The 461,373-nt window shown below is 44.6% G+C and carries 380 protein-coding genes, 8 tRNA genes, 1 pseudogene, 2 riboswitches and 1 other annotated feature (2 of these 392 cut by a window edge); of the genes and pseudogenes, 170 read left to right on the forward strand and 219 right to left on the reverse strand.

Annotated features, from left to right (window positions below):
• Both ACRRS0_RS11710 and udk read right to left on the reverse strand, forming a co-directional pair.
• Positions 1-1,731 carry the 5' portion of an AsmA family protein gene (locus ACRRS0_RS11710; protein WP_432453030.1) on the reverse strand. It extends 150 nt beyond the left edge of the window, so only the first 1,731 of its 1,881 coding nucleotides appear in the window; it begins with the start codon at positions 1,729-1,731; the stop codon falls past the left edge of the window.
• 109 nt (positions 1,732-1,840) lie between these two features.
• On the reverse strand, positions 1,841-2,485 hold the full coding sequence (gene udk, locus ACRRS0_RS11715) for a uridine kinase (RefSeq protein WP_432453029.1): 645 nt from the start codon (positions 2,483-2,485) through the stop codon (positions 1,841-1,843).
• A gap of 472 nt (positions 2,486-2,957) precedes the next feature.
• Here udk and metG point away from each other — a divergent pair, with 472 nt between their 5' ends.
• Positions 2,958-5,009: a methionine--tRNA ligase gene (metG, locus tag ACRRS0_RS11720; protein ID WP_432453028.1), complete on the forward strand. Its 2,052-nt coding sequence runs from the start codon at positions 2,958-2,960 to the stop codon at positions 5,007-5,009.
• A 259-nt stretch (positions 5,010-5,268) separates the two neighbouring features.
• Here the strand turns inward: metG and ACRRS0_RS11725 are convergent, their stop codons facing one another.
• Positions 5,269-7,038: a sigma-54-dependent Fis family transcriptional regulator gene (locus ACRRS0_RS11725; RefSeq protein ID WP_432453026.1), complete on the reverse strand. Its 1,770-nt coding sequence runs from the start codon at positions 7,036-7,038 to the stop codon at positions 5,269-5,271.
• A gap of 253 nt (positions 7,039-7,291) precedes the next feature.
• Here ACRRS0_RS11725 and exaC point away from each other — a divergent pair, with 253 nt between their 5' ends.
• Complete coding sequence (exaC, locus tag ACRRS0_RS11730) at positions 7,292-8,812, forward strand: acetaldehyde dehydrogenase ExaC (RefSeq protein WP_432453025.1); 1,521 nt, start codon at positions 7,292-7,294, stop codon at positions 8,810-8,812.
• A gap of 101 nt (positions 8,813-8,913) precedes the next feature.
• Here exaC and ACRRS0_RS11735 read toward each other — a convergent pair whose 3' ends face one another.
• Positions 8,914-9,195: an acylphosphatase gene (locus ACRRS0_RS11735; RefSeq protein WP_432453024.1), complete on the reverse strand. Its 282-nt coding sequence runs from the start codon at positions 9,193-9,195 to the stop codon at positions 8,914-8,916.
• 1 nt (position 9,196) lies between these two features.
• Positions 9,197-9,796, reverse strand: coding sequence for a GNAT family N-acetyltransferase (locus ACRRS0_RS11740; RefSeq protein WP_432453023.1), 600 nt, complete (start codon positions 9,794-9,796; stop codon positions 9,197-9,199).
• A gap of 322 nt (positions 9,797-10,118) precedes the next feature.
• Between ACRRS0_RS11740 and moeA the strand changes: the two genes are divergently transcribed.
• Entirely contained in the window at positions 10,119-11,351 is a 1,233-nt protein-coding gene (gene moeA / locus ACRRS0_RS11745; RefSeq protein WP_432453022.1) for a molybdopterin molybdotransferase MoeA, read from the forward strand.
• A 145-nt stretch (positions 11,352-11,496) separates the two neighbouring features.
• Here the strand turns inward: moeA and moaE are convergent, their stop codons facing one another.
• The 8 genes from moaE to ACRRS0_RS11785 all read right to left on the reverse strand — a co-directional run bounded on the left by moaE (position 11,497) and on the right by ACRRS0_RS11785 (position 17,793).
• Positions 11,497-11,937 (reverse strand): molybdopterin synthase catalytic subunit MoaE, encoded by a 441-nt coding sequence (gene moaE / locus ACRRS0_RS11750; protein WP_432453021.1) that lies wholly within the window; start codon positions 11,935-11,937, stop codon positions 11,497-11,499.
• Positions 11,938-12,186, reverse strand: coding sequence for a molybdopterin converting factor subunit 1 (gene moaD / locus ACRRS0_RS11755; RefSeq protein WP_432453020.1), 249 nt, complete (start codon positions 12,184-12,186; stop codon positions 11,938-11,940).
• Positions 12,180-12,677: a cyclic pyranopterin monophosphate synthase MoaC gene (moaC, locus tag ACRRS0_RS11760; protein WP_432453019.1), complete on the reverse strand. Its 498-nt coding sequence runs from the start codon at positions 12,675-12,677 to the stop codon at positions 12,180-12,182. Before moaC ends, moaD begins: the two co-directional genes overlap by 7 nt.
• A 6-nt stretch (positions 12,678-12,683) precedes the next feature.
• Positions 12,684-13,196, reverse strand: a complete 513-nt coding sequence (gene moaB, locus ACRRS0_RS11765) for a molybdenum cofactor biosynthesis protein B (protein WP_432453018.1) — start codon at positions 13,194-13,196, stop codon at positions 12,684-12,686.
• Positions 13,193-13,765, reverse strand: a complete 573-nt coding sequence (gene mobA, locus ACRRS0_RS11770; RefSeq protein WP_432453017.1) for a molybdenum cofactor guanylyltransferase — start codon at positions 13,763-13,765, stop codon at positions 13,193-13,195. Before mobA ends, moaB begins: the two co-directional genes overlap by 4 nt.
• A gap of 216 nt (positions 13,766-13,981) precedes the next feature.
• Complete coding sequence (gene moaA, locus ACRRS0_RS11775) at positions 13,982-14,956, reverse strand: GTP 3',8-cyclase MoaA (protein WP_432453016.1); 975 nt, start codon at positions 14,954-14,956, stop codon at positions 13,982-13,984.
• Positions 14,945-15,085, reverse strand: a riboswitch (molybdenum cofactor riboswitch). Its footprint overlaps the gene before it by 12 nt.
• 136 nt (positions 15,086-15,221) lie before the next feature.
• Complete coding sequence (locus ACRRS0_RS11780) at positions 15,222-15,518, reverse strand: Dabb family protein (RefSeq protein ID WP_432453015.1); 297 nt, start codon at positions 15,516-15,518, stop codon at positions 15,222-15,224.
• A gap of 142 nt (positions 15,519-15,660) precedes the next feature.
• The gene (locus ACRRS0_RS11785) at positions 15,661-17,793 is read right to left on the reverse strand and encodes a YgiQ family radical SAM protein (RefSeq protein WP_432453014.1); all 2,133 of its coding nucleotides are present in this window, start codon (positions 17,791-17,793) and stop codon (positions 15,661-15,663) included.
• Positions 17,794-18,182: 389 nt separating this feature from the next.
• Here ACRRS0_RS11785 and ACRRS0_RS11790 point away from each other — a divergent pair, with 389 nt between their 5' ends.
• The gene (locus ACRRS0_RS11790) at positions 18,183-19,730 is read left to right on the forward strand and encodes a phospholipase D family protein (protein WP_432453013.1); all 1,548 of its coding nucleotides are present in this window, start codon (positions 18,183-18,185) and stop codon (positions 19,728-19,730) included.
• Positions 19,731-19,878: 148 nt separating this feature from the next.
• Here ACRRS0_RS11790 and ACRRS0_RS11795 read toward each other — a convergent pair whose 3' ends face one another.
• Positions 19,879-20,361 (reverse strand): FKBP-type peptidyl-prolyl cis-trans isomerase, encoded by a 483-nt coding sequence (locus ACRRS0_RS11795; protein WP_432453012.1) that lies wholly within the window; start codon positions 20,359-20,361, stop codon positions 19,879-19,881.
• Between the two features lie 117 nt (positions 20,362-20,478).
• Positions 20,479-22,740: a peptidase U32 family protein gene (locus ACRRS0_RS11800; protein ID WP_432453011.1), complete on the reverse strand. Its 2,262-nt coding sequence runs from the start codon at positions 22,738-22,740 to the stop codon at positions 20,479-20,481.
• Positions 22,741-23,023: 283 nt separating this feature from the next.
• On the opposite strand from ACRRS0_RS11800, the gene ACRRS0_RS11805 reads away from it, so the two are divergent.
• From ACRRS0_RS11805 to ACRRS0_RS11820, 4 genes are read left to right on the forward strand one after another with little or no spacing between them, the layout of a single operon-like run.
• Complete coding sequence (locus ACRRS0_RS11805) at positions 23,024-23,911, forward strand: metal ABC transporter substrate-binding protein (protein WP_432453010.1); 888 nt, start codon at positions 23,024-23,026, stop codon at positions 23,909-23,911.
• Complete coding sequence (locus ACRRS0_RS11810; RefSeq protein WP_432453009.1) at positions 23,908-24,789, forward strand: metal ABC transporter ATP-binding protein; 882 nt, start codon at positions 23,908-23,910, stop codon at positions 24,787-24,789. The genes ACRRS0_RS11805 and ACRRS0_RS11810 overlap by 4 nt, the downstream gene beginning before the upstream one ends.
• On the forward strand, positions 24,782-25,660 hold the full coding sequence (locus tag ACRRS0_RS11815; protein ID WP_432453008.1) for a metal ABC transporter permease: 879 nt from the start codon (positions 24,782-24,784) through the stop codon (positions 25,658-25,660). The genes ACRRS0_RS11810 and ACRRS0_RS11815 overlap by 8 nt, the downstream gene beginning before the upstream one ends.
• A complete protein-coding gene (locus ACRRS0_RS11820; RefSeq protein ID WP_432453007.1) occupies positions 25,653-26,531 on the forward strand; it encodes a metal ABC transporter permease in 879 nt (292 codons plus the stop codon). The genes ACRRS0_RS11815 and ACRRS0_RS11820 overlap by 8 nt, the downstream gene beginning before the upstream one ends.
• Positions 26,532-26,567: 36 nt before the next feature.
• Here ACRRS0_RS11820 and ACRRS0_RS11825 read toward each other — a convergent pair whose 3' ends face one another.
• Complete coding sequence (locus tag ACRRS0_RS11825; protein WP_432453006.1) at positions 26,568-27,035, reverse strand: DUF2127 domain-containing protein; 468 nt, start codon at positions 27,033-27,035, stop codon at positions 26,568-26,570.
• Between the two features lie 438 nt (positions 27,036-27,473).
• Between ACRRS0_RS11825 and ACRRS0_RS11830 the strand changes: the two genes are divergently transcribed.
• Positions 27,474-29,474 (forward strand): methyl-accepting chemotaxis protein, encoded by a 2,001-nt coding sequence (locus ACRRS0_RS11830; RefSeq protein ID WP_432453005.1) that lies wholly within the window; start codon positions 27,474-27,476, stop codon positions 29,472-29,474.
• A 312-nt stretch (positions 29,475-29,786) separates the two neighbouring features.
• Positions 29,787-30,620: a hypothetical protein gene (locus tag ACRRS0_RS11835; RefSeq protein ID WP_432453004.1), complete on the forward strand. Its 834-nt coding sequence runs from the start codon at positions 29,787-29,789 to the stop codon at positions 30,618-30,620.
• A gap of 83 nt (positions 30,621-30,703) precedes the next feature.
• On the opposite strand, the gene ACRRS0_RS11840 is transcribed toward ACRRS0_RS11835, so the two are convergent.
• The 5 genes from ACRRS0_RS11840 to ACRRS0_RS11860 all read right to left on the reverse strand — a co-directional run bounded on the left by ACRRS0_RS11840 (position 30,704) and on the right by ACRRS0_RS11860 (position 39,008).
• Positions 30,704-31,900, reverse strand: a complete 1,197-nt coding sequence (locus ACRRS0_RS11840; protein ID WP_432453003.1) for an ROK family protein — start codon at positions 31,898-31,900, stop codon at positions 30,704-30,706.
• Between the two features lie 30 nt (positions 31,901-31,930).
• The gene (gene araH / locus ACRRS0_RS11845; RefSeq protein ID WP_432453002.1) at positions 31,931-32,932 is read right to left on the reverse strand and encodes an L-arabinose ABC transporter permease AraH; all 1,002 of its coding nucleotides are present in this window, start codon (positions 32,930-32,932) and stop codon (positions 31,931-31,933) included.
• On the reverse strand, positions 32,929-34,434 hold the full coding sequence (locus tag ACRRS0_RS11850) for an ATP-binding cassette domain-containing protein (RefSeq protein WP_432453001.1): 1,506 nt from the start codon (positions 34,432-34,434) through the stop codon (positions 32,929-32,931). Before ACRRS0_RS11850 ends, araH begins: the two co-directional genes overlap by 4 nt.
• A gap of 50 nt (positions 34,435-34,484) precedes the next feature.
• On the reverse strand, positions 34,485-35,477 hold the full coding sequence (locus ACRRS0_RS11855) for an arabinose ABC transporter substrate-binding protein (RefSeq protein ID WP_432453000.1): 993 nt from the start codon (positions 35,475-35,477) through the stop codon (positions 34,485-34,487).
• Positions 35,478-35,729: 252 nt separating this feature from the next.
• Positions 35,730-39,008 (reverse strand): DUF5107 domain-containing protein, encoded by a 3,279-nt coding sequence (locus ACRRS0_RS11860; protein ID WP_432452999.1) that lies wholly within the window; start codon positions 39,006-39,008, stop codon positions 35,730-35,732.
• Between the two features lie 702 nt (positions 39,009-39,710).
• Between ACRRS0_RS11860 and ACRRS0_RS11865 the strand changes: the two genes are divergently transcribed.
• Both ACRRS0_RS11865 and ACRRS0_RS11870 read left to right on the forward strand, forming a co-directional pair.
• On the forward strand, positions 39,711-40,223 hold the full coding sequence (locus ACRRS0_RS11865) for a hypothetical protein (protein WP_432452998.1): 513 nt from the start codon (positions 39,711-39,713) through the stop codon (positions 40,221-40,223).
• Positions 40,224-40,358: 135 nt separating this feature from the next.
• Complete coding sequence (locus ACRRS0_RS11870; protein WP_432452997.1) at positions 40,359-40,529, forward strand: hypothetical protein; 171 nt, start codon at positions 40,359-40,361, stop codon at positions 40,527-40,529.
• 480 nt (positions 40,530-41,009) lie between these two features.
• Here ACRRS0_RS11870 and ACRRS0_RS11875 read toward each other — a convergent pair.
• Positions 41,010-41,097 (reverse strand) — tRNA-Ser (locus ACRRS0_RS11875).
• A 191-nt stretch (positions 41,098-41,288) separates the two neighbouring features.
• Positions 41,289-42,254, reverse strand: coding sequence for a glucokinase (locus ACRRS0_RS11880; protein WP_432452996.1), 966 nt, complete (start codon positions 42,252-42,254; stop codon positions 41,289-41,291).
• A 331-nt stretch (positions 42,255-42,585) separates the two neighbouring features.
• On the opposite strand from ACRRS0_RS11880, the gene ACRRS0_RS11885 reads away from it, so the two are divergent.
• Positions 42,586-43,437, forward strand: coding sequence for a MurR/RpiR family transcriptional regulator (locus tag ACRRS0_RS11885; RefSeq protein ID WP_432452995.1), 852 nt, complete (start codon positions 42,586-42,588; stop codon positions 43,435-43,437).
• A gap of 157 nt (positions 43,438-43,594) precedes the next feature.
• On the opposite strand, the gene ACRRS0_RS11890 is transcribed toward ACRRS0_RS11885, so the two are convergent.
• From ACRRS0_RS11890 to ACRRS0_RS11900, 3 genes are all read right to left on the reverse strand, one after another.
• On the reverse strand, positions 43,595-45,916 hold the full coding sequence (locus tag ACRRS0_RS11890; RefSeq protein WP_432452994.1) for an acyl-CoA dehydrogenase: 2,322 nt from the start codon (positions 45,914-45,916) through the stop codon (positions 43,595-43,597).
• A 51-nt stretch (positions 45,917-45,967) separates the two neighbouring features.
• The gene (locus ACRRS0_RS11895) at positions 45,968-46,606 is read right to left on the reverse strand and encodes a TetR/AcrR family transcriptional regulator (protein ID WP_432452993.1); all 639 of its coding nucleotides are present in this window, start codon (positions 46,604-46,606) and stop codon (positions 45,968-45,970) included.
• A 244-nt stretch (positions 46,607-46,850) separates the two neighbouring features.
• Complete coding sequence (locus tag ACRRS0_RS11900; protein WP_432452991.1) at positions 46,851-47,456, reverse strand: hypothetical protein; 606 nt, start codon at positions 47,454-47,456, stop codon at positions 46,851-46,853.
• Between the two features lie 399 nt (positions 47,457-47,855).
• On the opposite strand from ACRRS0_RS11900, the gene ACRRS0_RS11905 reads away from it, so the two are divergent.
• The 5 genes from ACRRS0_RS11905 (at position 47,856) to ACRRS0_RS11925 (ending at position 50,541) form a co-directional block, all read left to right on the forward strand.
• Positions 47,856-48,110 (forward strand): BufA1 family periplasmic bufferin-type metallophore, encoded by a 255-nt coding sequence (locus ACRRS0_RS11905; protein ID WP_432452990.1) that lies wholly within the window; start codon positions 47,856-47,858, stop codon positions 48,108-48,110.
• A gap of 57 nt (positions 48,111-48,167) precedes the next feature.
• Entirely contained in the window at positions 48,168-48,422 is a 255-nt protein-coding gene (locus ACRRS0_RS11910; RefSeq protein ID WP_432452989.1) for a BufA1 family periplasmic bufferin-type metallophore, read from the forward strand.
• Positions 48,423-48,487: 65 nt separating this feature from the next.
• Positions 48,488-49,330, forward strand: a complete 843-nt coding sequence (gene bufB / locus ACRRS0_RS11915) for an MNIO family bufferin maturase (RefSeq protein ID WP_432452988.1) — start codon at positions 48,488-48,490, stop codon at positions 49,328-49,330.
• Positions 49,323-50,102, forward strand: coding sequence for an HvfC/BufC family peptide modification chaperone (locus tag ACRRS0_RS11920; protein ID WP_432452987.1), 780 nt, complete (start codon positions 49,323-49,325; stop codon positions 50,100-50,102). The genes bufB and ACRRS0_RS11920 overlap by 8 nt, the downstream gene beginning before the upstream one ends.
• Positions 50,089-50,541, forward strand: coding sequence for a DoxX family protein (locus ACRRS0_RS11925; RefSeq protein ID WP_432452985.1), 453 nt, complete (start codon positions 50,089-50,091; stop codon positions 50,539-50,541). The genes ACRRS0_RS11920 and ACRRS0_RS11925 overlap by 14 nt, the downstream gene beginning before the upstream one ends.
• 12 nt (positions 50,542-50,553) lie before the next feature.
• Here the strand turns inward: ACRRS0_RS11925 and ACRRS0_RS11930 are convergent, their stop codons facing one another.
• Entirely contained in the window at positions 50,554-52,080 is a 1,527-nt protein-coding gene (locus tag ACRRS0_RS11930) for a fumarate hydratase (RefSeq protein ID WP_432452984.1), read from the reverse strand.
• Positions 52,081-52,275: 195 nt separating this feature from the next.
• Here ACRRS0_RS11930 and pabB point away from each other — a divergent pair, with 195 nt between their 5' ends.
• From pabB to ACRRS0_RS11945, 3 genes are all read left to right on the forward strand, one after another.
• Positions 52,276-53,646, forward strand: a complete 1,371-nt coding sequence (gene pabB / locus ACRRS0_RS11935; RefSeq protein WP_432452983.1) for an aminodeoxychorismate synthase component I — start codon at positions 52,276-52,278, stop codon at positions 53,644-53,646.
• A gap of 29 nt (positions 53,647-53,675) precedes the next feature.
• Positions 53,676-54,239 carry a CoA pyrophosphatase gene (locus tag ACRRS0_RS11940; protein WP_432452982.1) on the forward strand — a complete coding sequence of 188 codons (564 nt, stop codon included), beginning with the start codon at positions 53,676-53,678 and terminating at the stop codon, positions 54,237-54,239.
• A 65-nt stretch (positions 54,240-54,304) separates the two neighbouring features.
• Positions 54,305-55,657 carry an L-serine ammonia-lyase gene (locus tag ACRRS0_RS11945; RefSeq protein WP_432452981.1) on the forward strand — a complete coding sequence of 451 codons (1,353 nt, stop codon included), beginning with the start codon at positions 54,305-54,307 and terminating at the stop codon, positions 55,655-55,657.
• Positions 55,658-55,728: 71 nt separating this feature from the next.
• Here ACRRS0_RS11945 and cysB read toward each other — a convergent pair whose 3' ends face one another.
• The 3 genes from cysB to ACRRS0_RS11960 all read right to left on the reverse strand — a co-directional run bounded on the left by cysB (position 55,729) and on the right by ACRRS0_RS11960 (position 60,132).
• Positions 55,729-56,715 carry an HTH-type transcriptional regulator CysB gene (gene cysB / locus ACRRS0_RS11950; RefSeq protein WP_432452980.1) on the reverse strand — a complete coding sequence of 329 codons (987 nt, stop codon included), beginning with the start codon at positions 56,713-56,715 and terminating at the stop codon, positions 55,729-55,731.
• 209 nt (positions 56,716-56,924) lie between these two features.
• On the reverse strand, positions 56,925-59,423 hold the full coding sequence (locus tag ACRRS0_RS11955; protein WP_432452979.1) for an ABC transporter permease: 2,499 nt from the start codon (positions 59,421-59,423) through the stop codon (positions 56,925-56,927).
• A 10-nt stretch (positions 59,424-59,433) separates the two neighbouring features.
• Positions 59,434-60,132, reverse strand: a complete 699-nt coding sequence (locus tag ACRRS0_RS11960; protein WP_432452978.1) for an ABC transporter ATP-binding protein — start codon at positions 60,130-60,132, stop codon at positions 59,434-59,436.
• 16 nt (positions 60,133-60,148) lie between these two features.
• Between ACRRS0_RS11960 and ACRRS0_RS11965 the strand changes: the two genes are divergently transcribed.
• A complete protein-coding gene (locus tag ACRRS0_RS11965) occupies positions 60,149-60,790 on the forward strand; it encodes an arylesterase (RefSeq protein WP_432452977.1) in 642 nt (213 codons plus the stop codon).
• Positions 60,791-61,002: 212 nt separating this feature from the next.
• Here ACRRS0_RS11965 and ACRRS0_RS11970 read toward each other — a convergent pair whose 3' ends face one another.
• The 9 genes from ACRRS0_RS11970 to ACRRS0_RS12010 all read right to left on the reverse strand — a co-directional run bounded on the left by ACRRS0_RS11970 (position 61,003) and on the right by ACRRS0_RS12010 (position 76,135).
• On the reverse strand, positions 61,003-61,521 hold the full coding sequence (locus tag ACRRS0_RS11970; protein WP_439022886.1) for a cell division protein ZapC domain-containing protein: 519 nt from the start codon (positions 61,519-61,521) through the stop codon (positions 61,003-61,005).
• Between the two features lie 122 nt (positions 61,522-61,643).
• Positions 61,644-62,654 carry a quinone-dependent dihydroorotate dehydrogenase gene (gene pyrD, locus ACRRS0_RS11975; protein WP_432452975.1) on the reverse strand — a complete coding sequence of 337 codons (1,011 nt, stop codon included), beginning with the start codon at positions 62,652-62,654 and terminating at the stop codon, positions 61,644-61,646.
• Positions 62,655-62,711: 57 nt separating this feature from the next.
• Positions 62,712-67,544, reverse strand: coding sequence for an NAD-glutamate dehydrogenase (locus tag ACRRS0_RS11980; protein WP_432452974.1), 4,833 nt, complete (start codon positions 67,542-67,544; stop codon positions 62,712-62,714).
• Positions 67,545-67,702: 158 nt separating this feature from the next.
• Positions 67,703-67,921, reverse strand: coding sequence for a DUF2835 family protein (locus ACRRS0_RS11985; protein ID WP_432452973.1), 219 nt, complete (start codon positions 67,919-67,921; stop codon positions 67,703-67,705).
• 17 nt (positions 67,922-67,938) lie between these two features.
• Positions 67,939-70,563 carry an aminopeptidase N gene (gene pepN / locus ACRRS0_RS11990; RefSeq protein WP_432452972.1) on the reverse strand — a complete coding sequence of 875 codons (2,625 nt, stop codon included), beginning with the start codon at positions 70,561-70,563 and terminating at the stop codon, positions 67,939-67,941.
• Between the two features lie 308 nt (positions 70,564-70,871).
• Positions 70,872-72,251, reverse strand: a complete 1,380-nt coding sequence (locus tag ACRRS0_RS11995; protein WP_432452971.1) for a sodium-dependent transporter — start codon at positions 72,249-72,251, stop codon at positions 70,872-70,874.
• Between the two features lie 194 nt (positions 72,252-72,445).
• Complete coding sequence (dacB, locus tag ACRRS0_RS12000; RefSeq protein WP_432452970.1) at positions 72,446-73,819, reverse strand: D-alanyl-D-alanine carboxypeptidase/D-alanyl-D-alanine endopeptidase; 1,374 nt, start codon at positions 73,817-73,819, stop codon at positions 72,446-72,448.
• Positions 73,820-73,908: 89 nt separating this feature from the next.
• Positions 73,909-75,624 (reverse strand): DEAD/DEAH box helicase, encoded by a 1,716-nt coding sequence (locus ACRRS0_RS12005; RefSeq protein ID WP_432452969.1) that lies wholly within the window; start codon positions 75,622-75,624, stop codon positions 73,909-73,911.
• A gap of 166 nt (positions 75,625-75,790) precedes the next feature.
• A complete protein-coding gene (locus tag ACRRS0_RS12010) occupies positions 75,791-76,135 on the reverse strand; it encodes a Grx4 family monothiol glutaredoxin (RefSeq protein WP_432452968.1) in 345 nt (114 codons plus the stop codon).
• A 218-nt stretch (positions 76,136-76,353) separates the two neighbouring features.
• Here ACRRS0_RS12010 and sodB point away from each other — a divergent pair, with 218 nt between their 5' ends.
• The gene (gene sodB, locus ACRRS0_RS12015; RefSeq protein WP_432452967.1) at positions 76,354-76,935 is read left to right on the forward strand and encodes a superoxide dismutase [Fe]; all 582 of its coding nucleotides are present in this window, start codon (positions 76,354-76,356) and stop codon (positions 76,933-76,935) included.
• Positions 76,936-76,964: 29 nt separating this feature from the next.
• Here the strand turns inward: sodB and ACRRS0_RS12020 are convergent, their stop codons facing one another.
• The 4 genes from ACRRS0_RS12020 to ACRRS0_RS12035 all read right to left on the reverse strand — a co-directional run bounded on the left by ACRRS0_RS12020 (position 76,965) and on the right by ACRRS0_RS12035 (position 88,158).
• Entirely contained in the window at positions 76,965-77,276 is a 312-nt protein-coding gene (locus tag ACRRS0_RS12020; protein ID WP_432452966.1) for a SelT/SelW/SelH family protein, read from the reverse strand.
• 2 nt (positions 77,277-77,278) lie between these two features.
• Entirely contained in the window at positions 77,279-81,139 is a 3,861-nt protein-coding gene (gene hrpA, locus ACRRS0_RS12025; RefSeq protein ID WP_432452964.1) for an ATP-dependent RNA helicase HrpA, read from the reverse strand.
• Between the two features lie 829 nt (positions 81,140-81,968).
• Positions 81,969-82,940, reverse strand: a complete 972-nt coding sequence (gene pyrC, locus ACRRS0_RS12030) for a dihydroorotase (protein WP_432456177.1) — start codon at positions 82,938-82,940, stop codon at positions 81,969-81,971.
• 139 nt (positions 82,941-83,079) lie between these two features.
• On the reverse strand, positions 83,080-88,158 hold the full coding sequence (locus ACRRS0_RS12035; RefSeq protein ID WP_432452963.1) for a PAS domain S-box protein: 5,079 nt from the start codon (positions 88,156-88,158) through the stop codon (positions 83,080-83,082).
• Positions 88,159-88,535: 377 nt separating this feature from the next.
• On the opposite strand from ACRRS0_RS12035, the gene sbcB reads away from it, so the two are divergent.
• From sbcB to ACRRS0_RS12060, 5 genes are all read left to right on the forward strand, one after another.
• A complete protein-coding gene (gene sbcB, locus ACRRS0_RS12040) occupies positions 88,536-89,948 on the forward strand; it encodes an exodeoxyribonuclease I (protein WP_432452962.1) in 1,413 nt (470 codons plus the stop codon).
• A 78-nt stretch (positions 89,949-90,026) separates the two neighbouring features.
• Entirely contained in the window at positions 90,027-90,569 is a 543-nt protein-coding gene (locus tag ACRRS0_RS12045) for a hypothetical protein (RefSeq protein ID WP_432452961.1), read from the forward strand.
• A 268-nt stretch (positions 90,570-90,837) separates the two neighbouring features.
• Positions 90,838-91,683: a cytidine deaminase gene (gene cdd, locus ACRRS0_RS12050; RefSeq protein ID WP_432452960.1), complete on the forward strand. Its 846-nt coding sequence runs from the start codon at positions 90,838-90,840 to the stop codon at positions 91,681-91,683.
• Between the two features lie 10 nt (positions 91,684-91,693).
• Complete coding sequence (purT, locus tag ACRRS0_RS12055) at positions 91,694-92,869, forward strand: formate-dependent phosphoribosylglycinamide formyltransferase (protein WP_432452959.1); 1,176 nt, start codon at positions 91,694-91,696, stop codon at positions 92,867-92,869.
• A gap of 2 nt (positions 92,870-92,871) precedes the next feature.
• Positions 92,872-94,260: a hypothetical protein gene (locus ACRRS0_RS12060; protein WP_432452958.1), complete on the forward strand. Its 1,389-nt coding sequence runs from the start codon at positions 92,872-92,874 to the stop codon at positions 94,258-94,260.
• Between the two features lie 120 nt (positions 94,261-94,380).
• Here ACRRS0_RS12060 and ACRRS0_RS12065 read toward each other — a convergent pair whose 3' ends face one another.
• From ACRRS0_RS12065 to ACRRS0_RS12080, 4 genes are all read right to left on the reverse strand, one after another.
• Positions 94,381-95,307 carry a branched-chain amino acid transaminase gene (locus ACRRS0_RS12065; protein ID WP_432452957.1) on the reverse strand — a complete coding sequence of 309 codons (927 nt, stop codon included), beginning with the start codon at positions 95,305-95,307 and terminating at the stop codon, positions 94,381-94,383.
• Between the two features lie 470 nt (positions 95,308-95,777).
• Positions 95,778-95,969: a bacterioferritin-associated ferredoxin gene (locus ACRRS0_RS12070; protein WP_432452956.1), complete on the reverse strand. Its 192-nt coding sequence runs from the start codon at positions 95,967-95,969 to the stop codon at positions 95,778-95,780.
• A gap of 156 nt (positions 95,970-96,125) precedes the next feature.
• Entirely contained in the window at positions 96,126-96,878 is a 753-nt protein-coding gene (locus ACRRS0_RS12075; protein ID WP_432452955.1) for a Nif3-like dinuclear metal center hexameric protein, read from the reverse strand.
• 90 nt (positions 96,879-96,968) lie between these two features.
• Positions 96,969-97,172 carry a DUF2517 family protein gene (locus ACRRS0_RS12080; protein WP_432452953.1) on the reverse strand — a complete coding sequence of 68 codons (204 nt, stop codon included), beginning with the start codon at positions 97,170-97,172 and terminating at the stop codon, positions 96,969-96,971.
• 136 nt (positions 97,173-97,308) lie between these two features.
• On the opposite strand from ACRRS0_RS12080, the gene ACRRS0_RS12085 reads away from it, so the two are divergent.
• On the forward strand, positions 97,309-98,103 hold the full coding sequence (locus tag ACRRS0_RS12085; protein WP_432452952.1) for a DUF1853 family protein: 795 nt from the start codon (positions 97,309-97,311) through the stop codon (positions 98,101-98,103).
• Positions 98,104-98,117: 14 nt separating this feature from the next.
• On the opposite strand, the gene fbp is transcribed toward ACRRS0_RS12085, so the two are convergent.
• Positions 98,118-99,134 (reverse strand): class 1 fructose-bisphosphatase, encoded by a 1,017-nt coding sequence (fbp, locus tag ACRRS0_RS12090; RefSeq protein ID WP_432452951.1) that lies wholly within the window; start codon positions 99,132-99,134, stop codon positions 98,118-98,120.
• A 215-nt stretch (positions 99,135-99,349) separates the two neighbouring features.
• On the opposite strand from fbp, the gene imuA reads away from it, so the two are divergent.
• From imuA to ACRRS0_RS12110, 4 genes are all read left to right on the forward strand, one after another.
• Entirely contained in the window at positions 99,350-99,976 is a 627-nt protein-coding gene (gene imuA / locus ACRRS0_RS12095) for a translesion DNA synthesis-associated protein ImuA (protein ID WP_432452950.1), read from the forward strand.
• A gap of 27 nt (positions 99,977-100,003) precedes the next feature.
• Entirely contained in the window at positions 100,004-101,386 is a 1,383-nt protein-coding gene (locus ACRRS0_RS12100) for a Y-family DNA polymerase (RefSeq protein ID WP_432452949.1), read from the forward strand.
• 237 nt (positions 101,387-101,623) lie between these two features.
• Entirely contained in the window at positions 101,624-104,683 is a 3,060-nt protein-coding gene (locus ACRRS0_RS12105; protein WP_432452948.1) for an error-prone DNA polymerase, read from the forward strand.
• 25 nt (positions 104,684-104,708) lie between these two features.
• Positions 104,709-105,356 carry a CDP-alcohol phosphatidyltransferase family protein gene (locus tag ACRRS0_RS12110; RefSeq protein WP_432452947.1) on the forward strand — a complete coding sequence of 216 codons (648 nt, stop codon included), beginning with the start codon at positions 104,709-104,711 and terminating at the stop codon, positions 105,354-105,356.
• Positions 105,357-105,582: 226 nt separating this feature from the next.
• Here the strand turns inward: ACRRS0_RS12110 and ACRRS0_RS12115 are convergent, their stop codons facing one another.
• Both ACRRS0_RS12115 and ACRRS0_RS12120 read right to left on the reverse strand, forming a co-directional pair.
• Positions 105,583-106,302 (reverse strand): FadR/GntR family transcriptional regulator, encoded by a 720-nt coding sequence (locus ACRRS0_RS12115; protein ID WP_432452946.1) that lies wholly within the window; start codon positions 106,300-106,302, stop codon positions 105,583-105,585.
• 1,280 nt (positions 106,303-107,582) lie between these two features.
• Positions 107,583-108,509, reverse strand: coding sequence for a dienelactone hydrolase family protein (locus ACRRS0_RS12120; RefSeq protein WP_432452945.1), 927 nt, complete (start codon positions 108,507-108,509; stop codon positions 107,583-107,585).
• Between the two features lie 413 nt (positions 108,510-108,922).
• On the opposite strand from ACRRS0_RS12120, the gene mepA reads away from it, so the two are divergent.
• Entirely contained in the window at positions 108,923-109,771 is an 849-nt protein-coding gene (gene mepA / locus ACRRS0_RS12125; RefSeq protein ID WP_432452943.1) for a penicillin-insensitive murein endopeptidase, read from the forward strand.
• On the opposite strand, the gene ACRRS0_RS12130 is transcribed toward mepA, so the two are convergent.
• On the reverse strand, positions 109,738-110,535 hold the full coding sequence (locus ACRRS0_RS12130; RefSeq protein ID WP_432452941.1) for a metallophosphoesterase family protein: 798 nt from the start codon (positions 110,533-110,535) through the stop codon (positions 109,738-109,740). The two genes, mepA and ACRRS0_RS12130, sit on opposite strands and share 34 nt — an antisense overlap.
• 163 nt (positions 110,536-110,698) lie before the next feature.
• On the opposite strand from ACRRS0_RS12130, the gene ACRRS0_RS12135 reads away from it, so the two are divergent.
• The 3 genes from ACRRS0_RS12135 (at position 110,699) to ACRRS0_RS12145 (ending at position 113,266) form a co-directional block, all read left to right on the forward strand.
• Entirely contained in the window at positions 110,699-111,463 is a 765-nt protein-coding gene (locus ACRRS0_RS12135) for a sulfite exporter TauE/SafE family protein (protein ID WP_432452940.1), read from the forward strand.
• Between the two features lie 146 nt (positions 111,464-111,609).
• Positions 111,610-112,371, forward strand: coding sequence for a transporter substrate-binding domain-containing protein (locus tag ACRRS0_RS12140; RefSeq protein ID WP_432452938.1), 762 nt, complete (start codon positions 111,610-111,612; stop codon positions 112,369-112,371).
• A 232-nt stretch (positions 112,372-112,603) separates the two neighbouring features.
• Positions 112,604-113,266, forward strand: a complete 663-nt coding sequence (locus ACRRS0_RS12145; protein WP_432452937.1) for a dihydrodipicolinate reductase C-terminal domain-containing protein — start codon at positions 112,604-112,606, stop codon at positions 113,264-113,266.
• 69 nt (positions 113,267-113,335) lie between these two features.
• On the opposite strand, the gene ACRRS0_RS12150 is transcribed toward ACRRS0_RS12145, so the two are convergent.
• Positions 113,336-113,869: a nucleotidyltransferase family protein gene (locus ACRRS0_RS12150; protein WP_432452936.1), complete on the reverse strand. Its 534-nt coding sequence runs from the start codon at positions 113,867-113,869 to the stop codon at positions 113,336-113,338.
• 95 nt (positions 113,870-113,964) lie between these two features.
• Positions 113,965-114,297 (reverse strand): hypothetical protein, encoded by a 333-nt coding sequence (locus ACRRS0_RS12155; protein WP_432452934.1) that lies wholly within the window; start codon positions 114,295-114,297, stop codon positions 113,965-113,967.
• Between the two features lie 253 nt (positions 114,298-114,550).
• On the opposite strand from ACRRS0_RS12155, the gene ACRRS0_RS12160 reads away from it, so the two are divergent.
• A complete protein-coding gene (locus tag ACRRS0_RS12160; protein ID WP_432452933.1) occupies positions 114,551-115,774 on the forward strand; it encodes a DEAD/DEAH box helicase in 1,224 nt (407 codons plus the stop codon).
• Between the two features lie 121 nt (positions 115,775-115,895).
• Here the strand turns inward: ACRRS0_RS12160 and codA are convergent, their stop codons facing one another.
• The 7 genes from codA to ACRRS0_RS12195 form a co-directional block, all read right to left on the reverse strand.
• Positions 115,896-117,140 carry a cytosine deaminase gene (codA, locus tag ACRRS0_RS12165; RefSeq protein WP_432452932.1) on the reverse strand — a complete coding sequence of 415 codons (1,245 nt, stop codon included), beginning with the start codon at positions 117,138-117,140 and terminating at the stop codon, positions 115,896-115,898.
• A gap of 7 nt (positions 117,141-117,147) precedes the next feature.
• Complete coding sequence (locus ACRRS0_RS12170) at positions 117,148-118,332, reverse strand: PucR family transcriptional regulator (protein ID WP_432452931.1); 1,185 nt, start codon at positions 118,330-118,332, stop codon at positions 117,148-117,150.
• Position 118,333: 1 nt separating this feature from the next.
• The gene (codB, locus tag ACRRS0_RS12175) at positions 118,334-119,590 is read right to left on the reverse strand and encodes a cytosine permease (RefSeq protein ID WP_432452929.1); all 1,257 of its coding nucleotides are present in this window, start codon (positions 119,588-119,590) and stop codon (positions 118,334-118,336) included.
• Between the two features lie 273 nt (positions 119,591-119,863).
• On the reverse strand, positions 119,864-120,940 hold the full coding sequence (gene modC, locus ACRRS0_RS12180) for a molybdenum ABC transporter ATP-binding protein (RefSeq protein ID WP_432452928.1): 1,077 nt from the start codon (positions 120,938-120,940) through the stop codon (positions 119,864-119,866).
• Positions 120,937-121,611: a molybdate ABC transporter permease subunit gene (gene modB / locus ACRRS0_RS12185; RefSeq protein ID WP_432452927.1), complete on the reverse strand. Its 675-nt coding sequence runs from the start codon at positions 121,609-121,611 to the stop codon at positions 120,937-120,939. The genes modC and modB overlap by 4 nt, the downstream gene beginning before the upstream one ends.
• Positions 121,612-121,670: 59 nt before the next feature.
• Positions 121,671-122,450 carry a molybdate ABC transporter substrate-binding protein gene (modA, locus tag ACRRS0_RS12190; protein WP_432452926.1) on the reverse strand — a complete coding sequence of 260 codons (780 nt, stop codon included), beginning with the start codon at positions 122,448-122,450 and terminating at the stop codon, positions 121,671-121,673.
• A 21-nt stretch (positions 122,451-122,471) separates the two neighbouring features.
• Positions 122,472-123,314 (reverse strand): TOBE domain-containing protein, encoded by an 843-nt coding sequence (locus ACRRS0_RS12195; RefSeq protein WP_432452925.1) that lies wholly within the window; start codon positions 123,312-123,314, stop codon positions 122,472-122,474.
• 616 nt (positions 123,315-123,930) lie between these two features.
• Between ACRRS0_RS12195 and ACRRS0_RS12200 the strand changes: the two genes are divergently transcribed.
• The gene (locus ACRRS0_RS12200; protein ID WP_432452924.1) at positions 123,931-125,937 is read left to right on the forward strand and encodes a methyl-accepting chemotaxis protein; all 2,007 of its coding nucleotides are present in this window, start codon (positions 123,931-123,933) and stop codon (positions 125,935-125,937) included.
• Between the two features lie 137 nt (positions 125,938-126,074).
• Here ACRRS0_RS12200 and ACRRS0_RS12205 read toward each other — a convergent pair whose 3' ends face one another.
• From ACRRS0_RS12205 to ACRRS0_RS12215, 3 genes are all read right to left on the reverse strand, one after another.
• Positions 126,075-126,569, reverse strand: coding sequence for a GNAT family N-acetyltransferase (locus ACRRS0_RS12205; protein WP_432452923.1), 495 nt, complete (start codon positions 126,567-126,569; stop codon positions 126,075-126,077).
• A 109-nt stretch (positions 126,570-126,678) separates the two neighbouring features.
• Entirely contained in the window at positions 126,679-129,087 is a 2,409-nt protein-coding gene (locus tag ACRRS0_RS12210) for a beta-glucosidase (RefSeq protein ID WP_432452922.1), read from the reverse strand.
• Positions 129,088-129,184: 97 nt separating this feature from the next.
• On the reverse strand, positions 129,185-130,213 hold the full coding sequence (locus ACRRS0_RS12215; protein WP_432452921.1) for a helix-turn-helix domain-containing protein: 1,029 nt from the start codon (positions 130,211-130,213) through the stop codon (positions 129,185-129,187).
• Between the two features lie 497 nt (positions 130,214-130,710).
• Between ACRRS0_RS12215 and ACRRS0_RS12220 the strand changes: the two genes are divergently transcribed.
• Positions 130,711-132,735, forward strand: a complete 2,025-nt coding sequence (locus tag ACRRS0_RS12220; RefSeq protein WP_432452920.1) for a glycoside hydrolase family 3 N-terminal domain-containing protein — start codon at positions 130,711-130,713, stop codon at positions 132,733-132,735.
• A gap of 76 nt (positions 132,736-132,811) precedes the next feature.
• On the opposite strand, the gene ACRRS0_RS12225 is transcribed toward ACRRS0_RS12220, so the two are convergent.
• Both ACRRS0_RS12225 and ACRRS0_RS12230 read right to left on the reverse strand, forming a co-directional pair.
• Positions 132,812-133,558, reverse strand: coding sequence for a substrate-binding periplasmic protein (locus ACRRS0_RS12225; RefSeq protein ID WP_432452919.1), 747 nt, complete (start codon positions 133,556-133,558; stop codon positions 132,812-132,814).
• A 346-nt stretch (positions 133,559-133,904) separates the two neighbouring features.
• Positions 133,905-135,986, reverse strand: coding sequence for a phytase (locus ACRRS0_RS12230; protein WP_432452918.1), 2,082 nt, complete (start codon positions 135,984-135,986; stop codon positions 133,905-133,907).
• A 294-nt stretch (positions 135,987-136,280) separates the two neighbouring features.
• Between ACRRS0_RS12230 and ACRRS0_RS12235 the strand changes: the two genes are divergently transcribed.
• Positions 136,281-137,243 (forward strand): diguanylate cyclase domain-containing protein, encoded by a 963-nt coding sequence (locus ACRRS0_RS12235; protein WP_432452917.1) that lies wholly within the window; start codon positions 136,281-136,283, stop codon positions 137,241-137,243.
• Complete coding sequence (locus tag ACRRS0_RS12240; protein ID WP_432452916.1) at positions 137,233-138,255, forward strand: AraC family transcriptional regulator ligand-binding domain-containing protein; 1,023 nt, start codon at positions 137,233-137,235, stop codon at positions 138,253-138,255. The genes ACRRS0_RS12235 and ACRRS0_RS12240 overlap by 11 nt, the downstream gene beginning before the upstream one ends.
• A gap of 15 nt (positions 138,256-138,270) precedes the next feature.
• On the opposite strand, the gene ACRRS0_RS12245 is transcribed toward ACRRS0_RS12240, so the two are convergent.
• From ACRRS0_RS12245 to ACRRS0_RS12255, 3 genes are read right to left on the reverse strand one after another with little or no spacing between them, the layout of a single operon-like run.
• On the reverse strand, positions 138,271-139,365 hold the full coding sequence (locus ACRRS0_RS12245; protein WP_432452915.1) for an ABC transporter permease: 1,095 nt from the start codon (positions 139,363-139,365) through the stop codon (positions 138,271-138,273).
• Entirely contained in the window at positions 139,362-140,288 is a 927-nt protein-coding gene (locus ACRRS0_RS12250) for an ABC transporter ATP-binding protein (protein WP_432452914.1), read from the reverse strand. Before ACRRS0_RS12250 ends, ACRRS0_RS12245 begins: the two co-directional genes overlap by 4 nt.
• Entirely contained in the window at positions 140,281-141,243 is a 963-nt protein-coding gene (locus ACRRS0_RS12255) for an HlyD family secretion protein (RefSeq protein ID WP_432452913.1), read from the reverse strand. Before ACRRS0_RS12255 ends, ACRRS0_RS12250 begins: the two co-directional genes overlap by 8 nt.
• 244 nt (positions 141,244-141,487) lie before the next feature.
• Between ACRRS0_RS12255 and ACRRS0_RS12260 the strand changes: the two genes are divergently transcribed.
• Complete coding sequence (locus ACRRS0_RS12260) at positions 141,488-141,784, forward strand: hypothetical protein (RefSeq protein ID WP_432452912.1); 297 nt, start codon at positions 141,488-141,490, stop codon at positions 141,782-141,784.
• 394 nt (positions 141,785-142,178) lie between these two features.
• Here the strand turns inward: ACRRS0_RS12260 and ACRRS0_RS12265 are convergent, their stop codons facing one another.
• Complete coding sequence (locus tag ACRRS0_RS12265; protein WP_432452911.1) at positions 142,179-142,565, reverse strand: hypothetical protein; 387 nt, start codon at positions 142,563-142,565, stop codon at positions 142,179-142,181.
• 366 nt (positions 142,566-142,931) lie between these two features.
• Here ACRRS0_RS12265 and ACRRS0_RS12270 point away from each other — a divergent pair, with 366 nt between their 5' ends.
• The 3 genes and pseudogenes from ACRRS0_RS12270 to ACRRS0_RS12280 all read left to right on the forward strand — a co-directional run bounded on the left by ACRRS0_RS12270 (position 142,932) and on the right by ACRRS0_RS12280 (position 147,261).
• Complete coding sequence (locus ACRRS0_RS12270) at positions 142,932-143,924, forward strand: transposase (RefSeq protein WP_432452910.1); 993 nt, start codon at positions 142,932-142,934, stop codon at positions 143,922-143,924.
• A 1,102-nt stretch (positions 143,925-145,026) separates the two neighbouring features.
• Positions 145,027-146,015 (forward strand): annotated as a pseudogene (locus tag ACRRS0_RS12275) (transposase).
• Between the two features lie 214 nt (positions 146,016-146,229).
• Positions 146,230-147,261: an IS110 family transposase gene (locus ACRRS0_RS12280; protein ID WP_432452909.1), complete on the forward strand. Its 1,032-nt coding sequence runs from the start codon at positions 146,230-146,232 to the stop codon at positions 147,259-147,261.
• Positions 147,262-147,743: 482 nt separating this feature from the next.
• On the opposite strand, the gene ACRRS0_RS12285 is transcribed toward ACRRS0_RS12280, so the two are convergent.
• On the reverse strand, positions 147,744-148,739 hold the full coding sequence (locus tag ACRRS0_RS12285) for a DUF5677 domain-containing protein (protein ID WP_432452908.1): 996 nt from the start codon (positions 148,737-148,739) through the stop codon (positions 147,744-147,746).
• A 276-nt stretch (positions 148,740-149,015) separates the two neighbouring features.
• On the opposite strand from ACRRS0_RS12285, the gene ACRRS0_RS12290 reads away from it, so the two are divergent.
• On the forward strand, positions 149,016-149,192 hold the full coding sequence (locus tag ACRRS0_RS12290; protein ID WP_432461117.1) for a phage integrase N-terminal SAM-like domain-containing protein: 177 nt from the start codon (positions 149,016-149,018) through the stop codon (positions 149,190-149,192).
• Positions 149,193-149,335: 143 nt separating this feature from the next.
• Here the strand turns inward: ACRRS0_RS12290 and ACRRS0_RS12295 are convergent, their stop codons facing one another.
• The 11 genes from ACRRS0_RS12295 to nifE all read right to left on the reverse strand — a co-directional run bounded on the left by ACRRS0_RS12295 (position 149,336) and on the right by nifE (position 158,645).
• Complete coding sequence (locus tag ACRRS0_RS12295; RefSeq protein WP_432452906.1) at positions 149,336-150,208, reverse strand: peptidylprolyl isomerase; 873 nt, start codon at positions 150,206-150,208, stop codon at positions 149,336-149,338.
• On the reverse strand, positions 150,198-150,656 hold the full coding sequence (locus ACRRS0_RS12300; RefSeq protein WP_432452905.1) for a nitrogen fixation protein NifZ: 459 nt from the start codon (positions 150,654-150,656) through the stop codon (positions 150,198-150,200). Before ACRRS0_RS12300 ends, ACRRS0_RS12295 begins: the two co-directional genes overlap by 11 nt.
• Positions 150,657-150,675: 19 nt before the next feature.
• Positions 150,676-150,966 (reverse strand): nitrogenase-stabilizing/protective protein NifW, encoded by a 291-nt coding sequence (locus ACRRS0_RS12305; RefSeq protein WP_432452904.1) that lies wholly within the window; start codon positions 150,964-150,966, stop codon positions 150,676-150,678.
• 17 nt (positions 150,967-150,983) lie between these two features.
• Positions 150,984-152,141 (reverse strand): homocitrate synthase, encoded by a 1,158-nt coding sequence (gene nifV, locus ACRRS0_RS12310; RefSeq protein ID WP_432452903.1) that lies wholly within the window; start codon positions 152,139-152,141, stop codon positions 150,984-150,986.
• Positions 152,142-152,173: 32 nt separating this feature from the next.
• The gene (gene nifS, locus ACRRS0_RS12315; RefSeq protein WP_432452902.1) at positions 152,174-153,391 is read right to left on the reverse strand and encodes a cysteine desulfurase NifS; all 1,218 of its coding nucleotides are present in this window, start codon (positions 153,389-153,391) and stop codon (positions 152,174-152,176) included.
• Positions 153,392-153,403: 12 nt separating this feature from the next.
• Positions 153,404-154,264 carry a Fe-S cluster assembly protein NifU gene (gene nifU / locus ACRRS0_RS12320; protein ID WP_432452901.1) on the reverse strand — a complete coding sequence of 287 codons (861 nt, stop codon included), beginning with the start codon at positions 154,262-154,264 and terminating at the stop codon, positions 153,404-153,406.
• 278 nt (positions 154,265-154,542) lie between these two features.
• Positions 154,543-155,019, reverse strand: coding sequence for a SoxR reducing system RseC family protein (locus tag ACRRS0_RS12325; RefSeq protein ID WP_432452900.1), 477 nt, complete (start codon positions 155,017-155,019; stop codon positions 154,543-154,545).
• Between the two features lie 16 nt (positions 155,020-155,035).
• Entirely contained in the window at positions 155,036-155,341 is a 306-nt protein-coding gene (fdxB, locus tag ACRRS0_RS12330; RefSeq protein ID WP_432452899.1) for a ferredoxin III, nif-specific, read from the reverse strand.
• A gap of 38 nt (positions 155,342-155,379) precedes the next feature.
• Complete coding sequence (locus ACRRS0_RS12335) at positions 155,380-155,850, reverse strand: NifB/NifX family molybdenum-iron cluster-binding protein (protein WP_432452898.1); 471 nt, start codon at positions 155,848-155,850, stop codon at positions 155,380-155,382.
• A 7-nt stretch (positions 155,851-155,857) separates the two neighbouring features.
• Positions 155,858-157,237 carry a nitrogenase iron-molybdenum cofactor biosynthesis protein NifN gene (gene nifN / locus ACRRS0_RS12340; RefSeq protein WP_432452897.1) on the reverse strand — a complete coding sequence of 460 codons (1,380 nt, stop codon included), beginning with the start codon at positions 157,235-157,237 and terminating at the stop codon, positions 155,858-155,860.
• Positions 157,238-157,247: 10 nt separating this feature from the next.
• On the reverse strand, positions 157,248-158,645 hold the full coding sequence (gene nifE, locus ACRRS0_RS12345; protein WP_432452896.1) for a nitrogenase iron-molybdenum cofactor biosynthesis protein NifE: 1,398 nt from the start codon (positions 158,643-158,645) through the stop codon (positions 157,248-157,250).
• Between the two features lie 385 nt (positions 158,646-159,030).
• Between nifE and ACRRS0_RS12350 the strand changes: the two genes are divergently transcribed.
• Together ACRRS0_RS12350 and rarD are read left to right on the forward strand one after the other, a co-directional pair.
• Positions 159,031-159,966: a LysR family transcriptional regulator gene (locus tag ACRRS0_RS12350; protein WP_432452895.1), complete on the forward strand. Its 936-nt coding sequence runs from the start codon at positions 159,031-159,033 to the stop codon at positions 159,964-159,966.
• 47 nt (positions 159,967-160,013) lie between these two features.
• Positions 160,014-160,904 carry an EamA family transporter RarD gene (gene rarD, locus ACRRS0_RS12355; RefSeq protein ID WP_432452894.1) on the forward strand — a complete coding sequence of 297 codons (891 nt, stop codon included), beginning with the start codon at positions 160,014-160,016 and terminating at the stop codon, positions 160,902-160,904.
• Between the two features lie 181 nt (positions 160,905-161,085).
• Here the strand turns inward: rarD and ACRRS0_RS12360 are convergent, their stop codons facing one another.
• The 4 genes from ACRRS0_RS12360 to ACRRS0_RS12375 all read right to left on the reverse strand — a co-directional run bounded on the left by ACRRS0_RS12360 (position 161,086) and on the right by ACRRS0_RS12375 (position 166,205).
• Positions 161,086-162,411 (reverse strand): D-serine ammonia-lyase, encoded by a 1,326-nt coding sequence (locus ACRRS0_RS12360; RefSeq protein WP_432452893.1) that lies wholly within the window; start codon positions 162,409-162,411, stop codon positions 161,086-161,088.
• 373 nt (positions 162,412-162,784) lie between these two features.
• Entirely contained in the window at positions 162,785-164,410 is a 1,626-nt protein-coding gene (locus ACRRS0_RS12365; RefSeq protein ID WP_432452891.1) for a M48 family metalloprotease, read from the reverse strand.
• A gap of 2 nt (positions 164,411-164,412) precedes the next feature.
• Positions 164,413-164,784 carry a hypothetical protein gene (locus ACRRS0_RS12370; protein ID WP_432452890.1) on the reverse strand — a complete coding sequence of 124 codons (372 nt, stop codon included), beginning with the start codon at positions 164,782-164,784 and terminating at the stop codon, positions 164,413-164,415.
• A 2-nt stretch (positions 164,785-164,786) separates the two neighbouring features.
• Positions 164,787-166,205: a CHASE2 domain-containing protein gene (locus ACRRS0_RS12375; RefSeq protein WP_432452889.1), complete on the reverse strand. Its 1,419-nt coding sequence runs from the start codon at positions 166,203-166,205 to the stop codon at positions 164,787-164,789.
• A gap of 979 nt (positions 166,206-167,184) precedes the next feature.
• On the opposite strand from ACRRS0_RS12375, the gene ACRRS0_RS12380 reads away from it, so the two are divergent.
• Together ACRRS0_RS12380 and ACRRS0_RS12385 are read left to right on the forward strand one after the other, a co-directional pair.
• Positions 167,185-168,147, forward strand: a complete 963-nt coding sequence (locus tag ACRRS0_RS12380) for a 2-hydroxyacid dehydrogenase (protein WP_432452888.1) — start codon at positions 167,185-167,187, stop codon at positions 168,145-168,147.
• 486 nt (positions 168,148-168,633) lie between these two features.
• Positions 168,634-171,531 carry a two-component regulator propeller domain-containing protein gene (locus ACRRS0_RS12385; RefSeq protein ID WP_432452887.1) on the forward strand — a complete coding sequence of 966 codons (2,898 nt, stop codon included), beginning with the start codon at positions 168,634-168,636 and terminating at the stop codon, positions 171,529-171,531.
• A 317-nt stretch (positions 171,532-171,848) separates the two neighbouring features.
• Here ACRRS0_RS12385 and amrA read toward each other — a convergent pair whose 3' ends face one another.
• Complete coding sequence (gene amrA, locus ACRRS0_RS12390) at positions 171,849-172,430, reverse strand: AmmeMemoRadiSam system protein A (RefSeq protein WP_432452886.1); 582 nt, start codon at positions 172,428-172,430, stop codon at positions 171,849-171,851.
• Positions 172,402-173,187 (reverse strand): AmmeMemoRadiSam system protein B, encoded by a 786-nt coding sequence (amrB, locus tag ACRRS0_RS12395; RefSeq protein ID WP_432452885.1) that lies wholly within the window; start codon positions 173,185-173,187, stop codon positions 172,402-172,404. Before amrB ends, amrA begins: the two co-directional genes overlap by 29 nt.
• A 63-nt stretch (positions 173,188-173,250) precedes the next feature.
• Here amrB and amrS point away from each other — a divergent pair, with 63 nt between their 5' ends.
• Entirely contained in the window at positions 173,251-174,342 is a 1,092-nt protein-coding gene (gene amrS / locus ACRRS0_RS12400) for an AmmeMemoRadiSam system radical SAM enzyme (RefSeq protein WP_432452884.1), read from the forward strand.
• A 170-nt stretch (positions 174,343-174,512) separates the two neighbouring features.
• Here the strand turns inward: amrS and ACRRS0_RS12405 are convergent, their stop codons facing one another.
• From ACRRS0_RS12405 to nosP, 3 genes are all read right to left on the reverse strand, one after another.
• A complete protein-coding gene (locus ACRRS0_RS12405; protein ID WP_432452883.1) occupies positions 174,513-176,168 on the reverse strand; it encodes a glycoside hydrolase family 32 protein in 1,656 nt (551 codons plus the stop codon).
• Positions 176,169-176,499: 331 nt separating this feature from the next.
• Positions 176,500-177,648, reverse strand: coding sequence for a diguanylate cyclase (locus tag ACRRS0_RS12410; RefSeq protein WP_432452882.1), 1,149 nt, complete (start codon positions 177,646-177,648; stop codon positions 176,500-176,502).
• A 5-nt stretch (positions 177,649-177,653) separates the two neighbouring features.
• Positions 177,654-178,820, reverse strand: a complete 1,167-nt coding sequence (gene nosP / locus ACRRS0_RS12415) for a nitric oxide-sensing protein NosP (RefSeq protein ID WP_432452881.1) — start codon at positions 178,818-178,820, stop codon at positions 177,654-177,656.
• Between the two features lie 358 nt (positions 178,821-179,178).
• Between nosP and ACRRS0_RS12420 the strand changes: the two genes are divergently transcribed.
• Positions 179,179-179,799, forward strand: coding sequence for a LysE family translocator (locus ACRRS0_RS12420; protein WP_432452880.1), 621 nt, complete (start codon positions 179,179-179,181; stop codon positions 179,797-179,799).
• Here the strand turns inward: ACRRS0_RS12420 and ACRRS0_RS12425 are convergent.
• The 17 genes from ACRRS0_RS12425 to ACRRS0_RS12505 all read right to left on the reverse strand — a co-directional run bounded on the left by ACRRS0_RS12425 (position 179,785) and on the right by ACRRS0_RS12505 (position 196,745).
• Positions 179,785-180,150 (reverse strand): allophanate hydrolase-related protein, encoded by a 366-nt coding sequence (locus ACRRS0_RS12425; protein ID WP_432452879.1) that lies wholly within the window; start codon positions 180,148-180,150, stop codon positions 179,785-179,787. The two genes, ACRRS0_RS12420 and ACRRS0_RS12425, sit on opposite strands and share 15 nt — an antisense overlap.
• Positions 180,147-180,620: a hypothetical protein gene (locus ACRRS0_RS12430; protein WP_432452878.1), complete on the reverse strand. Its 474-nt coding sequence runs from the start codon at positions 180,618-180,620 to the stop codon at positions 180,147-180,149. Before ACRRS0_RS12430 ends, ACRRS0_RS12425 begins: the two co-directional genes overlap by 4 nt.
• 183 nt (positions 180,621-180,803) lie before the next feature.
• Positions 180,804-181,784 (reverse strand): alpha/beta hydrolase, encoded by a 981-nt coding sequence (locus ACRRS0_RS12435; RefSeq protein WP_432452877.1) that lies wholly within the window; start codon positions 181,782-181,784, stop codon positions 180,804-180,806.
• A 310-nt stretch (positions 181,785-182,094) separates the two neighbouring features.
• Positions 182,095-182,181: transfer RNA gene (locus tag ACRRS0_RS12440), tRNA-Leu, on the reverse strand.
• A gap of 301 nt (positions 182,182-182,482) precedes the next feature.
• A complete protein-coding gene (locus ACRRS0_RS12445) occupies positions 182,483-182,707 on the reverse strand; it encodes a hypothetical protein (protein ID WP_432452876.1) in 225 nt (74 codons plus the stop codon).
• 700 nt (positions 182,708-183,407) lie between these two features.
• Positions 183,408-183,481 (reverse strand) — tRNA-Cys (locus ACRRS0_RS12450).
• Positions 183,482-183,498: 17 nt separating this feature from the next.
• A tRNA-Gly gene (locus tag ACRRS0_RS12455) sits at positions 183,499-183,574 on the reverse strand.
• Between the two features lie 519 nt (positions 183,575-184,093).
• Positions 184,094-184,180, reverse strand: a tRNA-Leu gene (locus ACRRS0_RS12460).
• An 18-nt stretch (positions 184,181-184,198) separates the two neighbouring features.
• A tRNA-Cys gene (locus ACRRS0_RS12465) sits at positions 184,199-184,272 on the reverse strand.
• A gap of 29 nt (positions 184,273-184,301) precedes the next feature.
• Positions 184,302-184,377: transfer RNA gene (locus ACRRS0_RS12470), tRNA-Gly, on the reverse strand.
• A 460-nt stretch (positions 184,378-184,837) separates the two neighbouring features.
• The gene (pgsA, locus tag ACRRS0_RS12475) at positions 184,838-185,392 is read right to left on the reverse strand and encodes a CDP-diacylglycerol--glycerol-3-phosphate 3-phosphatidyltransferase (RefSeq protein ID WP_432456176.1); all 555 of its coding nucleotides are present in this window, start codon (positions 185,390-185,392) and stop codon (positions 184,838-184,840) included.
• A gap of 43 nt (positions 185,393-185,435) precedes the next feature.
• Complete coding sequence (gene uvrC / locus ACRRS0_RS12480) at positions 185,436-187,196, reverse strand: excinuclease ABC subunit UvrC (protein WP_432452875.1); 1,761 nt, start codon at positions 187,194-187,196, stop codon at positions 185,436-185,438.
• Between the two features lie 72 nt (positions 187,197-187,268).
• Positions 187,269-187,913 (reverse strand): UvrY/SirA/GacA family response regulator transcription factor, encoded by a 645-nt coding sequence (gene uvrY / locus ACRRS0_RS12485; RefSeq protein WP_432452874.1) that lies wholly within the window; start codon positions 187,911-187,913, stop codon positions 187,269-187,271.
• A gap of 614 nt (positions 187,914-188,527) precedes the next feature.
• Positions 188,528-188,618: transfer RNA gene (locus ACRRS0_RS12490), tRNA-Ser, on the reverse strand.
• A 157-nt stretch (positions 188,619-188,775) separates the two neighbouring features.
• Positions 188,776-190,266 (reverse strand): glutamate synthase subunit beta, encoded by a 1,491-nt coding sequence (locus tag ACRRS0_RS12495; protein WP_432452873.1) that lies wholly within the window; start codon positions 190,264-190,266, stop codon positions 188,776-188,778.
• 9 nt (positions 190,267-190,275) lie between these two features.
• Positions 190,276-194,925 carry a glutamate synthase large subunit gene (gene gltB / locus ACRRS0_RS12500; protein ID WP_432452872.1) on the reverse strand — a complete coding sequence of 1,550 codons (4,650 nt, stop codon included), beginning with the start codon at positions 194,923-194,925 and terminating at the stop codon, positions 190,276-190,278.
• Positions 194,926-195,827: 902 nt separating this feature from the next.
• A complete protein-coding gene (locus ACRRS0_RS12505) occupies positions 195,828-196,745 on the reverse strand; it encodes a manganese-dependent inorganic pyrophosphatase (protein ID WP_432452871.1) in 918 nt (305 codons plus the stop codon).
• Positions 196,746-197,035: 290 nt separating this feature from the next.
• On the opposite strand from ACRRS0_RS12505, the gene ACRRS0_RS12510 reads away from it, so the two are divergent.
• From ACRRS0_RS12510 to ACRRS0_RS12520, 3 genes are read left to right on the forward strand one after another with little or no spacing between them, the layout of a single operon-like run.
• Complete coding sequence (locus ACRRS0_RS12510) at positions 197,036-197,701, forward strand: Bax inhibitor-1/YccA family protein (protein WP_432452870.1); 666 nt, start codon at positions 197,036-197,038, stop codon at positions 197,699-197,701.
• A gap of 52 nt (positions 197,702-197,753) precedes the next feature.
• Positions 197,754-199,826: an FUSC family membrane protein gene (locus ACRRS0_RS12515; RefSeq protein ID WP_432452869.1), complete on the forward strand. Its 2,073-nt coding sequence runs from the start codon at positions 197,754-197,756 to the stop codon at positions 199,824-199,826.
• 45 nt (positions 199,827-199,871) lie between these two features.
• Positions 199,872-200,201: a TusE/DsrC/DsvC family sulfur relay protein gene (locus tag ACRRS0_RS12520; protein ID WP_432452868.1), complete on the forward strand. Its 330-nt coding sequence runs from the start codon at positions 199,872-199,874 to the stop codon at positions 200,199-200,201.
• Between the two features lie 39 nt (positions 200,202-200,240).
• On the opposite strand, the gene serS is transcribed toward ACRRS0_RS12520, so the two are convergent.
• The 5 genes from serS to lrp all read right to left on the reverse strand — a co-directional run bounded on the left by serS (position 200,241) and on the right by lrp (position 207,039).
• Positions 200,241-201,530, reverse strand: a complete 1,290-nt coding sequence (gene serS / locus ACRRS0_RS12525) for a serine--tRNA ligase (protein ID WP_432452867.1) — start codon at positions 201,528-201,530, stop codon at positions 200,241-200,243.
• Between the two features lie 293 nt (positions 201,531-201,823).
• A complete protein-coding gene (locus ACRRS0_RS12530; RefSeq protein WP_432452865.1) occupies positions 201,824-203,140 on the reverse strand; it encodes a replication-associated recombination protein A in 1,317 nt (438 codons plus the stop codon).
• Positions 203,140-203,745 (reverse strand): outer membrane lipoprotein chaperone LolA, encoded by a 606-nt coding sequence (gene lolA, locus ACRRS0_RS12535; protein WP_432452863.1) that lies wholly within the window; start codon positions 203,743-203,745, stop codon positions 203,140-203,142. Before lolA ends, ACRRS0_RS12530 begins: the two co-directional genes overlap by 1 nt.
• A 12-nt stretch (positions 203,746-203,757) precedes the next feature.
• Positions 203,758-206,259, reverse strand: coding sequence for a DNA translocase FtsK (locus ACRRS0_RS12540; protein WP_432452862.1), 2,502 nt, complete (start codon positions 206,257-206,259; stop codon positions 203,758-203,760).
• A 291-nt stretch (positions 206,260-206,550) separates the two neighbouring features.
• Positions 206,551-207,039, reverse strand: coding sequence for a leucine-responsive transcriptional regulator Lrp (lrp, locus tag ACRRS0_RS12545; protein ID WP_432452861.1), 489 nt, complete (start codon positions 207,037-207,039; stop codon positions 206,551-206,553).
• Between the two features lie 418 nt (positions 207,040-207,457).
• On the opposite strand from lrp, the gene trxB reads away from it, so the two are divergent.
• From trxB to infA, 4 genes are all read left to right on the forward strand, one after another.
• A complete protein-coding gene (gene trxB / locus ACRRS0_RS12550; RefSeq protein WP_432452860.1) occupies positions 207,458-208,414 on the forward strand; it encodes a thioredoxin-disulfide reductase in 957 nt (318 codons plus the stop codon).
• Between the two features lie 124 nt (positions 208,415-208,538).
• The gene (gene aat, locus ACRRS0_RS12555) at positions 208,539-209,243 is read left to right on the forward strand and encodes a leucyl/phenylalanyl-tRNA--protein transferase (RefSeq protein WP_432452859.1); all 705 of its coding nucleotides are present in this window, start codon (positions 208,539-208,541) and stop codon (positions 209,241-209,243) included.
• Complete coding sequence (locus ACRRS0_RS12560; RefSeq protein WP_432452858.1) at positions 209,228-209,911, forward strand: arginyltransferase; 684 nt, start codon at positions 209,228-209,230, stop codon at positions 209,909-209,911. The genes aat and ACRRS0_RS12560 overlap by 16 nt, the downstream gene beginning before the upstream one ends.
• Positions 209,912-209,994: 83 nt before the next feature.
• On the forward strand, positions 209,995-210,213 hold the full coding sequence (infA, locus tag ACRRS0_RS12565) for a translation initiation factor IF-1 (RefSeq protein WP_016401030.1): 219 nt from the start codon (positions 209,995-209,997) through the stop codon (positions 210,211-210,213).
• 77 nt (positions 210,214-210,290) lie between these two features.
• Here the strand turns inward: infA and clpA are convergent, their stop codons facing one another.
• Both clpA and clpS read right to left on the reverse strand, forming a co-directional pair.
• On the reverse strand, positions 210,291-212,540 hold the full coding sequence (gene clpA / locus ACRRS0_RS12570) for an ATP-dependent Clp protease ATP-binding subunit ClpA (RefSeq protein ID WP_432452857.1): 2,250 nt from the start codon (positions 212,538-212,540) through the stop codon (positions 210,291-210,293).
• A gap of 35 nt (positions 212,541-212,575) precedes the next feature.
• Positions 212,576-212,893 (reverse strand): ATP-dependent Clp protease adapter ClpS, encoded by a 318-nt coding sequence (clpS, locus tag ACRRS0_RS12575; RefSeq protein WP_432452856.1) that lies wholly within the window; start codon positions 212,891-212,893, stop codon positions 212,576-212,578.
• A gap of 194 nt (positions 212,894-213,087) precedes the next feature.
• On the opposite strand from clpS, the gene cspD reads away from it, so the two are divergent.
• A complete protein-coding gene (cspD, locus tag ACRRS0_RS12580; protein WP_432452855.1) occupies positions 213,088-213,303 on the forward strand; it encodes a cold shock domain-containing protein CspD in 216 nt (71 codons plus the stop codon).
• Positions 213,304-213,450: 147 nt separating this feature from the next.
• Here the strand turns inward: cspD and ACRRS0_RS12585 are convergent, their stop codons facing one another.
• Positions 213,451-215,673: an NADP-dependent isocitrate dehydrogenase gene (locus tag ACRRS0_RS12585; protein ID WP_432452853.1), complete on the reverse strand. Its 2,223-nt coding sequence runs from the start codon at positions 215,671-215,673 to the stop codon at positions 213,451-213,453.
• 209 nt (positions 215,674-215,882) lie between these two features.
• Here ACRRS0_RS12585 and ACRRS0_RS12590 point away from each other — a divergent pair, with 209 nt between their 5' ends.
• From ACRRS0_RS12590 to purB, 4 genes are all read left to right on the forward strand, one after another.
• The gene (locus ACRRS0_RS12590) at positions 215,883-216,515 is read left to right on the forward strand and encodes a pseudouridine synthase (RefSeq protein ID WP_432452851.1); all 633 of its coding nucleotides are present in this window, start codon (positions 215,883-215,885) and stop codon (positions 216,513-216,515) included.
• Positions 216,516-216,590: 75 nt separating this feature from the next.
• Positions 216,591-217,694, forward strand: coding sequence for a tRNA 2-thiouridine(34) synthase MnmA (gene mnmA / locus ACRRS0_RS12595; protein WP_432452850.1), 1,104 nt, complete (start codon positions 216,591-216,593; stop codon positions 217,692-217,694).
• 5 nt (positions 217,695-217,699) lie between these two features.
• Complete coding sequence (gene hflD / locus ACRRS0_RS12600; protein WP_432452848.1) at positions 217,700-218,326, forward strand: high frequency lysogenization protein HflD; 627 nt, start codon at positions 217,700-217,702, stop codon at positions 218,324-218,326.
• A gap of 18 nt (positions 218,327-218,344) precedes the next feature.
• Positions 218,345-219,712 carry an adenylosuccinate lyase gene (gene purB / locus ACRRS0_RS12605; protein ID WP_432452846.1) on the forward strand — a complete coding sequence of 456 codons (1,368 nt, stop codon included), beginning with the start codon at positions 218,345-218,347 and terminating at the stop codon, positions 219,710-219,712.
• A 111-nt stretch (positions 219,713-219,823) separates the two neighbouring features.
• Here purB and ACRRS0_RS12610 read toward each other — a convergent pair whose 3' ends face one another.
• On the reverse strand, positions 219,824-221,413 hold the full coding sequence (locus tag ACRRS0_RS12610) for an ABC-F family ATPase (RefSeq protein ID WP_432452844.1): 1,590 nt from the start codon (positions 221,411-221,413) through the stop codon (positions 219,824-219,826).
• A 257-nt stretch (positions 221,414-221,670) separates the two neighbouring features.
• Between ACRRS0_RS12610 and ACRRS0_RS12615 the strand changes: the two genes are divergently transcribed.
• Positions 221,671-222,051, forward strand: a complete 381-nt coding sequence (locus tag ACRRS0_RS12615) for a DUF2750 domain-containing protein (protein WP_432452843.1) — start codon at positions 221,671-221,673, stop codon at positions 222,049-222,051.
• Positions 222,052-222,077: 26 nt separating this feature from the next.
• Here ACRRS0_RS12615 and hemH read toward each other — a convergent pair whose 3' ends face one another.
• The 7 genes from hemH to eat all read right to left on the reverse strand — a co-directional run bounded on the left by hemH (position 222,078) and on the right by eat (position 232,458).
• The gene (gene hemH, locus ACRRS0_RS12620) at positions 222,078-223,067 is read right to left on the reverse strand and encodes a ferrochelatase (RefSeq protein ID WP_432452842.1); all 990 of its coding nucleotides are present in this window, start codon (positions 223,065-223,067) and stop codon (positions 222,078-222,080) included.
• A gap of 94 nt (positions 223,068-223,161) precedes the next feature.
• Positions 223,162-223,806 (reverse strand): adenylate kinase, encoded by a 645-nt coding sequence (gene adk, locus ACRRS0_RS12625; protein ID WP_432452841.1) that lies wholly within the window; start codon positions 223,804-223,806, stop codon positions 223,162-223,164.
• A gap of 91 nt (positions 223,807-223,897) precedes the next feature.
• Complete coding sequence (locus tag ACRRS0_RS12630) at positions 223,898-226,015, reverse strand: GGDEF domain-containing protein (protein WP_432452840.1); 2,118 nt, start codon at positions 226,013-226,015, stop codon at positions 223,898-223,900.
• A 509-nt stretch (positions 226,016-226,524) separates the two neighbouring features.
• A complete protein-coding gene (gene htpG, locus ACRRS0_RS12635) occupies positions 226,525-228,435 on the reverse strand; it encodes a molecular chaperone HtpG (protein ID WP_432452839.1) in 1,911 nt (636 codons plus the stop codon).
• Positions 228,436-228,821: 386 nt separating this feature from the next.
• Positions 228,822-229,664, reverse strand: a complete 843-nt coding sequence (eutC, locus tag ACRRS0_RS12640; RefSeq protein WP_432452838.1) for an ethanolamine ammonia-lyase subunit EutC — start codon at positions 229,662-229,664, stop codon at positions 228,822-228,824.
• A complete protein-coding gene (locus ACRRS0_RS12645) occupies positions 229,661-231,055 on the reverse strand; it encodes an ethanolamine ammonia-lyase subunit EutB (protein ID WP_432463342.1) in 1,395 nt (464 codons plus the stop codon). Before ACRRS0_RS12645 ends, eutC begins: the two co-directional genes overlap by 4 nt.
• A 71-nt stretch (positions 231,056-231,126) precedes the next feature.
• A complete protein-coding gene (gene eat / locus ACRRS0_RS12650) occupies positions 231,127-232,458 on the reverse strand; it encodes an ethanolamine permease (RefSeq protein WP_432452836.1) in 1,332 nt (443 codons plus the stop codon).
• Between the two features lie 536 nt (positions 232,459-232,994).
• Between eat and ACRRS0_RS12655 the strand changes: the two genes are divergently transcribed.
• Positions 232,995-233,465: a CreA family protein gene (locus ACRRS0_RS12655; RefSeq protein ID WP_432452835.1), complete on the forward strand. Its 471-nt coding sequence runs from the start codon at positions 232,995-232,997 to the stop codon at positions 233,463-233,465.
• A 65-nt stretch (positions 233,466-233,530) separates the two neighbouring features.
• Here the strand turns inward: ACRRS0_RS12655 and nagE are convergent, their stop codons facing one another.
• Positions 233,531-234,973, reverse strand: a complete 1,443-nt coding sequence (gene nagE / locus ACRRS0_RS12660; protein WP_432452834.1) for an N-acetylglucosamine-specific PTS transporter subunit IIBC — start codon at positions 234,971-234,973, stop codon at positions 233,531-233,533.
• 284 nt (positions 234,974-235,257) lie between these two features.
• Here nagE and nagB point away from each other — a divergent pair, with 284 nt between their 5' ends.
• The 4 genes from nagB (at position 235,258) to ACRRS0_RS12680 (ending at position 240,151) form a co-directional block, all read left to right on the forward strand.
• A complete protein-coding gene (gene nagB, locus ACRRS0_RS12665; RefSeq protein WP_432452833.1) occupies positions 235,258-236,055 on the forward strand; it encodes a glucosamine-6-phosphate deaminase in 798 nt (265 codons plus the stop codon).
• A gap of 10 nt (positions 236,056-236,065) precedes the next feature.
• Positions 236,066-237,202, forward strand: coding sequence for an N-acetylglucosamine-6-phosphate deacetylase (gene nagA / locus ACRRS0_RS12670; RefSeq protein WP_432452831.1), 1,137 nt, complete (start codon positions 236,066-236,068; stop codon positions 237,200-237,202).
• 12 nt (positions 237,203-237,214) lie between these two features.
• On the forward strand, positions 237,215-238,438 hold the full coding sequence (locus ACRRS0_RS12675; RefSeq protein WP_432452829.1) for an ROK family protein: 1,224 nt from the start codon (positions 237,215-237,217) through the stop codon (positions 238,436-238,438).
• A 171-nt stretch (positions 238,439-238,609) separates the two neighbouring features.
• Entirely contained in the window at positions 238,610-240,151 is a 1,542-nt protein-coding gene (locus ACRRS0_RS12680) for an EAL domain-containing protein (protein ID WP_432452828.1), read from the forward strand.
• A 100-nt stretch (positions 240,152-240,251) separates the two neighbouring features.
• Here the strand turns inward: ACRRS0_RS12680 and ACRRS0_RS12685 are convergent, their stop codons facing one another.
• The 3 genes from ACRRS0_RS12685 to ACRRS0_RS12695 are packed head-to-tail and all read right to left on the reverse strand — an operon-like array spanning position 240,252 to position 242,957.
• The gene (locus tag ACRRS0_RS12685) at positions 240,252-240,494 is read right to left on the reverse strand and encodes a FeoC-like transcriptional regulator (RefSeq protein WP_432452827.1); all 243 of its coding nucleotides are present in this window, start codon (positions 240,492-240,494) and stop codon (positions 240,252-240,254) included.
• Entirely contained in the window at positions 240,475-242,733 is a 2,259-nt protein-coding gene (feoB, locus tag ACRRS0_RS12690; protein WP_432452826.1) for a Fe(2+) transporter permease subunit FeoB, read from the reverse strand. Before feoB ends, ACRRS0_RS12685 begins: the two co-directional genes overlap by 20 nt.
• Positions 242,730-242,957 (reverse strand): FeoA family protein, encoded by a 228-nt coding sequence (locus tag ACRRS0_RS12695; RefSeq protein ID WP_432452825.1) that lies wholly within the window; start codon positions 242,955-242,957, stop codon positions 242,730-242,732. Before ACRRS0_RS12695 ends, feoB begins: the two co-directional genes overlap by 4 nt.
• Before the next feature lie 188 nt (positions 242,958-243,145).
• Here ACRRS0_RS12695 and ACRRS0_RS12700 point away from each other — a divergent pair, with 188 nt between their 5' ends.
• The 4 genes from ACRRS0_RS12700 (at position 243,146) to ACRRS0_RS12715 (ending at position 245,968) form a co-directional block, all read left to right on the forward strand.
• Positions 243,146-243,478, forward strand: a complete 333-nt coding sequence (locus ACRRS0_RS12700; protein ID WP_432452824.1) for a translation initiation factor — start codon at positions 243,146-243,148, stop codon at positions 243,476-243,478.
• Between the two features lie 43 nt (positions 243,479-243,521).
• A riboswitch (yybP-ykoY riboswitch) is annotated at positions 243,522-243,690 on the forward strand.
• A 14-nt stretch (positions 243,691-243,704) separates the two neighbouring features.
• Positions 243,705-244,262: a TMEM165/GDT1 family protein gene (locus tag ACRRS0_RS12705; RefSeq protein ID WP_432452823.1), complete on the forward strand. Its 558-nt coding sequence runs from the start codon at positions 243,705-243,707 to the stop codon at positions 244,260-244,262.
• 64 nt (positions 244,263-244,326) lie between these two features.
• Positions 244,327-244,686, forward strand: a complete 360-nt coding sequence (locus ACRRS0_RS12710; protein ID WP_432452822.1) for a glutaredoxin family protein — start codon at positions 244,327-244,329, stop codon at positions 244,684-244,686.
• Between the two features lie 73 nt (positions 244,687-244,759).
• Positions 244,760-245,968, forward strand: a complete 1,209-nt coding sequence (locus tag ACRRS0_RS12715) for an IS256 family transposase (RefSeq protein WP_432452821.1) — start codon at positions 244,760-244,762, stop codon at positions 245,966-245,968.
• Between the two features lie 88 nt (positions 245,969-246,056).
• Here the strand turns inward: ACRRS0_RS12715 and fadR are convergent, their stop codons facing one another.
• On the reverse strand, positions 246,057-246,773 hold the full coding sequence (fadR, locus tag ACRRS0_RS12720) for a fatty acid metabolism transcriptional regulator FadR (RefSeq protein ID WP_432452820.1): 717 nt from the start codon (positions 246,771-246,773) through the stop codon (positions 246,057-246,059).
• A gap of 243 nt (positions 246,774-247,016) precedes the next feature.
• Between fadR and nhaB the strand changes: the two genes are divergently transcribed.
• Both nhaB and dsbB read left to right on the forward strand, forming a co-directional pair.
• Positions 247,017-248,588 carry a sodium/proton antiporter NhaB gene (gene nhaB / locus ACRRS0_RS12725; RefSeq protein WP_432452819.1) on the forward strand — a complete coding sequence of 524 codons (1,572 nt, stop codon included), beginning with the start codon at positions 247,017-247,019 and terminating at the stop codon, positions 248,586-248,588.
• Between the two features lie 53 nt (positions 248,589-248,641).
• A complete protein-coding gene (gene dsbB, locus ACRRS0_RS12730; protein WP_432452818.1) occupies positions 248,642-249,151 on the forward strand; it encodes a disulfide bond formation protein DsbB in 510 nt (169 codons plus the stop codon).
• A gap of 116 nt (positions 249,152-249,267) precedes the next feature.
• On the opposite strand, the gene ACRRS0_RS12735 is transcribed toward dsbB, so the two are convergent.
• The 4 genes from ACRRS0_RS12735 to ACRRS0_RS12750 are packed head-to-tail and all read right to left on the reverse strand — an operon-like array spanning position 249,268 to position 251,644.
• Complete coding sequence (locus ACRRS0_RS12735; protein WP_432469379.1) at positions 249,268-249,681, reverse strand: YcgN family cysteine cluster protein; 414 nt, start codon at positions 249,679-249,681, stop codon at positions 249,268-249,270.
• A 34-nt stretch (positions 249,682-249,715) separates the two neighbouring features.
• Positions 249,716-250,381 carry a fumarylacetoacetate hydrolase family protein gene (locus ACRRS0_RS12740; protein WP_432452816.1) on the reverse strand — a complete coding sequence of 222 codons (666 nt, stop codon included), beginning with the start codon at positions 250,379-250,381 and terminating at the stop codon, positions 249,716-249,718.
• Between the two features lies 1 nt (position 250,382).
• Positions 250,383-251,348 carry a lytic murein transglycosylase gene (locus ACRRS0_RS12745; protein WP_432452815.1) on the reverse strand — a complete coding sequence of 322 codons (966 nt, stop codon included), beginning with the start codon at positions 251,346-251,348 and terminating at the stop codon, positions 250,383-250,385.
• The gene (locus tag ACRRS0_RS12750; RefSeq protein ID WP_432452814.1) at positions 251,345-251,644 is read right to left on the reverse strand and encodes a YcgL domain-containing protein; all 300 of its coding nucleotides are present in this window, start codon (positions 251,642-251,644) and stop codon (positions 251,345-251,347) included. The genes ACRRS0_RS12745 and ACRRS0_RS12750 overlap by 4 nt, the downstream gene beginning before the upstream one ends.
• Before the next feature lie 113 nt (positions 251,645-251,757).
• Between ACRRS0_RS12750 and minC the strand changes: the two genes are divergently transcribed.
• Genes minC through minE form a run of 3 tightly spaced genes read left to right on the forward strand, consistent with a single transcriptional unit; the run spans position 251,758 to position 253,568 of the window.
• Positions 251,758-252,459: a septum site-determining protein MinC gene (gene minC / locus ACRRS0_RS12755; RefSeq protein WP_432452812.1), complete on the forward strand. Its 702-nt coding sequence runs from the start codon at positions 251,758-251,760 to the stop codon at positions 252,457-252,459.
• A 30-nt stretch (positions 252,460-252,489) separates the two neighbouring features.
• Entirely contained in the window at positions 252,490-253,302 is an 813-nt protein-coding gene (minD, locus tag ACRRS0_RS12760; protein ID WP_432452810.1) for a septum site-determining protein MinD, read from the forward strand.
• A 2-nt stretch (positions 253,303-253,304) separates the two neighbouring features.
• Entirely contained in the window at positions 253,305-253,568 is a 264-nt protein-coding gene (gene minE, locus ACRRS0_RS12765; protein ID WP_432452809.1) for a cell division topological specificity factor MinE, read from the forward strand.
• Here the strand turns inward: minE and rnd are convergent.
• From rnd to ACRRS0_RS12800, 7 genes are all read right to left on the reverse strand, one after another.
• Positions 253,543-254,664: a ribonuclease D gene (gene rnd, locus ACRRS0_RS12770; protein WP_432452808.1), complete on the reverse strand. Its 1,122-nt coding sequence runs from the start codon at positions 254,662-254,664 to the stop codon at positions 253,543-253,545. The two genes, minE and rnd, sit on opposite strands and share 26 nt — an antisense overlap.
• A gap of 49 nt (positions 254,665-254,713) precedes the next feature.
• Complete coding sequence (gene fadD / locus ACRRS0_RS12775) at positions 254,714-256,375, reverse strand: long-chain-fatty-acid--CoA ligase FadD (protein WP_432452807.1); 1,662 nt, start codon at positions 256,373-256,375, stop codon at positions 254,714-254,716.
• Positions 256,376-256,570: 195 nt separating this feature from the next.
• The gene (locus ACRRS0_RS12780; protein ID WP_432452806.1) at positions 256,571-257,404 is read right to left on the reverse strand and encodes an alpha/beta fold hydrolase; all 834 of its coding nucleotides are present in this window, start codon (positions 257,402-257,404) and stop codon (positions 256,571-256,573) included.
• Between the two features lie 20 nt (positions 257,405-257,424).
• Positions 257,425-257,688, reverse strand: coding sequence for a hypothetical protein (locus tag ACRRS0_RS12785; protein WP_432452805.1), 264 nt, complete (start codon positions 257,686-257,688; stop codon positions 257,425-257,427).
• Between the two features lie 17 nt (positions 257,689-257,705).
• Positions 257,706-258,395 (reverse strand): tRNA (adenosine(37)-N6)-threonylcarbamoyltransferase complex dimerization subunit type 1 TsaB, encoded by a 690-nt coding sequence (tsaB, locus tag ACRRS0_RS12790; protein WP_432452804.1) that lies wholly within the window; start codon positions 258,393-258,395, stop codon positions 257,706-257,708.
• Entirely contained in the window at positions 258,392-260,392 is a 2,001-nt protein-coding gene (locus tag ACRRS0_RS12795; RefSeq protein WP_432452803.1) for an ATP-dependent DNA helicase, read from the reverse strand. The genes tsaB and ACRRS0_RS12795 overlap by 4 nt, the downstream gene beginning before the upstream one ends.
• A gap of 158 nt (positions 260,393-260,550) precedes the next feature.
• Entirely contained in the window at positions 260,551-260,763 is a 213-nt protein-coding gene (locus ACRRS0_RS12800; RefSeq protein ID WP_432452802.1) for a hypothetical protein, read from the reverse strand.
• A 188-nt stretch (positions 260,764-260,951) separates the two neighbouring features.
• Positions 260,952-261,078 (forward strand) — a sequence feature (His leader region).
• Between the two features lie 21 nt (positions 261,079-261,099).
• Between ACRRS0_RS12800 and hisG the strand changes: the two genes are divergently transcribed.
• From hisG to ACRRS0_RS12860, 12 genes are all read left to right on the forward strand, one after another.
• A complete protein-coding gene (gene hisG / locus ACRRS0_RS12805; RefSeq protein ID WP_432452801.1) occupies positions 261,100-261,999 on the forward strand; it encodes an ATP phosphoribosyltransferase in 900 nt (299 codons plus the stop codon).
• Between the two features lie 5 nt (positions 262,000-262,004).
• Positions 262,005-263,291 (forward strand): histidinol dehydrogenase, encoded by a 1,287-nt coding sequence (hisD, locus tag ACRRS0_RS12810; protein ID WP_432452800.1) that lies wholly within the window; start codon positions 262,005-262,007, stop codon positions 263,289-263,291.
• Between the two features lies 1 nt (position 263,292).
• The gene (gene hisC / locus ACRRS0_RS12815; protein WP_432452799.1) at positions 263,293-264,351 is read left to right on the forward strand and encodes a histidinol-phosphate transaminase; all 1,059 of its coding nucleotides are present in this window, start codon (positions 263,293-263,295) and stop codon (positions 264,349-264,351) included.
• Positions 264,352-265,428, forward strand: a complete 1,077-nt coding sequence (hisB, locus tag ACRRS0_RS12820; RefSeq protein WP_432469669.1) for a bifunctional histidinol-phosphatase/imidazoleglycerol-phosphate dehydratase HisB — start codon at positions 264,352-264,354, stop codon at positions 265,426-265,428.
• A 14-nt stretch (positions 265,429-265,442) separates the two neighbouring features.
• On the forward strand, positions 265,443-266,051 hold the full coding sequence (gene hisH, locus ACRRS0_RS12825) for an imidazole glycerol phosphate synthase subunit HisH (protein WP_432452798.1): 609 nt from the start codon (positions 265,443-265,445) through the stop codon (positions 266,049-266,051).
• A gap of 1 nt (position 266,052) precedes the next feature.
• Positions 266,053-266,805 carry a 1-(5-phosphoribosyl)-5-[(5-phosphoribosylamino)methylideneamino]imidazole-4-carboxamide isomerase gene (gene hisA, locus ACRRS0_RS12830; protein WP_432452797.1) on the forward strand — a complete coding sequence of 251 codons (753 nt, stop codon included), beginning with the start codon at positions 266,053-266,055 and terminating at the stop codon, positions 266,803-266,805.
• A complete protein-coding gene (gene hisF, locus ACRRS0_RS12835; protein ID WP_432452796.1) occupies positions 266,795-267,568 on the forward strand; it encodes an imidazole glycerol phosphate synthase subunit HisF in 774 nt (257 codons plus the stop codon). Before hisA ends, hisF begins: the two co-directional genes overlap by 11 nt.
• Positions 267,565-268,182 carry a bifunctional phosphoribosyl-AMP cyclohydrolase/phosphoribosyl-ATP diphosphatase HisIE gene (gene hisIE, locus ACRRS0_RS12840; RefSeq protein WP_432452795.1) on the forward strand — a complete coding sequence of 206 codons (618 nt, stop codon included), beginning with the start codon at positions 267,565-267,567 and terminating at the stop codon, positions 268,180-268,182. Before hisF ends, hisIE begins: the two co-directional genes overlap by 4 nt.
• A gap of 965 nt (positions 268,183-269,147) precedes the next feature.
• A complete protein-coding gene (locus tag ACRRS0_RS12845) occupies positions 269,148-269,489 on the forward strand; it encodes a zinc ribbon domain-containing protein YjdM (RefSeq protein WP_432452794.1) in 342 nt (113 codons plus the stop codon).
• A gap of 223 nt (positions 269,490-269,712) precedes the next feature.
• The gene (locus ACRRS0_RS12850; RefSeq protein ID WP_432452793.1) at positions 269,713-270,333 is read left to right on the forward strand and encodes a GDSL-type esterase/lipase family protein; all 621 of its coding nucleotides are present in this window, start codon (positions 269,713-269,715) and stop codon (positions 270,331-270,333) included.
• Positions 270,334-270,488: 155 nt separating this feature from the next.
• Complete coding sequence (gene yfcE, locus ACRRS0_RS12855) at positions 270,489-271,034, forward strand: phosphodiesterase (RefSeq protein ID WP_432452792.1); 546 nt, start codon at positions 270,489-270,491, stop codon at positions 271,032-271,034.
• 110 nt (positions 271,035-271,144) lie between these two features.
• Entirely contained in the window at positions 271,145-271,729 is a 585-nt protein-coding gene (locus tag ACRRS0_RS12860; RefSeq protein WP_432452791.1) for a TetR/AcrR family transcriptional regulator, read from the forward strand.
• Between the two features lie 62 nt (positions 271,730-271,791).
• On the opposite strand, the gene ACRRS0_RS12865 is transcribed toward ACRRS0_RS12860, so the two are convergent.
• Both ACRRS0_RS12865 and ACRRS0_RS12870 read right to left on the reverse strand, forming a co-directional pair.
• Positions 271,792-273,792: an oxidoreductase gene (locus ACRRS0_RS12865; RefSeq protein ID WP_432452790.1), complete on the reverse strand. Its 2,001-nt coding sequence runs from the start codon at positions 273,790-273,792 to the stop codon at positions 271,792-271,794.
• A 380-nt stretch (positions 273,793-274,172) separates the two neighbouring features.
• A complete protein-coding gene (locus ACRRS0_RS12870) occupies positions 274,173-274,742 on the reverse strand; it encodes a TonB-dependent receptor (protein ID WP_432452789.1) in 570 nt (189 codons plus the stop codon).
• A gap of 271 nt (positions 274,743-275,013) precedes the next feature.
• On the opposite strand from ACRRS0_RS12870, the gene ACRRS0_RS12875 reads away from it, so the two are divergent.
• The 3 genes from ACRRS0_RS12875 to ACRRS0_RS12885 all read left to right on the forward strand — a co-directional run bounded on the left by ACRRS0_RS12875 (position 275,014) and on the right by ACRRS0_RS12885 (position 277,165).
• Positions 275,014-276,003: a DUF2333 family protein gene (locus ACRRS0_RS12875; protein ID WP_432452788.1), complete on the forward strand. Its 990-nt coding sequence runs from the start codon at positions 275,014-275,016 to the stop codon at positions 276,001-276,003.
• A gap of 81 nt (positions 276,004-276,084) precedes the next feature.
• Positions 276,085-276,378: a DUF1244 domain-containing protein gene (locus ACRRS0_RS12880; protein ID WP_432452787.1), complete on the forward strand. Its 294-nt coding sequence runs from the start codon at positions 276,085-276,087 to the stop codon at positions 276,376-276,378.
• A gap of 97 nt (positions 276,379-276,475) precedes the next feature.
• A complete protein-coding gene (locus ACRRS0_RS12885; RefSeq protein ID WP_432452786.1) occupies positions 276,476-277,165 on the forward strand; it encodes a DUF2982 domain-containing protein in 690 nt (229 codons plus the stop codon).
• Here the strand turns inward: ACRRS0_RS12885 and lpxM are convergent.
• The 3 genes from lpxM to ACRRS0_RS12900 form a co-directional block, all read right to left on the reverse strand.
• Positions 277,162-278,109, reverse strand: a complete 948-nt coding sequence (gene lpxM / locus ACRRS0_RS12890; protein WP_432452785.1) for a lauroyl-Kdo(2)-lipid IV(A) myristoyltransferase — start codon at positions 278,107-278,109, stop codon at positions 277,162-277,164. The genes ACRRS0_RS12885 and lpxM overlap by 4 nt on opposite strands.
• 90 nt (positions 278,110-278,199) lie before the next feature.
• Complete coding sequence (locus ACRRS0_RS12895) at positions 278,200-278,529, reverse strand: antibiotic biosynthesis monooxygenase family protein (protein WP_432452784.1); 330 nt, start codon at positions 278,527-278,529, stop codon at positions 278,200-278,202.
• A gap of 81 nt (positions 278,530-278,610) precedes the next feature.
• Positions 278,611-279,627: an adenosine deaminase gene (locus ACRRS0_RS12900; protein ID WP_432452783.1), complete on the reverse strand. Its 1,017-nt coding sequence runs from the start codon at positions 279,625-279,627 to the stop codon at positions 278,611-278,613.
• A gap of 731 nt (positions 279,628-280,358) precedes the next feature.
• Between ACRRS0_RS12900 and ACRRS0_RS12905 the strand changes: the two genes are divergently transcribed.
• The 3 genes from ACRRS0_RS12905 to asnB all read left to right on the forward strand — a co-directional run bounded on the left by ACRRS0_RS12905 (position 280,359) and on the right by asnB (position 284,579).
• Positions 280,359-281,108, forward strand: coding sequence for an HAD-IIA family hydrolase (locus ACRRS0_RS12905; RefSeq protein WP_432456174.1), 750 nt, complete (start codon positions 280,359-280,361; stop codon positions 281,106-281,108).
• A gap of 19 nt (positions 281,109-281,127) precedes the next feature.
• A complete protein-coding gene (locus ACRRS0_RS12910; RefSeq protein WP_432452782.1) occupies positions 281,128-282,738 on the forward strand; it encodes a cation:proton antiporter domain-containing protein in 1,611 nt (536 codons plus the stop codon).
• Between the two features lie 176 nt (positions 282,739-282,914).
• Complete coding sequence (gene asnB, locus ACRRS0_RS12915) at positions 282,915-284,579, forward strand: asparagine synthase B (protein WP_432452781.1); 1,665 nt, start codon at positions 282,915-282,917, stop codon at positions 284,577-284,579.
• An 84-nt stretch (positions 284,580-284,663) separates the two neighbouring features.
• On the opposite strand, the gene ACRRS0_RS12920 is transcribed toward asnB, so the two are convergent.
• From ACRRS0_RS12920 to apt, 4 genes are all read right to left on the reverse strand, one after another.
• Positions 284,664-285,089, reverse strand: coding sequence for a DUF3010 family protein (locus tag ACRRS0_RS12920; RefSeq protein WP_432452780.1), 426 nt, complete (start codon positions 285,087-285,089; stop codon positions 284,664-284,666).
• Positions 285,090-285,177: 88 nt separating this feature from the next.
• Positions 285,178-285,504: a YbaB/EbfC family nucleoid-associated protein gene (locus ACRRS0_RS12925; RefSeq protein WP_432452779.1), complete on the reverse strand. Its 327-nt coding sequence runs from the start codon at positions 285,502-285,504 to the stop codon at positions 285,178-285,180.
• Between the two features lie 71 nt (positions 285,505-285,575).
• On the reverse strand, positions 285,576-287,861 hold the full coding sequence (gene dnaX, locus ACRRS0_RS12930) for a DNA polymerase III subunit gamma/tau (protein WP_432452778.1): 2,286 nt from the start codon (positions 287,859-287,861) through the stop codon (positions 285,576-285,578).
• Between the two features lie 13 nt (positions 287,862-287,874).
• Positions 287,875-288,420, reverse strand: coding sequence for an adenine phosphoribosyltransferase (gene apt, locus ACRRS0_RS12935; RefSeq protein WP_432452777.1), 546 nt, complete (start codon positions 288,418-288,420; stop codon positions 287,875-287,877).
• A gap of 421 nt (positions 288,421-288,841) precedes the next feature.
• Here apt and ACRRS0_RS12940 point away from each other — a divergent pair, with 421 nt between their 5' ends.
• Together ACRRS0_RS12940 and ACRRS0_RS12945 are read left to right on the forward strand one after the other, a co-directional pair.
• Entirely contained in the window at positions 288,842-289,783 is a 942-nt protein-coding gene (locus ACRRS0_RS12940) for a tRNA-dihydrouridine synthase (protein ID WP_432452776.1), read from the forward strand.
• 172 nt (positions 289,784-289,955) lie between these two features.
• A complete protein-coding gene (locus tag ACRRS0_RS12945; protein ID WP_432452775.1) occupies positions 289,956-290,330 on the forward strand; it encodes a TraR/DksA family transcriptional regulator in 375 nt (124 codons plus the stop codon).
• A 240-nt stretch (positions 290,331-290,570) separates the two neighbouring features.
• On the opposite strand, the gene ACRRS0_RS12950 is transcribed toward ACRRS0_RS12945, so the two are convergent.
• Positions 290,571-291,596, reverse strand: a complete 1,026-nt coding sequence (locus ACRRS0_RS12950; RefSeq protein WP_432452774.1) for a porin — start codon at positions 291,594-291,596, stop codon at positions 290,571-290,573.
• An 813-nt stretch (positions 291,597-292,409) separates the two neighbouring features.
• Complete coding sequence (locus ACRRS0_RS12955; RefSeq protein WP_432452773.1) at positions 292,410-293,444, reverse strand: porin; 1,035 nt, start codon at positions 293,442-293,444, stop codon at positions 292,410-292,412.
• 350 nt (positions 293,445-293,794) lie between these two features.
• Between ACRRS0_RS12955 and dinG the strand changes: the two genes are divergently transcribed.
• From dinG to ACRRS0_RS12985, 6 genes are all read left to right on the forward strand, one after another.
• The gene (gene dinG / locus ACRRS0_RS12960; protein WP_432452772.1) at positions 293,795-295,819 is read left to right on the forward strand and encodes an ATP-dependent DNA helicase DinG; all 2,025 of its coding nucleotides are present in this window, start codon (positions 293,795-293,797) and stop codon (positions 295,817-295,819) included.
• Positions 295,819-296,598 carry a TSUP family transporter gene (locus tag ACRRS0_RS12965; protein WP_432452771.1) on the forward strand — a complete coding sequence of 260 codons (780 nt, stop codon included), beginning with the start codon at positions 295,819-295,821 and terminating at the stop codon, positions 296,596-296,598. The genes dinG and ACRRS0_RS12965 overlap by 1 nt, the downstream gene beginning before the upstream one ends.
• A complete protein-coding gene (gene priC / locus ACRRS0_RS12970) occupies positions 296,577-297,179 on the forward strand; it encodes a primosomal replication protein PriC (protein WP_432452770.1) in 603 nt (200 codons plus the stop codon). Before ACRRS0_RS12965 ends, priC begins: the two co-directional genes overlap by 22 nt.
• A 66-nt stretch (positions 297,180-297,245) precedes the next feature.
• Positions 297,246-297,992, forward strand: coding sequence for a YccT family protein (locus tag ACRRS0_RS12975; protein WP_432452769.1), 747 nt, complete (start codon positions 297,246-297,248; stop codon positions 297,990-297,992).
• 77 nt (positions 297,993-298,069) lie between these two features.
• Positions 298,070-298,252, forward strand: a complete 183-nt coding sequence (rsmS, locus tag ACRRS0_RS12980; protein ID WP_432452768.1) for a pleiotropic regulatory protein RsmS — start codon at positions 298,070-298,072, stop codon at positions 298,250-298,252.
• Between the two features lie 309 nt (positions 298,253-298,561).
• Positions 298,562-299,377, forward strand: a complete 816-nt coding sequence (locus ACRRS0_RS12985) for an outer membrane protein OmpK (RefSeq protein ID WP_432452767.1) — start codon at positions 298,562-298,564, stop codon at positions 299,375-299,377.
• Between the two features lie 79 nt (positions 299,378-299,456).
• Here the strand turns inward: ACRRS0_RS12985 and ACRRS0_RS12990 are convergent, their stop codons facing one another.
• Both ACRRS0_RS12990 and ACRRS0_RS12995 read right to left on the reverse strand, forming a co-directional pair.
• A complete protein-coding gene (locus tag ACRRS0_RS12990) occupies positions 299,457-302,513 on the reverse strand; it encodes an AAA family ATPase (protein WP_432452766.1) in 3,057 nt (1,018 codons plus the stop codon).
• Complete coding sequence (locus ACRRS0_RS12995; protein ID WP_432452765.1) at positions 302,513-303,655, reverse strand: exonuclease SbcCD subunit D; 1,143 nt, start codon at positions 303,653-303,655, stop codon at positions 302,513-302,515. The genes ACRRS0_RS12990 and ACRRS0_RS12995 overlap by 1 nt, the downstream gene beginning before the upstream one ends.
• Positions 303,656-303,870: 215 nt before the next feature.
• Between ACRRS0_RS12995 and ACRRS0_RS13000 the strand changes: the two genes are divergently transcribed.
• The 4 genes from ACRRS0_RS13000 (at position 303,871) to ACRRS0_RS13015 (ending at position 307,252) form a co-directional block, all read left to right on the forward strand.
• Entirely contained in the window at positions 303,871-304,095 is a 225-nt protein-coding gene (locus tag ACRRS0_RS13000; RefSeq protein ID WP_432452764.1) for a hypothetical protein, read from the forward strand.
• Positions 304,096-304,097: 2 nt separating this feature from the next.
• Positions 304,098-304,730 carry a DUF2959 family protein gene (locus ACRRS0_RS13005; RefSeq protein WP_432452763.1) on the forward strand — a complete coding sequence of 211 codons (633 nt, stop codon included), beginning with the start codon at positions 304,098-304,100 and terminating at the stop codon, positions 304,728-304,730.
• Between the two features lie 152 nt (positions 304,731-304,882).
• The gene (locus tag ACRRS0_RS13010; RefSeq protein ID WP_432452762.1) at positions 304,883-306,592 is read left to right on the forward strand and encodes an EAL domain-containing protein; all 1,710 of its coding nucleotides are present in this window, start codon (positions 304,883-304,885) and stop codon (positions 306,590-306,592) included.
• A gap of 201 nt (positions 306,593-306,793) precedes the next feature.
• A complete protein-coding gene (locus ACRRS0_RS13015; RefSeq protein ID WP_432452761.1) occupies positions 306,794-307,252 on the forward strand; it encodes a dCMP deaminase family protein in 459 nt (152 codons plus the stop codon).
• On the opposite strand, the gene ACRRS0_RS13020 is transcribed toward ACRRS0_RS13015, so the two are convergent.
• The gene (locus tag ACRRS0_RS13020; protein ID WP_432452760.1) at positions 307,249-308,259 is read right to left on the reverse strand and encodes a bile acid:sodium symporter family protein; all 1,011 of its coding nucleotides are present in this window, start codon (positions 308,257-308,259) and stop codon (positions 307,249-307,251) included. The two genes, ACRRS0_RS13015 and ACRRS0_RS13020, sit on opposite strands and share 4 nt — an antisense overlap.
• A 230-nt stretch (positions 308,260-308,489) precedes the next feature.
• Between ACRRS0_RS13020 and ACRRS0_RS13025 the strand changes: the two genes are divergently transcribed.
• The 4 genes from ACRRS0_RS13025 to ACRRS0_RS13040 all read left to right on the forward strand — a co-directional run bounded on the left by ACRRS0_RS13025 (position 308,490) and on the right by ACRRS0_RS13040 (position 312,216).
• On the forward strand, positions 308,490-309,926 hold the full coding sequence (locus tag ACRRS0_RS13025) for a DUF1254 domain-containing protein (RefSeq protein WP_432452759.1): 1,437 nt from the start codon (positions 308,490-308,492) through the stop codon (positions 309,924-309,926).
• A gap of 91 nt (positions 309,927-310,017) precedes the next feature.
• On the forward strand, positions 310,018-310,803 hold the full coding sequence (locus tag ACRRS0_RS13030) for a hypothetical protein (RefSeq protein ID WP_432452758.1): 786 nt from the start codon (positions 310,018-310,020) through the stop codon (positions 310,801-310,803).
• A 45-nt stretch (positions 310,804-310,848) separates the two neighbouring features.
• Positions 310,849-311,241, forward strand: a complete 393-nt coding sequence (locus ACRRS0_RS13035) for an Mg2+ and Co2+ transporter (protein WP_432469367.1) — start codon at positions 310,849-310,851, stop codon at positions 311,239-311,241.
• Between the two features lie 138 nt (positions 311,242-311,379).
• The gene (locus ACRRS0_RS13040; RefSeq protein WP_432452756.1) at positions 311,380-312,216 is read left to right on the forward strand and encodes an HlyD family secretion protein; all 837 of its coding nucleotides are present in this window, start codon (positions 311,380-311,382) and stop codon (positions 312,214-312,216) included.
• Between the two features lie 661 nt (positions 312,217-312,877).
• On the opposite strand, the gene gltS is transcribed toward ACRRS0_RS13040, so the two are convergent.
• Together gltS and ACRRS0_RS13050 are read right to left on the reverse strand one after the other, a co-directional pair.
• Positions 312,878-314,077, reverse strand: a complete 1,200-nt coding sequence (gene gltS / locus ACRRS0_RS13045; RefSeq protein WP_432452755.1) for a sodium/glutamate symporter — start codon at positions 314,075-314,077, stop codon at positions 312,878-312,880.
• 273 nt (positions 314,078-314,350) lie between these two features.
• Positions 314,351-315,523: an OmpP1/FadL family transporter gene (locus ACRRS0_RS13050; protein ID WP_432452754.1), complete on the reverse strand. Its 1,173-nt coding sequence runs from the start codon at positions 315,521-315,523 to the stop codon at positions 314,351-314,353.
• A 387-nt stretch (positions 315,524-315,910) separates the two neighbouring features.
• Here ACRRS0_RS13050 and ACRRS0_RS13055 point away from each other — a divergent pair, with 387 nt between their 5' ends.
• Together ACRRS0_RS13055 and ACRRS0_RS13060 are read left to right on the forward strand one after the other, a co-directional pair.
• The gene (locus ACRRS0_RS13055) at positions 315,911-317,446 is read left to right on the forward strand and encodes a sulfatase-like hydrolase/transferase (RefSeq protein WP_432452753.1); all 1,536 of its coding nucleotides are present in this window, start codon (positions 315,911-315,913) and stop codon (positions 317,444-317,446) included.
• Positions 317,447-317,556: 110 nt separating this feature from the next.
• Positions 317,557-318,708, forward strand: a complete 1,152-nt coding sequence (locus ACRRS0_RS13060; protein WP_432452752.1) for an anaerobic sulfatase maturase — start codon at positions 317,557-317,559, stop codon at positions 318,706-318,708.
• A gap of 51 nt (positions 318,709-318,759) precedes the next feature.
• Here ACRRS0_RS13060 and ACRRS0_RS13065 read toward each other — a convergent pair whose 3' ends face one another.
• On the reverse strand, positions 318,760-320,913 hold the full coding sequence (locus ACRRS0_RS13065; protein WP_432452751.1) for a TonB-dependent siderophore receptor: 2,154 nt from the start codon (positions 320,911-320,913) through the stop codon (positions 318,760-318,762).
• Between the two features lie 215 nt (positions 320,914-321,128).
• Between ACRRS0_RS13065 and ACRRS0_RS13070 the strand changes: the two genes are divergently transcribed.
• The 4 genes from ACRRS0_RS13070 to ACRRS0_RS13085 are packed head-to-tail and all read left to right on the forward strand — an operon-like array spanning position 321,129 to position 325,034.
• Complete coding sequence (locus ACRRS0_RS13070; protein ID WP_432452750.1) at positions 321,129-321,965, forward strand: ABC transporter ATP-binding protein; 837 nt, start codon at positions 321,129-321,131, stop codon at positions 321,963-321,965.
• On the forward strand, positions 321,962-322,987 hold the full coding sequence (locus tag ACRRS0_RS13075) for a FecCD family ABC transporter permease (protein ID WP_432452749.1): 1,026 nt from the start codon (positions 321,962-321,964) through the stop codon (positions 322,985-322,987). The genes ACRRS0_RS13070 and ACRRS0_RS13075 overlap by 4 nt, the downstream gene beginning before the upstream one ends.
• A complete protein-coding gene (locus tag ACRRS0_RS13080; RefSeq protein WP_432452748.1) occupies positions 322,984-324,036 on the forward strand; it encodes a FecCD family ABC transporter permease in 1,053 nt (350 codons plus the stop codon). The genes ACRRS0_RS13075 and ACRRS0_RS13080 overlap by 4 nt, the downstream gene beginning before the upstream one ends.
• Positions 324,033-325,034: an ABC transporter substrate-binding protein gene (locus ACRRS0_RS13085; RefSeq protein WP_432452747.1), complete on the forward strand. Its 1,002-nt coding sequence runs from the start codon at positions 324,033-324,035 to the stop codon at positions 325,032-325,034. Before ACRRS0_RS13080 ends, ACRRS0_RS13085 begins: the two co-directional genes overlap by 4 nt.
• Here ACRRS0_RS13085 and ACRRS0_RS13090 read toward each other — a convergent pair.
• From ACRRS0_RS13090 to ACRRS0_RS13100, 3 genes are all read right to left on the reverse strand, one after another.
• Entirely contained in the window at positions 325,024-327,057 is a 2,034-nt protein-coding gene (locus ACRRS0_RS13090) for a methyl-accepting chemotaxis protein (RefSeq protein ID WP_432452746.1), read from the reverse strand. The two genes, ACRRS0_RS13085 and ACRRS0_RS13090, sit on opposite strands and share 11 nt — an antisense overlap.
• A gap of 467 nt (positions 327,058-327,524) precedes the next feature.
• Positions 327,525-328,916: a DUF1254 domain-containing protein gene (locus ACRRS0_RS13095; RefSeq protein WP_432452745.1), complete on the reverse strand. Its 1,392-nt coding sequence runs from the start codon at positions 328,914-328,916 to the stop codon at positions 327,525-327,527.
• A gap of 100 nt (positions 328,917-329,016) precedes the next feature.
• Positions 329,017-329,928: a LysR family transcriptional regulator gene (locus ACRRS0_RS13100; RefSeq protein ID WP_432452744.1), complete on the reverse strand. Its 912-nt coding sequence runs from the start codon at positions 329,926-329,928 to the stop codon at positions 329,017-329,019.
• A 202-nt stretch (positions 329,929-330,130) separates the two neighbouring features.
• Between ACRRS0_RS13100 and ACRRS0_RS13105 the strand changes: the two genes are divergently transcribed.
• Positions 330,131-330,913 (forward strand): substrate-binding periplasmic protein, encoded by a 783-nt coding sequence (locus ACRRS0_RS13105; RefSeq protein WP_432452743.1) that lies wholly within the window; start codon positions 330,131-330,133, stop codon positions 330,911-330,913.
• 51 nt (positions 330,914-330,964) lie between these two features.
• Here the strand turns inward: ACRRS0_RS13105 and ACRRS0_RS13110 are convergent, their stop codons facing one another.
• The 3 genes from ACRRS0_RS13110 to ACRRS0_RS13120 all read right to left on the reverse strand — a co-directional run bounded on the left by ACRRS0_RS13110 (position 330,965) and on the right by ACRRS0_RS13120 (position 334,928).
• Positions 330,965-332,581 (reverse strand): methyl-accepting chemotaxis protein, encoded by a 1,617-nt coding sequence (locus ACRRS0_RS13110; protein ID WP_432452742.1) that lies wholly within the window; start codon positions 332,579-332,581, stop codon positions 330,965-330,967.
• A gap of 745 nt (positions 332,582-333,326) precedes the next feature.
• Entirely contained in the window at positions 333,327-334,223 is an 897-nt protein-coding gene (locus ACRRS0_RS13115) for an MBL fold metallo-hydrolase (RefSeq protein ID WP_432452741.1), read from the reverse strand.
• Between the two features lie 69 nt (positions 334,224-334,292).
• Complete coding sequence (locus tag ACRRS0_RS13120; RefSeq protein ID WP_432452740.1) at positions 334,293-334,928, reverse strand: DsbA family protein; 636 nt, start codon at positions 334,926-334,928, stop codon at positions 334,293-334,295.
• 130 nt (positions 334,929-335,058) lie between these two features.
• On the opposite strand from ACRRS0_RS13120, the gene ACRRS0_RS13125 reads away from it, so the two are divergent.
• A complete protein-coding gene (locus ACRRS0_RS13125; protein WP_432452739.1) occupies positions 335,059-335,937 on the forward strand; it encodes a LysR family transcriptional regulator in 879 nt (292 codons plus the stop codon).
• Between the two features lie 71 nt (positions 335,938-336,008).
• Here ACRRS0_RS13125 and ACRRS0_RS13130 read toward each other — a convergent pair whose 3' ends face one another.
• Positions 336,009-337,550, reverse strand: a complete 1,542-nt coding sequence (locus tag ACRRS0_RS13130) for a methyl-accepting chemotaxis protein (RefSeq protein ID WP_432452738.1) — start codon at positions 337,548-337,550, stop codon at positions 336,009-336,011.
• 665 nt (positions 337,551-338,215) lie between these two features.
• Here ACRRS0_RS13130 and ACRRS0_RS13135 point away from each other — a divergent pair.
• The 3 genes from ACRRS0_RS13135 to ACRRS0_RS13145 are packed head-to-tail and all read left to right on the forward strand — an operon-like array spanning position 338,216 to position 339,421.
• The gene (locus ACRRS0_RS13135; protein WP_432452737.1) at positions 338,216-338,758 is read left to right on the forward strand and encodes a NifB/NifX family molybdenum-iron cluster-binding protein; all 543 of its coding nucleotides are present in this window, start codon (positions 338,216-338,218) and stop codon (positions 338,756-338,758) included.
• Entirely contained in the window at positions 338,743-338,937 is a 195-nt protein-coding gene (locus ACRRS0_RS13140; RefSeq protein ID WP_432452736.1) for a hypothetical protein, read from the forward strand. The genes ACRRS0_RS13135 and ACRRS0_RS13140 overlap by 16 nt, the downstream gene beginning before the upstream one ends.
• A gap of 49 nt (positions 338,938-338,986) precedes the next feature.
• The gene (locus ACRRS0_RS13145; RefSeq protein WP_432452735.1) at positions 338,987-339,421 is read left to right on the forward strand and encodes a PaaI family thioesterase; all 435 of its coding nucleotides are present in this window, start codon (positions 338,987-338,989) and stop codon (positions 339,419-339,421) included.
• Positions 339,422-339,510: 89 nt separating this feature from the next.
• On the opposite strand, the gene ACRRS0_RS13150 is transcribed toward ACRRS0_RS13145, so the two are convergent.
• The 3 genes from ACRRS0_RS13150 to pdsO form a co-directional block, all read right to left on the reverse strand.
• On the reverse strand, positions 339,511-340,131 hold the full coding sequence (locus ACRRS0_RS13150; protein ID WP_432452734.1) for a class GN sortase: 621 nt from the start codon (positions 340,129-340,131) through the stop codon (positions 339,511-339,513).
• Positions 340,132-340,195: 64 nt separating this feature from the next.
• Entirely contained in the window at positions 340,196-342,394 is a 2,199-nt protein-coding gene (locus ACRRS0_RS13155) for a marine proteobacterial sortase target protein (protein WP_432452733.1), read from the reverse strand.
• A 20-nt stretch (positions 342,395-342,414) separates the two neighbouring features.
• On the reverse strand, positions 342,415-343,158 hold the full coding sequence (pdsO, locus tag ACRRS0_RS13160) for a sortase-associated OmpA-like protein PdsO (protein ID WP_432452732.1): 744 nt from the start codon (positions 343,156-343,158) through the stop codon (positions 342,415-342,417).
• Positions 343,159-343,380: 222 nt separating this feature from the next.
• Between pdsO and pdsR the strand changes: the two genes are divergently transcribed.
• From pdsR to ACRRS0_RS13175, 3 genes are all read left to right on the forward strand, one after another.
• Positions 343,381-344,073: a proteobacterial dedicated sortase system response regulator gene (pdsR, locus tag ACRRS0_RS13165; protein ID WP_432452731.1), complete on the forward strand. Its 693-nt coding sequence runs from the start codon at positions 343,381-343,383 to the stop codon at positions 344,071-344,073.
• Positions 344,073-346,235: a proteobacterial dedicated sortase system histidine kinase gene (gene pdsS / locus ACRRS0_RS13170; protein WP_432452730.1), complete on the forward strand. Its 2,163-nt coding sequence runs from the start codon at positions 344,073-344,075 to the stop codon at positions 346,233-346,235. Before pdsR ends, pdsS begins: the two co-directional genes overlap by 1 nt.
• Positions 346,236-346,338: 103 nt before the next feature.
• Positions 346,339-347,112 carry a substrate-binding periplasmic protein gene (locus ACRRS0_RS13175; protein WP_432452729.1) on the forward strand — a complete coding sequence of 258 codons (774 nt, stop codon included), beginning with the start codon at positions 346,339-346,341 and terminating at the stop codon, positions 347,110-347,112.
• Here ACRRS0_RS13175 and ACRRS0_RS13180 read toward each other — a convergent pair.
• From ACRRS0_RS13180 to pspA, 7 genes are all read right to left on the reverse strand, one after another.
• Entirely contained in the window at positions 347,105-348,058 is a 954-nt protein-coding gene (locus ACRRS0_RS13180) for a DUF808 domain-containing protein (protein WP_432452728.1), read from the reverse strand. The genes ACRRS0_RS13175 and ACRRS0_RS13180 overlap by 8 nt on opposite strands.
• A gap of 138 nt (positions 348,059-348,196) precedes the next feature.
• Positions 348,197-349,375: a cystathionine beta-lyase gene (locus ACRRS0_RS13185; RefSeq protein ID WP_432452727.1), complete on the reverse strand. Its 1,179-nt coding sequence runs from the start codon at positions 349,373-349,375 to the stop codon at positions 348,197-348,199.
• Positions 349,376-349,595: 220 nt separating this feature from the next.
• A complete protein-coding gene (gene leuB, locus ACRRS0_RS13190) occupies positions 349,596-350,702 on the reverse strand; it encodes a 3-isopropylmalate dehydrogenase (RefSeq protein WP_432452726.1) in 1,107 nt (368 codons plus the stop codon).
• A gap of 111 nt (positions 350,703-350,813) precedes the next feature.
• Positions 350,814-352,286, reverse strand: coding sequence for a TyrR/PhhR family helix-turn-helix DNA-binding protein (locus ACRRS0_RS13195; RefSeq protein WP_432452725.1), 1,473 nt, complete (start codon positions 352,284-352,286; stop codon positions 350,814-350,816).
• A gap of 474 nt (positions 352,287-352,760) precedes the next feature.
• Positions 352,761-353,135: an envelope stress response membrane protein PspC gene (gene pspC / locus ACRRS0_RS13200; protein ID WP_432452724.1), complete on the reverse strand. Its 375-nt coding sequence runs from the start codon at positions 353,133-353,135 to the stop codon at positions 352,761-352,763.
• Positions 353,135-353,359: an envelope stress response membrane protein PspB gene (gene pspB / locus ACRRS0_RS13205; RefSeq protein ID WP_432452723.1), complete on the reverse strand. Its 225-nt coding sequence runs from the start codon at positions 353,357-353,359 to the stop codon at positions 353,135-353,137. Before pspB ends, pspC begins: the two co-directional genes overlap by 1 nt.
• An 11-nt stretch (positions 353,360-353,370) precedes the next feature.
• The gene (pspA, locus tag ACRRS0_RS13210) at positions 353,371-354,033 is read right to left on the reverse strand and encodes a phage shock protein PspA (protein ID WP_432452722.1); all 663 of its coding nucleotides are present in this window, start codon (positions 354,031-354,033) and stop codon (positions 353,371-353,373) included.
• A 154-nt stretch (positions 354,034-354,187) separates the two neighbouring features.
• Here pspA and pspF point away from each other — a divergent pair, with 154 nt between their 5' ends.
• The 6 genes from pspF to ACRRS0_RS13240 all read left to right on the forward strand — a co-directional run bounded on the left by pspF (position 354,188) and on the right by ACRRS0_RS13240 (position 360,479).
• Positions 354,188-355,168, forward strand: a complete 981-nt coding sequence (gene pspF / locus ACRRS0_RS13215; protein WP_432452721.1) for a phage shock protein operon transcriptional activator — start codon at positions 354,188-354,190, stop codon at positions 355,166-355,168.
• 72 nt (positions 355,169-355,240) lie between these two features.
• On the forward strand, positions 355,241-356,839 hold the full coding sequence (locus tag ACRRS0_RS13220; RefSeq protein WP_432452720.1) for an ABC transporter substrate-binding protein: 1,599 nt from the start codon (positions 355,241-355,243) through the stop codon (positions 356,837-356,839).
• A 3-nt stretch (positions 356,840-356,842) separates the two neighbouring features.
• Positions 356,843-357,808, forward strand: coding sequence for an ABC transporter permease (locus ACRRS0_RS13225; RefSeq protein ID WP_432452719.1), 966 nt, complete (start codon positions 356,843-356,845; stop codon positions 357,806-357,808).
• Entirely contained in the window at positions 357,795-358,682 is an 888-nt protein-coding gene (locus ACRRS0_RS13230; RefSeq protein WP_432452718.1) for an ABC transporter permease subunit, read from the forward strand. Before ACRRS0_RS13225 ends, ACRRS0_RS13230 begins: the two co-directional genes overlap by 14 nt.
• Positions 358,682-359,692: a peptide ABC transporter ATP-binding protein gene (locus tag ACRRS0_RS13235; RefSeq protein ID WP_432452717.1), complete on the forward strand. Its 1,011-nt coding sequence runs from the start codon at positions 358,682-358,684 to the stop codon at positions 359,690-359,692. The genes ACRRS0_RS13230 and ACRRS0_RS13235 overlap by 1 nt, the downstream gene beginning before the upstream one ends.
• Positions 359,685-360,479 carry a peptide ABC transporter ATP-binding protein gene (locus ACRRS0_RS13240; RefSeq protein ID WP_432452716.1) on the forward strand — a complete coding sequence of 265 codons (795 nt, stop codon included), beginning with the start codon at positions 359,685-359,687 and terminating at the stop codon, positions 360,477-360,479. Before ACRRS0_RS13235 ends, ACRRS0_RS13240 begins: the two co-directional genes overlap by 8 nt.
• Positions 360,480-360,518: 39 nt before the next feature.
• Here the strand turns inward: ACRRS0_RS13240 and ACRRS0_RS13245 are convergent, their stop codons facing one another.
• On the reverse strand, positions 360,519-361,382 hold the full coding sequence (locus ACRRS0_RS13245; protein WP_432452715.1) for a PEP-CTERM/exosortase system-associated acyltransferase: 864 nt from the start codon (positions 361,380-361,382) through the stop codon (positions 360,519-360,521).
• Between the two features lie 324 nt (positions 361,383-361,706).
• Positions 361,707-362,693 carry a catabolite repressor/activator gene (gene cra, locus ACRRS0_RS13250; protein WP_432452714.1) on the reverse strand — a complete coding sequence of 329 codons (987 nt, stop codon included), beginning with the start codon at positions 362,691-362,693 and terminating at the stop codon, positions 361,707-361,709.
• A gap of 255 nt (positions 362,694-362,948) precedes the next feature.
• Between cra and fruB the strand changes: the two genes are divergently transcribed.
• Genes fruB through fruA form a run of 3 tightly spaced genes read left to right on the forward strand, consistent with a single transcriptional unit; the run spans position 362,949 to position 366,787 of the window.
• Entirely contained in the window at positions 362,949-364,088 is a 1,140-nt protein-coding gene (fruB, locus tag ACRRS0_RS13255) for a fused PTS fructose transporter subunit IIA/HPr protein (RefSeq protein ID WP_432452713.1), read from the forward strand.
• 1 nt (position 364,089) lies between these two features.
• Entirely contained in the window at positions 364,090-365,031 is a 942-nt protein-coding gene (gene pfkB, locus ACRRS0_RS13260) for a 1-phosphofructokinase (RefSeq protein ID WP_432452712.1), read from the forward strand.
• 19 nt (positions 365,032-365,050) lie between these two features.
• Positions 365,051-366,787: a PTS fructose transporter subunit IIBC gene (gene fruA, locus ACRRS0_RS13265; protein ID WP_432452710.1), complete on the forward strand. Its 1,737-nt coding sequence runs from the start codon at positions 365,051-365,053 to the stop codon at positions 366,785-366,787.
• A gap of 798 nt (positions 366,788-367,585) precedes the next feature.
• Here the strand turns inward: fruA and ACRRS0_RS13270 are convergent.
• On the reverse strand, positions 367,586-369,214 hold the full coding sequence (locus ACRRS0_RS13270; RefSeq protein ID WP_432452709.1) for a methyl-accepting chemotaxis protein: 1,629 nt from the start codon (positions 369,212-369,214) through the stop codon (positions 367,586-367,588).
• A gap of 856 nt (positions 369,215-370,070) precedes the next feature.
• On the opposite strand from ACRRS0_RS13270, the gene ACRRS0_RS13275 reads away from it, so the two are divergent.
• Positions 370,071-371,477 (forward strand): glycoside hydrolase family 1 protein, encoded by a 1,407-nt coding sequence (locus tag ACRRS0_RS13275; protein ID WP_432452708.1) that lies wholly within the window; start codon positions 370,071-370,073, stop codon positions 371,475-371,477.
• Positions 371,478-371,666: 189 nt separating this feature from the next.
• Here the strand turns inward: ACRRS0_RS13275 and ACRRS0_RS13280 are convergent, their stop codons facing one another.
• Together ACRRS0_RS13280 and ACRRS0_RS13285 are read right to left on the reverse strand one after the other, a co-directional pair.
• Positions 371,667-372,206 (reverse strand): hypothetical protein, encoded by a 540-nt coding sequence (locus ACRRS0_RS13280; RefSeq protein WP_432452707.1) that lies wholly within the window; start codon positions 372,204-372,206, stop codon positions 371,667-371,669.
• Between the two features lie 145 nt (positions 372,207-372,351).
• The gene (locus ACRRS0_RS13285; protein ID WP_432452706.1) at positions 372,352-374,037 is read right to left on the reverse strand and encodes a sodium:solute symporter family protein; all 1,686 of its coding nucleotides are present in this window, start codon (positions 374,035-374,037) and stop codon (positions 372,352-372,354) included.
• A 985-nt stretch (positions 374,038-375,022) separates the two neighbouring features.
• Between ACRRS0_RS13285 and ACRRS0_RS13290 the strand changes: the two genes are divergently transcribed.
• From ACRRS0_RS13290 to ACRRS0_RS13300, 3 genes are read left to right on the forward strand one after another with little or no spacing between them, the layout of a single operon-like run.
• Complete coding sequence (locus ACRRS0_RS13290; RefSeq protein WP_432452705.1) at positions 375,023-376,945, forward strand: PrkA family serine protein kinase; 1,923 nt, start codon at positions 375,023-375,025, stop codon at positions 376,943-376,945.
• 18 nt (positions 376,946-376,963) lie between these two features.
• Positions 376,964-378,232: a YeaH/YhbH family protein gene (locus ACRRS0_RS13295; protein WP_432452704.1), complete on the forward strand. Its 1,269-nt coding sequence runs from the start codon at positions 376,964-376,966 to the stop codon at positions 378,230-378,232.
• A gap of 7 nt (positions 378,233-378,239) precedes the next feature.
• Positions 378,240-379,739: a SpoVR family protein gene (locus ACRRS0_RS13300; RefSeq protein ID WP_432452703.1), complete on the forward strand. Its 1,500-nt coding sequence runs from the start codon at positions 378,240-378,242 to the stop codon at positions 379,737-379,739.
• A 322-nt stretch (positions 379,740-380,061) separates the two neighbouring features.
• Here the strand turns inward: ACRRS0_RS13300 and nhaD are convergent, their stop codons facing one another.
• Together nhaD and ACRRS0_RS13310 are read right to left on the reverse strand one after the other, a co-directional pair.
• Positions 380,062-381,477: a sodium:proton antiporter NhaD gene (gene nhaD, locus ACRRS0_RS13305; RefSeq protein WP_432452702.1), complete on the reverse strand. Its 1,416-nt coding sequence runs from the start codon at positions 381,475-381,477 to the stop codon at positions 380,062-380,064.
• A 40-nt stretch (positions 381,478-381,517) separates the two neighbouring features.
• Complete coding sequence (locus ACRRS0_RS13310) at positions 381,518-382,687, reverse strand: diguanylate cyclase domain-containing protein (protein ID WP_432452701.1); 1,170 nt, start codon at positions 382,685-382,687, stop codon at positions 381,518-381,520.
• 107 nt (positions 382,688-382,794) lie between these two features.
• Here ACRRS0_RS13310 and ACRRS0_RS13315 point away from each other — a divergent pair, with 107 nt between their 5' ends.
• Together ACRRS0_RS13315 and ACRRS0_RS13320 are read left to right on the forward strand one after the other, a co-directional pair.
• A complete protein-coding gene (locus ACRRS0_RS13315; RefSeq protein ID WP_432452700.1) occupies positions 382,795-384,009 on the forward strand; it encodes an aminotransferase class V-fold PLP-dependent enzyme in 1,215 nt (404 codons plus the stop codon).
• Positions 384,002-384,409: a SufE family protein gene (locus tag ACRRS0_RS13320; protein WP_432452699.1), complete on the forward strand. Its 408-nt coding sequence runs from the start codon at positions 384,002-384,004 to the stop codon at positions 384,407-384,409. Before ACRRS0_RS13315 ends, ACRRS0_RS13320 begins: the two co-directional genes overlap by 8 nt.
• Positions 384,410-384,413: 4 nt before the next feature.
• Here ACRRS0_RS13320 and ACRRS0_RS13325 read toward each other — a convergent pair whose 3' ends face one another.
• The 4 genes from ACRRS0_RS13325 to ACRRS0_RS13340 form a co-directional block, all read right to left on the reverse strand.
• On the reverse strand, positions 384,414-384,692 hold the full coding sequence (locus tag ACRRS0_RS13325; RefSeq protein WP_432452698.1) for a hypothetical protein: 279 nt from the start codon (positions 384,690-384,692) through the stop codon (positions 384,414-384,416).
• 185 nt (positions 384,693-384,877) lie between these two features.
• Positions 384,878-385,318: a hypothetical protein gene (locus ACRRS0_RS13330; protein WP_432452697.1), complete on the reverse strand. Its 441-nt coding sequence runs from the start codon at positions 385,316-385,318 to the stop codon at positions 384,878-384,880.
• Between the two features lie 294 nt (positions 385,319-385,612).
• A complete protein-coding gene (locus ACRRS0_RS13335; RefSeq protein ID WP_432452696.1) occupies positions 385,613-387,349 on the reverse strand; it encodes a sodium:solute symporter family protein in 1,737 nt (578 codons plus the stop codon).
• Positions 387,350-387,601: a DUF4212 domain-containing protein gene (locus ACRRS0_RS13340; RefSeq protein ID WP_432452695.1), complete on the reverse strand. Its 252-nt coding sequence runs from the start codon at positions 387,599-387,601 to the stop codon at positions 387,350-387,352.
• 390 nt (positions 387,602-387,991) lie between these two features.
• Between ACRRS0_RS13340 and ACRRS0_RS13345 the strand changes: the two genes are divergently transcribed.
• Together ACRRS0_RS13345 and ACRRS0_RS13350 are read left to right on the forward strand one after the other, a co-directional pair.
• Positions 387,992-388,675: a tRNA (adenine(22)-N(1))-methyltransferase gene (locus ACRRS0_RS13345; RefSeq protein ID WP_432452694.1), complete on the forward strand. Its 684-nt coding sequence runs from the start codon at positions 387,992-387,994 to the stop codon at positions 388,673-388,675.
• A 148-nt stretch (positions 388,676-388,823) separates the two neighbouring features.
• Positions 388,824-390,125, forward strand: coding sequence for an inosine/guanosine kinase (locus ACRRS0_RS13350; protein ID WP_432452693.1), 1,302 nt, complete (start codon positions 388,824-388,826; stop codon positions 390,123-390,125).
• A 20-nt stretch (positions 390,126-390,145) separates the two neighbouring features.
• On the opposite strand, the gene ACRRS0_RS13355 is transcribed toward ACRRS0_RS13350, so the two are convergent.
• The 4 genes from ACRRS0_RS13355 to ACRRS0_RS13370 all read right to left on the reverse strand — a co-directional run bounded on the left by ACRRS0_RS13355 (position 390,146) and on the right by ACRRS0_RS13370 (position 396,084).
• Entirely contained in the window at positions 390,146-392,161 is a 2,016-nt protein-coding gene (locus ACRRS0_RS13355) for a putative bifunctional diguanylate cyclase/phosphodiesterase (RefSeq protein WP_432452692.1), read from the reverse strand.
• Between the two features lie 23 nt (positions 392,162-392,184).
• Positions 392,185-392,667 (reverse strand): YfiR family protein, encoded by a 483-nt coding sequence (locus tag ACRRS0_RS13360; protein WP_432452691.1) that lies wholly within the window; start codon positions 392,665-392,667, stop codon positions 392,185-392,187.
• Between the two features lie 71 nt (positions 392,668-392,738).
• Positions 392,739-394,793, reverse strand: a complete 2,055-nt coding sequence (locus ACRRS0_RS13365; RefSeq protein ID WP_432452690.1) for a TonB-dependent receptor plug domain-containing protein — start codon at positions 394,791-394,793, stop codon at positions 392,739-392,741.
• 349 nt (positions 394,794-395,142) lie between these two features.
• On the reverse strand, positions 395,143-396,084 hold the full coding sequence (locus ACRRS0_RS13370) for an alpha/beta fold hydrolase (RefSeq protein WP_432452689.1): 942 nt from the start codon (positions 396,082-396,084) through the stop codon (positions 395,143-395,145).
• Positions 396,085-396,236: 152 nt separating this feature from the next.
• Here ACRRS0_RS13370 and ACRRS0_RS13375 point away from each other — a divergent pair, with 152 nt between their 5' ends.
• A complete protein-coding gene (locus tag ACRRS0_RS13375) occupies positions 396,237-396,605 on the forward strand; it encodes an RNA-binding S4 domain-containing protein (RefSeq protein WP_432452688.1) in 369 nt (122 codons plus the stop codon).
• 331 nt (positions 396,606-396,936) lie between these two features.
• On the opposite strand, the gene fusA is transcribed toward ACRRS0_RS13375, so the two are convergent.
• The gene (gene fusA / locus ACRRS0_RS13380; RefSeq protein ID WP_432452687.1) at positions 396,937-399,024 is read right to left on the reverse strand and encodes an elongation factor G; all 2,088 of its coding nucleotides are present in this window, start codon (positions 399,022-399,024) and stop codon (positions 396,937-396,939) included.
• A gap of 581 nt (positions 399,025-399,605) precedes the next feature.
• Entirely contained in the window at positions 399,606-399,947 is a 342-nt protein-coding gene (locus tag ACRRS0_RS13385) for a YajD family HNH nuclease (protein ID WP_432452686.1), read from the reverse strand.
• 141 nt (positions 399,948-400,088) lie between these two features.
• On the opposite strand from ACRRS0_RS13385, the gene ACRRS0_RS13390 reads away from it, so the two are divergent.
• Positions 400,089-400,673 carry a hypothetical protein gene (locus ACRRS0_RS13390; protein WP_432452685.1) on the forward strand — a complete coding sequence of 195 codons (585 nt, stop codon included), beginning with the start codon at positions 400,089-400,091 and terminating at the stop codon, positions 400,671-400,673.
• A gap of 40 nt (positions 400,674-400,713) precedes the next feature.
• Here ACRRS0_RS13390 and ACRRS0_RS13395 read toward each other — a convergent pair whose 3' ends face one another.
• The 6 genes from ACRRS0_RS13395 to ACRRS0_RS13420 form a co-directional block, all read right to left on the reverse strand.
• Positions 400,714-401,895 carry a glycosyltransferase gene (locus tag ACRRS0_RS13395; RefSeq protein ID WP_432452684.1) on the reverse strand — a complete coding sequence of 394 codons (1,182 nt, stop codon included), beginning with the start codon at positions 401,893-401,895 and terminating at the stop codon, positions 400,714-400,716.
• Positions 401,892-402,617, reverse strand: a complete 726-nt coding sequence (locus ACRRS0_RS13400) for an acyltransferase (RefSeq protein ID WP_432452683.1) — start codon at positions 402,615-402,617, stop codon at positions 401,892-401,894. Before ACRRS0_RS13400 ends, ACRRS0_RS13395 begins: the two co-directional genes overlap by 4 nt.
• A 285-nt stretch (positions 402,618-402,902) precedes the next feature.
• A complete protein-coding gene (locus tag ACRRS0_RS13405) occupies positions 402,903-404,321 on the reverse strand; it encodes a lipopolysaccharide biosynthesis protein (RefSeq protein WP_432452682.1) in 1,419 nt (472 codons plus the stop codon).
• Positions 404,308-405,273, reverse strand: a complete 966-nt coding sequence (locus ACRRS0_RS13410) for a glycosyltransferase family 2 protein (protein WP_432452681.1) — start codon at positions 405,271-405,273, stop codon at positions 404,308-404,310. The genes ACRRS0_RS13405 and ACRRS0_RS13410 overlap by 14 nt, the downstream gene beginning before the upstream one ends.
• Positions 405,273-406,277: a glycosyltransferase family 2 protein gene (locus ACRRS0_RS13415; protein WP_432452680.1), complete on the reverse strand. Its 1,005-nt coding sequence runs from the start codon at positions 406,275-406,277 to the stop codon at positions 405,273-405,275. Before ACRRS0_RS13415 ends, ACRRS0_RS13410 begins: the two co-directional genes overlap by 1 nt.
• 155 nt (positions 406,278-406,432) lie before the next feature.
• Positions 406,433-407,854 carry an O-antigen ligase family protein gene (locus ACRRS0_RS13420; protein WP_432452679.1) on the reverse strand — a complete coding sequence of 474 codons (1,422 nt, stop codon included), beginning with the start codon at positions 407,852-407,854 and terminating at the stop codon, positions 406,433-406,435.
• Positions 407,855-407,898: 44 nt separating this feature from the next.
• Here ACRRS0_RS13420 and ACRRS0_RS13425 point away from each other — a divergent pair, with 44 nt between their 5' ends.
• On the forward strand, positions 407,899-408,861 hold the full coding sequence (locus ACRRS0_RS13425) for a glycosyltransferase family 2 protein (RefSeq protein WP_432452678.1): 963 nt from the start codon (positions 407,899-407,901) through the stop codon (positions 408,859-408,861).
• Between the two features lie 150 nt (positions 408,862-409,011).
• On the opposite strand, the gene ACRRS0_RS13430 is transcribed toward ACRRS0_RS13425, so the two are convergent.
• Both ACRRS0_RS13430 and ACRRS0_RS13435 read right to left on the reverse strand, forming a co-directional pair.
• The gene (locus ACRRS0_RS13430; protein ID WP_432452677.1) at positions 409,012-409,584 is read right to left on the reverse strand and encodes a hypothetical protein; all 573 of its coding nucleotides are present in this window, start codon (positions 409,582-409,584) and stop codon (positions 409,012-409,014) included.
• A 74-nt stretch (positions 409,585-409,658) separates the two neighbouring features.
• Complete coding sequence (locus ACRRS0_RS13435) at positions 409,659-410,591, reverse strand: Gfo/Idh/MocA family protein (RefSeq protein WP_432452676.1); 933 nt, start codon at positions 410,589-410,591, stop codon at positions 409,659-409,661.
• Between the two features lie 530 nt (positions 410,592-411,121).
• Between ACRRS0_RS13435 and ACRRS0_RS13440 the strand changes: the two genes are divergently transcribed.
• Positions 411,122-412,819: a carboxylesterase/lipase family protein gene (locus ACRRS0_RS13440; protein WP_432452675.1), complete on the forward strand. Its 1,698-nt coding sequence runs from the start codon at positions 411,122-411,124 to the stop codon at positions 412,817-412,819.
• 225 nt (positions 412,820-413,044) lie between these two features.
• Here the strand turns inward: ACRRS0_RS13440 and ACRRS0_RS13445 are convergent, their stop codons facing one another.
• On the reverse strand, positions 413,045-413,686 hold the full coding sequence (locus tag ACRRS0_RS13445; protein ID WP_432452674.1) for a glutathione S-transferase family protein: 642 nt from the start codon (positions 413,684-413,686) through the stop codon (positions 413,045-413,047).
• Positions 413,687-414,188: 502 nt separating this feature from the next.
• A complete protein-coding gene (locus ACRRS0_RS13450; protein ID WP_432452673.1) occupies positions 414,189-414,803 on the reverse strand; it encodes a LysE family translocator in 615 nt (204 codons plus the stop codon).
• 930 nt (positions 414,804-415,733) lie between these two features.
• On the opposite strand from ACRRS0_RS13450, the gene ACRRS0_RS13455 reads away from it, so the two are divergent.
• Complete coding sequence (locus ACRRS0_RS13455) at positions 415,734-416,642, forward strand: THxN family PEP-CTERM protein (protein WP_432452671.1); 909 nt, start codon at positions 415,734-415,736, stop codon at positions 416,640-416,642.
• A 189-nt stretch (positions 416,643-416,831) separates the two neighbouring features.
• Here ACRRS0_RS13455 and ACRRS0_RS13460 read toward each other — a convergent pair whose 3' ends face one another.
• Both ACRRS0_RS13460 and ACRRS0_RS13465 read right to left on the reverse strand, forming a co-directional pair.
• Positions 416,832-417,971 (reverse strand): hypothetical protein, encoded by a 1,140-nt coding sequence (locus ACRRS0_RS13460; RefSeq protein WP_432459615.1) that lies wholly within the window; start codon positions 417,969-417,971, stop codon positions 416,832-416,834.
• A 38-nt stretch (positions 417,972-418,009) separates the two neighbouring features.
• A complete protein-coding gene (locus ACRRS0_RS13465) occupies positions 418,010-418,786 on the reverse strand; it encodes an outer membrane lipoprotein-sorting protein (RefSeq protein WP_432452669.1) in 777 nt (258 codons plus the stop codon).
• Positions 418,787-418,982: 196 nt separating this feature from the next.
• Between ACRRS0_RS13465 and ACRRS0_RS13470 the strand changes: the two genes are divergently transcribed.
• From ACRRS0_RS13470 to ACRRS0_RS13480, 3 genes are read left to right on the forward strand one after another with little or no spacing between them, the layout of a single operon-like run.
• On the forward strand, positions 418,983-419,975 hold the full coding sequence (locus ACRRS0_RS13470) for an AvrD family protein (RefSeq protein ID WP_432452668.1): 993 nt from the start codon (positions 418,983-418,985) through the stop codon (positions 419,973-419,975).
• Positions 419,972-420,694 carry an ATP/GTP-binding protein gene (locus tag ACRRS0_RS13475; RefSeq protein WP_432452667.1) on the forward strand — a complete coding sequence of 241 codons (723 nt, stop codon included), beginning with the start codon at positions 419,972-419,974 and terminating at the stop codon, positions 420,692-420,694. The genes ACRRS0_RS13470 and ACRRS0_RS13475 overlap by 4 nt, the downstream gene beginning before the upstream one ends.
• A gap of 16 nt (positions 420,695-420,710) precedes the next feature.
• Positions 420,711-423,032 carry an efflux RND transporter permease subunit gene (locus tag ACRRS0_RS13480; protein WP_432452666.1) on the forward strand — a complete coding sequence of 774 codons (2,322 nt, stop codon included), beginning with the start codon at positions 420,711-420,713 and terminating at the stop codon, positions 423,030-423,032.
• Positions 423,033-423,348: 316 nt separating this feature from the next.
• Here ACRRS0_RS13480 and ACRRS0_RS13485 read toward each other — a convergent pair whose 3' ends face one another.
• Positions 423,349-424,020: a response regulator transcription factor gene (locus tag ACRRS0_RS13485; protein ID WP_432452665.1), complete on the reverse strand. Its 672-nt coding sequence runs from the start codon at positions 424,018-424,020 to the stop codon at positions 423,349-423,351.
• 397 nt (positions 424,021-424,417) lie between these two features.
• The gene (locus ACRRS0_RS13490) at positions 424,418-425,332 is read right to left on the reverse strand and encodes a PhzF family phenazine biosynthesis protein (RefSeq protein WP_432452664.1); all 915 of its coding nucleotides are present in this window, start codon (positions 425,330-425,332) and stop codon (positions 424,418-424,420) included.
• 96 nt (positions 425,333-425,428) lie between these two features.
• On the opposite strand from ACRRS0_RS13490, the gene ACRRS0_RS13495 reads away from it, so the two are divergent.
• The 4 genes from ACRRS0_RS13495 (at position 425,429) to ACRRS0_RS13510 (ending at position 428,011) form a co-directional block, all read left to right on the forward strand.
• Entirely contained in the window at positions 425,429-426,379 is a 951-nt protein-coding gene (locus tag ACRRS0_RS13495) for a LysR family transcriptional regulator (protein WP_432452663.1), read from the forward strand.
• 219 nt (positions 426,380-426,598) lie between these two features.
• Complete coding sequence (locus tag ACRRS0_RS13500; RefSeq protein WP_432452662.1) at positions 426,599-426,922, forward strand: antibiotic biosynthesis monooxygenase family protein; 324 nt, start codon at positions 426,599-426,601, stop codon at positions 426,920-426,922.
• The gene (locus tag ACRRS0_RS13505) at positions 426,915-427,304 is read left to right on the forward strand and encodes a hypothetical protein (RefSeq protein ID WP_432452661.1); all 390 of its coding nucleotides are present in this window, start codon (positions 426,915-426,917) and stop codon (positions 427,302-427,304) included. Before ACRRS0_RS13500 ends, ACRRS0_RS13505 begins: the two co-directional genes overlap by 8 nt.
• Entirely contained in the window at positions 427,286-428,011 is a 726-nt protein-coding gene (locus tag ACRRS0_RS13510; protein ID WP_432452660.1) for an ArsR/SmtB family transcription factor, read from the forward strand. Before ACRRS0_RS13505 ends, ACRRS0_RS13510 begins: the two co-directional genes overlap by 19 nt.
• Before the next feature lie 52 nt (positions 428,012-428,063).
• Here ACRRS0_RS13510 and ACRRS0_RS13515 read toward each other — a convergent pair whose 3' ends face one another.
• Positions 428,064-429,002: a DMT family transporter gene (locus ACRRS0_RS13515; RefSeq protein ID WP_432452659.1), complete on the reverse strand. Its 939-nt coding sequence runs from the start codon at positions 429,000-429,002 to the stop codon at positions 428,064-428,066.
• 138 nt (positions 429,003-429,140) lie between these two features.
• On the opposite strand from ACRRS0_RS13515, the gene ACRRS0_RS13520 reads away from it, so the two are divergent.
• On the forward strand, positions 429,141-429,605 hold the full coding sequence (locus tag ACRRS0_RS13520; protein WP_432452658.1) for an Lrp/AsnC family transcriptional regulator: 465 nt from the start codon (positions 429,141-429,143) through the stop codon (positions 429,603-429,605).
• A gap of 92 nt (positions 429,606-429,697) precedes the next feature.
• Here ACRRS0_RS13520 and ACRRS0_RS13525 read toward each other — a convergent pair whose 3' ends face one another.
• Complete coding sequence (locus tag ACRRS0_RS13525) at positions 429,698-432,172, reverse strand: molybdopterin oxidoreductase family protein (protein ID WP_432452657.1); 2,475 nt, start codon at positions 432,170-432,172, stop codon at positions 429,698-429,700.
• Positions 432,173-432,558: 386 nt separating this feature from the next.
• Between ACRRS0_RS13525 and cobA the strand changes: the two genes are divergently transcribed.
• The 7 genes from cobA (at position 432,559) to narL (ending at position 442,260) form a co-directional block, all read left to right on the forward strand.
• On the forward strand, positions 432,559-433,368 hold the full coding sequence (gene cobA / locus ACRRS0_RS13530; RefSeq protein WP_432452656.1) for a uroporphyrinogen-III C-methyltransferase: 810 nt from the start codon (positions 432,559-432,561) through the stop codon (positions 433,366-433,368).
• A gap of 44 nt (positions 433,369-433,412) precedes the next feature.
• Positions 433,413-435,953: a nitrite reductase large subunit NirB gene (gene nirB / locus ACRRS0_RS13535; RefSeq protein ID WP_432452655.1), complete on the forward strand. Its 2,541-nt coding sequence runs from the start codon at positions 433,413-433,415 to the stop codon at positions 435,951-435,953.
• Positions 435,954-435,980: 27 nt separating this feature from the next.
• Entirely contained in the window at positions 435,981-436,307 is a 327-nt protein-coding gene (nirD, locus tag ACRRS0_RS13540; protein ID WP_432452654.1) for a nitrite reductase small subunit NirD, read from the forward strand.
• Positions 436,308-436,412: 105 nt separating this feature from the next.
• On the forward strand, positions 436,413-437,882 hold the full coding sequence (locus ACRRS0_RS13545) for a NarK family nitrate/nitrite MFS transporter (protein ID WP_432452653.1): 1,470 nt from the start codon (positions 436,413-436,415) through the stop codon (positions 437,880-437,882).
• 88 nt (positions 437,883-437,970) lie between these two features.
• On the forward strand, positions 437,971-439,743 hold the full coding sequence (locus ACRRS0_RS13550) for a protein kinase domain-containing protein (RefSeq protein ID WP_432452652.1): 1,773 nt from the start codon (positions 437,971-437,973) through the stop codon (positions 439,741-439,743).
• A gap of 20 nt (positions 439,744-439,763) precedes the next feature.
• On the forward strand, positions 439,764-441,563 hold the full coding sequence (locus ACRRS0_RS13555; protein ID WP_432452651.1) for a type IV pili methyl-accepting chemotaxis transducer N-terminal domain-containing protein: 1,800 nt from the start codon (positions 439,764-439,766) through the stop codon (positions 441,561-441,563).
• A gap of 49 nt (positions 441,564-441,612) precedes the next feature.
• The gene (gene narL, locus ACRRS0_RS13560) at positions 441,613-442,260 is read left to right on the forward strand and encodes a two-component system response regulator NarL (RefSeq protein ID WP_432452650.1); all 648 of its coding nucleotides are present in this window, start codon (positions 441,613-441,615) and stop codon (positions 442,258-442,260) included.
• A gap of 80 nt (positions 442,261-442,340) precedes the next feature.
• Here narL and ACRRS0_RS13565 read toward each other — a convergent pair whose 3' ends face one another.
• Positions 442,341-443,114 (reverse strand): substrate-binding periplasmic protein, encoded by a 774-nt coding sequence (locus ACRRS0_RS13565; protein ID WP_432452649.1) that lies wholly within the window; start codon positions 443,112-443,114, stop codon positions 442,341-442,343.
• Positions 443,115-443,364: 250 nt separating this feature from the next.
• On the opposite strand from ACRRS0_RS13565, the gene ACRRS0_RS13570 reads away from it, so the two are divergent.
• Both ACRRS0_RS13570 and ACRRS0_RS13575 read left to right on the forward strand, forming a co-directional pair.
• Positions 443,365-443,490 (forward strand): hypothetical protein, encoded by a 126-nt coding sequence (locus ACRRS0_RS13570; RefSeq protein ID WP_432452648.1) that lies wholly within the window; start codon positions 443,365-443,367, stop codon positions 443,488-443,490.
• Between the two features lie 849 nt (positions 443,491-444,339).
• Positions 444,340-446,430, forward strand: coding sequence for an RICIN domain-containing protein (locus ACRRS0_RS13575; protein ID WP_432452647.1), 2,091 nt, complete (start codon positions 444,340-444,342; stop codon positions 446,428-446,430).
• Between the two features lie 194 nt (positions 446,431-446,624).
• On the opposite strand, the gene ACRRS0_RS13580 is transcribed toward ACRRS0_RS13575, so the two are convergent.
• From ACRRS0_RS13580 to ACRRS0_RS13610, 7 genes are all read right to left on the reverse strand, one after another.
• Positions 446,625-447,785, reverse strand: a complete 1,161-nt coding sequence (locus ACRRS0_RS13580; protein WP_432452646.1) for a PQQ-dependent sugar dehydrogenase — start codon at positions 447,783-447,785, stop codon at positions 446,625-446,627.
• 186 nt (positions 447,786-447,971) lie between these two features.
• Positions 447,972-449,672 (reverse strand): ABC transporter ATP-binding protein, encoded by a 1,701-nt coding sequence (locus ACRRS0_RS13585; protein ID WP_432452645.1) that lies wholly within the window; start codon positions 449,670-449,672, stop codon positions 447,972-447,974.
• Between the two features lie 14 nt (positions 449,673-449,686).
• Entirely contained in the window at positions 449,687-450,763 is a 1,077-nt protein-coding gene (locus ACRRS0_RS13590) for an ABC transporter permease (protein ID WP_432452644.1), read from the reverse strand.
• Between the two features lie 26 nt (positions 450,764-450,789).
• On the reverse strand, positions 450,790-451,728 hold the full coding sequence (locus ACRRS0_RS13595; RefSeq protein WP_432452643.1) for an ABC transporter permease: 939 nt from the start codon (positions 451,726-451,728) through the stop codon (positions 450,790-450,792).
• Positions 451,729-451,809: 81 nt separating this feature from the next.
• Positions 451,810-453,594 (reverse strand): ABC transporter substrate-binding protein, encoded by a 1,785-nt coding sequence (locus ACRRS0_RS13600; RefSeq protein WP_432452642.1) that lies wholly within the window; start codon positions 453,592-453,594, stop codon positions 451,810-451,812.
• 552 nt (positions 453,595-454,146) lie between these two features.
• Entirely contained in the window at positions 454,147-454,362 is a 216-nt protein-coding gene (locus ACRRS0_RS13605) for a hypothetical protein (RefSeq protein ID WP_432452641.1), read from the reverse strand.
• 660 nt (positions 454,363-455,022) lie between these two features.
• Positions 455,023-456,123 carry an ISAs1 family transposase gene (locus tag ACRRS0_RS13610; protein WP_432452640.1) on the reverse strand — a complete coding sequence of 367 codons (1,101 nt, stop codon included), beginning with the start codon at positions 456,121-456,123 and terminating at the stop codon, positions 455,023-455,025.
• A 331-nt stretch (positions 456,124-456,454) separates the two neighbouring features.
• Between ACRRS0_RS13610 and ACRRS0_RS13615 the strand changes: the two genes are divergently transcribed.
• Positions 456,455-457,588, forward strand: a complete 1,134-nt coding sequence (locus ACRRS0_RS13615) for an ISAs1 family transposase (protein ID WP_432452597.1) — start codon at positions 456,455-456,457, stop codon at positions 457,586-457,588.
• 36 nt (positions 457,589-457,624) lie between these two features.
• The gene (locus tag ACRRS0_RS13620) at positions 457,625-457,795 is read left to right on the forward strand and encodes a hypothetical protein (protein WP_432452639.1); all 171 of its coding nucleotides are present in this window, start codon (positions 457,625-457,627) and stop codon (positions 457,793-457,795) included.
• Positions 457,796-458,132: 337 nt separating this feature from the next.
• Here the strand turns inward: ACRRS0_RS13620 and ACRRS0_RS13625 are convergent, their stop codons facing one another.
• A complete protein-coding gene (locus ACRRS0_RS13625) occupies positions 458,133-458,615 on the reverse strand; it encodes a hypothetical protein (RefSeq protein WP_432452638.1) in 483 nt (160 codons plus the stop codon).
• 118 nt (positions 458,616-458,733) lie between these two features.
• On the reverse strand, positions 458,734-459,267 hold the full coding sequence (locus ACRRS0_RS13630) for a hypothetical protein (RefSeq protein ID WP_432452637.1): 534 nt from the start codon (positions 459,265-459,267) through the stop codon (positions 458,734-458,736).
• 399 nt (positions 459,268-459,666) lie between these two features.
• Here ACRRS0_RS13630 and ACRRS0_RS13635 point away from each other — a divergent pair, with 399 nt between their 5' ends.
• Positions 459,667-459,897 (forward strand): DUF2798 domain-containing protein, encoded by a 231-nt coding sequence (locus ACRRS0_RS13635; protein ID WP_432452636.1) that lies wholly within the window; start codon positions 459,667-459,669, stop codon positions 459,895-459,897.
• 92 nt (positions 459,898-459,989) lie between these two features.
• Here ACRRS0_RS13635 and ACRRS0_RS13640 read toward each other — a convergent pair whose 3' ends face one another.
• The 3 genes in view from ACRRS0_RS13640 to ACRRS0_RS13650 are tightly spaced (at most 3 nt apart) and all read right to left on the reverse strand, a layout consistent with a single transcriptional unit that may run on beyond the window.
• A complete protein-coding gene (locus tag ACRRS0_RS13640; protein WP_432452635.1) occupies positions 459,990-460,682 on the reverse strand; it encodes a hypothetical protein in 693 nt (230 codons plus the stop codon).
• On the reverse strand, positions 460,675-461,082 hold the full coding sequence (locus ACRRS0_RS13645) for a hypothetical protein (protein WP_432452634.1): 408 nt from the start codon (positions 461,080-461,082) through the stop codon (positions 460,675-460,677). The genes ACRRS0_RS13640 and ACRRS0_RS13645 overlap by 8 nt, the downstream gene beginning before the upstream one ends.
• A 3-nt stretch (positions 461,083-461,085) precedes the next feature.
• Positions 461,086-461,373 carry the end of a hypothetical protein gene (locus tag ACRRS0_RS13650; protein ID WP_432452633.1) on the reverse strand. The gene runs 528 nt beyond the window's last position, so only the last 288 of its 816 coding nucleotides appear in the window; its start codon lies beyond the right edge, outside the window — the gene reads right to left on this strand; it ends in the stop codon at positions 461,086-461,088.

Below are 461,373 nucleotides of genomic sequence, written 5' to 3' on the forward strand. Positions count from 1 at the left end.
TCCACTGATTTTCAAAGGAATATCTAAACCTGCTAAATCATTAGAAGCCCCCTGTCCCTCTAAACTGGCAACAACCTTGGTAATAAAACTAAAATCTAAGCTTTCGTTAACTAAATGAGTTTTCCCTTTGCCATCAACCCTTAATAAGGGGGATACCATTTGAGCCTTAGTAACCGAAGCCAATGACTGACCGAGTTTGGTATGAATAACCAGTTCACTAAAATCAGTTTTTTGCTCTTGTTGAGCTTGTTGCTTATCACCCCCTTTTAAGGATACCGTTGCAGCTCGGATCATTTGTGGAATATTAATGCCATAAATTGCACCGTCACTAAAAGTCGCATTAATCGGTCCACTAATCCGCTGCTTGACCGCCATCGAAGTCAGCCCCTTACCTTTTAGGTTAAGGTCGACATCTAATTTTCCAGCAACAAACTCAAAGTTAGCGGCATCACTTAACAAAGGCTGAGCTTTCACTCCAGACAATTTAGCCGACATTGAATAACTCGCTTGCTTCTCATTGCCATTCACAAGCGCGCTGCTATCCAATTTGCCGCCATAAAGATCTGCGCTTAACTGCTTAAGGCTTAACACGCCACTTTTAATGACTAAGTGCTGCTTAATATTTTCCAAATGTAATTTTTGGTGCTGCAGCTTCGTAATGGTCAAACGCCCGTCGAGATTAATTGTTTTAAGCGCACTCAGATCAGGTTCCTGTTCAGTGCCAGGAGTCTGCTCAGGCGAAGTTTTAACCGCATCAGTTTGTTGAGCGTCTTGGCTAGGGCTAATGAACGCAGAAGTATCTAGTAATGGGATCATCAGGTTAAAGCTCAAACTTGGTATGGCATCGCTAAGCTGTAAACGACTGCTACCGCTAAGTTGAGTCTTACCATCAATATCGACGTTCAATGAAGATAGTTCGGCTATTTTCTGTGAAACCAAGTATTCCAAGTTCAGGTTAGACTGAATATTCATTTTACCATTCGGAATCGCATCACCATTTATTTCAAGGTTATTGTCTAAGTCTTTCACTGACAAACTTGAAAAATCTTTAGTGACAAACAAAATGCCGTGAGCTTGCTGTATTAAACTTAACTCTCCGTCGCTGTATTGGCTGGTCAATTCAAAACGATTGTCTTTACCAAGTTCTAAACCCTCTAACTTAAAGTCAATTGGGCCTACTTTTTGTGTCTTATTAGTTTTTAAATCAATCAGTTCAATGTTGGCATCTTTAATCACAAGTCCCGATAAGCTGATATTCCAAGGACTTGCTGCTTCCGTTGCGACTTGCTCGCTAGGAGCTTGACTGACCGACGGCTCTGTTTGAGATGCTGCGTCGCCAGTTTTGGTCAAATCATCCAAATTGCTTGAGCCGTCAGCATTGGTTTGATAACGAAAAGATAAACCGGAAAGCGAAATCTCACCCAAATCAATAGTCTTACTAAATAGGGGCATGAGTGCGACCGACATTTCTGCACCGTCAATGCTCAATGTTTCCCCTTGACCAAAGTTAGGATGATCTAATAAATGAAGCGAGCCTAACTGAAAACCAATACTTGGGAAAAAACGCCAAGATAAATCGCCATCAATCACCAGCTCTCTGCCAGTGGCCTCCTTGGTCTTACTTACAATAAGCTGTTTAACATCGTTGGTATCAACCAAAGAGACAGCAATCACTACCACAACGAGCAGCAACACAACGATAGCAATAAAGCCATATAGCAACTTCTTCATAACTTTCCCTACTTATAAAAGCGCTTGAATAATATGTAAATGACAATTAGATAATAATAAACTTTGTGATACTGCGTGTACTTTGTTTAGTAAAACAAGTGAATAGCACTCAAGATCCCAGTAAATGACGTATTTTACTTTTAATAATATCGATCGCGATTCGGTTTTTACCGCCACGAGGCACAATCACATCGGCATACTGCTTGGACGGTTCAATAAATTGCAAATACATTGGTCGTACCGTGTTGTGATACTGAGCCAATACCGAATCGAGAGTACGACCTCGCTCTTTAATGTCTCGCTGAATACGACGAGCCAGGCAAATATCTAAAGGTGTATCGACAAAAATACTGATATCCAGTTGTTCTCGAATCGCTGGGTCGGTAAACAAAAGTATACCTTCTAATACAATAATCTTAGTCGGCCACACAGTTTTTGTTTCGCTCATTCGATTGTTGACTGTGTAATTGTATTGCGGGCGCTCGATGGTTTGCCCCTGTTTAAGCGCTTGTAAATGTGTTGCTAATAAGGCGTGATCCATCGATTTAGGGTGGTCATAATTGGTCAGTTTACGCTTTTCCCTTGGAATATGGCTCTGATCATTGTAATAACTGTCTTCATTGATAACTGCAATACAACTATCACCGAGTTCATTACGAATATCACTTACTATCGTTTTAGAAAATAGGCTTTTACCGGATGCAGACGCCCCCGATATCCCGATAACGACAACATGATGATTTTGATTTTGCATTGAATTGACCTAAAATTTTTGCCGCAATTATAGGTGGTAAGCGTCGATTAGTCATTAGACTAATCGCTTTGTATCAGTGATTTATCATATATTAAACGCCCTTCCCTCTGCTCATACCAGCGAACAGTTTGAATTTTAGGTGGTGCACTATTTCGCGGCAATAGCGTTCATAAATTGCCCCTTGAAGCAGCATCATGACTAAGCGCTATATCGTAAGTCATATCAATTCATCTATATCACAAAGCACTGAGCACAATTAGATGAAACGAAGTGTAGATTGCTCATAAATACAGCATTTTTTGAGAATTCATCTGGATTACTAGATTAGAGAGGAACAGCCGTGCTCTAATCATCCATAAACGACTGTAAACCAAGCTTCAAAGGCCAACAGCCTCTAGGCATAAACCTTTGCTTAAGGTAGTATTACATCCCTTGATTCCCCTGTTTATTGACTGAGCTTACAGTAGATCACATGACAAACGAACAACGAGAAATTCTGGTCACCAGCGCTTTACCCTATGCCAATGGACCCATTCACCTTGGCCATTTATTAGAATATATTCAAACGGATATATGGGTTCGTTTCCAAAAGTTACGCGGTCATACCTGCACTTATGTGTGTGCCGATGATGCCCACGGAACGCCAATCATGCTAAAAGCTCAGCAGATGGGCATTAGCCCTGAAGAAATGATCAATCAGGTTCATAGCGAACATAGTGCCGACTTTAAAGAATTCAACATTGCGTTTGATAACTATCACTCTACGCACAGCCCTGAGAATAAAATTTTATCAGAAGATATCTATAGTCGATTGAACCAAGCCGGTCACATAAAAACGCGGACTATTTCTCAACTATACGACCCTGAGAAAAACATGTTTTTGCCCGATCGATTTGTTAAAGGAACCTGCCCTAAATGTGGCAGCGACGATCAAAATGGCGACAACTGTGATAATTGCGGCGCAACCTATAGCCCAGCTGATCTAGTTTCACCTAAATCGGTAGTTTCAGGTGCCGAACCGGTCCTCAAAGATTCCGAGCACTACTTCTTTGATTTGCCAGCCTTTCAGAAAATGCTGAAAGATTGGACTGTATCTGGATCGCTGCAGGATGAAATGTCTAACAAACTAAGCGAATGGTTTGAACAAGGCTTGCAACAATGGGACATCAGTCGCGATGCACCGTACTTTGGTTTCCAAATACCAGAGACCGACGATAAATACTTTTATGTTTGGCTCGATGCGCCGATTGGTTATATGGGCAGCTTTAAGAATTTATGTGACAAACGTGACGATTTAGATTTTGCTCATTATTGGAACCAAGACTCAAAAGCAGAAGTTTATCACTTCATCGGTAAAGACATTATTTACTTCCACAGTCTGTTTTGGCCGGCAATGTTAGAAGGTGCAGGTTACCGTAAACCAACCAGTGTTTACGCGCATGGTTTCGTCACGGTGAATGGTGCCAAAATGTCTAAGTCTCGTGGTACCTTTATTAAGGCGCGCACTTATTTGGATCATCTAGATCCTGAGTATTTACGCTACTATTATGCAGCCAAATTAAACAATAAAATCGATGATTTAGATTTAAATCTTGAAGATTTTGCGCAGCGGGTTAATTCCGATTTAGTTGGCAAGGTGATCAACATCGCCAGTCGTACTGCTGGCTTTATTAGTAAACGTTTTGACTCCCGTTTGTCTAGCGAACTGATTAATCCGGGCTTATTAAAAGAATTTACCGATGCAGAGCAAACCATCGCCGCACTCTATGAAGATCGTGAGTTTGGTAAGGCGATGCGAGAAATTATGGCGCTGGCTGATAAAGCTAATCAATATATTGCCGAAGAAGCACCATGGCAACTTGCCAAACAAGAAGACACCTTAGAGCGTGCGCATCAAGTCTGCTCTATGGGGATCCACTTATTTAAAGTGCTGATCACTTACCTCAAACCGGTTCTCCCAGAACTATCAATTAAAGTGGAAAAGTTCCTCAATGTTGAATTGAAGTGGAATGAAATTGGCGAGCACTTGGTGGGTTGTGAAATACAAAGCTTTAAGGCCTTGATGCAACGTATCGACATGAGCATAGTTGAAGCCATGGTTGAGGCCTCAAAAGACAACTTACAGGCATCGAGCCAAACCACCACTGAAACAGAAACCGCGACACCGGCCAAGTCTGTCGAAATTGAACCAATTGCAGAAACTATCAGTTTTGATGATTTCGCAAAAATTGATTTACGGATCGCTCGTATCGTTAAAGCGGAACATGTGGAAAAAGCCGAAAAGCTGCTTCGCCTCGAACTCGATATTGGTGGTGAAAATCGCCAGGTATTTGCGGGGATTAAATCCGCTTATTCCCCTGAAGACCTAGAAGGTAAGTTAACCGTAATGGTGGCAAATCTTGCACCTAGAAAAATGCGCTTTGGTAATTCTGAAGGTATGGTGTTAGCCGCTGGACCGGGTGGAAAAGATTTATGGATCTTAAGTCCCGATGATGGTGCTCAACCGGGCATGCGAGTCATGTAATTTACCGACGATTGGTCATCAATCAATGGTTCTATCCGAGTCTAAGGGCTCGGATTTTTTATCTTTAAAATAAGTGACACTTGCCTTATAACAATATAACTAATTGTCGGTTCATTGTTGCTGCCTAAATCACCGTTCACTGCATGATGAACCTTATGATTAAAGCGACTAGTTACGCCCTTCATACCTGTTTATCGGCAGATTTATTCTACGCAATAAGTTGGTCATATAACCAACCAAATTAGTATTAACAAAACGATTAACGACTATGTTTTAAACGTCGTAATTTTCGATAAAGCGTATTACGGCTGATCCCTAGCAGTCTGGCACTCTGGCTAATGTTGCCATGGCAACGTTGATAAACCTGTAGGATATTCTCATCAATCGTCTGCTTTAAACCCACCTCTCCAGAAAGTCTATCTTCAGCTGGATGACCAAGTTGCTGTTGCAGAGACTCCGGTAAATCATCCCATTGTAATAACTTTTGATGTTCCGCCATCAAACAAGCAACCTGCATAAAATTATCTAATTCACGCAGATTTCCCGGCCATTGATATGCGCAGAGAATAGCCAGTAACTGAGGACAAATACGTTGACCTGCATGGCAATGCTGCAAATGGATCTGTTCGATCATCTGTTGAATATCTCGACGCTCGCGTAATGCTGGTAAAGTTAGCTGAAATCCATTTAAACGATAATATAAATCCTCTCTAAATAATCCCTGCTGTACTCGTTGTTTCAAATTTACGTGGGTAGCGGCAACCACTTGAACATCGACCGCAATCGCTTGATGTCCACCCACCGGGACCACTTCACGCTCTTGCAATACTCTCAATAAACGAGTTTGTGCCGATAAAGACATTTCACCAATTTCATCCAGAAATAGAAACCCACCTGCCGCTTGACGAATTTTTCCCAAAGCGCCTTTTGGAGCGGCACCGGTAAAAGCACCAGCTTGATAACCAAATAGTTCACTTTCGACTAAGTCGTGCGGCAAGGCCGCGCAGTTCACGGCTTGTAAAACGTGATTCGCGCGTTGGCTAGCCTGATGCAGACGTTTTACAAATTGCTCTTTACCGACCCCTGTTTCCCCATAAATTAACAAAGGAATAGATTTCTCGATCACCTTGAGAGCATGCAGCCAAGCGCGTTGAATTGATGGTTCTTTAAAACCTGAAAGTTTTGGCTGTGCCGGAGGCCTCGCATGCACAAATTTAGGTGTGCTTAAGGTTTTAGTCTGCATATGTAAGCGCAAGTTAGCTGAGCGCACCTTGCTTAACCACTGCTCGCCTAAATGAGTCGTCAAACTCTGGCCCACTTCGAGTTGTTTGATCAACTGGCGAGCCATTGGGTTATGACCCAATACTTTACCTTCTTCATCGGCCACGACAATCCCCTGCCAGCCAGAATGAAGCAAATGCGGTTGCGCAGCTAAGTCAATCCGGTAAACACTTTGGGGGAGTCGACACAGCAAGGCAATCTCAACTTGTTGGGCGAGACTCGCAACTAAAGACATAGCTTGTTGGTTATGGCGCTGTTGTTCACTGGTGATATCTAACACTGCGACCATCTCGCCCTGTGGAGAAAAGATTGGACAGGCACTACAGCTCATAAAGCGATGGTGTTTAATATAATGCTGTTCACCAACCACAGATACTGCTTGTCCGATCGCGATAGCGGTGCCAATGGCATTGGTCCCTTTATACTGCTCTAACCAGTTCACACCAGACTCAAGAGCCACATTCGCGAGTTTATCGGCGAACTTGTCTATTCCCCAATGATCAATCACAAAACCATCTATATCAGACAAAATCAATCGACAAGACGTGTGGGCCATCAATTGCTCAAATAATGGATAGGCATAAGTTTTTACTAATTGAATCAGATCGTCATACCGTTGGTGGCGCATTTTTAATTCAGCCTTGGCTAAACGAAGTTCGTCTGGTGAATAACTCTCCGATAAGCCCGCATTTTGGCTTCTTAACCAAGAGGCATTAAGTGAATTGGGCAGTTGGTACTTTACGCTCATAACACTGTTCCAAAATGTAACACATTGTATGTGCCAGAATATAACAGTGTGACAGCCCACCTGATGACTCAACAACCAGCCCGCCACACCTTGAGAAAATAGTTTATTTTACCAATCATAACTTTACATTTCATTAACAACAAGTCCTGATTAATTGGTTCATCACTTGCAATACGCTGATTAAGTGCAATATATCAGCACCCACAAAAGCAACAACTTGATAACAAAAAGTAAATTATAGAAGGATTTGACGATGCTATATGCGCAGCCAGGAACCGAAGGTTCATTGATTACTTTTAAAGAACAATACGACAATTTTATCGGTGGTCGGTGGGTCCCACCCAAAAATGGACAATATTTTGAGAATCGTTCACCGGTCAACGGTGAAGTCTATTGCAAGGTCGCTCGTTCCGATGCTCAAGATGTCGGTTTAGCACTCGATGCCGCTCATGCAGCAAGTGCGGGCTGGGGCAAAACTTCGGTCGCAGATCGCTCTAAGGTCTTATTAAAAATAGCCGATCGCGTCGAACAACATTTAGAATCGCTTGCTGTTGCCGAAACTTGGGGAAACGGTAAAGCAATCCGCGAAACATTGAACGCAGACATACCACTATTTGTTGATCACTTCCGCTATTTCGCGGGCTGTATTCGAGCCCAAGAAGGTGGTGCTGCCGATATAGATTCAACCACTGTCAGTTATCACTTTCCCGAACCTTTAGGCGTTGTAGGACAGATTATTCCTTGGAACTTCCCTTTACTCATGGCGGCATGGAAACTAGCGCCAGCACTTGCTGCTGGTAACTGTGTGGTATTAAAACCCGCAGAACAAACCCCGGTATCGATTATGGTACTCATGGAGCTAATTGAAGATCTAGTGCCTGTCGGAGTGATTAACGTGATCAACGGCTTTGGTGCTGAAGCTGGGCAAGCACTGGCAATCAGTAAGCGTATCGCCAAGTTAGCCTTTACCGGCTCCACTGAAGTTGGTCAGCATATATTAAAATGTGCCGCCGATTCACTGATCCCCTCAACGGTTGAACTTGGCGGAAAATCGCCCAATATCTATTTTGCCGACGTGATGGCTCATGAAGATGACTATTTGGATAAAGCTGTGGAAGGTATGCTACTCGCATTTTTCAATCAAGGGGAAGTTTGTACCTGCCCTTCCCGCGCGTTGATCCAAGAATCCATTTATGATCAATTTATGCAACGAGTCCTAGAGCGTGTAAAAACCATCAAGCAAGGGGATCCACTTGATCTGACAACTCAAGTGGGGGCTCAAGTTTCTAAAGAACAACTGGATAAAATTCTCAGTTATTTTGAGATCGGCCGCAATGAGGGTGCAGAGTTATTAACGGGTGGTGATACCTGTAAGTTACCCGGTCAACATAACAACGGTTACTTTGTGAGTCCCACGATTTTAAAAGGGACTAATGACATGCGGATCTTTCAGGAGGAAATATTTGGACCGGTGATTTCGGTCACCACGTTTAAAGATGAAGCCGACGCCTTACGTATCGCCAACGATACCGAGTATGGTTTAGGCGCAGGCGTGTGGACCCGCGATATCAATTTAGCACAACGAATGGGGCGAAATATCCAAGCTGGTCGCGTGTGGGTAAATTGCTACCACGCCTACGCCGCACATGCTGCTTTTGGTGGCTACAAACGTTCCGGTATCGGTCGTGAAACCCACAAAATAGCCCTCTCACATTACCAAAATACTAAAAATATGTTGGTTAGTTACGACGTGAACCCGCTGGGTTTCTTCTAAAAACAAATAAGCTTAGCCAATAGCAAACAGTGGCAAAGTATGTAAAGCCACTGTTTGTTATTCATTACAAAATAATTCGGAAGTGAAACACAGAAGAACAGCTAATAGCAGACAAAGTTGGTTTTGGATTTTTGATCGATAGAAATAAATTCCAAAGTCTCCACCTCAGACACCCGGCCAAGCGGTGATGCATGATATAAAAATGAAATAAGTTGCTCCAAATTGGTTTGTTTTCCTTCGGCAAATATTTCAACATCACCGTTTGCCAAATTCTTAGCGTAACCAACAATATCTGATTTACTTGCTTGTTGCATCACATGATATCGATAGCCTACGCCTTGAACATGACCTTTAACAACCGCCATTAAACGATAATTTCTCATACTACCTCATTAACGAAGTCGCACAGTCTAACTGCGAATAGTCAAAACTCAAGCCCTCAACAGAAGGCCTATCCAGAGGCACTTTGCAGTGTTCCAAATCCAAACGAAAATAACGTTGTAACTGATAATGGGGGTTCAGTATCTCTATTTCTTCAAAACCAAACTGACCCAAGGTCCAACGAAGTCGTTGGTCTTGGCAATTGCAAATAAGACTCAGCAATGTATATCCTTTTTTTAAGGCACTGCAACGCGCCCAATCCACCATTGCCTTGGCAATACCTTGACCCGCAAATTCTCGTTTAACGGTTAGCTTATGCATAAATAAGCTTTCGCGTTTTTCTTCTAAACCGACATCAATAATTCCACTGTTTTTGTCTAAAATCATCGCGGCGACAGGTTTACCAGCAATATACCCCATATACATCTCATCTAAACGATGACTTGCTAACATGGAGTGAGGAGTGATGTGATGGCATTTCCACAAGGTTTCCCCCCGTGACTCAAACCAAGACGCAGCTTCCATCAATAACTCACAAAATTGATAAAGCTCGATGCTGGAAATAGCACGAACGACTAGATTCGGACTCGGCTCTGTGGACATATAAACTTCCTTGAAAATATTCTGGCCTAAATTTGCCACAGCTGTAACAAACCAGTTAAATCATAGCTGTATTATGTTAATCCGCAACATAAAAAATAACAAGCCGTTAACTTTTGACAGTTTCACATTTAATATTATTAAATCAACCATTCATAGTACATTAAACTAATGCGTGTTCGCTATACTTAAGCAAAATCAAAGGCGAGTTAGTTATACAGTATTTTCGACTAAATTGTTTTTTTAATGAATTCCCTGCCCCTACAGTCAAAGATACGATAATCTTGTTATATTAATAATCAAGCACTCATATATAGGAAAATCAATGGATTGTTGTCACCAACCTGGACTATTGCCACTGGAACAAGCCAAAGCACTGCTCAATGAAAATGTAAAAGTAATCACCAAGACTGAAATGGTCGGTTTAGATTCAGCCTTAAACCGAGTGCTCGCTGCTGATCTTATTTCACCATTGAATATCCCTCCCTTCGATAACAGTGCCATGGACGGTTACGCACTATGTGTGAGTCACTTACCGGCCAATCAACAACTTCCGCTCAGTGAAAAGGTGTTTGCCGGAGACGTAAACAAACACCAACTTAAACCAAAGCACTGTGTCAGGATCATGACCGGAGCACCTCTACCATGCGGTGCCGATGCAGTCGAAATGCAAGAAAATACCAGTGTCGATGGTTCTCTGATTACCTTTAAACAGCCAATATCCATCGGGAATAATATCCGAAAAATGGGAGAGGATATCACTCAAGGGCAAATCGTGATTAGCGCGAATACTTTGCTCAATTCAAGTCATATTGGCCTATTAGCCAGCTTAGGGTTCGATCAAATTGCGGTGCAAACTCGTCTGAAAGTAGCGCTGATGTCCACTGGAGATGAACTTATCGCCCCCGGCAATCCGTTAAGTCATGGGCAAATTTATGACAGTAATCGCTTTGCAATTAAAGCGATGCTAGAACGCTTACCTGTTGAAGTGCTCGATTTTGGGCTTATTCCAGATCAACATTCATTGATCAAACAAGCATTCGAGCAAGCAGACCAACAGGCTGATATTGTGATCTGTAGTGGCGGCGTATCAGTTGGTGAAGCAGATTATACAAAATTGGTGCTGGACGAACTGGGAGAGATCGGATTTTGGAAAGTGGCAATGAAACCGGGTAAGCCTTTCGCTTTTGGCCAGTTAAAAGAGTCTTACTTTATTGGCCTTCCCGGCAACCCAGTTTCCGCTTACATTACTTTTTACAAATTGGCCTTGCTTGTCATTGCAAAGGCAAGTGCCTGGAATTATCAAGCGCCACCGCAAATCAGCGCTCAAACGACGACAGCGTTGAAAAAACGTCCCGGAAGACTCGATTTCCAGCGTGGTATTGTGAGTACAGATGCGCAAGGGCAGCTGCAAGTATCCCCCACAGGAAATCAAGGCAGCGCTATTTTTAGCAGCCTTAGTCAAGCAAACTGTTTTATCGTGTTAGAACAAGAGCGTGGCAAGGTGATGGCAGGAGAATGGGTCAAAATAGAGCTATTCGCCAGCCCCATGATTTAATGCTAGGTTTGATCTCTATCTCGATGCTAGGTGCTCCACTAAACAAGGCAAAGCTTATGAAAGCTTAGCCGTTAACCAACAAGGCATTAGAATCGCAAAATGAAGGACCATCAGTGTAAGGCTATAGGTTGAAGCCCTTAAAGCTTTACCATTTACTTGTGGCACGTAAATCAGACTGTCTCGCATCGAGCCAAGATTCGCCCTGCTGACCACGTTCCTTTTTCCAAAATGTAGCTTGTGTCTTTAAGTAATCCATGATGAATTGACACGCGGCAAATGACGTTTCGCGGTGTTCACTATTCACTCCAACAAACACAATCTGTTGGTTAACTTCCAAATCCCCCACTCGATGGATAATATTAGCATCTTGGATCGGCCAACGTTGTTTGGCCTGCTCAACAATATCAGCCAGCTGCTTTTCGGTCATCCCGGGATAGTGCTCAAGATGCAAGCTGTCGACTTGCTCTCCAAGATTCATATCCCGCACTAAACCGACAAAAAACACAATCGAGCCGGTGTGGCAATTGGTTGCCAAACGTTGGTATTCGGCGCCTACATCGAAATCTTGTTGCTGAACTTTAATCATCTAACCACCTGTAACGGGAGGGAAAAATGCGACTTCGTCACCAGCATGTAAAGCCACATCGTGGTTTACATGCTGGTGATTAACGGCCATTAATAACGCTGGATCTTGCAATGCAGTCCAGCGAGAGCCTAGGCTCAAAAGCTGCTGTTTTAGTGTGGCAGTGTCGCCGCCATTGGTGAGTTCGATAGTCACCGCCGATTGGCCGAGCTGATCTTTTAAGCGAGCAAAAAATAACACCTTAATTAACATTTATTTTCCTCACGGCCACTCACTTGGAAAGAACCAGACTTACCGCCATGTTTTTCAAGTAATCGAATATCTTGAATGACAATATCCTTTTGAATCGCTTTACACATATCATAAATAGTTAATGCTGCAACGCTAGCAGCAGTTAAAGCTTCCATCTCGACCCCAGTTACGCCGCTTAATTTAACAGTACTTACAATCAAGATCTCTCGACGAGATGCATCTAAAGTTAAATCGACACTCACTTTGCTCAGCATCAAGGGGTGACAAAGCGGGATTAAATCGGAAGTTTTTTTAGCCGCTTGAATACCTGCAATACGAGCACAAGCAAAAACATCTCCTTTGTGCTGCTCTGCACCTAATAAATTATCAACCACCTGCTGGTTAACCAATACTAAAGCCTGAGCCTTGGCCACGCGGCTGGTCGCTATCTTATCAGAGACATCAACCATGATAGCTTCGCCAGAAGCATTAATATGACTAAATTTACTCATCCAAAATCACCTGATATGGGGCACAAAGTTACAAGGCTTGTGGGTACTATTAAGTTGTTCTAAAAGTATTTTTTGCCATGCGGTCTTACAGGCATTGGTTGACCCTGGGACACAAAAAATCACAGTCTTATTGGCAAAACCTGCTAAAGCACGACTTTGCACCGTAGATGTGCCTATTTCTTGATAAGAAATACTCCGGAACAATTCGCCAAAGCCTTCAATGTCTTTATCAAATAATACGCTCATAGCTTCCGGAGTATTATCTCTAGCAGTAAAGCCTGTTCCGCCAGTGCTAATCACACAATCAATCTCAGACGAAGCAATCCATTGGCTGACAATCGCGCGAATTTGATAAACATCGTCAATTACGATGTGCTTATCCGCTAACCGGTGTCCTGCTTGCTGAAGTGCCTCCGCAAGATATTGGCCGGAACTATCGGTAGCTTCATTACGGGTATCTGAAACCGTAAGTACCGCAATATTTAAGAATGTTTGTTGAACGGTAGCCAAATGGCTCATGAGTGTTCTCCATTGGTTTTTTGGGCCGCTTGCCATTGGTCGGGCGTATTAGTATTGACCATCACTGTTTGATATTCAGCGGGTAACTCAATGACGTTTGCACCAATCGCTGAACTAAAGGCAACAATTGAAGCGCGCTTGGGATCTTGTTCATCTAGCAGCGAGCGTAAGATCGATTCTGTTTGTTGATTCCGAACCACATAAAGTGGAAACATACTATTTTGGCAATAGGCACTCCGATTGGTTTGCTGAAAGCATGCCAATAATTGACGGAGGACCACATCGGACAGTAATGGCATATCAACCGGTACAAATAAAAACGCTGGCGACTCCAACTGATTTAAACAACTATAAATACCTGACAAAGGGCCGCGGGAAATATCAATATCCACGATACACTGATAGCCCGGATATTGGCCGCTCACATATACTGCAGAGCCAAGCAGCCTTTGTAATTGTTCAACCTTGGTCTGCAATAGAGTTTTGCCCTGCCAGTGAAGAAGCGCTTTGTCGCGCCCCATCCTGCTAGAGCGCCCGCCTGCAAGTACTACCCCGATAATTGCCTGCATAAATAACGACTCATCAATCCTTTTGTTGCATCGGCTTGCTCACCATAATAATGCCTATTTAGCGTAATGATTAAAAGTATTAATATAATATAAACTTATTGGTGTTTCTCTTGTTCGGCTCAGCGGCCAATTTAAGGGCCTTGGCTAAAGGGATAAACGGAAATGACGTGACTTCAACCTTCCCGATGACTCACAATGATACATCATCGTTAACAACTAACCGCCTATTGACGCTAAATGAGGGGTGGCGCCAGTATTACCATCATGAAGGAAGTGAGTCCCTTTTTTACTCAACAAGGCTTGTTCAATTCGTTGAGTTAAAGCGGCCTGCTGTAATGGGGAGTTCAACAAATCACGTAGTTCAATCCCCTCTTCACCAAACAAACACAGATGCAACCGCCCTTGAGAAGAGACTCGTAATCGATTGCACGTACTACAAAAATCTTTAGCATAGGGCATGATTAAACCAACCTTACCGGCGTAATCTGGATGGTAAAAAACCTCAGCAGGACCGGCATTATGAGCTCTTATCTGCGCTTGCCATCCGCGTGACAGCAGTTGCTGTTTAAATCCCGTCCCAGCAATATGATGTTGTTCAAAATATTCGGGATTTGCCCCTATTTCCATCACTTCAATAAAGCGGACTTCGACCGGACGGTGTTTGATCCAGTTTAGATATTGTTCAAAGCCATGTTTTGCAAGCTGCTTAATCAACACCGCGTTCAATTTTATAGAGCGAAAACCTTGGTTGAGAGCCTCGTCAACCCCCGCCATAACTTTCACAAAGCTGTTGGTGCCAGTAATCGCAGCAAATTGACGCGGGTCCAAACTATCAACACTAATATTAATATGGTTTAAGCCGGCTTGTCTCCATTGCTTGGCATGTTTAGCTAATTTAAAACCATTGGTGGTCATCGCCAAGTGCTCAATTCCCTCGGTTTGGGAACAGATTTCGATCACTTCGACTAAGTCTTTGCGTAAGCTGGGTTCACCGCCAGTTAAACGGATCTTATTGGTGCCTAAGTCTGCAAAACAACGCGCGAGCAACGCGATCTCCGACAGCTTAAGTTCGCTTTTAGGCGTATCGCAATGATAGCCATCGGGAAGACAGTAGTTGCACTTAAAATTACAAACTTCAGTGAGCGAAAGCCGCAAATAGCTAAACTGTCGGGAAAATGAATCCGATAACATAAATCAACCTTTCCAAATGCGGGAGGCAAAGGCATTTCTGTCCTTTACCCTGCTTAGACTATTGCTAAGGGTCTAAACGCCATATCGTTATGACTTAGGTCGATTTAGACTTCGGTGATTGCTGAATGCTAAGCAATAAATCGCTGTTTGTTAAGTAATTTATTTCGAGTGATGGGTTTATGTAACATGCTTTTAGCATTAAGCTGGTGGAACTAAAAGGAATTTGGCTTGGAAATTTATCTCACCAGACCTTTGCTGTCGTTCGCTATAACTGAAAGTCAAATACGATAATGTCGTCTAATAAAGGTCTGAGTACTTGCTTAAGCGCAAGGTGCTCGGGATGAGGTAAATAGTTTTGTCGCCCAGCTTCGTCTGCAAAAGTCATCAGTACCGAATGCGTATATCCCTTATTTCGATACTCTGGGCTGTTGTTTACGCCCCATTCAACCGTAAGCACCCCAGTAACTTTTTGCGGCATCGCTTCAAATAAGGTTTGCAAGTGCTTAATCTGCACCGTGTCTGCCGTGGCCTGGAACTTAATCAGCAATATATGCCGTATCATGATGTACTCCTTCAAATGCCTATATCGGAGCGATAAACATTGAAATGATTCAACAATCTATCGCTCCGTTGAGCCATGCCGCTATAACCTAGAGGCTGAAACTAAGTCACTAATAAAAAGAATATTCAAATCAACCACCAGCCTATTTACGTTTAAATTGCTTGTTGGTAAATCGGGTGGCAGCAAACTGGCTGTTTTTGGCACCTTTAAAACCACGATTACCGGCGCGACGACCATCACGACGACCTTCGGCAGGCACCAGATGGTGTAAGCCATTCCCAATTAACTTGGTTAAGCCCATGTTGGTTAAACCTTCCCGAATAATTGGCCAGTTCTTCTCATCATGATAACGCAGTAAAGCCTTATGCAAACGCCGCTGACGCCCTTTTTTCGCTACTGGAACTCGCTCGCTGCTATGGCTGATCTTGTGCAAAGGATTGCGCTCGGTATGATACATCGTGGTAGCATTGGCCAGCGGCGAAGGATAGAAATTTTGCACCTGATCTAAGCGAAACTTGTTTTTCTTCAACCACAATGCAAGGGTGACCATGTCTTCATCTTTGGTTCCCGGATGAGCCGAAATAAAGTACGGGATAAGGTACTGCTTCTTCCCTGCTTCCTGTGAGTACTTATCAAATAACTCTTTAAATTTATAATAAGTTCCCATGCCCGGTTTCATCATCTTTGATAAGGGCCCTTCTTCGGTATGCTCAGGCGCAATTTTCAGATATCCGCCCACATGGTGCAGTGCTAACTCTTTAATATAGCGCGGATCTTCAATAGCAATGTCGTACCGCACACCAGAAGCAATCAGGATTTTTTTGATCCCTTCAACCTTGCGAGCCCGCCGATATAGATCGATGGTCGGTTGGTGGTCGGTGTCCATATGATGGCAAATACTCGGATAAACGCAGGATAAGCGTCGACAAGTTTCTTCGGCCTTGGGGCTCTTGCAATTCAGCCGATACATGTTTGCCGTAGGTCCACCTAAATCAGAAATAACCCCCGTAAAACCAGGAACTTGATCTCTGATCTGTTCGATCTCTTCAATGATTGAATCTTCCGAGCGACTCTGAATAATTCGCCCTTCATGTTCGGTGATCGAACAGAAGGTACAGCCGCCATAACAGCCCCGCATGATGTTGATGGAAAACTTAATCATGTCATAGGCTGGGATCTTCGCTTTGCCATAACTGGGATGTGGAATGCGTTGATAAGGCAGACCAAATACCCCGTCCATATCTTCAGTACTCAAAGGTAAAGCCGGTGGGTTTAACCAGACAATCCGGTCGCCATGACGCTGCGCTAAAGCACGTGCACAACCGGGATTAGTTTCGAGGTGAAAAATACGCGAAGCATGAGCGTATAACACCGGGTTCACTTTCACCTGCTCGTAGGCCGGCAAGTTAATGTAAACTTCTTCCCAAGGCCGTTTCTTTTCCATCTGCACCACAATCGGCTTGGCTTGCTGTGGATCAATCGTTTCTACCGAATCATCTTGAGTAGAACAGCTTTCTTCAATCTCGGCATAAGGGCTAATAATCGGATCGATTTTACCGGGTTTATCCAAATGACTGGAATCTAAACCGCTCCAACCGGGCAGCGCTTGTTTACGAATAATCGCAGTACCACGCACATCGTTGAGCTCGGCGATAGCTTCGCCCTGACTCAAACGATAGGCCACTTCAACCAGGGGACGTTCGGCATTACCGTAAATCAATAGTTCAGCCTTGGCATCAAACAAAACCGAGCGACGCACTTTGTCAGACCAATAATCATAATGGGCAATTCGTCGTAAGCTGGCTTCAATACCACCTAAGATCACCGGCACATCTTTATAGGCTTCTTTACAGCGCTGTGAATACACAATTACCGCCCGATCGGGTCGTTTGCCACCTTCATTGTTTGGCGTGTAGGCATCGTCATGGCGTAATTTACGATCGGCTGTATAACGATTAATCATCGAGTCCATATTGCCGGCCGTCACCCCAAAAAACAGATTGGGTTTACCAAGGCGCATAAAATCATTTTTGTTGGTCCATTCGGGCTGCGCAATAATGCCGACCCGAAACCCCTTGGCTTCCAGCATTCGACCAATCACCGCCATACCAAAACTGGGGTGATCAACATAAGCATCGCCAGTCACGAGTATCACATCGCAACTATCCCAACCTAAAGCTTTCATCTCTTTGCGCGACATCGGCAAAAACGGCGCAGCCTTACGCTGACGATTCACGCAGCTTTCAGGTTTAAATAGGGTTTCAGCGGTGTGCATAGGCTTAAGGTCTCGAAAATGAAGGCCGCATATTATATACGTATTCACCAAGCTAAGGAAACGGATTAACACCAAATTAACAAACTAACTTTTTATCTGCCTGTTGGTTAGCTAGCTTAAACACTAAATAACAGCTAACATTTCTTTGTAATTTAAATAGTTAAGCAAAGCGAGAGGCCTTCGGCCCAAATTCACAATATATACCATTGGTGATAGCGCTTTTGGTTTAGATCAATCGTATGGCCAAACAGATTGCAACGCTTAGTAAAAAACGCTGCTTACCGAGCCTTAGGGAGATAACGACTGCTCGATGAAAAAAGCGCTTACTGGGCGATGTTCGCAGCCAACCCTTGGTCCTCAATTCAATTTATTTGGAAAAGAACAAGCACATGGACGCGACTAAATTTTTAGTAAAGTTAATCATCATGGCATTCGCTGGCCTGGTATTTTTTGGTTGTGCACAGCGTCCCGACCCCGCACTTATCGCCCAATACAAACAAGCGAGCTACGCACTAATTGCGCCAGATGAGCTGTCCAATAAACAAAGTATCATGCAACTTCAGAGCTACCAGCCGGGTAAAAATGGCATCGCGATATTACCTGATGGGGTGAGTGCGCTGGCCGCACGAATAGCCCTCATCGAAAAGGCTCAGTTATCGATAGATGCCCAATACTATATGATTAAGGAAGATCTAACGGGGGCAATTTTTCTGGGTCATTTGTTAAAAGCTGCGGAGCGAGGGGTACGGGTGCGCTTGCTAATGGACGACATTAACACCAATAACTACGACGATATGCTCAAAGCCATTACGATGCACCCGAATATCGAAGTGAGAATATTCAATCCCTTCTATAATCGACGCTTTCGCGTGACCAATATGCTGGGAGATTTTCAGCGTTTAAATAGCCGGATGCACAATAAATCATTAACCATCGATGGCTTGATCAGTGTGGTTGGTGGTCGAAATATTGGCGATGAGTATTTTAGCGCGCGGGATGACCTCGACTTTGCCGACATCGACGCCATGGCTTTTGGGCCGGTGGTTCAGCAGGTGAGCCAAGCCTTCGACTTGTATTGGAATGATCGACGTAGCTACCCGATGGAAGCCCTCAACCTTAAATCGGTCGACCAAGATGCCCAATTACGACGTTTAGAACAACAATTATTCAGCCAAAGCCTTAAGCCGCTGCTACAGGCGCATACTCGCTATCAACAGCTAATTAGCAACCATTCTTTACGCGATGTACTGTATTGGTGTGACGCTGAATTATTCGTCGACCATCCCGATAAAAACCCCGATTTTGCGCAAGATGTTGCTAGCAATCTGGCACAAGTATTGGGTCGGGCTAAACAAACTATCCTGCTTAGTTCGCCATATTTTGTACCCGGAGTAGCAGGTAGCCAAGGTTTGTCCGCTATAGCCAAAAGCGGCGTAGATGTGAGTGTGATTACCAATTCTTTAGCCGCAACCGATGTCGCGGCGGTGCATGCCGGATATAAAAACTACCGCCGGCAACTGCTGGAAGCAAACGTGTTTATATATGAAATAAAACCCGATGCAAAGCAACGTCAACGGCTTGCTTTTTTCGGTAAGGGGGCCTCTCGAGCCAGCTTACATAGCAAGTTGTTTGTTATCGATCAGGAAAAATTATTTATCGGCTCCTTTAATTGGGATCCACGCTCCATCAATTTAAACACCGAAATGGGCTTGTTACTAAGCTGCCCTAATTTGGCGGACAAGGTCACCCAACAAATACGTGATAATCTGGATTATAAAAGTTATCAAGTTCAGCTCGATAGTAATCATCGGCTACGCTGGCGCGAAAAATTACGCAATCAAACCGAGATTATTTACAGCCAAGAACCGAAAGCCACCCTATGGCGGAAATTTCAAGCCTGGTTGGTGGGTTTGTTGCCACTGGAAGATCAACTGTAATCGCTCGCAAACGAGCCATATTGGATAATTATTTGCGGGGTGAATAGTGATGTTACGACGATAAATACTGTCGCTCGCGAGGCACGCCTCGCAACAAGCTGGTTATTGTTGAGCCACCAGCTTGCGCGACACTTTAAGCCGCTTCGTCTTAGTGGTGGTGACCACAACCGCCAGCCGCATGAACGTGCCCATGGGCCAGTTCTTCTTCGGTGGCCTTACGCGTTTCAACCACTTCGATACTAAACGCTAAATCAATACCAGATAAAGGATGGTTACCATCAACAATGACTTCATCATCTTCGATACCAATAATAATCACCGATTGCTCACCTTCATCGGTCGTAGCTCGGAACTGCATGCCAACTTCCACTTCAACTTCGCCGAACATTGATTTAGGCACGGCTTGCACAAGGTTATCATTACGCTCACCATAACCGTCTGCGGCAGCGATCTCTGCGTCAAACTTATCGCCAACTTTTTTACCAAGTAGCGCGTTTTCTAGACCTGGTACGAGTTGACCTTGACCAACAATCACTGCCAGTGGTTCTTTACCTTCAGAGGTGTCTAATTGCTCACCGTTTGCATGTACCGTGTATTCGATTATGGCAACATCGTCTTTTGCGATAGTCATCAATGATTCCTCAATTTATGGGTTGTGGCGATGCCACGAAACCGCCAATTCTAAAGCTTTGGCTTACAAAATGCCACGCTAACGGCTTAATCCGTACTTCCAGTTGCGATAATCAAGCTATAAACCCTTGTAGTACTGCTTAATTTGAGTCGGGCTTATATGGCTATGTAATGTTTGATCTGCGTTTGGCTCTGCATTTAATAAACTGACAAACTCGGCGATTAAAGCTTGCTTAGTAAGGTGCGCCGCTATCCTTGTCTGATTTTTCACATCTCTAAGATCAACTAAGACGTCGCTAAATATGCCAGGCAATTTTGTTAAGATCTCACTGTTTAAGAAATGTTGCTGACTATACAAACTATTATGCTCACCAGCCTTTTTACTAATCACATATTCAGCGTCTTTCAAATTAATAATCGAGCTTGTTTTTACGCACTTACGTAAACACTTATGATCAACTTGAGTTTTCTTACAACCAACCACTTGCTGAAATAAACACTGACGGCTGGTCAACATCTTGATTGGATGGTAAATGCTGTAAAAGCAACGAAAGCCTTGCGGTGCTTTTAATTGGCGCATTTGTCCGGCATTAAGTTCGTTACTCACAAAAGCGCCATCGCAGCCCCCCTGCTGTTGAAGGGCCTGCATCGCCCATGAATTTGCTGTATTCAACTGTGGCCCGGCAATCCAGTTGAGCCCTAATTGTTGTGCCAAAGCGCCGATCCCACTATTGTTGGTCACCAACAGTTTCGGTTGAACCACCCTTAAAAACTCCCCCGCAGCTTGGTAATGCTCACCGATTAAGATTGCAGGAAACCAGGCCTTAAGCCTTGGTTTAGCTTGGAATAATGCAATGCTGTCATCAAGAGAATCAGCGAAGGCATTTGGTAAGTGCCAATATAAATCTACCTCTTCTATTTCAGCCAACTCAAGATCATTATGATCATCAACCAAAACCGCAAGTCGAGGCACAGTTATTGGTTTGTCGGCGCTTGCCACAACGGAACAATTCAATGCAGATGGATCAAGCGCTTTTACCTTTGGCGGCTGCCGAAGTACCAATTGATCAAACTGTTGCTTGAGCGCAAATAACGATTTGACCGAAATAGCCAACCCAGGGGAAACTTCGCTCACATCAAGCGCTGCTAGGCAATAGCCCCGATTGTTGATAGTAAATAAATCTTGCAGTCGTTGGGTCGACAAACCCTGTGAGTTAGCTGTCTGCAAATTTTCTTCGCTGCAGAGAATAAATTGTTGCGAGCCGCAGTGAGCGATTAATTTGAGTGGTTGAGCAAGCTTAGCGATCAGCTTAATTTTTACCGGGATTTGGCTGATGCTTAAGCGGTCAATCACCTGCTGCATGTTTGCAATGAGCGCGGTATTATCATCATATAGCGACTGTTTTAACACTTGCCGTGCCGACTCGCTCAGTGCAGATTGTTGCTGAGAAAAATGTTGTAGTGCATGATTCCGAGAGTTATCAATATACATCTGTTGGCTAAGCTTGCCCTTTAAATAACCGTTACTAAAATCACGATTAAACACCTTATACAAAGGCGTGCTGTCGCTTAACAACGGCTGACTCTGATAGTAGCGGTCTAACTGCTGGCGCCATTGTCCAACGACTGTGTATACGTAATGCGCTTGTTTCATGCGCCCTTCCACTTTTAAGGAATAAACACCAGCATCGGCCAAAGCCTGAAGATCATGAAAAGCAGAATTATCTTTTAGGTTTAACGGAAAGTCTTTGCCCATTTGGGTAGTTTGGTATTGATCGCGACAAGGCTGACTACAGCGGCCGCGATTTCCAGAACAACCGTTACGTACCGAACTGATGTAACATAGTCCGGAAAAGCCAATGCAATAGGAACCATGTACAAATACTTCCATCAGTACATTGTGTTGATGTCCGTAGTCTGCCAATAATTTAATTTCTTCAATATTGAGTTCTCGAGCAAGATTTACACGACTCACCCCAAGTTTGTTCAACAAACTAATTTGCCCAATGTTATGGGTATTTAGTTGGGTTGAAGCATGCGCGTCCAGGCTGGGAAAATGTTGCTTAACCATATGCAACAAGCCCAAGTCTTGCGCGATAATGCCGTCAATCGCGATGTTCACCAAACGATTGAGTAAGCGAGTCATCGTAGGCAGTTCGCTCTCTAATAAAATAATATTTAGTGCGACAAAAATTTTACAATTTTGCTGATGTGCCAAAATGCACAGATCATCAAGCTGATCCAGTGAGATGTTGCTTGCTCGACTCCGAGCATTGAACTTCTCCAAGCCTAAATAAACCGCATCGGCCCCAGCTGCGATAGCAGCCTTTACCGAGCCAAGATCTCCTCCAGGAGCCAACAATTCAAACTGAGATTTCATAAGCACAAACTTTACACGACTCGTCAGGATCAAAGCCGTGCATTCTACCGATTGCTCAGCGCAAAGGGATAACTAAGCGCCACAAGTTTAATTTGAATCAAATAAAGTTTTAATTAATAAAAACATGATTAATACTGAACCTAGTCCCAAGCACTCCCCACTTCCTGCAAAAATAATCGCTTAAAATAAGCCAGCCTTGAGCATGATTAATCCAAAACCAATTTGCAAATGATAATTATTATCATCTATAGTGGTGTGGTTATTTACCTAAAAGGAAACAGTCATGGCACTTCGGTTTTGGCTCACGAGTTCAATTTTGTTGTTTGCAATTGGTGTTCCTTACACCGCACACGCTAAGTTCAAAGTTGTCACCACTTTCACCATTATTCAAGACATTGCTCAGAACGTCGCCGGAACAAATGCAGATGTGCTATCGATAACCAAAGCGGGCGCAGAAATTCACGATTATCAACCAACACCCAAAGACATAGTTAAAGCACAAGCGGCCGATCTTATTTTGTGGAATGGCTTAAACCTTGAGCGTTGGTTTAAACAATTTTTTAGTAACATGCCTACAAAGCCGTCAGTGGTGGTTACAGAGGGGATCGAACCGATCTCTATTTATGCAGGTCCCTATCAAGGTAAGCCCAATCCACACGCATGGATGTCTACCCAAAATGCATTGATATACATTGAAAATATCCGCAAAGCCTTGGTGAAATATGATCCCAAAAATGCCGCCAGTTATAACCGTAACGCTAAGAATTACGCCCTACAGATCAGCCAGCTAGAACAAACAATCAAACAGAGTTTTACAACTCTTCCGGTAAGCCAAAAATGGTTAGCCACCAGCGAAGGCGCGTTTAGCTACCTAGCAAGAGATTTAGCGTTCAATGAAACCTATTTATGGCCAATCAACGCCGATAGACAGGGAACTCCCAAACAAGTGAAACGATTAATCGAAACCATTAGGCAACACCACATCCCGGTGATATTTAGCGAAAGTACGATTTCGGACCGAGCAGCCAAGCAAGTGGCCCGCGAAACCGGGATCCACTACGGCGGAGTACTTTATGTGGATTCACTGTCTGAAAAAGGCGGCCCGGTTGCAAATTATATCGATTTATTACGCGTGACCACCAGCACCATTAAACGGGGGTTTGATTTATGAGTAAAGCTGTCAGCATTCAGGCCCAAGAGGTCAGCGTGATTTACAATAATGGGTTTACCGCAATCCAAGATGTGAGCTTTGATTTATCTGGGGGAACCATATGCGCCTTAGTTGGGGTCAATGGTGGCGGTAAGTCCACGCTATTTAAAAGCATAATGGGCTTGGTAAAATTAACCAGCGGCAAAATACTTTTATCCGGTATGTCCACCCAACAAGCCTTAAAAAGTAACTTGGTCTCCTATGTGCCACAATCCGAAGACATTGATTGGGATTTTCCAATTTTGGTTAAAGATGTGGTGATGCAAGGGCGCTATGGGTATATGGGCTGGTTAAAACGACCCACAAAAAAAGACCATGCAATTGTCGACCAAGCGATGCAGCGAATGGGCATTGCTGAATTAGCCACCCGACAGATCGGCGAATTGTCAGGCGGCCAAAAGAAACGCGTGTTTTTAGCTCGGGCATTGAGCCAACAAAGCCGCATCATGCTGCTTGATGAACCATTTACCGGCGTCGATTTCAATACCGAAAATGCGATTATGGATTTACTTAAGTCTCTAAAAAAGCAAGGCTATTTGATTCTCGTATCGACCCATAACTTAGGTAACGTGGCCGACTATTGTAATGATGTGATATTGATCAATCGCAGTGTGGTCGCAACGGGTACGGTAGAAACCACCTTTACCCAACAAAACCTTGCTGCAACCTTCGGTGGCGTGCTCAAACAGATGGGTATTTCTGGTTCAGACCTGCATAAGGACGACGACCAACGTACCGTAACGATTATTTCTGACCATGAAAAACCAGCGGTATTTTATGGGAGTAAAACCGAACACAGCCAACTGTTAACAGAAACCAGCAGGCAAGATTATGATTGAGTATTTGTTGGAACCTTTCAGTTATCAATATATGAATAATGCACTACTCGCAGGTGCATTAGTGGGCTCAGTCTGCGCATTTTTATCCACTTACTTGGTACTGAAGGGCTGGTCGCTAATTGGTGATGCCCTATCCCACTCTGTCGTGCCGGGTGTTGCAGTGGCTTACACTCTTCACCTGCCGCTTGCTGTGGGCGCATTTTTTGCTGGTTTCTTAGCCGCTGGCAGTATGGCGATCATTAAACAGCTTTCCCATCTAAAAGAAGACGCCATTATTGGTTTAGTGTTCACCAGTTTCTTCGCCTTAGGCTTGTTAATTATTTCGCTAAATCCAACCTCAATTAATATTCAAGCGGTGATCTTTGGCAACATCTTAATGATTACCCAGAGCGAGCTACTGCAAATACTCATTATTTCCGTCTCAACCTTTGTCATTATCGGCTTGTTTTGGAAACCCTTATTATTAGTTTTTTTTGATGAAAACCAAGCGGCCACCACCGGTATCTCTGCCCGTGTATTCAAACTGCTATTTTTTGTTCTGTTAAGTGCTTGCACCGTTGCCTCTTTACAGGCTGTTGGCGCGCTACTGGTGATCGCCATGGTGATCATCCCTGGCGCCTCCGCCTATCTCTTGAGCGATAGATTTGGAGTAATGCTGATTATTTCTACGCTGTTTGGCCTGGTCACCAGTTTAGTTGGAGTGTACCTCAGTTATTTTTGGGATACCTCCACTGGCGGCTTAATCGTGTTGAGTCAAGTGAGCATTTTTGCCACAGCGTTATTGTTCGCCCCCAAGTACGGACTGCTCAACAGCCATCACCGACAAGCTCGGTCGCTAAACAAATTACTGTCAGGAATTAAACATGCTTAATATGCTGATAGAGCCACTGCAATATCAATTCATGCAGCACGCCTTATTCACCGGGCTGGTCGTCAGCCTGGTTTGTGCTTTGCTTTCCTGTTTCTTAGTTCTGAAGGGCTGGGCGTTAATGGGAGATGCAATATCTCACGCAGTACTCCCCGGCGTAGTGATAGCCTATTGCTTAAGCATTCCACTTTTAATCGGCGCATTCATCTCTGGCTTTAGTTGCGCCCTATTAACTGGTTATATAAAACAACGCAGTCGAATCAAAGAAGATACTGTGATGGGAGTGGTCTTCTCCAGTATGTTTGCCCTTGGCTTAGTCCTATTTACCCAAGTAGAAACAGACCAACACCTGATGCATGTATTATTTGGCAATATCTTAGGCATATCAAAATACCTGATGCTACAAACCATCACCATTTGTTCAGTGGTATTGCTGTGTACGCTCTGGTTCCGTAAAGATTTAAAATTATATTGTTTTGACAAAAGTCATGCTCGGGTGGTCGGCTTAAATACTAACTTTCTTTATTACTTATTGTTGGTTCTTATGGCGATGACCACGGTGGCAGCCATTCAAGTGGTTGGCATTGTATTGGTGGTTGCGATGTTGGTTGGACCCGGGGTGATTGCATTAATTTTTAGCAAACGCTTTGAACAAATGCTAATCATCGCTTGTCTGGTTGCGAGCTGTTCGACTTTTATGGGAGTCTTAATTAGCTACCATATTGATGGTTCAACTAGCGCCTGTATCGTCTTGTTTCAAGCGCTCGTGTTCATCTGTGCTTTTAGCTACAAGAGCCTGTATAACAAAGGCAAGCGACGCGCGGCGAAACTAGCCTCGCAGCCAAAAACCGTACTTTCATCGACTCAGCCCTAAACACGCCCATGGTGTCAGCGCTTTGCTGGCACCGACTTATTCATCAAACTGGCGATTGCGACTATGCTGCAACACCTGATACATATAGAGAACAATGGCTAAGTTAAGCAGTAGCACTACCACACTTAAAAGGTTCTGTTGGGTCAACAGCTCATAGATTTCAAAGGGAAGGTAAATCGCACCACTCAGTAAAGCGAACCATTCGGTCCACACAAAGCCATGCCATAAACCATAGGCTTCGATAAATCGAACCATGGTATAAACCAGCGAGCCAATTAAAACCAGATACAAGTTTTGTTCAGTCACTAAACTTGCGTCATGTAATAAAATACTCGCGAAGTGACTTGCAGGGTTAAAATGCAAATGTTCTAACAGCCTTAATAAAACCTGCTGTAAATTTTCACCCGCCAGTTGAAATAGTCCTAAAGCCACAATGAACGACAAGCCCCCCTTGCAGGCTTCTAACATTGCCACGGCTCGTAAGCCTTTCTTTATTTTTAGCATAACGACTCTTTCATGGCAGGGGCTGATAAATTTGCCTTCTTAGCAGCATACGACAGAAGACGAATTGAGCACAGCGCCAGCTGCGGGCTTCAACTTCGCGGTGATATTCACGCAGCAGCTTAGCACTCAAAGTAAATACCTCGCAACTACCTTTGAACAAACACCACCGAAGGTCTGCGTTGCTCAACGCGGCACCTTAAAATGCTTCACCAGTATTCATCGTGGCACGGCACTCTGCAAACGCCTAAACCTCACTGTCAAATTTCAATGATTGACATTAACTATTAGTATTTCCTCAAGCTTATCCCCTAAGAACGACTATATTGATCAATTAAGCTCTGTCGCTTATGTCTTACTATATAAAGCATAAAATAATCGGATTAAAGAGCGCGTGCTAAATGTAAGCCAATCGCGCGCTCACTTTTGGAGTCAATGGATATGTTTTTTAGAAAAAGGATTTTCGCTAAACAAGAGCAAACCGAGGTGTCGGTGAGCATCACCCGCGCCATAAACAGTCAGCAACTCAAACTCGCAGAATTGAAAGATTTTGAGTTAGAGGGAGGCACTGCATTGGTACTCGCTTTTGTATCACCCCACTGCAATTTTGCAGAAGTGAACCGACAGCTGAAAACAGAGCTGCCTTTTGCCGATCATATTATTGCGGTGATGACAGCCGGTGAGTTAGGCGGCGGACGTACAAAACTGTATCACGAGACCCCGCAAACTTGGGATGGGATGGTATTGCATGCATTCTCACGTAAAATATTAAGCGATGTATCGATCCACCGTATTACACTCAAGGCCACAAGTGCGCATGCCACCGATGATAGTGCCGAACGTCGAATTAAGCATATCCTCGGCGAACTGAAAGCGATTCAATTACCCTTTCAAGTGGAAAGTCGAGACACCCTTGCCCTCACCTATTTTGATGGCTTAGCTGGCAGCGAAGACTTTTTCACCCAAGCCCTTTATCGCAGCCAACGTTTCCCCTGTTACTTCATTGGTGGCAGCGCTGGCGGAAAACTGGACTTCAAACAAGCCGAAGTCGGTTTAGATGGCCAGGTACTCAGCGAGCAAGCAATTGTTGGTTTTTGTAAAGTTGCCCCCGCTTATCGTTACGGCATCATGAAGAGTCACAACTTTGAAGCCACGGGTCATGGCTTCGACGTGGCCGAATTCGACCCATTTACTCGCGTATTACATTCGGTGTTAGACGACAAGATGCAACTCCGCAGCCCGGTCGATTGCCTCAGTGAGCATTTTCATTGCAGCGCAGAGCAAGTCGAGCAGCAACTCAATAAACACTCCTTTGGTATTCAGATCAACAAGGAATTATTTATTCGCTCGGTTGCGGCAATCAACGCGGATGGTAGCATTCGTTTCTTTAGTGATTTTAGTTTTGGCGACCGTTTATTATTGGTCAAAGCAAAAGACTTTAACCAATCGACTCAGCGTGACTATCAGCAATTTATGCGGGGTAAACCTAACAAGCCGCTGGCGATGATCGCCAACGACTGTATTTTACGACGGCTCAACAATGGCTCCAGTCTAAATCAAGCCAATAGTTTTGATGGGATCTGCCTATCGGGATTTTCCACTTTTGGTGAGTTTTTAGGCTTACACCAAAATCAAACCATTACCGCCGTTGCTTTCTTCAAAGTAGATGACCATAGCCAGTTTAGTGACGAATATGCCGACAACTACCCCTTTTATTTAGCGTCTTTTAACAATTATTACTTACGCTCGAAATTGGTGAGTACCCAGAAGATAAATACTTTGCAAGCCGATGTAATTCAGCACATGAGTAAAATTCACCCCTTGTTACAATCGGCAACCGCACAACTGCAGCAGGGCTCGAGCCAAACTGCAGACTCCGCCCAACAGCTGCGAACTTTAGGCGAACAATTTGCTACGTTTATTCATAAAATCGATCAGCAACAGAGCCAACGCCAAGAATTGATGGAAGGTGTAAGCACCCTTAAAAATAACGCCGATAAAATCGTTAACATTATTCAATCAATCAGCGGGATTGCCGATCAAACTAACCTACTGGCACTAAATGCAGCCATCGAAGCGGCACGTGCCGAAGAAGCAGGCCGCGGATTTGCGGTAGTGGCCGATGAAGTACGTCAATTATCCAAACGTACCCAAACCAGCGTTCATGAAACTGGCGAGACGATTAAAGAAGTAACCCAGTCGATTAACCATATCACCCATGGGATAGACAGTATCGACACCGTTTTAAGTGATATAGAGCTTGGTTCTCAATCTTTTAGCAACGAACTGACAACGCTTTCAGATAACTCGCAAAACGCGGCCTTAAGCGCCGAACGAGATATCCAGCAGGCGCAAGATGCTCAGCAAAGCATTACTTTAATCGAAGAGGAAAGTCAGCTGATCGATCAACTCAGCCAAATCGCCATCCGGCAGAGAAAGTAAGTAATACCGATCTGATTCATTATATAATCAACTTATTGCACAAAATAAATCTGCTAATAACCCGGCATGAAGAGCAGTAATGAGTGGCTCTAATGGCAAGATACATAACTTAGTTAGTGGTGGTTTACAGCAACGAGCAACAAATAATGAGTTAGAACAGTATAAAAGCCCAAGCGTCTGAAGCAAAAACGTTTGGGCTTTGTTCCACGATTATGCTTATAAACTACGTTAACTAATAACTGGGACTTCAAAACCAGATTGGCTTTTAATATCGAGATATAGTCAGCTAACGACCAACATTGCTGCGCCCACATGCTTCAAGATATCAACTACGCCAATTGCACACTCAGCATCGATTCCAGAGGAGGCTATGCTCTTCGCTTTCTGGTGAATAAGCAACACATCCTGATGCCGGCTCTCGAGGGGGCAGGTTGCGGGGGGTTATTTCCAATGGCTCCAATTGCTAACCGAGTCACTGGCAATACAATTCCCTGGCATGGACAAAACCTATCCTTACCAAATGTCGAGTGGGACGAGCTGTTTTTTTTACATGGAGATGCCTGGAAGAAACCATGGCGCGTCCTCAACAAAAATAAAAGCACCATTCAATTAGTTTTAGAGTCGCATATGAGCCCGCAAATTGATTATTTAGCGATGCTTAGCTATCAATTATCCGAGTCATCCTTAGCGGTGACGCTTCGGGTGACAAATCAATCTGCAAATGCGTTCCCATTTAATATCGGTCTTCACCCATTTTTCTCCGCTAATGATAAAACTGAACTGTGTTTGTTGCATCAAGGATATTGGCCTGAGGGTGAGCATCACCTCCCCATGGCTTACCAAGAACGCGTCGCAACACAATATGATTTCAGAACAAAAAAAGCGTTGTTGAAAGGATGGTTGAATCACTGTTATAGAGTCTCAACCCCGGCAACAACCCTGTTTCGTCCGGATCTCGGTTATCGTATCGTGATTACCTATAACACCCACTATATAACGCTGTATCAACCTTCAATAAGCGATGGCTATATCTGTATCGAGCCACAGGCTTACCCCATCGATGCTCACCATCAGATCATAATGCCCGAAATAGAGCCCAAAGCCTGCCAGGAGGTTAAAATGACCATCAAGGTATTACCACTCTAGGGCCGGTAATGTTGAGCTTTTGGGGCTATTTTTAAGCCTTATGATTGGTGCGTTTTATAGTAAAGATTAGATGTATTAAGCCACTAAAAGTCTTCCAAGATTTTTTCGATAAACAAGTAGCCTATTCCCTTGAGTAACTCTGTATCACTCAAATCTCCAAATCGAATACTGGCTTTTTGTTCTTTAACCGAGGCTACATTGTCTTCAAAAGGATTGAAATGAGCTTGGTCCTTAACCTGAGCTAACCACTGCTCGCCTAATTTTCTGGCTTCGCCATAAATAACGATATCATTCACACTCATCGTGACCAAAAAATTATAAATACTGATCCCCAATGTGCTTGCAGCTTTATTACAGACGCGACGAACCAGCGGATCGTTTTCAAAATACCGTTGAACCGCTTGCTCAAATTCCAGCTCATCGAACTGGTACAACTCGTCAGAAAATCGGTTTTTTATTTGTTTTCTAATATCTGCCAACATGGCTTTAGTTGACGATATGGTTTCCAGACATCCGTAGCGACCGCAGCCACATTTTCGACCATCTTGATCAATGATTGAATGGCCGATCTGTCCGCTGCCATAAAGTGGCCCTCTAAATATTTGATCATCAATCAAAAATGAAGAGCCAATCCCATAATCGACATTAATCACGCAGAAATCACGAACATGCTCGGGATTGGTCCACTTCTCCGCCAGAGCCAGCATTACACAGTCGTTATCAACCGCCACTTGAGTCTCTAATTCAGCTTCGAGAATATACTTAAAATCAATCGGACTATCCCAAGGTGCTTGGGGCATAAACATTGAAGTGCCAGCATGGACGTCTACCTGGCCATGCAGAGCCAAAGCAATTTTTAATTTACCAACCGCAGCCGCGTTAGCGCACTGCCGATAAGCCTTAATCACCAACTGCACCAACTCTTCGGGAATAGCTGGCGCTATATGCCACTCACGCAGCTCAAGTAGCAACTCCATTTTACCGTTAACCACTAACGCAGATATTTTACTGGGCGTGATGTGTATACAAATGATTGGACTGGATTTGTGAGATATTTGATACACACCGCTAGAGTTACCTCTTCCGATATGCTCGGTATGCACATGCTCTACCCAGCCCCTGTCTTCCAAAAACAGTAAAATTTTACTAATGGCAGGTATACTCAATTCAAGTAAGCGAGACAGGCGTGACTTACTTAATTGTTGGTACTGAAAAAGGAGCCTAATAATCAACTTTGCGTTATAAGTTCTCACCGACTGATTATTCATGCCTTTCAGCATTTTAGACTCCTTGCTCATCCACTAAATAAGTTACCCTCTTTCGGCTAATCGTTGACGATATTGGTCTGCGCCAACTGCAAGCAACAAAATACCACCGCGTACTAAGTATTGGTAAAACGAGTCAATATTAAGCAGGTTCAGTGCATTTTCCACCGTTCCCATAATAAGTACCCCGACCGCAACCCCAACAATACTGGCCTTCCCGCCGTTTAGCGATACACCGCCCAGCACGCAAGCCGATATCACACTCAGCTCAAAACCTAAGGATGCGTTGGGTTGGCCACTGGTAATACGCGACGCCAGTATGACACCTGCAATAGCACAAATTGCCCCTTGTATCGCAAAATTGGCAATTCGAACTTTATCAACATCCACCCCGGCGAGTTTTGCCGCATCAGCATTCCCACCCACTGCTAAAGCATTTCGCCCATAAGCGGTATTTTTCAGCAAGAAGCCAAATACAATAAAGCACAATATAGTGATCACAATTGGCGTTGGTACTCCCAGAACCGTCGACTGGCCTAACATAAAGAAGTTCATGTTAACCACGCCTACCGCATTCCCACCGGAGATAATATAAGCGCCGCCGCGGACAATTTCCATCATCGCTAAGGTTGCGATAAGCGCATTCACCCGAACTTTGGTCACAAAAATACCATTCATGAGACCGATGAAAATACCCGCGACAAGCGCACCAAAGATCCCCAAGATAAAGCTATCGCTGGCATTCACAATGAGTGCCGCCAATACGCCGTAAAATGCGACCTGAGAGCCCACCGATAGATCAAAATCTTTCGATGCGAGGCAGAACATCATCGTACAGGCCACCATGCCAATTTGTGAAATTGAAAGCCCAAGGCCCACCATATTCCTCAGTGAGAAAAAGTAAGGGACAAATATTGCCAGTGCAATAAACAACAATATATACACCACAATAATATTGAAATTCTCACTACTGCGGATCAACGACCAAGTCGAGGTTTTTGCCGGGCTAGACAGATCGATCTGGGCCGTTTTATTTAAAGCGGTCATACGCTCATCTCCTGTTCAGGGAAAGCTTTAGAAAGAATGCTTTCTTCTTGATATTCTTCACGTTTAAATTGGGCCGATATCTGATTTTCTCGCATCACATACAAGCGATCAGTAATGCCCATAATCTCGGGTAACTCGCTGGAAATCACAATAATCGATATACCCTTGTTCGCTAATTCGTATAACACGTTATAAATTTGGTTCTTTGCCGAGACATCAATGCCCCGCGTTGGCTCATCGACAATCAATACATTGATACTGGGCTCTGCCAACCAACGGGCGAGGATCACTTTTTGCTGGTTCCCACCGGATAAAAATTGGATCTCTTTCTCTAAAGATGGCGTTTTAATATCCAGCCGTTTTACAAAGCGTTCCGCTTCCGACAACTCTTTAGCAAGATTGAGGATCCCACCGAACCGCCAGAAGTTTCGGCGACTACTGACAGTGATGTTCTCCCAAACCGAACGAAAGGTGATATTGCCCTCTTTTTTGCGATCTTCAGAGCAATACAAGATCCCTTTTTGAATCGCCTTTTTAGGCGTTAACGACGGCAGCTTACAATGATTGAAAGAAGCACTGATCTGCTGACTCGATATCGCGCCAATGATCGACTTCATCAATTCGGTACGGCCCGAACCAACCAAGCCAAAAAAACCTAGAATTTCACTTTTACGAACATTAAATTCAACGCTTTGAGGAAACTGATGGCTATGAATGCTGTCCAGCGAAAAATTAATTGCTCCGAGTTCTCTTGGGGAATAGTTATACATATCGCCCAAGTTACGACCGATCATTTTCTCAATAATGGTTTTGCGATCAATTTGTTTCAAATCGTCATAAGAAATCACATGCTTCCCGTCTTTCATTACGGTGCACGAACTACATAAGTCGAATATCTCCGCCATTCGGTGTGAGATATAAATCAGGATCCGACCTTCGGCTTGTAACTGGCGGATCACTCTAAACAGAACTTTGGTTTCGGCCGACGACAAACTGCTGGTCGGTTCGTCTAATGCAATAATATTGGCATTTAATATCAGCGCTTTGGCTATCTCCACCATTTGTTGCTGACCCATCGATAGCCCACTCACTTTATCTTTGGAAGAAAAGCTCAAGCCAAGGCTTTGCAACTGAATGTCGGCCTGTTGATTCATCTTCTTCCAATCAATTTTTCCCCGATGTGACGGAAAGCGACCCAAAAAAATATTCTCTGCAACACTCAGTTCTGGAACCAATTGCAGCTCTTGATGAATAATAGCGATACCGCCTTTAATCGCTTCACTGGGAGAACGAAAGTTGACGCTTTGGTCGTTGATGGCCACATGTCCCGAGCTCGCTGGATAAATTCCCCCAAGTACTTTCATCAAGGTACTTTTGCCAGCGCCGTTAGCACCGATAAGACCGTGAACTTCGCCATGGCCTATCGAGAAACTAATGGCGTCGAGGGCTTTCACTCCGGGAAAGTTTTTAGATACATCGCAAAATTCGAGTTTGTTATTCATTCACACAATCCTTGATGAAATCGGGGTGAAACACCCCGAACATTGTACAATTACAAACCTAAACTTTTACGCACTTGTTGATAGTTATCTCGGGTTGCCAGATACCCTGAGGTATAAATTAACTTCTCAGGCTCTACGCCATTGGCGATCCAGTTATACATATTGATCGAGGTTTGATAGCCATGTGCTTTGGCACTTAAAATAATGGTCCCGTAGAATCCGGTAGAAACAGGCTTGCGGAATTCATTAATCGCTTCTTCGGTACCGTTAATACCAACACCAATAATGTCCGATGAAGCAATTCCGTTCCCTTCTAAGGCCCGAACGCCACCGATCACCACTTGATCATTCATGCCATAGACAATCCATTTTTTAAATTGGCCTTTCTGGGTGATTAAACTATTCGCGGCATTAAATGCTTGTTCGGTATTATCGAGTCGATGCGGTGCTTCAAACATATTGGCGGCTGGGTAATTTGCCTCGTTTAAAACATCAGTCGCCCCTTTGGTTCGTTGGTAAGCCGTTGGTAGCTGTTTGTAGGTGAGTGCCATCGCCGCCACTTCGTTGCGGTCCCAGCCACGCGCATCTATTTCGGCCAATAACGCGTCCCCCACTTCACGTCCGATGTTATAAGCAGAAATCCCCATATGAACCACATCTTCAATGGGATTACCTTTGCCATCAATCAGTCGGTCATCCACCGACATTAACTTGAGTCCGTTTCTGTTGGCAGCTGCCACAACGGCAGGGCCTAATTTTACATTAGGGACACACACAATCACCCCATCAGCCTGTTGAGTGCCTAAGTTGTCCAACGCCGACATCAATTTTTGACCATCTTGCGCGCCAATTTTAATTAACTCGAAGCCTTTTTCTTTGGCCGCTACCTCTGCAAACTTCCATTCATCTTGGAACCAGCCTGCTTCGGGTTGTTTAACAATAAAACCAATTTTCTTTTTCGCTTCAGCAGCTGCGCCTAAAGACATAGAGCAAAGCGATGCAGTTAGTAATGCGGTACCAATTTTTTTGTAGAGTATATTCATAATTTGACCTATTTTAATCACCCCAAATGGTAATGCGTTCAGCCCTTGTTCAACTGAAATTCACACATTTCACGTCGTATTTTATATTTCTAAACTGCCGTTATTGTTTAACAGCTATCGTTATTATTCATGCTGATGTTAATGTAATGTTTGCTATATATTGTGAAGTTCAATCACGCTATATAGTAATCTTTGTTTAGTATTAATGTCCCTCCTCATTCGCTTTTAAAAAACTGCCATAGAGTTGGCTTATTAAACACAAGCCGGCAATAACAATGGATAAAGGCTTTCGATCAGACTGATCTTGGCGTGCCCCGGCTCCAATTGAAGAACCGCTAATCGGTCTTGGTTTGTTTCTGCGACACCACTATTGCTGAGTAGACTGCAGCCAAGTGATGCCAAATAGCGAATAAACCGACAATGAATTTGATGGTTTTTAGCAATGTCGCGATCAAATACGATCAGTTCTGGCAGCGACACCGCAAAAAAGTCCTCAACAACTGGGTCACTCAAGTGCGCATCGGCCCAGCGCTTCATCTCGGTGAAACGCGCCAGTGCTTGCTCTCGTTGACCACACTTGGCTAAGGCTAGTGCCTGAAAGAAAAGGTAATCGGCTGGTTGATCGTTGTAGTAACGGCTTTCGCTTAAGCTGGAACAACCGAGCATCGCTTTTTGCCAACACTGCTGTGCGTGCTGTAAATTTCCTCTCCATTCAGCAACACAACCTAATAAAAAATAAACATCATTGTCGGTTTGGCCTACCAGACGACCTTCGCTGAGGTTATCAGGATAAGCAAAGGCATCGGACAACGCTTGTTCGGCTTCGGCGTAGTCTTTATTCATCATCAAGCTGCAAGCTTTTCGGATCAGCGCATTAATGTATTGACCGGTTATTTTCCCCTCGCCCCCCTCCCAAGGATGAAACTTTTTCTGTTGAAGGATTGAAAAAGCTAGCTCATGACGCCCTTCAATATTGAGTAAGCTGATCCATTCCGCAGTTAAATCATCTCGCTGCAACACCACATTTTGATGCAGATCCAATGCCTCGAGACGCTGTTGCGGTGAATAAGCGGCCAGCTTTCTTAAATGGTCGAGTTCGAACAAAACCCTCGCATCGCTTAAATCTAGCGCCCAAGCATAGGACATATGGCTAATCGCGTGTTCATAATCCCCATGTTTATTAGCGTGGTACACCGCCAAATTACGATGACAAGCTTTAAAACTAGGCCTATTGGATAAAGCTGTCTCCCATAACTTAAGCGCTTTTGCGTAAGACTTTTTCGCATAGAAAAAACAACCTAGCAGATAATCGGCAAAGGGCTGACCAGCTAACTTGCTTAATGCAAGGCACTCGATAGGCGTATTCGGAAACAATACATTTTGATTAAATTGTTGTTCCGCCAGCGCCAACAAGGCTTGTGGATACTGTTCACTTAATCCCGCTTTGATAAGCAAGGCATTTGCCCCTGCCGCATCGATTAAATCGATGGCCTGAATGGCTAAGTGAGTTAAGCCTAAAGAATGATACAAACCGCTCACATGAACCGCATTGGCTTGTCTACCCTGACACAGCGTGATAAATCGCTGCTTCGATTCATGAGTTTGTTCAAGCCGGTAACGCTCCATAAATAGCGCGTAACCCAATGGAAACTGCTGAATTGCCGATTCGATATGCGCCTTCGCTTGTTGCTGGTGGCCCAATGCGATCAAAATCGCTGCTTTTACAAACGCGGCCTGGTAACTGGTTCCGTTGAGCGCTAACGAACGATTAATTTCATCCAATGCGTCTAAGTAACGCTGTTGAATAAATGAGATCCGCGCAGCCGCCAACAAACCACTATCACGACAGTTGCCACTCCAAGTCGATTTATAATAATCGGCATAGGCCAAATCCAACTGACCCAGTTTTTCATGTACACAAGCCCGAAGAAAACTAGCACGGCCGCAAGCCGGGTTCTTATTGTAACGATGCACTCGTTGGAGTGCTTTATCGAGTAAGGCCAATGCTTGTTGGTAATCGCAACGGTCATACTCTTGATGTGCCAAAGCGAGATTGCAGCGATAATCTAAGGGGTCTCTGGCCAAAGCTTCTAGATAATAGGCTTCTGGCTTACCACTGGCATGATGATACTGCTCTAAGTGTTGTCCAATTAAATACAGCTCGTCGACGGACAACACCTCCTTAGGTGGCAAAGGCGCATCGGCGGGATCTGGAATAGCCTCATCCGAAGCCCTGTGTTCCTGATAAACAAGTACCTTTTGACCATTCTGAGTCGTCACCGTGATACTTAATCGCTCGTCGGCAGAATAATCCAAGGTTTGTAAATACACCTCGCAAGGCTCAAACGAGAACACTTCATCAACCAAGATCTCTTCATCGTTACGGATCACTACCCGTGCATGTTCAATCTTCGAGATAGCATATAGTCCCCACTGCACTTCATCTGCATCACGTTGCAGCTTTAATGCAACATCAGTATTGGCCTGATGCACCATGCCAAGTTGACTATAAGGAAGGAAGTTTTGTACGAAGATCTTCTCTTCGTTGGGATCGATCCAAGTAAAATCAGGCTGATTATCGGTAAATACACCAGTCATTAACTCAATGTAAGGGCCACTGCTATCGGTGAGATTTTTATCCCAAGCGAGGCCAAAATCGCAATTTCCCCAGGTCCACTGCTTTTTCCCCGGAGACAAATGATGGTTAGCGATATGTAAAAGGCCACCTTGTTCATGATGGCTATAGGCTCCCACAAAATCGTAATCGGAACCAGCAGCCATATAAGAAGTCGGTACTGGCAGGTTTTTATATCTGGATATATCGGTACCCGGCGAGTAATCCACTTTATAATAAGTGCCCTTAGCTATCGGGAATTCACTCACATCGCGCTTGCCGTGATCATAAACTGCCGTAACATCGGGCGGGAAAATGCTCTGATGATCGTCGCCGCCTTTCACCGCAGGGTTAGACCACCATAGAAAATGCCGAGGCACAGCATTACCGTTATACACTTTACCCGTGATCTCAATAAGCGCCTTATCGGGATAAAGCTTAAAGCCTGCACTTACTTGTAAGCCATACATGTGCTCGACTTCACCCAGCCATACTTCTGCGCTACCATCGTTCAAGCTGCGAATATTCACATCAACTGGCATATAAGTAGTAGGCCGATGATGTTGCGGCCAGTTAAATTCAATCCCGCCAGATATCCACGGACCAACTAATCCAACCAGCGCCGGTTTTACCACCTCGTTGTAGTAAACAAAATCTCGTTGATTGACCTTATCGTAAGCGCGATGAATGCGACCACCAAGCTCTGGCAACAGCATGACTTTGATATAGTCATTTTCTAAATAGATGGCTTGGTATTCTTGGTCGACCGCTTGCTCGCGAATCGAATCAATCACCCCGTAGGGATACACTGCCCCAGAAGAGCCTTGGTAAACCCGCTTCTCAAGAAATAGTGGATTGGGATCCACAGAACCGGTGGGGTATGTTGGCAAAACAATTGTCTCTGACCATACATTCACGCTATTTCCCATACATATGCCTCAAAAGTACACGCTTCTAATTAAAAATAATGAAGATGCGGCAAGCTTATGCGCTATTTGAAATGAATTATTGTGAATGCTTCACGCTGTTTAATAATCTGAGTTTACTAACAGCGTTTTGATGAAGGGCTAAGCGCAACGTAGCCATGCGCGGCTTTAGAATTGTTATTCGAAAACGACAACCCCCCAGCCTCTCCGTAATGAGCCAATTGACAATAGAGTTTTGTATCAATATAGTGCCCTTTAATTTGTGATGATGGAATATCACTGCAAGATAAGATCTGCCCAGTGATCATCAATGTTAAATTTAACGACGCGAGTCGCCAAGCGATCGACGATATAGAGCCCATATTATTAAAGTAAAAAAATAGGCTGGGTAGTGATGCTTGTTGGCCAACTCAGTCTTATTTTTACTGGTGGTGCTGTCAGAACAAGCGCTCGTGGCAAAATAATTGAAAATAGTAATCTTTTTAAGGTGATGTCTGCTGACGCCAACCACGTTTCATGGAGCATATACCAAACCAATTGAGAGTATTTTCTTAATAGCTTTTCTTCGTTAGATAGGCACGCTAATAGCCAAATTGAAAACTTGCTCTACAGCAACATTTGAGAACATCAGCGAGCCCAAAAGAGAAAATTTCGGGGGCGCTATTTACAAAAAATGTAAGGTAAAATAACGCGATGAATCATATTATTTTGGCTTTTGGCATTTTATGCACATTGAGCTGCGAAGCGAATACTTCAAGCGAGGTGATAGATTTTGGAAAAGATATATTACAAACAAGATATGAAGCATTTGCTGACAAAATGAACCAATGTGATAAGCAAGCAAGAAACACAAATGTATCAAACGAAACCTTAGTCCAATTGCAAAAAATCCCCTCTGAGGCTGCCTTAGCCTTAGCAGTGGTAAATTATAAAGCATTACAGCAATGTGCATTGTACGAATACAGCGAAGCGCTTAGGACCCTAGTATCTCTGGAAAACTTAGATGAGTTCAATCCGAGCACTGATGAAGCGTTAAAAATCAACAGGATTAAAGCCCTACTTGTTGCTGACATGAATATGTATATTGAAAAAGAATATGCAGAGATTTCCCCTGAGCTAAAAGTAAAACTAGAGGGAATGGCAGAACTGAAGTTTCCTTTTAATTTAAGTAACACGATTGAAAAAGCCTGGCCAAGCTCTTTCTAAAAATAGTATCACGTTGTATTTTTTTTATTCAATTTATCATTCCGGTTTAAGATGCCCTAGTGTGGTAAGGCTATCGGCACCACATTTTAAATACTGAGCTGCCAAATCATCAAACACCGAATCAGGAGTCTAGCAATGATAAAAAGTGTATTCATTAGCCTTATTTACTGTCTGGTCATCTTTAGTTTTGTTGCATGGTACTGGCAGCAATCTGCAGAGCCACAACGTACTTGGCTATTTTATTTTGTGTTTACCATAGCCTTTGGCCAGAATGTTTATTACAGCTATAAACGCTCAAAAAAGTAATTTTAAACAGCTTAATCAAACCAAACCTTCGAGCGAGCAACTTCAAGGTGCTGGTTTAGGAGCTGCTGCGGGTTTATTGTTCGCTCATAGTAATAAGTCGAAGAACTCATTAGTGTATATATTGGCCAGTGGGCTTGTCGGGTGCATGGCTGCCAACGCCACTCGAAGATATAATTGTGTGGTATAAAAAAAGAGTGGGATGCATAGAGTCCCAATCCTTTTCCTAAACTGTATTAGTATAATTACCAAGCAATTTTGACGTAATCACACTGATACAATTAATAGATAGACAATTTTTCAGAAAGTCTCGCAGAAACCAATCTACACCCAATCCAAGGGTGATTAAATCATACGCTCTGTCATACCCAAAATCGCCGGACGTTATGAGACAAACCGAAACAAGATGAGATGATAAGCTATTGATTTAACTATATTACAGGCATAAAAAAAGACGTCCTTAGACGTCTTTTCATTTGAATATGGCGGTGACGGAGAGATTCGAACTCTCGATACCTTGCGGTATACACACTTTCCAGGCGTGCTCCTTCAGCCACTCGGACACGTCACCTAAATTGTTTTTCGCTCGGGGCGATAATGAGGCGCTAGATTACGGATAGCGTTGGCGAGGGTCAACTATTTTTTTCTAAAAAGGCGTTGGTTGCTGACTTCTTGCACAAGTATTGCTGTTGCAACGATAAAAGTACTCACAAAAAAAGGAAGCCGATGCTTCCCTTTATCCATGCTTTGAATCGCTCAACTTTAGATACGGTAGCCATTGCTTTGACGCAAATAAGCCGATGCGCCTTGTAAACCTGGTTGTTCTTCGGTGATCACATAAACGGGTACTTTAGCGACAAAATCTGCAAAACGCCCTTTAGCTTCGAAGCGCGCGCGGAATTCACTATGTTTAAAGAATTCCATAAAGCGACTAATAATACCGCCTGCAATGTAAACCCCGCCAAAGGTCGACATGTTTAAGGCAAGGTTGCCACCAAAAGAGCCAAGGGCGCGACAAAATACTTGCATCGCTTCAACGCATACCGGGCAACTTTCTTGCAAACCGCGGGTAGTAATGTCGGCAGGCTGTAAGTCTTCGGCTGCTTTGCCATGGTAGTCCATTAAGCCGAGATAAATATTGACCAAACCGGGTCCCGATAACAAGCGTTCTGCCGAAACGTGATCATAACGCTGTTGTAGGAAGCTCAAAACATGTGCTTCAAGTGCATCATTGGGTGCAAATTCAACATGCCCTCCCTCACCCGGAATACACACATATTCGCTGTCGTGATGAATTAAATGCGCCACGCCTAAACCAGTGCCGGGGCCGTATACCGCGATAGGCTCTCCAGATTTGGCGGGTTCACCACCAATTTGTATTTTCTGGCTATCGCTCAAGGTTGGGATCGACATGGCAATGCCGGTGTAATCGTTGATCACATAAAAGTTTTCAAAGCCCAGTTGCTCTTGAACCGCCTTGCGAGAAAATGCCCAGCTATGATTGGTCATCGCAATCCAGTCTTGATCGGTTGGGCAAGCAATGGCGATACAGGCTTGGGTGACCGTTTCTTGTTGTTCGCTCAAGTACAACGACATAACATCAGCAATGCTGGGGAAGTCACCACACAGGTACTTCTGTAAACGACCTATTTCGCCAGTCTTTAACTCGACTAACGCCAAACGAATATTTGTGCCACCTACATCAGCGATCAACCCAAAACCGGCCATTATGTTTTCCTCGATAACAAATTAAAAAATAAAAACAAAAATATCATTAAATAACTCTAACAAACTATCATTAAATAGCTGTTGTTCTTAATTATCTGTGGATTTTAGCGCTTTTGTACTGGAATTTCGTTAGTAAATTACTAATATTTAGATTGATTTCAAAAATATTAGACCTAGCTCATACTATGAAAACGTTGTCTGGTCTATCATTCATGCTAATTTATCTTGTTTCAGCCAGCGGTCTATGTAATTGTATTACATATCTATATGTTGAAAAATTATTACATTTGACAATTTAACCTTAACAAATGCGCTTAATATAACGAGTATTATGAATACGCTTGAAAAAATAACAAAAAATTTAGAGAACTTTAGTAAGTCCGAACGAAAGGTTGCTGAAGTTATTATTGCCTCTCCTCAAACGGCAATCCATTCAAGTATTGCCGCATTGGCTAAATTAGCTGATGTAAGCGAACCGACCGTTAACCGCTTTTGTCGTCGCTTAGATACTAAGGGATTTCCCGACTTTAAACTACATTTAGCGCAAAGCTTGGCTAACGGTACACCTTATGTGAACCGTCATGTAGATGAGGAAGACGGACCAGAAGCCTACACTGCCAAAATATTCGAATCTTCGATGGCCAGTTTAGAAGCGGCAAAAAATAGCTTAGATCCGGTGGCGGTGAATCGTGCTGTCGATTTACTCACTCAGGCGAAGAAGATTTCATTCTTTGGTTTAGGCGCTTCAGCCTCAGTTGCCCAAGATGCATTAAATAAGTTTTTCCGCTTCAACGTGCCAGTAAGCTACTTTGATGATGTTGTAATGATGCGCATGAGCTGTATTGTGGCCACCGAAGAAGATGTGATTATTTTAATTTCACATACAGGTCGCACCAAAGCGATGATCGATATTGCAATACTTGCCCAGCAAAATGATTCGATGGTTATTGGCATCACCACTAAAGACTCCCCACTCGCCAAAGAATGTAATTTGGTGTTGTCGATGGATGTTCCGGAAGATACCGACGTTTATATGCCAATGGCATCACGTATTGCGCAAATGGCTCTTATCGACGTACTCGCAACAGGCTTTACACTGCGTCGTGGTGAACGATTCAGAGAGAATCTGCGTAAAGTGAAACAAAGCTTAAAAGACTCTAGAACCGATAAAGGTATCGAATAATCAAACGCAGCCTGCTAAGCGCTAGTCTTTATACTAACTTTTAGCAGGCTTACCATTAGATGTTCCCTGAACTGTTACCACAGTTCGTGATTCTATCTTTGTGAATACAAAAAAAGGATGCAATGGCATCCTTTTTTATTTGTAGTCGCCAAATGAATTAGGCAACATGCACAGCGCTAATTGGCGCGTTTTTCTCTTCTAATACGCCAGGTTCGAAGTGGTCAACCTGAATCGCCTTGGAACGTAAAGCATCTGCTTTGAGTAACTCAGCGGCTTCGGTCTCACTTAAGATATCCTGCGCCTGAGCAGCAGCAACGATTTCTGCAAGTTCAACCTTACGTGGTAACTGACCCGCTTTCTGAGCTTTGGCGATCTTCCGCTCTAGTGGTCTCACTTTATACATCGCCAAAAATGCCTGCTCAATAATTGCAACCGCATCTCCTTTACTGCCATCGGTCACACATAACTGACTTAAGCGCTCGCGAGCGGAGCCTGGTGTCATCATGGTTTCACAAATTTTATGGCCTATTGCATCGTCCGCTAGCTTAAAGCGATTGCCATATGGGAACACCACCGATTTTAATACTCGTGCCACCACCCGACTCGAGAAGTTTTGAAAGAAACCTTCAAAAGCGATACCAATTTCGTAAAGATTACGTTCTATCGCCCACTTCACAAATGGTAGATCTTCTGCCGGACGCCCTTGATCTTCATAATGTTTTAAGGTGGCTGACGCTAAGTAAAGATGACTCAGCACATCACCTAAGCGCGCAGAGATCCGTTCTTTACGTTTTAATTCTCCACCTAGAATCAACATCGACATATCGGCACACAAAGCTAATCCTCGGCTCATCCGGGTTAATTGGCGATAATAAACAGCGGTTTCTCCCGAAACCGGGCTTGAATTAAAATAAGCACCGGTTAAGCCTTGGAATAAGCTACCCACAAAGTTGCCTGCGCCAAAAGCGATATGTTTGATTAACAGGCCATCGAATTCGGCAAGTCCTGCGGCTTCGTCTGGATTAGCAGCCGCCTGCAATTCTTTGAGAACATATGGATGACAACGTGTAGCGCCCTGACCAAAGATCATTAAGTTACGGGTGAGAATGTTGGCACCTTCCACCGTGATCGCAACTGGGATCCCATTATAGGCATGACCTAAGTAGTTCATTTCACCCAGTTGGATCCCCCGTCCCGAATGAATGTCCATGGCATCATCTAATACGGTACGCGCCATTTCGGTCATATGGTACTTAGCAATCGCGGTGACAATGGCAGGGCTTTGATCTAAGTCTAAAGCGCCTGCGGTAAGACGACGGGCAGCCTCTAATTGATAGGTCATGCCGCCAATCCGAGCCAAGGCCTCTTCAACGCCTTCAAAACGGCCAATCGATAAACCAAATTGTTTACGAACATAGGCATAAGCGCTGGTAGTTCGTGAGCTCATATGGCCCACCGCCGTGCCCAAGGCTGGAAGTGAAATACCGCGACCGGCCGATAAACATTCAACCAGCATTCGCCAGCCTTTACCGGCGTAATCAGAGCCACCAATAATCCAATCTAAGGGAATGAATACATCATCACCAAAAGTTGGGCCATTCATAAAGGCTAAACCTAACGGAAAATGGCGATCGCCGGTACGCACACCGGGATGGTCGGTTGGGATCAGCGCACAGGTAATACCCAGCTCTTGCTGCTCACCGAGCAGATGTTCGGGATCATACAGTTTAAAGGCTAAGCCAAGAACCGTAGCAACAGGTGCCAGCGTAATGTAGCGCTTATTCCAATTTAAGCGGATCCCCACAACCTCTTCACCATTAAACTCCCCCTTACATATAATCCCTTTATCGGGTATCGCTCCTGCATCAGAGCCTGCTTCTGGGCCAGTTAAGGCAAAACAAGGCACATGGGTGCCATCGGCTAAGCCGGGTAACCAATGATCTTTTTGTTGCTGGGTGCCATAGTGCAGTAACAGCTCACCTGGGCCTAAAGAGTTAGGCACCATCACCGTTACCGCAGCCGATAAACTGCGAGTGGCAATGGTGCTAACAATGGTTGAATTAGCAATTGCCGAAAACTCTCGTCCGCCATAACTTTTAGGGATAATTAATGCAAAAAAGCCTTCGGCTTTTAAGTAATCCCATACCGGTTTGGGCAAATCGCGTTGGTTTTGCACAATGTCGAAGTCATCTAGTAGCTTGAGTAAGCTTGCAACCTGATTATCCATAAAGGCTTGTTCGGCTTCACTTAAACGCGCTTTAGGATATTGATGCAATTTACTCCAGTCGGGTTTTCCTCCAAATAGTTCGCCGTCCCACCATACCGACCCCGCTTCCATGGCTTCTTTTTCAGTTTGCGACAGGGGGGGCAAAATCTTTTTAAACATCTTAAAGGCTGGTCGCGAAACCAGCTTGATCCGTGTCTCGGTAATACTTAACAGCACCACGATAGCGGTCAGCAACATTAGTATAATTGTCATGGCTGTATCCTTTATTTCACGTCGTATTTTTGGCTCACTAGCCTATCGTTATTATGGGTTATTTGGCGCACCGACCCCGGCGGCCAGATAAGGAATCACCTTACGGATCAGTCCTTCGGTATTAATTTGTTCGTTAAAGTCGGCGCTGGCGATATCTTTTAAGGCCGCGCTTGATGCCATGGTGAATACCACCGTACCGAGGGTAAAGTGTAAACGCCAAAAGATGTCACTGTCAGATAACTCCGGATAAGCACGCTTCACCGCTTGCTGGAAACGACTTAATACTTCTCCGAAATGGTGAGTAATAAATTTTCGTAGGTGACCTTGGCTATCGGTATAACCTCGGCCTAGCAGTAACAACAACATTGCAGTGCCGTGCTTTTTAATTTGATTCATCGCCAGCAAGGGTTCAATAAATGAATTGAACACCTGCTCCAGACTGGGCGCGTGCTCGCTCTGCGTATGCACGAGCATCGCCTCGTCAACTAACGGCATAAACTGCTCTAAATAGCGCATCAACACTGCTTGGATCAGCTCTTTTTTTGAACCAAAATGATAGTTCACCGAAGCAAGGTTCACTTCAGCCTCCGAAGTAATTAGTCTCAATGAGGTATCGGCAAAACCGCGTTCTGCAAATAAACGCTCTGCTGCATCGAGGATCTTACTTTTTGTTCCTTGTCTCACCATCACACCTTTAAAAATTAAACAACTGTTTAAAAACTACGTTTAAGACCTCGCGATGTCAATGTTTATGGCATGGATATTTTGTGAAGAGAACAAAAAACGAGAACTGTCGTCGACTTTTTTATATAGAAAATAAAAAAAATTGAAACTTTCTAGAAAACGGCGGGTCTTAATCTATGCCACTGCAATTAAACACTTAAATTGAACGCCCAGCATCCCTGTAGCTGGGCTTTTTTTTGCCTTCTAAAACTTAAGGCCGAATAACGTCGACTTTCAAATGCGCAAAGATACGGTTTATCACATAATCAACACCCTCAGGCTTAAGCTTCAGCTTTCTACGTCCCTGTTGATCGATTTCCACCGCAGCAAAGGCTTGCATACTTAACTGCCAACTGGGGCGACCTGAACCAGGCTGATATAAACTGAGGTATAGAGTTGCTCGCTGAAAATCTTGATTCCCATCATCGGCTAAACCGGGAGACACCCCAAATAAACTCATCAGTTGCAGGTCACTAAGTTGCTGGCTGCTAGGAATAGCAAAGGCCAACCAATAGTCACAACTTTCGCTCGCCTTACTTTGATAAGCAAGCCCGCGCTCGAGCAATGCATTGGTAAGTGCGTGGTGCATCAGATCATAGGCTGCTAAATCCGACAATTGTGGATTACGCAGCGCTTCGGCCAACATTGGATGGTCACATACGGTTTGTTGGGCTATTAAAGCAAAACCCGTGTCGGCGCTCACCACTATCGTGTCGCGCTGTTGCTGAGCACTGCGTTGCGGTTGGTTTGGCGGCACCTGCGGACTACAAGCGCCTAACAATAAAACCCCTACACTCCAGCAAATTGCCAGTTTCATATCGTTCGCCTCTATTTATTGAGTACTTACATGATTCACTATGGATGGCGGTTCCACAAGCATTGTTGCCCAATACCCGCTGTCAACTCGCCTCAAAATATCGAGAGCCCCCTGTTTTTTCCTACGCTTCGTTTCACTTCCAGCTAACAATCTGGCTACTTAATATACAATTGACTCGACTTCACAAAATATAATCTAATTTCTAATTCACACCTACAAGCATCTGTTAAATATGCATTTATTGTAAAAACCAACCGGACTAAAACAGCCATTATCATTAAATAATTAATATTTTTTTCATGCATTGTGAAATCTTTTTTTAATAAACTCGGTTTCATTAGTTACAACGAAGTAAGCAAGTTGTAACAAACACCAGACTAAATGAATAAGGGAACAACCATGAAGAAATCTAACCTCGCCGTCGCTACTGCCGTATCAGGTTTAATCGCTTTAGGAACTTTGGGTGCAAGCCCTGCATTCGCAGCAGATAAAGAAAAATGCTACGGCGTTGCCAAAGCGGGTCAAAATGATTGTGCCACTAAAAACAGCTCTTGTGCAGGCACTGCAAAATCTGACAGCCAGAAAGATGCATTTGTGGTTTTACCCAAAGGTCTCTGCGGCAAATTGGCCGGCGGCAGTACCCAAGCTAGCTAATAAATAACATTGAATAAGCAAACCAACATTTAAAAATCACTACATTAGGAATCAACTATGAAAAAATCTAACCTCGCCATCGCCACTGCTGTTTCAGGTTTAATCGCTTTAGGAACTTTAGGTGCAAGCCCTGCATTCGCCGCCGATAAAGAAAAATGCTACGGCGTTGCCAAAGCAGGCCAAAATGACTGCGCGACTAAAAATAGCTCCTGTGCTGGCACTGCAAAATCTGACAGCCAGAAAGATGCATTTGTGGTTTTACCTAAGGGTCTTTGTGGCAAATTAGCTGGCGGTAGCACCGAAGCTAGCTAAGTTGATGATGTCGAACCAAGTTTGGTTCGACAGTCCCTTCCCACCCCGTAAAGATGACGATAAATATGACTAAAAAACAATACGGCTTGGGTTTACGATCCGCCTTTGCGACACAGCTATTAGCCAAACATCCCAACATCGATTGGCTAGAAATTCACGCCGAAAATTATTTCAATCCACATAGCTACGACTATCACCAGCTGACTCAAATTGCTGAACACACCCCTATTAGCGTACATGGCGTTGGGCTATCACTAGGTTCTAGCGATGCATTGAGTATTGCTCATTTAAGCAAACTAAAAACCTTAATTGATCACATTCAACCTTTCATAATTTCCGAACATTTAAGCTGGAGCAGTATAAATGGCCGTTATTACAACGACCTGCTACCCCTACCTTATACTGAAGAATGCTTAAAAGTATTTGTTGACCACGTGAATCAAGCCCAAGATTTTCTAGGACGACAGCTATTAATCGAAAACCCCTCCGCATATTTGGCCTATGCAGAAAGCCATATCCCTGAACCCGAATTTTTAAACCAACTCGTGGCGCAAACGGGCTGTGGGCTTTTGCTTGATATTAACAATGTATATGTGAGTGCTTATAACTTAGGCTGGGATTATCAGCAGTACCTCGAGCACCTCAATCTTAACGCCGTACAAGAGATCCATCTAGCGGGCTACACCGAAAAACAATTTGATGGAAAAACGGTGCTGATTGATAGCCATAACCAAGCCGTCCATCAACCCGTTTGGGATTTATATCAATACTTCCAGCAACACTTTACAAACCAGATTCCTGTACTCATCGAATGGGATAGTGACTTCCCTGCGCTAGAAGTACTGTGCCAGGAAATGGATCGAGCGCGCGCAATTGATCAACAAGTGACAGAGGTGGCTTGTGCTTAAACAATTACAACAGCAGTTTTCAAATGCACTAAACCATCAAGAAAACGCCATCCATCAACATCTTCAGCAAGGCCAGTTGACTGCCGACGAATCGATGCAGATATACCAAAACAACTACTTGTTGAGTTTAAGCGAAGCCCTCTCTGCGAGCTACCCAACCATCCAAAAATTGGTTGGTGAAGAATATTTTTGTCAATCGGCTAAGCGTTTCATCTTGGCCAAAGGACACGATCAAGGCGACTTGAATTTATTTGGTCAAGGTTTTGATTTATTTCTGCAACAACAACCCGAGTTAGCCGAGCTCCCCTATTTGCCAGCAGTTGCTCAACTCGATTGGCTGATTGAGCAAACCGCCGGGCAAGCATTGAGTTCCACCTTTTTGTCTATCGCTGAACTGCAAACCATTACGCCTGAAAACTTGGGGTCTGTGGTTTTGCACTTGGCCCCGCAATATACCTTGTTATCCAGCCAGTATCCTATTTTTGATATTTATCAGATGGTACAGACCGAGCAAGTTGAGGCGATCGAGCTACAACAAAATGACTATCTATTACTCACTAAACAAGCCAACTTTGAAGTTGCCATAGAACAAATATCGGCTCTTAGTTTTGAGTTCTTAGCCCACTGTCATCAGCAACGGCCTTTAGAACAATTACCGGAACATTGTCTGTTTGAACTAGAAGCCTTATTGGGTGATGCCATCCATCAACAAAGGTTTGCCAGCTTTAGCGACGCAAACGCCACCGGAGGGCCAGAGCATGGCAATCTATAATCTCTATTTAAAAGCTGTCACGGCGATGCAATCACTTCTGATCCCGCTGTTACTCACCATCACCCGACTGTGGGTTGCTTCGGTGTTTTTTCGTTCTGGTTATCTTAAGATCAGTTCATGGGATTCAACTCTTTACTTATTTGAAGAAGAATATCAGGTTCCGATTATTCCTTGGGAGTTAGCCGCTTACTTGGGCACCGCCGCAGAATTAATTTTGCCAATCTTTTTAGTCTTGGGTTTATTTACCCGTATATTTTCCTTAAAACTGTTCGTATTCAACATTATTGCTGTCGTGTCTTATCCTGTGCTGTGGCCGGGCGGATTCTATGATCACCAATTATGGGGACTGATGTTACTGATCAACTTAATATGGGGCGCAGGTCCTCTTTCATTGGATCGTTACCTCACGCATAAAATGGCACAAAAAAAAGCGGCCTAAGCCGCTTTTTCATTAAGCTTTCATTTTTGCATCCAGCTCTTCAATCTTGGCCTTCCAAATAGCAGGGCCTTGTTGATGAGCTGAGTTGCCATCACTATCTACCGCTACCGTGACTGGCATATCTTCAACTTCAAACTCGTAGATGGCTTCCATACCTAAATCTTCAAACGCGACGACTTTGGCTTGCTTAATCGCTTTAGACACCAAATAGGCGGCGCCACCTACTGCCATTAGGTAAACCGATTGGTGCTTCGCGATAGAATCAACGGTTGCTTGGCCGCGTTCTGCCTTACCAATCATGCCCAACAAACCGGTTTCTTCAAGCATCATGTCGGTAAACTTATCCATCCGAGTCGAGGTAGTTGGGCCTGCAGGGCCTACAGCTTCGTCGCGTACCGCATCAACTGGCCCTACGTAGTAAATAAAGCGACCGTTAAAATCGACGCCATTGGGGAATGGTTTACCTTGCTCTAAGTATTCTTTAATACGCTTATGCGCTGCATCGCGACCCGTTAAAATCTTACCATTAAGCAATACCGTTTCGCCCATTTTCCAGCTGGCTATTTCTTCTTTAGTAATGCTGTTTACATCAACACGGCGTACATTGTCACCCACATCCCAGGTAATTTCTGGCCAGTCTTCCAGCTTCGGTGGCGTTAGCAGTGCTGGACCACTACCATCCAAAACAAAATGAGCATGCCGAGTCGCCGCACAGTTGGGGATCAAAACCACCGGCTTGGATGCCGCATGAGTTGGGCAAGATTTGACTTTGACATCTAAAACCGTGGTTAAGCCCCCCAAGCCTTGCGCACCAATTCCCAGCTTATTAATACCTTCCATTAATTCTAAACGCAGCTCTTCATCGGCGTTAGTTGCGCCACGCTCCTGTAGGTCTTGAATATCTACCGGATCCATCAGCGATTCTTTTGCCATCACTGCAGCCTTCTCTGCGGTGCCACCGATGCCAATTCCAACCATGCCGGGAGGACACCAACCGGCTCCCATGGTCGGCAAGGTTTTAAGTACCCACTCGGCCACAGAGTCAGAAGGGTTAAGCATCGCCATTTTTGATTTGTTTTCACTACCACCGCCCTTCGCGGCGACCATAATTTCCACTTTATCACCAGCGACTAAATCGATGTGAACCACCGCGGGCGTATTATCTTTGGTATTTTTCCTCGCCCCATTCGGGTCGGCGACAATAGAAGCGCGCAGTGGATTATCGGGATTGGTATAGGCTCGTCGCACGCCTTCGTCGACCATTTCCTGCACGGTAAGGTCGCTGTCCCACTGAACCTGCATACCGACTTTGACAAAGGCAGTAATAATGCCGGTATCTTGACAAATCGGTCGTAAACCTTGGGCGCACATTCGTGAGTTAATTAAAATTTGTGCGATGGCATCTTTTGCCGCGGTACTTTGCTCTTTCTCGTAAGCCGCAGCCATCGCTTTCACAAAATCGAGAGGATGGTAATAAGAAATGAATTGCAGTGATTCAGCGACACTGTCAATAAAGTCTTGTTTTCGGATGATGGTCATAAAGTCTCCACAGGTCCTTATTTTGCCTTGGTACATTGAGTGAACTCAGTCCTTGGCTATTCGGGTTATAATCGTTATCCTTCCCGCCTATAATACGCTTGCGCTATAAAGCCTGCTATAACCTAGTCCGAAATTTTTACAATTTATCTACGTATTTATAATACCTTTAGCTAATGGCCAGTAAAAACCAACCCTATGATTGTTAGTAAATCTTTTTGTTTAGAATCGGCAACGCTATTCGAGCGGATCGCCAACCAACAGTGGTGTTGCTTCTTGCAATCCGCATCCAGTGAGCATGAGAATAGCCGTTACGACATTTTAGTGGCTGATCCCATCGCCACGGTTTGTACTCGAGCTGAAATATCCACGGTTAGACTTGGCGAACAACACTACCAAAGCAAACAAGCCCCCTTCGATTTATTAGAAAAACTGCGGCTGCAATTATTTTCTAAGGCGACGGATCAGCAACTTGAGCTCCCATTTTGCGGTGGTGCTCTGGGACTTTGGTCATACGATTTGAGTCGCCAATTGGAGCCGCTACCACAACGTCTTCAAGCTGATCTGCGTAGCCCGGATATGGCAGTCGGATTTTATGACTGGGCCTTGATCTATGACCACCAACAACAACGTAGTACTCTCGTGCACTACGCTGATCATGATGATCAATTAAGCGCCTATGCACAGCTGGTAGAACGCGAGCAATGGTTATTACAACAGCAAGCGGCACCTGAGCAAACATTTAGTTTAACCAGCCAATGGCAGAGCAACCTTAGTCAGGCACAGTATCAGCAACGTTTTGCTCAGGTGCAACAATACCTACTCAGTGGCGACTGCTACCAAATTAATTTAACCCAACGCTTTCAAGCCAGCTATCAAGGTAGTGAACTCACTGCTTATCAAAAACTGATTGCAGCCAACAAAGCACCATTTTCGGCGTTTTTACGCCTCGAAGATAGCTGTATTCTGAGTGTATCGCCCGAACGTTTTATTCGCCTGAAACAAGGAATGATCGAAACCAAACCAATTAAAGGCACTCGCCCGCGCAGTAGCGATCTGGCTAAAGATAGAGCTTTAGCCGAAGAACTAGCCATCGCGGAAAAAGATCAAGCCGAGAACTTGATGATTGTCGACCTATTGCGAAATGACATTGGCCGAGTCGCCAAGTCCGGCAGTGTGACAGTGCCCAAGCTATTTAATATAGAATCGTTCCCTGCGGTGCACCATCTGGTGAGTACCATTCGCGCAGAACTTGCCAAACAGTACTCAAGCGAACAACTTCTAGCGGCCTGTTTTCCTGGAGGATCAATCACTGGCGCACCTAAAATCCGGGCGATGCAGATTATTGAAGAACTTGAAGCAAACCGCCGTAACGCCTATTGTGGAGCTATCGGTTATATCAGCGCCAATGGCGATATGGATACCAATATCACGATCCGAACTTTGGTATGTGAACAACAGCAGATCTATTGTTGGGCTGGCGGCGGGATTGTGGTTGACTCTGAGGTCGATGCCGAATACCAAGAATGTTTCGATAAGCTCAGTCGTATTTTGCCAGCCTTACAGTAAGGCTGAGACTCAAGGATCCAATTGTATTTATGCATACCCACCACTACCTACAACGCTATCTATTGCATCCTGCTGTGGCCAACTCAGCCAAGTCAACAAAGCAAGCTGCGGCAGTCTTGGTGCCAATCATCGCCCAGCCAGGACAAACGGAGCAACTGGTACTGACTCAGCGCAGCGCTCAGTTACGGCATCACCCCTCGGAGATCAGCTTTCCCGGCGGGAAATACGATAGCACCGATCACAACTTACAACACACCGCATTGCGTGAAACCGAAGAAGAAATAGGAATTAACCCCAAGTTATTTACCATTCTAGGGCAACTTCCGCAGTTAAATACCGTCAGCAATTTCTCGGTGAGTCCCTTTATCGCGACCGCCAAGCAAGACCTTGCGTTTAAGATCAACGACAACGAAGTGGCGCAAGTGATTGTTTTACCCTTGCAGCCTTTTTTGTCTTTAAGCAATTATCAGGGTTATCGTTTTTATCGTAAAGGCCGCGTGAAACAGGTTTATTTCATCGAAGTCGAAAAGCACGTCATTTGGGGAGCAACCGCGCAAATATTGTATAATTTGGCCTCTCATTGTTGCGGATAACTAGATATACTTAGCACAACAGAATTAATAACTTATTCGATTCGATTTTTTAGGTAACAACATAAATGGTAAGTTTATTTGACCTTTTTTCCATTGGTATTGGTCCATCCAGCTCTCATACCGTAGGCCCGATGAAGGCGGCGAAACTATTTGCTGAAAATTTACAACCGCAATTCCAGCGGATCAATCACTTACAAGTCGAGCTATTTGGCTCGTTAGGCGCCACCGGAAAAGGCCACGGCACAGGTAAGGCAGTCATTCTCGGCCTATTAGGCGAAACTCCCGAGTTTATTGATATTGATGCCGTTGAGCAAATGTTACAAGAGGTAGAACAAAGCCAAGAGTTAAATTTATTAAACTCCAAAATAATTAACTTTCCAAAAGTTGGCGCGATTGTTTTTCACCGACGTAAAAGCTTGCCTGTACACAGTAATGCCTTACGTTTTACCGCCACACTCGACAATGGTAAAACCATTTCGGCAACCTACTACTCGATTGGTGGAGGTTACATTATTGAAGATGGCGAAGCCGTTGCAGCCCATGAGGCTAACTACCCCTACCCTTACGACAGCGCAGATTCCTTATTATTGCGCTGTAAAGAAAGCGGTAAAAGCATCGCTGCGGTGGTTTCTTGCAATGAGCAAGTACATTGTTCTACGCGTAGCATTAGCGCGTATACCCAACAAATTTGGCAAACGATGCAAGCCTGTGTGGCTCGCGGTATGGGAGAAGAGGGGATCTTACCCGGCGGCCTTAAGCTAGCTCGACGAGCCCCCTGCTTAAAGCGCCAGCTCAATTCGCAACAAAACCTAAGCTCTGATCCCCTCAATGTTATGGACTGGGTCAATTTATATGCGCTTGCCGTTAGCGAAGAAAATGCCGCAGGTGGACGCGTGGTTACCGCTCCGACCAATGGGGCCGCGGGGATCATTCCTGCCGTATTACATTACTATCACAATTTTGTACAAGCCTTAGACCAAGATGCCCTAAATCAGTTTTTTTTGACCGCCACCGCAATTGGCTCTTTATATAAAACCAACGCTTCAATTTCTGGTGCCGAAGTTGGATGTCAGGGCGAGGTGGGCGTCGCCTGCTCAATGGCGGCAGCTGGCTTAACGGCTCTATTTGGCGGCAAACCCGAACAAATTGAAAATGCAGCCGAGATCGGCATCGAACATAATCTAGGACTCACCTGTGACCCCATCGGTGGTTTGGTACAAGTTCCTTGTATCGAACGCAATGCGATGGGCGCATTGAAAGCGATTAATGCCGCACGTTTAGCGCTTCGCGGGAGTGGAGAACACAAGGTATCGCTAGACAAAGCGATAAAAACGATGTGGGAAACTGGTCGTGATATGAAGAGTAAGTACAAAGAAACATCGCGCGGTGGTTTAGCGGTCAACATTATCGAGTGTTAAAGCAGCCAGCTAACTAGCGAATTAAAATCAGAAACAATAAAAGCAGTCACTTCGACTGCTTTTTTGAACACTTAAATGGTTGGTAATTGGATCTCGTTGAACAAAGCTTCAACTTCATCGAATGATTTTGCTTGTACTGCCCTATCGACTAAATCGCGAGTCAAATGAGGAGCAAAGCGTTCGATGAAATCATACATATAGGTCCGTAGGAAGGTTCCTTTTCGGAAACAAATTTTAGTGGTACTCGCTCTAAATAAGTGACTCGCATCAATCGCGACTAAGTCCTGATCTTGTTGCTTATCAATCGCCATCGTTGCCAATACCCCGACACCAATGCCCATTCGCACATAAGTTTTAATCACGTCGGCGTCGGTGGCAGTAAAGACAATTTTGGGTACCTTACCCGCACGGCCAAAGGCGTCGTCAAGGTCTGAGCGTCCAGTAAAACCAAAAATATAGGTGACAATTGAATGTTTAGCTAAATCATTAATGGTCACAACTTCACCATTCAGATGTTTCTTCGCCAGCTCATGATCGGGTGGTACGAGAATACTCCGGTTCCAGTGATAACACGGCAACATCACCAAATCGGAAAAGATATGCAAGGCCTCGGTCGCAATCGCAAAGTCTGCACTGCCCTTGGCAACCGCTTCGTTGATTTGATTGGGCGTGCCTTGATGCATATTTAACGAAACATTCGGATAACGATGAATAAAACCTTGAATCACTTCTGGTAGGGCATAACGTGCTTGAGTATGGGTGGTGGAAATGTTTAATGAGCCTTGGTCAGGATGAGTATGCTGACTAGCCACAGCTTTAATGCTCTCCACCTTCGCCATAATTTCATTGCTGATCCGTATAATTTCTTGGCCAGCAGGGGTGACTTGGCTAAGATGTTTGCCACTACGTTTAAAGATTTGTACCCCTAACTCGTCTTCTAACAAGCGGATCTGCTTACTGATCCCCGGTTGCGAGGTATATAAACTTTCGGCAGTTGCAGATACGTTAAGGTTATTATTAACGACTTCTGCGATATAGCGTAATTGCTGCAATTTCATTTTGTTAGATTCTCTAGCGCCAAACTGTCTTAACCACAAATATACCCGCGAGTTAAGCTCTTATTACATTTTTTCATAAGTATATAGCCATTGCAGACCATAATGAAATCACTTTCCATTGATTTTAACAAAGCGGAAGCAACATTAGCTTAGATTGGGCTGCGACTCACCACTTAAGTGAATACAAAGACCACTAAAGCGAGAAAAGCTTAACGCAAACTTCTCACCAACTGAGCCGAGTTTCGCTTCAGTAAACGTAAGGTTGAACTCGCCCCCATACTGGCAATCACCACCATTCCCAACACTGGGCCAATCAACCACAGGCTCCAGTTCAACATAGGTCGGATCTCAAACACTTGAGTTTGTAGTAACAATAATACCCCTTGAGCTGCGCACGCGGCGATGAAGCCAGATAATAGACCGAGGATAACAAATTCATAAATCACAGCATTTCTCAATACTTTACCGCTGGCACCTAGAGTGCGTAGAATCACCGTTTGCAGTCGGCGTTCTTGTAACGAGCCCTGCACTTGAGCAAATAGCACTAAACTACTGGCTAACAGTACCACCACCAACACCAATCGAAGCGCCAGTGATACTTGGTCAACCACTTGGCTTAACTGCTGAATCAGAGCCTTCACATCAATTAATACCAAGGTAGGAAAACTCGCCATAGTTTCAGCCATCCAAGCACTTTTATTGGCTGGTAAATTAAAAGAACTCAAATATCCACTTGGAAAAGAGGCCATCACATCTTGACTCAATAGCACAAAGAAATTTGGTTGCATGGTATTCCAATCAACACTGCGAATACTGCTTACCTTTACTTCAAAGGTACTGGCTCCCACCATAAAACGCAGCGTATCACCGAGTTTAATCGCTAAACGCTCGGCAAAATCTTGCTCCACCGAAGCTTGCTGCTGGCTTTGAGGGCTTAACCACTGGCCATCAATTACTCGATTTCGATAGGGTAAGTCTGCAGTGCTACTTAAATTAAGTTCCCGACCAGCCCCACGACGACGCGACGATTCCTTATCTGAATATTCGCCATTGGCTTGCTGACTCACTAGCTCATCATTGATCGCCACTAAGCGCCCACGCAACATCGGAAACAAGGGGCCCAAATTAATATTCTCGGCAGCGAAACGATCGATTAATGGCTGTTTTTGCTGTTGGCTAATATTGTAAACAAAATGGTTAGGAGCCCCGGCCGGCAGTTGTTGCTGCCATTCGCTAATGAGATCCTGTTGAATCACCCACACCACTAAAGCAAGTTTGATGGCAACGGTAAAGCCAATCAACTGAACCCGATTCTGTTTCGCTCTTTTATAAAGCGATGAGACCGCAATTTTAAGGCTCACGTGACCTAAATTGCTTGAACGTTTTTTAAGTAGCCACAGCAATAGCTGGCTGGTTAACAACAGCACCAACACCGCCAATAAACCTACGCCCAATAGAATAAGGCTGAGCGATAAAGATGCGCTATACAACCATAATAAGCCAAACACGCTCAGCAGCATCCATAGGCCGACCCATAACGGCTTCACCACACCATCGTCACTGTCACGACGGATCACCCGCATTGGTGCCACATTAAATAACTGTAAGAGAGTTGGCAAAGTAAAGGCAAAGCCACAAATCAAACCACTACCCACCGCCATCAGATAAGGTTTCAAACCTGCGCTTGGCAAGGTAATGTTAATACTAGCTTCCACATAATTGACCACAGGCCATTGCAAAATGGAGGCAAGTCCCAATCCCAGCAATGTTGATAACAAAACGACGCTAGATAAATGTCCAATGTAAATGCGTCTGATCTGTACTTTACTTGCCCCAACAACTTTAAACATCGCCACCGTATCGTAATGACGTTGACAGTACAGCCTGCTGGCGACCGCAATCGCCACGCAAGCCAACAAAACCCCAATTAAGCCCGCAAGCAATAAAAATTGCTGCGCCTTGGTTAAGGCATTGGCTAGCGGAGAGCTACCACTACTGACGTTAATGAAACGTTGATTATCCGCGAGCAAGGGCTTTAATTGCAGCTCTAAGTCGGCTAAACGAGATTTACTTCCTGCGAACATGTAACGGTAAGATAAGCGACTGCCAGGCTGAACCACCTCGGTTTGAAGCACATCGGCGATATTCATCATGACCCGAGGCGCAGTCATAAATACGCTAAATGGCGCATCTGGTTCATTCACGATACGCCCGGCGATCTTTAATGTCGCCTCGCCTATCTCAATTTGATCCCCAATATTTACGCCAAGCTGATAAAACAAACGTTCGGCTAAATACACTTGTCCTATCGGAACGCCTTTTATCGAGGCACCACCACTGCCAGTCGGCTGTTTACTCACTCGCAACGCCCCCTTCAGTGGATAGTGATTCGACACCGCCTTCACACTCGCCAAAACTAACTTATCATTGGCATATAACATCGATGGAAAGAGCAATTGCTCCGCGTAATCTAATTGTAAGCGGCTTGCTCGCTGCGCCAAATCAAGATCAACGGGATGTCCACTACGAACCAAGCGGTCGGCGGCAATAAAGTCTCCGCTCTTAGAAAAAATGGCCTGTTCTAAACGATCAGTAATACTACTGAACAACCATACTGAGCTCACCGCAAGCACAATAGCAGCGGCAATAATCGTCAGTTCCCCACGCCGCAGTTCAGCACGAAATAAACGCCAAATCAGCTTATTCATCGAAGATTCCTTATCCGTCAATCATTTGCCCAGCTTGTAAGGTTATTTGCCTTGAGCAACGCTCCGCCAAACCTCGTTCATGGGTCACCAAAACTAAGGTCGCGCCCGATTGTTGGTTTAATGCAAATAACAAGTCTTCAATGTTTTTTCCGTTGTCACTATCTAAATTGGCGGAAGGTTCATCCGCAAACAAGACCTCAGGCTGGCAAATAAAGGCTCTCGCAATTGCAACCCTTTGTTGCTCGCCACCAGACAGTTGATTAGGATAATGATGATGGCGCTCGGTTAAGCCCACCTTATTTAGCCACTGTTCCGCCAACTCCTTAGCCTTGGCGATCCCTTTTAATTCTGCCGGTAACATAACGTTTTCCAGAGCAGTTAAGGCTGGAACTAATAAAAACTGTTGAAAAATAAAACCCACTTTATCGCGTCTTAAACGTGCCCGTTGTTCTTCATCTAAGGCCGACAATTTTTCGCTGCATAATTCAACCTCTCCCTGGCTGGCGCTATCCAAGCCAGCTAAAATACTGAGTAAGGTAGTTTTTCCTGAACCAGATGCGCCCACAATGGCAAGTGATTCTCCTTGGTTAATTTGCACATTGATATCTTTTAATAAGCTCAAACTCCCATTTGGAGTGGCAACCTGATGATTGAGTCCAGTTGCATTTATGATTATCTTAGAGGGAGACGACTGTGATTCTACTGACATAAATAGGTACTCGATAATGATTGTTACTCGGAAAACTGGGTATTACGTATTCAGCTTATTGCTGGTTTTACTCTGTTTGACAATAAATACCAAAGCTAGAGCAAATACCAAATCGATGTTAATCCTCGGTGATAGTTTAAGTGCCGCCTACGGTATGACCCTTGAGCAAGGCTGGGTATCACTCACTGAACAACACTATCGAGACAACAATAAGCCGTTATACTTGATTAATGCAAGTATCAGCGGTGAAACTAGCGCCGGTGCTTTACGAAGATTACCAAGTTTATTAGCAGAACATCCTGTCGATTGGCTACTTATTGAGCTTGGTGGTAACGATGGCCTACAAGGCCAAGCGATTAACAGTATCTCCGATAATCTTACAGCAATGGTGCAACTCGCCAAGCAGCAAGGTATACAAGTGGCGGTGATGCAAATCCGCATTCCGCCAAACTATGGCAAACGTTACACCACTGCCTTTGAAAGCTTATATAAAACGCTGGCAGAACAACAGCAGATCAATTACTTACCTTTTTTTATTGAAGATATTGCGACCCAAAGCGAATTGATGCAAAACGATGGGATCCATCCCAATCAGCAGGCGCAAGCCTTGATTAGTCGGCGGATGCAGCAGCAATTACTTGAATTAGTTCAAGATTAGCCACAGTAACTTTAAATAATTAATGCTTCTAGACACGGCTCATTCGTCCGTAAAACAGTCAATTAATTAGACCGAGCTGACGCTGATAACCGACAAGCTTGATTTGAATCAGAACGCTCAATTGTCCATCAATCAGTTTGTGGTAACTATATTTGAATGTGAAACCAAGCTTATGCCCGAAATTAAGCAATTGAGGTGAAGGCTTTACAGGCCTAAGCTGTTTGGGCGAAACCGCGAGATGGTTGAAGTAAACGAGAGAGAGGCATGACCCGATCGTGCATCACTTTAATGGCTTCAAATTGACCTAAACTTTTACGCGGGTCCAATTGCAAGCCTGCTTCAATGGTCATCACCGTATAGCTTTGCTCACTGCGCTCAACAATCACACAGCGACTATGCGCGTAATCACTTTGTAGTACCACCAGTTGACCCAATTGCAAATCGCTTTGCTGAACGGTGCCGATACTCTTGAAAAACCAACTTTGCGGCATCAACGGTTTAAGAAACTGCGCGGCGGCTAAAGCATTTAAACAAATTTGAACTTTAATCGCTTCAGACCAATTAACCTCTTCTAATTGCTCTAAAAATTGATAATAAAGCTGAGTCTGTTCGGTCGTGAAAGGACTGTCTTCTTGAGCATGTAGAACACAACGCTTTTTACACAACTTAGACACAAACAGCATATTAGGCCCCAAGTCCAGAGTCATTACTCCTTTATTGGTATCAAACATCCAGTGCCATTGTTTATTAGGTTGTATTAACATTTTAAAAAGACAGATCTATCCATGTGAGTTCACTTAATAAACAAATGTACTACGTGAACTCAATAATAACAAATAAATTTAAAACTTTTTTATATAACTTTGGAAATCTGCTTAATTAATTCGGGACCTTTATAAATAAATCCACTATATATTTGAACTAGTTTGGCTCCCGCTTCCATTTTTTCTTTTGCAGCCATCCCTGAGTCTATTCCGCCAACACCAATGATCGGGATCTTCGATTTTAAATAATGATCTAATTTACGAATAACTTCTGTCGATTTTAATTGCAAAGGACGCCCGCTTAAACCTCCAGCCTCACTAGCATGGTTCATCCCCTCAACCATTGAGCGCTCTAGGGTGGTATTGGTTGCAATCACCCCATCTAATTTATAACGGATCAGACTGTCACTAATTTGTTCAATTTCCGCTTCTGATAAATCAGGTGCTATTTTAATCAACAGTGGTACATGTTTATTATATTGTTGGCTAAGTTGATCTTTTCGCTCAGTAAGATCCTTTAATAGATCTTCTAGCGCTTCACCATATTGTAAGGATCTTAAACCGGGAGTATTTGGACTAGAAATATTAACTGCGATATAAGAGGCATGGGCAAAGGCTTTATTCATACCGATTAAATAATCGTCTTTACCATTTTCAACAGGCGTATCAAAGTTTTTACCAATATTGATCCCAAGGATCCCTTTGAACTGGCTCTGCTCAACCTGATTGATTAAATAATCGATCCCTTTATTATTGAAGCCCATTCGATTAATTAAACCTTCGGCTTCTAATACCCTAAAAATACGAGGCTTTTCGTTACCTGACTGGGCGCGAGGGGTCACCGTTCCAACTTCTATAAACCCAAAACCCATTGCAGCAAAAGCTTGAATACACTCGCCATTCTTATCTAAACCAGCCGCTAAGCCGACCGGATTAGGAAACGTAAGTCCCATTAGTTCTACTGGGTTGGCTGGAACTTGTTGGCGGTACAGTCTGTCAAGTAAGGTTCCGCCAGTACGCTTAAACATCTCGATAGTCAGATCATGAGCGGATTCAGGATTTAGTTGAAAAATTAGTTTACGAGCGAGTGGGTAATACATTTAGACTCCTAGTATAAGACCCCCGAAGATGCAGGGCTTCGGGGGCAGTATTTTATACTAGTTTACCGAGCAATTTAAATTTAATAGATTCAATTCCCTTAATAATACTGAAAATTTCGCAAATTCATGGATATTTCCGGTTTTGAAGTCGGCCAACATCTGATTCCAGCGAAGCAAAAGGCTCTCGTGAGCGGCTAACCAATCATCCAAAGCATTTTCACTTTCCATCTGAGTCGCCCATTTTAGAGCACTCATGGTGAGCTGCCGTTGTTGCCAATCGAGATCTTCTCTAAAAGAAGAACGCGCTAAGGCCTGCCAATGGTTATCTACCGCTTGGATATTAATTTGCTCTAAGAACCAATGTAAGCCGATATTTGCACCAAGATTAAAGTACAGTCTTGCCACCGCAACAATATCTTGCTCGCCTTGTTCAGCAATCTCGGTGAGGTCTAAGATAGAAAACATCGAATCCATCTTGGCCATGGTACTCGCTAACTCTGCTGGCACATGCTGCTGCTGCAGTTTATCTGCTTGCTGATTTACCAAGTCCACCTCATCGCTGGCAAGTACGTCCAGTAACTGCTGATGTAGTTGCAAATAACTCGGGCGATAACGTTCTATTTGCTCTGCGATGGTCAAGGAGCGATCTCTTAGTGTTAAGAAACGTCGCGTGGCTCGACGTATATTCCTGCGCAAGCTGTTAATCATGCTTAATTGAAGTTGCGCATTCACTCGATTATCCAAGGCTTCAATTTGCTCATAAAGCTCCCATGCGCCAAAGACTTCACAAGCAATCATATAACAAGTACAAATTTCTGCGGCGCTCGACCCCGTTTCTTCAATCAGGCGAGTGACAAAGTTAAAGCCAACATCATCGACCACTTGATTCGCCAAACGAGTCGCCACAATCTCTTGGCGAAGTGGATGCTGATGCATCTGTTCAACATAACGTTGCTGCAATAAAGCAGGGAAAGACTTAATCAAAGTTTGACTGAGATAGGGATCCTCGGTTACTTCGGACACATTAAACCATTCTTTCAAGGCCATTTTGCCATAAGCAACCAACACCGCTAATTCGGGTCTGGTGAGCCCTTGACCATTTGCCTCTCGCTCTAATAACTCTTCATCGCTAGGCAAAAACTCTAAACTTCGGTTTAAGCGCCCTTCCCGCTCTAAAATATGCATAAAACGGCTAACTTCTTTAACGGTACTCTCACCAAGTTGTTCCGTCGCACTGATCGATTGACTCTGACGATAGGCATTTTCTAATACAATAAGTGACACATCTTCGGTCATTTCAACTAACAATTTGTTACGTTGTTTTTCTGTAAGATCACCATTTGTCACCAAGCCATTGAGCAAAATTTTAATATTCACTTCATTATCGGAGCAATCTACACCACCCACATTATCGGTGAAATCGGTATTAATTCGACCGCCATTCTCGGCAATTTCAATACGGCCAAGCTGAGTAATCCCAAGATTCCCCCCTTCACCAACAATTTTCGCGCGAAGTTGCTTACCATTGATCCGCAACGAATCATTAGCGCGATCACCAACGTCGGTATTGGATTCGGAACTGGCTTTGATATAAGTCCCAATACCACCGTTCCAAAATAAATCAACAGATGCACATAGGATCAACTGAATCAAAGCATTTGGCGTAACATTGCTTAGTTTGGTATCGAGTAGACGCTGAATTTCAGGGCTTAGCTTAATCGACTTAGCACTACGTAAGAAAATGCCTCCACCTTCAGAGATTAAACTGTTGTCGTAGTCTTGCCATGAGGAACGCGGTAATTCAAATAGCCGTTTACGTTCTTGGTAAGAACGCGCTGCATCAGGACTGGGGTCAATAAAGATATGCATATGGTTGAAGGCAGCAACTAAACAGGTATGTTCCGAAAGCAACATCCCATTCCCAAATACATCACCTGCCATATCCCCAACTGCGACACAGCTAAAGTCGGTGGTTTGACAATTTACGCCAATTTCTCGGAAATGACGTTTTACCGACTCCCAAGCCCCTCGAGCAGTAATCCCCATACCTTTATGATCGTAACCGTTACTGCCACCGGATGCGAAGGCATCCCCCATCCAGAATTGATACTCCTGACTAATTTGGTTGGCAATGTCAGAGAAAGTTGCGGTACCTTTATCGGCGGCCACCACCAAATAAGGATCATCAGGGTCACGTCGAACCACTTGGGGAGGCGCAATGATCTCTCCCTTAATATTATTATCGGTAATATCCAATAAACCGCGAATAAAGGTGCGATAACACTGTTTGCCTTCGGTTAACCAAGCATCTCGATCACTCGGCGCAGGCAAACGCTTACAAACAAAACCACCTTTAGCACCGACTGGTACGATCACCGTGTTTTTCACCTGTTGAGCTTTGACTAGACCCAGTACCTCAGTTCTAAAGTCTTCACGTCGATCAGACCAGCGCAGTCCACCTCGAGCAACTTTACCTCCCCGTAGGTGAACCCCTTCGACTCTCGGCGAATAAACAAAAACTTCGAACATTGGCACAGGCTGCGGCATATCCGAAATTTGCCGTGGGTCAATTTTAAAGGAGATATAGTCTTTAACTTGTTTGTCTGCAGTAAGCTGGTAAAAATTGGTCCGTAAAGTTGCTTTAATCATCTCTAAGTAACGACGAATAATTCGGTCATCATCTAGGTTTTCGACACCATCCAACAAACTAATTAACTTCGCTTCTATCTTTTCTTCGGTCTTTTCAGAACGCTTTAGACTGGGATTAAAACGACGATGGAATAAATCCATTAATAAGGTAGATATTTGCGGGTAACTTGCGAAGGTTTCTTCAATATAGCTTTGGTTAAAATTACTGCCGATCTGACGCATATACTTCGCGTAGGCTCTCAGTAAAGCAACATTTCTACCGGACACTTGCGCAGCCAAAACCAAGCGATTGAAACCGTCGTTTTCAAGCTGTCCAGACCAAATTTCAGCAAAGGCTTGTTGGAAATTATCACGATTTTTTTCGATGTCCAAAGCTTGTTCGCCCACAAACAACATCGAAAAGTCCAACAACCAATATACTTTATTATCGCTGCTGGTTAAGCGATATGGTGTTTCACCAATCACCCGCAAGCCCATATTTTCTAACATCGGTAATACATCAGAAAGATGTAACGGTTCATTCAAATGAAATAATTTTAAGCGGACATGATTGTTATTAATATTCTCTTCTTGGGGCCGATAGAACAACATCCCCAATTGATTCTCATCACTGAGTTCTTCAAATTGCATGATATCGGCAACAGCCGAACCCGGTAGCACGTCTTCTTTATATGAACGAGGAAAAGCACTTTGATATTTACTGCTTAATTGAATCGCACGCTCTTCACCGAAATTAGATACCAAAGAATCTGATAAACGGTCTTCCCAGGTTCTAGCGGCTTCAATTAGGTTGGTTTGTAACTGGCTCAAATCAAACTCCTGATTGCTATTTTCTACTCTCACTAGATAGTGAGTGCGCGCCATTGAGCCTTCGGTGTAATAGGTTGTAAATTCGACTTCTTCCGTGGATTTAAAGTGTTGCTTGAATATCTCTTGGCTATCTATCCTTAAAGCCGTGTTATAACGGTCTTTGCTGGTATAAACCAAGCAAGAGTAGAAACGCCCGTATAAATCTTTTCGCACAAACAACTTCACTAAGTCGCGCTCTTGAATTTGCTCGACACCTAAACCAATATCCAACAATTCCTCTTCACTCGCCTGGATCAACTCATCTCTGGGATAAGTTTCCATAATATTCAGCAATGACTTATATGCATGAGACCCTTCGGGTAGAGCCGAGTTAACCATAATTCGAGCAAGCTTTTGATTAATCAAGGGGATTTCTAGAGGACTGCGATTATAGATAGAAGAAGCATATAAACCGACAAAACGATGCTCTCCAATCACCTGACCCGCTTTATTAAAAACTTTAATCCCAACGTGATCGATATAAGCGGGACGATGCACTCGCGACTTATGATTACTCTTGTTCAACACCAACGGCGTCTGATTCGTCGCCAGTTCACGACCGGCCTCGGTATAGCTCGATAAAGAGACTACCTGACTCGTCACGTATTCTCGGTAGAGACCTAAACTGCCTTCGTCATCGGGAATCAACTGAAAGTCCCCTTTCACTTCTTTGAGTGCGTAGTGACGATAACCCATCAGCGTAAAGTTGTGATCAGACATCCACTCTAAAAAAGCACAGCTCTGAGCTAGTAAATAGTTGTCTATTGGCCCTTTAGTTTTGGCCAAGTCTGCGGTGACATCAATTAACTTTTGCAGCATCACCTGCCAATCATTAACCACCACTGCGACTTCGTCCAAGACCTTACTCAGTTCGTTACTCAACTTACGCAAGGCTGTTTCGTCGCTTTGGCGGTCAACTTCAATCATGAATATGGTTTGATTGCCAAACTCACTATGCTGCACGTCATATACAGCGGTCACTTGATTATTCTCATCGCGGTCTAAACGCATTGGTTGATGCAATAATAAGTGAGTATTAATGCCACTGCGAACCAAGGCCATTCGAACCGAATCAACTAAAAACGGTGAATCTGGTACAACAATTTCGATAATCGTGTGGGTAGATTGCCAACCGTGACGGCTTAACTCAGGGTTATAGACTTTAATATGTCGGTCACAAGTTTTCGTAAGATTTAGCGTATTCCATAAGCCAACTCCGACCCCATATAAGTCGCTGTCACTGCGATTGGCCAGGTCGTCACTGCCTAGCCCAGAAAACAGCCGAGTTAAAAACTGCTCAGCTAAGGGCGCCGCCCTTGCATCCAGTTTCTGGTTAACAATTTGATAGACTTTCTTAAGTAATACGGAGGCGTGTTGCTGCGCTCTTGTCATAACGCATTCCTTTTCTAAGTAGAGTAATATTATTATTGTGTAAAACAACAGCTTATTGTTTATTTGAGTGTAGTCCGGTTTAAAAATTAATCGAAAAATAACTCGAACAACTACAGCGGCAATTAAACCATGTTTTTACATATATTCAACATTGTTCACTAGATTTTTTGAAGAGATATGAATTTATTTTGGTTATCGGTCGATAATACAAAACGACCGCTAATGCCTGAAGCATTTAAAAAGGACAAAAAACGCAACGCGGGAATTTGCACCCGCGTGCCTTTATCATCAACAGCGATCACCGAACGGGCACTACCTCGGTAGACCCGCTCAAACTCCAGATATGAAATATGTAAATTAAAATAATACTGTTTCATACTGAAAACGATACTGATTAAGCTCTGAGTTGTTGTAAACCATTGGTGACTTTTTCATAAAGATCTTTACTCAAGTCTGGCAAATCTGCTAAACGTTGTAATTGCTCAATAATCAAGTCTTTACGTGGTTGATCAAGTTTTACCGTTTGGATCAAAGGTGTAATCAAGCGCGATGCCACTTGTGGGTTTTGTTGATTTAAGATACACAAAACATCGGTTAAATAACAATAGCCAGAACCATCTTTTGCGTGAAACTTTCGAAGGTTATTATTTACAAAACTTCCAATTAAGGCGCGAACACGGTTGGGATTTTCCATGCTAAAGCTCGGATGTTCGGTGAGGGCTTTAACCCGAGCGAGACTATCTCCTTGTGCAAAATTAGCCTGTAAGGCAAACCATTTATCCATGACTAAACCATCATGTTGCCAGTGTTGCTCATAATCATCAAACATCTGCTGCCGCTGCTCAATTTGGGCATTGTTAGCCGCTGCCATTGCCGCCAGCTTATCGGTCATTAATGAACTCTCAAAATAGGCTGCCAAGACCACTTCTGGCTTAATATATGCCACATACTGTAAGCAAGCGGCACGCAAAGAGCGCCACGCGATATCAGAATGCGCCAGAGTTTGCTGCTCAGATCCGGCACATAAACGCTCAAGGGATACAAATTCTTCACTTAAACAATTGGCCAGTACAGAAATAAAGAAGTCTCTCGACTCAGCAATCGCATCGACATCCACCGCAGCAAAGCTATCGGCGATTTCGTTTTCACTACTAATCGTTAATAATTCAGCCAATAAACCATTATCGAGCTGACGATCATTGAGTAATTGTCGGAAGGTTTCAACAATTTCATCGGCAACATTCAGCGTTTGGCCCTGCTGTAACAGCCCAACCGCTTGCTGCATCCAACGTGCGACTAACTTTTGCATGCCATCCCAACGAGCAAAAGTATTACTCGCATGGTTAATGATCAGTAACAATTCAGTTAGTGAATAATCCATTTCTAGTTTTACAGGTGCAGATAAATCTTGCAGCAATACCACGGTTGGTTGGCTAGTGATGCCATCAAATACCCAGCTTTGCTCAGCCGATGTTAACTCAAGCACTGAAGATAGCGTTTGCCCTTGAGCAGTAAGCGCTAAACTTTGACCATCACTGGCTAATAACTCGATAGACACCGGAATATGTAAGGCCTGCTTTTGCGTTTGATCTGCGGTGGCCGCAGTATGTTGCGAAATACTAAGATTAAACTGCTGCGCTTGTTTATCGTAATTGCCAATGGCATTTAAAATAGGGGTACCCGACTGGCTGTACCATAACTTAAATTGGCTAAGATCTTTGCCGCTGGCATCTTGCATCGCATTCACAAAGTCATCGCAGGTGACTGCTTGTCCGTCGTGACGCTCAACATAAGTTTTCATCCCAGCTTGAAAGGCCGCTTCACCTAATAAGGTGTGTAACATGCGGATCACTTCTGCGCCCTTTTCGTAAACTGTTAAAGTGTAGAAATTATTCATTTCAATCACCTTATCAGGGCGAATTGGGTGGGCCATTGGTCCCGCATCTTCGGCAAACTGATGACTACGTAAAATACGTACATTTTTGATCCGATTGACGGCCCTTGAGCCCAAATCAGAGCTGAATTCTTGATCTCGGAATACCGTCAAGCCTTCTTTTAAAGAGAGTTGAAACCAATCTCTACAGGTAATTCGGTTACCGGTCCAGTTATGAAAATACTCGTGACCAATGACCGCTTCTATGCCTAAGAAATCACTATCGGTGGCGCTCTGTTTGTTCGCTAGAACATATTTTGAATTAAAGACATTAAGGCCTTTATTTTCCATCGCGCCCATATTGAAGAAATCGACAGCTACAATCATATAAATGTCGAGATCATATTCTAAGTTAAAACGTTGCTCGTCCCACTTCATCGCCTCTTTCAGGGATTGCATCGCGTGTTCACTACGATCCAAATTACCCTTATCAACAAATAACTCGAGCGCAATCCGCCGCCCCGATTGGGTAACAAAACTGTCTTCAAGTAAATCAAAGTCACCCGCAACTAAGGCAAACAAGTAACATGGTTTGGGAAATGGGTCTTGCCAACGCACCCAGTGTTTACCATTGTCGAGGTCGCCCTGCGCTACCTTATTACCATTAGCGAGTAGATAAGGATAAGCAGCTTTGTCAGCAATAATTTTAGTGTGATAGGTCGCTAAAACATCTGGCCGATCGAGGAAGTAGGTGACCCGTCGAAATCCTTCGGCTTCACACTGAGTACAAAAAGCATTCCCTGACTGATACAAACCTTCGAAGGCCTTGTTTTCGACTGGATTAATTTGAGTCACAATTTCTAAATCGAAACTTGCCGGCAAGTTACTCAACACTAATTGACTGTCAGTAACGTGGTAATCGGTGTGTGCTTGCTGATTGACCTTGATGGACAGCAGTTGCAGCTTTTCCCCATCTAAGACTAAATCTTCGGCGGAGGCATCGACCCGAAGCACCTTGGATACCGCTGTCACCTTAGTATGATTAGGCTCGAGGTCAAATTCTAAATCCACCTGCTCGATGGTATATTGAGGTGCTTGATAATCTGCACGATATTTAGCGACGGGTTGGGCTGCTAGTTCTGCCATGACTCTTCCTTTTAGTAGAAATTCAAAAATAAACTAAAACGTGTTTAAGTCGGTTTATCTTCAGTCGTAAAATTGTAATAAACGCTCAGGTTTAAAAAAACCATTTTAAAACAATATGCTGATGAATCTAAACTAAAAAAGCGACATCAATGAGTACTTGGGCAAAGAAGTGTCAATCGAGTGACTACAATCGTAAAAGATAAACAGACCGAGTTGTATTGTAAGAGATATTGGCGACTGCTGCTAACGATTTTAAAGGGACTAAAAAGCAAAAAGTCGGCCTAAGCCGACTTATCAGGTGTTGTATATCAAAATGCCAGCAAACCAACGGCGTTTAAAAACACCAGTGCAATGGCAATTGGAGAAATAAAACGAACACTCTTCATGAACAAGCTAAAGTTACGGCTTTTCATACCAATGCCCTGTTTAACACGCTCCCCCTGCATCATCCAACCGACAAATATAGTGATGAGTAATCCGCCTAATGGTAGTAATACGCTTGCCGTTAGATAATCAAGGATCTCAAAAAAGTTGCTTCCCATGGGCCCGGCATCTATCTGTGCAAATTCCCAACCACTAAATGAAGCAATCGTTCCCAAACTGAGTAGCCAAACGGCGAAGCCAGCAATAACGGCGGCAACGTTACGACGTAAGCCGCGACGCTCAACCAAGTAAGCAGCACTCGATTCAAGCAAGGCGATTGCAGAAGTAAATGCAGCGACCACCACCATCACAAAGAATACCACAGAGACAAGCGATCCCATTGGCATGGAGCCAAAAGCAATCGGTAATGACACGAACAATAAACCGGGTCCTGCACTCGGCTCAATACCGTGAGCAAACACAATAGGATAAATAGCTAAACCAGCCATCAGCGCAACCACGGTATCGGCAATCGCGATATAAATAGAAGTTTTAGCTATCGAAGTGCCTTCAGGCAAGTAAGCACCGTAGATCATCATGATCCCAGATGACAAGCTGAGGGTGAAGAAAGCATGACCGAGAGCTATCATCACGCCATGAACAGTTAATTTAGAAAAATCAGGTTTAAACATAAAATTAACTGCGGCAGCAAAATCACCGGTCACTGCGGCATAAACCATAATCATTGCCAACAATACAAACAACGCAGGCATCAACAAATAGACCACCCGTTCTAAACCCTTAGTGACCCCCTTTGCTAAGACCAGAATGGTTGCCCCAATCACAATGCTTGCCCACAAGGTGAGTTGCAAAGGATCTGAAGTTAAAGCACCAAACATTGCTCCAACTTGCTCAGCATTACCTGCAGCTGCCGAGATATCTCCTGATAACGATTTAAATACATAAGCCACTGCCCAGCCAGCAATCACAATGTAAAAGCTTAACACCAAGAACCCAGCCAATACCCCCATGCCACCAATAAATGCCCAATGTTTAGAACGTCCATGTTCAAGCGCTACTTTCGCGACCGCGTTGGCTGGTGTAGAACGCCCTTGTTTACCTAAGTAAACCTCTGCCATCATCACCGGAATGCCGATGAACATAATGCATAAAAGGTAAACGAGTACGAAAGCACCGCCGCCGTTCTCTCCCATGATATAGGGAAACTTCCAGATATTACCAAGCCCTACTGCGGCCCCTGTTGCCGCTAAAACGTAGGCAAAATTACTCGACCAGCGATTATTCACTGAGGTGTTATTACTCATATTTTCTCTTAATAATTGTGTATGCGAATTGCGTTCTTGTTATTGGCCGCAGATCTAAGCATAAAGCACATGTAAATTACAGAAAAAATGAATCTTTATGCTAATAATCAGGGGTCTATCTCCATATACAATCTAGTAAAGACTCAGTAATGAGTATTAAACGCTGAATGTTCATGCATATACAAAGCATGTTTCTAATTGAGAGCTTGCCACTGCTTTTCCAACCAATCTCTCTCATAAACTAATATTGGATGCACTACACGACGCTCTTTCACGGCTTGGCGCTGTTGTTCGTTGAGAGCAACCCCATTGCTCATAAATACAAACGGGCTTAGGTGACCTTGTTTTTCAATAAATCCAACTAGGTTCATCACGCCTGTCACATAACCACTTTTAGCGTGAATATGATGTTTTAACGGAGATTTGGTGACACTGCGGCGATATTTAAGCGTGCCATTTTCTCCAGCGATGGCGAGTATACTAGGCAAAACTTGTAGTTGCGGGTCTGTTTGCCAGCGTTGCAAAAGCTGGTATAACAACTCGGCACTAATCAAGTTCTCCCGTGACAACCCCGAGCCATCACGCATCACGACCTGACTCACATCCAAACCCAAAGCAGTCAATTGAGCCAAAACAATTTTACTCGCAACTGCGTAACTCGTTTTACGTCCTTGTGCTGCGGCTAGACTTTTAAAAATACTATCTGCGGTCAAATTGTCAGACTCAACCAACATAAATTTCAGTAAATCGATCAGCGGTACTGACTGATGTGTAAAAACTGTTGGAAACGGAGCTAACCGAGAACGATATTGTATTTGTCCGCTATACTTCGCCCCCAGTTGCGCCAGCACTCGGCCTAGCTTCAACGAAAAGTAACGATGCTCATCGGTAATCGAAAAGCGTAATGGCATCATTTTGGCATTTTTTGGTATACAGCCTAAAAGCTGGTAGTGATTATGATCTTTAACCACCAGACGTTGTTCACAATCTGCAGTATCAGCCGCCACCGTCATAATTTGATTGTCCATATTAAGCAAGCTCGGATCACTAATATGTAAATCACTCAATTGCCCGATTTTACCTGGTTTCAAATTGCCATTAATACAATTGCCATCAATATTCAGTGCCGATACTGGCGAAGCAAAACAAATCCCAATATCGTTCCACACCTGACCACGACTGCGATTGTGACCACTAAAGACACCATCGTCGATGGTGATTGAATGAATTTTTTTGCCATAACGGCTGAAGGCTCTGGTCAGTAATGCATTCAGATCTTTGCTGCTTAAACTAGGATCGCCACTCATATGAAGGTGAAGGTCTAAGCCCTGCTCGTTCTGCTTCACACTGAGTTGAGTATTAAAACGAAAATCTGCGCCTAAAATTTTCATTGCAGCAGTTGCCGTTACAATTTTTAAGGTACTGGCAGGCACCAGTAACTGTTGGCTATTCGCCTGACTGACTGGTCCAATATAACTAAGTGTTGCGCCCCGTAAGGGCTTTGTCTCGGCTTGCGATAAACCACAAACCAACAATAGAGAAATAACAAGAAGGGGAAAAAAACGCATCTTAACTCGCAGTGCACCAATGGTACCGAGAGTATATAAAAAAAGGTGAAACTAAGTTCACCTTTTCCTATTAATTTTAGCGATTATTGCTATTGAGCAATCAACTCTAAACGCATTGCTCGTTGACGCACAAAACTACGCTTAAGATGATTAAAAGTTTTCTCTGGCATACCGCTAGGTAACTCAACCGTTGAATAACTATCAAATAGCTTCACGCTACCAATGTAATCGCTACTAATGTTGGCTTCGTTAGCAATAGCACCTACGATATGCTTGGTTTGTACACCATGCTCACGACCGGCATCAACCCGATAGGTATTCATTTCAACATCTGCAGTACGACGTTTACGTTTGGTCGCACCCGCTTCAGAACGACTAGGACGTTCGCCTCTTTCACCGCCGCGTGCACTGCGTTCACCACGAGGGGCCCGCTTCCGATCACCTCGGTCGTTACCAGCGAAACGAGCTGAACGAGGTTCAGGATCGGCTGGCAGCTTGAATGGTCGTGCTAACTGACTTTGGAACAATAAGGCGGTGGCTAATTCCAATTCGGTCATACCAAGATTGGTCGCCAACTCACTAGCGATTGCTTGATAATCTTCTAACTTGGTATTTTGCACCGCGCTTGCTAATTTCTCTTGAAAACTTGCAATACGTTGCTTTTCGATTTGTTCGCGGGTAGGCAACTCCATCGCTTCAATTTTTTGGCGTGTGGTACGCTCGATATTACGCAACAAACGCTGCTCACGATAACCCACAAACATGATTGCCTTACCACTACGTCCGGCTCGACCCGTACGGCCAATGCGGTGGACGTAAGCCTCGGCGTCATAAGGAATATCGAAGTTAACCACGAGGCCAATACGCTCTACATCTAGACCACGTGCAGCAACATCGGTTGCAACAACAATATCTAACTTACTCGATTTTAAACGAGTAATCGTACGCTCGCGCATAGTTTGATTCATATCACCATTTAAAGCGGCAACACTAAAGCCCTTCGCTTCGAGGCGCTCAGCAATTTCAGTGGTCGAACTTTTGGTACGCGAAAAGATAATCGCAGCACCATCACTATTCACTTCAAGGATCCGAGCCAAAGCTTCTATTTTGTTTAAACCAGCAACATTCCAATAGTATTGGTCAATGTTAGACACTGTTTGCGTCTTGTTGGCAATTTTTACTTCTTTCGGAGCTGACATGTAGTTCTTAGTCAGATTTTTAATTGCTGGCGGCATGGTTGCTGAAAACAACGCTGTTTGGCGTTCTTTTGGCATGTCACGCATGATGCGTTCGACATCATCAATAAAGCCCATACGCAACATTTCGTCGGCTTCATCTAATACTAAGGCTCTAAGTTGATCTAACTTCAACTTACCACGTTCTAAGTGGTCAATCGTACGTCCTGGTGTTCCTACAATAATTTGAGGGCCACGACGCAGTTCTTTAATTTGTTGTCCATAATCGGCACCGCCATAAATGGCAAGTACGCGTAAACCAGGTACATGACGGCTAAAGTCTTTAATTGCATCCGCAACCTGATTCGCCAATTCGCGAGTTGGTGCTAACACCAACATCTGCGGCACATTTAATTGTGGATCAAGCTTTGCGATTAAAGGCAAAGAAAAAGCTGCAGTTTTACCCGTTCCGGTCTGCGCTAAGCCAAGTACATCGTGTCCTTCCAGCAGTAATGGAATGGTTTTTTCCTGAATTGGAGACGGCGTCTCAAATCCAATCTCGGCAATTGCTTTTAAAATTGTTTCAGGGAGAGCAAATTGCTCAAAACTCGTACTGCTGGATTCTGTCATATTTGGCCCACGATTATTTAAAGGATGCGCACTATACGCTTTTGATCACAAAATGTCTCATTGATTTTAGCTTTTTATGGAAAAATTTTAAGCAACTTGATATGAGACAAAAAAAACCACTCGAATAAAGAGCGGTTGATTCCTTCAATTAGAGCTGAATATTAGTCTATTCAGCCTCACTTTCTGGCGCAGGATGTTTTGCCGCCGTATCTTTAATTAAAGGGTGTAATTCGCCACTGCGGAACATCTCCATCACGATGTCACAACCGCCAACTAATTCGCCTTCAACCCACAGTTGTGGGAAAGTTGGCCAATCAGCATAGTTAGGCAGTTCAGCGCGAATGTCAGGGTTTTGCAAAATATCGACATAGGCAAAACGTTCACCACATTGCATTAAAGCTTCAACCGTTTGCGCTGAGAAACCACAACTAGGGAACTTCGGAGAACCTTTCATGTAGAGTAGGATCGGGTTTTCAGCAATTTGCTGCTTAATTTTATCAACAGTTTCCATTTTAAAATTCTCTAATTTTTTACACTAAGTCTATTCTAGGTGCTATGACTATACCGTAGCAAAAAAAATCTCTGATTTCACCACTTTGAGCTAGATCAATATTTTTTAATATTTTTGCTTTTCCGCCTACTGTTGTAATGCTAAACTAGTTTGTAAAGTTTTTACTATATAAAATATTGTGCTGTTGCTTCAGCCAATTATTACAAGGAGAGAGAAACATGGCTTTTACACTACCTGAACTACCTTATGCACAAGACGCGTTAGAACCGCACATCTCTGCTGAGACCTTATCTTTCCACTACGGTAAACACCACAATACCTATGTGGTAAAACTAAATGGTTTAATCGAAGGCACTGATTTAGCTGAGAAAAGTTTAGAAGAAATCGTTAAAAATTCCACTGGCGGCGTATTTAACAACGCAGCGCAAGTTTGGAACCATACCTTTTACTGGAACTGCTTGGCGCCAAATGCTGGCGGTCAACCAAGTGGAGCACTTGCAGCAGCCATTGACGCAAGTTTTGGTTCTTTCGAAGAATTTAAAGCGAAATTTACCGATAGCGCAGTCAACAACTTTGGCTCCAGCTGGACTTGGTTAGTCAAAAATGCTGACGGCAGTCTCGCGATCGTAAATACCAGTAATGCAGCTACACCACTGACTGACGAAACGGTTACGCCAGTGCTAACCTGTGACTTATGGGAACATGCTTACTACATCGATTACCGTAACGTTCGCCCTGATTACCTCAATGCATTCTGGGCATTGGTAAACTGGGAGTTTGCCTCAGCAAATTTTGCTTAAGCAAAAAAGCTTGCTAAGGACCAAGGGCGCTAATCAGCGCCCTTTTTATTTTTGTCACTGTGTCCTAAATTCATTTCCGGTGCGATCAGGTCGCGTACTCGTTGCTTTAGAATTTTAGCTTCCGGAAAACCTTCATCAGCCACTCGACACCAAATCAATTTTCCATCGAGGTAAATTTGAAAACGTCCTTTACTCGCTGGTTTTAAAGCCACTTCTGCCAACTCTTGTGAAAATGTCGTAAGTAGCTCTTGACTCAACCAAGAGGCGCGTAATAACCAACCACACAAACTACAATAATAAATTACGACGCGAGGCTGGTCTTTTGATTGTTGTAATGCCAACGTTATTTCCCTTTTTGTAACTCACTCATATGACTCAGCACTCTTTTTAAGGAAATTGGATATTTAGTGCCCAATTGCTGAGCAAACAGCGATACCCGCAGCTCTTCTATCATCCAGCGAAGTTCTTGACCCTGTTCATTATATATGGGTAAGGCTAAGACTTGTTCCCGTTCAACCGCCGTTTCAATTTGTTGCATGGCTAAACGGTCTTTATGCGCGTCGATCGCTAATTTTTCCAAGCGCTTTTCAATTGCTTTTAAATAACGCTGTAAATCGGCTAAACGCGCTACGCCAACCTCTCGCACGAATCCTTTATAAACCAATCTAGCAAGCTGCGCTTTAATATCAGCATGAGCCATCACTCGATCAAAACCGACTTTACCTTTCAAGGACTTATTAATTTGGTAATGCAAACTTAAAATTTTCTCTACCTGTACGACTACAGCTAAAGTTTCAGTTGCCAACTCGGCCCGTACGGTATCACATAAGGCAACAAAGTCCGCTTGATTATCCACCGGCTGTAGTCGCGAGTATTTGTCGATGACCGCTAAACAACAGTCATCCAATAACACATCAACCCGACCAAAAGGATTAAAGTACAAACCAAGTTTGGCTTTATTAGGCAGATGCTGCTGCAAATAACTCAGCGGTGAAGGAATATTCAGTTGCAATAACTTACTTAAGCCACGTGACTGACTCCAACTCGCTTCTTCGGCTTTATCAAACAACTTAAGGGCCACTGTTTTCCCCTCATCCACCAATGCCGGATAAGCGGTTATTTGATAACCTTGACGTTGTTCTTCTATCATCGTCGGCAACTCACCAAAGCTCCATTGACTAACACTCGCTTGCTCGGCGAACGCACTAGGCGCAATTTCAGCAAGCGTTTGCTCAACTTCGTCCTGAAGTTTGGTTTGCAATACTTGATAACTTCGCCCCTGAGAAACGACTTTACCTTGATCATTCACCACCTTAAAGTTGACCTTAAGATGGTCTGGTACAGCATCTAGATTCCAGGCATCCTCGGGGATCTTACAGCCGGTCATTCTGAGTAATTGCTTGGTCAATATTGGTAACAACTCGCCTTCGGCCTGCGGGACCGCTTGCATAAAGGCTTGAACGTAATTCGGTACTGGTACGAAATTACGTCGTATAGGCTTAGGCAAAGATTTAATCAGAGCGCTAATTAAAGCTTCTCTAAACGCTGGGATCTGCCAATCGAAACGTGAGTAATCAATCTGGTTTAATAATGCCAATGGAATATGGACACTCACCCCATCGTCTACTTCACTAGGTTCAAAAACATAACTAAGGGCCAACGCAAAGCCATCTAACTGCCAGCTATCTGGATATTGCTGCTCAGTCACATGACTCGCATCATGTTGATACAACATTTGTTTTGAAAAATTGAGTAAGTCTGGCTGTTGTCGCTGCGCTTGCTTCCACCAGCGATTAAAGTGAGAAGCAGAGACAATATCTTCTGCTAAACGTGCGGCATAAAAATCAAACAACACCTGATCATCCACCCGCACATCGCGGCGACGTTGCTTTTGCTCTAAGGCTTCGACATCCTCGAGTAAGCGCTGATTTTGTTTAAAAAAGCTGTGTTTACTTGACCACTGCCCCTCGACTAAAGCGGAGCGAATAAATACTTCTCGGGCCACAACGGGATCAATTCGACCATAATTGATCAGACGTTTGCTCACTAAACTTACACCATACAAACGCACGCTTTCGTAAGCCATCACCGCTTGTTGCTTGGTCGACCAGTGTGGCTCACTATAAGACTTTTTAATCAGGTGTTCAGCCTGCGCTTCTAACCAATTAGGCTGAATCTTTGCTACGCCACGCGCAAACAAACGAGAGGTTTCCACCAGCTCGGCAGCCACCACCCATTTAGGGGGCTTTTTCGCTTGGCTAGATCCCGGGAATACCACAAAACGTGCGTTTCGTGCGCCTAAAAACTCTCGCTCTTTGTCTTTAAAACCAAAGTGACTGAGCAAACCAGCGGTCACTGCCTGGTGAATGGCATCGTAATTCGCCTCATTTTGACTCAGTGGATAACCTAACTCTTTTACCACCGTTGAAAGCTGAAACACTAAGTCTTGCCACTCGCGAATCCGCATGTAAGCTAAAAACTCCTGCTTACATTGTTTACGAAATTGGTTACTTGATAAAGCCTTTTGTTGTTCTTGTAAATAACGCCATAATAATAAGTAGCTCGAGAAATCGGAATCTTTATCAACAAAGCGTGCGTGTTGTTGGTCTGCCGCTTGTTTACGGTCACTAGGTCGCTCTCGCGGATCTTGGATCGATAAGGCTGCACAAATCACCATCATTTCTTGAACACAGCCAAAACTCTTCGCAGCCACCATCATTCTCGCTAAGCGAGGATCGATGGGAAACTTAATCACCTCACGCCCTAAAGCGCTAAGGCTTGGCTTCCCGTGCTGCTGATGTAAAGCCCCAATTTCCTCGAGTAGGTTCAAACCATCTTTAATATTTCGCTGATCGGGCATATCAATAAATGGAAAGTCTTCCAACTTACCAAGCCTTAAGCCAAGCATTTGCAAAATAACCGAGGCTAAATTGGTTCGTAAAATTTCAGGATCGGTAAACTCCGGCCGACCAGCAAAGTCATCTTCACTATATAAACGAATACAGATCCCTTCTGCCACCCGCCCACAACGTCCTTTACGCTGATTGGCACTCGCTTGAGAAATCGCTTCAATTGGCAAGCGTTGAACTTTAGAACGATAGCTATAGCGACTAATTCTGGCGGAACCGGGGTCGATAACATAACGGATCCCTGGCACCGTTAAACTAGTTTCGGCAACGTTCGTGGCTAACACGATACGACGACCACGATGGGCTGCAAAAATGCGATTTTGCTCCGCATTAGAGAGACGAGAATATAAAGGCAATACTTCAGTGTCACGTAACTGGCGCTTCTGTAAGTAATCTGTCGCATCTCTAATTTCACGTTCGCCATTCATGAAAATTAATATGTCACCGGGTTTTTCCCGATATAGTTCGTCAACCGCATCGGCGATACCTTCTAGGACATCTTTGGTTTGCTCTGCTTCGTTAAGCGGGCGATATCGAGTATCAACCGGATAGGTTCTGCCTGAGACTTCAATCACCGGAGCGTCGTTAAAATGCCTAGAAAATCGTTGCGGATCAATGGTTGCCGAAGTGATAATAATTTTTAAATCAGGTCGCTTGGGCAATAATTGCTTGAGCACTCCGAGGATGAAATCAATATTCAGACTACGTTCATGGGCCTCATCAATAATCAAAACTTCGTATTGAGAAAGAAAACGGTCCTGTTGCATCTCGGCAAGCAACATCCCGTCAGTCATCAGCTTAATTAAACTATCCGCTTTAATTTGATCGTTAAAACGAATTTTATAACCGACCAAATCGCCTACTGGAGTCTCTAATTCTTCTGCAATACGAGCGGCTACACTACGGGCGGCCAACCGCCGAGGCTGAGTATGGCCGATGAAACCACGACTCCCTAAGCCTAACTCTAAACAAATTTTTGGGATCTGGGTTGTTTTACCCGAGCCCGTTTCACCAGCGATGATCACCACTTGATGATCACGGATCGCTTCATAAAGTTTTTGTTTTTGCTCAACGACGGGTAGCTGCGGAGGGTAATGAATGACAGGAATAGTCGCTCGTCGACGACTTGCTAACTGACAAGAGCGATCGAGAGCCTGAGCAAGTTTAACAAAAGCGGCACTTTTTTGTTCCAGATCGTCGGATGTTAACTTAGTCAGCTGCCGCTGAAGACGATAACGATCCTTTGCCAAAGCGAAGCTGATTTGTTGTTTCAAGTTTGATAGAGCGGACTGCAAGAATAAAACCTCGTAGGGTTGCATACGAGGCGCAAATGCTAACAACAATCGCTAAGAAAACAAGTCTAAGCCACCTGTTTATAGCAACAAGCACATCGAGTAACACCAGCTGCAGCGAAATGATGATGACTCTGTTCATCATCGACCCTCAGCTGGACTAAAAAGCAACCAGTTGAAAAACAAAATACATCAAGAAAATCTCAATGTTGACTTCATTCACCCATTTGGGGAATGGTCAGTCTAAGCACTGAACTATATCCTATACACAACTGATTTGTTTATTCAGTTATCGCGTTTAGTTATTTATTGCGGTGTAATTTTTACACATTTTATGCAGGCCCTTTGCTTATATATTAGGCAAAGGGCTTTTTTATATTCTGGCCGCAGTGAAATCGCCAGAAATCAGCAAACATACGCCTTTCCCTATGCGCCATCGCTATTCTTATGAATATCCACTTAATTCACCCATTTGGGGAATGGATAGCTAGATGGCCTCACTATATGATTTAACTGACTGATTTGCTAATTCAGTCATCGCGTTTAGTTACCTATTGCTGTGTTTACTACACAATTTATGCATGCCCTTTGTTTATATTAAACAGAGGGCTTTTTTTCTCTGTGATTCGCGACCCGCAAGCCTCATGAAAACACCAAACAAAAGCCAATATTAACTCAATTCACCCATTTGGGGCATGGTGTAATACTTGATCCCGCTGTAATGTTAAAGAGACTGATTTGCTAATTCAGTCTTCGCGTTTAGTTACCTATTGCAGTGTTTGTAATTATACAATTTATGCGGCCCTTTGCTTTATTAAGCAAAGGGCTTTTTTTATCTGACTTGCCATTGCAGAGTTTCACCAGCATAGAATGGTACCAAGGCTTGTTCCTCGACCATCACCTGTGATGGGACCTGCCAAGCCTGCCTGCTTAGGGTAATGGTCTCTTTATTACGGGGTAATCCATAAAAATCAGGACCATTAAAACTAGCAAAGGCTTCCAACTTGTCCAAAATTCCCAGTTGCTCAAATATTTCTGCATATAACTCGATAGCAGCTGGCGCACTATAACAGCCGGCACAACCACAGGCGCTTTCTTTTGCACCTTGTAAATGTGGCGCTGAATCCGTTCCCAAAAAAATCTTAGGCGTTCCGCTGGCAACCGCTTGTTGTAAAGCCTGTTGGTGGTTTTGACGCTTTAATACTGGTAAACAATAGTTATGAGGTCTTAAGCCCCCCGCCAAAAGATGGTTGCGGTTATACATTAAATGCTGAGGCGTAATTGTTGCCCCGACATGATCTGGCGCGCTGAGGACAAATTCCGCAGCTTCGGCAGTCGTGATATGTTCAAAAACAATTTTCAGTTCCGGTAGGGACTTGACCAAATTCCGCATATAGCTATCGATAAATACTGCTTCACGATCAAAAATATCGATATCGGCATGTGTCACTTCCCCATGCACCAGCAGTAAAATATTATGCTTTGCCATTGTTTCAAACACTGGGCGCAAGGCATCGACGTCGGTCACACCATGAGCTGAGTTTGTCGTGGCATTGGCTGGATACAATTTACAGGCTTTAATGATGCCACTGGCTGCCGCCTCTTCAATCAATTGTGGGCTTGTCGCATCGGTTAAATAGAGAGTCATCAGTGGTTCAAAAGAGCTCTCCTGGGGAAGAACCTGTTTGATCCGTTGCAAATACGCTCGAGCATCTTCAACTCGAGTCACTGGCGGAGTTAAATTTGGCATCACAATCGCTCGGGAAAAATGTTTAGCGGTTGCATTCGCGGCAACTGATAACATTGCTCCATCACGCAAATGTAAATGCCAATCATCAGGCCGAATAATAGTCAACTCTTGCGTCACAACGTTCCCCTAATTCAATATGAAATCGTGAAAGTCTACCCCAAGTTGTTTCGCAAGTCTTGCTTGGACATCTTCATCATTCAGGATTGGTGTTTAACTGACGTTGCATACTTAATACAATCTGCCCAGCAGCCTCGTAGTCATATTCTTCAATAAGCCGTTGTAATTCTTTAGCCAATGGAGGAAATCGAGATAATATTTCATGATGATTATCCAAGTATTCATTACTTTCGCTGTCGAAATCTTCTAATAAAGTCGCGAGTTTTTCTAAGCAAAGACTCAAGGCTTTATCTGAGACCTCAGGAGTATACTCATCATCGACCCCATTCGACGTCTCTGGATTATCTGTAAAATATTCTCGTAAGCTCTGTTGCAAAGGAACCATCTTGGCTTGTAACTGTTCAATGTCGATAGCGTTAATAAAACCACTCTCAGCTTGACCTTCGATTAACATTGCCAATTGTGATAAAGACGCCATACCCAAAGTCGCACTCACCCCTTTTATGGTATGTGCGATCCGTTCAGCATCCTGAAGTCGCTCCTCTAGATTAGCCAATACTAAGCTATCAATCACATCCTGCTGAGAGAACTTGCTAAGAAGTTTGCAATAGAGGGGTTGGCTACCATTGGCATTCGCGAGGCCAACAACCGTGTCTATACCTTCTATGTCTGGTAAGGGGATATCAACATGATGCTGTACCAAGCGATGCTCGAGTATTTGCGTCTCCGGCGGACGCTCCCCTAGATTGATCCATTTAGCCAGCACCGCAAACAAGTTATTCACATTAATCGGTTTAGAAATGTGATCATTCATCCCCGCATCGATGGCTTTTTGCCGATCGCCAGCCAAAGCGTTAGCCGTAAGTGCAATAATTGGTAAATCAGCAAGCGCTAATTGATGGCGGATAACTTTGGTTGCAGTATAACCATCCATAATCGGCATTTGGCAATCCATCAACACCCCATCCACATGGTGAGTCCTGAGGTATTCAACGGCTTCTGCCCCATCACAACATAGCTGACTATGAATTTGATTTGATTCGAGCAGTTCAATAATTAACTCTTGGTTAATATCATTGTCTTCAACCACCAATATATTGGCTCCGACTAAGTTGGCAATATCTTGATTAGCCCCCTGCAACTTAACTTCTCGTCGTGTTTGTTCAAATATTTCAATTTTTCTTACCTGAATAATGGTGTCAAATAAATGAGAAGGCGTAACTGGTTTGGTTAATATTGCGTCAAGAGGTACCCCTTTGGCCTCTTGACTCAGCTCTTCTCGACCAAAAGCAGTAATCATGATCACGTCTGGATTCAATCCCTGTTGTCTGATGCGCCGAACCGTTTCCACACCGTCCATATCCGGCATTTTCCAATCCATAAACACCATGTCTACCGTTACGTCCGGTGCAAAGGATTGCAGTAAAGCCAAAGCATCTTTTCCCCCGGCGGTCGAGTGGACGCTTAAGCCAAAACTTTGCAAGACTTGTACGTTAATTTGTCGAGCACTTTGGTTATCATCCACAACTAGGGCGGTTAAATGCGATAGGCTGGCATGCGTGGTGGCATTGACCAGCAGTGTATTATCTTGAGTCAACATTGGTAACTCAAAATAAAAACTACTCCCTTGACCAACCTCACTCTTCAACGCAATCTTCCCTCCCATAAGCTCTGTTAATTTCAAACAGATAGCCAAGCCCAAACCAGTTCCGCCATGCTTACGAGTGGTCGAACTGTCGGCCTGAGAGAAAGGTTTAAATAGCTTCTCTTGTTGTGCCGGCGACATCCCAATCCCTGTATCAGTCACCGCAAAGTGTAATCGTATTGCATTTTCCGTCAGTTCAGCCCCCTCAATTTTCAACACCACAACGCCTTGTTCGGTAAATTTAATAGCATTGTTACACAGGTTAACCAATACTTGAGTGAGTCGTAAGGAGTCACCAATCAGCGCCGTTGGTATATTGGGATCGATATCAAACAGTAACTCTAAGCCTTTTTGTTCGGCCTTTAAGCCCACCAAATTAGCTAAATTATCTAACACGTCTTCTAAGCGAAATCCCACCGACTCAATATCCAGTTTTCCCGCCTCTATTTTCGAAAAATCTAAAATATCATTGATGATCCCCAACAAGGCTTCCGCAGAGCGATGAACCTTATCGATATAATTACGCTGTCTTGGGTCGAGTTGCGTTTCCAAAGCGAGGTAAGACATCCCAATAATTGCGTTCATAGGGGTACGAATTTCATGTGACATGTTGGCTAAGAAGTCACTTTTCGCCTGACTTGCCGCATCAGCCTGCGCTCTCGCATCATTCAGCGCCTCCTCTAATTGCTTGATTTCATCAATATCGACATGAATACCACTAATCCGCAGTGGCCGACCTTCACTGTCGACTTCAGACACACGGCCAATACTTAATATCCACCGATACTCGCCGTTTTTACAACGAAGACGTATTTCGTTACGCAAAAAATCACTTTTGTCGGCTAAATGTTCGGCTAACTTTTCTTCGGTACTCAATACATCATGCGGGTGAATCAAACTTAACCAAGTGTGAGTATCATTTTTCAAACGGGCCCATAAACCCACGCCATCCCGAAGTTCACCGGCTTGATAACCAAGCATGCTTTCATAGATATTATTCACCTCGATCCGATCTTCTTGCGGGTAATAATCCCACATTCCCAAACCTGCGCCAGAAGCAGCAGAATCTAAACGCTCTTCACTCTCACGCAGTTGTGCCTCAACCTGCTTAAGGTCTGAAATATCGAAGATCACCCCATCGGAATAGCTGTGCTGGCTATCTTGGTCATGTGATACCACCGCTTTGTGTAATACGTGCCGTACAGTACCTGCCGCATCAATAATTCGAAATTCTTGGGATATTTGACCGCCATGGCGATAAGCCTCACTCACCGATGCTAAGGCATGCGCTTTATCTTCCGGGTGAATTAAGTCTCGATAGTTGCGTTTTGGATGTTTCCCGATAAAGTCTTGATGTGGGTAGCCAGTCTGTTCTTCAATACGTTCACTCAGGTATAACCAATCTTTTCCGCCATCCTCGAGTAATTGCATACGATACACCACGCATTGCAGATTATTGGTTAACGTTCTAAATTGCCGCTCACTATCCGCCAATTCTTGCTGAGCTTTTTTGCGAGCAGTGATATCTCGAACCACCCCTGTAAAATGACGCTTACCCTTTAAATAGATCTCTTTAACCGTTAATTCCATAGGAAACGGTTCACCGCCCTTACGAAGTCCAAACACTTCTCGTTCATTGCTAAATACAAAGGAACCATTTGTTGACTGATATTGGCTCAAATAAGCATCATGGTCGACGGAAATATCATTTGGCATCAATAGATTAACATTTTTACCAACAATTTCTGCCTCACGATAGCCAAAAATATGCTCGGCTGCGGGACTAAAACTACTGATGATCCCGCGCTGGTCAATTAAAATAATACCATCTGCAATCGTGTCGACGATGGTTCGGATCCGCTCTTCATTATCCGCTAACGCAAGCCGTGCTAAGTAACGTTCGGTGACATCTGTAAGTGACACTTTCACTTCCGCTACTTGATTACTCCCCTTTCTTCGCGGTGTCATACTAACGCTCAGATGTAATTCACGACCATCTGGTGCCTTAATCATCAAGTTTCTATCCGTCAGACTCTGGCCACCTATCACCTCATCTAATAGCTGTTGCGACTTTTGCTGTTGCTGTGGGTCAGCAGCAAAATCTTGCCACCGGTGCTGTTCAAAAAAACTGCGTTCGACACCTAACAATTCTGCAAAATTATGATTGTGCTTTAAAAATACGCCTTCCGTTGACAACGAGGCATAGGCCACAGGGGCATTTTCATATAGATCCCATAAGGTTTGTTCTCGCTCTTGTAACTCCGCAGTTCGTTGCTTCACCTGTTGTTCCAAATCGATATTCGATCGCTTCAGCCGCAAATTAAGCTTTCTCACTAAACCAAACACTAAGACAAACAGAAACAAACTAAATGTAAGAGTTGCAGCAAGTAGCAACAACACAATGTTGCGAAAATGAGAATAGCCTTGCATCACTTCTTGATAATCGATCTCAGAAACAATGCCGATCTCCATGTCCCTATCCCAGTGCCAAGCACCTACCACCGCAACACCGCGATAATCAAGATAGTGAACGAAATTTCCTCCAGTTTGCTTATTTAGGACCCCATAACCACTCTCCGTCCACTCTTGTTGTACTGAGCCACCATTCGGAACCTTTAACTTAATATTTAAAACTGAGGATTGACCAGTCTCTAATAGCCCTAGTTCGCGTAGCTGCGCCTCAAATTTACTTGGTGAGACTAGAAATCCGGAGCGACTCACTAAATAAGTTTCACCCGTTTCACCAACCCTCGCACCCTCTAACAGACTGCTAAACTCTTGCTCTGGATCCAAGCGTAAACTAAGTAATGCCACCACTTGCCCATCGCCATTTCGAATGGGTGCAACAATAAACATTGTCGAATGGCTGTTGCCCCGCGGCCCTTTAAATCGCTCTTGATCACCCTCTTGCAGCCTGATCGGTGGAATTAACACGGTATCACCTGCAAATGCTCGGGTTAATAAATGTGGATAATAGCGAGTAATGTCATTGATTTCGCCTATCTCATCATCATGCATCGATGCGATATTAATCCGCTGCTGTGAAATAATGACAAAACCAAGATCATCAAAAATAGAACGGTAATTAGCAACGGTTTGACGCAGGCCCGCCAAGGCAGGATTTTCGATTAAACTTTGTTTGGAATGCTCCGCTTCAAGTAACACATATGAGAAATGTTGAAAAGCTGGATCGTGAGCAATGATATCAACTTTCGCTTGCCACGATTGCATCCATTCATCCAAGCCTGCATCAGTGGTATCGAGTATCGACTCCACCACATTTTCCACTTGTACGAAGCGATGATGTTTTAATTGCATCAATCCAATACTGGTGATCGCCGCAATCACACCAATGGCGGACACCACCACCACTAAAATAACCAATATACTTTTACGAGAACTAAAAAGAGCACTCAAATTTTCGATAGAACTAGTACGTAATTTATTTAAAAAGAAACCGACCACAATTAACAAAATCAGTAGGGTCAATAACGACTGCAACATTGTCATATCTCATCCTTGAAATAGCATACAGCTCAGTGAACACAACAGCTAAAACCAACAAACTTAACTATATTGCTGATATATTTCTAAATATAGTTTAGTTACTCTCGAAGCGGTTTATCTTTATATAATCCATTTTGTGGTCTCGAGGTCATCTTCATGGGTTCCTCAGTCAATAACTTGCAACAAAGGCCCTCAAAATGAGTCTGTGAATCTAGAGCAATACCCGCTACTTCAAATGATGAAAGTAGCAGCATTAAAAAAGTGACTTACTGTATGCAAACTAAACACTCAATCCTGAGAGCGAGTTTGTTCACTCTGTTTTATGGTAAGGTTAGTTTTATTAAAACAGTGAAGCATCTACAAAGCGTGACGATAGACCAATGAACCAACAAACTTTTTTATTTCACGACTATGAAACTTTCGGAATTCACCCGGGCCGAGATCGACCCTGCCAATTTGCCGCAATTCGGACCGATTTGGAGCTAAATCCGATTGGCGAACCAATTGAATTATTTTGCCAACCGGCAAATGACTACATTCCTCAACCACACGCTTGCTTAGTGACTGGCATTACCCCGCAGCAGGCATTACAAAAAGGGATGATAGAGAGCGAATTCATCGACAAAATTAACCAAGAGTTTAGTCAACCAGGAACCTGTGGCGTAGGTTACAACAGCATTCGCTTTGACGATGAAGTGACCCGCTACACTTTATTTAGAAACTTTCTCGACCCCTATGAACGCGAATGGAAAAATGGTAATTCACGTTGGGATCTGATTGATATGGTTCGTGCTTGTTATGCGCTACGCCCCGATGGTATCGAGTGGCCCACTGACGCGAACGGTATCGTGAGTTTTCGACTCGAATTACTCACTGCGGCCAACGGTTTAAGCCATGCCAATGCTCATGATGCTGTTTCCGATGTGTATGCAACCATTGCTATGGCTAAACTGATCAAAGATAAACAACCTAAGTTGTTCAGCTATTTACTTAATATGCGGAATAAAAAGGTGGTTGCAGAAAAATTTGATTTATTAAATAACAAACCCTTAGTTCATATTTCCGGCATGTTTGGTGCCACACAAGGCTGCGCATCTTGGATCCTCCCTATCGCTTGGCACCCGGTTAATAAAAATGCAATGATTGTGGTGGATTTGAACCAAGACGCCAGTGTATTACTCGCGCTCAACGCTGAGCAAATTAACCAACGCCTTTATACTGCCCGTGCCAATTTAGCTGCAGATGAACTACCAATCCCGGTCAAACTGGTCCACACCAATAAGTGTCCGGTGTTAGCCCCCGCCAGTACCTTAACGCCTGAACGAGCGGAACAATTGGGTTTAAATCGATCACAATGTCGCCAAAGCCTCGATCTATTAGTTAACAATAAATTGCTAATTCAAGAAAAATTGAACCAAGTATTTTCGCTAGAGAGTGAATTCGCCGAGGATGACAATCCTGATACCAGTTTATACCGAGGATTTGTTGGCAACGCAGACAAAAATTTAATGCAAGTATTACGCGATAGTGACCCCAATCTAATTTCCAAGGAACGGTTTCAATTTGCCGATCCTCGCTTAAATCGCTTGCTATTGCGTTTTAAAGCAAGAAATTACCCCGAGTGCTTAAGCGAAGACGAACTTCAGCAATGGCAAGCTCAGCGACAAATCGTATTAAGTGAACAAATGAGTCAAATATTACCAAACTTAGAGGACTTATTAATTGAGCATCAAAATGACCCGAACAAGACTCAGATCTTAAAAAGGCTCTATGACTATATACAATTACTTTAAAATGTGAGCAAACAACTAGCTTAAGCCAAACCTTTCGCTATAATTGATTCACTAGATCACAACAATTACTGACGATTGATGGAACAAACTCAGCAATTAGAAGCATCGACAGTCAAGGCATTTGCCTTGGCGCTTAGCTTGTTGTTTGGTTGTATTACAACTTGTCAGGCCACAGAAAATAAGCAACCCATACGCCCTTCTTCATTATTGAGGCTGAGTGCAGAACAATTTGCATTGTTAGGTCATCTATTCGAACAGGCCTATCAAAAAACTGATTTTTCTCCCACCTTAACCAATAGTTACTTTGCAGAATCTGACTTATACGAACTGGTTGCAATTCCAGTGGTTCAAACGCCCTTTAACTCATTTCGTTTAGAATTATTTAGCCATATCTACGACCCTAAGTACTCAGTCTATACTCAGCTACATAAAGACTCCATCTACCATGGTTTGGGCCGTCGCCAATTAGCCTACTTAGCCGACAAATCTGAGTTTGCCGTTGGTCTAGGTTTTGTTGCCCCATTAAGTGAATATCTCTCACTAAAAACCATTATTTCTAATCACGATATTCCTGGTTATGGCGATAGTAAGTTTTCCTTAGGTTTTGAGTTTAAGTACTAAAACGCTAACAACTTGAAATACTCCAGTCTCCCATCCATAACTTGTAAAGCTCGATCCTCATTCACTAACTTTGCTCAATGCCTTACGCTCAATCGTGAAAAACCAAATCATCAATGATCAACATCTTTAGTTACCTTGGTATCTCGGTAGTTGAGTTAAGGTGAAAATAGACAGAAATGTTAAGTCAATGATCGTTGAGACAATTATAATCAAAGACTTGATACACGAATGATTGTTATCGCTCGCGAGCAATATCGAGGAACCTTATATGTCACCTAACAAGCTCCAAGATCCAGCCTTACTACAAGCCTTACAACGAGTTTTATTCACTGAACAAGTGCCTCACATGCTAAACAGTGCTCAAAGTGCGGCTTTATGCAAACAACTAAGTTGTAGTGTTCTCGAGCTTGCTGAAAGAATGCTTCCTTTAGCAGCAAGCTTCGCGGTAACACCAAAATCTCATTTTAACGTTGGCGCGATTGCTATCGATACACAACAACAGCTGTTTTTGGGCGCAAACTATGAGTTAGCTTATGGCCCATTAACGGGCAGCCTACATGGCGAACAAAGTGCTATTTTCAATGCTTTGAGCCATCAAGCCAGCTCGATAGAAAGTCTGGTAATTAATGCCGCCCCTTGCGGTTATTGCCGCCAATTCATGAATGAACTGGAAAATGCAAAAGACTTGCAGATCCGCTTTAATCAGCAAAACTACCGCCTACCGCAATTACTCCCTGAATCATTTGGCCCAGACGATCTTGGCATTACTGCTCCTTTACATCACTTAGCGCTCAGCGATGCACATAAGCCGAGTGATTTTGCCAAAGCCAGTTATGCTCCCTATAGCCACACCCAAAGCGCAATGTTCGCTTATCAAGGCGATAAATTGCTCGCTTGGAGCTGTTATATCGAAAACGTTGCTTTTAGCCCTTCTCTCTCTCCGCTTCTCACTTTATTATCTCAACTGAATTTAAATCATCTGAGCTTAGACAAAGTTGAGCGCTTTGAATTATGGGAACATAACGACAATCGGTTTAGTTTTAAGCAAGAATTACAGAATTTCGCAGAATATTCTGAAAAAACCATGACTCATCATGGTTACTCTAAAACATAGGAGCATCTAAATGTTAGGAACTGCGCTTAGCGTTTCTGGAACGAAAGTGTTATTACTTGGGGCGGGCGAACTCGGTAAAGAAGTTGCCATTGAACTACAACGTTATGGCGTTGAAATTATCGCCGTTGACCGTTATGCAAATGCCCCAGCGATGCACCTTGCTCATCGCAGTTATGTCATCGATATGTTAGATGGCGAAGCCTTAAAAGCCATCATCATCAAAGAACAACCGCAACACATTGTTCCAGAAATTGAAGCGATTGCGACTCAAACCCTCGTTGAGTTAGAGCAACAAGGTTTTGCTGTAACGCCCACCGCAAGAGCGACTCAATTAACCATGAATCGCGAAGGGATCCGCCGCTTAGCCGCAGAAACATTGCAGCTGCCAACATCTGCTTATCAATTTGCCGATAGCTTGGAGGACTGCCAACAGGCGGTCGCCAAGGTAGGATTACCTTGTGTATTAAAACCGGTAATGAGCTCTTCAGGTAAAGGCCAGTCGACACTTCGTAATAGTAATGATGTCACTGCGGCTTGGGATTACTCGCAGCAAGGCGGCCGTTCCGGTGCAGGACGAATTATCGTTGAAGGTTTTGTTGATTTTGACTACGAAATCACCTTACTCACGGTAAGTGCCATCGATGGCATTCATTTTTGCGCACCTATTGGCCATCGCCAACAAGATGGTGATTACCGCGAGTCTTGGCAGCCACAACAAATGTCTGAGCAAGCGCTGGCTAAATCTCAAGAAATAGCGCATAAGATTGTTAGCGAATTAGGCGGCTATGGTCTGTTTGGTGTTGAACTATTTATTAAAGGCGACCAGGTTTACTTTAGTGAGGTTTCCCCTCGCCCACATGATACTGGAATGGTGACTTTAATTTCTCAAGACTTATCTGAATTTGCCCTGCATGCCAAAGCCATCTTGGGCCTGCCGATCAAACAAATCCACCAATTTGGCGCCAGCGCTTCGGCGGTGATCATGGGAGAAGGCCAATCCAAAGATATTAAGTTTAGCGGATTAAGCGAAGCTTTAGACTTAGCCAATAGCCAGGTACGCTTATTTTCTAAACCCGAAATTAATGGCCAACGCCGCTTGGGCGTCGCGCTCAATCGCGCCGATAGCATCGAGCAAGCGGTTAGTCATGCCAAACAAATTGCAGCAGCGGTCAAGGTTCATTACTAACAATGACGGCGGACTCATTTTCTTTAAATGAAGAGGAGCTGGCGCTATTATTAGCGCCAACTACTCTACCCGCTAATTCAAAGCTACTCCGAGTATTGTGGTTTCAGCAGCCTCTTTTTCAAGTCAATTATCCTATCGATCATATTCAAGTCTCTCACTTAGAAGAGCTACAGCTGCAACTTCAACAAACCAACGAATTTGATGCCATTGTATTTAACTGCATCCAACTCAATAGTGCTCAGTTAAGCCTGTTAGCTAACTTGCTAGAAGAGCAATCGCAAATGTCGGTATTTTTGGTTGGCAAACTGCCAGATATGGCCTTCGATATTGCGGATTTCACCTACTGCGCTGAACAAATTGAGTTTGAAGAACAATTCACTTTCTGGTGTTACAAAATTAATCGGCAATATCAACGATGGCTCAATAATAAACGACTTTACTGGTATAGTCCGGAGCCAGACTCATCGTTCGCAGAACAACTGTCCCACTTACAATTTACCAATAATCACCGCTGGTGGCCCCAACAAGAGAATTTAAGACATCAATTACGGCAGGCCAATCTAGTATTAGTCGTGGTATATGACAATGACCCTAATTTGGTTGAGGTTATCGAAATCTTAGCTTCTGTACTACATCGCCCCGGCTTATTTTTAGTTTTTCAAAGCAACTCTCGACTACGCAGTAGCATTATTTTGCTAGCAAAACATTATGGCTTAAATCTCTACACCTGTTTCGAGCAAAGCTTATTCCAACAACAAGTGGCTTACCTGAGCCGTCAATTTTTCCGACGTTACCGCCATAAACTCAACCAGCAAGAACAAGCCGCCGAGCATCGTTGTTACCTGATTAAAAATATTGATGATCAACAATTATTTGGTTATTGGGATTGGCCTATTCTCCAGCAACCAACCGACTCCGATAGACCATCAAGCAAGCCAGCGCTATTCAATGCCAACTATTGGCCGTATTTTAAACAGCAGCTAACAAGCAATCACGCTTCCCTGAATCACCTCGCAACGCATTATCCTCAACAAATTTTAGTCTTTAGTCCAGATTTACCGATGGATCATCTTTCGAGATTAATCCGCTTAAAGCAACAGCACTTTCAACTGGCTTGGCAGCCCAACTTAATCGCTCAATTAAAGAACCAAGTAACCGTATTCGAACTGATCGACATCTTGGTATTATCCTTAGATATGTGGATCTTACTGAATATCAACAACGATAATAAAGACTTTTGGCAACAACTAAAGCTGCATTGCCAGGAACATCATATTGCGCTTGCCATTCTTGGCGTACAGCCTAATCTAATTCAATACTGGCGAGATAAAGGCTTTGATTTATTGATCCATCGAGAAGAAGATCAAATCGTTAAGCCGAAGGATAGTTGATGTTGGGAGGAATGATTCATTGTAAGGGGTGATTGCTTACCTTTGATTGATTCAAGAGTGTATAAAAATGGCAGGCATGCCAAAAAATTTAGCATGCCTCAATCACAATTATTTCAATCATTAAGCTACTGGTGTTAACCAATCGAGTAAATTAGCACGTTTTCCAGTCACGGCTTCAAAATAGGTCGATTGCAACTGCTCGGTAATTGGGCCACGTTGACCATTACCAATTTGACGGCCATCCAATTCGCGAATTGGTAATACTTCAGCCGCAGTTCCAGTAAAGAAAGCTTCGTCAGCGATATACACTTCATCGCGGGTAATTCGTTTTTCAATCACTTGATAACCATAGCTTTGCGCAATTTGAATGACGGTTTTGCGAGTAATCCCATCTAAGCAAGAGGTTAACTCCGGTGTATAGATAACACCATCACGCACCATAAAGAAGTTTTCACCACTGCCTTCTGCAACGTAACCTTCTGGATCGAGTAACAAAGCCTCTTCACAACCACAATCCAAGGCTTCTTTTAAAGCCAACATCGAATTAATATAATTACCATTGGCTTTGGCTTTCGTCATTGCAATATTCACGTGATGGCGAGTATAAGACGAGGTGCGGATCTTAATCCCCAATTCTTTAGACTCTGGTGACATATAAGCTGGCCATTCCCAGGCAGCAACGATCACGTGGGTACTTAAATTATCAGCCCGTAAGCCCATTCCTTCCGAACCATAGAAACACATTGGACGTAAGTAGGCATGCGCAAGTTTGTTTTCTCTTACCACTGCCCGCTGCGCTTCATTTATGTCTTGTTTAGAATAAGGCAGCTTCATATTTAAGATGTGCGCAGAACGGAATAGACGATCAGTATGTTCTTGCAACTTAAAGATACACGCGCCCTGATCATCGGTGGCATAAGCCCTCACGCCTTCAAACACACCTAAACCATAATGTAAGGTATGGGTTAACACGTGAACTTTCGCTTCGCGCCAAGGTACCATTTCACCATCAAACCAAATCAATCCGTCGCGGTCTGCCATCGACATATGTGCGTCTCCTAATTACTGTCTTCTTATCATCAGGCTACCATCATATTGGAGTCATTGTGCCGCTGCAACAGGTCTCACAATTCTAGACCATAAGGTCGGCCATAAGCAGTGATTAAATTCAAAACTAAGTTTGCGATAGTTGATTGATGAGACTTGATGGACGGACTCGAAAAACGTTTGCGACGCGGTTTAAACATGGTGCCAATCTAACTGATTATTAGTTCGTTCTTGCTGAGCTAAATCACCGTTAACTGCGTGATGTATCTAGTGATTAGAGCCACTCGTTACTGCACTTCGTGCCTAGTATCAGCAGCTTTATTCTGCGCAATAAGTTGAGCATATAATGAATCAGATTGGTATTAGATAGAACCATCACAACGATGATGAAAACGGCTTAGAAGATGAAGCCTTAGCTCAAACTTAGAGGGAGGGGGTAATTAAAACAAAAATAACTACCCGCGGGGAATTTAAGCGACTTGGTAATATTTAGGTGTCACTTCTAATTGTTTGTTGATGATCTGTTTCGCCATACGCGCACAACGACCGCATTCGGAAGCAACCCCGAGCTGTTCACGCACGTCGCTCAAACTTTCGCAGCCTTGTTCAACCGCCTGCTTAATTTGCTTATCTGTGATGCTATGACATAAACATACAAACATGAATTAATCCTCATCCCCATCAATAGCTAAATTATATTGCGAACTATTATCATTCGCAATATTTTTTTACAATTTAGCAGGAAATCAGATAATCGCCACTGTAGATCTATAATAAACCAACTAAAATTTACAGCGCAATTAAGCCATGTAGCTTGTTTAAACAGGGTTATCGACATCGATAAAACGAACATCTAACTGATGCTGCTCGGCGAGCCATTCTCCTAAGGCTTGAACCCCATAACGTTCGGTGGCATGGTGCCCAGCTGCAAAATAATCAATCTGCATCTCTCTGGCAGTGTGTACCGTATTTTCAGAGATCTCTCCGCTCACAAAGGCATCAAGTCCCTGCTCCGCTGCTAAACCTAAATACGACTGGCCACCACCCGTGCAAATACCCACTTTATGAATTTTTCGCTGATTCGAAATATGTAAGGGCTTACGCTGTAACACGGCTTCGATCTGCGCAGCAAAAGCCTCTCCGGAAATGGGTTCCGCCAACTTGCCTACCATCGCCACGCTGCGAGGATCCCAGGGTTCTAAACCCCGTGTCAATGTCATGCCCAGTCGCTTAGCCAATTGAGCGTTGTTGCCTAATTCCGGATGAACATCTAAAGGTAAGTGATAGGCATAGAGATTAATATCATGCTTGAGCAAAGCCTGCAGGCGAAGGCGCTTCATACCAGTGACAACCGCTGCTTCATTTTTCCAGAAAAAGCCATGATGCACTAAAATAGCATCAGCTTTATGAGCAATCGCCTGATCGATCAAGGCTTGGCAAGCCGTCACCCCGGTAACGATGCGCTGCACCGATTCACGCCCTTCAACCTGTAGACCATTCGGGCAATAATCTTTAAATTTAAAGCTATCGAGATGTTGATTCAGGATATTTTCTAATCGAGTATTTTTCATTCGGCTCACTCACAATGGTTTGTCTGTATTGTAAGTAGCAGCAAGCTCTAGAAACAAGTACTTAGCCTAAATATCATCACTGTAGCTCACTTAATACAGAACAAACTGATTGATCCGCTCAGCCTGCTGCATCCAAGCTGGCAAATTATTACGTTTAACCCATTGTCGATGTAAGGCACTATAAAATGGAGCTCGTAATCCTAATAGTGCGATCCATGGGAACAATAGAGTACCCACAAGTAGTAATACACTACGACGCAGCCAAATAAGCGGGAGAGAATATTGTTTACTCATAGAACGACCTCAACTGGTTAGACCAGAAAATATTAGCTGCATTTTAGTAATTAAACTACAAAAATCGTTGAAATTGACTAAAAAAAACACTTATAGTTTGATTATTTGTAAATATAATAACAAAAGAGAAACATAAATGGATTCAAATACCTTGCAAGAAGATTTGCAATGGTGCTTAAATGCACGGCCATTACTTCCCTATTCGCTACCCTATAGTGTAAATCTGGCTTGGCAGCAGCAATGGAAAAGTGCCCTATTCAACCAATTAAACAGATTACCTTCGATTAAACCTCACCCACGTTTAGGTTTATATTTTGAACAGCTATGGCGAGCCTTAATAAAACGACATCCCGATTGGCAGTTATTAGCCGATAATATCCCCGTACAAGAAAATGGAAAGACGCTGGGTGCGATTGATTTCTTACTCGTAAATCATCGGCAGCAAAAGGTTGAACATTGGGAATTAGCCCTAAAATTTTATTTGGCCGTAAAAAGTAACAGTAGTGCCTACGATTATGTTGGCCCAAACCTGCAAGATCGGCTAAGCAACAAGCTAAGTAAACTGTTACTCAAACAGATCCCTCTCGGCCGTCATCCACAAATCCAAGCACTACGACAAGTTTACTCACACTATCAATTTAAACAGCGCATCATATTGTCAGGTTATCTGTTCGAGCAAGCGCCGGAACGCAGTGAAACACTGCAGAGTCTCCATTGGTATAGTCATCAACAATGGCGAAAAAATCATCGAGGAGAAGATTGGTGTGAACTCAATAAACAGCAATGGTTAAGCCCGCCTGCTCATCAGTTAGAGCCCATTAAATCAACAAGCTGGCAAATCGATCGGCCAGTGCAACTGTATTGTCCACAACAACAGAAAAGAATTTTTGTTTGCCCTGACGAATGGTTCATCAGGGCAAAAGCGAGTTAGGAATAAGAGATAACTTAAGCTTTATTCTCGTCCAGAGAATATTCGCGCATCATCGCTTCAACCGTTTCAACCATGTTGGTACTGCCACAGAAAAAAGGAACACGTTGATGTAACTCAGTCGGCTCAATATCCATAATTCGATTAAAGCCATCACTGGCTTTACCGCCTGCTTGCTCAATAAGGAAGGCCATTGGGTTGCACTCATACAATAAGCGTAGCTTCCCGGAGGGCGCAGACGCTGTTGAAGGATAAATGTAGATCCCACCCTTAAGCAAGTTACGATGGAAATCAGACACTAAAGACCCAATGTAACGAGAGGTATAGGGGCGATTAGTATTCGGTTCAATCTCTTGACAATATTTGAGGTACTTCTTCACCCCAGTTGGAAACTTAAGGTAATTCCCTTCATTAATCGAATAGATAATCCCATCTTTAGGGATCGTCATGTTCTCGTGGGATAAATAGAATACACCTAAAGATGGATCGCAGGTAAAACCATGTACGCCATGACCCGTGGTATAGACCAACATAGTTGATGAACCATAAACCACGTAACCAGCCGCGACCTGACGATAGCCTGGTTGCAAAAAGTCTTCTAATACAACAGGGGAACTACAAGGACTGATCCGTCGATAAATAGAAAAAATAGTGCCTACTGATACATTCACATCAATATTAGAAGAACCATCTAAGGGGTCCATCAGAACAACGTATTTACTGTCGATAGAACGAGTACTATCAAAACTAACAAATTCATCTTCTTCTTCAGAAGCGACACCACATACTTCACCCCTTGCTTCCAATGCCGCTTTAAACATTTCATTGGCATAAAGATCGAGCTTTTGTTGTACTTCTCCTTGTACATTTTCTACGCCAGTTGCGCCAATAATATCGACTAAACCAGCCTTATTGATTTCGCGGTTAACCACCTTTGCGGCTAAACGAATCGCCCCAAGCAGTTGGGTCAGCTCTCCCGTAGCTTCAGGAAACTGGTGCTGCTTCTCAATTATGTATTCACCCAGAGTTATCATTTGTATCCCTATTTATTGACTCGCCCATGAAAACCTTTTCAATCTCCACAGTTATTTTGCAAGTATTTATTAAAAATTACTAGCATCATTAGTCAATTGTAATACATATAAGCGAAAAAAATATTTGCAAATGCATAAAATTAACACTACTGTATATCCATACAGTAATTGTAAGGCCGTTAAATTTGGCATCGACTGAGAGCATGGAGCGAACAATGGCACAACAAATCAATCAACTGCTACAGAACAACAAAGTTTGGCAAGGTAAGCAATGGCATCGCAGCCAGCTAACGGTGCAAGCAAGCGGCTTTGAACAGCTTGATCAACAGCTCCCAGGCCAAGGTTGGCCACAAGGCGCAATGACAGAAGTCCTCTATGAACAACAAGGTATTGGGGAACTACAACTGCTGTTACCGGCCCTGGCTAAATTAAGTAAAAAATCACAATGGATCATATGGGTGGCGCCTCCGTTCATGCCAAATGCCCCAGCACTGCAACAACACAACATTGATATAAGTAAGGTGATTGTGATCCGCCCAGAACAGTGCAGCGATATTATCTGGACCATTGAACAAGCCCTTAAAAGTGGCTGTTGCAGCGCCGTGTTAGGCTGGGTTGATCATTTAGATTTAAAAGCCAGTCGCCGCTTGCAACTAGCTGCCGAACAAGGCGACTGTCTCAGTTATTTATTTAGACCTTTGCAGCAACAACAACAAAGCTCCAGCGCTAGTGTTCGCATTGCACTACATCCCAATAGAAATACTGACCAAATCAGCTACCAGCTATTAAAACGACGCGGCGCAGCTCCGCTCTACGGGCAACATATTCCTCGTCGAGTTTAATAGCAAAGCACTCAATGTGACTAAAGCATGTATTGGATTTACCTTGATTTCCCACAACTCGCGCTGGACTTGCTACAGCGCGAACATTCGCTCTCCGAAGCCTTAGCTATTCACCATAAGCAACAACTCTCTCAGTTCAACAAGGCAGCGCATCAGCTAGGGCTCTACTTTGGCTGTTCGCTCAATACCGCCTATCAGCTGGCACCACAGCTCCATCTCTATGAACAACAAACGCAAGTTACTGATGATTTGTTTCAAAACTTAGCCCAACAAGCTTTAAGCTATGCTGCGCAAGTCGCCCTGCACCCAGATTATGGCCTATTTATTAATGGTTCTGGCATGCAGAGTATTTATCCCACCCCCCAGACTCATGCTCAACAACTAAGCATCATCTATCAACAACAAGGCTTAAGCTTTCGACTGGCCTGGGCCAACACCGCGCTCGCTGCTCGCTGGCTGGTTTGCTCAAAGCATAAACAAGCACCCTATAGAGGGGTCGAAACACTCGACGCTCTACCACTAAGCGCCTGTGATTTGCCAAAAACACAAATTGCCAGCTTACAAGCCATGGGGCTTTACACATTTAAACAGCTTTGCGCATTACCTCGCCCAGAACTGCGAAAACGTTTAGGAGAACAAAGCCTAAAAAGCTTAGATCAGGCGCGAGGTAAACAGCCATACCCGCTCGCTTTTATTCAAGCACAAGACCGTTACCAGCAAATGTTTCCACTGCTGAGTGAAATCAACACCACTCAAGCTTTAATGTTTCCTTTGAAGCAAGCTTGCCAACATTTACAACACTGGCTAAGAGAACGCCAGTATTGCTGTAATGAAATCGTCCTTGAATTATGTTTTCGTGATAAGGCCAAACAAAGGCTCCTGTTACGCAGTGCCCGTATGCTACAAAGTCGTCACGACTGGTTTGCCTTATTTCAGCTGAAACTAGAGACTCTGAGATTACCAGCGGCGTTGCTCGAGTTTAACCTCAGTAGCGAAGCGCTCTACCCTTTAAATCATTCGAGCAATGGGCTATTTGACCAAGACCAAACTCAACTCGATGATCTGTTATTTGATCAACTCAACATCCGTTTAGGTAGCCAACGGATCCATCGTTTAAGCTGTCGAGCTGATTATCGGCCTGAACTAGCCAGCCAATATCAACCCTTAGAACATACCTCTGCACTTAGTTATCCGAGTAACTTTCCTCGACCATGCTGGTTACTGCCCCAGCTTAAACCAATCAATATTGTGCATTATAAGCTGCTCTCAGCTCCAGAACGTATTGCCAGCGGATGGTGGGATGAGCACCAAATTAACCGCGATTATTATTTGGCGAAAAGTCAGCATGAGGCGCTTGCTTGGATATGCCAAGAGAATCAGCAATGGTTTTTACATGGTTGGTTTGGCTAGGCTGTTGCACTTAACTAATGATTTTTAATCAAGTACTTAGTCGCAGAAAAAGCGGCTTAATGCCGCAGCTATCACTCTCTATTCTCAATGAGGAAGAAAATGTATTTAGCCCCGCTTTCCAAATGCGCTTATCAACAGACCTCGTTTATTTTAGCGGCTTATCTATGACGCCATCACACAGACTCGGCCTCATACAAGCTGCGGTCCCATCATTACCAGAAATAGACAAGCAGTAAGATGAATACGATTCCTTTTGCCGAACTCAATGCTCAGAGTAACTTTAGTTTTTTATATGGCGCGTCCCACCCTGAGGAGTTGGTCGAACAGGCCCAGCAATATCAATATCAAGCGATTGCCATCACCGACGAATGTAGCTTAAGTGGTGTTGTACGCGCCCACCAACAAGCGACTCAACTCGGGATCAAACTGCTCATTGGTAGCCAATTTACTTGTCAGGAACAATGCCAAATCGTGTTGCTTGCCAAAGATCTACAAGGCTATCAACAGCTTTGTCGCTTGATTACAGCAGCTAGAAAAAATAGTCATAAGGGTCACTACCAACTCAACTTGAGTCAGTTTGAAAAAGACTTAGACAACTGCATACTGCTCATAAAAGCTACGCCACAACTAACGACAGCCCAGCTTCACCAGCTACAAACAGTCCGAAAACAACCGCTATATCTGCTATTGCACAATGATTTAACCGAAACCAGTCAACAGCTTAATGACTACCGCCACTTAGCAAAATCTAACCAAGTTCGCTGTGTTGCCTCCATGAATCCTCGCATGCATCTCGCCAAGCGGAAAAAGCTGGCCGATGTGCTCGATGCGATCCGCCACCATACCTGTGTACAACAGGCTGGATTTTTACTCTCCCCCAATGCCGAACGCCGCCTTTTAAGATGGCCACAACTACAGCAGCGTTACCGAGCAGAAGAACTAGCACTAAGCAGTGAATTGGCAGAACAATGTCAATTCAGTTTAAATGAGCTTCGTTACCAATACCCAAAAGACTGTGTTCCAAAGGGTTACACTGCCCAAGACTACTTACGAATACTCGTAGAACGGGGGGCAAAAAAACGTTTTGGTAAAACCTTAGCGGACGAGATCCGTCAACAGATTGACCACGAATTAGCCTTAATTAGCGAACTCAACTACGAGCATTACTTTTTAACCATTTATGACATCGTCGATTACGCACGGAAACAACAGATCCTGTGCCAAGGGCGAGGCTCAGCCGCTAATTCGGTGGTCTGTTACTGTTTATATATTACCGAAGTTCATCCCCAGCAAGCAGGTTTATTATTTGAACGCTTTATCTCCAAAGAGCGAGATGAGCCACCCGACATTGATGTTGATTTTGAGCACCAACGCCGTGAAGAAGTGATCCAATATATCTACCAAAAATATGGTCGTGACCGCGCGGCTCTTGCTGCCAGCATTGTGACCTACCGAACCCGTAGCGCCATCAATGACATCGGCAAAGCCTTAGCGATCCCTGCACATATTCTGCATAGTCTCAACCATCATATCGACTGGCGCGATAAAAGTTCCAACACCCGTGAAAAGATTATTAAATCTGGCTCACTACCCGCCGCTCACGTACATCACTTTGCCGAATTAGTGGAACAATTACGGGGCTTTCCGCGCCACCTTTCGCAACACGTCGGGGGATTTGTTATCGCGCAAGGGCAACTTTGTGACTTAGTGCCGATTGAAAATGCTGCCATGGCCGAACGCACGATTATTCAGTGGGATAAGAATGATTTAGAAGCACTACATTTAATGAAAGTAGATATTCTCGCGCTTGGCATGCTAAGCGCGATCCGCCGCTGTCTGAGGAGTTTGAGTGAACGGGAACAGCGCCGTATTAGCCTGAGCGACATTCCACAGAACGACCCTTGCACCTACGATATGTTATGTCGTGGCGACAGCATTGGGATTTTTCAAATCGAGTCGCGAGCACAAATGAGTATGTTGCCGCGTTTAAAGCCCAGAAGCTATTACGACTTAGTGATCGAAGTCGCCATCGTACGTCCCGGCCCCATCCAAGGCGATATGGTGCATCCTTACCTACGACGACGTCACGGAGAAGAAGCCGTTAGCTATCCTAGCCCAGAGGTCGAATCGGTATTAAGTCGAACCCTCGGGATCCCAATTTTCCAAGAACAAGTCATCAAATTAGCGATGGTCGCGGCCGGATTTAGTGGCGGCGAAGCCGATCAATTACGTCGCGCGATGGCCGCTTGGAAACGTAATGGTAAGCTCCGCTATTTTAAAGATAAATTAATCAACGGTATGCTTAGTCGCGGCTATCAACTCGATTTTGCCGAACGCTTATTCTCACAAATATTGGGCTTTGGTGAATATGGTTTTCCGGAGTCTCATGCCGCCAGCTTTGCTCTGTTGGTTTACATTTCTTCTTGGTTAAAGTGTCACGAACCCGCCGCCTTTTGCTGTGCATTGCTCAATAGCCAACCAATGGGATTTTATAGTCCTAGTCAACTGATACAAGATATTCAACGCCATGGGGTTAGCATCTTAGCAATCGACATTAACCACAGCGCTTGGGAGCATCACCTAGATTACCAAAGCGCAGCTAAGGGAGCGATCCGCTTAGGCTTAAAACAAATCAAAGGGTTAAATCGACATAAGATCAATCGCTTGCTACAACAGCGCCCCGCTCAAGGCTTCACTCATCTGGCGCAAATCACCGCCTGCTTAGACCAAAGTAGTTTAAACGCCTTAGCTTCAGCCGATGCTTTCGCGGGTCTTGCCGGTCATCGCCATCAAACACGTTGGAAAATGAGTGGTATCGAGCCAGATCTACCGCTATTTGCAATGCCCTCTGAGGCAAAAGTGCAACTGCCTGTCCCGAGTGAAATTGAAGGTATCACCCAAGATTATCTCACGACTAACCTGAGTTTACGCCACCATCCTCTGCAGCTGTTGCGCGAACACCAAGCCCTAAAAAATTGTTTGTCACAATTGCAATTACAAGGCTGCCAACACGGTCAATTAGTTACCGTCGTTGGTTTAGTGGTAGGACGTCAACGCCCAGGGGCAACGGCCGATGTCACCTTCGTCACCCTAGAGGATGAAACTGGTAATAGCAATGTGATAGTCTGGCCAGCAACCGCCAAAGCTCAGCGTAAAGCGCTTATTTCATCTCGCTTACTTAAAGTGACAGGGCGCTTAGAACGCTGTGATAATGTATTGCATATTATCGCCGGAAAGTTAGAGGATTGCTCATGGCTATTGGCCGATTTATCGATCCACTCCCGCGACTTTCGTTAAATGAAGGCTGAACAATAGGATATCTATGTTAGATCGCTACGCCGTAAAACTGATTAAAGCACCACTGGACTACGTCGCCAAGCATTTAGATAAGGCGGGTTTGAATGCCAACCAAATCACCCTCAGCGGATTTGTGCTCGGCTTAGCAGCCATTCCTATGTTGGCCTTTCAACACTATGATTGGGCCTTAGGCTTGATCATACTCAACCGTATATTCGATGGTTTAGACGGCGCATTGGCAAGGCGTCAAGGTTGTAGCGATTTTGGCGGCTACCTTGATATTGTCTGTGATTTTATCTTTTACTCTGGTGTCGTTTTGGGATTTGCTCTGGCCGCTCCTGAGCAAAATTCCATTGCAGCCAATGTACTCATCTGGACTTTTATGGGTACTGGCTCAAGTTTCCTCACTTTTGCCATTATGGCCGCCAAAAGAGATATAGAGAATACGGTATATCCACACAAGTCCTTATATTACTTGGGAGGACTCACCGAAGGTAGTGAAACCATCGCTTTATTCCTGATTTTTTGCATATATCCGGAGCATTTCCCCACCTTGGCCCTAGGTTTTGCAGCTCTGTGTTTCATCACCACATTAACTCGGGTCTTAGCAGCCAAGGCCACTTTTATTGATTCACCAAATCAAGGGCCAGAAACTCCAAAGGCAGGTGACTAGAAACGCCTCGGTTTATGCTTGTTTACCGTCTATTTTGTTGAATTGTCATATCCCTATAGGCTGAAACATCACAGTGAATGGGCGAAACCAAAGAACAAGAAAGATCCTGAGAATCGCTTTTATGACAGAACGCTCAGCGTAACCCAAAATAGAGAAAGGTTACGCCATTTCCTAAAGACGAGAATTGGTCTCTATCTACAATAAAGACCTGAGATAAGCACCAGGATTAAGCCACAGCACCTTTTGCCAACTGCTGTGGGCCCAAAGCTAATAAAGCAAGGTTTGCCTGTCGAGCTTGCTCTGCATCACCAGCCATAATCGATTGATAAATAGCCGTATGTTCAGGCATACAAGTATGACCATCCTGAGAAGCATATTTAAAGTAATGTACGTACATCACCTGTAAGACATTCGCGAAAGGAATAAAGAAGCAGTTTCCGGTCGCCAAATAGATTAAACGATGAAAACGCAAGTCCGCCTCGACCCATTCAGACCAATCTTGTTTTTTAGCGACCGCCGACATTTGTAAAAAAGCTTCGGTTAATGCACTACGTTGCTGGGACGTGGCATTCTTTGCAGCCAAAGCCGCAGCTTGTGGTTCAATAGCTTGGCGTAAAGCAATAAATTCATCCATTGCTTGCTGTTGCATTCCCAGGCCAGACATCCAACTCAATAACTGAGGATCGAGCATATTCCAGTGTTCTCGAGCTCTAACTCGAGTCCCAATCTTAGGTCGCGACTCCAATAAGCCTTTGGAGCTAAGATGTTTAATCGCTTCTCGCAAGGCCGTTCGACTCACCGCAAACTGTTCACACAACTCCATCTCGGATGGAATAATACTATGTTGCGCAAGTGCTCCCGATAAAATACTTTTAGCAACTTCTCTTGCCACTTGTAAGTGCAAACTCCGAGCAGCACCTTCGATCGTTGAAAATTCACTAGCCATAGGGATCCTTATACTTTCCTATGATTTAATCCAAAATAAATATGAAAACAGCTCGCTCATCTATAATGACTAAAGCGTCACTACGGTAGCATGATTTTATTTTTTCTCTATAGGTAATGATTTAATAATTTGATAATACTGTATTTTTTTCAATACACTTGTGAATCCGAATCCACAAATCGTAGTCGTAATTTTACGAAAATTGGTAACAGATCAGCTTACTTGTATGATGATTAAGTTTAATTTGACAGCCAATTTTAAAATCATCAGTACGCCCTATTTCGGCTATAACTCTCTTCACTTAATCTAAGAAAATTGCCATCGGGTGAGTGTTTAATGGGTTTGGCCATTGCTTATCCGTGAATCACAATCAGCCATTAAAGAAACTTGAAGCCAAAGCCCACCCTCAATATGCAATACAATAAGTTAATATTAATTTATGGCGGAGTTCAATCCATATTGAGGATGGCCTGTTGGTACTGCAGTGACCAATACTCTCGATAAAAACCCCGGTATAACCAGTGAGCAACTCTTTAACACCGCTCACCCAATGACAAGGTATGATAATACTCACTCTATTTTAGCCATTCGCGGCCGCAACAGCTCGACACGCTTTTGGCATCATAAAATACTCCGCTTGTTGCTGATCACTCCGGGTTTCTCCATAAGGTATCACTTGTCGACCTCGTCATAGCTGCTGGCCAAGTTCGCTACTCGGCTTATCTAAAGCGCCTTCAAGCATTTGGCGAAGCCCTTCAACTCGGTTTCAAGCATCTTCCGAGCGGTAAACACCAATAAACATAAACCTCATTGCGAAGCGCAGGCGTACATCGGCCCAAATGACATAAAAAACGAGTCATATGAATCACCACCTGATGATGTATTGAGTAAGGGGCTTTACCAAACAAAAGACGATATTACTGGTGAAAGCCACTGAGTGACTGACAACCATTATAGACAGCTGAATTAGTTACCGATTGTCGCTTGTTAAATATCGCCACACGCCGAATTCATCTAGCATAGCTTGATAGACGCGACAACTTGACCGACAAAAAAGTGGTATTACCCCCTTCATACTGGGTGTCACGGCGATTCATTGCGTTATACTTCTGCTGAAACTGAAAGCTTAGCTCAAACATTGGTTTTGCTGCTCTGTAATCAGTTCGGATGAAGCTAAACTAACAACCGATCAACACCCTCGCTACCGAAAAATAAGCAAGTATTTTTCGGTAGCGACAAATAGAAGGCACAAACACAAGCAAGGTTGCGCCTTCAAGTTTTTATCCCAATTGCTGTTTAAAAAAGTCTAGCGTGCGACTCCAGGCGAGTTCGGCCTGCAGCTCGTCATAACGGCCAGTGGAGTCATTATGAAAACCATGATTGGCCCCCTGATACATATGCATCTGGTAAGCAACCTTGTTCGCCAGCAGATCTTGTTCATAATCGGGCCAGGTAGCATTCACCCGTTTATCTAACTCAGCCAGGTGGATCAACAAGGGCGCTTTAATATTTGACCGAAGCTCTTTCGCGGATGGCGTTCCGTAAAATGGTACGCCTGCATTCAGCTGCTTGGCCATTCTTGCTGCTAGCATATTCACCACATAACCACCAAAACAAAAACCAACCGCGCCCAACTTGCCGTTACTGGCGGGATGTTCCTTCAAAAAAACGGCGGCGGCCAAAAAGTCTTGTTCAATTTTACCTTTATCAAGGGACTTTTGCATACTACGCCCTTGATCATCATTCCCCGGATAGCCGCCTAATGTATGCAATGCATCGGGTGCAAATGCAATATAGCCAGCCTTGGCTAAGCGCCGCGCAACGTCTTTAATATAAGGATTTAAGCCCCGGTTTTCATGGATCACTAAGATCACCGGCAGCGGTTTGTCGGCATTCTTCGGTGTGACCAGATAACCTCGCCCTTCACCATGTCCCATTGGTGAATCAAACAAGACATACTCGGCTTTAATCTCGGGATCATTAAACGACACCTGCTCAGCCAAGGCATAATTAGGAAGTAGAGCCGAAGACAACATCGCCATAGAAAAACCCAAAGCGGTCAGCTTTGCCAAACGCGCCAGAAAGGTTCGCCGGTCAATCAAGCCATGTGCATATTCGTCATACCAGTCAAAAGCCTCTTGGGGAATCGCGTAAGACTGAGCATCGATACTTGCTGCTGTGCTAGAAAACTGATTAGATTGAGCCACTATCATACCCTCACGTAAAAATAAATTTGCATCCAATGCGACGGCTCACACAGTTGCTTCTGAGCTGCGGCATCTCCATTTACCAACAATCGTTACTCTGGTTCAGCATCAATCGATTGCCCAAACGGCAATCATTAATAAACGCCAAGCATGTTGCTTGTCCTTCACCCAAAACAGAGTGGCTTGAAGTACTCCCATACCACAACGATCAGCTTCACAACAAATCAGACAACACATTGGCTACAAATTACCAACCAAATATCAACATAAATGATCTAAGCAATAAGCGCAAACTATCACGAGAGATCCCTCAACCATCAAATCAAATGGTTTGCGATAAACAATACCGTACGCGCTTAGCTAAGTGCGCTAAACTTTGCGAACCAACCGCTAATAAAGGAAATCAAGTCAATATGCTGGAGCGATTCAAACTGGTAATTAGCTTGAGTGTTATGGTCAATGTTTCCGTGATGGCAGCCAGTCACCCTTGGGAGCAGATCAATAGCCCCTCACATGGGAGCCCTAATGCCATAGGCGCCTATAACCAAGGTTGTCTAGCCGGAGGCCAGCCCTTAGCGCTCACCGGTGAAGGCTATCGGGTGGTTTACCCCGAACGTCGACGCAATTATGGTCATCCAAGCTTACTCGGATTTATTCAAGACTATGCCAAAACGCTAAAAGCTAAGGGCCTGCAGAATATTCTCATTGCCGATATGTCAATGCCGCGAGGCGGACCATTTAGTCATGGTCATCGTAGTCATCAAATCGGCTTAGATGTGGATATTTGGTTTAAAACCACCACGGACAAACTCACGCCATCCCAACAGACAAACCTTAGGCCTATCAACTTAGTTGACTCAAAAAACTTCCGACTTGAATCTGCTTGGTCAAGTACGCATCAGCAAATGCTAAAAATTGCCGCGCAAGACCCGCGAGTCGCGAGGATCTTCGTTAATCCGGTCATCAAACAGCAGCTCTGCACTCACACTCAAGCCAAACAACGCTGGTTGGCTAAAATTCGACCTTGGTGGGGGCATACCAAACATATGCACATCAGGCTTCACTGCCCTATCGATCAACCACTGTGCCAAGAACAAACGGCCTTAGCTGAAGGCAATGGCTGTCAAGATCTGGTTTGGTGGAAACAACAACTGACGCAACCAGCAACTCTGCGTAACACTCCCCCAGCAAAGCCCAAACCTAAAGTAGACTTACCAGCCCCATGCGCTCAATTACTTGCTCGACCCGAAACCAAAGCATAGGCCCAATCATCGCGACCGCGCAGCTCCGCCAGTGCAACAGCTTTTTGTATATCGTAGGCAACCTGATATTGCGCCACTGTCCAACCTTGCGCCGTCAACTCTACAATGGCATAACGTGCATGCGGGCTAAAATTTTCCATCACATGTGAATTGGGCCAATCATCTCGATAAGCTTGTAAGCCGACACTGCCGGGGTTCACCAGCAATTGCTGCTCCCCTATGTTCACCACCCTTGGCGTATGGCTATGACCGCATAAAATTAACGGTGATGTTTGCCCTTCGAGTAAAGCTAATATTTCATGCTCTGAACGTAGCTGGGCAAAGCCTTGACTCACGTCATCTACGAGGTAGATCAAGTCATCCCCAGGGCTTGCATGACACAAATAAACCTGCTCGTTCAATTGCAGATCAAAAGGAAGCTGCTGCATCCACTGGAGTGGCTCAGGCCCTAAGTCGTCTAAAATAAACTGCATCGTTGGGTTCGTCGCGCAATCAGCAGCACTTGCTTGATAAATCTGGCGATCTTGATTTCCACAAATCGTCACAAAATCAAGTTCCCTCAGGCGCTCGTAAGTCGCCCGAGGCGCAATCGGTCCATATAAAATATCACCTAGATTGACCACCACATCAACCCCTCGGCTCTCAATATCTGCCACCACCGCCTCAAGTGCGTACAGATTGCTGTGGATATCTGACAATACCGCAATTCGCATCAACTCATCCTCTTTAAAATTCAACTTGGTCGCTTCAATAACTCGAGTCAAACAATACCCGTCCGTGTCTTAAACCTAATGGACGAACTGGGATTGCCGGTAAGTTTTTACCGCAAGCCTATGAAGTAACAGATTTATATCAGAAATTCACTAGAGTTAACCAGCAAAGTATTGTCATTGCGATAAACCTGAAGCTTGTACGAGCAATGGATTAATGATTAGTATCATCAAACAAACCCAAAAAAGAGAAGCTAAGCATTTGTCAACAGAGTCTATTTTGGGCTTAAGCGCCTTAGTTACATCATTGATTGCCGCCATATTTGGCTTTGGTGGTGGCATGTTATTGATTGCCGTACTGCCTTTATACCTAAGTCCAAGTACCATCATTCCCATTCATGGGGTCACACAACTCGCCAGCAATATCTCGCGAAGTTTGTTTTCGCTCAAGCACGTACAGTGGCCGCTCATCGTCCCGTTTTTAATTGGCTCAATCCTCGGCGTTGGTTTATTTGGCTTGCTACTAAGCCATCTACCCAGCAAATATATTCCTGCGCTTATAGGCTCCTACATTGTGTTGAACTTATGGAGCAGCAAGTTTTCTCGCCTCATCAATCGATATGAGAGTTATTACCTGATTGGTGTCCTGCAAACCGGATTGGGTTTAGTCGTGGGTGCAACTGGCCCTATCGGTACCAGCGTGTTAGCCAAAAAGCTGAGCGACCATAACCAACTGATTGCTACCAGTTCAATGTTTATGACGATTAGTCATTTACTTAAAATATTGGTATTTGGCTTTATCGGCTTTAGCTACACTGAGCATCTTAACTTACTGATAAGCATGGTGCTTGGTTCGGTACTCGGCTCTTATTTAGGGACCAAAATGCGCAGGCTGGTCGGAAATCAGCGACTCATATGGCTAATTAAAGCATTGTTAACTGGACTCGCCCTAAAAATGATATTCAGCGTGATATTGACTTAGAACTAGAATGCTTTCACCCTCTCTATGGTGAGGCTGATATCACTTGTATAAAACTTACTCATATCGTCGAACTAAAAAGACCGGAGAAATTCAATTTTCGGCTTAATACAACACACATAAACGCAACTATACGGATATTCCTATTTATGAAACTCGTCACATTCATTACAGCTGTTAGCCTTTTGTTCAGCGCAGCATCCCAAGCAGACCGTTTACAAGACATTCAAAAACAAGGCTACATCACCGTCGGTACCACTGGTGATTACAAGCCTTTCTCTTTTTACGATGGCGCAACGTTCAAAGGTTACGACATCGACGTCGCAAAACACTTGGCCCATGAAATGGGCGTAGAAGTTAAATTTGTTCAAACCACCTGGAAAAACCTACTGTTGGGCTTAGATGAAAACCAGTATGACATCGCTATGGGCGGCATTACACGTCGTATCTCTCGTCAAATGGCCGCAGAACAAAGTCAAGGTTACATGACTTTTGGCAAGTGCTTCTTAGTCGCTCAGGGACGCGGTTCTCTATTTGATACCTTAGAAGAAGTAAACCGTCCAGAAGTTAAAGTTGGGATAAATATTGGCGGAACCAACGAAAAATTTGCCGAAAAATACCTGAGTAAAGCCACTTTGGTACGCTTTGATAACAACCTAGATGTCCCCAAAGCTCTAGAAGCGGGGAAAATCGACGTGATGGTAACCGAAACACCGGAAGCTCTTTATTATCAAGTGATTAATAAAAAACTAGAAGCGGTGCGCGAAGACAATCCATTCACCAAAAGTCAATTTGGTTACCTGATCCCAGATGGTGAACAACGCCTGCTGAACACTGTTAACTTCATCATGGATGAGATGAAACTAAAAGGTATCGACCAGGATTTAATGAAGAAAAACTCATTAAAATAAGTGCTGATTAAAATTCAAAATCACTGCTTCATTAAGCATCGATGAAGCGGTGAGCCTTGTCATCCAGACGTTCACCTAAGTCGTTGATGTAAGCTAAGAGCACAAACATTATTCGAGCGGAGCTGGATCAATCATGACACGGCTTTTTATACACTAAGCGAGAAATTCAGATCTAATATTTTCAAGAACGGATTACGGCGTAATCCCTTATTAAATAGGCAATATAAATCATATGAATGTTTTTGTAGTTGGGAATGGAAAACTAGCAAACGAGCTACTCAGTCAATTGCAGTTTAACCAAGTGAAGGCTTGGCACGAAAGAGCGAACAACAACCCGGCGATTATTGTACATGCGGGTTCAGGCAGAGAACTCGAAGAAATCATGACCTATTGCCGAAATACAAATTCGGTGTTGGTTGAGCTTTCAACAGGATCGCAGATAGAGGAGATAGCTATCGACTTTAGCGCAGTAGTCTGTCCGAATATCAATATATTGATGCTCAAATTCATGCATATGATTTCAAACCACGGACAACAATTCCAACAATATAACATCCAACTAAGTGAATCGCATCAGTCAGAAAAAACCTCGGTGCCGGGCACTGCAGTTTATTTAGCGAATGCATTCGACCTGCCTGTTGAGGACATTCACTCCATCAGAAATCCAGAACAGCAGCAACACTTATGCGGAGTTCCTTCGGAACATCTATCCAGACACGCAGTCCATCAAATAACGATTCAAGATAGTTCATGCAGCATCTCCTTGGAATCGCGGGTGTACGGAGATTCTCCCTATGCATCGGGGGTTTTAAAAGTCATACACGCTATTGAGAACCACCAATTGGAGCAGCGCCTATATACCATTCATGAACTGATCGAAAAAGAATGGCTGTAAATAACGAGTAAACCAAAGCTATAAAGCTCAACTCAAAAGATCCGCGTAGTATTCAAAACCGGTGTCCAATTACCCCTCAATCGTTAGCTTAGGCCACTGCGCCAACCACGTTTTGGCCTGTATTCGCTGCTCAAAGACTTCACGAGACCGCTTAGGATTATGGGTAATGTTCAATTGAAATAACGACTCAAAGCCAAAGGCCGAAACACACTCATAGCCTTGAGAAGTTTTACGGATCGCCACCGCTGTTTCTTTTTCCGGCCAAAAACTCATTGCATCCAAAGTACTTAAGTACGGTCGATCATGATTACGCAGGTGCATCCGGGCTTGGTTGCGCACCTGCCAGTGAAGCTGGGGCATGTAAGATCTAAGCTTAACTTCAAGTTTCAGCTGCCTTTCTGGATCCGTCTCCTCGGCATCAAAGTAAATCACATCCACATCATTGAGAGGCGTAGCAACTGGTTTATGATGCAGATGATCCCAAACCATATTACGCACAAAACCAGCCGCTAAATACCCCTGAGGCAAGCCAAGTCGGTGAACACAGTCAAGTGCCTGCAAACGTTGTTGATCGTTTTGCAGCAGCTGGATGATAGTTTCCATTTGAACCTAATTATTCACATATTAACGAATAACAACTGATTACTTTCTGTATTCACGACTGAGATGCTAAAACAAAACGCAACCAACAAGACTAATTATTTATTTTTCAACCAAATGGTAGAATTAGAAAATACAATTTGCTTACAATTGTTAGTAATTTCAAATGTTACTCCCCAATCAGTTGAATTACCGCCCAAGTGATCGATTTCTCCGGTTGCCGTTTGACTTTTTTCATTTATCAAAACAATTTTATCTGCATTCTGAGTCACATAAGTGGCACCACCATAAACCTGACAATACCCAGTACAAACATAGTAACCTGCGATATCGACATACCCTTGTTCGTTCATAACGCACTGAGCTTGAGCATTCCAAGAAGAAAAAGACAAAACGGCCAAAGAAATAATGCTTTTAACAAAATAATTCATTTACAACGTCCTTGATATTAAAAGAAAATATATTTTATAAAAAAATAGTTAACCGCGCCACTAAGCATCCTTATCGAGGCTAAGAACATAATCCCCTGCACGATTCGCAATATCTCTCTAAACTGGGTATTTATATAGTAAGTATTAGCCCCGCTAAGCAAAGCGCGCGCTTCGTGCTACAATCGCAAGCTTATCTGCGCTTAGTGCTATTTGCCTTAATCGCGGCCCTATTGTTCGTCATCTGAGACCCTTCATGCCATTTTCTAAACTTGGATTAAGTACGCCGATCTTACAAGCTTTGAGCGAGCGTGCATATCAACAGCCCACGCCCATTCAGCAACAAGCCATTCCGGCTATTTTAGCGGGTAAAAACCTGCTCGCCGCGGCGCAAACCGGCACCGGCAAAACGGCCAGCTTTGTATTGCCCATTTTGCAAAAACTAAGTAAAGCGCAAACGCCCCTGCGCGGTAAACGGATTCGGGTGCTGATCCTTACCCCCACCCGTGAACTGGCGGTTCAGGTTGAAGAGAATATTGGCCATTACGCAAAACATTTAGAAATCAGCTCACTGGCAATGGTTGGCGGTGTTGACGCAGAACCACAGAAACAAGCCCTAATCTACGGCGTAGATATTCTGGTCGCAACCCCGGGGCGCCTGCTGGATATGATCCATCAACGAGCCCTGCACTTCGACCAACTTGATACTTTGGTGCTCGATGAAGCCGACCGAATGCTGGATATGGGCTTCATCGACGACCTTGAGAAAATTTTGCAGCGCCTGCCCGAGCAGCGTCAAAGTCTGTTGTTTTCGGCAACTTTATCTCCACAAATTAAGCGCTTAGCCAAAACGACTATCGAAAATCCGCTGGAAATCAATGTGGCGTCGTCTGCGGATAACAGCCCTAAAATCGAGCAATGGTTAATTACCGTCGACAAAGACAAAAAGTCGGCATTACTCAGCCAGATGATCGTTGATAACAACTGGCAACAGGCGCTGATCTTTATTCAAACCAAACATGGCTCGGCCAAACTGGTGAGCCAATTGGAGAAGCGTGGCATTCAAGCCGAAGCCTTTCATAGCGGCCGAAGCCAGGCCTCACGTAGTAAGTTACTCGCCGATTTTAAATCTGGTGAAGTCCAGTTTGTGGTGGCTACTGGTATTGCAGCGCGCGGCATCGACATCGATGAATTAAGTCGTGTGGTCAATTATGATCTGCCCGATCAAGCCGACGACTATATTCATCGCATCGGCAGAACCGGCCGGGCTGGCGCTGTTGGCGAAGCGATCTCTTTTGTCTCAAAAGATGACTTTAGAAACCTTTGTTCGATTGAGAGTCGCCTCGGTCAGCTGATAGAACGCCGGGTCGTTGAAGGCTTAGAGCCGAAAAAAGAAGTGCCAATTTCTATCCTGAATTATCGGCCCAAATCAAACAAGGGTTCGGGGCATTACAAGCCAAGAAACAAAGTCAGCCACTAAACCCGCGAGCCAATCACAAACTAAATGTTGCAAAAGGCCTTGTCACTGACAAGGCCTTTTTGTAGCTCGGTGATTGCAAACGACAGCGTCTAGCGACCAACACGGTCTCTAAACCACAGCTTCAAAAAATCGGTGATTGCAGCAGCTCGGCAGGTTTGCGCTCAATTAGGATCTGACCTTGGCGCACCGACAACAATACCTCACCTTGCTTTTGCAAGACCTCGACATCATTCCCACCTTCTAATACGATGAAATTTGCTGGTTTGCCCAGCTCAATACCGTATTCATCTTCTACCTGTAGGGTTCTTGCACCATTATCAGTGATCAAATCTAAACAGTTTTGAAGTTCACTGTAGCCCATCATATGGCAGCTGTGGATCCCCGAGTCCAATATCCGCAACAGCTTACCGTTGCCAAGGGTATACCAAGGATCTTGGATGGAGTCTTGGGCAAAACATACATTTAAACCGGCTTCACGTAGTTCTTTAACCCGAGTGATACCACGCCGCTTGGGGTAGCTGTCGAAACGACCTTGTAAATGAATGCTCTCGGTTGGACAAGAAACAAAATTGATTTTCGACATTTTTAGTAAGCGAAACAGCTTGGAGCAATAGGCGTTATTATAGGAATGCATGGCAGTGGTATGACTGGCGGTTACCCGTGGTCCTATATTGGCTTCCAAGGCCGCGGTGGCGAGAACCTCCAGAAAACGCGCCGCATCGTCATCAATTTCATCACAATGCACATCGACCAACTTACCGGTTTGCTGCGCCAACTCTATCACCCAACGCATCGATTCCACCCCGTATTCACGAGTAAATTCAAAGTGCGGGATCCCACCAATCACGTCGGCGCCCTCTTCCAACGCCTGTAGCATTAACTCGCGACCATTGGGATAAGACCAAATACCTTCCTGAGGAAACGCCACGATTTGCAACAATATCTTATCTTGAAGACGAGACTTGAGCTTAGCAATCGCTTTTAGCGCCACTAACTGCGGATCGGTAACATCCACATGGGTACGAATATACTGCACGCCATTGGCCACCAACAGTTCGACTGTTTTAAGCACCCTTTGCTCAACATCTTCGGCACTTAACATCGGTTTGCGCTCGGCCCAACGTTCGATCCCCTCAAATAACGTTCCGCTCATATTCCAATTGGGTTGCCCTGCCGTGAGGGCTGCATCAAGGTGAATATGTGGTTCAACGAAGGGGGCGCAGCAAAGATTTCCCTTAGCATCATAACTACCTGCACCGATCGCTAGGGTATTTTGTTGTTGCTCTATTTGGCTAAAGCAACCATCACGAATGCTGATACTAAATAGCGATTCTTGGCCACGTAGCCGAGCATTAATAATTTTCATCGGATGATCATCCATAGTGATTGTTCTCATCTAAAATCAAGGCTTCCATCATCAGCGCATTTTGTAGCGCTAAACGCTGTTGCGCATTGTTTAGTTGCCGCTGGCTTAAGCTTTCAAACTTTTGCAGACGATGCTGCAGGGTATTGCGATGAATACCTAAACTTTGCGCCGTTTGTCGGGCGCTACATAGGTTTTCAAAATAAACTGCCAGCGTGTGTTTTAAAAGTTTCGCCTGCGGCTCCCGATTGGCAAACAAAGGACCCAGCTGCTGGCGGCAAAAATCGGCTAACAACTCATGATTGTCCACCGCAGAAAAAATTTGATTGATACCGAGATCGGCATAATGCAACACCGTTTGGCGCGCACTATTACGGGCAAATTGAGCAGCTTGTTTGGCTTGCTGCGCCGCCAAACCTAAATGAATTATCCCTTGAGGACTCGCACTCACCCCTAAAGCACAATTAAGATGAGCCGCCGCTAACTGTGTCGCAAGTTCGCTCCACAAGTGAATTTGTTGCTCGTGGTTCAAGCCCTCAGGATTTGCCAGAAACAAATACCAGCCATCTTGATACTCTAAAATCGGCAAACGATGGGGATAAGCTTCCAGTTGACGGTTCAAGCTAAAGGCCCAAGCACTTAAGTCGACATCATCGCTCACCATGGGCAGCACCAACGCCACTAACAGTGGCTGGTGCAAATCAAGTTCAAGACTGTTGGCCCGTTGCCGAGCTAAAGCGGGTAGTTTTCGAGGGGACTCGATCACATGGCTTAAAAACCAACGCAGAGAATGTTCGGCCAGATCGGCTTGGATAATCCGATTACAAATAAGCTCGGTGACCTTCACCATCGGCAAACTATAGGGTTGCTCAAACAACGGAAAATCACGTTGTTCGGCAAAGGCCAATACTGCCTCAGGGATCATAGGAATAAATTCCGAGCCGGTCAAAATCACAATACCTGCCGCGTACTTAGCTTGAGCCTCTACGATTAGCTGCTGATAATCTTCAACACTGCGTTGCAAATTGATCCCGGTAACAAAAATCAACTCACCGCCGAGTAGCCAAGGACCTACCTCGAGGTTTTCTGCCACATAGGGCCAACGAACTGAATTGTCTGCACCACCAGCACCGGCTCGAAGAACAAAGGCTTCCAATCCGGCGATAGCGGTGATCTCACTAACTTTTAAGGCCACATTAAGCTTCTTTAGCAAGGCTCGGTTGAGCCGAAGCAATAAACACCAACAGACTATAGAAGGCGCTTGCCACCACAATCCCTACCAAAGGCGCAATCCATGGAGAGAAATAGGCAGCAGCCGAACCCACGACATAGGCGGCTAAGCCTTGTAGATTAAATTGCGGTAAATTAACCTGCTCCAAGGCGGGTGGCGCAGCCTTATACTTCACCCAAAAATCAGTCATGATAATCGCACCAATCGGTGGAATAAAGGTTCCTAACAGGATCAAGAAAGGGATCAATAGATTATACATCCCAAATATGGCCAGCAAAGTACCAATGGCGGCGCCACCTACGGTGACTAAGCGACGTTTATCTGTTCGCAATAAGTTGCACCCCGCAGCAGCAAAATTGTAAATCGTGTTATCTTGAGTGGTCCAAATATTAGTAAACAACATCAATATTGCCACCAGCATAAAGCCTTGCACCACCAATACATCCACCACATCCGCCTGCTGATAAATTAAGGTGCCAAAGGCGCCAACAAATACCATTAAACCGTTGCCCACAAAAAACGCAGCCAGTGTGGTGTACACTGCGATCTTGCCACTCTTGGAGAAGCGACTCCAGTTGGTCGCCTGGGTACCGCCACTCACAAAAGTACCAAATACCATGGTAATCGCAGCGGCAATCGGCATCGCCTGAGTGGGTTCAACCGCAATCAGCTCGCTCAAGCCGCCGACATCAATCAAGCCTTGATACAAAGACAGTGCGATAAACACCAACATGGCAGGTACCGACACCTTAGACAATAACTCAATGCCTTTATAACCAATAGTGGCGGTGATACAAAAACCAAAACCAAATACCACCATCAAAGGAATGGTCAAACTCTCTGGCAAAGCCAGCAATTTAACCAATACGATCGCAATAGTCGCAGTGCCCCAGGCATACCAACCCACTTGAGTGAAACCCAAGACAAAATCTGACAACATACTGCCCTTCAAACCAAAGCAGTATCGTCCTAATAGCACCGAGTTTAGTCCAGTTTTATAGGCGACATAGGCTAGCCCTGCGGCGTAGGCGCCTAACAGCAGATTACCCACCACAATAATAACCAGCAACTGGGAGAAGGAAAATGCAGCACCTAAGCTACCACCAGCCCACATCGTTGCGGTGAAAAAAGTAAAACCGAGTAAAACTGAGGCCATCGACCAAAGACCTTTTCGTTGGTCATCTGGCACAGCTGATAAAGGAAAATCGTTTGTTTGACTCATGCTGTATCTCCTGAATATAAGTGATCCCTTCAGCGAATAAGTATCAAGAGATATGCCATAAGTAGTGCCTAAATCCAAATATTAAAAACTGTGCACGGCGAGCAAAGCCAAGCAAATAAAATATACCAAATGCACAAAGGAAGGACTGACGATACTCAACGGAACAATGAAGTCAGGCGTGCAGCACCCCGCCAAGCACCAATTCAAACCAAATTTGCCCAAAAAGTGTGCATCGATGGTGGTTTCCTTATCAGCCAGCGCTAGCTTGGCAAGCTACAAAATAGCCACTGATTTAATTTGCAACCAAACTTGCTGCTGGAGTTTCAATTGTAAGTGCGCCACTGAATATTCCGAAATCAACGCTTGAACGAGCTGTGAAGAACTCAGTTTTGCTTTTACCAAACACTCTCCCGCTCTTAGCCCCGGATGAATACTCTGCACTTCGGCAGGAAACACATTTAAAATTGAACTTTGCTGCGGCTTCACTCGACAAATGCTGACATCCCGAGCGTTGATCCGACAGCGCACCGTTTCTCCAGGCTGGCAGTTTTGCCCGACTAAATAAAAAGCTAAGCCATTCACCGTCAATTGAGTTAAACCATGCTCATGATTCGCGACCACCCTCCCTGTAAGCAAAGTATTAGTTTGGCCGCTAAATAGTGGACCGGATAATTCATTCAGCATCACTTCTTCGAGGCGCCCTTGCAGCACTACCCTGCCCTGATTGAGAACCACCACATGGTCGGCTAAACGCGCGACTTCATCCAGCGAATGACTAACGTAAACGATGGGGATCGCCAGCTGTTGATGTAAACGCTCTAAATAAGGCATGATCTCTTGTTTTAAACTGAGATCGAGGGCCGATAAGGGTTCATCCATTAACAATAACTTGGGAGAGGTGAGCAAGGCTCTTGCGATAGCCACCCGTTGTCGCTCGCCCCCCGATAGCGCTCGAGGGTGACGTTGCAAGAGTTCGGTAATGCCTAACAGCGCAGAGACTTCGCCAATGTCCAACTTCTGTTTATCTGCAGACAAACGTTGATAACCAAAGAGCAGATTTTGTTGCACGTTCAGATGAGGAAATAAGCTGGCTTCTTGAAAAACGTAAGCGATGTCACGTTGATAAGTCGGCACAAATTGTCCCGTTTGATGATCCTGCCAGACTTCGCCATTCACTGCAAAGTAACTCTGAGGTAGTCGCTCTAACCCCGCCATGGCACGTAAACAGGTGGTTTTGCCCGATCCCGAGGGCCCAAATAATACGGTCACTCCTTGGCTGGGAAACGTCATATTGACATCTAAACAAAAGTCGCCGCGATCGGCCACAAAACGAACTTGTATTTGTGTCATGCCATGACCCTCCGCCGCGCGGCATCATTAAGACTGTAAATTAAGAGCAAAGCGATAAAAGAGAAAGCCAACATGCCACCAGCTAACCAATGGGCCTGGCTGTATTCTAAGGCTTCCACATGATTATAAATTTCTATCGACATTACGCGCGTTTGCCCAGCGATATTCCCACCAATCATCAACACCACGCCAAATTCACCGATGGTGTGACAAAATCCCAGAATGGCGGCGGCAAATACACCTGGACGGGCCAGCGGAAAAGCCACTTGCCAGAAACTGGCAATCGGTCCGGCACGTAGGGTTGCTGCAACTTCCAAAGGCCGCTTCCCTATCGCTTCAAAGGCATTTTGCAGCGGTTGCACCACAAACGGAAAAGTGTGGATCACACAGGCAATCACAATACCGGTAAAGGTAAACGGTAAACTGCCCCAACCGAGAGCATTAAACAACTTGCCAACCGTGCCATTAGGCCCCAAAGCAAGTAATAAGTAGAATCCCAACACCGTCGGCGGCAATACCAAAGGCAAGGCGAACAAGGCACCCACAATGGGTTTGAAACGCGAACGGGTTTGTGCCATCCACCATGCCAAGGGCGTCGCCAACAATAGCAAAATGAGGGTGACTACGGCGGCTAACTTCAAGGTTAACCACACCACCGAAAAATCAGTCATCGACAACTATCCTTCATTTAGAAATACCAACATTTTCGAGCGACAAGGCTCATTGCTACTTACTCATTCACTTGATAACCAAAACTTTTAATTAAGGCTTGAATGGGTGGTGTTTGTAGGTAGCTTAAAAACGCTTTGGCCTGAGGATTCCCCTCGCCTTTTTTAAGGATCACCGCATCTTGTTTGATCGCTTGATATAAGTCACTTGGTACAATCCACGCCGAACCATGGCTAATTTCACCATCAACATATACCTGAGAAAGCGCCACAAAACCTAAAGGCGCAGCCCCTGAACTCACTTGCTGAAAGGTTTGTCCTACCGATTGACCTTCCACCAATTTAGGCTGTAATTGTTGATATAGTTCCAAGTTTTTCAATACGGTCACCGAGGCAGCGCCATAGGGGGCGGTTTTGGGATTACTTATCGCCAAATAAGGTAACTGAAAATTGTTTAATACCTTGCCTTGTTGATCCACCAAATCATTTTGATTCGACCACAACACTAAACGTCCTTGGGCATAGGTAAATTGGCTGTCGGCCAGCGCCATCCCCTCGGCAACCAGCTGACTCGGTCGAACTTGATCGGCCGCCATAAAAAACTCAAAGGGCGCTCCATTACGAATTTGCGCATACAGTTTGCCGGTAGAACCGGTGGAAATAAGCAGCCGATGGCCCGTATCTTGATGATACCGCGCCGCGATTTGTAGTAGCGGCTTATAAAAATTGCCAGCTACCGCCACTTTTAAGCCTTCGGCATGCCCCCCAAAGGCGACTGTTTGACCTAACAAAAAACTAAAAACCAAGGTCATTGTTTTAAAAATGCTCATATTATATTTCATGATGAAAGCTCCGTTGACAACTTATCCATAACAACACACAATGACCGAAGACGCAGAGAAACATAGCTTAATCTCAGTATTTTCGCTTAAATCTAAATTCGCTGCACTTTCACTAGGAACCATTGCAGCAAGCGTTTTTTGGTCGGCTAACTCAATACTAATGTCGTCGCACACCGCCCCACGAATCACTCGCGATACCCGTCCCGTAAACTGATTGTCAGCCGCCACCTTAAGTCCTTCACCTTGATAGAGCATCAGCTGCGGTGCTTTAATTAAACACAGCACTTCTGAGCCCAGTACCAAACCTAAACACTCCATGGACTCACAGCTCAACATGGCAGTGACAGTTAAATGCTCCGATACGGCTATTTTTATCACCGAATTAACTTGCCCCAGCTGGATCGCTTTTACCTGACCAAATAATTGGTTACGTGCGCTGCTGCGAAAGCTCAAGCGACGCATCAATTGACGAAAGTGTGCCACTTCGTGATTGCTAATTTTCAGAGGTTGACTCAGCTGCGGTTTAAGTTGCTCGAAGGCCTGCTGGTATTCTAACTCTAGCGCCTTATGTAAGGCGATTAAGCGCTTGGCATATTCGGTTAGTACACTTCCCCCCCCATTCTTACCGCCGCTTTGCTTAATCACCAAAGCCTTCTCTGACAGGTTATTCATTGCATCTAAGGCATCCCAGGCAGCCTTATAAGACATGGGTAAGGCGCGAGCCGCCGCACTTAATGAGCCGTGCTGTTGAATGCCATCCAATAAACGGATCCGGCTATCACTGAGAAAAGGCCCTAACTCACTACACAGTTTTATTTTCCCCAACAAGGGTTGGGTGATGACTGACTTTGTTGATTCCGTCATAGTTTCACCTATATAACGCTAGTGTTAAACATATTTTCATGCTGTAAACCAAAGTCTTTTGGATGAAGCGAATCACCGCTCAAGACTCTTCTAGCGTTTTACTGCAAGTCCAATTCCACTCAGTAATTAAGTTCTAAGGCATTGTATATAATGGAAATAATTGATAGCCAAAGGTTCCGTGGCTTGTCATAGTAACAACAAAATTCGCTATATTGTAAGTTATACGACGAAATAGACCGTCCAATACTCCCGCAAGGTCTAGGTCCAACCGGAAGCCAATCAGCGGACCACTTTACCGATCGAATCCTAGTGGTTTATGATTCAGCCAACAGCCCAGCATAAATCACCACACCGTTAACCTCAGTGATTCCGATTTAGTTTAAAAAAAGTGAACTGTGTTAGGCTAAGCGTATTATTTAGATCTGAGCCACTTGGCTTAAACTATCAACACCTTTGGCTATGATTTTATTTATTGTTTGTTTTTCAAACGATTATACTGATAAAAAATGAAATGGCGCTAGGCAAACACCACTCATAATGGCATAAACTATTTTAAGTTAATGCCGATAATACAGAATTAACACAACATATTTTGCTGCAAAAAAAGGAGAGTTTCATGGGAAGTTTTTTTTCCCCGGCGGTCTATCTGAGTGACCGCATCGGGTTTAAGTATAAATTCCTATTATGGACTTGTTTGTTTTTAGTACCTATCGCCTACGGCTTTAGTTCCCTTATTTTAACCATGAACGAAGATATTGAGTCTGCGAAACGGGAATTCTCCGGTTACCAACTTGTCAGTAAAATCCCCGAATTATCAGCCTCGATCGTGCAACATCAACACTTGATGACTTTAAAATCAATGGATAGAGAGTTTGAGCCTGAAAAACTCGTTTCACTCGACCAGTCCATTGATGGTATTTTTGCTCAACTCGCATCCATGATGTCAGAAAATCATCAAACAGAATTACAACAAGTTCAACAGCAATGGCTGGCGTTAAAAGGCAAGCAGCATGGTTCCTTAAATGATCTCTTAGTCGAACACGAAGCATTATTAAGTGATATCAGAGGATTGACTCATAGTATTGGTGCCGACAGTGGATTAACACGAGACCCCCAAGTCACCAGTTATTACCTGATTGCTGTCTCAGTAAATAATCTACCTATTTTACAAAGTAATATCGCCAGACTTAGAGATAAAGGCGGCGACATCGCCGATTTTGGGATCCTAGATGCCGAAGGCAATGCTGATCTCAACTTTAGAACCGACCTGGCCAACGAAGAATTAAAAAATATGCAAAAAGCCCTAACCCTGTTAGGCAATCATGACCCACTTTTCCAGGAAAAGCTCGGCAACCAAGCGACACAGTCTGTTGAATCTATCGGTGCGAGCATCTCATTAATTCGCGATAACATCCTAAAAGACCAGCAGGTAAAAACCAATACCGAGGCGGTTTTCCAAAGCACTCAACTCAGCCTCGATAATATAGAACAACTGGCGACGGCATCCATGAGTTACCTCGGTGAAGAACTCACCGCCCGGAAGTATAATGCCGAAAATAAACGGATTGTACTGCTGGTTGCACTCAGCCTGATCCTGCTCGTCTGTGCTTATTTCATGATTGGTGCTTACCTCTCCGTCAAACGTACCGTGAAACAAATTCGCTTAGTGGCCGGTAAAGTCAATCAAGGTGATCTAAGCGCAGATTTAGTGGTTCATGGTTCAGATGAGCTGGCCGATATTGCTCAAGATTACAAAACAACTCTGCAAGCCTTGCGTCATCTACTGCAACAAGTGACCGCCAGCTCTCTGGAAATGCTCAACGCAACTCAGCGAATTGGTGATAAATCACAAGCCGTGCGTGATGCGATTAATCAACAGCAACAAGAAACTCAGCAAGTGGCGACTGCGGTTGCCGAAATGAATGCGACCGTCAATAACATGGCCGAAGACGCGAACAAAGCGGCAGACTCAACGCTCGCCTCGCAACAAGCGGTGGTGAATGGGCAAGAGATCGTTGGCGGTACAATCACCACGATTGGCCTAATTAATGAGGAAGTGGTGACCACTTCAGATTCATTAAGTCAGCTACAACAACAAAGCAATGCGATTGGCAGTGTGATTGATGTAATTAGCAACATTGCCGAACAAACCAATTTATTAGCGCTTAACGCCGCCATCGAAGCTGCACGTGCTGGCGAGCAGGGCCGCGGCTTTGCCGTAGTTGCTGACGAAGTTCGTACCTTAGCCAGTCGCACCCAAACGTCTACTGATGAAATACAAAAGATGATCGAAGGCTTACAGTCTGGATCACTAAGCTCGGTGAACGCTATGGCCAATGCCAGTAATCGAGCACAAAGTGGTGTGGAGCAAGCGGAAGAGGCGCGTGGAGCCTTTAATAATATCACCGAGCGGGTGGATGAAGTGGTCGACCTCAATACCAATATTGCTAGCGCAATCGAGGAACAAAGCAAGGTGATGGATGAAGTTGAACACAATATTGTGCAAATATCCGACGGCGCAAATGCGGCCTTACAAGTTGCCGAAGAAGCCAGTCAAGCCAGCGAAAGCATTCGTCAAGAGGTCAACCAGCTACAACAACTAGTCGACCGTTATAAACTATAAACCACCAGACTAGCGCCCCACTAACCCGCTTAGGCGGGTTGGTTTTTATTTTTAAATCTGAACTTCTCTCAAGCGAGCAGCTAAGCATCATCAATAGCCATCACCATTAATGATGATTCGAACCGTTGACGAGCAGACTAATTCAGCGGAACTAGCAGCTTATGCATAATGTAGCTATCCACATAGCCTTGGTCAGAGTGGAGATAAGCTTGAGGTATCGTACCTAAAATTTGATAACCCAATTTCTTCCACAAGCGCACCGCGACCTCATTCGTCGACACAACAGAGTTAAACTGCATCGCTTTAAAGCCAAGATCTAAAGCAACTTGCTGTGAATGTAAACACAACAACGCCGCGATCCCCTTACCACGGGCAAGTTCAGCAACCATGTAACCGCAGTTACATACATGGCTGCCCGGCCCCATGGCATTGGCTTTTATATAGTAAGTACCCAAGATATGGCCATTCTCTTCATAAACATAACTTTTAAGTGGGCTAAGGCACCACAGCTCATAAGCTTGTTCAATATTGATATCTGGGTCAAAGGCATAGCTTTGCCGATCACTGACTATTTTTTGGAAGCTTGGCCAAAATATCAGGAAATCTGCGTAGGTGGTTGCTCTGATTTGCATATTTAATTTACCTCCGAGATGGCACTGTATCAGTCACCGTACCAAAACGGAAGCGTCCAACTAAACCTCACAACTAAAGCTCACAACTACGCTGCGAGGAGATGGTATTTTACTGTTGATTCAATAACTTTAACTCATGTCGAGGTTTAAGGCTTAGCAATTGATGCCCTAAAGGCTGGGTGTGATCCACGAAGAAAGGTAAACTCAGTTTTCGTTCTCGAGAGGAACTGGACAAGGCCAACAGGTATTCCCCTTTTTCCAACAGCCACTGCGAACCAAAATCATCAAACGAAGCGAGTTGCTCAGCAGTTAAAGTAAAACTCAGTGTTTGTGATTGGCCAGGTTCTAACAACACCGTTTTAGCAAAAGCCTTCAACTCTTGTTGCGGTTTTTCTAACTGACCTTGAGGCGCGCTGACATAAAGTTGAACCACTTCTTTTCCAGCTCGTTCCCCTGTATTGGTAACCGTAAGCCAAGCCTTGATTTCACCGTTAAAAGTAGCGCGATTTAGTTTCGCATTGCCGTATGCAAAATTGGTATAAGACAAACCGTAACCAAAAGGAAAAGAGACATCTTGAGCGAAGCTGTCAAAATAACGATAACCCACATAAATACCTTCGTTATATTGAATTTCTGAAGGCATACCTAATGCAAATTTTAAGTAAGGATCCATCACGATTTGTTCACTAGTCGCTTTACCAGGGAAGGTTTTTGCTGAAGGAAGCTGTTGATATTTTAACGGAAATGTCACAGCTAACTTGCCAGAAGGATTAACCTCACCACTGAGCACATCAACCACCGCATTGCCTGCTTCCTGCCCCCCCTGCCAAGGCAAAACAATTGCATCAACTTTATCCTTCCAAGAGGCGGTTTCAATCACATTGCCCACATTTAACACCACCACAACTTTCTTGTTTTGCCGATGGAAATGCTTGGATACCTGAGTGATCAACGCTTGTTCCGAGGGAGATAAGTTAAAATCACTCAATTCTCGGTCCTGAAATTCCCCGGAGTTCCGACCTAAGGTGATTAAGGCGATATCAGCAGTTTTTGCTTTTTGTTCAACTAAGGCTGGATCAATTGGCATTTCAGGGATGAGCGGTACTAATTCAAACATCGTTTTCGGTTTGATTCGCTTGGCTTTTTGTTGTTTTGCATAGCGTTGATAGATGTCCGCTAGCTCAGCATCGACAACTAAATGATGCTGGTTTAAGCCCTCAACCAAAGACACGGTATAAGCCTCGTTCACATCTCCGCTGCCAGAGCCTCCAGCGATAAAATCATAAGAAGTATTACCAAAAGCGGCTATCTGCTGAATATCTTTACTAAAGGGGAGCACTTGGTGGGCATTCTTTAGTAAAACCACAGCCTCAGCCGCCGCCTGACGCGCAAGCTGTGCGTGCTCAAGTAATGCGGGATGATCACTGTATTGATAGTTTTGCATTGATGGTGAACGAAATACCAATTGTAGTACCCGCTTCAGATTTCGATCCAACTCCGCTCCACTTAATCTGCCAAGCTCTATCGCCTTGCTTATTTCATCCCTATCGGGCTGGATCCCGGGCATAATTAAGTCATTCCCCGCCGCTGCCTGTTCCGCAGCATCATCTCCCGAGAACCAATCACTCATGACCATACCGGTATATCCCCACTCCCGTCGCAGCACCGAATGAAGTAAGTCAAAACTTTGTGAAGTATAGGTCCCATTCACCTTGTTATATGAACTCATAACGGCCCATGGATGGGCATTTTTTATAGCCAATTCAAAACCTTTCAAATAGATTTCGCGCATTGCCCTTTCGCCAATTTTAGCATCAAGTACCATCCGGCTGGTTTCTACGTTATTCGCAACATAATGCTTAATGGTTGCGCCAACGCCTTGTGACTGAACCCCGTTAACCATCGACGCCGCCAGCGTGCCGCTCACTAAGGGATCTTCAGAGTAATATTCAAAATTTCGTCCCGCCAAAGGATTTAATTGAATATTCATCGCCGGAGCTAATAATACATCAACCCCATATTCTTTCACCTCGTTGCCCATTGCTTGCCCCACCCGCTCCACTAGATGAGGGTCCCAAGTTGAAGCTAAAGCCGTTGCAATAGGAAATGCCGTAGCATAGTAGCTTTTGCGGTCGTCTTCTCGCGTTGGTTTAATACGTAACCCAGCGGGACCGTCGGCAAATACAATGGAAGGAATTCCAAATCGCTTAAGGGCATAACTCTCCCCCGCAGCGCCCGGTACTTTTTGTGAACCTCCAGAGGCCCCAACACTAAAGCCAGTCCCCGTTAACATGTTAATTTTTTCAATCAAAGTCATTCGCGAAATAAGATCATCTATTCTCTGCTCGTCTGGCAGCGTAGTATCTTCGTAGGGCTCAAGAAGCCCATTGCCATTTAGATCGGATGTTGCCGCACCAGCCGAGGCTGGCAATTGATACAGATTGGCGGAGACCGAAGAACAAATAAAAAATAGTGAAATACAAGCGGCCACCGATGACAAATACGAGGAGGAATTCATAGATTTTCCTTATAACTAATTCAAACTTAATGATGAGAAAACAATGCATAAACGGTTTAAAAATCGACTCAGCTTAAGATCCTATCTAAACATTGATTTATTCGGCAACGTGATGCTGCCGATAATGAGAGGGCGTACAGCCAAACTGTTCCCGAAAAAAACGATTAAAACTACTTTGATTGGTAAAGCCTAAACTCTGGCTAATATACAACAGAGAAAATTGTGGTTCGGCCAATAAACGAGATGCTTCAGCACACCGAACCTTTGTATAAATTCCTGAAAAATTTATGTTTTCTTGATTGAGCCGCCGAGCAAGAGTCCAACGGCTTATCCTCAGTTGCTCACAAACCAGTGTTTGCATCGATTCAGCGTGACAATCGATATCTAACTCAGTCCATATCAACTTTTGTAAGATTTTTTCCACTTGAGCTGAATAAGTAAGAGCCGGGCGTAACTGTTGTAACTGCTCTTCCGCTTGCTGCAACAAGTAAGGTTGTAAGGCAGAATTACTCGACTTGTGGGGTAAATGTAAACATTGGCGATGAATGTAATAACTGTTCTGTATGCCCGATTCCACCGAACAATAAAAAATTTCACTCAAGTTACGCTTTTCTTCAATCGATATTGGGAAATTTAGCCGCAAACCTAAATTCGCAGAGTTGTCATCCACATATTCACGAACAATTGCGTAAAAAACATAAAAATGATTAAGAACGACGAGTTTGGTGATCAAAGGATTATCACTTTCAGAATGATATACGATCTTTAAATAATGATCCTGAATGACAAACTCGATGTCATCACATTCTCCGATCAAAGTTCGATAGCGGACATACGCCTTTAACGCTTCAAGCAAAGTGGGTGCATTCCCACACACGGCTCCTAACACATTAAAGTTTGAAAATAAGAAGCTTAAATCCGGTTCTGAATCAAACTGTACTTCGGGGAATATAGAAGTATACAGTTCAAAAAAACGAAAATGCCGCTGAGCGTCAAGCCTACCATTTGCAACGCTAAGCTCTTGCATATTAATCCCTGTGCGCTGCAATAATTGACGCTCATCCACATTCGCACTGAAAACTTGCTCTAAATAAATTTGTGCAATTCGGTTGGAAACAGTTTTCATCCCATAAACTCTTATCTTTTGTAAAGCGCTATTATTTGCGGAGACCTCGCTAAAGGTTGTGAGACGGTTCATGCTTCACAATAATCAGATGTAACAAATAGTAAGTAATATGTAAGCCTCAGGTAGTCTGCGTGTAAATACTTTTCGCTCAATTTAACAACCGATACATGATGCGAACATTCAGTAAATCATGAGCAATTCAGGATAAAAAATTTTGCTGCATTCTACACTTTCCAAGCAAGAGATGTATCAATAGAACAAAGCTTAAGCTAGATCGATCTACAGACCTTAGACGATACTCACAAATATATGTAACGGATTGTAATATAGGGTAAAAAATGCATATTATTCACACTTCGTTACACTCGCACCATTTTGAGTGTTGCATGCTCCATATTGCAAAAACATATTTTCGTCTCCTAGATATAGTCGATGGTGAACCGAAATCATGACTGACAAATGATTCCGTTTACTCACCCCGAATCACAGGAACTAAGATGAAAATAACAATGCTAGTGTTAATCCTCACAGCCGTTACCTTCTCACTACTCAATGGCTGTGGATCCGATGATAGAATCTACTTTCAACCCTCTCTCGGCTATAAAACACTGAGTCTCATTGAAGTGGACAATTACCATTTTAAAGACCTTAATAGAGACGGGCAGCTCAGCCCCTATGAAGATTGGCGTTTAACTAGTGCAGAACGAGCCTCAGATCTCGTCAGCCAAATGAACACCAAACAAAAAGCGGGCTTAATGATGCATGGCACCTTGCCCCTAGACTCCGCTGGCCGCATATCCAGCAATGCGATGACACCTCTGCTCAACAACTATGTAAATACCTTTATTACGCGCATGGCTGGCGACCCTCTCGCAATCGCCGAAGATAACAATGCCCTACAACAACGGGCGGAAGCGATTGGTCTTGGGATCCCGGTTACCATTAGCACCGATCCTCGAAATCATTTTATCAACGATCCAAACGCCACCGCCGTTGGGGCTGGAGGTTTTTCACAGTGGCCTGAGTTATTAGGTTTTGCCGCCCTGAATGATCCTGAGCTGGTAAAAGAATTTGCCGATATTGCTCGTCAGGAATATCGTACGGTAGGGATCCATGAAGCGCTCTCTCCTCAAGCTGATTTGTCCACCGAACCTCGTTGGGGTAGGAGCGCCGGAACCTTTGGTGAAGATAACATAATTGCCAAAAATTTGGTGGGAGCTTACATTGAAGGTTTTCAGCGTGGTATCGAAGGGCTCAATCCAAACAGTGTCATCTCTGTCGTGAAACACTTTGCTGGCGGGGGCCCACAACTCAACGGCTTTGATGCACATAACCACTTTGGTAAAGAACAAGTCTATCCCGGCAGTAACTTTCAATATCATTTACTCCCCTTTGAAGGCGCCTTTGATGCAAACGTGGGCTCGGTGATGCCCTATTACGGCCAGCCTATCGGATTAAACTATAACGACCAGCACATTGAAGCAGTTGGCTTTGGCTTTAACAAACAAATACTCGACACTTTGCTGCGAGGTAAATACAACTTTAAAGGCGTCGTGCTCAGCGACTGGGGGATAGTGAATGACTGTAATGACAAATGTCAGCTCGGCTTAAGCGATCAAGAGCTTACCGATGGTGTGAGCGTTTGGACGGTTCCTTTTGGAATGTCCTGGGGTGTTGAGCCTTTATCAATCGCCGAACGTTATGCCAAAAGCGTCGATGCTGGCGTTGACCAGTTTGGTGGCGTACAAGATCCTTCTCATTTACTGGAAGCGATAGCCGCAGGATTAATAACAAATGAACAAATCGATAAAGCAGCGCAGCGGATCTTAATTCAAAAATTTGACCTTGGCTTATTTGAAAATCCCTATGTTGACACTTCTATTGTGACAAATTTTGTCGGCAATGAGGATTTTCAACGCGTCGCAACCAAGACCCAGAGCCGTGCTCATGTATTGCTAAAAAACGACGCGGAAACTTTGCCGCTCAGTCCAAACAAGACCCCGAAGGTTTACTTATATCAAGTCAATGCTCAAGTGGCGACAGACTATGGTTTTACCGTTGTAGATAAACTAGAAGATGCCGATATCGCAATCTTACGGGTGAATACACCTTACGAAACTGATCCGCGCTTACCATTTGGTAACGTACATTTTGGTCAACTTGGATTTTTCGACCAAACCAACTTGATCCAAGACCAAGACCATCAAGGTGTTTATTCGGGCAGTGAAGACTACGCAGCAATCCAGGCTGCCACTGCAGCAGCCATCCCCACGGTTATTTCCATTTACTTGGACCGCCCTGCTATACTCACGGCAATTGAGCCCAGTGCAAGCGCATTGTTGGCAAACTTTGGGGCTTTAGACAGCGCTTTTTTCGATGTCTTGCTTGGCAAGACACCACCGCAAGGACATTTACCCTTCGAGCTCCCTTCAAGTTGGCAAGCCGTATTAGAACAAGATGAAGATGTAGCACATGACTCGGCCAACCCACTCTACCAACTTGGCTTCGGCTTGAGCTATTAAATCCCTCGCCCGCCCCAACAAGGTGGGCATTTTCTTAAGACAACGACCTTAAACGACATTATTTGTAGCCACGGTATTACTCAATGTATCGGTTGATGATCCGCTGATAGGTTCCGTCACGCTTTAACGCCTTTAAAGTATCACTAAACGCAGCGACCAGTTCAGGCGCAACCGTATTTTTAGAAAAAGCGATATAAGTAGGAACAACCTCAATATGCGGCGACAGTTGTTTTAAGCGTCCCTCTTGTCCCAGCTCCTTGATAATATAAGCCATGGTATAATCTGGGCCAATAATGACATCGAGCCGCTGGTTAACCAACTTCATAACGTTCTGACGATAATCGGCAACTCTTTCTATTTTAGAAATGCCACCACTATCGATAACCTGCTCCCACATCGGTCCATAAGTCGCACCGCGTAGTACCCCAAAGCGATAGGCTCCCAGATCGCCTAATTGTCCATTAAAGGTAATTTCAGATTGTGCTTGCACATATAATACTGCGGCTTGCTCAATCAACACTTCATCACTGTAGTTAAGATAAACTTGTCGCTCTGATTTTTTTACAATGGCAAAAATTCCATCCGCTTTGCTTTCTTCAAGCATGCGCAGCGCTCGAGCAAAAGGATAAACTTCGATGGTGACCGATCGATGCAAACGGGCAAATACTTCTTTTACAATGTCGACCGCAATTCCCTTATTATAACCATTTTGTTGATACTCAATTGGCGGTTGTTCCAGAATTAACAGCTTCAAATGATTGGCATAGCAATAAGGGCTCAACAAGAGCCAAAGACCTAGGCTTAATCTCCATAAAAACTTCATAAAACTCCAAAAGTGAATGGGCTTAAAGCGAGGGTTCAAATGAATAAGAATACAGTTAAGTATAGAAAAGCGCACTGGAGTCAGCACTTAAATTAGAACTTACAACAACAGTCCATCAAGTTAGCTCGCTGTAATCTTGAGCCAACACCACCAGTTATGTTCAAGCCTATCGGTTAATGAGGACGAAGCGTTCGGATGGTTCTGTGCTTGTTGATGATTTAGACAAACCTAGATAAGTCGTGCATGAAAGCGGCTTCAAGTAACAATAAGCGCAAGCTGGTGCTTATAACCAAGGCAATAGCTATCGCCGTTAACCAAAGGCTAACGGCGATATAATCGGTCAATCTTAGTCATCAAAGCTGGCTTGGATCGTCTGCCAATCAACTAGTTTAAAGTTTTGGTTCAACTGTTGGTAGTTGGCATCGATATTATACCAATCCTGCGCAATAAATAATCCCTTAGGGTAAGCACTTCCCAAATTCGCCGATACCGCGTGAATTCCATCTGTATCACTGGCACCATCGACCCCCAGATTATCATCACCGATAATCGCAAAATGCCCCACCAAACGATTATTCTGAGCCAGATCGTAGGCCACATAAGTATTATTACCTTGGCTCGAAGCCAGTAGATATTTATGAATGCCATCATCATATAGGGTTAAGCCTTCAATATCGGCAACCAAGTTCTCTCCATCAACTTTGGCAAATAAGCTCGCTTGAGTATCGGCTCCTTCTTCGGCGCTAAATTGCCAGATTGCCTGGTCCTCTTCGCCTAGATATAAGGTAGCGCTACTGTCATCCACTACACAACCTTCCGGCTGACTGGCCACACTCAGCGTTCGAACCACCTCACCACTAAAGCCCCCCTCAACTGGTGTTAAGCGCCATTGCTCAACTTGACCGTTTTTACCATTCACAAACACATAGGCGGTATTGTCTGCCGATTGGTACATACACAGACCGTAAACTTCATCGAGTGAAGATTGAAGTTCCGCCGCATCTGGATGCACGGCATTACCCAAAGCAGCAAGCGGCACGATTGGATCTTGGCCATCAGCAGAGCGTATTTGATAAAGAGCGATGGTATTCAGTTCACGATTGCTGGCTGCCGCTATGCTAATGTCTTGCCCCGCGAAATTTTGCACCTTGGAACGGATATCGACGTTATTGGGTTTACCTTGAGCCAAGTACTGTACTTGCTGACCTTGCAAGTTATAAGCAAGCAAGCCGCCTTGTTTATTGGTCGCAATAATCAAGCTTTGTTCGGCATCGTCGGGATTTAACCAAAACGCTGGATCATCGGCTGCATCACCATCGTCGTCAACCGCTGCGGTTTCTCCTGTCGCCGCGACTAAAGCCACCCCGGAGAGGGAAAGTTCTCGATGCGCTAATACATCGCTGATTGGCCGAGCACTTAAGCCATTTTGCTGATTAAGCGCCGTAAAGCTCAATTTCTCATAAATTGGTTGTTCTAATTCGGAGTTAGCCAACCATAAGCCATCTTCAGCCACGGCTAACGCTTTGGTTTCATCGATACCAGCAACCCGCTGCTGCGAATTAAAAACCCAGTTATCACGCTGATAAAACAGTAGGCCTGCACCTTCATCAGCAGCAACTAAGTAACCTTTCCCCTGTGCTTGATAGATAAGCTCTAAACCTTCAATTTCTTGTAAGTGACCAAGTGGTGCCACCCCATCCACCAGCTGACGCTCTTTCACATTCTCGGGATTTGCACCATAAGCCCAAATCCCTATATTTTGCTCGGCGATATACAAGTTTGCCAATTCGTCATCGGCAATACATGCACTTAACTTCCCCCCCACTGAAAATTCGCGAACTGGCAGTGCCACTCCGTTCACATCTTGCAATCGACTGCTCACTTGGCTGCCATCAAAACTCAATTTAAATTGTTTCGCCATCCCGTCATCGGCTACACCAGTGACCATCAGCTCACCCGTGGTGATATTTTTATATAAACATAAACCTTCGGCATTGAAGCCAACATCAAAGCTGCCTAAATCAGTCAACGGCCCACTTTGGCCATCGCTAATCGCATAAAATCCGAAAGACTGCTGCTCGGGTAAAGCCACTGCTAAAATATCGGCACTGCCGGCATGTTGATCGCTAATGTCATAACGAATATCAGCGCTGGTCGGTGCAATACCCTGCAACTGCTGTAGCTGTTCTCCATGGCTTGAAAACACCGCTAAACCGTCGTCTTCAAGCGTCGCAATTAATAGGCTCTTGCTCGAGTCACTGTGATTAAACCAATAAGCTGCATCGCCGAAGTCATCATAAGTGAGCGTTGTTTTAAGCTCGGTGCTCAAGGGCGTTGTGACTGCAGCAGTTGTATCGCTGTTGCCACATGCGCTTAAACCACCAATGCTCAAGATAATGGTTAAACTACTTAATCCTAAATGACGCATTCGATATTCCTTTGTAATGAAGATTGCCAGCGACCTTAAGCAGCCCAAATGGCACTTTTATGACAGTAAGTTGGCGTACTCCCTGTACAGAGCGTTGAAGTGCACATACTCAACGAGAAGTGAGCTATTGAGACTAATTGAATCAAATTAAAACCGTCATAAAAGCGGTTTAAACTATGCCTAAACTATGGATCCGCCACGAATAACGGGGTTCAATGAAAAACAATATGAGCTAATCGGACTATTTTTCATTTTTCCCCGCGAGAGGCGAAGGTTAAGCAAGGTTAAACAAGATTGAATCATCGAAAAAATTTAGGCTACGTGTGTGCCGAACTTTATTATGCTTTAAAGCCACATCGCTGGTGGTTGTTGTTACAAGTGGTGAGCTTAGTGGGATTAATTGGCTTAAATGCTCACCATGGCGAAATAAAATCATGGGCTCAATTAGACTGGGTCGACATTGTTGGAGAAGGCGCGACGGCGCTGCTGATTGTATGTTGGCTGATAATTATTCTTTCAGTACGTGCTAAGGGTTGGCTTACCGATCTATTTGCTTGCGGATTAATCGCCATGGTATTAGCACTTAGCCAAGATCTATTAGATGAGTTTTTTCAACTTGAATCTGGGATCCGCTGGGACAGTTGGCTAGAGTCGATGCCTGTTGGATTTTTATTGCTCACCGCCGCGCTATGGTTTTGGCGGGCCGAACAACAACAAATTAGCCGTTACTTGAGCCGTCGTAAATTGTTAAGCCCTGCTCCGACAGCAATCGATGGTGGATTGAACATTCCTGGCTTTGAATATTTACAGCAACAGTTATTGCAACGCGCCAAACAGCCGAAAACTTGGCTAAATAACCAACTGTTGTTGCTAGAAGTTGCCGACTTTAATGCGCTCAGTCGATGCTATGGCGGCAGCGCAGCCGATAAGCTATTAATGACCATCACCGAATTATTACTGTTAGCTTTGCCACCGGATGCACTGTTGTGCCGTTACGCTGGACAACGATTTGCGATTTTGCTCAATCACTCGCCGCCACAAGCCGCGATACTCAGTCAGCAACTATCCACGCTACTGCAACATTTTTGCTTTCGCAATCAGCAAAACCAAGCAATTCACCCCAGTTTTCACTGGGTAAAAGTGTCAGCAGAACTTGCCGATTCGCCGCAACAGGCGGTTCAACAACTCCTAGAACAAGCTAATCAACAGCTAACGATTCTCAAACAAGCAAGTCATGGTGAAGTCCTTGCCAATTAATCTCAGCATTCAGGTCTTGGAAAACCAGCAACGTTTCATCCCCGCCGAACACCAGTTAGCCCTATTACTCGATCTGCTGCTTGAGCGCGGGGCTGAGCCGCACTTTTTACTCCGTAAAACGGGAATTTTTTATCAAGATATTTTAGGCGGCGAGCTAAAGATCAGCCCTAAACAATTAGCCCGACTATGTTTAAATATTAGTCTTCAGTCGAACGATCGAGACATTAGCTTTGTATTTGGTCAACGTTTGTTTCCCGGCGTATTTGAACAGTACTCCCACTTATTGACACACGCCCCCAACCTTAGAAGCTTACTCGGCGTTCTTTGTCGGCATTTTACTGACTATTTTCCACTGCTAAAACCACGCCTCGTTGACTGCCGCGAGCAGACTCACTTATTGTTTGAAGATCCCTTTGGCGAAAGCCTTCGACCCAACCAACAACCAGAACAACTCGCCTATCGGCGCTGGATACAAGAAGCGCTGGTGAGCGCAATTGTCTCCTTATGTGAATGGCGAGCCGCTGCGCCCCTGCCTTGGCAGATCCAATTTGATTACCCCGCCCCCAGCTGGCGGGCAGAATATCAAGTTCACCTTGGAGACCAAGTAAAATTTAGCCAAACTTATAGTGCCTTGAGCATCGCTCAACAATACTTGGATAAACCTTGGCAACAACATTCAGCCATCATTTATCAACTGGCCCACAGCAAAGTAAACCTTAGCCAGCACGACAGTCTACTGAGTATCATTCGTGAGCTGCTACGACAAAACATCAGCCAATTACCCAGTCTAGAACAAATCGCCCAACAACTCGCGTTGAGTCCAGCGACCTTAAAGCGCAGATTAAAAAGTCACCACAGCAGTTACCGCTTACTGTGTGATGAAGTTCGCCAGCAACATGCATTTTTTCTACAAGCGCAATATAACTACAGCGATAATCAGCTAAGCACCGCGATGAACTTTTTTGATGTCAGTAATTTTCGTCGCGCCTTTCGGCGTTGGTTAAGCCAATAATTGACTGAACATTCACTAATCAAGACTTTTCTTAAAGCGGAATGAGGCCACCACTAAACCAATGATCGTGAAGGCCACCATCCATAGGCTATCTCGCCATAAATCGCTCAAATCAGCACCTCGTAACACAATCCCGCGGATCATCCGCATGAAGTGAGTCGCGGGCAAAATTTCAGAAATCCATTGAGCGGCAACGGGCATCGCTTCATAGGGAAACATAAATCCTGACAATAAAATTGAAGGCAGTAAAATAAACACCGTCATTTGCATCGACTGTAACTGAGTTTGAGCAATGGTGGATATCACCAAACCCAAGGTAAGGCTGGCCGCTATAAAGAGCAGCGTCCCGAATAAAACTTGGCTGAGCGCACCGTTAATCGGCACCGAAAAAATGAAATGCCCTAAACCCAAGATAATGGTCACTTGAATCAATCCCACAAACACATAGGGCACAATTTTAGCGATCATTAGCTCAATAGAGTGGATTGGGGTCGCAATCAACAACTCCAAATTGCCCCGTTCTCGCTCGCGAACAATCGCGGCACTGGTAAATAGAATCATCGTCATAGTAAGAATAACACCGAGCAAACCCGGTACAATATTCACCGCCGAACGGCGGCTTGGATTGTACAACAGGGTCACATCAAAAGTATTAGGCTGAGTATTGATTCGCCATTGTAAATCATTTAAAGGCATCATCCGTAACTGCATAATAGCGGAGCTGACCATGGTATCTGAACCATCTACCAGCCACTGTCCCAAGGCTCTATTTTGCGCTAAGCGTTGCTCTAAATCCTTCGGTAAAATGAGTACCGCGCGCACCCTACCTTGTTCAATCGCTTGCTCAGCTTCAGCAATGCTTGCATAGAACTGGTTCACCTGGACAACCTGAGCCACCTTGAGCGACTCTACAATGAGGCGACCACTGCTGCTGCCACTTTGATCCACCACCGCCACTGGGATATTGCGCACATCGGTATTAATTGCAAAGCCAAACAGCAACAACTGGATCAAAGGAATCATCACCACCATACCAAAGGTAATTCTATCTCTGGCCAGTTGACGAAACTCTTTAAGCATCACCGCCTTAATTCGAAATACAGATTTCATTGGCGTCCCTTACCGGTCACGCTTACAAATACATCTTCTAAACTCGCCCGAGCAAGGCTTAGCTCAGCCCCTTGCAGCTGTGGATAATGCTTCACTAGCCAGCCAATAGGATCAGCAACTTGCTGATCGACCAAGACCCGCAAGCGGATCCCTAATTGTGCAGCTGAACGAATTTCTGGATGCTGAATTAACTGTTGTTTTAACTCCCGCAAGTTGGCGGCTTTTAATTCCACCACGTTCACCCCCATATTGTTCATCAGCGTTTCTGGATCGCCGTCGGCGCGCATCTCTCCTGATTCCAAAATCGCCAATCGATGACAACGTTCGGCCTCATCCATATAGTGGGTGGCCACCAAAATAGTGGTGCCCTGATCACTTAAATCAAACAATTGCTCCCAAAACTCGCGACGATTTTCTGGATCCACGGCCGAGGTAGGTTCATCCAAAAATAACAGTTCTGGCTGATGCATGGTGGCTGCGGCTAAAGACAAACGTTGCTTTTGTCCACCACTCATTCCTCCCACTCGCTGCTTACGCCGCTGAGTCAAACCATAGGTACTCAACTGTTGCTCTAAACGATGATTTAAGGACTTATTGGGCATACCAAAAATTTGTCCCATAAATTGTAAATTTTCCTGCACCGTTAAATCATCATATAAGGAGAACTTCTGCGTCATATAACCAATTTTTAAACGCAAGGTCTCGGCCTGCTTAGGAATATCCAATCCTAAGACTTTCACTTCACCGCTACTCGGGCTTAACAGACCAGTTAACATTCGAATGGTGGTGGATTTTCCGCAACCGTTCGGTCCCAAGAAACCATAAATATGACCCTTGGTAACATTCAAATTCACCTGGTTTACGGCGGTAAAATCGCCAAATTTGCGACTGATATTATTAGCAACAATCGCGTACTCACTCATATTGGCTGGCCTCAGGCAAATCTACTTGTGCCGGTAAACCCGAGGGTAATGCGCCAGCGGCGGCTTCTAGATCGACTTCGGCTAAATACATAAGGCGCGAGCGTTCATTCTCGGTGAGTGCATAATAGGGAGTAAACGCGGGTTCTGTCGCTAACCAACGCACCACCCCACTAAAACTGCGATCGACGCCATCCACATGTACCGTTAAGGCCTGACCAAGCTGTAGCTTAGCCCGGTATGACTGGGGCACATACACGCGTGCATAGGGCAAACGATCGGCGAGCAACACCGCCACCACCGCATTGTTAGTCACTCGCTCCCCCAAGTTGAAGGGGAGACTGTCTAAGATCCCATCTCGGGTAGCCACAATGCTCAGCTCATCCAATTTATGTTGTTGTAAGGCAACTTCGGCGCGAGCGGCATCTAAAGCGGCCTTGGCTTGTTCTACATCTTCAAATCGAGACCCTGCAGTCAGCTTAGCAAAGCCTTCCTGCGCAGCGGCTAAACTAGCCTGAGCACTATCTCGCTCGGCCAAAGCGCTATCTAAACTCGATTGACTCGCTAATTGTTGATTCACCAATTGTTGGGCTCGCAAATAACTTTTTTGCATTTCTACAACCCGAGCCTGAGCCCGATTAACCTCTGCTTGAGCACTCGCAATATCTTCGCTCCGCTCACCATTACTTAAGCGTAATAGGTAAGCTTGGGCTTTTGCCTGTTCAGCCTTCGCTCGAGCGACAATTGCCGTTTGGCTAAGGTTATCTAGCTGCACCAACAGCTGCCCCTGCTTTACCGCTGAACCTTCGGTCATTGGCAAACTGCGAATAATTTCATTGCTGGTGGCACTAAGCGTGATGCGATCACGCTCTATGGTCCCTAGGGCCTGAGATGGTGTTGAAGAGTCGCAAGCACTCAGGCCCCCCAACATCAACAAAGACCAAAAAATACGTCTCATGATTCATTCCTTTAAAACTCTATGTAAACAGTATAGAGACAAGCAGAAGTGATTGTTTAGTAAAATAATTCTTCAATATTCATAACTTGATGAATTTTTTATAAGAGCGACTGAAATACCTAATAATACAGCTCAACTGCCGTGCTAAAGCCTCCGCGTCGACACCCTCGGTTTAGCCAGTAACGACCAGACTTGAAAAACTTTAGAGTAAATGAGAAATTAATTGTATGACTAAAGACAATAAATGATTCAAGCCTTGAGTAAAAAGCCCGACCGAGTGACCGCCATGCTACAAATAATTCACGCAGTTAAACAAGAATTCCCGCTTTATCAAGAAGATACCTTTGTATGCGGACCAGATAACAGCTGTATTGGCTGCCCTAAGAAATTAATGGAACTGGTAGACGATCAGCTCACTTACTGGGAACATGCGATTCGGCGAGGGGTGATCCCCAGCTTTGATGATCTCTCTCGTTTTGGCAAATTGTGTAGAAATGTTAAACGGGGTCTGGTCCGCAACAACCGCGTTTCTAGTGAATAGTAAACCTGAGTTGGGCTTGGAGCTAAGCGCTAATTCAAACTAAAAAAATGTGGCTAAACCAAGGGCTATATGCTTGTTATTCAGTAGCCAGACCTTGTCGGAAGACAATTTAGTTTGATCGCATTCCAATAAATTTCGTCACGGATTACCTCCGTTACCCATTCGTGAAGAACCGTGAAGCTAGACCGCTATCAAGTCTTCTTCTTGATCTTGTATTCCATGGGGCTGCGTTTGAGTAGTTGGGGTGGGTGTCTTGTTTGACTGTTGCCAAACTCGCCTTGTAAAAAGTAACAAGGCCTTGGCCCCGCCAACATCAATACCGTTATTTACTATAGAAGGGAGCATCGGGCTTGTTCAACACCCGAATAAGGTGGCGGCTACGCGACACCTATTCTTATTGTATGGCATTTTTACAACTAAACCATATTTTAAAATATAGTAAAGCAAGAAAAGTTTCTGTCATAACGGCTAAAGAAATACCGAAACCAGCAAACCCACGAAGGTATTCTATAGTCCCAAGTACAGCCAACGAAAACATAGAAATGGCAAGGCCCAGGCATACTGCTTGCCTAGAGTCTGAATGGGAGGCATTTCGACCGACCCAAGTTATTAATGAAATCCCCAAAAATAACATTGCAGCTCTTCTACCAATAAAGAAAGCCGAGCTATTCTCATCGATATTAAACAACATAAATATAACTTCAGGCGTGATCAGAAAAACCAGACACAATGTAAGTGCTATAACTGCGGTAATTACACTTACCATTTTAAATTTAATCATACTCATCCTTGAATGCCGTCGTGGTAGAACGACCGCATCCGGCTCCTCAGTTATATTCGCTCGTGTAAAACACGACCCTAGTACCAGTCAACAACAATAGCTCGTTTGCTAACGCGTAACTTCTCAATATGAAAACACTGTAACATTTGCTTAAGCCCCAGCCAATTGTAACTTCGCCGTCCACTTCTGCGATTTAACCACTTAAATAGACTATGCAATACATCGCCATACAGTCGACTCAGGCTTCGGCTATAAACGTCAAACAATAAACGTCAAAAACGTCAAACAAGACACCCACTCCAACTAACGAAACGCCTTTATTATAGTCTAAACTATCAATAGTGATTTATTTGGGGAGTTATTATTATGCCTCGGTCAAGACGCTCGCAGGTGAGCTTATCGGATACACTCTACTATCATTGTGTTTCCCGTTGTGTTCGACGGGCGTTTCTGTGTGGCGAAGACAAGGTAAGTGGTAAAAGCTATGAGCACCGCCGCCAGTGGGTCGAGGATTATCTACTCAAATTGGCGTCGGTGTTCGCCATTGATGTTTGTGCTTATGCTGTCATGAGTAATCATACCCACCTCGTGCTACATGTTAATCCGCAACAAGCAGAAGCCTGGTCAATGGATGAAGTCTTAGAACGCTGGCATAGCTTGCATCAGGGCACCTTACTGACTCAGATGTATCTCAACCTTGAGTTACGTCCGCAGTTGAGTGAGGTGCAACTACAAGCCATTCGCGCCACCGCCGAAGTGTATCGGACTCGCCTGTATGACTTAAGCTGGTTTATGCGCCATTTAAACGAACACATTGCGCGAGCCGCCAATCAAGAAGACCAATGTACCGGTCGATTTTGGGAAGGACGCTTTAAATCCCAAGCGCTTTTGGATGAAGCCGCACTCATGGCGTGTATGGCTTACGTAGACTTAAACCCCATCAGAGCCAAGATGGCAAGTACACCAGAGGGCTCTGCTCATACCAGCGTACAACGACGAGCAAAAGCCGCTCAGCTAAAACAAGCCCAGGCAACAAACCTGTTTCCCTTTGTGGGTAACCCAAGAGAGCCGATGCCCCAAGGCTTACCCTTTGAGCTGAAAGACTATCTTGAGTTGGTTGATATGACCGGACGCATGGTAAGAGAGGATAAACGGGGTGACATCGACAGTGGCGAAAGTTCCATCATCCAACGCTTAGGGATAAATGAAGCGCAGTGGCTGATTTTAAGCGGTGAGTTTGAACGGCACTTTTCTGGGGCAGTCGGTCAAGAAAGCTTGCTCAGGGAATACCATCAGCATATGGGACATAAACGAACGGCCGGTTTAAGTTGCTGCAAACGTTTGCTAAACCGCGCTTAAGCGCGAGCTTACTTTCGAACCACCCTCAATCATCAGTCTTGTATGGGGGGATACCTTGCCTTGCTGAGACGCACATTGGCCCAGAAATTATCAAACCGAGTCACCTACGGTGAATTTAGCCGTTAATCGGCATGACAATCGCCTCAGAACTAAATGATTGTAGTGGTGTTCACTTCACCAACGCTGTTACTGTATTTATGGTTTTTAATATGGATGTCCACTTTAACACAGCAAACGTTTGCTAAATCGCGCTTAAGCGCGAGTTTACTTTCGAACAATATCTTAATCATCAGCCTTGCTGAGGCGTGCATTGCCTCAGAAATCATCAAGATGAGTCACTTACTGTGAATTCAGCCACCAATCAGCATGACAACAGCCTCAGAACTAAATAATTACAGTCGAATTACTTTCACAAACGGTGTTGCTGTCTCCATGGTTCTTATGATGGATGTCCATGCTCTTGTGCTTGCTTAGAGAATATCATCAGCATATGGGGCATCAACGAACGGCCGGTTTAAGTTGCAGCAAACGTTTGCTAAACCGCGCTTAAGCGCGAGCTTACTTTCGAACCACCCTCAATCATCAGCCTTGTATGGGGGGATACCTTGCCTTGCTGAGACGCACATTGGCCCAGAAATTATCAAACCGAGTCACCTACGGTGAATTTAGCCGTTAATCGGCATGACAATCGCCTCAGAACTAAATGATTGTAGTGGTGTTCACTTCACCAACGCTGTTACTGTATTTATGGTTTTTAATATGGATGTCCACTTTAACACACTAAATCGCACTTAAGTGCGAGTTTACTTTCGAACCTCCCTCAATCATCAGTCTTGCTGAGGCCCTCATTGCGTCAAAAATCATCAAGATGAGTCATAAATGATGAATTAAGCCGTTAATCGGCATGACAACAGCCTGAGGACTAAATGGTTGCAGTGGTGTTCAGCTCACTAACGTCGTAACTGTTTCCATGATTATTATCATGGATGTCCATAGTCTTTTCCTCGTCAAACAACGTCAAACAAGACACCCACCCCAACTAACGAAACGCCTTTATTATAGTCTAAACTATCAATAGTGGTTTATTTGGGGAGTTATTATTATGCCTCGGTCAAGACGCTCGCAGGTGAGCTTATCGGATACACTCTACTATCATTGTGTTTCCCGTTGTGTTCGACGGGCGTTTCTGTGTGGCGAAGACAAGGTAAGTGGTAAAAGCTATGAGCACCGCCGCCAGTGGGTCGAGGATTATCTACTCAAATTGGCGTCGGTGTTCGCCATTGATGTTTGTGCTTATGCTGTCATGAGTAATCATACCCACCTCGTGCTACATGTTAATCAGCCGCAAGCAGAAGCTTGGTCAATGGGTGAAGTCTTAGAACGCTGGCATAGCTTGCATCAGGGCACCTTACTGACTCAGATGTATCTCAACCTTGAATTACGTCCGCAGTTAAGTGAGGTGCAACTACAAGCCATTCGCGCCACCGCCGAAGTGTATCGGACTCGCCTGTATGACTTAAGCTGGTTTATGCGCCATTTAAACGAACACATTGCGCGAGCCGCCAATCAAGAAGACCAATGTACCGGTCGATTTTGGGAAGGACGCTTTAAATCCCAAGCGCTTTTGGATGAAGCCGCACTCATGGCGTGTATGGCTTACGTAGACCTAAACCCCATCAGAGCCAAGATGGCGAGCACTCCAGCTCGGCCCATACCAGCGTAAAGCGACGAGCAAAAGCCGCTCAGCTAAAACAAGCCCAGGCAACAAACCTGTTTCCCTTTGTGGGTAACCCAAGAGAGCCGATGCCCCAAGGCTTACCCTTTGAGCTGAAAGACTATCTTGAGTTGGTTGATATGACCGGACGCATGGTAAGAGAGGATAAACGGGGTGACATCGACAGTGGCGAAAGTTCCATCATCCAACGCTTAGGGATAAATGAAGCGCAGTGGCTGATTTTAAGCGGTGAGTTTGAACGGCACTTTTCTGGGGCAGTCGGTCAAGAAAGCTTGCTCAGGGAATACCATCAGCATATGGGACATAAACGAACGGCCGGTTTAAGTTGCTGCAAACGTTTGCTAAACCGCGCTTAAGCGCGAGCTTGCTTTCGAACTATGTCTGAACCATCAGCCTTGTATGGGGGGATACCTTGCCTTGCTGAGACGCACATTGGCCCAGAAATTATCAAACCGAGTCACCTACGGTGAATTTAGCCGTTAATCGGCATGACAATCGCCTCAGAACTAAATGATTGTAGTGGTGTTCACTTCACCAACGCTGTTACTGTATTTATGGTTTTTAATATGGATGTCCACTTTAACAATTGTAGTGGTGCTCACTTCACTAACTCTGTTACTGTATTTATGGTTTTTAATATGGATGTCCACTTTAACAGTCCACAAAAAGATTGGGGCTAATAAAAATGACTTGTTACTCATACTCGAACCCTATATCGGCAATGTCATTGTCGGGGTTGAGTGCATGCATTGCTGGTATTGGGTCTCTGATTGGTGTGCTGAACTGGGCATCGATTTCATTCTAGGTCATGCCCTTTACATGAAAGCTATCCATGGCGGTAAAACCAAAAATGATAAAGTAGACTCCTTTAAAATTGCCACACTACTGCGTGGTGGTAATTTCCCTATTGCTTACAATTACCCTCGCGAAATGCGTGCTACGCGAGACTTGTTACGCCGAAGAATGAAGATTGTCCGTCACGGAGCCATGCTCAAAGGCCATGTGGTTAACACCAACAGTCAATACAATCTGCCTGCCACTGACTTAAACCTTAAAAACATGTCTGCAAGACAACAACTACGCGAGCAATACCAAGACCCTATCGTGCAGCGTAATATCGACATGGATATGGCAATACTGGATTTCTACGCCAAAGAACTTGCCCAAGTGGAATGGTTCATTGAAAAACAGGCCAAAAACCATAACCCCGTTTATTTAGAATTGCTAAAGACCGTACCTGGGATTGGCAAAATTTTATCCCTGACCATCTTGTATGAAATTGGTGATATCGCCCGATTTGAATCAGTACAAAAGTTTGCATCTTACTCTCGGTTAGTGAAGTGCAAAGCTCAGTCTGCTGGTAAAACCTACGGCACTAACGGCAACAAAATCGGTAATGCTCATTTGAAATGGGCATTCTCAGAAGCGGCTGTGCTTTACCTGCGTGGCAATGACAAAGCCCGCAACTACCTTAATCAATTACAAAAAAGGATGAGCAAAGCTAAAGCATTATCGGCACTGGCACATAAACTTGGCCGTTGTGTCTATTTCATGTTGAAGAACAAAACGGTGTTTGATGAACAGCGATTCTTGAAAGGGTAAGTCGCGCAATAAGGTGAGCTGAACGTCTAACTAGATACTCTTAAAAAGAGAAGCGAGCATGACCGTGAATGATGTGGCTAATGAAGCAATAACTCATCACCATCATCACTATGCCAAAGGCTATTTAAGCTACGCCGACTTGATTAGACACCTTATTGGCGCGCATTAAGTACAATCAACAAAATCGTTTACACCTTAAATGAGCCTGACACTAACTGTGCATAAAGCCCCTGTGACTTGAATAGTGCCATCTTAGGGTTAACCGATAAATGTCTAGTGCCCCTGACATTCCGAAGGACCGGATAGCCTCAGGCAGCGATAAGATCGCACTAAGAGAGCCTCTATATGTGTTTGCTGTAAACGATGATTTGACAGCTAACTGACAGACGAAGTAGATGCATTTGTTGATTGATTTTAATTTGACTGCAAGAGCAGTCAAATAAGTTAGGCTCGCCTATTGACTACCCGGAGGCTCATATGTGTTATATTGGCTTTTCGACACTGATAAATGCCTCGCCAACCTCTTTAACGTAATTATCTATTATTTTCATAAACAGGACTGAATCCTTGTAATCTAAGCCACTATTCTCATCTTGGATGTAGGCAGACAGAAATACCGATGTTATTTGAGCTAAACTAATTGCCGTAAACTGAGCTGGATCTGTTAACCCTGAATTCGATTGACCACAAAGGAGCAAATCTTCTTTAGCCTCATTCATTGCATAAAGAGAAGCCATTTCAAAGTAATCAGAATGCACATTACGACTAGCTAATTTGTAATTATGTGACCATTTATCAAGCTCTACATACTCTCGAAGCTTTTCAAATTTAGCAAAACCCGTGTGTTCTCTAGCCCAGTGCCAACTTGCTTTACCATCTGTGATTTCCTCTTTAAGAGCTGCATAATACTCAGCTTCGTCATCTGTAAAGGTTTCCAAACCCATAGCATCTGACGTTTTTCTATGCTCCTCAATTCCTTCGGCTGTTTTGACCATCCCATGTTTTATATAATCAATTGCGGCTTTCTTTCCGCATTTATTGATAACCAGACATGTTACAACCATTTCATATAAAGTGCGCCAACGAGCTAAAGCAGCATCTGGATAACCACCTTCTAAAAGATGTATGATTTCACCGCTAATGCGACATGCATGTGCATGTTGGCGTAACAATACACCAATTAACTCATCTGTTTCATATTTTGGTATTTTTAAGAATTGTTCTTGAAAGTTCATCCCTGCTTGTAGGCAAGTTTCTCGTAGAGCATGAAGTTTTCGGAAGCCTAACTTCCATCGTTCTCTATTTCTTTTTATAAATGCATCATGCTCAGAAATAACACGCTGAACGTTTATTTCTTCTTGCTCATTTGTATCTTCGATTAAAATTTTTGATGCCAAATTTATAATATCTTCATAAGTTGGCTCTTCTCCATTTTCACGAAGCTTGGTTTCAACAAGTTCAAGTAGCTCTTCGAACAATTATAACTCCACGGTGTGATGCCAATATAACAGTATATTAATATGCAAATTCCCATCTTTCACGCATGCGAAGTTACCACCTATCACGCATCACAGAAATTCACACACCCTTTAATATTTAATTTTATCAACAGCATATCAGTGAATCACCATTTTGACCATGCGTGAAAGATGGTAATGCATTTGCAGAAAGATGGGAACCCATTTAACTGTATATAATCACAGTACAAAGGTCGACATATGAGCCCACCATATCTCGCGTTTATCGAGGAACAAATGCGCTTAAAGCGCTTTAGAGAAACAACAATTCGAAGGGACTTAGCATGGATAAAGCGCTTTATTTTGTTCAACCCAAAACGCCATCCCAAAGACATGCACAACCGAGAAGTTGAGCGCTTTTTAAGTGAGCTAAACAAAGGGATCTCGCACCATTCAAACGCAACTGGGGCGTAGCGATATCCAAACCACCCAAATCTATACTCATGTATTGAATATGGGGGCCGACGGCGTCGCCAGCCCCTTAGAACTGTCGTGGTGCAAAAATTATATCTAAGTTAGATAGACCTATTTACAAATGATATTGCGCCCCTCACCTGCTAATTCAACTGTCCGCCCTGACAAAGCCGAGTTAACCACTGCCGCTGGCGCAACTTATGCGCCTGATTGAGCAAACCATCTTGGATTTTTTGCTTGGCTTGTGCAAAAGGCACCTGATGCTCGGCAACATGCTGCTTACACCAAACTAGGTGATAACCCATGTCCGACAAAATAGCAGGACTGAAGCTTTCTGCTGCCATATTAAACAGCACCATGTCTAACTCAGGTAGCAGCTGCCCCTGCTCGACTAAGCCTAAATAGCCACCGTTTACCGCTGTTGGGCATTCTGAATGTCGCTCTGCCAGCTGCTCAAAGTTGTCCGCATTGACTTGCTTAGCCAGTTGAGAAATCCGCGCCTTCGCCTGAGCCGGAGTATTTTCTTTAAATTGGGGATTAATGGTGATCAGTAGATGATGAGCTTCACGCCGCTGCACCTGAGTAAACTTGGCGATGTTGTGTTGGTAGTAGTCTAAGGCTTGCTGCTCACTCACCGGTAAAATATCACGGCACACATAGGCTAATACCGCATCACTGGTCAGCTCCTGAGCCACCGCACTGCGTAAGCTTTGCTCACTGAGCTGATTGGCACTCAGGGCTTTGGCAAATTCAGCTGGCGAATCAAAGCTGTGTTCAACCAGCTCAATCGCCTTGTCCAATTGCTCTGGAGTGATATATACCTGGCTGGCCTCGGCAGAGCCAAGCACCTTTTGCTGAATGGTTTGGGTTTTGCTCACCACTCTGGCTAATTCTTTAGTTTGCGCAGCATCCAATTGATCCGGATTTAACTCAAACAGCGCTAAGCTAGTTTTCATCACGAGGTAAGCCTGAGTTTCTTCCGAGACTGGCGCTAATAAACCTAATTCATCCAACATAGGCCAATTCCTCTAAAGGCATCAAGGCTCGCTCCGGTACTTCCACATCAATTTCGCCATACTGAATTCGGTAATGTGGCTGCATCTGCGGTTTTCGCCTTACCGCCAGTACATCAACAATACTACCTTTACTCGCAACCACTTCCCCCTGCTGCGACAAGGATAGTGTTAAAGCGGCCTTGTCCCCATATTCAAATTGATTAGGCTGCCATACCAGTTCAGCATCCATCAACTCAACTTCTTTACAGCCAATGGTTAAACCGCGGCTAAGAAATTGAACTTGATAAACAATTTGATTCTGTAAATGATATCCCGATTGACGAACGTAACCAGTGGCACCACGTCGAACCAGCAGCGCACCTTTCTTACACCCTGGAAAACTACCGTCATTACGGATGTTCTCAATCACCCTAACCTTACATCCATAACCAAATTTTGCTGTATACATCGGCTTTACCTCTATAACTTCAACATCCTTTACAGGTACTACATGCTGGGGCGGCATGCGCCACCACCACACCTTTTTCCAACAAACAGTAGGCCTTTGCGACCGCTGCTTGATACTCTTGATAAGTCGTGGCTGGTTTTTTTTCCAACAACTGCCCTAATAAACGTAAATACACCACCCGCTTAGCTTGCAATAAAGCGGGTTGATAGCTCACCTCAAAACACTGTAAAAACGCTTCGGCGCCGTCTAAGGAGGCCACCAATTGTTCAATATCTTGCGTCTGGGCCGCTTGCTGCTTTGCTAATGCCACACTGTAACTCCACTCTGTTAGGCGCTAAGTTCCAAACTTAAGGGACTGAAGCTTTTAAGACTGTATTGATAAAAATCGACTAATTCTTGATTAGAAGGACTCCGCTTGTAGGTTTCCGCCCAATCACTCAAGATGGCTTTGAGCAAACCACACTGCTTTAAATCTACAGCAATCCCCAGCTCACGGTACACTGAGCGGATCGCCTTTGTGCCAGAGTGCTTACCCAATACCAAGTGATGTTTGCGCCCCAATAATTCGGGTGCAAAACCCTGATAGTTGTTCGGGTCTTTGAGTAGACCATCAACGTGGATCCCCGATTCATGGGTAAACACCTGTTGGCCAATAATGCTTTTATTCACTCCAATTGCGCGACCCGATGCCCGCTCCACCATGGCGCAAATCGAGGGCAAACTTGCTAATTGAATATCTGGAAGCTGGCACTTATCCACCAATTGAGTCACATTTAATGCCATAACCACTTCTTCTAAGGCCGCATTACCGGCACGTTCGCCTAAGCCAATCACTGTTGTATTAACCGAGTCAGCGCCCGCCCGAATTGCTGCCAAGCTATTGGCCGTGGCCATGCCCAAGTCATCATGGGCGTGCATTTCGATCTGCAAATCACAATGGCTTTTCAGCCCAGCGATCAAGATTTCGGTGGTAAATGGATCTAACACTCCCAAAGTGTCGGCAAAACGTAAACGCAGAGCTCCGGCCCGTTGCGCGGCATCAGCAATTCTATAGAGTTCATCGAGCGGCGTACGCGAAGCATCTTCCATCCCAACACAAACCTGCAAACCCAGATCCTGTGCTTGCGCGATATGCCATTGCAAACGGTGTAGTAAGCTTGCCTGACTTATCGCCATTTTAGATTGGCGTTGCTGGGTCGACGCTGGCACCGAGATATCCAAATAATCCAGACCTAAATTGGCGGCGGCGGCAATGTCATCGCGATGTAAACGGCTCCAGCCCATCGTTTTAGTCTGCCTTAATTGGCCGCTAATGGTTTGAATCACTTCACGCTCGGCAGCGCCCATTGCGGGCACCCCCACTTCTAACTCGCTCACCCCCGCGGCCTGTAACGCTTGCGCAATTTGTAGCTTCTCACTGGCACTAAAGGCGACGCCTGCCGTTTGTTCACCATCACGTAGCGTTGTATCGTTAATGATCAGCATGCTTACCTCCGTTATTCCACAATAAGCCTAAGTTAGCCATAAACTGGACTAAAACTTTCCTGCGCAGGTTGATCCGCTGCGGCATCCCAATAAGGAGAAAGCATCCGCAACTTGGCAATAATTCCCGGCAATACCGCTAATACCTGATCAATCATGGTATCGGTGGTAAAGCGCGATAATGAGAAACGGATAGCCCCGTGCGCTGCCGTATAAGGAATGTCCATCGCTCGCATCACATGCGAAGGCTCTAGCGACCCCGAGGTACAGGCTGAACCTGAAGAGGCGGCGATACCATGTTGATCTAACATCAACAAAATCGACTCCCCCTCCACAAACTCAAAGGCGATATTGCTGGTATTGGGGACACGATGACGGGGATCGCCGGTCACAAAGCAATTTGGCACTTTCGCCAACAAACCTTGCTCGAGTCGGTCTCTTAACATACTAATTCGAGGTGAATCTTGTTCAATCGAGAACTGCGCTAACTCGCAAGCCTTACCCAAAGCAACAATACCACTGCTATTTTCGGTGCCAGCACGGCGACCACGTTCTTGATGGCCTCCTCGCAACAAGGGTCTAAATTTTGCGCCGCGACGTAAATACAAAGCACCAACACCTTTAGGTGCATGAAACTTATGACCCGATAAAGACAACAAATCAATACCGCTATCGGCAACTTGGATCGGAAGTTTTCCGGCAACTTGAACCGCATCCGTATGAAACAATACATCGTGCTGCTTGGCTAATTCGGCCATCCCGCGGATTGGAAATAAACTACCCGTTTCATTGTTTGCCCACATAAAGCTCGCGATCGCGACATTGGGGCTTAGCGCCTTTTTATAGGCCTCCATATCTAAACGTCCCCGAGAATCAACTTCGATCCAATGAATTTTATAACCCTTACGCGCTAGGGTTTGGCACAGATCTAAAGTGGCGGGATGCTCGATCACCGAGGTGATAATTTCTTTACGCTGAGGAAAGGCTTCCAGTGCCGACATGATGGCGGTGGTGGTTGCCTCCGTGGCACAGGAAGTAAAAATAATTTCGCTGCTGTGACTGGCACCGATCATTGTCTGAACCTGAGTACGCGCCAATTCCAAGGCTTTGCCGACTTGCTCACCAAACTGATGGATCGACGATGGGTTCCCATAGTGTTCACTTAAGTAAGGTAGCATGGTTTCCAATACTTTAGGGTCAACTTGGGTGGTCGCATTATTATCTAGATAAGCCAATGGCTTTAATTCGCTCATATCTGTTCTCCCTTACACTAAGCTAGGCGCACCTGTTGGGTACACAGTAATGGTTTCACCTAGGGCTTCACTGATTTTTTGTTCAATCATGGCTAAGGTGGCCGCCGACAATCCACAGCCAGAACAAGCACCGCTGAGTGACAAAAACACCATATCGTCTTCCACATCCGAGAGCTGAACATTGCCACCATCGGCTTGCAACTGCGGACGAATGTCATCTAGAGTCTGCTCAATGATGCGGATCCTTGCCACAATGGTACTGGCGGCAACAACTGGCTTCACCACCTTGCTAGTTTCTTGCAAGGGCTCACCCAAACATTCTTCCAATACCCATTCAATTTTTTCATGACAAGCAGCACAGGCCCCACCCGCCTTGGTGTAATTGATCACCTCTTCCAAGCTTGATAATTGGTTTTGTGCAACAACTCGCTTAATCATTGCGTCGTCAATGGCGAAACACTTACAAATCAGCTCACCTTCTTCATGTTCTTCGGCGATCTCTTCACCACGATACTGCGCCACTGCAGCATGCAGGGCTTCCATGCCCATCACCGAACAATGCATTTTTTCTGGCGGTAAACCATCTAAGTAATCGGCAATATCTTTATTAGAAATCTGCAGCGCTTGGTCGATGGTGCGACCAATGATCATTTCAGTTAATGCCGAAGATGATGCGATAGCACTGCCGCAGCCAAAGGTTTGAAAGCCCGCATCTTCGATCACGTCAGTATCTGGATCCACTTTCAAACTCAGGCGTAAAGCATCACCGCAAGAGATTGAGCCGACATCACCAATCGCATTGGCTTGTTCTACGGCTTTGGCGTTTTTAGGTGTAAAGAAGTGTTCCTTTACCTTTTCTGAATAGTTCCACATACGCTACCCCACGATGATTATTGTTGAATAAAGGCAATGACCAAACGGTAAAACAATCATGACGCCTTCGCTCAGTGTCGATAAGCCATTGGGAACCTAAAACACAGCATTTCTTGCTGAAAGGGTCAAGGTCTTACACGAGTTGGTCATTGCCTACAGAGGTTGTTGCAAGCAAGATACCCAAACGAACATGATTACTAACATATTGTTTTTAATGGATTTAGTATTGGGTGAGCAACTTCGCATCCTGTGAGCTACATCACATTAAGTCACTAATGTTAGTTTTGCGACATCGAATTGTCGGCTTTAACTGAGGTGCTATGGGTAGGATAAATGGATAAGCGTTGACGTAACTGTGAAACCACATTGTGTGCTAAGAAACGACTAATCAACAGGCCCAGGCCAAACCCCAATAGGCTGGCGAGCCCTGAGCCAATGTTTTGCAGAGCGCTGGTAGCATCACTTAAGTACAGTTGCACAGTAATGGCTAACAATAACATCCCGATTAAAGGGGGGATGAACAGCACGATAATCGCCTTCAATAAAAAACCATCGTCACAATTCACCGCCACTTGTTGGCCAACTTCTAAAGGTTCGGTCAGCTTAAATTCTGCACGATGCATCACGCCTGAATCAGATTCGAAGCTAACACAAGTTTGTTGCTTGGCGCAGGCGCTGCAGGCACTTTGGCGTTGCCCCTGCAACTGTACAGAATTCTGATGAATACTCACCACTTGCATCTTCAACTGCGCCATTGCTCGCTCCTATTACTTAAGCCAAACTACTCGCCGAGGTATGCGTATGACAGTTTTTGGGACAAACCTTGGCACAGGATCCACAGCCAATGCAGTCACCTTGATTATCCAATGCCATCACCATCACCACATCATCGTCATAATCATCGTAGGCGTCATCGTCTTCATCGATTTCCCGCTCCACTAAGTCAAACACATCCCGAGGACATACTTTGTAACAACGACCACAACCAATACAGACGGCTTGATCAAGATCGGTCACAAACTGTGGCTCCCAAGGCGTTCCCTCGCGGGTGAGTCCCATATGTTTACTTTCACTCATTGCTATTTCCTTTGTTAACTTAAAACACAAATGTTGGCTTACCAGGGTTCATCGAGTAGCTCGTTGAGACGTTGCTGCTGTTGCTCTGCGCAGTCATCCGTGGCACGCATCCACGGTAGTGGATGCTCAACAAACTGTTGATGCATTTCTTCCAGCAGAGCACTCAGGGGCTCGCCGGCATCCGCCATAATCCCCAAGATCCCGGCCTGCTTCAGTTGCTGCATCGCCCCTCTCCCACAGGCAGTACTAAACACTGCAGCACAGCCCTTTAAGGCGTTGACTCGTTGTTGCAGCCGTTTACTGTCGTGCCCCGGCAGGCTTGGTTCAAACTGCAAAGCCTCGATCAGTTGAATATGTTGTTCACCAAAGCCATACACCAAGAAGGTATGAGCGCTGCCAAAATGCTGGTCTAAGTGCTGTTTACTGTCGCTGGCGAAGGCGACCTTAAAGCAGTGTTCACGCTGCTGAGCATCTTCGATCACCCGCAGTTTGCGTTGTATTTGTGGCATATCGGCCTCACTGTGATTTGGTCTGTGTTTGCTCTGGGCCAAAACGGTAAGCACTCACATGGACCGGTACTTCATCTTGATGGTGACTTTTGAATAAGTTCGCCATCGCAAACAACCTTGCTCTTGCCCCTTCGTAACCCAGCTGCAATACATCACTATTGCCAAATTGATCATGACAGGGATAGCCAGCGCGCAATACCGGCACCTGAGGCTCACATAAATTGGCACAATGGGTATTGCCCACCACCATCTCAAGCACGGCTAAATCGGGTTCAAGATCAGATAAGTCGCCAACCACAATACGCTCAGCCTTGAGTTGTTTCAGAGCAGGGCTATTCATCGTGGTAACCACCAGTTTTAGTTCCGCGCCCACTTCAGACAATAAATTAGCGTAACCCTCGGCCGCATCTGGCTCCAACGCCAACGCCATCGGGCTGGCCGATAACAAAAAGTGAGTATCGAGCATTGCATCTTGCAGTCGTTGACGCTGGCGAACGATCCAGCCGGGAACGGCTTGCTTAGAAAGCTGTGATAAAATCAGCACCAGTTGGTCGGTCGCCGCCAAACCCATCGCCATGCCTAAAGGGTAACTGGGGATCTGACATTGCTTCTCTAATAAGCCTGCGGCAGCGTTCATCGATGTGCCAAACACAAGGCTGGCAACACTGGACTGCATCCGAGTTAGTTGCTCAATAGTGGTGCCGCCGGTGGAGGTCACCGAAAAATCGTCCGCTGCTAAATGACCATCGAGGGAATGCGCGATATTGGGTAAAATGATCGGCTCAAAACCAAAGGCATGGCAATAACGCTCTAGCAGTTCCAGATCGGCGCTAGTTAGTGCCACCGAACAAAATACATTCAATTGCTTACTTTGCGTTACTGGTAACTCGGACTTGTTGCTCGCCGCAGCCAGTACCTGCTCGACGCAGGACTCAAGCGCTGCGGCAAAACCGCTCTGCATCGAACCGACAAAGTCGGGGGTACTCACGGGCACAATGTAAATATGCTGATATTGAGGATATGTGGCTCGAAATTCCCGGATCACCCGTGTCACATCGCAGCCCTGCATCTCGGTTAGCCCAGTGGTCATAATCATCAGCAAGCGTGGTTGATGTTGTTCGCATAACAACAACAGTGCTTGTGCCAGATTATCATCCCCACCCATCACCGCTGCGATATGGTCAATGGCGGTATTTTGTAGCGGAATAGGCTCTCTAAAATGTTGAATTAAATATACTTTGGCAAAGGCACCGCAGCCCTGCGAACCATGCATCAAGGGAATACTGTCGGCCAGCCCCATACAGGCCAAAGTCGCCCCCGTTGCAGCACTGGTTTTCAGTGGCTGCTCCACTAAAGGACTTCGATTTTGTTCGATCACTCTGCTCATATTAGCTCTCCTACTGGCAATCGTGATGGGATTGATTTGCCCAAGGTGGTGCATCATTGACTAACTGCCATATCGGGCTCTCCAGGGTACGGCAAAGCTCTTTGGCAAAGGTCAACATCCCTTGATAACCGGCATAGGCATGTTCGCGTTCTTGGTTGATATCTAAAAACGGAAGTCGCGCCTTTAACGCGGTATACATGTTACGGCCACCAGCAATCATCAAATCGGCTTGCTGTTGCTGTGCCACATCGAGCAGCTTACGCGCGCCGCCCTCGTCAAGCATTAAGGCTTGCTCCCCCATAATGTCGACAATTCGCGCCTTATCTTCGGCTGTGGATTTTTTAGTCCCAGTCGCCACCACCTCAACGCCAAGCTCTTGCAGCGCCGAAACAATCGACCACGATTTTACCCCGCCGGTATACAGCAGCGCCTTCTTGCCCTTTAAGCGTTGCTGATAAGGGGCCAGTTGTTGGCGGATCCTCGATTCTTGCTCGGCAATTAAAGCTTCCGTTTCCGCCAGTAAGCGAGGTTCATTAATGAGTTGGGCAAATTGACGCAGCGCCGCCGAGGTATCTTCTATCCCATAAAAGCTTCCCTCAAACCATGGGATATTCCACTGCTCTTGCAACAAGCGGGCGACATTAATTTGCGCCCGCGAACACACCACCATCGCGGCGTCGGCACGGTGCATGGTTTGTATTTCGTGGTAACGCGTATCTCCCGACATACAGCTAAGCACGCGATAACCCAAACGCTCTAACAAAGGGGATACATGCCAAAATTCACCAGCAATGTTGTATTCGCCAATCAGCACAATGTCATTCACTAGACGACTCGGGTCGTGCTGCATCATCGGTTTGGCTGGCGGCTCGGCGCTGCCAACGACCTGTTTCACCATCACCTCGCCGGCAATCCGATTGCCTAAGTTTTTACTGCCATAAAAACCTGCAGCATCCACCGCCACCACCGGGATCTGCCAGCGTTGTTGCGCCAAACTGCAAATTGCGCCCACATCGTTACCTTCCAAGGCTGGCACACAAGTCACATATACAAACACTGCGGGAGGCTGATGTTTTTCCACCACGGTTTTAATCGCGTGCAATAGCCGCTTTTCGGCCCGCCCCATGATCACGTCTTGTTCATTCAGATCGGTGGTAAAGCCCAAACGAAACAAGTTACGACCCGAGGCGCGGGTACCGCGATTATTCCAACTATTTCCGGCACACGCGATGGGACCGTGCACAATATGGGCGACATCGGCGATGGGCAGCAAACTAATTTGTGCTCCATCAAAACTACAACCACCCGCAGTGGCGCCTGGGGTAGGTCGAGCACAGCCACTTTTCTCACCGCTATTATGTTCACAAGCGGGCTCGTCTAATAATTCAGCTATATCACTACGCTTCATGGCGACCTCTCATTACATTGGTTTTACTTCTGTCAGACGATACTCAGAGTGACTAAAACATCTCACATCAAGCACAATGCAACTTACAAACCAAAGTTAAAACATTGATAAATAAGTGTTTTAGATTGTAGTAAAACCGACAAAACAGCGAAGGAAGAGACAATGTGATGATGAACAAACGAATCATTTGGCTACGCAATGAGCCCCCACAAACATCAAGATAAAGCCTTAGGCCGAGGTATCGGCATCAACGCAGGGCATTATTCGTCGAAGCATGCTTGCATTATTTGCAGCAATGAACTGCAAATAACCGGTATTGTCATGCATTATTTGCAGTGCAATACTGTTATTCCTTGCTTAAACAGATGATTTGGAGATAAGACCGATGGTGACAACAAAAATTGGGACATCGACTTCATTCACGTCACAACATGCAGATGAAATAGCGGCACTGATTAGCCTGGCTCACCATCATTCATTTGCCCAGGCAGGAAAAGCCTTACGACGTCATCCCAGCATTATTTCCAAACGAATTGCAGCCATGGAGACTCGTTTAGGGATCCGCCTGGTGGAACGCTCAACTCGCCAGCTACGGTTAAGCCAAGCTGCATTAGAACTGGTTGAACAACTCAAATCTGCGCTTGATATCATTAACACCGCCGAACAAAGAGCGCTGTGCGGTGCCGCTGAGGTTGCAGGCCGATTACGCTTAGCACTCCCCGCAGAAATGGGGCGACGTTGTATCGCGCCACTATTGCCTGAATTTATCAAGATGTACCCGAAGATCAGCCTCACGGCAGATTACAGCAATCGTTTTGTCGATATTATAAGCGAGGGTTATGATGCTGCTATCCGGGTTGGCGAACTTAAGGACAGCCGACTGGTCGCCAATAAACTCGCACCCCACCGTCGCATTCTCTGCGCCAGTCCAGGCTACCTCCAGCAATTTGGAGAGCCACAGCATCCGCGAGAGCTGACTCAGCACAACTGTCTGCAATTTAGTGGCTTTAAAAGTTATCCCGAATGGCGACTGTTTCAGGGTAAACAATCAGAAAAAATAGTGGTTTCTGGAAATTTAATATCTAACGATAACGACACCCTTCTGGCAGCAGCCAAATCTGATCTCGGGATACTCTGCGCCGGAGAATGGTTGTTCCAACAAGCGATTGCTGAAGGCCAACTCATCCATATTCTTAAAGATTGGATATTGGATGGCGAAGGCGGCGTTTATTTTGTCAGAACCTCAGCTAAGTATACTCCAGCATCAGTCCAAGTCTTCAAACAATGGATTAGCGCCAAGGCAAGCTCGGGGCTGCTATAAGCGTTTCAAACGCCGTCCTGCTTATTTAAAATATTGAGGATCTAACTATGTTTCATGGCATTTTACTGTCCATCGCTTCGTCGTGCTTGTTTGCCGCTATTTATTACTATTCGACACTGCTCACGCCGCTTAATGGCGTAGAGGTGTTTGGCTGGAGAATGGCGCTTACCCTCCCCTTTGTTTCGTTATTCATGTTGATGAGTAAAGATTTGCCACTAATCAAATCTATATTTACGGCACTATTACAAAGACCAAGCCTGATCTTTGGGCTCATACTCAGCAGTTTTCTAATTGGTATTCAGCAATGGCTATTTATGTGGGCACCTTTAAACGGCCAAGCTTTAGAAGTTTCCATTGGATACTTTTTACTCCCGCTTAGCATGCTGTTGGTTGGCCGATTTATTTATCATGAACGCCTTTCTTGCTTACAGTGGCTGGCTTCGCTATGTGCGCTGTTAGGAGTCTCTCACGAAATCTATTTATTCGGGGGATTTCCCTGGGAAGCGGCATTAGTCGCCCTGGGTTTTCCTTGCTATTTTATTTTGAGACGCAAGCTAGGCACTAATCACCTCGGTGGATTTTGGCTTGATTTACTACTGATGTTACCAGTGGCTGGGTTTATTATTACTCGCCACAGTGCAACCATTACGCTTCCAAGTCATGTTGTGCTGTATCTTCTATTAATCGGGCTAGCAATTTTGAGTGCAACGTCATTTATGTTCTACATTGTTGCCAGTCGTTTGTTACCTTTGAGTTTATTTGGTTTATTAGGCTACGTAGAGCCTGTATTACTGGTTGCGATATCACTGTATCTCGGTGAGCAGATTAGTCATGCGCAATGGTTAACGTATATCCCAATATGGCTGGCGGTAGGATTGCTTACCTGCAACGGCATCCTCAAAATTTATCATGGGAAGCAACAGAGATGTTTAAACTAAACGCCAGCCCAGTATTCAGCTTTCAAGCAAGACAGCGAGAAAGCTAAGGTCACTTAGTCTGCGCAGAGAGCCTCTCGACAAGCGCTGAGTATTTGCTGGTAAAACACTGCAACAATGAATCTCCCAACAGAGATATGCGCAACGAAGCAAGCGATACTTTAAAGGAACCACGGTGTTTTGCTTAAGCGCCTAATAAAACAAGCCCCTGCTGATAATCGTTTTTGTGCTCATCAAGGGGAACTTTCTGACCACCTGTCGCCCAAATAATATGCGTCGCCTGAGACAGTTTGTCTGTCAGTTGTTCCGCCTCAAGATAAGCTTTGCCCTCGGTAAGCAAACGAGTCAAACCGGCAATGCCCGCTGTCGCAGAAGGTTCCAGCGAGATATGTTCGCTATCCTCAAACATCGTCAAATAACGATATAAGTTTTCATCGGATACGGTCACAATACCACTAAGCAAATGCATCATCATCGAGCCAACAAATGCCGATGGCCGGCCCACGGCTAAACCGTCGGCACAGGTTTGGTTATTTAAGCCAATATCCTGCACCGCGATCTTATTCTGCAAACCCGTTGCCATCCCTAATAACATGCACGGTGAATGGGTCGGCTCGACAAAAAAACAATGTACATAATCACCAAAAACCTGCTTCAGCCCAAAGGTAATGCCGCCAGGTGCACCGCCTACGCCACAGGGCAAATAAACCAAGAGCGGATGCGCTGCGTCGACAGTAATATCCTGCTCGGCAAGCTGCGCCTTCAAACGCAATGCTGCCACGCTGTAGCCTAGAAATAGCGATCGTGAATCTTCATCATCAATAAAATAGGCCTGCGCATCAGCCATCGCTTGTTCACGCCCTTGCGCCACCGCAATACTGTAGTCGCTCTGATGTTCAACAACCTGAACACCTTTACTTTTCAATAAATTTTTCTTCCACTCGCGTGCATCGGCAGACATATGCACGGTGACCTGAAAACCCAGCTGCGCGCCCATCATGCCGATGCTTAAACCGAGGTTCCCAGTGGAGCCCACCACTATTTTATGTTTGGCAAATAGCTGTTTAAATGGAGCGTCGTTAAAAACTCGATAATTATCCCCCGTCCTTAACAAGCCATTGGCTAGCGCCAACGTTTCAGCGTGCAGTAATACTTCATAAAAACCACCACGCGCCTTAATTGAGCCAGCCACCGGCAGTTGGTGGTCACATTTCAACCATAAACGCCCAGGGATCTCGAAGCCATGCCATTGTTTAAGCGCTGCTTGCATCTTAGGAATGGCTTTCAACTGGGATTCAATAATCCCTTTGGTTACCGTTGTTTCTGCAAAGACCTTCGCCAGATAAGGCGCAAAACGAGACAAGCGCTGCGACGCATCAAGTAAATCGCTCCAGTTTAAGGCGAGCTCTGCTTGGCTCTGCTGAAACAAAACTTTGTTGGAATTTAGCCAGATAATCTCTTGCTTTGACTGGAGTATGGGCACCACAGCATTCGATAGATAATCCGCCATAAAATTTAACTCCACACGAGTGCCCCGCTATTTTTTAACTCAAGCTCTTGCTCATCACAAAACAAACAAGTATTCGAATAATTACGCCATGAAAAGATTCAAAAAGATAGCCTATATTGCAGAACATAAAAACAGCTTAACTGCAACATTCCAACTTCAACTTTCAACCAGACTTGCTGCACTTCTATAGCTCTCACCAAAAAGGTATCAATGGCTAATCACAACTAGAGTAGCTAGTGGGTGGAGATGTTTAACTGAGTCCAGGTATATAGAAATAGCCATGTTTCAGAGATTAATTATCAATTATCCTCGTATATTGAACACCTGAATGACGGTTATCACAAAGGCGTTCATTTAAACTTTAGTGGCAATTCTAAATTTCAATCATTTTGGTTAATGATTCTAAAAAACCTATTTTCGAGTCTGATTTTTTAGGGATTTGTAAATCGGCGGCAACGTAGCACTGAGCAACAATATTTTCCGCATCTAAAGCTTTACACTGCTCCAAATAATGCTGTACTTCTTGTTCGCTTCCGCGCGCTTTATAGACTGAGATATATTGCGGAAGAAATGGATCACTAATTCCAATAATTTGTCGCCCTTTATTCAGAATTTCCTCCGCCTTGTCTAATTTTCCCTGTTGTCGATAGGCTTGAGCCGCCAAACTAAAGGTTTGAATTGAAGCGCTGTCCCAATTTTTAATGAGCGCTAAGTTCTGTAAAGCTTTCGATTGTTTATTTTGCCGCTCACGCACGCTATAAAATGCTAAACGAGTGTAGGCATCGTACTTGGTTACGCCTGTCGTCGCCTTTCTGGCCAACTTTTCAGCCGCCTTAATATCGCCGTATTCAAGAGCTCGAAACGCTTCAGAGGCCGCCCAATAATTTTCGAATACTTGCTTCCCTTTACCTTTTCTTAAAGCAGCATCTAAGCTTTTAGTCGTAAGATTCTGCCGCCTTTCTTTACGATATTCGCGTTTCACATATGCGGTAATATCTATCTTGCGTTCTGCAGGTGAATTATGTCGATCCGCAAATTTCTGCAACAAATTGGTTGCAGCTTCATTTGCCGCCATATATCCCACAGTCTCCCAATTTAAACCAGTTACATTCTTATTGGCTTTAGTCGCCATGGAAACAAACGACTTAAAATCTTTTTTCTTCTCTTCAAGCTGCGTTTTATTAAATACTAAACTGCTCTCTAAACGTTCCATGGTGTCTTTATAAGCCCTTGGACTGTAGCCTGCTTTTACAAGTAAATCTATACCGAGTAAGTCGGCTTCATCTTCATCAGTACGACTCATCGAAGAGCTAATAACATCTCGACTCAAGCGGTTTATTGATACACCAATTCTATATGACTTCTCAACCATCTCTTGAGATTCTCGAGAATTTCTAGCAACAATCTTGTAACCATTGGCTGTTTTACTTGAGTCCAAATCTTTGATAGTGGCGGCGGCCATCGCAACATTAGTGGCTTTGCTCACTAACGCACTTTGCTTCTCAAAGTACTCATTCGAATTCTGATGCTTTAGAAGAATATGCGAAAGCTCATGAGCAATAATAAAAGCCAACTCGTCTTCAGATTCAACATCCGCTAAAACCCCTTGAGTCACCACAATTGTATCTTGTGTCGCAAGGGCGCTGTAATTTCTATCAGCAGAAATAACGATATTCACTTTTTTTTCTAATGGTTGATCCCATTGCGCTAATAACTTTTCAAGAATCTCATTTAGATACAATTCTGCATATGGATTGACGATCAAGTTTTTGTCTGCAGCCGAACGCATTCTGGAACTTAACGAGCCCAGCTCGGCAGTTTTTTCAACTTCAGTTTCAGCTCTAATTTGTTGAGTTTGATAGTCAATATATTTACCGTCAAAAGATTCATAGGTACTACCAGTTAAACTATTCAAGCTGTTCAAATTTAAACGGCTCAAGCTATCACTAGCACACCCAAATAAAGAAGTAGCAATGATTAAAAGGAAAATAAGTCGCATATTTAACACCCTTCTCCTAAGCCAAACGAAGCAAAAGTAACTTTATCACTCGCTTTAGAAATGGTTGTTGCGGTACAAGTCACCGAAGCAATTGCTTTCATATTAAGTTCGACTTCTGTGATATGTACCCACTTTTCCTCTCCATCATCCTCAAACATCAACATACCTTCCTTTTTATCATATTTTTTTACAGGGATGGCTTGTTTTGTCGCATCAGGCAAACTGCTTTTAGCTACATCGATACAGTCAAATTCAGAGCTACATATCTCAACTTCATCAAGCAAAAAATCGATTATCAATACACGGTCATTCTTCGCGTAAGAGGACAACGAGGTTGCGCTTAATATAAGTCCAATCAACAGTACTTTAGACATTGTCATAGATGCTCCTTTATCTTGCGTTTTATTATTGAAATTTGGGGGAATTTCTTTCTAAACTTATTGAGTATTGTTAGATATTTCTGGCATTTATTTTTCATGCTCTCGAACAAATAAAATAAAAAAATAGGTAAATCAAAAAATATAATGAGGATTAATCCGTACCAATTGGGCGCACCAACCTTAAGAATAAACTGAGAAATAAGTACTGAACTCAAAATAATGAATAAGATAATAAAGGCAGGCATCAAACCCGAAATAATTTGTTTTCGCGTGTCTAACTTCTGCTTTTGCTCCAAATGAGTATACCGATACCAAATGACTAAAAATAAGGTGCTTATTTGCACCACTATTTCTAGCATATCGGCAATACTTAACTTAAAGAATCCAGTCGCACTTGGAACTCGCCAATAGTCATCTTCTAAAGTCATTAAATTATCTAAAGCCATTGCATGATAGAACACTCCTGGCAGTGTCCCATGTACTGGAGACCGAACAATATCAACGCCACCTGATAAATCATAACCAATCATGATAACTCGATCTTTGATAGCGTCATTTAGAGGAGCAGACTTAACAGCCCCTGATTCAAATAACCGAGTGGCAGACAAAGTAAGGAATGGAGGACAGCGTTCCCGCAATTGTTTATCCAGTTCTTGATCACTTCGTAGGCCCTGTGTCAAACTTAAAAAAGTAATATTGATAAACTGTTTGAACCGACTCATATGCTCTGGAATGCAGTTTTTTATGTTGTCGTAATCAATCTGATTAAGCGCCGATTTATTACTCCATTGTACGATCATAGGATCTAAATATTGAGACTGTTCCGCAGGGGAGCATTGAGATGTAATTCGACACCATGACTTGTATAAAGCCAACGCAGGAGTATCCATGCGCTGTTGCTGCCAATCAACAGATAGAGGGTAGTAATGCTGATAACCACTCCACGATACCGCTGTCAGTTGACTAACTGCTGAAATCTTGTGGCGTAATGAATCTGGATCATTTAGAACCGCTGCCGTATCATATTCCGTATCACTTGCCATAAACACCGGAAAGGAGCGAGAGTTAAGCGTTTTAAGCCATTTGTTGAGTCGAGAAGAATGTTCATGGTGTTGTAAAATGTCAAAAAAAACAGATTGTGGATGGTGAGCACTGATAACTTTTAGAAGTCGTGAAAGCGTGGCGTAATTAACAGGATAAGTTTCAATTTGTTGTAAGAATTCATCATCTAACAAAACAACTGTGATATCTTTTGATACCGTTTGACTATAAAACGGTGACCACATTCGAAGAATATGATCTTCATAATGCTTTTCCGCAGCATTTCTTATACCTAAAGGGTCAACGATAAAGACCAATAAGATAAATACTGTTGTAAGAACTGCGCGAGTGAGCACATTTTTATTAAGGGTCATGCCGTATTAACTCTAAACTTCCGTTGTTATTCACCCCATTTCAGACTATTCATTTAATCTGAATGTGCAGCACATATATCACACGAATACATCCACCTGTAATTAATTATTTACAAGCTTACAAATTTTAATGCAACAATTATTTGTAAAATAATTGCTTAGGTCAATAATTTTCTTATGCATTTAGATAGTTAACTCATTTCATCATTCAACATTCCAGTATCAATCTTGGTTCAAGTGCAAACAAGTTGATATGGAAATCCCTATAGAACTAGCAGTGAAACTAGGATGCCCCCAAGCAAAATTGATGATCAAACACATTGTTTATGAGCAAACTACAAAAGTTAATCTCTGCATATATGCCTTTAAAATATTTAATTGTTGAGTGAAATTCACTCCAATTTTGAGCTGAAAACTTAGCCGCTATACCGAGTCAAAGCCCCCCAATGGTACTTCCCAAATACAACGCTAACCTGTCTAATGCAACTGCAAGACGACATCAAGCAAACATATGCAATGCTCAACTAAAACCCAGTACATAGACAACTAGCGACAAAGTAGTCACTTTTATTTTGCCGTTCAAAGCGACCTTTCAAAGACGCGAAGATAAAACTTTCGACAACGTCACTATCAACAAGTAACAACATTTAGCCCAATGGACAGCCTAAATATCGTTACAATATGACGAGTCAAATCGAGAAACCTAACAAAAACCCCCCATAGATCAAAGCGTCATAGTGTCGACAACCTAAGCTCCAAAGGAACACTGCATATCGTTCCTACGGACAAACATTTTTTTATTCACAGACGTTAGCTCACATCCCTCACACAACAAAATCTATTATACCTCGGTCACTCTGCCGCTTTATTGTTATATCAATGGCATGAATCAGCTGAAAGCGGCAAGAATTGGAGTTAAACTCGGTGATTTATCCAGTCGCACTAAAAAATTTATCCATTTGGACAAGGGATTTCTGTCATGAACACCATCGCTTTTATTCACAACATCGCTGCCGAAGAAGAAAAGCAGTGGCTACTTAAATTCGAAACGCTGTTACCCAATGAAAGCATTGTATTAGCCACAGATTTAAGCGATGAGCAAGCCCAGCTTGTCGAAATAGCCATCGTTGCCAACCCAAATGTCGATCAACTAAAGCGCTTTCCTCACTTAATCTGGGTGCAAAGTTTGTGGGCAGGTGTTGAAGCACTAGTTAGCGGCTTTCGAAGCTTCAATCACGACAAAGAAACATATCAAACTCAATTGGTAAGGCTCATCGACCCGTTTCTTGCCGACACCATGGCCGAAGCCGTATTAACTTGGAGTTTGTATTTATATCGCAATATTCCAGACTACATCGCTCAACAAAGACAAGGGATTTGGCGCCCAATCCCCAGCCCTTCAGTGAATACCGTACAAGTATCCATCTTAGGAGCGGGTAAACTTGCAAGCGCTTCGATGAAAGCCCTTGTTCATCAAGGTTTTACGGTAAATAGTTGGAGCCGAAGTCACAAAGAGATTGCCCATGTAACCCACTATTCGGGAGATGACGGTTTAGCTGCTATTCTTCAAAAAACCCAGATATTGATCTGCCTCCTCCCTCTCACCGATCAAACCCATCATTTACTCAACCAACAAACCTTAAACCTTTTGCCGAAAGGTGCCAAACTGATAAACTTCGCAAGGGGTGGCATTATTAACCACCAAGATTTACTAGCAATGTTAGATTCCGATCACTTATCACACGCCGTCTTAGACGTGTTTGAACAAGAACCTCTAGAAGTAAACAGTCCTTTTTGGTATCACCCCAAAATATCGGTATTACCGCATATATCCGCCACAACCAATATAGACACCGCCTCTCAAATTGTCGCGAACAATATCCACACCTATAGAAAAGACGGCCTTATTCCTGAATCAGTTGATTTGATAAGAGGATACTAGCTGTCGTTGATTTTGCTCAAATACAGCAAATATTATCAAAGATACGGCGTTTCCAATGGCCTCTTATCGCTGTTAGGGCAAGTAACTAGTTAAAAGTTTCGTCGGTGAATCTTGGCCAACAATTCAGAAATTGAAAAATTTTAAAGTACGACAATTAAGCTTTTATTCATTATTATTACGTAATATTATTTCAGATTTTTTAGTATTGGCCGATATGAAGAACTTATAATATCTGACCGCTAAGTCAAAAATGTAAGGCCGCTTTATGTGCTGTTTTAGGTCAAAATGATTTCAACACAAATCTTTACTCGAGACGATGAACTCTCACGGAGTGGCTCTCGTGAGTCTATCTATTTGAATGAATATGGAAATAATAATGTTTGTGGCATGCTGTGTTATCCCTCGTTCCTTCATCTCCAAGTGGCCCGATGTCTACTCTCGTGTTGTCCTCACCAACATATCGATTGGTGAAGGATAATTTTATTTATGTTAGATATTCGTATAGCTTGGCTTATTTGTTTTGCCATTCTCTCTACCTTTAGTTTCACCAGTCATGCTACGGCACTCAAGTTGGCTGATTATTATACCGATGTATGGACCTCGGTTGATGGACTGCCGCATAACAGTATTAATGCGATTACTCAAACCGACGATGGCTATTTGTGGTTTGCCACTTGGGAGGGTGTGGCTCGTTACGATGGCTTACATTTTACCTTATTTGGTAGAGGTGAAACGACAGGCATGAAAGATTCCGGCACGCGCACCCTGGTCGCGGATAGCAACAATAGCCTTTGGCTTGCGGGTGCCAGAGGCAGCATGGCGCTGCGCAAAGGTTACCAATGGTCAAATCAAGCCAATGCCGCCAGCTTAGTGAATCATGCACTGGTGGATCAGCATAAAAATCTATGGATAGCGGTTGAAGGTCTGGGGGTTTATTATCGAGCGCGAGGCAAAGATGGAAACTACTTACCGGATGTTCATATACTCTCTGGATTTAGTGCCTATCACTTGGCCCAGTCTAGTTCTGGCGACATTTTTGCGGCCACCGATAATGGACTCTATCGAGTCACACCAAAAAGCTACCATAAACTCGAGTTGCCCTTATTAGGCGATCGAACTCGGGTTTATTCTCTGGCTTTCGATCATCAAGACCGGCTGCTGTTAGCATCGAATCATGGACCTTGGCGCTATGATGGCCAACAATTTACTCGACTGAATAACACCTTAGATCATGTAATTACCACCGCAATTATCGAAGACCGTGAGGGTAATATTTGGTTTGGAACCTCCACTCAAGGCGTAGGACGGATTGCAAATCATCAGCTTGAATTTAAAAATGCCAACAGCGGCTTACCACATAATCGAGTGATCTCGCTATTTGAAGATCAAGAAGGCAGTATTTGGGTTGGCACCAATGGCGGCCTGATACGATTTAGGAATGCGGCATTTCAATCATTCACGGAACAAGATGGGCTGATCGGCAATTACGTTCGAACGGTATTGCCAATTAATTCAAAGCAAGTGCTAGTTGGAACCAGTCAGGGCTTAAGCCTACTCGAAGATGGTCAGGCCATGGCAGCCACGCAAGACCCCGTTTCTCGGCAAGGCATATTAAGCCTTGCTAAGAATCATCAGGGGGGAGCTTATGTTGGTACCTACAGAAATGGAGTTTATCAATGGCAAAACCATCAGCTACAGCAGCTTTGGAATGAGGATTCAGGACTGCCACATAATGAAGTCCGCGCCTTACTCAAAGATAGCCATAACAACCTATGGATTGGCACCCCCAATGGCTTAGTCAAAGTAAAACCGCAAGGCGAAATGCAGTATTTCACCAAGCAAAATTCTAATTTACCCGATAATTATATTCTAGCCATCGCTGAAGATGAATTTGGCAAAATTTGGGTTGGTACTGGAGTTGGCTTAGCATTTATTCGAGACGATAAGGTATCAAATGTTCCAATTAACAACTTGGAGCAAGCGCAATATGCTTTCGGCTTTTACCTTGAGCCTGGTTATGTATGGATAGCAAGCGACCGCGGGATCATTCGCTACCAGCAACACACCCAACAAATGGGTCTGGTTGGCCGCCCAGCAGGGCTTCCCATTGATAAGTTTTTTCAAATCGTGAACGACCAACAGGGCAGCCTGTGGCTTTCGAGTAATCGAGGACTATGGAAAATCAGCTATCAGCAGGCTCATTTAGTCGCGAGCGGTCAGCAAAAACAAATTAATTTTGAGCTATACAGTGAAATAGACGGCATGGCGAGTAGCCAAGCCAATGGTGGTTCCAATCCTGCGGCGGCAATCACTGAACAAGGCCAGCTACTCTTCGCCTCGGCTAAGGGTTTAATAAGTATCCAACCGCAAGATTTAGCGATATTCTCTGCTCACCCGCTACCGGTGACGATAGATTCGATTCAATTTGACAGTCAATCCATCTCTCCCGATACCCAATCGATAGCCCCTGCAGGAACCAACTTGGTTCGTTTTATTTATTCAGGTTTAGGCTACGTTATGCCCAAGCGCTTGCAGTTCAGAACCAAACTGGAAGGATTTGACCGTGAATGGTCATACCGCGGGACTCAACGAGTGGCAGAATTCACCAACCTTCCGCCAGGAAGCTATCGCTTTCTGGTCAGCGCTCGTTACCCTTATGGGGAATGGAACGATAGCAACTTCATCTATCAGTTTAAAATTGAACCCTTGTTTTGGCAACGTAGAGAGATTCAGGCCTTATTGGCTTTGTTACTGCTGTTGGTGATTGGTGGCATGGTCTATTTCCGGATTTATTTACTCAAACGCAATGAAGAACGTTTGACTGAACAAGTGGAAATACAAGTCAAAGCATTGCGAGAACAATCCGCACAATTCGAGCGTTTATCGAACGAAGATGCATTAACCAAACTTCCCAATCGACGAGCCTTCGATGCCAATTTAAGCGCTCAATTTAGCCAGTGTAGTCAGCAACAGCAGACCATTAGCTTGGTGGTGCTGGACATCGACCATTTTAAATCGATTAACGACAACTACTCCCACTTGGTGGGCGATAAAGTGATTCAAGCATTAGCCACCACCTTAGTCGACTATGTGGGTGACACAAACAAAGTCGCACGCTGGGGCGGTGAAGAATTTACTATCCTTTATTTGGGCAACCAGCAACAGGCAAGAGATTATTTTCAAGCGCTATTACTGCAGATTCAGGCGATGACCTTAGATGCGCTGAAAGGTAAACGCAATATTACCGTGAGCATGGGAATTTGTGATAGTGATCATTGTGATGATTACAGCTCGCTGCTGAAATTAGCGGATCACGCTTTGTATCAAGCCAAACACAAGGGGCGTAACCGTATCGAAATTTATAATAACAACCAACCACAGTGAAAATTCCTATTGAATCAGTCACTGATAGTTTGCAAACCGCCGCGATGTATTTGCATTAAAAATCGCTAATTCACATTAACCTTGAATGCCTCTGAACTATCGGGTGATGACTGAAACTCGTCAGCTTGGTTTGGTTATCAAATGTTCAGCTATACCTGCTTAATACCAATCTGATTGATTATATAATCAACTCATTGCGCAGAATTAGTCTGCCGATACCCAGGCATGAAGCGCAGTCACTGGTGGCTCTATACAAGATACCATAACCAGTTAGCCGTGATTGAGGCCTGTAAGTGACCCGCTGTGTTCTCAGGCTGTTACTCACCAAACTCTAGAACCTGAAACTTGAAGCAGCGCATCTTCTCAACTGGACTATTGAGCGACCATCCACCTTTGCGTTTTAACTGCTGAATGAAGTCATTGGAGTTTGGCAGCTGTTGCCACACTTGCGGTAAAAACACCGCTCGTTTGTTACCTTGCGCCAAAATAAGGCCATCCTGATTGGGGCGAAGTCGCGCGATTAATGCGGCTTCATTCAACTGAGGCGGAAGCGCTTGGCTTGGGCTTAAAATAGAGATACTAATATGAATGAGTGGCAACTCTTGTAGCGTCAGTGGTGCAAATCTGAGATCTTCAAAAGCGGCCTGATAAGCGTGTAAGGCAACATCCTGAACCAGCGCTTGATAAGCTTCTAATGTACCAATGCAACCTCGGAGTTGCGCATTTTTGTGCAAAGTCACAAAGCTTGCCGCCGGCGCCTGAAGGATTGTGGGATATTGCTCAGGCTCGGCTTGCCAGCGCTGCTGCTCACTCAGATAGTGCTCAATCGCATATCGAGCAACTTTCAGTAGCGCTTGTTGATGCTCGCGCTTAATGCTCGAAAAACGCAATACTGGCATAACCCACCACCCTTTGATGATCCTTCGTTACATCCCCTGAATTGCCTTTCGCCACTAATTTTGCTTGCAGCTGATGCTGCCTGGCCGCTGCTAAAAATCCATTAATAACCTGGTAACCACAGGCTTGTTCCCCCTGCAAACCGCCCTGCCCTGAGATGATATTTTTAAGAGTAGCCTCATCGCTCAAACGGGCATCTCGGTAAGATAAAAAGTGGCTTAAATCGCTGCTGATCACCAGCAAGGTTTGAGGATCTGAACAAAACACCTCAAACAGAGCCGCCAGTTGCGCCGGTGCGACATCCCCCACCACCAATGGCACAATGGCAAATTGCGCTAAACAAAGCTGCAAAAAAGGCAGCTGTACTTCAATCGCATGTTCCAGACGATGTGCTTCATCAGAGCAATGAACAAAATCGAACTGAGTTAATGCAGATAAGCAATGTTGCTCAACTGGCAAGCTTCCCAAGGGGGTTTCAAACTGTTCCGCCGACGAAATGGCCACCCCTGCCAGTGGAACCCGATGATTCGGGCCGGCGATAAGCACTCGGCGAAACGCTGGTTGGTGATTGACTAAATATCGGTAAGCAGCGGCGGCAATTTGTCCCGAATATTGATAACCAGCGTGGGGAACCAACAACGCCTTCGGCCGAGCCGACTCTGAATGCGTCGCTAACAACCAGGGGCTAAGCTGTTGTTTGATATGCTCAGCACCAGCGGGATAAAACTGTCCAGCCACGGCTGCGGGTCGACTTTTCATCGCTCAATTCCGCTTATTTCAACTAAAGTTAAGTATAGTTCAGTCCGTTACGGTGAAGCGCTTATGGCAAGTCAATATAGTCCTCCTGAGTACTTTCCCACTCAGTATTGGCAGCAATTAGACGATGGCCGAATACAATGCGATGTTTGCCCCCGGCATTGCCAACTACGCCAAGGAAAACGTGGCGTCTGTTACATTCGAATGAATCATCAGCAGCAAATTGTGCTGACCTCTTATGGTCGCTCCAGTGGCTTTTGTATCGATCCGATTGAGAAGAAACCCTTAAATCATTTTTATCCCGGCTCTGCGGTACTATCTTTTGGCACCGCTGGCTGTAACTTGGGCTGCAAGTTTTGTCAAAACTGGGATATCAGTAAGTCACGCCAAATGGATACCCTCGCCGACTCCGCCATGCCAGACGCTCTGGCCCAACTGGCACAAAAATATGGCTGTAGCGGCATTGCTTTCACCTACAACGATCCGGTGATTTTTCTTGAATATGCCGTGGATGTAGCGCAGGCCGCAAAAGCCCTTGGTTTGCAATCCATCGCGGTTTCCGCTGGTTATATTTGTGCTGAACCAAGAGCTGAATTGTTTACTCACATGGATGCTGCAAACATCGATTTAAAAGCCTTTCGCGAACCCTTTTACCGAAAAGTATGCAGTGGCCACCTGACGGATGTATTGGATACGCTGCTATACCTTAAACATGAAAGCCATGTGTGGTTTGAGCTAAGCACCTTACTGATCCCCGGAGAGAATGACTCCAATCAAGAGCTACAACAAATGTGCGCCTGGATAGCTGAGCACTTGGGCGCTGATGTCCCGATCCATTTCACCGCCTTTCATCCTGACTTTAAGATGCGAAATAAAACCCAAACCCCCATCACCACCCTGTTAAGAGCAAGAGAAATAGCCCTTAACCATGGACTTCACTATGCCTATGTGGGAAATATCTACGACCCGTCCCACGAAAGCACCTATTGTCCCGGCTGCGGCAACCTATTATTGGAAAGAAATTGCTATCAACTGGGAAAATACCGGCTCAACTCGCAAGGCCTCTGCCCCGATTGTGGCACAACTATCGCGGGGGTCTGGACGGAGCACTGTGGCAGCTTTGGCCGCCGTCGGATCCCGCTGCGGCTGGGAAACTAGACGGAATGCCATTTAACAAAGGTGCCGCTCCTCCCGTTTCCCACCTGGCTTGCCCAAGCATGAGCTGAAGCGCCGAGATGGTTTAAAGGCTCAACCCGACACGCGTAAACTTGAGAGCCTTTTATTTCAGCATACCATACCACTCAAAGATGAGTGCTATTGCAGCAGTCTTATCGGCCCATCACTGGTTTGGCTAAGGTCCAGTATTTGATGGGCTGCCATGGCATCGGCTGGGTTGCGCTCAGTTTTAAGCGACTATCTCCCGGCTCAGTAAACACCACCGCGGTCATCACAAACTCTCCATCATTAATAAAAATTTCAATGGAAGACTGATCGACCAATATTTGCAGTTTTACATCCTGTTGGTTGGTCATGTCCAGCTCGCGAGTTTTTTCGCCGTCGGTAGGCAGAGCCCCGCTCCTATCCAGTACAATTTTCTGCCGCAGGCCGTCTAAGCTAAAACGACAGTAGCTTTGATCATCGCTCATAAAGTGCAAATCAACAGCGCCCTCCGTCAGCCAGCTCAAATTCATTTGCAGTTCAAAACTTCGGCCTTTGGGGAGAGTTATCTGCTGTTCAGCGGCCACGCTTAACTCAAAATCTTGATAAGCACTGCGTAAGGCCTGTAATTCGCGGGCAGGACGTTGATAAAGTTTACCATCTTCAAAACTCAGTTCCCGAATACAAGTCAGTTGATGTAACCAACCCTGCGCCTTTGTCGGGTGTTGATTCTCATCGGGAAGCCCCATCCACGCCACTAATAAGGCGCGACCATCGGGGCTTTTTCCCGTTTGCATCGCATAAAAATCGAAACCATAATCAAGTCTTGAGAAGCCATCTAAATGCAGTTCATCTTGCGGATCCAGACTGGCCTTCAGATAACCATTATGATGGTCGATTTGATAGTGAGGACTGTTAGAGGCGATGCCTTGTGGGCAAATAATCGCAATCAGCTGCCCGTCAACTTCAATCAAGTCAGGGCATTCCCACATATAACCAAAATCACCGAGCTCGTCACCAAATATCCCGGCAAACTCCCAATGATGCAGATCGGCTGAACGATAGCTCGCCAGACGCCCTAAACCAGAGGTCAACTGAGCCCCAACAAACATCAACCAATTATCGCCATTACGTATAATTTTAGGATCACGACAATGAGCGGTTACCTGAGGCGGTAAGTCCTCAATAACTGGCCCCTGTTTGCGAAAGTTGAAACCATCTGTTGAAGTCGCTAGGCATTGATAAGTCATTCGTTGTCGCTGCTCACCAATCCGTACATTACCGGTATAAAAAATCATCAATTGTTCGTCATGCACAATGCAATGACCTGAATATACGCCATGGCTATCAAACCAATCACTGGGCATCAGAGCAATCGGATGCTCTATCCAATTCACTAAATCGGTACTAGTTACATGTGCCCAAGCAATGCGCTTATCCTCACAATCGGGGCTGAGCACATAAAACAAGTGGTAAGCCCCTTGAAAATAAACAAAAGCATTCGGATCACCGAGAAAGCCTTGCTCGGCAGAAATATGCCAAGTTGGCCGATACGATGAAGAAACAGGTGCCGTTTTTTCTTGAAGCTGTTTTCGCAAGTTTGTATCCACAATACTACCGAGTATTTGCCATTGCTGAGTTGATAAGGGAGGCGCGGGTTGCCAAACGATTTGCTCTTGTGGTGCATTAAAAGTAAGAGGGAGCGAAGAAACCATCCTTAACTCTGGGTCAACTAGCTCCGCAATTAACAAGTTATGAACTTTTTGGATCCGTTGTAGATTATCTTTGCCACCACAAGCAACGATCAGAGGCTCAAGCATGTCCATCTCACAACCTTATTATAAAAACATATTATTAAGCTTAATTTTATAACAAATCAGGGAAGCCTGTCTGTAACTGTATATTTATTTATCGCAATATTGATACACCCGCGACACTTAAGCTTAAGTGTTAATTTTACCGACCTTGCCTGCCGATGATTGGAATGTGTCACGCAATAGATTAAGTCAAACAGTGAGCCACTTGGGAGCAAGCATCGTGTATTCAACAAGACTGGGCAGAAACCAACTTTGCTTGCTGATAAAAGTCACTCGCAGTCTGAGGCTCTCTGCTAAGCTTGGCTTGGCTGTTTTCCATTCATCTGACAAATTCACTATTTTAGCTCGACTCATTTCGAGAACAAAACACCACGGTATTACGCCCCTTCGCCTTTGCCTGATACATCGCAACGTCGGCACATTTAAGGATATCCTGTTCAGCCACTTCTAGGCCAACAAACAACGCAACACCAATACTTGAGCTGCAGTGATGTTCAATCTTGGACGCTTGTTTGCCAGCTTTTCGCTGCTGAATCAAGTAAGGTTTAGCCAACGCTTCGCGAATTTTTTCGGCGACCTGAGCAGCCTGATTGACCGCACATTGACGATTACAATGTAATTCATTCAACATCACCACAAATTCATCTCCCCCCACCCGTGCAACCGTATCCATTGCTCGGACACTTGCACTAATACGTCGACCCACTTCAATTAACAATTCATCACCCACTTCATGGCCAAAACGGTCATTGAGTGGTTTGAAATTATCCAAATCTAAAAACAGTAAAGCCGTATAAAGACGACTGCGCTCGCTGGCAAGCATCGTCTGAATCAAGCGCTGATGTAATAATCGACGGTTTGGCAATTGGGTTAATGTATCTTTAAATGCCAGCTCACGGATCTCTTCTTCGGCCTTTTTCTGCTCGGTAACATCTTCCGTGATCCCCATAATTCTGAGCACATCTCCAAAATTGTTTTTGATCGGAACAAAACAAGACTTCAAGGTGTCGAGATAAGCCGCAATGGGGTGAAATACAAAGTGAACAATTTCCCCCTGATAAGCTCTTTTCAACAAGTCTGCCACTCGCGCTCTATCAGCAAAACTTATAAAGTTTAAAAAGGAACAACCTATCACTTGCTGTTCCTGCTGCACATGAAGCATCCGCAACCCGGCTTTACTCATCGATGTAACTTTGCCACCCATATCGATTTCATGAATACATACCGGGGAGTTATCCAAAAACAAACGGTGATTACGTTCATTTTCGCGTAACACTCGATTAATTTTTTCGTTCTCTTTTAGCGCGGCTTCTAATTGGCGGGTGCGCTGACGCACTTGTTGCTCTAACGCGGCGGCGGTCTGAAATAAATAAAATCCCGAATTTCGTTCTACAGCGCTGGCGTCACACTCTGCGCGATCCATTAAAGACTCGACCATTTTGTTTAAACGGATCACCTCCGCCTGTAAGTCTGCATATGAAGGAGACAAGAGTTTCACCATGACTGACTGTTTTCCGCGTTCTGAGAGGTCGAACCAATCGCAATACCAGTTAAAGTCTGGTTCATATGGACACCGTAATATTGTTCGCCGTAGCTGTTAAAGCCGATAGCATGGTGTGCATCGAGTTGTTCGGCGATTAAAAGATTAATGCCTTTCTCAACAGCTTCCAATCTGCGTAGAATACAATCACACACGATCACCAGTTGGATAGAACCAAGCTTTTCGGTCATGCACTCCAAGCTGTGCCTTACATTCTCAAGCATGTGTCCGCTCTCCCCAATTCTAAAGACAACGCCCTCTTCGATGGCACCAAAGAACGACAAACTGCCATCGGGGTTAACCTTCTGAATGGAACGGACATACTCGCAAGTACCAATTAACACCACCATCGGGGACGCGGCAAACACTGCACTATTCAACTGGTGTTCCGCCACTCCGACCAATCTCGCGTACTCAGAAGCGGCTGGAAATCCATTAATCTCAATAACTCTGCGGCTTTGGGTATCGGCTTTGGTGACCACCAAACGTTCGGTATTACCAACAAAGTGATGGGTGGTAAATACAATGAAAGGCAAGCGAGTGTGAACGACCATCAGCACCGCGCTATTAACATGAAACTGCCCTTGGAAAAACACATAAGTATTGCTGTACCGTTGATCATCAGCTGCAGAGCCACCCAGCGAGACAATCTCTCCCAAGGCATCTTGTAGGGCATGCGCCACCATTTCTTCCTGTTTGGACAAACCATCAATCAACATGAATGCAAAGCTATTCGCCGCATCAAATTTCGGCTCTTTACTTTTGAGTTGCTGCAATAAGCTTTGCACACACTGATGCCCCTGATTGCGCTCAAAGTTTTGCAAATCATTGAGTAAGCCGCACGCGACGGTAAAATGATCTGCGGCAAAGCTAACGCCAACTAGACTATGTTGCAAAAGACCAACAGGGCCTATTTCACCAGCAGTGGTACACCCCATCACCTGAATGCCTCGAAACCAGCGGTTCATCTCCTGGCTTAAGCGTTCAAGGTCATATTGGCTAGAACAAAAAAATAGCACGAGAGACATATCAGGCTGCTTCACAGCTTGATAAAATTCGGCAGCGGCTACAGCCGCGTCGACGGCTTGCGATTGCCCTAAATTAACATTTTTTATCTTCATGTAGCACACCTATATTACTCGCGTTTGTCAAATAAGCTTGGGACCGCAGCAGAACCGCCGACTACAGGTTATTTTTAATTAAGTATATACAAGCATTAGCATTTCAGTTAATTTTCAGACAATAGATAAGTCGACTTTTAGCTCGTTTTTTTAACCTCATCTCCCCCTGACATGAATCTTGCGCAGCACCAGCGTGCGTGACAACTTAATCGGTTTTTACGAAATTTAGTATAGGTACTGCCGCCAGAAAATGACTGAACACTCAATGCAGCAACAATGCAGTTAGCAACAAATAGCGCTTTTTTCATAAAACAGAGCTGTGTAAACTGGTGACTTGGCGCCAATTTACGGAATCAATATGGATTTTTCCATTTTATTAATATTTATCCCTACTTTCTTTTTTGTTTCAATAACCCCGGGCATGTGTATGACGCTCGCTATGACCTTAGGTATGACCATTGGCCTGCGTCGTACCTTATGGATGATGCTTGGGGAAATGTTAGGGGTTGGCATTGTCGCTATCTTGGCGGTGTTAGGGGTGGCCGCAATCATGTTGCGCTACCCTGAGGTATTTATGATATTGAAATGGATTGGCGGCGCTTATCTCGGCTACCTAGGGATTCAAATGTGGCGTTCTAGGGGCAAAATGGCCATCCCGGATACCATCGCGGAGCCTCAGCAAGTGCAACGCTCACAACTGGTGATCCAAGGTTTTGTGACAGCTATTGCCAACCCCAAAGGTTGGGCTTTTATGATTTCGCTACTCCCCCCCTTCATCCAACCCAATTATTCGCTGAGCCTGCAATTGAGTCTATTAGTGGGAATTATTCTAGTTTCAGAATTTGTTTGTATGAGCCTCTACGCCACCGGCGGTAAAACCCTGCGAGTGTTTTTAAATCAAAGTGGTAATGTTCGTTTGCTTAACCGAATTTCAGGCAGTTTGATGATTTGCGTAGGAATTTGGTTAATATTCAGCTAATTTCGCGCTTACTTCTCTAAGCGCATCAGCCAAAGTACTCGCATAACCTTCACAAATAAAACTATTCACCCATTGACCATCAGCCAGCTCCACCTTGCCCAAGCCAAGTGAGCAACACCCTATAAAAAACTGGTCACTGGGCATATGCCATACTTCGATTTCAATCGCCTGCCCTTGTTCTTCATCGCGAATTAAACTAGGTCGAGCTGGCAGCCCTCCTGCTAGTGCATACAAACGATAGCAACTTGCGCTGGTGGTTTGTTTCAGCAGACTCGCACCGCGTTCCAATAACTGGTGGTTTAAGGCCAAACCGGATAAATGTGCGCCACAGACTGCCAGCTCAATTGTCATGCAGTGGGCTCAGCTAAGGGCGGCAAGGGCTGTCCGGTGGCACCGAGGGGACAGCCATTGTGTTGCAGCAACAAGGCCGAAATACTCAGCAACTTACGGTCATGGAGAGCTTGGCTAAACTGAATGATCCCAAAGGGAAGACCACGCGCGAGTAGATAATGGGAAACACTTAACTCAACTAGATTGACTTTTTGGCCTTTGAGATCCGCTAAAGACTTGTCACCTTTCAGCACCACCCCATCATTGCCATTAGAGAAATCGCCAACGATTAAGGCAGTGGAATCAACGCCACTTGCCGTAGGAATGGTCAGTGCATTCATACTGGTCATTACCGTGGCAGCAAAAACCCCGGCAGTATATTGGTTAATTGACTCGATATAGTCGTTTACTTGCACCATATCGATATTGATATTGTATTTATCAGCCCATTTTCTAACGATGCCCGTTGCAGCGCCATAATCCCATGGCATCCAACCAACATAGATGGTCCTAGCTAATCGATGCATGCGCAATTTGTGTGGTGCTGGCAACAGAAGCACTGATCAAGGTAGCCGCTCAACTCCCTTCATTCACTGATGCTGTTACGGAGACGATATACGGTATATCTAGACAGCCAAGATACCGCTCAAAAGATCGCAACACCACCAACTAGCTCAGACATGGTCGCTAAACTGCTCCGAAATCCATTTGCCGATCACTTGCATTGCCGCGGAATTACTTACAAGATCTAAATGTCCAACATCTTCGATGATACTTACATCGCCATCACTGTTGGCGCGGATCAATGCTTGGTATTGCTCAGCCATGAATGCCTCATCTAGGCGACCCACAACCAACAACAGCGGCACCTTAATCGCTTGTAACTCCCGTTGATAATGTTTAGGAGCATAGGATTTATTCAAACGATAACTATAACTATCGGTTTCGCTGCCATCACGAAATGCGCTGGGGAGATTAAAGCTAATCACTTTAAGATGATTAAGTGCTTTAAAACCGAATCGATTCACCAACTCTAAGCCAATAATTCGGCGAATAAAGGGGCGAGCCCATCCCCCCGAGTTGTGCCTCATGGTAGGGGCTTGATAGTGAAGATAAGGCGCCAACAATAAATAACCGTCGATGGCTCGTTCTGGCGCACTGCCCGCAAAGCGCAAGGCTAAACCGCCACCAGAAGAGTGTCCTGCCAGCAGGATTTTTGTCTGAGGCGAAGCTTCGTGAATCAAATCAATGAAATCAGTCAAGTCATCATTATATTGACCAATATAATCCACATCACCACGACGACATGGATTCATCCCATGACCCCGTAAATCCGGCGTATAAACCTTCGCGATACCTTGGCGAGCAAGATGAGAGGCTAAAGGCTCCAGATAGCCACTGTGCCATCCAGAGCCATGTAACAAGATCAAAACGATGTCACTATCCGCTGGATAATACCGATAATCTAGGGAAGTCCCATCTCTTGCAATATAACGCGAGCACTTGGCTAAGCACTTTACCTGAGTCAGTCGTTTATAATCGAGTCCTGAATGGTTCTCGACTCGGCTTGGAACCTGCGGGATCAGAATCAAACACAATACGCTCAAGCCAACAATCATTACGATGACTAAGCTGGTCACAAATAAGTTTATCATGCTGCTTTCCATTGCTCGTCCTCCTCACCCCTTCGATACTTGCTACTTTAGCCCGCATAGGCCAATAACAACAAACGCCGTTGCCATTTAAATTAGTTAAATTCTGACTAACCGGGATAAATGCATCATAAAGCGACTCGTGGTAAGTCTAAGAGATAATGTAAGAATTGAAGTCGCATGTTGTACACATGGCGGCATTTTTTAATGCCAATTAGCGCTAGCTTAAATACTCGACGACTGGCACCACAAATAAACACTTGAGCGAAAGATGTAAAAAAGCCAGTAGCAAATGCTACTGGCTTTTTTGAATTGGTGCCCGGGGCCGGACTTGAACCGGCACGTCCTTTCAAACGAGGGATTTTAAATCCCTTGTGTCTACCAATTTCACCACCCGGGCAAAAAGTTTAAATCTTCGTCTCAGCGCGATTGCCTGAGAACGAGGCGTACTTTAACGTATTCAAAAAATGAGTCAACCATAAATTAAAGATTTTTGTTCAAGTGCTCAAAAAGCGATCTGCATGGCTAATTCTGCTTCTCGGCACCGCCAATTGAACAGATGTAAATCAGGCCTCACTATTTAGCGTCATCACGGAAAATGTTTAATACTGCTGCAGTGATAGATCAATAAAGCGAGATTATTGATGCTGAACTCTGCGTTTAACTTCGCTAGTTTATACCAAGCTAAGTAAAAACATGACCTAATTAAGGCTTGGTAAGACTTCAGGAAAAACCAAAAACCAGAAGGCTACCGTTTTTAACTTTTGAGCAAAGAGAGCAATTGGTTCAATATCAAAGACAAAGCTCATAATGCACAAAGTGGACGACTGACAGATGCCAATATCCACGCTTATGTCGTGAAAGAATTTGGCAAGCATGACCACCCAGACTCCATCTATTGTCTGCTCGACCATATGGGCTTTCATAGATAACTTCCCGCTCTAAACGCCTTAAGTAATTTCAAGAAACACAGGACTATTTTAAAAAATTGAAACTCGAAACGACCCTTAAAATCCTAGGGCATAAGGCTCTAGAGTGGGTTGATGAGTGGTTTCAGGATGAAGCCAGATTTGGGCAACAAAAAGCAATTTATGGGCTGAAAGAGGAAAGCGCCCAAGAGCGGTGAAGCAACAACAATTTGAAGTTGAGTATGCCTATCTATTTGGTTCAACCTGGTGAGGCTATCGTCGTCCCTTAGGCCAATAAAGACATATGATAGAACATTTAAAGCAAATACCATTAGTCACAGAACAGGGACGTCAGCCCTTGTTGTGAATGGCGCAGGATGGCATACGAAAGATATTGCCAATCAATTTAATAACGTCACTATCATCAAACTATCACCATACTCCCCAGAGTTAAACCCTATAGAACAGGTATAGAGTTGGTTAAGCCAACACCGCCTAGCCAATCAAAGCTGCAGTGATTATGATGAATTTGTTGACACGTTTATGCAGCATGGAATAGGTTTTTGCAATGCACGCAGCAGGTCGAAAAGATGTGTTCTAGGAAATGGATTGACCTGACCAGTTCATTTTGCAGATTGCCATAAGGCTTAGAGCGAAGCGGAATGTTGGAATAGCAGACACAAAAAAACCAGCTTCAATGCTGGTTACTACTGCAATATGGAGGCGGGTCCCGGAGTCGAACCGAGGTCCACGGATTTGCAATCCGCTGCATAGCCACTCTGCCAACCCGCCACGCAGTTTTAGAAATTTGGAGCGGCACATCGGGTTCGAACCGATGACCTCAACCTTGGCAAGGTTGCGCTCTACCAACTGAGCTAGTGCCGCTTAACTTACAATCACTATTTAGTATGAATCAGAGTTCAACCAAGGTTGCGCTACTCTTTATACCCACACTGAGCTAGTGCCGCTTAACTTACAATCACTATTTAGTATGAATCAGAGTCAACCAAAGTTGCGCTACTCTTTATACCCACACTGAGCTAATGCCGCTTAACTTACAATCACTATTTAGTATGAATCAGAGTCAACCAAGGTTGCGCTACTCTTTATACCCACACTGAGCTAGTGCCGCTTAACTTACAATCACTATTTAGTATGAATCAGAGTTCAACCAAGGTTGCGCTACTCTTTATACCCACACTGAGCTAATGCCGCTTAACTTACAATCACTATTTAGTATGAATCAGAGTTCAACCAAGGTTGCGCTACTCTTTATACCCACACTGAGCTAATGCCGCTTAACTTACAATCACTATTTAGTATGAATCAGAGTCAACCAAGGTTGCGCTACTCTTTATACCCACACTGAGCTAGTGCCGCTTAATCTCAACTCAAAGAAGGAGTTGGTGCCCGGGGCCGGACTTGAACCGGCACGTCCTTTCAGACGAGGGATTTTAAATCCCTTGTGTCTACCAATTTCACCACCCGGGCGACACAATTTTATAGTAATGGAGGCGGGTCCCGGAGTCGAACCGAGGTCCACGGATTTGCAATCCGCTGCATAGCCACTCTGCCAACCCGCCATACTATGGTTTTTCTATTACTGTAAATTTGGAGCGGCACATCGGGTTCGAACCGATGACCTCAACCTTGGCAAGGTTGCGCTCTACCAACTGAGCTAGTGCCGCTTAACTTACAATCACTATTTAGCGTGAATCAGAGTCAACCAAGGTTGCGCTACTCTCTATACCCACACTGAGCTAGTGCCGCTTAACTTACAATCACTATTTAGCGTGAATCAGAGTCAACCAAGGTTGCGCTACTCTCTATACCCACACTGAGCTAGTGCCGCTTAACTTACAATCACTATTTAGTGTGGATCAGAGTTCAACCAAGGTTGCGCTACTCTCTATACCCACACTGAGCTAGTGCCGCTTAACTTATTTTACTGTTTAGTAAACTGAGCCTTCAACCGAAGTTGCTCCGTACTTAAAACACTAAACAGTTCCCTAAGTCGTTTCGCTAAATCCACCAGAGAACTGCGTTCCCGCTGAATGTGCTGTGCATTTTAGCGAGCTAAATCTTTACGTCAACAGTCTTTTTCCAACTTTCTAACTGTTCGCCTGATTTTTAGTCGAAAGCCGCTATTTATTGGCCACTTTGTCGTAAATCTGGCCATGCTAAAACCAAATAACTGATCATTGACCACAAGGTAAGTACAGTGGCGGCAAAAAAGAGCCCAAAACTAAGTTGATCGATCAAAGGATTAAGCTGAGCGGTTAATCCAGTTATCGCAGCCATTTGCGCCGCGGTTTTATATTTACCGATCCAAGAAACCGCAACACTAGAGCGTTTACCAAGTTCAGCCATCCATTCGCGTAACGCAGAAATTATAATTTCTCGAGATATCATGATTAAAGCGGGAATGGTTATCCACATCGACTGATAATGTTCAACCAATACCACCAATGCAGCGACCACCATCGCCTTATCCGCCACAGGATCCAAAAAGGCACCAAAGGGTGTGGTTTGGCCAAGCCTGCGTGCTAAGTAGCCATCTAAGTAATCAGTTGCTGCCGCTAAACCAAAAATAAATGCTGCAGCTAACATTCCCCACTCTACCGGAAGGTAAAAGGCGACCAAAAAAAACGGAATCAACACAACTCTAAACGCGGTTAGTATATTTGGTATATTTATCATTATTTTTCATTTATAAAACTACTGGCGCTATGTTGCCTAATCTTGCTTAGTGATGCAACGTATCATGGATTTTTTGCGCCAATGCAGGGCTAATTCCCGGTACTTTTTTCAATTCATCAACACTTGCACTCTTCATTTGCTGCATTCCACCTAAATGAGTCAACAAAGCTTGACGACGTTTCGCACCGATCCCGGGGATCTCTTCTAAGATACTGGTCTTGCGAGCCTTGTCGCGACGGTTACGGTGTCCTGTAATGGCAAAGCGATGACTTTCATCCCGAATATGTTGAATTAAGTGCAGCGCAGCTGAATCACTGGGTAAATGTAACTCGGTCATTGCCTTACCGATAAGCAATGTTTCCAAACCAGGTTTACGAGTCGTCCCCTTCGCGACCCCCACCAACAAAGGCATCGGTACCAAGTTCAACGGCTCAATACTAGCAAAAGCCGCCGATAACTGACCTTTTCCGCCATCGATAAACAAAATGTCGGGCATTTTTTCAGCTAACTGGGCTTTTTGATAACGACGTTTCAGTGCTTGTGCCATTGCAGCGTAGTCATCCCCCCCAGTAATACCTTCAATATTAAATCGTCGATATTCAGATTTATTCGGCCCTTGGCGATCAAACACCACACAAGAAGCTACCGTACGTTCGCCTTGCGTATGACTAATATCGAAACATTCCATCCGTTTAATTGGCGTATCTCGTTTAAGCAAACTCTCAAGCTCAGTCACCCGATGATGAATAGTCGCTTCCTGGTTGAGCTTGGTTAATAATGCATTTTCAGCATTAGTATTTGCTAAAGCAACATATCTAAACTTTTCGCCACGTTTTGGGATACTCAGTTTAACTTTCACACCCAATTCGATTTCTATCGCATTTTCAATCTCCGGCCAGTCTCCTTCGACATCAGGTAACAACACTTCATTCGGCTGGTTGCCCTTTCGCTGCTCAGAGAGATAGTACTGAATAACAAAACTACGCAATACCTCGGGGAGTTCAGTTTGTTTGGGGACCTTTGGATAATACGAACGACTACCTAACACTTGACCGTCACGGATCAACAGTAGATGCACCACCGCAATGCCATTTCTAAACGCGAAACCCAGCACATCACTTTGGGCTGTATTACCACTCACAAATTGTTGTTCCTGCACTTTACGTAAGGCTTGAATTTGATCGCGAAAAGTCGCAGCGGCTTCAAACTTAAGTTGTTCACTCGCCTGTGACATCTTATCTGCCAACTGATTAATCACCTGCTGGCTTTTACCTTTTAAGAAGAGGCTGGCCAGCTCGACCTGCTGGCAATAGTCTTGCTCGTTCACTAAGTTGACGCAAGGTGCAGAACAGCGTTTTAACTGGTATTGCAGACAGGGGCGCTGACGATTGGCATATTCACTATCACTGCACTGGCGGATCGGAAATAATTTCTGCATCAAGTGCAAACTTTCACGCACTGCGCTGCCGTTAGGGTAAGGTCCAAAATAGTGTCCTTTGGCCCGCTTAGCACCGCGATGCATCGAGATCCGTGGATGTTTATGCTGACTAATTAAAATATAAGGGTAAGACTTATCATCTCGCAATAATACATTATATTTAGGCAGATATTTCTTAATTAAATTGTGCTCCAAAATCAAAGCTTCGGTCTCGGTATGAGTGACCGTAACTTCAATTCGGGCAATGTTAGTGACTAAGGCGCGGGTTTTCTTGCTATCGACCGTTTTTCGAAAATAACTGGTTAAACGTTTTTTTAAAGACTTCGCTTTACCAACATAAATCACCTCGTCTGCGGCGTTATACATCATGTATATGCCGCTAGACTCAGAAACTTGACTTAAAAAGGTTTTACTATCAAAAATAGAGTCAGTCAAAACAACTTACAACTTGTCAGTATCAATCATACCGTGACGAATAGCTAAATGAGTTAACTCCACGTCGCCGTTAATATCGAGTTTACTAAATAAACGGTAACGGTAAGAATTCACAGTTTTAGGGCTAAGATTAAGCTGCTCAGAAATATCGGTAACTTTTTCACCTTTGGTTATCATCAACATGATTTGTAATTCACGCTCTGATAAATGTTGAAAAGGATTGTCTTCCGCAGGACTAAACTGACTTAAGGCCATTTGTTGCGCAATTTCTGGAGACAAGTAACGTTGGCCAGAATTAACCGCTCGAATTGCTTTTAGCATCTCGTCCGGCGCGGCACTCTTGGTTAAATAACCACATGCCCCTGCCTGCATCACTTTGGTTGGGAATGGGTTTTCGCTATGTATAGTTAATACAATAATTTTGGCATCTGGATCATAGCGTAGTATTTTACGCGTAGCTTCTAGGCCCCCAATACCAGGCATGTTCATATCCATTAGGATAACATTGGCTTGGTTATTTCGACACCATTGAACGGCTTTCTCACCGCTCTCGACTTCACCAACGACTTTAAATCCTCTAACGTCTTCTAAAATGCGACGGATCCCTGTACGCACTAGCTCATGATCGTCAACCAGAAATACGTTTATCAAGCGTTCTCTCCGCTGTAACTAAAACATCAATCAACTAATTGGGCGGGTTGGCAGGCTTCAATTTACCTACGCAGCAGACGTTATATCCCATCAAGATGAGAATTTAAAGCGTTAAACTTTATAAGTTATGCGTAGATCTTTGCTTATTCACTTTTTAGTTGATTGAAACGAAGTTGTCGTACAATAAATCAGCAACAAAATAACCTTAGCCAACTCGGTCACTTATCATACATAAGGTACTGTTAAGACTGGTGAACACCTATAACGAAGCACTCTAATGACAACTGCAGTTTTAGCGGTGTTCGACAAACCGATAGTTGAAGCAGGCATAACTCAAGGACTGATACCAATCTAACTCATTATCTGTTCATTCTTGCGGGCTTAAATCACCGCTAACTGCGTGGTGTGTTTTGTCATTAGAGCCACTAGTTACTGCACATCAAGTCAGGTTATCGGCAGATTTATTCTGCGCAATAAGTTGATCATATAATGAATCCGATTGATATTATTTTGAAAGGCTGGAAAGAAATTTATTCGAGTGCAGTTTAATGGGAGAGCTAAAATCGGATGGCGCTATAAACAAAAAAACCATGCAAATGCATGGTTTTTCAAAATGGCGGAGGAGGAGAGATTTGAACTCTCGAAGGGCTATTAACCCTTGCCGGTTTTCAAGACCGGTGCATTCGACCACTCTGCCACCCCTCCGCAGCAACGGGGCGCATATTACCTAGCAAATTTGCGCTTGTAAACTGTCTTTTATGGTTTTTTTGAAAATCAACTGCTTTGTCGCGAAACCAAGTCATCGTTGGTCACAAATAACCCAGCCGAAGCTGGGTTATTTGATGGCCTTGAATGCCGTCGCTTACGAAGGTAAGTAACTCTTACCCATTAAGAAGGTATCAATTGCTTTCGCTGCACCACGACCTTCATTAATCGCCCATACAATGAGGCTCTGGCCACGACGCGCATCACCCGCAGCAAATACACCGCTTACATTGGTCGCGTATTGGCCATAAACGGCTTTTGCGTTGGAACGTTCGTCTTTCTCTACGCCTAAGCTATCAATAATCCCTGCTTCTGGACCCATAAAGCCCATCGCCAGTAATACTAAGTCAGCCTTAAGCACTTCTTCACTGCCCTTAATTGGCTCTGGGATCATTTGCCCATTTGGATTTTTAACCCAATTAATCTTGGTGGTATGAATAGCGCTGACATCGCCCTGTTCATTGCCGACCATTTTTTGCGTCATAACCAAGTAGCGACGAGGATCTTCACCTTGGATGGCAATCGCTTCATCCTGACCATAGTCACGTTTCAAGGTACGCTTAAACTCTGGCCATGGATTGTCTTGCCCACGTTCCAACGGTGGTTGAGGCATAATTTCTAATTGAATCACACTCTTACAACCATGACGTAATGAGGTACCGACACAGTCAGTCCCTGTATCACCCCCACCAATTACCACCACATGCTTATCTTTAGCGCTGATGAATTGACCATCTTGAAGTTGGCTGTCTAATAGACTCTTGGTATTTTTCGCTAAGAACTCCATCGCGAAATGAACCCCATTTAACTCACGACCAGGGACAGGCAGATCCCGAGGTACTGTTGCGCCGGTAGCAATGAGTAGCGCGTCGAAGTCTTCATCTAGGCGGTTAATCGAAATATCTTTGCCAACTTCAACCGAAGTTTTAAAAGTAATCCCTTCTTCTCGCATGATATCGATACGGCGCCCGACAATTTCTTTTTGCAGCTTCATATTTGGAATGCCATACATCAGCAATCCACCAATACGATCGGCTCGTTCAAATACCGTGACCTGATGACCAGCAGAATTAAGCTGAGCTGCTGCCGCTAAGCCAGCAGGGCCTGAGCCTATTACAGCCACTGTTTTACCACTACGGCACTTGGGAATATTTGGTTTAACCCAACCTTCCTTAAATGCGCGCTCAATAATATTTACTTCCTGACTTTTAATGGTTACTGGTGGCGCATTAATCCCAAGCACACAGGAGTCTTCACAAGGTGCCGGACACACTCGCCCTGTAAACTCAGGAAAGTTATTGGTTTTGTGTAAACGATCGATAGCATCCTTCCAACGACCACGATAAACCAAATCATTCCACTCGGGGATCAAGTTATTAATCGGACAACCAGCCACGCGCGGAGCGTAAGCTGAGTCACCAGAATGACAAAACGGGATCCCACAATCCATACAACGAGAAGCTTGGTCTTTGACAGCTTGTTCGCTCATGGGCGATTTCACTTCTAACCAATCTATCAAACGTTCTGCTGGATCGCGGTCTGCCGATAGCTTCCTATCTATTTCCATAAATCCTGTTGGATTTGCCATGTCTCTCTCCTAAACCGCTTCAGCTTTTTGTTTGGCTTGTTCAGCCTTGGCTTTTTTTGCTTGGGCAACACTGTCTAAGTGCATATCGAATGCTGCAACCGCGACATCATAATCGGTTTCATAGTCACCCGTGGCTTTCGCCTGCTTCATGTAGTCTTGCATCCGTTCATAGTCCGTTGGCATGACGCGAACAAACATAGCCAGAGCCTTGTCCCAATCGGCTAGCAATTCTTTGGCAACGTCTGAGCCCGTATAAGCGAGATGTTTTTCAAGCAAATCTTTCAGCTCGGCAGCTTCTGCGGCATCTTCAATGCCACCAAGTCGGACCATTTCCATGTTACAACGCGAAGCAAACTGCTGACTACGGTCGAGCACATAGGCGACCCCACCAGACATCCCTGCTGCAAAGTTACGACCAGTTTCGCCAAGAATAATCGCCTTACCGCCAGTCATATATTCACAACCATGATCACCAACACCTTCGACAATGGCAGTGACCCCAGAGTTACGGACACAGAAACGCTCTCCTGCAATCCCATGAATATAGGCTTCGCCTGAGGTACCGCCAAAGAAGGCCACGTTACCAACAATAATGTTGTTACGTGCTTCAAATGGAGCTTTGCGATCAGGATAAACAATCAGCTTCGCGCCGGATAAACCTTTGCCGAAGTAATCGTTAGCATCGCCTTCTAACTCAAACTTAATACCTTTCGCTGCAAAGGTCCCAAAACTTTGGCCTGCGCTACCGTTAAATTTAACCTTAATAGTATCTTCCGGTAGCCCTTCTGAGCCATAACGTTTCGAGATTTCGTTCGACAACATCGTACCCACACTTCGGTTGGTATTAATAATTGGAGAACTAAGCGCTACCGCTTTACCACTTTCTAAGGCTTCGCTGGCTTGTTTAATTAACTCACGATCAACAATATCGTGAATCAAATGCTTCTGCTCTTGGCTACGATAAAGTGTCTCGTCACCATCCACTTCTGCTTTATACAAGATTGGCGATAGGTCAACCGCTTGGTACTTCCAGTGATCAATGTCATCACGCTGAGTCAAACATTGGCTTTGCCCAACCATCTCATTGATGCTGCGAAAACCAAGTTCAGCCATAATTTCTCGTAAACCTTCCGCCATCATCTTGAAGAAGTTGACCACATGATCAACTTGACCAGCATAACGTTCACGTAAACGGCGATCTTGAGTGGCAATCCCAACTGGGCAAGTATTTAAATGACACTTACGCATCATCGTACAGCCTTCAACAACAAGTGCTGCGGTAGCCACCCCCCACTCTTCGGCACCTAGCAAAGTGGCGACCGCCAAATCACGAGGTGTTTTCAGTTGACCATCGGCCTGTACCGTAATACGACTGCGTAATTTATTCTGAATCAAGGTTTGATGCGTTTCAGCTAAACCTAATTCCCATGGTAACCCAGCATGTTTAATAGAGCTCAGAGGAGATGCACCCGTACCACCATCGTAGCCAGCGATCAATACCACATCGGCGTAGCCTTTACACACACCCGAGGCAATCGTACCAACACCCGCTTCAGACACTAACTTAACGTTAATCCGAGCATCACGGTTAGCATTTTTCAAATCGTAAATAAGCTGAGCTAAATCTTCGATTGAATAAATATCGTGGTGTGGTGGGGGTGAAATGAGACCCACTCCTGGCGTTGAACCACGGGTTTTACCAATCCATGCATCCACCTTATCACCAGGAAGTTGACCACCTTCACCAGGCTTAGCGCCCTGCGCCATCTTGATCTGTAATTCTTCGGCATTCGCCAAATAATGACTAGTTACCCCAAAACGACCCGATGCAACCTGTTTGATCTTAGAGATCATTGAGTCGCCATTCTCCATCGGTTCGAAACGAATCGGATCTTCACCGCCCTCACCAGAATTACTCTTGCCACCAATGCGATTCATGGCAATGGCTAAGGTGGTATGCGCTTCCCAAGAAATTGAACCAAAACTCATCGCACCAGTAGCGAAACGTTTTAGGATCGTTTCTGCTGAATCCACTTCATGTAATGGAACACTAGGGCGATCGGACTTAAATTTAAGTAAACCACGCAAAGTGAATGCTTCTTTCGCCTGATGATCAACTTCTGCCGCATATTCTTTGAATACTTGGTAGTTATTGGTCGAAGAAGCGTTTTGTAACAAGCGGATCGTGGTGGGGTTAAATAAGTGACGCTCGCCATCTTTTCGCCAGGCATAATCGCCGCCAGAGCTTAAGATCAAGTCCCTAAATGGATTATCATCCGTCGCAAAACCTTCGCGATGTCGATTTAAGGCTTCCGTTGCAATCGAATCTAAATCCATGCCTTCAATACGGGTCACGGTACCAGTGAAATACTTGTTCACAACCTCAGAGTTAATACCGAGCGCTTCAAAGATTTGTGCACCTTGATAGGATTGCAACGTAGATATTCCCATTTTAGAGAAGATCTTCAACAAACCACTATTAATTGCATAGGTATAACGCGAGATCACCGCGTCATTAGATAAACTACTATCGATGATTGCCTGGTCTCGCATATCGAGCAAGGTTTCTATCGCCAAATATGGGTTAACCGCTGCCGCACCATAACCTAATACCGTTGCAAAATGATGAGTTTCACGAATATCGCCCGATTCAACGACTAAATCGGCATGAGCGCGAATACCTTCTCGAATTAAGTAATGGTGAACCGCCGCTGTCGCGAGTACTGAAGGTACAGCCGCGTGGTCGCTATCAACTTTACGGTCACTCAAAATTAATATCGAGAAACCATCATCCACGGCATCTTTTGCATGTCGACAAATCCGCTCTAACGCCTTTTCTAGTTCACCCTCTTCGCCAGAGGCATGGAAAGTGGTGTGAATCGTCGCCGCTTGGAAGTGGTTATGGTCAATACTTCGTAACTTGGCCAATTGATCATTGGTTAACACCGGTTGCTTAATTTCAACTTTACGGCAGTGTAGCGGTGTCTCTTCCAATAAATTTAAATCCGCACCCACATAGGTACGCAACGACATCACCATCTCTTCACGAATAGGATCAATAGGCGGATTGGTAACCTGAGCAAACAACTGTTTGAAATAATGGGATAAATGTGGGTTATTATCCGACAACACCGCCAAAGGTGTATCCGTTCCCATCGCGCCAAGCGGTTCTTTAGTGGTACCGACCATTGGCTTCAAAACCGCGTTAACGTCTTCTTGACTATAACCAAATGCTTTTTGACGCTTGGCTAAACTATGCAAAGTGGCAAAACGATCGTTATATCCATCAGGAAGAGGCAGGTCGTCGATAACAATTTTATTTTCTTCAACCCATTTTCCATAGGGTTGCTTGGAGCAAACCGTGTGTTTTACTTCATCATCGGCGATGATGCGACCTTGCTCTAAATCAGCAATGAAAATTTTACCGGGCTGTAAACGGCCTTTTTGGACCACTTTAGACTGATCAACCACTAAAGCACCGGTTTCTGAGCCCATCACAACTAGGCCATCGTCGGTCACTAAATAACGTGATGGACGCAAACCGTTTCGATCCAGTGTTGCACCAATCACTTTACCATTGGTAAAAGAAATAGAAGCTGGGCCGTCCCAAGGTTCCATGATGCAAGAGTAATATTCATAGAATGCACGTTTCACTGGGTCCATGTTTTCTTGAGTTTGCCAAGCTTCCGGAACCACCATCATCATCACTTGCTCAAGCGGACGACCACTCAATACCAGCAACTCAACACACATGTCTAAGTTAGCTGAATCTGAACGCGTGATATCACACACTGGATGAATCATATCCAGCTCTTCTTTACTAAAATTAACACTTGCAAGCAAAGATTCACGTGCTCGCATCCAGTTCACGTTGCCCTTCACCGTGTTAATTTCACCATTATGAGCGATGTAACGGAACGGTTGCGCTAAACGCCACGCGGGGAAAGTATTGGTTGAGAAACGAGAATGGAACATGGCAATGGCCGATACCACACGCGGATCCTGTAAATCCAAATAGTACTTGCGTACTTGCGCCGTGGTTAACTGACCTTTATAAACGATGGTTCGCGAGGACATCGAGGCCATATAAAAGCTTTCATCGACACCAGTAACTGTGGCGTCAGCCAAGTGTAGCGAGTATTTACGTAACACAAACAGTTTACGTTCGAATACTTGTTGGTCAATATTCGCAGGACGAGCCACAAACACTTGTTCAATTTTAGGTTCATTGTCAAGTGATGCTTGACCCAAACTAGAATTGTCCTTAGGCACCACACGGTAGCCTAGTAGACTTAGACCTAGTTTATTAATATTTCGATTTAAAATTTCTCGACATTCACGACGAATGGTTTCATCAGCAGGAAAGTAAACCATGCCCACGCCATACTCACCGGGATTCGGTAAAGCGAAACCCAGTTGAGTTGCTTCTTCTTTGAAAAACTCGTGAGGAAGCTGAATAAGAATACCAGCGCCGTCTCCACTATCGACGTCACACCCAGTGCCGCCACGATGCTCCATGCAAGTTAGCATAGTCAATGCGTTTTCGATCACATCATGACTTTTTCGCCCTTTTAAATGGGCAACAAATCCGATACCACAGCTATCGTGTTCGAATTCAGGCCGATAAAGGCTCTTATTGTGTTGAGTTATGTTTGTCATCCAGTAATTCCTATTTACTGCCATATTGAAGTTATTCAGACCGTGAGACTGCTCACTTCAATAGTATTTTCATTTAAAGAGGAGCCACGCCATCTGTCGATGATGTGTGAACAATCGCCTTTGCTAGATGATTATCCTTTAAACCTCCAAAACAACAGCATTCAATAACGCAGGAGTTAATCCATTCGTCACGAAAGTAAAGGAAATGCTACCACAGATATAAAGCGAATTTCAGACTTGATTTGAAATAAAACGCATTTTTTTTTCAAAATAGTTGCTAACAAACTAAAAAAACGAGTTTTTTTTCACATTTTGTGCAGAAAAATTCACTATCAATAGTTAACAAAGGTCAAATAAATCACAAAGGTAATAAAATAACGTAATTTGCCAACAGCGCAGACTATGATCTGGCAGAAAGCCCTTTCGTGATAGATTTTGTACTAAATACAAACCAAAGGACTCACCTTATACCAATCTAAGTCATGAACTGTTCATTCTTGCTAGCCTAAATCACCACAACAGCGTTATATATTTTGTGATTAGAGCCACGAATTACTGCGCTTCATGGTTCGTTATCAGCAGATTTATTTGCTCAATAAGCTGGTCATGTAATTAATCAGATTGGTATTAGTTTTTTTGCCTGCCCATCAATTCATCATACAAATTGGAGTCTGTCAATACAGTTCACCATTAAAAAGTAAATCATCGCGGCGGACACGACTTATTTAAACGCATCCAAGAATGATAAAAGTCTGCGGGTATATTCATCTAAAGAGTGTTAAAAATACTTGCCCGTATAATAGAAAGAAGCCTTTCAAGCTTTCTCTATCGACTCTCCCATATTTTAAACATAAAAAAACCAGCGACTCTGCGCTGGCTTTTAAAAGTACAAGATATGCAGACTAGACGTCAAATTGGCGCTGTAGAGGCGGCATGACCTGCTTCTTACGGCTTACCACGCCAGGTAAATCAATCACACTCCCCTCAAGTTTGCCACCTAGAGTACTGGCAACAAGCTCTGCTTCATCACTACAAATTAAACCCGTTGAATTCAAAGTTGTAATATCTGTTAGCAACACTAAAGCGGTGTGATAACCATTGGCTTGCTTTAGCGCAACGAGAGCTGTTTCCAACTCATCTAAACGCGCAAGCACTGGTTTTACCGACGTAAGTTCCAACTGAGCGATAGCAAACTGTTTACCATTAATTTCGTAAACCTTCTGATCGCGTAACACCAATTCTTCAGCGGCTACAGAAGCCACGTCTGATTTAGCTGCAAACTGTTCGTCAGCAAAAGCATTGATATCGCTAACCCCAGCAAGTTCAGCCAAAGCCTCGGCGGCTTGACGGTCTACAGGGGTGTAAGTAGGGGAGTTAAACTTAACGGTATCACTTAAAATAGCACCTAACATTAAAGTTGCGGCTTCTTTACTTGGCGTAATATTAGCTGCTTGGTACATGCTATAAACAATCGTACAGCTACAACCCACGGGACGGATCCAACATTCTAGTGGTTCCGCCGTCGTAATATCACCCAGTTTATGGTGATCAACAATACCGCGAATAGACGCTTTTTTAGCATCTTTAGGAGCTTGCCCCCAATCAGAGTAATCAATTAACCAGACTTCTTCACCAGCAATTTCGCTGCGGATCTCAGGCGCGTCAAAGCCAATTTTATCAAGTAAAAATTGCGCTTCAGGGTTCGGCGCGCCTTGAGCTATAGCAGTTGCTGGTGTGCCTTGCTTCGTTAATAACTCTGCTAAAGATATTGCGCCAGCAATACTGTCACAGTCTGGATTAGTGTGTCCTAAAACTAACATTGGTTATCCGTCTCACTTTGAACGATTAAGGATTAAGGCAAAGCGCCCTGTTAGCGGTGATCATAGGGCTATGCGCCATCGAGTGCAACTGTGCCTTCGTATTATCTAGTCGCAAAACGCTCTCAAGAATCAACAACAAGCAGCTATCTATATGTTTTTGTGACATTCTAATCAACCAGCGGTACGGTTTTAGATCTTAGATTTGATTCTCTTTAGCAAAAATATCGTTATACTAGAAATTCATTCTATCAAAACTTACCATTAACTCAGTCATAATACGGAGTGAAATAATGAATCAGCCCAGCACGATAAACTATAGCGCTGCATCGACACTGGAAACCAATAAGGTTTTGCGTAATACCTACGCCTTACTATCGATGACCTTGTTTACCAGTGCTCTTGCAGCATTTTTTGCGGTCATTGCCGGTATCGGCTCTATGGCATCAATGGTAATGATGCTTGGTGCGATGGGAATTGTGTGGTTTGTCCTCCCCCGTAGCATCAATTCTTCGATGGGACTTGTGTGGACTTTTGTATTCACCACCCTTATGGGGGGCTCATTAGGTCCGCTACTGACCCATTACCTACAGTTTCCGCAAGGTACTGCGATTGTGATGCAAGCCTTGGGAATGACCGGTTTGGTCTTCTTTGGCTTATCCGGTTATGTGCTGACCACCAAGAAAGATTTTTCATTCATGGGCGGCTTCTTATTCGCCGGTTTGATCGTTCTTGTGGTTGCTAGCCTACTGAACATATTTTTGCATGTACCAATGCTAAGTCTCACTATCAGCGGTGCGTGTGTGTTGCTATTCTCTGGTTATATTTTGTATGACACCAGCGATATTATCAGCGGTCGCGAAACAAATTACATCAGCGCAACCATTCGTTTGTACTTAGATGTGTTTAATATCTTTATATCACTACTCCACATTTTAGGCTTTTTAAACGACGACTAAGTCGACTAGGTAAGGATACCCACGCCCTGTTTTATACGGGGCGTTTTCATTTATGGCTTTAGTTAAATATAAAATCGATCCCTCCAGCTTAAATTGGGCTGTGGCATTAAAGGCCGCGAGTCTTGCGATCTTAATGCTAAGCCTAAGTCTAGTGTTTGACTTGGAACTGGCAATATCCCTAACCCTTGGGGTCGTTGCCGCAGGATTAGCTGATAGTCCCGACTTTTACCAGCAGCGCCTACAAAGTACCCTGCTAATGATGGGGTGCTTTACCCTCGCCTGCATTTCCGTGACCTTGCTTTACCCCTGGCCTTGGCTGTTTGCTATTGGCTTATTCAGTTCCACCTACTTGTTTATGCGAATGCCTGTTTTAGGACAAAAGTATGGCTCCATTGCCATGTGTTCGTTGATAATTGGTATTTATACCATGCTGGGATATAGCACTTACAGCAACCCATGGATGCAACCTCTGTGGTTGGTATTAGGTGCGCTCTGTTATGCGCTACTCTCCTTAGTTGCTAATGCTGTCGCCCCTAATCGCTGGTTAGATGCGCAACTGGCTCAAGTATTTCGGCAAATTAGTCTTTATCAACTGACCAAAACTCGTTTATTTCGACGGGGGGCTAATATTAGCGACATCCAGGTCCGCTTAACTCGCCAAAGTGCAGACATTGCAGAGCAACTCGGGGTGATTCGTCACGGCCTTTACGTTTATCAGCAACGGAATAAGCAGCTGGTGGGCTCTAGCCAGATGGACCGATTTTTTAAAGCGCAGCTGCTCCACGAAAGGCTCAACTCATCTCACCTCGACTATGAGCGGCTACAAAACGTTCTTCCTCGGCAATTGTTAACTGACACCCGAGCCATCATGGTCCGTATCGCACGAGCTATTGGTGCCAGTCAACTTGACAAAGATGTAGAATTACAACTCAATCAAGCCATCGATACCTTAGAAGAACAACGAGCACAACTTCCCCTGTTGCCTCCTCGTTTTGAATATTTATTAAAAAACTTAAAAAAAGTCACTGCATTGTGCTTTAACGAACAAGCTTTTCCCGAACCAGAAAATCGGTTTTCTCCTTTTAAGACCCTATCGATAAAACAATATTTACAACAAGCTTTTGATCTAAAGCTACAGGTCAATCGTCACGCCTTGCGAATGGCCTGCACCATGGTGATTGCCTATGGTTTAATCTTGATCATGAATGACGAGCACGCATTTTGGTTGATGCTAAGTTGTCTATTAGTCATTAAGCCCAACTACCATGAGACTAAAAAGCGAGTTGGAAAACGGGTATTCGGAACCATCGCAGGAGTATTTGTCGCCGCAGGTTTAAGTTATTTAAACCTTCCCGATTCAGTGAGTATCGGTTTGCTGCCGATATTAGTGTTGATGTTTTTTTTATTTTTTCATTTCAACTATGCAATTTCAGTGGCTTTTATCACCATTTTTGTTGCAATGTCTCTGGATTTACAAGGTTATCCCGCCAATGAAGCTCTAACCATTAGAACCATTGTCACCTTGATTGGCGCGTTAATGGCTTTAGCATCAATGCGTTATTTCTGGCCTGACTGGCAACATAAGATCAGCCGTAAAATTGTGAGTCAACTATTTGCCAATATAGCAGCTTATCAAGGTGCCATTTTCCAGCAATATTTCAGTACGTCTCCAGCAGAAAGCACCGAATTTCGCTTAAATCGTTACCACGCTTATCAAAGCGAGGCCGAATTGGTTCGTCATTGGCAATACATGCTAGCCGAGCCTAGTGACAAACGTCGACTTTCTCCTGATCTCTACCACTTAGTTGGTATGAGCCACAATTTACTATCTCACTTGTCAGCCTTATCAACCCATCGAAGCCAATTACAATCTGGATATGCGGCGAATCAATTGGCTAAATTAGGCGAGCAAATAAATGGCGAGTTGGAGCTAATGCACGATTACCTACTATTATTTTCTGACCAGCGACCCAGTTTAAAACCACAACATGAGCGACTACTTACCGAAATCAATAAATTATTGCCAAAGCTAGTCGGTGACGAATTGCTAATTGCTTACCAGTTACAACTAATATGCAAAGACTTACAGCAAATTCGCCAATTATTATTAAATGGTCGATGGTAAACTTAGCGACAACTTATAGTGATTCAAAAGGTTTATTAAGACACAATGATTGAGTTTAATGGGCAGCGTTATCAAACTGACAAGAATGGCTACTTACTCGACTTAGAGGCATGGTCAAAAGAGCTCGCAGCACATATTGCCCAACGAGAAGGTATCGAGATGGGTGAAGCCCACTGGGAAGTCGTCATATTTGTAAGAAATTTCTACCTAGAGTTTAATACCTCCCCTGCAATGCGTGCCTTAGTCAAAGCAATGGCCAAAAAGTTTGGCCCCGACAAAGGCAATAGCCGCTACTTATATAAATTATTTCCCGATGGGCCCGCCAAGCAGGCCACAAAAATTGCGGGCTTACCCAAACCAGTCAAATGCATATAAAAAAAGCGCCTCGGGCGCTTTTTTTATAATTCTATGAAACTATACACTAATTCGTTCTAGCCCGCCCATATAGGGAACTAATGCTTCTGGAATAGTAATGCTACCATCTGCGTTTTGATAATTTTCTAAAATTGCTACTAGGGTGCGACCCACCGCCAAACCAGAACCATTTAATGAATGTAATAACTCTGGCTTTTTAGCGCCATTAGGACGGAACCGAGCCTGCATTCGACGAGTTTGAAAATCTTCACAGTTAGACACCGATGAGATTTCACGGTAAGTATTTTGCGCAGGAACCCACACTTCTAAATCGTAAGTTTTCGCTGCACCAAAGCCCATATCACCAGTACACAAAGTCACCACACGGTAAGGTAAGTTCAGTTTTTGTAGGATATTTTCTGCATGTTGACGCATTTCTTCTAAGGCTGCGTAAGATTTTTCGGGATGAACCAATTGAACCATTTCAACTTTATCAAATTGGTGTTGGCGGATCAGACCGCGTGTATCTCGCCCATAAGAACCCGCTTCGCTTCTAAAACAAGGCGTATGAGCGGTCATACGGATCGGCAACTCGGCTTCTTCCACAATACTATCGCGCAACATATTAGTTAAGGGCACTTCGGCAGTTGGGATCAGACTCATGCCGATCCCTTCTTCTGTTGCAGGCTGGGTATGGAACAGATCTTTACCAAACTTAGGCAACTGACCAGTACCGTAGAGTGAATCAGCATTAACCAAGTAAGGTACGTACATCTCTTGATATGCATGCTCTTCGGTATGCGTATCAAGCATCAATTGAGCAATAGCGCGATGCAGCTTAGCAATTTTACCCTTCATGACAATAAAACGAGAGCCACTAATTTTGACCGCATTAGCAAAATCTAAACCTTGTAAATCGGAGCCAACATCCACATGATCTTTCAGCTCAAAGTCAAAGCTCGGCAACTCGCCCCAGGTATGCAGCTCTACATTTTCCAACTCATCTTTACCAAGCGGTACGCTCGGATGCGGCAGATTAGGCACCGCTAGAGAATAATCTTTAATTTCGTCTAATAGCGCATTTAATTCGGCTTTAGCAGCATCGAGCTTTTCACCTAATTGGCCAACTTCGGCTAACAAGGGGGCAATGTCTTCGCCGCGCCCTTTCGCTTGCCCGATGGATTTGGAACGAGTGTTACGCTCATTTTGCAGTTCTTGGGTAAGAACTTGTAATTCTTTACGGCGACTCTCTAAAGTCGTCAAACGAGCTACATCTAGTTCAAATCCTCGAGTTTTTAAGCGCTGAGCAGTGCTCTCTATATCGCTTCGCAACAAATTAGCGTCTAACATTCAATAACCTACTTCCAATTCAATGAGTAAAAAACAGTGGATGCGGCTTGCAATTGCTAGTTAGCCACATTTACGCTGCTTCAATAAAATTTATAAGTCGCCATTATAAAGCAACTCATAGCAGACACAATCGGGCTTTCTACTTGTTTTAACAATAAAATGCCGTAAATAAGCTGAACTAGGAATAATCAGCCTTGCTAGCCAGACGACAAATAAACTAAAGCCTGAAAGCCACGATTCAGCGATCCTGAGGCCCCCCGTTTAAACGACATCATCACTGCTATACTCACAGCCTATTCTGCTTGCTGATCGAGCTGTTTTAGATAAGCCAATTTCTCTGCAATCTTTTGCTCTAACCCACGACTTTGTGGATAGTAAAATTGCATCCCCGTAAGCCCGTCAGGTAAATATTGTTGTCCGGCGGCATAAGCATTGGGCTCATCATGTGCATAACGATATTCCGCACCATAGCCTAACTCAGCCATTAGCTGGGTCGGAGCATTTCGCAGGTGCACTGGCACCTCGGTATCACCGTACTCTTTTGCCGCCGCTCGTGCGGCTTTAAATGCCGTATATACGGCATTACTTTTAGCGGCACATGCCAAATAAACAACGGCTTGAGCAATCGCCCGCTCTCCTTCAGCGGCCCCAACCCGAGTATAACAATCCCAAGCACTCACTGCGATTTGCATGGCTCTAGGATCCGCATTACCAATGTCTTCAGAGGCAATCGCCAAACAGCGTCTCGCCACCGCTAAAGGATCCCCACTGGCTTCTAAAATCCGACAATACCAAAATAAGGCTGCATCGGGAGATGAGCCCCGAATAGATTTATGCAAGGCAGACAATAAATCGTAATATTTGTCTCCTCCCTTATCGATATGGCTATAACGTTCGCCAGCCACCTGCTTTAACAAATCAAAACAAAGCTGTTTACCGCTACTGCTAACTTCCGCTAACTCAGCCATCATTTCCAGCAAGTTTAAAGCTCGACGAGCATCACCACTGACTAACTCTGCTAGCGCTTCTAACACCCCTGATTCAAACTGCAAATTCTGCTGTTTTAAAATTTCATCATCACGAATCGCGCGTTCCAGTAGCTGCAAAATCGCCGAACTATCTAAAGACCGTAGCACGTAGGTTTTAGCCCGAGACAACAAGGCATTGTTCAGTTCAAAGGAAGGATTTTCGGTAGTCGCACCAATAAAAATTACCGTCCCATTTTCTACATAAGGTAAAAACGCATCTTGTTGACTTTTGTTAAAGCGATGCACTTCATCAACAAATAAGATCGTCCGTCGGCTCACTTGCTGATTTTGCTGCGCGCGCCCTATAGCCGCTCTCACCTCTTTGATACCGCCAGTTACAGCCGAGATTTTTTCAACTTCAGCATCCGCATAATATGCGGCCAACTCAGCGATTGTGGTTTTTCCTGTGCCAGGTGGCCCCCACAAGATCATCGAGTGTAGCTGACCTGAAGCTATCGCTTTATACAGCGGCTGCTCTTTAGCCAAAATATGCTTTTGACCCACATAATGAGCCAGCTCAGTAGGGCGCATCCGCGCCGCCAAAGGTCTAAAATCGGCGTCGAAGTTTAACTCAAAACTCATTAACGTTGGTCATCAATCATAGTATTGCTGGGAATGTCGAAGTGAAACAAACGGTCACTCAACTTAGGGTTCGCCTTAAAGGCTTGCAGGCTAAACTCACTTCGCTGGCCAGTACTTTCAATAAGATCAAAGCGAGCAATACTATTATCAGCATTGAGCTTCACCCAAAATGCTGCTTGTAGAGGATCGCGTTTAGATTTTACCAAGTAACCCTGATCAACCTTTTCAACTTGGTATTGCTGCCAACTCTCGTTACGGTCATCGGCCAACAAAATGAATGGTGACTGACGGATCGCTTCACCAGCACTCATAATTGTCACTTGCTCAACGAATGGACTGTAATACCAAATGGTCGTACCATCAGAAACAATCATGTCTTGTTCTGGGGCAACCTGTTGCCAATTTAATTTGGCAGGACGCGCTAAACTAAGCTTGCCTTCGGCTTGATGAATTTGACTACCATCAGCATCCAGCACCGTTTGCTTAAACTCGGCTTGGAAACTACTTAACGTCGACAAATGTTGCTTCAATTCGGTTGCCGCATCATTCGCCAATGCAACAGAGGATAAACACAACGCCACAATCACTGTACCCAGTTTTTTCATAAATAATTCTTCTTAATCAATTCTTACCGGTGGGGGCGCAAGTACTTCACGATTACCATTGTGTCCAGGCGCACTGACAATACCCTGCACTTCCATTTGTTCAACGATCCGCGCTGCACGGTTATAACCTATCTTAAATTTACGTTGTACGCCCGACACCGAGCCTCTGCGCGTTTCTGTCACATGCATCACCGCTTGATCAAACAAGGTATCAAGCTCTTCATCTGAATCAGCCACTTCCCCGGGGAGCATTGCATCCGGTCCAGCTTCACCATTCAAAATTTCATCGATGTAGTTTGGTTCACCACGCGCCTTCCAAGCGGAAACCACCGCATGTACTTCATGGTCATCGACAAACGCACCATGCACACGGGTAGGGACTCCAGTACCTGCTGGTAGATAGAGCATATCGCCCATCCCGAGTAACGTTTCTGCTCCCTGTTGGTCAAGAATGGTTCGAGAATCAATACGACTCGAAACTTGAAAAGCCATTCGTGTTGGGATATTCGCTTTAATTAGACCAGTAATCACATCCACCGAAGGACGTTGAGTCGCTAATATTAAATGGATACCCGCCGCCCGCGCTTTTTGGGCAATTCGAGCAATCAGTTCTTCTACTTTTTTACCAACAATCATCATCATGTCGGCAAATTCATCAATCACGACCACGATATGCGGCAGCTTTTCTAATAAGGGCGCCGTTTCGTCCATACTATCACCAGGTTTCCACAGCGGATCAATGATCGGGTTTCCTGAATTGATGGCATCAACAACTTTCTGGTTGAAACCCTTAAGATTACGTACGCCCATAGCCGACATCAGCTTATAACGGCGTTCCATTTCTCCAACACACCAACGCAGTGCATTGGCCGCTTCTTTCATATCTGTCACAACTTCTGAGAGCAGATGCGGGATCCCTTCATAGACCGACAACTCCAGCATTTTAGGATCGATCATAATCAAACGAACATCGTCTGGTGTCGACTTATACAACAAGCTAACGATCATCACGTTAACCCCAACCGATTTACCAGAACCAGTGGTTCCCGCAACTAACAGGTGCGGCATCTTAGCCAAATCAACCACCACTGGTTGGCCCGCAATATCCTTGCCTAGTACCATCGTTAACGGAGATTTAGATTGATGGAATACGCTGCTATCAACCACTTCACTCAAATAAACAATTTCTCGATAACGATTGGGGAGCTCCAAACCAATCACCGACTTGCCGGGAATCACCTCCACGACTCGTACGCTAATGGCCGACAAGGCTCGGGCTAAGTCTTTAGACAAGTTGGTGATTTTACTCACCTTAACCCCCGGCGCCAAATCCAACTCGAAACGGGTAATCACCGGTCCTGGATGCACAGCCACAACGCTTGCTTGAATATTGAAATCCAGCAGTTTAGCTTCCACCAGCCGCGATACTTGATCTAATTCTTCTGCGGAAATTGGATTCTGTTTCTTGTCGGGCCTATCTAACAAGTTCATATCAGGCAATGGGCTTAAACGAGGCTGAGCGGGTTTAGACTTAACCACCTCAGCAGCCGTGGAAGGTTGATTGGTCATTGGCTGACTTGATTCAGTAAAAGGAATTTCTGGCATCGGCTCTGGGGGGCTCTGATCCAGGATAACACTCGGAGGGTCAACGGCTTCAGCTTCATAAGCAAACTCCACTTCTGCTTTAGCTTGGCTCAATTGCTCCTCGAAATCATCATCAAGATTAAAATGTGGCTCAACAGCGTGTAAAGATCCCTCGGTGACGGTGTCCAATGGCTCTTCAAAGCTCTCTTGCTGGGCAGTTTCACTGTCATCGAGAGGGTTAATAGCAGCTTCTTCTAGCTCTGGTTTACGCAAAGGCGCTTGATAAGTCTCATTGGTCGATTCATCCGCGGCAAGCCGTGATTGTTTGCGACCGCTAATTCGTTTCGGTAAATGAATCAGATTGGTAAACACTGAGCCTAAGCCCTCACCCAACAACTCAACAAACTGAACCCATGAAACACCTGTAAACAAGGTAATACTACCCGCAAATACGGCCAATAAAATAATGCTAGTACCCAATAAACCGAAGGTCGGGATCATTAACTGAGTGAAAATATCTCCCACTAAGCCTCCTGATGAAAAATAATAAAAATCGTCAATATGAATGCTCGCTAAGGTCGTTAAGCTGGCGAAAGTGAAAATGAAACCAATAAGGCGTAAGCCTAAAGTAAAAAAATCAACTTGGGCTATCGGACAGGGCCGCCAGAATAGCGCCCATGCTAAAAAGCCACAAACCAAAGGTACGCTATAGGCAATGAATCCAAAACTAAACAGCAGTAAGTCAGCAAACCATGCACCGGAGCTTCCCGCGGCATTGGCAATGCTTTGTTGAATAGCCGTTTGCGACCAACTTGGATCACTTGGGTCAAAGCTTAACAAGGCGACCATTAGGTATACTCCTAGCGCCCCCATAGCAATTGCGCCTACTTCGGCAATTCGGGCAAAACCAGACAATCTATTGTCTGTCATATCTGTCACAAGCGTTCCCTTGAGCTAATACCAACTTAAATAATACTCGAATCATTTTAACAGTTAAAAATCGATAATCACGGCTTTAAACATCGGACAATTGAACTCTCCGCTCACTTCCATCTCAGCCTTATCCTTATTGGTTTCGCGAACCATTTTGTTGACCATCGGCTTATCCTGAAGGATATAAATAAATCCAATTAAAATTTATCTTTGACTAAAAAACAAAACAAGCGGCTAAGCCGCTTGTTTTACTTTACCAAAAATGAATTGGAGGGGGAAACCGCTCGCTTAGTTTTTAATGACTAATCGATTGCTTTGCTTCACTTCTTCCATCACAACATAGGTACGGGTGTCGTTAACACCAGGTAAACGCAATAAGGTTTCACCTAACAACTTACGATAAGCGGACATGTCAGCTACACGTGTTTTCAATAGATAATCGAAATCGCCTGAGACCAAATGACACTCTTGGATTTCTTCAAGTTGTTGTACCGCATGGTTAAACTGTTCAAACACATCCGGAGCGCCACGATTCAAGGTGATTTCAACAAACACTAGCAGCGAGGCGTCTAAGTATTGTGGATTCAGAATTGCTGTATAACCGCAAATATAACCTTGACGCTCTAAACGTCGAACTCTTTCTAAACAAGGCGTAGGGCTTAATCCTACACGTTTCGACAATTCCACATTTGATATGCGGCCATCTTTTTGCAACTCATTAAGTATGTTGCGATCAATACGATCCAGTTCCTTCATTGGTCGACCTTTTGCTTCCATTAGTGGTAATACGTTTATTGTCCCTAAATATCTAAGTTATACCTGACTGTTTATGCATTAAAACTGGCAGTCATTGCATATGTTATGTGTTTATCCATTCCCACATAAATAAGTCATTACAACCAAGATACGGAGCTAAAACCCAAGTGAACAGACTTTTTTAAACTTTTGTTTTACGCCCGAGCATTATTTATTCCACAAAATTCACCGACTATCAAGTAAAAAGCCGAATTAATAGCTAGATAAATACGCATATCCATATAAAGTTTTATTATTTGCTGGAATTATATAAGCCGATTATGCTGCATCCATGAAAATATAGCTTTGCGTCCAACAGCATATTTTACGTAATTAGCGCTTGATATTGAGATTTACACCCTCATATTTTAAGCAAGAACTATAAGGAATGATAACCACCATGAGTAATGCGAATCACCACCAACTAATTATTCTTGGCTCCGGCCCAGCCGGTTACACCGCTGCCGTATATGCAGCGAGAGCCAACCTCAATCCGGTGCTTATTACTGGGATCCAACAAGGCGGTCAGCTGACAACCACCACCGAAGTTGAAAACTGGCCTGGAGATGCAGAAGGTTTGACCGGACCAGTGTTGATGGAACGGATGCAAGCGCATGCAGAAAAATTTGATACGGAAATTATTTTCGACCATATCAATCAAGTGGATTTTCAAACAAAGCCTTATAAATTGAAAGGCGACAATCAACAATACACTTGTGATTCGCTCATCATCGCCACAGGAGCTTCTGCCAAATACCTTGGCCTTCCCTCCGAAGAAGCCTTTAAAGGTAAAGGCGTGTCTGCTTGTGCCACTTGTGATGGCTTTTTCTATCGTAATCAAAAGGTCGCTGTAGTGGGGGGGGGAAACACGGCTGTTGAAGAGGCACTCTATCTAGCGAATATTGCCTCTGAAGTGCATCTTATTCATCGCCGTGAAGAATTTCGTAGTGAAAAAATCCTCACCAAGCGTTTAATGGATAAAGTAAACAATGGCAACATTGTGTTACACCTCAATCAAACCCTAGATGAAGTATTGGGTGACGAGATGGGCGTGACTCATGTTCGTACCAAGCAAGTTCAAGATGGCAGTACCCAAGACATCGAAGTCATGGGCGCCTTCATCGCCATTGGCCATCAACCCAATACAGGCATTTTTGAGGGTCAATTGGCAATGAAAGACGGTTATCTCAAAATTCAGTCTGGCACCGAAGGAAATGCCACTCAAACCAGCATTCCGGGAATTTTTGCGGCTGGTGATGTCGCTGACCACATCTATCGTCAAGCGATTACCTCTGCAGGCGCAGGCTGTATGGCGGCCTTAGATGCTGAGCGTTACTTAGATAGCTTAAACGACTAAGCACTAGTTTATTCTCGCGACACCTTAAATTTAAAGCCGATAATCTTATCGGCTTTTTCATTTTGCCTTTTAAATCAAGTTTCTTGATAATCAACCACAAATCACTTCAGATAAAAAGAAACTTGTGCAGGCCATATTACTTGACACCGATAGCCCCTTTCCCGCAGTTAACCTTGCTTTAGATGATCCCAATGGCTTGTTAGCTATCGGTGCGGATCTAAACCCAACACGATTAATTTCGGCCTATCACCATGGTATTTTCCCTTGGTTTAATGAGGACCAACCCGTGTTATGGTGGAGTCCAGACCCGCGAATTGGCCTAAATTTATCAATGCATACCATCAATAAAAGTATGCAAAAATTCATCCGTAAAACCCCCTTACGAGTCACAATCAACACCAGTTTTGAAGCGGTGATTCGCAACTGTGCAGCGCTACGCGCCAATGAAACATGGATAAACCCCAACATGATAGAGGCTTATCTTAAACTTCATCAATTAGGACATGCTCACTCGGTTGAAGTGTGGCATCAACAACATTTGGTGGGTGGTTTATATGGCATCGCTGTCGGCAGTATGTTTTGCGGCGAATCAATGTTTCATCTAGAGAGTAACGCCTCCAAGCTGGCCTTTCATTTATTTTGCTACCATTTTAAATATTGGGGCGGCAGTTATATTGATGGACAGGTTGAAAATTCCCATTTACTTAGCCTCGGAATGCAAAACCTACCGCGGGCACAATTTATAACCAAGCTCAACCTAGCAAAATTGGACCAAATTAGTTCACAGTGCTGGTACCCGCAGGAACTAAAGCAATGCAATTACCCTTAGGCCTAAGCCAAGTAACGCCCTGCCCCTATTTAGCTGAGCAACAAGAACAGCTATGTTTTGCGCTTTGTTCTAAACCAGAAAAGCAAGCCTATTACCCACAGCTCATTGAATTAGGTTTTAGGCGTAGCGGGCAAGAGCTGTATCGACCCCATTGCAGCGGCTGCCAGGCCTGTCAGTCCCTAAGGGTCGATGTGAATGCCTTTATACCATCACGCTCCCAAAAACGCGTCCTGAGCAAAACCAAAGATCTTCAGCTGGTATGGAGTAAACATTTAAGTAATCTTGATTACTGCTTATTTGAGCGTTACATCGAAGCGCGCCATCGTGACGGTAGCATGTACCCCACCAGCGAAGCCGCATTCCATCAATTTTTAAGCTGTGATTGGGCAGACACCCAATACTTACGTCTATATCAAGGCGACAGATTGCTTGCATTATGTGTAACCGATGTTTTCACTGATGGTTTGAGTGCCGTTTACACGTTTTTCGAACCCGAGCTGGCGAGCTTATCGCTCGGCTCTTTGGCTGTATTAAAACAAATTGAGCAAGCAAAACAACAAAAACGCAGATGGCTTTACCTTGGATACCAAGTGGATGATTGCAGAAAAATGAGCTACAAACAAAATTATACCCCGCATCAACGCTTTATTAATGATAAATGGCAATAGTTTTGGAGGATAAACTTTACACAAGGCGCTAAATCTGGCATTCTCCCAGCGTTTTTATAAGTGCGTGTCAAACAGAGGACTCAATGGCGAAAGAAGACAATATTGAAATGCAAGGCACAGTGTTAGACACCTTGCCTAACACAATGTTCCGTGTAGAACTAGAAAACGGACATGTTGTTACTGCCCATATTTCTGGCAAAATGCGTAAGAACTACATCCGCATTCTTACCGGGGATAAAGTTACGGTTCAATTAACACCGTACGACTTGTCAAAAGGGCGCATTGTTTTCCGCGCGCGCTAAACCGCTAATTACTCAGAGCAAGTAATTATTAAAAAAGCCAGCATTTAGCTGGCTTTTTTGCCTTCAACTCATTCAGACTATACCTCTGCAACCACATCTTCATATTGAAAATCTAATTGGCCATCTTTCATGGCAATATCAACATGCCCTCCATGATTAAGACGTCCAAATAAGATCTCATTTGCCAAGGGTTTGCGTAGCTGTTCGCGAATCACTCTTGCCATTGGTCGAGCGCCCATTGATTTATCGTAGCCCTGCTCCGCCAACCACAAACGAGCTTCTGTATTCACCTCCATTGAGACACCATTCGCGTCTAACTGCGCTTGTAGTTCAACAATAAACTTATCGACAACCTGTTCAATAATTTGTTCATCCAAGTGATTAAACCAAATGATATTGTCTAAGCGGTTTCTAAACTCAGGCGCAAATATCCGATTAATTTCGGCCATGGCATCGAAGCTAAGATCTTGTTCTTTAAAACCAATACTTGAGCGATGGGTTTCTTTAACACCTGCGTTACTGGTCATAACCAAGATAACATTGCGGAAATCAGCATGACGCCCGTTATTGTCGGTTAAAGTACCGTGATCCATGACTTGCAATAGCAAATTAAACACATCTTCATGCGCCTTTTCGATTTCATCCAACAAGATCACACAGTGAGGATGTTTAAATACTGCGTCAGTTAATAAACCACCTTGATCAAAGCCGACATAACCAGGAGGCGCACCAATCAATCGGGATACCGCATGCCGCTCCATATATTCGGACATATCAAAACGAATTAATTCAACCCCAAGAGCCTTTGCTAACTGCTGAGTAACTTCGGTTTTACCAACCCCAGTCGGCCCGGCAAATAAGAATGAGCCAACTGGTTTTTGCTCTGCCCCTAAACCGGAGCGATTAAGGCGAATTGCATCGACCAATACATCAATCGCAGGGTTTTGACCAAATACCACCATCTTCAAGGTTTCGTTTAAATTTCGGAGTACTTCTCGATCGGATGAAGAAACTTTCGCCTCAGGGATCCGAGCGATTTTGGCCACAATGGCTTCAATATCACCGGCACCAATGGTTTTTTTACGTTTACTCACCGGCAACATACGCATACTCGCGCCAGCCTCGTCGATAACATCAATTGCTTTATCGGGTAAGTGACGCTCATTGATGTACTTAGCCGCTAATTCTGCCGCGCTACGCATCGCTTGCTTGGTATAACGAACCTCATGATGCGCTTCATAACGACTTTTCAAGCCCATCAAGATTTTGGTTGTATCCTCAACGCTAGGCTCAACCACATCTATTTTCTGGAAACGTCGCGCTAAGGCGCGATCTTTTTCAAAAATCTGATTATATTCTTGGTACGTTGTAGAACCCACACAACGTAACAAACCATTACTAAGCAATGGCTTAATCAGATTAGCTGCGTCCAACTGCCCACCAGATGCCGCTCCAGCGCCAATAATGGTATGGATTTCATCAATAAACAAAATCGCATTCTCGGCGTTCTCGAGTTGCTTCAATAAGGACTTAAAGCGTTTTTCGAAATCCCCCCGATACTTGGTTCCTGCCAATAAAGAACCGATATCTAAAGAATAAATGGTGGCATCTTTAATAACATCAGGCACATCTTCATGTACAATTCGATAAGCCAAGCCTTCGGCGATTGCTGTTTTACCCACGCCAGCTTCCCCCACTAACAGCGGGTTATTTTTACGACGACGACATAACACTTGAATAGTTCGAGATAACTCCTGATCACGACCAATTAGTGGATCAATTTTACCTTTTAGCACCAACTGATTGAGGTTGCTGGCAAAATTTTCTAGCTGTTTGCTTTCCTCTGATTGAAGGTCACTCTCAACAGCTCCCTGCTCTGCATCAGATTCATCTTCTTTACGGATCCCGTGAGAGATATAATTAACCACATCAAGTCGGCTAATATCAGCTTTTTTCAGAAAATAAACCGCCTGACTCTCTTGCTCACTAAAAATAGCGACCAAAACATTAGCACCACTAACTTCACTATTCCCAGAAGATTGCACATGAAAAACAGCACGCTGTAAAACACGTTGAAATCCTAAAGTAGGCTGAGTTTCACGCTCACTATCATCTTCTGAAATAACAGGCGTTGTTTGTTCAATAAAGCTACTCAATTCTTGAGTCAATTGGTTAAGATTAGCGCCACAAGCCACTAAAGCTTCTTTTGCTGAGGCATTTTCTAATAAACCCAACAACAGATGTTCAACGGTCATAAATTCATGTTGTTGTTGTCTTGCTTCTTTAAATGCTTGATTTAAAGTTTGTTCCAACTCTTTGTTTAGCATGCATAGGCCCCCTACAGACAATCAATACTACTTAGCTATGCTTTCTCCATGGAACACATCAGAGGATGGTCATTTTGCTTTGCATAACGATTTACTTGGGCAGCTTTGGTTTCAGCTACTTCTGCCGTAAAAATCCCACAAACTCCTTTTCCTTTATAATGAATGGTTAACATCACTTGAGTTGCTTGGTCTAAATCCATATTAAAATACAACTGCAACACTTCGATAACAAACTCCATTGGAGTATAGTCATCATTATTCAAAACCACCTTATACATTGGTGGTGGTTCGGTAACACTTTTGGCTTCTTTGGTTATTTCTTCAACATCCAGCCAGTCAGATAATTTGGTCATATGAAACTATAGTCTTAAAAATGCGTCTCTGTTTTCAACATAACTGCTTTGAGTTAACAACGCTAGTAGAAAAACTCATTGAAAACTTGACTGTAGTAAATATTTTACTAGATTGTTACACAGCTGACTTGAAAAAGTGTCGCAATTGACCAATCAAGTGAGTCTGGTAGGTAAATTTTATAGGGAAATGTCGTATGCCAAGCGGAACAGTTAAATGGTTTAACAACGCAAAAGGATTTGGTTTTATTTGCCCGGATACAGGCGGTGAAGATATCTTTGCCCACTATTCGACAATTCAAATGGAAGGTTACCGCACGCTAAAAGCTGGTCAACCCGTTCAATTTGAAACACAACAGGGACCAAAGGGTAGTCACGCGGTAAGCATCGTATTCGATGAGAGTCAAAACTAAAACCGCGCCAAGCCAAGAAAAAAACAAATGCCAGTCATCTAGACTGGCATTTTATTTTGCGCTAACAAATATATGATTATTTGCTCATCTCACAAAAAAGGCCAACAACCGATGCAGGCCTTTATATATACTGTGTTAAATCAACGTTTAGCGAAGATCATCGATGATCGCATTGAAGCTAAGACTTGGACGCATCGCGGCAGATGCTTTGTCAGTATCTGGTAAGTAATAACCATCAAGGTCTACACCTGATCCTTGTACTGAGTTTAACTGTCCAATAATCACAGATTCATTGATAGTCAACTTATCGGCAAGTTCTGAGAACGTAGCCTTTAGCGAAGGATCGGTATCTTGTTCAGCTAAACATTGAGCCCAATATAAACTCAGATAGAAATGACTGCCTCGGTTATCTAACTCTTTCACCTTACGTGATGGTGATTTATTTTTATCCAAGAAGATACCGGTGGCCTTGTCTAAGGTACTCGCCAATACGCTCGCCTTAGCATTGTCACTCACTTGGCCTAAATGCTCCAGTGACGCCGACAGAGCAAGAAACTCACCCAGAGAATCCCAACGTAGGTGATTTTCTTTGGTAAACTGTTGCACATGCTTCGGTGCCGAACCACCAGCCCCAGTTTCAAATAATCCGCCACCATTCATTAAGGGCACGATTGACAACATTTTGGCAGAAGTACCTAATTCAAGGATCGGGAACAAATCCGTTAAGTAATCACGCAACACATTACCAGTCACCGAAATAGTATCTAAGCCCTGCTTCACTCGTTCTAATGAATACAAGGTTGCTTCATCAGGAGACATGATTTGAATATCCAAACCACTCACATCATGCTCAGTTAGGTAGGTTTCAACCTTGGCAATCAGTTGAGCATCGTGAGCACGAGCACTATCTAACCAGAAAATTGCCGGCGTATTGGTTAAACGAGCACGATTAACCGCCAGTTTCACCCAATCACGAATGGGCGCATCTTTCACCTGACACATTCTGAAGATATCACCTTGATTGACCACTTGGCTCAGCAAGACTGTCCCATCATCGCTGACCACCTCAACCTTACCGCTAGCAGGAACCACGAAAGTCTTATCGTGCGAGCCATATTCTTCAGCTTTTTGTGCCATCAAGCCCACGTTAGCAACCGAGCCCATGGTGGTCGGATTGAATGCACCATGTTGTTTACAAAAATCGATAGTTTGCTGATAAATACCGGCATAACAACGATCAGGAATAACTGCTTTAGTATCTTGCTGCTGACCTTCGCTATTCCACATTTGACCAGAAGCGCGGATCATGGCTGGCATCGACGCATCAATAATCACATCACTTGGTACATGAAGGTTGGTAATCCCCTTATCCGAGTCAACCATCGCTAAGCTAGGACGCTGTGCGTACACCGCAGCGATAGCCGCTTCTATCTCGGCCTGTTGAGTACTATCTAAGTTTTTGATTTTTGCGTAAACGTCGCCTAACCCATTACTAACATCGACGCCCAACTCGTCAAATAATTCACCATATTTAGCAAATACGTCTTTAAAGAATACTTTCACCACGTGACCAAAAATAATTGGATCAGAAACCTTCATCATGGTGGCTTTCATATGCAATGAAAACAGTACGCCTTTCGCTTTAGCATCTTCAATTTCAGCTTCAATGAAAGAAGCGAGTTCGGCAACATTGAGCGCGGCGGCATCAATCACTTCACCCTCGAGTACCGGAAAAGCATCTTTCAAAACAAGCGCTTCACCCGCATCTGTTTTCAATTGAATAGACACCGAACCGGCTTGCTTAATGGTGGTAGACACTTCGCTACCATAGAAATCCCCTTGGCTCATGCTCGCCACATGGCTTAAGGAGTCTTTTGCCCACGCGCCCATCGAATGCGGGTTGTTACGTGCGTATTGTTTCACCGAGCCCGGTGCTCTGCGGTCAGAGTTCCCTTCACGTAATACTGGATTAACCGCACTGCCTTTCACTTTGTCGTATTTAGCTTTAGCAGTTAGTTGCTGCTCATTGCTTGGCTCTTCAGGGTAATCGGGCAAATCGTAACCTTGCGCCTGAAGCTCTTTTATCGCCGCTTTTAACTGCGGGAGCGAAGCACTAATATTGGGCAATTTAATGATATTGGCTTCTGGTTGGTTCGCCAACTCGCCTAATTCAGCCAAGGCATCAGAAGTCTGTTGTTGTTCAGTTAAGCACTCTGGGAAGCTAGCAATAATACGAGCAGCTAAAGAAATATCACGAGTTTCAACGAGCACACCAGCGGCGTTGGTAAACGCTTGTACTATAGGTAATAGTGAGTAAGTGGCTAAGGCTGGCGCTTCGTCCGTTAAGGTATAAATAATCTTTGACGTCATGTCGATCCCTAAAGTTGTGGTTGCTTTCACCGCGGCTATCACTGGTTAATCGCTCTAGTCCGCGCGCTAGTTAACAGTGACCAACAACATACGATAATCTCGCAGCTGTGGGCTAACCGGCCGATAATTCGGAAAAAATAATAAACCATTTACAAACGCATTAACATTGTTTTGCTAGTGGTCGTTCCAATAGCTGTTACAATTGCCCTATGAAAAATACCAATCCCGCGTCTAAGCCACGCCGTTTCAAACGAAAGGTTGACTCAAAATCAACAAAAACCTTAAACGGGCCGCGCCGTTTAGTGCTATTTAACAAACCCTTTGATGTATTAAGCCAATTTACCGATGGGCAAGGCCGACCCACTTTAAAAGACTATATTGACATCCCCGATATTTACGCTGCGGGTCGCTTAGATAGAGACAGTGAAGGCTTATTGCTACTCACCAACGATGGCAAACTGCAGCACCAGTTGGCAGATCCCAAAAATAAAACCAATAAAACCTATTGGGTACAGGTAGAAGGCTCCCCCTCTGAGAAGGACTTAGATAGACTAAGGAAAGGTATCCATCTAAAAGATGGGGCCTGTCGACCGGCCAAGGTCAAGCTCATTAACGAGCCAGATTTATGGCCACGTAATCCACCGGTAAGAAAACGCTTAACGATTCCGACGACATGGTTAAGCATGACGATTCAAGAAGGCCGTAATCGGCAGGTTCGGAGAATGACCGCAGCAATCGGTTTTCCAACTTTACGCTTGATTCGCTATCAAATTGGTCGCTATACCTTGGCAGGAATAAATAACGGCGAATACCAGCAGCTAATTGATGAGCAAATAGCTTAGCTAGACTGGCGAAATGCTGTTTTCATCACAGAATTTCTGGTAGAATTTGCCGCAAATTTTTCCCAAAGATTTAACATGAATTCAAACAACACTAAAAAAGTGATTGTCGGTATGTCCGGCGGTGTCGACTCTTCCGTTTCAGCCTACTTGCTGCTTGAACAAGGCTACCAAGTTGAAGGCTTGTTTATGAAAAATTGGGAAGAAGACGACAACAGTGAGTATTGCGCGGCGGCAGAAGATTTAGCCGACGCTCAAGCAGTCTGCGACACATTAGGCATTAAACTTCACACGATTAATTTTGCCGCGGAATATTGGGACAATGTATTTGAACATTTTCTCGAAGAGTACAAGGCTGGTCGAACCCCCAATCCTGATATCATGTGTAACAAGGAAATTAAGTTTAAAGCCTTTCTGGAATTTGCCGCCGAAGAATTGGCCGCCGATTACATCGCCACCGGCCATTATGTACAGCGACGCTTTCAAGATGGACATTGGCAAATGTTAAGAGGCTTAGACAGCAATAAAGATCAAAGCTATTTTTTGTATACCCTAGAAGAAAAGCACATTGCCCAAACACTATTTCCGGTTGGAGAGATAGAAAAACCTGAAGTACGACGCATTGCCGAACAACAAGGTTTAATCACAGCCAGCAAAAAAGATTCAACCGGGATCTGCTTTATCGGTGAACGTAAATTTACTGATTTTCTATCGCAATACTTGCCCGCTCAACCGGGAGACATTGAAACCTGTGAAGGTAAAGTCATTGGCACCCATCAGGGCTTGATGTATCACACCTTAGGCCAACGAAAAGGCTTAGGCATTGGTGGCACTAAAGATGGTGATGAGAATCCTTGGTACACCGTTGATAAAGACATTGAACGTAATGTCTTGATCGTTGGACAAGGTCATGACCACCCACGCCTTAAATCCAAAGCCTTAATTGCCGGGCAAATACACTGGGTCGATCGTCTGCCTCTCACCGAAGAGCTTCGCTGCAGCGTTAAAATTCGCTATCGACAAATAGATGTGCCCTGCACCCTCAAACCGATCAGTGACGATGAAATAGAAGTATTGTTTGATGAACCGCAAATTGCAGTGACGCCCGGACAATCGGCGGTCTTCTATCTCGATGAGGTCTGTTTAGGCGGAGCGATTATTGAACATAAAATTGGCCTATAACAACCATGAGTAGTCAACTATCTAACCGAGTGATTGCCTTTGCTGGAATTTGCCAAGCCGCCAAGTTAGTTCAAGATGTGGCGCGCACCAGTAGCTGCGAAGAAGCCGACTTAAGTACCAGTTTAAAAAGCATTTTGGTGACCGATCCTCAACAAACAATTGAAGTATTCGGCGACCTAAGCCAAATTAAGCTGGGCTTAAGCGTGATGAATGCCCAATTGAATAGCTCACAACAACAACGTAACTCTGAGATCACTCGCTATCTCGTGAGTATGCTCGCTCTAGAACGACGCCTGCAAAAGCGTCCTGACCTAATGCATATGATGGGAGAGCGGATCAGTCAACTTGATCGCCAACTACAACATTTTAGCTTGCTTGAGCAACAGGTCTTGGGCGGCATTGCTGATATTTATAGCGATATTATTAGCCCCTTAGGTCCGCGGATCCAGGTCGCAGGGAACGTTAGCTACCTGCAACAGCCAGTTGTACAACACAAAGTTCGCGCTTTATTACTGGCAGGCATTCGCGCTTGTGTATTATGGCGTCAACTGGGCGGTCAACGTCGCCAACTTATATTTTCACGAAAAAAATATTTACAGCAAACCACACAACTTTTAAACACCATTGATTAGTTAATTTAGGAGATCACCATGGAACTGTCTACCTTGACAGCCATTTCCCCGATAGATGGACGCTACGGGGACAAAACTCTTGAACTGCGCAGTATTTTCAGCGAATTTGGCTTAGTAAAATACCGAGTACGAGTAGAAATTCGCTGGCTACAAAAGCTAGCGGCGCAGCAGAATATTGCTGAAGTACCTGCTTTTTCTCAACAAGCTATCGCGTTTTTAGAGCAAATAAACGACAATTTTAGTGAAGCTGATGCTGCTCGCGTAAAAGAAATCGAACGCACCACTAATCATGATGTGAAAGCCGTTGAGTACTTTTTAAAAGAAAAAGTGGCAGCGAATACCGAGCTAAATGCGGTTTCTGAATTCATTCACTTTGCTTGTACTTCAGAAGACATTAATAACTTATCTCACGCGCTGATGCTCAGTGAAGCGCGCCGCGAAGTCCTCGTCCCCTATTTACAACAGCTAATTGATGCCATTACTTCCCTAGCCAAGGAACTACGCGATACGCCTTTACTATCACGCACTCACGGCCAACCCGCGTCGCCTTCCACCATGGGTAAAGAAATGGCTAACGTGGTAGCGCGTTTACGTCGCCAGTTAAAGCAGATCGAAGCTGTCGAGATTTTGGGGAAAATCAACGGCGCGGTGGGTAACTACAACGCGCACGTATCGGCCTACCCAGAAGTCGACTGGCATCAATTTTCGGAAGAGTTCGTCACCAGTTTGGGGATCCAGTGGAACCCCTACACCACTCAAATTGAACCTCATGATTACATCGCCGAACTTTATGATGCAATTGCCCGTTTCAACACCATCTTGTTAGATTTCGACCGCGATATCTGGGGTTACATTTGTCTTGGCCATTTCAAGCAAAAAACTATTGCCGGTGAAATTGGCTCGTCTACCATGCCACACAAAGTGAATCCGATAGATTTTGAAAACTCAGAAGGTAACCTAGGCATTGCGAACGCTTTATTTGGTCATTTAGCGGCCAAACTACCAGTTTCACGCTGGCAGCGTGACCTCACCGACTCAACGGTTTTACGTAACCTTGGAGTAGCAATGGCTTACTCGTTAATTGCTTACCAAGCGACCCTTAAAGGCGTGAGTAAGTTGCAAATTAACGAAGCTAACCTACTCAGTGATCTAGACCATAACTGGGAAGTATTAGCCGAACCAGTACAAACGGTAATGCGTCGCTACGGCATTGAAAAACCTTACGAGAAGCTCAAAGAATTGACCCGCGGTAAGCGAGTTGACGCAGAAGCGATGCGCGTGTTCATCGATGGTTTAGAGATGCCAGAAGCCGCTAAAGATGAATTGAAAAAGCTCACCCCTGCCAACTACATTGGCGAAGCAGTAAAATTAGTCGACCAATTATAAGTCGCACAACCAGCGTTGGCGAAAAACAACAATAAGGTTCAGTTTTTCGCCAGCTCTCATACAGATACAAAAAAGCAGCCTAGGCTGCTTTTTTTCACTTAGCTATTGGACTTAAACATTTAAACCTTGGCTGTTTAAGTACTCTTCATAAGTACCGTGGAAGTCAACAATCCCCTCGGGTTTCATTTCAATCACGCGAGTCGCAAGGCTTGAGACAAACTCTCGGTCATGACTTACAAAAATCAACGTCCCCGGATAATTTTCCAAGGCCAAGTTTAATGACTCAATGGATTCCATATCCAAGTGGTTAGTCGGCTCGTCCATCACCAAGATATTTGGTTTTTGTAAAATCATTTTACCAAATAACATTCGGCCTTGTTCCCCACCGGAAATCACCTTCACCGATTTATGAATATCATTTTGCGAAAATAATAAGCGTCCTAAAGTACCACGGATCACTTGCTCATCATCCCCTTCTTTACCCCATTGCCACATCCAATCAAGTAAAGTTTTATCGTTTTCAAAATCAGCAGAATGATCCTGAGCATAATAACCAAGCTGGGCATTTTCAGACCACTTTATATCACCGTCAAAGTCAGTATCACCCACTAAACACTTAAGCAAAGTCGTTTTACCGATACCATTCTGGCCAATAACGGCTATGCGTTCACCAACCTCAACCATCAGGTTTAAATCTTTAAACAAATTTTGCTCGTAAGATTTCTCTAAACCTTCAACCTGTAAAGCCAAGCGATGCAACTTTTTCTCTTCTTCAAAGCGAATATATGGGTTTTGACGGCTAGACGGTTTCACTTCAGCTAACTGAATTTTATCTATTTGCTTAGCACGAGAAGTCGCTTGCTTAGATTTGGACGCATTGGCAGAGAAACGGCTCACAAACGTTTTAAGCTCGGCAATTTGCGCTTTCTTCTTGGCATTATCAGATAACATTTGATCGCGAGCCTGAGTGGCTGCAGTCATGTATTCATCGTACGAGCCAGGGAAAGTCCGTAATTCACCGTAGTCTAAATCGGCCATATGAGTACAGACACTATTCAAAAAGTGGCGGTCGTGCGAGATGATAATCATGGTACAGTTACGCTCGTTGAGCACACCTTCCAACCAACGAATCGTATTAATATCCAAGTTGTTGGTTGGTTCGTCGAGTAGCATGATATCCGGGTCGCCAAATAGAACTTGAGCCAGCAATACCCGCAATTTCCATCCGGGAGCTACCTCACTCATTGGCCCGTAGTGCTGTTCGATTGGGATACCAACACCGAGCAACAATTCTCCAGCGCGAGCCTCGGCGGTATAACCGTCCATTTCAGCAAATTCGGCTTCTAATTCGGCGGCTCGTATACCATCTTCTTCAGTCATATCAGGATTGGCATAAATCGCATCACGCTCCGATTTCACCGACCATAGCTCTTCATAGCCCATAATCACAGTGTCGATCACTGCGCATTCTTCATAGGCAAACTGATCTTGTTTCAGTTTTCCGATCCGCTCATTGGGATCTTTAGAGACATTTCCCGAACTCGGCTCTAAATCTCCCCCCAAGATCTTCATAAAGGTAGATTTACCGCAGCCATTGGCGCCGATAAGACCGTAGCGATTGCCTTCGCCAAATTTAACTGAAACATTTTCAAACAAAGGCTTAGCGCCAAATTGCATGGTGACATTAGAAGAAGTAAGCAATGTAAAAAATTCCGCTTAGTTAGGTTACGCCGAGCCAATTACACTGCGTAACAAGAGTGCTAAAAGTTTGGTCGCGTATTATGCCACAATTTGTTCAAACACTGCACATATAACGACACGGCTCACAAAAACTTCCGTTGTGAGCGGGATAATTGCTGTTGTTTTAAGCGAACAAATGACTAAAACTCGGCTTTATATGACGGCTTAAGCAATTTCCATTATGCTAAGTTATTACTCGAACATTTAGGACAACCACCATGTCTGCAACTATCGACTCATCTCAACTTGCCACGATTCAACAATATGACAGCGAGCGCCGTTATCAATATTTACTGAAACAAGTGAAAAACCATAATCAACTGTGGATCTTAATCGACCAAGATGGTTGTGTGATGCTGAACTCAGATGAGGAAGACTGCGTTCCGGTATGGCCGAACAAAGAATTTGCCGAGGCCTGGGCCACAGGCGAATGGGAGCATTGTACTGCCGAGGCCATTTCTTTAAATAAATGGCGAAGCCGCTGGACCGAAGGCCTCAGCAGCGACGAATTGTATATCGCGATATTTCCCAACGATCTCGAAGAAGGCCTTATCCTATCGCCCGATGAGTTTGACCAGGCCTTACACAATGCCCGCTAATTGTTAGCTGCAGCCCTTGAATCAATTCACGGCCAGCCTTGTGTGTGTTTCTTGATTAATTCACAAAACATCGCTACATGCTCAGGGCTATCATTTAAAGCTGGAATATATTGATACTGCTTGCCACCAGCATCGAGAAACTCATCTCGCAACTCGCAGGATACTTCTTCAATGGTTTCTAAACAGTCAGCGGCAAACGCCGGAGAAATCACATCCACCGAGGTTACTCCCTGCGCTGCCAATTGACGCAGTAACTGGTCTGTATAGGGTTGGATCCAAGGATCTTTACCAAAACGCGATTGGTAACATAAACGCCACTGGTGCTGTTTTAAACCGAGCGCAGCGGCAACCTTAGCCGCAGTGTCTTCACATTGTTTAGGATATGGGTCACCATTACGCGCGTATCGTTCTGGGATCCCGTGAAATGAAAATAACAATACCTCCGCTCTCTCGCTAACCTCCCAATGCTGCAGAATAGAGTTTGCTAACGCTTGAATATAGGCAGGTTCAGCATAATAGTCTTTAACGGTTCGAAGCTCCGGCAGATTATAGCTATTGGCTAAGGCACGATGATAGGCATCATTGACAGACGCGGTAGTGGATACTGAATATTGTGGATACATCGGTAATAACAATACCTTTTGGTGACCAGATGCGACAACATCGTGTACCACTTGTTCAATGTAAGGTTCGCTATAACTCATTGCCAAGTACACCTCATACTCTGCATTCAGTTTAGCCGCTACTTTTTGTTGAATTTGCTCACTAATCACCTGTAAAGGTGAACCATTTTTCAGCCAGATTTGTTGGTATAACTTAGCGACTCGTCGTGAGCGAAGCGGTAAAATAACGCCATAAAGTAAGGGTAACCATAATAATTTGGGTAAGTTAACGACTCGTTTATCGGCTAAAAAGCGCGCCAGAAATTTTCGCACTGCTCGCGCTGTTGGCTGCTCTGGAGTCCCCAAATTCACCAAAATAACCGCACATTTTAATTCTTTATCTATTTGCGCCATTAAGCTCTTCCTCTAGTCATCAGCACTCAGTGTATGGTATTTATGACCATAAAAAAAAGCGGCAAAAGCCGCTTTCTCATCAAGTGTTCGAAATTCAATCAAGTAATTCGACTAATTGCTTGCTAATCGCTTCAACCGACTGGGTGCCGTCCAATTTGAAGTACTTACTGTTACCTTGTTCAGCTTCTTTCCCATAGTAGCTAACCAAAGGTTTAGTTTGCTGATGGTAAATCGCTAAGCGGTCACGAACGATACTTTCTTCGTCATCGGGACGGATCACTAAATCTTCACCGCTGACATCATCTTTACCTTCCACTTTCGGTGGATTATAAACAATATGATACACCCGTCCGCTACCTGGATGAACGCGACGACCACTCATGCGTTTTACGATTTCTTCGTCTGCCACATCAAACTCAAGTACTGCATCAATACTAATCGCAGCTTCTTTCATTGCATCAGCTTGCGGAATGGTGCGAGGAAAACCATCCAAAAGAAAACCTTTTTTGCAGTCGTCTTCCAAAATACGTTCTTTTACTAGGCCGATAATCAGCTCATCAGAGACCAGTTGTCCAGCGTCCATGACTTCTTTGGCTTTAATGCCTAAGGGGGTGCCTGCTTTTACCGCTGCCCGCAGCATGTCACCAGTAGAAATTTGGGGGATGCCGTAACGCTCCATAATAAACTGTGCTTGGGTACCTTTGCCCGCACCAGGTGCGCCTAAAAGAATGATACGCATAATCTGCTATTCCTTGGTCTAGTTTTATCGTGCTTATTTTTAAGAAAAGTGAATTTACACTGCTGAGACAAATACTACAAGTGACTCTCGACTAAAGTTCAGTTTGACGAAGCCTCAAGTAATAGCTTTGTTTATCATGGTACATATTTTGGTCAGCCAATCGATATAATCCGCTAAATTGGACCACTTCAGTTGTTGCATAACCAACCGAAAAGCTCACCAATGGCTCTCCTCCAAAACTATCTAAGTCAATAAATACCCGGTTATTTTGCTGAGAACGCAAGCGTTTCAATAAAACTTCAGCCATCGTCAATTGAACTCCAGACAGCACCACCGCAAATTCATCGCCACCGATACGAAAATAATTATCGGTGATACCATCACAACATTCGCGCAACACCCTAGCCACCGAGATAATCAGCTGATCGCCTTTTTCATGCCCTTTTTCGTCGTTCATTTTTTTTAAGCCATTCACGTCGATCACAAACAAACCCACCTCGGCATCAAGTTGAGTTTCAAGGGTGAATTGCAATTCATCGAAGGCTTTACGATTGCTAATTCCAGTAAGTGAATCAGTTCGTGCAATCGTATCTAATTCCTCATGTAAACTGCGATTTTCTAAGAAACTACTTAATTCCGTAATAACCAGTAAGAGTCGGTTATAAACTTGTTCACTTAAGCTCGAGTGATTCACTAATAACCACCCCTCTTTTTTAGAGCCACAGCTAATTGCGAATAAATTCACCCATTGCTGTTCAAACTCGATGACGGTTCGCTCCACATTTGGCTTTAAGGCTTCAGATGCTTGCAGCTTTATATCTTCAAAACTCGCCACAGAAACAGATAAACTATCCGTCACTTGGCTATGTTTACCAGATGCTGGGAGGTGTAGTACTATTTCGATATCAGGAAAGCAAGCAGCTAAGGCCAGCAAAGCATCATGCACAATTTGTTTGTTACCCGAGCTGGCTTCTAAAGACCGACGAAATTGAACCAATTGTTGAAAAAAGAAGTGACTTTGGGCCAAATCTGCCATCGATAACTCTAGGTCACGAGTGCGCTCCTCCACTTTAAATTCTAATTGACTATTTAAAGTTTGGACTTCTTCCAAATAGCCCGCACGAAGTTGGTCAATTCTTGCGAGTTCCTTATTTTTATGATTCACCGTTCTGAGCTGTTCACCAATGGTTCGTTTCATTTCAACCAACAGATGTGAGACATCAGCAAACTCCCGAATGCTAAATTTACTACAATTAAACCAATAAGCCTCTTTATCCGTTTCAAAGTCTTTAATAAGCGTGTAAAGCTGACCGAAAGACTTCGCTACAAAGTGAGCAAACAACACCACAATAACCAAAATAATCGCAATCACAATGGTGCTATTCGCGACCCCAGGAGCTATAAAATTTTGTACTCGTGAACTCAAACTTTGTAAACTTTCACCGACCCTAATTTTAAGCCAAACTGCGTTTTGATAACCGCCCCCCGTTAGCACTAAAGCGGCAACATGAAATAACTCGTCCTGTTCAACGGCCACCGAATCATCATCCAAGAGTTCTTGACGGAAGAATATAGCTAAATTTTCATGCGGTTCTAAGCGCTTCTTCGCTGTTTCGATGAATCGATACATGGGGACTACGGCAATCAAGTAGCCTTTTATGCCTATATTTTTTCCGGTATGAATAGGAATCATATGGACGATGCTATGTTGCTTACCGCTACGTTTAACCAAAGCATACTCATCAGCCAAATCCAGCGTCGCCTTCCGTTGACTTGGCTGCTTCTCATGAGCAGGTGGATGAGGCAAGTAATCGAACAGATTATCAGCAGCGGACAGCGCAAGACCATTACCAGCATAGGAAACAACAATTTGACCGTCATTTTTCACCAAATACAAGGATTCAATCAAGGGCGCATCAAGCACAAAATGTTCTAAAAATGAACTTAACTCTTTAGCTGGTATGTTGTTATCTAAGCTCTTTAAAATGCGGGGTTGTTCAGACAATAGCCAAAGCTCATTGGTGAGAATTTGGTGACTATGAGATAATTCTGCAGTAATTTGTTTCAGTGAGGTAGCTAAACGACTATCAACAGATTTATAGGCGAAGTTGTACATTTGCTGGTAAAGCGTAAATGCCAGCACAGCTACCGGTATGATGGCAACTAAGATGAGTAAAATAAAAGTTATAGACCGAAGTCTTATGGTCATTCTTCATGTCCGATTTTACGAGCGTACTGCCGACGAAGCAGGCAACTAATTCAGCACCTAATCCGTCTCAACAAGACAACAACATTTAACAGCTCTACAGTATCACTAGATGGTAGCGAAGTGATCCGTATTTTAGTATCTCAATGACTCGCTCTAAAGCAAATGATCATTCACACTAACAGATTATAATGGGTTACCGACCATTCCCGATTAACCCTGGTTTGTGTTTCTTGAACACAGATAAATTTTTCACGGTGTGCCATCAACAAAGTTAAATGAATATCAAATACGTTCAAAACCATAATCACGATCAATGCTTGGCGACCATTGCATAGACCAGCAAGCCGATTGGCAACCTACAAAGAGAGATGATAACAGGCGATACTCATCCTAGCTCTTTGTTATTACAGTGAGTGAACTCACTTTGAACAAGCGAATATTTATATGTTCTTAAAGCCTTAAAAACAAAAACGCTCGCCATTTAGCGAGCGTTTTTATCCTGCTATCAACTAGCTCAACAGTTGGTTCACACGTTTAATGAACTCTGATGGATTATCTAAACTGCCACGTTCGGCTAAAGTTGCTTGATCCAACAACAAGTTCACCCACTCGACAAACTTCTGTTCATCTTGTTCATCGGCAACACGTTTCACTAAGCTGTGCTGAGGGTTTAATTCAAAAATGTATTTTTGCTCGGGTACATCTTGCCCAACAGCTTGCATCAGTTTTTGCATTTGAGTGCTCATATCGTCGTCGTCAACCACAATACAAGAAGGTGTATCGGTTAAACGGTAAGTCAAACGAACATCTTTCACCTTGTCGCCAAGGTTTTCTTTCACTCGAGTCACGAAGCTGGCGTATTCAGTCTCATCTTGCTCTTTCTGCTTCTTGGTTTCTTCATCATCGAGGTCACCAAGATCAAGGTCGCCTTTTGTCACAGAGACCAGCGCTTTACCCTCAGCTTCAGATAAATGACTAATCAACCACTCATCCACACGATCATGCATCAATAAGACTTCAATACCTTTACGTTTAAAGATTTCGAGGTGCGGACTATTCGCTGCTGCAGCGTAACTATCGGCAGTGACGTAATAGATCTTATCTTGCCCTTCCTTCATTCGCTCAATGTATTGAGCAAAGGAAACATCTTGCGTTGCGCTATCAGCGTGGGTAGAAGCAAAGCGTAATAACTTAGCAATTTGTTCTTTATTAGCAAAGTCTTCCGCTGGACCTTCTTTCAATACTTGACCAAATTCCGCCCAGAAACTTTGGTATTTCTCGGCATCGTTTTTCGCCATACGCTCAAGCATGGTGAGTACGCGTTTAGTACATGCGCTACGTAAGTTAGCCGTTGTCTTAGTATCCTGAAGAATTTCACGCGAAACGTTCAATGGTAAATCGTTAGAATCAAGAACCCCCTTCACAAAGCGCAGGTAACTCGGCATAAATTCATCGGCATCATCCATAATGAAGACCCGTTGAACATATAGTTTCAAACCGTGTTGACGCTCGCGATTCCACATATCGAACGGTGCTTTGCTTGGAATATACAGCAAGCTGGTGTAATCCTGCTTTCCTTCAACTTTATTATGAGCCCAGCTAAGTGGGTCGCTAAAGTCATGAGAGATGTGCTTGTAAAACTCGTTGTACTCTTCTGCTGAAATATCGTTTTTAGAACGGGTCCAAAGTGCAGTTGCTTTGTTAATTGCTTCCCACACACCAGGAACCGCCGCGATTTTCTCGCCATCAGGTCCATCACTTTCTGGTTGCTCGTCCTTCCACATTTGTACTGGAATAGAAATATGGTCCGAGTATTTGGTAATAATAGAGCGAACTTTCCAACTATCTAGAAACTCTTGTTCGTCTTCACGTAGATGCAAAATAATGTCGGTACCACGGTTTTGTTTGGTGATATTAGCAACGGTGTAATCACCTTCTCCGCCGCTTTCCCAGCGCACGCCGCTGTCTATATCAGCACCTGCAGCACGGGTTTCAACGGTCACTTTATCTGCCACAATGAAAGCAGAATAAAAACCAACACCAAACTGACCAATTAGTTGAGAATCTTTAGCGCTATCGCCACTCAACTGACCGAAGAACTCTTTAGTGCCTGATTTAGCAATAGTACCAAGATGTTCTATCACTTCATCTCGAGTCATACCGATACCATTATCTGACAAAGTAATTGTCTTGGCATCTTGATCAAAGCTAACACGAACGCATAGCTCGCCGTCATTTTCGTAAAGTGCGTTATTTTCTAGTGCTTTGAAGCGCAGTTTATCTGCGGCATCGGCGGCGTTAGACACTAATTCGCGGAGAAAAATCTCTTTGTTTGAATAGAGGGAGTGGATCATCAATTGAAGTAATTGTTTTACTTCAGTTTGAAAGCCATGAGTTTCTGCATGTGCTGCATCAGTCATCGTTATATTTCCTTGCTTTAAAACATACTACGTCAGTTGATAGACGATATGGGGATGACAAAAATTATTTCAAGCAATCACAGCAAAAAAGTCCGAAGCAAACGGTTTATCCCCGCTATTTGATAACGCCAATCACAAAGTAAAGATAAATAAGTGAATTTGTAGCGGCTATACTTCAACATCGCATGAAAAAAGTCCGAAGCAAACGGTTTATCCCCGCTATTTGATAACGCCAATCACAAAGTAAAGATAAATAAGTGAATTTGTAGCGGCTATACTTAAACATCGCATGAAAGAGGCAGAAACACCGCACCGCAGTCACCAACCACTAGGGTGCGGGTTAAACCAGCACAATGAGCGAGCAAAGGTGCTGGCTACAAGTTTTATCAATCAGCTTTTGGTAAGAGAAAGTTTCTACCGACAGTCGCGTGACTCAATTGAGTTTCATCTTTCAGAGCAACCCCAGAGTAACCCCGTTGATTGGCTTGGCTAATCAAATATTCCAAGCGATGTGAGGCATCTTTGACCGACATCCCTGCATCGCGAATATTCGACAGACAGTTGCGTTTCGATTCTTCAATGCCACGATAGGCTTGATAGGTGAAATAAATTCCCAAACTGTCTGGAGAACTTAAACCGGGTCGCTCGCCCACCAATATCGCCACCATTTTTGCACCCAATGACTGAGCAACATCATCACCTACCCCGACTCGCCCCTGCTCAACCAGCGCGATAGGAGCAACAGACAGACCTAAACCGGTAATTTTAGGGAGTAACTCAGTTAACATCTTCTGAACATTTTCGATAATAGCTTTTGAAGACAAACCCTCCGTAACCACCAATACAATATCGTAGCCATGTTGATGGTCAACTAAGTGCTGACGTGATGTTTCATCAAGCAAACGACCTAAATCAGGGCGTTGTAAATAACAAGATCGGGAATCTGCTTGCGATTTTAAGTGAAACACACCGAGCTCAAAGTGCTCAAGTTGATTTGCTAAGGCCCGATAGTCCAAGGGCATTAATACCGCATCGCGTGCGGCAGCATGAGCCAACTGAAACTGCAAATGCGCTTGGGTTGGCAAACTGGTTCCAGCACGCCCTAGCGCAATCCTTGCATCGGTATAACTTTTCAGCGATTGCCAAGGATTTTGGTTTACTAGCGGATCACCATCCGCGGTTACCGCATACCCGAGGCCCGCCATCGGCTGCATATTGTGGTCACTCATGCGCCTAACTCCTTGCTAATTGAGTTAAAAGACTTCGGCAATTGTTGTTTCACACTCAAGCGCCCATTGCGATCCATAATCCCTTGCTGTTGCAACCACGCTTCAAATTCTGGCGCGGGCTTTTTACCCGAAATCTGCCGAGCAAAAAGCGCATCATGAAAAGAGGTAGTTTGATAATTCAACATAATATCGTCAGATCCCGGGATCCCCATAATAAAGTTCACTCCGGCACTCACCAACTGTACCAACAGCATATCCATATCATCTTGATCGGCATCGGCGTGATTGGTATAACAAATATCACAGCCCATCGGCAAACCCATCAGCTTGCCACAAAAATGGTCTTCTAAGCCGGCCCGAATAATTTGTTTCCCGTTATAAAGATATTCCGGTCCAATAAAACCAACCACCGTATTCACCAGTAACGGCTGATAACGACGCGCGACGGCATAAGCCCTCACCTCACAAGTTTGTTGGTCGACCCCGTGATGACCATTTGAGCTTAATGCACTGCCCTGACCGGTCTCAAAATACATCACATTTTGGCCTTTCACGCCACGCTTCAACGACAAGGCCGCACTATAGGCTTCATCTAATAAAGCTAAATTAATGCCAAAGCCCTGATTTGCTTGCTCGGTACCCGCTATCGATTGAAATACTAAATCAACAGGAGCCCCGCGAGAAATAGCCTCTAAATGCGTGGTTACGTGGGTTAAAACACAACTTTGAGTCGGAATTTGGTAGTGCTCAATAACATCATCCAACATCTTCATCAGTGTCATCACTGCCTGCAAATTATCAGTTGCAGGGTTAATCCCAATCACCGCATCTCCATTGGCATACAGCAATCCATCTAAAATACTGGCCGCGACACCAGCTGGGTCGTCAGTCGGATGATTTGGCTGAAGCCGAGTCGACATTCTGCCTTTAAGCCCTAAAGTATTGCGAAAAGCGGTCACTACCTCACACTTACTCGCCACTAAGATAAGATCTTGAATGCGCATTAACTTACTCACCGCAGCCAGCATCTCTGGCGTAAAACCGGGAGCCAGAGCCTGCAGTTCAAGCGATGTGACCGTTTCACTCAATAAATAATTACGGAGATCTCCCACCGTCATATGCGCGATACTGATAAATGCTTGCGCATCATGACCATCGATGATTAACCGAGTCACTTCATCTTGCTCGTAGGGGATGAGTGCTTCATTTAAGAAGTGTTTTAGCGGCAGTTCGGCTAAAGCCATCTGCGCAGCCACCCGCTGCTGGTCGGTAACAGCTGCAAGCCCGGCTAACTGATCACCACTGCGTAATGGCGAAGCTTTTGCCATTAGGTCTTTTAGGTCGGCAAAGCAAAAGCGCTCTCCACCAGCGTTCATTACAAATTCAGCCATCATTTGTCCTAAAAAAAACAGCGCCCATCACAGGCGCTTGATTAGACATCTTAATCGTTAAACGGTCGCGATTAAGCGGGGTCTGCGCTCAAAGCGGAAGATTTTCGACCAAAGGCGATAAACAAAGCATATGAACCCAGCATGATAGCAAAGAAAATAGCGGCAATGCTTAAGTTATAAACAGTCATAGCTATTAACGCTACCACCGCGATGACTAAGGCAATATAGGCTGGCACGACCCCACCTTTCACCCGATAAGGGCGTTCCAATTCTGGCTCTTGCTTACGCAGTTGAATAAACGACACCATCGACAAGGCATACAGCACAATTGCGCCAAAACAAGCCATGGTAATAATTTCGCCAGTTTTACCCGTGAGCAGCGCTAAAATCCCGACCAAGCTATTCGCAACGAGCGCGACTACCGGCGTTTTCAGTTTTGGATGAATATATTTAAAGGCTTTTGGAAAATAACCCACTCGACCAAATTCAAAAGTAGCCCGTCCACCAGCTAATAAAATGCCGTGGAACGAAGCCACTAGACCAAAAATACCGATGCCAACTAACAGATGAACAAAAGGAGAACCGTCACCCAATACCGACGACAATACCAATACTAGCGGTGTATCTTGAGCCTCAGTGCTTCCAGCTGAATAAACCGCGGTTTCCCAACCACTCACCCCAACTGAAGAGATAAAAACTAACAAACATAGTGCAACTAAAGTGGCAAGCGCGGCACCAAAACCGATGGCAATGTTACGCTGTGGATTTACCGTTTCTTCGGCGACATTCGCAACACCTTCAATGGCTAAAAAGAACCAAATTGCAAAGGGTATCGCAGCCAATATGCCCGAAGCGCCATTAGGTAACGCATTCAAGCTCAAATTAGATAACTCTACATGAGGTAATGTTAAACCGCAGAATAATAGGAGTTCGCCAACCGCAATCACGGTAATCACCAATTCAAAGGTTGCCGCAAACCGCACCCCAATAATATTCACGAGGGTAAATATCATATAAGTAATGATTGCAATGGTGAGGGTATGATCGCCGGGAATAAAGTGATTAAGATAGGCGGCAATCGCAAAAGCAATCGCTGGTGGTGCAAATACAAACTCAATATTTTGCGCCATACCTGCTAAAAATCCCCAACGTTTGCCTAAGGCGCGATCAGCGTAATCAAATGCGCCACCCGCCTTGGGAATGGCACAAGCCATTTCGGTATAACAAAAAGTAAAACACACATACATGGTAATAATAAACAAGGTGGCAATGCCAAGGCCCAGAGTACCGCCTTCGGCGAGACCTAAATTCCACCCAAAATACATACCGGAGATAACATATCCGACGCCCAAACCCCAAAGCATGATTGGCCCCAAAGTTTTTTTCAACTGATGCTGACTCATAAAATCCATCCACTAATTTATAATCCTAATAAGCCAACAGCATAAGCTATGCCATTGTAATAAAATCCACTCAACAGGCCTACTGAAAGGCCTGAGGGAACATGATTGAAACGCTGGTTTAGAGTATTTGCACCAAAATAGAGTTACGCTGTACTAAACTGGCGCAGTCAAATTTGTTTTAATAAAATTAAAATCTAATAATTAACAACAAAGCCAATAGATAATCTAGATTCTAGTTTTTGGCAGTGAACTAAACTAAAGAACAGACATAATTTAGAGTGTTGAATCAAATCGAGGCAAGTCCCAGGGGCACCGATTAACTCCATTCACGAAAATATCGATAAGTTTAAGGATAAGCAGTTGTTTCTTTTAACCCTCGACCAAACACAATTATTGATTGCCATAAGCTTAAGCAAACAGTAGCGTTGAATAGATGATATAAGCTAAATTAAAGAGCCGCGAGCCTCTAATAAAGTTAAGCCTGTCATTAGGCTGGGATTCAGCTCAAAATTCATCCATAGGAAGTCATACAGAAAATGAAAAACTCTCTTATTATATTCGTCACTGGATGCCTATTATTCGGCTGTGATAACAACGAAGTTGGCGATGTCTCCTTAGGTTTACTCACCACCAAGGACATCAAAATATCGAATATGGATGACGATAAAATTTCTGGTGTAACTTGTCATATTGCATCAATTGAAGCCAATTTAAGCTTGTCTGATCCAAGTGATAGCTCTATCTCCTGTCGTCAGACCGGCGAAATCACCCCCGAGATGATCGCAACTATCGACAAAAGTAAATCAGGTGAGGTTGTGTTTAAACAGTCTAAAAGTATTTTCTTTAAAACGATGAAAGTTAGACGGATCTACGATGCAGAAAATCAAACGCTTCTTTATTTGTCGTACACCACTAAAGAGACCGAGGGAAGTTTCAAGCACAGCCTGTCTACAGTGCCATTATGGGGAACCAAAGCTTATCAAACACCACTAGCTGCAACTCAATAAGCTCTCTAAACAAAAAAAAGCCCTCTACATAGAGAGGGCTTATCTAACACCAACAAAACAACGCGTTATTTAGCGGCTAAAATCTTAAGTTCGTTAGCAACAAACTCAACATGAGGTCCAATCACTACCTGTACCGCAGTTTTACTTGGAATAATCACCCCAGGGACATGTTTCTTCAATTCTGAAGCTTGTACCTTAGAACTGTCTTTCACCTCTAAACGAAGTCGAGTCGCGCAGTTGTCAACAAGAACCAAGTTCTCTTGTCCTCCTAACATACGAAGCACTAGACCTGCGGTATCACGATGTGAGCCTCCAACACTAACACTCGCTTCACCTTCTGATGCGTCTTCACGTCCGGGAGTATTCAGATCCATCTTCACAATCATCGTTTTGAAGATAAAGTAGTAGATTGCAAAGAACGCCAAACCTTGTACGATCAGCATGTACCAGCCAGTCGCCAAGGGATTACGTGACGATAACACCATATCGACTAAACCAGCACTAAAGCCAAATCCAGCCATCCAATGCATTGATGAAGCAATAAACACCGAAAGGCCAGTTAACAGCGCATGCACAACATACAGTGCAGGAGCCACAAACATAAAGGCAAACTCTAAAGGTTCGGTGACACCCGTAAAGAATGAGGCCGTAGCAGCAGCGATCATTAATGATGCAACTTTCTGCTTATTCTCGGGTTTCGCCGTGTGGTAAATCGCCAATGCAGCACCGGGCAGACCAAACATCATGATTGGGAAGAAACCAGCCATATAACGACCGGTTTCTCCAGGGATCGCATCTGGCGATACGCTGAGGAATTTCCCAAGATCATTAATGCCTGCCATATCAAACCAGAACACCGCATTCAGAGCATGGTGCAGACCCACGGGGATCAATAGGCGGTTAAAGAAACCATAGATACCTGCACCTACCGAACCCAAACCAGTGATGCTTTCACCAAAGCTCACCAAGCCACCAAAAATTAACGGCCATAGATACATAAGGACGAAGGCTGCCACAATACCTGCGATAGAAGTCAGGATCGGAACTAATCGCTTACCACTAAAGAAAGATAAAGCCTTATGTAACTCCACTTGATAAAAACGATTGTATAACTCGGCAGCAATAATACCGCTAATAATACCGACGAATTGGTTGTTAATTTTGGAAAAAGCTAAAGTACTTGACTCGTTTAAGGTCACGAGCCCAATCTGCTCTACAGCACCTGGCGACAACAAAGTGGTGATGACCATGTACCCCACAAAACCAGCAAGGGCGGCTGCGCCGTCTTTATCGCGTGACATACCATAGGCGACACCAATCGCAAATAATACCGACATATTATCGATAATTGCCGCACCAGATTTAATTAAAAACGCCGCTAATGCGTTGTTTCCACCCCATCCATTGGGGTCAATCCAGTAACCAATACCCATTAATATGGCAGCAGCAGGTAATACTGCAACAGGCACCATCAGCGCCCGACCAATCTTTTGTAAATAGCTAAACATAGCATCCCTCTTCATAGCTGTAATTAAGCAAACTTCGTTAAACTGGCGATTCCGCCAAATCTCCTTTGCGAAGAAAAACAACTTATCATTTGTTTCTATATTCGCCAAGAACTTATTTCGCAGTGTAAATAAATAAAAGTACAGCAACAAACAAAGCGCTTCTAAAACGTGATCTACACCCGCATAATTAGACGGTAATCCAAATTCTCTCACAGTTTTTATAAAACTTATTTTTCAGCGAGAATAAAACTGCTAAGCTAAGTTAAAAATATCGGAGAGAAACAATGAGATTAATACCATTACTAAACAAAGAGCAGGTTGGGCGCTGGTCTGCTCTTTATATCGCAGAGAAAATTAAGTCTTATAATCCTAGCCAAGAGAGGCCCTTTGTTCTGGGTTGTCCAACTGGTGGTACACCGTTATATACTTATCAGCACTTAATCGAGCTGCATCGCCAAAACCAAGTTAGCTTTGAGCACGTGGTGACCTTTAACATGGACGAGTATGTGGGGATCCCTGCCGAACATCCTGAAAGCTACCGTAGCTTTATGCACAATAACTTCTTTGAACACATTGATATTAAGCCAGAAAATATTAATCTGCTGGACGGTAATGCACCCGATCTGCAAATAGAATGTGAACGTTACGAACAAAAGATCAAACACTACGGCAAAATCAATTTGTTTATGGGTGGTGTTGGTGTGGATGGACATATTGCCTTTAATGAACCAGCTTCCTCTCTTGCCTCTCGGACCAGAATTAAAACCCTGACTGAAGATACCCGAATCGCAAACTCTCGTTTCTTCAATCATCTTGATGAAGTGCCTAAACTTGCACTCACCGTTGGGGTCGGTACCTTACTCGATGCGGAAGAAATTTTAATATTGGTGACCGGACATAATAAGGCACAAGCCCTGCAGGCTGCTGTAGAAGGTAGCGTTAATCATCTATGGACGATTTCTGCTTTACAATTACATCCTCGATCGATGATTGTCTGCGACCAACCCTCCACCATGGAGCTAAAAGTAAAAACCGTGCGTTACTTCCATGAACTTGAAGCAAATAACATAAAAAATATTTAGGATAAGTCGAATGATGTATGCCCTTACTAATGCCTCAGTTTTTGACGGCAACGAATTGCTAAATAACTACGCGGTTATCATCGATAAAGAGCGTATTGCGGCCGTATGCCCCGAGCAAGACGTTTCACCTCAGATAAACCAAATCAATTTAAATGGAGCCACGCTGTGCCCCGGCTTTATCGATTTGCAACTCAACGGTTGTGGCGGGGTGATGCTAAACGGTGACTTTTCCAACACAAATCTGGAACTGATGCATCGCACCAATTTAAAAAGTGGAACCACTCATTTTCTACCGACTTTAATTACCACCGACGATCAAGAGATGGAACAAGCCATAGCAGTCTCTCGTAGCAATCAACAGAATCATGGTTCAGGTAACTTAGGCCTACATTTAGAAGGCCCCTATTTAAGTAAAATCAAAAAAGGGATCCATAGTGAACAACATATTCGTCAACTTAATCAACAACGCCTGCAGTTTTTATTAGACAATCATGACGCGATTAAAAAGATCACCTTGGCCCCTGAGCATGTAACCGCCCATGATGTTCAAGCATTAACCGAAGCCGGCATACTCGTTTCACTTGGTCATACGAACGCAAGTTACCAGCAAGCCAGCGACGCAATCAAGGCCGGCGCAAGCTTCGCCACACATTTATTTAACGCCATGAGTTCAATCACCGGTCGAGAGCCCGGCGTCGTAGGCGCAGTATTCGACCACCAACTTTATGCAGGTATTATTGTGGATGGCCACCACGTTGCCGCAGCCAACATTCGCCTCGCGAAGCGCCTACTCGAGCATAAGTTATATTTAGTCACGGATGCGACCGCAGCAGCAGGCGCGAACATTAGCCACTTCGATTTTGTTGGCCGAGAGATCCAAGTACAGAATGGCGTTTGTATAGGTGATGATGGTACACTCGGCGGCTCAGCTTTAACGATGATAGAAGCGATAGAAAACTGCGTACAAACGGTTGGCTTATCTCTCACTGAATCTTTAAGAATGGCCTCTCTCTACCCAGCATCAGCACTTTCAATAGATGATATGTTAGGACGAATTAAAGCTGGTTACAGTGCAAACCTAAGCGCCTTTAATAAAGACTTCAAGCTAACTTTAACGGTTAGCGATGGCAAACTGACTCAGTTTTAAGCAATGAATGGTATGAATGACAAACAAATCGTAAATGTAGACCAAGTAAAACGGATCAACATGGCCGCGGTATATCGAATGATCGACCAACAAGGTCCAATCTCCCGAGTCAAAGTTGCCGAACAAAGTCAATTAGCCCCCGCGAGCGTCACCAAAATCACTCGCCAACTTCTCACAACCGGCCTGATTAAAGAAGTGGCACAACAAGCTTCTACCGGGGGGCGCAGAGCTATTTCGCTCATGACCGAGCAAAGTCATTACTACTTTATTTCAGTGCGCTTAGGCCGCGGTGAAATGGATATATCGTTGTTTGATTTAAGTGGCATTCAACATGCGCATAGCAAATTGTATTTAAGTGAAGTGGAGCAAACCCCTCTGGTTGCTCGGTTATTAGGTAATATAGAACAATTTATTGAACAACGGCTTAATCCAAACCAGCAATTAATTGCTATCGCGGTTACGTTGTCGGGCTTGGTCAATCCTGGCGAAGGTATTGTGGTTTACACACCACATTACCAGTTGCGTGAATGTCCACTCGCAAACTTAATTGAGCAGCGCTTTAAACTACCAGCCTACATCGGCAACGATACCCGGGCCATGGCGCTCGCTGAACACTATTTTGGAGCTACCCGCGATTGTCTCGATTCAATCCTGATCAGCGCTCATAGTGGTACCAGCGCAGGCATTATTGTCGATGGAAAGGTTTTTATGAGCCAACATCGTGACGTTGGGGAAATCGGCCATATTCAAATGGATCCCCTTGGTGATAAGTGCCAATGCGGCAACGTTGGTTGTTTAGAAACCATCGTCTCAAATACGGCCATCGTTCAGCGAGTCAAAACCTTAATCGACCAAGGCTGTCCGTCGATCTTAGAAAACAATTTTGGCATAGAAGATATCTGCTTAGCCGCCAATCAAGGCGATATGTTATGCCATCAAGTACTACGAAGAGTGGGTAAAATGCTGGGTAATAGTATTGCTTTGACCATCAACCTGTTTCATCCTGAAAAGATAATATTGGCTGGCGAAATCATGATCGCCAAAGACATTTTACTGTCGACCATTAACCAGTGTATTCAACATCAAGCGCTGAAATCTTTTGCCAAAGACCTGCCGATTGAAATGGCTCATTTTCAAAACAATCCTACGATGGGAGGTCTAGCCTTAATTAAGCGTGCCCTACTCGACGGCAGCCTGCTGATCCGGCTGATAAATGAGAAAGCCCAACTCAGCTGAGCAATAATTTGGTTCACATCAGACTCATATTGCTGACAGCGCGCAACTCAACGCGCTCAGGTCACTATCAAGTAATTCGCCTCACAAAAACACAGTAAACACTTTTAGCCTTAGGTTTTACCACTAATTTCATGTTTTAATATCCGCAACCATCCGCAGAGATTGAAATTAGTGCAAGAAATAAAGCAACGAGTTGTCGTCACCGCCAGTGGGATCCTCATGGGAACGCTGGCCATGTTCATTTCCCTTTTTTTACTCTCGAAAGATATTAGCAAAAGCCAGCAATATTACGCCAACGAATCACTCGGACTGGCTCAGGCGGTGATCTACGAATCACTGCAAACTCTAGAGACGCTCAATAGCTTAGAACACCATGATTGCGGAAAAGACCTGCTGATAAAAATCAGGCAAATAGTTTTCCTCAGTAATTTCATTAAAGATATTGGAGTACTTCAAGAAGAAAAATTGCTCTGCACTAGTATTGGGGGGCCATTAACAGAGCCTATTGTTGTCGTTCCACCAGACTTCACCAGTAAACAAGGGCTGGATGTTTGGCTAAATCAAAAACTCATTGCCTTAAATAGGCTCAACTCTGGCTTGATCATGAAAAAGGGCCAATTCAATGTCGTTATTGCCAATACAACTTTTGCTAACCTTGATTATGGTGATAATTACTGGGAAATGGTCAGTGGTTTTAAAGGACAATACCGACATATAAGTGGTACACCAGAGCTATTTCGTCAGGTGGGGAGAGACAACGACAGTGAAGTTACCCTCAGTTACCATTATTTTCATCAATGTAACAGCACTTATCAATTTTGTATCGCGTTAAAGCTTTATAATTCTTCGTTGGTGAAAAACAGACTAACTTTCTTACTATTAAGCTTGTTGCTGAGTGTCACTGTTGGCGTCATCAGCAGCATGCTGGCAGTAACACTAATAAAACGCCACCTTAGTGTGAATGCCCGACTCCGTAGGGGGCTTAAGAAAGGCTATTTTTACTATCAAATCCAACCCTTGGTTGATTTGAAAACACAACAAATCATTGGTGGTGAGGTATTAGCCAGATTTACCGATCCCCATGGAAGCCTTACTCCCGAAGAATTTATTCCATTGTTGCCTAAACTACGTATGACTTGGCCTTTTACTCTACACATCATCAAAGGCGCACTAACAGAACTACAAGCAAGCCAGGCGATGCAAGCGTCAACTAAAATCAGTTTTAATATCTTTCCCTTGGATGTTGAAACCAACAGAATTGCAGAATTACGCCAACAACCAGAGCTTGAACAATTTGCAGGTAATATCACCCTTGAAATCACCGAAGACCTGCAACTCGACGGATTAAATGCACGACGTAATATCAATCTGATTATTCAACAAGGTTTCGAAGTAGCTATTGATGACTTTGGCACTGGATACTCTAACCTCAAGCAACTGAAGCATTTTCGCTGCCACTACCTCAAAATAGATAAAAGCTTTGTATGTGAGTTAGCCAATGGAACGGTGCGTTCTAGCCTCATTCCGCATATTGTAGATATTGCGCGTCAATCCAAACTCAAAATCGTGGCTGAAGGGATAGAGAATGAAATGCAAGCCGAAGCTCTACGAGATCTAAAGGTTGAGTACGGCCAAGGACAAATGTTTGGTGAAGCAATGGCGATAAGCGATTTTGTTGCGTTATATCTAGCATCACAGCAACAGACAAAATAATCGAAACCGGAAAACAAAAGGATTGTGCAAGCACAATCCTTTTGATGCGTAGTGATGCTTACTCTAAAATGAGCTCTGCAAACGTGCAGCCCCCCTCAAACTAGCAAGTAATGCCTATCTGTTGCTCACTCTGCCAATACAATTGCCACTGCGCTTCATTGGCACCACAACCACAGCCCCTTGAACACGCCGCCAGTTTTACCAATTTTATGCGATGTCGTTTAACCCAGGGTTGCAACATCGCCAACGTTGCATCTTCACTCAGTGAGAAATGTTTCGCCAACTGACTTAACATTAAGCCAGGATTTTGCTGAATGTACTCTTTAAGCTTGTGTAATATCAAAATGCTCAACCTTCTGACGTTTTAAAAATACCACCCAGAGTGCTAACATCATCACCATTGCTAACAATAATATGCTGGCAGATATCGGTGCTTGTTGCCATGTAGCCAACTGGTAGTAAATAGTCGAAATGCTATAAGCCAACAAGGTGGACCATACCGCTATCAAGCGAGCCCATTTTGACCCAAGCTCCTTCACTAAAGCGCCCATCGCCGCAGCACAGGGCATGTACAATAAAATAAACAACATGAAGGCGACGGCAGACTCCGCGGTAAAGTTCTTTTCTAACTGCGACATGGTGGTCAAGTTCACCCCATTCATTTCAGCGGCACCAGCTAAATCGTCCGCCTGATCGATAGCAATCCCCAGAGGGTCGCTATAGTTCAAACCATTAAAATTATCGATAATAGTTTGTCCGGCATCCTGAAAACGACCTAAGTAAGTCCACTCTTCTTCCGCTTCACCTTCTTGAGAATATAGGCTATTGAGACTACCAATAACGGCTTCCTTAGCGAATAAACCCGTCACAATACCAACGGTTGCTGGCCAGTTGTCTTTTTCAATCCCCATGGGGGTAAAAACAGGTGTCACAAACTGACTAGCACGACTTAATAACGAGTTTTCTTTGCCTTCAGCATCTAACTCACCGCCAGTACCAATATGGTTAAGCACACTTAATATCGCGACCACCAACACAATCGTTTTACCTGCACCAACAATAAAACCTCTGACTTTTTGCCAAGTCAATAACATCACACCAAAAGCGGTTGGCAACTGATAATCGGGTAGCTCAAGAACAGATTCTTGGGCGCTGCCTGGCAATAAGGTATGCTTGAGCAATAGACCCGTCGCAATTGCGGCAAGGATCCCTACCATATACAGTGCAAACACCATATTCTGACCTTGCTCTGGAAAGAAAGCTGCCACAAATAAGGCATAAACCGGTAAGCGAGCACCGCAAGACATGAAAGGACTCATTGCTGAAGTTAATACCCGTTCACGATGCTTCTCTAAAACACGAGTAGCCATGATTGCCGGAACAGTACAACCAAAACCCATCAACATCGGCACAAACGCCTTGCCTGGTAAGCCTATGGTTTGCATAGCGCGATCCACCACAAATGCAGCGCGAGCCAGATAACCGGAACTTTCCAATAAGGCTAAGAATAAGTACAAACAGGCAATCACCGGAATAAATGTAGCGACCGTTTGGATCCCCACACCAACACCATTTGCTAGCACCACGGTAAGCCACTGCGGAGCTCCCAGACTCGCAAGTAATTCACTCACCCCGTCAACAAAAATAGTCCCAGCGGTAATATCAAAGAAATCGATGAAGACTGCACCGCCGTTGATGGCAAACATAAACATGCAATACATCACCACTAAAAACGCAGGAATACCGATCCAGCGATTAAGCAACACCCGATCAATATACATCGAATAATCTCGTCTCAACTCCCCTTTCTTGGTAATTGATGACTGAGTTAACTCATAAATAAGGTTATAGCGGCTACCAGCCAAGGCCAAATCGATATCAACATCGGCTAAGCTTGCGATAGCCAGTTGTACTTGCTGTTGCTGCTCAGCGTCAAGCGGCTCAAGCTGCAAGGGATCTTGTTCTAACAGCCGAATTGCTTGACCACGGGAAAGGCCCAACTTACCTTGCCAATCACTCACAAATTGTTCAAGCTCTTCAGAATAAACCAACTGTAAAGCCTCAGTTTGCTGAGCTTCACGCATTAGAGCTGGTAGCTCTTGCTTAAATTTTGCGACTTGTTTGTTATTGGTTGCGGCTAAACAAACTAACGGAACCTGAAAACGCTCGCTAAACTGCTGCACTTTAATCTTTAAAAGTTTCGCTTTTGCGGTGTCCATTTTATTCAGCACTAATACCACTGGTAAACCCAGTTCTTTTAATTGAATACTCAAGTACAAACTACGTTCTACGGCACTTGCATCGACGACATTAATAACTAAATCAAGCGCTTCAGTTTGTAAATATTCACAAGCAATTTTTTCATCTAGCGAGCTATTATCGAGTTGCGGGTCGATGTTGTAGACCCCTGGTAAATCAACGACTTCAGCTTGCCAGCCGTCTTGTGATATAAAACCAGACTTTTTGTCGACGGTAATACCACTGAAATTCCCGACCCTTTGTTTGCTGCCGGTTAAAGCATTAAACAAAGTACTCTTACCACTATTTGGATTACCGACCGTTGCGATTAGATGCCCACTCATAATGATTGTACCTCTATCGATTTTGCTTGCTGAGCACTTAAAGCCAAATTAATCCCTGGTGCAGTCACCTGAATGGGGTCACCTAAGGGTGCTCGACGAACAACCGTTAATATGGTGTTAGGCATGATTCCCAAAGACATAAATTTTTTTCGGTTAATCCTGTTTAAGCTTTGCAAACTCAATATCAGAGCTTGCTGGCCAGTTACAATTTCATCCAATGACATAGTTGCTCCGAAAATAATTCTAAATAACAATGATTAGCATTTAATTGATTGTGCGCCACTATGTAACTCGCAACATTGATCCATGTCAAATGTTGTTTTATGTCACGATGAAATTTTTAGATTATTTTTTTGAAAGCTCTTAGCGAAATAGGCTACCATTTTGCTATTCATTCTAATGGTAGCTAAAAATGTCGTTTAAAGATCAATTATCACAACTGGTTTATTCTACAGATCAAGGCCGCATTGAGCCTGAGACTGAAGTCGAACAGATCCCTCCAAGCGATGGTTTTATAAAACTACGACGCGAAACGAAAGGCCGTAAAGGCAAAGGCGTGACTTGTCTAAGCGACTTTGGTCTCGAGCAATCGGCATTAAAAGCACTTTGTAAAGACATGAAGAAACATTGTGGGGTTGGTGGTAGCGTAAAGGACTACATCATTGAAATCCAAGGTGATCAACGTGACAAGTTAGAAGCTTGGTTAAAGCAACGAAACTATAAAACCAAGCGAATTGGCGGTTAAGGCCTTGTATACCAACGTCTATTTCGCTATATTCTCGGAACTTTTGGGGAGTAGCCGCTTATAGCTGTTTAGCAATAAGGCATTTATCAACATACTTAGTGCAAAATCACTATGGTAAATGCAGCCATTAATGGCCTGGCAAGACCAACTGCACAACAGCACATTCTAAGAGGTGGGCGCTACTGTTGTGCATTGGTTTATTTACCCACCTCTTAACGAGAATTAAATGGAAGCCCTGTTCACCTCCATCACCGCGGTCGCAATCGCTGAAATTGGTGATAAAACCCAACTTTTAGCCCTACTGTTAGCCTGCAAATTTCGTAAACCTTTGCCGATTATCGCCGGAATTATCATTGCAACGGTGTTTAATCATGCGCTCGCAGCTTGGTTGGGTTCAGCCCTCCAACAATGGTTACAGCCTGAAGTGTTACGCTGGCTTGTCGGGCTATCATTTATTGCGATGGCTTTATGGGTGCTGATCCCTGACAAAATCGAAGATCAAGAGAGTGTTTTGCTCAAGTATGGCCCTTTCCTCGCCTCACTCGTATTATTTTTCATCGCAGAAATTGGTGATAAGACTCAAGTAGCGACCGTGATTTTGGCCGCCAAATACGATTCATTAAGCTTAGTGATCCTAGGGACCACTATTGGTATGTGCATTGCCAATATTCCGGTGGTATTAATCGGTAAGCTTGGTGTAGAAAAATTACCATTGAAACTAATTCACCGCCTCACTTCGCTACTATTTTTGAGTTTGGGATTACTCACCATTTTCTATCAGTAGCAAGCATTCAAGCCAATCCATTTTATGTTACACTCTGCCGCAAATTGTTATAGAGAGTAATTAAATGAAAGCGATTCGTTGGCTATTAGGGCGGGTGATCTTGTTATTAAATGCGATTTTTTCACCAAAATCGGTAGAACGCGATGCTGCAACGCAGGCCCTTATCGACCAAAAACTAAAGGGTTTACAGCTATATCAACTGCCGGCTTGCCCTTTTTGTGTCAAAGTGAGAAGAGCCATGAAACGAAATGGTATTTATATCGATTTACGAGACATTAAAGCACAACCTGAATACTTGGAAGAGCTGGTCAGCCAAGGTGGCTCAAGAAAAGTGCCTTGTTTACGCATTGCACAAGGAGAACAAGTTAAATGGCTATATGAATCGAATGACATTATCGACTATTTAGAAAGAAAAATAGCTTAAGAAGCTAGGGAGCCTGTAAATTAAATTGTGTAATTGCTTATAATTAGGCCTGAACAGGCTAAGGATAAGCAACATGGATAAGAAAGTTCTCGAAGCATTTGCTCGTGAAGCCGCTAAGTCAATCAAGACCCCTTCAGATCTAGATGACTTTCGTAAAATGTTAACCAAGGTGACTGTTGAGACAGCGTTAAATGCTGAGCTTGATGACCACCTCGGTTATCAGAAACACGCTGAAAAGCCCGATAAGAATAGTCGTAATGGTTATTCATCCAAGACCTTGATCACCGACGATGGTGAGATTGAACTGGATGTACCTCGAGACCGAGATGCCTCGTTTGAACCGAAGCTTGTTCGTAAGCATCAAACTCGATTTCAATCGATGGATGACAAGATATTAAGCCTTTACGCCAAAGGCATGACAACTCGTGAAATCGTCGCTACGTTCAAAGAAATGTACGATGCTGATGTCTCTGCAAGCCTCATATCTAAAGTTACCGACTCAGTTCTAGAGCAGGTTGTTGAATGGCAATCACGGCCACTGGATGCAGTCTATCCCATCGTCTACCTTGATTGCATCGTGGTGAAAATCCGCCAAAACAAACAGCTCGTCAATAAGGCGATTTACTTGGCTCTGGGCGTAAATATCGAAGGTCAGAAAGAACTTTTAGGGATGTGGATATCTGAAACGGAAGGTGCGAAGTTCTGGCTCAGCGTTCTCACTGAACTCCAGACTCGAGGTATCAACGACATTCTTATCGCTTGTGTTGATGGCTTGAAGGGCTTTCCAGATGCTATTAATGCCGTATTCCCAAAAACCCAAATACAGCTCTGTATCGTCCACATGGTGCGCAATTCAATGAAGTATGTCCCTTGGAAAGACTACAAGGCTGTAACGGCAGATCTCAAAGGTATTTACCAGTCGAATACCGAGGAAGAAGCGCTTCTGGCCCTCGAACAATTTGGTGACCAGTGGGATGATAAATACCCACAGATAAGCCGCTCTTGGACAGCGCATTGGGATAATTTAAATACATTGTTCAGCTACCCTCAGGACATTCGTAAAGCCATTTACACGACGAATGCGATAGAGTCCTTGAACAGTGTGATACGCAAAGCGACAAAGAAGCGTAAGCTATTCCCCACGGATGAATCAGCGAGGAAAGTTGTCTATCTTGCAATTATGGATGCATCGAAACGCTGGTCGATGCCAATAAGAAACTGGCGACAGGCTCTCAATCGCTTTATGATTATGTTTGAAGACCGACTTACTGATTACTTGTAACCCAAAGCAGTTACACAGAATTATTTACAGGGTCAAGCTAGGCTCCGACCGCATTGCGGAGCCTAATTTTATCCCAAGCATACTAACGCTAATCAACTTCCATGATATTGCTCGGCATACCATCACGTAGCCGTTTCCAAACTTCGCTACTCGCAAGCCCGTAATTACGAACGACCTGCAAGGCCTTATCATGCTCCCCTGATTCAGCCAAGCCAATTAAGTCTTGATAAAATGTGTCCACTAAAGCTCGTGATTCTGGATCATCAAAGTAGTATTTTCCAACACTCTGATACATCCCTCTAAAACCGTTAAGGATCAGCGCATACAGAGGATTTCCGGAAGCAAAGGCCAAACCATGTAACACTTGATAATCAAATTCAGCATAAGCTTCGCCGCTTTGGGCTAAAGTCTGGTACTGCTCGATCAACTGTTTACTTTTTTGAGGATTATTCTTCAGCGCACCGCGGATAAAAATAACGCTAATATTGGTTCGAGCGGACAACAGTTGTTCAAAGAGCTCAGGAACCCCTTCATGATCTAAACGCGCTAATGTTTCGAGTATACTTAATCCGGCTGTCTCCCAAAAATTATTAACCTTAGTTGGTTTACCATGCTGAATCGTTAACCAACCATCTCGGGCCAAACGTTGTAATACTTCCCGCAAGGTGGTACGGGTAACGCCAATTAGCTCTGATAATTCTCTTTCAGCAGGCAAGATTGTGCCGGGCGCAAAACGGTTATTCCAGATAGATTCAATAATATATTGTTCAGCGAATCCCGCTGGACTTTTTGCTTTAATTACCATCAATTACTCAGTCTATTTTCATTTTATTATGCTGATAATAACAAACCATTAACCAAAGCAAAAGCAAGTGGTTTGAGCTCCAACCTCTTTGCCTAGAGTCAAGCTATTTTATTACTAAATTATTCAATAAATTCAAGGTTTAGTTGACTAATACCTACCAAAAATTGAGTAATTCACATACAATCCCTACGGGTTTCTTCACTAGAATCCCACCTGCCGTTTGATCAACAAAGAGAATTCAGGATGAACATTAGTCTTTCAGAAGCATTTGCTAAGAACTTTCTTGGTAATGCTCCTATATGGTACAAAAAAGCCATCGTTTTATTTCTTATTATCAATCCCATCGTCTTCTATATAAATCCCTTTATCGCTGGTTGGCTGTTAGTCACAGAATTCATTTTCACCTTAGCCATGGCCTTAAAATGCTACCCACTGCAACCGGGTGGTTTACTCGCAATCGAAGCGGTTGCCATTGGAATGACTTCAGCAGAAACAGTGAAGCATGAGCTAGTGGGGAATTTTGAAGTGGTTCTGCTACTTATATTTATGGTCGCAGGCATTTTCTTCATGAAGCAATTATTGCTATTCGTGTTTACCAAGCTACTCATAAAGATTAAAGATAAAGCCATTTTGTCGTTAGCCTTCTGTATTGCAGGTGCGTTTCTTTCCGCCTTTTTAGATGCGCTCACGGTGATAGCCGTAGTAATTAGCGTAGCGATTGGCTTTTACAGCATTTATCACAAAGTTGCCTCTGGAAAAGATTTTAACCAAAATCACGACCACACCAGCGATGATCTAAGTGGTGATGACTTAGAAGGGTTTCGCGCATTCTTACGTAGCTTAATGATGCATGCCGGTGTTGGGACCGCTCTTGGTGGCGTATGCACCATGGTTGGTGAACCACAAAACTTGATTATTGCCGATCAATCCAGCTGGCAATTCCTCGAGTTTTTCTTACGTATGGCCCCGGTTTCGATGCCTGTATTGGCCTTTGGCTTACTAACCTGCTTTTTATTAGAAAAAACCCACAAATTTGGTTACGGCCATACTTTGCCAGACAACGTACGACACATCCTTGAAGACTATGATCAATATGAAGACGAGCGACGCAATAACCGTGATCGAGCTAAATTAATCATTCAAGCTGTGATTGCCGTATGGTTAATCCTTGGTTTAGCGCTACATTTGGCCGCCGTTGGTTTAATCGGTTTGTCGGTAATTATTCTCGCCACTGCATTCAGCGGTATCATTGAAGAACATCAATTGGGTAAGGCCTTTGAAGAAGCCCTCCCCTTTACTGCATTACTCGCGGTATTCTTTTCGATTGTTGCTGTCATCATCGACTTAGATCTATTTAAACCCATCATTCATTGGGTGCTTTCCATTGAGAATGAGGGACAACTGGTTGCGTTCTACATTGCAAATGGCTTGTTGTCGATGGTCAGTGACAACGTATTTGTAGGCACCGTTTATATCAACGAAGTAAAATCTGCTTGGCTAGCGGGTGAAATAACTCGCGACCAATTTGATATGTTAGCGGTCGCCATTAATACCGGCACCAATCTCCCTTCTGTTGCGACCCCGAACGGTCAGGCTGCCTTTTTATTCTTACTCACCTCGTCGTTAGCGCCTTTACTGCGTTTGTCTTATGGGCGTATGGTATGGATGGCCCTGCCCTACACGATTGTTTTAGCTGGCATCGGTTTGTTATCGGTTGAGTTTGCACTTGTTCCCATGACTCAATATTTCTATGAACTAGGCTGGATTAGCCATCATGTTGCAAGCGCGGTATCGGCTGTTACTACTGGACATTAAACTGAAAAACGGCGATGCTTGCGTCGCCTTTTTGTAACTGGAGCTAATTGTTTATGTTCAGCTTTCTAAACCAAATGCCCTATCAACGCGGGCCTTGGTTATTGCTTTTTGTTGGCGGCTTATCACTAGAGTTTTGCGCCCTCTATTTTCAACACGTTATGAAGTTAGATCCCTGCGTAATGTGTGTTTATGAGCGAGTAGCAATGCTTGGTTTAACTCTAGCAGGCTTATTTACCTGTATCGCTCCCAATTATTTATTGTTCCGCCTGACCGGATTTGCACTTTGGATCGCCAGTGCCGCTTGGGGCTTACAATTGGCACTCACTCACACTGATTACCAAATGAATCCGAGTCCATTTGCCACCTGTGACTTTTTTGCCAATTTTCCTGATTGGTTTAAATTAGATCAGTGGTTCCCTTGGATGTTTAATCCAACCGGATACTGTGATGAGATCGCTTGGATGTTTTTAGGCTGGTCGATGCCCCAGTGGCTAATTGCTATCTTTGCTGGTTTCCTCGCCTTGGGTATTGTGTTTTTTGTCCTACAATGGCGGAAAAAATAACCATCAGAAAACCAACTAAACCCGCATAGACGGGCTCCAAACGATGTCACTATTAGTTCAATTCAAAAAAGCCGATAACTTAAGCAATCGGCTTTTTTCACAATAAAAACCAATCATTATTCACATTCGTCAATTGGCCAACGAACAATATAGTTTTGTGAAGGGCCGTTTAATTGGGTCTCACATACCACCTTGCCACGTACCGAAGCACCGCGTTTATGCATTTCAGAATGCTTACCTGCATGAAGAAGAGGATGCCAAGCAGGCAAACTCTTACCTTCGATCAAACGTTTGTAAGCGCAGCTAGGGGGCAACCAGTGAAACACCTCGATATCATCGAGAGTGATTTTCACACAATCAGGAACCTTGGCAAAACGATGCTGATAATCGCTACATTGGCAACTTTTACTATTTAATAAGACACAAGCAATATTAGTAAAATATAACTCATCGGTGTCTTCATCAATTAATTTAGATAAACAACATTTACCACAGCCATCACACAAAGACTCCCACTCTTGGGCAGACATCTGCGCCAACGTTTTTGTTTCCCAAAACCGAACATCACTCACTTAAAACAACCTCTGTTGTGGCAGAAATTCCCGCCACCTTTATCACTAAATTATCAGCCTGATTTAATGGCCCAACACCAGCAGGCGTGCCGGTTAACAAAACGTCACCTGGTTGTAAGGTAAAACAACTAGAGGCTTCGCAAAGTAAACTAGACATGTCACGGATCATTTGTCCGGTTGAACCTTGCTGCTTAACCTGACCATTCTGCTCAAAGCTCAAAGCCACGTCTGCTAACTCATTTAAACCATTTATTGGCTTAAAGTAGCTAAGTACACAACTGCCATCAAACGCTTTTGCCCGCTCCCACGGATGCCCTTGCTTTTTCAACTCGGCCTGCTGGTCACGCAAGGTTAGATCTAACGCTGCAGCATAACCCCAAACCGCGGCATCAAGCTGCTCTGGTTTAGCATTCTTTAATGGTTTACTAATTAACAATGCCAGCTCTAGCTCATAGTGCACAGCACCACTTAGGCCAGCAATGACTAAGTGCTCGGTTAAGTTGACAAAGGCACTATTTGGCTTAATAAAAAACAGCGCTTGTTTCACCGGCTGGCCACCCATTTCTCGCATGTGAGCCAAGTAGTTTTGCCCGACACAAACGGCTTTATTCGCCGCCAGGGGCAAAACTCGTCCTTGTTCATCTATATGTTGATACATATTAAAACACCGGAGGATAAGAAATACGATCGGCTAAAGTACCGACAGCCGCCACGAAATAGTGTGAGCGATTCCACTTCATCAGTACTTCATAATTAGCGTAAGCCAAATAAGCTCGGCCGTGGGCATCATCTGGCTGAACAATTGACGCTTGGATGTCTCGTATCGGTAGATCGGCGCCATCATAACGGCGTACCCCTAAAGCCTGCCATTCACTCAAACTCTTTTTGGTCGCGAGGCCACTATATTTAGAATCAAAGCCTTTCGGTAACTGTACCTGACGTCCCCAAGTTAAATCATGATGCCAACCACTTTGAGCTAAATAATTTGCTGCGGAAGCTAAGGCATCGGCAGTATTATTCCAAATATCCTTATGACCATCGCCATCGAAGTCTTGCGCATAGTGCACAAATGAACTCGGCATAAATTGCACCTGGCCCATTGCTCCTGCCCAAGAACCTTTCATCTTCGCAGCGCTGATGTGCCCTTGCTGCAAAATGTCCAAAGCATGCATCAATTCTTTTTTAAAGAAAGCTTCACGGCGACCTTCATAGGACATAGTGGCTAAAGCCGAAACCACATTATAGTTACCAGTAAACTTACCAAAATTAGACTCTACCCCCCACAAAGCCACTATAAAGCGCGGCTGAACCGCATACTTTTTTTCCAACTGTTTGAGCAAAGGGTAATGCTTTTTGTAGAGGGCTCTCGCTTGTTGTACCTTCCAACTCGGTATTGCTCTAGGCAAATAAGTGTCTAAGGTTAACTTAAACTCGGGTTGTTGCTTATCGGCCTTCACTGCACGCGGGTAAAACTTAACGCCATCAAACGCCGCCTCAATGGTTGCTTGAGAGATCCCCCTTTCAGCCGCATCTATTTTCAATTGTTCAACATAAGCGTCGAAGCCAGGGTCAGCCTGAGCAGAAAAGGCCACGGAGAATAACAAACTTGCTAAAAATTTTTTCACTCACTTTCCTTCTTGGATAACTTGGCCTTGGCTTGTGCAGCTAAGTGCTGCTTAAGATAATTCTCAGGAGGCGGGGGAAGTTGTAAATAGTAACCCGGTTCTTTAAAAGCCAGCTCTAGCGACTCAATACTCACGCAGGAAAAGTCCTTAGTGGGTCGTTTGGGAACCAACATGACTAACTCTTTAGCCCCCATTAAAGCCATCAATGAATCGGGAACTTTAGAAAAATCGTCCTTCTTCTCAATATAAAGATAAGTTTGCTGTTTTTTGAGACTTTTATAGACTGCACAGAACATGAAAATGTTAGTATCCTAGGGGTTGATCGGGTTATGCTAAAACCCTGACTATATCAGAATATTTAGTGTGGCGTCATCGCTACAATACAAATGTAAAAAGGAATCTGCTGTTCATGTCCGGACAGGAAATAGAATTTAAAGGGACAAACTTCACCCTTTCTGTTGTTTACCTCGGAAAAAATGATTTAGAGTCGTTAAATAATAAGCTGATGGAGAAGGTCGCACAGGCCCCTCAGTTTTTTAATTGTGCGCCTATCGTTGTCAATGTGAGTGAAGTCGAAACAAATTTTGACTTCTTACAGTTGAAAGAAGTTGTTGAAACTCAAGATTTTGTCTTAGTTGGCGTCACTGGCTGTAGTAATAACGAGCAAAAAATTGCAGCTCGAGCCGCAGGTTTAGCTGTGATGACTAGCGGTGGACAGCAAGTTGCGGCGAAACCAGAGCCGAAGCAGGAACCAGCTGCTGAAATCGTCACCCAAGCTCCAACGCCCCCTTGTAAAGTCGTCCGAGGTCAAATCCGCTCAGGGCAACAAATTTACGCACAAAACACAGATTTAGTTATTATTGGCTCAGTGGGTAATGGCGCAGAAGTAATTGCCGATGGCAACATTCATATTTATGGCGCTCTCCGTGGAAGAGCCATCGCTGGCGCCAGTGGTCGAAAAGATAGCAAAATATTCTGTCAAAATTTACAAGCTGAACTAATTTCTATTGCAGGCACTTATATGCTGCATGAACAAATTGGAGAGCACGCGAACTTGCCCCAGTGCATTCAAATAGAAAATCAGCAAATCGTATTTAATAATTTGGCTTAGCTGAATTAAGCAATTTATAAAGGAAAGATAATGGCTAAAATTATCGTCGTGACCTCCGGGAAGGGTGGCGTTGGGAAAACAACTTCCAGCGCCGCAATTGGAACAGGTCTCGCCATCAAAGGTTTTAAAACTGTAATCATCGATTTCGACATCGGTTTACGTAATCTTGATCTTATTATGGGATGTGAACGACGAGTCGTATACGACTTCGTGAACGTGATCAAAGGCGAAGCGAACCTCAGTCAATCATTGATTAAAGATAAACGCACCGAAAATCTATTTATTTTACCAGCATCGCAGACTCGTGATAAAGACGCGCTCACTAAAGAAGGCGTTCAGAAGGTATTAGAAGATTTAGCCACCCAAGATTTTGATTACATAGTCTGTGATTCCCCTGCAGGGATCGAAACTGGGGCGATTATGGCTCTGTACTTTGCTGATGAAGCGATTGTCACCACCAATCCAGAAGTCTCATCGGTTCGCGATTCCGATCGGATCCTTGGCATGCTTGCTAGTAAATCACAACGTGCAGAACAAGGTAAAGAGCCAGTGAAAGAACATTTGCTACTCACCCGCTACCATCCAGAACGCGTGAATCGAGGTGACATGCTTAGTGTTGAAGATGTGCAAGACATATTGGCGATCCCCTTATTGGGAGTCATACCCGAATCGCCTGCGGTTCTCAAGGCATCAAACTCTGGTGAGCCAGTGATCCTTGATACCCAAAGTGACGCAGGTCTTGCCTACTCAGATGCAGTGGCCAGGCTAATTGGCGAAACTGTCGACTTTCGTTTCCTAGAAGAACAGAAAAAAGGCTTATTTAGCCGTTTATTTGGAGGATAACAATGTCTCTTTTAGACTACTTTCGAACCTCAAAACAGTCTAAAACGGCGCAAACCGCCAAAGAACGACTGCAAATCATTGTCGCCCATGAACGTGGCCAACGCAGTGGCCCCGATTACTTGCCAGCGATGAAACAAGATATCATCGAAGTGATAAAAAAATACGTAGCCATCGAGTCCGATCAGGTCCAAGTCAGTCTTGATAATAAGAGCGATGACATCAGCGTATTAGAGCTTAACATCACGCTTCCTGAGCAACGTGATTAGCAAATAGCGGTTGGCGCCATCCCGTCAGCAACAAAGGTAACTTTGTTGCTGACGGTTGCATCTTCCATAACCAAGCTAAATACTGATTTAATACTTTTTTGCTAGCCAATACATCCTCAGGCAAACCTGACTCCTCTGCCACTTTGGTCACAACCAATTTCAATGCTTGGATCTTTTGCTTGTAATCTGGATAGTCAACAATACGCTTGATCGCTTGAGGATAATCACTGGCCGTAAGCTGCTTTGCTTGATGTACTAACTTCAATAAACGATGTCCATGGATCCGCAACTCTTGTGCAGGTAAATTAAGCTGTTGTAATTGTTCCATATTGCTTGGCTGATAACGGGCTAAAGCCCATAAATTATCGCCATGTACCACGTTATTAATGGCTAAATCGCGACTCATCGCTTGTTTCATTCTCCAATCACTCAAAACTTTAAGTACTGCAAGTTGTTGAGGATTCAACTTCCAAGCATTCTTGATCTCTTTATAAGCATCTTCCGACTTATTCGCTTGTTGTTTTTGGGCGGCTAAGCGAGCACTTTCCTCTAAAGCCGCGTCATAACGGTCCAGTTGTTCCAGCTGTTGCTTAATTTTAAAGTACGCGGGCAATAAATAGATAACGTCTAAAGCCGCATAATCTAATTGAGAGGCTCGCAGCGGCCGCGCAAGCCAATCGGTGCGCGACTCCCCTTTATCCAATTGAATACCTAACTCGGTATCAATAAACCGCTGATAGCCTAAGCTGATCCCATGACCGAGAAACGCCGCCCCCACCTGAGTATCAAATACCGACAGTCCAAACTGGCCACTAAGCCGCTGAATGATCTCTAAATCTTCACTAAAGGCATGCAACACCCAGTGATGCTTGGCTAGCGCCTGCCATAAGAGCTGCATATCTAAACTAAGCGGGTCGATGAGATAACAAGTCACACCATCATAAATCTGTAGTAAACCCAAATGTGCGTAGTAGGTCCTAGTTCGAACAAATTCAGTATCGAGGGCCAGTGTCAGAGGGGGCTGTTGATTTAAATAAGCTAACAGAGGCGCAAGTTGCGCCTCTGTATCGATCATTTCAAAGTTTGCGTCTGCCAAAATTGCGGCGTCCTAAGGGAAAACATCTAATTAGCCTTCATTTTACGGTTTATGCCTCGGCACGCAAGGCTCGACGTAAGATCTTACCGACATTTGTTTTCGGTAATTCATCACGAAACTCTATTAACTTAGGAACTTTGTAGCCCGTTAACAACTCTCGACAATGAGACAACACTTGTTTTTCGGTTAGTGAATCATCTTTTTTAACAATGAAAACCTTCACGACTTCGCCACACACCTCGTTTGGTACGCCCACCGCCGCCACTTCGAGTACTTTATGATTGCCAGCAATCACTGCTTCAATTTCGTTCGGGAAAACATTAAATCCTGAAACTAGAATCATATCTTTTTTCCGATCCACAATATGTAAAAAACCCTGGTGATCGATGGTCGCAATATCGCCGGTGGCAAACCAGCCTCCGGGCATGGCCTCTGCGGTCGCTTCTGGGCGCTGCCAATAGCCTCCCATTACCTGCGGGCCTTTCACTAAAATCTCCCCAGACTCTCCTTCGGCAACTTCTTCTCCCGCATCATTTACCAACTTAATATCGGTAGATGGCGCAGGTAAACCAATACTGCCGTTATAGGCCTCTAAATCGTAAGGACAAACCGTCACCAACGGCGCACACTCTGTTAATCCATAACCTTCAATAAGACGAGAACCTGTGACATTTTGCCAACGTTCAGCCACTGCACGCTGTACCGACATCCCACCACCTAAAGATAATCTGAGCCGAGAAAAATCCAACTGAGCAAAGTTGGGATCATTCAATAAAGCATTGAATAAAGTATTCACTCCTGTAATTGCGGTGAACGGTACTTTTGTCAGTTCCTTCACAAAGGTAGGGATATCTCGTGGATTAGTAATCAATAGGTTTTGACAGCCCAGCGCGAAAAAAACCATACAGTTAGCGGTTAACGCAAAGATATGGTATAGCGGCAAAGCGGTTACCACCACTTCCTTCCCTTCTCGCAAACACGGACCAACAATAGCCAAAGCCTGCAGCAAGTTTGAGACCATATTACGATGCGAAAGCATTGCCCCTTTGGCGACTCCTGTGGTCCCCCCTGTATATTGCAAGAAGGCTAAATCATCAGTAGAAAGCTCCGGTCGGACATACTGCAGATGCTCACCTTTCGCTAATACATAACGCAAAGATTGCGCATGCGGCAAATGATACTTGGGTACCATTTTTTTAACGTACTTAATCACAAAATTAACTAACGTTCGTTTCGTTGCCGAAAGCTGGTCACCTAAACGACTCAGAATAACGTGTTCAACGCCAGTTTCATCGACAATTTCTTCGAGGATGTGGGCAAAATTAGACACAATCACAATCGCTTTTGCACCACTATCATTGAGCTGATGTTTCAGCTCACGCGGCGTATACAGGGGGTTGACATTCACCACCACCAAACCAGCACGTAACGCTCCGAATAAACAAATGGGATACTGCAACAAATTCGGCATCATCAGGGCCACCCGATCACCCTGTTTAAGTTGTAACTCATGTTGCAAATAGGCGGCGAAAGCACGAGATTGCTGCTCTAGCTTGCGATAGGTAAGCACCTGCCCCATATTAATAAACGCAACTCTATCGGCATGCTTAGTGACCCCCTCTTCAAATGCATCGAGCAGCGTTTGATAACGCGAAGAGTCTATTTCTGCAGGCACATCCTTGGGGTATCGATTTAACCAAACCTTATCCACGCAGCTCTCCTAAACATTTATATTCCATTAATTATAATTTGCCAATTTGGCTTATTGTGAATTTAATAATGCACTGACTCAACGAGCCGATTAGACTCGACGCGCCAAATTTCAAACGATTGTTTCACGGCAACCTTGGAATAACAATATTTTAACAATATGGAGATAAATTTAGATCGAAAACAGTGAAGCAGTTCAAACAATCGTTTGAATATAGTTGTTCATCAATGCTGCGCAAGCCGCAGAGTTTTGCATATGTAAATGATGGCCGCCGACCAATTCAACTATAGATAATTGGCTAAACCAAGTTTGTCGCTGACGGATAAATTCGGCGCTCAGCAAAGGATGTTCTTGTGCCGCAATCAACAAACAGGGTCGTTGAATTGACTGACAAATTTGTTTTGCTTGCGACTCACTAAAGCGCAGGGGAGAGCTCAATTTCAGCTTGGGATCATGTCGCCAATACCATAAACCCTGGCTCTGCTTGGTGGCTCGGGTAACTAACAGCCGACTATTTTCCTGACTCAAACCATTGCTTCTTGACCGCAATCTAATCGCCTGATTTAAGTCAGTAAACCCCCTGACCGACATCGGTCGATGGCGTTCACGAATAGCGTCAGTCAGATGAGTCGTCGTATTTGAGATCGGCAAACTCAAAGGCCCCAAGCCGTCTATCGCAATCAGTGCCAGTAAACCTTCCCCAAAAGCGGCAGCATAAGTACTCGCCACCAAAGCACCTAAAGAATGGCCCACCAAGATGATAGGCTTGTTTAAATTCAATTCGCTTAAAGCGCTAAATAGATCATCCACATAGTCAACAAAATGATAGTGACCTTGGCGATGTGGTGAGTGACCATGGCCGGGGAAATCAAGAGCAATACAATGATAATCAGGGAGCGACTGGAGCAGAGGAATAAAACTGGCGGCATTGTCCATCCAGCCATGAAGCATCACCAAGCAAAATGGGCTATCTGCGGTTTGCTCAAGGTAACAAAGCTGGCTTATTGGTAACTGGGATTCAATCAACATGCTGACGGGTATGTACTAGGCTAAGCGAACAAATCGATGCCAAACATCTCATTCACTTGCTGACGTTTGAGTTGATTCGCGACATCCTGATAATGAGACACAGCGTGATCAGCACTGCCTTGAGCATGCTCATAACGTAGTTTTTCAACGCTTTGTTCATCCATTCCCGCCCAAGGTACCACGCCTTTAGTGGCTTTCGTTGCCACACTGAGTTCGGTGCCCGCGACTCGTTGCTGAGTTTTCGATTGCTGCGGTATGGGCTGGCCAAGGCCCTGTATTTTCACGCTCATCGTCCTTTTGTTTAAACTCTACCGGGAAGCTTCTGCCAAGTGACTTTATCGCGAAGATAAACCGGTTCGGCTTTCTCTGCACTCACAAGGCAGCGATTGGCAAATGCCCACTGCGCATATACAAGCATATCTCGTGCCGAAGGGTAAAGTACTGAATCGAGTCGCTCTGCGCCAGAAAATTGACCCGATAATAAAGTTTGATAAGTTTGCCAGCCAGTTCCGACAGCGGCTCCCGGTGTATCGCTCGACGTCATTAACTCAGGCTTAATCACCTGCTCTTCTCCTGCTAACACCATTAAACCATCGCTGAGTTGGTATTGGCCCCAATAAATTTCCCCCATACGCGCATCAATAGCAGCATAACAAGTTTGAGACTGATGTTGCTGATAAGCGGCTTGCGCCATCGCCTGTAAAGTGGAGACCGCGATCATCGGCTTATCGGCACCAAAGGCTAAGCCCTGCGCCGTAGCGACACCAATGCGTACTCCCGTAAAACTGCCTGGACCACGACCAAAGGCAATAGCATCAAGCTGTTTCAGGCTCGCGCCAGCCGCTGCTAATATTTGCTCGACAAAAGGCAAAATCTTTTGGGTGTGATCTCGAGGGCTGTATTCTTGCTGACTATAAATTTGTCCCTGCCATTGCAAGGCGACGGAACAATTTTCAGTCGATGTATCTAAAGCGAGTATATTTGCTGTCATGTTTCCTCAGCGTTATTTTTTACAAATTCTAAAACTTTTGACAGTTCTCTGGTTCGGGGCATAGCCGGTAGGCTGCTAATAAACAAGGCACCATAATCACGGTTTACCAAGCGATTATCGCAGATAATCACCACGCCATGATCCGCTTGGGTACGTATCAATCGCCCCACGCCTTGTTTAAGGCTTATCACGGCTTGCGGCAAATATACCTGACGAAAAGGATCTCCGCCACGTAAACGACAATCCTCACTTTTCGCTTTCAATAAAGGATCATCGGGAGCTGCAAACGGTAGTTTATCGATAATGACACAAGACAGTGCCTTGCCTGGAACGTCAACCCCTTCCCAGAAAGTGCTAGTGGCAACCAACACCGCGTGGCCATCGGTGACAAATTGGCTAAGCAACTCTTGTTTACCAGCCTCGCCCTGCACCAATACCAATAATTCGGTACGCTGACGTAGCTCCGTCGCAACCTTTTGGATCATCCGATGACTGGTACACAAGAAGAAACATCGGCCTTGATTGGCTTCTATCACTGGCGCTAATTGATCTAACATGAGCTGTTCTGAATTATGTTGTTTGGTTTCGGGAAGATAACGAGGCACACATAATAAGGCTTGCTTCTGATAATCAAAGGGGCTATCCAATAACATACTCTCTGCATCGCTCAAGCCCATTTGAGTTTGAAAATGCTCAAAGTTACCATCAACTGCAAGCGTTGCAGAGGTAAAGATCCAGGCCGCTTCGCGTTGCTTAACTTCATTCATAAAACGTTCAGCAATATTGAGCGGGGTAATGTTTAAGGTAAAATGTAAGCGAGACGTTTCGTACCAATAGCTATAGCCCGTTTTATCGACGTCCATCACCTTCTCAAATAACAAACGCATTCTCGCTAAACGCTCAAAGCAACTATCCGCAAGCTCACAACGAGACAGCGCTAACTTTAACACTTGATAAACAAAATCCATGTCTTCATGCAAATGACGCATCATTTCAGCAAAGCGGCTTTGTTTAGCCAATGGACGCCACTCGCCTCTATCACGCAAGCCTTCGAAGGCTAGTCGGCACTCTCGAATGCGTTGTTCCAACTTCTTAGCCGCTTTGGACAACTGCGCCATGTCACGCAATTCGGTTTTATAGCTCAGCTCGATGTCTTTGCATAAATCTAAGATCTGCCGACTGGAAAAATGCTGACCAAAATAGCTGGCTGCAATATCAGGCAGCTGATGTGCTTCATCGAAGATAAAGGCATCGGCTTCAGGGATCAATTCACCAAATCCGGTTTCTTTTACCACCATATCGGCAAAAAACAAATGATGATTCACCACCACTAAATCTGCTTCTAGTGCTCGATTTCGTGCCTTCACTAAATAACAGTCTTTATAAGATGGGCAATCACGGCCAAGACAATTATCATTGCTGCTGGTAATCAGAGGAAATACATCGGAGCGCTCAGCAACCGGACCTAAATCACCAATATCTCCAGATTCACTGCCCTGCGCCCAGCGCTTAATTTTCACTAACTCGGCCAAGGTTTGGCGATCTTGACCGCTACTGTAGTGCGAAAAGCTATTTAGCCGTTCAATGCACAAGTAATTGGAACGTCCTTTTAATAAAGCCACTGATTTAGCGTAAGCCAAAGCCTTTTGCATTTTTGGTAAGTCTTTATTAAACAGCTGGTCTTGTAAGGCTTTGCTTCCGGTGCTGATGACTATTTTTTTGCCGCTGTCCATCGCCGGAACTAAATAAGCGTAGGTTTTACCAGTGCCGGTCCCCGCTTCAACCAACAGACTGGTGCGTTGCTTAATCGTTGCAGAAACAGATTCAGCCATTTGCTGCTGTTGGGGACGAGGTGAAAACCCTGGGATGGCTTGAGAGAGCAGTCCGTCGTTGGCAAAGTAGTGCTGTTTCAATCTAAATTCCGGTAGGCAATAGTCGCCGCAACTATACCAGCCCACAAACCCTAGACCAAACCTTGAGACAAAAATGTTAGTCAAGGAGACTGCTTCGGACTAATTTTACTGCCCAAATCCCTTAACGTTTACACCGCGATAACAGAGCATGGCCGCAAGCAATATCCAATAAAACCGTATACGCTAGGTCGCCGTATGTCGAATTGAGCTGAATAAAAATCACACTCGTAGCTAAGCCGTCTCTAAACAAACAGATCAATATCATGCTGTTCATCCTCGTCAGGTTTTTTCTTATGCTGACTTGGCACGGCTTGGGATTTAGGCCGAACTTGGATGTCGTTATGGGCCGATAACTTGCTTTTCTTTTCCACCTTCGTGGTACGCAATGGTGGCTTTTGGCCATCAGGCTTCGCCAGCGGCCTCGGCAAAATGGGTAAAATCGCATCTTGGCTCACGATCGTTCTCCTATAGACGCTCTCCACCTAATTATCGGCTATTTTTTGCACAACTTGAACTGTTTAACAAAAACTGTGGAAAAAAGGTTGCAATTTAGCGCTAGCTTGGTAACTTTATGGGCAGAATTTGCCACTAAGGCAAACTAACGTTGACAGGAACGTAACATGATTTTTAACCAAATGAAGCATCACCACCACCATCATCCAGAGTAAGCTTCAGGCGGTTATCAGCTGGGAGCTTATGAATAGCTTCCGGTGGTAGAATATAAAATATTGTAAACCCCCGGAAGGTAATCCTCCCGGGGGTTTTTTAGTTTTATAATTAGGGACATAAACATGACAGAGCAAAAACGACTACGCATCGCCATCCAAAAATCCGGACGCTTAAGCGATGATTCTCAGGCACTATTAAGAAGCTGCGGGATGAAGATCAACCTTCGTCAACAACGCCTGATTGCCCACTCTGAAAACATGCCCGTCGACTTGTTACGGGTTCGTGATGACGATATTCCGGGCTTAGTCATGGATGGCGTGGTCGATTTTGGCATCGTGGGGGAAAACGTACTTGAAGAAGAAACCATGCTACGTAGTGCTAAAGATGAGCCTACCGACTGCGAAGTATTAAAACGTTTAGACTTTGGCGATTGCCGTTTCTCCATCGCAGTGGCTGAAGAATTTGACTACACTGGCCCACAATGCCTGGCCAATAAACGCATCGCTACCAGCTACCCTGGGATCTTAAAACGCTACTTAGACCAACAAGGCGTCCCCTTCTCAACTTGTATGTTAGCCGGCTCTGTTGAAGTTGCCACTCGTGCAGGACTCGCCGATGCCATCTGTGACTTAGTCTCAACTGGTGCCACTCTTGAAGCCAATGGCTTAAAAGAAGTCGAAGTGATTTACCGCTCTCAAGCCGTACTAATTAAGTCTAAAAACAAACTCAGTGACGAACACCAAACACTATTAGACAAGCTATTACTGCGCATGCAAGGCACCATGGAAGCCAAAGAAAGCAAATACATCATGTTGCATGCACCGAAGACCCATCTCGAACAAATCGTTGACCTACTGCCAGGCAGCGAGCATCCCACCGTATTAGCCTTAGCCGGCGATGAAGAGAAGGTGGCACTCCATGTGGTCAGTACCGAGAATTTATTCTGGGAAACCATGGAGAAGTTAAAAGCCTTAGGAGCGAGCTCTATTTTAGTCATGCCAATCGAGAAAATGTTGAGATAAAAGCCATGCAAACGGTCATTTGGAATCGCTTAACTACCGAACAACAGCAACAAGTCTTATCGCGGCCAGCGGTCAATAGCTCGCAAGATACTGCCGCGATTGTCAGCGACGTGATCAATACTGTGCGTCGCCAAGGTGACCAAGCGTTAATTGCGCTTGCCACTAAGTTTGACAAGACCACGCTGTCGCAAGTTCGTGTGAGCCAGCAACAAATCGATGCTGCTGGAGATAATTTAAGTACAGAGTTTAAAAGCGCCGTCGCCCAAGCGAAGGCCAATATCGAAGTATTTCACCAAGCACAGAAGCCGCAAGGCTTTAGTCTGGAAACCCAAGCAGGGGTGCGCTGCGAAATGCACTACGCCGCCATTGCTCAAGTCGGTTTGTATGTTCCGGGCGGCACCGCGCCACTGCCCTCTACGGTATTAATGTTGGCCATTCCAGCCCAAATAGCTGGTTGTAAAAAGGTAGTGCTCTGCTCACCGCCGCCGATTGCACCAGAAATTCTATACACCGCCAAACTGTGTGGTGTTGACGAAATCTATTCAGCTGGCGGCGCACAAGCGATTGCCGCGATGGCCTATGGCACCGAGAGCGTGGCTAAGGTCGACAAAATTTTTGGCCCCGGCAATGCCTTTGTGACTCAGGCCAAGCAACAAGTAAATACCGACCACGCCGGCGCCGCCATCGACATGCCCGCTGGCCCCTCGGAAGTATTGGTGATTGCTGACGAACAAGCGAACCCCGCTTTTGTTGCCGCCGACTTACTGTCACAAGCAGAGCACGGGCCCGATTCGCAAGTTATTTTGGTGACCACCGCTGAGGCGCAAGCGGCGGCAGTGAATCAAGAGTTAACACGTCAACTTAGCTTGCTCAGTCGAACTAATATTGCCGATCAAGCCTTATCGCACAGCACTGCGATTGTGGTCGACGATTTACAACAAGCGGTTCAAGTGAATAATCTTTATGGCCCCGAGCACCTGATTGTACAGACCGAGCAAGCTCGCCAGCTATTACCCCAGTTAGAAAATGCCGGCAGCATCTTCTTGGGTGAGTGGACGCCAGAATCGGTGGGTGACTATGCCAGTGGCACCAATCACACCTTGCCAACCTACGGTTATACCCGGACTTATTCAAGCTTAGGTACCTTAGATTTTATGAAGCGCTTCACTGTTCAAGAATTAACTCAACAAGGCTTAAAAGACTTAAGCGCCGCTGTCGTACCGATTGCCGACGCTGAGGGGCTCGATGCCCACCGCCGCGCCGTCACTATCCGTTTAGGTGAGGAGCAATAATATGTCAGTCTCATTATTAGCCCGCAAGAAAATTCAGGCGCTGGTTCCCTATCAAAGTGCACGTCGCATTGGTGGCAGCGGTGAAGTCTGGCTCAACGCCAACGAAAGCCCAGAGGTAAGTGATTTTAACTACGACGGTGACCAGCTCAATCGTTACCCAGAGTTTCAACCAGCAGCGCTGATTAACGGCTATGCCGCTTATGCCGGGGTTTCGCCATCACAAGTGTTGGCCAGTCGCGGTGCCGATGAAGCCATTGAAGTGCTGATCCGGGCCTTTTGTGAGCCAAACCAAGACAGCGTAGTCATTTGTAGCCCAACCTATGGCATGTATTCAGTGAGTGCCGAAACCATCGGGGTTGAGGTAAAAACCGTCGAATTAGATAGTGATTTTAACCCTGACTATAGCGCTTTGGCAGCAATAGACAGCAAAATCATCTTTCTATGTGCCCCCAATAATCCGACCGGTTCTATGTTAGACCACGCCAAACTCAGTAAGGTGTTAGAGGCACAACGCGATAAAGCACTGGTGGTGGTTGATGAAGCCTACATTGAGTTTTGCGCAGAACAAAGTGTGCAGGGTTTACTGACCGACTTCGACAACTTAGTGATTACCCGTACCTTGTCAAAAGCCTTTGCCTTGGCTGGCCTGCGTTGTGGATTTACCCTCGCCAATGCGGAAGTGATTGAAGTGATGAGTAAGGTGATTGCACCCTATCCTATTGCCCGCCCAGTGGCCGAAATTGCAGCCAAAGCCCTGACTACCGATGGGCTAAAAATCATGCGCGAGCGAGTAGCATCCTTGAACACGATCCGCAGTCAAGCCGTGGATGAATTAAGCAGACTGAAGATTGTAAAACAAATTTTCCCTGCCACTGGCAACTACATTTTGATCCGTTTTGACGACTCTGCCCGCATCTTTAAAGCACTGGGCGAGCAAGGCATTGTACTGCGAGACTTTGCCAACAAACCGCGTTTAGACAATTGTATTCGAATGAGTATTGGTAACCAGCAAGAAGTGTCAATTACACTGAAAGCGATTCAAGGATTGGAGCGAAGCTAAGTGAGCCAGGTAAAACAAAAAATCTTATTCATCGACCGCGATGGCACCATGATCGACGAACCCATCACCGACAAGCAGGTTGATAGTGTAGAGAAAGTAAAACTGGAGCCTCAAGTGATCCCGGTATTACTCAAGTTACAAGCCAACGGCTATCGCTTGGTCATGGTGACCAATCAGGATGGCCTAGGCACCGACAGCTTTCCAGAAGCTGATTTTCACCTCGCGCAAAACTACATGATGGACATTTTCGAGTCGCAGGGGATCCAATTTGATGCAGTACTGGTTTGTCCGCACTTTGACGCCGATAACTGTAGCTGTCGCAAACCCAAACTCGGCTTGGTCAAAGACTACCTGAAAAGCGGCGTGATTGATTTTGCCAACTCCTACGTGATTGGCGACCGCCATACCGATATGCAGCTGGCCGAAAATATGGGACTGGAAGGTCTGCAATATCAACGGGACGGCTTAAACTGGCCCACCATTGAAAAGCGGCTCACCCAACGGGGCCGTAAAGCCAGCGTTGAGCGCAATACCAAAGAAACCCAAATTAGCATTGCCGTCGACTTAGACAATGCCGGTGGCAGCCAAATTGATACCGGCCTTGGTTTCTTCGACCACATGCTCGATCAAATCGCCACCCACGCCGGCTTCCAGCTCAATTGTAAGGTCATCGGCGATTATCACATCGATGATCATCACAGCGTAGAAGACACCGCAATCGCACTGGGCCAGGCTTTAAAAGTCGCCTTAGGCGACAAGCGGGGGATTGGCCGTTTTGGTTTTGTGTTGCCCATGGATGAGTGTTTAGCCCAATGCGCCTTAGATTTAAGTGGACGAGCGCATTTGGAATTTAAAGCCGATTTTCCACGTGCCGCGATTGGTGACTTTGCTACCGAGATGGTGCCGCATTTTTTCCGCTCACTGAGTGATGCGATGGCCTGTACTCTGCATCTGGAAACCACTGGGAAAAATACCCATCACATGGTTGAAGCGCTGTTTAAAGTCTTTGGGCGGGCGCTAGGCCAGGCGATTGTTAAATCTGGCGATGCATTGCCAAGTAGCAAAGGCACCTTATAGGTTAAGGAACAACAATGAATGTAATTATTGATACCGGATGTGCCAACCTTTCATCGGTAAAGTTTGCCGTAGAACGCTTGGGATTTCCGGTCACGGTCAGCCGTGACCCTCAGGTGATTCTTGCCGCAGACAAGCTGTTTCTACCCGGTGTAGGTACCGCCACCGAAGCCATGAAAAACTTAGCCGATCGAGAGCTGATTGACTTAGTCAAACAAGTGAAAAAGCCACTTCTAGGGATTTGTTTAGGCATGCAAATGCTGGCCGAATTCTCCATTGAAGGCGGTGCGAAAGAAGCGCTGGAACCCGTTCCCTGTTTAGGCCTGGTACCCGGCACCGTAAGCTTAATGAAGCCTAACGCAGGCCAACGCTTGCCACACATGGGGTGGAACCAAATTCAGCCTAAAACTGGTCATCCGCTGTTTAAAGACATTGAAGCCGGCAGTTACTTCTACTTCGTACACAGCTACGCCTTGCCCGTTAACGATGCCACCATTGCCCAGTGCGATTATGGTAACGCCTTTACTGCTGCAGTAAACAAAGACAACTTTTACGGTGTGCAGTTTCACCCAGAGCGCAGCGGTCAGGCCGGTGCGCAATTAATTAAAAACTTCTTGGAGATGTAACATGATCATTCCTGCTTTAGATCTCATCGACGGAAAGATTGTGCGTTTGTTCCAAGGAGATTACGCGCAAAAAACCATTTATGGGGACGACCCGCAAGCCCAGTTTTCGGACTACCACAGCCAAGGCGCTGATTGGTTACACCTAGTCGACTTAGATGGTGCTAAAGATACCAGCGCTCGCCAACTCGACGTAATCGCTCAGCTGCTTAAAAACACCCCCGCAAAAATTCAGATTGGTGGCGGTGTACGCAGTGAGCAAGACGTAAAAGACTTACTCGATGCGGGCGCAGAACGAGTAGTGATCGGCTCCACTGCCGTTAAACAGCCACAAGTTGTGGCGCAGTGGATGGAAAAATACGGCGCCGAGCACATTGTGCTAGCACTAGACATTAACATCGACGCGCAGGGCAACAAAGTGGTCGCGGTATCGGGCTGGCAAGAAGATAGCGGCGTGACCATTGAAGAGTTAGTGGCAATTTACGCCCCGGTGGGCCTGAAACACGTCTTATGTACCGACATTTCTAAAGACGGCACTCTCGAGGGTTCAAACGTCAGTTTATACCGCGAGTTATGTGCTCAGTATCCAGATATTCAGTGGCAAAGTTCTGGTGGCATTGGCAACTTAGATGACATAGCAGCCTTAACCGACACTGGTGTCGCTGGGGTGATTGTTGGCCGAGCGCTGTTAGAAGGCAAGTTTACCGTAAAACAAGCCATCGCTTGTTGGCAGCAAGGAGGCAATAATGCTCGCTAAACGAATAATTCCCTGCCTAGACGTCAAAGACGGCATGGTGGTTAAAGGCGTGAAATTTCGAAACCACGAAATTATTGGCGACATCGTGCCACTGGCGAAACGTTACGCTGAAGAAGGCGCCGACGAACTGGTGTTTTACGATATTACCGCCAGCTCTGATCAGCGGGTGGTGGATAAAAGTTGGGTCAGCCGTGTTGCCGAAGTGATCGACATTCCCTTTTGTGTCGCCGGCGGTATTAAAACCATCGAAGACGCCAACCGCACCTTGCAAAACGGTGCCGACAAGATCTCGATTAACTCCCCTGCTTTAGCCGATCCAAGTTTAATTACTAAACTGGCCGACAAATTTGGCGTGCAGTGCATCGTGGTCGGTATCGATTCTTACTACTGCGAAGAAACCCAACAATACCAAGTGAAACAATTTACTGGCGATGAAAAACGCACCGTGACCACCACCTGGAACACCTTTGATTGGGTGAAAGAAGTGCAAGCTCGTGGCGCTGGCGAAATTGTACTCAATGTCATGAACCAGGATGGGGTGCGCCAAGGTTACGATTTAGAACAACTCAGCCGAGTGCGTGAGATTTGTCATGTGCCCTTAATCGCCTCTGGCGGAGCCGGCGAAATGCAGCATTTTAAAGACGCCTTTAAAATTTCCGACGTCGATGGCGCACTCGCCGCCAGCGTATTTCATAAAAGCATTATTGATATTGGCGAACTCAAGCAATATCTCAAACAACAACAGGTGGCAATTCGACTATGAGCCAATTTGAACAGTTAAACCAACAAATCGATTGGGACAAAGTTGAAGGCTTGATCCCTGCCGTGGTACAAAACGACCACAGTGGTCAAGTTTTGATGCTCGGCTATATGAATTCAGATGCGCTAGCAAAAACCCTTGAAAGCAAACAGGTCACCTTCTTTAGTCGCAGCAAACAGCGACTGTGGACCAAGGGGGAAACCTCAGGTAATGTGCTTCAGCTAAAAAGCATCAGCCTAGACTGTGACCAAGACACCCTACTAGTGGCAGTAGAGCCGATTGGCCCCACCTGTCACAAAGGAACCCAAAGCTGTTTTGACGGCCACAGCGAGCCGAAGCTTACCTTTATTGCCCAACTGCAAGCGGTATTGGCTGAACGGAAGTTAGCCGACCCAGAACAAAGCTACACCGCGAGCCTATTTGCTCGCGGCACCAAACGGATTTGCCAAAAAGTCGGTGAAGAAGGCGTAGAAGTGGCGCTAGCGGCCATGGCCAACGACCGCGAAGAACTGGTCAACGAAAGCTCTGATTTACTCTATCACTTGCTGGTATTGCTAGAAAAACAAGAAGTCGGTTTTGATGAAGTCGTGGCTTGTTTGCAGGCTAGGCACAAGTAACTTTTTTATGATTTAACCTTATAAAGCCTCTATTAAAGAGGCTTTTTTGTTTCACTTGATTGCTCATCGAATCAGACTTTACGAGTTAAATACTCATTATTTAATCTTCTAAAAAATAGCGATAACAATTACTTAGTAGGCTATATCCAGAACCACAATTGATTAATGACGATGAAATAATAAATTGCCGCTGAAAGATACAAAACCAGAGATGAAAAATTGTAATACCATGCTAATTTTATATCTTTGCTGCGCGCATGACGCTTAACCGCTCATCAACTAAGGGGGGGCTTTTAGCTCTTTATTTACAATCACTATAGCGTAAGTGATAATGCGAGCACCGTAAGCTTTATCCCGTATTGCTGGTCCGCAGCCTTGCTCCACGAGCTTATGGTCCAAATAGCGAACACTCATTTTTCTAAAGACTCTCGTCGCTATCCCCCAGTTTAAAAATAAAGAACATTGTTATCGAGGCGAGAGAATTTAAATTAATCATGATTGTTTATCCTATGAGGTGATTAAGCTAATACCAAGTCATACGCTTCCGTTGCTAGTGACCGTCCTATCACATCTCCGGTAACTGCTGCAAAGTAACCCACGGTTAAGCCAATACCACTAGCCACTAGCCACTACCCACTACCCACTACCCAGCCAACAGATGTAGCGAACATCGCAATCTCCAATAATGATGATGTTACAGTTAAGCCTGCTGCTATGGTAATAATCCCATTTTTAACCGCAACAAAATTAGACAACTTAGCCATTGTAATTGGAATACTCAAAGGGATATGACCGATCAGATATTAACGACTATACCTTGGTTGGCCTGTTTAACTAGCTGACTGACGCAATCTTCCCTATAATAGCCCCACAAAATACGGCTACTAGTCGCCTAAAGCCAACTTTGGCTTAGGTATAACTGTTTCAAAAAGCCACCCTAAATTGAAGACTAAAGAGAACTTACCATGAGCGATATCCCTCCTTGCCCTAAATGTGAATCAGCCTATGTTTACCAAGATGGTTCACTACTTATTTGCCCAGAGTGCGCGCATGAGTGGAACCCAAACGAAGTAGCAGTGGACCCTGATGCTATTGTATTAAAAGACGCGGTAGGTAACCTATTGGCTGAAGACGACAAAGTGACCTTGATTAAAGATCTAAAAGTGAAAGGCTCTTCTTTAGTATTAAAAGTAGGCACCAAAGCGGTGATTAAGCGCTTTGTGGATGCAGACCACGACATCGACTGTAAAGTAGATGGTCACGGCAGCATGATGCTGAAGTCAAAGTTCGTGCGAAAACAAAGCTAAGAAATTGAATCACCAAGGTTAAAAAAACCTGCATAAGCAGGTTTTTCTGATCTCTGAACTATCCGACATAATGCCAAAAAGTCGATTTAGATCAATATGCTAGCAAGCTCATGTGGCTAGAGTAATCACCAAGTTTCCGCCGATGAGACCTTGTCTAGCCGATGCAGCAACCACGCAAGATGGTTTATACATCACGGTAAAAAAATAGCTTGGTAAAATGATAATGATTAAAGTCCTTTGCTTCGGCGACTCCAATACTTGGGGCTACTCACCTAAGAATGGTCAACGCCTCCCCCTTCACGCGCGCTGGCCAGGTGTATTAGGCAACTTACTCGGTGACAATTTCCAGGTAATTGAGGAAGGTCAGCCCGGCCGCACCAACTACCGAAATGCCACTGAATTTGGCTTACAGCGCGGAATTGAAGCGCTGTTAGAGAAAGTCTCTCAGCAACAACCACAGTGGCTGGTGATGATGCTAGGCACCAATGACCTATACCCAGCCTTTGAGCTAAGCGCTGAGCAAGTTGCCGCAGATCTGCAGCGTATGATTGTTGAATTACGAACGCATTGCCTAAGCCTGCAGATTGCCGCTCCATATGTATTCGTGCTAGCGCCACCCACGGTCAATAACAACGGTAATTTTGCGAAGTACTTTCGGGGTGCGAGTGAAAAGTCCAAGCAGCTAGCAAAGCATTATCAAGTCGTGGCCAAATCACTTGAGTGTGGATTCTTAGATGTAGGAAAACTGGTAATGGTTGATCCTCAAGATGGGGTTCACCTGAACGGCGCTGAGCATCGAGTGCTGGCAAGTGCTGTGGCCGACAAATTGCGGCAATTGATATAGTAGCGACCTCTTACCACTTAGCAGTACAGCATAAGTCAATGGCTGCCGAACAGACTCATTTGCGCTAAAATCATTGACGTTTTATGGCCAAGCAAGGCCCTTATTTTGTTTTCCTAAACACGATATTATTGAGGTTTAGGTTGGAAGGAAGATTTATGCTATTTGTATGTTCCGATATTCATGGCGACCATCAAGCTTTACAGCTCACCCTAGCCGCTTTTGAGCGCAGTGGCGCTTCGCATTTTATCTGTTTGGGGGATGTACTCAATCACGGACCGCGTAATCCGCTCCCCGAGCACTATGCGCCTTTGGCGGTAGCAGCAGATTTAAACAAAATTGCGGAACGTATTATTGCAGTACGTGGTAATTGTGACAGCGAGGTCGACCAAGCCCTGTGTGATTTCCCCTTGTTAGCCGACTATAACCAGTTAGTACTCGGTAAGCGTAAGGTGTTTCTTTGCCATGGCCACCAGTACGGACCAAACAAGCTGCCGCCTTTGGCTGAAGGCGACCTACTCGTAAGCGGCCATAGCCATATTCCACAAGCGAGCCAAGAAGGCTCTCATTTTGTGCTTAACCCAGGTTCTGTTTCCATGCCGCGCCAAGATTGGCAGGCCAGTTATGCACTAATCACCGAGCAGCAATTGCTCGTTTGCAGCTTAATTGATAACAAGCCCCTAATCACTTGCAACTTGAACTAGGGCAATTGGGCGTAGAATAAAAAATACCTCTTGTATCCATAAGGGCTCGTATTACACTGAGCGGCACACAACAATGGCTTGATAACTGGTTCAAATAGATTGGGAAGTAGATGGATAAAAAATTAACCTCAAGACAGCAAAAAAGCCTTATCACCAAGAAAAAACTCTATAACAGTGCCTTAGCTTTAATGAATGACTCGAATATCGAAGACATTACCATCAGTCATATTTGTTCGAGTGCAGGGGTCTCGGTAGGCTCCTTTTATAAGCATTTCGCCACCAAAACCGATATTTTTGTCGAAATGTATGATCAAGCGGATGATTTTTTCGAAGAAAAGTATACCGTTCAGAAGACGACTAGCACCACCAAAGAGGCTATTCTTGAGTACTTTGAAACCTACGCTCAATACCATCTGAAAGTCGGTTTACAGACCGTAAAACAACTCTATACCTGCAATAATAAGCTCTTCATTATGAAAGGCCGCAATATGCAAAAGTTTCTGACCTTGATCATCCAACAAGGACAAAAAAACCATCAGATTGACGAAACGACAAGCGCTGAAAGATTAACAGAGTATCTTTTCATTTCGGCACGCGGACTCATTTACAACTGGTGCCTTCATGATGGTCATCTGGACTTATCAGCTGAAATGAACATTTATATGCAGCGCTTATTAAAGTCGATTGCTGCTTAAAATGCGACAAATTGGCCACCTTTATTTTGCTTATAAAGGTGGCTCAAAAAGTAACATAGCCGCTATATGTTCCTTGCTACTTCATAAGCATCCCAGATCGCATACATAATATTTTGTACCTGCTTTGCATCCCCCAGCAAGTAGCTTTGCGGCAGCTCATTTCGCAAGGACTCGTAAAGATTACGTTGAGAATTATAACCAACCGCCAAAATCGCCGAATCCGCAGCCAGAACAGTTTCTTCACCATCGGAATTCTTCAATACAAAGCCTTGCTCAGTAGCCCCGGAAACCACGCAATTGGTCAGTAATTCGATATTCTTATAAGCCACTAAGTCCCGTAACATGTCTTCGTTCGCATGACATAATGGCCCTCCAATGGTGAGTATATCGCCTTGCATTTCCACCAATGAAACCTGCTTCCCTTGATCGGCCAACCATAAAGCCGTCTCACAACCAACTAGACCGCCGCCAATAATCAACGTCGATTGCCCCGGATCTTGATGACCAAGTAATACATCTTCAGCCGAATACACATTGGTTGCAGCATCAATTGCAAATGTTCTAGGTGTTGAACCGGTTGCAAAAATCACAACATCCGCATTTTGTTCAATAATCATCGCCTTACTTAATGGACTATTTAAATGCACATCTACTTTGAGATCTTGCAGCTCAGCTTGATACCAGTTTGCCAAATCATGATCATCTTCTTTAAAATCTGGTACCCCGCCCGGAATTAAGTTCCCGCCCAAACGCGATGCTTTTTCGTAAAGCTTAACCCGATGGCCGCGAAGAGCTGCAACCCGGGCCGCTTCGCAGCCCGCAGGGCCGCCGCCAACCACCAACACACTTTTTTGCTGATCGCTGTTCGTGATCGCATAGTCTAACTCTCGGCCACAGGCCGGATTTACCGCGCAGGAGATAACCGCATAGCTGGCCAATCGACCCATACATCCTTCTTGGCAAGAAAGACAAGGGCGCACCTTATTGAATTTATCGGCTCTAATTTTGTTGGGTATCTCTGAATCGGCTAGCAAAGGACGCCCTAAGGCAATAAAATCAGTTTGCCGTTCACGAATGGCTTGGCTTGCCAAATCAGGGTTTTCCATTCGCCCTGCCGTAATCACCGGCACCTGAAGTACTTCTTTCAAAATTTGATTATAAGGCAGGTATAAACCCTTCTCTTGGTACATTGGTGGATGTGCCCAATACCAAGAATCATAAGAGCCAACATCTCCGTTAAAAGCATCATAACCAGCGGCTTCTAAAATTTTAGCCGCTTCGATCCCTTCTTGAATATCTCGACCTTTTTCAACAAATTCTTCATTGGGTAAACCGCCCTTACACCAATCCTTAATAAAACTTTTGATGCTATAACGCAGTGACACCGGATAATCTGCCCCACACTCCGCCTTAATCGCTTGAACAATTTCAATCGCAAAACGAAGTCGGTTCTGCAAACTACCACCGTATTGATCAGTCCTTTGGTTAAAAAATGATATCGCGAACTGATCGAGTAGATAACCTTCATGGACCGCGTGAATTTCAATACCATCGAATCCGGCTTTTTTGGCTATTGCCGCCGACTCAGCAAATTTACCAACATAGCGATGAATTTCTTCTATGCTTAACTCCCGACACGTTACCTCGGGCAACCAACGATGTGGAATGGGTGATGGCCCTACCGCCGTATTTCCAACGATCGATGGAATACTCACACGACCGAAACCCGCCGATAACTGTAGAAATATTTTCGACCCATAAGCATGGATCCGCTCAGTCATCATCTTCGCGGTTTTGACAAAATTAAGCGGGTTTAAGGTGGGACAAGGCATGGAAGGTAAAGCGCATTTTTCTATTTCATTTTCAACCATGGTTACACCGGTAATAAGCAAGCCAGTACCGCCACGAGCCCGTTCTACGTAATATTCAACGCCTCTCTCATTAAACGAACCATCTGCGCTACATAAGCCTCCCGGCCCCATCGGCGCCATAACAAATCGATTTTTTATTTCTAAATTACCAATTTTAAAGGGTTCAAACAGGATCTTGTGATGTTCTTTCATGAGAAAGTTCCTCGAGTTAAAAAACAAAAGTGAACGCGTTCACCGAATGAGTTCACTATATATGTGTTCTTTGTTTTTTAATCATTATTTTTTGATTAACTGCAATAAGTTTGGAATAGATCAATAAACCATCGCCGGACTAAAAGCGTTTACAAAAAATTAGAGAGGAAAAGCGACACTGATCGCTGCTTTTAAGCAAGGGCAGCTTAGAACAAAGCCATGCCCTCGCATTGAAAATCTACATCCATTGCTGATTAGGCAAACAAAAAATACAATTTTAACTGTAAAAAACGCTCTCAAACGGTCGCATAAGAGTCACAGTGAGCCTCTTTCAACACATCGCTAGCGCGCTTAAACCCATGGACACATTGCTCGACTTACTATCCTCGATAACCGATGCCAAATACGCCGCCTTCACTTATTGCGTTGTAGCCAAGGCTAAAAATCAAATGACGGCTTGGCGCGTAGCGCAAGCCTAACTCTGCGCCCCATTTTTTTTCGATATCAGTTTGCCAAGTCGGCTGACAATCGCGACACATCGGCGTAATACCACTGGTATAGTGAATACTTCTTTCCAGCATGGCTCCACCGCCATAGATACTAAAATCGTGGCTTAGACTATAACTCAAGCCCAGCCTCAGCATTGTTGAGTCTTGCTGCGCCTCTGCTGGTTCACTCACAAGCAATGATTGTTGTTTCGACTTAGCATACCCAAAGTAGTAGCCCCAATTGGGATAAGCTCGGTCATAATGATTCAATGACAGCGTCACCCCCAACATCGGTTCGGAAACCTGCAAGTAATCGAGATAAACCGCCGACCAGGGCTGGTTTATGACTTCAATCGCTTGAGACTGAGCCATCGCAGGAGTCGTATTAGGCAGCACAACAAGCAATACCAGACCCCTTGTAATCAGTTTATTTAAAATACTGCTCTGAGAAGAAAACGCCAATATTTACACCTTTCATCAACAACATCCGTGTAAATATAAATGTCGATATATAAACCGATAATCGGTGAGTCGGTCAAATCAAAAAGTCATCAAAAATGGCACAAGCCTATACCTAGTCGCTAAATACATTTACAGTAGGCTAGTTACGGACAGGCTAGCCATTGATGCTGCATGAGTCGCGCTAATGCAGACCATAGTTTTATTTTAAGCTATTGATTAAATTCACGACTTGACTATGCTGAGAACATTAAATCAGCTTGAGGATGTCTCTATGTTTCAACTCACTGGCCGCAAGGTTATCGGTATTTTTCTGGTGATAGTCATCATCAATTATGTTTTTGCGGTAATTTGGAGTAGTGAGCCCGACCGTATCGACCTAAATAGCTACATGAAAGAGCAAGCACTGGCAAACAATGAACAAGTTGTGACGGGCTATGCGACATCAACCGCTTTGATATTTGTCGCTGAAACCTTATTAAATAAGTCGGGTGGCTACCTTAGCAACGACAAGATGCCACCGAGTGTTTTCATGGATAATATGCCCAGTTGGGAACTTGGCGCTTTAAACCAGATCCGCGATTTGTCACTGATCATGCGTAAAGATTTTAGCCGCTCTCAGGCTCAGTCAGAAGAACACCCTCAACTAAAAATCGCCCAACCAAAGTTTAATATCGATCATACTAGCTGGCAGTTTCCCAGTGCCGAAGGTGAGTACCAAGGTGCGATTAATGCCTTGCTCAAATATCGTAGCCAACTCGCAGACCCAAAAGATCCAAACGCTCAGTTCTATGCAAGAGCAGATAATCTGGTGAATTGGTTGAACGAAGTGCAGTCTCGTTTAGGCGGCATGTCACAAAAACTCTCAGCGTCAGTGGGTAGAGAGCGGATCAATACCAGCCTCGCTGGCGACGAAGGTGCCACTCAGTCTACGTTTGCGCCCTCAGAGTCTCGAGTCAAAACTTCTTGGTGGAAAATTGACGATGTATTTTACGAGGCGCGCGGTGAAGCTTGGGCCTTACTACATTTTTTCCAAGCGGTAGAAATCGATTTTAAAGGTGTATTGGAGAAGAAAAATGCCACCGTTGCGGTTCGCCAAATCGTTCGCGAGTTAGAAGCAACACAAGAGTCAGTATGGAGCCCAATGGTGCTAAACGGTACCGGTTTTGGTTTAGTGGCAAACCATTCGCTGGTCATGGCAAATTATGTGTCTCGTGCTAATGCCGCGATTATTAACCTAAATAACCTTCTCACGAAAGGCTAAGCCCTCTTCTAAGTAGAGCAGCGTTGCTTCACTGCTCTACTGCGTTTACACTTTGTTAACTTTTATTTTTTGGATAACATCATGGATAAACAACAAGCTATTGAAGCAGCCACCTTTCGTCAGCTACTGACTCATCTCGATCAGCATAAAGAAGTTCAAAATATTGAGTTAATGAATCTTGCCGATTTCTGTCGCAACTGCTTAGCCAAGTGGATGGTTGCGGCGGCCGAGGAACAAGGCGTGACTCTCGATTATTCCAGCGCTCAAGAAAAAGTCTACGGCATGCCTTATGCTCAATGGAAAGAGCATCATCAACAACCGGCTACCGAGGAACAACTGGCAATTTTTAACGCGAAACAAGCCGCAAAATCTTAGCCTCAACTGGAGCCCTATTAAAGAAGCCTATTGCAATGAACCGCGCTTAAGTTCGGTCCGTATATAAACAAACACAATTGTTCATTTGGTGACTTGAATGCCTAAATCGATCTTAATAAAAAGTAAGTTAGGCCATAATGCTAAGGCGCTAATTTTATTGGGTTCGTTATTGGTATTTGCGGCAATAGGCACTCTTTATGTACCAGCCGTGCTGGTTTCCTTAATCGCATCTATGTTGTTTTTTCTTGCCTATTTGGGCATTCGAGTGGGTCTCGCGAAGCTATTTCAACCCGTGTATTCAGTGGTATTATGTTACGACCACCTACAATTTCACCATCGTTACGGGGGATGGAGCCTTCCCTGGGGAAAGTTACAACGGATCGATATCCCTCGACTGCACGATGGGCTCAATTGGCAAGAGATGAATTATGTGGGATTGCGACTAACCGACCCAGACTATCTACTGGATACCTTATCGCCTCGCCTCGCCGCCCACCTACTCACCGAACAACGTAGCGCGCTCCTTGCGTCTTTACGACGCAGCTGCGCCCATTGCCAAGACAGCCAGGTGAGTGAGCATCTAATTGAAGATGACTACTACAAATCGGCGAGTGGTAAGATTTACACTGGATTAACTGGCATGTTTGCCAATCGCATGAAAAAACTCAGAGAATTAACCGGCTACGATCTATTAGTCGACCAGAGTATTTTAGACCGTGAGGCGCAAGACTTTGTAGTACTGGTAAGACGTTATAAAAGCCAAGCCCTACAAAGTCGCGACGGTTAATACCTGGGTTGATCACTACCTTCCACAGTACGAAGTAACTTTAAGCTCCACATATATTGTTCTGGCGAGCGTTGAATGAGTTTCTCGACTTCTTGATTCATCCGTAAAGTATCATCGGCCACGTCAGCGCTTGGATAATCTTGCATGGGTGGATGAATATAAAGTTTCACCTTATGTCGTTCACTATCATAACCAGCATAAATCGGTATCACTTTAGCACCACTTAACTTAGCCATTTTACCAAGTACAGGTAGCGTAGCTTTTTGGGTCGCAAATAATGGCGTCATCAGGCTGGCGTCTGGACCAAAGTCTTCATCGGGGAGGTAAATACAGCCGTAACCAGCACGTACCGCTTTAATTAAGGTTTTAATTCCGGCATCACGTTCAAAAATTACGCCGCCAAAACGAGTCCGTTGTTTGGTCATAACCCAGTCAACAATGGGATCACCCGTTTTTTTAAACATGGTGCACATCTGATGACCGCGGGTACAAAAATAGGTCCCTAAAAAATCTACCGGGTAAGTATGCGGTAACAAAACAATGAAGCGCTCATTATTCTCCAACAAGGCTTGAATATGTTCTTCGCCATCGACCTCGATACGATTTTGCAAATATGCCTTTGAGCGAACGCTCATTTCACCAAAACCTAAAATCAATTGCGCAAAAATCTGCACATTTTTTGCCATCAATTGTTCGCGCGCTGGCGCGTCCATATCAGGAAAACAAAGCGCTAAATTGGTGTCAGCGATGGCACGACGTTTTTTCAGGGCTTTTAAATTAAAAATGCGTTTAGCGATGGCAATCGCGCAACGGTCTCGTAACTTAACGGGGACGAAGGCAAACAATAAAATAAGTCCGCCAAGCAGCCAAGTGCCCCAATATTTTGGGGCTAACCAAGACCAAGAAAAAGAAATGAAAAACGCTTGTGAATCAAACTTTGCCATATAGCTATTCGCGCAACCCTGAAGCTAATCGATACTGCGCGTCAGTTTACTTTGCTTCGCAACGAAAGCAAGTCAGCAAATTGGCTCAGCCTAAAATTTGGCATGGTTTGTTTCAATACCCATCGCAACAAAATGGTCTAATTGTGGAGACATCAGCAAAGGCTCATCCTGCCACAAGATAGCTTCACGCATCTTGTCTCGTGCCTTAACAACATAGGATTCTGATTCTTTGGAACGCAACCAATGCTCCTTACTTGGCCACTGCGAATACGAGATCCAAGTCCCATCAGAGGCCTTATGTAAGCGCGAGCCCAAGGCACCACATTTATCGACATTAAAATGAATAATTTCCGACCACCCCTCTTTGAAAGATTGAATATGTTGTTCATCTAGTTTCCAACGAAACAATACAACAAACATTGGCACCCTCCTCTGTCACTTATTTATTCAATCAGCACATTCTCATACTATGGTGAAGACTAGTCAGAAAACTCAAGTGGGCTAAGCAAACTCTGCAACGCAGTTATCAATTAATTGCATTAATTCTAGTTTACGGCTTGGGGAAGCATAGCTCGCTTGCACCGCCGTTTTTGCAAGGTGGGTAATTTGAGCTTGCTTCCAATCAAAGGTTTCAGCGCAAGCTTGCATATTTTCCAACAAATAGCCGCCAAAATAAGCAGGGTCGTCGGAATTAATGGTAACCGCTAAACCGAGTTCAAGCATTTCAGGCAGAGGATGGTCGGCCAGCGCTTCAACAACTTTTAATTTAACGTTGCTAAATGGGCAAACCGTTAATGGCATCTTCGCCTCAACCAATTGTTGAACCAATTCAGCATCTTCTAAACAGCGAACCCCATGGTCGATGCGCGACACATCCAGCAGCTGCCAAGCATCCTGAACATTACTCGCGGGCCCTTCTTCTCCCGCATGCGCTACCCGCTTTAGGCCCAATTGCTTCGCTTGCGCAAATACGCCTTTAAATTTTTCTGGAGGATGGCCTTGCTCACTAGAGTCCAGCCCGACACCAATAATATGTTGAAGATATGGTTTCGCCGCCTCTAGCGTCGCAATGGCTGATTCTTCAGATAAATGACGTAGAAAACACAATATATACTCACAGCTAATACCAAACTGCTGCTCCGCCGCTAGCTTCGCTGCCACCAAACCGTTAATCACCGTCCCGATATCAACGCCCCTATCGGTATGAGTTTGTGGATCGAAAAACACCTCGCAATGCGCCACGTTATCTCGCTGACATGTTTCGAAATAAGCCCAAGCCAAATCAAAAAAATCTTGCTCCGTTTGTAATACATCAGCACCTTGGTAATACAGATCGAGAAATTCTTGAAGATTATTAAAGTTATATGCCTGCTTTAAGGCATCAACCGACGCATAGGGCAAGCGCATATTATTTCGTTCGGCTAAGGCAAACATCAGCTCTGGTTCTAAACTGCCTTCAATATGCAGGTGTAACTCTACTTTCGGGATTTTTTTAATCAACTCAGAACGATTCAACATCTAATGACTCCTTTTTGCCTAGCTTAACAAATCTTTCCAAGCTGTGAACTAACAAACCGTTTCACATCTGTCGGCTAAGCACCTAAATAACTATCAAGCAGTTAAATAAAAACTGGTTTTATTTGATTGATTTTATTGAAAATATAAATGCAGCATGGGTCTCTCACCAGAATCCAATTGAGAAATAACTTGTTTACCGCAATTAATCTTACAAACCAAAACCCGGCTTCTCTAGCGAAGGCCCGACTAGAGAGTCAACTTCCAAGCAATCGTTCAAGCAATGGCTTAGAGGATAGTTCTCAAGCAAATCATCTTTCTTCATCTCTTTTGATCGCGTGGGAGTTGGAGTAGCTAAAGTTTGGTATGTATTGTTTAAACAGACATCGTTATATCTAAGTGACTTAAGATCGGCCCCACCGCCAGCACTTAAGCTACATCAACATCGATTCGCCTCCCAAATTAAAAATGTCAGACCTTGTTCAATCCACGTAAGCTTAAATAAACGTTGCGGCGGAGCCACTTTTGTTAAGCCACAGAAGATTATTTTCCTAGACGCTCTGCAAAATAAGAGCCCTGATGGGTTGCTTGAATTTATCGCATCTCTCTTATCCCGGCAAACACTGGCCCAATATAAGCTCACAAATATTTAACATTAGTGATTTTTAGCTAGCCCTAAGCTAGCCCCCTAAGTTACTCTGAATCATAGATAATATTGCTAATGAGAGATGATGATGAGCAAAGCAGTTATTTGCGACATTGATGGTGTACTACTGCACGATAACCAACTAATCGAAGGTGCGAAAGCCTTTATCGAACGCTTACTCGCACAAAAAACTAAACTCGTTATTTTAACTAACTATCCAGCGCAAACTCCGCAAGACTTACAGAACCGTTTCCAAACCGCAGGGGTCGAAATACCCGAGAACTGTTTTTACACCTCTGCGATGGCAACCGCAGACTTTTTGAAAAGACAAGAAGGTAACAAAGCCTATGTGGTTGGTGAAGGGGCCTTAATTCATGAACTGTATAGTGCAGGTTTTACCATTACCGATATCAATCCGGATTTCGTAGTGGTCGGTGAAACCAAAAATTACAATTGGAATATGATTCAACATGCCGCCAAATTTGTCGCCGACGGCGCGCAGTTTATCGCCACCAATCCAGATACCCATGGACCCAATTTAACACCCGCCTGTGGCGCGCTGTGTGCTCCCATTGAACGCATGACCGGACGCCAGCCTTTTGTTGTGGGTAAACCCAGTGCCTGGATTATTCGAGCAGCCTTAAATAAAATGGGCGCTCATGCTGAAGAAACTATGATTATCGGTGATAATTTACGTACCGATATTTTGGCTGGGTTTCAAGCTGGCCTCGAAACGATTTTGGTCTTATCGGGCGTGAGCACTGAGCAAGATATTGATGTGGTGCCCTTTAGACCGAATTATATTTTCCCAAACGTTGCCGCCATCGACATCCTATAAAACGATAATTAAGGTATAAATGGATATTTCTTTACTTATCACGATTACTTTTTTGGCGGGTTTTATCGCCCACCTAGCACATTTACCACCACTAATTGGTTTTTTGGCGGCTGGTTTTATATTGCATAATATGGGTTTTGAACAAAATGAACTCATTTCGACCTGTGCTGATTTAGGGGTTACTCTGCTACTCTTTACCGTCGGTCTCAAACTCGATATTAAAACTCTCTTCAGACGTGAAGTTTGGGGCACCGCAAGCGCTCACATGCTAAGTAATATCGCGATATTTGTTGGCTTATTATCGGCTATAAAATGGCTCGGGATCACGAGTATTAGTGAACTCTCCAATACTGGTATTTTGGTATTAGCTTTCGCGCTATGTTTTTCCAGTACCGTGTTTGCGGTGAAAGTACTGGAAGCCAAAAGTGAAATGAACGCACTCTACGGCCGTGTTGCGATTGGTATTCTGATTATGCAGGATATCTTTGCGGTGATTTTTTTGGCCGCTACCACCGGTAAAGTCCCAACCTTGTATGCACCGCTATTACTATTACTGCTACCACTACGGCCGGTGTTATACAAACTTCTCAATCGCGTCGGTCATGGTGAGCTGCAGCTGGTTCTTGGTTTTTTTCTAACCTTTGTATTAGGTGCTAAATTATTTGATCTCGTCGGATTAAAAGCTGATTTAGGCGCTCTTATTATTGGCATGTTACTGGCTGGCCATCCAGCCGCCAGCGGTATGGCGAAAGCACTATTTAGCTTTAAAGAGCTGTTTCTGGTTGCGTTTTTCTTATCAATTGGACTATCCAGTGAGCTTAGTTTTGAATCCCTCTATATCGCATTATTTATCGTGCTAATGCTGGTATTAAAATCGGCGTTTTATTTACTATATTTACTACTATTTCGATTACGCTCGCGAACCTCGTTTCTCGGTGCAATGAGTTTGGCAAACTATAGCGAGTTTGGCCTGATTGTGATCGCCGTGGCGGTCCACAAGCAATGGTTAGATAGTTCATGGATGGCAACCCTCGCCTTGGCCGTCAGCATGAGCTTCTTAATCGCGGCCCCAATTTATAAAAATGCTGATATTATCTATCAGCTATTTCGACCTTGTCTGAAACGACTACAACGCACAAAATTGCACTTAGAAGACCAACCGATTGAGCTTGGTCAAATGCAAGTGGTCATCTTGGGCATGGGCCGGATTGGTGAAGGTGCCTACGATATGTTGCAACAACACTACCCTGATTTAGTATTAGGTATCGATACCGACTTGGAAAAAATTGAACATCAAATCGAAAGTGGTCGCGCGGTAATACAAGGGGACGCCACCGATTCAGACTTTTGGGAAAAATTAGCCCCCTCCCAAGACTTAAAGTTAGTTCTTCTTGCAATGCCTCATCACCACGGGAATCAGTACGCATTAAAACAACTTAAAAAGGGCTCTTTTACCGGTAAAATTGCCGCAATAGCCCAGTTTGCAGACGATGCTGAAAAACTAAAGCATCTCGGCGCCGATGAAGTATTCAACTTATATAACGAAGCTGGAGCGGGCTTTGCAGAGCACGTTCAATCACAACTCATTAATGATAATAAATCAGTAGAGCAAGACCCAAAAAGTAGCTAGAGATATGTAAAAACGGACAGTTTGTTACAATTTCGTTGTTTTCAGGCTTTTTTTAGCAAAAAAACTGATTCAGGGCTTGCAATAATTTCTGATATTGGCAAATTGAGAGCAATATTTGAGTAAATGGCGAAGCACCATTCACTCGAGGGTAAACACAAAGTAGTTAAGGGAAGAGTATGTGTTCCATATTTGGAGTTCTAGATATAAAATCTGATCTCAGTGTATTGCGTAAGCAAGCACTTGAGATGTCAAAACGTTTACGCCACCGTGGCCCCGACTGGTCAGGTATTTACACATCAAAAAATGCCATCTTAGTGCATGAGCGTTTATCTATTGTTGACGTAAATACTGGCGCACAACCTCTCTACAATCCCGAGAAAACTCACGCGCTTGCCGTTAATGGCGAGATCTACAATCACAAAGATCTTAAAACTCAACTCAATGTCGATTTTGAATTTCAGACCGAGTCCGATTGTGAAATCATTTTGGCCTTATACAAAGAAAAAGGGGTTGAGTTTTTAGATGACTTAAACGGTATCTTTGGTTTTTGTTTGTATGATGCAGAACAAGACGCTTACCTAATTGGTCGCGATCATATTGGGATTATCCCCCTATATACGGGCTACGACGAGCACGGTAACTTTTACGTAGCCTCAGAAATGAAAGCACTGACACCGATTTGTAAAACCGTCAGCGAATTCCCTCCAGGCCATTACTTGTATAGCAAAAACGGCGAGCCCGTTAAATACTACAAACGCGACTGGATGGACTACAGCAATGTAGAAAACAACGATGCCAGTGTAGAAGATCTAAAAGTAGCCTTAGAAGCGGCGGTGAAGCGCCAGTTAATGTGTGACGTTCCATATGGCGTATTACTTTCTGGCGGTCTGGATTCTTCGGTTATCTCTGCGATTACCAAAATGTACGCTGATAAGCGTATTGAAGATAACGATAACTCTGAAGCTTGGTGGCCACAACTACACTCCTTCGCGGTTGGCCTTGTCGGTTCTCCCGATCTTATCGCCGCACAAAAAGTAGCCACACATTTAGGCACCGTTCACCATGAAATTCATTTCACGGTTCAAGAAGGTATCGATGCGCTACAAGACGTTATCTACCATCTAGAAACTTATGATGTCACCACTATTCGCGCATCAACTCCAATGTACTTAATGGCACGTAAGATTAAAGCCATGGGTATTAAAATGGTATTGTCTGGCGAAGGTGCCGACGAGATCTTCGGTGGCTATCTGTATTTCCATAAAGCGCCCAATGACCAAGAGTTCCACGAGGAAACGCTGCGTAAACTTGAAAAGTTACATATGTTCGATTGTAACCGAGCCAACAAGTCTCTTGCCGCTTGGGGCATTGAAGGCCGTGTTCCCTTTCTAGACAAAGAGTTTATGGATGTGGCAATGCGCATTAATCCAAAAGCCAAAATGTGTGCTGGTGACAAGATTGAGAAGCATATTCTACGTGAAGCTTTTGAAGGTTATTTACCCGCAGAAGTCGCTTGGCGTCAAAAAGAACAGTTCTCTGATGGTGTTGGTTACTCTTGGATTGACAGTTTAAAAGAGCTGGTTGAGTTAGAAGTGTCGGATAAAGAGTTAGAGAATGCGGCCTTCCGTTTTCCAATTAATACACCCGATACTAAAGAAGCCTACTTCTACCGTTGTATCTTTGAAGAACACTTCCCACAGGACTCTGCAGCAGAATGTGTGCCCCATGGTAAGTCTGTAGCCTGTTCAACGGCTGAAGCGATTGCTTGGGATGCAAGCTTCGCGAATAATGCCGATCCTTCAGGTCGTGCGGTACTCTCGGTACACAACGAAGCTTACTAAGCTGTTTTAGACTTTAATTGCTTCAAGGCAAACAAAAACCGATGCGCTTGCATCGGTTTTTTTATCGTGAAAAATTACTCATTTTTATTCAGCCATACAAGCAACATAAGCCGTTGTAAAAGCAATTTCTTGGAAGGCTTTAAGACCCGTAGTGGAGAAATCTACAGGCATTGGGTTATCTTTAAGAACCTGTTTTGATTGTGTCGCCGAAATCAACACCACTTTAAGCTCACTAATCAACTCAATCGCAGCTTCTAGTTTAAAACCAACTGCGCCGCCAGCAAACTTACCTTTCATTGGCCGTTGCTTAATTGCAACAACTTCTACTTGATAATCACTCATTAGCTTCGCAAAGGCAAATTGAAACTCTCGAAGATCTTGGGTGCTATTAATGTTAGCCAGTGTTAATCGTCGCGCACGGCAATCAGGGATTAGAAACAAGCCATCATCGAGGCTCAATAGGCTAACAATTACTTCATTACTTTTTATTTCTACGCCACATACTTTCATATTCATACCCGTTAAAAATAGACCGTGCAATCAGTTTATTGCACAAAAAAGGCCGCTAAGCGACCTTTTATCGGTTCGCTGTGCAATATTAAAATGGCATTTTCATACCAGGTGGCATTTGCATGCCACCGGTCACTTCAGCCATTTTGTCTTTGCTGGTTTCTTCTACTCGGCGCACCGCATCGTTGACAGCTGCTGCAAGCAAGTCTTCGATCATATCTTTGTCATCGTCCATCAAGCTGTCATCAATCTCCACTCGACGCACATTATGGTTACCTAACATAACTACTTTCACTAGGCCCGCGCCAGCTTCACCGGTCACTTCCATTTTGGCGATTTCTTCCTGAGCGCGCTGCATGCGATCTTGCATTTGCTGCGCTTGCTTCATAAGGTTGCCCATTCCGCCTTTAAACATAACTGTTCTCTTCTCTTCGGTTAGTTATAACTTCGACATTACATCTAGATTAATGTCGAAAATCAAGTTGTTCAGTGGTATTTAACGCTTTCGCCGACTAATTGTGCGCCAAAACGTTGTTGTAAAATTTGAATGTTAGGATCCGCGAGTAAACGCTGGGTAGCCGCTTCGATATTTTGGGCGTGTAATTGCTGTTGCAATTCAAGAGGGGTCTGTTGCTGACCATCCTCTCCAATATTAATCACCAACTCTATCGGTGCTTGCAAACTGGTACTCAGCTGCTGCTTAAGTTCTGCAACAGAATTTGGTTTCAGCAAATTTTTAAACTCGGGCTTGAGCAATAGTTGCACAGCATTTTCGTTTCGTGAATAAAGAGTATTTATCGCGATTTGACGCGCAATGGGCCCTAAGTTCATCTGGCTGACCATATTGGCCCAAGTTTCATCGTTGCTGCCAATAAACACCGGAACTTGAGCTGCAAGCGCGACCGTTTGTTCTAGGACTTGCGCGGTAGCGTCTTGCACAGTTTCAGACGCTTGAAGGGGTTGAGGCACTGGCGAGCTGGCTGCTACAGACTGAGAGGCGCTCGCCTCTTCAGACTTTTTTTCAGTTTTGCCTCGTCCGCGTAATTGACTGCGTAACTGTAGTAGCGAGGCGGTGTCTTCCGCACCAACCGGAGTCGATGATGATGAATTTATTGGATTGCTTTGCCTAGCATCAGAAAGAGGCTGAGCATATTCGGCAGCATAATTCAGATCAGGCTCGGCTGGTTGCTGATCCATTTCAGCTAACTGCGCATAATAGCTATCATCCACTGGCGGTTGCTGCTCGGTCAGCGGTACCGCTGACTGGCTTGGCTCTGCTGCTAAAACCGTCGGCTTATTCACAACAGCACTTGTTGATTCTGACAGTGAATTATTGGTAGCTGGTGCTGAATGTTGCGATTGTTTGTCAGTCGCTGGGCTGACACTTGAACTTGATTCAGAAACCGAGTCGACCTGCATTGCCTGCTGCGTTATTGGAGGGCTTGAACTCGGTGCATCACTAGACAGTTGCGCCTTTAATTTCGCAATACTTTGTTCGCGTTGTTGTACTCGAGGTTGACCAGTGATCGGTGTTGCAAGCTCACTCACCGCCGAGCTTTGAGTCGCCGGAGTCTGTAATTGATAACCTTGTTGTTCAGCCTGCGCCAAAATCTCCTGCTGCTCTTTGACTAAACTGCTATCAGCAAGCGCTGAATTATCGGGGCCTTGTGCGACAGGCTCTCGCGACGCTGCAATCCCCTGCTCCGCAGGTTGAAAAGCCAACATCCGTAACACACTCATTTCAAAACCAGTTCGAGGATTAGGAGCGTAGGCTAAATCCCGTTTACCAGTAATCACTATTTGATACAAAAGCTGTAACAATTGCGCATCAACCTGTTCGGCCAACATTTGAATCGTTTCATCCTGTTGACTCGCAGGCAATACCTGCGCCATAGCTACATGATGAATTAATTCAGCAAGTTGTTGATGTAAGTGCTCATAGTCGGGAGACATGCTGGCCAACTCAGCAATTTTATTGAAAGCCGATTCACTTTGGCCCGCGACTACATGGCATAATAACTGCCGTAATTGATGGGGATCGAGTACCCCAAGCATATCTAGAACTTGCTGATATTCAAGCGTTTGCTCACAAAGCGCCAGCGCCTGATCAGTCAAACTTAAAGCATCTCGCATACTACCATCGGCGGCATGTGCGAGTGCATTCAGTGCTGGTAGCTGATAACCACGTTGTTCCGCATCCAAGATATGTGCTAATTGACCCGCGATCTGCGGTTCACTCAAAGCTTTTAGGTGAAACTGTAAGCAACGAGATAACACGGTCACCGGCAACTTCTGAGGATCGGTGGTTGCTAATAAAAATTTAACGTGTTCCGGAGGCTCTTCCAGCGTTTTCAACAAAGCATTAAAGCTATGTCGAGATAACATGTGCACTTCATCAATCAAGTACACCTTATAACGACCTTTCGCCGGGCTATATTGCACGTTGTCCAACAGTTCGCGGGTATCTTCAACTTTGGTCCGAGATGCCGCATCAATTTCTAACAAGTCGACAAAGTTACCTTGGTCAACCTCGATGCAATTACTACATTGTCCACAAGGCTGAGATGAAACGCCCAGTTCACAGTTAAGACTCTTGGCAAACAAACGTGCAATAGTCGTTTTACCCACACCACGAGTACCACTAAATAAATAGGCATGGTGAAGACGCTGCTGATCTAAAGAGTTAATCAAGCCCGCGAGAACATGCTGTTGAGCAACCACCTGCTGAAAGGTTTTCGGCCGCCATTTTCTTGCCAGTGCTTGATACTTCATGAATGATACTTTCCTATTCGCCTTCAAACTCAACTAAGCAAGTTGATTCTACCCCAAGGGTGGTTAACTTTTGCGATCCCGGTAAGTCTATCAAATTAATCACAAAAGCCGCATAGTTAATCTCTCCCCCTAAGCGCCGAATCAATTTTACTGCGGCTTCAGCAGTTCCACCAGTCGCTATCAGATCATCGACTAATAAAACCTTATCACCGGGTTCAATTGCATCGGTATGGATCTCTAGCGTGTCCATGCCGTATTCAAGCTCATAACTTTCACCAATCACTGCTCGGGGCAACTTTCCAGGTTTACGTACTGGAATAAAACCAACACCAAGAGCTAAGGCGAGAGGTGCGCCAAAAATAAAGCCGCGTGCTTCAGTACCAACCACCTTGGTGATACCCAGATCTTTAAAAGCTTGATGCCATAATTCAATGACCAGAGCAAAAGCTTTAGGATCTTCAATTAAACTCGTAACATCCCGAAATAAGATCCCCTCTTTTGGGTAATCAGGTATGGTAATAATTGCATCTTTAATATAGTCGAGGTTAATGCTGCTCATGTTATATTCCATTTATCAAAAAAAAACGCCCAAACAATGGTGGGCGCTATTTATAATTTTTAATTATCTCAATTTGACAGGATAAAGCAACGAACAGAAACCGCAAAAATTGCTGCAGTATTAGCCAAATATTTTAATTAAAGACAAACTCAATGGTAGTGTCGGTAACAACAAAGCTACCACAAAACCTAGTAAATAGAATACGTTATAACTTTCTTTAAATTGATGATCCATCAACACTTTTCCCAAAAATTAAACTCAAACAACTTTGATCTAGATCAATTATACTAGAATCACACGCCGTTAAACACCCAAATAAATTATGGAAATAGCTGTCATCGACTCATTTACCCCTCATTAATATCTGTAGCCGTAAGGCCTATGAAACGCTAGACTGTGCGCTTTTGACTGAAGGTAAAATATGCGTGTAGTTCTCGCCCCAATGGAAGGTGTCGCTGATGCGTCAATGCGACAACTATTATCCAGTTGTGGTGGCTACGATTGGTGTGTGACCGAATTTATTCGCGTTACAAATATGCTATTACCTGACAAAGTCTTTTATAAGTATTGTCCTGAGCTCTATGACAATGGTTACATTGACCAGCAAACGCCAGTAAGAGTTCAACTGTTAGGTCAACACCCCACTCCGATGGCAGATAATGCCTGCCGGGCGATCGAGTTAGGCTCACACGGTTTAGACCTAAACTTTGGCTGCCCCAGTAAAACGGTTACGGGAAGTTGCGGTGGTGCATCAATGTTAAAAACCCCCCAGTCAATCTATGACGTGGTACGAGCGGTCCGCCAGGCAGTGCCCACTCTACACACCATTTCGGCTAAAATTCGACTCGGTTGGGAAGATAGAAGTGACTGTTTCGACATCGTGCAAGCGGTACAAGAAGCTGGAGCCGATGAACTCACCATCCATGCTCGCAGTAAACTTGACGGTTACAAAGCGCCCGCGCACTGGCACTATATAAAACAACTCAAACAACGTTATCAAATCCCGATTATCGCCAATGGCGAAGTTTGGGACCGCGAAAGTTACTTGCAATGCCAACACCACAGTGGCTGCGATGATGTGATGATTGGGCGTGGGGCCCTCACTATTCCAAACTTAGCCAAGGTAGTACGTGGAGAAGAATTTCCCTTAAGCTGGCAGGGTGTAATCGCCTTATTGCTCCGATATTCTGAGCACCAGATCAATCACGAGAAATCTAAATACTATCAAAGCCGGGTAAAACAATGGCTCCGCTACTTAGTCGGATTTTATCCACAAGCCGATCAACTATTTAGAGATATTCGTAGCCTAAAGGAGACCCCCTCAATCATTCAAGCCATTGAAGCCCAACACAAGTATCTGTAGCACAACCAAGCCACCCAATACTGATAGAATTAATATTTATTTGTATTAGATCAACAAATAGTGAATAAATGGGGGCTTATAAGTTTATAGGCTTTAGTTTTGATTCACATCATATCTCGAGAGTCAGCCCACTGTTTATACTGCTAACTCACTTTATTATTTGGGGTTAACCGTGGAAACTAGAGATTATCAGCTGCAATTATTACAGCAACTTGAGCAGTTAAAGTCTGAAATAATCTCATTTTTAACTGCCTCAGAAAAATCCAGCATGAAATTAACTGCAGACAAGTTGCAAGCAATGAGTAATGAGCAGTTGATCGATCAGGCCTTAAAGCTTCAATACACCGAACTAAATAATCAATTGAAGCAATTAAAAAGAGTAGATGCTGCTTTGTGCCAAATTGACCTAGGCCTTTATGGTTTATGCAGTGATTGTGAAGAAGTCATCGAGCAAGAACGTTTGGACAACGACCCAAGTACTCAGCGTTGTCAATGTTGCAGTGATAAACATCGACTATCAAGAAGACATCAATGCTTAGCGCTATAAGTACGAAAAGTGTCGCTTAACTGAGCGTCAGCACCACTTAAACAAAAAATCCGAAATAATAATCAATATTTCGGATTTTTTATGTCCTAATTTATAGCCAGCACTCAAGAAATCCCTCATTTCAAAACAATCTATTTATCATTTCGTTTATCTTTATCCAACAACAAAAATGCCGTTCAACAACGTGAACGGCAGGGTTTAGTCCCGAGAAACTAAAGCGCTCGCGGATTGCTTAGAAATTTAAAAATTGTAACGAACACCCGCGGCTAAGCGGTTGTCATCAGTCATTGCACCAGACACTGATTTAGAGCTACTGTCCTGATACTCGGTGTACAACAAGATGTCGTTCCAATCATACATGGCACCCACTAAACCAGTTTTTAATTCAGCAGCTGAATGTTTATCTTCCTGGTAGTTCCAGCCAGTGTATAGCTGTAAGCCCATGTCGAGAGTGTACATGAATACACCTTCATGGCCGTTTGCTTTATCCGATACACCATCAGCTGCGGTAAATTCAATATTGTTTTTAAATTCACCGTAAGTCACCGCCGCATAGATAGGACCTTGATTGTAACTAGCCGCAAATACCGCAAGTTTGATATCTCCGTCGTTGTTTACCGCAACTTTCTCAGCATCGGTGCGGTTCATTTGGTGATAAGTTGCCGCTAAATTCAAACCGAAATCAAAGTCATAAGATAGTGCCGCAGAATAGCTGTCCTTACGGCCTTCTGTTTCATCAGCAAATTGGTATTGAGCGCTAAGGTTTATGTTGTTGAAGCTGCCATTGTATTGCAAAGCATCGTTGGCACGACCAGTCCCCGTTTCACCAGATTCACCATCGTATAAACTCATGGCTGAGCCACCGTAGACCCAAAATACATCAGTTACGGCCGCCACCGTCGAATAAGTCGACCATTGCTTACCATAAGAAACGGAACCGTAGTCCTGATGATCAAAGGCGATAAAACCTAAACGATTGTAAAATGGTGCATCACTATCGCCATTTGGTGTATTCATACCATATTCTAGAGTCGCTCGTGCAGCAAAGCCATGGCTTAATTGACGAGAAAAGTTAAGGTTTACCCGTGAAGAATTATCTTCTGAACGCAGATCACGCTCGCCGTCTTTATTGGCTGACTCAAGCATCAAGTTGATTCGACCACCAACCGAGAATGCATTCTCACCGTCGTTGTAAAGCTCTTGTGCGGTCGTTGTACCCGCGGTGAATAAAGCTGGAATAGCGATAGCTAAAATTGTTTTTTTCATTGTTCCACTGCCTATTAAAGATGAATTATTAGCCTCTTCCATGACCCATTCTTACATCCTACGAATGGTATCCCTGAGCAGTGAAGTCCATCTCACGAGCAATATATTCACCTATAAACAGAACAAATTCAATATATTTACAATATAAATTGAACTTTTTAAAAATTAAAAACCAATAAATAAAATAAATATAATATTTAAATCTAAAGCATTGTGAACACCTAAAAACCATATAAATAACAACATTCATCTATCGGTTGAAGGCTTACAAAAATCAATCCATCCATCGATGGCCTCATCATCCAGTGATGAAAAACGCCAAGCCCAAGCTATCTTCAAACCTTGGAGCCAATTAGCGCTTTGTGTTCAATTTTTATTTAACATGAAATATTATCCATCACAGCTGGAGATATGCGCTTGAGTGAAACCCGCGAACCACGATCAAACAATGATTGAGTACTGAACCAGAAAAACGATTAAATCCAGCGACTTCGACTGTGCTTTTTAGTTCTCTAGTGAGGCTTACTTCGGCTTGAAAGCGTGGGTCGAGCACTGATTCACCGAAAACAACCACAACAGCAACAGCAACAGCAACAGCAACAGCAACGCAGCAGCCTAACAAGCTCAGCATTATAGAAATAGCGAGAAGATAAAAGGGAGAAGGTAGAAGGTAGAAGGTAGAAGGTAGAAGGTAGAAGGTAGAAGGTAGAAATAGTCCAGCAACAAGACAAGAGAAACAAATACAAAAAAGCCCGCCGAAGCGAGCTTTTCATCAGGACTAAACACGCAAGGTGTTTAAGACACTAACACAACTTAGAAGTTGTATTGAAGAGCCATTTCCCAGTAGTCATCTGCACCAGAAAGACCATTAACTTTGTACTCAGCCCAAGCTTTCATATTGCTGTTGAACGAGTATTGAGCACCTAGTTTAAATGCATCAGCTGTATCGATGCTTTGAGTTGTAGTAGAGGTGAAATCAGCATCTTGAGCAGCATAACCTGTGTACAGTTTCACAGCATCAATAGTGTAGGCCGCCACAAAATCATAGCCTTGAATGTTATCAAGACGATAAGTTCCAGTTTTACTAGTTACATCAATGTTATCAAGATCAGACTTAACATAAGCAGCACCTAAGTATAGATCGCCTAGAGTGTAAGCTGCTGATAATGCGAAGTTTTTCTTCTCTTTATCACCATCAAAATCTTCTACGTGATAACTAACATAAGTAGATAGACCAAGGTCTGCAAAGGTGTAACCAAGAGTACCAGCATAAGCCGAATCTAGTTTTAGAGGTGTTTCTATAGTAGTACCAGCTGAGTCAGGGTTACCAACTTCAAAACTAAAGTTATCGTTTTTGAACTGGTAAGATGCACCTACATAGAAGCCACCAAATTCACCAGAGTAAATAATTTGACCTTCTTGGCGACCATCTTCTACAGCAGTAAATGCCTCATAACCAGTGTTACCATTAAAGATATCGGTTGCTTCTACCGCTTTATAGAAAGCCGTATCGGTTTGACCAAAGATGACTGTACCTGCATCATCAAATTCAAAACCAGCGTAAAGGTGACGAGCATTGAATTCATCGCCATCTTTAGCACTATTTTCTGCAGCAAGCTGCCATTCGCCTTTGGCGATACCTGAAATCCCAGGAGCAATTTCAGACTTGGCATTAAAGCCCATACGAGCTGAACCAACACCATTAGTATCAGTACCGTCATCTTTAATTTGAAACTGCATGCGACCATATACGTCAGCAGATACGCCGTCTGCATCATATACGTTTGCAGCTTGTGCTGAAGCTGCAAATAAAGCTGGTATTGCTACAGCTAGAATAGTTTTTTTCATTTTCCTGTGCCTTCTTTAATTAATTAAACACTTATTCCTTAAATTCCCTGTGCGGCAGTGGTTTAGCACTGCACGAGCAATACATTAGCAAGCTGAAATTTTTTTGCAATAAAAAATTGAACTTTTATAAAATCGTGTAAATCGCTGTATCTACAACGATTTAAAGTGGTTAAACTGAATTATGGCGCGATATTCACCAATAAAATTGATAAAAGTGTGATCTATGCAACTTAGTGCTAAGATTGAATTTTTACCCCATTTGCAGCATTTTATGCCATACAGGGGATAAACTTGCGAACAAGCCTAGACAAAGCACTCCAATTTAAGTGGTTCACAACATTGAGATCTTCATGTTATCGGAAAAAAACAAACAAAAAATCCGCCTTTGGTATCGCACGCTTCAGGAGCAAAATTCAAATTTTGTGCCTAGAGCTGCACAAACTGCTTTGATTGCACAAATTTCCAAAACAATTGCTGGGGATATCAATCGCCACTCACGGATCCTATTAGCAGAGGCGGGAACCGGAACCGGTAAATCGTTGGCTTATCTATTAGCGGCAATCCCTCTGGCCAAGGCCCTCAATAAAAAAATTGTAATCTCCACCGCAACGGTGGCCCTACAACAACAACTCCTCGACAGCGATTTACCTTTAGTGCACCGCGCTGCCCACGGTGAGTTTCAATTCTGTTTAGCCAAGGGACGGCAACGTTATTGCTGTGCACATAAACTGGTTGCCGCCCTCGCCCCAGAACAAGGCTTAAGTGCTAAACACATAGAACTTTGCAAACAACTAGCAGTGGCCCTGCAACAAGGTAAATGGGATGGCGACCGCGATACTTGGCCAAAGCCAATACCGTGGCAATTATGGCAACATGTGGTGGTCGATGGCTTAAGTTGCTCGGTACAATCGGCTCGCCACCGGAGTTGCCCCTTTCATAAGGCCCGTAAAGGCCTTAAAAAGGCCGATGTGATTATCAGCAATCACAGCTTATTACTCGCCGATTTACATGCCGGCAGCGGTCATATTTTGCCACCCGCAGAAGATTGCATCTATATATTAGATGAAGCTCATCAATTTCCAGAGGTAGCCAGAGAATCCAGTGCCAACCATATTGCTTTAACGCAAGCCCTCAAGGAGTTAGCGGCCATTCAGCTGTTAGATAAAGAATTGTCGGCGCAACTAGACGCTTCTGCAATTGCCGCGACCAGCCTACAAGTCAGAGAAGCCTGCGCCGAGTTACAGCGCTGCTTCAATCAATTCAAAGACTTTGCAACCAGCAATCGAAGTCTATTCGACCCCAGCGGTCATTGGCGTTTCCCACTAGAGCAAACCCCCAGTGCGGTAAGTAATTTGGCAAAGAACTATCATCGCCAAGCCACCAAGCTCAATAACAATCTGCAATCCTATGCAGGGGTGATCCAGGAAAGCGTCGACAATAATCAACTCAAGTCTTCACTGGCCGAGGCTTTATTAAGCCGACTCAGCGTATTTCAGTACCTGACTGAATCTTGGGTTGATACCTTATATAGCTATGCCAATGACAACCAGCAAAAAAATTATGCGTTCTGGTTCAGCCTTCAAGACAAGGAAAGCTATATTTGCTGCTCGCCAATCGAAGTCGGGGGCTTACTGCAACAACTGCTGTGGCAAGATGCATTCTCGGTTATCGCGGTCTCTGCAACCCTGAGTGCCCTAGGCAAGTTTTCTTATTTCTTGCAGCAAGTAGGGCTGCAAAAACTCAAGGCCGAACAACTGATCAAACTCCCCTCTCCCTTTAATTACCAACAAGTCTCATTGTCGGTACCCAATGACGTGAGCGATCCTGACTCACCCAGTTTTGCCGCAGACGTTGCCCGTTACATCATCCGGGCCCAGCAGCATCAAGGCGGCATTTTGGTGCTATGTAACTCTTATCGACTAGTTTCATTGGTCGCAGAACAACTCGAGTCGGCAAAGATTGAGCACTTGTGGACCCAAGGAGAGTTGAGCAATCACCAATTGTTAGCCAAGCATCGCGCTTGTCGCAATAAACAGCAAACCAGTACCATACTCGCGACCATCGGCTTTAGTGAAGGGATCGATTTACCCGGAGAGTTACTCACCGATTTAATTATTGCCCGCTTGCCCTTTGCCGTCCCCACCGATCCGGTAATGGCTAGCCATGCAGAATTATTAGAAAGTCGCAATCAAAATCCCTTTATGCAGCTCACCTTACCCAGTGCCAGTCGAAAGCTGATACAAAGCTGTGGAAGATTAATGAGAAAAGAAAGTGATTCAGGTAGAATCACGCTGCTTGATAGTCGGCTCAGTTCTCGCCGCTATGGTAGCCAATTGCTGGCTGCTTTACCTCCATATAATAGAAGTGATAGTTAATGTTAGAATTGGGACTCGACTCCTCTGTTTTAATCCTCATCGTTGGTATCGGTTTAACTGCCGGATTCATCGACGCAATTGCTGGCGGTGGTGGCCTACTCACCATTCCGGCACTGCTCAGTATCGGCTTACCACCACATATTGCACTGGGGACCAATAAACTTGCCGCCAGCTTTGGCTCCAGTACTGCAGCATGGACCTTTTATCGAAAGCAACTTTTTAATCCGCTATTTTGGTTTTATAGCTTTGTCGCCACCGCGCTTGGTGCCTTCGCGGGTACCATGGTGGTCGATTTCATTAGTACCGATTGGCTCGAGAAATTATTACCCTTGGTGATCATGGCCACCGCCGTTTATACCGTGTTGAATCGTCAACAAGCGGATGGCCAAGCGGTATTGCCGCCGATGAATAAAAAGTTGAAACAGCAAATGAGTGTTCAAGGCCTGAGTCTTGGTTTTTATGATGGCGTTGCAGGACCTGGCACAGGCGCATTTTGGACGGTCTCTTCAATGGCCTTATATAAAATGAATATCTTGCTGTCTTCTGGTTTGGCTAAAGCGATGAACTTCACCAGTAATTTTGTATCCTTTTTAACTTTTGTTTATCTGGGGCATGTCAACTGGCTGATAGGTCTGGCGATGGGTTTCAGTATTATGCTCGGCGCGGTCGCAGGGGCTCATTCGGCAATTCATTTCGGTGCCAAGTTCATACGTCCAGTATTTGTCACGGTGGTGATGGTGATCGCAGGAAAACTCGCATGGCAAGCATGGTTCAGCTAGGGCTGCAACGCTTAGCTGATAAATTAAGACAACTCAAACAACAAGCGGAGCATCGTGATTTACAAGGCGATCGCAGCGCTTATGCAAAAATGGCGGTTCTAGATGAACGCTTTAGTTGTCGCAGTGACTTATTTTTTGACTACGTGTTGGAGTTGGAAAACGACTTATCACGTATCGCACGTCTGAGCGACATCAGTCAAGATGTAGAACTCATCAAACTATACTGCGATCGCTTTATTGGTAAATTTGCGATGTTGCAGAGTCAAATGAACAAGGCTTTAGCGCTGCAACAACGCCAACGAGCACCACAACAACAAAAAGTTATTTCCTGGCAAAATAAGCTGGATAAAATAATTCGTTCTGGTGATCGCTCGCAACTTCAAGAAAAATTGCTGCAACAAAAACAATTCGAGCAACAATTGGAGTATAAAATTGCCGAAAAAAGCCAACGACTTAATCGTAGCAATCCACAGACAGATACTGCTAGACTAAGCGCCGAGATCCTCAACCTAAAGAGTCGCTTAGGTGAGTGTCAGAAAACAACTTGGAAACTAGAACAAAAGATTAATCAAATTAAGTAAGCTGAACTAATCATAAGCAATATTGCTTACTCAGCTTAAATAGAATCACACTTTAAGGAGTAATTCATGCGATTCTTAGTAAAGGCGGTAACATTAACATGTGCTTGTTTGGCAAGTTGGAGTGCGTTGGCTGCCAGTTTTTCTACGCCAAATCATTTTGAGCTAATGTATGTCGATAAACAATCTGTTGGCGCCTTGAGCTTAAACAAAAGTAACGTCGAACTGCCGACAGGCCAACATCAAGTTGTGGTTCGTTATAGCGACAATATAGGCTCTAACAATAATTCAGAACTCGTTAAGTCTAGCCCTATCGTCATCAATATTGAGCTTAAAAATGGTCAAGAGATCTTCTTAGAGTCGAAGCAACCCAATACCCTAAGTCGCGCCAAAAGCTTCGCTAAAAAACCGCAATTCACTTTAAAAGATCAACATGGCGGCACCGTCAACGCAAGCCATTACATTTTACCTAAAAAATCAGGGCTACAGCTTTCACGTAACTATTTAAATGAAATTGCCGCTATCGAGGCCGAGCAAGCGAAGGCAAATCCAGTCGCGGCAAGTACTATTGCAGTAGCGGAGACCACAACCCGTGCAGCAACGCCAGCGCCGGCTGCCAAACCAGTCGTGATGAATAGTGCAACCGGCACAGCAGTAACAGTGGCAACAACAAGCGCAACAACAGCAGCAGTCACTATACCAAGTAACACAGACGCAAGCGATAACACCGAATTACAAATGCTACAGTTCTGGTATCAGCGTGCAGATGCTACCACCCGTAAACAATTTCAAATTTGGGTTATCCAACAACAATAATTTGTGCATGGGTTTGGATGGATAATGCTGTTCATCCATCCAAACCTTGTTACAACGCCTTGGAATCTGGAATCGCAATGTCTCTAAATCAGGCCCCCAAACATATCCAACTCGCAGTCGATCTCATTCAACTGCTCGAACAACATAACCTTGAAGCGCAAACTGTCCTAGATGCCTTGGAAATTGTTAACCAAGATTACCAACGCAAGCTAAAACAAACTGCAGCTCAGTTCAGCAATTCGATAGATATCGAAGCTTAAAAAACGCAATACCACCCTGCTAACTCACCTCAATCTGTTAAATTAAATTTGACCACAAACCACCAAGCAAACTAAAACGCCTCTAAATAGATATCATATTGATGACAAGACTGTGATCAGTCGATGAAAATCGATGGATCCTCATACAAATATAAACATTTTTAGTTAATAACTAACGAGCTGTACAAAAATAATCAAAAAAAACCGTGAACCATACTGAACTTTTTCAAGTTTCAGGGATAAGATTAGCGTGAGAGCAATATAAGCCACATTCGGTAATTCACATACAGTGAACAAGGAACTACCTCAATGAAAAAATTTGGATTAATAGCTGCAACATTGCTTGCAGCAGCATCCTTCTCAGCCAACGCTGCAGAAGTTCAAGATGATGTACACGCGAACGATTACAAATGGATGCAATTCAATTTAATGCATACCATCGATCAAAAGCCTCACGACATTGACGGTAGCTACAAAGATACCTACCTAGAAATGGAGTTTGGTGGACGTTCTGGCTTATGGGATGTTTATGGCTATGTCGATGTTTTTGACATTACCGATAGCAATACCAGTAACCAACATCAAAATGGCGGCTTATTTATGAAGTTTGCCCCCCGCCTATCTTTAGATGCGCTTACCGGTAAAGATCTGTCCTTCGGTCCAGTTCAAGAACTCTACATCGCCACGCTAAACAACTTTGGTTCAAACCAACAAGAACACTTCATCGGCCTTGGCTCTGACGTGAACGTGCCTTGGTTGGGTAAAACTGGCATGAACTTGTATGCTCGTTACAGTGCGAAAAACTTTGGCAATGAGGACGAAGGTTCATTCAACGGTTACCAATTCTCGATGAACTGGTTCAAACCTTTATACTTCTTCGACAATAAGAGCTTTATCTCTTACCAAGGTTACTGGGACCACCTATTTGGCGCCAGTGACTACTCAGACCAATTTGGTCGTAGTACTTCTGGCGGTAACCTGTTCCAAGGTATCTACTGGCACTCAGACCGCTTTGCAGTGGGTTACGGTCTAAAATACTTCTATGATGTATATGGTATTGAAGATGGTGGATTTAATGATTCAACTGGCTTCGGTCACTACTTCTCAGTGACTTACAAAATCTAAACTGAGTCTCTCACGTACTTTCAAAGCCTGGCCTCGCCAGGCTTTTTTATTCCAACACTGATAAACTAACCACAGCCGGTTACGGTAATACCAATTGCGTGTGGCTGCCACTGGCAGTTTTTAAGACATCAATCCGAGTCGCGATCTGTTCTTTCATTTCAACTACATGGGAAATCACCCCCACCATGCGACCGGCACTCTGTAAATCCACCAAGGTGCGAATGGCCAGATCTAAGGATTCTTGATCGAGGCTGCCAAAACCCTCGTCGATAAATAAGGTATCCAGCTTAATGCCCCCAGCGTAGGCCTGCACCACATCCGACAAACCAAGCGCCATCGCCAATGCAGCCATAAAACTCTCCCCACCACTCAAGGTCGCAACCGATCGCAGCTTTGAGCTATAACTATCTTCCACTTCCAGCTCTAAACCCGAGGCCTTGTTCCCTTTGGCGCGCTGCGCTTTGCGGATCAACTGATAGCGCCCCTTACTCATCACTTGCAAACGCTGGCTCGCTTGCAGCAATACATCATCGAGCAATACGCTCAAAACAAAGCGCTGTAAACTGATTTTATTACCGGTATTGCCATTGGCCACGTCAGCCAAGGTGCCAATCACCTGATATTGTTGCTGCAATTCTTCGGCTTTTCTATCGGCGTCCAGTAATTTGTGTTGTACCGCCAATAATTCCTGTTGACGGCTATTCAGTCGGTTCCATAGCGCGTCCCGTTCGCTACGCTGCTCCGCTAAAGTGTTCAGCTGTTGTTGCAACAGCGTCAAGTCTTCGGTTTTTTTCCCTTTGAGCTTACTCTTTAGCTGCTCAAACTTAGCCTGTTCACTGGTGAAGTGAGTGCTAAAATGCTCTACAACTTGTTTTAAGTTGGCAATTTCACCATCACTGATCAAAGCCTGATTATAAGCATTCTCATTGGTAAAACAGGACTCAGCTAAACGCTGACTAAATAGCTGCTGCGCCTCCAATAAGCCTTGCTGAGCAAGTTTCAGCGCTTGCTGGGCGGCTTCCGCTGCCGACTGTTTTGCCGAGTAATCCTCACGGGCCTGAGCATGACGCTGAGTAAGCTGTTTGATATTTTGCTGTAGCTTACTGACTTTATCGCCCTGTAATTGCAGCGCCTGCTCTAATAACTGCGCCTCACAATATTGCTTAGGCAGCGCTTGTTGCGCCTGCTCACATTGACCACTCAAGATGTCCTGCTGACTTTTCTGCTGTTGGTAAGACTCGCGTGCCAGTTCAATCTGTTGCTGTAATTGTTGTTCCTCGAGTTGTAATTGATCCAACTGAGTTTGTAAGGCTTGCACCTGCTGTTGCGCTTGTTCAGCCAAGCTTAAGTCCTGCTGGGTTTGCTGGAGCAAAACTTGCGCCTGCTCCAGCGTCATCTTGGCCGCGTCCCCTAAACCCTGCTCTAAAGAAGCTTGCTGAGTCCGCCATTCATTGAGCTGTACAGTCAAAGTCTTGTGCTGATGGCGGGCTTCTTGTAAACGTTGATTAGCCTGTTGTTCAGCTTCTCTCGCCAACTCTAAGTCACGCTCTGTTGGCAGCATTTCGCTACTGCGAGCCAAATGAGGGTGCTCGATACTGCCACACACTGGACAAGCTTGTCCCTGCTGTAAGCTTTGAGCAATAATCGCTGCCTGCCCCTGATGCCAGCTCAGCTGAATTTGCTGAGCCTGCTGCAACGCAGCCTGATGAGCATCCGCAAGTTTTTTACCACGAAGTAAGGAAGCCTCCAGTTGCTGCTGAGTTTCTATCAACTTACCGTTGAGCTCAGCTAAAGCCTGACATTGACTAAAGCGCTGCTCTACAAGATGCAGCTGTTTTTGGCAGCTTAGCTGCCGTTGCGCTTGCTGCTGGGCCGAAGTGAGTTGTTGCTGTATCGCTGATTTACTATTTTCTAGTGTACTCAGCTTTGCTTTTAAACCTTTGCCCTGTAACTCTTGTTCGTTTAAACGGCGCTTTGCTTCACCCAGCTCTCGCTCTATTTGCTGCTGCTTTTGCAACAGCGGCTTAAAACTTTCCAGTAACCGAAGTTGCTCTTGGCTGGCACTAAGTTGCTGCTCTTTCTCCGCCACTTGTTGGAAATCTTGCTCCGCGAGTGTCAGGGCTTGTTTAGCTTCGGCAAAAACAGTTTGGCTTTGGCTTTGGGCCAAACTGGCATTTTTAGCGTCATTAAAGCGCTTTGCCTTCGCTTGATCGGCAGGCTCTAAACGCTGAGCCGCTAAAGCCTGCTCTAATTCCAATTGTTGTTTTTGGATCCCCGCTTGCTGCTTCTTCAGCGCGCTAACACTCACCTTGAGTTTTTCTAACTCGGTAAATTCACTGGCCACCAGGTTAGCCGATTCAAACTGTTTATTTGCGATGTCATAGGCTTCACTGGCCTTTAACTGCGCTTGCTTGGCTGCTTCCAACTGCGGGCCAAGTTGGTTAATTTGTTCTGCTAATGCACTTTCTTCGCTCAACTCGGCGCCTTGTAAAATCCCCTCGCGGACATTTTTTTGCTCCAACGCCGTAGCACGGATCGTCGCGGCTTTTACTTTTAAACGCTCTTCTATTCGCCGATAGATGTGAGTTTGGAACAATTGGCTGAAGATCTTCTCGCGTTCTTTGGAATCTGCCATCAACAGTTGGCGAAATTTACCCTGCGGTAAAACCATCACCTGACGAAATTGGTCTGCATCTAAACCAGTTAAACGTTCAATTTCGGCATTCGCTTCGGAGACTTTGGCTGCCACCATCAATGAAGACTCTCCCGCGAGGTCGAATTGGTATAACTGCGCCTCCGGTTTTTGCTGCGTATAACCATCCCCGGATTTTTTCAGCCGCGGCTGCTCTGGCACCCGACGGATCCGATAGCGTTTAGTTCCCAATTCAAATTCAAATGTAACTTCGGTCAATAAGGCTTCGTCACTGATATCACAACGCATTTGACCGCCTTCTCGCTCATCCCCGGTGGTTTTGCCATAGAGCGCAAAACAAATCGCATCCAGAATGGTAGTTTTCCCCGCCCCCGTCGGCCCATTGAGTAGAAATAGCGGGTTGCTACCAAGTTGGCTGAAATCGATATTCTCACAAGTGGAAAATGGCCCAAAGGCGCTCATGCTCAGGTGAATGGGTCGCATTATGCTGGCTCTCCGCGGTGTAGCTGCTCAATAGTCTGCTGTACAAACAGCTGCTGAGCCTCGCTTAAAGACTCGCCCGAGACCTGCTCAAAAAAATCGCTGAACATGGCATATTCGCCTTTTTTGATGTGATCGCGCTGCAGTTCTAAATGCGGCTGCTGCGCCATTAAGCCGCTGCGCTCCAAATGCAACACGTTGGGGTAAACCGCACGCAGTTTGCCCATAGCATCCAAAATAGCCGACTTGTCGAGCAGCCGAATCATCAGGTAATCGTCGGCATGCGGGTCACTTAAACCCGCGGCTAATAACTCGCTAAAAAAGCCCTCGATCACCCGTACATTACGCAGGGGTTTAAGCGGCAACAACGTGACCTGCGGCCCTTGTGGAGTCAATTCAACCAAGCTAAGCGACTTGTTTTGATGCTGTTCGCTAAAAGAATACTTTAACAAAGAGCCAGAATAGCGGATATGTTCAGCCCCCTTATATTGCGGCCCATGCAGATGCCCAAGCGCGCTATAAGCAAAATCTGCGAAAAGTGATGGCGAAATCTTATCGGCACCGCCCATGCTGAGAGGCCGTTCAGAATCAGACTCGTCACCACCATCCAAAAAGCAATGCGCCACCACCACTTTGGCTAAACCGCCACTGTCATGTTGCTTCACTTGCTCCACTAACACCGCCATCGCTTCTTGATGGGTACTCACTTCACAATCAAAGACTTGCCTGACCATCGCAGGCTCTGCATAAGGCAAACCGTAAAACATCGCCGACTCGCCATTTTTCGCGCCAATTTTAATAGCTTGCAGCTCCCGACTTAATGGGCCTACGATATACAGACCACTGGCTTGCATTTGTCGAGCAGCAAAGGCGAGACGCTGCGCGCCGTCATGATTGCCGGCAATCATGATCACCGGAATAGCCAATTGCTTCACCAATCGGTCTAAGACCTCATCGAGCACCGTAACAGCTTGGCTCGGCGGTACTGAACGGTCGAACACATCACCGGCGACCACCAAAGCATCCACCTCATGTTGTTTGGCGAATTGAATCACTTGCTCCAAGACAAAGACTTGGTCCTCTAACAAAGAGTGATTGTGTAACTGTCGACCTAAATGCCAATCGGAAGTATGCAGAAACTTCATGAAATGCCTGTGCGTTAACGAAATGAGATATCAAGAATTTGCGAATTATTTGCGCGCCTCATTATCGCCAAGCAAAGCCCCTAAATCAACGAAAGCTCGGGCTTTAACGACCGCAATTGTACAAAGCTGTCGATTTTTCCTTTCGCAAAACTCGCCTCAAGCGACTGTCTCTGGCAACATAGCAACACAAACCTGATTTTAACTAAGGAAGCGTCGTGTCTACGCAAGGTTCTGCTGGCAATGTGATTGCCGCAATCTGTAGTTTTTTTATTCCCGGTCTGGGTCAGTTAGTCCAGGGAAGATTGTTAGCCGCATTGCTATTTTTTGTGGTGACCGCCGCAGGTTACGCTATGTGGTGGCTGATTTTTCCTTCAGTCATTGCTGCATTGGTTCATCTATGGGCGATTATTGACGCAGCTCGGTTTCGCTCTGGAGAATAAAAATGAGAATACTAACCCTTATGTTAATGCTGAGCTTGATACAGGGCTGTGAATCAACCTACTACTCGGCCATGGAAAAAGTAGGTTACCACAAGCGCGAAATATTGGTGGACCGAGTCGAAGACGCTCAACAGAGCCAACAACAAGCGCAACAACAGTTTGGATCGGCCCTAGAGCAACTAAAAACACTAAGCCAATTTGAAGGTGGCGACCTCGAAGATATCTATGATGAAGTCAACGCCCAATATCAAGATGCTCAGGCTGCGGCCAAAGACGTGAGTCAGCAAATCAATCAAGTCGCCAGTGTCGCCGAAGCTATGTTTGATGAATGGCGTGGCGAATTGGACCAATACCAGTCGAAGAGTCTCAAAGCGCAAAGTAGTAAACAACTCACCACTACTCGTCAACGCTACGCCAGCATGTTAAAGGCGATGCGCAAGGCCGAGGCGCAAATGCAACCGGTATTAAGTCGACTCAAGGACAATCAACTTTACTTGAAACACAACCTGAATGCCCGTGCCATTGGGGCGGTTGGCCAAGAGTTTTCACGCTTAGAAAAAGAGGTGGCGAGTGTCATCGAACAGATGAGTAAGGCGATTGCCGAGTCCGATAAATTTATTGCCAGCATGCAATAAATACTAAATAGCCAATGCTGGCAGTCAGTTAACGACTCGCCAGCAGTGTTTTAGGCACTTCAAGAAAGCCCCCTTTCTGCAACATTTCCTTCATAAAATTGTAGTAAATTTGCCATTGCTCATACTTAGCCTAGGCGCAACAGTGACCCGCAATGCATATATTTAACCATCAAATTCGATTGACTCAGCCCCCTTCAGAACATCAGCAACGGACCCGGCAAAGTTGGTTTTCTTCGCGACATGTTAGGCCGATACTATTCACGCTTATTTGCAGCCTCCTGCCCATCGTAATGAGTTATTCTTGGACCTTAGCGCATACTAAGCAGCAGCGTCGTGAAGCATTTGCTCAGCAATTTGAACTCAGTTATCAAGCAATAAACCAAAACCTGCTGGCGCTGCATCACTATTTTATTGGCTTAGATCGACTCGATATTAACTGTGCTCCTGAAACCCTACTAGCACTACGCAAGGTGCATTTTCAAATCACTTATGTCGCAGAACTTGGTTTAGTTGATCAAAGCGGACAACTCAGATGTAGCAGCTGGGGGCCGGTCAATCCCCCTTATGAGGTCCTTAAACCAGTCGCGAATCAGCAACTGCGTTACTATGGGCCAAGCGTTCTGGAATACAGTCAAGAGGTGGCGATGATTATCGCCAAAACACGCAGCAATGGGAGTGAAATTAACGCGGCAATCCCGTTATCTGTATTTAAGGCTTTTGTTCAAGGCAACGACAATAAACAAGATCTCGTTGCTTTGGTCGACTCAAACAATGGCACACCATTATTTGTCAATGGTCACTACAGCTTACCACTGCAGCACGGCAAGACACTATTTCCTTTAACTCAACCGGTGATCGATCAAACCGCCCACTTTGACGACTCAAACAGGCGGTATTACTTAGCGAAACCGTTTTCCGCTCTGCCCGGTTTAAGCTTGTTATCGACTCGTACCGAGCAACAACTTTATCTTGGGGCCCACCGCTTATCCCTGTTACAGGTCGCATTGTATTTATTGCTAATTTGCGGTATCTTTTATTTTATCCAACGCCAACAGGGGCGTCGACTTAGCCAAAAAAGTCAGTTAAAAACAGCCATCCGTAATCAAGAATTCATTAACTATTACCAAGCAATCTGGGATAGCCGAACGGGTCGTTTAATCGGCGTAGAACTGTTAGCTCGATGGTTACACCCAATTGACGGCATACGCAGCCCAGATTCATTTTTGCCAGACATCCAACGGTACCGACTTCAGGTGGCTTTAACCGAGCAGCTACTGGCGACCTTAAAGACCGATCTCAATGGCTTGCTCACACACAATGCTTTACTAAAGATCAATATCAACATCACTGGTCAGCATCTCAACGATCCCGAGTTTGTGGTGAAACTGTTGGCGATTCATCAAACTTGCCGGCAAATTTGTCTGGAAATTACCGAAACTCAACTGGTGGATATAGACTCACCACAGGTTCAAGACGCGCTCAGTAAACTACAAACCCAAGGCGTAAAATTAGCCATCGATGACTTTGGAACAGGTTATGCAGGCTTACAGTATTTGCAACAACTCCCCTTAGATACGCTAAAAATTGACCGCAGCTTTGTGGCTGCCATCCATACCGACTCTCCGCAGGCTAAAGTACTCGATGGAGTCATAGACCTAGCCTTAAATCTTAATCTACAAATTGTGGCAGAAGGAGTAGAAACCGAGGCTCAAGCTGAGTATTTACGTGACAAAGGCGTCTACTTACACCAAGGTTGGTTGTATAGCAAAGCAGGCCCTATCGAGGATTTATTAACACTCACACCAATCATTGAACCGCCAGCGGCGCGACAGTTTAACCCGGTTTATGGTGAGAGCACTTGAATCGCTCAACACTTGCCCAATCCCCAAAGACTCTATCAAGCACTCCAAGGTAAATGTGCTACTCAAGCATCAAGCTCGATACCGTTAGCAAGGGTCTCTATAGAATTTACAAAACAAATTTAGTTTCAAACCGTTAGCGAAACTTGCAAGCAGGCGTCAAGTTCCGCAGAATAGCGCGGTACAATTAGCAGAGACTTAATCATGATTTCAAAATGGGCAAAACGCTTTTTTCAAATGGCTGAACTGGTTGGCTCTTGGAGTAAAGATCCTTCCACTCAAGTTGGCGCGGTCATCACCGAGCACAATCGTATCGTATCGCTAGGATTTAACGGTTACCCGCACGGCATTTCCGACAGTGCAGAAACCGACAATCGCGAGATGAAACTGCTTAAAACCCTACACGCAGAAGAAAACGCGATCTTATTTGCCAAGCGCGATCTATCTAATTGTGAAATTTGGGTCACCCACTTTCCCTGCCCCAATTGCGCCGCAAAAATTATTCAAACTGGGATTAGCGAAGTTCATTGTCCTGAGCAAAACCAAGAATTTATGGCTCGTTGGGGAGACAAAATAAAAATAAGCCAAGATATGTTTGAGCAAGCAGGTGTGCGAGTTGACTGGTTGCCTCAACAGGAACTAAGTAAAGCATCGGCAGACTAACCCCTTGCTACTGGCTGATGTAAGTCCTTAACTTTTTCGGCTGCGGCATAGCGATTGGCTAACAGCGCACAGTAAAAAATCTGGATTGGATGATAGAGCATAATCGGTAGCAACAGCATCCCGAGGTCTGGGTTAGCGCTAAAGATCACCTTAGCCATCGGCACTCCCGCCGCTAAGGTTTTTTTGCTACCACAAAAAACTGCGGCAATTTCATCGGCCGAATTAAAGTCCAGTAGTCTCGCAACCAAACGAATACTATGCACGACACTAAGCAACACCAATAGCGAGATCAGGAATGAAAATAATAAATAACGCGGACTAAACTCCCCCCAAATATGCTCCACCACCGAATCACTAAAAGCATTAAACACAATCAATAAGATCACTAGCTTATCAATTTTATTTAAGATGCCTTTATAACGCTGAAACAGGCTTAGCAACAGTGGTCGTAGAGCTTGCCCAATGATCATCGGCAACAACAATAATTGACAAATGGAGCTCACCGTTGCCATTAAATCCATAGCGCCGCCGTCTCCGCCCATGAATAACTGCACTAACAAGGGCGTGATAAAGACCCCAAGCAAACTCGATAAGGAAGCATTAAATACAGCCCCCGCAACGTTCCCTTGAGCAATACTGGTCATCGCGACCGACGACGAAATAGTACTGGGCAAGGCGAATAAGTAACAGAAACCAAAGGCCAGCGCACTGGGCAATAAGGCATGTAACAAGTCACCAAACAGTACCCACAGTAAGGGATAAACCACAAAAGTGGTCGCTTGAACCATCAGGTGTAATCGCCAATTAAATAGCCCTTTTTTGATTTCCTTCGGTGCCAAACCTAAACCATGCAAAAAGAAAATTAAGGCAATACCGATCGCCGTCAGCTGATCAAGATGTAAATAGCCTCCGGAGCGTCCCCATTGTGGCACCAACAACGCCAGTACAATAGCGAACAACATACCGAGTAAAAACCATTCTTTTTTTATCCAACGGAAGTACATCATAATTGAGGTAAGCTCTTGATATTTAAGCGACAGTCATATCATACGAAATGAGCTAGCGCAAATGCAAAACAATCTTTATATGAACCTATTCCGCTCTCGTTTAATAGAATTAAATATTCTATTAAACGCTCAGAGCAAGCTCAGCAGCTTTGTATTGGATATCTTAATAAAGGCTATTAAGCACTTAATCACAACTTTTCGATAAGCTGGCGCCAAATCAGAGGAGATATATGATGATTACCCCTAGCTTATGTAAGTTATCTTTAGCTGCGCTTATCGCATCGAGCTGTTTATTCAGTGTCAGCCCCAGCATAGCGGGCACTCCCCAAGCCACTCAGGCCGAGCAACTGCAACAAGCACTGTACAACGAATCCTATACCTTAGCGGTGAATGCCTATCTATGGGGTTCAACCTTAGTCAGAATGGAGCAAATCGCTCGCCAATATTCCGATGTATCTGAACCCCAAGCGGCCACCAGTTATCGTGGCCCACTCAATCAGTTTGGTCATGCTCGTCGACTCAGTACGCCTGCCGATACCGACATGCCAACAGCCAACCGCGACACCTTGTACTCCAGCGCGGTACTGGACTTAAGCCAAGAGCCAATGGTCTTGAGTGTACCAAAGCTTGATCAACGCTACTACGTCATCAACATGTTCGACATGTGGCATAACTTATTTCAATATGTAGGCACTCGCGAAACTGGCAGCCTAGCCAAACAGTTCCTAATTGTTCCTCCGGGCTGGGAAAAAAAAACAACCACCCCGCGCGACCTGAGCATTATTGAAGCACCCACGAGCAAAGTGTGGTTATGGGGGCGTACCCAAGTATTTGATGAGCAAGATTACCCAGCAGCACACCAGATCCAAGATCAGTACACCCTCACCCCACTGAGCGAGTATGCCGGTGAAGCCAGTAGTAAAGTAACATTCAGCCCCTTAGCACCTCGTCCAGGTAAGGCCGATGATCCGCTCCGTTTCTTCGTTGAACTTGGTGAATACTTAATGGCCAATCCACTACCGGAACGTCAACAAGCCTTAGCGGGTCAATTTAGCAAAATCGGTCTCAGCCAAGATGGTTTCGATGTAAGTTCACTGAGGGAGTCCAGCCAAGAAGCGCTAATTGCTGGTATACAAGACGCACAGAAAATTGTTATGGCACAACAGGCCAACCCTGCCAATCTCGAATTTAAAGACGGTTGGGTATATACCTTCGCGCTAGACGCCTTTGGTGATGACAATGCAATGCGCTCACTTATTGCTCACCCCTACCTCGGTGGCCAAGGGCCTCAAGAAGCCATCTATCCGATGGCCGCGATGGACGTAAACGGCCAAGCGTTATCTGGTGAAAACAGCTATGTAATGAATTTTGACGGCGAGCCTCCAGTCGACGCATTTTGGTCAGTCACAGTCTATGATGCGCAAACCAAAATGTTGGTTGAAAATTCGATCCACCGCTACAGCATCAGCAACTTGAATCAATTGAATAAAAACCCAGACGGTTCATTTCAGTTGCAACTTAGCCATAAAAAACCGACCGACGGACAGCTTGCAAACTGGCTGCCACTACCAGAAGGTCGCTTCTATGTATTAGCTCGACTGTATATTCCGTCAAAACAAATTCTCGACATGAGCTGGACGGTGCCAGGGATCAGCAAGCTCCAATAGCATTATTTCACCCGGAAATAGCCGAACCATATCGGCTATTTCCAATTGATTGACTTGATCATGAGTAATCCTCAGTCCTAGGAAAAAATTGATGACTAAATTGGTAACCAGCCTCTGTACGCTTCCTTTAATGTTCTCTGGTTTGACTTGGGCAGAAACCGCCAGCGACGATTTACAAGACATGTCGGACCCACTTGCTGTTTATACCCAAGTTGGCGGCGGTATCACCGATATGGGCCTCAACCTAAAAATTGGCCAAAGCTATGATACCGGGGTCGAAAACCTCGGCGGAATGAATGTGTTTGAAGTAAAAGGCTTTGCCGGTGACATCACCGGTTGGAGTGACTCCCAAACGGGACCCAGAAACAATAGTATTGACTCAATCCGCTTTCGAAATTTTGAAGCCAGTCTAGAAAGCGGTCGCGGCAGACAATTGGATGTGAATTATAACCTTGCCCAAGAGTTCGGCACGGCTTCCTATAGCTTCATTCAAGCCTTGCCCAAGTTTGGCCAGCTTAGTCTGTTTCCACTGCTTGGTGCGGGTGTTGCCTTTGGCAATAATGTGATGGGCGACCACCAACAAACAATCAGCGGCTACTCGGTACCCGGAACGTTTGCGGTGGTCGGAACTTACGCCAAGTATGCGCTTAGTGACCGCCTGTGGCTTAACTATAACCCGATGTGGATGAATACATTGTCGGGCTCGGATATATACAAACAACATGGCTTTGAGGACCACGATAGCGTGTTAACTCACGAAATAGCGCTCTCCTACCAAGTATCGCCGCGCTTTAATATTAGGTATTTTGCCAACTGGTCTGAGTATAGCGACATAAGCAAAGGCAACCATCGGATAGAATTTAACTACCAGCTCTAAATCATCGAGCAACCATTTACGCTGCCACTCAAGTCGAGCGGCAGCGTGAACCCACGCCCTACACGAGAACACCGAATGGTCATTCACCCAACAACATTTCACTATCAACACTACCCCACAGTCTATGGTTTATTAGAATCACTCGCCTTTATGTGGTTTGTGGTATTGGTTACCCTCGGGATTGCAATTTGGCTCATCGCCAAACTTTGGCATATCCATTCTATCCCCAAGCACCTGGCACAGGAGCAAGGCCTGGCACAGGCAAAACTGATTTTTTGGTTGTGCATTCTTGGACTGTTTTATAAACCACTATGGATCCTTGCCGTTTTGGCCATCGTCACCGACTGGGAAAACTACAACAGTGGCTTAAAGGAGCGGTCTCATGAAAGAAATCATGTTGCCCTATATATTGATCGTATGGTTACTATTCAAATTTAAGGTTCTCAAACCAAGCGCCAGAAACTACTTTGCCAGCATCGTGATTGGTTGTTTATTGGCACTGGCACTGTTTGTCGGTCACCGCTTCTACTCGTCGCTAGATTTGACCAATTCAACTACGGTCAAGGCCCCCACGCAGTGCTCTCACCCGCATTGGGTCAGCACATCGATAAGATCTACGTCGATCATAACCAACAAGTGAATGAGGGAGAGATCCTTTATACCTTAAAGGACGATAAAATTGCCGCCGCGATGAGCGAAGTACACTCGGGCTTAAGTGAAGTAAAACGAAGCATTGAAGCCCAGCAGGTGCTGCTTTCTCAGGCGCAGCGCGATTACCAGCGTAACTACGATATGCAACAGCACGTCAGCCTTAAAGAACTGGAAGAGTCAGAAGATGCGGTCGCGATGATCAAAGCCGAGTTGAAAATACTTGAGGCGAAGCGAAATGGCCTGCTGGCGAAACTTGATAACCTCAAATTTGACTTATCACGACTCACGGTTCGCGCGCCCTTCACTGGCATGGTCACACATGTATACATTGCCGATGGTTCACGGATTGGCTCGCTGCATCTTTGGGATATCAACAAAAAATTTGTCGAAATGCGGATTGCCGATCAAGCCTATCAATACATTAAACCGGGACAGTTTAGCGAATTTTATGTGGATAGCTTTCCGGGACAAATATTTCGCGCCAAAGTCCATAGTATCGTGAAGGCAACGGGCGAAGCCCAAGGCAATCTATTGCCCACGGAGCAAGCCGTATCCAACCATATTCAACGCGGTGGCGCGCCAGTAGGTCGAACCGTAATCTTGAGTATCGACCAAACCACCATGGACATGATGCCCATCGGAGCCACTGGCTCGGCATGGATCAGTGCCGAGAAGCCTCACGCCCTATTCGGCTTTCTTGACATTATTGGCGGAGCGACCTTAAGGCTAAGCTCAGTCAAATCCTATCTGACCGCACTCTAAGCGCACGCCCCTGACGCAAAGTACAGTGCTGTGCGAGCACTGGACTTTTCCTGCGGAATCAAACGCAGCCCCGATAAATGGAGGCCGCAATGGAGGCCGCTATGATATTGACAAGGCCTAAAGCCATGCATCACAAGCTTGGAATTAATGACGGCTTTCCTCCCCTGAGCCAACACGGAGACTCAGCCTTGCCTTCGGAACTGACAAAATCTGGCTATCCTCTGATTGACACACTCCGACCGAAGCGAAACCGCAGACAGAGACCAAGCCAATCGACCAGCGGCCAGTCGAGGCATTTTGGCCAGTCAGCGTCTATGCGACGAAAACCAAGCGACTGCTTGAAAATTTAATCTATCACGAGAGCGTCAGCAACTGGTCTCAAAGCAATGAAAATCCAGACATTTCATTGCGCTTACAAGTCAAGCATAAAAAATCAGTCGATAGACCACTTGCAAACCAGCGGCCACGACGAAACGCCCACTTGCTTGTATTCAGCCGCGGGGATATTCCGTCACAACAAATTTTCGACATGAACTGGACGGTGCCAGACAGCAGCACAATTCAATCACCGCATTTACACCGGAAATAACCGAGTCATATCGGATTTTTCCAATTGAACGCTAAACCGCCTTAGACTTTTCCCAAGAAACAACCGCGCGCTTCACCAGCTTGTAAAAAAATTAATAGCGAAGGCATTGAAGATGTCTACAAAAAAACCGCACACCAGCGGCACAATAATAAACGCCCGATGCGCCGCTCCATGTTGTTTACTCACCGCCGTCATATTAGCGATGGCAGTCGCGGTAGAGCCAAGGGTGATCCCACCAAAGCCAGAGCAAATGACACAGGCTTGGTAATCTTTTCCCATCAAACGAAACACGACCAACAAGGAAAACATAACCGACAGTAAAATTTGTAAGCTCATCACCACCGACAAGTAGCGAAACAAACCCGCTAGCTCCCAAACTTTTAAATCCATCAGCGCCATCACAATAAACATCCCCAAACAAATATCGGAGATCAGTGACAAGCCCTGATCACTGCCCTCAACATGTGCTTTGGGTAGCACTTTACCGGGACGATTACCAATCAATATGCCAGCCATTAGACAGGACACAAACATCGGAAGCTCGGCACCGGCAGCCTGGAGACATTGTTGTATGCCATAGCCCAACATTAAGGCCAAGTTAAGCCGAAGCCAGGCAAATAGCAGGCTATAACTGTCGACCATTTGGTGGGGTTTGGTATAGGCCTGACCAATATCTAAAGACGCTTCCTGATTCCCCTGTAAACGGTGTTTACTCATTAAATAATTGGCAATTGGTCCGCCAATTACGCAGGCAAAGATCAGACCAATGGTATTACTGGCAATGCCTAACTCCATAGCATTACTGATCCCTAAGTCATTCACAAACTTTGGCGCCCACGCCAAAGTTGTACCCACCCCACCAATCAGCGCAATTGATCCAGACATCAGACCAGCTCGGGGATCCATCCCAAAACTACTCGCAACCCCCATGCCGATAAGGTTTTGCAACACAATATAAATAGCAGCCAAGCCACTTAAAATCAGTAAAGGTTTCCCCCCGCGGAGCAACGATTTGATATCCGCATTCAGCCCCATCGCAGCAAAAAAGTACAGTAGCAAAATATCTCTAGCTTCAAGATCAAAACTAATTTGAATGCCAAACAAAAAGTAAACGGCCGCCACCACACAGGCACATAAAAAGCCGCCAATCACCGGCTCAGGAATGCTATAACGTCTCAGTAATTCATAGCGATTAAGGCTGGCTTTACCGACAAACAATAAAATAATGGCGAGGGTAAATGAAAAGAAACCACTGGCACTCAAATTTTCCATAGCTAAACCCTTAAAATAAATACGGATACTTCGCGTTGTCAGTTTAGCACTATTGATACATTTCGTTTGCGTATATCTATCGCAGCTGGGCTCTCTGTAAAGCTGAACGCTTTACTTTTTTATCTTTTAAATCAATCACACATCAAGCGCTGCAATCTTTCAATAAGTCGCAAGCGCTAAATCAACAAGCTTGACCTAGCCATAATCCCCATTTTAGACCAGCGATGTGCATGACTCAGACGAATCCTTTGTGTTGCGCTCGCCCTTATGGCGCTAAAACGAGTGATTTAAAGTGACACCGATAAACTGATTATGATTATTAAAATAGCCATTCATTAAGCCAGATTGGATCGCCGGCGAGCCATAATCCACGTAGCTATAATAAACATTCATCGACAACTTTTCGTTCCACTGATAAGTCGCGCCGATACTATAACGATGCTGCTCAGCAACCGGTAGATCTGCCGATTGGCGGCTGGCATCATCTAGAGGTGAACTGGTGTAACCCAAGCCAGCTTCTAAACGAAGTGTCGGATTGAGTTGATAACGTCCACCAATAGCTGCAAACCAAACATCCTTGAAATCACGGTTCTTTTCCGCCAGCTGCTGATTATTTAATTCGATATAAGTGATTTCGTTAGCACTCCATTGCTCCCAACCAAGGCTCCATACCATGCTCATGGGCTGGCTCAGTTGGTGCAAACCAGACAGTTCAAACTGGGCAGGATGAACCAAATTGATCCCAACATCGCCTTCCAGAGGAGAACTGGAACGCAGATGTCCCCCAAAATTGTGGTGCATCGCAGAGCGATAGCTCGCGCCTAAGCGATGCAGGTGGTTAATTTGATAGCTCAAACCTAAGTTGTACCCAAAGGCAAAAGAGTCGGTTTCTAAAACAGCGTGATCCCTAAACATCTGTTGCTCAAAGTTTGCGTAATCCACTTGAATACCAGCACCCAGCGACCACGCCTCCGACAGGCGATATGAGAGTGAAGGGTTAAATTGCAACACCGATAGTTGCAGGCTGTTTAAACTCAAGGCCCCGGCATATTGCTTCCCGTAATCCAAAGCACTGCCGCCGGTGGCTACCAAACTAGCTCCCACAGCAAGGGTGTCAGAAAGGGGCTCAAGCCAATAGAGTGAGCCATAAGCCTGAACGCCGCCCGCATTAGCGCTGTCCAGGGCTGAACTGCGCTGGTCGTGATATTGCACCTGAAGATCCATGGCTGCCAAATTTACCGCCAGCTGTCGTTCACTAAAATAGGCCATCGCTGCTGGGTTGCTATAGGCCGTACTGGCATTGTCGGCAAGTACCGCACTGCCCGCACCCGCAGTCCCCACATTGAGCTTGCTCATCTCTTGTACCAGCGAGCCTGCCGCATAGGCTGGACTGGATAGAACGGCGATGGTGAATAGCGATAACCTGCTGCCTAACTGCATCATCATGAACTCCTGGATACTGCAACGCGATGTTGAGTCGCTAACAACAAGCGCTTGTGAGTGAAAAAATGAATGCCCTAGGCTAGCAAATTCAAGCGGCTGAACTTGCTATAAAAAAGAATAGTGTGAATTAAATAATTTAATATAAATCCAATTTTCCATAAAAAATATTCAAAAAATCAACTCAATATGAATCATCCATCGCAATTAGCAAACGTCACCCCTTTCGTTTATTAAATATATTAATAGAGCTTATTAAACCAAACCAACACCAGCTTCGCTACACTGGACTCGTCCAACATCGGTTTGGAGCTTCTGAACTGGTGAGCGGTGCGTTGCAGGCAGTTGCTTGCAACGCACCGCTCGCCGCCAAACCATTAAGAGGTAGATAACATGACCATAAATCGTTCTATACTGGCACTGGCGCTCGGAGCATCTTTTAGCGCCTACGCTGCGCCACAGCAACCCAATGTCGTTGCCATCATGCTTGATGACGTCACCACCATGGATATTTCGGCCTATCACCGAGGCTTAGGCGCCATTAAAACCCCCAACATTGACCGCATCGCCAAAAGCGGCATGATGATCAGTGACTACTATGCACAAGGAAGCTCCACCGCTGGCCGCTCCGCCTTTATTACCGGACAATACCCATTTCGCACTGGCTTAACGTCGGTGGGTCAACCGGGTTCCAGCATCGGTCTGCAAAAAGAGGATCCAACCCTCGCCGAAATGCTGAAAGCCAAGGGCTATGCGACGGTGCAGGTGGGAAAACACCATCTTGGAGATCGCAACTCAATGCTTCCCACAGTGCATGGTTTTGATGAGTTTTTCGGCTTTTTGTATCACCTGAATGTGATGGAAATGCCCGAACAACCGGAATATCCACAAGATCCAAATTTTGTGGGCCGCCCGCGTAACGTATTACATAGCATCGCGACCGACAAATTTGATCCGACCGAAGACCCTCGTTTTGGTGTGGTTGGCAAACAAATCATTACCGACCAAGGGAAACTCGGTGCCAAACGCATGGAAACGGTGGATGAAGAGTTTCTCAACTTTGCCACTCAATGGTTGGATAAACAGCACGCAGAGGCACCCGAACAACCTTACTTCATGTGGTATAACCCCACTCGCATGCACCAGAAAACCCATGTTCGCGCCGAACATCAGGGGAGTAGCCAAACCAGTGTTTACTATGACGGTTTAAAAGAACTGGACCTCCAAGTCGGTGAATTGCTCGACAAACTGGAGTCGCTTGGCGAAATGGAGAATACCATCGTGATGTTTACCTCCGATAACGGAGTTAATCTCGACCATTGGCCAGATGGTGGCGCGGCTTCTTTCCGTGGCCAAAAAGGCACCACCTGGGATGGCGCTTTCCGAGTCCCAATGCTGATTAGCTGGCCCGGACATATTCCAGAGAACAGCTATACCGACGGATTTATGACCGCCGAAGACTGGGTACCCACCATCATGGCGGCAGCCGGAGACAGCAGCATTAAACAACAGTTGCTGAAAGGTAAAACCATCAATGGCGTCAACTACAAAGTGCATCTCGATGGCTACAACCAACTCGACATGCTGACCAAAGACGCCCCCAGTAATCGTCATGAGTTCTTCTACTATAACGAGCAAGATCTAAACGCGGTTCGAGTGGATGAATGGAAAGTGCATTTAAAGACTAAAACCGAATGGATGGCACCTGCCAAAGAGTGGCCCTTGGGGATTTTGCTAAACATTAAAGCCGATCCCTACGAGCGCTCACCCGATACCTACGGTTGGTTTTTGTGGATGAAAGAGAAAACCTGGGTGGTACCAAGCCTGCAACACAAAATTGTGCAATACCAGCAATCTCTCAAGGACTTTCCACCGCGCCAAAAAGCCGGAGGAATAGGCATGGCAGATAAATCGGTTATCGCCAAATAGTACCAGGCCTTCAGTAGAGAGCTAGACTCTCTACTGAAATGCTAAATCCAAATCAACAGCAAACGTTGCAGGTCATGGATGGCTTAACGATAGCTCACCAGAGGTAATTCATGACAACTCAAGCATCTATACCTTATAGCCTATTCATTAAAGCCGAAGGTGCAAAGTGCAACTTAGATTGCAGCTATTGCTACTACCTTAAGCAAGCCGAACAGCGCAGCACCAGAATGATTGAGACTAGGCTGAAACAAGTGATCAAAAATCACATTCAATCGCAACCCGATTCAAGCCAGCCTGTCGACTTTATTTGGCATGGCGGCGAACCCATGTTACGTGGCCTGGAGTTCTATCAGCAAGCGGTGGCTCTGCAACAACAACATGCGGCGGGCCGCCCCCTGGCCAACACTCTGCAAACCAATGGCACGCTGATCAACCAGCGCTGGGCTCAGTTTTTCCGTGAGCACAAATTTTTTATAGGGGTGAGCATCGATGGAGACCAAGTGCATAACGATATCGCGCGGATCGATCATTCCGGTCAGTCGTCATTTCAGCGCACCATGCGTGGCATTACCCACCTCAAGGCCCATCAGGTTGATTTTAATACCCTGACCGTAGTGAATAATCGCACTTATCAACAGGGCAAGGCTATCTATCAGTTTTTGAAACAACATGGCAGCGGCTACATGCAGTTTCAACCCTGTATCGACCACCCCTTGGACCGGCGTTCAGAACACGACTGGAGCCTTAATGGTAAGCAGTGGGGAGAGTTTCTTTGTGATGTTTTTGACCAATGGAGCGAGCAAGATGTGGGTCAAGTTTACGTGCAATTTTTTGAAAATTGTCTGATGTTGTTGATGGGCTACCCCAGCCAAATGTGCCACCATGCCGCCAGCTGTGGACAGCAGTTGATGGCAGAAGCCGATGGTGAAGTTTATAGCTGTGATCACTTCGCCTACTCTGATCACCGCCTCGGCAATGTGCAACAAGACTCGCTGCAAAGCATGGTCAGCGGCCAACAGCAACGTCAATTTGCCGCGAATAAATCGGCGAGCCTTTGCAGCCAGTGCCAAAGCTGTGATTTTTTAGCCCTATGTCAAGGTGGCTGTCCGAAAAACCGTAGCCTCGCCGCTGAACCAGGCAAAGCCCTGAATCAGCTCTGCGAAGGCTATCAAATGTTTTTTATCTATGCTCTGCCCCGATTATTAAAGATGAGCGATGCAATGATGAAGGGCTATTCCCCTGCCCACTACAAGATGTTTTAAGCCTCCGTAGAGGCAACAACAGCTGTTTAAGCATGGCAGGGAGCGCCCTGCTTAATCACCAAATGCCATACTCAAATTCAAGCTGGCATGAAATGGTTGCCCCACTGCCACCGCATAGGCGGAGCTACCAATAGACGAGCTGTAATATTGGGTATTAAACAAATTGTTCAAATTCAATTGCACAGTAATCGGATGTTCGCGCTCGAAGGTATAGGCTGCAAATACATCGGCAACACTGTAAGCTGGCAGGTAAAAAGAGTTGTTATTGTCACCCGCCCGTTTACTGGCGGCGCGAAGCCCCCCACCATAACGTAAACTCCCCTTACCAGAGAAAAGCGATCCTTGATCATAACTTAACCACAGCGAAGCGGTATGTTTGGCAACGTTCGCCAAACGCTTGCCTGCATAGTCAGGATCTTCCAACACCTTCGCATCCGTCAGACCATAACTGGCAACAACTTGCAATCGCTCGAAAAGTTCACCCGCCACATCCAATTCGATGCCTTGAGAGCGAACCTGACCTGCGGTGCGATAAACCGTTTCATCGTTCACCGTTTCGGAGTAAGCCACGTTTTGCTTAAGTGCATGATAAAACGCCAGCGTCATGCTAAAACGCTGGCCCAGATCAAACTTACTGCCAAATTCGTAAGCCCTGCCCTGTTCAGGGTCCAAATTACCGTAGGGATTGCCAATTGAACTATTCGGACGAAAAGTTTGGCCAACATTAGCATACAGCGAGCTATCCCCAGTCACCTTCCAGACCAGACCTGCATTAGGTAATAAGGCGGTGCCACTGGAGTCGGTATTGTGCGCAGCGCCTCGACCAGCATCGATATCAAACTGCTGCATCCGTAATCCAGCAACAGCTATCCATTGCTCATTTAAGTGCAGTTGGTCCTGCAGATAAAACGCACTCGTTGTTATGGTTTCATATTCGCCCACTGCTTGCTCGGCATTGTAATCACAGCCCTGCATCTGTCCATACAGCGGGTCATAAATATTAAAATCTGAGTTGGTATTACAGTTTTGCAGTTTGGAACGTCGAGTTGTTTCATGGTCGAAGGAGGCGCCCAATAATAAATGATGCTGCCCCCCCAGACTGGCTGTCTGGCCGGTGAGGTCGCTGCGAACCGCATGCATACTCCGTTTATAATAGTCTCGAACATCCGCCCGTCGGGTCACATTGCCGGTCGCCGAATCGTAGCCTCGAGTTCGAACCTGATTGGCGACAAAATCATCCTGAGAATAGGCATAATGGAGTGCCAGATCCCAACTTGCATTGAGATGATGGTTCAGCGCTAGTTTTGCCAGATCCGAGTCCCCTTCGATTTCCGAGAACACTTCATCGAAACGAAGTCGTGGGTCTGTCGCAACAAAATCTCCCTGAGTCACATCAAAGATGGTGCCGCGATCATAGGGGGCTAAATATTGTTGATGGGTATAAGAAAGTAGCACTTCGGTGTTCATTCCTTGCCAAAGCAACGAAGGTGCAATCGTCCAGTTTCGATTCTGACCAAAATTTCTCCAGTAGTCGCTGTCTTCAAATTCACCAATCATCCGGTAGGAAAAATCACTATTGCCGAGCTGCCCGGTCAGGTCACCCCCTAATACTTCGCCAAAACGCCCCGCCCCCAAGGCTGAATACTTTGACCAAACTTCAGCAGAAAAAATTTGCAGTGGTTTTTTACTCACCACATTGACCATTCCGCTTGGGTCGAGCACACCATACAGCGTAGAAGAGGGACCCTTTAATACTTCGACATAGGCGGTGGTTACATTAAACGAATGAGGAAAAGCCGTCTTTAAACCATCGCTTAACAAAGAGCCATCACGACTAGAGCCAAAGCCGCGGCGAATAATGGCGTCTTCTTTCCCACCAATGGTATTGGTTTCGCTCACGCCACTCACATGAGAAAGAGCGTCGATCAGGGAGTCACTGGAGCGGTCTTTGAGCAGCTGAGGGCTGATCACGGTTATCGATTTTGGGATGTCCATGACAGAGGTGGCTGTTCGTGTCGCCAGCGAACTGTTTGCTAAACGATAACGGTCTTGAGCGGCTTGAACCTTCATCACCGTAAGCTCTAAGGTTTCCTTGGTCAGGCTGCTTTCAGTCGCAGCATACAGTAAACGAGGACATACCAGTAAAGTAAAACCCAAAACAACGCGGCATTGGCCTGCCTGTCTAGAAGAAATATTGAATAACATCGATCATTCCATTTATACGATGGCTACACTGCAAACGGGTTATTTTTCAGCCTATCGCCACAACTTAATTTAACAAGACCATAAATGTTACGTGATCTTCACCTCAATAGAAACTAAAATGCGAATCGTTCGTGTTACTATTTGCATGTAATTTAAACATAATTTAGGCAAACATCGATGTCACATACGACTATTACCATCTAGGAGATAAATAAATGGACAAGCGCGCTCAGCCGACCTCAGAGCCTGCAATCCTGCGTGCTGAACATTTAGATGCCGGACACGCAGGCCATACCGTTCTAAAAAACCTCAATCTCAAACTGGCCTCCGGAAAAATGACGGTGTTACTGGGGCCCAATGGATCGGGGAAGTCGACCTTGTTAGCCAGCCTTTCACGTTTATTACCAGCCCAACGAGGCTCTGTCTTTTTACAACAGCGGAATATAGCTGATATACCCAGCAAGCAAGTGGCCCGTACGCTTGGCTTATTACCACAACAACCAAGCGTGCCGGAAGATCTCAGCGTTAAAGATTTAGTTGCCCGGGGTCGCTTTCCACACCAAGGCTTGCTCAAGCAATGGAGCGAACAGGATCAACAGGCCGTGGCCGAAGCAATGCGGTTAACCGCGACCACTCATCTTGCCGCAAGATTGGTCGATAGTTTATCCGGCGGACAGCGCCAGCGCGTTTGGATAGCCATGATCTTAGCGCAACAAACCGAGCTGATCTTGCTAGATGAGCCAACTAGCTTTCTCGACATGCGCCATCAGGTTGAATTGCTTGAATTATTACGAGATTTAGTCAAGCATCACGGGCGAACCATTGTTTGTGTATTGCATGATCTCAACCTAGCCTTGCAATACACCGACCATCTGGTGTTCCTTAAACAAGGTCAGATCCTCCATCAGCTTGAGCACCCAAGCCAATGCACGACGGCCATCGTGGAGCAGGTATTTGAAACGCCACTATTGGCAGTGCCACATCCCCAAACTGGCTTACCGATTTTTTTAAGCAAAACCGCTCCCAATCAACACCAAGCCCAAAGCGCATGAACATATCAGCACTTAGCCCACCGCGGCAGCTTCACTTGACGACCAGCGGACAGCTCAGCTTCATGCTGCTTGTCACGCTCATATTAGGCTTGGTACATCTCATCGAAGGGCCACGCGATATTCCCTTCAGCAGTTTGGCCCATGCCATTATTGACTACGACCCAAACAACTTTGAGCAACGGGTATTGATAGCACTGCGGCTGCCAAGAGTTACGGCGATCCTGCTTGCAGGCATCTGCCTCGCTATAGCCGGATATTTAATGCAACTCACGCTGGCTAACCGTCTCTGCGAACCCCATATCTTAGGTCTTAATGCTGGTGCCAGCTTAATGGTGGTAAGCCTGACAGCCTTTCCAATTGTGCCATTAATTGGCCCTTTACGGCCGCTGGCTGCAAGTATTGGTGCCGCCATCATGTTCAGCATGGTATTAACGCTAGCCTCCTCTGGACGCAAGGGTTTACAGGCGCTGAAACTCATTTTTTGTGGCATCGCGTTTTCCACTCTCGCGAATGCCATTAGCGCCACCATCTTGCTGCTGGATGAAAACACTCTGGACGAGTTGCGCTTTTGGTTAGTGGGTGACGGGGCCAGTGCGCAACTATCCACAGTGCTCGCCGGCTTGCCTTTTATCGGCCTGGCGGTGTTGATGAGCTTGCTACTACTGCCGCAATTAAATGCAATGTCACTGGGCGACAATATGGCTCGAGGTTTAGGAGCCTCGGTTAAGCTGACCCGATTTTTTGCCCTTTGTGCCGCAGCGCTGTTAAGCGGAACTGCGGTATCCCTAGTGGGACCGATTGGTTTTGTGGGTTTAATCTCCCCTTCAATATGGCGGGGTGTGCACGCCCGTCCCACGCGGCAATCAATGCTGCTTATTGCACTCACCGGGGCGAGTTTATTACTGGCTGCCGACCTTGCTGCCACCAGCATCATCTCGCCTCAGGAGTTACCCACGGGAGCCCTAACCGGATTGGTTGGTGCCCCGGTGTTTATGTGGATTTTCACGAGACGGATACGATGAACAAAGCAAGCGCGTTGACCCTGCGCACGGGTCCTTTTTCACTCACATTTCATTTATTGCCGCTACTCAGCCTGGCGGGGCTGAGTATGACACTCGTTGCGGTGGCAATGACGGCCTTGCTCACCGGCAGTGAAGCTGTGCCCTTCGACACATTGTTGAGCTATTTTCATCTGGGAAGCCTCGACGACTCGGCGGCTCAACAGGCTGATTTGTTGATCCTTGATGCGTTTCGTGCGCCTCGGATCTGCTTAGCCATGTTGTGTGGTGCAATGCTCGGCTGTGCAGGTGCGGTGATGCAATCTTTAACCCGAAATGGTTTAGCCGATCCCTCCATTTTGGGGGTACGCGAAGGCGCTGCGTTAGCAATTGTAAGCGTGATACTGATGCGCTCAGAGCTGGCGTTAATTTGGCGCCCCTTACTGGGGATGGCTGGGGGATTAGCTGCCGGACTGTCGGTTAAATTGCTCGCCAAACAGAGTACCGGTCTGCGTTTGGTGATGATCGGCATTTGTTTATCGTGGTTATTATCCGCGGTGATGTTGATTTTGCTATCCTCAAGCAGTACCCAAGATCTACAAACGGTGATGCTTTGGCTTGCCGGCGATCTGCAGTCGGCAACCTGGTCCAGTGTGCAACTTGCCAGCTTGATATTGCTTAGCTGTGCACTGATATTAATCCTGTGCTGCCCCTCGGCAAATATAGAAGCACTGGGTGACGCTTTGGCAACAAGCCTTGGTGTGCGCCGATCTTTAATTGCCAGTTTGCGTTTTTGCGCAGCCGTTTTATTGGTGGCCACCAGCGTATCGGTCGCCGGGGGGATGGCCTTTGTTGGCTTAATTGCACCACATCTCGCCCGTTTGCTGGCAAACAACAGTGAACGCAGTTTGCTGCTCGGCAGTGGCGTGATTGGCGCTTTATTGGTACTCAGTGCTGATACCCTCGCCCGCGCCGCCTTTAGCCCACTCACCTTACCTACGGGGATTATATTGTCAGTGCTTGGAGCACCCAGTTTAATTTTCCTTCTTTGGATGCGCAGGGATCAATTTTGAAATTAATTCGTACGGTTTTATTCACTCTGTGTTGCTGTTTCTTAAATAACAGCAATGTATTCGCACTCACCACGACCTTCTATATTGATGACCTTGGCAGAAGCGTAGCTGTGCCGGTGCACCCGAAACGGCTCGTGTCTACCTACGACGTCGATATCACCATTCCGCTCATTGAATTAGGTATTTTGCCTATCGGCAGTCATGGTCGACTGAATCGTAATGGCACTCCCTATCTGCGCTCCAGTGCACGATTAACCGGTGTTGATTTCGATAACAGTTCAATCTCTTTTATCGGCGCCACGAAGCTTGATCTGGAAAAAATCGTGAGCTTGAAACCCGATTTGATCATCACCGAAAAAAACCGCTCAACTCCAATTGAACTGTTAGCCAGGATTGCGCCAACGGTGGTCATCGATAGTAGTAAAGGGGCGCCACAGGTCTATCGCAAGCTGGCTAAATTAACCGCAAGCCAAGTTCAACTTGGCAGACTAGAGCGCCGTTATGCCATGCAAATCGCCGCGCTTAAAAATAGCATCGGTTCGGCCACTATCACCGCATCGGTATTTCAATCACTACGTGGCAAACTCAGTGTTTACCATAGCTATCGCGCCTTAGGCCAGGTCTTACGTGATGCCGGTTTTCATTTTCCAGAGTTAATCAATGCCATCGACCCAGGCCAGCGTATCTCGCTCAGCGTAGAGCGCCTACCGGAACTGGATGCCGACATTATTTTTTCCCCCTATCGCGCCGATCAAGCTGGTGGCGCGGCAACTGAAATAGCGCATATGAATACCATGCTGGCAAACTTTTGCAACTTTCTGCAAGCCTGTCGAAGTGGCAATTATGTATTGGTGCCACGCGACTTGGCCATCTCAAACTCTTATGCTGGCTTACAGGCAATGGCCACTATGGTACAAGCTCATCTTATTGCCCGGCCAAAACAAAACAGCTTGCCGGACGAGCCAATAAAGCCTGCCGACTCAGCCTTTATACCTTAAAGCTGCCCACCTGCTTGTTCAGCTCTTGGTATAAATCGGAAATATTATGCGACTGAGACTGAATTTCATCCGCGACATTTTGCACACCATCGGTTTGCTCTTTTAACGAAACAAGATTTTGATTGATTTCGCTGGAGACTGCCGATTGCTCCTGAGTCGCCTGGGCCGTGTGATCGGCCATTTCCTGAACCCGCCCAAAAGACGCACGAAGCTCATCAAATATTTGAATAACCTGACTAAAGTTATCAACCGTACTCTCGGCATTTTTCCGACTATTTTGAATGGCACTTGAGGAACGTTCCACGTTTACTTTCAACTGTTCAATCATGCCCTCAATTTCATTGGTACTGTCTTGGGTACGAGTCGCTAAGGTTCGGACTTCGTCAGCAACCACTGCAAATCCACGCCCCTGCTCTCCGGCTCGAGCCGCTTCAATCGCCGCATTCAAAGCCAGCAAATTAGTTTGCTCGGCAATTTTACGGATCACCTCCAGTACTGAGGCGATGGTTTGTGAGCTTTTTTCTAACTCTATAGATTGACTCTCGGTCACCTCGATATCATTGACCAAGCTAGATATGGCTTGATTAGAGGTATTGACCGCGGCAATCCCCTGTTTGGAAAGCTGATTGGAGTTATTCGCTTCCTTAACTGTATCTTTGGCAACCTCAGCCATTTGCTGATTAGACATATTCATTTCGCTACTGGCACTCACAATTGAGTTTGAGGCATCCACTAAAGCCAAGGTGATCGCGCTTGCTTCACTGGACACACCGTTAAACTGTTCGGTCATCCCTCCTAAGGCCTCACTTTTATTGTGAATCACTTTAATAATTGAACGTAGGTGCTCAACAAAACCGTCAAACTCATGAGCGAGGTCACCTAGTTCGTCACCAGCGCTGGAATTAATACGAGCAGTTAAATCACCATCACCCTCGGCGATTTCTTTAATTCGATTGGCCATATTTTTTACGTTACGCGTCAACAGCAAAGGCATGTAATAACCAAATCCGATCGCGACGATAAAAGCTAATATAATGATCACCATGGCAATACTTTCTAGACTTTCCACCTGTTCTCTTAAAATTTCATCACTCTCTTGGGATTTTGCTCTAACGTCTTCTCCGGCTTGATCTAATTGAGAGCGAACCACTTTAAACTTTTCATCGAGCCGCATTAATGCCTCAGAGAGTGCACCGTTAGTCTTGACTTCAGTGGATTCAATAAAAGCAATACTGTTGTGATGCCACTCGGTAAACAAGCTATCAAGCTCCTGATAAGGTTCCGTTAAATTAGGCTCATCAATTAAGTAAGCACGATAGGCATGAAAACGTTGCAAGGCTTGAGCGGCATTTTTTTTAAAAGAAGCTTTATTCTGCTGCGGCAGACCATCGTGAATCATCAATTTCTGCATCGCTAAGCGCGCTTGATAGATGTCCACATCTGCTTTCAGTACTTCAGATATAGCTTCAATGTAACGATTCAGTGTAGCCTGATCGATGTTTTCCGCTTCCAATTTCTGAGTATGTTCATTCAGCTTCTCTCCCGCTTGGTCAAGCATCTGCCGAATCACTCCAAATTGCCGATCCAACTCAATAAATTTAGGACCAAAATCAACCCCCTCTTTTGCAGATGCCATGACCAGTTCGCTCGCAGAGTACCAATCCTGAAAATACTGTTCAAATTGGGTGTAGGAAGCGAGTAACTCGGGTTCACTTTCAAGATTCTTACGATATAAATGGAAACGGTCCAGTACCTGTTGGGCATTTTCTTCAAATTCAGCTCTATTCTCAACGAGAGCCCCTTCGCCACAATAGATTTTTTCGATTGCTAAACGCGCCTGATAGATATCTCGGTCCGCATTTAATACCGCCGATATCGCTGCAAAATAATGCTCATTCTGAACGGTTAGAGCTTTTTGTTGAATAGAAGTCATAGCTTTAGAAAAAATAAATAAGCCAACCAAAATAACCGCCAGCAAGGCGGTTGGAAACATCGCCTTTAATCGAATAGAGTTAATTCGCATGTTCATCCTTTATATGCATGTTATGACGCCATACAACTAGTCTAGGTAATAGATACAAAAAACAACAAAAAAATAATCTTAAAATCAATAGCGATTTTTTGGTCATAAATATATTTATTCACAAGCTTAATGTTTTGCTACACAGCAAAGATTATTAGAAGCAACATCGTATTGAATCAAAGAGCATCAGCCTTCTTCTTCATTGTCTTAATGGGAGCGACAAAACCACCAACACTCATCAAACCAAAAGGACGAACAACATACACTTAGTGGAAGACGACTCACTTGCAGGATTTTATTTTAAACGACACACAAGGCCATAAAAAGACAAAAAACCATATAAACAAATCAGTAACTTAAGGTGGTCTATTTTTTGTTCCGGTGTTACTGGTACATAAAACTCTGGTATTCAGGAAACAAAACCCATGGAATGTCCACTGGGTTTTGAACAAGCGAAAATAAATCGCTTAAAGAGTTTGTTTGATCACCTGTGGCATTGGATACTCATTATCAAGCACTTGTTGAGTCGGCTCATATAAGCGAAGATGCAAATAGAAGTCATCTTCTGGTGCTGGTAGCCAATTACAATGCTCGCCTTCTGGAGGTTGATGTTGAATGCAAATCGGCAAGGTGCCATCTGTCGCATACTTCAACTCTTCAGGACGATTAGTGGAAATCGAATAACGATTGATTTCATTCTCCACCATAAACAAATTTGTAGCATCGTACATAGTTAAGGACCAGAACTCTTTTGCTGGCGCATCCGCTGGCATGGTCATTCGATACTGATATTTACCCGATAATTGCATACCTTGAGAGTCGGTGTAGCGGTTTGGGTAAAGTGCTCGCTCTGGCACATTTAAGCCAGCGGCGCGTAAATTAATACTCGCGCGGCTCAAATAATCCTGGCCATAACGCCCCCCTTCAAACATCATCGACCAACCGTGACTAGTTGCGCCAAGTTGACGACCTGCGTAGTCAATAATACGGGCTGAAGATTCCACCGCACGCAGCAAACCGCGTTTTTGCGCTGCAGAAAGCAGCTCCGAATTAAAAGGCGTTTCTCCTCCAATACCAATGTATTTAAATTGCGCCACCATAGCGGCATCTTCGGCTAAAGGGTTTTTTCTTAATTCTTGATCAATTAAGGCAAACCACTCCAAACCTTGGGGACGAGCCATTGGCGGAATACCACCTGAAGATTGTTGAAGGCTAACTACGCCGTGAGACTCACCGTATTCAGATAAAGGATAATGGATAAAACCGTCATGTACTTCAAGTGCCGCATCCAGATCTTGCTCTCCTGCCACACCAGTACGTTGAATATACCAAACCATGGGGGTACGTGACTCAATCACCCCGCTAATGCCCTCTGGGATTTCCCCCTGCCAACCCTGCTGGACCAATAAAAACTTAGCCCCTTGAGTGCCAGCATTTTGCTTAATAAGGTCATCGATAGAATCAGAGTAGGCATCGAGCAACTGAACAATAAAATAACGGTTATCGGTTCTAGGGACTTCGATAACCATCGGCCCAGATACATCCAAATCAATATGTGATTGAGAGTATAAGGTGTCGTTGTTTACCGTAGGAACAATACGGTGTTGCGGACCCGATAAGACGCGCGTTTTGCCCATTTGATTTAGCGGTGCCATCGCGTTATCCATCGGGGCTGTCACCGATGTGGAGGTTTGGCGAACGGCTGCCACAGTGAGCGGACCCGTCCCATAAATAAAAGCTTGTACCCCGAGATGATAAGCAAGCTCCTCTTCAGCGCTGTGTTGAGACTGCGCAAAACTAGAAAGAGCAAAACCTGAAGCAAAACAAAACATGACTGCGGAACAGAACTTATGGTTCATTTAAACCCCTTATAAAGTGAATCATTAAATTACTTTATAAGCCTAACAAAAGCGCTTTCCTCCCCCCATCGATGAATTTCTATAAGCTCCATTAGAAATATTAATAATGCAATTCACCGTCAATAATTGCGGAAGCTTCCTCAAATAGCCAGTTGGTAAGCGGGTCAATGCGATTTCGCTGATGGGTAAATAGCGCAATACTTCGGAATCGGCTTTTATCAGGCAGAGAATGAGGTAAAGGCTCGAAGCGGAATTTGTAAGGAAATCGAGCTGCAATATTCTTAGAAACAATACCAATATAATCACCATCAGCAACCAAGGCTAACATTAAGCCAATATCACTGGTACGCACACTAATCTTTTTGTCGAGCTCAAGAGACTTAAGTATCTGCTCACTACGAGAGACGCTGGATTCACCAAAGATTAAATTAATACACAAGGGATAAGCTAACACGGCACTGAGTTCTGAGGACTGAAGCGGATGGTCTTTACGCATCACCATTACAAATTCATCATCACCAATGTCCTTTTGCAAAATATTTTTATTGGTTTCCATGGGTAGATAACTAAAACCCCAGCATTGGTTTTTTAACTCCAGATCTCGCTGAGCCTCAAAGCCCCAATGGTAACACTCGACCGTAATTAACGGGGCCTGAGCACTAAGCTTACTCACTAAGGGGGCGGCGAAAGAGCTCATTAAAGGGGGGGACAATATCAAGGTGATCTCGCCTTCGAGCAGGGAAATGTCCCAATTTTTCTGGTTAATATATAACGAATCCAATTGATCCAGCAGCGCAGGGAGCTGCATCAGTAACTGCTGACAACGCACCGTTGGCTCCAACTGATTTTTGTCTCGAACAAACAGTGGGTCATTAAATTGCTCACGTAATTTTCGCAGCATGACGCTGATCGTTGGTTGACTAAGGTGCAACCGTTTCGCGGCTAATGTTGTTTGCCGCTCTTCGTTTAACACCAGTAACAGCCGCAATAAATTAAAGTCTTTGATCATCATTGGGTATCATTTTCAACTAAAGCCCTATAATACAACAATGGCTTAGCGCAAGCTGCAATGCTACGAGTATTTATAACTCAGATCCGATTTTAATCTTATCGAGCTTGGTTGAGCTGGCAGTTTTTTGCAATAGAGAACCGAGCTAAATAACAAGATCAAAAATAGTCTAAACTAATACAACCGCATCAACTATGTGGAACTTATGAAAAAGCTCTCAACAGGGATAATATTTGCACTTTTACTCTATCCGTCATTTCCAACATTAGCGCTCCATTCGCTAATTCTTAGCAATGGCGAATGGGAGCCTTATCTATCTGTAAATTTGAAACACGGTGGCGTTGCTTCACACATCGTGAGTGAAGCATTCAAACTTCAAGGGATCGAGGTTCATTATCAATTTTACCCTTGGAAAAGAGCCTACCTATTAGCTGAATTGGGTGAAGTCGATGGCTCGCTCATTTGGTCTTACAATGACAATCGCGCGCAACAGTTTTTGTATAGTGCTGACTTCGTAATAGAGGGGACTTCGGTATTTTTTCATCTGAAAAATTTTGCATTCGATTGGCATAAACCGCAAGACTTATATGGCGTTAAATTTGGTGGGGCGGCGGGTTATAAGTACCAACTACTAGAAAAACTAGAGAGACAGAAGCTCATCACAATTGACCGAAGTAAGTCGGACCGCAGTAACTTCGCTCGCTTACTAAGAGGTTATATTCAAGTTTTTCAACTCGATAAAGCTGCTGGTTATTATCTATTGCAGCAATATTTTAATCCCAATGAAATCGCTCAAATCACTCATCACCCCAAATCAGTCACGAGCGATCGTTATTACCTCATCATTTCTAAACAAACACCAAATGCGCAACAGCTGATAGCTAAATTCAATCGAGGGCTAAGCCAATTAAAGCAAAGTGGACGTTATCAGCACATGCTTCAAGCCTCACTCGATGGTCAGTATATGGACACCGACATGGAACCATAAACGATGATCAAGCTATTTAGTTTGACCAACAAACATCGCCCCTATTGCTACTCACAACTTATAACTATTCACAAGCCGTTTAAGCTCGGTTGCCAATGCAACGACACGTTCGCTAATAATATGCTGCTGGCTGGCATCATGCGCGGTGACGTCAGCGATATCTTGAATGCTCGTCACATGCTGATTCACCTCTGAAACCGCTTGGTTCTGCTGATCAGCGGCTTGCGCCACTTGTGAGTTTAGCTGGGCTATCTCGCGGCTTTGTATGGCAATATCTTCCAAGATCGCACATAACTCTTCAATACTCGTTTCCGAGTTACTAACTGCAGTATTCGCCTCGTTCATCACCGAAATCACACGATCTTTTTGTTGTGTCAGCTGCTCATTAATCTGTTTAATCTCCCCTGTCGACTGATGGGTTCGACTCGCTAACGAACGCACCTCATCTGCGACCACCGCAAACCCTCGACCTTGCTCTCCCGCTCGCGCTGCTTCAATGGCGGCGTTCAAGGCTAATAGATTGGTTTGCTCAGCAATAGCCGAAATGGCTTCAACCATCGAATTCACCCTTTCGCTTCGCTCGCCTAATTCAAGTAAGCTTTCGTTGGCATCTTTTACAATCGCCACTAAGGCTTGCATATAAGCAAGTATTTGTTGCGCCTTCTTCGCACCAGACTCAACATGTAGACTGGCGTGCTGGGTTCGGTCGGTGGTGAACTGCGCATTTTGTTTCACATCATTCGATGAGGCTTCTATTTGGACTAAGGTGGTCGCAACAGAATCGGTTCCAGCCTTCAGCCTTGTGACTGATTGTTCAGTTGAACCAGCCACATGACTGACCTGCTCGGCAGTATCATGTAATTCGTCACTACTACTCGTCAGCTGAGTTAAACTCTGTTTAAAACTATTCACTAATGATTGTAACGAAGCATAAACGCCACTAATTTCATCGTGGTATTGATCCGAAAAATCCACAGCTAGATCTGAGTTATCAGCCGCTTTCAACAAACGATTACGCAGTAATTTAAGACGCTTTGCCACCGCACTTCGAAAAATCAAGGCCAACATTAACATGCCAATAAAAAAGACTACCGTTAACAGACTGGCTTGCTTAAGCAGTGCGCTATAAATAATTTTTTGAGCGCTGGCGAGTGAAAATGCAACTTCAATCACCGCTGCGGTCTCGCCTTCCTTACTGGTCACATGACAAGAAAGGCAATCAACACCGCCATGATCGCGGCTCATGATGATAGGTGTCAGTACCGTCAGCGCAGATTGTTGTTCAATCATACTTTGCTTAACCACCGTCTGCCCAGTGAAAGCCTGACGTTGATTGTCGGTTAAACTAACCGAAGCTTCACTGGGATGAAACATCGCCTGAATCGATTCTGAGCGAATCAGTTTGATATCAAGGATATTCTCTTGGCTAGACATCTTTTTATGCAATAAATTTTTATTTGCCATCGCCCCCGATAACATCAAAGTATTCAGGCCCTCGAAATAACTTTCGCTCATGGCCTTAATTTGCTGACGAGCCATCGCTTCAACCAAAGATTTTTCGTGTTGATAAGTGTAGTTAAGGGTGATGATCAATAGCGAGCAGCCCACCACAAGCATCGTCACATATAGTTTTGTCGCAATGGATAAGCGCCCCCAAAAAAAACTCATAACTGTCTCCCATACTTGAAGAAATCAGTGCACTAAATTATTCGGATTCGGGGTAAAAAATTGCTCAACACCAGTCTTAAGGCGATTCACAACCTCTACTTTGCTTACCGTAAATCAGTATCTGATATGCACTTTAAATACAGCATCAGTAAAGCGCTTCATTGCCATTGGGCTAAATTGATTTTATTCGCGTGGCAAGCCCCTACATTCTCAAACAATTCACATAAAACTGGCGAATTGTTACTAAAATATGAATTGCATCGTAAGTTAAGCCTACATTACCCCACTCGGCAAGATTCAAAAAGTCCAGTTCACCGCGATGTGATGCGCTTATCGCTTCCACGCAAAATAGAAGTAGAATCAAATGATAATGTGAAATATACAAGGACAACAACAGCGCCCAAAAAAACACGAAATGTAAAACAAGGAGGGAGAAACCAAGCCTTTCGATAAAATAATATCAGTTTGGATTCACGATTTTTTTAAACACACTGCTAACAATTATGACATTTATTGTCGCAAGCTAAAGGCATCTAGCGCTTCGGCGGACCCAAAATATCCTCAATGAAATAAGTTTACCTCGCCTAAGCCGATCATATTCAAGGATTCATATATAAAAAGAGCGACTAACAAACTTAGCAGCTCAATCATTAAAGCAAGGAAGCCGGAACAGCTAACGATTGAAGGAGATATCTGGTATCACTGTCGCTCCGCTCCCCAAAGACCTAAGCCTAATACACGCGGCTTAGCCCCACTTCATTTCGCCCATGGCCACTTTTGCACCAATTTGTAGGGCTACGCCCATTCCAGCATTCGGGTAACGTTTCGTCATGGCTTTGATAAGCTGTTCGCTATTCGTAGCTTTGGCGAGTTCTTCTTCAAAAGCCAATAAATAGTCTCGAGTATAACGAATAGCACTGGCGTCAGTCGGTGCATCGGGACTCATGTGCCCAGCAATCACCATCTTAGGTTCACGCTCAAGCATGGCATTCAGATTGTTGATCCAGGCTTCACGCCCCGCTGCACCAGCGGTATCAGCGGTCCATACATGCACCCCTGAAAATACCATCACACCACCCAAAATAGCTCGACTTGAAGGCTCCCACAAGTAACGACGGTTGGCTAAACCCTCTGCGTTGACGATATCCAAGTGATGCGATTCGATACGAAGAGAAGATTCATCATAGGCTTCTGGTAGCACAATATCGTCCATGGTTTGTGGACCATTCGCTTGAAGTTGAGGCCCCCAAATAGCGAGTTTTTTCTTCACATTAGCTTTAATTGCCTCAATCGTTGCCGATGCAGCAATCACCCGTACATCAGGAAATGCCGCTTTTATCGGCGCGAGACTGAAATAATAATCGGGATCGCTTTGACTCACATAAATAGTGGTTAAGGTCTTACCCGAAGCATTAATAGCAGCCACTAAAGCCTGACCGTCAGGGTAAGTAAAACCACCGTCAATCAACAGCGCGTCATGTTCGCCGCTAAGCAATACTGGAGCGCGATAAAAGCCGTGTTCTCCAGCTGGAAAATGCTGCACCTTCAATGCAGACTCTGCCGCAAATGCAGCACCATTGATACTAGAAACTGCAACGATGCCAGCCGCGATAAACTTCATAAAATTATTTTTAATAGACATTATCTTTCCTTTTAAATTGTAACTAATCGCACATTAATAGTGCAGAAATAAATAAGCTTAGCTAGCGCTCTAAAGCGCTTTAAGCTGACGCAATAAAGCTTGTGAGTCGGCATAAAAATCTGCTGTAGATAATTGCACACGACGTCCCTTAGACTCAGCAATCAAACTTGGCACTCCACGGGCAGCGAACTCTTGCATTAAATTTTGAGCCTGCTCGAGGCGCTGTTGATTCGCTTTGTGCAACTCAGGGCTGTCTAATAATGCAACTGCATCGCTAAGTCCTAATGTATGTAAGGCCTGCTCCAAGGTCGCTCGGTCAGTGACATTGCGGCCTTCCACATAGCGAAGTTTCTGAATCGCTTTCAGCATCTCCAGCTCTTTTTCTGGCTGGGTTAAAGCAACCGCCGTCAGCACGATTGTTGGCAAGCTACTGTCAAAACGTTGCTGATGATCAGCTAATACACTGTGACGATATTGTTCACTAAAAGGCTGTCCAGTTAGGCTGGCAATACGCTGATCATTTGACCAGGCAAAAGCTGCAAATTCTTCGTTCATCGCTCTTGAGCCTGCGCCGGAAAAAAGTCCAGTGGGTAGCAGTTTGATATGAACTTGCTCGCTAGCGTTCGCGAGCGCTGAAAACGCAGGGGAGATGCCGTAGCACCAACCGCATAATGGATCGAATAAATAGTTAAGGGTGATGTTCATTGTTTATCTCCTCAGTTAAGTGTAGCTACTTTAAACCGAATACATTGACAGTTAAACGCATTACATATATACATATAGTATGCTAAAGATAAACAATAAGACTGAAACTAACTTAGGTGACCTCGGTAACATGCGTCGCTTAGTCTATTTTACCGCTGTGGTAGAGACGGGTTCCTTCACCGCAGCAGCCGAGCGTCTCGGCATCACCAAAGCCGTGGTGAGCCAGCAAGTCGCTAGACTGGAGCAAGAATTCCGAGTATCGCTATTAGTACGAACCACTCGCTCAGTTAAAGTCACAGATGTAGGACAAACCTTTTACCAACGCTGCGTATTAATTTTGCGTGAAGCGGAAGAGGCCTTCGACGAATTAACCGACACCGTACTTGAACCTTCAGGGACCTTGCGGATCGCCGCACCTTTCGATTACGGGATCGGCATTATCGTCCCCACCATTGCTGCATTCACCCGACACTATCCAAACTGCAGAGTAGATGCCGCCTTAAGCGATCAAACTGTCGACATCATGTCTGGACAGGTTGAACTGGCAATCCGCGTTGGTTGGCTTAGCGAAGATAACCTGCCCGTAAGACGAATTGGCGAATTTCAACAATTTTTAGTGGTATCCAAGTCGCTGCATGCTCAATTACCAGAACCGCTGAACCTAAAAGATCTAAGCCAATTACCTTTCATCGCCAACACCGCATTAAATAATCCTTTACGCTGGAATTTTTTATCCGATGATGGTGAGCAGCAGAGTATTGAGATGCAAGCTTCGATCTACTTAGATGCCACGCTCGCAGTACGAGAAGCAGTACTTGCCGATGCTGGCATCTCCGTATTACCTGATTATGCGATTGCCGACGATCTTGCCGCCGGCCGATTAATCAAACTTCTGCCACAATGGCAGCTACCGAGCGGCGATATTCATGTGGTCTTCCCTTCGGCCCGCTTTCGCCCAGCGAAAGTAAGAGCTTTTGTCGACCTCTTAATCGAAAAGATAAATGGATGAGCGCCAACAGGATAAGACTTAGCACCACAGAAGAGTGCAGCCAACAAGTTCTCAATTGCTAAACCGCCCCCTTAAAACGAAGACTTGGCGTCAAAGGCTCGAATTAATCGCTCAAGACTATCCAGCTCAAGAATCACTTGCCGAGTCCGGTCTTCTGACAACTCGGAGAGACTACCAGTACCTGAAATAGCCTCTTTCATTCGATGAATATGGTTCACCATTTCATGAGTCACCGTCGCTTGTTCCGAAAGCGCTTCGGAAGTGCGCGCCGAGCGTTCACCAATTGAATTGATATGAGAGACAATGTCGCTAAAGGCTGAATGGGTTTGCTGCGTTTGCTCAACGCTTTGATTTGAATAATGCTGCCCTGCTAAAATTTTCTTACCAGTATCTGTTGCTGTGGCTTTCAAACCCTCAATCTTGTTTCTAATATCATCCACAGAATGAGTGGTTTTCTCCGACAAGGTCCTCACTTCGTCGGCCACCACCGCAAAACCACGACCAGACTCCCCGGCTCTCGCCGCTTCGATTGCAGCATTGAGGGCCAGTAAATTGGTTTGCTCAGCAATAGCTTGGATTAAACCTAAGATCCCTTCAACACTATTCACATCTTGGTTTAACTGTTCTAGCGATGAGTGCGACACCAATAACTCTTGATGTAACTGTTGTGCCGAATCTAAGGTATTATTGACCACCGCTTGTCCATCCAATGCAATCTGCTGAACTTTTTGAGCATACACTGAATTCTCTTGGGCGTCGTTAGCCACTTCCTCAATTGCCGACAGCATTTCTTCGGCTGAAGCCGCCATTGCCTCCGTGGCGACCGTTTGCTCGTTGAGATTCTCTGTGAGACGTTTTCGACTGGCTAATTCGTCACGATTGGCTTCACGAATTTGGCTTGTAGTATCGATTGACCTTGCGGTCACAGCTCTAAGCTCAGCCCCTTTCATTTTTACCGCTAATTCAATCGCTGACCAGTCATCAAAATGGCCGGTATAAGGGTATTCCATCAAAGCATTGCTATATTGGCGCTGCGCTAAATCTACAACGGATCGATGGCGACGATGATTCCACCACATGACTGGCAATTGCAGACCCGCAACAATAACTGGCAGCCACCACCAAAGATAGCCTGCCGCTCCCAGCAACACCGCCACAAATGTAACGCACGCTAAAGCGGAAGAGACTCCCAGCCAACGACGGCGAAAACGCTTATCCTCTCCCTTATTCAAGGCTTGATAGACAGTTTCAGCACGATGGATCTGCGCATCATCCGGTTCGGTTCGAACCGATTGATACTCGTATACTTTGCCGCTTTTATCAACGATGGGGGTAACAAATGCCGACACCCAATAATGACCGCTGCCTTTACAGCGGTTTTTAACCAAGCCCATCCAACTCTGACCCGATTGAATATACTGCCACAACTGAGTAAATGCGGCTTTAGGCATGTCTTGATGACGGATCACATTATGCGGTTTCCCTTTCAGTTCCGCGGCTTGGTATCCAGACACTCGGCAAAAATCCTGATTACAATAAGTGATGTGGCTATCTGAAGTGGTAGTAGAAATTAAACTGTCTTGTTTGCTATAACGGACCCGCTCATCGCTCATAGAATTACCCCAAATATGAATAGATTAGTCACATATCGAGTGTAGCCCATTGCACCTAATAATTGTCTTTTTAGTTAATATAAACATGCTGCGTGAACTGCTAGTACCTATCGCGCTTATGATACTGTCGTTTAGCCAGACTGTTGAGCAAGCAATAAAAACAGGCTTGCTCTGCCGCAACAAATCCAGCAAGTAAATACTCAATAGTCTAGTCCTCCCCCCAAAAAATAATCCACCAAACTATTCGTTGGCGCACATCTCAGGGCTTTAATTTTTTGCGCAGTTAGGCCGGCTCGTTCAGCTTTTATCGGACAGTCATCCCATAAACTGGCTAAGCGGTCAAAATAAGCACGCCAAAAAAACTCACCTTAAACCAATAACAAAACACTTCGCTAGCAACAAACTCGGATGCAAATCAGATCCAGACATCAAACTCAGATAACAGCTTAATCCAACGGCCACGCCTCTGCTGTAGGCGGTTAGCATGAACAATGTCATCCCAAATGTTGCATATGCTAAAAATAACGAGTATAAATAGCATATGCCAAATACAGGCTAGTTTTTTAATACCAAACTGCACTCGATGAGGGCGTAAATGATGAACATTGATATGCCCTGCAAACAGCGTTGTGCTGATGTACTTTCATACCTAGGAGTAACACCCAATGATAATTGCCATCCCCATTAATGATGATCGACTCGCACCACACTTCACCAAAGCCGACAGTATCTTGTTTGTCAACGAACAGGGGGAACAACTGTCCCGGCACGCTAATCCGGGATTGAACACCAACTGCTCGGGGAAAAAAGACTTACTTATTCTACTTCAGCAGCAACAGGCCAACTTAGTGATCGTTCGCAACATTGGCGAACAAATGCTCGGTAAGTTACTCGCTCTATCATTAAACGTATTACAATCACCAACCAGTAATAAAACCATTGAGCAGTTAGCTAGCAACGCCAGCCAGTTAATTCCGCTTCAAAATGCCTCTCAAGGACGTCCATCGATCAATCATCTGAAAAAACAAGCTGAAGGTGGTTGTGGCTGCACCCATGATGAACCTGCAAATTCAAAGCAAGGGCGCTGCTGTGAAGAACGCCATCATCAAGGACATCACCATGAGCAAAAATCAGGTCGATGTAACGACAACCCAGGCCATGCTCACCCGCAACACCAAAAAGGCCGCGGCCGATGCTGTCACTCTTAGCTTATTGCCTCAGCGCCTTTGTTATCATATTGCTATTTGTTGGGATCATGCTCGGTTTTAAACGAAAAAAACGGGCTAGACTCACCAAACCAATGCTTCACGATCAACGTTTATGTGGCTGTAAAACTGCCTGTGCTGAACACCTTTATCAAATCGAAGAACCACCCACAGCACCATAATTATCGAGCTCCGCAGGCGCGGAGCCCATATCTCACGAGACCCCCCCATATGCAAACTTATCCAAAAGCCATGCAAAGCCATTCGCACTGTATGGTCTGTAGCGACCCCAAGTTCAACCCACACTCTCTTAATTTACGCTTTCAACTAGATGCTGAAGGTTGGACCAACAGCCAATTTTCGGTGACCGCTCAACATCAGAGCTATCATGGGTTATTACACGGCGGCATGACCAGTACACTACTTGATGCAGCCATGACCCACTGCTTGTTGATGCGCGGCATTAAAGCGCTAACCGCCGAATTAAGCGTACGTTTTATTGCCCCAATTCGGGTGGGAACAACAGTAACAGTGCAAGCTAAACTACTGAGCCAAAAAAGAGGATTTTATCGACTGGAAGCTTTTATTTGCCAAGGATCACAGCAACTAGCGCGGGCCTCGGCGAAATTTATTCAAGCTAGCGATGCACTACTCACTAATGACTGAGCGAAACCTCGGTATCACAGCAAAACAAAATGGCCGATGATTGACAATAAACCCAGCAACGGATTGTCAGAAAACATCGAATATTCTGACTATATTACCCGAGGCTTATGTACCAATAAGGCTTCCACAATATATCGCTGCTGGGCTCCACCACTTAATTGGTTAAAGGGATAACAAGTAATCAAGGTGAGGCGGTTATCGTCACTTGGTGCCATAAACTGAGTCGCGGATTGATCGACGATCTGAGTATTCATCACTTGATAAAGCAAGGTTTCGCCATGACTCGCTTCAATCTGCAACAAATCCCCCTTATTCACCGCAGCTAAATTTGCAAAATGAGTATCTCGATGCCCAGCGATCACGGTATTGCCCACCTCCCCAATCTTCGCACCACTCAGAACTAAGCCAGGGGCAAAAGCGAGCGTGCGCCCAGATGCCCCCGCCAACACATAAACGGAATCCACTTGATGCTTAAAATTTATGCTCTCTTGTTTGGTCACGAAGCTAAGCTTACCCACCGGATAAGTATCGGCCCACTGCCAAGGTTTGTGCGGTTGCTGATCAACTAAAGTATGCTGCCATGCCTGCGCAATCAACAGCTGTGCAAGATAAGCTTTGGCCTGAATATACAAACCGTGGCTCAACACCAGAACACCGAATAGAAATAAACTACATGGTAACGGATGTTTGGCTAAGAAACTTAAGATCATAACTTGCTCCCCATACTGTCAACTCCCTCTAACAAAACCAGCCAAAGAGAGCTGACTCATTAAGCTAAATCAAGGCGGAAGTTCGCACTGCGGCTGCACGACGATGATTAAAGTATCCCCATCCCCAGGCACCAAGCAGCAAGCTTAGCCCAAATAAAATATCTAGCCGACTGCCCGTCGCGGTTTGAGGCAATACGCCATTCGATTGCCATCCCTTCGGCATCCCACCATCTATCGGTTTGTCGACCGCACGAAGCGTTGCAGGTTTCACCGGACTAATATCTACCGCCACCAAGCTAGTTTGCGAACTAACGAGATGATATTTCATCGCCAGTGCTAATACTTGCTGATCAACGCGTTGCTCGTTAGCACCGTTTTTACTCAGCTCTAAGGCCGATATTTGCTGCCTCGCCCAAAGCAAATCTAAACCTGCAACCTGTTTATTGCTCTTTAAATTCACATTTTGTTGCCATTGTTGTGTGCCAAATTTACCGCTGACCCAAACTTGTGAATGTCGACCATGCGCCTGTTTAATACTTAACATTAAAGGTTGCCCCGAATACAAATCAGGAATATTCGTGGGCCAATAATCGGGGACGGTGCCATCATCATATCTCAGCTGAATGTCACTCAATACCGGATGAGCTATCTGTTCAAACAAGGCTATTACTTTTTGTTCCACTTCGCTCTGCTTACCAATGTAGGTAAATGTGCCTTTACCTAATTCGGCAGCCCGCTGCATAAAATGTGAATTAGGCGCGGAGCCTATCCCAATGGTAAATAGGCGATTCGCACCAAGCTGCAGCCGAATTAATTCAAATAGCTGCACTTCGTTACTCACTGCACCATCGGTAATAAATATAACTTGGCGTAAAGAGCCATTTTTTTGGCCTTCGTTGTGGCTCAGAGCAGCCTGAAGTGCACTAAACATTTCGGTACCGCCGTCTGCGCTTAAACTTGCAATAAAGCCTTTAGCGGCTTGTAAATTACCTTTATTTGCCACCAAGGAGTGCGCCGAAAATTGCCGATAATCCGAGTTAAATTCGATGATATTAAAGGAATCATCAGGCTCTAAACCATCCAATGCATATTGTAGCGCTTGGCGAGCCTGAGTCATCGACTGCCCCGACATCGATCCTGAAGTATCAATCACTAAGATCAGTTCTCTTGGCAAGTCTAACTGATCCACTTTAGCCCCTTGAGGCGGCATTAACATCAACAAAACATAGTCATCTCGATTACTGGTTTGAGCCTTTTGGTGACTTTGCCCCTGCTGCACATAAATGGCCGCTTCTGGCCGCAGACCGACTTGAGGGCGAAACTTCAGCACAAAATCTTGATTCGCATCACTAGAAAGCAAGTCAATATCAACACTGCCATCCTTGCGCGGATGACTGGCAATTGGATGATACAAACTAGTGAGTTGCGCTAAGTCAAAACCACTGTCGAGATGGACCTTCAATTTAACTGGTAGAGGCTTTGCTCCTATCGAAGTATATTGAGCAATACTGTGCTCTACTAAACGATAGGCGCTATTGTGATACGAATTTATCGCGTTCAATCCACTGAAATGCTCAGCAGACCAAGCGCCTGAGTGCTCCGCCCTTGGTTCCACATCTGGAGGCTGGATAAGCGCCATCGATTTACGAAAAATAAGCGGCGTATAACGCGGATTAACCAGCATCGGAAACCGCAGACTAAATTCACCATTTAGATAATCCAAACGCTGTTGATAAGTGATTCTCACCTGCAATCGCTGGTGAGGACCGAGGTTGGCGATGGCGGTATTAAATACATTCGGCCTTAACTGGCTAACCAAACTTGCCCGTTTACCTTGCCGCTTAGCCACTTCAAAAGTGCGTAGTGCTTGCTGTTTGGCCTGAACCTGCCCCTCAATCACCCGATCCCCTACCACTAACTGAAGCTGATCAACCGCCGCCTCATTAGGTAGCGGAAAAAGGTACTGACCGTTAATCCACTGCTCACTCTCATTCATAAAAGTTTGAGTCAGAGTCACTCGATTGGTCAGACCCGAGACCGTCATCGAGACGTCACTATGCAGTGGTAAACTGCGTTGAGCTTGACCATTTTGATCGATATAGCGTAGTTGTCCTAAACCTAAAGGATCTTGCGGCGTCGTCAGGCTTTGATTAGCGACTACCGCACAGGGTGACAATAACGCAGCCCCGAATGCGAGAACCACAGCACCAAAGTTAAAGGGGGAACCCCAGCCTCGGCGACAGCGGATTAATTGCTGGTCCATTTGCTATCTCCTAAACGCAATTACTGGGCGGCTAACATGCCACGCTGAGCACTAAGTTTGAGAGTGACACGGCGGTCAAAAAAGTTGTTTTCTACACTGGGCTCGGCCAGCAATGGAGAACGATCACCAAAGGCTTGCGAATTCAGTCGTTGCTCAGCAATCCCTTGATGAATTAAATAGGCGCGAACCTCAGCTAAACGTTGTTCCGACAGCGCTTGGTTATAACGAGAATCGCCTTGACGATCGGCATAGCCAGTTAAGTTCAACTTCAGCTCTGGCGCGAGAGACATGGTATAAACCACATCATCTAATTGCTGTTTAAAATGCGGTTCGATCACCGATGAACCGGTTTTAAATTGCACATTCAGACCTAATTCAAGTTCTGACATCTTTTCTTGATGGGCGTTTTTAAGTTGCTCCAACTGAGCATTAACTCTGGCATGCTGCGCCGCTAATGTCTGGTATTGCTCAGTCTGTTCACTCAACTGAGCCAACTGCTGCTGTTGCTCACTTAACTGCTGCTGTTGACTGGCAAGTGCCTCTTCGTCAGCCACCGATTTACCAATAAACACCCCTGTAAAACCGCCAATAAAGGCGCCAATCGGGCCACCAATAATCGCACCAACAGCAGCGCCAGAACCTAAACCGATCATTTCCGTTTTCGCATCACGTTCACTCAGTTGCGGACTAGGCTCAGCCGCATAACTCAATGAAGAAAGGCTTAAGCTGGTCACTAAGGCGAGACTAATAACTGACTTGTTCATAATTAATATCCTTGTTCAATGGTTTCATTCACGAGGTTTGAAAAGCTCAAACCGTTTCGATGGATCCATTAAACAATAAACAAATGGCATTCACGGGCCGCAAAAATGGCAGTACGCTTATCAATTGTGGCAATAAAATGGCAATTCACTTAAGCCCCGCAAACTTGCTTAAAAATGAGGTATAGTTCACCTGAGTCAATCACTTAGAAGATCCATGCCCCTATGAAACGCATTGCCATCGTAGAAGATGAAGCGGCTATCCGCGAAAACTACAAAGACGTCCTACAGCAACAAGGCTATAGCGTCCAAGCCTATGCAAATCGCCCTAGCGCTCTGGCAGCCTTTAACACCCGCTTACCCGATTTAGCGATTATTGATATTGGCCTAGAGGATGAGATTGACGGCGGTTTTTCGTTGTGTCAGTCGCTGCGTGCGATGTCTAGCAGCTTACCGATTATTTTTCTAACGGCCCGTGACAGCGACTTCGACACCGTTTGTGGCTTGCGCTTAGGGGCCGACGATTACCTCACTAAAGACATTAGTTTTCCGCACTTAGTAGCACGCATCGCCGCCCTCTTTCGCCGCTCAGAATTACTGGCGGCCCCCCCTGTAGAAGATAACTTACTACAACGAGGCCCCTTAGCCATCGACGGCAACCGGATGCAAGTTTTATGGAATCAACACACGATTGAACTAACCGTCACCGAGTTTTGGATGGTACATGCCCTCGCCAAACGCCCTGGGCATGTGCGTAGTCGTCAGGACTTGATGAGCGAGGCGAAAATTTTTGTCGATGACAGTACCATTACTTCCCATGTTAAACGGATCCGCAAGAAGTTTTTAGCCAGCGACCCCAATTTCGAATGCATCGATACGGTCTATGGCATGGGTTACCGCTGGGATAGCCTCGCCTAATGCTGCCGGTATTACCTTTAGGCTTGCGAGCCAAGGTCACTTTTTTATCATTATTTTTGCTCTGCCTGCCTTGGTTGGGTTATCAATACGTCTGGGAAATGGAGAAATACTTACGTTTAGGCCAAGAAAAAACCCTCGAAGGGACGACCCAAGCCTTAGCGACCGCCTTACACGAACGCCCCAAATTATTTGACAGCCAAGCCAGCTTTTTAAGCCAAGTAGAGAAAGGACGCGATCTCTATGCTTATCCATTGGCGGGCCCGATCCTATTAGATGGTAAATTAAGTGATTGGCAAGACTACCAGCATCGAATGCTCACTTACGGCAAAGAACATGTGATTTACCAAGCCGATCCCGATGCACCGATCAACAGTCAATTTACTCACATGGTAGGCAAGTTTGGCCGCTATCTTTATGCCAGTTTTGAAGTCACAGATCCCGATGTGGTGTATCGCGGCAAAAATACCCTGCGCATCGATAATAACGATCATCTGGCGATCGCAACTTTGGCTCCTGACGGTAATTTTCGCCGCTATATTGTGGCCACCACCGAAGACGGTTGGATCAATGCCTTCGAGCTACCGCTCGATCCCAAGCTAAACACCCCCGTCAAACCTGAGATAAAGATCCAAGGACAGTGGCTAAGCACCAAGCAAGGCTATAACATAGAATTACGGATCCCGCTGAAGATGGTGGGCAGTAAACTTGGCTTTGCGATTTATAACGTGAATCGCCAAGCCAAACGAAAACTGATCTCTATTATTGGCACCTCAGCAATTGATAGTGTCGACCAACTCGGTACTGTGTTAGTCCCTTCGCCTGAAATTGAAAGCATTATTAAAGGCATGAGCCATAATAGCTCGCGTATTTGGGTGGTTGACAAACACGGTCGTGTATTGGCTAAATCTGGTGATATTCGCAATACCCAAAGTATTTGGGCGCGTAGTCTCAATCATAAATCCAAAACAAATTGGTGGAACCAGCTGATGCAACAATATCTGTATCCGCTGTACTACAAAATACTCACCAAACCGCCGCAAGACTTTGTTGACTCCTTGCAGGACTCAACCGAACTTAGGGGCAGCCATATTCAGCAAGCCTTGAATGGTAAACCCGGTTCAACTTGGCGGCTCACGCCCGATGGCCGTGCGGTTGTGTTGGCTGCCGCGAGTCCGATTTGGATCGACGACAAGGTTATGGGGGTGGTCATTGCCGAGGAAACCACCAACGGTATTCGAACGCTGCGTAATCATGCCCTCGAACGACTATTCAATATTATTCTGATTGTGATGTCGGTGGGTACATTGTCGCTATTTATTTTCGCTTCGAGTATTTCAAATCGGATCCGGAAGTTACGCGACCAAGCCGAACAGGCCATCGATAGTCAAGGTAGAGTGAGCGCACCACTGCGAGGCTCCAAAGATAAGGATGAAATCGGCGATTTATCCCGTAGTTTTGCCAATGTGGTTAGCCGTTTAAGCCAATATACTCATTATTTGGAAAATATGTCTTCTCGGCTGTCTCACGAACTGCGCACACCGGTCGCCGTCGTGCGCTCTTCATTAGAACATCTCGGTTTACAACGCCTCGACCGGGACGCTCAAAAATATGTCGACCGGGCTCAAGAAGGTGTCAATCGCTTAAATATGATCTTAAATAATATGAGCGAAGCGACTCGACTTGAACAGAGCCTATCGCAAGCAGAACGCTGTTCTTTTCCACTCACGAAGGTGATATCGGGCTGCATGCAGGGCTACCAATACACTTATCCTGAACAAGTCTTCGACTGTGATATTTGCACTGATGACTTAAACATCATTGGAGTTCCTGAATATATAGCCCAATTAATGGACAAATTGGTCGCCAACGCAATGGAGTTTAGCCTGCCCAATAAAGCCATTCAGGTGAGCTTTCAACGAGACAATAAAGACGCAGTATTACTTATTAGTAATCATGGCCCGACTCTGCCAGACAACATGGTAGAACAAATTTTTGAATCAATGGTGTCAATTCGCAGCCAACAAGCGCAACAAAAACCCCACTTAGGCTTGGGTTTATATATCGCACGTCTAGTCTGTGAATTTCACAAAGGTAAGATCTCAGCTCGTAATTTCAGTGACAACAGCGGTGTTGAATTTTGCGTCAGGTTGCCACTGATCTAATTAAATATTGAGTGGGCAGTTCACAAACTGATATTTAAGGGAAAAGCATAAGTCAGCTTCGCTCACTATACTTGGACTATCCAACTGTAGTGAGCGTATCATCATGCGGCTTTCCCAATATTTATTTCTATTGCTTGTTTCTCTTTCTCCGGCGCTTACCTCAGCAGCAACGCCTACTCTCTCCTATATCACTGAAGAAGCCTTTCCGTTTAATTATACCGATGAGCGTGGTCAACTTCAGGGTATTTCGGTAGAACTATTAAGGCTGACATGGCAAGTCATGGGCGAGCCCGAACAAGAAATTAGAGTGATGCCTTGGGCGAGAGCCTATTATCTGATGACCCAAAAACCAGATATTGTACTATTTTCTACCGCCCGAACCAGCAAACGTGAACCTTATTTTAAATGGGCTTGTCCAATCGATAGGATTAAAGTGGTCATCTTCGGGCCCAAAAATACGGCAATAAAAATAAGCCATTTAAATCAATTCAAAAGCAGCATGATTGCTGCAATGCGCACTGATGTAGGAGAGCAACTGTTGCTCAATCACAGCTTTGACGACCACAATATCAAGCTAACCAATAACTACCGACAATTAATACGGCTGTTATTATCGAAACGGGTCGAGTACATTTCGGGCGTAGAAACCATTATTCGCCAAGCCGCAATTGAAAATCAACTGCCACTAGACGCTTATGAGGTGAAATGGCTACTCCAAGACGTGCCTCTTTGTTATGCCTTTAATCGTACGATTAGCGATCACTTTATAGAGCGCTTTCAAACCGCCTTACTCAAAATTTTGGACAGCCCTCGTTACTCGGAGATCCTAAAGAAATATCAATCTTTGCGAGCACCAAGCAAGCATTTACCTAAGTAGTGACTCGTCCTATCAAACGTTTAGCTGTCATACATCCCAACATAATGACTGCTCCAGCAACCACCCCAACTAGAGCGTTAAGCAATACTGGCACACTATATTTCAGTAATAGTAGGAAACCTTTTGCCGAAGCAAAGTAATGACTTATCTGATGCGCTAAGTCCGCGAACAACGGGATACCATGCACTAATATACCGCCACCAACCAAAAACATGGCAGCGGTGCCAACAATGACTAACAGCTTCATTAAGCGCGGTGCAAACCCTAATAGGGCACGGGCAAAAGCTCGCAGTATAAAACCACGATGATGAACTTCTGCATATTTCAACAAATATAGACCCGCATCATCAAGCTTCACGATACCTGCAACCAAGCCATACACGCCCGCAGTCATCATCACCGCAATCCCCGAAACGACGATTGTTTGAGTAAGCAGTTCCGCACCGTTCACCGTGCCCAAAGCGATCACGATAATTTCCGCCGATAAAATAAAATCAGTACGGATCGCACCTCGTATTTTTTCTTTTTCAAAAGCGACGAGGTCAATGGCCGGATCCGAGTTTGCCCGTATACGCTGCTGCCGATGCGCATCTTGCTCTGGTCCCGTTTGCTCAAACAAGGCATGAGATACTTTTTCAAAACCTTCAAAACAAAGGAATAAACCGCCTAACATTAACAGCCAAGTGATTGCCACAGGTAAAAATACACTCAACAACAAGGCCAAAGGAACCAAAATTAACTTGTTGAGCAAAGAGCCCTTAGCGACCGCCCATACTACAGGTAACTCACGATCAGCGTTAACCCCGGAAACCTGTTGAGCATTTAGGGCTAAATCATCACCTAACACACCCGCCGTTTTCTTTGCCGCCACTTTGGTCATCAGCGCCACATCATCTAATACCGCGGCGATATCATCGAGTAAGGCAATTAAACTTAAACCAGCCATGCAGACCCTTATTGTGATGGGAAACACCCATTTCCATTATTACTTTAAGAGCTAGAGTGCCAATCGCTCCTTCGCTGGCATTGCTCAGAGGCTTACAAAAATAGGCGCTTTATCCCGATTGGTATAAGTCCGCAGCGCTTAAAGTTCAGCCTTAAATCTCGCCAAACCCGCCGCTAAATCGGCGAGCAAATCAGCCGTATCTTCTAGCCCAATGTGCACCCGAATCAGAGTACCGGTTGCCTGCCACTGAGTCGCAGTGCGCAGTTTATCAACCCCGTTTACGCCCATGATCAAGCTTTCGTAGCCGCCCCATGAGTAGCCCATTTTAAAATGCTGCATGCCATCAAGTAAGGCAGTTAAAGCCTGTGAATTTCCCCCTTTCATCACAAAAGAAAATAGACCACAAGAACCTTGAAAATCCCGCTTGAAAAATTCATGCCCGGGACAACTGGCTAAAGCAGGGTGACGAACGTGATCCACATCATCATGTAGCATCAACCAATGAGCGACTTCTAAGGCGTTTTTTTGATGCTGAGCTAAACGTACGCCAAGGGTACGTATGCCTCGCATTGCCAAATAAATATCATCCGGCGAGGTACATTGACCCAATAAGTAAGAGTTTTCGCGAAGTTGATCCCAACAGCGTTTATTGGCAGTTGCCGTCCCCAACATCACATCGGAATGGCCAACAATGTATTTAGTCGCAGCCTGAATAGAAATGTCGATATCAAACTCAAAGGGGCTAAAATTAAGTGGTGAAGCCCAAGTATTATCGAGCATCACCACAATATCGTGATTTGCTTGTCGCGCAGCAGCGACAATCGCTGGCGCATCTTGTACTTCCATGGTTAAGGAACCAGGAGACTCGAGGAAAATCACTTTGGTATTGGCTTGGATAAGATCACTGATGCCAGCGCCGATCAAAGGGTCATAATAAGTGGTACTAATGCCATAACGTTTTAACAGCATGTCACATAAATTACGAGTCGGCTCGTAGGCGGTATCCACCATCAGTAGATGATCACCCTGCTGCAAAAATGACAACAGTGCCCCACTAATGGCAGCGGTACCACAAGGATACAAGGCACAACCCTCGCCACCTTCAATTTGATTCATAGCTTCTTGGAAAGCAAAATGGGTTTGAGTACCACGGCGGCCATAAAATAAAGTTTTATCATGGCGATTAGCCGTTGCCAACTTCATTTCTTTAACACTGTTAAATACCACGGTAGAGGCACGCGAGACCGGCGGATTGACTAAACCTTGGGTCCACTTCTTATCACGACCCGCACTAATTAATGTTGTTTGTTTTTTCATTTGTTTAAGTCCAGATTAACCCCAATGCCACCCATTTGATAAACACTTAAGCCGAAGGCACTTGAGTAAAGCAAGCGATTGATTGCTATCGCTGCAGTTCCAATTGCTAAGCGCATCATCAAGCTAGCATTCATTTTTAGCAAGGTAAATAGGGGATGATTACCTTAGGTAGCAGCAACAAAAAACCAGCCCGTAGGCTGGCTTTATTAAGACTGACTCATTAACTTCGAGAGGTCTTATTTAACTCAGCGACAACCATGTCACCAAAAGCATCGGTATCAATTAATTTGGCATCATCACCTTTCGCGAGATCCGGCGTGCCATAACCATTGGCAAATACCGATTTCATCGCATGCCACAGATTTTTCGCTTCTTGTTCCATACCAAAGCTCATCTCTAACATCAGCGCAACCGAGCCAATCATGGAGTAAGGGTTGGCTATATTTTTACCCGCGATATCAGGAGCACTGCCATGAGAAGGCTCATAATAAGACTTCTCAGGTCCCATACAAGCTGAAGGCATCAAACCTAAAGAACCCAAGATCCCACCACCTTGGTCACTTAAGATGTCACCAAACATGTTTTCCATCACCATCACATCAAACTGGCCTGGATTTAAACATAAGTAAGTCGCCGCAGCGTCAACCAAAATATGTTTAACTTCAACATCGGGGTAATCCACCGCTACTTCTTCTAAAATTTCGTTCCACAATACGCTAGATTTTAAAACATTACTTTTGTGAATATTATGCAGTACTTTCTTACGACGTTGGGCGGTCTCAAAACCAACTTTTAAAATGTCACGAATTTGGTCTTCATCATACTCAAGCACTTCACGCACATAGCGTTTACCACTCTCATCTTTACCCATTTCTTTTTCGCCGAAATACAAACCACCCACCAATTCGCGAATGATCATGATATCGATACCCTCACCAATCACTTCTGGTTTCAATGGTGAGAAATGCGCTAATTCTTTAGGTAGATATACAGGGCGGAAGTTCGCATAAGTATTGTAACGTCGACGCAAAGGTAACAAAGCGCCCCGCTCGGGTTGCTCATCTACCGGAATTTTTTTAGAATCTTCGTGATTTAAACCAATCGTACCTTTAAGAATCGCATCCGCCTCATCACAGATGGCCATGGTCTCTTCAGGGAAAGATTTACCCGTTTCAAAATAAGCCACAGCACCAAATAAGGCTTCATTAAGTTCAAATGCGACTTCTGGGTTACGCGCTTCAACAGCTTTAAGTACTTTGACCGCTTGTTTCATTACTTCTGGGCCGATACCGTCACCAGCCAATAAGGCGATCTTATAGGTCTTCATTATGTTTGCGTCTCCATTGCTCTAATTTATATTTTTGCTTGCCGCATCATAGCAAAACCAGCGCAAGGGTAAACCTAAGAACGCGCTTTTTCACCGTCAAAGCAGCATCAGCTAGCTGTCAAAATCGGATTTATTACGAATATTATGTTCTCGAAGTTTATTGGCTATCGCGGTATGAGATAAACCCAACTTCTTCGCCAGTAAACGCGAACTTGGATGTTGCGGATAATGGTAACTCAGCAGCAAATGTTCAAATTGGCCCATCGCTGAATGATAATCTTGTTGCAACAGACTTTCGATATTCACACTGTCCACTACTTTTTCATGGTGGTATTTAATATCATTCACTTGCCAGTGTTTAATATTACCGAAGTCGAGTGAATCTTGTAAAACCTGATAAAGTTGCGGAATGTTGCCCGGCCAACTCAGAGAACTTAAATAGCGCTTTACCTCTCGCGTTAGCGGAGGCGAAACTTCCTGATGTTTTGCATACTGAAAGTCTAACCAGGATTGACTTAAGGGGACAATATCTTCTTTTCGTTGCCGAAGCGGAGGCACACATATGCTATTTTTGATCAACGTATAATAACGATCGCCGCCCCATAACGCCGCCAGTTGTTCTGGCGTATAACGACTAGTAAACAAGAGGTGTTTAATCCCAAGTTGAGGTGCGGACAGCGCGCTAATCGCATCTTCAACCTCAACACTTTTTAAGCCTTCAATATTACTTAACAATACCGTATGCGGCCGTTCGGCAGCAATTTCTGCCAACTGTTCCAACAAACTATATTGCTGATCTTGACAATTGAATGCATAAAGACCTTGATCACTGCCCATCGAGAGCTCGTTCAGTAAACGGCCAAAAAATCGTTTTCCTACGCCTGCTTCGCCGAATAATAAGGTTGGCATCGGATGCTCAACCAGACGTTTGATACCGCTTAAGACAAGATTAGTTTCATCGCTGCTCGCAACCAAGCGACCTTCGCTAATTCCCAATTCAAGCTGAGATAAGTCAAAACTTGACTCTAGCCAATGCGCCGATTTAAACAGCATAATCGCGCCAGGAAGGTGAGAAAATAATACCGTTTCAGACAGCGGAATGATGTCAGCCATATAAACTCGACCACTCAGCTGAACTTCCACTAACTCACGTTTTCCAGAACCGCCACCGAACCAACGTTGTACACTAAAACCTCGTAAAAATCGGCCTACATCACTGTTTGTTAGAGACTGCGTGGAATCTGGGCAGGATTGTTCAAATGCCTGATTAAACTGTCGGATCTGACCTACCTTATCGATCAAGACCACCGGATAAGGCACATTGTCTAACAAAATTTGTACTTCTTTATGCTCAATTTCCGAAGGTAAAGCTGAAACAATACGCGCATCGGAAACGCCATTCACATAACGAAACTCACTCAGTAGTTGTTGCGTAAGAGAGAGTTCCATTTCAGCTAAATGTAAAAACAAATGGCCACTATCAACACTTTGCATCGCTTTTAGCGCCAATCCATGTTTTACCAATACTGTTAATACGGCACTAAAAACTGAGGTACTTTGCTCACAATTAAGTTCTATGCGCATAAAACGCCTACTACATCACCCCGTGGTTTGATACATTGACTGAGGCTCAAAAAAAAGCCACCTTCGTATTGTATTGCTTTCTGCTTAAACATCCGCGTTAACTGCAAAAAAGCTCTCCTATTCCTTAGTGACTTCAACATACTATTCGACTTAATGCGCTTATATGTGTTTAGTCTAACCAAAAAAGCTAGCTTAACCAAAGTGTCATTTGCTAATGAATTGGGTTAATTTGAGGCGTAAGCAATTTACTGCTCCAATATCGGTTAGATCAAGCGCTGAGGGCAACATTAATTCCAAGAGGGTGATTGCGCAATGGTTATTTGTGAATAACGATCGCCAATAAATGTAAGCTGTAATGAGGTGAGAGTCGAAAGGCTTGATGCCATCCCCAACGACTTCACCTAGGCCAGAATCATAACTGCTGCCTGAAGCCATATCCATGGCACAGTCAACTGAATATTCATGTAATTCGAATTACAAATCCTTAAACTGACTATGGAGGTCAAAGTTACGAGCAGTAACCATTTTTTCAACTTTACGTAAGCGTTGCTCAAATCCATCAAATTGAGAGTCGAGTTCTTTTAAGGCTTGACTTGGCGTTTCGCCACGTTGCCATACTTTCGATTTTACGGTGACCTCATCGTTAACTTTGGCGTCGACAGGCTGCTTGTCCAAAAATAGCCAAGCCGCGCCATATACAATTAAAAATAACCCAAAATTGGTAATCGCCAAGGTCACTGCGATGATTCGAATTAACCAAGTTTCAGCGCCTAGGCTATGTGCCAATCCAGCACAAACACCCGCAACTTTGCCTTTAACTGGATCGCGATAAAAAGGTCGTTCAAACATTAGCGGTCCCTCCAGTGCGGCACTCGCTCATCAAGAATACTTTCTAATGCGCTAATACGAGACGACATTTCTTTCGCTCGTGCCGCTATCGCATTCAGTTGCTCTCGCTCTTGTTCACTAATGCCGTGTTCCAGCTGACGTTTACTTTTATAATGCAAAATCAACCATAAGGGAGCAACTATCGCCATAAATAGTATTAACGGTGTGACTAATACAGTAAGCATACCCTCTCCCATTATTTAGCCAATTTTGCTTTTAGTTTAGCTAACTCATCGGCAATTTCCGCATCAGCGCTTAACTCAGCAAACTGCTTCGCTAAGTCTTGATTCCCCTCATCCGTGCCTAACACTTCCGCTTTAGCTTCTAGTTGATCGATTTTAGCCTGAAACTGCTCAAACTTCTCACGAGTTTTTAAGGCGCGATCGTTATCTAATTGTTGTCGAACCGCATGACGATTTTTTACCGTGGTTTGACGAGCTATCAATCCTGCTTGTCGATTACGAGATTCAAGCAATTTAAGTTCTAACTGCTCAATTTCTTGCTGTAGTTGTATTAAGCTATCATCCACTAAACCGAGCTCGTGTTGCTGAACCTTGATTGACTCTTGTAAATGTTTCTTTTCCACCAAAGCTAAACGGGCCAAATCTTCACGCTCGCGACTTAAAGCTAATTCAGCTTTCGCTTGCCAGTCGTCCATTTGCAACGCCAAATGTTCGATTTTTCGAAGCAATTGTTTTTTATCAGCCAAAACCTTTGCGGTACTTGCGCGTACTTCTACCAAAGTATCTTCCATTTCCTGGATGATAAGACGCAACATTTTTTGTGGATCTTCAGCCTTATCTAACATTGCACTAATATTGGCATTAATGATATCGGCTAATCGAGTGAACATACCCATGTGAATTCCTCATTCAGTAAAATTGGTCTATTGTTCTCTATCAAGACTCATACCAATAATTTAAACCATTGATATTAAAGGGTATAATCTATAGGTGACAGAAGTGACGACCAAAGATATAGTTAAATTAACCATCTATTAGTGAGAATAACCAATGGAAAGCCCCAGTTTACTCGGAAATAGTCCTAGTTTTTTGGAAGTACTCGACCGAGTGTCATTACTGGCGCCACTGAATCGTCCGGTATTGGTCATCGGCGAAAGAGGAACGGGTAAAGAACTAATTGCCGCTCGTATTCATTACCTGTCGGAACGCTGGGATAAACAATATCTAGGTTTAAACTGCGCCAGCCTCAATCCCAATTTAATCGAATCAGAACTATTTGGTCATCAAGCGGGGGCATTTACCGGTGCCACTCAGCAACGCCAAGGACGATTTGAACAAGCCAACCATGGAACGCTATTGTTAGATGAATTGGCGAATATGCCGATGGAAGTACAAGAAAAACTACTGAGAACTATCGAGTCAAACCAAATCGAGCGAGTTGGTGGCAATAAAAGCATCAACATCGACGTACGTTTAGTCTGCGCCACAAATCAAGATCTGCCCACCCTCGCCCAACAAGGACAATTTCGAGCCGACCTGTTAGACCGATTATCTTTTGCAGTCATCACTCTGCCTCCCTTACGCCATCGACCTGAAGACATTCTGCTACTGGCCAACTATTTTGCTTTAAAAATGACCCGTGAACTAAATCTACAATCTAAACCTCGATTCAGCCAAGCAGCGCAACTCAAATTGGAACAATATCATTGGCCTGGAAACATCCGCGAGCTAAAAAATGTGGTGGAACGAGCGGTGGTTGAAAATGGAGATCCCAAAGACTTAATTAACGACATAAACTTTGACGCTTTCGCGTCTCCTTGGCGTCCCAAGCAAGCTCCCCAAGCAACTCTAGAGGACAGTCACGACAGCACTGGATTTTACCAACAAGTCGCGACCTTCGAAAAAAAATTAATTACTCAAACGCTTAAGAAAAATCATTTTAAACAAACGCTTACTGCCAAATCTCTACAAATAAGCTACCATCAGCTAAGAGGATTAATTAAAAAGCATCAAATTAATACTCAAGCTTAGGTCTATCATTGGTTGAGATAAGCAGATGGTTAATGGTAAATTATCCCGCGGTTATCAGGATATCAGCTTTACATGAATGCATTTTTATACGGCACAATGATGTGCCTAAGCTTGCTGCTAGTCGGTTGTGAGCAACAACAAGACGTTAAAAAGCTAGGTTTAGTTTATTGTACCGAAACCGCACCTCGTACTTTTAACCCCCAACTCGAAAGCTCTATCAATGCGATTGCGGTCACTTCGCGGCATTTATACGACCGTTTAGTTGAAATTAATCCAATCACCCAACAATTGATCGGCGGGGTCGCCAGTAGCTGGCAAATTAGTGAAGATGGTCTGCACTATCGTTTCGATCTTAGGCAGGGGATCCATTTTCATCAAACCAAGTACTTCTCGCCAAGCAGAACGCTTAATGCCGATGATGTGATGTTAAGTTTTCAGCGAATTCTGGATCCCGATCACCCCTTATATAAACTGGTGCACGGTGACTATCCATTCTTCAATAATATTGGTTTCGCAAATAATATTCGTCAACTCCATAAGCTTTCGCAAAGCACGGTCGAGTTTGTTTTAAAAAAACCTGATGCTGCTTTTCTCGCCAGCTTAGCCAGTGACTATGCGGTGATACTATCCGCAGAATACGCTGATCACCTGCGACAACAGAATCAGTTAGCCTTAATCGACCAGCAACCAATCGGCAGTGGGCCTTTCTATTTCGCCAATCAGCGCAAAGATCACTTTATTCGTTATTATCGCCATTGGCGACATTGGCGAGGTGCCCCACCGATGCAGCAGTTGGTATTTGATATTACTCCAAGCTCATCGGTCCGTTTAGCAAAATTACTCACCGGACAGTGTGACATTATGGCGCAACCTGCCGCCAACCAGTTGCAAGTATTGAAACAACGCGATGACTTATTAGTTTCGGTACAAGCAGGGCTGAATGTCTCTTATCTGGCCTTTAATACCCAAAAACCGCCCTTTGCCGATGTGCGGATCAGACGCGACGTGGCAGGTTTAATTGATAAACAGCGTATTGTTGATTCCGTTTACTTAAATACCGCTGAGATTGCACATGGGCTACTTTCGCCTTCTTCTTGGGCTTATCGACGTGAAGCCCATTCACCCGCCCAAAATAACTTGGTTTATCCTTATGTGGAAAAAGCCAAACAAACCGCGATAGAGTTTTGGGTTTTAAATCAAGCCAAGAGTTATAATCCTCAACCCCGTAAAACAGCTGAACTGATCCGTAATGACCTGATCAGCGATGGGTACCAAGTCAATGTGCGTTTGATCGATTGGCAGGTGTTACGACGCCACCTACTCGCCGGACAAGCAAATTACGACCTACTGTTAGTTGGCTGGTCTAGCGATAACAGCGACCCCGACGACTTTTTTAGGCAACAATTTTCTTGTGATGCAATAGAACAAGGCTATAACTATAGCCGTTGGTGTAATGGTCAAATTGAAAGCTTAATAGAAGATGCAATCCGTTCACCGCGTTTAATTAACAGATTAAAAAACTATTACAAAATTCAAGAGATCATCGAACAAGACGTTCCAGTACTGCCCTTAACTCACGCCTTAAAGATGTATTCATACAGTGATACTCTTGGTGGTATCACTTGGAATCCATACGGTGGTGTGTCGTTTAACAACGCATACAGGAAGTAAGCCATGCTACGCTATTTAATACGACGAATTAATCTATTTATAATCACCTTTTTAATTATTAATTTAATTGCTTTTATGTTCCAACATAGTCAGTCACTGGCGAGTCCAGCCGAAGCCAAAAGCATTCAGCAATTCAGCCAATTTGTTTGGCATAATCTGAACGGTGACTTTGGCATATCGAGAGTCACTGGGAAGCCTGTTTTTGATCAATTGATTATTTTTCTACCCGCCACTTTAGAGTTATGTTTTACCGCCTTTATTCTGGCATTTCTAATCGGCATTCCTTTAGGAACCTTAGCTGGTATTTTCCATCAGCACTGGATCAGAAACGTCATTCTTAGCCTCACCATGATTGGCTACAGTATTCCGGTTTTTTGGTTAGCACTGTTATTAGTGATGAATTCTTCACTATTACTCGGATGGTTTCCTGTCTCAGGACGTTATGACCTGCTACTAGAGATCCCTCAAGTTACCGGATTTGGCATTATCGACGTATTCTGGTTACCACAACAGGCCCGCTGGCCAGCATTAATGAGTGTAATAAGTCACCTAATTTTGCCAACTTTAGTATTAGCAGTCGTACCAACCACCGAAGTCATCCGCCAACTCTCAAATTCGATGGCGAAAGTCATGAATGAAAACTACATAAAAGCTGCAGCGACCAAAGGTTTGTCCAAGAGTCAAATTGTGATCCGCCATGCGCTGCATAATGCTTTACCGCCCATTTTACCCAGTTTAGGTTTACAATTTGGTAATGTACTCACCATGGCAATGGTATTAGAAGTGGTGTTTGCTTGGCCGGGGATTGGCCGTTGGCTAATATCAAGCATCTACCAGCAAGATTATGCGGTGATCCAAGGCGGCATGTTAGCCATATCGACTCTCGTTATTGGCACTTTTGTTCTCACCGACTTATTTACCGTCTTGATCCACCCGCTTCGCCGAAGAGAAGTGTATGCTCAGCACTAACGTATTTTCTGAAACTACGGTTTCCAGCGCTCTACAAAGGGTTCTTAGTCGATTTCGTGATAATTCAATTGCGATGATTGGCTTTTGGGTATTCTTGATTTATATGGTCATCGCCTTGTTTGGTCCACTGCTCGCTCCCTATGCGTTGGACTTCCAGGGAGATAATCTAATGCAACCCCCGTCATGGAATCCAAGTGGCCATGTTGATAACTTTTTTGGGACCGATGATTTAGGTAGAGATGTATTTAGCCGACTCATTTACGGTTGTCAGCTTACCTTTGGCGGCGGATTATTGGTCGTCTGCTTCGCCGCATTTATCGGCATTCCATTAGGGGTATTTTCTGGCATGAGCCGCGGTGTAAAATCCAGTATATTACACCACTTAATGGACACCGCTTTATCCATACCCTCACTGTTAATCGCCATTATGGTGGTATCGTTCTTAGGGCCTGGATTACAAAATACTCTAATTGCGATTACCTTAGCTCAAATTCCGCAATTTATTCGTTTCACCTACATCGTTGTCTCAGCCGAGATCCAAAAGGAATACATCACAGCAATTCGTTTGGATGGTGCCACCCACTACCGGATCTTAAAAAACGGCGTGCTACCTAACATCGCCGATGCCATAGTATTTCAAATCAACCGTAGCTTTTCGTCTTCACTGATTGATATTACCGCCTTGGGATTTATTGGCATTGGCGCGCAAGCGCCCCTTCCTGAATGGGGAGCAATGCTCGGTAACAGTCATGATTTGTTATTTTCAGCCCCTTGGACTGTAACCTTACCAGGATTTGTAATCATGAGCAGTATTCTAAGCGTTAACTTGGTTGGGGAAGGCTTGCGTAAAGCGATGCTCGAGGGAGTCGATTAATGGCATTATTAGACATTAGAAATCTGACGATTGAAATTGATACTCCCGCAGGAATCGTCAAAGCAGTGGATCGAGTCAACTTAACCATTGCCGAGGGAGAGATCAAAGCTTTAGTTGGCGAATCCGGCTCAGGGAAAAGTCTGATTGCCAAGGCTTTACTTGGTGTGACCAAACCCAATTGGAAGATCAAGGCTGACCGGATGCACTTGGGCGATATCGACCTGTTATCGCTCAGTGCCCGCCAACGCAGAAAAGTACTCGGCAATGATATTGCAATGATTTTCCAAGAACCGAGCTCCTGCTTAGACCCTTCGGAAGAAGTCGGCAAACAGATCGAAGAAGCCATCCCTTGCCATAATATCAAAGGCGGCTTTTGGCGTCGTTTTCAATGGCGTAAAAAACAAGCGCACGCGCTACTCCATAAAGTGGGCGTAAAAGACCACCATAAAGTAATGCGTAGCTATCCTTACGAATTATCCGACGGCTTATGTCAAAAAGTGATGATAGCCATGGCCATTGCAGGTCAACCAAAACTACTGGTAGCAGACGAGCCTACCACCTCGATGGAAATTACCACCGCCAGCCAGATCCTGCGTTTACTCGACAAGCTCAATAAATTGAATAACACCGCGATTTTATTGATCAGTCATGATTTAACGACCTTAGCTGGCTTAGCCGATACCATTAGTGTGATTTATTGTGGCCAAATCGTTGAAGTGGGCAGCGCAGAGCAAGTTACCAATGATACTCGGCATCATTATACCTCGGCGTTATTAAACTCTGCGCCAAAATTTGACCATCCCTTCGAACACAAGAGCTTTTTACCTGGCTTACCAGGGTCGATCCCTGCGCTACAGCACCTGCCGATTGGTTGCCGACTTGGCCCTCGATGCCCTAAAGCACAACGAGAGTGTGTGATTCAACCTAAGTTGAAAAAGGTTAAAGGTCATCTATTTGCTTGCCACTACCCACTGAACATGGAACCAAAGGTCGTCTCTGATAATGGATAAATCAAAAATGGGGAACTTATTACAAGTTCGTCACTTATCACAACATGTTTATGTTCACAAAGGTTGGCTTAGTCGACAACGAGTATCTGCTATCGACGACATTAGCTTCGGCTTAAATATGGGCGAGAGTTTGGCGATTATTGGTGAAGCTGGCTCAGGAAAATCAAGCCTTGCCAAGGTATTGACCGGTATCAATAAACCGAGTCAAGGAGATATATTCATTCAGGGCGAAGCACTACAATTTGGTGATTATACACGTCGCTGTCGCTTAATTCGGATGATTTTTCAGGATCCCAGCAGCTCACTCAATCCACGTTCAAATATAGGACGCATTTTATCCGCCCCCTTAAGCTTAAATACCGAGCTTTCGGCTCAAGAGCAGCAACAAAAAGTAATGGCGACACTTCGATTAGTTGGGCTATTGGAAGAACATGCCGAATTCTATCCTAATATGTTATCCAGTGGGCAGAAGCAACGGGTTGGACTCGCAAGGGCTCTAATACTCAACCCTAAAATCATCGTGATTGACGAAAGCATTGCCGCACTTGATGTTTCAGTTCGCGCCCAAATAATCAACCTATTATTGGGCTTACAACGCCGTTTTGCCATCAGCTACATCTTTGTTTCAAACGACTTAGGCCTTGTACGCCACTTCAGTGACAAGGTACTGGTCATGCAACAAGGAAAAGCCGTTGAATTTAAAGACACCGAAGATTTTTTCACCCACCCAGAGCATGAATTAAGCCAACGCCTACTGTCGGCCTACCAAGATGCAATTCGCAAGTAAATCTTGGGCAGGTCTATAAAGCTCGGTCAGGGACTCACATTAGCGGTCGTTACGAAATAAAAGCCTTTCTTGAGCATCCATAATCCTTGTCATGGAAAGAGATTGCAGGACTTCTCTTTCAATCATGTCCATTAGAGGCTGGAGAGTAATTGGCAAGTCACTCCGTATCTTTTCCGCGGTAATATAATACGGCGCGCGCTGGCCATGGTATTCAACCACAGGTCCTATCTGTTGAAATTTAATGCCAAGTAAAGCCGTACTTCGAGCAAGACGAGGCTCCATCATGACATAAGCGTGCCGAACATGTTGTTGCTCAGCTAACACTGTTGCCGCTAAATACATGCTAGCCGTGATAAAAGGAAAACAACGTAATTCTTCTTCATACAATTCAGCAACGTTAATCCCGCCAATAGCTGAATCTTGAAACTTATCAGCCTTACGACGTCTAAAGGTTGAACGTAAGGCTAACCTTGATATTTCACAGATGTCTGCTCGGTCAAAGTTATCAGGATGCAACTTTTCATCGGTGATGGCACCTCGACAATACTTTTCTAGTGGTAACAATTGTGAACCAGAAGGGGCCACGACTCTCACCGTACTTGCATAACTATTGGAAGACAAATGACGAACTAAACAGTAATCAGAATATTCATCAAATTCGTCCCGCTCTTGCTTTAAGGCATTGACCGGCTCAAAATTTAGTTCCTCACAGTATACATCATGACGCAAACGATAAACTTGGTGCACATCTTCATCATTCAGCGCCACCATCGGCTTAAAGTAATTTTCGTAATGCCTGGCTATCTCAACGGCTTTTTTCTTCGCCATTTGCCGAGTCGCATTATTGCTGGGTAAACCGACGACTTTTCCTTTTATACTGGTCGCTAATATATTTTCTTTCAATGGCTAAATCCTTACTCCATTAAGTGATTTATGGTTTAAATAATTCAAACGCTTAGACATTGATACTACCTTACTTAATTGATGTATAGTTTTTTTTGACAACCAATAGGCTCAACTCAAATCGCTTCATCAATTGTTAAAAAACATAATAAATTGAACTTAATGTCAAGATAGGAACATCTAGTGAAGCACAGCCAATCTTTTAAAATGACTTTCCGGTGCTAACTTGAATCAAAAGAAAAAGGAACCGCTATTCGTCAACTAATCGACAACATCGCTTAATTGGAGTAACGGCTGGGGCGTAAATGAGAAAGGAGTGTTGGACTAGCTGCGTTTAACTAACTTGCGAGGAACGACTTCCACACCAGTTTGGTATTTCCCGCTGACCGCAGCAAAAGCCAGATATAAGATCTTTTCTGCAATGAGTTCGAGTTGTTGCGGCAACGATTGCACGCTAATGGTTAACATATCAAGTAAGGCGTGGTCACCAAAAGTCGCTAACTTAACCTTACTCGACAGCTCTGGATGGCTCACTAATACGTCCATCACACCTTCAAATAAAATATAAGACGTTGTCACAATACCTTCCGGTAATTGACCCTCTGCTAACCAACGATTAATAATGCTTCGGCCCTGTTCTCTGCTAAAACGATCACCATAACAGATCTGACTATCAACCTGAGGCTCGCTCTTAGTAATGGCAGCCAGAAAGCCCTGTTCCCGCTCTTTAGAAACGATTAAATCATACGATGCAGCCACTAAACCAACACTGTGACATCCTAATTCAATCAACGACCGAGTTAACGCTGCAGCACCGTCAAAATCTTCACTAATCACACTACAAAAGTGTTCATCGTTGAACATCCGGTCAACAGCAATAACTGGGACCCCTTGATTTTGTACGCTTAAGTAAAAATCATCAGAAGCGGGTAAACAGCTTGCGACAATCAGCACATCAATTCGCCGTCCAATCAAACTGCTCACCACAAGCCGTTCGTTATCTGCACTATCATCGCTACAACAAATAATAAAATGATAGCCTTGCTTTCGGGCATCTCGTTCAAGCAACTTAGCGAGTTTAGCGTAACTGCTGTTTTCCAAGTCAGGAACAATTAAACCGAAGGTTTTACTCGCCCCCCCTCTGAGTAGGCTCGCGGCATGGTTAGGCTGATAATCATGTTGCCGAACAATATCAAGTACCCGTTGTTGTGTCTTTAAACTAATCCGGTACTTATCTGCCTTACCATTAATGACGTAACTCGCCGTCGTTTTGGATACCCCTGCCAACGAAGCTATTTCATCTAGTTTCACACGTTTACCCTTTACCAATTTGCGAATAAAAAAGGATCGAGCGTGATCTTGATCTCTTTTTGTTAACAAATACTTTGAGAATAATTGCAACTCTAGCTGAATCGATTCAGTATGTCACCATTAGTTTGAATATAGCTCAATTAGCCAGTTCAAACTTTTTTTAAAACAATGGGCTGAATCGGTTCAGCTGATTAGCTTGCTAACCTATACTAAGTAGACTAACTAGTAAGTACCAAGATCATAGGAGTGATTCTGATGTTAACGCTTTCCCTAGAAAATATATGCCTTAATCAACAGGCGCAAGATAAGCAAGCAGCGATAAAAAAAATCGCAGCTGCGCTACAAGCAGAAGGCTTTATTCAAGCCAAATATGTCGAAGGCATGTTACAACGTGAGCAAGTTAACTCTACTTATTTAGGTAATGGTATTGCCATTCCGCATGGCACCACCGATACCCGTGACCAAGTCATCCAAACTGGTGTCTCGGTGCATCACTTTCCCGAAGGTGTTGACTGGGGGGATGGCAACATCGTTTATTTGGCCATTGGTATTGCTGCTAAGTCAGGTGAACACCTGATGATCCTAAAGCAGCTTACCAAAGTGCTTTCGGTGGATGGGGCAGAAGAGCTAATCAAGAATGCTAAAGACAGTAGCACCATTATGAATCTAATTAATGGTGATACCCAGTTAGAAATTGAATTTGATGCCTCACTCATCTTAGAAGATTTTCCAGTCCAAAGCATGGTACAGCTCAATGCCGTTGCCGCCGGCACTCTTAAAAATAAAGATTTATTAAACCAACAAGGTATTGCGACTAGCCTTGAACAAGCAGCGACCTACTTAGGTAACGGATATTGGCTGAACTGTGTTGCCAAAGGAGCGTTACGCAGTGGTATATGTGTCATCAAGGTACAAGAGCAATTCCAACATCATAATAAACCAGTAAATGGCTTAATCATGATCAGCGCCGCCAATGCCTGCTATCTACCAGCACTCAAATTTTTAGGTCAACAAGTCTATCAAGATCAATTAGCTGCTGTCGCAAAACTAAGTAAAGTCGAACTCATCACCAGCCTTACCGAAAATAAACTTGCCGGAGCCAATCCAGCGCAAAGTGATGGAAATGTTGCGATATTCCAAATCGTTAACCCACACGGTTTACACGCTCGTCCCGGCGCGTTACTCGTGGCAGAAGCAAAAAAATTCAAATCCAATATCACGGTGGTGAACGTCGATAGCGAAGCGCCAGCAGTCAATGCTAAAAGTCTAATGAAAGTAATGACCCTTGGCGTTAAATATCAAAGTAAATTGCAGTTCACTGCCGAAGGTGAAGATGCTCAAGAAGCATTAAAAGCCATCGGCGAAGCTATCGCGGCAGGCTTAGGAGAACTCTAAAATGAGTCAAGCTAAAGCAGTGTTATGTATCACCCTTAACCCAGCATTAGACCTGACGGGTTCATTAGAGAACATGACCGTCGGCAGTGTCAATAATGTCACTGAAGCAAATCTGCACCCTGCGGGTAAAGGCGTAAATGTAGCGAAAGTACTTGCAGACCTAGGCGCACAAGTCTGTGTTAGCGGATTTTTAGGGAAAGATAATGCCGCAGCTTTCGAATGCTTATTCGAACAAAGCCAGATCCGCGACGAGTTTATTCGAGTCGCCGGTGAAACGCGTACCAATGTTAAAATGGTTGAAGCAAGTGGCCAAGTCACAGACTTAAACTTTCCAGGTTTTAGTGTGGATGCAGCTGATCTATTAGCTTTTGAGCAATCACTTGAGCAACTATGTGAACAATATTCTCATGTAGTATTTGCGGGAAGTTTAGCCAAGGGCATAGAACTCAGCGATTTTGAAGCGTGGATTAATCTCGCCAAAAGCAAGGGATGTACGGTCTTAATTGATACCTCAGGGGCTGCACTGAATACAGCCATTGCCACCGCTCCCAACATGGTAAAACCAAACCAAGATGAGTTAGAAGACTGGTGTGGAACAGCATTAAACAGTATTGATAAACTAAAAGAAAAAGGCCAAGAACTTGCTGATTTAGGGATTGAGCACGTGCTGATTTCTCGCGGCGAACATGGCTCATTATGGCTTAACCAAAACCACTGGATGCAAGCCACGCCTCCATCAATGAATGTAGTCAGTACCGTAGGAGCAGGCGATACTTTTGTTGCCAGTTTCTGCTGGGGCTTACTCAATCAATCCAGCGCGAAAGAATTACTTCGCTTCGCCAGTGCCATGTCGTCTCTCGCGGTCAGTCAAACGAACGTTGGTTTGCCTAGCCAAGAAGCATTGGACTCGGTTCTGCAACAAACTACTATTACGCAAATGTAAACAGACCAAGGAATTGTATATGAATACCATTATTGTGACCGCATGCCCCAGTGGCATTGCAAATAGCATAATTACAGCCGGTCTACTCGAGCAAGCCACGAGAGAGAAAGGTTGGAAAAGTGTAATTGAATGCCACTCAACGGTTCAAGATTGCCAGCGCTTAGCTCCGGCAGATATTGATAGTGCAGAATTAGTGATCATTGTTGCTGACCCGCAGTGTTACGCTGATTTAGACTTGGCGCGTTTCAATAACAAAAATGCTTATCTAGCGTCAGCAAGCGAAGTCATCGATAACCCTAAAGAATTCTTGAGTGCAGCACAAAGCAGAGCAACCGCTTTTGTTGCACCTAAAATAGAAGCACAGGCACCCGCGGCATCAAGCCAATTGAAAGTGGTTGGTATTACCGCTTGTCCCACTGGTGTTGCACATACTTTCATGGCTGCAGAAGCACTTGAAGACTTTGGTAAGAAGCAAGGTTACCAAGTTAAAATTGAAACTAGAGGTTCAGTTGGTGCAAAGAACCAACTTAGCGAAGCTGAAATAGCTGAAGCTGATTTAGTTATTATCGCGGCCGATATTGAAGTTGATTTAGCGCGCTTTGACGGTAAAAAGTTACATAAAACGTCAACCGGAATCGCCCTGAAAAAAACCAAAGACTGCTATGCTACAGCCATCGCTGACGCTAAAGTTTACCAGCACTCAGCAAAATCAAGTAGCTCTGAAGGGGCTGCTAAAGCTGAAAAAACCGGTGCCTACAAACACTTGATGACGGGTGTATCACATATGCTACCGGTTGTGGTAGCTGGTGGTCTTTGTATTGCGCTTTCGTTTATATTTGGTATCGAAGCATTTAAAGAAGAAGGCACCTTAGCCGCAGCCCTAATGACCATTGGTGGCGGTTCTGCTTTTGCATTAATGATCCCTGTATTAGCTGGTTATATCGCCTACTCAATTGCGGATAGACCCGGTTTAGCCCCTGGTTTAGTCGGTGGTATGTTAGCAAGTTCAACTGGCGCCGGTTTCTTAGGTGGTATTTTAGCTGGTTTCATTGCGGGTTATTTAGCGAAATGGCTCATCGAAAATATTAAATTGCCAAATTCGATGGAAGCACTCAAACCCATTTTGATTGTCCCCTTCCTTGCGACCTTAGCGGTTGGCCTTATCATGATCTACGTGATTGGTAGCCCAGTAGCAGCAGCAATGACCAGTTTGACTGATTTCTTGAACAACATGGGTTCAACTAATGCGGTATTACTCGGTATCATATTAGGTGCAATGATGTGCTTCGACTTAGGTGGCCCAGTCAACAAAGCGGCATACACCTTTGGTGTAGGTCTATTGTCAACTCAAACCTACGGTCCTATGGCTGCCATCATGGCAGCGGGTATGGTTCCAGCCTTAGGCATGGGTTTAGCCACCTTCCTTGCACGTAATAAATTTATTGAAAGTGAGCGAGAAGCAGGCAAAGCCTCATTTGTACTTGGCCTATGTTTCATCTCTGAAGGTGCTATTCCATTCGCAGCGAAAGATCCAATGCGAGTGATTCCAGCATGTATGATCGGCGGAGCGGTAACTGGTGCCTTATCGATGTTATTCGGTGCGCAACTATTAGCGCCTCATGGCGGATTATTTGTACTCTTTATTCCAAATGCTATTTCACCCGTATTTCTTTACCTAGCTGCTATTGCGGTCGGTACAGCAATTACCGGTTTCGGATACGCGTTTGTTAAAAAATCGGATACGGCAATCAGCTAATTCTAATTCAACATGATTAGAATCACTGAGTGAAATCTTAAAAACGGAAACCCACATTGGTTTCCGTTTTTTTATGCTTCTTACAACACTTCATATGACAATTCCCATTAACACTAAATCCAGCAGCTAATAGGCATCAAACCGTTAGCAATAGCTCTGGTATTAAGACAGGCGTATCGAAACAACTTCTGGGGCTAGTATTATTTTACCTCAGCGATGAGGTATGACTTTGTTACGATAACTTTTAATCGAGTTTAGCTTGAACCACGATAGATAATAACATCGTGATTTAAGCACCTAACGAACCCGTTCTGCGCAAATCATCACTGTATTAAGCAAAACGAATAGCGAAAATTACCTGGAAATTTCAGCTGGAAGTGTAGAGGAAAATTAGCACTCTTGGCTTTTTAAAAGAGAAATTGCTTCGGTAGACTTGACTGCCTTACAAGGTCTCACATGACCCGAACTCGGAATACTGAGCCCGTGAAGCGTGATAACCAGCAAATTCTATTCGTTATTTTTTCATCCGTGTATTTAAAGCCGACGCCAGATCAGTTGATAGAAAACAAGCTTAGGTTGAAAAGAATTTAGCTCAAAATAAAGCGAACCAGTTGCTCCAAGGCAGTCACCGTAAAATAGCTTAAGGTCTGAGCGACGACAACTGATAATGAGACCAATCATGACTAAAGATATGAAAGGTCTCGAGCCTCAACTGATTACGTAGTATGAGCTACTACATATGAGCCAGCGTGACGCTCCGCCTCTAAAACGCCTTAAATTGCAAAACAACGGTATCGCTTAACCACTGACCTTGAACCGGTTCATTTGCTGGCTTAACAAATTCGCTAATTCTAATGCGGAGTGGGCGTCTGCTTGTGACTCCGTCGAATTTTCTAAGTTTAGTTTAGTTTTATCTGCTAATTCTGTGAGGTTACGGTTAATATCTTCGGTCACATGGCTCTGCTGCTCTGTCGATGCAGCTGTAGAAGCAGATACCTCTGACACCTTAGACGTTGACTCAAGGATTTGCGTTAATGCTTGCTGGGTTTGTCCAGCAAGTTCAACCGTACCTTCAGCGTCAACCGCGCCCTTATTAATTGCTTCAACCGCTTGAGTCACGCCACTTTGCAAGGCTTCTATCATTTTTTGAATATCTTCAGTGGATTGTTGCGTTTTACTCGCCAAGCTTCTGACTTCGTCAGCGACCACCGCAAAACCTCTTCCTTGTTCTCCCGCTCGCGCAGCTTCAATCGCGGCATTCAGTGCCAACAGGTTAGTTTGCTCGGCAATTCCACGGATAACATCGAGTACCGAAGCAATACGATCAGAATCCTTGGAAAGAAGCTCAACCACATTAGCTGCGTCTTGAACAGATGTTGACAATAAGGTGATATGTTCAACAGATTGTTGAGTAATATTTTGTCCCTGCACTGTTTGCGCATTAACCGTATTAATTTCCTCCGCGGTGTGGCCCGCATTACTGGCCACCTCTCTGATGGCAGCGGCCATTTCTGTTACTGCCGTTGCAATCATTTCCACCGACTGGTTTTGCTCCAAACTCACTTCTGCTGTTTGCTGTGATTTATCATTTAGGCTGCTAATCGATGAACTTAAATCATTGGCCTGTGCTCTCACTGAACTGATCAATCTATCTAACAATTCGACAAATTGATTAAAACTATTCGCTAATCCCGCGATTTCATCGCGACCTTTAACCTCCAATCGTTGCGTCAAATCGCCCTCGCCTTGAGAGATATCCCGAATTCTTGATGTCACCACATTAATCGCGTCAACTAACATTTTAGGGCCAAAATAGGCTAGTAATACCGCCAAAATAACAGAAGAAATCCCCACAAAGCTCAATACATTCATGTTTGTATCTACAGCAACGTCCGAAGCTTGATTAATATCATCAGCAATCGCTTCAGCGGCTTCGGTCGCAACATTGTATAATTCCCGCAAATTTTGAAAATGCTCATAGCTGGCTTTCTGACTTAGAGCTTCCGCATCAGCCAGCTGATTTGCTTTCAGCAATGAGAAGACTTGCAAGCTAGTTTGTTTCCAAAGCTTATACCTTTGGTCAAAGTTCTGAAGCCCTTGATTCGCCTGAGGATAATCAGCTAATAAAGCTTGAAATTTGTGCATTCGATCTTCGGCTTGTTGCGCGTTTTCATTAAAATCATCTAAATATTGAGCAAGCTGATCACTTGACTTCATTGCTTCGAGTTCAGCTACCCGAGCCTGATATAGATCCCGATCAGCGTTAAGTACCGAAGACATAGCCGGGAGAATCTTTCCACCAAGAGCATCTAAACTTTCAGAAGTTTTTACACCCATATTCATACCAATTAGCCCAACAACAACCAGTAAAATGGCATTCACCACAAACACTAATGAGTATTTAAACCTTAAGCTTCCAAAATTCATTTCATTACCCCTTATCCACTCTCTTCCCTAATCTATGCTGAATAATATTTATTATTTTTTAACAAGATTATGATTAAAAGATTTAACTATCATCACATCCAACATCATAAGATAAAATTTGACGCCCACGCCTTACCCTCATTAAACCCTCGCTAATCTACTTCTAAGCATATGGTCATTTTTTAACAGATAAAAAGATGGATAAAATGTAGCTAACTAAATTATAGGCAATAACAAAAAGCTAGGATAAAAAGATAGTTTGATATCAGGATAGTTATCCATGAAAATCATGTGAAAAACCAAAATTTATGTTTAAATCCCTTCATTTTCAACAAACTAGCCTCCTGTATTGTTTGATTAGTTATTTTCAAAATAAACGGCTTAATTCACATTTTTTATTTAAAATAATTAGCATAATTCACTTCGAAACAATGAAGGTTATCCTTTGCATCATTTTAAAAATTAATTTTAGATGTCAAAATTTTAGGTAGAGAACAAACTCAACAATAATCATATTTATCTACAATTGAAATCATCAAAAGAGTCAAGGGAATTAACAGAGTTAATCAAGACATTTACAACTAAAGAAACCTTTCCTTCCGCCAATAAAACGCAACAACCAAGACCTTTTTTACTCGGCGCATGCTAGCTATCAAAGCGCTTCCGTCACCTATACAAAAATCGAAGAGCCTATTTGTGCTTCTCTTTAATTTGTAACGATTATCCGCAAAACCATTCATTAGCCAATCTAATCCATAAGGCGTTTAAATTAGGTTGTACCACTATTTGTTTATTTTTAAATTAGCGTATCTTATCCAGCATTCATGCATACCACCATTTAAGTAGGGAGAGAACCATGGCTTTTCGTTTTCCTGATACATTTCTATGGGGCGGAGCAACCGCAGCTAATCAAATTGAAGGCGCCTATAACGCCGATGGCAAAGGACTGTCAACATCAGACATCCAACCGTATGGCACCTTTGGTGAATTAAAGCCTCGAGTTGAGGGAGACTTCAACATAAAAGACAACGCCATTGATTTTTATCATCGCTATCCCGAAGACATCGCATTGTTTGCCGAGCTTGGTTTCAGCTGTTTTCGCTTATCCATAGCCTGGAGTCGGATCTTCCCCAAAGGCGACGAGCTAGAGCCAAACCAGCAGGGGCTCGAATACTACGACAAAATTTTTGATGAATTAGAAAAACACAACATCACTCCACTGGTAACCCTCTCCCATTATGAAATGCCTTTACATCTCGCTCAGCATTATCAGGGCTGGACCAACCGAAAACTCATTGAGTTCTTTGAACGTTATTCAAGCACTGTTTTCTCTCGATATGGTGATCGGGTTAAACATTGGCTAACCTTCAATGAAATTAATATCACGCTACATGAACCTTTCACTGGAGCCGGCATTCCGCGAGGAACAGATCCACAAAACCTTTATCAGGGGATCCACCATCAACTGGTCGCCAGCGCAAAAGCCGTGAAAGCCTGCCATCAACTGGTCCCCAATGGAAAAATTGGCAATATGATGTTAGGCGCAATTCAATACCCTCTCACCAGCCATCCAGATGATATCTTCGAAGCCTTACAACAAAATCGAGAATGGTTATTTTTTGGCGATGTCCAAAGCCGTGGTTATTACCCAAGCTACATTTGGCGAAAATTCAAACAAATGGGCGTAAAGCTAGACATAACCGAAGCTGATAAAGAAGCCTTAACTGAGACCATTGATTTCATTTCCTTTAGCTACTACATGACGGGATGTGTCAGTGTTCATCAAAGTGATATGGCCTTTACTGATGAAGATATACTCAAAATGGGCTGCAATCCTTATTTGGAATCTTCAGACTGGGGTTGGCAAATTGACCCCAAAGGGCTCCGCATCGTGCTAAACCTCCTCTATGACCGCTATCAAAAACCTCTATTCATTGTCGAAAATGGACTTGGCGCAGTTGATACGGTCAATGAAAATGGACAGATAGAAGACGACTATCGAATAGACTACTTAAACGACCACTTATATCAGGTGGGTGAAGCCTTACAGGACGGCGTGGAGATCATGGGTTACACCAGCTGGGCTCCAATTGACTTGGTGAGTGCCTCAACCGCACAAATGTCTAAACGTTATGGTTATATCTATGTCGATAGTGATGACCAAGGGCAAGGGAGTCTATTGAGAAAGCGCAAAAAAAGTTTCTTTTGGTATCAAGATGTAATCCAATCGAAAGGAGAAAACCTTACTCCCCCAACAAAATAACAAGCAAATCATCGCTTCAATGTGAGTCGCACTCACCATCACTCTATATAAACGACGCCAGATAATTATGACGTCGTTTTTTTTATTCACTGACTTGAGAAGCAGCATTCAGCAAACCAGTGACATCACACCCGAAGGACCTCTGCCGCTCAAGAGCTAAGTTTTCCCCAAGCACACTGTTCCAGCAGCCTAATCTTTAAGGGTCAAATCAGCATTTAATTGTTCTGCGGACTCTCCCGCCAAATTGTACAATTCGCGTAACTCAATGAAGTTTTGATAGCCTCGATTCAGACTCAATTGCTCAGCCTTTGTTGATTGACCTGAATCCAACAAGTAAAATACCTCCGAACTACTTTGTTGCCAACGCGCGAAGTACGTTTCAAAAACCTCCAATCCTTGTAAAACTTCAGGAAAATCTCTTAGCAATATCAAAAAATTCAGCATTCCTTGTTTCGCTTGTTGGGCATGCTGATGATGAATATCCACATAATGTTGCTGCTGAGTACTTGCTAATGAAATCGCTTCTAACTCTGCCGTTCTCGCTTGATAAAGATGTCGGTCAGCATTTAAGATCTCCTGCATCGCTGGTAGCAATTTGGCCTCAAGTACATCTATCGACTTGCTATACCGAACGCCGACATGACTGAGGATTAACAACACCATGCTCACAAGCAAAACGTTGATCACCAAAACTAATCCATACTTGAATTTTTTAGCGTCTAAATCCATACGGTGCAGCTCCTCTCATATTTGATAAGCCAAGTAGCGTCAACAGATAAGCTGAAAGGGGCCTATCCAGCTTGAGTTCGGTTGTTAAACGATAGCTAAATTTATCAAAAATAGACTCAAAACATTGAACCTTATCGTCAACAAACTAAGCTGGCGGTCGCCTTAGTTCCGCAACTAAACTCTGAACCGATTCAGGCGCATCCTGCGTACAATGATGCACCAAGAAAGCCACCGCAAAATTACTTAGCATTCCCAGTGCGCCAATTCCCTCTGGTGAGATCCCAAACCACCAGTACTCTGGAACATTAGCCGTCGGCTCAATAAATTTGAAGTAACTAATATAAGTAAGCGTCAAACTCATCCCAACCAACATACCGCTCAACGCACCCAGCCGATTCATCTTCTTAGAAAATATCCCCATAACCATAGCTGGAAAAATAGAACAGGCAGCTAAACCAAACGCATAAGCAATAACCTCTGCAACCAAAGCTGGTGGATTAACACCCAAATATCCAGCGGTTAAAATTGCCGCGCAAACACTCATTCGCGCCCACTTGAGCTCTTGCTTATCAGTTAAATCAGGTTTGATTATGTGTTTGCCGAGATCATGAGCAATGCTACTTGCAATAACCAGTAATAAACCTGCAGCAGTTGACAAAGAAGCTGCCAAACCTCCCGCTGCTACCAAGGCGATAACCCAATTGGGCAAACTCGCCAGCTCTGGGGAGGCTAATACCACCATATCTTGATTAAGATAAACTTCATTGCGCTCATCACCACTATAGAATAAATGCTCGTCACCATTAACGTCCTGCCATTCAACAAGCCCCGTTTGTAGCCAGTTATTCAACCACTGTGGTTCTTGCGAAACCTCAAGTTGCAGCGGCTTCTGGGGATTAATCGACTCGATGATATTTAACCTGGCAAAAGCAGCTACAGCGGGGATTGCAGTGTAAAGCAGCGCAATGAAAACCAGGGTATATCCCACAGATGAACGGACTTTTTTGACCCCAGAAACGGTAAAAAAACGGGTAATTATATGCGGTAAACCAGCAGTCCCCATCATTAAGGCCAGTGTAACAAAACCAATATCGATCAATGATTTATGACCACTGGTAAACGAAGCAAGACCGAGTTCAAGGGATAAAATATCTAGCCTATCCAGAACATACTGTTCTGGTTGTCCAAGTAAGTGGCTACCTAAACCCATTTGCGGTAGATACTGGCCAGTTAAACTAAATGAGGTGAGAAATGCGGGGACTAAAAAAGCAAAAATAAGTAAGCAGTACTGAGCAACTTGAGTATAAGTCACCCCTCGCATGCCTCCCCATACGGTGTAGATAAACATAATCACCATCCCGAGCAACACGCCAAGATTCATGTTTACATCTAAAAACCGAGAAAACACCAGACCAATACCCCGCATCTGTCCCGCGATATAGATAAATGAAATAAACACAATACAGATAACCGCCACCAGCCGAGCTATACGCGAGTAATAACGTTCGGCGATGAAATCCGCGATCGTTATTTTTGCAAATAGCCGTAGGTAGGGCACTAAACAGAGCGCTAATATGACATAGCCACCGGTCCACCCCATCAAATAAATACCGCCATCATAACCAGCAATAGAGATGAGCCCAGCCAAGGATAAAAACGAAGCCGCAGACATCCAACTGGCCGCCGTAGCAATACCATTAGTGACCGGATGAACCTGCGCACCAGCGAGGTAAAACTCGCGCGTCGTATTGGCCTTAGTCCAAATAGCAATGATCATATAAGAGGTAAAACTACAGCCTATAAATATAAAGACCCAAGTTTGAATACTCATTTTCGCCCAACAAGCCGTGTTCTACACGATGATTTTAAATTGGCAAACATGGTTTGATGTCTCACCAATAAAACACGGCATTCGTTAATAATTTGTTAAAAAATAGAGCTTAATCGAAGGCTTGAAACTTAGACTTTGGTATATTGTAGCTTAGCTTGCCCCATAGACCGCACAACTTGGAATAACAAAAAACACAACTCATTGTTTTTTATATCCAATTTATAAAATATAAGCTAACTAATTCTTTAGTCTAAATGCTTACTTCAACGGTTAATATTGGAGCGCCGCAATGCTTAGAGAAAGGTAAACTACATTTTCTTCTATTTATTTAAGGCATAAAAAAAGCTCTCGCAAAGCAAGAGCGAATGGAAACGTGCTTTTTGTAAACCTTCAACACTACTCCCCTCGATGCAGTGCTCGCCGACCAAAGCTGGAAGGTTTAAGCCACCCCCTAAAAATAACATAGCAAACGCTCATGGCAACATTTTATTTACAATAATTTAACGTTATTTGAGCTATATAACATCGTGACTAAGTGAATCACCCGATCGATTTCATTGTTCACAGCGTATAAAACGTCAGTGAAAGGCACACATGAACTTGTCAAGAAAACGATGAAATTGTTGGTTTAAATTTAGTACAAGGTTTCTCTGGTTCAATCATATATGCAACATCATCCAGTAATATACCTTGCAACACACAAACAATAGGACTTAAATATCGGTTAAATCTTACGCTGTTAGTCGCCGTTGCTTCACCAGCGATGACATCAATAATGGCCGATTAGCTGGACTGTTTTTCATCTTCGTATGGTCTTAGCAGCAAACCTTGGTGCATTGAAACATCAGCGATTTGTTACAAAAAAATGCTTATTTTTTATTAATTTATTTTTGTCATGGTATAAACTTACTTTAACGCTTCATCAAATTTATTGTTTCTAAATACTATCTGTTATCAAGATAGCTTGTTTTAGGGGGCCTAGGCTATGAGTATTTTTGACCACTATCAACAGCGTTACGAGCAAGCTCAGGAAGAAGAGCTCACGCTCAATGAATTCTTAACTCTATGTAAAAATAATCCCAGCACTTACGCCAGCGCAGCAGAGCGTTTACTGATTGCCATTGGCGAACCCCAAATGGTAGATACTTCCAAAGATCCACACCTCAGTCGGTTATTTTCGAATCGAGTAATTGCTCGTTATCCAGCCTTTAAAGAGTTTTACGGCATGGAAGATAGCATTGAGCAAATCGTCTCTTACCTGAAGCACGCCTCTCAGGGATTAGAAGAACGTAAGCAAATACTCTACTTACTCGGTCCTGTTGGCGGGGGTAAGTCATCGCTTGCCGAAAAACTTAAAGCTTTAATGCAGCTCGTTCCCATTTATCGGATTAAAGGTTCTCCAGTAAACGATCATCCTTTCTGTTTATTTGATGCGAATGAAGATGGTGACATTTTACAGCGAGAATACGGGATTAATAAACGCCATTTAAAAACGATTATGTCACCTTGGGCCGCAAAACGCCTTCAGGAATATAACGGTGATATTAGCCAATTCACAGTGGTAAAAAGTTTCCCATCCATCCTTCAACAGGTGGCTATCGCTAAAACCGAACCAGGAGATGAAAATAACCAAGATATCTCATCCTTAGTGGGCAAAGTCGATATTCGTCAACTAGAACACTATGCGCAAAATGATCCCGATGCCTATAGCTTCTCCGGCGCTTTATGTCGAGCCAATCAAGGTTTGATGGAATTTGTTGAAATGTTTAAAGCCCCTATCAAGGTATTACATCCGTTGTTGACAGCAACCCAAGAGGGGAACTTTAATGGTACCGAAGGCCTATCGGCAATTCCATTTGAAGGCATTATCCTCGCTCACTCAAACGAATCAGAATGGCAAAGTTTTAGAAACAACCGCAACAATGAAGCATTTTTAGACCGTGTTTACATTGTGAAAGTGCCCTACTGTTTACGAGTCAGTGAAGAAATAAATATTTATCAAAAACTATTAGATAATAGTGAGTTAAATACCGCTAAATGTGCCCCTAGCACCTTAGAACTGTTAGCCCAGTTTTCAGTCTTATCGCGATTGAATGACCCCGAAAACTCTAGTATTTACTCTAAAATGCGGGTATACAACGGAGAAACTCTGAAAGACACCGATCCGAAAGCGAAGTCTTATCAAGAATACCGGGATTTTGCAGGGGTGAATGAGGGAATGGAAGGTCTATCGACGCGCTTTGCCTTTAAAATTTTGTCGCGCGTATTTAACTTTGACACCACCGAAGTTGCAGCAAATCCAGTCCATTTATTCTATGTCTTAGAACAACAAATTGAACGCGAGCAATTCAGTCAAGAGCTGGCCGATCGCTACCTCGAACATTTAAAAGGCTACTTAATTCCTAAATATGTAGACTTTATTGGCAAAGAAATTCAAACCGCTTATCTCGAATCTTATTCCGAATACGGGCAGAATATTTTTGACCGCTATGTCATTTATGCTGATTTTTGGATCCAAGATCAAGAATATCGAGACCCAGACACCGGACAGTTATTTGACCGAGCAGCCTTAAACGCCGAGCTTGAAAAAATTGAAAAACCCGCAGGGATTAGTAACCCTAAAGACTTCCGTAACGAAATCGTTAACTTTGTATTAAGGGCTCGAGCCAGCAATGATGGCAAAAATCCAAGTTGGACCAGTTATGAAAAACTGCGTACCGTCATTGAGAAAAAAATGTTCTCTAATACCGAGGACTTACTACCCGTTATTTCTTTCAATGCTAAAACCTCCGTTGATGACCAACAAAAACATGACGACTTTGTTGACCGTATGATGGAGAAAGGGTACACCCGGAAGCAAGTACGCTTGTTATCTGAGTGGTATTTACGCGTTCGTAAATCTTCATAGATTTGATGGAGGGCGTCAATGGCTCATTTTATCGATCGACGTTTGAATGGTAAAAATAAAAGCGCGGTGAACCGCCAGCGCTTTATTCGCCGCTATAAAAGTCAAATTAAGCGGGCGGTGAATGACGCCGTTAATCAACGTAGTATTCAAGACTTAGAGAACAGCGAAAGCATTAGTATTCCGCATAAAGATATTAGTGAACCATTTTTCCATCAAGGCGAAGGAGGCCATCGTCAGCGAACTTTACCAGGCAATGACCAGTTTGGAACCGGAGACAAAATAGACCGTCCAATGCAAGAGCAAGGCGGCGGTTCAGGTGATGGTGAAGCCAGTGATCAAGGCGAAGGCACTGAAGAATTTCAATTTACCATTTCCAAAGATGAATATTTAGATATTCTATTTGACGACTTGGAGCTCCCCAATCTGCAGGAGACCGATGTAGACAGCATTGTTGAATACCGAACTGCTCGCGCTGGCTATACCAATGACGGTGTGCCTGCCAATATCAATATTGTGCGATCCTTGCAAAACTCTTTGGCTCGAAGGATGGCTATGGGGGGGGATAAACGTAAGCAACTTAAACAGTTAGAACAGGAACTTGCAGAAAAAATTTTAGATCCACTCGTAAACCAAAGAGTAATAGAACAATTAAAACAAGATATCGCTAACTTAAAAAAACGTTTAGCAAAGATCCCTTTTATCGATACTTTTGATCTTAAATTCAACAATTTTGCGAAATACCCCGTACCGAGTACTCAAGCCGTTATGTTTTGTTTGATGGATGTTTCAGGTTCGATGGACCAAGCAACCAAAGACATCGCCAAACGATTCTATTTACTCCTATATCTATTCTTAACTCGTAGCTATAAAAAGATAGAAGTGGTGTTTATTCGCCACCACACTCAAGCAAAAGAAGTTGATGAACATGAGTTTTTCTACTCTCAAGAAACCGGAGGCACGATTGTTTCTAGTGCGCTGACTTTAATGGATGACATCATCAAAGCGCGTTACCCCAAAGAGCAGTGGAATATCTATGCGGCTCAGGCATCAGATGGCGATAATTGGGCCGACGATTCACCCAAGTGTCGAGAATTGTTGGAAAAAACGCTACTTCCACTCAGTCGCCACTATTCGTACATAGAAATCACCAATAGAGCCCATCAAAGCTTATGGCATCAGTATGAGCAACTCAGTGAAATCTTCCCAAACTTCTCTATTCGTCATGTAAAAACGGCCGAAGAAATTCTGCCAACCTTTAGAGATCTCTTTAAAAAAGCCACAGCGTGAGGCCCACATGAGCAAAACTAAGATGTTGCCCGATGGACCAGATTGGACCTTCGAGATGCTAGAAAGCTATCATCAAGAAATAGCCAAGGTAGCTGAACATTACCAACTAGAGACCTATCCAAATCAGATTGAAGTCATCACTGCCGAACAAATGATGGATGCCTACTCCAGTGTCGGTATGCCAATCGGCTACCACCATTGGTCTTACGGCAAAAAATTCATTCAAACCGAACAAACCTATAAACGGGGACAAATGGGTTTAGCTTATGAGATTGTGATTAATTCCGATCCTTGTATTGCTTATTTAATGGAAGAAAACACCATGCCTATGCAGGCTTTAGTGATCGCTCACGCCTGTTTCGGTCATAATAGTTTTTTCAAAAATAACTATCTCTTTAAAACTTGGACCGATGCTAGCTCGATTATTGATTACTTAGTTTTCGCAAGAAACTACATTAGCAAATGCGAGGCTCGTCATGGCGTAAATGCGGTTGAAGATCTATTAGATTCCTGTCATGCATTAATGAACTATGGAGTTGACCGCTATAAACGCCCGAGCCCGATATCTATGGAAGAAGAAAAACTACGGCAGGATTCCAGAGCCGAGTATTTACAAAGTCAAATCAATGAGCTGTGGAAAACCATTCCAACGAAACAAAATAGTGATCCCCAAGCTAAAGGTCGTTTCCCGGTATCACCTGAAGAAAATATTTTGTACTTTGTGGAAAAACACGCACCTCTATTGGAAACGTGGCAACGAGAAATAGTTAGGATCGTGCGTAAAATTAGTCAATATTTTTATCCTCAGAAACAAACCCAAGTGATGAATGAGGGTTGGGCTACCTTCTGGCACTATACCATCACCAATCACTTGTTTGATCAAGGCTTAGTCAGTGAACGATTTATCTTAGAAATATTACATAGTCACACCAGCGTAATATTGCAACCCAACTATAACAGCCCATACTTTAATGGCATAAACCCCTACGCATTAGGCTTTGCCATGATGACTGATATTCGTCGGATCTGCGAGTCTCCAACGGAAGAAGATAAACGCTGGTTTCCAGATATTGCCGGGAAAGATTGGTTAACAACCTTACACTTTGCAATGCGCAACTTTAAAGATGAAAGTTTTATCAGTCAGTTTCTATCGCCTAAAGTCATTCGCGATTTAAAACTATTTACGCTTGATGACAATGAACATAAACCTTATTTAAAGGTAAAAGCAATACATGATGATCAAGGCTACCAGCAAATTCGAGAAGCGCTCAGCTCACAATATAACCTAAGTAACATCGAACCAAATATTCAAGTATATAATGTTAACTTACGGGGTGACCGTTCACTAACCCTTCGCTACGTTCCTCATCAGGGCATTCCTTTAGCCAAAAGTAAACATGAGGTACTCAAGCATCTACATCGATTATGGGGCTTCGATGTAATACTTGAACAAGTTGATGAACAAGGAAAAGTAAAGCAAATTGCACGCTGCCCTAATCCAGAATAGCTACAAAAGGAATGGGCGACATATATTCTAAGGGGAATTAGCTTCAGCAAAAATAAATTTATTCCCGACCTCACCAGCAATTAAGCTTTTAAGGTCTGTTTTTATTCAAGATAAAAATTTTAATCTCTACAAGCGGTATCAAGCAAAGCAAACAAATACCGCTTTAACAGAGTATACGGCCCAACTGGCAATGTATAAACGTATAAGCCCCCTACTCCCTAGAGTGCGTGACTGCGGTCAGTAGAAACCGAGAAACCGTTTGATGGCTAGAATTAAAAGATTAACAGGCTGAATAAAACTGGTATTTCAAGCAACAAGCCCCTCAAAATAACGAAGCATTAAGTAACAAATGGCAATAAATCGAGGCCACGTAACCCAGCGCAATCACCGGACTCCAGCGCAGGTGGCTAATAAAACTATAGTGACCACGGGCTTGCCCCATCAGCGCCACACCCGCAGCAGAACCGATAGATAATAAGCTTCCCCCAACCCCAGCAGTTAAGGTCACCAATAACCACTGTCCCAACACCATATTGGGCTCCATAGTGAGGACCGCAAACATGACTGGAATGTTATCCACAATTGCACTCAACACGCCAATCGCAATATTTGCGTGGGTTGGCTCCCATCGCTGATACATCAGAGAAGATGCCATCTCCAAATAACCAATAAATCCAAGCCCTCCGACGCAAATAACCACCCCATAAAAAAACAACAAGGTATCCCACTCGGCTCTAGCAACCCGGTTGAATATATCAAAAGGCACCACACTACCAAGAGCTTTTAAGCGTGCATCATCTCGTTGAGCAATCGCATTCACCGCTTTTTTATGTAAGCTAGAAGCTAAGGTTTTACGTAAAAAGAAGCCAAAGAACTGCAGATAACCGAGCCCCATCATCATGCCTAACACAGGCGGCATATGGAATAGACTATGACCTAATACAGCAGTAGCAATCGTCACCAAAAACAGCAGTACAATTCTTTTTGCGCCACGTTTTAGCTCTACCGTTTCATTTTCAGCTTCCACAGAGTCTGCTGAAACAAACACCGACATGATGATGGCAGGAATCAAAAAATTCACCATCGAAGGTAACAATAAGTCAAAAAACTGAGAAAAATGAACCAATCCTTTTTGCCACACCATCAGCGTTGTAATATCACCAAAGGGACTAAAAGCGCCTCCCGAATTGGCACCAATCACAATATTGATGCAGGCTAAATTAATGAATTTGCTATTGCCATTAGCCACCTTCATGACTACTGCGCACATTAACAAAGCCGTCGTCAGATTATCGGCGACCGGAGAGATCACGAAGGCCAAACTTCCCGTTAGCCAAAATAATTGACGATAACTGAGCTGCTTACGAACCAGCCAGGCTCGCAGTACATCAAACAGCCGCCGCTCTTCCATCGCATTGATATAGGTCATCGCCACCAACAAAAACAGCATCAACTCAGAAAACTCAAGTAAATTGTGCCTGAAAGCCTCAGTGACGAGGTGCTCTTGGCCAGAGCCTCGATAATAGATAGCAATTAAAAACCAAATTAAGCCTGCAGCAACCAATACTGGCTTAGATTTTCGTAAATGAATCACCTCTTCGCTCATCACCAATAAATAGGCAACAATAAAAATAACCAAGGCGCCATAACCTAACCATGAATCGACCAAATTACCATTTTCAGCGGCATTTACAGTTAAAGAAAAAACACATAATAGCAAGAATAAAGGGGCCCGCATCCAATCCAACTCCTAAGTGAAACCGAATATATTCAAAAACTTAACGGCCGTAGCTCAAAGCTACCGGACTACGATGGTTATTCATGGCATGTTCAGCTTTCATCAGTAATTGTTCAACAGTCATCACGGAACTATCGATACAAGCCACCCCAAATCTCGTTTCCAGTTGTAAGTCCTCAGCAAAGCGACTCCAAAATTCTGTACTCAATGCAGTCTGCATACGTTCTGCGGTATCGAGCGCTTGATAAAGGCTTGTCTCAGGTAAACCAATAACAAACTTGTCTTGTTGATAACGAGCGATTAGGTCTACTTTTCTAATCTTAGGATGCAATAGGTTTACCATGTTAATCAGAAGTTTATCGGCTTCTTCTTGCCCCAGCGTATCTTGGTAGTTAAAAAAATGATTAATTTTTATTAAGATGACAGAATAAGCATTTTGATAACGAGAGCTTCGTTCGATTTCTGTCTCGGAGAATCGTTTAAAACAGGTCTCATTTGCTAAGCCAGTTACGGGATCAACGTCTACTACTGGCGATAATGATTCATCATCCGCAGCTCTAGCGAAATACTGTTCGCTAAACAGTTGTAATCCCTGTTCAGCAATATATTGATTACGCCATAATTTATGCAATAAAAAGATCCCGACAAGCAACAGCACATAAACTAAACCCATGGTTGAAAGTATCGAATATGCCCATTGGCCCAAGTGCAGGGAAGAGGCCTGAAAATCGGTATATACCACAAATCCGCCAGCAATACTTATCATGCTATGTGCCAATACTATTGGTATATAAATAGCTGTGAGTAACACCGGTAAACTAAAAATCAACCAGAAAGGTAAAACAAGGACAGAATGGTTAAAGAGTAATAAGCAGAGCAACAGGCAGTGCTGGCAGAACATCGCAAGGACAAAAGCCGATACCTCTTTTACGCTAAGGAGCTGCTGACCAAACCAGCCTAATATAACTTGAATAAACAACCAGCAAGCGAGAGCTCCGGTCGCCTGCCAATCTGCGACCACCCACCAAGCTTGTAATAAACCGGTTTGTGTAAAAAAAAACAACACACTCAATGCATATATCACTTGAATACCAGCCAGCCGACGACACTGTTGTAACCACTTCATCTCGCGAAATCGACTTTCCTGACTCGGCTGAGCAAAGCCAAAATAGACTTTTTGCCAAGTAACTAAGCTTGAAGACTGTGGCATCTTATCTGTAACTCCATTACTAAAATCAAAGATAACATCGATATAGGCTAGTGTAGAATCTCCGCTACCGATACAATAACCGCTTTATTTGCTATGGTAAGACAACTGTGACTTCAGCTAAACAGCATATCTATCGGCGGTATTTTCCGTCTTTAAACCGCGAAAACCAACAGCTTACCTATTTGGATAGTGCGGCATCGACACAAGTTCCTAAAGCCGTGCTCAACGCGATTCAAAACTACTACCAACACGGTCATGGAAACGTTCATAGAGCGAGTCATCAATTCGCGCGACAAGCCACCAATGCCTTCGAATCAGCCAGAAAGACCATTGCTGAATTTATTGGTAGCAAAGCTGACAACATCATTTGGACCAGCGGCACCACCCAAGGCTGTAATATGCTAGCGAATGGCTTAGCCTATAGCTTAACCGAGGGTGATGAAATTTGGGTGAGTGAATTAGAACATCACTCCAACCTCGTCCCTTGGCAACAATTAGCAGCCAGAACCCGTGCCACTCTTAAGTGTATACCTATATTAAATAATGGTGATATTGATATAGATAATTTTAAAGAACACTTTAGTGAAAAATGTAAAATTTTAGCGGTCTCTCACGTCTCCAATAGCATTGGAGCGCTGTTGCCTATTCCAGAACTAGTCCGACACGCGCAACAATATGGCGCAAAAGTGATTGTTGATGGCGCTCAGGCGATCGCTCATCTAGATGTTAACGTTGAGCGTTTAGGCTGCGATTACTATCTTTTTTCTGGTCATAAAGTCTATGGTCCAACAGGTATTGGAGTACTTTATGGAAAAACGGAAGCCTTGGAAGCCTTACAACCAAGTATATTTGGCGGAGAAATGATCAGCCAAGTGAGCTGCGAAACAAGCACTTGGAATCGTCTGCCCTACCGATTAGAAGCGGGAACACCGAACATTGTGGGGGCCATCGGTTTAGCCGCAGCCCTAAAATTTTTAAAGCAGTTTCCGCTCAAAGAACGTTTAAATCACGAACGCAGCCTATTAAATTACGCACTCACAAAGCTAAGAGAACACCCCAAGGTCGAGCTTATTGGGACGCCAATGATGCGTGTTGGTTTAATTTCCTTTGTTCTCAAAGGGATCCATCCTCAAGATGCTGCAACGCTGTTCGACCAGTATAATATAGCGCTACGATGTGGCCATCATTGTGCGATGCCTTTAAGTAAAAAACTAGCCAAACAAGGTAGTATTCGTCTGTCTCTAGGGCTCTATAATACTCAGCAAGAGATCGATAAACTCATCGAGGCAATAGACAATATCATGGAGCTATTTGATGAGTAATACACCGCAAATCGGTTTAACTTTAGAGCATATAGAGCAAATTTTTCAGCCATGCCAATCTTGGGAAGAACGTTACCGACAATTGCTATTATTAAGCAAACAGCTTCAACCGATAGATCCGCAATACCAGACCGAACAACACAAAGTTATTGGCTGCGAAAGCGACGTATGGCTGCATTACCACCAAGGTCAATTACAAATAGATAGTAACGCTCGAATCATCAAAGGCTTACTGGTGATCTTACTGGCTTGCATTGCTGAATACCCTCTACAAACAGAACCAGCCAAAATCTTATTCCGTAAGACCTTAACCCAATTGGGTTTAGCTCAGCACCTCAGCGAATCGAGAAACAATGGCATTACTGCCATATGGCAGCAAATAAATACCAACGGTTGCTAATCAATTATTCTTCACTAGGAATGGTGTATTGGCGACGTTTTTTGGTTTTAATGATCACTTGTGGCTTAGAAGCACCTTCCTCAACCACCGCTCTATATTGACTTCTTGGAATAGACTCGGCTGTAATTTTTGGCTTAACTAAAACGTTTGGCTTAGCTGAAACGTTTGGCTTAGCTGGCTCAGGAGGACGACCAGCAACAACATATTTAAAACCGCAATCACGGCATGCCATTAAAGCAGGTTTATGTCCACCACAAGATGGACATACTTGATTAGCACTCACGACTTAATCCTATAAAAATAATAGATAAAAGTAACAAACACCAATTGTATTGGATTGGCTGCATTTAATCACAACAAATTAATCATTTAATGATCTAGAAACCAGTTATTGACATCAAAGAACCGAATGAATGCACTGCGTCTTGTTGCACACCAAAGAAGTATATTCTATCAATTAGGTGATATTTAACGCACGGTTTGACTGTAGAATTCGCTGATATATTTGCCACCTTTAATATTAGCGATGATACGCAGTTTATAGCTATTTCCCTGATTAGGGATCAAACTCCGCAATTCAGTGCTGCGCTGCCAATAATAAGGGCTATCTTTCATTTCCATGGGATAAGCGGTAACCTGATCCGAACTATCAACCAAGAATAAAGTGGCTTGGTCTAAAGGAAAGGTTGAGTTCACTTCGGTGACTCCCGCTTGATCAGAGATATTTAAACGAAAATCACCCGATTGCAAAATACATTGTTGATTAATAATATCGCAATGACCATAAGTACTGAGCTGAATCACTCTATCCTTACCCGCGTCATGCTCTAAATAAATATCAGAAGCAATGTAGCCGCCGATAGCCAAAAATGGCATCACCAGTATCGCCAACTTAGTATGTTTGTTCATTTATACATCCTGTATTTGGAGCTTTAAAATTGGACACTCTGTAGCAAAACTGATTGTCTGGTTTTGAGTATTTGAAAACCATCACTACGTAAAAATGCCCAACAATTTTTAACACCTCATGATAGAACGGCGATTTGCCTCTGCTATCAACAATCATTGATCGTAAGTCATCTTAAACCTGAATAGACCTATCACTATCTGGTTTTAAGTATGATTCATCATATGGTCATTTAAGATAAAGAAAGGCTCCAACTAGGGAGCCTTTTGCTTCACTAAGTTCAATCAATACTCGAATTAATGGTCGTGTGCCGCCCCCGCACCATGCGGTATACGGAAGTTTTCCACCATATCTTGAATATGTTGCGGCGCGGGTCCTGTGACCTTGCAAACAGCAAAAGCAACGGCAAAGTTAACTAAAGCCCCAACAACACCAAAGGCATTAGGCGAAATTCCCAAGAACCAATTGGGAGCCATATCACCCAAGAAAGAGGTACCAGGAATAAACATAATGCCCTTATGCTGGAATACGTACAGCATAGTCACGCCAATCCCCGAGCACATGCCTGCAATCGCTGCTGTGCCACTCATTTTCTTGGCGAAAATACCCATCATCAACGCAGGGAAAATAGAAGACGCAGCTAAACCAAAGGCCAATGCCACCGTACCTGCGGCAAATCCAGGCGGATTTAAACCGAGATAACCCGAGACAAGAATGGCTAAGGTCATCACAATACGACCCGCCAGCAACTCATTTTTATCCGAGAGGTTGGGCGTTAACACCCCCTTCATCAAGTCATGAGATATAGAGGAAGATATTGCCAACAATAAGCCCGCAGCCGTAGACAGGGCCGCAGCCAGGCCACCAGCAGCAACTAAGGCAATCACCCAATTAGGTAAGTTTGCAATCGCAGGATTTGCCAACACCATGATGTCACGGTCCACTTTCACCATCTCATTTGCGCCTTTATCGGCCACATACTGAATTTTGCCATCACCATTTTTATCTTCAAATTTTAGCAGCCCAGTTTGCTCCCAATCTTTAAACCACTGAGGACGCTCATCATATACCAGATTGTTATCCGCTGAAGGAACAATGGTATTCATCAAATTAAAGCGAGCCATGGCGCCTACTGCTGGTGCCACAGTGTAAAGAAGCGCAATAAATACTAAAGCATAACCTGCCGAAGAACGAGCCGCTTGCACCGTTGGTACGGTGAAGAAGCGCATAATCACATGTGGTAAGCCCGCAGTACCGATCATTAACGACATGGTGTAGGCAAACATATTCAGCGTGCCTCCCATATTATCAGTGGTATACTCTTTAAAGCCTAAATCAGTGACCACCATATCCAACTTATCCAGCAGGTATACACCACTGCCATCAGCCAAAGTGCTCCCTAATCCAAGCTGCGGAATAGGATTACCCGTTAACTGCAAAGAAATGAATACTGCCGGAATCGTGTAAGCAAATATCAACACACAATATTGAGCAATTTGCGTATAAGTGATGCCTTTCATCCCACCTAACACCGCATAAACCCAAACGACCGCCATACCGATATATAAGCCGTTATCGTATTCCACTTCCAAGAAACGGGAAAAGGCCACGCCCACTCCTTTCATTTGACCGATAATATAAGTTAGTGAAGCAATGATAAGACATATAACTGCAACAATTCGTGCCCCCCTAGAGTAATATCGATCAGAAATAAACTCCGGTACGGTAAATTTACCGTGTTTACGCATATAGGGTGCTAACAACATTGCCAATAATACGTAACCCCCGGTCCAACCCATTAAAAATACCGAGCCACCATATCCAAGGAAGGCAATCAAACCTGCCATAGAAATAAACGATGCGGCACTCATCCAGTCGGCGCCAATTGCCATCCCATTCTGGATCGGTGTTACCCCTCCACCAGCCACATAAAAATCGCTAGTTGATGAGGCGCGAGCCCACCACGCAATAGCAAAATAAAGCCCAAATGAGCCAAATACGGCGATGTAGGTATAGAGTTTTAACTCGTCCATTTATGACTCCTTCACATGGTATTTTTTATCGAGCTTATTCATTTTGGCGGTATACCAAAAAATTAAAGCGACGAAGGTATAAATTGAGCCTTGTTGCGCAAACCAAAAACCTAATTTATATCCACCTAAACGGATCTCATTCAGCGGTTCAACCAATAACAAGCCAAAACCAAATGAGACCACGAACCATATGACGAGACAGATAAATATCAAACGCAAGTTTTCTTGCCAATATGTAGTCTGTTCTTCCATGACATTTCTCCAAGCAATCTAGGTCACGCATTGCTGATTATAGGGTGACTGATATGTTGCATTATTGTTAATAGCCAAATTTGATTTAAATCAACTTCTTTGCTGTAGCAATAGATCCGATATCAAATCAATTCAAGCCTACCGAATAAAAACTTAACAAATACTTAACAGGACAGGTATTAATCTTTAGTCTAAAGCTTTGCGAAATTGACTAAAAGTTAGAGCTCGTCGCACTCAAATAGGCCATATTTGGCACCAAAGATCACTTCAGATAACGAGGTTTAACCAAGCAAGCAATAGAGACTGGCTTCAAGCTAGGAGTGGTGGGCTAAAATAGTTGCCAATAAAGGCTAGAAATATACTATAGCGTGGTTTATTTAGGGGATTATCGTGAAACTCAACCGCCGCTTAGCATTTATTGACCAACTGATCACTCAGCACTACCGTGATATATGGGACTGCTGCTGCGATCACGGACAACTGGGAGCCCAATTACTACAACGGGAGATAGCCGGGACGGTGCACTTCGTCGATCAAGTTTCCACGATAAGCGCCCAACTAGAACAACAATTACAACGATTTTTCCCGTGCAACAAGTCTCATTCGAGTCCGAAGTGGTTAGTTCATTGTATTGATGCTGGCGAGCTCCCATTAAGCGCGGCTCATCCAAGCCAAACGGAGGAGCTGATTATCATTGCAGGTGTCGGCGGCGAATTGTGCATCCAGCTGATTGATAGCATTTTATCGAAACATCCACAGCGACCGCTAGAATTCATTCTTTGCCCAGTCCATCACCAATACGAATTACGCGAATTTTTGGCCAAGAAGAAACTGGCATTACTCAGTGAACATCTAATTGAAGACAAACGGCGCTGTTACGAAGTGCTGCATGTGAGCACAACTGCAGGCCTTAACATTAGCCCAATCGGTCAGCAGATGTGGCAACTAACGAATCCCGAGCATCGACGTTATCTATTAAGGACTATTCAGCATTATCAGCGAATGAGCCAAGCCTCGGCACATCCTGCCTTAAGCCAGTATCAAGCTTTACTCGAGCCAGATGAACATCAATAAAAGGTGAAATCACCTCATTTGCATCGCAAAGAGGTGTATATCAATTCAAAAAGTCACATTTCATACAGCCTGTGGTAAAATCGCCGCCGCTCAACAAGGTAGCAGCTAAGCTGCTAAAACAAGCACTATTGAAACAAGCGACTTTTGCATGAAATTTCCTGGCCAACGTAAATCCAAACACTATTTTCCGGTAGAGTCTCGCGACCCTTTAACTAATTTGCTGGATCCGGTGCAACGCCCGCAACATACCCACATTACAGGCATCGATCAAACCTTAGTGGATATAGAGGCGCATGTGAGTGAAGACTTCATTCAACGCCATAACTTAGTGAAGGGAAATTCTTTGCTGATTGATGATGAGGCCGCGAGTCTTCTCTATCAGGAGCTACAAGACGCTCAGCTGATTAGCGCTGAATTTGCTGGTGGTACTATCGGTAATACACTGCACAACTATTCTACTTTAGCTGATGGTAGGTCAGTGATGTTTGGCGTGATGAGCAAGAACATCACCATTGGAGATTACGCTTACCGCTACTTATGCAACACTTCTTCGCGCGTCGATCTTAATCATTTAGAACCTGTTGCCGGTCCTGTTGGGCGTTGTTTTACCCTCATCACTGAATGTGGTGAGCGAACTTTCGCCATCTCTAAAGGCGACATGGATAAGCTCAGTCCCCAGCACATTGATGAACAACTAATTAAATCTGGTGCCGCCTTAGCTTTAACCGCTTATTTAATGCGAGCCGGGAATGATCCGATCACTGATGCGGCAATGTTAGCGATTGAATATGCACATCAAGCCGAAGTCCCAGTGGTACTAACGCTCGGCACTCGCTTTTTAATTGAAGATGATCCTCAATGGTGGCAAAAATTTATCGCAGAGCATGTCACTGTATTGGCTATGAATGAAGAAGAAGCAGAAGCCTTAACTGGACACAGTGATATATTACAGGCTTGCGAAACCGCTTTAGAATGGTGTGATTTGATCCTTTGCACCGCAGGGTCCCGTGGTTTATTCATGGCCGGTTATACCGACGAAAATCATAAACGTAGCACCACACATACCCTGTTACCCGGCTCTATTCCAGAATTCAACCGCTATGAGTTTTCTCGGCCCATGTTGCGCCAACATTGCCAACAAGCAGTCAAAGTATATTCACACATAGCCCCATTTATGGGCGGTCCCGAAAAAATAACCAATACCAATGGTGCGGGTGATGGGGCGTTATCGGCACTACTACATGATATGGCGGCTAACGTTTTTCATCGTACAAATGTACAACAATCCAGTAAACACCGTTATCAAGCCTTAAGCTATTCCTCATTTGCGCAAATTTGTAAATACGCAAACCGAGTCAGCTATGAAGTATTGGCCCAAGATAGTCCTCGACTATCCCGTGGTTTACCGGAGCGTGAAGAAAGCCTAGAAGAGGCTTATTGGGAACGCTAAGCGCCCCAATATAGCGTTATCTACAAGGTTTTTGCTTGTAAATAACGCTCGTAAAAGGCCTGCTTAGGAAGCGGCCTTGACATAAAGTAACCTTGTCCATAATCGCAACCAACGTCAGCAATATATTGCCTTTGCAACTCTGATTCCACCCCTTCAGCAACCACTTTCAAGTCTAAATGGTGGGCCATCGTAATAATTCCCTTCACCAACGCTGCGCTATCTTTATTGTTCTCTAGATGCTGAATGAATGAACGGTCTATTTTTAATAAATCAATATCCAACTGCTGTAGATAAGCCAAAGAAGAATAGCCAACGCCAAAATCATCGATAGCCACATCGATGCCTTGTTGATGTAAAAGCGTCAGTTGCTGCTTAATCGAAGCGTTGGTTTTCATCAGCACATTTTCGGTGATTTCAATCATAATACTATGTTCTGGTAGCTCATAGGCTCTGACTTCCCGTAGCCAATCGTCAATCCAAATACCGCCGTCATCAAACTGCGATGGTGAGGTATTCACACTAATTTGTATTGGTAAATACCCTTGCTGACGCCAAAGGCTAATCGTTGCAACCGTTTCGTGCATCACCCATGCACTAAGTTCTCGGATCAAACCTGAATCTTCCGCAGCAGCAATAAATTCTCCAGGACTAATCAAACCTCTTTCAGGGTGATTCCAGCGTAATAAGGCCTCTGCTTTACTAACTCGCTCAGTGTTTCCAGTGGTGCGAACGGCAACAATCGGCTGAAAATATAACTCAAACTGCTGCTCGTTTATGCCTGTTCGTAATTCCTCTAACAACTTACGTTTTTGTTGCGCCTCAATTTGCATTTCTGAAGAGAAAAATTGATAACAATTGCGACCACGACTTTTAGACACATACATCGCTTGATCGGCGTGTTTAACTAATTGCTCTACACTATCGCCATCTTGCGGATAAAAAGTGATCCCAATACTACCGCTCACATAAACAGCTTCGTGTTTAATATTAAAACGTTTCGCTAAACCTTCTAATACCGTTTCTGCAATCCCTGTTATCCGTTCTTTATTACTGACCCCTTCAATAACAATAGTGAATTCATCTCCACCTAAACGAGCGACTGTATCCTGCTCGCGCACACAACGTAGTATTCGTTGCCCTGCTTGGCCCAACAAAATATCACCATAATCATGGCCCAAAGTATCGTTTATTTCCTTAAACCCATCTAAGTCGATGAATACAATAGAAAAACTCACATTGCTCTTGACTAAACCTTGAATTTTTTCATAAAAATATCGACGATTAGGTAAGCTAGTTAAACCATCGGTATAGGCATACTCCAAGAGTTGGTTGTTGACACTTTCCAACTCTTGAGTGCGTACCTTCACTTGAGTTTCTAACTTGCGGTCCCGAGCCTCAATCGTTTCTAACATACTGTTAAAGCATTCGGTCAAGTTGGCGACTTCATCCCCCGAGGATTGCTGCGCGCGTAAACTATAATCATTACTCGAAGTGACTCGCTCGGCAACATCGGTCAAATGTAATAAAGGCCGTAAAAATCCGCGCTGCAAAAATAATGAAAAAAACCAACTTAAACCAAAGGTGATAAGCAGCAGAACCACTAAAAATTGACCATAAAATATGATCCGTTGCTCGATATAACTCTGATTGGCCGAGAGGCTCAACTCTCCATAAATTTGTCCATCCATCACCAATAAACTAGAGGTTCGGATAATCGCACCGGGCTGCTGCTCTAAAGCAACAGAGTCTACAGGACTAACCACGCTCGCAATCAGCTGCTGCTGTGAATCAAATATTTCAGCTTTAACCACATCTTTGCGTAACAACAATGGTTTAATTAATTCGTGCATCGACTCTTGGTCATCAAACAGCAACGCTGCCGTCACGTTCGGCGCGATAATATTAGCCAAGTTTTGTAAGCCCTGCTGTTGCTCACGCTTAGCGCTGACCAACTCATAAGCACTAAAAACCCCAGCGACCATTAGAGTTGAGAATACTGCCATACTCATTAGAATAAATAGCAGTTTTTTACTCATTGTATTCATTAGAAAAAAAGCTCTCATTGAGCCCCCTCACTGATAACTCGACTGAGCCTCAATACTTTGGAACTCATCACAATACCAACCTCTTTGAGTGCATCAGGAGCGACTTCGAAGCGGATTTTACCGGATAGTAAAAAAAATCGGATATGTCCACCGTACTTAATAAAATCAGCGGTTTCTCCGACCAACATGGTATGTCGAAATAAATGCTTATCGAGTGCTTGCCATGGTGCTCGATAAGCTGCACTTACAAATAGCAAGTTACATTGGGACATCGCTTGATGAACCAATTCGACATGACTGACGGTAATAGGAAGACCATGTACAGTTTGCCCCGCCAAGATATCTTCAGCCACCGTTACAAAATGCAAATCAGGACTACATAGCTGAAACGAGCCGCGCAACGCAGCTTGACCCGACCATTCGCTATATCGGGCAAAGTTAAATGTAAAGCCAGCTTTCAATGCGATTTCTGTGTCACTGGCCTCAACCTGATTCATAAACAAAGTCAAGCCACAAAACAACAGCAAAGTGAGCAGGCAACGCTTACCCAGAACAGCAACCATCTAGATTAGAACTCAGCCGACAATCTGAGCACCACTGTTTTATCTATATAATGTGGTTGAGTGTATGTTTCAGAAGTATTTCTATATTCCAAGTGCTCTCCGGCTAATAAGTTTTTACCACTTAAAGATAACCCAGTCTGGGGGGAAAACTGCCAATGCCAAGTCACATCCAGCGCATCAAAATTATCGGTTCGATAGGCATCACTACGCAGTGAACGAAATAAACCAAACAGTGAATGTTGCTTAAACAGCTGCCAACCCGCCTTTACAAAAAATTGTCGGCTGTCAGAATCAAAGCCAATCGCTTCACTCGTCCCCTCTTGCAAACGATAACGATATGCCATTTGACTATAACCAAATTCACTTCTAAAGCGCCTATTCGGCCGCCATGACAGTACCGCTTCTCCCCCTTTAGTATTCAAATCTGCATTAGACACAATATCAAGCTCTACCTGAGACTCAGTTAATAACTGCTGCGCCTCTGCAAATTGCCCACTAGCCAGTAAACTAGCAATACTGTCAATATCAATACTGTTAGTATTCGGAGTAACTGCAATCACATTTCTGGATTGGGTGTGGAACAAAGCTAAATCAAAGGACCAATTGTGTCTGCTAAACCGATATCCTAGCTCGTAAGACCGTGACTTTTCGGGTTGGACCGATTGATTACCATTGAGCACAGTGCGCACCATATATTGATCAATCGCATCAATACCAGTGGTAAAATAGTCTGCCACTCGACTACCGTTCACCGCAGAATCAGAATCGAATTCGGTTAAAGACGGGATCCGTACCGCTTTTGAAACTGCAGCCCAAACCACTTGCTGCTCGCTCGGCTGCCAAAGCAAACGAGCGGCAGGCTGATTCTCCCAACCGGTCAAGCTATTGTGCTCCAATTTATTGCCAAAAATCACCGTCAAGTGATTGGGCACTAAAGCATACTGAGCCTGAATGAAGGCTCCATAATAGCGTAAATTATCTATTCCTCGATCATTACTGATGAGCCAATTTTCTTCATAAGGCAAATCATTATTACGATAGTTCAAGCCCCAGTCTAATTGCAGATCACCAAAAGCAGAATTCATTTGGTAGTCAATATCGAGCGACTTAAAATGTTCATTCAAATAGAGTTGCTGACTATCTTGATGTCCCCAAGAGAGCTGTAACATTTGATTAGAGCGGGTCGACAAGCGATGCTCTAAACGAGCCATGAGGCGCAGATCATCACGTTTAAAACGATCTTGATAAAAGGTATTCTGGTTCACCTCTTGAGACAAAGCTTTTAGATTTTGTCCAATATTGGTGTGGGTATAACTAAACTGAGTCAAAATCGATAAATCATCACTTGGAGCAATGTCTAAGCGAAAACCAGCGGAGCCCTGCTGTGAATCATCATTCGCCGTGAGATCTAAACCACGCTTAGAAGTATCGGCATCGCGAATGCTGCCATAGACTCGATAACTCCCGTCATTACCAATGTCGTCACCATAACGCATATCAACATCATAATTTAATTGATCACCACGACTGACCTGAACCAAAGCCGTTCGTGTATCAATACTGTTTTTGGTAATGATATTAATCACGCCATTAACCGCGTTATTTCCCCACAATAAACCACCTTGACCACGAATAACTTCAATGCGCTCAATATCATACAGAGGGATATCCAACGCTTCCCAATATACGCCAGCGAACATCGGATTATAAACACTCTGGCCATCGACCATCACCAATAACTTACTGGTATAGCGGCCAGCAACACCACGGGCAGTAATCGCCCATTGATTACTATCTAACTGCCTTATTTGTATCCCCGGAACCAACTTTAGCGATTCCGCGACAGAAACCGCTCCGGAGGCTCTAATATCTTGCTTGCGAAGAACATAAATCGATGCAGCAGTGCTAAAAGCTGATTGAGCGCGCTTCATTGCAGACGTCACCTGTACGTCTGTGTCCATTAAAGATTCTAAGTCAAGACTTGAAAGAGAATTAGCCACAGCACTCACACTGGCCGTCAACAAACCAAGCACATAACATGCGCTATACTGTAACTTCAACGAGACAACTCCTAGTCATTTAAACTGTCCATAAGGGTCAACTTAGCGATTTATTGAGAACATTAAGAGTAAATGTCCACAAAAGTCTAATTTTTAATTTACAAAAAATTGATGATATTTACCTACCTAGAATTAAGCAAGCAATATGCGTGATTAATTACCGTTAAGTCAGGGCCGTACGTCTTTTAAGTGATTTTAAGGACTTAACCATTCATTTTCAGAGAGAAATCATAACATGACCTTTCACAACGAGGCCTCAGAAAGCGAGCGACAGACTTGGAGGCACAAATAAATCTTATTCATCGAAATAATCAGCTTATTTAACAGATGAACAATCCAAGGCGAATAATTAAGAGTGGCATTGTTGCAATTGTTGCGCTGCCAGCGCTAACACACATCGGCTTACCAGCGCCACTTGCTCAATCTGTAACAAGTGCCCCTGATCGGCTAAACGAAGTACTTTGCTGTACTTCGGATTTAAATGACTTTCGGCAAAATCAGCATTTTTGGGATCAACCAAATCATCTTTAGAACCCTGAACCACAATGGTAGGAATTTTTAAGCTCGCTAATAGGCGGTCTGAATGGCGTAAACCAGTTGCCAAGGCATACATATCCAAATTCGAATGGTTCAGCACTTGACCAAACTCAAAAAGGCCTAACAACGAGTGACCAACACCACTTCGTGCAAAACGATTATACCAACGCGGCTGAGTTAGTTCAGCACTAAGACCACCAGCCAATAACAACAATCCATCGACTTCAGCATTACTGCTAGCTAACAGAGGAGCCAAAGAGGCTCCCCAAGAATGTCCCACAACAATCAGCGGCAATTCAGGGTGTTGTTGCTTGAGTTGCTTTATCAGCGGACGAATATAATGAACTTGCTGTGAAAACTCAGAGATCGGCTTAGCCACATCCAAATATTGAGACTGCCCCCAACCCGGCCTATCAATACTGACCACCAATACTTTACTGAGCAAAGGAGATTGGCTAATAAAATAAGCACTATCTTCCCACGAACCAGGAGTGCCATGGATCCACAGCATAACCGCCTGTTGGGCGACACCATTACTATGAACACTCAAACTAAAGTTATCTTCCTTTAGCTGATAATGTTTGATGGCAGGATCGACTAATACCGTATTATCAATAAACTGTTGCTGCGTTTGCAATGCCTTGGGCATCCAACCACAGCCTTTCAGTGTAATGCTCATCAGCAAAAAAATAGGCCAATTTATCGCAACAGATAAACGACATCGACTAAATATGGCTAATAAATTTAGCTTCACGAGAGTCCCTTGTTTTAATTTATAAGAATCGGTCTATGAACTAGAAAGCTTAAGTTCAGGTTTTCTTTCAAAACACCGCCTTATCACTGCACTTGACCGTCGCAACTTGCATCGCCATACTTTGACGCAAAACCCTTAAGTGATAATAAAAGATGACCGAATCACGTATACCAACGGAAGAAATTGAAGTCGAAGCCCTTGAAGTCCTGATTAGCCAACAACCTATCGAGCTATACAAAGTATTGAAAATTGGGAATTTGGTCAATGGTGGTGGCGAAGCGAAGATGGTCATCGCTGAAGGGTATGTAGGACTAAACGGTGAATTAGAGCAACGTAAACGAAAAAAAGTCTACGCTGGAGACATCATCGAATTTAACGGTCAATATTTAGTGGTGGTCTGTGATGAGCAAGCTAAACCCTCACAACAACAATCAAGTATTACCGCTCCAACTCCGCCGAAGCAAAACCAAACCGTTATTGCAACCAGTGCCAAAACCGGCCGCCGCTCAATTAAATTCTAAAATCGATTATGCTGATTAATGCGCGCATGGTGAGGCAAGCGCAAACGGCAACATTGCCAACAGAAATTCTTATGGTTATACCAATCTGATTGATCATATGAACAACTTGTTGCGCGAAATAAATCTGCCGATAACGAAGCATCAGACACAGTAACGAGTGGCTCTAATTACAAAATACATCACGCAGTTAACGGTGATTTATACCAGCAAGAATGAACAGATTATTTATTAGATAAGTATTCTACAACTGTAACAATTTGGTCGTTCATTATATTTATCCTAGACAAAAAAAAGCCGCTCTTTAAGAGCGGCTTAGTACTAAAAAGTTAGCTTACTTCTTAGCTTGTCTCTCTTTCTCTGCAGCAATTACAGTTTCAGCCACGTTTTGTGGTGTCGGTGCATAGTGCGAGAATTCCATTGAGAACTGACCACGACCAGAAGTCATGGTACGTAGTGAACCAATGTAACCAAACATTTCTGCGAGAGGAACATCTGCTTTAATCCGTACGCCAGTAACACCCGCTTCTTGGTCTTTGATCATGCCACGACGACGGTTCAAATCACCAATCACATCACCCACGTGATCTTCTGGAGAGAATACGTCAACTTTCATGATCGGCTCAAGTAATTGAGGACCCGCTTTTGGCACAGATTGACGGTAAGCGCCTTTCGCTGCGATTTCAAAAGCAATTGCTGATGAATCCACGGCGTGGAAAGCACCATCATAAAGCTCAACTTCCATATCAAGTAATGGGAAGCCAGCTAATGGGCCTGTTTCCATCATGCTTTGGAAACCTTTCTGAACTGCAGGCCAGAATTCTTTAGGAACGTTACCACCAACAACCGAAGAGGTGAAGGTGAAACCAGAACCAACTTCGCCAGGCTTAATACGGTAATCAATTTTACCAAATTGACCAGAACCACCAGACTGTTTCTTATGCGTATAGCTATCTTCAATTGCTTGAGTAATCGTTTCACGGTAAGCAACCTGTGGTTGACCAACAGATAGGTCTACACCGTAGGTACGCTTCAAGATATCAACTTTAATATCTAAGTGAAGTTCGCCCATACCTTTAAGGATGGTCTCACCTGAATCTTCGTCAGTTTCAACTTGGAACGATGGATCTTCAGCAACCATTTTACCGATAGCAATACCCATTTTCTCAGTTGAACCTTTATCTTTCGGTGCAACCGCAATCGAAATCACAGGGACTGGGAATACCATTGGTTCTAAAGTACATGGGTCTTTAGGATCACATAAGGTATGACCCGTTTGAACATTTTTCATACCCACGATGGCGATAATATCACCAGCTTGAGCTGAAGTAAGTTCGTTTCGGTCATCGGCTTGCATTTCAACCATACGGCCAACACGTTCAGTTTTACCAGTGAACGAGTTAAGGATGGTGTCGCCTTTGTTTAATTTACCTGAGTAAATACGCACGAAGGTTAATGCACCGAAGCGGTCATCCATAATTTTGAATGCTAAAGCTTTGAAGGTTTCATCATCGGCAGCAACAATTGCGTGTTTACCGGTTTCTTCGCCTTCTTCGTCCATCAAAGGTTGGGGATCAACTTCAGTTGGATTTGGCAAGTAATCAACAACCGCATCAAGAACTAACTGAATACCTTTGTTTTTGAAAGCGGAACCACAGTAAGTTGGGAAGAAATCCATGGTACGCGTACCCTTGCGGATACACACCTTAAGTTGCTCAATAGTCGGCTCTTCACCTTCCATGTAAGCTTCCATTAGATCGTCATCTTGCTCAACCGCAGTTTCAACTAACATTTCACGATATTCTTCAACTTTCTCAAGCATGTCTTCTGGAATATCAGTGATTTCGTAGTTTTCTGGAAGACCAGTGTCATCCCAGATGTAAGCTTTACGGCTCAGTAGGTCAACAACACCAGTAAAGTCATCTTCAATACCGATCGGTAAAACCATGACTAACGGGTTCGCCGCAAGTACGTCTTGAGTTTGCTTAACAACACGGTAGAAGTCAGCACCCATACGGTCTAGTTTGTTCACGAAAATAATACGTGCAACTTCAGATTCGTTCGCATAACGCCAGTTAGTTTCTGACTGAGGTTCTACCCCACCAGAACCACAGAATACACCGATACCGCCATCAAGCACTTTAAGTGAACGGTATACTTCAACGGTGAAGTCAACGTGTCCAGGAGTGTCAATAACGTTGAAGCGGTGATCGTTCCAGAAACAACTTACTGCAGCAGACTGAATGGTAATACCACGCTCAGCTTCCTGTTCCATGAAGTCAGTGGTAGATTCACCATCATGCACTTCACCAGTTTTGTGGATCTGGCCAGTTAGTTTTAGGATACGCTCAGTTGTGGTAGTTTTACCCGCATCAACGTGAGCAAAGATACCAATATTTCTATATTTTGATAAATCAGCCATTGTTCAACTCTAATCAATTGTTTTTCAAATTCGGCGGGGAGTATACCACTACTGTCGCACAAGGCGAGAGGGTGAACTGTATTTGAGCGATTTATTGCGAAATTTCTTAAAAAAAAACTGACAAATTAAGCCTTAAAGCGACAAATGACTCCAGAACTATCATTTTCGCCCCCTTAAATACCGCATTTAGCTTATTTTCGTAATGTTTAACTCTCCGCTGCCCAATACTGAGCATAGCCGCCCTTATAGCCAACGCAAATTTGTTATCTAACCTAGCAATACCTCAACTTGAAGGGCAAACCAAGCGGCTTATGGTGATATATAACACCGTTAAACCAGCAATAATGCGCATTAGAAGCACTTTACAATCAAATACAATTCAAAATTCTTATCTCAACATTCTATATAAAATTTTTATCAAGCTAAGTTGACCAAGCAAGCACCGATTATGATCCGAAAAATTAACGCTAAACAGGCCCTTAGGGCTTCATTCAGCGCGACGAATTATCTCAAATTTAGTTAGAAGCCATTGCTAGTTAAATTCGGAATGAACAGATCTGAGCATTCAATTCGCCTTGACCTTACTTTTTTTGGTCCATCATGGCCTTTAAACTCGCGAAAGGATTACTGGTCGCCAAATCCTGTTTTAGATCACTGCCCGCTTCCACGCTAGAACCGTATTGTGCGGCTTCAGTGTATTTAGAATGCTCATGGTCATGGCAATATAAACATAACAACTCCCAATTTGAGCCATCGTTGGGATTATGAGTATGATCATGATCGATATGGTGAACGGTTAGCTCTCGTAAATTTGAATAAGGAAATTCGCGTGCACATCGTCCACAGACCCATGGGAACAATTTCAGTGCTTTCTCTCGATAACCCTGTTCTAGCTTCGCATAATTATTTGGAATATTGGCCATTTTCTCTCTCCAGCGTTTTTTGAAAATATTATAGCAATCCCCAGCCTCGAACAAACAAAGTCGCGAATTAATAGCTTATCGCTATTTCCAAAATTCAAAACTTAAACCACAATTAAAAATATCAATAAATTAGGAGGCTCAATGCCATTCGCTGTAACTCGTATTCAATGTAATCGCTGTGATTGCTGCACCCACTCAAAGGAAGTCAATGCTTGGCGAGTTTATTTACATCATGGTTTAGCGATACCTCTGCGAAAAACCCTAGGCTGGTGCCAACAGTGCAATCATTTAGTAAACGCCGAAAAGTTTCGAGATATTGATGCCATCGTTGAAGACATGGCGAGCCTGGTGCAGCAAGTCTCTATCTTAGAACAAACGCTAAAGACCAATTATTGGCAACGTCTCTTTAATAGGAAGTTACGTCAAACCAGAAGAAACCGTGTTGAAATGCTACTCACCCTAGCCGCCGAACTGGACATGTCAAAACAACACGGCTATCGAGCTAAATGTGAAAATTGTGGATCTTTAGATCTCAACACAATCTCTTCGTCAATCAATATTACAAAGCATTATTGGCTTCACCATGATGAGCCAGCCATTGCGACTGGACTTATCCACCCAGCTTGTGGCGGAGAGTTTATTGCGACCCCAGCGTTTACGTCTCGACTAAACATCAACTCCCCCCACAAAATCAGCAATAAGCAGTCAGGTATTGGATTCGTTTAACAAGCTCAAAGCCAGGCTGCTTCTACTCAGTTTTAGCAATTTAACAGGACAATAACTGATTCACCTGCTGAGCTCTTTCATACCAACTCTCGGAGCGTACATACATCCGCTGAAAAGAGGTACGGCGGCGCTGCAAAGCCATTGGCGTTTGTAAGCTATCTTCCAGTGCTCGCACAATTTGATGGACCTCCTTCGCTTGAGTCACCATCCCCAAGTAGGGCTTAAGTGCCGGGAAAGGCGTACTCACTATCGGCCGACCCGCCGCTAAATATTCACGCAATTTAAGCGGATCACAAGCAGCAATTTGCTTACAGTTGCGAAAGGGTAACCAAGAAACCTGCCAATGCTGGACATAACATGGCAACTGCTCATGTGGCACCGCTGCATGCACTTCAATATTGGGGAGCGCTTTAAAGGCCGATATATCGGTTTGCACATCGCCAATAAAGATGAAACGCCACTGTGGTAGGGCCTTGGCAACTTTTACAATCAGCTGTATATCTAACCAAGCTGCGATACTGCCATAAAATCCGGCAACCGGGCGCGCTTCTTTAACGAGCGCGGGTGCAGGGTTGGATGGATGGACAAATAATTGATAATCCACGCCGTGGGCCAACATTCTCGTTTTTGCAGCAAACTTAGCGTCTTTTGAAAATTTGGCTCTGAGCATTTCGCTAGCCACCAATACATGATCCGCTTTAGCGACTAACTGTTGTTCGCAGCGACTCACATGCTGATGGTCAACCCCAGCTAAGGCGCTAAAGTCATCGCCACAATAATAAATAACTTGCTGCTCATTTAAGTGACCTAAGAGATCGACGGCAGTAGGCAGGGCCAGCCAAAGGTCGGGATGCTTGATCCCGATCCGCCTCACTTGCCGAGCGACCTGCGCCTTTAATAAGCAGCGGTTAATCCAACGAAACAAAGTTGAACGAGGCGCCGGAAAAGCAATTGGCGACATCACATGAATGTTGGACGGTTTAGCGGCCCCCGTTGCAGCCTTGCCAAGCTGGCCCTGATGCTGAGAATAACGATTCCCCAGCATCGATTTAGCCTTCTCGAACAATCGTTTTAGATCTCGCCAGCTTAAACGAGGGCGACGTAAACCAATAGAATTAATCCACAAAATACGATGGTCTTTGGCCAGCTCCGTGATCACATGCTGACTGCTGCTTGGATGACGCTGCCAGTCTTCACCAAATACAATAAGGTCGCGTTTCATGATGAGTACTCCTCTAATGATTTAATCACTTTGGCAGGTACCCCTGCCGCAAGCACATTCGCTGGCAAACTCTTGGTCACCACACTCCCTGCGGCAACCACGGTACCGCGGCCAATACTCACCCCCGCCATGACCGAAACACCAGTGGCGAGCCAAACATCATCTTCCAAGATCACGTCGCCAACTTGACTGGCCTCTTCAGCCAAACCCTGAGCCCGCTTTTTAGCATTAAGCGGATGGCCCGGATAGCCCGCGATAAAACAACGTCCAGCAATCCGCACGTTATTACCCAAGCTCACAACTCTTCCAACCGCAATGGTGGTTTGCCATCCCACATCCACATTGTTAGCAATGATGAGTTGCGGCGTTTGTCCTGCGGTGCAACGCCCACTAAAGGTGCTGGCTCCCGAGATCCGACAATGATTGCCCAAACTCACCTGCAAACCTTCACTGAGCAGCGGCATTCCGCCATATAGATACAGCGCTCGAGACGGCCCCTGCGTTTTACTTCTAAATAGTGGTGTCCACCAACACACTCGAACACAAGCCTGCAACAGCGCGCTTAAGCTGGTATGCAGACGATATAAACCGCTAAATAGCAATGGCACTTTAGGCAATTGAAATAAACGGAAAGCCTTTAAGACTCGAAATAGCTGCCTCGCAACTGGCGATTCCCCTTGCTTGAGCCAAAGCTTGGTGCGTTGTATATAAGTCGTTGTCATGCTGTTTTCCCCATCGGCAATATTGCATTTTGCGTTTCTATAGATGGTTATTGCAGCTACCATGCCAAAAAAAATAAAACCTTTAGATACATATGCTTATATGATTATTCTAGTGATTTTTGCAAAATGAAAATCCTCCTTTAAAGACCCGCGGAATTAGGCGGATGGGTGCACAAACCAGCGAGATCTCGCTCATCCAAGCTTGCAAACCATCAACAAAACGCGCTCAGGCGATAAAAATGTAGAATTCAATAACGAACATCAGCCACAAGAGGTCAAGAGCTCCTAATCACAAACCAAAGTCCTTGCACGTAGGCTTATTAGACGGGTACTGGCCACAAATAACCAGAATAAGGCCAAATGAGGTAGCAGGTAAAACCATAGTGAGCCCGCGACAAATGGCAATAACACGAATACAACTAAAGGAGGTATAAAGCTAAACAATAAACGAGCTAAGGGATAAGCGAGCGGCTGTAAGCGTAAACTGACCCAAGTGAACAGGATGAATCGCGCGGCAAACACCAAATTGCTAGCAACCACTAGACCCCATACTCCCCAACGAGGGATCAAACAATAATACAGAACCAAGGCAAACACCGCGGCTAATGCATTAATGCGTGGTAACCAAACCGGACTATTCGGTAAATAACATCCGATATCGGTCACCGAGGTCGCAAGTTTAAAACCCAACGCCAGCAGCATTAACGGCAACCAAATCAGTCCCTGCAAATAATCGCTGGGTAAAACCCAGGGTAACAGCGGTGGAGCAAAAATCATGGCTAATAATAGCAAGCTGAAAATAATCAATAGCAAGCGCTGATGAATTTGTAATACTTGTTGCGGCCCATTTTGTTGCTTTAAAACCTTAAAACGACGGGGTAACCACCAACTTTCTACAATACCAAACCCGAGTGCGGTGGCCTCCACCACTTTAATCATAATCGCATAACGGGCTAAGGTCTCACTCCCTAGCCACTCAGCCAGTAATAAGCGATCTAGGCCATGCATCACAAACAGTGATAACGACGCACCAATTAAACACACTTGATAAGTTAGGGTTTGTTTCACCAAAAAAAAGTCTAATTTCAGTTTGAGCTGCGCTCGACAGCAGCCTAGCCCAATCGCTAAACCCAAAGCATTAGCGCAAGCACTGGCGATGAGCACCGAATCGATTCCCCAACCGTGTTTCAATCCCCAGAAGGTGATCAGCACTTGTGCAGCCGTTTGGCAAATAACTAAATAAAAGTAGCTCACGGCGCGCATTTCAATACGCAACCAAATCATCAGAGGCTGCAGTCCAATAGAAAAGGTAATGACTGCTGCAATCAAACACCACTGCACCGTAACGAGTGTATCAAAAATAGCAAAGGGTAGATGAGCCAGCAGGCTCACGGTTAAACAGGCTAATACCAAGCCATAACAGAGGCTGAGTAGTACTGATGACGACAACAAACGTTGACGACCAGCATCATCCTCGCAATCTGGGTAAAAACGAGGCAATGCACCAGCGCTAATTTCCAACAAGGAGCATAAGGAAAAAATCACCACTAAGCTCTCTAACAAACCATACTCAGCCAAGCTCAAATAATGGGTAGTCACTGGTAACATCATCAGACCAGCTCCCTTTTGTAACAACATCAATAAACCATAGATGCCCATTTCTTGAGTGGACTGTTTCAGCGCAAGCAATTTATTCCACAGCATAGTTGGCCTTCCCCGCTCGAAGACGCAACAACCACAAAGCCCATTCTCGCTTATGCCATTTGATATAACTGGCAACAAAATAATCTTTGGCCATTGGCTCAAAGGCGTTCATCAAGCGGTATTTATCGATCAAATGGCGGGTGAAGCGCCAGTAACACAGCAAATCACTCCAACTCACATCGGTGCGCAGCTGTAAAAAAGCATGCCGACAAAGCATTTGTAAACAGAGCGGCGCAGCCACCGTAGTTAAGTTGGCCAGTTCGATCCGCTGCATAAAATCAGCAATGGAGCACATTCGCGCGTGCAACCTTTGTTTATCGGCGCCCGGCTTGCGGCAGATCCCTTGAGGGTTATGTCGATAGTGGTAATGAGGCTGCTCAACATGACACACCTTGGTGGCTAATATTTCCGCCATATAAGAAAATATTTCATCTTCAAACCACTCTCCTACCGGAAATTCAAGCGCGTGTTGTAATACAAACTGACGCTTAAATAGCTTATTGCACACTGAAGTATTTTCAATAATTTCACGATGCTGGTACTGCTCTACATGTTGCTCAGAAAACTTAGTAAAACCACAGCTCACCCAGTCTGCATCCTGAGCCAAAGCCTGCTGTAATAAATCTGCATACATTGCTTTGGCAACAAAGTCATCGCTATCGACAAAAGCCAAATAACGACCTTGGGCATGTTTGATCCCAATATTTCTTGCTTGTGCCAATCCAACATTGCTTTTTAAATTAAGCAAGGTGATCGCCAATGAACTTTGCGCACTAAACTTTCGAACCAACTGATAGGAATCGTCAGGTGAGGCGTCAATCACCACTATCACTTCTATAGATTGGAGGATTTGTTCACTTAAACTATTTAAACATTGCCACAAATAAGCTTCGGTATTAAACACCGGAACAATCACCGATACCATCGGCGCAGAACTGGTAAGTACTGGCATTATTTCACTCCCTGAGGCATAAATTGCGCAAGTTGTAAGCTATCGACAAAGTGCTGTTTTGCTTCGCGACTTTTCACCCAGTAACTCAGCAAAGCAATCCTCAAAGCAGAGCCTCGAAATTTTAAATAACGACTCACTTTGTAATCTTGCGGTATCGAGATACACAAACTCAGCAGCTTGTACTTCTCTACCAAATGGTCAATAAAACTGAAAAATCCCACCAGGTCGATCGCCGATATCTTATAGTACAAGGCACTGAGGGCATGGTTGGCTAAGCAACGCAGCAAATCCTCTGCGTGGCCGGCTATCGCCCCACGCCGCTCCATGTCGGCTAGAAATCTAGCCAACATCAACTGCTTATCATAAAGGTTAAAACGGCCATGGTTATCACCTCGGCACAAGCCTTGAGGACTCATCCGATAGTTATAGAGTGCTTGCTTCACCTGAGCGATATGCTCAGTGGCAAAGCGCGCGGTATATGCGAAGGGCTCATCTTCAAAAATTACATTGCTATAAAAGTTAATCTGTTTTGAAACAAGGTAAGCTCGTCGAAATAACTTATTAGTGACATAGGTATCGTCATAATATTCTTGGGTCGGTAATAGCTGGTAAAAGGTGTGGTTATCATTCACCTCAAAGCTGCGCATCTGGCAACTGACCACATCAGCCTGACTTTGCAAAGCCTTACAGAACATCAGTTCAAACATATTGGCCTCAACATAGTCGTCGCTATCGACAAAACCAATGAATTCACCTTGGGCTGATTGCATGGCAATATTTCGCGCCATCGATACCCCCACATTTTGCTCTAATACAATCTTTCGAAAGCGTTCTGGATACGCTAAGCAAAATTCACCAGCAATCGCGGCACAGTTATCTGGCGAGCCATCGATAACCACTATTACCTCAATGTGCGCCAAGCTTTGGTTGGCTAACGAGCTAAGACAGGTCGCCAAGTATTGTTCTGATTTATAGACAGGGACAATAATCGATACGTTATACATAAGCCTATCCTCTTTACCGCAGCGCCACCTTGCCCAGTCACTGCAGAAATAATCAACGGGTCATAACAAGAAATACAGCAAAAGCCGGACCAATAAGGTATTAGGCATTTAATTCAGTGAGTTAGGTTAGATAAATGTAGTCATAGGATTTGTCTCTAGCTGGATTTTGCATTCTGCAAAGCTTGTCTAAGTAATTGCGCCATGGCCACCACCAAGCCAGTGAAAATATACACAGGCCAGGTAAACCCTTGGGTTAAGAAAGTACCCGATACAATCGTGCCCAACAATCCGGCCAATACTCCTTCAGCACAAGCCTGCAAACCCAAGTTTCGCGGCTCAATACAAGCACTCAATTGCTGCAGATTACGCTGCGCCAAACGGCAGATCTTAAGGATGAGCGTACAAAAAACCGCAAATCCCAAGAAGCCCGTTTCGGCCAATACGCCAAACCAAGTGCTATGAACCGCATGATTTTTACCGTCCCAGTGATTTGAAAAGAAGTAATAATTAGCATAAAAATTATCAATCCCCACACCAGTGATCGGATTATACAGCGCCATCTTAAAGGCTGCTTGCCAGGCATAGATCCGCCCCATTGACGATTCATCAATCCCCGACTCCGCCGCGCCACCAGAACTTCGCTCAGACACCCCCGCCAATACAAATAAAATTGCCATCGCACATCCCCCCAAACACAGCAGCAACAGCTTGTTCTTCACTCTACGCCAAGCAAATACAGCACTAATGGTTGCGATCCCCAGCAAGCCGCCACGACTCTGGGTGGCCAAGATTGCCATGATGAGCGCCAGCATGCTGGCAATAGCCAATAGCCGTAGCAGCCAATTTCCACGTTTTAAACTGAAAGCCATGGCAAAACCTAAAGGAAACAACAGCGTTAAGGCTAAATCATTGGGATCTCCCAGCACCGAGCCCATTGAGCGACCAATGGTAACGCGAGTCCCCTCCACCATTTCGACACCCGCGGCGGCATTTTGCAAAGCAACTATCGAGATCAACAAACCACAGCAGAAGAAGGCAATAGCCGCTTTAACGATGTCTTCAGGTCGACGTAACAACCAAGCAATCGCCACCGTCATCAAACCGATTTTACTAAAGACCCCATTAAAATAGGCCATCGCAACGGGTCGGCTACTGGCAAAAATAACCCCAATGGCACACAACAATATAAAGGCCAATAACCAGCTCAATTCGCGACTCCAATAGATTTGCAATTTGCGAGACAAAGCTAAATGCCAAGCTAAACTGGCCAAAGAAGCAAGCGCCAAAAGCTGCGGAATGCGTAATGCGTAGAGCGCAGGAAAAGCCTCATGTAAGCGGAAAAAAGAGAAACAAACGAAGCCCAACACGACCCAAAATGGCTGGCGAATGACCACTACCACCACCACAGGAATCAAAGATAATATTATGGGGATCAGTGGGTTAGAAAATTTTATCCATACCAATCCCAGTAATAGGCAAACCATGCAACCAAGCAATAACTGGCTCACATGACGAGGACACGGGGTACGGCTTGGAGACTCTGAAAACATCACACTTCTCTCTATGGCATAAGTCATGCTTATACCAAGCTATAAGCAAACTCAGTACCAAGGACAACAACATGCCTTCAGCTAAGCACTTTGTTCAAGCCAATTTCGCGCAGCCTATATGTTCGGTGATCATTCCCAGCTACAACTGCTTAACCTATTTAAAACAGGCGCTCATCAGTGTTCAACTGCAAGCCATTACAGATCTTGAGATCATCGTAGTGGATGACAACTCTAACGACGGCACCTGGCAGTGGTTGCAAAGCCAGCAAGCGACGCTCAGCAACTTAGTCTGTATTAAACAGCAGGGCAATGGCCCCGCTCATGCCAGAAACGTGGCCATTGATGCGGCGAAAGCACCACTAATTGCCTTTCTTGACGCGGATGATTGGTGGTTGGAAGGCAAGTTGCAACGTCAAATTGCTTTTCATCAGGCGCATCCAGAGTTAAGTTTTAGCTTTACCGATTATCGCCACATTGGGCCCAAGGGAGAAGACCGTGGCACCTGTTTCGAATTTTGGCCAAATTACCAAGATCAACGACAACAAACGCTAGGCTATCGCATTAAGAACGATGCCGCCGCAAGCCTATTTGCTGAGAATGTGGTGGGAACCTCCACAGTGATGGCCTCACGCTCAGCCTTACGCCGCTGTTTCGCTTTTGATGAACATTTACCTTCAGCCGAGGATTGGGATCTATGGTTAAAATTAGCCTTACATGGTCCAGTCGCGGTCAGTAATCACTGCGATTGCCATTACCTAATGCGCGATGGTTCAGAAAGTAGTAAAAGTGAGCAGCGCTTAAAAGCAATGAACATCATTTACCAACGTTATGCGGCCAACTTTGCAAGCAATACCCTTTCTGTTTTAAGTCAAGCCAAAGCGCGGATTGCCACCGCTGAAGCCGAACTTTATAACGATGAACAACAACGACTACTGGCCATCGGCGCTCGACTCAAGGCGCTCTATTATTCACCCAGCAAACGCCATTTGTTTGAAACGCTAGCCGATACCCGTAACTTGCTACTGATACGCTAACAAAATCGCAAACCTAATGGCAGCGTTACGCTCATCGTGAGCATCTAAAGCTGCCCAAGAGAGCAGCCAACAAGCTGAACAGACAGGGCCTCGCGGCACGCATTCGAAATAATGAGTCAAGCGATAAGCGTGCTTAAACGAGCCAAATTCTCACTGGTGATTTGCTCTGGCATCATTGGGAGCGGTTAAGCGACTCAGCCCCCAATGAGAAGAGCTGCTTGCCTGCAACTTCCAGCCGCGTTTAACCAGCTGCTTACGCATAAAAAATTGTAAGTAACCGTGACCAAACACTGCCACCTTTTGATGCTCTTCGGCTAAACATATGACCAACTCAGCGGCCAAATAAGCGCGCTGTTTCGCTTCGGTATAAGATTCGAAAGGCCCCTTCAACCCTATCGTCCATAACAAGCGGTTTAGATAAAGCCAATAATTTGCTTTGATTGTAAACGGCAGTTTATAGCGAGGAATTTCCATTTCCCTAAAGAGTTTATAGGTTTTGGGAGGTTGGTCTGTACAACGAATCGCCGATTCCACGGCTCGTTTAAGATCACTACCAACCACATAATGCGACTCAAGCTGTGACTTTAGCTGTTGTGGCGGCAGACTATCAACCAGCAATCCTGAGTGATGGTATTTTCTCACCCAAGCCACAAAGCCAGCCGCAGAGAGTTTCGGGTAAACTGCAGCACTGGGCTTTCCATGACGAACCAATACTATTTCCAATATTTAGCCTAATAAAGTTAACAGGAAGACCAATGACCAGAGCAAGGCCTTCCTTCAATGATGTTTAATTCGAATCAGTCACAGTTTTTAAGACTCAACTTTTCACACAAGCGATCCGCGAGACGGTGAGTCGCAATATTTCTTTCGATAATGGCAGAAGAAAGTTGCCCCTTGGCAACCACAGTCAACCAATCGTCGACCATCGCAGCAAAACCTTTACTCTCAAGCATTGGCACCCAGTCCTTTTGCATCAGTTTAGTCTCGATATTGTTTTGCCAATACTTGCCTTCGGTAAAGGAATTAAATTCGAATGCGCGATCTTCATAACAAGCGGTCAGCCGTTCCGAAGTTTGACCAAATTGGCGATTCATCGAAGCATGGAATAAACACGCCCCAGTTTGCCATTGCACATCAATCCGAGCTAACTGCTCGCCCTGCATTTGCCAAGTCAGATAGACATCATCCAGATCAGCCTTGGCGGCAAGGTTGACACTATCAAGCGGGTGAATGAAATCATCAAAAATGAAGCTGCGGATCTCGCCCGGTAGGTGATGACGATTTTTTTCCCAACGCAAGGCCTGCAAACTGCCAATATTAGCTTGAGCGAGTTCCGGAATATATTGGTTAAACAAAGGAACATGACGCCGATTAAACCCCAAATAAAGTGGCAGTCTCTTTTGGGCTGCTAGCTCATAGAGCTGTTCCACTTCGATGGCACTGTCACTCAATGGCTTATCAACGAAGGTTGGAATGCCCTGTTTTAAAAAAAAAGTCGCGATTTGAGCATGTGCCGGAGTCGCGGCATGGATCATTACCGCATCGACCTGAAAACGAGGCAACTCTCGATAATCCTGACAATACTCCGCCACCCGAAAGGTTTTTGACAACTGTTTGAGCGTGTCTGTATTACGGGTGCAGAATACTAAATCAAGCTTGGCTAATTGAGTTATAAACGGTAGGTAGGCTTTCTGGGCGATATCACCCAAACCAATCATCGCAACTTTCATGTTTATCCCTTTTAATCATTAACGCCAGAATTGACTAAGCGCGTCTTATTAAAAAGGAATTATGGTAACCGATAATTACAATCAAAGACACTCGCTATTTACCTGAATTTAAACAAAAAATAATCTGTTAGATGATTTTGAATAACATCCCTTGGCCGCCGTCAAGCCCCCACATGGCATCCAAAAAGAAAATAAATTGATGCGCCACAAATAGGTCCATACTGGTCACTAACGCGGCAAAGGCAAAGCTACAAAGAAGCAAAGAAGCAAAGAAGCAAAGAAGCAAAGAAGCAAAGAAGCAAAGAAGCAAAGAAGCAAAGAAGCAAAACATAGCCTTAAATAAACGGAGATGATACTCACGATTTATGGTAACACTTTGTAAGTTATCGTAACAATCACAGCCCCCTCACACTTCAACAAAGCCGCACCCTTTAACTAATTACTCGCACCATATTGTAAACACTTACCTCTTTTCGCCAGATATAGTCGAGCAAAACTAAAAACATAAACTCGACTGAATAGGACAAGTTATGAAACTCTGTGCACGCAAAATAATACACTTATGTGCCGCCTTACTCATCGCCATATTAATGGCAGGATGTAATGATGATCACTCGCAAACATTTCCTTACCAAGGTGTCGCACTACAAGAAACCCAATATGGTTTTGTGGAAGGTTTCGAAAGCCAAGAAAATAACACCATTGGCTGGCTAGGGCTCCCTTACGCTCAGCCCCCCATCGGTGAATTGCGCTGGAAAGCTCCGCAAAGCCCTGAAGCATGGCATGGCACTTTGCAGGCAAAAGCATTTAAAGATGGGTCAATACAAGGAGATAACTCCGAGAATGCGACAGGCAGTGAAGATAGCCTGTACCTGAATATTTGGCGTCCCAACACGGCAGACAAAGACTTACCAGTGTTGCTGTTTGTCCATGGCGGCGGCAATCGAAGCGGATCACCAAAAGAGTTTATTGGTGACAAGTTAGCTGAAGCGACAAACAGTATCGTGATATCAATCGATTATCGCTTAGGGGCCATAGGCTGGTTTAGACATCCGGCGTTAAAAAGTGGCGATCTGGCGAGTGATTCTGGCAACTTTGGTCTGCTTGATATTATTCAATCGCTGAAATGGGTGAATCAAAACATCAGTAGCTTCGGGGGCGATCCCGGTAACGTGACCCTAGCCGGTCAATCTGCTGGTGCGAGAGATACACTGGCACTGATGATCTCGCCCCTTGCCAGTGGATTATTCCATAAAATATTGGCACTCAGTGGCGGCATGACCACTTCCGAGACAAGTGCTGGTGACGCTATCGCACAACAAGCCGTGATCCAGCTAGTCATCAATAATGGCGAGGCAGATAACCAAGCAGATGCCATGATCTGGATAACTCAACACGAAGATTTTGCCGCTTACTTAAGAGCGCAAGAAGCAGATAAATTTCTCGCTTTATATGGCCCAGCACCGATCAAAATGGCACCTTTCCCACACTTGTTTAAAGATGGCTATGTACTCCCTGCTGAGGGTTTTGAAGTACTTAAAACCGGTCACTACAACAAAGTTCCGGTGATGCTGGGCAGCGCGCAACAAGAATTTGCTATTTTTGCGCTAACCGATCCTGAATTTGCCCCATTACTTAGAGGATCGCAAGATCCCGATTTACTGGACTCTTATGGCACCGCAATGCATTACGGCAGCAACATCTACGCGGCATTCAATGTGGAAAATGTAGCCGACCAACTGGTAGGGAATCCAGACCAGCCTCCGGTATTTGGTTACCGTTTTGCTTGGGGCACAAGGTCTGGCGTGGTGAAATCACCAGCAGACACGCTTGGTTTATCCGCGACTCACGGCGCTGACATGGACTTTATAACGGGTCAATGGAGTAGTGGTATGAATCAGTGGTTCAATGGCGCGTTCTATTTCGACGAAAACCAACCAGGACGTGATGCTCTAAGCGCTGCAATGATGGCATATATAGGCAACTTCCTGCATACCGACTCGCCGAATGGTGAAGACCTCACAGAATGGCAAGCTTATAGCGTGCAGCATCAAATCATGCGTTTAGATGCAGATCTTGGCACTTCGATCATCGCAATGTCTGATGCTGTCTACGACAAAAATCAAGTTGATGCAGAAATGCAAACGGACTTAGCTTCCGATGAGTATCATTATTATATCGATAAGATTATTTCCGGACGTTTCTTCTGGGATCTTTGGATGGAGTAAACTTAAGCCGTATCCGCTATCGCAGTCAGCGAAAATTCAGCTGACTGTTGCGGGGCCAAAACTGACAGCATACACATCCGCCATTCACTTCGCCTATAGATAGTTTGCTGCGATCAGACTCATCTTCTTAAAATCATGTCCCTACTCAGGGCTCGCACCTAGTTGTGGCACTCACTTAATCACGATTTAACAGTTTAACCAGCGCCAGCTTAAATAAACTGAATGTTAATACGCTTCACGCGCTTTCAGCTCGCTAAAATCACTCATGATCCATTTTTTATAACCACGCCGACATCTTAAGCGTTGATACCATTGTGTCACTTTGGGCGGGAGCGTTATCTCTAATCCTTGGGATGTTAAGCGATAAAGAATAGAGCCAACACAAATGTCGCCAAGTGAAAGCGATGAACCAGCTAAATACGGACTCTCATTGAGCCTTTGCTCAAGAATATTTAAACATGCCTCGCATTTTTGTAATTGATGATTAACCTCCACCATATTCCGTTGGTTTACTGGCATTCGATAATACCCCCAAAATGTTCCCATAAACGCGGGCTGGAAAAGTACCTGTGACCAGTCCATCCAGCGCTCGTATAAAGAACACTGATAAGGATCTTGAGAATGCCATTGAGGATAACCGTAACTCGCGGCCAAATACCGCAAAATACTGTGTGATTCCCAAATCACTTTATCACCATCAATCAGGACAGGAACTTTCTTCATCGGATTTAGTTTTGAAAATTCAGCGGCATCTAATCCACCAAATCGCCCCCCTAATTCAATATGCTGATAAGAATTGCCTAGCTCTTCAAGAAACCACAAAACTTTTTGAACATTAAATGATGTCGTTCTTCCGTAAATTTTCACCTAACCATCCATTAAAAAGAAGACCATAAGTAGATCTCTATCATCCAAAATCAGAGTCGATATAACGACGACATCCCCAATTCAAAGGAAACTAATCAAGATCCACTGACCCCTCTTAACTCACCATTTAAACTGCGCAGCGGTAGAGCTTGGCATGTTCTAGCAGAGACTCACCCGCTAAGCCAATAGCAACATCTTCGGCTTACAGCATTTCCTCAGGATTACCGTAAACGTAAACCAGACATACTTCGCGAGTGTCTTTACAAACAGCTTGAATTTCTAGTCTACGATAACCATCTGGCTGATGAACCCGCTCAAATCACTCCATTTCCGCCGAGGCTTAGTGGCTCGCTGTTTGCTGTCGCGCCACAAGTACATAGATGTTGACCAAGGGAGGCTCAGAGCGACTTCGACACTCACTAGATTGTAACCACAATGAATCGTCAGAGCATCGACCAGCTGCAAGTCTGAAGGTTTAATACCTTCACCCGAGAATAAGGACTTAACGGCTACTTAAGGCGAGAGCCCCTGATGCGCCGACTAAAATACCACCACTAATTCGATTCACTACATTTAATCTTGCTTTTCCTGCACGCAAAACCTTATTTGCAGAGAAGGCATATAACATCACCATCGTAAAATCTAATAATGCCATAGTAGGACACATAATAGCCATTTGCGAAAACACTGGCTGAGTAGTATCAATAAATTGAGGAAAAAAGGCAGTAAAAAACACGATCGCTTTGGGATTGCCAGCTGCCACCATAAAACCCGACACGTAGAGTTTAGAATTTGAAACGTTTTCTAAATGATCATCCCTTTTGAACTTACTTTCTGAAGCAAACAACATCTTCACCCCCATATAAAACAGGGTTGCCGCGCCCAACCACTTAATCACATCAAAGGCCGCTTCAGAATTAGCAATAATTACTCCCAAACCAATCGAAACCAAAATCATTTGAATGAAATTAGCGCTAATATCCCCAAGGGCGGTAAATATGGTTCTTCTCACACCGTAATTAATGGAATGAACGATACCAAGAAAAACACTTGGGCCCGGTGTCGCTGTCAGCACCAACGATGCAGCAACATATGCGAACCAAACATCAACACTCATAAAACATCCCGACTTCATTTTGCTTACATCTCTGAAATGGTAACTCATTGAATGAAGTGAAGCACGAGCACTGTACGAGAGTGCTTAAGTTCACGACGACTGTGTCAATGGTGTTCGGCCTCGATTGCAGTGAACAGACAAGGCTAAAGCGATTCGATCAAAAACCAATCTCGACTAGACTCGCACGCATTGCTTCACCGGAACACTGCAATGCAGCCAGTTCATCGTCCACAACAAGAAGCTCAATGCCTTTTCCACACCTCTAGTCCCAATGCAAACCGATAAACTTAAGGCCACATGACTCAAGCCATATTACCGTTTAAATGAACCGATATTGGTCATACGGTTTTACTATTGTCTAATATAGCTTCCACTAAGGAGTAATCACCACGCCAATGACTAAGTTGGTGTATTCTTTACCTACAATAATTTTATAAACGGCTTGTTTTACCTCTAGAGCCAACCGCTCTATATGCTCAGATCATAGTCAAGCCCAAACACCTCTTGATTGAGCAAGGCTAAACCCAATATTCACCGTAGACCAAGCCGACACTTTAGAGTCACCATCCAGGCTCCGCCTGATTCATCATCTGTACAATCTCAAGTAGGTTTTTATCTGCGAGTGAGGTTTTAATCTGCGAGTGATAAACCCCTTGCAGCAACAGTAAAGTTTTATCTTCTTTCATTGAATAATGAAGAGGCAGGTCTGAGCCCAAGAAATAGATCCAACTTGAATTTTTAACCGATGCTTGGCCAACAACCATGATCAAAAGACTTTGATTTTAAGTGTCAGTAAATTTTACACCACGCTCACTAAAATGTAATACTATATACATAAAGCATTGTTTTTAAAGGATTTAAAATATTGGCCTCATATTTGCATTTACTGGAATCATATAAAACTCCTAAATGAACCAATAGATGAGCAACATGAATAAATTTAAATTAACTTGTATCGCATTAGGCTTAGGTTTTTCAAGCATTTCAGCAAACGCAGTTCTAATTACAGATTGGGATTACCTAAACGATGCTGGCTTCGGCACTGATTATACTTCAGAAGCTGGCGACGCAACAGGTGTGACTGCAACGGGTGCTACTTTAGACCAATTTGACCCACTTTTTAGTGGTGAACTCCCTAAAACATTGTCTTGGGGTCAACCTTATAAAGCGGTGAACCCAAACGAATTGCAAAGCTCTTTAGCAATTGATGATTCTAAAACTGGTTCAGTAACCACCAGTGTTGTAGATGGTGTTGGTGCCTTAGCGTTCTCTGAAGGTACAGGTTTAACCCATGAAAACTGGGGTGTAACGGGTGATACTTTAGTATCGGCAACTTTATTCGACGGTTTGTTTTTAGCCCCAACCGCGCCAGTGTCATTGCCTCCTACAGCTGCACCAGCTCTCCAATTTCAAATTCAATTTGAAGAAACCTACAACCACCCTACTGGCGGCACATGTGAATATGGCGGTACTCTAGACGGTGAAGTTGGTATCAACCAATCTGGTTGTGCCGATTTATTCACCATTATATTAGATGATGATGTTTCTTTCACTCAAGATGGTGATGCTATTTTCTTAAGTAATAGCTTCGTTATCCCAGCAGACGGCTTAGACGACTACGAATATACCTTAACAACTCGTTTGTTAGGTCTAACATTCGTTGAAAATGTAGATTGTCCAGAAGGTAAAACCTGTATCGGTTTCTTAACTGAAGAAGATAATACCAATACCCTTGAAGCTGCATTTGCTATCTCAGCTAGAGAAGTGACAGAGCCAGGTACTTTAGCTATCTTTGGTTTAGGTTTATTAGGTTTGGCTGGCTTACGCCGCCGTGCTTAAGACCGAATAAAAATGATGCGAAGAATTTAGCATCATTGCTTAAGATGAAAAGCGCAGCCCCCTGTACTGCGCTTTTTTTTCAAATTTTATATGTAGAAGCTTTATTCGAAGCCAGTGGGCTGCTTTCGACAGCAGCTGTTTGGCTCTGATGTTTATCAAGTAAGCCAAGACGAGAAAAGTTCGACGCAACTAAAAGTAATACTCGAGTCCCAGTGATAAGTAACTGTCTTTGCTCATGTAGAAAATCGGCTCAGTGGGTGACATGGCCGATAACCAGAACCCTTCTGCCACCCAACGAAAATGATGACTCACCCGACCTGACGCGGTTAATTGATATAGCTGCGAGTTTTTTTTAAGATCAAACAGGCCCGACAACAATAACTCCGTATCACTGACATCGTTTGCCTGCCATCGAAGCCCTACAAACAAATCGTTATTATAAAGCGTTGGCGGTGCCTGAGTGTCCCGATTATCCCAAGTATACTCGGCAATCAAACCCAACTGTCCCGGGCTGAATTCAAAGCCGTATAGGGAATACTCCGCCCCAGTGACCAGCGTCAGATAATTTTTACCTTCCCCATGTTTGGCAACACTTTCCCATTTCCACAGCAGATCATCTCTGGTCCACTGCAGGTCTAATCCGAGCTGAGTCATAGTGGCGTAAGATTGCAGTAGCTGAGCACCGTCATCGAGCAACATCGGCTCTCGGCTATTCCCATTGAATAAGCTAATCCCAAGATCTAGCTCGTCTCGCCAAAATGCCACTCTGGCCGCCAAATCCAGATTGCGCTTACCGTCAGAATAAACAATCTCTTCACCCACCGGCTTCCCCGGAGACAAACGTTGCTGCGGTTCGCGAAATGGTCTCACTTGATGAAACGGCAACAACAATAGCTGTGCTTCCCCCCACTGAGGCCAATACTGAAAGTGCAGCATCGGCTGACCAATCTTCTCGTCGTTACCTAACGCTATCCGCCCGTCATACTGATTTACGATATTGATTGGCTGATAGACTTCGGTAACCCCCCAGTAAACGGTATCAATACCGACCGTCACCGAATAACGCTGCGCATTATAAGCAATGTTCGCCTCACGCCAGTTCCCAAAAATCACATCAGCTTGTGGCTCATACCGTGAATAAGGTGCCAGCAGAACATTCCAGCCATCGTCATTCCACCACTTCAACTTAGGCGCTAAGGTAATTTGCGGATTAAAGCGATGGCAACACTGTTCTGCTGATAGCGGCGCCTCGGCGTATACTTCGCCCGCCAGACCCGCATAGCCTTCCAGCATCATCTCTGCCGAGACATCCCCGACATAAACGGCCATCAATATACAAACCAGACACCTCATGCTTTTAACCATCATCAATTATGCCTGTAAGCCCGCTGCAACTGTCTGGGGTCGAACTGACTTTCAGGGAGCGTTAATCCCAAGCGATAGTCCTGCCAGGTAAGCTCGGTGGTGCGTTTCGAAATTAAGTTCTCCATAAAGGCAATATGTGGACGCCAGTAGCGATCTTCATATTGCTTATACTCTCTCAGAGAAAGCTTCTTAAGTGGTGTTCCTTTGCGATCGAAATATTCAATCTTGCGTGGCTGGTAAATGGACTGATCGATCCAGGCAATCAATTTAGAGTAACCGGAATTCACATATTGTGGATAACAGGCCAGCAACCAGTAACGATGCTCACCTTGCACTTTTTCACCCACCAGTTGATAGCGATATTTATCCAACTCCCACGAACTCATATCTTCATAGGCAAATTCACTTCCCATAAATGGGCCGGAGCGATTATTCGACGAAATCCGCTTCACTCGCTTAATGGACGGCAGATACAGCCACTGATCATCCGCTTCAATCGCATGGCTAAAAGTCAGTAAACTGGTCCCGGCTATATCGCGAGGCGCTTTAAAATAGGTAATGATTTTATCACCCTCATCAGCCTGCTCTTTACCTTGCACCGTCAGTTGGCGCTGCACCGCGTCACCATTGGCGGCTGTAATCGTCATTTCAACCGTCGCAGTGTAAGACTGATAACCACTATCTCGATTCACCATCTCGGTTGCGATATCCAAACCAGTGGGTTCTTGGCCAAACGCCAGGCTCGATATCATTAATAGCAGCAATATGCTTTTTATCATGTTTCCTCCTTGATGCCATATCCCCATATTCAACGTTGAAATATGAACAGACAGTAAACATACATAAGTTGTTGAAAAACTTAACCTGTACGATCAGACAGGTTTATTCAGACAAGCGGACAGGATAAAAATATAAGCAAAGCAGCTAGCATGATTTTCTCAAATAACTGTTCGTATGTTAGGAGTAGAAACCGAAATGGAAGCTGAACCAATCTTAGAACAAGGATGTACACTCATTCCACATATCGATGATGCACTCGGCCCCGCCGCACAACGTTATTTTGGCGAGGGATATAAAAAAACCCAATATCGGTGCAACGTCAAATACACCGCCAGCTTCGCCGAAGGGACCATCGCGATTGATTACCGAACCGACTGGTCACAAAAGGAAAAAGTCAGTAGCCGCCCGCCCCACCTGAGTACTATCGATGCGTTTCTGGTTGCGGGTCGAATTGCCTGTGAGCTGCTCAGACGAGAATTCAACTTAAGCGAACAACAGACATCCCAGGCATGGATCCGACACTTGTCCATCAAGGCTGGCAGTGAAGCTTTAGAGGATCTGGTTGCCGTTCCGCTCAGCACCCGGCTAATAAAATCGGTGACCAACAATAACAGTATGTTTGGGGTTCTCAGTCATTTCAAAACAGTCTTAAAAACAATGGAAGTTGAGATCATTATTGACCACCCGCCGGGTATTGACAGCCACACGGTGAATGCGGCTCCCTTAAACGCTGAAGAATATTTCATCGATGAGTTCCGGGAAAGACACTGCGAACTATACAACAACAGCTTTAATGATAAATCCTGTGCAGTTTCTTGTGAACTCACCCTACAACGACCGGGAAATCAATTCAGCGGTCTGATGGGCCAATATCCACACGCCCTGATGATTGTGGATTGGCTAACCAGCTTCGCTCAGCTTTCACAATTAGTGATGTATCGTTTAGATAATGTGCAACGAAACCAAACCAATAACCTGTGGATGCGTTCAGTCAAAATCACTGCCCCGTACCCAATTATTCCCCAGCAAAAACATACCCTTACTTTACGAAGTACGCGCAACTCGCTAATCAACAAAAATCACGAACAATGGCGTCTTGCTACCGTTTCAGGCTCTATTGCCAGCCATCCGGAATTCTCACTTAGCGCCAAGCTTTGCCACTCACTTCCCCAAGGAACAATCGCATGAAAATTGCCATATCAGGAACCTATTCAACCGGGAAAACAACCCTAACCGAAGCGCTCGCCATTGCAACTGAGATCCCCAGAACTCAGGCCAGAACGATGCGGGAAATCCTGCCGGATGCAGTTCCAGGAAAAACCCTGGAACAATGTAAACCCTTTGAGTTACTCACCCTTGGTTTAAGCAGACTAACCGAGCGGATGATTAACGAAGAACAGTTTGGTGATCGTTTTTTTTCCGACGGTTCTAGCCTTCACGAATGGGTATATGGTGCCGCCAGATTAGAAACCGGAATTAATCCATCTGAAAGTGACTTGCTGTTAGCCCTAAAACGTATCGCAGGCGCTCCTTATGCCTCACTTCACAAAGGCTATATTGAAGCATTTGGCAATGTCGCCAAACGCCATGCAAAAAAAACCTACAGCCAATTTGTCCATCTACCGATTGAATTTGATTTGGTCGCAGATGGTCACCGACCGGTCTCCGAAGTATTTCGTCAGCTCTCCAATGATCTGTTACTAAATACACTCAAAGAACTGAATATCCCGTACATTGTCGTCGGTGGTGAGCTGCGAGAACGTCTGCTCACCATTGCGCAACACTTTCACCTACCGCTACGCATGGATCCCGATGAGGCGATCGAAACCGCAGTCAATAAAGTCAAGGCGGAAGCGATCGAAATCGAAAATCATCGTCTGTCGGTCCTTGCCGCTCAACAAGCTTAAACATAGGATATAAATCATGATTAATTGGACTAAAAAGCGTGCCTGGCTGGCGATTTTTGCTTGGCTTGCCACTCTGGCGGTAGCCTTTATTGGCCTTGGCAAACTGACACTGAATAACGACTATAAGGTGTTCTTCAGTAAAGATAACCCCGATCTGGTTGCTTTCGAACAGATTGAAGATAAGTACAATAGCAATGACAGCGTATTAGTGGTACTCAGACCCAAATCTGGCGACATTTTTCAGCCCGATGTACTGCAAACCATCATCGAGCTCACCGAGCAAGGCTGGCAAACCCCCCATTCTTACCGAGTCGACTCCGTTAGCAACTATCAATATACCCGCGCCGTCGATGATGAACTGCTGGTCGAGGATTTCATCTCATCAGATGAACTTCAACAGCAAGCTGTACTGGCGGATAAAAAGCAATATGCATTACAACAACCCGAGTTGCTCAATCGCTACCTCGCAGCCGATGCTAAATCGACAGCAATCAACGTACTGGTTCGACTTTCAGTCGATGAACAGTCGGAAGAAGTGCGAGAAATAGCCCAATTTTGGCAAGATCTGATTGCTCAAACTCAAGAGCAACACCCAGAGATCGAATTTTACCTGACTGGTCAAGTGATGCAAAATGATGCCTTTGGCGAAGCCTCGCAGCGAGACATGGGCAGCCTCGTGCCCATCGCATTGTTACTGATCATTCTGGGTACCGGAATCTATCTGCGCAGCATTTGGAGTTCTGTCGTAATCACGCTAGCTATCTTATCCTCGATCTTTATAGCTCTTGGCGCAGCTGGCTGGCTGGGCATCGCCATTACCTCACCTTCGGCTTCCGCACCTATCATTATTTTGACCATGGCGGTCGCCGACTGCATCCATTTTCTGCAAGGCTTCAAAAAAGCCCAACTCGACGGCAAGGCAAAACCAGAAGCCATCGCTGATGCAATGGCCAAACACCGATTGCCCATCATACTCACCAGCTTAACAACTGCCGTTGGCTTCCTGTCGATGAACTTCAGCGATTCACCACCGTTTAATGACCTTGGCAACATCACCGCCATGGGCGTTTTTGCCGCTATGCTGCTCACCCTGTACTTCGCCCCAGCCTTACTGGTCGTTCTCCCCTTGCGCAGGCCCCCAGCACATCAGCAACAATGGTTAAGCAGGCCCTTAACAAAACTGGCCCGCTGGACAATCAAAAATCCGGCATTAAAAATTGCAGCGGTGTTAATTTTCAGTTTAGTGATTGCCGCCAACCTGGTCCGCAATAAAATCGACGATACTCTGTTCGAGTACTTCGATGAGAGTTATGCGGTTCGACAAGCCAATGATTTCACCTACGCCAAGCTCACAGGCGTCGCCAGTATTCAATTTGCGCTCCGCCCCGAAGGCGGCGAAACGGTCACCTCACCCAACTTCTTGCAAAAACTGGATGCCTTTGTCACCTCGGCCCGTGATACCGATGGCGTCTATCACGTCCAGTCACTCACCGACATCATGAAACGGCTCAATAGCAGTCTGCATAATGATGATCCCAGTTACTATGTTTTGCCACAGGATCCGCAACTGTCTGCACAAACGCTGCTACTTTACGACATGTCGCTCCCTTACGGACTCAACCTGAGTAATCAGGTCGCATTAGATAAAAAAGAGTTACGGATCATCATCACGGCCAAAAAGATGTCTTCGAATCAACTGGTCGTGCTAGAATCCAATCTGAGAAAACAGCTCTTAGAACATTTTAATGCAAGCAGTATCAGCCCGGGTGTTAGCGCAGACATCATGTTTGCCCATATTGGCTACCGCAATAATATCAGTATGCTCACTGCTTCTGTGGCCGCCTTAGTACTCATTTCCCTGCTGATCGGCATCATGCTGCGTTCGGTCCGACTCGGCCTTATCAGTATCTTACCGAATATTCTTCCCGCCTCGATTGCTTTTGGCGCCTGGGGAATGATGGTTGGAGAAGTTGGCTTGAGTTTATCGGTCATTGCCAGTATGACCTTGGGGATAGTGGTCGACGATACCATTCACCTCCTGTACCGCTACAATACACTCCGCAAGTCGGGATATTCAGAACAAGAAGCGATTCAATCCTCGGTCAAACATACCGGGCTCGCCATCATCGGCACCAGCCTGGTGCTGAGTCTTGGTTTCTTGGTCCTCGCCTGCAGCAGCTTCAAGATGAATGCAGATATGGGACTCATGACCGCCATTACCATCTTAATAGCATTGGTCCTCGATCTGCTGCTGGTCCCTGCAATGCTAAAAATAACCAGCGCTAAAAACCGGCCAATCGAGTCAAATGAGCAGGCAATCGGGCTACCTTTGGGATAGTACCGAACTAAAAAGTAAGGGCTCGCTCACCGAGCGGCCCGCTACTTTTGATGACATTGCTTGCAGCACCGATGATTCATTGAGACCAAGCCGCCTCGCCAGAATGCAAGCGACACAAACAATGGAGAAGCATAAAAAATCGACAATAAGAACTATCTAAAGCGTTCAGCGAAAGGCGGGGCGTAGTTTTTCCTTGCAACAATAATTGAGCAGAATTTGCGTCATTCTGAAAACGGCATACCGCACAGCATCATCAAACATGTTTATCTGGAAAAATAGACTGTCAGGATTCAAGCCACATTAGCAGCAGCTTATTTTATCCGTCACACCAGCCTTGCTCAATTGCCTTGGCAACCGCATGTGTCCGATTATGGGTACCCAGCTTTTTATAGATGTTCTGCAAATGATACTTTACCGTTCTCTCACTGATATTAAGTAATCGACTGATTTCCCAGTTACTCTTCCCCATTTTTAACCAAGGCAATAACTCCTGTTCTCGCTGAGTCATCAAGCTCGGCTTTGACGCCACTTCACGCGCCTTATTTTCGCAAATACTCTGGCGTACCATATTAAGATGCGGGCTTAACAGGTAAAGCGCATTTATTTCGTCACTCGATGGTTGCCGCTCACCAAATGACAATAAGAACATGCTGCTCTCTTTCCCTTGACGACCTGAGATAACCAAACGTTTACCATAATCAGGATGGACGATGGGATCCATCAATACCGAAATACTGCGCGAGTGAGTGCGTGCGGCAGAAAATAAGGGATCGCTGGCCAGTGACCGAGCGCTAAAGCAGCGAACAAAATGCTGCTGTGAAAAACCAAAGCAAACGGGCGCACTAGCGCTTTCCTTAGACAATGAACCTAATATACTAAAATCAAAAGATATTTCGTTTTTCAAAGCGCTAAACCAATCTTGAAAATCTTCATCCTTTTGTACTTCGGTTAACTGGTGTGATAATTCAAACAGTTTCTGCTTATCCATAAGCACTATTGATACCTACCGAGCCGAGTGACTTTAACAAGCTCAAATCTGTATAAGCATCTGAGTCATTGATGCTGGTATGTATACCCGCTCCTAGCTTTGCATTCAAGGCCTTATTGACAAACAAAGTATTATTGAAAATAAATCCATGACTCAAAGCCGCCACTTTAAATGCTAGCGATCCGGGAAAAATCGCTGTATGTCATATCTGTCGCTTACATATTTGAGCGTAGCATGCTCTTTTAGCGGACTTTTCTAGGATCTCCTGAACCCAAAATTTCAGCTTATTCAGAGCCAAGTCATCGACATTTTATTGATCTGGAGACAAGCCATTGGCTTGCCCCTTGATGCGAATACCGATGCAATCGCGCCAGTGGTCCCTGTAAATAAAATGTCACTATAACAAAACATCCACTTGCTTCATCAACTTGCCATAACCGCCAGCCATCAAGCCCTGGATTTGTCCATCCCTTGCAACAATAAGCTCTACTGAAATCTGACTCAGAGACGCAGGCTGCATGTACTTCCCTTGCTCGATGGTGATTGAAGATTGCTTAAGCCCGAGATAATCATGCAATAGACAAGCTAAAGGTCCCGCTGCCATTCCTGTTGCCGACTCTTCGTTAATCGCAAAGCGCGGCGCGAACATCCGGGTCGTCGCATCTTTAGTGGTGGCTGCAGCATCAGTGGTAAAAACATAATAACCAATAAGCTCAAGCCTCTCGCTAATCTCAGAAATTTTGGCAAAGTCTGGGCTTAGCAGAGCCAGTCTAGCTCCCTCTGACACCCCGACCATAGCAAAACTGTTGCCCGTATTCACAACCATAGGCTCAATACGCGGATCCAAATCGGCGGCATCCAAGCCCAATGAATCAAGAACGTCCTCAAGCGTCACCCCCTTAGGGTTCCAATCCCGATGGTTCAGATAAGTGGGTGCCACCTGTTCCATGTAGGCAGCCCCATTTTTGATCATAATCTTACGCGAACCATCCACGGTTTCTTTACTCGACTCTCCTTGCGTAATCCTGCCTGTTTCAGCTAAGTAAGAAAATGTTGCGATAGTTGCATGACCACAATGAGCAATACGGCGATTAGGCGTGAAAAAGTCAAGCTTGAACGCTGCAGTATTCGACTGAGAGACAAACGCGGTCTCAGACAAGCCGATTTGAGACGCAATATCTAACATGTCACGTTCACTCAAGCCATCGGCGTCCAGAACCAGCCCCGCAGGATTGCCACCACAGCCTTCAACGACAAAACCATTCACAATTTTTGCTGGTATTTTTCTAGCCATAACATGAGATCTATTCATATAAAAATCCTATTTTATCGTATCTATAAATTGTTAGTGCTTATAATAAAACCAAAGATATCCTTAAAGACACTCATAAAGGCATGAGATAAATTCATGAATAAATTCACGGACGAAACCGACAAAGAGACCGTCAATCGATTAAGCCAGGCGGCCCCCTTACTCGCGGCGATCGTTGACGAGCTAAACTTTACCAAGGCTGCCGAGCGGCTCAATGTACAACAGTCTGCAATCAGCCATAGAGTCCGGGCATTGGAAGAAAAACTTGGGCTCACCCTTTTCGAGCGCAGCACCAAAAATCTTCGTCTGACAGCGGCAGGAAAAATACTCTGTGAAGCAGCACGACAGTCCATGTCGGTCTGGCAACCCGCATTAGATAAGCTCGAAAAAAACCAAAGCGCTGACCAGATTAGACTTTCTTTACCTTCTTCTCTCGCCATGAAATGGGCGATCCCAATTTTGCCAAATGCAAGCTCAGAGGGACTATCAATATCGCTTGAAGTGAAAGACGATTTGACTGACTTTCGTCATGATGATACCGACGCAGCCATCAGATTCGGCGTCGGCCCCTACCCCGGCTTACATGCAATTCACCTGACTCACTGCAAAATACAAGCCGTGGTCAGTCCTCGCTTCCTCAACGGTGTCGTAGACCAAAGCGAACAAGCCTTACTCGAGCAAAAAATGTCACTATTGTCAGACCGACGAGGGGCCAAAGACAATACTGGTTATCACTGGCAAAACTACTTCGAAAAAACCGGCTCTCTCATCGAACCCTTCACCTGCAAACATCAATTTGATCGGGCCGACCTAATGATTCAGGCCGCGGTTAGTGGTATGGGGATTGGTCTGGGCAGAACATTACTGATAGAAAATGACCTGAAGGCGGGTTTTCTAAAAACACTTGGCCCTTCAGTGAACATCGAGTCCAGTTACTGGCTGGTTTGTTCGGCTAGTTTTGCGCAAAGCAAACGCTTTAAGCTGCTGCAGCATTGGCTCAAAAAGGAAATTCAAGCGACGGTCAATCAATCTCATGCCATTCAATAAACATCGATATGCAAGCAAGGCGGAACACTATCCTTGCTTACGAATGACTCGGGGAGCAGGTCGCTTCATCGGCAAACATCCATCAATTTAGTGCCGCCCCCAAATCGGCCATCACCGCGACCCATGCATCCGGGCGTGCATATTTCGCTACCTAACGAAGCAAGCCTCGGCAAACCGATTATAGTACCCGGCATTCACACACAATTGATGAGCGACCCAATGATTGCCGTAATTTTTGAAGCCAAAGCCAAGCCAGAACAACAACAGCGTTACTTTCAGCTGTCGGCAGAGCTAAAACCCTTACTCTCTGATATAGATGGATTTATTTCTGTAGAGCGTTTCACCAGCCTCGCGGACCCAGAGAAATTTCTATCCCTATCCTGGTGGCGCGATGCAGAATCGATTCGCCAATGGAAAACAAATATGCAGCACCAATCGGCGCAAACCGAGGGCTATCAGTCGATTTTTTCTTTTTATCAGATCCGAGTTGCCGAAGTGATTAAAGATGATTCATCAAACACCAAAGGAAAGCACAATGTATGATATTCATGTCTGTTTAAAAAATCAGCCCGGACAACTGGCGGCATTAGCAAGTCTGCTTGGCAGCCATGGCGTGGGCCTTGAAGGCGGCGGGGTATTTTCCAGCGCGGGTCAAAGCCATGCTCATTTTCTGGTGGAAGATGGCGAGAAGGCAAAACAAGTATTACAAAGTCACGACTTGCAAGTCATCGGCGTTTGTAAACCACTGATCAGAAAACTAAAACAAGAGCGCCCCGGAGAGCTGGGTGAAATTGCAGCAAGCCTCGCCAATATTGGGGTAAATATTGTGACCCAGTACAGCGATCATGCCAACCGCTTGATCCTGATTACAGATAATTTTAAGCTGGCCGAACAAGCCACCAAACAATGGACCGTCAACGCTTGAGCAGCCACCCGCATCTTTCTCAGCAAAATGTTGAAGATAATATTCAACCCGTCTCAATGGCAGCACTTGCTGCTGCCCTATCGGATGTCTCGAGAGTCAAAATTATTTGCGCCTTAATGGATGGTCGGGCCTGGACCGCTACTGAGCTGAGCGTGATAGCAGATATTGCGCCCTCCACCACGAGTGCTCATCTTGCTCGACTGCTCAAGGAAGCATTGATTAGCTGCCTGTCTCAAGGGCGGCATCGCTATTACCGCCTCGCGGGTGCGGATGTCGCCAATCTGGTTGAAACGCTGATGGGCGTCTCCTGGAAAAGAATCGAACCGCCCAAAAGTCGAACGCCAATTGAATTAAAGCAGGCCAGAACCTGTTACGACCACCTCGCTGGTGAACTGGCGGTCAATATTTATGATGCGCTGCTCAGCAATCAGTGGATAGAGAAAGATGGGCAACACTTAAGCCCCTTGGGAAAGCAAAAATTTGCAGATCTTGGGCTAAACCTCCAGCCAAAAACCAAGCGTAAATACTGTTGTCCTTGTTTAGACTGGAGCGAGAGGAAATACCACCTTGGCGGCCACCTGGGCGCAGAACTCTTCAGCTGCTTCGAGAATCACGGCTGGCTGATTCGCGTCAGCGAATATCGAATGGTGAACATCTCGAAAACAGGCCGGCAAGCTTTTAAAAAATTATTTGCGATTACCGTCTAGCCAGCGAAGGCTAATGCAAATCTTCAGCGAACAATGATCAGCCGGGCGGGACTCACTGCCGCTTGCTAAAAATACCACTGGCAATCAGTACTCCAGCGCTCACCAATAGCAGCCCCACGATGGAATAAACCTCGATCATTTCGCCCAAAACAGGAACCGCTATCAAGGCCGCTAAAACAGGGGTAAAGGCACCAATCGCGGCCATGTTTTCGGCTCCCAAGCGTTGAATGGCAAAGCCATAACTAAAACCCGTGAGCAAACCGACCAATAAGCTTTGCACCAAAAACTGCCACGCTAACATCTGCCATGGCGAGTCCACTAACTGACTAGACACCAAACCAGTCGACCATAACAACAGCAAAACCAGCACCGAAACCAGTCCCATCAAAGCCGTAGAAACCAGCGGCGGCAGGCCAGCTATCCGTAAACTCACCGTATAAATCGCCCAAAAAAGACTCGCGGCAAGCAACAATAAGTCGCCAATCCAAGTTCCAGCAGGGGCCGTGAGCAAAGATAAGCTAAAGAGGACCACGACGCCCAGAGTCACTAGGCAGAGACCGATTTTACGTTGAATGCTCACCCTTTCTTGATAAAAAACCACCGCCAATAAAGTCACAAATAGCGGATAAGCCCCCAAAATTAATAAACCGGCATGGGAGGCTGGAGCGTACTTAAGACCGGTGGCGCTCAAATAGAAAAATGGCACGCCCGCACCGGCAACTATCCCCAATAACAGCGTTGGCGAAACACCTTTCAGTAAGGCTCTCGAGCGCCATAAAATAGGCAGCAGCAACAGCGCTGGCGGCGAATAACGCAACAAGCCAAGGTCAAAAAAGCCTAAAGAATTGGTCACCCCGGCCCGCATGCTCACCAGCCAGAAAGCCCAAATAGAAATACTCACCAGAGCGGCGAGTAAACCATAACGAAACGCCCCGCCAGTGGCATACTGTTTATAGTGGGGGGCGGTGTTGGAGCTGCAAGTATCAGACATAACGCTTTCCTTATGGCGTACCGAAAGTCTATTATCCAGCCAATATGGTGAGCATGTCCTTGCAATATCCAACCCAAATTTTGAATAAATTGCTATACTATGCCAAATTACCCTTCCTAATATTAATAGTATGCCAAAATGAACAAAACAGACATCGAGATCTTATCCCGACTGCAAGACGATGGACGCCTCACCAATGTCGCCCTCTCGGAGCAGATTTGTTTATCGCCCTCGCCGTGTCTGCGACGCGTAAAACAATTAGAGCAAAGTGGCGTGATTCAGGGCTACCACGCGCGCGTTGATCGGCAAAAAGCGGGCTTCTCGATGACTATTTTTGTAGAGGTACGACTGAACACCCATGAAGTTAGCGCCCATACGGCTTTTGAAACGGCGATGATCGACATGCAAGACATCGTTAGCGCCCATCTGGTTTCAGGCACCGCCGATTATAGTCTGGAAGTTGTGGCGATTGATTTAAATGATTACGAAGGTATTTTAAAACGCCTGCAAGGACTCCCCCATGTGAAGGATATCCAGAGTCACTTCGCGATCCGTTGTGTGAAATCAGCGGCCCCACTGCCGTTGACAAAGGTGAGCCGGTAACGGATAAAACGTGGCGGCTGCTGAAGTACTTTTGGCAAGCTTAACTTGTTGCAGCTTACGCAAATAGCACACCGCTGCGCTTCAGCGGCCACTCATTGAGCCAGTGCCATCATGTCTTGCTCAAGCTCCGCCAGCGGCTTGTCCTCGGCGAACCATGCCATCACCTGCTGCATGGTGGGTTCTGCGATCCCTTGATTGGCGGCCAGGTAAAGCCAGCTAAGCTGGTTGTTATCGATTGCCGCGCAGAGCCGATGGTTTGCGCTGGCCGCCTGAATGGTTCTGCTGCGCGCTGTCGTGAGCGCAAGATGAATGCGTTCATCGAGCCGTTGCAGGCTTTGTTGACTCTCGATTTGATACAGATAAGCACCTGTGGTTTTTCGTCTCACCCAATAGTCAATCTGGCCAAGTTCGACAGGCTCTCGAACCAACAACAGCGCAAAGCTGCTCATCGGACAGTCGGCAATTTTAACCGGCGTAAATTTAAACTCCGGCTGCCCCGACAAGCGATCCGCTCTTGCGTCAATCAAGCCCCCCGGCTTGCTGTTCGACGCGGTCAGTTCATTCCAGTGGATCGGCACAAAAACTTCATCGCGCCGCATCGATGTCGTTTCAATCACTCGGCTCATACAATCGCCATGGCGATTACTCACTTTTGCCAACAGCCCATGTGTTACTGCATATTTTTTCGCCGTATCGGGATGCACCAGCAGATAAGGCTCTGGCATATGTGTGGCCAGTCGCGCAGACAAACCGGTTCGAGTCATGGTATGCCAATGATCGCGAGTTCGTCCGGTATTCAAAATCAGCGGGAAATCTGCGCAGACTTGAATTGATGGCGCGCGATAAGTCACCGCTACAAAGTTAGCTTTTCGATTGGGAGTATAAAACCTGCCATCTTCAAACAGCCGCTGATGACTCACGGAGCGTTGCTGTTTCAACACCGGCCATTGTTGCGGCAGTAACTGCTGGTATTCGCTGCCGCTAAGATGACTCAAACCTGCCAGATTTAAGTCTCTTGCAAAACCTTGATTATCCAGCGCGGTGAGCGCCGCATGCTCTTTAAATACCGCCCCTTCATGGGCGTAGCTAAATTGTTCTTTAAACCCCATCCTCTGCGCCACCTGTGAAATAATCCACCAGTCGGGTTTGGCCTGCCCCGGGCTGGCTAATAAACGCCGCTGGCGAGAGATCCGACGTTCCGAGTTAGTGACCGTTCCCGACTTTTCACTCCAGCCCTGCGCCGGCAGTAATACATCGGCAAACTGCGTCGTTGCGGTTTTTTCGATGCAATCGGAGACGACGACAAAGGGGCATTTTTCAAGGGCCCGTTTAATTTTACTGCTATCGGGCAAACTCACCACTGGATTGGTCGCCATGATCCACAGCGCTTTGATTTTGCCGGCAGCGATGGCCTCAAACATATCCAGCGCTTTTAGTCCCGGCTCGGTGGCCATGTGCTCGGCCTGCCAAAAGCTGGCAACCCGCTCAATATCCTGCGGATTAAACTCCATATGCGCGGCTAAGGTATTGGCTAAAGCCCCAACTTCCCTGCCCCCCATGGCATTGGGCTGGCCAGTGATGGAAAACGGCCCGCAGCCGGGTTTACCAATTTTCCCGGTGGCTAAATGACAGTTAATAATACTATTAACTTTGTCAGAGCCCTGCGAAGACTGATTCACCCCTTGAGAATAAATGGTAAGCACCCGCTCGGTGCGAGCAAAAGCCTCAAAAAATGCCTGACATTCGGCTTCACTGAGGCCAATGTCATGCACCGCCTGAGCATCACTGCTGGCCGAGGCATAAGCCTGCTCAAAGTGCTGAGTATGTTGGGCAATAAAGTCCTGATCAAGCTCACCCTGCGCCGCCAGATAAGCCAATAATTGATTAAACAGTACCACATCGCTTCCCGGTGCAATCGCAAGATGCAGATCGGCAATATCGCAAGATTCGTTGTTGCGGGGATCGATCACAATGACTTGAAGCGCTGCATTGTTCTGTTTCGCCACAATTAATCGCTGAAATAACACCGGATGGCACCACGCCAGATTAGACCCAACTAAAATAACCAGCTCGGCTTGCTCGATATCCTGATAGCACACCGCAACCGTATCCATGCCAAATGCCCGTTTCTGCCCCACCACCGCCGAGGCCATACATAAACGGGAGTTACTATCGATATTTGCGGTTCCCAGAAAACCCTTGATCAGTTTATTCGCCACATAATAGTCTTCAGTTAATAGCTGCCCAGAGACGTAAAATGCCACGGCATCGGGGCCGTGCTCACCAATGATTTGGCTAAACTGCTCTGCAACCCGATTTAAGGCATGCTCCCAGTCGATGTCCACAAAGCCATCAGGCTGCTTCAGTTGCGGCGACATTAATCGCCCATCGTGAATCACCGTATCGCCAAGCGCGATGCCCTTGGTACACAATTTCCCAAAATTTGCCGGGTGCTGTTGGTCTCCTCTGATCTCTAAACGACCACTGGCGAGCACTCTTGCCTCTACACCACAACCCACACCACAATAGGCACAGGTGGTTTTTATCCATCCTTCCACGTCTCTCATAAGTAACCTCAAAGACCAACATTAGAGAGAATTAGAGCAAATACCATTCCAAATCAATGAAAACAACAAAAAACAAATTAAAGATGTTTTTAATCAGCACCTTGAATTAACAACTACCACTAAAGTGGTAGCTGCATAAGGACCTGCCATCTACCTATTTAGTTGTAGTTTGGTCGATTATAAATAATCATCGCACCTTAAATGCCCATAATCATTATTATTTGAAAAACCCAAGCTTCACACTCAAAGCTGAAAATTCAAAAGTAAATAATATAAATAATTGATAAACAACAATAAATATAAAGCAAAACGAACATATAGCTAGCCTTGGCACTCATATTGCGTTGAGTGAAATATGAATTTTATAAAACGCAGTGGTGGCCGCAATGCATGTCAATCAATCACTTTATGGTGTGGTTTCTTTAGTCGGCGCAGGCCCGGGCGATCCGGAGCTACTGACGCTAAAGGCACTCAAAACCATTCAGGCTGCCGATGTGATTGTCTATGACAAGCTGGTCAGTCAGGAAATACAAACGCTGTTCCCCGCTGGGGCAGAACAAATCTGCGTCGGCAAAGCCAAAGGCAAGCACAGCTATCAGCAGGATCAAATCAACCGTCTTCTCCGCGATTATGCCCAAAGAGGTTACCGGGTATGTCGCCTCAAAGGCGGAGATGCTTTGGTGTTTGGCCGCGGCAGTGAAGAAATGCTCTATCTTGCCAGACACGGTATTCAAGTGAATGTGGTGCCGGGCATTACCGCTGCTTCTGGCTGCTCAACTTACGCCAACATTCCCCTCACCCACCGAGGCCTTGCGCAAGGCTGCAGCTTTATAACTGCGCATGCCGAACAGTCACTCGATGTGAACTGGCAAGCGCTAGCACAATTGAAGCAAACCCTGGTTATCTATATGGGATTAAGCAAAGTCAGGCTGATCCAATCTCAATTAATGCGCTACGACATGGATCCGGCCACGCCGGTCGCCATCATTGAAAATGGCTGCACCGCCAAACAAAGACAGTTTATCGGTCAATTAGATGGCTTGGAAAACCTCGCCAGCAAACATCAGCTAAAGTCTCCTGCGCTGATTGTAATTGGCAAAGTGGTGACGCTTGCTTCGCAATTAGCAACTCTGGAACAAGACCATCTTCTCCAGTTTTCCAGCCCAGCAACACAACAACTCTCGTTAATCGCCTAAACCTCGGGTCAATGAGTCGATTTAATTAAAAAGGAATTTGCATCATGAATAAGCAAAAAATCATCGTGGTTGGCAACGGAATGGTTGGTCACAAATTTATTGATCTGCTGCTGCAAAGCCAAGCCGAAGATCTGGAGATCCTGACCTTCTCGGAAGAACCGCGCCTGGCTTACGACCGGGTCCAGTTAACCGCCTATTTTTCCGGAAAATCTGCGGAGGATCTGGCCTTAACCAGCGAAGGCTATTATCAACAGCACGGGGTCAATTATCTGCTAAATGAAAAAGTCACTGCGATTCACCCCGGCAATAAAACTATCCAAACCGCCTCGGGACGCGAAGAGTCCTACGACAAGCTGATATTGGCAACCGGCTCCTATCCGTTTGTACCGGCTATTCCCGGTCATGATCGGGAGCATTGTTATGTCTATCGTACTCTCGAAGACCTCGATGCCATCGCTTTGGCGAGTCAGTCCTGCAAGTCCGGCGTGATTATCGGCGGTGGATTGTTGGGGCTGGAAGCCGCCAATGCCATCAAAAATCTGGCATTAGAGACTCACGTGGTAGAATTTGCCCCGCGCTTGATGGCAGTACAACTCGATCAGGATGGGGGCGACTTGCTGCGCCATAAAATCGAAGCATTAGGCGTGCAGGTACATACCGATAAAGCCACCACCGAAATCGTTGACGGCGAACAGTCTCGCTACCGCATGAATTTTGCCGATGGCTCTTATCTCGAAACCGATATGATCGTATTCTCCGCGGGGATCCGTCCTCAAGATGGCTTGGCCAAAAATGCCGATATTCAGATTGGTCCCCGTGGCGGTATCGTGATTAACAATTTCTGCCAAACCAATTTCGAGGATATCTACGCCATTGGCGAATGTGCCCTATGGCAGCAGCGAATCTTTGGTCTGGTAGCACCCGGCTACCAAATGGCCAAGGTGGCGGCCCAGCATCTGCTCGGTCAGCGCGAGCCCATGGAATTTACCGGTGCCGACATGAGCACCAAATTGAAGTTACTGGGGATCGATGTGGCCAGCATTGGCGAGGTGCATGGCGCAACGCAAGGGGCGCTCTCCTATACCTACAAAGACGATATTGAACAAGTCTACAAGCGACTGATTGTCTCGGCAGATAAACAAAAAATTATTGGCGCAGTGCTGGTTGGCGATACTCAAGCCTACGGCAATATTTTACAACTACAGCAAAATAATTTGGCACTGCCGGAAAATCCATCGGTACTGATCCTGCCCAATGTTGCCGAAGATCAGTCGCCAGGCTTAGGTGTTGATGCGCTGCCCGACAGTGCGGTGATTTGCTCCTGCTTCGACGTAAGCAAAGGCCACATCAAACAGGCGGTTGCTGCAGGCTGTAGTTCGATGGCTGCGCTCAAAGAAATGACCAATGCCTCCACCGGATGTGGCGGCTGCAGCGCGCTGGCCAAGCAAGTCTTAGACAGCGAACTGGCAAAATCAGGAGTTGAAGTGAACAACCACATTTGCGAACACTTCGCCTATTCTCGCCAGGAACTGAGTGATCTGATTCGGGTCAATCAAATCAAAACCTTTGAGCAATTGCTCACAAGCTACGGTTCAGGCTTAGGTTGTGAGATCTGCAAACCCACGGCGGGCTCTATCCTCGCCTCCTACTGGAATGAGTATATTTTGCAGGATCAGCATATCGAGCTACAGGATACCAACGATATCTACCTGGGCAATATGCAAAAAGACGGGAGCTATTCAGTGGTGCCAAGAATACCTGGCGGAGAAATCACTCCCGAAAAACTAATTGTCATTGGTCAGGTGGCCTGCGAGTTTCAGCTTTACACCAAAATCACCGGTGGCCAGCGCATCGATTTATTTGGCGCTCAACTCAACGACTTGCCGCAAATCTGGCAGCGTCTAGTGGATGCCGGTTTTGAAACGGGTCATGCCTATGGCAAATCCTTACGAACGGTTAAATCTTGCGTGGGGAACAGCTGGTGTCGTTATGGTGTGCAAGATAGCCTGGGCTTCGCCATTGATCTGGAAAACCGTTATAAAGGCTTACGCTCTCCGCATAAATTAAAATTTGCCGTCTCGGGTTGCACCCGGGAATGTGCCGAAGCACAATCCAAAGACATTGGCATCATCGCCACAGACCAAGGCTGGAATTTATACGTCTGCGGCAACGGCGGCATGCGCCCCCGGCATGCTGATCTTTTTGCGACTGATTTGGATGATGCCACGCTGACCCAATATGTCGATCGCCTGTTGATGTTCTACATACGCACCGCCGATCGACTCCAAAGAACCTCTGTCTGGTTAGAAAATCTAGAAGGCGGCATCGACTACCTCAAGCAAGTGATTATCGAAGATAAACTCGGCCTGAACGCCGAATTAGAACAGGCCATGGCCGCCACCATCAGTCAATATCAGTGTGAATGGAAAACCACCCTTGAGTCACCCGACAAATTAAAACGTTTTAATCACTTCATTAACAGCGACGAGCGGGATGAAAACCAGCGCTTTATCAGTATTCGCCAGCAGAAATGTCCTGATATCAAGATAAACCAATTAGCAATTGACGTTGCCACCGTTAACTAATACCACCAGCCCTGAGGAGAATATGCCATGGATAACTGGCTCACTATTTGTAAGAGCGAAGATATTGCGCCCAACACCGGTGTATGCGCTAAAGTTGGCGATAATCAGGTTGCGATCTTTCTCAGCAACCGAACCAACAGTGTACACGCGATTGCCAACTTCGATCCCTTTGGGAAAGCTAACGTACTTTCCCGCGGCATCATTGGCACCATCAACGATCGCCTGTGTGTCGCGTCCCCCCTATACAAACAGCACTTTGATCTGCACACCGGAGAGTGTCTGGAACAACCAGAAATTCAACTACACACCTATCAAGTTCGAATCAATCAAGGTTCTATCGAAATCAAACAATAGACGAGACAGCCTCATCCCCCGTAACAAACTGAACAAGCTTACCCAGGCTTCAGTTATGGGCGGGATGTCGCGTTCTAAAAAATACTAGTTATATAGGGAAATATTATGGATAGCACAAAAATTTCACTCCTTTCCTTTCAAGGAAAAATGAAAACCCTCCATCTCAGCTGGATGGCATTTTTTATTACTTTCGTAGTTTGGTTTAACTTTGCACCTTTGCTGCAAGCGGTAAAAGTCTCGCTGGGATTATCAACGGAAGAAGTCAAAACTTTACTAATTCTAAATGTGGCGTTAACCATCCCCGCCCGAGTCCTGATAGGCATGTTTACTGACCGATTTGGGCCTCGCATCGTTTATTCGGCCCTATTAGCCATTTGTTCCATCCCCTGCTTTATGTTTGCTTTTGCCGACTCATTTATTCAAGCGGCAATTGCTCGCTTCTTATTGGGCTTCATCGGTGCTGGATTTGTGATTGGGATCCGCCTTGTTTCTGAGTGGTTTCCTCACCACCAACTAGGGATGGCTGAAGGTATTTATGGGGGCTGGGGGAACTTCGGCTCTGCCGCTGCGGCGTTTACATTGCCAACACTAGCGCTAATTTTGGGTGGAGATGACGGTTGGCGTTATGCCATTGCCATTACTGGTTTAATGAGTTTGTTGTTCTCGTTTGTATTCTTCTTTAACGTTAGCGATACCCCTAAAGGGGCGACCTATTTCAAACCAAAACACCTGTCGGCCATGGAAGTGACATCCAAAGGTGATTTCTTCCTGTTACTCGCCATGAAAGTACCGATGTATGCGGTGCTTGCTTTACTGGCATGGAAATTATCTCCGGGTGGTGTGGGGATGCTAGAGCAATGGGTCGTCAACTCAATCTATATGGGTTTAATTGGGCTTTATGTCCTCGATGCTCATCAGGTATGGAAGGTAAATAAATCGGTATTTGTGGAACCTGTTGAAGCGATCCATCAATACAAATTTAAACAAGTGGCAGTATTAAACTTACTGTACTTCGCCACCTTTGGTTCTGAGCTTGCGGTGATTTCTATGTTGCCATTATTTTTCTCTGAAACCTTCGAACTGTCGCCAGTGGTCGCCGGGATGGTTGCCTCAGCGTATGCCTTCATGAATTTAATGTCGCGACCCGGCGGCGGCTTAATTTCCGATAAATTTGGTCGCAAGCTTACCCTGCTGATTTTAACAGCCGGATTAGCAGTGGGTTATTTTCTGATGGGAAATGTCAATGCCCAGTGGCCTCTATGGTTAGCCGTTGCCGCTGCCATGGCGTGCTCATTCTTCGTACAAGCTGGTGAAGGCGCGGTATTTGCCACGGTGCCCTTGATTAAACGTCGTATGACTGGACAAATTGCTGGCATGACCGGGGCTTATGGTAATGTGGGAGCGGTAGTCTATTTAACCATTCTTTCGTTTGTGGAATATCAGACTTTCTTTTATGTCATCGCATGTACCGCGGTCGTCGGCTTTATCGCACTAATGTTTATGGAAGAGCCAAACGGTAAAATCGCTGAAGTAAACGATGATGGCAGTGTCACTTTAATCGATGTCTCCAACTAAATATTGCGACATCATCGCCAAGCGATTGATATAAAACACTCAAAGCTCGAATGGCAAGCCCATCGAGCTTTTATCTACGAGCCAATTTATGAACCAGAGTGAGTCAGGAATACAGCGAATGTTGGGCGCCGAAGGAGCGAATTGGATAAGTTTTTCCGGTCACTCCTGCCAAGGGGGCCGCGATCAAAACCAAGATGCATTTATCGTCAAATCGCCATTAAGCAGCGATGAACTCACCTATAAGGGCATTCTTGGATGCATCGCTGATGGCGTGAGTTGCAGTGAACAAGGGCAGCGCGCGAGCCATACTGCGGTCACTCAATTTGTCAGCGACTACTATTCAACACCAGTTAGTTGGAGTGTGAAACATGCGGTGATGAAAATTCTCAATCCCCTAAATTATTGGCTCTTTTCACAAGGAAAACCCCATCTACAACACAATGGCATGATCACCACATTCAGCGCCATTATTTTTAAATCAAATACCGCCCACCTATTTCACGTAGGAGATAGCCGAATTTATCGATATAGAGATCAGCAACTAACCTTGCTGACTCGAGATCATCAACGGATAGGCAGTGGCACAAACGGAGTATTAACACGCGCCTTGGGAATGGATGAGCACCTAGAAATCGACTATCAAAGCTGTTTACTTCAAGCAGGCGATCGATTTGTGCTAACCACCGATGGGGTTCACGAATTTATTCCAGATGACCAATTACAGCAGTTACTTTGCCAGTCACTGCCAATAACCCGTCTCAGCGAGCAAATATGTCAGGCGGCGCTGGAACGAGGCAGCAGCGATAATACCAGCTGCATTGCTTTTGAAATACTCAACTTAACCAAATATGATCTGTTAGAGCACCAACAAATACTACTAGCTAGAAACATCCCACCAGCACTAGGCGAAGGGCATGTTATCGACCATTTTCAAGTACTGAAAGTGCTCTACGAAGGCAGTCGAAGCCATCTGTACCTGGCAATGGATAAGATTGCCAATCAAAAACGAGTCATTAAAGTCCCTTCACTGAATGCACAAGACGAGCGCGCGACCCTCCAGCGATTCGCCAACGAGTATTGGATTGCTTCTCAACTGCAAAACCCTCGCATCATGAAGATGTATCCTTGCCCCGCAACCAGCGACTATCTCTACCAAATCTGTGAATATATCGAAGGGGTGACGCTACGCCAGTGGATGCTTGATAACCCTTGTCCGTCCTTAAAAACCGTCAGAGAAATATTGAAAGAAGTGATTGCTGCTTTACGGGTTTTGCAGCGCGCCGATATGGTTCATCGAGATCTAAAACCAGAAAACATTATGCTGATGCCCGGCAATTTGGTAAAAATTATCGATTTTGGCACGGTCGAGGTTAAAGGCGCCTTGGAAGCCTTGCCTGAAGTAAACCAAGCGCTCCCCTTGGGTTCGGTGAATTACACCGCACCAGAATACATAAATACAGGCCAAGCCACAATTTACTCGGATCTATTTTCCGTCGCCGTGATCGGCTATGAAATGTTATGTGGGAAACTGCCTTTTAAAAGCTCATCACAACAAAATATCCAACATGCTAGACAAATAAAATGGGCCTATCGGCCAATGCAACAGAGCCGTTCTGATATCCCCTTATGGGTGGATTTAGCGTTTGCAAAAGCCACTTCTCCTCAGCCAAATCAGCGCTACTCTGCCTTGGGGGATTTTATCACTGATATTTATAGCCCTAATATGGCACTATCTAAACGAACAGAAAATAGACCTTTATTAAAACGAAATCCGTTATTGTTTTGGAAATGTCTGGCCTTATTCGCTAGTGTGCTCTCGCTTATCGAAGGGCTTTTACTTTTATCACAGAGAATACAATAAACATTGCTATGGTTGCATTAGTGTTTCATAAATTTGGTCGCTCCGTTGTACTTCGAATTACGTCGATGATGATTAGCGTGATTTTAATGGCATTCATCAGCATTTTTTCTTCGATGTATATGTCTCAAATCAGCGAGAATGACGGAAAAGCCATCAACCTCTCGGGCTCGCTGCGCATGATGAGCTACCGGATCACGACCCAAGCCGCCACCTTACAAAAGTCGCCCAATCAACAAAACCAGCAAAAAGTACAAGCTCTGATCCAACGTTTCGAAACCTTATTTAGCGACCCGGTCCTTAAAAAGGATTTCATACGTTTTAACGAAATCGAACTACAACAAGAATACCAAGCCATTCGTCACAGCTGGCAAACCGTGATCAAGCCGCAATTAGCCAATGCCGATCAACATTTCGACTTAGAGCGATTTTTGCCCACCTTAGAATCCTTCGTCGAGAACATTGACCAGCTGGTTTACGGCTATCAACAAGTACTAGAAGAGCGCCTCGCTCTACTGAAGATAATTCAAACCGTAATGCTGTCGATTACTTTGCTGCTGATTGGTTTATCCTTGTATTCGATTCATCGACATATTGCACAACCACTCAAGGCATTAACTGCGGTTGCCGAAGCCTCATCCAAGGGAGATTGGAGTAAACGCTGTCATATTGAACGTGAAGACGAATTGGGGCTGTTGTCGCAAACCATCAATCAGGCTCACGACAGTATTCAAGCAATCCATCGAGACCTAGAACAACGGATCCACAATAAAACCATCCAGTTGAGTCGAAACAATGAAATTTTAACCTTTCTGTATAACGTGGCTCAGCAGGTAAATCAGTCGCATCTCGGCCAGCTTGCTTTTCGCGCTATTCTTGAGGAATTATGTTTAGTGAGCGAACGAAAAAAAATTGAGCTCAAACTATTCGCCAATGACTATCAGTTGCCCTATCAACATATTATTGTTGACCACCAAAGCCCTCCAGAGCAGCACTCTGAATCTACAGCGATCAGCACCTTTATCATCGAGCGGAACAATACCCAATTTGGCGAACTTATCGTAGCAGATGATCCCAGTGCTCCCTTAGAAGACTGGCAACAGAATTTATTACATTCCCTGGTCGATCAATTCGCAATCGCCTTAAGCTTAACCGAGCAACTCAATCAACAACGACGCATCGCCTTATTGGACGAACGGTCGATCATCGCCCGCGAGCTGCACGATTCATTAGCACAATCCTTGTCCTATTTAAAAATACAAGTCACCCGTATCGAAAAAGGCCTACAAGACGTTGATGTTCCAGAACAGGTGAGCAAACCGGTAGCAGAGCTTAAGGAAGGCCTCAGCTCAGCCTATCGACAATTGCGCGAGCTGCTCACGACATTTCGTTTGCAAATTGGCAATGGTGGCTTAAAGGCAGCACTGACCGATACCATCAAAACCCTCGCAGAGCGCAGTGACATCGATATTCGCCTTGACTACGACTGCACGCACGTACCTTTTGAGCCCAGTGAAGCCATTCATATTTTACAAATCACCAAAGAAGCCTTACAAAATGCCATCAAGCACTCCCATGGCTCGTTGGTCAGCATATCGTTGATTGAAAAGTCAAATAAATCAATTGAATTGTTGATCAAAGATAATGGAATTGGTATCAAAGAGATGGCGCTAAAATTAAACCATTATGGAACAGAAATTATGCAGGAGCGTTGTCATTCCTTACATGGCGAATTAACCATCCGCTCCCCTGATACGATGGGGACCGAAGTCGGTCTAACTTTCCTGCCAAATTATCTGAGTAAAGTCGAGAAAAATGCTTAATCTGCCTGAATAGCGTTAAGCCGAATGAACTTGTGACAAGGAGTGTAATGTGAGTACAAATGCAGCAACGGTGATGTTAGTCGATGATCACCCGCTATTTCGTAAAGGCTTACAGCAACTGATTGCCATGGAAGATGATCTGGTGGTACTGAGCGAGTATAACAATGGCTCGGACGCCATCATCGGGGCACTTCACGATGATCCTGATTTAATTATTTTAGACCTGAATATGCAAGGTATGGATGGCTTAGAAACCGTTCGTTTAATGCGTGAACAACACATCACCGCTCGCATTGTGATGTTAACTGTATCTGACGCCGAAGATGATGTATTAGCCGCCATTGAAAATGGAGCCGACGGTTACTTACTCAAAGATATGGAACCAGAAGACATTGTTGAAAACATTAAACAAGCGGTATTGGGAAAGCTGGCCCTATCTGATCGTCTGACTAAAGTTCTCGCCCAATCATGGCACAAACCCAAGCAACAGCCAGATGAAAACTTACTGGAAAGCTTAACTGGCCGAGAATCCCAAATTTTGATACTGATCGCCAAAGGCATGAGTAACAAACTGATTGCCCAAGAACTACGAATTACTGATGCCACCGTGAAAGTCCATGTAAAACACTTACTCAAGAAATTAAACTTACGCTCACGCTTAGAAGCTGCGGTTTGGCTGAAAGATCAGCAATTATAAAAAACAGAAATAAACTAAAACCTTAAACGAGATTTCGATTGGCAGCTCAAATTTGATCCCACTATTTCCGCTCAAAAGGCTTACTGGGGAATATTGTATTTTTGCAGGATTTGCATATACTGAGCACCCGATTTAAATTTGTTCAATTCATCAGAAAACTGCTTCACGAATGTTCGCTCAACATTTAGCTGATTAAACGCGATATAGAAATGCGTAGAGTCGATGGGATTAGCAGTAAGGGCTGCAACACTATTTTCAATACCACGTTTCTTTGCTAAAAACATTCCCGTAAGATAATCGCTGATGATGTAATCAACCCGCCCTGCAACCAACTTTTTAAAATTTAATTCTTCCCCGGCGACCAGTTCATAATTATTTTCTTTTTTGACAAATTCCCAGAGCGCTTCACTGTATCTAACATCAATCACTAAACCAATTCGTTTCCCCTTTAGATCTTCAAAAGAATCAAATTTAAGTTTTCCAACATCAGCTCTACGGATAAAAAACACCCATTGGGCATCTAAGAGATGTTCATCCGGGTAATGAAAAAGCGCCTCTCTATCCTTGCTTTTCATAATCGTATAAAGGCTATCCGTTTGGCCAACTTTGAGCATACGCAAGGCTCTTGCCCACGGATAGATGGTATTCTTGTAATCAACGCCCATGTTCTGAAATACTTCGGCCACGATTTCCGAGACCACTCCCCCAACTTCTCCGTTTTCAAGCTTATAGACGTAAGGCGGAAACTCAGGGGAGGCAACTCTAAGCAAAGTCTGAGCTTGCGCCAACAAAGAAACAGGTAAAGTCAGCCAGCACATCAGCAAAAAAAAGAAAACAGATTTTGTCATATTCATTAACCCCCTTAATTCAAAACAACGAATAAGCTATCGGAAAAAACTGGGGCATCGGGTCACCAGCCACTTTTTCACACTGGGAAGACTTATCAAAATAACCATTCCATCATCAGACTACAGACCCATTTAACTAAATATAATTCTAAGCCAAAACCATAAGACCCGCACAAAATAGTTAAAAATGTGTACGGTAGAGCTAAAGACAAGATAATAAACGGTTGGCAAGCAGTTAAAGATCAATGATGGCGAGATGAAACAGCAGCATGCTTTCATCGATGAAACCGAGCCTTACACGGATAAATATAAGCGAGCTGAGCTGATGGCTCTGCGCCAACAAACTCTAGGGACGCGTATCGATGCTTCAACCATTGATTGAACAATAAACAGTGAGACTCCTTCGACAAAGCGTAAACAGCCAAGGCCCTACGTATTAATGGACAGCTATTGTATAAAACAAACTAAGATCACACGAAATAATATAAAACAATCTTTATCCACTCATATCAAAGCCAAGCCTCAAGCAAAACAGCTATAAAAAGCAAATAACTTAAAGTGACTACTAATAAATGCCCACTCATCAAGGGGGTTGTTAAATACTGTTCGCCTCCGCGCTCAGTTATTAGAGTAAATAGTCTAAACACTTTAGGGTTAACCCATATTCTATAAAACCAATAAGAATAAAAATTAATAATTTATGCGCAAGATGTTACGTTTTAAAAAAAATAAAAACAAAAGACCACTGATTTCAAAAAATATAAAACGAATAAATCAATCACTTAAAGATTAACTCTTGGAAATTAGTAAGGAAATAAATAAAGAGGTAACACAAACAACCTGCCATAACACCAAGTGAGGTATAAAAAATTTCTGGAAGAATCTATCCAGCGAGTTTCGCCAACAACCAAGCTCGATTATAAGATATTGATTTTTATATGAAATAATGCGCCTGACAGGTAAGATGAAAACTCACACTTGGTGTTCAAATGAACCCGTTCACTTTGTCTTTCATTTATATGAGCAAACAAGGTTGCTCACTATTTATATAATAAGTATTTTCATACTATAAATAATCAAAAACCATGCATAAATCACACATACTTACTCTTATATGCGTTCAAGATCTCAAAATAAAAGCTTGTATTTGATAAATTACTCACACCGAAAACATCACTTATAAATAAAAACTTCGGTTACACAATTGAACTTATACATGGAGTATATAAACTTGAATAGATTACGAACCAAAAAAATAATATCAAGCCTCGTGACAGGTGTCAGCCTGTTTCCCTTAGCTCTACACATTCAAGCCGCAGAATACTGTAAAGACCAACCTGTTGACGGTGCTATATATAAAATAGTCAATGTTGGTTCTGAATTATTGCTTGCCGCAGAATCAGATTCAGAAAATGCAAATGTAGCAATTGAAAACAATGCAGGAAAAAACTCGCAACGCTTCTATTTAAACTACCAATCCAGCACTCATTATTGGACGATTCAAGCATCCAACACCGATTATGCGGCGAGCGTTAAAGATAGCTCGAGTAGCAACGGTGCAACGGTTCGACAAGAAACATATGATTTTGGCGATAATCAACAATGGGAGCTCAAGCAAGCCACCTCAGGTGATTACATAGGTGCTTACAAAATTGTAAATAAAAAGTCGTCATTATCTTTAAGTGCTAACGGTACCAGTAACGGTTCAAATGTTCGCCAAGAAAACGACAGCAATACCGATACCCAACGTTGGTGGCTAGAGCCTGTAACCAGCAGTTGTTCTGGCTCTGCGGTGACCGAAAGCGTGGTGCTCAATGGCTCGGCTGGAGATGGCATCGTCAAATTAAGTTGGAATGACTCGAATACCAACTCAAATTACCAAATTTACCAAGATACCGACAGTGATCCTTCTGGTCGAACTCGCATTGCCAGCGTGTCGCCAAGCACCCTGAGTTACACAGCTTCCGGTCTACAAAACGGCAAAACCTATTACTTCTGGGTTAAATATACCAACAGTGATGGCGGCTACTCGAACTCATCGATGTTTAGTGCTACTCCCAAAGCTTCATCTTCTGGTGGCTCTAACGGCGATTCGTCCAGTTCTGCTGCTGCCCCAACGGCCGACGCAGCCAAATATGCAGGAGCCAACAGCGAGCCTAGAACCAACGGCTACCCTTCTTTTATTAAGAGTACCGTGAGCGGCGCAACCGTCGTATCTAGCTTAAGTAGTCTATTAAGTGCAATTGATAAAGCCAGCGCTGGTGATGTGATTTACATCCGTAGCGGCACTTATAAACCGTCTTCGCCAATTATTATCGACAACGATGGCTCCTCCTCTAAAACCATTGTGCTCAGTGCATACCCAGGGGATAACCGACCCGTCTTAGATTTTTCTGCAATGTCTGAAAGTGGTTCAAACCGCGGTATCGAAATGAAAGCCGATTACTGGCACATCTACGGCTTTGATATTAAAAAAGCCGGTGACAACGGTATGCATATGACTGGATCGCACAATACAGTTGAATTTATGGCTTTCTATGAAAATGCCGATACTGGCTTACAAATAGACAGCAATGCTGCGTACAACTTCATCAAAAATTCAGACTCTTACTACAATGCAGACTCTTCATTAGAAAATGCGGATGGTTTTGCGGCGAAGTTAGGTGTGGGTACCGGTAACTATTTCTACGGCTGCCGTGCTTGGCAGAACTTAGATGATGGTTTTGATGGATACTTGCGTGACAACGGCAGCAGCATCACCACAACCCATGAATATTCTTGGATGATCCGAAACGGTTATCAAAAGAATGGTTCAGAAGGTGTGGGCGACGGTAACGGTTTTAAAACGGGTGGTAGTGACAATAAAGATCTTGCCCACAACGGCATTTACATTAACACCATCTCTGCCGATAACACGGCTGACGGTTACGACCAAAACAGTAACCGTGGTGAAGTCACCATCTACAATGCGATATCCTACAAGAATGCACGCAACTATGGTTTAGGTGATGGCAGTAGTCGTCAACTTAAAAAACTCACCATCAAAAACAGTATTTCTTTAGATGGTGACAGTAGTGACAAACTTGACGCAGCATCAACAAGCATCAGTAAAAACGGCTGGCAAAATGTATCAACCTCTTCTTCTGACTTTGTAAGTTTGAACGTGGATGACCTACTGGCTGACCGTCAAGATGATGGTAGCCTGCCAGTGGTTGATTTCTTCCACCTGAAAAGTGACAGTGATTTAATTGATGCAGGGACCAATGTTGGTTTGAGCTACAACGGCTCAGCGCCCGATATCGGTGCTTTCGAATCGAACTAAGCATAACCGTTTAACACTGGCTTCATCTAAAGGGGACACATTGCTGTCCCCTTTTTCTATCTTTCTTGGATAACAGACTTCGAGACGGACTCACCCGTAACGAGTCTTTAAGCGTGCATAACAAGACACACAAAGAACTTCCCTTGATAATGCTCCGAACAGCGATCTCAAGTTAGAATGCTTATCGAGAACAACTACTTGGGACTTATTTTGTATAAATTGCCACTATCAGCGGTGAAGTAAAGATAACCTTGTGGATCCACCGTTAAGGCTCTAATTCGCTCGCCCAAGTCTTCAAATAAACGCTCTTCTCCTACAGGCATGCCCTGTTGGTTCATAATGATGCGATTCAGATGTTGCAGTTTTAACGCCCCACTGAATAAATCTCCTTGCCAGGCTGGAAAGGCGGCGCCTGTATAACTGAGTAACGAACCGGGTGCAATAGAGGGAATATACACTTTAAGGGGCGAATTTATACCCGGTAGGGTTTCAGCCTCGCCCACCTTGAGCGGCCCCCAATACTCTTGACCATGCGAGGTAAGCGGCCAGCCGTAATTCCCTCCTGCTTCAATTAAATTAAGCTCATCGCCACCACGAGGGCCGTGTTCTATTGCCCACAAGCGATTGAACTTTCGGTCAAAAGCCAAGCCTTGCGGATTGCGATGACCATAACTATAAATGGCGTCGTCGACTTTGCTGTTCGCCACAAATGGATTATTGCTCGGCACGCTACCATCGAGGTTCAAGCGCAATATAGTCGCGGCGTGGTTCAGAGTATTTTGCCCGTTATCTCTGTTTCCGCGATCGCCAATAGAGAAGTAAATATGTTGCTGGGGATCAAATGCGATACGGCTACCATAATGGCGATTGGTAGCGCTCACAGAATCAGTGACCAACAAATCCTGCCAGTTAATCATCTGCACTTGGCCAAAGTCATTTATCACAATCTTGGCTTTGGCTAAGCTGGTGACCCCGCTATTGTTTTTTGGTTTGCTGTAGGTAAAGTAAAACCAGCCGTCGGGGCCTTTAACCACATCTAGTAAGCCACCTTGACCTTGCGCCCAAATGGCGGGCAAGCCCGATATTTTTTGCCACGCTTGCTGACCAGCCTGGGTTTTAGTGAGATCGACACTGAGTAACTCACCATGACGTAAGGTAACCAGTAAGGTCGACGAGTTTAACCAAGCCATTGCCCAGGGCGTACCGGGCAGCTGAACCAGCTTTTCCACTTGCAGTGTATAGTCTTTGCTGGCCTGTAGTTGCAGTTTTTGAGCCGCCGAAACGCACCATGTAACGGCCCATAACAAACAAAGCATAACTTTAAACAACTGACTAAATACGGATGAGTTTGGCATAACACACCTCCTATAAAAGTGGCGCCCACTAAGCAATTTGAATATGTCGCTTGATCATAGATCTAACGCAAAACTCAAATAGTGACAAGTCCTTGAACCATCCTCCCAATAATCAGCCCGCATTGCCCTTAAAACAAGCCGCCCCGCGTTAACCTAAGGAGGCTTATTTTGGTTAAGAAGTGGCGGCTACGCAAATAAAGCCGCCTCTCTCATTGGGTCTTTAGGTATCGCAGAAATTAATTTTCGGGTGTATTCATGTTGTGGATCGGCATAAATACGGTCTGAATCACCAATCTCAACAACTTTCCCTTGTTGCATCACCATAATTTGATCGGAGATGTGTTTAACCACCGACAAGTCATGAGAAATAAACAAATAAGAAATTTGGAACTCGTCTTGTAAGTCTTGGAGTAAATTCAAGACCTGCGACTGAACTGACACATCGAGGGCGGAAACCGATTCATCGCAAATCAGCACATCGGGTTTCAAGGTTAAACAGCGGGCTATCGCAATCCGTTGACGTTGACCTCCAGAAAATTCATGGGGATACTTGTTAAATGCACTTTTGGGCAGACTCACCCGCTCTAAAAGTGATTCAGCCATTTGTCTACGGTCTGCTTTATCCTGACCAATCCCATGCAGTAACATCGGTTCCATCAATATTTGGCCGACCGTGAATCTCGGATTTAGAGAAGCGTAAGGATTTTGGAAAATAATCTGTACCCGGCGTTTCAGCGGTTTAAACGCCTCATCGGACATTCCCAGAATTTCTTCTCCCTTAAAAAAAGCATCCCCAGACGTCGCATTAAGCAGACGCATAATGGTATGACCCACGGTAGATTTACCCGAACCAGACTCTCCTACGATGCCTAAGGTTTTACCACGTTGTAATTGAAAGGACACCCCATCCACAGCTTTTAATTGCTTGCGATGAAACAATCCTGTCTTAATATTAAAGTACTTACATAGGTTATTCACCTCAAGCACTACCTCTCCCGTTTCCTGATATCCTCGGGCTCGCTCTGAGGGAAGCTGATAGGGCTCGTCTTGCAGGAAATCATCAATCACAGCCAGTCGCTCGGGTCTATAGTCAAGTGTTGGACGACAGTTCAAAAGGGCCTTGGTGTATGGGTGCTGCGGTTGCGTAAAAATAGACTTAATGTCTCCTTGCTCGCAAATCACACCATGGCGCATCACAATCACTTGATCGGCAAATTCAGCGACCACGCCAAGATCATGGGTGATAAATAACACCGACATCTTGTGCTTTTTTTGCATTTTGGCCAACAGATCCAGAATCTGTTTCTGAATCGTCACATCCAGCGCCGTGGTTGGTTCGTCGGCGATCAACAGCTTGGGTTCACAGGCAATCGCCATCGCGATCATAACCCGTTGTTGCTGGCCACCCGATAATTCATGTGGATAAGCATGAATACGATTTTCCGGATCGGGCAAGCCCACTTCGGTCAACAAATCAATCGCTTTGCGCTTCGCGGACTTTTTGCTAATGTCTTTGTGTTGCAACAAGGTTTCAATGATTTGGTTACCAATGGTGAACACTGGATTGAGCGAGCTCATCGGCTCCTGAAAAATCATCGCAACATCGCCACCGCGTAATTTACGTAAAGATTTTTTCGACATGCTTAACACGTCGCTGCCATCAAATTCTATCTCACTTTCAGAAGAAATTAAGGTATTAGAACTTGGTAATAATCCCATAAGCGCCATTGAAGTCACTGATTTTCCAGACCCTGATTCACCAACCAGCGCAACGGTCATATTTCTTGGGATCTCGAAATTAACCCTTTTTAGGGCGTGAAATAGACGACCATCTTCCAATCTAAAATCAACGCTTAAGTTTTTAACATTGAGTAAGGAACTGTCCATTATATTCTCCACCGTTACTTCACTTTAGGGTCTAATGCGTCACGCAAGCTATCGGTCAATAAGCTAAATGCAGTCACCAGAATCGACATAAATACAGTAACGGTAATCATTTGCCACCAATAACCTTGTATCAACTCTGCTGGCACCTCCGCTAACATCGCCCCCCAACTGGTTTGGGTGATATCAACCCCAAATCCAAGGAAGGAAAGTACCACTTCCGATTTGATCATCCCCACCGTGAGAATGGAAAACTGCACCAATAACAAGTGACTCACATTGGGAAGAATATGCAAAAACATCTTGCGAACATGGCCCGCACCAATGGCATCCGCGGCTTGCACATACTCACGATGCTTATGTTTCATAAACTCGGCTCGCATCACACGAAATACCGATGTCCATGAAGTCACGGCAAAGATGATGATCAAGGTATCAATGCCTCGAGAAAACACCACCGCAAAAGATAACAGCAATAACATCTCGGGAATGGAAGTAAAGATGCTGTAAAACCACATCAGCAGATCATCAACCCACTTACCGAAATAACCCGCAATCGCGCCTAAAATAGTACCAATAATAATCGCGCAAAAAGAGCCAAACAGCGCCACAGTCACCGACACTGAAGTTCCTTTAATGGTTTTTTGTAAAATGTCGCGTCCACGACCATCCGCCCCTAAGATAAGAGAATGGGCTTTTTCTATGGTTTCGGTTTCATATTGCTCGGCATTCGAACTGGCTTCCGCCATCAATGCCGCCAAAGGGTCGTCGGCAGCATCGGCAATCTCATTTTGGGCGCTCGGAGATTCCGAATAACTAACAGCTTTGACTTCAGCGCCACGCGCTTCCCAAGTCGCAAAACTTGGCGGTGCATGGGGTAATGCAATTTCTTCGCGCCAGTTTTCACCCGCAAGATTCATCCATCCAGCGAGTGATAACAATAAGTATAAACTGACAATCATCAAGCTAATATAACCGACTTTGTCGTTTTTTAGCCGTTGCCAGCCGAGCGTCCATAAACTTCGGGTATGGGCATCTTCTTGTTGCACCACATTTTCTAGTTCGATAGCAACATCGTTAGTTTGATATTTCACGGTCTATTCTTCCCTACCTTACATTCCTAATTTAATTGCACGCGTGGATCGACCAGCTTATAAATCAAGTCCGCAAGCAGATTAAAAATCATAATGGTAATCACGAGATAGATGGTAATGGCTTTAATCACAGGAAAATCACTGGCATTAACTGCTCTTAGTATTTCGTTGCCTAAACCGGGGATACCAAAAAACCGTTCGATCAACACCGACCCAGTGATCATATAAGGTAAGGAAGACATCACTCCCGTAACAATCGGAATCAGTGCATTACGCATCACATGTTTTAAAACAACGGTTCTCTCCGACAAACCCTTTGCTCTCGCAGTACGAACGTAATCGTTGTTCATCTCTTCAACAAAACAGGTACGATAAAAGCGCGTGTCTGGTGCAATGCTCACGGCAACCCCAATCAATAGCGGTAGCGGTATATAAATCAGGAAGTTTTGCCACATATCATTGCCCCAGCCGAACACTGGAAACCATTGCATTTTATAGGCAAGAAAGTATTGCCCGGCGATGATATACACCAAGATACTGATCGACATTGCAACCGTTGAAATAATAGTCACAGTACGGTCATAAGCGCTGCCGTTGTAGTAAGCGACAGATGCGGCAAACAGCAGTGAGAAAAACAGTGAACACATTTGCCAAGTCAACAACAGCATCACCGATGGACCAATACGACTATTGATGATCTCAGAGACAGGCTGTTGGGTTGACCAAGAGGTGCCAAAGTCCATACTGATCACTTGTTTCACAAAAATCCAGAACTGTTCAGGCAGACTTTTATCCAAGCCTAATTGAGCATGAATGCTGGCCAGCATCTCATTACTCAGGCTTTTCCCTGCCAAAATATAAGATGGATCACCGCCAACCAAGGTATACAGTGTAAACAGTAGCAACATCACCCCAAGCAAGGTGGGGATCATTTGCCAGCTGCGGCGAATAACATAAGAAAGCATGCAGTCTCCTCGAGCAAAAAAACATCAATACAACGCACCTCATGGTGAGTTGTATTGAATAATACAGATGAAATAGAGCGGTTATTTGTCTACTTCTATGTAACGCCAAGGAGCTTGCATAATAGGATGGGTTTTATAGCCATGAACATTTTTGTGTGACACATAGCTACGTACCCGGGTGTCGCCAAAAATGTAGGGCTGGTACTGTACAACCAGTTTATTCATATGGTCATAAAGCTTCTGTCGCTTCTCTCCATTTGGCAGGCTTAACGCTTCCTCATAATCTTTATTAAAGGCGGGTAAGTTAAACGCTGCAAAATTAGAATCACCTTTATTGGGACCATAAAACATCTGCATGAAATTCTCGCCATCAGGGTAGTCGGCACTCCATGCCAATCCCCACATCTGCAATTTACCTTCACGGTTGGCTTTTGACAATTCAGGCCATTTACCGGGTTTGAACGAGAGTTTTATTTTAAGCGAATCAAAATCTTGCTGCCAAAATTCATTCCATTCGCGGTCAACAGCGGAAGTGGTGGTTCCCATTCGAACCGATAATGGCGAACCATCCGGTAGGGTACGGTAACCGTCGTCACCGATTTTGTAACCCGCTGCATCCAATAATGCATTAGCTTTTGCTGGGTTATATTTCACTGAACTTTTTACTTTAGGATTATGGCCTGCAACCCCTTCTGGGATCGCATATTCTACAGGAACCGCCTGCCCACGACGAATTCTGGCAATCGTTTCATTAATCGGAAAACCCATGGCAATTGCACGGCGTAATGCAATGTTAGCCGGGGTATAGCCGCCAACAACGGGATCTTCCATATTAAAGAAGTAAAATACAATTTCGAGTATTTTACTACGTTGCAGGGTAATGCCTTCATCCACATATTTTTGTGCTAATTTCACATCCAGCGGGTCGTTAGGATTCATCACTAACGCTTCTTTCAGCGCGGGTTGGGGAATCATATTCAGATCAAGCTGATTATTTAAAAAAGCAAGCCAGGCGGGTTGTTCCTCTTCAATAATACTAATGTTGATGTGCTGCATTTGTGGCAAAGTTTTACCATGCATCTCTTGAGCAACCCGAACAGAAATTGGATCGCTCGGATCAGGCTGATAATTAAACACCGATTTACGGAAATTTGGGTTTGCGTCTAGGATAATTTTACTGCCCGGTTTCCACTCTGTGAGCATGTATGGACCGGTTCCAACCGGATGCGCATTGGTATTTGCGGCATTGGCTTCAATCACTTCTCGTGCAACAGCGCCAAAAGTGGGCATTGCCAAAATAGTCGCAAAATTATAGTTCTTGCTGGTTAGGTTCAATTGTAAGGTATATTTATCTAACGCTTTAATACCTTCAATCTGCGTGTCGTAATTCAGCGCACCATTACCAGCTTGGGTGACCATTTCATCGGTACCAACAAACTTGCCATCAACCAGATAGCTCTGTGGCGAATTAATGGTTTTATCGAATATCCGTTTCAAGGAATAAACGTAATCAGCAGCAACCAGCTCTCTCTTTTTACCTTTAAACGCGGGGTCATCTGCAAAATAGATCCCCGGTTTTATTTTAAAAGTATAGGTTTTTCCGTCATTCGTAATAGTTGGTAAGGCTTCAATAGTATTAGGAATAAGCTTAATCGGGCGAGCAAGGTAGTCATAGGTGAGTAAAGAGTCGTAAATATTTTCAATGACTTTACCGGAATAAATATCAGAAACTTTCGCAGGGTCAAAGCCCGTTGCTGCAAGTTCGAATGCAACATTGAGTGTACTTTTACTTTCTCCAGCATACAGCGAACAAGAAGCTAGCATCGCCGCAGAGAGCAGGCCTATTTTATAGAGTTTGTTCTTCATTCGATCCTCTTCATATTAAGTTGTTAGGTAACTAATTGATATGACATAGCAAATAACAAGCCATCTCCTTTTTTCTTTTCACAGACTCTTTAACTTATACAGTTTTGCTACATTTCCAACAGACTCATCACTCACCTTGTCCGAGCCTACCGGTACATGTATATACAACACGTTGTATTATATAGGTCTTTGCTATCGCCATACAGCCAATATCTTGTAAGGTTTTTGTTTAGACATATTTATGACGAGTCGCCCAAATTGGACATGTTCCGTTGAGTGTTTCACTGAATTGGCTCACAACACCCTGCAAATCGCACCAAGTTGGACGTTTCCAATTGAAAGCAACGCGATAGATAACCACCTTAAGAACCACTTATGTTCACCGCTTGAGAACTGCAATTTTTTCCATTGAGACAAAAGCTTAAAAAAATCCACATAGCAAAATAAACTGCCTCACTTACTGATAGCGCCTTTTGGCTCAAAAGACCCAAACACTAAACCAGCTATTAGTTTCCTTCCATTTTTATCCCAAGCTCAAGCCAATGAAAGGCATTATTCAGTGCTGCGGCGTACCGTCTCAATATTATACTTATCAGTATCGATAACAAAAGCGCCAGAAGCCAAAGCCGCTTCATAAAATTGCTCAAGCTGTTTTCGGCTATCAGCAGTAAAAGCAACATGTATAGGTGACTGTTTTAGGCGACCTTTCCCAAACCACAACTCTGGTTTTCCATTCTTTCCGAAACCACTCGCGCCATCAAACGCCACTATCTTCTTAATGCCCAATGGAGTAAGCGCATTGGAGTAAAATTAATTACGCTTTGTTAAATCTGATACTGAAAATCCAATGTTCACAGTCATATCCTTTATGCTTCTGATGCCTAGCCATAATACTCTGCTAGTGAAAGTAGCGATATTCAGTATTTCAGACGGCTTCAACAAACTAGCTCGACACGCTTAGCTGCAATGCTTTCCAAAACAGAAGAATCATGACAAATGAAACTGACCAATAATATAGCGGTTTAGACGACTGCTAAGGCAACTCGTGTCATTTCAAGAGTTGCCATGGATGTCTACCTAATTTTACGTCATGTTGTGATTTAAGAATTACTTTAACCATTGTCATTTAACAGCCTACGATTTAACCCAGCGACATTCACAAGCAGTTAATTCAGACACCCATGATAAAAACCTACGGTTATTTACATTAACGGAGCCTTGAGGTGGATATCTTGTTATTTTTATGTTCTACGAGTATACACCCAGCAAACCAAGCGCTTGCATCTTCAATCACTATGTCATTTATGTATAAAGTTGCTTTGAAGTCATCGCCAACAATTACTTGAGCGTTATTCTGAATAGTTTCAATTCGTTGTTCCAATATCTCATGCGACCTTTTAGTCAGGGCGGGAGCATACTTTGATGGATTTATAACCCAAAGAAGACTCGTGCCCGATAATCGTCGCTCCATCCCGCTTTTTTCAACTTCACTTTGTGACTTGGCGCTCCACAATCGCATTGTTTGAGCATGTTCATCACAAAACGTCTAAATAGAGCTATGTTTTCCACCGCTCCGTCTAAAGTAATGCGAGAGTTATCCTCTTTAAAAACAACATCTAATACGTAATGCTGGCTGTTTTCAATTCGCCAATGCTGACGAATATAGTGGCCTAACAATTTGTGATTCGGTGACATTGAGCTTATGTAATACGAGGTATCTACAGTGCCTTTCCCATTTATCACGCGGTGGCGTTCCACTGCTATGATGCTTCTTACCGTTGGCCATTTCTTTGCTAACTCTTCGGGCAACTTGGCCTTTAGTTGAAAGACGTATCGCTCTTCGCTACGACCATGGTGTTTTTCTTTAATTTCAGTGACGACCTTCTCTTTACCAGCATCAAAGACGGCTTGAAACTGCTCAACAACAGCCGCTCTCAACTTTGGTTGGTTGTTTTTTACTTGAACGACAACATGAGCCTTCTTTTCTGCGATTTTCTCTAGTGTATCGCGCTGACAATGTAGAGCATCAACGGTGACAACACTGCCTTTTACGTTAATAACATCAAGCATTTGGCGCACAACGCTAATCTCGCCGTTCTTGTTCGCTGTCGGTTTCTGACTCAGAACGAGACCACGTTCAGTATCATAGGCTGTAACCAATTGTAATGCTGTTTTCTTGTTATTTCGGTACGAGCCACGCAGTACTTTTCCGTCAAATGCGATGATGGCTCTGTTTTGACTCGTTCGCTGCTCGTTAATCCACAGAGCTAATGCCTCAAGCAAAGACTCCGCGACAACAGAACGCAAAATGCGTGCTATCGTGTGTCGTCTTGGGATCCCGTGTTCAAATGGTCTATATTTCCTCAGCCAGCCCAACTTCTCTTCTCCACAATATTCAATGTCTTGCCAGCCTTCACATCCTGATGCGATAGCACTGATAACAAGGAAAATCACGTCAATAAGGTCATGCTTTTGATTGATGTCAGATCGAGTATCCTCGACGACTGATAAATGTTCAATTATGTTCAAAATAACTATGTAGCTTAGGGTTTAGAGGTATTAGATCATATCTGTTAACAAAGTGCGATCCCGCCCTGACCTTTTAGTAGACGAGTCATCGGCAGCAGAGTAGAAAGTAAATGCACCAAATTCCATTGAAGACTGCAACTTCTTTCGTTTTAGAACGCCAGTAATTCTTTTTAAATCTGATTCATATTGTGTCTTATTAAATACTCTGTTCTTTACTTCAATTACGGCTCTAGGAGCAGGGTGAGATCGCGAACATTATTTAACCAAGCTCATCCTATTTGACCTGCAGATCGAGTTGTGATCTTATACTCTCTTTTTCGAGAGTATCACCATGAGTATCGATGCCTTTTCTCTTCATTTCGGCGACCTAAAAGACCCACGTCAGTCAGCGAAAATCAGTTATCCATTATTTGATGTTCTATTCCTGACTATTTGTGCAGCGATAGCCGGTGCCGAGGGATGGGAAGACATTGAAGATTTTGGAGAAATCCACCTTGATTGGTTCCAAGATAAGGGCTTATTCAAAGATGGTTTACCTGTTCACGATACCATTGCTAGAATCGTCTCGCGCCTTGACTCTAGCGAGTTTCAGCAGTGTTTCATCAGCTGGATGGAAGCAGTCTCTGCTCGCTCCGAAGGCGAACTGATCGCTATTGATGGCAAAGTCTTGCGTGGCTCCTATGATCGTGAATCCCGGCAATCTACCATTCACATGGTCAGTGCATTCGCCACTAAAAATGGTGTTGTCATCGGTCAGCGAAAAACAGATGCTAAGTCGAACGAAATCACGGCTATCCCGGAGCTCATTAAGCTACTGGATATCAAAGGTTGTTTGGTATCTATTGATGCCATTGCATGCCAGAAAAATATCGCTTCAACCATCGTCGATAACGGTGGTGATTATCTGCTTGCAGTTAAAGGTAACCAAGAGACACTGGCTAAATCTGTTCAACAAGCACTGTTAGAAAGCGTAAAAGCTACGAGCTTACGGAATGATGTCACTATCGAACAGGGCCATGGACGTGTTGAAGTCCGTGAATATCATGTACTTCCTGCAGGTGAACTTATCAAACAGTTTCCAGACTGGAAAGGCTTAAAAAGTATCGGGGTTGCCATTGGTTATCGCATTGATAAAGCAGGTAAAGAATCACTCGATTATCGCTATTATATTTGTTCTGCAGAACTCAGTGTGGAACGTTTTGCAGCTGCTGTTCGTGGTCACTGGGCCATAGAAAACAGTCTACACTGGGTTTTGGATGCATCTATGAATGAAGATGCTTGCCAGATTTACCGTGGCAACGCGGCAGAGATCATGGCTTGTATGCGCCATATAGCTATAAACATGCTGCGTGCAGAAACGACAAGAAAAGCCAGCATCCGGCGCAAACAGAAAATTGCAGCTATGAGTTGTAGCTATTTGGATAAGGTGCTGCTGGCTGGTTTTAAAGGAGTGAGTAAAAAGTGAGCATTCATGCTCTCACCCTGGCTCTAGGAGCTCCTTTTGCCCACCAAAGTAGAAGATCAAAACGTCCGCCGGATCGTATATCTCTATGAATTAGACCTTTACCAACAGCTCCAGCATAGTCAAGAGCATCGTATGCACCGTTTTCAATCGTTACATACTTATTGCCTTTTGCTTGATGCAAACACCGCGCAACAGTTGTTGTTATAAAGTACTCAGGAGCCCAACAAACCCAGACCCCGCCAGACATATCACAGTATTCGTTTTGTGCCAATACAACACCTTCAAGACATACATCTACTATTGTCAATCTTGATATTCGACCTTTCAAATTTTCTCCAAGTAATTAACATCTTCTGATAAAAATTTAATTTAAAAAAATTAATTTAGACACCCATGATAAAAACCTACGGTTATTTACATTAACTGAGCCTTGAAGTGGGTATCTTGTTTTTTGTTGTTGTTTCTTTGTTGTTTTTGACGAAAGCCAAAACCTGTTCAGACCATTGCAGCCATTTTGCGGCTTGGAATAAGCGACTCCGTAATTTTATTTCAGCCCCAACAAGCGCCAGAATGATTTTTTTGGACTCTTTGGTTGAGGGATCAGCCGACCGAATTCATTCAGTAATTCAGCATTTAGAGAAGCCGCCATTTCGAGCAATGCAGAGACTTCATTGGCTGTTGAATTAGTGATGGTAATTTCATTATTCTCAAAGTGAAGCTCAACAACATTGTCTTGATTTTCAAGCTTTAAAAAGAACAAGTGCTCTCGGCAAGCGTCCTCAACAAGTGACTCAAACTCACCTTTATCGTGAATGTCATTCATTTCATTTATTCGAGTGACCATTTCACCCACAGATTCCATAAACATGGGATCTGTGGGTCTGAATAGCTTTGCATTCAAGTCAGCTTCAAGCATGGCTTCATGCAAAGCTAAAGGCCCATCCAGTTCACATTGTTTGTTATTACGTTTTATCTTCAAAACTTTCTCCGTTAAATACAGCTTTAAAAGCGCAGTTAATTTAGACACCCATAATAAAAATCTATGATTATTTGCACGGTCAAATAGTTGAGACGACCATTTTATTATTTATAATTTTGACTACTGCTAAATTTGGGGGAATTGCTTCTACACATATTCTCATTTGTTAGCTATCCTTGCGCATAGCTATTATCTTTACTGTTTGTATTACGCAACTTTTCATAAACTCACCACGGAATGATTCCACATCTTTTTGCATTTTTTCCAACTCTAATGCTTTGATAGAATCTTTATTAAGTGCATTTCTGTAAACAACCCTTAATTCATTTTCTGAATTTTGGTCGATTGATTGATTATTAAATTCCGCCTTAAGCTTAACTTTATATAAAACATCATTAATAACTTCTTCTTCATTTTTCTTGAATAGATGAAAATCAACCAAAGCAGTCCATGTAACCATACAACCAAATTCAGCCTCAATAGTAATACTGTCCTTAATTTTACGACCAGTCGGAACATCTTCTCCAGTATTATTATTTGCTATTTGGTTCTGATGAGTAAATAAAGTTGGTTGTTCTATACGACATGTTTTATTCCAAGATATGCATGAGTTACCACAGGGCTGCCCCTTTTTACAAACCTTTGCGAAAGCGCTTGTCGAAAGTAAAATAAAAAATAAAAAATGTATTAAAATATTCATAAAACCTGCTGGGCTAGCTAACAGCTTCTCTGAAGAAAAAAAACCTTGTTATCATACGGGAGTCGACCTTATTTCATCCATTGATTGTTCAATAGCATATCACTACTTTTTAATAATTTCAGACAGTTAGCACATAAATTGATAGTAAAGTCATATTCAAGGATGCATTCATTGCTAGCAACAAGGCATTGCATAAACACAGCAAAAGCTTGACCCGGATCACCATTTTATTTAACATCCCGCGTCGAAAAAATTTTAGGTCGGTATGGTTATTCCGGCCCTCCCCCCTCGGTGAGATCTAGTCGCGATTGGCGAACCCACGGCACTAACCTTTAATTAGGATGGTGCAGCGGTGTATTTAATCATGTCCTAAGCATCATCCATGACTTGGATGAAACCATGCAAAACCCAAAAACCATTATTATTGCTCAGTTCCTCATTTCATTAATGATGGCGTTCTTAATGACCGGCATTTTCAGCTTTATCGAATTAGGCTTTAACGCACAATGGCTGAGTATCTGGCTCGAGCGTTTCCTACTGGCCTGGCCGATTGCCTTTTTACTTTCACTGGTGGTCAGTAAAGTTTCCTTTGGTATTGCCCTGAAACTCACGACCTCGCGCGAAACCTGAGGCAGGCTGCTCACAAGCCAGGACAACAGCGTTTTTGGCATGCCGGCAGGCGAATGAGATTGAACCAGCATCCGCCTGCTCAGAAGCTAAATTTAGTCCACGAGTTGCTGATAACGCTCGGCCAGGCGCTGTTTCAATGCGTTTAGCATGCTGCGTTCTATTTCCTGTTCCAATTCGTCGCTATCGTCATCCACCAACAAACTCTCGATGGTGGCCATCAGTGATAACAGCAAGTGATGATTTTCAGCATCCCAGTACCATTGGTCAGCGTCCTGCAACAGGCCAATTAACTGGGCTCGCTGGTTGAGCAACTCACTCAGTTTCAATTGACACTGCGTATGGTAAGCGGCGCTGTTGGTTAGCTGCTCGGCGAGCTCTGCTAACCAGACCGGATCCTGAGCTTCAAACATGCAAAAACAGCGTGACCAGTCATTTTTATCTTCAATCGCCTGTAATAAGCTTTCTAAGGAATGGGGCTGGTGACTTTGCGGCTGCTGAACCTGTACATGGCCGTGACCATCGCAGTGATAAACGGGCGCTAAAAACGGATACTGCTGCAAGTGGGCCACCGGATCTTCAATCTCGGCGGTACTGGCAAACCGCGAGTCCATGGCCGAGCGCTGGGCTTGATTAAGCTCACTCAGCATTTGCTCGATCCGCCTGAATAAGGGAGCCCCCAGCTCACAACCGGCAAACCGTAGCTCGGCTTTAAGGGTGGGAAGTAGCTCCAACAGCGCCGCGATTTGCGCACTGGCAGCGGCTTGCCCGGGGTTTTGCTCATTCATATTTTTTCACCCTTAAACGATATTCGGCATAGGGATGGGCCGACACCTGAATCCTGATCCAAGTGTGCGGCTGTTCCACCAGCACATGGTCTCCCTCCGCCTGTTGTTGAGCTTGGTAGCCCTCACCTCCAAGCGAGTAGCCAGCGTCCCCCTCCAGTGAATCGATGGCAATCGAGAATTGATCGCCCGCAAAACCAAGGATGAAGTATTGGTTTTCGTGCTCGCCCCCCACAATATCCTGAACCTGAAAGGGCTGGGCCGGCGACTCGATATTCAGGTAATAGTAATCTCGGCTCAGCCCTTGAACATGACGTAACAGCTGGGTATCGGCGGCCGACAACGGCCAGCTTGCCACGCTAAGTAAGGCCACCAGCAATCCACTGCATAAACAAGCGTTCATGATTTAACTCCCAAATAACACGTATTGTTGCGGCGTTTCAAAAAATTGCAGCGGATTATCACCATCCGGCTGCAGCTGCAGCGCATTGAGGATCCAGTTATCGATGGGTGGCATGTAGTTTTCATCCACGCTCAGCTTCAGCCCGTCCAGCCAAATGCCGACCTCGGGATCTGAAGCATGTTGCAAGATATTTTCAAGCGCCACCGCACTATGCCAATGGGTTTCATCCATAACTATCACCTCACTAATCATACTTTCGCGAAACTTCGCCAGACTGGGGATGACGATGCT

Source organism: Agarivorans sp. QJM3NY_29 (assembly GCF_050870835.2).
Lineage (GTDB): Bacteria > Pseudomonadota > Gammaproteobacteria > Enterobacterales > Celerinatantimonadaceae > Agarivorans.

Coding starts and splice junctions, on each gene's coding strand:
- ACRRS0_RS12585 (WP_432452853.1), bottom strand. CDS start 215,673: ATGACGTCAAAGATTATTTATACCTTAACGGACGAAGCGCCAGCCTTA.
- ACRRS0_RS12520 (WP_432452868.1), top strand. CDS start 199,872: ATGATTGAGTTTAATGGGCAGCGTTATCAAACTGACAAGAATGGCTAC.
- nhaD (WP_432452702.1), bottom strand. CDS start 381,477: ATGCGGGCCCCTTTATTCTTGCTATTATGTGTTTTTTCTTTAACTGTA.
- ACRRS0_RS12205 (WP_432452923.1), bottom strand. CDS start 126,569: ATGCAAATCAGAGCAACCACCTACGCAGATTTCCTGATATTTTGGCCA.
- ACRRS0_RS11880 (WP_432452996.1), bottom strand. CDS start 42,254: ATGGCCGGTTTTGGGTTGATCGCTGATGTAGGTGGCACAAATATTCGT.
- ACRRS0_RS12900 (WP_432452783.1), bottom strand. CDS start 279,627: ATGTTGAATCGTTCTGAGTTGATTAAAAAAATCCCGAAAGTAGAGTTA.
- ACRRS0_RS13140 (WP_432452736.1), top strand. CDS start 338,743: ATGCTGTCACTCTTAGCTTATTGCCTCAGCGCCTTTGTTATCATATTG.
- htpG (WP_432452839.1), bottom strand. CDS start 228,435: ATGACTGATGCAGCACATGCAGAAACTCATGGCTTTCAAACTGAAGTA.
- ACRRS0_RS12350 (WP_432452895.1), top strand. CDS start 159,031: ATGGTGACAACAAAAATTGGGACATCGACTTCATTCACGTCACAACAT.
- yfcE (WP_432452792.1), top strand. CDS start 270,489: ATGCTATTTGTATGTTCCGATATTCATGGCGACCATCAAGCTTTACAG.
- ACRRS0_RS12270 (WP_432452910.1), top strand. CDS start 142,932: ATGCCTCGGTCAAGACGCTCGCAGGTGAGCTTATCGGATACACTCTAC.
- ACRRS0_RS12290 (WP_432461117.1), top strand. CDS start 149,016: ATGCGCTTAAAGCGCTTTAGAGAAACAACAATTCGAAGGGACTTAGCA.
- ACRRS0_RS13075 (WP_432452749.1), top strand. CDS start 321,962: ATGAACATATCAGCACTTAGCCCACCGCGGCAGCTTCACTTGACGACC.
- pspB (WP_432452723.1), bottom strand. CDS start 353,359: ATGCTTACTGTATTAGTCACACCGTTAATACTATTTATGGCGATAGTT.
- dnaX (WP_432452778.1), bottom strand. CDS start 287,861: ATGAAGTATCAAGCACTGGCAAGAAAATGGCGGCCGAAAACCTTTCAG.
- ACRRS0_RS12060 (WP_432452958.1), top strand. CDS start 92,872: ATGACGGCGGACTCATTTTCTTTAAATGAAGAGGAGCTGGCGCTATTA.
- ACRRS0_RS13115 (WP_432452741.1), bottom strand. CDS start 334,223: ATGTCTATTAAAAATAATTTTATGAAGTTTATCGCGGCTGGCATCGTT.
- ACRRS0_RS11970 (WP_439022886.1), bottom strand. CDS start 61,521: ATGTTTGATACCAATAAAGGAGTAATGACTCTGGACTTGGGGCCTAAT.
- moaA (WP_432453016.1), bottom strand. CDS start 14,956: ATGTTATCGGATTCATTTTCCCGACAGTTTAGCTATTTGCGGCTTTCG.
- ACRRS0_RS12255 (WP_432452913.1), bottom strand. CDS start 141,243: ATGAGACGTATTTTTTGGTCTTTGTTGATGTTGGGGGGCCTGAGTGCT.
- ACRRS0_RS11855 (WP_432453000.1), bottom strand. CDS start 35,477: ATGAATATACTCTACAAAAAAATTGGTACCGCATTACTAACTGCATCG.
- nifU (WP_432452901.1), bottom strand. CDS start 154,264: ATGTGGAACTATTCAGAAAAGGTAAAGGAACACTTCTTTACACCTAAA.
- ACRRS0_RS12515 (WP_432452869.1), top strand. CDS start 197,754: ATGGCTTTAGTTAAATATAAAATCGATCCCTCCAGCTTAAATTGGGCT.
- ACRRS0_RS12860 (WP_432452791.1), top strand. CDS start 271,145: ATGGATAAAAAATTAACCTCAAGACAGCAAAAAAGCCTTATCACCAAG.
- ACRRS0_RS11960 (WP_432452978.1), bottom strand. CDS start 60,132: ATGTCAGTAGAATCACAGTCGTCTCCCTCTAAGATAATCATAAATGCA.
- ACRRS0_RS12230 (WP_432452918.1), bottom strand. CDS start 135,986: ATGCGTCATTTAGGATTAAGTAGTTTAACCATTATCTTGAGCATTGGT.
- pdsO (WP_432452732.1), bottom strand. CDS start 343,158: ATGAACAAGTCAGTTATTAGTCTCGCCTTAGTGACCAGCTTAAGCCTT.
- ACRRS0_RS12435 (WP_432452877.1), bottom strand. CDS start 181,784: ATGATAAACTTATTTGTGACCAGCTTAGTCATCGTAATGATTGTTGGC.
- ACRRS0_RS12530 (WP_432452865.1), bottom strand. CDS start 203,140: ATGAGTTTTGAGTTAAACTTCGACGCCGATTTTAGACCTTTGGCGGCG.
- ACRRS0_RS12195 (WP_432452925.1), bottom strand. CDS start 123,314: ATGACGGAATCAACAAAGTCAGTCATCACCCAACCCTTGTTGGGGAAA.
- dsbB (WP_432452818.1), top strand. CDS start 248,642: ATGTTCAGCTTTCTAAACCAAATGCCCTATCAACGCGGGCCTTGGTTA.
- ACRRS0_RS13395 (WP_432452684.1), bottom strand. CDS start 401,895: ATGAAACGCGACCTTATTGTATTTGGTGAAGACTGGCAGCGTCATCCA.
- nifS (WP_432452902.1), bottom strand. CDS start 153,391: ATGAGCGAATTAAAGCCATTGGCTTATCTAGATAATAATGCGACCACC.
- ACRRS0_RS12150 (WP_432452936.1), bottom strand. CDS start 113,869: ATGGAAACTATCATCCAGCTGCTGCAAAACGATCAACAACGTTTGCAG.
- ACRRS0_RS11850 (WP_432453001.1), bottom strand. CDS start 34,434: ATGAATAACAAACTCGAATTTTGCGATGTATCTAAAAACTTTCCCGGA.
- ACRRS0_RS13030 (WP_432452758.1), top strand. CDS start 310,018: ATGACTAAATTGGTAACCAGCCTCTGTACGCTTCCTTTAATGTTCTCT.
- ACRRS0_RS12540 (WP_432452862.1), bottom strand. CDS start 206,259: ATGACAGACAATAGATTGTCTGGTTTTGCCCGAATTGCCGAAGTAGGC.
- ACRRS0_RS13460 (WP_432459615.1), bottom strand. CDS start 417,971: ATGGCCGTTTATGTCGGGGATGTCTCGGCAGAGATGATGCTGGAAGGC.
- codB (WP_432452929.1), bottom strand. CDS start 119,590: ATGAGTCAAACAAACGATTTTCCTTTATCAGCTGTGCCAGATGACCAA.
- ACRRS0_RS12385 (WP_432452887.1), top strand. CDS start 168,634: ATGTTAGATATTCGTATAGCTTGGCTTATTTGTTTTGCCATTCTCTCT.
- fadR (WP_432452820.1), bottom strand. CDS start 246,773: ATGGTAATTAAAGCAAAAAGTCCAGCGGGATTCGCTGAACAATATATT.
- ACRRS0_RS12645 (WP_432463342.1), bottom strand. CDS start 231,055: ATGGCTGAATTTGTAATGAACGCTGGTGGAGAGCGCTTTTGCTTTGCC.
- hisF (WP_432452796.1), top strand. CDS start 266,795: ATGCTCGCTAAACGAATAATTCCCTGCCTAGACGTCAAAGACGGCATG.
- ACRRS0_RS11810 (WP_432453009.1), top strand. CDS start 23,908: ATGAGTAAAGCTGTCAGCATTCAGGCCCAAGAGGTCAGCGTGATTTAC.
- ACRRS0_RS12965 (WP_432452771.1), top strand. CDS start 295,819: ATGTTAGAATTGGGACTCGACTCCTCTGTTTTAATCCTCATCGTTGGT.
- modA (WP_432452926.1), bottom strand. CDS start 122,450: ATGAAATATAATATGAGCATTTTTAAAACAATGACCTTGGTTTTTAGT.
- ACRRS0_RS12955 (WP_432452773.1), bottom strand. CDS start 293,444: ATGAAAAAAACTATTCTAGCTGTAGCAATACCAGCTTTATTTGCAGCT.
- ACRRS0_RS13300 (WP_432452703.1), top strand. CDS start 378,240: ATGAGCAAAACTAAGATGTTGCCCGATGGACCAGATTGGACCTTCGAG.
- lrp (WP_432452861.1), bottom strand. CDS start 207,039: ATGGAAGCAAAAGGTCGACCAATGAAGGAACTGGATCGTATTGATCGC.
- ACRRS0_RS11890 (WP_432452994.1), bottom strand. CDS start 45,916: ATGACAATTATACTAATGTTGCTGACCGCTATCGTGGTGCTGTTAAGT.
- ACRRS0_RS12985 (WP_432452767.1), top strand. CDS start 298,562: ATGAAAAAATTTGGATTAATAGCTGCAACATTGCTTGCAGCAGCATCC.
- mnmA (WP_432452850.1), top strand. CDS start 216,591: ATGAATTCAAACAACACTAAAAAAGTGATTGTCGGTATGTCCGGCGGT.
- ACRRS0_RS11790 (WP_432453013.1), top strand. CDS start 18,183: ATGGACGCGACTAAATTTTTAGTAAAGTTAATCATCATGGCATTCGCT.
- ACRRS0_RS13350 (WP_432452693.1), top strand. CDS start 388,824: ATGAAATTTCCTGGCCAACGTAAATCCAAACACTATTTTCCGGTAGAG.
- ACRRS0_RS12370 (WP_432452890.1), bottom strand. CDS start 164,784: ATGTCTAAAGTACTGTTGATTGGACTTATATTAAGCGCAACCTCGTTG.
- gltS (WP_432452755.1), bottom strand. CDS start 314,077: ATGGAAAATTTGAGTGCCAGTGGTTTCTTTTCATTTACCCTCGCCATT.
- ACRRS0_RS12375 (WP_432452889.1), bottom strand. CDS start 166,205: ATGACCCTTAATAAAAATGTGCTCACTCGCGCAGTTCTTACAACAGTA.
- minC (WP_432452812.1), top strand. CDS start 251,758: ATGTCCGGACAGGAAATAGAATTTAAAGGGACAAACTTCACCCTTTCT.
- trxB (WP_432452860.1), top strand. CDS start 207,458: ATGAGTAATGCGAATCACCACCAACTAATTATTCTTGGCTCCGGCCCA.
- ACRRS0_RS12895 (WP_432452784.1), bottom strand. CDS start 278,529: ATGTTTGTTGTATTGTTTCGTTGGAAACTAGATGAACAACATATTCAA.
- moaB (WP_432453018.1), bottom strand. CDS start 13,196: ATGAGCCATTTGGCTACCGTTCAACAAACATTCTTAAATATTGCGGTA.
- ACRRS0_RS12135 (WP_432452940.1), top strand. CDS start 110,699: ATGATTAGTATCATCAAACAAACCCAAAAAAGAGAAGCTAAGCATTTG.
- ACRRS0_RS13320 (WP_432452699.1), top strand. CDS start 384,002: ATGAGTAATACACCGCAAATCGGTTTAACTTTAGAGCATATAGAGCAA.
- ACRRS0_RS11900 (WP_432452991.1), bottom strand. CDS start 47,456: ATGAAACTGGCAATTTGCTGGAGTGTAGGGGTTTTATTGTTAGGCGCT.
- ACRRS0_RS13390 (WP_432452685.1), top strand. CDS start 400,089: ATGCCATTCGCTGTAACTCGTATTCAATGTAATCGCTGTGATTGCTGC.
- ACRRS0_RS12560 (WP_432452858.1), top strand. CDS start 209,228: ATGCAATTACCCTTAGGCCTAAGCCAAGTAACGCCCTGCCCCTATTTA.
- ACRRS0_RS13270 (WP_432452709.1), bottom strand. CDS start 369,214: ATGAATTTTGGAAGCTTAAGGTTTAAATACTCATTAGTGTTTGTGGTG.
- nifV (WP_432452903.1), bottom strand. CDS start 152,141: ATGCTGATCATTAACGATACAACGCTACGTGATGGTGAACAAACGGCA.
- mepA (WP_432452943.1), top strand. CDS start 108,923: ATGCTGGAGCGATTCAAACTGGTAATTAGCTTGAGTGTTATGGTCAAT.
- ACRRS0_RS12905 (WP_432456174.1), top strand. CDS start 280,359: ATGAGCAAAGCAGTTATTTGCGACATTGATGGTGTACTACTGCACGAT.
- ACRRS0_RS11910 (WP_432452989.1), top strand. CDS start 48,168: ATGAAAAAATCTAACCTCGCCATCGCCACTGCTGTTTCAGGTTTAATC.
- eat (WP_432452836.1), bottom strand. CDS start 232,458: ATGAGTCAGCATCAGTTGAAAAAAACTTTGGGGCCAATCATGCTTTGG.
- ACRRS0_RS13150 (WP_432452734.1), bottom strand. CDS start 340,131: ATGATCTTAAGTTTCTTAGCCAAACATCCGTTACCATGTAGTTTATTT.
- clpS (WP_432452856.1), bottom strand. CDS start 212,893: ATGACCAAATTATCTGACTGGCTGGATGTTGAAGAAATAACCAAAGAA.
- pyrD (WP_432452975.1), bottom strand. CDS start 62,654: ATGTATTACCCACTCGCTCGTAAACTAATTTTTCAACTAAATCCTGAA.
- ACRRS0_RS12430 (WP_432452878.1), bottom strand. CDS start 180,620: ATGCCATGGGATTATGGCGCTGCAACGGGCATCGTTAGAAAATGGGCT.
- ACRRS0_RS13520 (WP_432452658.1), top strand. CDS start 429,141: ATGAACAAAACAGACATCGAGATCTTATCCCGACTGCAAGACGATGGA.
- ACRRS0_RS13105 (WP_432452743.1), top strand. CDS start 330,131: ATGAAAAAGCTCTCAACAGGGATAATATTTGCACTTTTACTCTATCCG.
- ACRRS0_RS13505 (WP_432452661.1), top strand. CDS start 426,915: ATGTATGATATTCATGTCTGTTTAAAAAATCAGCCCGGACAACTGGCG.
- ACRRS0_RS12335 (WP_432452898.1), bottom strand. CDS start 155,850: ATGCCACAAATACAACGCAAACTGCGGGTGATCGAAGATGCTCAGCAG.
- ACRRS0_RS13510 (WP_432452660.1), top strand. CDS start 427,286: ATGGACCGTCAACGCTTGAGCAGCCACCCGCATCTTTCTCAGCAAAAT.
- ACRRS0_RS12380 (WP_432452888.1), top strand. CDS start 167,185: ATGAACACCATCGCTTTTATTCACAACATCGCTGCCGAAGAAGAAAAG.
- ACRRS0_RS12695 (WP_432452825.1), bottom strand. CDS start 242,957: ATGTCATTGGATGAAATTGTAACTGGCCAGCAAGCTCTGATATTGAGT.
- ACRRS0_RS13630 (WP_432452637.1), bottom strand. CDS start 459,267: ATGAATATTTTAATACATTTTTTATTTTTTATTTTACTTTCGACAAGC.
- purB (WP_432452846.1), top strand. CDS start 218,345: ATGGAACTGTCTACCTTGACAGCCATTTCCCCGATAGATGGACGCTAC.
- uvrC (WP_432452875.1), bottom strand. CDS start 187,196: ATGATGTATAACGCCGCAGACGAGGTGATTTATGTTGGTAAAGCGAAG.
- ACRRS0_RS13025 (WP_432452759.1), top strand. CDS start 308,490: ATGATGATTACCCCTAGCTTATGTAAGTTATCTTTAGCTGCGCTTATC.
- ACRRS0_RS13220 (WP_432452720.1), top strand. CDS start 355,241: ATGAATGCATTTTTATACGGCACAATGATGTGCCTAAGCTTGCTGCTA.
- nhaB (WP_432452819.1), top strand. CDS start 247,017: ATGAACATTAGTCTTTCAGAAGCATTTGCTAAGAACTTTCTTGGTAAT.
- hflD (WP_432452848.1), top strand. CDS start 217,700: ATGAGTAGTCAACTATCTAACCGAGTGATTGCCTTTGCTGGAATTTGC.
- asnB (WP_432452781.1), top strand. CDS start 282,915: ATGTGTTCCATATTTGGAGTTCTAGATATAAAATCTGATCTCAGTGTA.
- ACRRS0_RS12145 (WP_432452937.1), top strand. CDS start 112,604: ATGAATGTTTTTGTAGTTGGGAATGGAAAACTAGCAAACGAGCTACTC.
- cobA (WP_432452656.1), top strand. CDS start 432,559: ATGCATGTCAATCAATCACTTTATGGTGTGGTTTCTTTAGTCGGCGCA.
- ACRRS0_RS13405 (WP_432452682.1), bottom strand. CDS start 404,321: ATGCTGTGGAATAAATTGCTTGCGCTGAAACAGTCCACTCAAGAAATG.
- hisH (WP_432452798.1), top strand. CDS start 265,443: ATGAATGTAATTATTGATACCGGATGTGCCAACCTTTCATCGGTAAAG.
- cysB (WP_432452980.1), bottom strand. CDS start 56,715: ATGAAATTGCAGCAATTACGCTATATCGCAGAAGTCGTTAATAATAAC.
- ACRRS0_RS12005 (WP_432452969.1), bottom strand. CDS start 75,624: ATGACAGAATCCAGCAGTACGAGTTTTGAGCAATTTGCTCTCCCTGAA.
- ACRRS0_RS11725 (WP_432453026.1), bottom strand. CDS start 7,038: ATGAGCGTAAAGTACCAACTGCCCAATTCACTTAATGCCTCTTGGTTA.
- ACRRS0_RS13175 (WP_432452729.1), top strand. CDS start 346,339: ATGCGGCTTTCCCAATATTTATTTCTATTGCTTGTTTCTCTTTCTCCG.
- ACRRS0_RS12780 (WP_432452806.1), bottom strand. CDS start 257,404: ATGTTGATTGAATCCCAGTTACCAATAAGCCAGCTTTGTTACCTTGAG.
- lolA (WP_432452863.1), bottom strand. CDS start 203,745: ATGAAAAAACTGGGTACAGTGATTGTGGCGTTGTGTTTATCCTCTGTT.
- moaD (WP_432453020.1), bottom strand. CDS start 12,186: ATGTTAATTAAGGTGTTATTTTTTGCTCGCTTAAAAGATCAGCTCGGC.
- pspF (WP_432452721.1), top strand. CDS start 354,188: ATGGAAAGCCCCAGTTTACTCGGAAATAGTCCTAGTTTTTTGGAAGTA.
- ACRRS0_RS12630 (WP_432452840.1), bottom strand. CDS start 226,015: ATGACCATAAGACTTCGGTCTATAACTTTTATTTTACTCATCTTAGTT.
- ACRRS0_RS13185 (WP_432452727.1), bottom strand. CDS start 349,375: ATGAAAAAACAAACAACATTAATTAGTGCGGGTCGTGATAAGAAGTGG.
- pspC (WP_432452724.1), bottom strand. CDS start 353,135: ATGTTTGAACGACCTTTTTATCGCGATCCAGTTAAAGGCAAAGTTGCG.
- ACRRS0_RS12405 (WP_432452883.1), bottom strand. CDS start 176,168: ATGGACATGCTTGAGCCTCTGATCGTTGCTTGTGGTGGCAAAGATAAT.
- ACRRS0_RS11820 (WP_432453007.1), top strand. CDS start 25,653: ATGCTTAATATGCTGATAGAGCCACTGCAATATCAATTCATGCAGCAC.
- ACRRS0_RS12925 (WP_432452779.1), bottom strand. CDS start 285,504: ATGTTTAAAGGCGGAATGGGCAACCTTATGAAGCAAGCGCAGCAAATG.
- ACRRS0_RS12655 (WP_432452835.1), top strand. CDS start 232,995: ATGAAAAACTCTCTTATTATATTCGTCACTGGATGCCTATTATTCGGC.
- ACRRS0_RS12510 (WP_432452870.1), top strand. CDS start 197,036: ATGAATCAGCCCAGCACGATAAACTATAGCGCTGCATCGACACTGGAA.
- ACRRS0_RS12210 (WP_432452922.1), bottom strand. CDS start 129,087: ATGAATTCCTCCTCGTATTTGTCATCGGTGGCCGCTTGTATTTCACTA.
- minD (WP_432452810.1), top strand. CDS start 252,490: ATGGCTAAAATTATCGTCGTGACCTCCGGGAAGGGTGGCGTTGGGAAA.
- imuA (WP_432452950.1), top strand. CDS start 99,350: ATGGCACAACAAATCAATCAACTGCTACAGAACAACAAAGTTTGGCAA.
- pepN (WP_432452972.1), bottom strand. CDS start 70,563: ATGGCAGAACTAGCAGCCCAACCCGTCGCTAAATATCGTGCAGATTAT.
- ACRRS0_RS13020 (WP_432452760.1), bottom strand. CDS start 308,259: ATGATGTACTTCCGTTGGATAAAAAAAGAATGGTTTTTACTCGGTATG.
- ACRRS0_RS13485 (WP_432452665.1), bottom strand. CDS start 424,020: ATGGATAAGCAGAAACTGTTTGAATTATCACACCAGTTAACCGAAGTA.
- ACRRS0_RS13195 (WP_432452725.1), bottom strand. CDS start 352,286: ATGCGCATAGAACTTAATTGTGAGCAAAGTACCTCAGTTTTTAGTGCC.
- exaC (WP_432453025.1), top strand. CDS start 7,292: ATGCTATATGCGCAGCCAGGAACCGAAGGTTCATTGATTACTTTTAAA.
- ACRRS0_RS12045 (WP_432452961.1), top strand. CDS start 90,027: ATGGAACAAACTCAGCAATTAGAAGCATCGACAGTCAAGGCATTTGCC.
- ACRRS0_RS12265 (WP_432452911.1), bottom strand. CDS start 142,565: ATGATTAAATTTAAAATGGTAAGTGTAATTACCGCAGTTATAGCACTT.
- ACRRS0_RS12295 (WP_432452906.1), bottom strand. CDS start 150,208: ATGTTGGATGAATTAGGTTTATTAGCGCCAGTCTCGGAAGAAACTCAG.
- amrS (WP_432452884.1), top strand. CDS start 173,251: ATGGCAAGTCAATATAGTCCTCCTGAGTACTTTCCCACTCAGTATTGG.
- ACRRS0_RS13480 (WP_432452666.1), top strand. CDS start 420,711: ATGATTAATTGGACTAAAAAGCGTGCCTGGCTGGCGATTTTTGCTTGG.
- moaE (WP_432453021.1), bottom strand. CDS start 11,937: ATGATTAAAGTTCAGCAACAAGATTTCGATGTAGGCGCCGAATACCAA.
- ACRRS0_RS13050 (WP_432452754.1), bottom strand. CDS start 315,523: ATGATGATGCAGTTAGGCAGCAGGTTATCGCTATTCACCATCGCCGTT.
- eutC (WP_432452838.1), bottom strand. CDS start 229,664: ATGAGTGACCACAATATGCAGCCGATGGCGGGCCTCGGGTATGCGGTA.
- ACRRS0_RS11830 (WP_432453005.1), top strand. CDS start 27,474: ATGTTTTTTAGAAAAAGGATTTTCGCTAAACAAGAGCAAACCGAGGTG.
- ACRRS0_RS12880 (WP_432452787.1), top strand. CDS start 276,085: ATGGATAAACAACAAGCTATTGAAGCAGCCACCTTTCGTCAGCTACTG.
- pyrC (WP_432456177.1), bottom strand. CDS start 82,940: ATGTTATCAGTTGCCGCGAATGCAACCGCTAAACATTTTTCCCGAGCG.
- hisG (WP_432452801.1), top strand. CDS start 261,100: ATGACAGAGCAAAAACGACTACGCATCGCCATCCAAAAATCCGGACGC.
- ACRRS0_RS12995 (WP_432452765.1), bottom strand. CDS start 303,655: ATGAAGTTTCTGCATACTTCCGATTGGCATTTAGGTCGACAGTTACAC.
- ACRRS0_RS13465 (WP_432452669.1), bottom strand. CDS start 418,786: ATGATAAAAAGCATATTGCTGCTATTAATGATATCGAGCCTGGCGTTT.
- gltB (WP_432452872.1), bottom strand. CDS start 194,925: ATGACAAACATAACTCAACACAATAAGAGCCTTTATCGGCCTGAATTC.
- hemH (WP_432452842.1), bottom strand. CDS start 223,067: ATGGCGCAAATAGATAAAGAATTAAAATGTGCGGTTATTTTGGTGAAT.
- ACRRS0_RS12505 (WP_432452871.1), bottom strand. CDS start 196,745: ATGTTAGTTTTAGGACACACTAATCCAGACTGTGACAGTATTGCTGGC.
- ACRRS0_RS13330 (WP_432452697.1), bottom strand. CDS start 385,318: ATGAACAAACATACTAAGTTGGCGATACTGGTGATGCCATTTTTGGCT.
- ACRRS0_RS13060 (WP_432452752.1), top strand. CDS start 317,557: ATGACAACTCAAGCATCTATACCTTATAGCCTATTCATTAAAGCCGAA.
- ACRRS0_RS12080 (WP_432452953.1), bottom strand. CDS start 97,172: ATGAGTAAACAATATTCTCTCCCGCTTATTTGGCTGCGTCGTAGTGTA.
- ACRRS0_RS13595 (WP_432452643.1), bottom strand. CDS start 451,728: ATGCTTTCTTATGTTATTCGCCGCAGCTGGCAAATGATCCCCACCTTG.
- ACRRS0_RS13545 (WP_432452653.1), top strand. CDS start 436,413: ATGGATAGCACAAAAATTTCACTCCTTTCCTTTCAAGGAAAAATGAAA.
- ACRRS0_RS13090 (WP_432452746.1), bottom strand. CDS start 327,057: ATGCGAATTAACTCTATTCGATTAAAGGCGATGTTTCCAACCGCCTTG.
- ACRRS0_RS12070 (WP_432452956.1), bottom strand. CDS start 95,969: ATGTTTGTATGTTTATGTCATAGCATCACAGATAAGCAAATTAAGCAG.
- amrB (WP_432452885.1), bottom strand. CDS start 173,187: ATGAAAAGTCGACCCGCAGCCGTGGCTGGACAGTTTTATCCCGCTGGT.
- ACRRS0_RS13585 (WP_432452645.1), bottom strand. CDS start 449,672: ATGGACAGTTCCTTACTCAATGTTAAAAACTTAAGCGTTGATTTTAGA.
- ACRRS0_RS13525 (WP_432452657.1), bottom strand. CDS start 432,172: ATGAGAGACGTGGAAGGATGGATAAAAACCACCTGTGCCTATTGTGGT.
- ACRRS0_RS11885 (WP_432452995.1), top strand. CDS start 42,586: ATGAATACGCTTGAAAAAATAACAAAAAATTTAGAGAACTTTAGTAAG.
- ACRRS0_RS12920 (WP_432452780.1), bottom strand. CDS start 285,089: ATGAAAGTATGTGGCGTAGAAATAAAAAGTAATGAAGTAATTGTTAGC.
- ACRRS0_RS13635 (WP_432452636.1), top strand. CDS start 459,667: ATGCAAAACCCAAAAACCATTATTATTGCTCAGTTCCTCATTTCATTA.
- ACRRS0_RS13565 (WP_432452649.1), bottom strand. CDS start 443,114: ATGAATATGACAAAATCTGTTTTCTTTTTTTTGCTGATGTGCTGGCTG.
- pdsR (WP_432452731.1), top strand. CDS start 343,381: ATGAAACGCATTGCCATCGTAGAAGATGAAGCGGCTATCCGCGAAAAC.
- ACRRS0_RS13065 (WP_432452751.1), bottom strand. CDS start 320,913: ATGTTATTCAATATTTCTTCTAGACAGGCAGGCCAATGCCGCGTTGTT.
- ACRRS0_RS12075 (WP_432452955.1), bottom strand. CDS start 96,878: ATGAAAAATACTCGATTAGAAAATATCCTGAATCAACATCTCGATAGC.
- purT (WP_432452959.1), top strand. CDS start 91,694: ATGTTAGGAACTGCGCTTAGCGTTTCTGGAACGAAAGTGTTATTACTT.
- nirD (WP_432452654.1), top strand. CDS start 435,981: ATGGATAACTGGCTCACTATTTGTAAGAGCGAAGATATTGCGCCCAAC.
- ACRRS0_RS13500 (WP_432452662.1), top strand. CDS start 426,599: ATGATTGCCGTAATTTTTGAAGCCAAAGCCAAGCCAGAACAACAACAG.
- ACRRS0_RS11980 (WP_432452974.1), bottom strand. CDS start 67,544: ATGACAAGAGCGCAGCAACACGCCTCCGTATTACTTAAGAAAGTCTAT.
- clpA (WP_432452857.1), bottom strand. CDS start 212,540: ATGCTAAACAAAGAGTTGGAACAAACTTTAAATCAAGCATTTAAAGAA.
- moeA (WP_432453022.1), top strand. CDS start 10,119: ATGGATTGTTGTCACCAACCTGGACTATTGCCACTGGAACAAGCCAAA.
- tsaB (WP_432452804.1), bottom strand. CDS start 258,395: ATGACAGCAAATATACTCGCTTTAGATACATCGACTGAAAATTGTTCC.
- ACRRS0_RS12035 (WP_432452963.1), bottom strand. CDS start 88,158: ATGACAATGTTGCAGTCGTTATTGACCCTACTGATTTTGTTAATTGTG.
- ACRRS0_RS13100 (WP_432452744.1), bottom strand. CDS start 329,928: ATGATGATCAAAGACTTTAATTTATTGCGGCTGTTACTGGTGTTAAAC.
- ACRRS0_RS13385 (WP_432452686.1), bottom strand. CDS start 399,947: ATGGCCAATATTCCAAATAATTATGCGAAGCTAGAACAGGGTTATCGA.
- ACRRS0_RS11870 (WP_432452997.1), top strand. CDS start 40,359: ATGATAAAAAGTGTATTCATTAGCCTTATTTACTGTCTGGTCATCTTT.
- ACRRS0_RS13130 (WP_432452738.1), bottom strand. CDS start 337,550: ATGAGCGATGAGCGGGTCCGTTATAGCAAACAAGACAGTTTAATTTCT.
- fbp (WP_432452951.1), bottom strand. CDS start 99,134: ATGATAACTCTGGGTGAATACATAATTGAGAAGCAGCACCAGTTTCCT.
- ACRRS0_RS12215 (WP_432452921.1), bottom strand. CDS start 130,213: ATGAAAACTGTTTCCAACCGAATTGCACAAATTTATTTAGAGCAAGTT.
- ACRRS0_RS12910 (WP_432452782.1), top strand. CDS start 281,128: ATGGATATTTCTTTACTTATCACGATTACTTTTTTGGCGGGTTTTATC.
- fruA (WP_432452710.1), top strand. CDS start 365,051: ATGAATACCATTATTGTGACCGCATGCCCCAGTGGCATTGCAAATAGC.
- ACRRS0_RS13335 (WP_432452696.1), bottom strand. CDS start 387,349: ATGGACGAGTTAAAACTCTATACCTACATCGCCGTATTTGGCTCATTT.
- ACRRS0_RS13495 (WP_432452663.1), top strand. CDS start 425,429: ATGAATAAATTCACGGACGAAACCGACAAAGAGACCGTCAATCGATTA.
- dacB (WP_432452970.1), bottom strand. CDS start 73,819: ATGCGTTTTTTTCCCCTTCTTGTTATTTCTCTATTGTTGGTTTGTGGT.
- ACRRS0_RS13230 (WP_432452718.1), top strand. CDS start 357,795: ATGCTCAGCACTAACGTATTTTCTGAAACTACGGTTTCCAGCGCTCTA.
- leuB (WP_432452726.1), bottom strand. CDS start 350,702: ATGAAGACCTATAAGATCGCCTTATTGGCTGGTGACGGTATCGGCCCA.
- ACRRS0_RS12715 (WP_432452821.1), top strand. CDS start 244,760: ATGGATAAGAAAGTTCTCGAAGCATTTGCTCGTGAAGCCGCTAAGTCA.
- pdsS (WP_432452730.1), top strand. CDS start 344,073: ATGCTGCCGGTATTACCTTTAGGCTTGCGAGCCAAGGTCACTTTTTTA.
- ACRRS0_RS13225 (WP_432452719.1), top strand. CDS start 356,843: ATGCTACGCTATTTAATACGACGAATTAATCTATTTATAATCACCTTT.
- ACRRS0_RS11785 (WP_432453014.1), bottom strand. CDS start 17,793: ATGCACACCGCTGAAACCCTATTTAAACCTGAAAGCTGCGTGAATCGT.
- hisIE (WP_432452795.1), top strand. CDS start 267,565: ATGAGCCAATTTGAACAGTTAAACCAACAAATCGATTGGGACAAAGTT.
- ACRRS0_RS11905 (WP_432452990.1), top strand. CDS start 47,856: ATGAAGAAATCTAACCTCGCCGTCGCTACTGCCGTATCAGGTTTAATC.
- ACRRS0_RS12260 (WP_432452912.1), top strand. CDS start 141,488: ATGATTCAAGCCTTGAGTAAAAAGCCCGACCGAGTGACCGCCATGCTA.
- ACRRS0_RS12750 (WP_432452814.1), bottom strand. CDS start 251,644: ATGTTCTGTGCAGTCTATAAAAGTCTCAAAAAACAGCAAACTTATCTT.
- ACRRS0_RS13435 (WP_432452676.1), bottom strand. CDS start 410,591: ATGAAAGTTGCGATGATTGGTTTGGGTGATATCGCCCAGAAAGCCTAC.
- ACRRS0_RS11865 (WP_432452998.1), top strand. CDS start 39,711: ATGAATCATATTATTTTGGCTTTTGGCATTTTATGCACATTGAGCTGC.
- ACRRS0_RS13410 (WP_432452681.1), bottom strand. CDS start 405,273: ATGCCAGTACTTACCAGTTCTGCGCCGATGGTATCGGTGATTGTTCCG.
- ACRRS0_RS13080 (WP_432452748.1), top strand. CDS start 322,984: ATGAACAAAGCAAGCGCGTTGACCCTGCGCACGGGTCCTTTTTCACTC.
- fruB (WP_432452713.1), top strand. CDS start 362,949: ATGTTAACGCTTTCCCTAGAAAATATATGCCTTAATCAACAGGCGCAA.
- ACRRS0_RS12445 (WP_432452876.1), bottom strand. CDS start 182,707: ATGAAAGCCCATATGGTCGAGCAGACAATAGATGGAGTCTGGGTGGTC.
- ACRRS0_RS11835 (WP_432453004.1), top strand. CDS start 29,787: ATGCTTCAAGATATCAACTACGCCAATTGCACACTCAGCATCGATTCC.
- ACRRS0_RS13550 (WP_432452652.1), top strand. CDS start 437,971: ATGAACCAGAGTGAGTCAGGAATACAGCGAATGTTGGGCGCCGAAGGA.
- ACRRS0_RS13310 (WP_432452701.1), bottom strand. CDS start 382,687: ATGCCACAGTCTTCAAGCTTAGTTACTTGGCAAAAAGTCTATTTTGGC.
- minE (WP_432452809.1), top strand. CDS start 253,305: ATGTCTCTTTTAGACTACTTTCGAACCTCAAAACAGTCTAAAACGGCG.
- ACRRS0_RS13640 (WP_432452635.1), bottom strand. CDS start 460,682: ATGAATGAGCAAAACCCCGGGCAAGCCGCTGCCAGTGCGCAAATCGCG.
- hisC (WP_432452799.1), top strand. CDS start 263,293: ATGTCAGTCTCATTATTAGCCCGCAAGAAAATTCAGGCGCTGGTTCCC.
- pabB (WP_432452983.1), top strand. CDS start 52,276: ATGATTGTTAGTAAATCTTTTTGTTTAGAATCGGCAACGCTATTCGAG.
- ACRRS0_RS13570 (WP_432452648.1), top strand. CDS start 443,365: ATGAAACAGCAGCATGCTTTCATCGATGAAACCGAGCCTTACACGGAT.
- ACRRS0_RS12495 (WP_432452873.1), bottom strand. CDS start 190,266: ATGGCAAATCCAACAGGATTTATGGAAATAGATAGGAAGCTATCGGCA.
- ACRRS0_RS12245 (WP_432452915.1), bottom strand. CDS start 139,365: ATGAAATCTGTATTTCGAATTAAGGCGGTGATGCTTAAAGAGTTTCGT.
- ACRRS0_RS13470 (WP_432452668.1), top strand. CDS start 418,983: ATGGAAGCTGAACCAATCTTAGAACAAGGATGTACACTCATTCCACAT.
- ACRRS0_RS13475 (WP_432452667.1), top strand. CDS start 419,972: ATGAAAATTGCCATATCAGGAACCTATTCAACCGGGAAAACAACCCTA.
- ACRRS0_RS13055 (WP_432452753.1), top strand. CDS start 315,911: ATGACCATAAATCGTTCTATACTGGCACTGGCGCTCGGAGCATCTTTT.
- ACRRS0_RS11780 (WP_432453015.1), bottom strand. CDS start 15,518: ATGATACGGCATATATTGCTGATTAAGTTCCAGGCCACGGCAGACACG.
- ACRRS0_RS13515 (WP_432452659.1), bottom strand. CDS start 429,002: ATGTCTGATACTTGCAGCTCCAACACCGCCCCCCACTATAAACAGTAT.
- nirB (WP_432452655.1), top strand. CDS start 433,413: ATGAATAAGCAAAAAATCATCGTGGTTGGCAACGGAATGGTTGGTCAC.
- infA (WP_016401030.1), top strand. CDS start 209,995: ATGGCGAAAGAAGACAATATTGAAATGCAAGGCACAGTGTTAGACACC.
- ACRRS0_RS11930 (WP_432452984.1), bottom strand. CDS start 52,080: ATGACCATCATCCGAAAACAAGACTTTATTGACAGTGTCGCTGAATCA.
- ACRRS0_RS11940 (WP_432452982.1), top strand. CDS start 53,676: ATGCATACCCACCACTACCTACAACGCTATCTATTGCATCCTGCTGTG.
- ACRRS0_RS13400 (WP_432452683.1), bottom strand. CDS start 402,617: ATGACAACGACTTATATACAACGCACCAAGCTTTGGCTCAAGCAAGGG.
- ACRRS0_RS11740 (WP_432453023.1), bottom strand. CDS start 9,796: ATGTCCACAGAGCCGAGTCCGAATCTAGTCGTTCGTGCTATTTCCAGC.
- ACRRS0_RS13180 (WP_432452728.1), bottom strand. CDS start 348,058: ATGGCTGGTTTAAGTTTAATTGCCTTACTCGATGATATCGCCGCGGTA.
- ACRRS0_RS12085 (WP_432452952.1), top strand. CDS start 97,309: ATGGATTCAAATACCTTGCAAGAAGATTTGCAATGGTGCTTAAATGCA.
- ACRRS0_RS12950 (WP_432452774.1), bottom strand. CDS start 291,596: ATGAAAAAAACAATTTTAGCTATCGCTATTCCAGCTTTATTCACCGCG.
- pfkB (WP_432452712.1), top strand. CDS start 364,090: ATGAGTCAAGCTAAAGCAGTGTTATGTATCACCCTTAACCCAGCATTA.
- nosP (WP_432452881.1), bottom strand. CDS start 178,820: ATGAAGATAAAAAATGTTAATTTAGGGCAATCGCAAGCCGTCGACGCG.
- ACRRS0_RS12845 (WP_432452794.1), top strand. CDS start 269,148: ATGAGCGATATCCCTCCTTGCCCTAAATGTGAATCAGCCTATGTTTAC.
- ACRRS0_RS12705 (WP_432452823.1), top strand. CDS start 243,705: ATGGAAGCCCTGTTCACCTCCATCACCGCGGTCGCAATCGCTGAAATT.
- priC (WP_432452770.1), top strand. CDS start 296,577: ATGGCAAGCATGGTTCAGCTAGGGCTGCAACGCTTAGCTGATAAATTA.
- lpxM (WP_432452785.1), bottom strand. CDS start 278,109: ATGGCAAAGTTTGATTCACAAGCGTTTTTCATTTCTTTTTCTTGGTCT.
- ACRRS0_RS12300 (WP_432452905.1), bottom strand. CDS start 150,656: ATGTATACAGCAAAATTTGGTTATGGATGTAAGGTTAGGGTGATTGAG.
- ACRRS0_RS13360 (WP_432452691.1), bottom strand. CDS start 392,667: ATGAATCAGGTTGAGGCCAGTGACACAGAAATCGCATTGAAAGCTGGC.
- ACRRS0_RS13280 (WP_432452707.1), bottom strand. CDS start 372,206: ATGGATTTAGACGCTAAAAAATTCAAGTATGGATTAGTTTTGGTGATC.
- hisA (WP_432452797.1), top strand. CDS start 266,053: ATGATCATTCCTGCTTTAGATCTCATCGACGGAAAGATTGTGCGTTTG.
- metG (WP_432453028.1), top strand. CDS start 2,958: ATGACAAACGAACAACGAGAAATTCTGGTCACCAGCGCTTTACCCTAT.
- ACRRS0_RS12100 (WP_432452949.1), top strand. CDS start 100,004: ATGTATTGGATTTACCTTGATTTCCCACAACTCGCGCTGGACTTGCTA.
- ACRRS0_RS12590 (WP_432452851.1), top strand. CDS start 215,883: ATGAAAAATACCAATCCCGCGTCTAAGCCACGCCGTTTCAAACGAAAG.
- ACRRS0_RS12865 (WP_432452790.1), bottom strand. CDS start 273,792: ATGAAAGAACATCACAAGATCCTGTTTGAACCCTTTAAAATTGGTAAT.
- rarD (WP_432452894.1), top strand. CDS start 160,014: ATGTTTCATGGCATTTTACTGTCCATCGCTTCGTCGTGCTTGTTTGCC.
- ACRRS0_RS12115 (WP_432452946.1), bottom strand. CDS start 106,302: ATGGCTAGTGAATTTTCAACGATCGAAGGTGCTGCTCGGAGTTTGCAC.
- nagE (WP_432452834.1), bottom strand. CDS start 234,973: ATGTTTAGCTATTTACAAAAGATTGGTCGGGCGCTGATGGTGCCTGTT.
- ACRRS0_RS12700 (WP_432452824.1), top strand. CDS start 243,146: ATGTCGTTTAAAGATCAATTATCACAACTGGTTTATTCTACAGATCAA.
- ACRRS0_RS13425 (WP_432452678.1), top strand. CDS start 407,899: ATGCCTTCAGCTAAGCACTTTGTTCAAGCCAATTTCGCGCAGCCTATA.
- ACRRS0_RS11925 (WP_432452985.1), top strand. CDS start 50,089: ATGGCAATCTATAATCTCTATTTAAAAGCTGTCACGGCGATGCAATCA.
- udk (WP_432453029.1), bottom strand. CDS start 2,485: ATGCAAAATCAAAATCATCATGTTGTCGTTATCGGGATATCGGGGGCG.
- ACRRS0_RS13645 (WP_432452634.1), bottom strand. CDS start 461,082: ATGAACGCTTGTTTATGCAGTGGATTGCTGGTGGCCTTACTTAGCGTG.
- ACRRS0_RS13005 (WP_432452763.1), top strand. CDS start 304,098: ATGAGAATACTAACCCTTATGTTAATGCTGAGCTTGATACAGGGCTGT.
- ACRRS0_RS13015 (WP_432452761.1), top strand. CDS start 306,794: ATGATTTCAAAATGGGCAAAACGCTTTTTTCAAATGGCTGAACTGGTT.
- ACRRS0_RS12990 (WP_432452766.1), bottom strand. CDS start 302,513: ATGCGACCCATTCACCTGAGCATGAGCGCCTTTGGGCCATTTTCCACT.
- ACRRS0_RS13440 (WP_432452675.1), top strand. CDS start 411,122: ATGAAACTCTGTGCACGCAAAATAATACACTTATGTGCCGCCTTACTC.
- ACRRS0_RS12010 (WP_432452968.1), bottom strand. CDS start 76,135: ATGGAAACTGTTGATAAAATTAAGCAGCAAATTGCTGAAAACCCGATC.
- modB (WP_432452927.1), bottom strand. CDS start 121,611: ATGACTGATTTTTCGGTGGTGTGGTTAACCTTGAAGTTAGCCGCCGTA.
- ACRRS0_RS11815 (WP_432453008.1), top strand. CDS start 24,782: ATGATTGAGTATTTGTTGGAACCTTTCAGTTATCAATATATGAATAAT.
- nagA (WP_432452831.1), top strand. CDS start 236,066: ATGATGTATGCCCTTACTAATGCCTCAGTTTTTGACGGCAACGAATTG.
- ACRRS0_RS12850 (WP_432452793.1), top strand. CDS start 269,713: ATGATTAAAGTCCTTTGCTTCGGCGACTCCAATACTTGGGGCTACTCA.
- bufB (WP_432452988.1), top strand. CDS start 48,488: ATGACTAAAAAACAATACGGCTTGGGTTTACGATCCGCCTTTGCGACA.
- ACRRS0_RS13240 (WP_432452716.1), top strand. CDS start 359,685: ATGGATAAATCAAAAATGGGGAACTTATTACAAGTTCGTCACTTATCA.
- ACRRS0_RS13355 (WP_432452692.1), bottom strand. CDS start 392,161: ATGAGTAAAAAACTGCTATTTATTCTAATGAGTATGGCAGTATTCTCA.
- ACRRS0_RS13340 (WP_432452695.1), bottom strand. CDS start 387,601: ATGGAAGAACAGACTACATATTGGCAAGAAAACTTGCGTTTGATATTT.
- ACRRS0_RS13600 (WP_432452642.1), bottom strand. CDS start 453,594: ATGAAGAACAAACTCTATAAAATAGGCCTGCTCTCTGCGGCGATGCTA.
- ACRRS0_RS13235 (WP_432452717.1), top strand. CDS start 358,682: ATGGCATTATTAGACATTAGAAATCTGACGATTGAAATTGATACTCCC.
- ACRRS0_RS13490 (WP_432452664.1), bottom strand. CDS start 425,332: ATGAATAGATCTCATGTTATGGCTAGAAAAATACCAGCAAAAATTGTG.
- ACRRS0_RS12365 (WP_432452891.1), bottom strand. CDS start 164,410: ATGCGACTTATTTTCCTTTTAATCATTGCTACTTCTTTATTTGGGTGT.
- ACRRS0_RS12140 (WP_432452938.1), top strand. CDS start 111,610: ATGAAACTCGTCACATTCATTACAGCTGTTAGCCTTTTGTTCAGCGCA.
- ACRRS0_RS12740 (WP_432452816.1), bottom strand. CDS start 250,381: ATGTATCAACATATAGATGAACAAGGACGAGTTTTGCCCCTGGCGGCG.
- ACRRS0_RS13455 (WP_432452671.1), top strand. CDS start 415,734: ATGAATAAATTTAAATTAACTTGTATCGCATTAGGCTTAGGTTTTTCA.
- ACRRS0_RS11945 (WP_432452981.1), top strand. CDS start 54,305: ATGGTAAGTTTATTTGACCTTTTTTCCATTGGTATTGGTCCATCCAGC.
- ACRRS0_RS11805 (WP_432453010.1), top strand. CDS start 23,024: ATGGCACTTCGGTTTTGGCTCACGAGTTCAATTTTGTTGTTTGCAATT.
- ACRRS0_RS12735 (WP_432469379.1), bottom strand. CDS start 249,681: ATGTCTGCCCAAGAGTGGGAGTCTTTGTGTGATGGCTGTGGTAAATGT.
- ACRRS0_RS12220 (WP_432452920.1), top strand. CDS start 130,711: ATGAAAATAACAATGCTAGTGTTAATCCTCACAGCCGTTACCTTCTCA.
- ACRRS0_RS12250 (WP_432452914.1), bottom strand. CDS start 140,288: ATGAGTGAGTACGCGATTGTTGCTAATAATATCAGTCGCAAATTTGGC.
- ACRRS0_RS11995 (WP_432452971.1), bottom strand. CDS start 72,251: ATGAGTAATAACACCTCAGTGAATAATCGCTGGTCGAGTAATTTTGCC.
- ACRRS0_RS13120 (WP_432452740.1), bottom strand. CDS start 334,928: ATGAACATCACCCTTAACTATTTATTCGATCCATTATGCGGTTGGTGC.
- ACRRS0_RS12200 (WP_432452924.1), top strand. CDS start 123,931: ATGGGAAGTTTTTTTTCCCCGGCGGTCTATCTGAGTGACCGCATCGGG.
- ACRRS0_RS12425 (WP_432452879.1), bottom strand. CDS start 180,150: ATGACAATTGAGCTGGCAGTCTGTGGCGCACATTTATCCGGTTTGGCC.
- ACRRS0_RS11825 (WP_432453006.1), bottom strand. CDS start 27,035: ATGCTAAAAATAAAGAAAGGCTTACGAGCCGTGGCAATGTTAGAAGCC.
- hisD (WP_432452800.1), top strand. CDS start 262,005: ATGCAAACGGTCATTTGGAATCGCTTAACTACCGAACAACAGCAACAA.
- ACRRS0_RS12675 (WP_432452829.1), top strand. CDS start 237,215: ATGAATGACAAACAAATCGTAAATGTAGACCAAGTAAAACGGATCAAC.
- ACRRS0_RS11735 (WP_432453024.1), bottom strand. CDS start 9,195: ATGAGAAATTATCGTTTAATGGCGGTTGTTAAAGGTCATGTTCAAGGC.
- ACRRS0_RS13110 (WP_432452742.1), bottom strand. CDS start 332,581: ATGAGTTTTTTTTGGGGGCGCTTATCCATTGCGACAAAACTATATGTG.
- nifN (WP_432452897.1), bottom strand. CDS start 157,237: ATGAGCAGAGTGATCGAACAAAATCGAAGTCCTTTAGTGGAGCAGCCA.
- ACRRS0_RS12155 (WP_432452934.1), bottom strand. CDS start 114,297: ATGAATTATTTTGTTAAAAGCATTATTTCTTTGGCCGTTTTGTCTTTT.
- ACRRS0_RS13420 (WP_432452679.1), bottom strand. CDS start 407,854: ATGACTTATGCCATAGAGAGAAGTGTGATGTTTTCAGAGTCTCCAAGC.
- ACRRS0_RS13375 (WP_432452688.1), top strand. CDS start 396,237: ATGACCGAATCACGTATACCAACGGAAGAAATTGAAGTCGAAGCCCTT.
- ACRRS0_RS12105 (WP_432452948.1), top strand. CDS start 101,624: ATGAATACGATTCCTTTTGCCGAACTCAATGCTCAGAGTAACTTTAGT.
- ACRRS0_RS12360 (WP_432452893.1), bottom strand. CDS start 162,411: ATGGCGGATTATCTATCGAATGCTGTGGTGCCCATACTCCAGTCAAAG.
- ACRRS0_RS11795 (WP_432453012.1), bottom strand. CDS start 20,361: ATGACTATCGCAAAAGACGATGTTGCCATAATCGAATACACGGTACAT.
- ACRRS0_RS12065 (WP_432452957.1), bottom strand. CDS start 95,307: ATGTCGATGGCAGACCGCGACGGATTGATTTGGTTTGATGGTGAAATG.
- nifE (WP_432452896.1), bottom strand. CDS start 158,645: ATGAAGCGTAGTGATATAGCTGAATTATTAGACGAGCCCGCTTGTGAA.
- fdxB (WP_432452899.1), bottom strand. CDS start 155,341: ATGAGTGAAAGTAAACATATGGGACTCACCCGCGAGGGAACGCCTTGG.
- ACRRS0_RS12875 (WP_432452788.1), top strand. CDS start 275,014: ATGTTTCAACTCACTGGCCGCAAGGTTATCGGTATTTTTCTGGTGATA.
- ACRRS0_RS13580 (WP_432452646.1), bottom strand. CDS start 447,785: ATGCCAAACTCATCCGTATTTAGTCAGTTGTTTAAAGTTATGCTTTGT.
- ACRRS0_RS13275 (WP_432452708.1), top strand. CDS start 370,071: ATGGCTTTTCGTTTTCCTGATACATTTCTATGGGGCGGAGCAACCGCA.
- ACRRS0_RS12940 (WP_432452776.1), top strand. CDS start 288,842: ATGCGTGTAGTTCTCGCCCCAATGGAAGGTGTCGCTGATGCGTCAATG.
- serS (WP_432452867.1), bottom strand. CDS start 201,530: ATGTTAGACGCTAATTTGTTGCGAAGCGATATAGAGAGCACTGCTCAG.
- ACRRS0_RS13295 (WP_432452704.1), top strand. CDS start 376,964: ATGGCTCATTTTATCGATCGACGTTTGAATGGTAAAAATAAAAGCGCG.
- nagB (WP_432452833.1), top strand. CDS start 235,258: ATGAGATTAATACCATTACTAAACAAAGAGCAGGTTGGGCGCTGGTCT.
- ACRRS0_RS11965 (WP_432452977.1), top strand. CDS start 60,149: ATGATTGTTACTCGGAAAACTGGGTATTACGTATTCAGCTTATTGCTG.
- fusA (WP_432452687.1), bottom strand. CDS start 399,024: ATGGCTGATTTATCAAAATATAGAAATATTGGTATCTTTGCTCACGTT.
- ACRRS0_RS13010 (WP_432452762.1), top strand. CDS start 304,883: ATGCATATATTTAACCATCAAATTCGATTGACTCAGCCCCCTTCAGAA.
- ACRRS0_RS12110 (WP_432452947.1), top strand. CDS start 104,709: ATGTTAGATCGCTACGCCGTAAAACTGATTAAAGCACCACTGGACTAC.
- apt (WP_432452777.1), bottom strand. CDS start 288,420: ATGAGCAGCATTAACCTCGACTATATTAAAGATGCAATTATTACCATA.
- ACRRS0_RS12225 (WP_432452919.1), bottom strand. CDS start 133,558: ATGAAGTTTTTATGGAGATTAAGCCTAGGTCTTTGGCTCTTGTTGAGC.
- feoB (WP_432452826.1), bottom strand. CDS start 242,733: ATGAGTGGGCATCTAATCGCAACGGTCGGTAATCCAAATAGTGGTAAG.
- ACRRS0_RS13290 (WP_432452705.1), top strand. CDS start 375,023: ATGAGTATTTTTGACCACTATCAACAGCGTTACGAGCAAGCTCAGGAA.
- ACRRS0_RS13155 (WP_432452733.1), bottom strand. CDS start 342,394: ATGGACCAGCAATTAATCCGCTGTCGCCGAGGCTGGGGTTCCCCCTTT.
- ACRRS0_RS12710 (WP_432452822.1), top strand. CDS start 244,327: ATGAAAGCGATTCGTTGGCTATTAGGGCGGGTGATCTTGTTATTAAAT.
- mobA (WP_432453017.1), bottom strand. CDS start 13,765: ATGCAGGCAATTATCGGGGTAGTACTTGCAGGCGGGCGCTCTAGCAGG.
- ACRRS0_RS13095 (WP_432452745.1), bottom strand. CDS start 328,916: ATGAACCATAAGTTCTGTTCCGCAGTCATGTTTTGTTTTGCTTCAGGT.
- moaC (WP_432453019.1), bottom strand. CDS start 12,677: ATGAGTAAATTTAGTCATATTAATGCTTCTGGCGAAGCTATCATGGTT.
- cdd (WP_432452960.1), top strand. CDS start 90,838: ATGTCACCTAACAAGCTCCAAGATCCAGCCTTACTACAAGCCTTACAA.
- modC (WP_432452928.1), bottom strand. CDS start 120,940: ATGACACAAATACAAGTTCGTTTTGTGGCCGATCGCGGCGACTTTTGT.
- ACRRS0_RS13145 (WP_432452735.1), top strand. CDS start 338,987: ATGCAAACTTATCCAAAAGCCATGCAAAGCCATTCGCACTGTATGGTC.
- ACRRS0_RS13450 (WP_432452673.1), bottom strand. CDS start 414,803: ATGAGTGTTGATGTTTGGTTCGCATATGTTGCTGCATCGTTGGTGCTG.
- ACRRS0_RS12325 (WP_432452900.1), bottom strand. CDS start 155,019: ATGGCGCAGTTGAAGATGCAAGTGGTGAGTATTCATCAGAATTCTGTA.
- pspA (WP_432452722.1), bottom strand. CDS start 354,033: ATGGGTATGTTCACTCGATTAGCCGATATCATTAATGCCAATATTAGT.
- ACRRS0_RS12160 (WP_432452933.1), top strand. CDS start 114,551: ATGCCATTTTCTAAACTTGGATTAAGTACGCCGATCTTACAAGCTTTG.
- dinG (WP_432452772.1), top strand. CDS start 293,795: ATGTTATCGGAAAAAAACAAACAAAAAATCCGCCTTTGGTATCGCACG.
- rsmS (WP_432452768.1), top strand. CDS start 298,070: ATGTCTCTAAATCAGGCCCCCAAACATATCCAACTCGCAGTCGATCTC.
- sodB (WP_432452967.1), top strand. CDS start 76,354: ATGGCTTTTACACTACCTGAACTACCTTATGCACAAGACGCGTTAGAA.
- ACRRS0_RS11955 (WP_432452979.1), bottom strand. CDS start 59,423: ATGAATAAGCTGATTTGGCGTTTATTTCGTGCTGAACTGCGGCGTGGG.
- cspD (WP_432452855.1), top strand. CDS start 213,088: ATGCCAAGCGGAACAGTTAAATGGTTTAACAACGCAAAAGGATTTGGT.
- ACRRS0_RS13615 (WP_432452597.1), top strand. CDS start 456,455: ATGAGTATCGATGCCTTTTCTCTTCATTTCGGCGACCTAAAAGACCCA.
- ACRRS0_RS12975 (WP_432452769.1), top strand. CDS start 297,246: ATGCGATTCTTAGTAAAGGCGGTAACATTAACATGTGCTTGTTTGGCA.
- ACRRS0_RS12420 (WP_432452880.1), top strand. CDS start 179,179: ATGGATTTTTCCATTTTATTAATATTTATCCCTACTTTCTTTTTTGTT.
- ACRRS0_RS13415 (WP_432452680.1), bottom strand. CDS start 406,277: ATGTATAACGTATCGATTATTGTCCCTGTCTATAAATCAGAACAATAC.
- ACRRS0_RS13070 (WP_432452750.1), top strand. CDS start 321,129: ATGGACAAGCGCGCTCAGCCGACCTCAGAGCCTGCAATCCTGCGTGCT.
- ACRRS0_RS12280 (WP_432452909.1), top strand. CDS start 146,230: ATGTCCACTTTAACAATTGTAGTGGTGCTCACTTCACTAACTCTGTTA.
- ACRRS0_RS13135 (WP_432452737.1), top strand. CDS start 338,216: ATGATAATTGCCATCCCCATTAATGATGATCGACTCGCACCACACTTC.
- adk (WP_432452841.1), bottom strand. CDS start 223,806: ATGCGTATCATTCTTTTAGGCGCACCTGGTGCGGGCAAAGGTACCCAA.
- ACRRS0_RS12615 (WP_432452843.1), top strand. CDS start 221,671: ATGTCTGCAACTATCGACTCATCTCAACTTGCCACGATTCAACAATAT.
- ACRRS0_RS12885 (WP_432452786.1), top strand. CDS start 276,476: ATGCCTAAATCGATCTTAATAAAAAGTAAGTTAGGCCATAATGCTAAG.
- sbcB (WP_432452962.1), top strand. CDS start 88,536: ATGAACCAACAAACTTTTTTATTTCACGACTATGAAACTTTCGGAATT.
- ACRRS0_RS13125 (WP_432452739.1), top strand. CDS start 335,059: ATGCGTCGCTTAGTCTATTTTACCGCTGTGGTAGAGACGGGTTCCTTC.
- araH (WP_432453002.1), bottom strand. CDS start 32,932: ATGACCGCTTTAAATAAAACGGCCCAGATCGATCTGTCTAGCCCGGCA.
- ACRRS0_RS13285 (WP_432452706.1), bottom strand. CDS start 374,037: ATGAGTATTCAAACTTGGGTCTTTATATTTATAGGCTGTAGTTTTACC.
- codA (WP_432452932.1), bottom strand. CDS start 117,140: ATGAAAATTATTAATGCTCGGCTACGTGGCCAAGAATCGCTATTTAGT.
- ACRRS0_RS11840 (WP_432453003.1), bottom strand. CDS start 31,900: ATGCTGAAAGGCATGAATAATCAGTCGGTGAGAACTTATAACGCAAAG.
- ACRRS0_RS11800 (WP_432453011.1), bottom strand. CDS start 22,740: ATGAAATCTCAGTTTGAATTGTTGGCTCCTGGAGGAGATCTTGGCTCG.
- amrA (WP_432452886.1), bottom strand. CDS start 172,430: ATGCCAGTATTGCGTTTTTCGAGCATTAAGCGCGAGCATCAACAAGCG.
- ACRRS0_RS11985 (WP_432452973.1), bottom strand. CDS start 67,921: ATGAAACAGTATTATTTTAATTTACATATTTCATATCTGGAGTTTGAG.